Genomic DNA, 461,373 nt, shown 5'->3' with positions numbered 1-461,373 from the left:
CACTGTCGAACCTGGACGCCGCCCTGCGCGTGCGCATGCGCTACGAGTTCGCCAAGCTGCACGAAGACCTCAAGACCACGATGATCTACGTGACCCACGACCAGGTGGAGGCCATGACGCTGGCTGATCGCATCGTCGTGCTGAGCGCCGGCAAGATCGAGCAGGTGGGTTCGCCGCTGGAGCTGTACGAGCATCCGCGCAACCTCTTCGTGGCCGGCTTCATCGGCAGCCCGAAGATGAACTTCATCGAGGGCGAGCTGGTCGCCATCGAGGCGGGTCATGTCGACGTGAGGCTGAATGGCGGCAACGTCGTGCTGCGTGCCAAGGTGGACGGCAGCGCCGCCAACCTGGGCGACAAGGTGACGCTGGGCGTGCGACCGGAGCACATCCGCCAGGGCGCTCAGAACAGTGAGGGCAATCTGCTGCACAGCACCGTGGCCTTCGTCGAGTCGCTGGGCGGCATCACCTTCGCCTACTGCCCCTACCCCGGCCTGGAAGAGCCGCTGACCTGCCAGTTCGAAGGCCGCAACGGCTGCGACCGCCTGCGCAGCGGCCAGGAACTGGACCTGCACCTGCCGGCTGAGGCGCTGTATGTGTTCGACGCCAACGGCCTGGCGCTGCGCCGGCTCGCTGCGCCGGAGTTGCAGGCATGAAGTGGTTGGCACTGGTGGTTGCGCTGGTGGCCGCACCGGCGCTGGCCGAGACGCCCAGGCTCCTCGTCTGGATCAACGGCGACAAGGCCTACAACGGTCTTCAGAAGGTGGGCGACGCCTTCGAGAAGGTCTCGGGCGTCAAGGTCGTCGTCGAGCACCCGGTCGACCCGACCGACAAGTTCCAGCAGGCCGCCGGCGCCGGCAAGGGCCCGGACATCTTCTGCTGGCCGCATGACCGCATCGGCGAGTGGGCCAAGGCCGGGCTGCTGACGCCGCTGCGGCCGTCGGCCAAGCTGAAAGCCGAGTCCGAGGAAACGGCCTGGCAAGCACTCAGTTATCGGGGCCGAATCTGGGGCTATCCGATCGCCATCGAGACGACGGGCCTCATCTACAACAAGGCGCTGGTGAAGACCCCGCCGCAGACCTGGGACGAGGTCATGGCGCTGGACAAGCAGCTCCAGGCTCAAGGCAAGCACGCCATCCTCTGGCACTACACGAAGAGCTTCTTCACCTGGCCGATGCTGGCGGGTGCCGGCGGCGTCATCTTCGGCCGTGACGCGCTTGGCGACTTCGACGCCAGCAAGGTGGATGTCAACAACGCCGGCGCTCTGCGCGCCGCGCAGACGCTGGACAGCCTCATCCGCAACGGCCACATGCCCAAGGGCGCCAACTACGCCGAGATGGAATCGGCCTTTGCGCGCGGTGACGTGGCCATGATGATCTCCGGCCCTTGGGCCTGGGACAACGCCAGGCGCGCCAAGATCGACATCGGCGTGGCACCCATCCCGGCCGTCGTCGCCGGCAAGCCGAGCCAGAGCTTCGTCGGCGTGCTCGGCTGCATGATTTCGGCGCCGAGCAAGAACAAGGACATCGCCAAGGAGTTCATCGAGAACCACCTGATGCGGCCCGAGGCGCTGAAGGTGCTGGATGCCGACGTGCCCATCGGCGTGCCGGCCAACAAGGCCTTCTACGCCGAGCTGTCGGTCAACCCGCTGATCAGCGCGAGCATGACCAACGCCCGCAACGGCGCGCCCATTCCCAACATCCCCGAGGTCGGCCGCTTCTGGACCGCGATGGACGCAGCGCTGGAAGCCATCACCAACGGACTGCAATCACCGAAGGACGCGCTCGACGGCGCGGCCGCACGGATGCTGTTGAACAAATGAACGCCTTGTCTTCCTCCCTGGGCCAGGGCGCCTATTCGACGCTGCCACCCACGCTGACCGAGAAGTTGTCGAAATGGCTGCACTGGCCGCTGGCCGTGGCGGCGATGGTCGCGGCGCTCTATTTCGTCTTCGTCGTCTACACGACCGGCCAGGCCGCCTGGGCAGTGGGCCTGCTGGTGCTGTTCACGGCCGGCTTCTACGTCTACCTGACCAGCAGCGGCTTTGCCTGGCGCTACCTCTTCCCCGGCATTGCCGGCATGCTGGTGTTCATCGCCTTCCCGCTGGTCTACACGGCGCAGATCGGCTTCACCAACTACTCCAGCACCCACCTGCTCAACGAGGGCCGCGTGCGCGAGTACCTGCTGGAGCAGCATGACGCGGTGGAAGATCAGGTGCTGGCCTACAGCCTGCACGCAAGCGGCGCCGAATATCGGCTCGTCCTGAGTGCTGACGGTGAGACCGCACCGCGCTGGGTGTCCCCACCACTGGCGTTGCGCGCCGGCAAGCCGCTGCGCGTAGAGCTGAACGCCGCGGAAGCCGCCTCTGCGCCGGCTTCGCCCGCCCTGCCCCTGCCTGAGCTGATCAAGCACCGCGAGGCACTGGCCGCCCTCGTGCTCGTGCAGCCCGACAAGACGGAACTGCACTACCTCGGCCTGCGCGAGTTCGGCCCCGTCAAGCCGCAGTGGACCGCCAATGCCGACGACAGCCTGACCCGCAACGCCGACGGCGCCGTCTTCACGGCCAACCGCGAGACGGGGTTCTTCCAGTCGGCCAGCGGCGAAGTCCTGCAACCCGGCTTCAAGGCCTTCATCGGCGTGGGCAACTACACCCGCATGCTGTTCGACGCCGAGTTCCGCGGCCCCTTCCTGTCCATCTTTTCGTGGACGGTCGTGTTCTCGGCGGTGACCGTCATCTTCGCCACGGCCATCGGCATGCTGTTCGCCGTGATGCTGAACTGGGAGGGCATGAAGTACCGCACGACGTACCGCACGCTGCTCTTCCTGCCGTATGCGGTGCCGGGCTTCATCTCCATCCTCGTCTTCAAGGGCCTGTTCAACCAGAACTTCGGCGAGATCAACGCCATCCTGAACGCGCTGTTCGGCGTCAAGCCGGCCTGGTTTGCGGACCCGCTGCTGGCCAAGACCATGCTCGTCATCGTCAACGTCTGGCTGGGCTACCCCTACGTGATGATCCTGTGCTCAGGCCTGCTGAAGTCCATCCCGGCCGACCTCTACGAAGCCTCGGCCCTGGGCGGTGCCAGCCCCGCCACCAACTTCTTCAGGATCACCGCGCCGCTCATCATCAAGCCGCTGGCGCCGCTGCTGGTGAGCGCCTTCGCGTTCAACTTCAACAACTTCGTGCTGATCGCGCTGCTGACCGACGGCCGGCCGGACTTCCTGTCCACCAAGCTGCCGGCGGGCCAGACCGACATCCTCGTCAGCTACACCTACCGCATCGCGTTCAAGGACTCGGGCTCGGACTTCGGGCTGGCGGCGGCGATCTCGACGTTGATCTTCTTCCTGGTGGCGGCGTTGTCGCTGATCAATCTGCGGTTGTCGGCGAGGGCGCAGCGATGAGTTCGATGGATTGGCAAGCACGGCAAGCGAGGAACTACGTTGCTACGGCCAGTGGCCTTCGCGCTCGCCAGGCACAAGCAGTCCACTGGACTCCTTGTGTCCGGGCTTGCTCCCCCGTCCGCTGCGCGACCTCCTCCTTTACCTCCGTTCCTCGCTCGCCGCACTCGCCAATCGACACCGGCTGTTTTCATCGAACAAAACAGCCGGTGCCGGATCAGGCCGGGTGGGCGGGCTGCGCAGGTAAAGGAATGAATTTGCCGCCCGTTCAGGGACGGCAAAGAAGGGACACGGAGCAGACCGCCCACCCGGTCTGATCCATCCCACAAACATCCAGGAGCTCAAAAACAAATGGCCATCGTCCTCGGCAAACAAGCCCGCTGGCGCACCTTCGCCGCTCACGCGGTGATGTGGGTCTTCATCGCCATCACCCTGTTCCCACTGCTGGCCGTCGTGTCCATCTCGCTGCGCCCCGGCAACTTCGCCACTGGCAGCCTGATCCCGACCGAGATCAGCCTGGAGCACTGGCAGCTGGCGCTCGGCATTCCCTACCAGGCGGCCGACGGCAGCCTGGTACAGCCGCCCTTCCCCGTGCTCACCTGGCTGTGGAACTCCATCAAGATCGCCACCGCCTCGGCCTTCCTCATCGTCGCCATTTCCACCAGCGCGGCCTACGCCTTCGCGCGCATGAAGTTCCGCTTCGACCGGCCCGTGCTCAACGGCATGCTGCTGTTGCAGATGTTCCCACCGGTACTGGCGCTGGTGGCGATCTTTGCCATCTTCGAGACCATCGGCAACTACGTGCCGGCGCTGGGCGTCGAGACGCATGCCGGCTTGGTGCTCGCCTACCTCGGCGGCATCGCCACGCATGTGTGGACGATCAAGGGCTACTTCGAGACCATCCCCGTCGAGATCGAGGAGAACGCCAAGGTCGACGGCGCCACGCACTGGCAGGCCTTTTCGCGCGTGCTGCTGCCCATGGCCATTCCCATCCTGATGGTGGTGTTCGTGCTGGCCTTCATCGGCACGATCATCGAGTACCCGGTCGCCTCCATCCTGCTGCGTGAGGAAGGCAACCTCACGCTTGCGGTGGGCTCCAAGTACTTCCTTCATGACCAGCGCTTCCTGTGGGGCGACTTCGCGGCAGCGGCCGTGCTGTCGGGCTTGCCGATCACGCTGGTCTTCCTGCTCGCGCAGCGCTGGATCGTCTCTGGCCTCACCGCTGGCGGCGTCAAGGGCTAATCAAATGTTGAAGACCATCGCGCTGTGCACAGCGCTGTTTTCGTTCGTCCCCGGAACGCAAGCGGCCTGCACCAAGCCGCCGCTCGGCGACGCCACCCTCTACCTTCGCGGCGGCATCAACAACTGGGCGGCGCAGGACGAGCAGGCCTTCGAGTACCGCTGCGATGCCTACTACCTGAACCTCAGCGCCAAGGGCACGCAGGAGTTCAAGCTCGCCGATGAGGACTGGACGGCCAGCCTGACCATTGGCGGCGACGCCAAGGGCCAGCCTGCCCGGGGTGGCCCCGGCAACATCAAGCGCGACTTCAGCGGCGAGCACACGCTGCGCCTGAGCTTCGCCGCCGACGGTGCGCCGCGCCTGGATGTCGGCCCCAGGACCTTCAAGCCGACGCCGCCGGAGCCCATCACCGACAAGGCCGCGCTCACGACCCGCTTCGACTCCCGCAACGCCGGGTCCAAGGCACCTTTCGGCGCCCAGCCGGCCGGCAGCGAAATCCGTTTCAACATCGGCAACGACGTGCCCGGCCTGAAGCGCGCCACCCTCGTCATCGAGCGCCGTCAGATGACAGGCAACCAGGAGCAGTTGGCCTACGAACCCGTGGCTCGCATCGCCATGACGCCGCATGCCCGCGGACTGGGCGCGGGCTTCTCGGCCAGCCACCGCTTCGACGCGACCGGCATCTACGGCTACTGGTTCGAGATCGAGACGGCACAGGGCAAGTACGCGCTTCAGAACAACAAGAACACGATCTATTGGACTCGCGAGAAGGGCTCCATGGGCCCGGCCTCGGTGGAGCGCCTGCCCGCCAACCTGAACCGCATTCGCCGCTACCGCCAGACCGTTTACGCGCCTGACTTCAAGGTGCCGGACTGGGCTCGGGACATCGTCTACTACTACGTCTTCCCCGAGCGCTTCCGCAACGGCGACAAGACCAACGACCCGCGCCCCGGCGGCGGCCGGCCGCAGGACCGCTACCAGGACCGCGACGTCGAGCGTCACGCCACCTGGAACGAGAAGCCCTTCAAGCCAGGCACCGGCGACAGATCCGACAAGCTGTTCAACAACGACTTCTTCGGCGGTGACCTCGCCGGCATCATCGAGAAGCTCGACTACATCAAGAGCCTGGGCGCCAACGCCCTCTACCTGACACCGGTGTTCCGCGCGCCCAGCAACCACAAGTACGACGCGGCCGACTACAAGCAGATCGACCCGGCCTTCGGCACGAATGAAGACTTCGTACGCCTCTGCGCCGAGGCGGCCAAGCGTGGCATCCGCGTCATCCCCGACACCTCGCTGAACCACGTCGGCAGCGACTCGCCCTACTTCAACCGCTTCAACAACTTCCCCAAGGGCGGCGCTTTCGACGGCGGCAAGATCAACCCCGCCTCGCCCTATGCGAGCTGGTTCAAGTTCAAGCCCGAAGAGAACGACCCGGACAAGCAGTTCCAGGGCTGGGTGGGTGTGAAGGACCTGCCGGAGCTGAACAAGGACGATCCTTCATGGCGCGCCTATGCCTACCGCGACAAGGACTCGGTGACGAACTACTGGCTGGACCGCGGCGCGGCCGGCTGGCGCATGGACGTGGCGCCCTGGGTGCCCGACGACTTCTGGCGCGAATGGCGCCAGGCGGTGAAGGCCAAAAAGCCCGACGCGCTGACCGTGGCCGAGACGTGGTTCGATGCGAGCAAGTACCTGCTGGGGGACATGTTCGACTCGACGATGAACTACATCTTCCGCAACGCCGTGCTGGACTACGCCGCCGGCAAGCCTGCGAGAGAGACCTATGCCAACCTGGAACTGCTGCGCGAGGCCTACCCGCAGCAGGCGCTGTATGCGCTGATGAACCTGCTCTCCACGCATGACCAGGCCCGCGCGCTGCACCACTTCGGCTATCAGGATGACGGCAATGCCGCCGCCCTGAAGCTCGCCAAGCAGCGCCTGCGCCTGGCCGTGTTCTTCCAAATGACCTACCCCGGCTCGCCGACGATCTACTACGGCGACGAAGTGGGCCTGGGCGGTGGCGACGACCCCTTCAACCGCGCGCCCTACCCCTGGGCCGACGAAGGCGGCCAGCCCGACGAGGCGCTGCTGGCCGATTTCAAGCGGCTCACCCAACTGCGCCACGACCTGCCCGTGCTGCGCCATGGCTCTTTGAGCGCGCCACTGTTCGTCGATGACCATGTCGTCGTGCTGGCTCGCGAGGACGGCAAGGCCTGGGCCCTCACCGCCACGAACAACAGCACCGAGGCCATGACGGTCAGCGTCGTCGTGCCGATGGAAGCCGGCACGCTGCGCGATGCGCTCGGCGGCACTGAGGTCACCGTGAAGAACCATCGCGTCCAGCTGACCGTACCGCCGCTGTTCGGCCGCGTCCTCGTCAATCAATGATCCTGAACAACCTCGGCCACACCGGCCTCAAGGTGTCCGCGCTGGGCTTCGGCGCGATGCACATCAATGACGAGCGCACGAGCGAAGCGGAGGCCGGCGCCCTGCTCAACCATGTGCTCGATGAAGGCATCTCCCTCATCGACACCGCACGAGGCTACGGCCTCAGCGAGGCCCGCATCGGCCGCCACATCGCCCACCGCCGCGCGGAATTCGTGCTGTCTACCAAGGTCGGCTACGGCGTCGAGGGCGTGCCAGACTGGACCTATGACTGCATCGTCGCCGGCGTGGAGCGCGCACTCAGGCTGATGAAGACGGACTGGCTGGACATCGTCCACCTGCACTCCTGTCCGCTGCCTGTCCTTGAGCAGGGCGACGTCATCCGCGCGCTGGCCGACTGCCGCGAGCAAGGCAAGCTGCGCGTGCCGGCCTACTCGGGCGACAACGCCGAGATTGACTTCGCCATTGCCAGCGGCGCCTTCGGCAGCGTGCAGACCTCCATCAGCGTCTGCGACCAAGCCCACCTCGCGCAGCGCGCCGCGCTGGCCGACCACGCGGGCATCGGCGTCATCGCCAAGCGCCCGCTGGCGGGGGCCATCTGGCGCCATGCCGAGCGGCCCGGCGACTTTGCAGAAGGCCAGTACTGGGACCGCTTCCAGGCGATGGATCTGCCGACGCAGGAAGACTGGGCCGACATCGCCCTGCGCTTCGCCGCCTTCCACACCGGCGCCGCCAGCGCCATCGTCGGCACGGCGAAGCCAGCCAACCTGCGCCGCAACCTCGATGCGATCACACGCGGCCCGCTCCCGCCCAGCCTGGTCCGCACGCTGCGGGACGCCTTTGCTCCCCACAGCAACGAATGGCCGGGCCTGATCTGACGCTGCGCGCCCCGCGAAAGCAAGCCGGCAAGGCGCGCTGCCAGCAGCCCTGACCGAAGCCCTCGGGATTGCAGTTGCCCCGAGCGCCTGCCGTCCGGCTGAAGCATGATGTCGGCCCATGCCGTCGCCCACGCCCCTGCGCCGCCGCTCGCTGCTCGCTCTGCCGATCCTGCTCGCTGGCCAGCCGCTGCACGCACGATCAGCCGGAGCCGTGCGCCTGCCGCGCCACGTCAGCATGCCCGACCCGCAGCTGCTCTATGTGCGCCGCCTCGTCGAGCTGGCGTTGAGCCGCGCCGGCAGCAAGCTGGAGGTGCGCACCGTCGACCTCGACATGGCTCAGGGCCGCACCCTCATCGAACTGGCCGCCGGCCGCAGCCCCATCGATCTGATGTGGACCATGACCGACCGCTCGCGCGAGTCATCTGGCTTGCTGCCGGTGCGCATTCCCATCGACCGCGGCCTGCTCGGCTGGCGGCTGCTGCTGGTGCGCCGCAGCGAGCTGGCGCAATGGGCGCAGGTGCGCAGCCTCAAGGCCCTGGGCGAGCGCCTGGCTGGCCAGGGGCATGACTGGCCCGATACCACCATCCTCCGAGCCAACGGCCTCCAGGTCGGCACCAGCAGCGTCTACGAGTCCCTGTTCCGCATGCTGGCCGCTGGCCGCATTGACTACTTCCCGCGCTCCATCCTGGAGATCGACGCCGAGCTGGCCGGCGGCCGCTACCCTGAACTGGCCATCGCGCCAGACCTGATGCTGCACTACCCGGCGGCGGGCTATCTCTTCGTGAGCCCGAGCCGGCCGGAACTGGCCGCCGAACTGAAGGTGGGGCTGGAGGCGGCGGTGGCTGACGGCAGCTTCCAACGCTTGCATCGCGAACAGTACGGCGCCGTGATCAAGGCTCACCCGGTCTCGGCCGGGCGCGTGCTGAAGCTGAGCAACCCGCTGCTGCCTGCCGAGACGCCCACATGGCGCCGCGAGCTTTGGCTGCGGCCGGGCGAGGCAGCCTAGTCAACCCATGCGCATCACCCGCTCCGCCTCTTCCAGCCTTGCATCCTCGATCTCGCGCAGCACGCTGGACAGGTCCACTTCGCCCGGCTTGCGCTCGTAGCGGCCGGTCAGCGGCATGCCGGGGGCCAGTTGGCCGGCGGCGTAGATCGCCCAGATCTCGGGGCCGTACTGCGTGGCCAGCAGGCCCGGGGCGTACTGGCCGAAGAAGTTGCGCAGGTTGTTGACGTCGCGGATGAGCATGCGCGGCGCGTGGTTGTTGCCGGCAGCATCCACGGCCTGGGGCAGGTCGATGATGACCGGCCCGTCGGCGGCCAGCAGCACGTTGAACTCCGACAGGTCGCCGTGGATGACGCCCGCGCAGAGCATGCGCACCACCTCGTCGATCAGCGTGGCATGGTGCCGGCGCGCATCGGCCTCGCTGAAGCTCAGGTCGTTCAGGCGCGGCGCCGCGTCGCCGTGTTCGTCGGCCACCAGTTCCATCAGCAGCACGCCGTCGTGGAAATTGCCCGGCTGGGGCACACGCACGCCGGCCGCAGCCAGGCGGTACAGGGCATCGACCTCGGCGCTCTGCCAGGCGGCCTCCTGCTGCTGGCGGCCGTAGGTGGTGCGCTTGGCCATCGCGCGCCCCTGGCGGCTGTTGCGCACCTTGCGGTTCTCGGTGTAGTCCACCGCCTGGCGGAAGCCCCGCTTGTTGGCCTCCTTGTAGACCTTGGCCGCACAGGTGTCGTCGCCGCAGCGCACCACGTAGACGTCGGCTTCCTTGCCGCTCTTCAGCTGCCGCACGACGCTGTCGATCAGCCCTTCTTCAATCAATGCCTGCAGGCGCGGGGGTGCTTTCATGGCCCCATTGTCGACGGCCTCAGGCGCGGAGCAGCCGGGCGGACAGCGGCGGCAAGCCGCTCGGACCTCCGACAAGGCGCTGGTCATGGCGATAGTCCTCGTTGGCCTCCACCCGCCAGTCGCGCTTGAAATGGCTGGCCAAGGCCCGGGCGATCGCGTCGAAGCGCCAGGCCTCCTCGGCGTTGCTGTCCAGGTGGTGCACGCCGGGCAGCGGGCGTTCGATGAGGCCAAGCAGCGCCGCCGCCGTGTCCGTCATGAAGGAGCAGGCCGGCGTCCAGGCGCTGCTCGCCTTCACGCGACCATCGCGCTGCGCCCACTCGTCCAGCGTCAGCAGCATGTTGTTGCCGGGTCGGCTCTCGTCGATCTGCCAGCCGATGCGGGCGATGACGGGCCGGGAGTTGGCCAGCAGCACGGCGTCCTCGCATTCGGCCTTGTAGCGGCCGTAGTCGTTGCTGGAATTGCGCGCGTCGGCCACGTCGTGCGGGCCGTCGGGTACCGGGTCGAACACCATGACCGTGCTCGTGAACAGGAAGTTCGGGCAGCGCGACGCCAGCCAGCCGGCGAAGCGCGCCGAGCTCATGCCGAGGTGGGCGATGGCGTCCACCGATTGCGCCGAGAGCCAGGCGGCCGACAAGGCTTCGTTCTCGATGTCCACCGCCTTGCGGTCCCAGCCGATGACTTCGTGCCCGGCCGCACGCGCGGCCTCGGCCAGACGGGGCGCCAGCGTGCCGTTCAGGCCGGTGATGAGGATCTTCATGACAGCGTCCAGCCCCAGGGCTTGAGCGTGTGGCCCTGCCAGGCCTGCTCGGTCTTCGACAGATTGACAGCGACACGAACGATGTCGCTGCCCAGCTTGCGCTCGAAGGCAACCACATCGCCTTGCGAGGCCAGCAGCGTCACGGGCGCGCCGTACTGCCCAGCCGCCAGCGCCGGATGCTTGTGCTTCAGTGCGATGAGCTGCTGGTAGAAGCCGGTCAGCTCATAGCTCTTCCACGCGATAGGGTCCTTCTCGAAGAACTCCAGCTTCTTGGTCAGCCGCGACTCCTGGCCGTTGTAGATCAGCGGCATGCCGGGCAGCGTGAAGCTCAGCACGGCCAGCGCCTGGTAGGCGTCGCCATACAGATCGGCGTCCGTGCCGTGCCAGGAGTTGAAGTCGTGGTTGCTGGTGAAGCGCATGCGGTAGGCATGGGCCGGGTAACCGGCCGGCTGCTTCGCCAACCAGGCCTTGAGCAAGGGCGCACCCGCCTCGCCCTTGCCGATCTTCTTGAACACCTGGTCGGCCAGATCCCAGGAGTAGGTCATGTCGAAGGCGCCACTGGTGTGCAGATCCACGGCGTCGGACTCGGCCAGCATGAACATGGGCTTGAGCGCGTCCAGTTCCTTGCGGGTGCGCACCCAGAAATCGGTCGGCACCAGACTGGCCACGTCACATCGGAAGCCGTCGAGGTCGACCTCGCGCACCCAGAACTTCATCGCCTCGACCATCGCATCGCGCAGGCCTGGGCTCTTGTAGTTGAGCGCGATGACATCGTCCCAGTGCTCCTCGCCGGGCTGGCCTTCGTTGAAGGTGACGGGGTAGACCTCGCCCTTGGCGTTGAGCTTGAACCAGTCCTTGTGCGCCGTGGCCCAGACATGGTCCCAGGCGGTGTGGTTGGCCACCCAGTCGAGGATGACCTTCAAGCCGAGCTTGTGCGCTGCGGCGACAAAAGCCTTGGCATCGGCCAGCGTGCCGAACTCGGGGTTCACGGCCGTGTAGTCGCTGATGGAGTAATAGCTGCCCAGCGTGCCCTTGCGGTTGAGTTTGCCGATGGGTTGCACGGGCATCAGCCAGAGGATGTCGACACCCAGTGCCTTGAGGCGCGGCAGGTCGGCCTGCACGGCCTGGAAGGTGCCGGCCTGCGAGTACTGGCGTACGTTGACCTGGTAGATGACGGCCTGGCGGGTCCAGGCCAGGTGGGGCATGTCGAGGGGAGCACTAATGGCGGGCAAGGCGAGGGAAGAAGCGGCAGTCAGCATCGTGCGGCGGGTGGGCATGGGAGTCCTCATCGGGGCGCCGCGCAATGGCGGGCGATGTAGTCAGCGTGGTCGGGCATCAGCGCCACGCTGCCCTGCACCGCGCGGTGCACGGCCTCCAGGTAGGCGCGCACGCGGTCGTCGGGCTGCAGCGCGGCGAAGGGGTGGAAGCCGTCGGGCAGCAGGTTCTGCCCGGCCATGACCTGCAGCCAGGCGGCCTCGGCGAAGAGCTCGCTGTTGAAGCGGGTCACGCGGCCGTGGGCCTTGTAGAGATCGATCTTCTGCCGCAGCGACTCAGGCACGGCCATGTGGGCGCAGTCGCGCCAGAAGGTGGAGTCGTCGCGCTGGTTGACGTGGTAATGCAGCACGATGAAGTCGCGGATGCGCTCCCAGTGGAAGCGGCTCTGCGCATTGAACTCGTCCACGTCGGCCGCGCTGAAACCGCGGTCGGGAAAGAAGTCGATCAGCAACTGAATGGTCTGCTGCACGAGGTGGATGCTGGTGGACTCCAGCGGTTCCAAAAAGCCGCCCGCCAGGCCGATGGCGACGACGTTGCGGTGCCAGGCCTTGCGGCGCATGCCGGCCCTGAAGCGCAGCGGGCGCGGGTCGGACAGCGGCTTGCCGTCGAGGTTGGCCAGCAGCGTGGCGGCGGCATCGTCGTCGCTGACATGAGCACTGCTGTAGACGTGGCCATTGCCGGTGCGGTGCTGCAGCGGGATGCGCCATTGCCAGCCGGCGCGGTGGGCGGTGGCGCGGGTGTAGGGCGTCAGCGGCGCCACCGATTCACAGGGCACGGCCAGCGCGCGGTCGCAGGGCAGCCAGTGGCTCCAATCATCGAAGCCGGTCTTCAGCGTCTCCTCGATGAGCAGCGCGCGAAAGCCTGAGCAGTCGATGAACAACTCGCCTTCGATGCGCTCGCCGCTCTGCAGCACGACGGCGCTGACATCGCCCGACTCGCCACGCGTCGCATGCGTGATGCGCCCCTCGGTCCGCTGCACACCGCGCGCCTCGGCAAGCTTGCGCAGGTAGCGCGCGTAGCGGCCGGCGTCGAAGTGGTAGGCGTAGGCAACGTCGGCCAGCGGCGAATTGGCCGGCTCGGGCCGCGCCGGCATGAAGCGGTTGGCGCGCGCTGCGACCTGGTTGATGGCGTAGTCGCCCAGCGGCCGTGCGCGGCCGGCCAGACGCATGCGATGCCAATACTGCTCGAAGCCGACGGTCCACAAGTCCTGCCCGATGCGGCCGAAGCCGTGCATATAGCGGTCGCCCACGCGGCCCCAGTTGACGAACTCGATGGCCAGCTTGAACGTGCCGCCCGTCTCGCGCAGGAACTCGTTTTCGTCGATGCCGACGATGCGGTTGAAGCGCTGAATCAGCGGGATGGTGGCCTCGCCCACACCGACGGTGCCGATCTCGTCGGACTCCACCAGGCGGATGCGGTAGCGGTCGCCCACCACCGCTGCCAGGCCCAGCGCCGTCATCCAGCCCGCGGTGCCGCCGCCGACGATGACGATGTCGCGGATCAGCGCGCCCTGCATGCTCACATGCGCCTGGCCGCGCAGTGCTCGGCGATGTAGGCCGCGTGGTCGGGCATGACCTCCACGCACTTGGCGATGACCTGCCGCACGCCTTCCAGATAGTCGTGCGTGTCCTGCTCGCCTTGCAGGTCGGCCAGCGGGTGGTAGCGCTGCGGCGTCAGGTTCTGGCCCTCCATGACCTGGATCCAGCCGACCTCGGCAAACAGCTCGTTGTCACGCCGCACGACACGGCCGTGGCTGCGGTAGAGGTCCAGCTTTTCCTGCAACGAGTCCGGCACCGACATATGAGCGCAGTCCTGCCAGAAGGCTGAGTCGTCGCGCTGGTTCAGGTGGTAATGCAGGATGACGAAGTCGCGGATGCGCTCGTAGTGGAAGCGGCTGTGGCGGTTGAACTCGGCAATGTCGTTGGCGCTGAAGCCGCGGTCCGGGAAGAAGTCGATCAGCTGCTGGATGGCCGTCTGGATCAGGTGGATGGACGTGGACTCCAGCGGCTCCAGGAAGCCGCTGGACAGACCGATGGCGACGACGTTCTCCTTCCAGGCCAGCTTGCGCATGCCGGTCTGGAAGCGGATGGGGCGCGGGTCAGCCAGCGGCTTGCCGTCCAGGTTGGCCAACAGCGTGGCGGCGGCCTCGTCGTCGCTGATGTGCGCACTGCTGTAGACATGGCCGTTGCCGATGCGGTGCTGCAGCGGGATGCGCCATTGCCAGCCGGCACGGTGGGCCGTGGAGCGGGTGTAGGGCGTCAGCGGCGAGACCGACTCGCAAGGCACGGCCATCGCGCGGTCGCAGGGCAGCCAGTGCGTCCAGTCCTCGAAGCCGGTCTGCAATGTCTGCTCGATCAGCAGGGCGCGAAAGCCCGAGCAGTCGATGAACAGGTCGCCCGCGATGCGCTCGCCGCTTTCCAGCACGACGGCGTCCACATGCCCGGCGTTTTTCTCAGGATTAGCGCCCTCGCCTCGCCGCGTGGCGTGGGTGATCTTGCCCTCGATGCGCAGCACGCCGCGTTGCTCGCTCAACTTGCGCAGGTAGCGCGCGTAGAGGCTGGCGTCGAAGTGATAGGCGTAGGCAATCTCGCCCAGCGGCGAGTTGCCGAGGTCGGTGCGCGGCGGCATGAACTTGTTGGCCAACGCCGCCATGCGCGAGATGCTGTACTGCTCCAGCGGCTGCGCGCGACCCAGCTTGCGCATGCGGTGCCAGTACTGCTCGAACTGCACGGTCCACAGGTCCTGTCCCAGCCGGCCGAAGCCGTGCATGTAGCGGTCACCCAGCTTGCCCCAGTTCACGAACTCGATGCCCAGCTTGAAGCTGCCGTGGGTCTCGCGCACGAACTCGTTCTCGTCGATGCCGACGACACGGTTGAAGCGCTGGATCATCGGGATGGTCGCCTCGCCCACGCCGACCGTGCCGATTTCGTCGGACTCGACGACCAGGATGCGGTAGCGGCCGCGCAGCACGGTGGACAGTGCGGCGGCGGCCATCCAGCCGGCGGTGCCGCCGCCGACGATGACGATGTCCTGGATCAAGGGAGTGTTCATGGATGTCTTGTGACTGCGGTCTGGCGCCGGCAGGGGAAGAAGCCGTTCAATGTGAGGCGCCCGGTGGTGGCATCGTCGCCGAGAAGATCGGGCCGGTCGATGGCCGCCGAGTGGTAGCCCCCGCCGTCGTAGATGACCATGCGGTTCCACGCCGCGGGCACGGTTGCCACGCAGTCGAAGTAGGCCGAATCTTCAGCCTGATAGCCCGGCGCGATGCCATGCCTGGCGGAGAAGTCTGCGGGCGGCAGCGCCTGGGCGTCGCGGAAAAGCACGGCCAGCTCCTGCGCCGGCCGTCGGGGCACGAAGAAGTTCGTGCCGCCCAACTCCGGGTTGCGGAACAGATAGAGCACAGAGGCGGCGAACATCGCTTCCGGCTCGTTCTCGTCGATGCGGTCGCGATGGCACAACCACTGCAACGGCTGCAATTGCTGAACGGGCGTGCTGGTCAACGCCAGCCGCACATAGGCAGCCTGGCAGCGCCTCAGCGCAAGCGGCCCGCGCGCGTGTTGCCAGAACAGGTCGCGCAGGCGCGTGTCGAACTCGTCCGGCAGACCCATCACCAGGCCCGGATAGAGGTTGCCCTCGGGCGCCTCGAAGCGGTGGACGGCCGCCCACTGCACGACCGCTTCGGGCTGCAGCAGCACGTCATCCAGCACAACGACGCGCAGCCCCTCTGCCGGCTCCAGCACCTGTACGCGCGGCTGCGGGTTGAACAATCGGTTCATGACGAAATTCGACCCCCAGGTGCAGAAAGCCCCTGCCGGATCGCTCCGGCAAGGGCTGTCACGCTAGCACCTGATCGCCGGATCAGAACTTGTAGTTCACACCCATCAGGTAGGTCTTGCCGTACTTGGTGTACTGCTTGGTCTGCGTGATGTCGTTGTTGTAGTACTCGACGTAGGGCTCATTGCTCAGGTTGTTGACCTGGAACAGCAGCGACAGACCCTTGGCCGCGCCGCTCTGGAACTCGTAGCCCAGCTGCAGGTCGGTGACCTTTTCCTTCTTGACGTACTCGAAGGCACGGTCAGCGCCGAAGCCCGTCACCTCGCCGACAAAGCCGTCACGGATGCGCGTGCTGATGCGTGCCGAGAAGCCGGCCTTCTCGTAGTAGGCGGTCAGGTTATAGGTGTTGGGCGACAGGCCGGGCAGAGGACGGCTGTCATCAGGGCCGAAGGGCGAGATCTTGCTTGCCACGTAGGCATAGCTCAGCTGAAGGCCAAAGCCGTCGAGGACGTTGCTCACCATTTGCAGCGGCAGCGACACGGCCAGCTCGGCACCGGACAGTGAGCCACCCGTGCCGTTGGCCTGGGTCTCGAACAGGCCGTTCGGGGAGGTCGGCGTGATGGTGCCGGTCGCGGTCGGGTTGCCGAAGCGCTCAACGAAATTGATGTTGATCTTCTGCTTGTAGATATAGGTCTTCAGCTCCTTGTAATAGGCCGCGACCGACACATAGCCCTTGTTGCCGAAGTAGAACTCGTAGGACAGGTCGACCGCATCCGCCTTCCACGGCTTGAGCGCCGGGTTGCCGCCATCACCCTTCCATTCGCCGAGCGCACCCTGATCATTGACCTTGGTGATGTCAACGCTGTAGGTATTGGTTGACCGCATGTCATCCATGCGCGGGCGGGTGATCTGGCGCGCCAGAGCAAAACGCAGGTTCTGGTTGCTGGCGACCTGCCAGGTCAGGTTCAGGCTGGGCAGCCAGTCCGTGTACTTGGTGCCGTAGGTGGTCGGGCTGGTGGTGGCGCCCTGGATGTTGAAGGCGTTGGACTTCTGGTCCGCATGAACCGCCTGCACCCCCAGGTTGCCGCGCAGTGGCATGCCCAGCAGTTCGGAGTCGATGTCGGCCCGGGCGAAGAGGGTCGTGATGTCTTCCTTGACCGTCCAGTCCTTGTTGATGATGTCCTTGTTGCCCAGGTTGGCACGCAGGTTGTAGAACTGCGCTGCGGCGGCGCGGGCGTCATAGGAAATGAAATTGCCCAGACCGGCGTAGGCCATGCTGTTCGGGTCCGACAGCAGATTGGCCGGAATGGTGGTCGGCGAGGTCTTGATGTCCATGAACCACTCGGGCACGTCGCGCGACTTCTGGCGCTGCGTGAAGTTCAGGCCGCCCTCGACGCCACTGAAAAACGCGAAGTCATGGCTGTACTTGGCGCTGACGCGCGCAGACTTGATCTCGTCCGTCACCTCGGGCTTCTTCAGATAGCCCGCCTGGCCCCAGCCACCGGCATCCACCAGCTTGATCAGCGCCGGATCGGCGTAATTGAGGCCAGCCGTGATGCTCGGCAGACCGCCGCCCACCGGCAGCACGACCTTGAAGGTGTCGGTCGCCCCCGAGCCACCAGGGCCCGTGCCGGCGTACATCTCCATGATGGATTCGTTGCGCTTGGCCTTGGACCAGCTCAGGTCGCCCACCAGCGTGAGCGCCGGGCTCAGCACCAGCTTGCTGTTCCAGCCGACGGCATCGATGGTGTCCTTGCGGTCGTTGACGTCATGGCGGAGCACGGGCTTGACGCCAACGTAGTCGCCCTTGGTCAGCACGCCGCCGGTGATGGTGTTGCCGTTGGTGACGCCACCTTCGACGACCGGGTTGTTCAGCCCCTGCGCACCCCAGGCCAAGCCAGCCTCGAAGCCGCGCTGCAGCGCGTTGCGCTCATAGGTCGAGTGGTAGACGTCGACGAGGGTCTCGAAGTCCTTGGACGGCTTCCACTGCAGCACGCCCATCAGGCCATTGCGCTTCTGCGAGGCCGACTCGTTGCGCAGCTGCACGCCGCCCGGCACGCGCACGTCCACGTAGTTGGTGCCGCCGAACGTGCCGGTGAAGTTGGGGTAGCCCCAATTACGGAAGTAGTTGTTCTGGTTGGGCGAATCGAGGCGCGCATAGCCCAGCGCGATGCCGACGGTGCGGTCGGCGAACTGATCGATGTAGGAGAAGCTGAAGCGGCTGCCCTTGTCGCTCGCTGCACCCGGGTTCAGGCGGCCCAGCGAGTTCTTTTCGCCGCGCAGGTTCACGGCCATCGTGCGGCCGGAGAAGTTCAACGGGCGCACGGTCTGCAGGTCGATGGTGCCCGACAAGCCCTGGCCGACGAGGGCGCCGTCCGGGGTCTTGTAGATGGTCACGCCGCTGAGCAGCTCGGAGGGGTACTGGTCGAACTCGGCGGAGCGGTTGTCGCCGGTGCTGACCTGCTCGCGGCCGTTCAGCAGCGTGGTGGCGAACTGGCCAGCGAGACCGCGGATCTGCACTTCCTGGGCGCGGCCGTTGACGCGCTGCGCGGTCAGGCCCGGCAGGCGGGCGATCGACTCGGCGATGGACGAGTCGGGCAGCTTGCCGATGTCTTCGGCCGAGATCGCCTCGACGATGGAGTCACTGTTGCGCTTGACCGAGATGGCGGCCTCAATGCCCTTGCGGATGCCGGTGACGGTCACCGTTTCCAGTTGCTGGGGCGAAGCAGCTTCCTGCGCCGTTGCGCCGGCGGCGGCGATCAGCAGCGCGCAGCCGATGGCCACCGGGCTGATGCGGAAGGACACGGCGGCAACCGAACCGTGCTTGTTTTTGCTCTGGGTCATGAATGTCTCCTCTGGATCATTGGAAAGCGGCTTGGCCCGCAGCGCGCCCGGGCGGTGGCGCACGACTTTTGGGCGAGAACCCTACGTCTCGGCCTGGTTTGTATCAAAACTAGATTTTTAACCGCACCTGCGTAAACCCTAGACGTTGCGAAGAAACGACCTGGTTTCTACGCAATACCACGGGTTAACCAGCATGGAATCACCGAATCGACATCAGACCGACTCCATATAAACCCACAGAAGCCGCTTCTTTGTAGCGCAACTACACGCTGATGTGTCGATGACCAACAACCCGAAAAGAGGCATCACCGCCCGGTTTTGCACCAGGCAGGCAGGGCTGCGCCGCCAGCGCAATGCAGCGCCAGCGGTCAGGCCCAATGAAGAGAGGTCGCCGAGCCGGGCTGCGGCGTGACGGCGGTGAAAGAGGATTGGCAGCCGGCGAGCGAAGCCCGCCGCGCCGCGCGTCAGGCGTCGGCCTGCTCGAGCGCCAGCGAGGCGCCGGAGAGGGCGGCCAGCGTGTCGGTGATGAGGGCGGTGGGGATGCCGTCGACGAAGGTGTGTAGGCGCCCCTTGGCCTCGAAGCGGGCGCGGAACTGCGACTTGAAGAAATAGTCGCCCAGGCGCGGCACGATGCCGCCGCCGATGAACACCCCGCCGCGCGAACCCAGGGTTAGCGCCACGTTGCCGGCAAAGCTGCCCAGCAGGCCGCAGAACAGCTCGAGCGTGCGTGCGCAGGCAGGAGATTCACCCGACAGGCCGCGGGCCACGATCTGGTCGGCCGGCAGCGCGGTGACGTCCTCGCCCTCCCCCAGGGCTGCGGCTACCGAGCGGCACAGCACCGGCAGGCCGATGCCCGACAGGAAACGCTCGGCCGACACATGCGGGAATTCGCGGCGGGCTGCGGCGAGCACCGCGCTTTCGAAATCGTCACCGGGCGCCAGCGTCGCATGGCCACCCTCCCCCGGCAGCGTCAGCCACAGGCCCGGCGCACGGATGACGCCACCCACGCCCAGGCCCGTGCCCGGGCCGATGACGGCCAGCACGGTGCCCACGGGCACATCGCCGGTGGCGGCGGGGGCCTCGCCCCAGGCGCGCAACTGATGCGGCCGCAGCCGCGGCAGCGACAGCGCCTGCGCCTCGAAGTCGTTCAGGCACAGGAAGGTCTTCAGGCCCAGTTCAGCCTGGGTGCCCGAGCGGGAGAAGTCCCAGGCGCCGTTGGTCAGCGCGATGCGGTCGCTCTGCACCGGCGTTGCCAGCGCAAAAGCGGCGCTTTGCGGGCGAGCCGAGCCGGGCGCCTGCCCATCGAGGTAGGCGCGCACGGCCGCCGCTGGGCCGGCGTGGGCCGCCACAGGCAGCACGCGGACGTCCTCCACAGTGGCGCCGGGGCCGGCCACCGTGCCAAAGCGGGCATTGGTGCCGCCGACGTCGGCGACCAACCAGGGGTACGGGGCGCTCATGGGCGCACTCCGACGGTCATAGCGAGGAAATTCAGGTTCACGGGGAAGGCTTTGGCAGACACGGGGCTGGAGGGTGCAATTTCGGCGCGGCGGACGGTAGCAAAACTACATCAATTTCACAATACAAGTTCACCCGGGAGGGGACCCTGATGAGTCAGAAACGCTTTCACCATTGCCCATCCCGGCCTTCTCCGCGGGGAAACTCAGCACGACTGAAGCTGTAGTGAAGCTACAGCAAAGGTGCTGCCAAGAGCGTTTGCCGGCCTGCTGAATAATCCGCCGGTTTCCCCTCCCCGGCCCGACCGCACCCATGCCCCGTTTCGACAGCCCACGCCTGCTTGCCGATATTGGCGGCACCTATGCCCGTTTCGCGCTGGAAACCGGCCCTGGCGAGTTCACGCAGGTCGCCTCGCTGCGCTGCGCCGACCACGCCGATTTCCATGCCGCCGTGCGCGCCTACCTGGCAGGCCTGAAATGGCAGGACGGCGCCTCGCAGCTGATTGCGCACGCCGCCATCGCCATCGCCAACCCGGTCGAGGGCGATCGGGTGCGCATGACGAACTACCACTGGCAGTTCTCCATCGAGGAGATGCGCCAGCGCCTGGGGCTGGACACCCTCGTTGTCGTCAACGACTTCACCGCGCTGGCCATGGCTCTGCCCCGGCTGGCGGAGGTGGACGTGCACCAGGTCGGCGGCGGCCAGGCGCGGCGGCCCAGCGTCATCGGCCTGCTGGGCGCGGGCACGGGCCTTGGCGTGTCGGGGTTGATCCCGGCCGGTGAAGGCTGGATCGCGCTGGGGACCGAGGGCGGCCACGTCAACTTCGGCCCGCGCGACGAGCGTGAGATGGACATCCTCAAGTTCGCCTGGAAGAGCCTGAACCAGGACCACGTCTCCTACGAGCGCTTGATCTCCGGCCCCGGCCTGGAGCTGATCTACCGCGCGCTGGCCGACCGCCATGGCGCCGCCGTCGAGCCGCTGCTGGCCCCGGCCATCACGCAGCGCGCGCTGGAGGACGGCGATGCGCTGTGCCTGGAGACGCTGGAAGTCTTCTGCGGCCTGCTCGGCACCTGCGCCGCCAACCTGGCCGTGACGCTGGGCTCGCTGGGCGGCATCTACATCGGCGGCGGCATCGTGCCGCGCCTGGGTGAGTATTTCGACCGCAGCCCGTTCCGCGAACGCTTCGAGGACAAGGGGCGCTTTCGCGACTACGTGTCGGCCATCCCGACCTTCGTCATCACCGCCGAGCACGCCACCTTCAAGGGCGCCTCGGCCATTCTTGAAAACCAGCTGCGCAACCTGCAGGCCTCGCCCGGCTCGGCCATCCTGGGCCAGATCCGCCGGGCGCGCAGCGAGCTGTCGCCCGCCGAGCTGCGCGTGGCCGACCTGGTGCTGGCGCAGCCGCGCTCGGTGCTGAACGACCCCATTGCCGAGATCGCCCGCGCCGCCGGCGTCAGCCAGCCTACCGTCATCCGCTTCTGCCGCTCGCTGGGCTGCGAGGGCCTGTCGGACTTCAAACTGCGGCTGGCCTCCGGGCTGACGGGCACGGTGCCGGTCACGCACACACAGGTCAACACCAACGACTCCATGCTGGAGCTGGGCGCCAAGGTGTTGGGCAACACGGCCAGCGCCATCCTCCAGGTGCGCAGCCACCTCAACCGCGACACCATCGACCGCGCCACCGAGATGCTGCTGGCGGCCCACCGCATCGAGTTCTTCGCGCTGGGCCACTACGGCGTTGTGGCGCAGGACGCGCAGTTCAAGTTCCTGCGCTTCGGCATGCCCTGTGGCGCCTACACCGACCCGCGCCTGCAACTGCTAGCGGCCGACGTGCTGCGCGAGGGCGACGTGGCCGTCGTCATCAGCAGCGGTGGCCGCCTGCCGGAGCTGCTGGCCGTCGTCGAGAAGGCGCAGGAGCGCGGCGCCAAGGTGGTGGCCATCACGGCCAGCCAGAGCCCGCTGGCCAAGAAGGCCGACGTGACGCTGATCGTCGACCACATCGAGGACATCGCCACCCACCTGCCGATGGTGAGCCGCATCCTGCACCTGCTGGTCATCGACATCCTGGCAGTGGGCGTGGCCATGCGCCGCAACCCGGACAGCATCGCGGCGTTGTCAGGCGGCGAGGACGACGTCGCGGCCAAGCCCGCGCGCAGCACCGCACCGGGCATCAGCACGGCTTCGCCGCTGTCGCGGCTGACGTCGCACAGCCGCTGAACCGACGGTGGGCAAGCCCTGACCCCCGCGTGACTTTCGCCTTGCGCGCATCCGCGCACGACGATGCGCCGTCGCCCGGCCTGCCGCCGCACGACTGATACGCTAGCTCCCCATGCCGGGGCACAGACCCCGAGTCATTTGGGAGGGACATTGAAAGCATTCCTGAAACGCTGGCGCCTGCGCCTGATCGTCATTGCAGTGATCGCGGCTGGCATCGCCTGGTGGGCCACACGCAAGCCGCCGCCACCACCACCGCCGCCCACCGGCGTCGTCGCGCTCGCGGACATCACACAGGCCGTGCAGGCGGCTGGCGTGCTGCAGGCCAAGACCAAGGTCGACGTGGGCGCCCAGGTCAGCGGGCAGATTCAGACGCTGCACGTGCAGCTCGGCCAGCAGGTGAAGAAGGGCGAACTGCTCGTCAGCCTGGACCCGGAACTGGCACGCAGCGACGTCGCCCAGGCCGAGGCCGCGCTGGCCCAGGCGCGCGCGCAGCTGGACAGCAGCAAGGTTGACGCCGAGGCGTCGCGCCGCGAGGTCGCGCGCCAGCGCCGGCTGCTGAGCGGCCAGGCCACTGCGGCCATCGAGGCGGAGCGGGCCGAGACCGACCTTGCCAAGATCGAGGCCGCGCTGCGCGGCCAGGCCGCCACGGTCGCGCGCTTCGAGGCCGACCTCGACAACCGCAAGCTGCGCCAGTCCTATACCCGCATCACGGCGCCGATGGACGGCACGGTGGTCAATCTGCCAGTGCAGGCCGGCCAGACCGTCATCGCCATCCAGGTCACGCCGGTCATGCTGACGCTGGCCGACCTGGACACCATCACCGTGCGCGCCAAGGTGCCCGAGGCCGACATCCAGTCCATCAGGATCGGCCAGACGGCGCGCTTCTCGACGCTGTCCGGCGAGGGCAAGCGCTACGAGGGCAAGCTGCGCGTCATCCAGCCCGTGCCGGAGCGCGCCGGCAACGCGGTGTTCTACAACGTGCTGTTCGACGTGGACAACCGAGACCGCGCGCTGTTCAGCGACATGACGGTGCAGGTGGACATCGAGACGGGCTCGGTCACGCAGGTGCCCGCAATGCCCATCGTGGCTTTGGGCGAGCGCGGCAAGGATGGGCGCTTCACGGTGCAGGTGCTGGATGCGGCGAACAAGCAGGTGCCGAGGCAGGTGAAGGTCGGATTGCAGGATGGCGCTCGGGTTCAGGTGCTGGACGGCGTGAAGGCCGGCGAGAAGGTGCTGCTGGCGCCGCCGAGTGCGGCGGACTCCGCGGCTTCTGCGGCGAGCAACTGATGGGTAGCCTTGATCGTGGCTGCGGCTTGATGCCAAGGCCCAGCCGGGATTTCGTCCCGGCAGCCGACTCACTTTTTGCGCCGCCAAAAAGTAAGCAAAAAGCTCTCCCCTGCGAAACCGGCCCTGCGGGCTGCCCTGCGATGCTCGAAGCCCAGGGCTCGCGCAGAACTCACTTCGCTACGCTCCGTTCAGACAACCGCGCGAAGTCAGTTGTCGAAGCGCGCTTCGCGCGCGCCCTGGGCTTCTGCGCTTCTCGGCGGTTTAGAAGGGGAGGCCCCGAACAGCCAACAGCCGCAACAGCCAACAGCCAAGCCCGAACGCCGGCCGGTGGATGTATTTCTCTTACCCCCTTTAGCCCCGCCGAGCAGCGGAAGGACTTGAAGCCGCGCGCGAAGCGCGCTACGTCAACTGACTTCGCGCAGTTGTTTGAGCAGAGCGTAGCGGCGCGAGTTCTGCGCGAGGCTTCAAGGCGTGAGCAGCGCAGGGAACCCGAAGCGCAGCGTAGGGCGGGGCGGTCGGGGGGAGCTCTTTGGTTACTTTCTGGCGGTCCAGAAAGTGACTCGCCCGCCGGGGCGAAATCCCGGCTGGGCCTCACCCTTAACGCCAAAGCAACGGAGGCTTCCCAATGCCTCTGATCGAACTCAACAACGTCGCCCGCCACTACCAACTCGGCGAAATCGACGTCCCCGCCCTCGACGGCGTGAGCCTCGCCATCGAGGCTGGCGAGTTCGTCGCCATCATGGGCCAGTCGGGCTCCGGCAAGAGCACGCTGATGAACGTGCTCGGCTGCCTGGACAACCCCACCAGCGGCCGCTTCCTCATCGGCGGCACCGACGCCGGCACGCTCGGTCCCGACGAGCTGGCCGCGCTGCGCCGCGAGCGCTTCGGCTTCATCTTCCAGCGCTACCACCTCCTGCCCCACCTGGACGCCCGCGCCAACGCCGCGCTGCCGGCCGTCTACGCCGGCGTGGGCCTCAACGCCCGCGGCGAACGCGCCCGCGCGCTGCTGGAACGCCTGGGCCTGGGCGACCGCCTGCACCACCGCCCTAACGAGTTGTCCGGTGGCCAGCAGCAACGCGTGTCCATCGCGCGGGCGCTGATGAACGGCGGCCAGATCATCCTGGCCGACGAGCCCACCGGCGCACTGGACTCCAACTCCGGCGCGGAAATGTTGCGGCTGCTGAAGGAGCTCAACGAGCGCGGCCATACCATCATCCTGGTCACGCACGATGCTGCCGTGGCTGCGCATGCGCGCCGCGTCATCGAGCTGAAGGACGGCAAGGTCGTGGCCGACAACGGCACGCCCGCGGGCCATGTGCCGCCCGCCGAGCTGCCCAGCGACGCTCCGCCGGTGAAGCAGAGCGCCTGGCCGGGCCGCTGGCTCGTGCAATGGCGCGAGGCCGTCGCCACGGCGCTGCTGGCGCTGAAGAGCAACCGGCTGCGCACGGCGCTGTCCATGCTGGGCATCAGCATCGGCATCGCCTCGGTGGTCAGCATCGTTGCGTTGACGACGGCGGCTCGCGACTCCATCGAGAGCAACGTCGCCAGCATGATGTCCGGCCGCATCCCCGTCTGGGCCGGCAATCCCTCGTTGCCGCCCGGTGTGCAGGCCAAGCCGTTCCGGCCCAACGAGATCGATTCGCTGCGCGCACTGGACGGCGTGCGCGGCATCACGCTGAACCGGCAGATGCAGCTGACGGCCCACCACCGCTCGCGCGACGCGACCATGCAGGCCGTGGCCGCCGACGCCAATACGCTGAAAGGCCGCAAGCTCAAGCTCGTGCAGGGACGCTACTTCGGCGCCATGGATTTCGAGGCCCACAGCCAGGTGCTGGTGCTGGACGAGAAGGCGCGCGACGCGCTGTTCAAGAAAGGCGAGTCGCCGATTGGCCAGGTGGTGCTGCTGCAACTGGGCGGCGGCCCGCCTGTGAATCAGTGGGTGCCGCCCTCGGCCGCGCTGCCCTTCACCGTCATCGGCGTCGCCGCGGCCGACGGTGGCGCGATCAGCTTCAGTGGCGGGATGAGCCAGCTTTACCTGCCCAACACCACGTTCGGGCGCAAGCTGGAATCACGCGCCGAAGTGTGGAGCTTCGACGTGCAGCTGGACACCAGCGTCCCGCCGCAACAGGTGCGCGAACACGTCATCCACCGCCTGAAGGCCCTGCACGGCCGCGAGGACTTCAGCAGCTTCAACGCTGAAGAAGAGTTCCGCAAGTTCCAGAGCATCACCAGTGCGATGGCTGCCGTGTTTGCTGGCGTGGGCGCCATCTCTTTGCTGGTGGGCGGCGTGGGCGTGATGAACATCATGCTGGTGTCGGTGTCCGAGCGCACCCGCGAGATCGGCATCCGCATGGCGGTCGGCGCGCGCCAGGGCGACGTGAGGCTGCAGTTCCTCATCGAAGCCGTCGTGCTGTGCTGCCTCGGTGGCCTGGTGGGCGTGGGCTTGAGCTGGTTGGCCGCGCAGGGGCTGAACGCCGTGCAGAAGCAGGTCGTGGTGGTCGTCAGCTGGGCAGCGCTCGGCGTGGCCTTTGCGGTGTCCAGCCTGGTGGGCCTGATCTTCGGCACGCTGCCCGCGCGGCGCGCTGCGGCGCTGAGCCCTGTTGATGCGCTGGCTCGGGAATGAAGAACATGAAAACAAGACTGACCTCGATGGCCCTGGCCGCCGCCATGCTGCTGGCCGGCTGCGCCCACGGCCCCGTGGACAAGGCGCCGGAAGTGGCCCTGCCCACCGCCTGGAGCCAGGCCGGCGGCGACACCACACCCGACTGGGCCGGCCTGCTGGACCCCACACTGGCCGCACTGCAGGCCCGCGCGCTGGACGCCAACCGCGACATCGCACTGGCCGCCCAGCGCTGGAAGCGCGCGCAATTGCTGGCCGACCAGAGTGCGCTTCGCTGGACGCCGAGCGCCGGCCTGTCCACCAGCGCCAGCCGGCCGCTCGAAACCAACACCACGACACGCAACGTCGATGTCGGCGGCGTGACCATTCCGGTCACCTCCTCCACCGGCGTGAGCCGCAGCTACGGCGCCAACCTCGGCGTGGGCTACGAGCTGGACCTGTGGGACCGCCTGGCGCAGACGCAGGCCGCCCAGCGCGCCAACGCCGAGGCCACGCGCACCGACATCGCCGCGGCGCGCCTGCTCATCCGCAGTCAGGTGGCCGAGGCCTACTGGACGCTGGCCTCGCTGCGCGCCCGTCAGCCGCTGGCCGACACCCAGCTCGCGATCACCCGCGAGACGCTGGAGCTGACGCGTGCCCGCGTCCGCGAAGGCAAGCTGCTGCCCATCGAGCTCGACAAGATCGCCGCCACCGTGCAGGCCGCCGAGAACCGCCTGGCCGACCTGGCCGCCGACACGCTGCTGCAACGCCAGCGCCTGGCCCTCCTGCTGGACGAACCCTTGCCCGGCCCGTCGCCGGACGCGGCCCTGCCCGCCAGCGAGCCGCCGCAATGGCGCCTGGCTGAACCCGCCGACGTGCTGGCCCGCCGCCCCGATGTGCAGAGCGCCCGTCTGGGTGTGGACGCTGCATTGGCACGGCTGCGCGCCAGCGAGGCTGAGCGTTACCCGCGCCTGAGCTTCTCCGGCAACATCGGCACGGGCGGCTCGCATGCCAGCGACTGGCTGTCTCAGCCCCTGGCCTCGCTGGGCGCCAACCTCGTCGTGCCGATGATCGACTGGAAGCGCCTGGCGCTGTCGCGCGACGGCGCCCGCACCGAACTCGACACCGCCGCGCTGACGCTGCGTGACACGCTCTACAAGGCGTTGGCCGACATCGAAACCCAGCGCATCGAGGCTGAGCGCCTGGCCCAGCAGCTCACCGCCAACAACGGCCGGTTGCGCGAGGCCGTCGAGAACGAGCGCCTGGCCACACTGCGCTACGAAGCCGGCGCCATTGCCCGTGCCGACTGGCTGCAGGCCAGAAGCGCCCGCCTTGACGCCGAGCAGAACCGCATCCAGCTGCGCGCCCAGCAGTGGGTGCGGCAGGCGGCGTTGTTCAAGGCGCTGGGCGGCGCGTGAACAGCCGCCGCTGCTTGGTTTAGGCTGACGGCATGCACCTGAACTTCGACCCGCGCCGCCGTGCGCTGCTGGCTGCGCTTGCGGGCGCCGCCAGCACGCCCTCCGTCGCTGCCGCGCCCTCGCCGCCCGTCCACGGCTTCAAGATCGTGCGCAGCTATCCGCACGACCGCGATGCCTTCACGCAAGGCCTGTTCTTCCACGACGGTTTCCTGTTCGAAGGCACCGGCCTGCGCGGGCGCTCCAGCATCCGCAAAGTGGAGATCGAGACCGGCCGCGTCGTGCAGGCCGTGGAGCTGCCGCCGGACGTGTTCGGCGAAGGCATCACGCAGTGGGGCGATCGCATCATCGGCATCACCTGGCAAGAGGGCACGGCCTTCGTGCTGGACCTGAAGACCTTCAAGCTCTGGCGCAAGTTCACTTACCCCGGCGAGGGGTGGGGCATCACGCAAAACGGCAAGGAGCTGGTCATGAGCGACGGCACGGCGGAGTTGCGCTTCCTGGACCCGCTCAGCTTCAAGGAACTGCGCCGCGTGCGCGTCACGGCCGGCGGGCGGCCGGTGGACCAGCTCAACGAGCTGGAATGGGTGAACGGCCAGGTGTTCGCCAACATCTGGCAGACCGACCGCATCGCCCGCATCGACCCCGCGACCGGCCATGTCGTGGGCTGGATCGACCTCACCGGCCTGCTGCCCTCGAACCAGCGCAGCGGCAACGACGACGTGCTCAACGGCATTGCGTATGACGCGACGAAGAAGCGCCTGTTCGTCACGGGCAAGCTCTGGCCCCGGTTGTTCGAGATCCAGCTGACTTCGCCGCGCTGATCAGTCAAGCGCCATCCAAGCGCTTCAGCGGCAGACCTCGGAGCCCTGGTCGAACACGATCTCCCAGCCGCCCGCGGGCTTGCGACGCCACACGGACTGGAAGCGCGCGATTACCTTGCCGTCGGGGCTGCTGACCGGGCCGCTGCTTTGCGCCAGGTCGCCGCTCGGCAGCACGAGGACGAGATCGGGCACCCAGGAGAACGGCGGCGTCGGGCCGTCGAAGAACTTCGTCCAGCCGGCGATCACCGCGTCGGGGCCATGCTGCGGTGTCTTGCCGTTCAGCCAGATCGTGTCGGGCGCCAGGAAGCGGCGGAAGGCCGCCAGATCGCGGTCGGCCATCGTCTTGGCGAAGGCCGTTTCGGTGGCCGTGACCTCGGCCACACGCTTGGCGATCTCGGCGGCGCTGGGCCAGGCCTGGGCGCTGGCCGTGCCGGCTGCGGCGGGCAGCGAGGCGGCGGCCAGCAGGGCGTTGCGGCGAGTGGTCATGGCGCTCTCCTGGGTTGGGAGCCGGAGCATGCCTCGCAGCGCTCCGCATGACTCAAGTCATTCGCCGGAGGGCCGGTCCTCGTCGTGCTGCTCTGCGCCGGGTACGGGCCGCAGCCAGGGCTCGCGGCGCTTGACCCACAGCTCGTAGCTCGGCACCAGCGGCGTGGGTGCCTGCGACAGGATGCCGAGTTTGATCTCAGCCTCGCGCTCGTCGACCGTGAACAGCCTCGACCCGCAGCCCGAGCAGAAGCGCCGTCGCTGGAACTCCGCCGTCTCACCCGTGAACTCGAACTGCGACCTCGGCCAGATGCCGTAGAAGGTGAAGGCCGAGCCGCTTTCCTTGCGGCAGTCCATGCAATGGCAGATGCCGACGCGAAGCGGCTCGCCGCGGACCGAGAGTTGCACCTTGCCGCAAAGGCAATGTCCCGAGAGCACCGTCATGGCTGTCTCCTGTGCTGATTGCTGGGGACCTAGAAAGCTGCGATGCCGGTGATCGCCCGCCCGAGGATCAGCGCATGGATGTCGTGCGTGCCCTCATACGTGTTCACCACCTCGAGGTTGACGAGGTGTCGCGCGATGCCGAACTCGTCGGAGATGCCGTTGCCGCCGAGCATGTCGCGCGCCATCCGGGCGATGTCCAGGCTCTTGCCGCAGCTGTTGCGCTTCATGATGGACGTGATCTCCACGGCCGCCGTGCCCTCGTCCTTCATGCGGCCCAGGCGCAGGCAACCTTGCAGGCCCAGCGTGATCTCGGTCTGCATGTCGGCCAGCTTCTTCTGCACCAGCTGGTTGGCCGCCAGCGGCTTGCCGAACTGCTTGCGGTCCATCGTGTATTGGCGTGCCGTGTGCCAGCAGTCCTCGGCGGCGCCGAGCGCCCCCCAGGCAATGCCGTAGCGCGCGCTGTTCAGGCAGGTGAACGGACCCTTGAGGCCGCGCACATCGGGGAAGGCGTTCTCCTCGGGGCAGAACACGGCGTCCATGACGATCTCGCCGGTAATGGACGCGCGCAGGCCTACCTTGCCGTGGATGGCCGGGGCGCTCAGGCCCTTGGCGCCCTTGTCCAGCACGAAGCCGCGGATCTGCCCGCCGTCGTCCTTGGCCCACACCACGAACACGTCGGCGATCGGGCTGTTGGTGATCCACATCTTGCTGCCGGTCAGCTCGTAGCCACCGTCCACCTTGCGGGCGCGCGTGACCATGGAGCTGGGGTCGGAGCCGTGGTTGGGCTCGGTCAGGCCGAAGCAGCCGATCCACTCGCCGCTGGCCAGCTTGGGCAGGTACTTGCGCTTCGTCGCCTCGTTGCCGAACTCGTTGATCGGCACCATCACCAGCGACGACTGCACGCTCATCATCGAGCGGTAGCCCGAATCCACGCGCTCCACCTCGCGGGCGATCAGGCCGTAGCAGACGTAGTTCAGGCCGGCGCCGCCGTACTCGCTCGGGATGGTCGGGCCCAGCAGGCCCAGCTCGCCCATCTCGCGGAAGATGCCGGCGTCGGTCTTCTCGTGGCGGAAGGCCTCCAGCACGCGGGGCTTGAGCCGCTCCTGGCAATAGGCGGCGGCCGCGTCGCGCACCATGCGCTCGTCGTCGGTGAGCTGCTCGTTCAGCAGCAGCGGGTCGTCCCAGTGAAAGCTTGCCTTGTGGGCCATGGCGGTCTCCTCTTAATCGGTGGCGGGCTCGGCGGTGGGCCGGGCGCAGATGGCGCCCAGTATTCCTCCGCTACCCGATTCGTGTCCAATTCAAGAAACGACTCCGACCATTCGTCATGCCTATCGACGCCACGCGCACGCTGGAGTTCCGCCACCTGCGCTATTTCCTTGCGCTGGCAGAGGAACTGCACTTCGGCCGCGCCGCCCAGCGCCTGGCCATCTCGCAGCCGCCGTTGTCCGTCGCCATCCAGCAACTGGAGGCCAGCGTCGGCGCCCGCCTCTTTGACCGCGACAGCAAGGGCGTGCGCCTCACGCCGGCCGGTGTCGCCTTCCGCGCCAGCGCGCAAGGCCTTCTCGACCGCGCCGAGGACGCCTGTGCGCTGGCCCGCGAGGTGCAGGCCGGGGAGGTGGGGCGGCTGCGGCTGGGCTTTGTCGGCTCGACGCTGTTCAACGGGCTGTCGGCGTGGTTGCAGGCCTTCCAGGCCAGCCACCCCAGGGTCGAGGTCGTCGTGGTGGAGCTGAACTCGCAGGACCAGATCGACGCGCTGCTCGGCGAGGAGCTGGACCTGGGCCTCGTCCACACCGACCGCCTGCCGCCGGCGCTGGCCTCACAGCCGCTCTACAGCGAACCGTTTCTCGCCTGCCTGCCGGCGGGCCACGCGCTGGCAGCGGCGCAAGAAATCCCGCTCGCGGCCTTGAGCGACCAGCCCTTCATCCTCTTCTCCCGCAAGGGCTCGCCGGACTACCACGCCCGCATCGTCGAGATCTGCCGCGAGCACGGCTTCTACCCACGCCTGCAACACGAGGGCCGGCACTGGCTGTCGGTTGTATCGCTGGTGGCTCAGGGCCTCGGCGTGAGCATCGTGCCGGCGGCGTTCCAGCGCGCAGGAATCCAGGGAGCAGTGTTCAGGCCGCTGGCGGAGGCAGTTGAGGGGTCGGCGGTGTTTGCGGCGTGGCGCAAGGACGCGCCGCTGGTTTTGCGCGAGCGCTTCCTGGCTCAGCGCCCTGAACTCTCGTCGGCCGCCTTGGCCATCAGCAGTGCATCCACCGCCGCGTAGTCCACCGGCTTGACGAGGTGGTGGTCGAAGCCTGCCTCGGCCGAACGGCGCCGGTCCTCGGCCTGGCCCCAGCCACTGGTGGCGATCATGAGCACGCCCTGCCCCCACGGCGTCTCGCGCACCTTGCGGCAGACCTCGTGGCCACTCAGGCCGGGCATGGCGATGTCCAGCAGCATCGCCTGCGGCTGGAAGGCCTGCGCCATCTCCAGCGCCTCCGTGCCGTTCGCGGCGGTGCGCACGTCGTTGCCGCCCAGCGAGAGCAGCAGCGAGAGGCTCTCGGCCGCGTCTGCGTTGTCGTCGGCCACCAGCACACGCAGGCCCGCGGGCGCAAAGCCTGCCGACGCCTTCTCAGCGGCAGCCGGCGCCACCAGCTCACGTCCTGCCAACGGCAGCCGCACGATGAACTCGCTGCCCTGGCCCACGCCAGCGCTGTACGCCTCCACGCTGCCGCCGTGCCGCTCCACCAACTGGCGTACCAGGGTCAGGCCAATGCCCAGGCCGCCGCCCACCTGCGCGTGTGAGCGCTGCACCTGCGTGAACATGTCGAACACGCGGTCGAGCATCTCCGGTGCGATGCCGATGCCGTCGTCGCGCACCGACAGCACCGCCTGCGCGGCCTCGCAGCGCAGGCTCACCTCCACGCTGCCGCCGTGCGGCGTGAACTTGGAGGCGTTGCTGATCAGGTTGGACAGCACCTGGATCAGGCGCGTCTCGTCGGCGTCGACGATGCAGTCCTGCTCGGGCAGACGCGCCAGCAGCCGGTGGCCGGCCTGCTCCACGCCCGGCTGGCTCGTCGCCACGGCCTGGCGCACGACACCGATCAGCGACAGCGGCTCGCGCTTCAGCTCGACGAGGCCGCGCGTCAGTCGCGAGAGGTCCATCAGGTCGTCGATGAGCCGCACCATCTGCACCAGTTGGCGCTCCATGATGTCGCGGCTCGAATCAAGAATGCGTGGATCGTGCGGGACCCGGCGCTGCAGCGTCAGCGCATTGCCGATGGCGGCCAGCGGGTTGCGCAGCTCGTGCGCCAGCGTCGCCAGGAACTCGTCCTTGGCGCTGTTGGACTCCGCCAGCTCCTGCGACAGCTCGCGGTATCTGGCTTCGTTGGCGCGAAGCGCGGCGTCGGTCACCTCGCGGTCCGTCACATCGGCACCCTCGACGAAGATGCCGGTCACCGTGCCGTCCTTGCCCTTGATCGGCTGGTAGACAAAGTCCACGAAGCGCTCGGCAGCGGCCTCGCCCGGGCGGCTCTGCGACATGAACCTGGCGCCGGTGGCGATGTAGGCCTCGCCGGTCGCATAGACGCGGTCCAGCAGCGCCCCGAACCCCTGCTCCACGGCGTCAGGCATGGCCTCGGCCAGCGTCTTGCCGACCACCTCGCGGCCCACCAGCTTGAGATAGCTGGGGTTGGCGATCTCGAAGCGGTGGCTCGGGCCGCTGAGCAGTGTCATGAACGTCGGCGCCTGCTCGAAGAGCTGCCCCAACTGGTCGCGCTCCGCCGCCATGCGCTGGTTGGCCAGCACCTGCTCGGTCGTCTCGGTGCACACCACCAGCACGCCGCCGATGCCGTTCGGGCTGTGCTCGTCGTCGATGGGGCTGTAGCTGTAGGTCCAGTACACATCCTCGTGCCGCCCGTGGCGAGTGATCGGCACCAGGTGGTTCACGTTCCAGGTCGCGCCCCGGCCCTCGCGCACCTGCTCGATCTGTGGGCCGATGATGGGCCAGATCTCCTCCCACACCTCACGCGCGGGCCGCCCCAGCGAGCCGGGGTGGCGCTCCGGGCCAATGCATTCGCGGTAGGCGTCGTTGTACAGGCAGGCGCCCTCGGCGCCCCACCAGATGTACATCGGGTGGCCGGTGTTCAGGATGAGCCGCACCATCGCGCGCAGCGGCTGCGGCCAGGTCTGCGGCGCACCGAGGGACGAAGTGGACCAGTCATGGGCGCGCATCAGGGCGCCCATCTCGCCGCCACCGGAGAGGAAGGCGAGTGCGGCCGGGTTGGCGGGCGCTGTCGCGCTGTGGGTCGAGGAGGCTTCCATCTTCCTGCTGGGGATCGGCGTGGGCCGATTGTCAGGGATGCCTATTCGAGCGCCTCGAGTTACCAGCTCTACATAGCCTCTAGGGCTGTAGCACTCATTGCGTCTCCGGGCTGCACCTCGTGCAGGACGCCCTGAAGCTCCCTAAGATGAACCCGTCGAAGTCGCCTCGGGCGGCAACACAAAACCAAGTTCGAAAAATTTCCAGGGAGGCTGCAGTGTCATCAAAAGTTCTGTTCCTACATCTGAGCGATATCCATATCAGAACCGCTAAGGATCCGATTCTTGTTAGGGGCCCTCAGATTGCTGCAACTACATTTGCGAAGTTGCCTGAAATTGAGTCGTTGATTATTGTTATTTCCGGCGATATAGCATGGAGCGGCCAACGAGATCAGTATGAATTGGCAAAGACCCTCCTAAAAGATCTTCAAAAATGCATTCACGCAGAATCCCCCAATCTATCTATTCACACGTTCGTGTGCCCTGGAAATCACGATTGCGACTTTGACAAGAATAGCGACACGCGCGATGCAGTGCTAGCAAAAATACGAACTCAAGCTGAAACCCCGAGTGAATCTCTTGTAGCCACAGCAACAAGCGTTCAACACGACTTTTTCAAGTTCCGAAATGAAAGCTGCGGCAATCCCTGGGCAATTGACACACCATTGACGTGGCAGACATCAATACAAGTAGGCGGAGTGGATATTGGCATCCGCTGTCTAAATGTTGCGTGGATGTCTGAGATTAAAGAAAAGCAAGGCGCACTCAGTTTTCCCTCCTCTGCAATTGTGCCGTTCAAGTTCGACAAGGAGAAAGGGCTGGCAGTTTCAATTCTTCATCATCCCTTCAATTGGTTTAGTCAGTCGTCATATCGCACTTTTCAAGCAACGGCGCGTCGAGAGAGTCATCTTATTTTCACCGGGCACGAGCATTTCCCCAACGCAGGAGAGATTTCCGATCTTCAAAGTTCGCCTAGTGTATTTGTAGAGGGGGGCGTGCTATACGAAGCCGGTTCAAATGAGTCAAGCTTCAATATGGTGCTTGTGGACCTCAGAACCGAACAGTACTTGACGGAAATCTACAACTGGAACGGAGTCAGGTACCTTGCCGATGTAGATGGTGATGAAATTGGGTCGCTGCGCACACTGCCCTCGAAAGGCAGTTCCGCATACAGACTCAACGATGATTTCAGCGCTTCGCTAATTGATCCTGGCGCAAATTTCAGTCACAGCGCGAAGAAGAACCTGACCATTGAAGATATTTTCGTCTGGCCTGAATTGCGCGACTTAAATGATACCTCGCTCATAAAGAAGCAGATTAGTGGATCGCATTTGCTGGATCTTGCAAACCTTAACGGAGGAGTAATAGTCAAGGGAGATGAGAAAGCTGGCAAAAGCACACTGCTGCGCCGCTATTTTTCTTCTTATTTTGACCGCGGATATCTCCCAATTTACTTTAGAGCAAACTGGTTCACCAAGGCGCATCAAACCGATCACGGACGCGCACTAAAGTACGCACTGGATCGGCAGTATATCCACAAGCAGCACCAAGATTGGCAACAGGAGTCCCGCAGCAAGAAGGTTCTTTTTCTTGATGATATTGACTCCAGTAACCTATCTCCCGAGGCTTTATCAGACTGTATTGATGGGCTGTCGAAGTTCTTCGCGGGCGTGGTAGTAACAGCAACAGACGCGGCTTCCGCGCTTGACCTATTCTCAATTGATCGAGTTGATGCATTGCGAGGATATTCGCAATACGAAATCAGAGAATTTGGGCACAAAAAAAGATTTGAACTCGTCTGCAAATGGGCTGAGATCGGTGACGCTCACGATGAATCCACATCCAAATGGATGGAGACCATTGATAAGTGGGAAAAGGATCTTACCCAAGCCATCGGTCGGCAGTTTGTTCCAGCAGCACCAATTTTCTTGCTGACCCTGTTGCAAAGTATTGAATCAGGACGGACAGCAGACCTGCAGAATAGCGCTTTCGGGCACTACTACCAATTCCTTATAACGTCAGCTCTACAACAAATTGGAATTGAACGCGAGCAGTGGGGCGAGTTAATAAATTACTGCTCAAATCTTGCCTGGTTTGCCAGCACAAAGAGTCAGCGCACGTTTACAGATAGTGAACTTAAGCAGTTCAACGACTACTACAGCAGAGAATTCACCCCTGTGGATTGGGAACGAAGACTAAGGGACCTTACTGCGGCGGGAGTGCTTGCCCGAGCTGATGCCGACATTGACTTCAAATATCCCTACCTATACTATTTCTTTCTCGGACAATACTTTGCCGACCGTGTTCACGAGAAGGAAATTCAAGATCATCTCGTCGGCCTTTGTGATGACCTTCATTTGCGCGACAACGCCAATATTTTACTATTCACCAGCCACCATACGCGTAGCCCCGTGATATACGAGGGTATTGGACAAGCCCTGGATAGATGTTTCAGTGACAGTGCCCCGTTTGATTTTGATCGAGATACTGCGTTATTAAATAAGCTTGTGGATTCGGCGCCCCGCCTTATCTACACCGAAGAAAATACTAGAGTTAGCCGTGCTCGGGCGCGTGAAACAGAAGATCTACAAGACAACATGATCGGCGCTCCGGACGAGGGAGCTGAGGTGGTAGCTGCGATATCTCGATTGTTCCGAGGAATGGAAATTCTTGGGCAGTTCTTAAAAAACCACTATGGCACGACGAAAAATGCAATCAAGGATGAACTTATAAATAAGCTATTCCAGAGTGCTCTTCGAGGGTTGTTTGGGGCGACAGAGATTATCGTAAACGACTCAGAGATGCTCGCAGACCAGGTGGAGCAATTCCTCAAGAAAAGAAATCCTGGAAAATCCTCTGATGAGGTAAAGAAGGTTGCCAGGAGATTTGTCTTTGACCTTGTTGGGCTAATAACATTCGGATTCGTTCAAAAAACCGCAACATCTGTGGGGTCGCCCTACCTCCGAGAAAACCTTACGAAGGTTGTGGAAAGCAAGGGGGGATTGGGCTATTCACTAATTGAAATGGGGTACCAGTTAGATCTGCCGAACGGAATTCCTTTTGCAAAGCTGAAAATCCTCAACAAATCAATTGAGGGCAATGTCTTTGCACAGTCACTACTGTGCTCAATGGCTCTGAGGCATTTGCATATGTTTAAGGTTCCATATAAGGATAAGCAACGACTATGCGAGGAATTGAACATTACCCTGAATAAACAGCTTGCTCTTCAGCGCGATCAGAAGAGTTAGAGCCTGCGCGCCGTCAGTGGACCCGGCAGCAGCCGGCCCCCCGTCCACACCGGCACGGTGGCCGCCAGCGTCAAGGAAGCGACGCAGGGCGCCAAGCTACTTCGACTTCGTCAACGCCGGTGGCGGCGTCAACGGCCAGAAGCTCACGCCGTGTCCCTGGACGACAAGTTCGACGCCAAGCTGGCCGTGACCAATGCCAAAGCGCTGATCGCCCTCTTCTGAACCGCGGCACGGCGCTGACATAGGCCGTCAATGCCGCTGCTGACTGAGCACAAAATCCCGCCTGCGCGATGCGCTGCATGGGCCGCTTCGACGTGGGATACAGCGCCAAGGACCACAGCGGCCTGGACTATGTGGACCTGGCCATCATTGACCAGTCGGGCAAGTTCCGGCGCTGAGGCGCCCTCGCGTCCGGGGCGGCGGCGCGGATTGACAGGGAGTTGGAATTAACCGACACCATGACCGTCCAGGCAAAGCTAAGGTGCCGCCGCCATGAGCAGTTCCAACGCTTCATCCCCCGCCCCACCCCGCCTCTGGGACATCTCCCCCACCGTCGCCCCTGACGCGCCCATCTTCCCGGGCGACGAGCCCTACAGCCTGCGCTGGACGGCGCAGCTGTCGCCCGACTGCCCCGTCAACCTGAGCGCCATCACGATGTCGCCCCACGTCGGCGCGCATGCCGACGCGCCGCTGCATTACGCCAATGACGCACCGGCGATTGCCGACGTGCCGCTGGACACCTATCTGGGCCGCTGCCGCGTCATCCACGCCATCGGCGCGGCGCCGCTGATCACGGTCGAGCATCTTCAGCATGCCGAACAAGACCTGCCGCCGCGCGTGCTGGTGCGCTGCTGCAAGCGGGCCGACACGGTGTGGAACCCCGCCTTCACGGCCTATGCGCCCGAGGCCATCGAGTGGCTGGCCGCGCGCGGTGTGCGGCTGGTTGGCATCGACACGCCCAGCGTGGACCCGGCCGACTCCAAGGCGCTGAGCAGCCATCAGCAACTGCGCCGCCTGGACCTGCGCGTGCTGGAAAACCTCGTCCTCGACGACGTGCCCGAAGGCGACTACGAACTGATCGCCCTGCCACTCAAACTACAAGGCGCCTGTGCCTCCCCGGTGCGCGCCGTTCTCAGAGAGCTGCCCCAATGAACCTCGACGATGCCAAGCGGCTAGACGCCGCGGATCCGCTGCGCTCCCTGCGCGACCTGTTCACGCTGCCCGACGGCATCACCTACCTCGACGGCAATTCCCTCGGCGCCCTGCCCCGCGCCACGCCCGAACGCATCAGTCGTGCGGTGGAACAGGAGTGGGGCCAAGGGCTGATCAAGAGCTGGAACACGGCCGGCTGGATCGACCTGCCGCGCCGCCTGGGCGACCGGCTGGCGCCTTGGTTGGGCGCGCGCCCCGGCGAGGTGCTGGTGGCGGACTCGACCTCGGTCAACCTCTACAAGGTGCTGCACGCCGCGCTGCAGCTGCAGCAAGGCCAGCGCCGCGTCATCGTCAGCGAGCGCAGCAACTTTCCGACCGACAACTACATCGCCCAGAGCGTGGCCCGCGCGCACGGCGGCGAATTGGTCCTGGCCGAGTCGCCGGAGGACATTCCGCCCCTTCTGGATGAACGCTGCGCCGTGCTGATGCTCACGCATGTGAACTACCGCAGCGGCCGCATGCACGACATGGGCCTGCTGACGCGCTGGGCCCACCAGGCCGGCGCTCTGTCCGTATGGGACCTGGCGCACAGCGCCGGCATCGTGCCCATCGACCTGCTGGGCAGCGCGGCGGACTTCGCCATCGGCTGCGGCTACAAATACCTGAACGGCGGCCCCGGCGCACCGGCCTTCGTGTGGATGCACCCGCGCCACGAAGGCCAGGTCTGGCAGCCGCTGACGGGCTGGCTCGGCCATGCCAACCCCTTCGACTTCGACAGCGAATACCAGCCTGCGCCGGGCATCCAGCAATACCAGTGCGGCACGCCAGCCGTGCTCTCCATGACCGGGCTGGACACGGCGCTGGACGTCTACGACGCCGCGGCAAAGGTGGGCGGCATGAAGGCGCTGCGCAACAAGTCCCTGGCGCTGACCGAGGCCTTCATCGGCGGCGTGGAGCAGCGCGTGCCGGGCGCCGTCATCGCCACGCCGCGCGAGGCCGCGCTGCGGGGCTCGCAGGTGTCGTTCTCGCTGCCGCAGGACGTGGACGGCTACGCCGTCATGCAGGCGCTGATCCACCACGGCGTCATCGGCGACTTCCGCACCGGTGACCCGGAGTTGCTGCGCTTCGGCTTCGCGCCGCTGTACAACGGCTTTGCCGACGTGGCGCGAGGCGTGGAGGTGCTGGGTGACATCCTGGACAAGCGCAGCTGGGACGCGCCCGAGTTCACCAGCCGCAGCAAGGTAACGTGACCGTGTCGACCACCGAACACCACGGCGCCCAGCTCGACTTTTCGAAGGAGATGAGCTACGGCGACTACCTGCAGCTCGACGCCATCCTCAGCGCCCAGAAGCCGCTCTCGCCCGACCACAACGAGATGCTCTTCATCGTGCAGCATCAGACATCCGAGCTGTGGATGAAGCTGATGCTGCACGAGCTGCACGCGGCCATAGCCAACGTGGCGGCCGACCGCCTGCCCGAGGCCTTCAAGATGCTGGCGCGGGTGTCGCGCATCATGGAGCAGCTCGTTCACGCCTGGGACGTGCTCGCGACGATGACGCCGCCCGAGTACAGCGCCGTGCGGCCCTACCTGGCCAAGAGCAGCGGCTTCCAGAGCGCGCAATACCGGCGCATCGAGTTCCTCCTCGGCAACAAGAACGCGGCCATGCTCAAGCCCCATGAGCACCGCCCCGACCTGCTGGCCCAGGTGCAGGAAGCCTACGCAGCCCCGTCGCTCTACGACGAGGTGCTGAAGCTGATGGCGCGACGCGGCATCGCCGTGCCGGCCTCGCACACGCAGCGCGACTGGACCCAGCCCTACGCGGCCGACGACGGCGTGAAGGACGCCTGGCTGGTGGTCTACCGCGCGCCCAAGGACCACTGGGACCTCTACCAGATGGGCGAGGAGCTGGTCGATCTGGAGGACGCCTTCCGCCTCTGGCGCTTCCGCCACGTCACCACCGTGGAGCGCGTCATCGGCTTCAAACGGGGCACCGGCGGCACGGGCGGCGTGAGCTATCTGCGCAAGATGCTGGACGTGGTGCTGTTCCCGGAGCTGTGGGCGCTGAGGACGGAGCTCTAGAGCGCCCAAACCTAAAATCCCTTCACCGCTTCCTAAAAGGTCCGACACCCATGGACACCCGCACCTCCGAAACCCGCCTGCGCATCGAGCGCCTGCGTGACGCCCTGATCGCCCACGACGTTCACGCCGTGCTCGTGCCGAGCAGCGACCCGCATCTCTCCGAGTACCTGCCTGGCCGCTGGCAGGGCCGCGAGTGGCTGTCGGGCTTCACCGGCTCCATGGGCAGCCTTGTGGTCACGCGTGACCGCGCCGCGCTGTTCGCCGACAGCCGCTACTGGGACCAGGCGGAGGCGCAGCTGGCCGGCAGCGGTATCGAGCTGCAGAAGACGACCTCGGGCGCGTCCACGCAATACATCGACTGGATCGCCCAGGACCTGCAAACCGGCCAGGTGTTGGCCGTGGACGGCCAGGTGCTGGGCCTGGCGCTGGCCAATGCGCTGCGCGCCGGGCTGGGCCGCAAGGGCATCACGCTGCGCACCGACACCGACCTGCTGAGCCAAGCCTGGGACGACCGCCCCACTCTGCCGCTGGAGCCCGTCTACGAACACCTGCCGCCGCAAGCCACCGTCAGCCGCGCCGACAAGCTGGCGCGCGTGCGCGCGGCGATGGCGAGCGTGAGCGCCACGCACCATCTGGTGTCCACCGTTGACGACGTGGCCTGGCTGCTCAACCTGCGCGGCAGCGACGTGGAGTGCAACCCCGTCTTCATCGCCCATCTGCTGCTGGACACGAGCGGTGGCCGCCTCTTCATCGGCAGTGGCAAGGTGCCCGCCGACGTGGCCGCGCGATTGAGCGCCGATGGCATCCAGCTCGCCGCCTACGACCAGGCCGCAGCCGCACTCGCCGCGTTGCCGGCCGACGCGACGCTGCTGATCGACCCACGCCGCGTGACGCTGGGCCTGCGCGAAGCCGTTGGGACTTCTGTGAAGGTCGTCGAACAGATCAACCCCAGCACGGTGCTGAAGAGCCGCAAGACGCCGGCCGAGGCGGTGTTCATCCGCGAGGCCATGGCCGAGGACGGCGCAGCGATGTGCGAGTTCTATGCGGAATTCGAGGCCTCGCTGGCCCGCGGCGAGCGCTGGAGCGAGCTGGACGTGGACACGCGCCTCTCCGCCCAGCGCAGGAAGCGCAAGGGCTTCGTGGGCCTGAGCTTCTCGACGATCGCCGGCTGGATGGCCAACGGCGCCCAGCCCCACTACCACGCCACACCCGAGTCCTTCGCGCAGATAGCCGGCAACGGCCTGCTGCTGATCGACTCCGGCGGCCAGTACCTGGGCGGCACGACGGACATCACGCGCGTCTGGCCCATCGGCACCGTCAACGCGGCGCAGAAGCGCGACTACACGCTGGTGCTCAAGGGCACGCTGGCGTTGTCGCGCACCCGCTTCCCGCGCGGCACGCTGAGCCCCATGCTGGACGCCATCGCCCGCGCCCCGCTGTGGGAGCACGGCCTGGACTACGGCCACGGCACGGGCCACGGCGTGGGCTACTTCATGAACGTGCACGAAGGCCCGCAGAGCATCAGCAAGGCCATCCCCGAGCCGACCATGGCCATGGAGCCCGGCATGATCACCTCCATCGAACCGGGCCTTTACCGGCCGGGGCTGTGGGGCGTGCGCATCGAGAACCTGGTGATGAACGTTGCCGTCGACACGCCGGAGAACAACGCCTTCGGCGAGATGCTGGAGTTCGAGACGCTGACGCTGTGCCCGATCGACACGCGCTGCATCGACAAGTCGCTGCTGCGTGCTGACGAGATCGCCTGGCTGAACGGCTACCACGCCACCGTGCGCAAGCGCCTGCAGCCGCTGGTGAGCGGGCCGGCGCTGGCCTGGCTGCTGGAACGCACCGAGCCGCTGGCCGCATGAAGACGCTGGCCGCACTGCTGCTGATCTTGGCCAGTGCGGCGAGTGCCCAGACGCGCTATGAAGGCCTGTGCGATGCCTCGGCCGCCGTTGCGCTGGATGAGCATCACTTCGTCGTGGCGGACGACGAGCACAACAAGCTCAGCGTCTACCAGCGCGGCCAGGCCAAGCGGGTCGGCCAGATCGACTTGAAGTTCCTGAACGCCGACAAGGAGTCCGACCTCGAGGGCGCGGCCCAGGTCGGCAAGCGCATCTACTGGATCGCCTCGCACGCGCGCAACAGCGCCGGCGAGCCGCGCCCGGACCGGCAGCGCTTCTTTGCGACGGAGATTGCCGGCACGACGGTCGAGCCCGTCGGCAAGCCCTACACCGCGCTGCTGGCCGACCTGCTCGCCACGCCATCTTTGGCGCCGCTCAAGCTCGCCGAAGCCGCCGGGCGCGCCGCCGAGGCCGATGGCGGCCTCAACATCGAGGGCCTGGCCGCCGCAGCGGACGGGAGCCTGCTGATCGGCCTGCGCAACCCCATCCCGCAAGGCAAGGCCATCGTCGTGCCGCTGCTGAACCCGGCCGAGCTGATCGACGGCAAGGGCCCCGCGCGTTTCGGCGCAGCCATCCGGCTTGACCTGGGCGGGCGCGGCGTGCGTTCCATCGAGCGCGTTGGCATTGCCTATCTGATCGCCGCCGGCCCGCCGGCCGACACGGGCACGTTTGCCGTCTACCGCTGGAGCGGCAAGGCGGCCGACGCGCCCACGCCCGTCAAGCTGGACCTGGGCACGCTGCGCCCCGAGGCGCTGCTCGCGTGGCCGGACGGCCAAGTCATGCTGCTCAGCGACGACGGCGGCGTGATGGTCGGCAAGAAAGCCTGCAAGGACGCGGCCAAGGGCAAGCGCTCCTTCCGGGCGCTGGACATCAGGCCTTAGCCACGACCGGATAGCGCCACACCAGCGCCGCACTTGCCAGCAACTGCACCAACACGCCGCAGAACAGCGGCACGGCGCTGCCCTCGCCACCCAGGAAAGGCGCAACCAGCTGCGTGCCCAGCGCACCGGCCGCCAGCAGCGCCAGCACCAGCAGCGCCGTGGCTCGGCCCATCTGCGCGGGCGGCACAGCCAGCGCGTCGACGAAGGTGGCCGGCCCACGGATGGCCAGCGAGCCGCAGAAGCACATCCAGTAAGCCACCACCGCCGCATACGGCAGCTGGCCCAGCGCCGCGCCGCCCAAGGCCAGCGCGCAGGCCAGCACCTGCACCGTGCTGCCCAGGCGAACCACTCTTGCATGACCCAGCCTCTTGGCAAGCCGGCCAGACTGCGACGCACCCAGCATGAAACTGCCCACGCCCAGCACCTGCAGCAGCGCGAACGCCGACGTGCCCAGGCCCAGCTTGTGCTGCAGCAGCTGGGGTGCGCTGGACAGGAAGGTCAGCAGAGCGCCGATGCACAGCGCATGCGACAGCGCCAGCCGCAGGTAGTTGCGGTTGCGCAGGATGGCCGCATAGCCCGCGTCATGCGCCAGGTTGAGCCCGGGCAGCTGGCGCGGCGCGATCTTGACCACCCAGGGCAGCACCAGCAACGACAGCGCGGCCAGTACCCAGAACGTGCCGCGCCAGTCCGTGACCGTGAGCAGCAACGCGCCGAGCACGGGGCCGGCGGCCGGCACGATGGCCTCGACCATGGAGATGGCGGCAATGCCGCGCACCACGTCCGCATCGCCGAGGGTGGCGCGCACGACGGTGGGGGCCACGACGGTGGCCGCTGCCGCCGCCACGCCTTGCAGCAGGCGCATCAGCAGCAGCGTCTCGATGTTGGGCGCCAGCGCACAGCCAAGACTGGTGAGCGCCAGCAGCCCCAGGCCCCACTCCATGCAGCGGCGCGGGCCCAGGCGATTCAGCAGCTCACCCCACAGCAGCTGCGCGCCGGCCAGGCCGGCGAGGTAAACGGCCACGGTCGCCTGGGCCAGCGAGATGCTGATGCCCATGCCGGTCTGCAGCGCCGGCACGGCGGGCAAATAAAGGTCCATCGCGGCCATGCTGACGCCGGTGACGAAGGCCAGCGGCAGGATGGTGCGTATGGACGCGGAAGCTGAGACGGAAGACGAATGCACGGACGACAACCCTTTTCACAAAGGGCGCCCTGGTTCTGTCGTCTCTGCCGAGCGTGGCGGAGGCCCTCATCAGGCTCTCCGTCGCAGCACCCCCCGGCAGGACGGCATCGCGGAACCGGATGTCCGTCGCGACGCGAGGCGGATTCTAGAAGCCTGTCAGAGTGCGGTCTTGAGCGCGGCGTCCGCCGCGGCAAAGCTGGTGGCCAGCTGCGCCTGAACGCTCGCCAGTTCGGCAGCCGGCCTGCCCTGGGCCTGCAGCGACCGCAGCAGGCCGCGCAGCGCCCAGCCGCTGGTGGGGCGCTCGGCCAGGTCGGCGCGAAAGCTCTGCTCGGCCTGCGCCCAGCGCGCGGCCTTGAGCTGCATGTCGCCCAGCGCCAGCCGCGACCCGGCGGCCAGCATTGGCGGCTCGGCACGGTCTACCAGCTTGCCGGCTTCCAGGCCTTGGGCCTGCAGCTGCAGTGCCGCCTCCACGCGCCCTTCGGCGATTGCGATCTCGGCACCGAGCCGGGCCTTGGCGACCTGGGCCATGGCGCGCGCCGACTTGCCCATGTCGCCGCTGCCGGGGCGGGCGCCGATGAGCTTGTCCGCCGCCGCTGACAGCAGCGCCAGCGCCTGCTGCGCCTCGGCCAGGCGGCCGGTGCGCACCCAGGCCACGCCGCGCGCCTGCTGGCCCAACACGGTCGCCACGCCGCGGTCGCCGGTGGGCAGGGGCTCGGCCAGCACGGCGCTCCAGAGTTCCAGACGCATCAGCGTCAGCACCGGGCGGCTGCGGATGTACTCGCCGAACTCGCTGTTGGCGTTGGCGGCGCGCTGGGCATTGCTGCGTGCGGTGGCGAGCGCCACATCGCCACGGCCCTGCATGAGCGCCGCAAACCACAGATAGGCGCCGTTGTGGCCGCGCCAGTCCCTGCCCTTGGAGAAGCCCTGGCGGGCCAGCTCAGCCTCGCGGGCATCGTCCAGCGCCAATGCGCGTTCGTTGACCGCAGCGGCATCGGCATAACGCCCCAACAAACCGAAGGTGTGCGAGGGCATGTGCACCAGGTGCGGTGACTGCGGCGCCAGGCTGCCCAGCCGCTCCGCCGCCCCGACCGCACGGCCGGCCTGCGTGGGCGTGTCGACCGAATGGATCAGGTAGTGGTTCACGCCGGTGTGCTGCGGGTGCCGATCCGCAGCCGCTTCAAGCCGCGTGGCCAGAGCGCCGATGCGGCCATTGGCCACGCCGGTGTCGTCGTTCCACCAGTCGCCACGCGTGGCGACCATCTCGGCCTCGGCGTACAGGGACAGCAGGTCGGGGTCGTCCGGCGTTCCGTCGGCAAGCGCGTGCAGGCGGTCGGCGTAGGCCACGTCCAGCGGGTCGGCCCGCTTGGCGCCGCCCTTCTGGCCGCAGACCGGCGCTGTCAGCACAGCCACTTCTGCACGCTGGCTCGCGTGTGCGTAGCGCAAGGCCATCGCGTCGATCAGCTCACGCTCACGCGGGTCGGCGTTGGCGCGCAGACGCACGGCCAGGTCGACATAGCGCTTGGCTTCGGTCAGGTCGCCCCGGTCCGGCGAGTTGATGATGGGGCCGAGCTGCCAGGCCACGCCCCAGGCGCAGAGCGCGCAGTCCGGGTCGGCGGCCAGCGCGGCCTTGAAGCTGCGCACGGCCTCGTTCTCGTTGAAGGCATAGGCCTGCGCCATGCCCTGCGCGAACAGGCGGCGAGCGTCGTCGGAACGGGTGGTCGGCGCTAGGGCGACGGTGCCATAACCGTCCAGTCGAGGAGCACGGGCGCTGCGGTCCACCTGCAGGGGCAGCCCAGAGCAGGACGCAAGCGCGCACAGCAGGATGACGCTGAGTCGCCAGGACGGGTGACGCAGGCGGCCGGGAGAGGACTGAAGCATGGCGAGCTCCGCGAGAAAGAAGAACCTCAGAGGAAGCGCACCTTGCAGCGCACGCCGGCCGGGATGTCGCCGTTGGGGTTGGGCAGTTCCAGCCGCACGCCGAAGCTGCCGCTGGCCGAATCCATCACACGGTCGACGACCTTGATCTGCGCCTGCCAGCTGCCCTTGAGCGGCGACTCGGGCGTGATCTCCGCGCTGCGGCCGGCCTTGATCTGACCCAGCACCGACACCGGCAGCACGACCTCGACGCGCAGCGGGTTCGTCTGCGCCATCTTGAGGATGGGCCGCGAGCCCTCGCCGGTGAAGGCCAGCTCGCCGGGGTTCTGCAGGCGTTCGGTGACGATGCCGCTGAAGGGCGCGCGCAGCGAGCGCTGCTTGACGACCGCGTTAAGCCGCTGCGCCTCGATGCCGGCCAGGCGGCGGTTGTCCACGGCCAGGGCCAGCTCTGCCTCGGCGACGCGCAGCTCGGCCTGCGCTTCGTCGCGATCCTGGGCGGTGATGAAGTGCTGCTCGCGCAAGTCCTCGCGGCGGCGGAACTTCTCGCGGGCGTAATCGGCGCGGGCCCGGGCGACGCGCAGCTCTGATTCGGAGTCGGCCCGCTGCTGGGCGCCGGCCAGCGCCTCGCGCTCGACGCTGCCGTCCAGCAGCACCAGCGTGTCACCCGCCTTCACCTGACTGCCGCGCTCGACCAGGATCTTGTCGATGAGGGCGTTGGTCGGGCTGCGGATCTCGATGCGCTGGTTGGGTTCGATGAGGCAGTCATGGCCTGCCGGTGCAGCCGGCGCGAGCTTGGAGGGCTGGGCCAGCACGGCGGCCGGCAGCAGGAGCAACAACGAGGCGATTCTCATATCTGGTTTCCGGCAAATCCAAGCAGGTTGTCGAGCTGGCGGTCGGCCTTGAGCGTGCGGCGGCGCATCGCCGCGTGCAGCCGCCCGGCGTGGCCTTGCGCGGCGCGGCGCAGCAGCTCCAGCGCCCAGCGCGGCAACTCGTCGCGGCCGTCGAACACGCGGCCCAGCAGGGCTTGCAGTGTCGGGGCATGCGCAGTGAATATCTCGTCGTCCAGCGCGACGATGGCCAGCGCCACACCGGGGTCGCCCTGGCGCGCGCCGCGGCCGACCAGCTGCCGGTCGATGCGGGCGGAGTCGTGGAACTCGGTGAGCAGCACGGCCAGGCCGCCCCGGCTCTTCACGGCGTCGTCGAGATGGATGTCGGTGCCGCGCCCGGCCATGTTGGTGGCCACCGTCACGGCACCGGGCTCCCCGGCCGTGGAGACGATGTCGGCCTCCTCTTTGTCCTGTCGTGCATTCAGCACGCGGTGGACCTGGCGGGGGCCGAGTTCCTCGGACAGAGCGACCGAGGCGCGCACCGAGCGCGTGCCGACGAGCACGGGCCGACCGGCGCCGAGTTCGTTCGCGACCGCCTCATGCACCGCCGTCCACTTGGCCGCCTGCGTGCGCAGCAGGCGCGGTGGCAGCGTGACGCGCTGGTCGGGCCTGTGCGTGGGCAGGCGCACGACGTCCAGCCGGTAGACCTGGTTCAGCTCCGGCGCAACCTCGGCGGCCGTGCCGGTCATGCCGGCCAGGCGCAGGTAGCGGCAGAAGAAGCGCTGGAAGGTGATGCGCGCCAGCGTGCGCGCCGGCTCCGTCAGCTCCAGCCCTTCCTTGGCTTCCATCATCTGGTGCAGGCCGCCCTCCCAGCTGCGGCCTTCGAGCACGCGGCCGGTGTACTCGTCGACGATCTGCACGGTGCCGTTGATGACGACGTAATGCTGGTCGCGGTGGAAGAGATGGAGCGCCCGCAGCGCCTGGCCGACGAGGTGCTCTCGGCCCCGTGCCACGCCCCAGATGCCGCCCAGGCCTTCCGTAGCCTCGCGCACGGCGGGCAGGCCGGCGGCCTCGAAGTGCAGGCTGTGGCGGGCGGCGTCGATGCCGAAGTGCTCGCCGAGCTTGAGAGTTGCCGCGATCTTCAGCGCCTGCTGGTAGTCGGTCGCGTCAGGCGGCTTGCCCTGCTTCTCGGACAGGATCAGTGGCGTGCGGGCCTCGTCGATGAGGATGGAGTCGGCCTCGTCGACGATGGCGAAGTGCAGGCCGCGCAGCAGCAGTGGCTGCGGTAGCTGACCGTGCAACAGGCGAGCCTGCATCTGCGCCGGGCTGACGCGGCCACCGGCGGCCACGCGGTCGCGCAGGTAGTCGAAGACGAGACTTTGGTTGGTGCAGTAGGTGATGGGCCGCTGGTAGGCGATGCGCTTGGCCTCGTGCTCCAGCGTGGCCCAGACGACGCCGGCCGTCATGCCGAAGAAGTTGAACAACGGCTGCATCAGCTCGCAGTCGCGGCGGGCGAGGTAGTCGTTGACCGTGACGACGTGGGTGGGCAGGCCGGCGGCACCGGCGATGGCTGCGGCCAGTCCTGCCGTGAGCGTCTTTCCTTCGCCGGTCTGCATCTCGGCCAGGCGGCCTTCGAGGAGGACGGCGGCGCCCATGAGTTGGGTGTCGAAGGGGCGTTTGTTCAGCGCTCGGCGCGCGCCTTCGCGGACGAGGGCCATGACTTCGGCGAGGCCTGACGCTTTGCCGGCCTGGACGGCTGACGGAGCCGCCGCGAAGAGACGTCTGCGGAGCTCTTGGTCGGTTTGGTTCTGGATCCCGGCTTCAAGGTCTGCTGCCGCCTTGGCCATGGCGCGCAGCGTCGGGACGGCGGGGACGAGGTGGCGCTTGAGGCGCCAGATGACGCTGCGGGCAAGGCGATCATGGACGGGTTCGTCGATGTCGCGGCGCTCGGGGAAGATGCCGTGGGCGAGGGATTCGCCGATGTCGAGAGGAAGCGTGGCGGCGGTCATGGGCGCCGCCTTTGGAAGTCAGTGAGACACGCCTCGGTACTCCTGTGCCTTGCCGAATGTGGTGCCGGGTGCCGCGCCCGGCGGCGCGGTAACTTTCTTCTGCGGGGCCAGAAGAAAGTCACCAAAGAAGAGGCACTGAACCGCACACCATCGCGACGCGGCCAAGAGCGGCGCGCGAAAACAACCAGCAGCGATGACGCCCACACGCGACCCGCTGCGCTCTCGCTGCTGTCCTTTTGACGACCGTCACTCATCGCACCACCTGCCCGCGTAACGCGCGGCTGCACGCCGGGCTCACCAGAAATGCGAAGAGCGTCGCTCGGGCGACGCGATCCAGGCGCAGCATCGCTCTGGCGTCGCCCCAGCGACGCGGCATTCAAGGTATTCCCTGGTGAGTTCGGCGTGCAGCCGACGTTAAGCGGGCTGAAGCGGGCGCCATGGCGCTCGTCATAAGGACAGCAGCGAGAGCGCAGCGGTTCGCGTGTACCCACAACGACACCGGCTGTTTTGGCGCGCCGCAATTGGCGTCGCCGCGATGGTGTGCGGTTCAGGGCCTCTTCTTTGGTGACTTTCTTCTGGCCCCGCAGAAGAAAGTTACCGCGCCGCCGGGCGCGGCACCCGGCACCACATTCGGCAAAGCGCAGGAGTACCGAGGCGTGTCTCGTTCTTCTCATAGCTGAAAGTGCGACAAGAACAACCGCCGCAGCCCATCCCAAACCCTCGCCGCCACCGGCTCCGACTCATGCTCCAGCCTCACCAAGACACGAGCCCCGATCTGCCGATACGGCATGTCCTGCCCCAGCTGCAGCTCATGCTCGAACAGCGTCTGCAAGGCCTGCAACCCTTTTGGATCATGCGGGTCCAGAGGAATGTCGCCGCCCGCTGCCGTCCCCAACGCCGGGCTCGGCAAGTCCCGCGCCGCCGCCGGCACGCTACGTCTCAACACCGCCTCATAGCTCTGCCCCGGCTGCTGCGGCACCCGCACCTCGAAGCCCCTCACCGCCGCGCTCTGCCACTGCGGCAGCACCAGGCGCACGCGCGCCGGGCCGGCCGTGTCGACATGGCCCAGCACCTCGCCACGCTTGAAGAAGCGTCCGGCCAGGTCGTCCGGCCGGGTCAGCAGCAGCACGCCGGCCACTTCCGAGCGCACGACGAGCTTGGCGGCTTCATCCTCCAGCACGGCGAGCGCTGCCTGTTCGCGCTTGACCTCCTCGGCGAGCAGCGCCGCCCGCGCGGGCGCCATGCCGATGATGCCGAAGGCGGCGTCGTGCCGCGCCTGCGCCAGCTCCAGCCGGCCGCGCTGCTCGCCGATGCGGGCGTCCAGCATCGGGTCGACGAGTTCGGCCACGGGCTGACCTTCCAGCACCACCGTGCCCGGCCGCAACAGCAGCTTGGAGAAGAAGCCGCCGCCGCGCGCGCGCAGCACCGCGTTGTCGCTGGGCCAGACCACACCCGTGGCGACCGAGTGATGCGGCATCGGCACGACGAAGAGCAGCAGCACGATGGCCGCGCCCGTGGCCCACAACACACGGCGCACGCGGCCCGACTGCGGCTCCAGTGCGGGGTCGCCGGCCAGCCGCTTCAAGCCCCGAGCCCACGGCAGGATGACACTGGCGAACAGGCCCCAGGCGGCGATCAGCACGCCGATGAAGAAGTAGCGGCTCGCGATGAAGATCGCGATGCTGAACATGACGAAGAGTCGGTAAGCCAGCGCCAGCGGCGCGTAGACGAGGAACCAGCGGCGCTCGCCGGGCGTGCTCGGCGGCGGCTCGGCCTGGTGCTGGCCGAAGAGGTGATAGCGCAGCAGCCAGCCCCAGTAGTCGGTGGAGCGCTGGCCGAGGTTGGGGCTCTCGATGGCGTCCGCGAAGATGTAGTAGCCGTCGTAGCGCAGCAGCGGATTGGCGTTGAACATCAACGTCGTCATGCTCGCCAGCACGATGACGTTGAAGGCCAGCGAGCGCGCAAAACCGGGCTCCAGCGCCAGCCACAGGAAGAAGGCGATGGCCGCGATGAACAGCTCGGTCAGCATGCCCGCCGCGCCCACCAGCATGCGTGGCCAGCGGCTCTCAAAGGCGCTGGAGCTGCTGGCGTCCACATAGGGCACCGGGAAGAACACGAGGAGCATGACGCCCATCTCATGCACCTCGCCGCCAAACCGCTTGGCGGCCAGGCCGTGGCCGATCTCGTGCGCGGCCTTCAGCAGCGGGAAGAGGATCGCCAGCAGCACCAGGTTGTCGACCGCCAGCAGGCGCTCGTTGATGTTGCCGGTCAGCTCGCGCCAGTGGCTGGGCGCCAGCAGCAGCGCCGGCAGCACGACGGCCAGCCACAACGCGACGCCCACCCAGCCCTTGAGCGGGCCAGCCTTGGCGATGACGCGGCCGAGCCAGGCGTCCGGGTCCACCAGCGGGAAGCGCAGCGACACCGGGTTGGCGAAGCGCTGCATCAGCTTGCTGCGGCGCTGCTTGCCGCCGCGCTCGAAGAGTTCGGCCACGTCGGGCGTCACGTCGCACTGGATCAAGTCGGCCGCGTAGAGCTGGCCGAACAGCTGCACCAGCTCGTCCTGGCTGGGCGTGTGCTCGTCCATCGCGGCCGAGAGCCGCTCCCACACCTGCTGCAAGGAGCGCTCGCCGTCCAGCAGGCCGATGACTCGGTAGCTGCTGGGATTGAAGCGGTGGTATTTGCCGGAGACGCGGTCCTCGACGACGTACCAGATCTCCCCACGGTAGACGTGGCGGTGGATGCGCACATGGCCGCGCAGCCGCGGCTTGAGCGTCGCGACGCGGTACCAGTTGGCGGAGAAGAGCGCGTCGCCTAACGGACGATCCGGGCTCTTGTCTGGCGTCACGGCGTCCATTGCCACAGCGCCAGCTTGACCCAGTCGGTGAAGCGGTGCGTCCACACCCACAACAGGCTGCGCTCGCCGACGACGACCTTGGCCACACCTTCCATGTTGGGCTTGAGCTTGACGCCCTCCTGGCCCACCAGCTCGGCTTCGGCACGGAAGTAGTTGCGGCCTTCCTCGACGACCGACACCGGCGTGACCGACTTCAGCTTGAAATGCCAGCGCTGGCCCGGCGCGCCGGTCAGCACCAACTCGCCGCCCTGCCCTGGCTCAACGCGGGCGATGTCGCGCTCGTCGATCTTCAGCATGACGCGCCAGCTCGCCAGCGGCGCCAGCTCGAACAGCGTCTTGCCCATCTCAAGCGGCGCGCCCAACTGCTGAGACAGGTCGCCCTTGACGACGATGGCGTCGAACGGCGCCGCGAGCTCGACGCGGGCGAGCTTGGACAGCGTCAGGTCCAGCTGCGCGCGCGCCTGGTTGGCCTGGGCAGCCGACAGGCGCTGGTTGACCCGGTCGGACTGCGCCATCGCCTCGCGCTCCTTGCGCTGGGCCATCTCGAGCTCGGTCTCCCAGCGCACCTTCTCGAGCTGCAGCTCGCGGTCGTCCATGCGCGCGAGCACCTGGCCGGCTTTCACGGTGTCGCCAGCGCGGGCCGGGGCATCCCGCAGGAAGCCGTCAAAGGGCACGACGGCCGAGCGCTGCACCGAGCCCTCGACGATGGCCGGCGAGGACACGCGGTGGTCTACCGGCACGACAGCCGCGATCAGCAGCAGCAGGGCCAGCACGCCCGCGCCGAGCTTGAGCCCGGGATGGGACGCATCGGTCAGCCGCGCGGCGGTGTGGCGCAGGCTGCGGCGGGTGTGGTGGGCCAGGCTTTCGTCGCGCGCATGCTTGTGTTCCAGCACGGGTGCCAGCACGCCGGCCAGCAGCGCCATGCCCTTGAGCTCGGCCGGCTGGAAGACGGTGTTGCGCTCAAAGAGCAGCACGGCGAAGGGCGGCGCGGCGCCGATGGCCAACGGCTGGGAAGCAAGCGCCAGGCTGCCGGAGTCGGTTGCGTAGCGCGAATGGGCCATGCGCAAGGCGCGGGCGTCGGAGGCTTCGTCCTCGGGCCAGACGACGGCGCTACGCTGGTCGAAGGCCTCGGTCATGGCCGCCCGGGCCAGGGCCGTCAGGTTGGCGCGCTCGTCGAACCAGGCGGAGTGCGACACGGCGGCCGTCTTCAGCTTGGGGCCGTCGGCCAGCGCCAGCTGCACCTGATGGCAACCGAAGCGTGCGGCCAGCTTGTTGACGAGGGTGAGGCCGGCCTGGCGAAAGTCGGGCTCGGCCAGGGCCGCAAGCGAGACCTCGAACAGGAAGGCCGATTCATCGAGCCGCTGGCGGGCCTGACCCAATTCGCGCTGCGCGAACAGGTCGGCCATCCAGCCGGCGCCCCAGTGCGTGAGACGAGCCGCGAGCCGCGCCGCCTCGGGGCTGGGGTCCAGCAACTCCAGCACGACAGCGCCATGCAGCGCGTTGCCGGCGGCCAGCGGGTAGGCCAGCTGCACCGGGTGGCCGGCGTGCTGGCGACGCACGCCCTGGCGGGTACCCAGGCACTCGCGGGCGATGTCGGCAAGGCGTTGCAGCTCGGTGCCCTCGGGCCAGGCGGCGGCGGGCACATAGGCGCCGCCGGCGTCCTGCAGCAGAAGCAGGCCCACCTGCACGTCGGGCACCAGGCTGCACAGCACTGCCAGCCAGGCGCGGCACAGGGCCTCGGCAGAGCTGGCCTCGGCGAGAGACGCCCAGGCCGCATCGGTGCCGAGGGCGGAATTGGAAGCGGGGAGATCGTGGCGGGCGTTCATGGACGATCAGCCGACGAGCGGCGCGGTAACCGACTCGCCCGGTTGGGACGCGCCGCCTCGGCCAGGCTCAACGGGCGCGGCGGCGAGCCACGCTGCCAACAACACCCAGGCCGGCGAGCAGCAAGGCCAGCGATGCGGGTTCCGGCACGGCGGAGACGTTGACCATCCCGCTGCCGGTGATGCCGATGGGCGTGTCGCCGTTGACGTCGCTCAGGTCGAAGGTGTAGTTCACCGTATGGCTGCCGGCACCAAGCAACTGGAACGACATGCCGACGGTGTAGTTGCCGGCGGGCAACGTCATCGACTGCACCAGGATGGCGGAGGCCCCGAATTGGCCAGCCGCCGCGTTGTAGGTGATCTCGGAGAGCGGCGCGGGCTCAAACAGCGCGGCGAATGTGGGCCAAGACATGCCCAGCGCCGTGGACGCCGACGGGTTCAGCGCCAGGCCTGCGCTGGGCCAGTCGATGGTCAGCGTCAGCGCCGACAGGTCAAAGGCGGTGGGCACGCTGAAGGTCAGGCTTAGCACGGCGTTGCCGCCCAGCGTGCCGCCAACGGACGGCGCATTGATCACCTCGGCGCGGGCCGGCAGTGAAAACGCAAGGGCGGCGGCCGCTGCAAGCGCGGCAAGGCGAAAAGCTGTCATGTTGTTCTCCTGAAATGCATTCATTTAAATCGTGACTTTCCAGTCATTGGGCACGGTCTGGCTCTTTCCCGCAACCCAGTCATTCACCCAGACGCTGCTGGGCAGGGGGGCCTTCAAGCCGAAGTCGAGGGCGCCGCTCAACTTCACCACCGGCGCTGGCGCCGCAATAGCCGCCGAAGGCGCTGACGATGCAGCTTTGTCCTGCGACGCGCTACCCACAGTCGCGGGGTTCGTCACCGATGTCGGCGACACCAGCGACAGTGCCGACGCGACCTGGGCCTGCGGAGCCTGCTGGCTCAGGCGCAATGCGAGCAACGCATCGGCGGCGTTGAGCCGGCCGTCGCGGTTGAGGTCGACCAGCAGCACCGGATCGATCAGCGGTTGGGCGGCAAAGCCGGTGTCCGTCCTCGCCGCGACCGCCTGGATCAACCCGACGTCCTCGCGCTCCACGCGGCCGTTACCGCTGGCGTCGCCAAGCACTGCCACAACCTGAACGCCGAGGTCACTGCGGGCTGCGGCACCGTCGACGATCGCATCGAGCAGGCGCAGCAGGCGGCTGCTGCCAGCCGCCGCGCCTGCAGGCACGCTGGTGCTCAGATCCACGAGGACGCGCAGCGCTGCGTCCGGCAGCGCACTGCCCAGCGTCAATTGCACACCAAGGCGACCGGCGACGCTGGTGTCGACGTTCATGACACTGCCGGCCGGCGCCGTGGCGGCGAGGTTGACGGCGTCGATGTGCAGCGTGGTGGGGTCGTAGGCCAGCTGGAAGTAGACGTTGCGCGCGCCGGCTGCCTCGCGCACCTGGAGACTCAGCGTTTGGCCGGCCGACCCGGCAGGCGCGACCAGGTTGCCGACGCTGACGACCGGCGCGCTGCTGGCACCGACCATGAAGCTGGCGACGAGGTCGTCACCGGCCGTGCCGTCGGCATTGCCATCCAGTTGCTGGCCGCCCGCCAGCGCCGTGAAGCCGGCTGCGCCGGACTTCAGTGTCAGGCTGTAGCCGCCGGTCGGCAGCAAGCCGCTGCTGGCGACGAAGCGCAGGCCCTGACCGTCGGCATCGAAGAAGACACTGCCGGCGATGCGACCCGTACTGCCATTGACAGGGCCATTCAGCCAGAGATCCTGCCCGCCGGTGCCCGTGCCGTAGGCCTGGATCAGCGTGGCGTTGATGGCACGGTCGAAGCGCAGGCTGAAGCCGTCCGCTTCGGGCGTGACGCGCGTCACCACAGGTCCCACCGGAACCGCGACGGCTGCCGGGATGGCCGGCACGGACAGGCCCTTGCTGGCATTCAGCACGAGCAGTGCGTCAGCCGCGTTGACCTTGCCGTCACGGTTCACGTCGGAGATGCGCGTCGGGTCGATCAGCGTGTAGGCCGAGAACCCGGTGTTGGTCCGTGCCGCCACGGTCTGGATGAGACCGACGTCGGCGGTCGTCAATGTGCGGCTGCCATCCGCGTCGCCCAGGTTGGCGACGACGTGCAAGCCGTCATCGCTGCGCAGCGTGCCTGCGTTGCCGCTGACGTTGGAGAGGCGCAGCACCTCGGCCGCGCCGTAGCCGGCGGACAAAGGCACGGTGGCCTGCACGAGCACCAGGTTGCGCAGCGCCGCGTCAGAGACCGCACTGCCCAGCGTGACCTGCACGCGCAGCAGGCCTGGCTGCACGAGGCTGCTGGTGATGCTGCTGCCCGCAGGCAGGCCGCTGGCGAGCGTGGCGCCGGTGACCTTGAGCAGGGCCGGGTCGAAGTTGAGGTCGAAGCCCAGCGTCTGGAAGCCGGCACCGCGCTCCAGGCTGACGGCGAAGGCGCCGAGCGCCGGGTCGTAGCTGGCCGCCTGGCCCGGGCCGCGAGCGAACTCCTGCACCGCCAGCACGGCGGCGCTGGAGGCGGCAACCGTGAAGCTGCGGGTGTAGGCGTCGCCGGCAGTGCCGTCGCCGTTGCCGTCCAGGCGCAGGCCGCCCAGGCTGATGAAGCCGTTGGCACCCGCGTTCAGCGACAGCTGGTAGCTGCCGGCTTCGAGCAGGCCGCCGGTCTTGACGAAGCTGAGGCCAAGGCCATCGGCGTCGAAGACGATGCTGCCCGCCACACGGCCTTGCACGCCGCCGGTCGGGCCGGTGACGTCGACGTCGGGCACGAGGCTGCCCGCGCCGTAGAGCTGGATGAGGCTGGCGTCGACCGCTGCATCAAAGCGCAGGCGGAAGCCCGTGTCGGTGGCCTGGAAGCTGGTGACATGCAGCGTCGGCAGGCTCGGCAAGGCGGGCAGGATCTGCAGGTTCACGCGCGCCGCCGACGTGCCGCCGTGGCCGTCGCCGACGGTGTAGCCGAAGCTCGTGGCGCCGGTGAAACCCGCTGCCGGCGTGAAGCGAACGACATTGCCCACGATGGCGGCCGTACCTTGCAGGCCACTGCTGTCGAGACCGATCAAGCTCAGCACATCGCCGTCGGTGTCGCCGTCGTTGGCCAGCAGGCTGGCCAGCGGAATGTCCAGCGTCTGGCCGGTGACAACGGTGAAGCTGTCGTTCGCGGCCGTTGGTGCGGCATTCGTGACGGCGATGTGCACCGTCGCGGTGGCGGTGGCGCCGTTGCTGTCGGTCGTCGTGTAGCTGAACTGCGTGTCGCCGACGAAGCCCGCTGTCGGCGTGAATGTGAGCTGGCCGTTGGCGGCGATGCTGGCGCTGCCTTGCAGGCCGGTCGTATCGATGCCGGTGACCCTGAGAGCGTCACCGTCTGCGTCGGTGTCGTTGCCCAGCACGCCCGGCACGGCGATGACCAGCGGCTGTCCGGCGTGCACGGTGTAGGTGTCGTCGGCAGCCGTGGGCGCGGCATTGGTGACGGCGATGCGCACCGTCGCGGTGGCGGTAGCGCCGTTGCTGTCGGTCGTCGTGTAGCTGAACTGCGTGTCGCCCACAAAGCCCGCTGTCGGCGTGAACGTCAGCTGGCCGTTGGCGGCGATGCTGGCGCTGCCTTGCAGGCCGGTCGTATCGATGCCGGTGACCGTGAGAGCGTCTCCGTCTGCGTCGGTGTCGTTGCCCAGCACGCCCGGCATGGCGATGACCAGCGGCTGTCCGGCGTGCACGGTGTAGCTGTCGTCGGCTGCCGTGGGCGCGGCATTCGTGACGGCGATGCGGACGATGGCGGTTGCCGTCGCACCGTGGCCGTCGGAGATGGTGTACGCGAACTGCGTGTTGCCGGCGAAGCCTGCGGTGGGCGTGAAGACGAGGCGGCCGCCAGCGTCGATGCTGGCTGTGCCGTTCAGGCCGGTGGTGTCGATTGCAGTGACGCTGATCGCGTCGCCGTCGGCGTCGCTGTCATTGGCCAGCACGCCCGGCACGTCGATGACGAGGGTCTCGCCGGCGTGGACGGTGAAGCTGTCGTCCTGGGCGATGAGGGCGGCGTTCGTCACGTTGATGCGGACGACCGCCGTGGAGGTCGCGCCGTTGGCGTCGGTGACGGTGTAGCCGAACTGCGTCGTGCCGACGAAGCTCGCGGTGGGCGTGAAGACCAGGCGCCCAGCGGCGTCGATGCTGGCCGTGCCGTTCAGGCCGGTCGTGTCGATGGCTGTGACGCTGATCGCATCGCCGTCGGCGTCGCTGTCGTTGACGAGCACGCCCGGCACGTCGATGACGAGTTGCTGGCCCGCATGGACGGCGTAGCTGTCGTCCTGCGCCGTCGGGGCGGCATTGGTGACATTGATGCGCACGATCGCCGTGGAAGCGGCTCCGTTGGCATCGGTGACCGTGTAGCCGAACTGCGTGTTGCCGACAAAGCCGGCGGTGGGTGTGAAGACCAGCTGGCCGTTGGCGGCTATGGTGGCCGTGCCTTGCAGGCCGGTGGTATCGATGGCGCTGACGGCGAGCGCGTCGCTGTCGGTGTCGCCGTCGTTGGCCAGCACGCCAGGTGCGTTGATGGTCAGCACCTGGCCGGCGTGGACCGTGTAGCTGTCGTCCGCTGCCACCGGGGCGGCGTTGGTGACGGCGATGCGCACCACACCGGCGGACGTGGCGCCGTTGCTGTCGCGCAGCGTGTAGCCGAACTGCGTGTTGCCGACGAAGCCGACCGTCGGCGTGAAGACCAGCTTGCCGTTCGCATCGACCACCGCCGTGCCTTGCAGGCCGGTCGTGTCGATGGCGCTGACGGTCAGCGCGTCGCTGTCGACGTCGCTGTCGTTGGCCAGCACGCCCGGTGTGTTGATGGTCAGCACCTCGCCGGCGTGCACGCTGTAGCTGTCCTCAGCGGCCACAGGGGCCGTGTTGGTGACGGCGATGCGCACGACGCCGGTGGACGTGCCGCCCTTGCCGTCGCTGAGCGTGTAGCCGAACTGCGTGTTGCCGACGAAGCCGGCATTCGGCGTGAAGACCATGCGGCCGTTGGCGTCGACGGTGGCAGTGCCTTGCAGGCCGGTCGTGTTGATGGCGCTGACGGTGAGTGCATCGCCGTCGGCATCGCTGTCGTTGGCGAGCACGCCCGGGGCGTTGATGGTCAGCACCTGGCCGGCGTGGACGCTGTAGCTGTCGTCGGTCGCCGCAGGCGCCTGGTTGAAGTTGGTGATGCTGACGGCGACCGGCGTGGCGGCGTAGCTGCCGTCCTCGTCGGTGGCCGTGGCCGTGATCTGCGCGCTGCCAGCTGCGGTGAAGACGTGTGTCGCGCTGGTTGCAGTGCCGGCCACGGTGGTGTTGACGGTGCCGTCACCCCAGTTGATGACCCATTGGCTGATCGTGTCGGCGCCGGGATCGGTGGCCAAGAGATTCAGCGTGTAGGTCTGGCCGGTGCCGATGGTGCTCGGGCCGGTGACCGTCAGCGTCGGGGCGACGTTGCCGACATCGACCGCGAAGCTGGTCGTGCCCAGTCCGCCTGCGCCGTCGTTGGCCTGCACGGTGAAGTTATAGGTGGCGTTGCCGTCGGTGGCCGTCCAGCTGATGAGGCCGGATGTGGCGTTGATGGTGGCGCCGGCCGGGGCGCTGGTGAGCGACCAGGTGAAGGGGCCCGGACCGTCGACGTCCGTGGCCGTGGCGGTGACGCTGAGGGCCTGGCCTTCGTTGAGCGTCTGCTTCGCAATCGTCGCGACCACCGGCTTGTCGTTGACCGGGTTGACGACGAGGTTGATCGTCGCCGTGCCGGTCTTGCCGCCCGCGTCGGTGACGCGGAAGACGAAGCTGTCGATGCCGCTGTACTCGGCGTCGGGCGTGAAGGTGACGGCGCCGGTGCTGGCGTTGATGCTGCCCAGCGTGCCGTGGGCCGGGCCGCTGACCAGGCTGTAGGTCAGCGCGCTGCCTTCGGGGTCGGTGCCGGCCAGCGTGATGACCTTGGCCACGTCCTCGTCGACCTGCACGGTCTGGCCGGCGGCGACCGGCGGGTCGTTGAACTCCATGTGGAGCGCCAGCGTGCGGGGCGTGTGGGCGCCGTCCTCGTCGGTGGGCGTGACGCTGACGGTGTAGTTGCCGTCCACGTTCGCGTAGGTGTGGCTCAGGCTGCCCGGGTTGCCGGCGACGGTCTGCGTGTTGCCGTCGCCCCAGTCGACGAGGAGCGACGTGATGGTGTCGGTGCCAGGGTCGGTGACCGTGTAGGTGAAGGTGTAGGCCTGACCGGCGACGCCATTGCCGCCGTTGGGGGCCGTGAAGTTGAGCGTCGGGTCGACGTCCTTGACGAGGATCTTGAAGGCCAGGTCGGCGCTGCGGCTGGGCGTGCCGCCATCCGTGACGCGCACGAGGATGTCGACATCGCCGGGACCGTCGGCCGGCGTCCAGCTGAACAGGCCGGTGGTGGCGTTCAGCGTGGCGCCCGCAGGGCCGCTGAGCAGGGCCCAGGTCTTGCCCGGGCCGTCGGGGTCGGTGGCGGTGAGCTGGACCTGGATCTGGCTGCCTTCGTTGACTTGCGGGTCGGCCACGGGGGCGATGACCGGCGCGTCGTTGACGTTGACGACGTTGAGCGTGAAGGTGGCCGTGGCCGAGGTGGCCGCGTTGCCGAGCGTGCCGTCCGGATCACCACGGTCCTTGGCGCGCCAGGTGAAGCTGTCGGCGCCGATGTAGCCGGCGGTGGGCGTGTAGACCCAGGCGCCGCCAGCACCTTGCGTCAGCGTGCCGTGGGTCGGGGCAGTGACAAGCTCGAACGTCAGGTTGGCGCGCGCGGTCTCGTTGTCCGTCGCGGCGAGCAGCAGGTTCAGGCTGCCGTTCTCGTTGACCGTGCCCGACTGGGCCTGCACCACCGGGGCGGTGTTGGTGGGCGCGACGTTGAGCGTGATGGTGGCGGACGAGACGCCGGTCTTGCCGTCGTCGACCTTGAAGACGAAGCTGTCCGGGCCGTTGTAGTTGGCGTCGGGCGTGTAGGTCAGCTTGTGAGTGACCGGGTCGATGGCCGAAAGCGTGCCGTGCTGCACGTCGGTCGGGATCGAGTAGGTCAGCGCGTCACCGTCGGAGTCCGTCGCGGCCAGCGTGATCTCGATGCTGCCGTTCTCCGCCACGCTGATGCTGGCGGCCGCCGCGACCGGCGCGTGGTTGGTGCTGCGGTCGATGGTGAAGGTGCGGATGTAGTCGCCACCCGGCGTGCCGTTGGCGTCGCCGTCCAGCGGGTTGCCGGCGGTGTCGAAGATGGCCTTGGTGCCGGACAGCATCAGGCGGTACTTGCCTTCGGCCAGCACGCCGCCGAAGTTCAGCGTCAGGCTGGTCTCTGGGAAGGAATAGAACGGCGTCAGCTTGACGATGACGTCGTCACCGGTGTCGAACTGGCCATCAGCGCCAGCGCGGCGCAGCTCGTAGTTGGCGGGGCTGCGTGCGGAGACGCCGTTGAGCGCCTCGTTGAAGTCGATCTGCACGGCCGAGAAGGCCAGCGCCGTCGTGCCGCCGTTGGCCGGCAGTTGCGAGATGCTCGCGACCTGCGGGCCGGTGGTGTCGCCCGACGCGCCCTGGAACTCGTACGCGCCGATGTCGTGATAGACGAGGCCGGGCGTGGGTGTCCACAGCAGCGAGCTGGCGCTGGCGAGGTTGGCCTGGCCGTCGTAGCTAGCCAGCACATAGGCCGTGCCGTTGCCGGCCGACATGCCGATGGTGGGCGTCAGGCCGGTGTTGCCGGCGCCGTAGTCGAAGCGCACCTTGCCGTCGGCGAACAGCGTCAGCGCGGCATTGACGTCGGTGGCCGTGCCTTGCAGCTTGGCGGCCCAGCGGATGGTGATGCTGTTGGCCGTCTGGGTGACGAAGATGTCTTTGCCCGCGGGGCCGGTGTCAAGGTCGTCCCACAGCGCGGCGATGCGGACATTGCGCAGCAGCACGTCGGTGGAGTTGGCGTTGCCGTAGTAGTAGGTCGAGTCGCTGCCGGTGTCGAACGAGACGTAGCCGTTCGTGTTGACCCACATCTTGGTGTAGGTCTTGCCATAGAAGTTGAAGTTGAAGCCGAGCGCCTGCTCGAACGAGCCATCGCTGGTGCGGAAGTTCTTGGCCGTGCCGGTGGCCGTGAACAGCGCGCCGGCGTCGGTCGGCACGAACAGGTCCCAGCCCGTACCCTTGTTGGTCACGTCGGGGTCGTTGCGGCGGTCGCGGCCTTCGATGTCCTTGGCCGGCGCCAGGTAGGCGTTGCCGGCGTCGATGGCGGCGGAGAAGGCATCCAGTTCGAAGTTGTCGTCAAAGCCGTTGCCGGTGGAGACGCCCTGCTCGCCGAGGATGTTGTCAGCGCCGTCGATGTCCAGGAACAGCGGGTTGCCGGTCTGCGAGTTGGCGTCCTTGCCAGAGGCGGTCTGCCACGCAGCAAGCGTGGCTTGCGTCGCGCCGTTCCAGAGGCCGACATAGGCGTTGGCCGCCGGGCCGCGGTAGAGCAGGTTGTAGTTGCTCTGGAAGCCGACCTGGCTGTTGGCGTCTACGGCGATGCCGTAGCCGGCGTCCACGCGCAGGATGTTGTTGACCAGCAGCACGTTGGCGGCGCTGCCGGTCAGGCGGATGCCCTCGCCCACCGTCTGCAGGATGGTGTTGTTGTAGAGGCCGTCACCCGATTCGATGGTGTGGCCGCCCTGCACGCGCACGCCCTGGTTGGTGTTGGCGTAGATGACGTTGTTGACGATGCGGCTGTAGCCCGTGTCGATGATGCCGACCGAGTTGCTGTAGATGCGGTTGCCTTCCACCAGGCCGTCGTAGATCTGGATGCCGGTGGTGTTGGCGTAGATGGCATTGCCGCGAATGGTGACGTTGGACTGGCTGCCGTCGATGCCGAAGCCGTTGTGGTGCACCAGGTTGCCTTCGATCAGCAGGCCCGTGCCATAAGTGAACTGGATGCCCTGGTTGGCCTGGTTGTAGACCTCGTTGCCGCGGAAGACGTTGTTCGTCCCGCTCCAGTTGTAGAGGCCGTAGCCGCTGTTGTCGTGGACCCGGTTGCCCTGTGCGATGTTGCCGGTGCCGTTGGAGAAATACAGGCCGTTCGCGTTGTTGCGGATGTCGTTGTTCTCGGCGCGATTGCCCGTCGTGTTCTCGAAATACAGGCCCTGGCTGGCGTTGTTGCGGACGACGTTGTCGGTGAACAGGTTGTTGTCGTTGCTGCCGCCCACCCAGACGCCGTCGGCCGTGGCGCTGTTGATGTCATTGGCGCGCAGGGTGTTGCCGTCGCTGTCGGCACTGGTGTTGAACACGACGCCGTAGGCGGCGCCGGTGATGTTGAGGTGGTCGACGGTGACGTTGTCGGCGCCGGAGAACTCCAGCGTGTAGGCGCCGGTGTTGGTATTGCCGCGGCTGATGGTGGCTGTGTGGCCCACGCCGGTCGGGCCGCTGACCGTCACGCCGGAATCGCTTTGCTCGAACGGCACGTTGGTGTAGACGCGGTAGGTGCCGCTGTCCACGTGCACCACGTCACCCGGATTCAGGTCATAGGCCCGCAGCAGCGCCGCGAGGCTGGCCATCGGGCGAGAGGCATCCTTGCCGCTGTTGAGGTTGTTGCCGACGGCGGTGCTGCTCTCGTCGCCGACGAGACTGCCGTCGTTGACGAAGAACTCGGTGCCGCCGTTGGCGATCAGGAAGGGCTCGTCGGAGCGGTCCTGGGCCGCAACGCTGCCGTCGCCATGGCGCAGCACGGCGCGGATCAGGGCGGTGTTGCCGTCGGTCGTCTGGTCGGGCGTCCAGCTGTAGTGGCCGTTGCCGAAGCGGTCCATGGACAGGCCCGTGGCCAGGGTCTGCCAGCTGGTGCCGCTGTCGAGGCTGGTCTGCAGGTCGACCGTGGCTTCCAGGTCAGCCGCCGGCACGACGCGCAGGATCTCGATGCCGTTGATGAGCGCGCCGCTGGCCTTGGTGATGAGGTCGAGGTCGATGCCGTTGCCACCACTGGCCACGACGTTGAACTCGCGCACCACGGCCTTGAAGTTTGCGCCCGCTGTGGCGCGGATGTCGAAGTTGCTCTGCACGGTGTTGCCGTTGAGCTTGATGTCGAACACCCGTGTGCCGGGCTGGGCGTAGAGGTAGGTCTCGGCGAAGTGCAGGCGCACGACGTACTGCCCGTCGTCGACCGGCAGCTCGTAGCTCAGGCCCTGACCGACAGTGCCGTTGGCGTACATCGCCGTCTGGTAGACGCTTGCGGGTGCCGGGTTGGTGGCGCCGCTGAGGTCCACTGGGTCGGTGAAGCTGGTGTAGCTGTAGCCCTGCGTCTGGTAGCTGTTGCGCAGCCAGTAGCCGAGCGTGCCGTCACCCACCGGGCCGGCGTTGCCGGCGTTGATGAGCAGGGCCGGCTCGGTGCGGTTGATGCCGGCGGTGTGCCAGCTGACGTCGACGGCCGTGCCGACTTCGAGCTTGGCGTAGCCGTTCGGCCCGGTGACCTGGATCAGCGGCACCGGGCTCTGCGTCGCGTTGACCGTGTTGCCGTAAGCACCCATGTCGATGCGGGCGCCGTTGTCGACCGGCTCGTTGACGTAGGCGAAGCTCGGGTCGCCGGCGTCAATGCCGGCCGAGCCCGTGGCCAGGCGGAAGTCGTCGTCGCGGCCGGTATCACCCTGCACACGCTGCACCCGGATGGCATCGGCCGTGAACTTGCCGTAAGCGCCGGCGTCGCTGACGCGCACGGTCAGCGTGTTGCCCGTGATGACGACCGTGTTGATCTCGCGCCACTTGGCGCCGTCGGCCGTGAAGTCGTTGGGCAGCGTGTTCTGGCCGGTGCGCTGGTAGCTGATCTGCCTGTCCGGGTCGACCAGGCCGTCGTAGATCTCGTAAGGCGTGTTGCTGGCGTAGCCGCTGGTGACGGCCCACGTCGCGGCGATCTGGTAGGTGCCGGGCGTGAGGTCGGTGAAGGTGTAGGTGGCGTAGTTGCTGCCGGTGCCGTAGAAGTTGCCGCCGGCCTCGCGGCGGTCGTTGCCGTAGCCTGGGGTGCCAGTGGTGACCGTCGTGAAGCTGCCGCTGAAGCTGACGCCGATGTCGCCGTCGTCCAGGATGATGGCGCTGCCGACGTCCGCCTTGGACCAGCCGTAGACGTTGTCCGCGCCGTTCACGTCGCGGAACTGCACCGGTGCGACCTGGCTGTGCGTGTCGTTGCCGGTCTCGAAGCGCCAGGTCAGCAGGTTGCTGAAGTCGACGCCTTCCCAGTTCATGCCGAGGAAGTCGGTGGCGCTGGCACCGCTGAACAGGTTGTAGTCGCTGGTGAAGCCGCGCTCGGCGCTGGCCGGCACGAAGATGGCCGTCGCGTCGGTGGTCAGGTCGAAGATGTTGTTGCGCAGCGTGACGTTGGTGGCGTTGGCCTCGACGTCGATGGCGCGGCCGCCGCTCTGGCGGATGGTGTTGTTGTAGAAGCCGTTCTGGTCGTTGCCGCTGCGGCCGCCGGAGATGCGCGCGGCCGTGACGTTGACCCAGAAGACGTTGTTGCGGATCAGGTCCGAGCCGGTGTCGCGCAGGCCCGTGGTGTTGCCATAGATCCGGTTGTCCCAGATCGTGCTGCTGGACATCTCGATGCCCATCGTGTTGGCGTACACGTGGTTGCCGACGACCTCCGAGCTGCTGCCGGCAATGCCGGTGGTGTTCTGGCGCAGCACGTTGTTCTCGGCGCGCACGCTGGTCAGGGACAGGCCGGTGCTGGCACTCCAGACCTCGTTGCCAAGCACCAGGCCTTCGTAGGCGACCGCAATCCCGGTGCTGACGTCGTGCACGCGGTTGTTGCTGATCAACGGCGCGTCGTTGGCCTCGTCGCCTGCCGACCAGGTGTAGATGCCGGTCGACTGGTTGTAGACCTCGTTGCCGGTGATGATGGTGCGGGTCGACTGCTGCGCCTGGATGCCGGTGCTGCCGCTGTCGTGCACGGTGTTGCCGGTGACGAGGGCATCGTCGACATTGGCGCCGACGTAGATGCCGCCACTGGTGTTGCCGGTGACTTCCAGGTTCTTCAGCGTGACGCGGTGCGAGCCGCTGTTGTCGCCAAGGACGACGCCCCACTGGCCGCCGCTGAGCTTGAGGTTCTCCAGCGTGACGTCTGTCGCGCCGGCGATGTTGATCGGGTACTGGCCGCCGTTGGTGTTGCCGCGATTCAGCTCGGTCACGGCATGCAGCGCGCCGACGATGCGCACGCCGGAGTCCTTGGCCGCCAGCGTGAAGTTGGTGATGAGGTTGTAACGGCCGCTGTCGACGAAGACGGTGTCGCCCGGGCCCACGTCGTAGGCGCGCAGGAGCGCCGACAGGCTGGCCATCGGGTGGGCCGCGTCCTTGCCGCTGTTGGCGTTGTCGCCGACGGCGGTCGTGTACTCGTCGTTGGCGGTGGTGCCGTCGTTGACGTAATAGACCTTGCCGCCGTTGGCGATCAGGAAGGGCTCGTCGGAGGTGTCGGTCGCGGCCGTCGTGCCGTCGCCATGGACGGCGATGGCGCGGATGAGGGCCGTGTTGCCGGCGGTGGCGAAGTCGGGGGTCCAGGTCGTGCGGCCGTTGCCGAACCGGTCCATGGACAGGCCGTTGGCGATGGTCGTCCACGACAGGCCGTTGTCCAGGCTGACCTGGAGGTTGACCTTGGCCGCGGCATCGCCAGCGGGTACGACACGCTGGACCTCGATGCCGTTGATCAGCGCGCCGCTGGCCTTGGTGATGAGGTCAAGGTCGATGCCATTGCCGCCGCTGGCGGTGACGGTGAACTCGCGCACCACGGCCTTGAAGTTCGCACCCGCCGTGGCGCGGATGTCGAAGTTGCTCTGCACGGTGTTGCCGTTGAGCTTGATGTCGAACACGCGCGTGCCGGGCTGGGCGTAGAGGTAGGTCTCGGCAAAGTGCAGGCGCACGACGTACTGCCCGTCGTCGACCGGAAGTTCGTAGCTCAGGCCCTGGCCAACGGTGCCGTTGGCGTACATCGCGCTCTGGTAGACGCTGGCGGGTGCGGGGTTGGTGGCGCCGCTGAGGTCCACGGCTTCGGTGAAGCTGGTGTAGCTGTAGTACTGCGTCTGGTAGGCGTTGCGCTGCCAGTTGCCAAGTTCGCCGCCGGCAATCGAGCCGGCATTGCCGGTGTTGATGGCCAGCACGGGTTCGGTCGGCAGCAGGCCGGCCGTGTGCCAGTCGATGGTGACGGGCGTGCCGACGGTCAGCTTGGCATAGCCGGTGGGGCCGGTGACCTGGATCAGCGGTGCCGGGCTCTGCGTGGCGCCGAGGGTGTTGCCATAGGCGCCCTGGTCGATGCGGGCGCCGTTGTTCAGCGGCTCGACGCTGTAGGGCGAGGTCGGGTCGCCGCCGTCGACACCGGCGGAGCCGGCGACAAGGTGGAAGTTGTCGTCGGCGCCATGGTCGCCGCCGATGCGCTGCAGGCGGATGGCGTCGGCCACGATCTTGCCGTAGGCGCCGGCGTCGCTGACGCGCACGGTGAGGGTGTCGCCGGTGATGACGACCGTCGCCAGGTCGCGCCAGCTGGCGCCGTCGGCGGTGTAGTCGAGCGGCAGGTTGTATTGCGGCGTGCGCATGGTGCGCACGAGGTTGCCCGCCGTGGCAGCACCGTCGTAGAAGTTGTAGAGCGTGTTGCTGGCGTTGCTGGCGGTGCTGCTCCAGGTGCCACCGATGACGTAGGTGCCCGCCTGCAGGCCGGTGAAGGTGTAGGTTGCGGTGTTGCTGCCGGTGCCGTACTGGTTGCCGTTGGCCTCGCGGCGGTCGCCGCCATAGCCGGGGGTGCTGGTCGTGACGGTCGTCCAGGTGCCCGCAAAGCTGACGCCGGCGTCGCCGTCGTCCAGCACGATGGCCGAGCCGATGGCCGAGCCGTCCCAGCCGAAGCGGTTGTCGGCACCGTTGGCGTCGACGTAGTTCGGTGCGGCGATGCGGCTGTGCACGTCGTAGCCGGTCTCGTAGACCCAGTCCGGGCGGCTCGCGAAGTCGCGGCCTTCCCAGCGCGTCAGCACCGTGCCCGCCTGCTGGGCGAACAGGTTGTAGTCGCTGTGGAAGCCGTTCTGGCTGTTCGGGCTGACCGAGATGCCGGTCGCACCGCTGCGCAGGTCGAGGATGTTGTTGACGATGCGGGCGTTGGTGGCGTTCTCGGCCAGCACCGCCGTGCCGCCGGTCTGCACGATGGTGTTGTTGACGATGCCGTTCAGCTCGTTGCCGCTGTGGCTGCTGGTGATGCGAACGCCGGTCGTGTTGTCCCAGATCAGGTTGTTGGTCAGCAGCATGTTGCTGCTGACATTGACACCCAGCGTGTTGTCGTAGATGCGGTTGCCGCTGGCGGTCAGGCTGTTGACGCTGAGGCCGGTGGTGTTGGCGTACAGCGTGTTGTTGGTGACCGAGACGCTGCCAGCTTCGATGCCGGTGGTGCTGCCCCAGACGGTGTTGCCGCTGACGTCGTAGTTGCTGTTCGCGCCGATGCCGGTGCTGGCCGCCCAGACGGTGTTGTTTCGCACCCAGCCGTCGTAGGACTGCGAGATGCCGGTGCTGACGTCGTGCACCAGGTTGTTGATGACGTTGGGGCCGTCATTGGCCTCGTCGCCGGACGAATACGTGTAGATGCCGGTGGACTGGTTGTAGACCTCGTTGCCGCTGATGAGCAGGCGGGTCGACTGCTGGCCCTGGATGCCGGTGCTGCTGGCGTTGTCGTGGACGATGTTGTTGAGGACCTTGCCATCGTCGATGTTGATGCCGACGTAGACGCCGCCAGAACTGTTGCCGCTGACATCGCTGTTGCTGAGCGTGAAGCGGTGCGCGTTCGTGTTGTCGTTCGCGACGAAGCCCCACTGGCCGCCGGTCAGCGTGACGCGGTCTAGCGTCACGTCGGTCGCACCGGTACCGAGCAGGAAGGCGTACTGGCCGCTGTTGGTGTTGCCGCGGTTCAGCACGCTCGCATGGCCGACCGCGCCGCGGATGACGACGCCGCTGTCCTGCGCGTCGACGAGCAGATTGGTGGAAAGGTTGTAGACGCCGGTGTCGATGAGGATCAGGTCGCCCGGCTTGAAGTCGTAGGCGTTCAGCAGCGCCTGCAGCGAGGCCTTGGGCTTGGACGCACTGCGGCCATCGTTTGCATCGTTGCCAATCGCCGTCGTGTACTCGTCGCCCGTGGTGGTGCCGTCGTTGACGTAGAAGACGCTGACCGTGGAGGCGAGGTTGAAGGTGGCGTCCGACTGGTCCTTGACCGCCGGCTGGCTGGCGGAGCTGACACGCAGCACGTAGTCGCCGCCCGGGAACTGGCCGGCGCCCGGCGTCCAGTCGTAGACGCCGTCATTGGCCTCGTTGGCGGCCACGGACAGCCAGCTGCTGCCGCCGTCACGGCTGATGTCGAGGTTGACGTTGCCGCTGAAGCCGTCGGAGCGCCAGCGCACGGTAAAGGTCTCGCTCTCGGCCACGGTTTCGCCGCCATTGGGCGTCATCACGCGGACGTAGACGGCCGGGCTCAGCGAGGCGTATTTGGTGTTGCCGTCCGAGCCGATGTTGACGTAGCCGCCGCGCGGTGCGGGTTCCTGGTCGAAGGGCTGGCTCACGGCGCCGCGGTCGATGCCGGGGCTGTCCTGCGCGTCGACGGTCAGCGTGCCGGTCAGCAGCACCGGCAGGCCGCCAGCGCCAAGCACCGGCGCCAGCGAGGCGCCGTGGAAGCTGCCCTGCGTGCTGCGCAGGTGGAAGTCGTCGTCGCGGCCGTCGCTGGCCGCGCTGGCGTAGCCGAGGTTGCCGTCCGCGCCGTCGATGTCGACGAACAGCGGGTCGGTGGCCTGGCCGTCCAGGTCCTGGAAGTTGGCCTGGCGCCAGTTGGTCAGCGACGTGCGCTGCGTGCCCTGCCAGATGCCGACGGCGCCCTGGAAGATGTTGAAGTTGGACGTGAAGCCGATCTGCGAGTTCGCGTCGATGTTCAGCGCCACGCCACCCGTGCCTGCCCACAGGATGTTGTCGATGACCTGCGCATTGCTGGCCGAGCCATAGAGCTGGATGGCGTCGCCGGTGGTCTGGTAGACGGTGTTGCCAATGAACTGCGGCGCGCTGCCCTGCAGCTGCACGCCCGTCGCCGTGTTGGCATAGACGAGGTTGCTGCGCAGCACGCTGTTGCCCTGGCTGTAGACGCCGATGCGGTTGCTGTAGACGGTGTTGCCAGTGGCCGTGGCGGTGCTGAGCCACAAGCCGACACCGTAGCTGCCGGCCGTGCCCGGGTCGTTGTTGTAGATGCGGTTGTCGGCCACCAGGCCGCTGTACATGTACAGGCCGTTGGAGTTGCCGTAGACGACGTTCTGGCGGGCCTCGCCGCCGCTCATGCCGATGCCGTAATTGCCGTTGCCGGCATTGCCGCTGGCCACGTTGCCCCACACCAGCACATTGCCGTTGAAGATGGCGCCGCCGTTGCCGTTGTTCAGGAAGCGGTTGCCCAGGCCCGAGCCCAGCGCACCGCCCACCAGCGCCTGGCCTGCGCTGTTCATGTTGTGCTGCAGGCCGGTGTTGCTGTTGCCCTGGAACAGGTTGCCCTGTACGCGCGTCGCGCCGGGGTAATACAGATAGGCACCGTAGCCGGTGTTGTTGGTCAGCTGCGAATTGGTCAGGAAGCCCAGATTGCCCTCGGCGTACAGGCCGCCGTTGGCGCGGTTGCGCGTGCTGACGAGCTGGTCGATGCCGCCCAGCGTGCCGGACACAAAAATGCCGGTCTGCGCGTTGTCATGCACGTTGAGGCCGGTCCAGGTCGCCAGCGGTGCATTGACCTGCGCCGCATAGATGCCTTCGTTGACATGACCGAACGACTCGATGTTGTCGACATCGATGGCATCGGCGCCGCCGGTGATCAGCAGGCCACGGTTGGCGTCGCGCAGCTGCAGGTTGCTGATGGTGACGAAGTCGGTGTCGGACAGGTCCAGCAGCGCCCAGGTGCGCTCGTTGGGCACGATGGGGAAGATGGACGCGAGATGGCCGGCCAGCGTCGGGCCGGTCATGGTGAAGCCCTCGTCGATGCCGAAGCCGCGCGTGGCCGTGCCGGACAGCGTCAGCGATTCCAGCAAGGCGTAGTTGCCCGTGTCGACGTAGAGGGTGGCGCCGGCCTGAAGGTCGTAGGCACGGAAGAGGTTGGTGACGTTGGGCTTGGGCGCGCCGGCCGACTTGCCGGTGTTGCGGTTGTCGCCGGTGGCGGTGGCGTACTCGTCACCCGCCGTGCCGCCGTCGTTGACCCAGTAGGTCAGCCCGTCCTCGGGCACGGTGAAGGGCTCCTGGCTGCGGTCCAGCACGGCCGGGTTGGTCACCAGGCTGACCTGGATGCGCAGGCCGTGCGTGTTGTAGTCGAGTCCGCTGTTGCCCGGGATCCAGGTGAACTGGCCGGAGTCCGGCGTGGCCGACACGACATTGGCGATCCACTTCGGGCCGTCCGCCGTGTCCTGGTAGACGTCGATGCGCACCGGGGAGTCGTCGGCGTTGCCGAAGGTTTCCCAGGTGATGTTGAGGGGCTTGAACTTTTCCCAGTCGAGGTAGAGGTCAGGGCCGCGCAGATTGATGCGCGGCGCGCTGCCGGCCGCGATGGGCAGGTCGGTGGCCGCGTGTCCGTAGGCGCCGATGTCGCTGGCCTGGTTCTCGCTGACCTTGTAGAGGAAGGCCTGGTCGAAATAGCCGTCGGCATTGCCGCCGGTGATGCGGTTGGTCTTGTAGACAAACTCGACCGAGCGGGTGCCGAAGGGCACGTCGGCGCGCTGACCGACGAGTTCCCAGCGGTTGGTGGTGCCGCTGGCCTTGGCGACGGCTGTGGCGAGCACGTCGCCACCGGCGTTGCGGAAGATCAGCTGCACCTCGCCGCTGTCCACGGGCGCTTCCACGCCCATGCGGATGCGGCCGCCGAACAGCAGCTCGAAGTCCTGGCCGTCGGCCTGGGCGGCGGTGAGGCCGAGCTGGGCCAGCGTGAAGGTCTGGCGCGCGAAGCCGCCCGCCACACCACCGGCGAAGAAGTAGTTGTTGCCCTCGTAGGCCTTGGGCGCGGCGCCGGTGGGCGTGTAGGAGGACGAGCCGGCATTGGTTTCCCAGCCCGCCAGCGAGCCTTCGAAGCCGGGGTTGGCGATGAGGTTCTGGTCGGCCGGGTTGCGGCCGTTGTCCATCAGCACGGTGCCCATGTCGATGCCGGGCGAGCTGAAGCGCTGGCCCGCCACGGGGTCACGCAGGCGGAAGTCGTCGCCGAGGATGCTGACGAACTCGGGCCGCGCCCAGGTCGGGTTGACGACCGTGGCGCCAATGGAGTGCAGGTCGAACTTCGCGATGTCGGCTTGCCAGTCGAGGATGTCGCTGAAGTCCTTGGTCCAGAAGCCGACCTTGCCGGTGCCAGACGTGAACAGGTTGTTGTAGTCGGAATTGAAACCGTAGCGGCTGTCGTTGGCCACGTAGAGGTCGTAGCCCGCCATCGCCCACATCAGGTTGTTCTGCACCTCGACTTCGGTGCTGCCGCCTTCGCTGCGCAGGTTGTCGCCGGTGACGGCGTAGAAGGTGTTGTTGAACACCCGCACATCGTTCTTGCCGTTGATCTCGACGCCGACCAGCGTGTTGCGATAGAACAGGTTGTGCAGGATGCGCTGCTCGCTGCTGGCGTTGATCGCCGTCTGGTTGCCCGAGAAGCGGTTGAACTGGATGGTGCCCGTGAAGGCATTGACGCCGGTGACATTGGCCTCGATGAGGTTGGCGTGGGCCAGCGTCTCGCCGCCGAGCTGACCGGTGCCCTTGACGCCGACGGTGTTGCCACGCACGACCTGGCCCTGCATCTGCGCGCCGGCCAGCAGCTGCACACCGGTGGCGTTGCCCTCGAAGGTGTTCGGGCGGTCGACGGACGCACCCACCCAGCCGATCGCACCCGCACCGACGACGTAACTTTGCAGGCCCAGGGTCGCGCCGCTGACCGTGTTGCCAGCGAGCTGGTTGGCCGCCACATAGTTGATGCCCAGCGCACCGCCCTGGATGCGGTTGTTCTCGATGAGGCCGTTGAACGTGGCTTGCAGGTCCAGACCCGTGCCGTTGCTGGTGGCGATCAAGGTGTTGCCGGCGATGCGGCCGCTGGCATTGGAGCCGCCGACGATCTGCATCGCGGCGGGGAAGCCGGTGATGGTGTTGTCGCGGATCTGCACGCCGGTGGCGCTGTCCAGCAGCAGGCCGATGACGCCCGAGATGGTGTTGAAGCGCAGGCTGGCGTTCTGCACGCCGGCGGAAATGCTGACGCCGCCGGTGAAGGTGTTGCCGAAGAGCTTGGCGCCCTGCCCTGCGGTGAGGCTGACCGCGCCGGTCGCGCTGGAGTCGCTGACCCCCACGCCGTTGCCCGCGATGGTCAGCGTGGCTTGCATCTTCAGGTTCTGCAACGTCACGTTGGCGCCGTTGACCGTCACCGCGCCGGTGATGCTGCTGCCCGCCGCGCCCCAGATCGTCACGCCGGCATCGCCGGCCGAGACCGTGAAGCCGCCCTGGCTGCCGTTGACGACGATGACGTCGCCCGCGGCCAGGGTCTGGCTGTCGAGGATGTCCTGCACCGAGTTGCCGGCGCTCGTGTTGAACACGCGGCCTACTGGAGCTGCGTCGGCGCGGACGAGGATTTCAGGCGAACCCGCTGACCCGCCGATATTGGCGTCCTGCCAGGCCAGCACGGCCCGGCCACTCGAATCCACGGCGAGCGCAAGCTGCTGGGGCTCGCCGCCGGTCTGGCTGATGCCGCTGCCGGCACCGATGCCGCTGGCCAGGCCGGGCAGCACTTCCTCGAAGTGCAGCGTCGTCGCATTCCACTGGCGCTCGTAGAGGCTGCTGGATGCGTCCAGCAGGGGCGTGTTGACCCACACCAGGCGCAGCGAGCTGCCGCCGGCCGCCAGCTGCGGCAGACCCGGGCGGCTCTGGTCCTTGATGACGTCGCGCACAGTGACGCCGCCCGCGCTCAACTGCGCGGTGACGACGGTGGCGCCCTGGTCGGCCCAGGCCTGCCAGGCAACGAAGAGGGTGTTGCCGAAGTAGGCGACGCTGGGTTGGGCATGCCAGGTCGAGTCGAGGCCCAGGGCCGTCTTGACCGCTGCGCCACCGCTGACTCCGGTGCCCGCGTTGGAGCCTGCAAGGCCAGCCCAGGTGCCCGTGCTGGGCGTTCCGCCAGGCGTGAACTCGGTGACGTAGACCTGGCGCAGCGAGCTGCCCGGCTGCACGGCCGAGTAGCCGATGGCCACCTTGTTGCCGCTGACCGCGACGCTGAAGTCGCGCAGTTCGGTACCTACGGCGAGGCCAATGCCGGTGGAGGCGGCTTGCGCGCCCAGGGCGACCCAGCTGCCGCCGGTGTAGATCTTGGCGTAGACGCGCAGGTTGCCAGCGGAGTCATCGGTGTAGACGACGACCGGGCCATTGGTCGTGTTGACCAGCTTGGCCTGCACCGCATTGCCGTTGTTGGTGGCGTTGCCCAGGCTGACCCAGGCCGAGCCGTCCCAGCGCTTGACGACGATGTCGCGGCTGCCGTCGGCCAACGTCTCGGTCCAGGCCACGACGGGCGCACCTGTGCCATCGACGGTCAACGTCGGTTTCGCGGAGGCAGCCGCCGTGCTGGCGGACACGCCGCCCTGCGACGCGCTCGTGCCCAACGTGACCCACTGCGTGCCGTCATGCTTGGCGACGTAGATCTCGAGGTTGCCGTTGCGGCTGTCGCTCCAGGCGACATAGCGCTCGCCGCTCGGGCCGACCGCCACTGCCGGCTCTTGCGACAGGCCGAGGTCACCCGCGAGACCGCGCAGTACGGCGGAATCCGCCGAGCTGCCGTTCAGGTCGGCCCAGCGGCCGCTGCCAACAACGCCGTCGGGCAGCGTGCCGGCCGCGCGCGGGCTGGTGTCGTCCACCGGCACGACGGCCGGTGCCGGCGTGGCGGGGAAGTTGCTGAAGAAGCCGGCGTCGTCGCCGCCACCACCGAAGTCGATGAGGTTGGTCGTGCCGCCGCCGGCCTCGGCCACAGCCATGCCGCCCACGCCCTGGATGAGGTCGTCGCCGCCTTCACCGTAGAGCAGATCGTTGCCGCCCTGGCCGTAGAGCTTGTCGGCGCCCGAGCCGGGCTCGTTGCCGTTGCTGCCGAAATCACCATACAGGTAGTCGGCCGCCTTGTCGTCGCCCGCGCCACTGACCGAATGTCCGTACAGCGTGTCGTTGCCGGCACCGCCGACCATCAGGTCGACGCCAGCGCCGCCTTCGAGCACGTCGTCACCCGCGCCGCCTTCCAGCGTGTCGGCACCGGTGCCGCCGTCCAGGCTGTCGTTGCCGGCCAGGCCTTGCAGGCGGTCTTCGCCGTCGCCACCGTAGAGGGCGTCTTCGCCGTCGGCAGAGCCCACCAGCAGGTCGTCGCCGTCGCCGCCCTGGATCACGCCGCCCTGGCCGTAACCCTGGTTCAGCTCGTCGTTGCCGTCGTTGCCCTGGATGTTGTCGGCGCCGAAGCCGCCGTCGATGAAGTCATCGCCGCCGTTGCCGTAGAGCTGGTCGTCGCCCTGCTCGCCGAAGATGCGGTCGGTCGCGTCGTCGTCGGCCGGCTGGCTGGCCTGCTCGACCGGTGCATGGCCATAAATCGTGTCGTCACCACGGCCGCCATACAGCGTGTCCTTGCCGCTGCCGCCGGTGATGTCGTCGTGCCCGGAGCCGCCGTCGACGAAGTCGTCGCCCGCGCCCGCGTCGATGTTGTCGGAGCCGCCAAGCGCCCAGATCTGGTCGTTGCCGTCGCCACCCGAGATGGCATCGCCCACGGCGCCATCGCCGCCGTCGTCGCTGCCGAAGATGCGGTCGGCCCCTGCACCACCGCTCAGCGTGCCGCCGGCACCCGCGCCCCCGATAAGCAGGTCGTCGCCGTCATTGCCGGTGATCGTGTCGACGCCGTCGCCGCCGTAGAGGTCGTCGGCGCCTGAGCCGCCGACAAGGCCGTCGTCGCCGCCGCGGCCGTAGATCGTCCAGCCTTGCGACTGGGCTGAGACGTTCAGCACGTCGGCCTGGTCGTCGCCTACCAGTTCGGGGCGGTCGCCCGTGACCGTGCCGCCGATAGCGGCCGTGGCGCCTTCGGCATCCGCGCTTTGATGGTCGACGCCAAAGAAGAGGCGGTCACCGGCCGAGACCGTGCCGGTGACGATCAGGCTGTCGCCCGCGTTGAGCGTGACACTCTTGCCGGCGGCGACGCTGCGGCCCTCGCCGACGACGATGTTTTCACCGCTGGCCTGGCTGTCGCGCGACGTGAGCCGCACATGGCCGGCGCTGCTGACGATGGCACCCACATACAGGGCTTGCACGACTTCGGTCAGTTGCACGCCGCTGTTGCCGGTGGCGTTGACGAAACCGCCCGCCGCGCTGAAGCGGCTGTCGATCTCGACGTCGTTGTAGTAGCTGCCGATGCTGCCGCTGACGGTCAAGGTCAGTGTGTTGCCGTCGATGTCGGAGAGCAGGTCGGACAGGTCGTCCACCAGGTCGCCGCCCAGCACCGTCAGCTCGACGTCGGCGCTGCTGGAGCGCACGCGGTCGAGGTTGAGATCGCCCGCGACCTCGGTCATGTAGATGGAACCCGCAGCCAGCGCCCACACATTGCCGTGGCTGGGGCGCGAAGAATCGATCTCCAGCGAGTTGGCATTGGTGCCTATGCCGGCGCCGCCGGCGGTCAGGCGCAGCTTGATGCCCAGCACGTCGGCGTCAGCATCGCTGCCGATCTCCTGGATGCCGCCATTGACCGCAGAAACCGTGACGTTGTTGTTGGCCGCCTCGACGCGCTCCAGCAGCACGCTGCCGCCGGTGGAGGTGATGCTGATCGCACCCGCCTGCGCGAGCACCAGGCGCGGCAGCGTGATGTTGCCGCCGGCCAGCATGGTGATGCTGTCGCCTGCGGTGACGAGGTTGTTCGGGTAGAGGTTGAGCCGGTTGCCCGTCTGGCCACCGGTGACGTTGGAGATCGTGCCTTGCGTGGCCGTGATGGACACGTCGCTGCCGGCGACGACATGGTCGACCTGCACCGAGCCGTCGAGGCTGGTGATGGCCACGTCGGCGTTCTGCGACCAGATGGACGCTGGGGCCAGAACCTGGTTGACCGCCAGCAGCCCGACGTTGCCGCCGGCTTGCACGATGCGGGGCAGCGTGAGGTCCCGGCTGGCCTGCATCAGCGCCGTGCCGCCCGCGGTCAGCAGGTTGTCGGTGTACAGGGCCACCCAGGTGTGGGCGTAGCTGGCCAGCACGTTGCTGATGTCCAGCGATGCGCTGACCGTGGCGTTGCCACCGGCGATCAGGTGGTCGGCCTGGACGGACCTGTCCTGGCTCATCACGTCGAGGTTGCCCGTACCGGCCTGCACCGTGCTCGGCAGCGTCAGGTTGCCGCTGGCGCGCACTGTGGCATTGCCACCGGCCAACCAGGTGTTGCGCTGGAACACGTCCATGAGCTCGCCCGGCCCGTCCGTGTAGATGGACAGATCGGTGCCCGCATCGAGCTTGCCGAGAGAGGTCGTCGAAGTGATGGCTTCGTTGCCCGTACCGAAGAAGCCGACGGGGAAGTCGACGATGGCACCGCCCGCCTGATCGGGTCTGAAGTGGCGGATCCAGTTCGTCGTGCCGAGGTCGATGCCGCGGCTGGCGTAGTCGATGTTGACCGCCACCTGGTAGGTGGGCGGTGTGCCGACCACCGTGACCTGGCGCTTGGCTTCCTGAAGCAGCAGGTTGAGGCTGCCGCCGGCCGAGAGGTTGCCAAGGCTGAGGGTGAAATTGGTGACGGCCGGGTCGCGCAGCAGACCGCGGACGCGCAGGTAGGTGCTGGCGCCGGAGGTGCTCGTCAGCGCGGCCGGACGGCCCTCGCTTTGCACGAGTTCGAGGTTGAGGTCCAGGCCGCTGCCGCGGCCGATCGTGCCGCCGGCGCTGAGGGTGGCCGTGTTGGTGCGCACGATGGGCGTACCGCTGACGTTGACGATGCTGCCGCCGACGGCGGCCATCAGCGTCGAGCCCAGCGGGTTGTCGATGACGCCGTTGAGTTCGATGTCGGAGAAGCTGTTGGTGCTGGTGTTGCGGATCAGCAACTCGGTCGCGCCGTAGCTGTGGCGGATGTTGAACTCGAACGGCGTCGTGTCGCTGCTCGGCCCCGTCACGTTGTCCACGTCGATGTGCACCGTGGGCACCGCCGTCGTGTTGACCGGGGCGATGTTGTTGAGGCGCAGGTCCTTCGTCGACTGGTTGGTCAGCGTGATCCGGTTGTAGGTGTGGACGAAGGTAAAGGTCGACTGCGTGCCGGCGATGGTGCCGGCCTGGATGTCTTCGCCAGGCTTGTAGACGCCATTGGCGCGGAAGTTGGCCGTGCCGATGTCGTCGTTGGTGATGTCGTTGACGATGACGATGCCGGCCAGGTTGCTGACCGTCACGTTCTGCGCCGTGACGACATTGCCGGCCGCGTCGATCAGCAGCACCGGGTTGGGGCCGGACGACAGGCGCGCGTCGGCGTTGAAGTCGATGTGCTGGTTGTAGGTGTGCGGCGTGCCGAGGTCGATGCTGCCGATGTCGCCCCAGGCGGGGTCCTGCACCAGGCGGTAGCCGGTGGAGTAGCCCTTCAGCTCGGAGCGCACGTCCAGTGCATGGGTCTCGAAGGTGGCGCCTGCCTCGGCGTTGACCAGCGTGTTCAGGCGCTGCTCGATGATCAGGTCGACATCGGTGTCGCCAGCGGCCGCATCGGCCTCGCCCTTGGAGTTGGCATAGGCGTCCAGGCCGCCGTGCGAGGCCAGCACATTGATGTTTTCCAGCGAGCTGACGAGCGCACCACTGCGCACGTTGACGACGGCATCCGAGAACATGCGCAGGTAGGCATGCGAGTCCGGGTTGGCGCCGGCTGCGGCCGAGTAGGCGTTGGCTGCGACGCGGCTCTTCGCGTGCGTCATCGCCGCGTCGAGCGTGATGTCATCGCCGGCCTTGACGACCGCGCTGTTGCCGACGTTGACCGTCGTCTGCTGGTTGGCGCCGCTGCCGCCCACGCGCCAGTACATGTCGGCATCGGAGCCGGCACCGAAGCCGCCGCTGGAGGCGCGGCCATTGACGTCGCCGTCGAACTGCGATTCGGCCTTGATGTTGACGTTGTGCGCGGCCGTGATGCTGCCGTTGTTGCCGATGCCGGACTGGGTGTCGTGGTTGAGCTGCACGCCGCCCGTCACGTCGGACGAGTTGATGAAGCCGCCGCCCTTGGAGTTGGCGTCGATGGTGCCGTTCTGCGTGCTCTTGGACAGCAGGCTGACCGAGCCGCCGGACGTCAGCTGCGCGCCGCTGCCGGCCGTGGCCTGCACCGTCTGCGTCGCATTGACATAGGCCTCGGAATAGCCCACGGCGATGAAGGCGCCACCGCTGGAGCCCGCCGTGCCGGCGCCGTTCGCGGCCGAGAAGGCGTTGAGCAGGATGTCGCCACCGGCCTGCACGACGGCGTTGTCGCCGACCGTCGCACGCACGTTGGTCACCACGTCGACGCGCGATTCCGAACCCTTCTCGCCAAAGATCAGCGCACCCGCCGCGCCCGACGTCTTGCCGCTGGACACGCCGTTGTCGACGACGCTGTTCACGAGTTGCAGCGCACCGCCAGCGCCCAGGAGCTGATGGCCGTTGCCGCTGCCGGTGCTGGTGATGTCGACCTCCAGCTGATGCATGCCGGTGGTGCTGGCGCCCGAAAGCTCGATGCCCTCGACGCCGATGGTGTGCTTGCCGCCGCCCGCGCCGAGGTTGATGGCCGCCCCACCCGCCGTCGCGGCGAGCTGGAAGGTGTTGGCGTCGATGAGCTTGACGTAGTAGGTGTTGCCAGCGCTCAGGCCCGACAGAGGTGCCGCGCCGACGCGTGTCAGCACATGGCCGCTGGCGGCGGACTCCGCCGTGTTGGCGATGTCGATGGCGGTGCCGTTGCTGGCATTCGCTGCCGTCGTGGCCAGCTTGATGTGGTTGTCATCGATGCGGATGACGTAGTAAGTCCCGTCGCCCGCCAGGTTGGTGATGGCGGCAGCCGGCTTGTTGGGGCTCTCGATGACGATGTCACGCAGGCTGTACTTGACCTGGTCGCCGGTGTTGAAGCCATGGGCGGCGACGGTGATCTGGTCTGCGCCGGCCGACTCTACGGCCGAGCCCTCGAACTGCTCGGCGCCCGCCGTGCGGTAGGTGACCGCCTGGCCTTCGGCAAAGCCGTGGCCGTTGACCGTGATCTGTTCGGTCGTCGCGTTGACGGCGCCGCTGAGGAAGGTCTTGGGCGCCACCGTGGCAGCGGCCGCAGTGGTCGCGAGCTTGATGGTCTGCGCGTCGATGACGCGCACGAAATACGCCTGGCCGTCGTTCAGGCCGCTGATGCCGGGGTTGCCGGCCGCGCGGTAGATGACGCGCTGGCCGTCGACGAAGCCGTGCTCGACGTCGAACTTGATCTCGTCCTTGGCCGCATCGACGGTGGTCGACTTGAACACCGAGCCGAGCTTGACGGCGGCGGCCGACTGCACGATGACCTGGTAGTTGCGCCCGTCCCCCAGGCCGCCGACGGCACCGTTGCCGCTCAGGCCGATGCTGTAGGTGACCGTGTCGCCGGTCGCCAGGCCATGATCGCCGTTCAGCGTGATGACGTTCGCGCCGGTGTTGACGCCGCCGGCGCCGAAGCTGGTGTCGGCGGTGTTGACGGTCTGGCCCTGGTCGGCCTTGAGCTCGACGCTTCCGCCGGCCTTCACGCGCGCGCCGGCCCCAATGTCGGCGCGCACGCTCGGGTTGATGTTGATGTCGGCCTTGGAGATGCTGGCCGTGCCCAGGCCGGCGAAGGAGCTGCCGTCGGCAACGCCGTCGCCCTCGGCATTGCCGTGGGCGCGGATGGCCACGTTGCCGCCGACGTCGACATTGGCACCACCGAAGAGTTCGGCGGCGATGGTCGGGTTGACGTTGACCACCGGTGCCGCGCCGTTGCCGGAGACCAGCAGGCCGCCCGTCGTGGCCACCGCCGTGGCCGCGCCGCGGCCGCCGCCGGAGGCGTCGATGGTCAGGCTTGCGCCGGTGATCTGGGCGTTGCCCACCGTCGCGCGGCTGCTGGAGTTGGCATCGGCGCGGGCATCGGTGGTGCCGATGGCAACGCCGAAGGAATAGGCCTCACCGTCCGAGCGCGCGCTGGCCTTGTCGGACACGGCAGACAGCACTTCGGTGCCGCCGTCGGCGTTCACCGAAGAACCGTTGCGGATTTCGGCGCTGACGGCCGCCGCAGTAGAGGCGAACGTGTCGGCGCCGTTGATGCTGGCAAAGCCGCTGCCACCGCCCGCCTCGCCCCTGGCTGAGGCGCCCTCGGAGCCGTCGTGCGCGGCGCGGATGGTGATGCGGCCGCCAGCGTCGAGAACGCCGCCCACCGTCGTCGCGACCGTCGGCGTCACCTGGGCATTGGCCTGCGCCTTGCCCACGGACACCAGCAGGCCGTAGGCATCGGCCTCCGACGTGGCGCGCGCGCCGCCGCTGGTAGCGCTGCCGAGCAGGATGTTGCCGCCGGCCGTGATGCCGCTGCCGAGCATGGACGTGCTCAGGTTGCGGGCGACGATGGCGTTGGAGTCGTTGGAGGCCGCGCCGATCAGGCCGCCGCCCGGTGCCGTGGTGTCGGTGGCCGCGCCCTGGTCGCTGATGTTGTCGATGGCGACATTGCCGCCGGCCGCGATGCCCGTGCCCGCGGCGATGGTCGTCGCCTGGTTGTCGTTGCTGTAGCTGTTGTTCTGGGCGTTCGTCAGCGTGCCGCCGGCAATGCTGTCCGCCCGCACATTGCCCTTGCCCATGATGAGGCCAAAGGCCAGGCCGTAGCCCTCTGCATTGGCGACGTTGCCGGAGCGGGTGGTGACGGTGAAGTTGCCGGTGCCGGCGGCGAGGTCGCTGCCCGAACCGCCGAGCGTCGTCGTCATGTCGGCCGAGGACTGGGCCAGGCTGTTGGCGCCGATGCCGGTGAAACCGGCGGAGCCGCCCGACGTGTTGGCGTAGGCGTGCGCGTCCTGCCCGCTGGCGCCTGCGCCGGTGTGGTTGTGGCTGGCCAGCACGGTGAAATTGCGCCCCGCGCTGACGTCGGCGGCGCCGACCGTCGTGTCCATGTCGGGGCGAACGCGTGCCGTCGCGTCGGAGCCGCCGAAGGAGCCCAGTGTCGACACCGCGAGGCCATCGGCACGCGCATCGGCATCGCCGGTGGAGACGTTGCTGATGATGACGTCGCGGCCGGCGCTGATGTTGCCGCCCGCGCCGATGCCGACATTGATCGTCGGCGTGATGACCGCGTTGGCCGTGTTCGAGCCGCCCGCGCCGAGCAGGCCGACGCTGGCTGCGTCGCTGTCGGAAAGCGCGACGTAGTTGCTGGCCGTGTTGATGACGAGGTCGCCGCCGATGGTGCCGGAGATGGCGCCGGTCACCGCGTTGGTCGTGCCGCCCATGGTGGCGCTGGACTTGGCGACGCCGCCCGCGAGGAGCAGGGCGCCGTTGAGGCTGTCGCCCTTGGCGTCGGCCGTCAGGCCAGACAGCGTGTCGAAGCGGACATTGCCCGAGGTGTTGAAAACGACGCCCGAGCCGGTGTTGTTGGTCAGGTTGGCCACGGTCGACGCCGTCGAGTTGCTGCCGGACACCGAGATCGACGCACCCGCGCTGGCACTGGAGCGCGCGAGCGCCTTGCCGGCGCCGGCATCGCCGTTGTTCAGGCGCACGGCCATCTGCACGTTGCCGTTGCCGCCGTGCGTGGTGACCTTGGCGTTGTTGCCGATGTTGGCCGTCATCGTCGGGTTGATGTCGACGTCGGCGACCGAGCCGCCGGCACCGACGCCGCCGGCGAACTGCACGCCATCGGCAATACCGGTGGCCTGGGTCGACGCATTGGCGCCAACGTTCACGGCACCGTTCACGTCGATGACCGCGCCGGCACCGATGCCGGCCGTGACGGTGGGCGTCACGGCGCTGGTGGACTTGGCACCCGAACTGGCCACGACCAGGCCGCCGGTGGCGGCGGAGCTGTTGGCGGTGGATGTCTGATTGGCGGTTGCGTCGATGACGAGGCCGCCGCCGTTGACCTTGGCCGCGCTGGTGGCGGCCGTGGTGCCGGTGGAGGTGGCCGTGGCCGTCATCGCGCCGCGCGCGCCGAGGCCAAGGCCGACGGCGCTGGCGGTGCCGTCGGCCGACACGTTGTTGTTGGCCAGGGCCTGCACGGTGACGACGCCGCCGTTGCCGTTCAGCGTGGCGTTGACCTGGGCGTTGACGTTGAGGTTGGCGCCGGACTTGGCCGTCGCGTTCGCACCGGAGCCGCTGATGCCGGCGCTGAAACCTGCGGTGTCCGCCTTGGCGCGCGCGTTCTGGCCGCCCTGGTTGTGCTGCGCCAGGATGTTGACGCCCTGCCCGCTCAGCGTCGTCGTGCCCTGCACGAGATTGGTCACCGTGGGCGTCACCTCGGCATTGGCCGACATGATGCCGATCGCGCCCACCAAGCCGACCGACAGGCCGCGAGACTGCGCGTTGGCATCGGCCTGAGACAAGGCCAGGATGTTGATCAGCCCGGCGCTGGTCACCGTGCTGGCCGAGCTGGCGTTGCCCGCACCGGCCGTCACGTTGCCGTTGGCCTTGGCCGTGGCGTCGCCGCTGTTGACGCCCACGCCCAGGCCGCCGCCCGACGCGTTGGCGTGCGCGTCGGCATAGTTGTGGCCGAGCGCGCGTACGTCGACGCCGGTGCTGCCGCCCGAGCCACCGGCTATTTCGGCCGTCGTCGCGCCATTGGCGTTGGACAGGGCCACCGAGCGGCCCAGCGCGACCACCAGGCCGATGCTGGCGCCCGAGGTCTCGGTGTGGCCGATGTTGGCCGCGTCGGCATGGATGCTCAGCGAGCCGCCCGCCGTCAGCACGCTGCCGGCACCGCTGCGCGCGGTCGTCGCCGCATTGGCATTGGCCGTGGCCGAAGCACCAGCGCCGCTGACCAGCCCCGCACCCGAGGAACTGCGCGCCAGCGCCACGGTGTCCTGGCCGTTGCCGGCTGCGCCGTCGTGGTTGTGGCTGGCGCGGATGCTGATGTTGCGGCCCACGTTGGCCGTCTCGTTGCCGGTCAGCGCGTTGATATTGGGGCTCATCGTCGCGGAGGCGAGTGAGCTGCCGAAACCAATGCCGGCGCTGACCGCCCGGCCCTGGGCCGTGGCCGTCGTGTCGGCCGAGGACAACGCGGTGACGATGAGGTCGCGGCCGACGCCGATGCTGCCGCCACCGCCGAGGTTGGCCGTGATGGTCGGGCTGAAGTTGGCCGTCGCCGAGTTGATCTGGCCGGCGGCCAGCAGGCCGAGGCTGGACGCCTGCGAGATGGCGTTGACGAGGTGGTTGGCGTAAGTCTCGACCTTGAAGTCGATGCCCTGGTTGCCGCTGACGGCACCGAGCGCCTGGCTCACCGTGCCGGTGACGGTCGCGCTGGACAGCGCGCCGCCCATGCCGCCGACGAGGCCGAAGCCGCGGGCGTCGCCGTTGGCGTCCACATGCGCACCGGCCTGCGTCGCGAAGGACACGCCGCGCGCCGCGTTCAGCGTGACGCCGCTGCCGGTCGTCGCGTTGATGTTGTAGTTGACGGCCGCCGTCGCATCGGCGCCGCCGCCGGCCGCGATGCCGCCACCGGCCGCGAAGGCCGTGGACGTGGCGCCGCCGGTCTCGTTGCTGCCGCCGTTGTGGCTCAGCGAGAAAATGATGTCGCCGGTGTTGGCGGACTGCGTCGTCGCGTTGACGCCGCTGCCGACGCGCAGCGTCATCGTCGGTGCCAGCGTCACGTCGGACCTGGACAGGCCGAGCGAAGGCCCGAAGGACACGGCCACGCCGGTGGCGGTGCCATCGGCATCGGTGTTGGCCGTGCCGGAGACGTTAATGCCGCCGACGACGTTGATAACCGCGCCGTCGCCCAGGCCCGCGCGCACGTCGGGGTTGACGGTCGTCGTCGCCCCCGCACCCGTGCCGGCGGCAAGCAGGCCGCCGGCCGTGCCTTCCGCAGTCGCCAGCCCGGTCTGCGTGGCGGTGGACTGCACGGTCAGCGAGCCGCCCTGCACGTCGGCGCCGCTGGTGGCCTCGGTGATGCCACCGGAGCGCGCCGTGGCGGACACGACACCCGCCGATATGCCAAGCGCGCCGCTGAAAGCATCGCCCGTGCCGGTGACCGTGTTGACGGCATTGGCCTGCACCAGCACGCTGCCACTGCCGGCGTTGAAACTGGTCGCGTTGCCCGTCAGCGCCTTGGTGTCGGCGGCGGCCGTGGCATCGGCGTCTGCGCCGCTGATGGAGATGCCGCCAGCCAAGCCGGCGGCGTCGGCCGTTGCCGTGCTGTCTTCACCGGCCTGGTTGTGGCGGGCGCGCACCGTGATGCCATTGCCGCTGACGGCGGTGGTGCCGCGCACCTCGGCCGTGACCGCAGGCGAGACCTGGCTGGTCGCGCTCATGAAGCCCGCCGCGCCGGCCAAGCCGAAGGAGAAGGCCTTGGCCTTGGCGTCGGCATCGGCGCTGGAGATGGCGTCGACGAGAACGGCGCCGGTAGTCGTCGTGCTGCTGGCGACGCCAGCATCGCCCAGGCCGGCGGACACACCGCTGTTGGAGCGCGCGGTCGCGCTGCCACCGCTGGCACCGGCCAGGCCGGCTGCGCCGGTCGCATTGGCGCCGGCCACGGCCGTGTTCTTGCCCTGCGCAATGACGTTGACGGACGTGGCTCCGCCGACACCGCCGCGCAGGTCGGCCGTGGTGCCACCGCCGACAACCGCCGAGCTGGTGGACTTGCCGATGCCGATGAGGCCGCCGGCCCCGAGGCCGGCCGTTTCGCCGCTGGCCAGGTTGGCCGCATCGGCCAGCACCTTGACCGTGCTGCTCGATGTGAGCTTGCTGCCCGCGCCGACGGTCGCATCAACATTGGCCGAAGCGGTGGCGGAGGCGGATGCACCCGTGCCGCTGACCAGCGCGCTGCCGGCCGAGGCCAGCGCCGTGGCGACGGTGTTAAGGCCGGTGGGCACAGCGCCGTCGTGGTTGTGGCGGGCCTCGACGAGGATGGCGCCGCCGGCTGTCAGCTGCTGGTTGCCGGTGCGCGCGAACACGGTCGGGCTCATCGTCGCCGTGGCGCTGGACGCACCGATGCTCGCAGCGACGCTGAGCGCCCTGCCAACGGCGCTGGCCGTCGTGTCGGTGCTGGACAGCATCTGCACCGTGGCACTGCCGGCCACGTTGGTCGTGCCGCTCCCGAGGTCGATGCCCATCACGGGCGTGAAGCTGGCCGTGGCGCTGTTGATCTGGCCGCTGACCAGGCCGCCGCCCGAGGCGCGCGCGGTGCTGGTGACGGGTTGGCTCGACACCCCGAGCGCGTTCAGGTTGCGCCCGACCGTGCCGCTGGCGCTGCTGAAGTTGCTTTGCGCACTGCCGTCGACGGTGGCGCTGGAAACCGCACCGCCGATGGCCGCGACCAGGCCGATGGTGTCGCTGTTGGCGGTGGACTCGACGTGGTTGCCGAGCTTCAGCTCCACGTTCAGGTCGCGGCCGGCGTTCAGCGTGACGCCGGTGCCGGAGCTTTGCAGGATGTTGTAGGTCGTCTGCGCCGAGGCGCCGGTGCCGCTGAGCCCCGCCGCCAGGCCCCCGGACGGCGCCGTGGCGGTGGCCGTGGCGCCGCCGGCACCGCTGCTGCCGTTGTTGACGCGCGTGGCAATCGTCAGGTCCGAGCCCACGCCGTTGGCACTCAGGCTGGCGCCGGTGCCGATGCGGTTGGTCATCGTCGGGTTCAGCGTCGCGTCGGCGATGGAGATGCCCATGGACACGCCGCCCGACAAGGCGACACCGCTGGCGATGCCGTCGGAGTCCGCGTTCGTTTCGGCCACGACGGAGATGGCGCCGCCGACGCTGACCTGCGCACCGTCGCCGATGCCGGCGTTGACGGTGGGCGTGACGCTGCTGGTGCCGCCGGCACCGGAGGCGCCCGCCAGCACGCCGCCCGCTGCGGCCTTGCCGGTGCCGTCGGCGTTCTGGTCGGCATGAGCCAGCACGGAATAGCTCGCGCCGGTCACGTCGGCGCCGCTGACGGCGCCCGTCGTGCCGCCGGTGCTGGCGTTGGCCACGACCGCGCCGGCACCAATGCCCGCCGCAACCGACAGCGCGTCGCCGGTGGCGATGGCGACGTTGGACGACAGGCCTTCGACGACCACGGCACCGCTGCCGCCGGCGATGGACGTGTTGTTGCCCACCAGCGCCTGGGCGCCGGCCAGGCTCCTGGCGTTGACGATGGCGCCCGACGCCGCCAGGCCCAGGCTGCCGCCGGCCGCGTCGGCCGTGGCGCGCACGTCCTCGCCGGCCTGGTTGTGATAAGCCCCCACGCGCACGCCGGCGCCCGACACGAGGCCGGTGTTGCCGGTGACGGTGGAGCGCACGTCGGGCGACGCCTCGGCGCTGGCGGCCATGATGCCGACCGCGCCGGCCACGCCGAGCGACAGGCCGAAGGTGTTGGCCGTGGCGTCGTTGCTGGAGCGGGCCTCGATGACGATGGCACCGCTGGCGTTGATGGTCGCGTCCTGCGCCGCGACGCCGACCGTCGTCTGCACATTGCCGTTGGCGCGCGCGGTGCTGCTGGCGCCGTTGGTGCCGACGATGCCGCCGCCGGAGGCGTCGGAGTCGGAGTTGGCAAGATTGCGCGCTTGCGAGCGCACCGTCAGGTCGGTGGACGAGCCGACGCCGCCGAGCAACTCGGCCGTCGTGCCGCCGTTGGCCCGCGCATTGCCGACGCTGACGCCGACCGTGCCGCCGCCGATGGAAAGGGCCAGCGCCTCGGCCTGGGCCTCGTTGTTGTTGTAGGCCAGCACGTCGACGCGGCCGCCCGCGCTGACGAGCGAGCCGGAGCCGATGCTGGCCTTGACGGCACCATTGGCCTCGGCCGTGGGCACCGCGCCGTTGCCGGTGAAGCCGCCGAAGCCGGGCGCGGTGGATTGCGCCCAGGCGCCCTTGTTGGCCAGCGCAGCCGTGCCGTTGTGGTTGTTGCGCGCCTGCACGCGGATCAGGCCGCCCGCGTTCAGCACCGAGGTGGCGCCGAACAGCGCCTGCACGACGGGCGAGAACGTGGCCGAGGACAGGCTGACGCCGGTCGCGCCGGCGCCGGCGGTGACGGTCAGCACATCGGCGTCGGCGCGGCCGGTGGTGATGGCGTCGACGGTCGCTTCGCCGGTCGTCTTGATCAGCGAGGCGTCGCCCACGGACGCGCGCACCAGGGGTGTCACGTCGACGATGGCGAAGTTGGCGCTGATGGCGACCGCGCCGACCGAGAAGGCCAGCGTGTGCGCGTAGGTGTCGAAATCGGCGGTGGCGCTGACGTGCAGCGCGCCGACGTTCAGGCCGGCCTCCTGGCCGATGCGGGCGCCGGCGCCGACGTCGGCACTGACCTGGCCGTCGCTGCTCAGGCGTGTGAAGGAGGCACCCGCTGCGACCGCACCGGCGGCGCCCTGGGCGGTGTCGAGATGGATGGTGCGGTTGGAGACAGCCGTCACGTCGACGCTGGCTGCGGCGCGCACGCGGGCGCTGTCGGCCAACGCGCTTTGCACATAGCTGCTGTCGCTGAGCACGGACACGGCCGCACCCAGGCCGACGAAACCGGCGCCGCCCGCGAAGGCGATGGCATCGACCGTGCTGTCCAGCCGCGAGCTGACCTTGAACTGGCCGCCAGCCGTGTAGCTGCCGCCGGCGTTGGCGTTGGTGTTGAAGGCAGTCGAGAAGACGCCGATGCCGGCGCCGATGCCGCCCGCGCCGGCACCGATGGCACCGACGAGGAAGTCCACATCCGCCCATTGGCGGGCGTTGACGGTGATCGCGTTGCCCGCCGTGATGCTGGTGCCGCCGGCCACGGTAGCTTCGGTGCCCTGCGCCGGGTTGGTTGCGTTGATGGCTGCCAGCCATTCGGCCTGGCTGGGGCCGGAGCCGTTGACGAAAGTGCCGGCTGCGCCAGCGCGTTGATTCACGCGCTGCTGGCCGCTGCCGGCCGAGCCGTTTTGGAAGCCGCCCAGCACGCTGCCAACCTGGCCCTTGGCCAACGTCGCCTGGCGGGCCGCGTCGCTGTCGCCGGAGTCATTGCTGTGGTCGCCCTCGGTGCCCTTGGCCTTGGTCAGGCTGTCGGCCGACGTGCCCTGGTCGTTTTGATAGCTGCGCTCCAGCGGCGTGCCGACGGACCAGACCGTCACCGCACCCGCCGCGCCGACGAAGCCGCCGGCGCCGGAGATGGTCAGCGAGTCGAGATCGATCTGCGACAGGCCGTTGATGGCCACGTCGCCCGCCGCCGCGACATCGGCATTGCCGAGGATGCGTGCCGCCGTGTCGTTGCGCAGGCTGCCTACCTGCACCGCGCCGCCGACGCCGACGAAGCCGCCCGCGACTGCGCCGGTGAAGTGCGTGCCGCCAGCCACGTTCGCCGCCGTGACGTAGACGCCCTGGTCACTGTCTGCGCCGGCGTTGCCGCCGTTGCGGTTGATCTTGGTGTTGGCGCCGATGATGGCCGTCGTATCGCTGTCCAGCAGCGTCACGCCGACGCCGCCGCCCACGCCGACGTAGCCAAAGCCGGCCGCGACGTCGAGGTGGAAGAAGTCTTCGCTGCTGTTGGCCTGCACAACGACGCCATGGCGCTCAGTGGTGCCGACACCGCCCGCGCCGACGCTGCCGTCCAGCATGCCGAGCAGGCCGGTGCCGGCGCCCTTGGCATCGACGGACGCGCCCGTCAGCACGCCGGCGTCAGTGTGCTTGGTGATGCTCATGACGCCGACGGACGCACCGACGCCGACCGTGCCCGCGCCGAGAGCACCGGCGATCATGGTCACGTCGGTGGTGTCGCTCGCCAGCACGCCGACGTCGCCGCCCGCTTGCACCGAGGCTGCGGCGCCGATGGACGCCGCCGTGTGGTTGTCCACCACGAGCACGTTGACCGCGCCGCCCACGCCGACCGTGCCGGCGGCGATGCCGGCGGAAATCAGCACCAGATGGTCTTCGTTGTGCGCCTGGACGACGATGTCGTCCTTGGCTTTGACGCTGGCGTTGCCGTTGATGCTGGCCGTGGTGTCGTGCGTCAGCACGGTCACGTCCACGCCCGGGGCGACGCCGACGGTGCCGAAGCCAAGCGCGCCAGCCAGCGCCACATGCGAGAAGTCGTCGCCCGCGCCGACCAGGACGCTCTGGCCCGCGCCGGCCGTGCTGGTGTCGGCGTTGACGTTGGCGCTGGCGCCGACGGTGGCCGTCGTCGTCGTGTTGACGACGTTGGTGGCCGAGCCGACGCCGATGCCGGCCGTGCCGGCGCCGAGTGCCACGGCGAAGGTCTCGATGTCGTCGCGGTTGGTGGCCGTCACGGCCACGCCGGTGAAGCCGCTGCGCGTGTTGGGCGTGGCGACGCGGTTCTTCGTGAAGCTCAGGTCGTCACTCTTCTTGCCGTCGCCGGACTCTGCCTTGAAGGTCGGCGTGCCGACCTCAAACGCAGCGGCGCTGCCCTTCTGGCCGGCGGCTGCGTTCGGCAGGCCGGTCGTGCTCTGCGGTGTGGATGCGCCATAGCCGACGCCGATGCCGCCGTCCTGCACGACAAGGCCGGCGCGCAGACCATCGGCCGTGATCCTGGCGCCCTCGCCCACCAGGCCGACGGTGTTCTTGTTGGCCGTGACGACGCCGACCGCCGCGCCCACGCCGGCCGAGCCGGAGGCGCCGACCGAGCCGGTGATGAGGTCGATCTCCGAGTTTTCGTCCGCCGCGACGACGATGCTGCCCTGGGCATGCACGTCGCCCGCGCCGGCGCTGGCCTTGGCGTCCGTCGGGTCGTCGCCGAGGATGGCGCGGGTCGTGATGTTGAGCACCTGCACGTTCGCATCGGCCGCGACGCCGACGCTGGAGCTGGCCGCCACGCCGGCCGCGACGGTGGAAATGTCCTCGTCGGAGTGAGACGTGACCAGCAGGTCGCCGTCCACCGTGCCGGTGGCGCCCGAGCCCAGGCGGGCTTCGGTCGTCTTGTTGACCGTGTTGACGACGACGCCCAGGCCGACGCCGACGCTGCTGGAGGCGGCGATGGAGCCGGCTACCGAGACGATGTCGGTCTCGTCGCTGGCGCGCACCTTCATGGCGGCCTGCGTCGCGCCCGAAGCGGTGCCGACGGTGAAGGTGGCGCTGTCGTCGATGCGCGCCCGGGTCGTCTCGTTCAGCACGTTGACGACGACCGAGCCGGCCACGGCCGCGCTGCTGGACGCACCACCGCCCACGGCGATGGTGACGAGGTTCTCGTACGACGTGGCGGCCACGTCCACACCCCCGGTCGTGCCGGCCGTGATGGCTGTGCTCGGGCCGACGAGGGCCTGCACGGTGTCGTTGTGGACCAGCACCGTACTGGAGAGGCCGACGCCGGCCGAGTTGCCGTAGGCCAGCGCCCCGGCGATCTGCGTCATGTCGAACGGCGCATCGGCCACCACGGCCAGCGCACCACCGGCTTGCAGCGCCGAGCCCGCACCGCCGGCCGTCGTGGCCTCGGTCGTGTTGCTGATGATGTAGACGGACACGCTGCCACCCACGCCGGTGCCATCGGTGGCTACGCCTGCGGTCGCGGCGACGCTGGTGATGTCCTGGTCCGAGTTGGCGCGCACCGTGATGTCGCGGCCCGCCTTGACCGCCACGCCCGTGCCGAGCGTGGCCTTGGTGTTCTCGACCAGCACGGTCACGTCCAGGCCGATGCCGACGCCGGCATTGCCGATGGAAATGCCACCCGCGCCCGCGCCGCCTTCGATGTTCGTCTTGCTCCTGGCGCCGACGATGACGTCCTGAGCCGCGCCGGCCGCGACGCCCATGGCGGCGTCATTGACCTTGGCGCCGTTGTCCAGACGCGCAATCGTGTCCAGCGTGTAGATGTTGACTGCCGCCGAGCCTGCGCCCGCCGCGCCGTCGGTGGAGATGCCGCCGGAGATGGCGAGGTTGCTGACCGTCAGGCCGCCCAGCGGATCAGGCAGGTCCAGCGTGGCCGGGATGACCTGGCCGTTGGCGGTGATGGTGGTCGCGTCGCGCGCGGCCAGCGAGGCACCCGCGCCGACGGTCGCGTTGGTGTGCTCGACGACGATGTTCAGCCCGACGGACGCACCGACGCCCGTGCCGCCCGTGCTCAGCGCGGCCGCGCCGGCGATGGCCTGGATGGCGGTGCTCTGGTCGGCAACGACATCGAGCTTGCCAGCGCTGGCGCGCACCTGTGCACCGGCGCCGACCGTGGCGGCCGTGTCCAGCGTGACGATGTTGATGGCGGCGCTGCCGGCCACCGAGGTGTCCTTGCCGCCTGCGGCGGCGACGCCGAGGCTGCGGAATTCATGGTCGCCGCTGTCGCCCGGGCGGTCGGCGCGGATCAGCACCGAGGCGCCGCGCAGGTCGGCATTCGCGCCGACGCTCGCTGTGTTGCTCGCGTCCACGACGCCCAGCGCCACGGCGGCGCCGACGTTGGTCTTCTTGCTCAAGTCGATGGCATCGCCGGTCGCCAGGTTGATGGCGTTGTAGTCGGCGGTCGCATCAACCGTCATGGCGCCGCCGGCCGTGAGCTTGACGCCGTCAGCCACGCTGGCCGTGTTGTCGGTGACGAGCACCTGCACGACGACGGCTGCGGCCACGCCGGTGCCGGACGAACCACTGCCGCCGGTCTCGCTGCTGGTCTGGGAGTTGGCGGAGCTGGTCTGGTCGTTGCTCTTGGGCAGCGTGCGGTCGCCGCCGTTGTTAGGGTTGTTGTTGACCTGGTTGTCGGCTTCCTTGTCGGAGCTGCGGCCGCCCGAGTCGTTGCCCGACGCGCTGGCCTTGGCGGTGCCGGTGGCCAACACCGTGGCGCCAGACGACACGTCGGCAGCGCCGCCGGCCGTGACGTTGCGGGCCAGCCGCGCGCTGACGTCACCATCGACAACGGTGACGACGACGGACGCGCCAACGGCCGTGTCCTTGCCGGCCGCTTCGGCCTTGGCGCTGCCGCTGACCTGGTCGAGGCGGAAGGCGCGGACGGCGGCGTCGCCGGCGACCGTCAGCGTGCCGGCGCCCGTGCCGACATAGGCATTCGTGTCGTTCGTGGCTATCGTGACGGCCGCCGCCACGCCGACGCCGGTGTCGCCCTTGGCGCCGTTCTCGGTTTCGGTGGTGATCGTGTCCTGCGCGGTCGACGCGACCGTCATGGCGGACACATTGCCGGCGATCTGCGCGCCGTCGGAAATCGTGGCGTCGAGGTTGCGGTCGACAACGTTGACGGCAACGGACGCACCGACGCCCACGTCGCTGCCGCCGGCCTGGGCGCCCTCGTTCTCGGGGATGGCCTTGGCCGTGTCGCTGGCCGTGGACTGCGTGATGGCCTGGAGCGAGCCGCCGGAATCGGCACCCGACAACGTGGCGCCGCCGTTGAACTGGGCGCGCGTGTCCTCGTTGACGACGTTGATCGCGACCGAGCCGGCCACGCCGATGTCGCCACCGCCCGCGCCGCTCTTGGCGCTGGCCAGCGTCGTGTGCGTCGTGTCGCCGCCGACGTTCGTCATCGTCGCGCCGAGTTGCAGGCCGTCGGCGGTGATGACGACGCCGGTATTCACCAGCGCTTCATTGGTCGTCGCCGCGTAGTTCACCGCGACCGCGGCACCCACCGCGGTGCCGCCATCGCCGGTCGTGGCGCTGCCGTCGGCAATCGCCTGCACGTCGGTGTTGGCAGAGGACTGCACCGAGACGTTCTTCGTCGGCGTCGTGATCGTGCCGGCGCTGATGCGGGCGCGGCTGGTGGCATCAGTGACGTTGACGCCCACGGCGGCCGCGACGCTGACGGTCTCGCTGCTGCCGCTGTCGCCGCTGGTGGAATCGGTGCTGGCGACGCCGGCCGAAGGCGTGGCGGCGCTGCTGCTGGAATCGCGCGCGCCGCCGTCACCGGCTGCGGAGTTGCCGAGGCCACGGCCAGCGGCGGTCTTCTGATTGACGCCGTCGTTGTCGGCGTTGCTGCTGCTGTCGTCCTGTTCGCCGCCGACCGCGCTGGCCTCGGCCTTGCCTGTCGTGCTGACCTGGCTGGTGCCGGCGACGCTGACGGCGCCGGTGCTGGTGACCGAGCGGGCCAGTTCGGCAGTCGAGTGGTCGAGCTCGACGTTGACGGCAACCGCGGCGCCGATGGCCGCGTCTTCCTTGCCCTCGGCCTTGCCCTTGGCCGTCGTGTTGTTCGTCGAGCGGAGGTCGGCCGTGACGGTCAGGTCGCCCGTGGAAGTCAGCAGGCCGCCCGTGCCCAGGCGCGCGATGGCGTCCTGGTTGGCCACCGTGACGGCGACGACGGGTGCTACGGCCGTGCCACCCTTGGCGCCGCCCTCGGCCTGCGTCGTGATCGTGTTCTGCAACGCGGCCGAGATCGTCAGTGCGCCGGCGGTGGCCAGGCCCGCGCCGTTGAGCACCTCGGCCCGCACGATGTGGTCGGGCACGTTGACGGCGACGGACGCACCGACGCCGGTGTTCTGCGCGTCGACCTGCACGCCCGAGTCCATCGGCGTGGCCTTGGCCGTGTCTGCATGCGTGCTCTTGGCCGTGACGCTGCTGGCGCCCGCGCCGGCCTGCGCGTTGCCGGCCAGTTCGGCCGTCGTGCGGTCCACCGCCACATTGACGGCCAGCGCGCCGGCCACGCCGGTCTTGGCGCCGCCGGCGCCGCTCTTGGCTTCGGCCGACGTCGTGTGCGTCGCGCCTTCACCCGACGCACCCGCCATGCCGGCTGTGATGTTCAGGCCCTGGCTGTTGATGCTGCTGCCGGCCAACACGCGTGCATCGTTCGTGCTGTGGCCGACGTTGATGGCAACGGCCACGCCGACGCCGGTGTCGTTGGCGTTGTTCTCGTCCTTGGCGCGCGTGCTGCCGTCGGCAATGGCTTTGGCGTCGCTGTCGGCCGTGGTGGCGACCGTGACGGTGCCACTGGAGTTGATGTTCGCACCCGAAACCGTCGCGGTCGCCGTCGCGTCGGCGATGTTGACGGCTACAGCCGCGGCTACGCTGACCGTGCCGCCGCCCGAGCCTTCGGCCGATGGCGTGGAGGTGGAGGACGCCGAGTTGCGTGCGCCGCCGCTGCTGGCGGCCGAGTCGCCCAGGCCGCGCGCGGCGGTGTTCTGGTCGTCGACGGCCTTGTCGTCGCTGGCGGAATTGCTGTCGTCTTCCTTGCCGCCCACCGCGCTGGCCTTGGCCTGAGCGGTGACGTCGGTGTCGCTGGCGGCGGTGATGCCGACGCTGGTCGTGCCCGTCAGGTTGCGGTTGACGCTGGCGCGGCTCTCGTCGTTCTCGACGTTGATGGCAATGGCGGCACCAACTGCGGCGTCCTTGCTGCCTTCGGCCTTGCCCTCCGCCTTGGTCGTGTTGGTGGACTTGAGGCTGCTGGCGACGCTGACGGCACCGGTCGCGTTGATCGCGCTCGGGCTGGTGCCGATGCGGGCGATGGCGTCCTGGTTGGCCACCGTGACGGCCACGACGGGCGCGACGGCGGTTTCGCCCTTGGCACCGCCTTCGGCCGTCGTCGTGATGGCGTTCTCAAGCGAGCCGCTGACGGTCAGCGCACCGCTGCTGGAGACGGTGGCGCCATCGGCGATTTCGCCACGGGCGATGACGTCGGGCACGTTGACGGCGACGGACGCACCGACGCCGGTGTTCTTGGCATCGGCCTGCACGCCGGAGTCGGTCGGCGTGGCGCTGGCCGAGTCGGCATGCTTGGTGGCGGCGCTGATGGTGCTGGCACCGGCGCCCGCATTGACGTTGGCGCCGGTGAGGACCTCGGCCGTCGTCCGGTCGACAGCCACGTTGACGGCCAGCGCGCCGGCGATGCCGGTCTTGGCGCCGCCCGCGCCGCTCTTGGCTTCGGCCGCGTTGGTGTGCGTGCCACCGGCCGCCATGCCGGCACGCACGTTGACGCCCTGGCTGGCGACGACCGCGTCGCCCAGCACGCGCGCCTCGTTGATGTTGGTGACCGAGTTGATGGCCACGCCGACGCCCACGCCGGTGTCGTTCGGGTTGGCTGCGTCCTTGGCACGCGTGCTGCCATCGGCCATGGCTTTGGTGTCGGTGTCGGCCTTGCTGTCGAGGCTGACCGCGCCGCCCGCCGTCAGCGTGCCGCCGCCCGCCGTCGCGCGGCTCGTCGCTGAGCCGACGTTGACCGCGACGGCCGCCGCCACGCTGACCGTGCCGCCGCCAGTGCCCTGGGCGGACGGCGTCGACGACGAGGAGGACGAGTTGCGTGCGCCGGCTGAGTTCGCGGCCGTGTTGCCGCTGTTGCGGGCGGCGGTGTTCTGGTCGTCGACGGCCTTGTCGTCGCTCGCCGAATTGCTGTCTTCCTTGCCGCCGACGGCGCTGGCCTTGGCTGCTGCCGTGCTGGCGGCGCCGCTGGTGGCCGAGATGCCGATGGCGCCCGTGCTCTTCAGGCTGCGCGCGGTGCTAGCGAGGCTCTTGTCGTTTTCGACATTGACGGCCACGGCCGCGCCGATGGCGGCGTCCTTCGCGCCTTCCGCCTTGCCTTCGGCTTTCGTCGTGTTGGCGCTGACCAGCGTCGCATTGACGCCAATCGCGCCGCTCGCGTCGATCAGGTCGCCGGTGCCGATTCGGGCGACTGCGTCCTGGTTGGCGACCGTCACAGCCACGACCGGTGCGACCGCCGTGCCGCCCTTGGCGCCGCCCTCGGCGGTCGTGGCGATGGCCGAGTCGGTCTTGGCGTTCAGCGTGACCGAGCCGGCTGGCGTCAGCTTGGCGCCGTTCTCGATCTCGGCGCGGCTCAGGTGGTCGGCCACGTTGATGGCGACGGACGCACCAACGCCGGTGTTCTCGGCCACGGCGCCGCCGCCGTCTGGCAAGGCCTTGACGGTGTCGCCGGTGGTCGAATCGGCGTCGAGCGTGACGGCGCCGCTGTGGGCGTTGACCTTGGCCGCAGGCGAGAGCGTCGCCTCGAACTTGCTGATGCCCACGCCGATGGCCAGCGAGCCGGCCACGCCGGTGTTGCCGGTGGCCGCACCCGAAGTGGCCGTTGTCGTCGCCTCGCTGCGCTGGCCGGACACGGTCGTCGCGCCCAGGGCGAGACCCTGGCTGCTGACGCTGCCCGTGGCGCTGCCGCCCACGCGGGCGCTGCTGCTGACCTCGGCCACGTTGATCGCCACCGCCGCGCCGACGTTGGTGCTGCCCTTGCTGGCGATGCCGCTGGCGTCGGACTGGGCGTCGAGGTCGGTCTCGTTCTTCAGCGACAGCAAGCCGCTGGTGGTGATCTGTGCGGCATCGCCCACTCGCGCCGTGCTCTGGCCGCCGAGGTGGTGGATGGCGATGGCGGCAGCCACCGTGACCGGGCCTTCGCCGCTGCTGGCCTGCGGCGCTGCGCCCGAAGCGCCGCGTGCGCCGTTGTTGCCGGCTGCCGTGTTGCCGGCGCCCTGGGCGGCGGTGCCCTGCTGGCTGGCGTTGTTGCCGTTGTCTGTTGCACCGCGGGCGGCGGCTTTGGCCTCGCTGCGTGTGAGGCCGGTATTGCGGCCGGTCAGCAGCACGGCGGCGCCGGCTTGCAACTTGCCGTCCAGCGCCAGCTCGACGACGGGCGCCACATGCGTGACGACGACGGAGGCGCCGACGGCGGCGCTGTCGCTGCCCACCGCGTCGCCGTGGCCCTTGGCCAGCACGTTGAGCGCGCTCTTGGCGTCGCTGGTCAGGCCTCCGCTCAGCGTGATGTCGCTCCCGCCCAGCGCGCCGACCTTGGCGTCGCTGTTGACCACGGTGATGGCTACGACAGGCGCAATCGCCGTTCCGCCGCTGGCACCGCCCTTGGCCTCGGTGTCGACGTCGCCGGTGGCATTGGCGTTTTGCGCCAGGCTGGTGCCGGTGAAGATGGCGCCGGTGTTGGCCTGGGCCCGCGTCGTCTCATCGACCACATTGATGGCGACGGACGCACCGATGCCGGTGCTCTTGCCGGTCGCGCCATCCACCTTGGGCAGCGCGCGCGCCTGGTGGTGGGTGTTGCTGGTGGCGTTGAAGGTCACGCCGCCGGTCGACGAGGCCGCGCTGCCGACCTCCTGGACGGCCTCGGTCGCCAGTACACCGACGTGCAGGGCCAGGGAGCCAGCCACGGCGACGCCGCTGGTGCTGCCCGCACCGGACGTGGCAATGGCGCCAAAGTTGGCGTCGGTCGTCGTGCTGGCGGTGAACGTGGCGCTGGGCGCGGTGATGGCGGCGCCGTCGCCAAGTGAGGCGCGCGTCGTGCCGTCGATGAAACTCAAGGCGGCGGCCACACCGACGCCGGGACTGCCGGTCGCGGCGCTGCCGTCAGCCTCGGTCGTCGCGGCGGCGCCGGCGACGGTGGCCGTCGACGACATGGCCGACACGGTGACGGCGCTGGCGCTGGTCACATTGCCGCCGGCCAGGCGGGCGGTGGTGTCGCCGCCGACATGCGTCACGGCCACGGCGGCGCCGAAGTTCAGTGCACCGTCGCCCGTCTGGGCGTTGTTGTTGGCGAGCTGCTGCTGGCCCTGCGTGGGCGTGCCGGCGCCCGGCTGCGTCGCGCCGCCGGCCGTGGCCTTGGCGGACGTGTGCACGGTGCGCGCAGCAGTCGATACGGCCGTGACGCTGCTGCCGGCCAGGGCCGCCGTGTCGGTCACGTTGACGGACGTGTTGCCACCGAGCTGCGTGACGGCGACCGTGCCGCCCTTGGCGCCGTTGGCATTTGCACCGGCCGTGCCGTCGGCGATGGTGTCGACGCTGACCGTGTTGGTCGCGGTCAGGATCACCGCGCCGGTGGCCGTCAGCGACGAGCTGCCGCCGACCGTCACGCCAGCAGAACTGCTGACGATGGACGACGCGACGGAGGCGTCCTTGTCCGCCGCGGTGCTGTTCGCGTCCGGCTGGGTCGTTGCTTTGGCCGTGACGGTGGAGTTGGACGCCAGCGTGATCTTGCCTGCGGTGGCGTTCAGGTTGGTGGCGCCGGACAGCGTGATCTGCGCGTCGGAGCTGGTCTGCACGAACGCGACCTTGATCAGGTTGCTCGCGTAGCTGGAGTCCGTCGTGCTGACGCTGACGCTGGTGTTGACGATGAGGCCGATGTCGCTCGCGGTCAGCGTCGCGCCGATCAGGTTGATGGCGCCGCTGGCATTGCCGAGCAGGTTGAAGCCGTCCAGCAGCGTCACGCCGTCCGTCACGGCCTTGGTGACGCCCAAATACATGTCGCTGGCTTGAAGCGTCACGCCGCTGGCGGTGATGGCCTCCTGCGAGTCGACGTTGAGCTTGCCTGTCGTCGTGAAGCTGCTGGCGAAGACGATGTCGTCCGTGCTCTTCAGAAACAGCGTCGCCGGGTTGTAGAAGTCCGGGCCGCTGCTGTTGAAGGTCAGCGTGTCGTCGCTGATCAGCGGAATGTCGGTACCGCCGTCCAGTTCCACCATGACGGCGAAGGGCGAGGTGGCCGTCGTACCGGCGGCGCCGTCGTCATAGCCGAGATCGACCTGCACCTTGTCGCTGATGCCGGGCAGGCCACTGATGCTGATCTTGACGTTCTGGTTCAGCGCCACCTGGCCGAGCGAGGTGCCCAGCGTGTTGTCCCAGACGCGGATCTGCGGCCCACCGCCGCTGTAGACCGTCTCGACCTTGAGGTCGCCGGAGTGGACGTTGATCGTCAGCGTGCCGGCGGGTGCGAAGGCAGCCAGCGGGATGGGGGTGTCCGACAGCAGCAGGCGCGGCTCGAGGTGCTCGAAGACGAGTTTTTCGCGAGCCAGCGCGGCTTCGGCTTTGGGAGCGGTCGACGGCTTGGCGGCCTTGTCTGCGTCGGGACGCAGGGTGTGCTGAAGCTTCTGCCAGAAATTCTTGCGCTTGGCCATGTGCCGTCTCCACTGACGTTGGACACCCACCGGGCCGGAGCGCGCATGCATGCGCGCTCACGCCGCAACCGGGCGGGTGCCAAGCGAGCGATCTTCCGCTGGGCGTGACAAATGCACGCCCCCAACCGTCACCGTTAGGGGCGACAGTCGCCCCCCTCAGCTGGGGGGCGCGCTGCATTCAGGCGCAGGGCGCGCCATCCCAACGACGGGTAAACCCTTGACGCAAGCGTTCAAAGCCACCGCCTTGCGACGTCGAATGGCCTAGGCTGGCGCCCCATGGATCAAGTGGACGTCGTTGTCATTGGTGCGGGCGTCGTGGGCCTTGCGGTTGCTCGCGAGCTGGCGCAACGCGGGCGCGAGGTGGTCATCGTCGAAGCCGCTGCCGCCATAGGCACGGGCATTTCTTCGCGCAACAGCGAAGTCATCCACGCCGGTCTCTATTACCCGGTCGGCAGTTTGAAGGCGCGGCTGTGCGCGCGTGGCAAGGCGCTGCTCTATGACTACTGCGCTGCACGCGGCATCGCGCACCGGCGCTGCGGCAAATTGGTCGTCGCCACCCGGGCCGCGGACCTGCCCCGCCTGGAACAGCTGGCGGCAAATGGCGCTGCCAATGGCGTCGACGAACTGCGCCTGCTGAGCCAGGGCGAAATGCAAGCGCTGGAGCCAGCGCTCCAGGCCGCCGGCGCACTGCTGTCGCCGTCCAGCGGCATCGTCGACAGCCATGGCCTGATGACGGCGCTGCTGGGCGACGCCGAAGCAGCCGGCGCGATGCTCGCGCTGGCCAGCGCGGTGACGGGCGGCGCGCGTGATGGCGACGGCTGGCGGCTGCGCGTCGGCGCTGATTTCGAGATCGGCGCTCGCTGCATCGTCAACGCAGCCGGCCTGTTCGCAGCACACGTCGCCGAAGCGCTTGGCACGCCGGCGCCCCAGATGCGCTTTGCACGGGGCCACTACTTCTCGCTGTCTGGCCGGGCACCGTTCTCAAGGCTGATCTACCCGCTGCCTTCGGATGGCGGCCTGGGTGTGCACCTGACGCTGGACCTGGGCGGCCAGGCGCGCTTCGGGCCGGATGTGCAGTGGCTGGCCGACACCGACCCCGCTGCGCTGGACTACACCGTCGACCCAGCCCTGGCGCCGGCCTTCGAGGCCGAGGTGCGTGGGTACTGGCCCGCCCTTCCGCCCGGTGCCCTGCAGCCGGCCTACAGCGGCGTGCGGCCCAAGCTGAGCGGGCCGGGCGAGGCGGCGGCGGACTTCCGCATCGACACGTTGCCCGGCCTCGTCAACCTGTTCGGCATCGAGTCTCCCGGACTGACCGCGTCGCTCGCGCTGGCCGAGCAGGTCGCCGATCTGCTTTGAGCGCCATCGAGCACCTGTGCAAAAGGAAAAAGGGCGCTGCATCGGCAGCGCCCTCCCTCGGCGGGGAAGGGATTCAGGCCTTGATGTCCAGCAGTGCGCCGGTGGTGTTGAGCTGCGTCTGCAGCACCTTCATGTTGGCGACGAAGGCATAGGCGGCGGACTGCTGCTCGACGACCTCGTTGGCCGGGTTGATCTCGCGCTGAGGCACCTTGTCGACATTCGTCGGCTCGACGCTGGGGCGGGCCTGGTTGCTGGCCGCGAGGTTGGCGATGTTGGACGCCGACGCGCGCAGGCGCTCGTTCGCGGACGAGATGCCAGACAGGGCGGTGGACAGGGCGACGTTCATCGGGGACTCAGTTCTCAAGCGCTATGGCCGCTACATCGGCCACGCTGAAGTGAACTTTAGAACAATCGGCGAAAAACCCCGCATTTCAGGGGATCGCCACGCCGCCAAGCGTGAAATCAGCCCGCAAGTTCTTCATATCCGCCGGCGGATACGAAGACGCGGACGCTGTCGCCACCCGCCGCCTTCGCCTCGGTGCAGGCCAGCGCACCGGCGCCCAGCACGGCGTCCACCGTCGCCAGCGTCGCGTGGATCTGCACGACGCCGAGCGATGCCTTCACGCGGGTGCGGTGCATGCCCCAGCGCAGCCGGTAGGCGGCCACGGCGGAGCGGATCTTCTCGGCAATGATCTGGGCGTAGTGGTGGTCGCAATCGGGCAGCAGGATGGCGAAATGATCTTCCTCCAGCCGTGCGACCAGGTCAGAGGCGCGCACCTTGCCGATCAGCATCTGGCCCAGGCCGTACAGGAAATGGTCGCCGACCTCGGCACCCATGTCCTTGATGACCTCGCCGAAACGGTCGACATCGAGCCACAGCACCGACACCGGCTCGTTGCGGCGGCTGCCGACGTGCTCGCCCAGACGGCGTTCGAACTCGCGGCGGTTGGCCAACTCGGTGACGGCATCGTGCTTGGCCGTCCAGGTGGGCTGCAGGCGCTGGGCGCGTGCGGTCGTCACGTCCTCGAGGATCCAGAGCGCCTCGCCGGCCGGCGCGTCCCATTGCAGCGGCGTGGCCTGCAGGCGACCCCAGAAGCGGTGGCCGTCGCGCTTCACGTATTCGATCTCTTCGTCCAGCGGCCGGCCGGCGGCAAAGGCCGCGGCGGCGCGCTCGTGCAGGGCGGTGTGGGCGAGGTCGGTGGTGTGGACGGAGCGCGTGCCCTGGCCCGCCAGATCACTGTCGTCGCCGAAGCCGAACAGGTGGTTGAACTCATCGCTGACGACCTCGAAACGCTGGCCGGCAACGAAGGCGACGGCGGTGGGTGCCTTCACCAGCAAGGCGCGCAGTCGGGCGGTGGTGGGATCGTCGGCAGGGGCCGGTGCAACGCTGCTCATGGGAGTCTCCGAATCGGTCTTCTAGGCCCGACTATCGCAGGACTGCCGGCTTTCGGCCATGACGCAGATCACGCCGTTAGAGTCCGTGCGATGCGCTTGCCCACGGTCGCCCTGCTCGCCCTGCTCACCGGCCTCACACAGGCTCAGCAGCTCAGTGAAATCCCTCAGGGCCTGCGCGAGACCACGCCACGTTGGCATGCCGTCACGGGCGCCCGCCTGGTGCTGGCGCCGGGCCAGGTCGTCGAGAACGGCACGCTGGTCATGAAGGACGGCGTCATCGTCGCCGCCGGTGCCCAAGCAAAACCGCCGGCGGGCGCGCGGGTCTGGCATCTGCCGGGGCGCACGGTCTATGCCGGCTTCATCGACGCGGCCAGCAACCTGGGCCAGGGGCGCATCGACGTCTCAAAGGCCAAGGGGCTGACGCCCGGTCAGCGCTGGGTGCGCGCCGACTTCCACCAGGCTGCGGCGCTGGACATCAAGCCGGACGAGCTGCGTGCCCAACGTGAACTTGGCTTTACGACGGCGCTGTCGCTGCCACCGACGGGCGCCGTCTTTCGCGGCCAGAGCGCGCTGATCAGCCTGCGCGAGGGCGGCGACGCGCGCAGCCTCGTGCTGGCGGCCGATGTGGCCCAGCACGTGGCGCACGAGTACCTGCCAGTCGATTTCAACAGCGGCGGCCGCGTCGGTGTCGTCAGCTATCCGACGTCGCTGATGGGCAGCGTCGCGCTGCTGCGCCAGACCTGGTTGAACGCGCGCTGGGCCGCCGGCCCGCAGCCGTCGGGCGAGCGGCGCGAGTTCAACGCCGGGCTGGCCGCGCTGGCGCCGGCAGCAGGCGGCAAGCAGCCCGTCGTGCACGAGGCGCTGGACGAGCAAGACCTGGCCCGCATCGGCAAGCTGCGCGACGAGTTCGGCTTGCAGGTGATCGCACAGGGCACGGGCCACGAGTACCGCCGGGCGTTGCAGTTGAAGGCGCTGGGCCTGCCCGTCATCCTGCCGCTGGCCTACCCGGCCGCACCGGAGGTCGAGCAGCCGGAGAGCGCGCTCGACGTGCCACTGGACGCGTTGCAGCACTGGGCCGCCGCGCCGGGCAATGCGGCGGCGTTGCAGGCCGCGGGCGTCGAGTTCGCGATCTCCACGCAGGGGCTGAAGGACCTGCGCAAGGACTTCTGGCCGCGGCTGCGCCAGGCCGTGCAGCGCGGGCTGAAGCCCGAGGCGGCGCTGGCCGCGTTGACGACCACGCCGGCGCGGCTGCTCGGTCAAGCTCGCCTGGGCCGGCTCGCCCCAGGGCAGCTGGCGCATGTGGTGGTGGCAAGCGGCGACCTCTTCACCAGTGATCAGGCCGAGGTCGAGATCGCCTTTGTCGACGGCCAGCCGCTGACGACCGAGGCCTGGGAGCGCTTCGACGCGCGCGGCCACTGGACCGTGAAGCCGGCCGGCGGGCCCGTGCAGACCTGGCAGATCGCCGGCACCCGTGCCAGGCCCACGCTGCTGGCGGATGGCCGCGGCTGCGAGCTGCAACAGCACGGCCGCGAGCTGCTGCTGCGCTGGCCCTGTGACGGCGGCACGAGCTTGCGTCTGGAGGGTCGCGGCGACGCGCTGACCGGCACGTTGACGCTGGCCGACGTCCGCACCCAGGCGTGGACGGCGGTGCGTACATCAGCCTTCGAGCCGCCACCAGCCAGCCCACCGATGGCTTGGGCGCCCTCGCCCGCCACCTTCCCTGCCGGCGTGTTCGGCCGCGTGGCGCCACCCGAAAAGCCGGCCGCCGTATTGGTGCGCAATGCGACGGTCTGGACCAGCGCTGCCGCCGGCACGCTGGAAGCCACAGACCTGCTCGTGCGCGAGGGCCGCATCGCCGCCATCGGCAAGGGGCTGGCCGCGCCGGCGGGCGCCGTCGTCATCGACGCGGCGGGCAAGCACCTGACGCCCGGCCTCATCGACGCCCATTCGCACACCGCGATCCAGCGCGGCATCAACGAGCGCGCCCACTCGGTCGCGGCGGAAGTGCGCGTGGCCGACGTGCTCGACCCGACCGACATCAGCCTCTACCGCCAGCTCGCTGGCGGCGTGACGACTGCCAACCTGCTGCACGGCTCGGCCAATGCCATCGGTGGGCAGAACCAGGTCATCAAGCTGCGCTGGGGGCTGGACGGCGAGGCGCTGAAGTTCGCAGGCGCCAGGCCGGGCATCAAGTTCGCGCTGGGCGAGAACGTCAAGCGCGCCAACTTCCCCGCAACGGACAGCGACCCGCGCTACCCGACCACGCGCATGGGCGTCGAGCAGCTCATGCGCGACGCCTTGCTGGCGGCGCAGCGCTACCGCGAGCAACGCAAGGCCGACCCGCGCACGCGCCGTGACCTGCAGCTGGACACGCTCGTCGAGCTCCTGGAGAAGAAGCGCGTCATCCACATCCACAGCTACCGCGCCGACGAGATCCTGATGTTCATTGCGCTGGCCAGGGAGTTCGGCCTGGAGGTGGCGACCTTTCAGCATGTGCTGGAGGCCTACAAGGTCGCGCCCGAGATCGCCGCCCTGGGCGCGGGCGCCTCGGGCTTTGCCGACTGGTGGGGCTACAAGCTGGAGGCGCAGGACGCCATTCCCTACAACGGCGCGATGACGCAGAAGGCTGGCGTGCTGACCAGCTTCAACTCCGACAGCGACGAGCTGGCCCGCCACCTGAACACCGAGGCCGCCAAGGCCTTGCGTTATGGCGGCAAGGCCTGGGGCATGACGGAAGCCGAGGCGCTCCGGTTTGTGACGATCAACCCGGCCAGGCAGCTGGGCATCGCCGGCCGCGTGGGCTCGCTGGAGGTGGGCAAGGACGCCGACTTCGTCCTCTGGAGCGGGCATCCGCTGTCCGGCGCCGCGAAGGTCGAGCAGACCTGGATCGACGGCAGTCGCTACTTCGACCGGGGCGAGGATGCACAGCTGCGCGAGCGCGACAGCGCCGAGCGCGCCCGTCTGGTGGCGCTGGCCCTGCCCGAGCGCGCCAAGGCCAAGGCGCCGCCGGAGGGGCGGCCGGCCACCCCGCTGGCGGCTGCGCTGGACCAGCTGCAGCTGCAACGCTGGCTGCACGAGATGAACCGCGACCGCCACAGCTATTTCGGCGGCGATGCCTGGCATGAATGCACTCTGGACGGGTTCTGAAATGAAGCACGCCCTCATCACCGCGCTACTGGCTGCGGCAATCACCGCCCACGCCTCGCCCAACACGCCGCCCCCGCCGCAGCGCGAGCCGCTGCTGCTGCGCAACGCGACGCTGCACCCGGTCAGCGGCCCCGTCATCGCCAACGGCAATCTGCTGATCGAGGACGGCAGGATCCGCGCGATCGCTGGCGCCGATCTGGCCGCGCCGGCCGGCGCCAGGACGGTGGACCTGGGTGGGCGCCATGTCTACCCCGGCATGGTGGCGGCCGACACCAGCCTGGGCCTGGCCGAAATTCGGTCGGTCAGCGCCACCTACGACACCAGCGAGGCGGGCGCCATCAACCCCAACGCCCGTGCGCTGGTGGCCTTCAATGCCGACAGCGAGCTGCTCCCCGTCACCCGCGGCGGTGGTGTGCTGGCCGCCTTGAGCGTGCCCGAGGCGGGCCGCACAGGGCTGATCGCTGGCACGTCCGCGCTGCTGCAGCTTGAGGGCTGGAACTGGCAGGACATGGCCCTGGTGCCCGAGGTCGGCCTGCACGTGGTCGTGCCGCGGCTGCGACTGAACGGCGCCCTCTTCCCGACCCAGCCCGAGGCGCGGCTGGCCGAGATCCGGCGTTCTACCGAGGCCAGGCTCAAGCTGCTCGACGATGCCTTCGACAGTGCCCGCGCCTACGCGCTGGCGAGAGCCGCCGACCCGGCCACGCCTGTCGACACGCGCTGGGAGGCGATGCGCGCCGTGCTGCCCGCCACACCCGGTGCGCCGCCGGCGCGGCCCGTGTTCATGCATGCCGACGACCTGGCGCAGATCCGCTTCTCGCTGGACTTCGCGGCCCGGCATGGGCTGAAGCTCATCCTCGTCGGCGGCGCCGATGCCTGGCGCGTGGCCGACACGCTGCGCGAGCGCGACGTGGCCGTCGTCATCGGCGGCCTGCTGCGCCTGCCCCTGCGGCGCGACGACCCGCCGGACGCCCTCTTCACGCTGCCCGCCAAGTTGGCCGCAGCCGGCGTGCGCTTCTGCATCGCCGACGTCGGCCGCGACTCGACGAATGCGCGCAACCTGCCCTTTGAGGCCGCGCATGCCCGCGCCTTCGGCTTGAGCGACGACGACGCGCTGAAGGCCGTGACGCTCTACCCGGCGCAGATCCTCGGCGTGGCCGACCGGCTGGGCTCGCTGGAGGTGGGCAAGCTGGCCAACCTGTTCGTGGCGGATGGCGACCCGCTGGAGTCGAGCACCCGCATCGAGCGGGTGTTCATGCAGGGGCGTGAGGTGGAGCTGAGTGACCGGCAGACGGCGCTGCGGGACAAATACCTGCAGCGTCGGTAACTACGGCGCGATCTGCTCGGCGTAGTCGTACAGCGCCGACAGGATCTCTTCGCCTCGCTCGTCGGCGTTCTCGCCAAGCTGATCGATCCGCTCCATGAACGCTGCCAGCGTCTGCGCACCGCCCTCGCCCTGGTGCAGCCGCGCCGCCAGATGACGCTGCCAGCGCTCGGCCTCTTCCATCGACAGCGTCGCCGGGAAGTTGCGCGCGCGCCAGCGGAACACCAGCTCGTCCAGCCGCCCGTCCTGAAACGCCAGCTTGCCCTGCGCCGCGCGTTCGGCCAGTTGCCCGGGCGTCGTCGCGCGCACGCGGTTCAGCGCGCGGCGGTCCTCGTTGCCGATGAAGCCGCCGTAGAGGTCTTCATCCACATCCGCCGCCTCGAAGGGCTCGCGCTGGAAGACGTCGCCCCACAGGCCGTCCAACAGCCGGCCCTTATCGGCCAGCAGCCTGACGTTGGCGAGCTGCGCCTCGATGTCATGCCCCCAGCGCTCGGCCATGGCGGGACTCAGCGTCTTCAGGTTGCTGATGACGATGGGTGACTTGTTGACGTGAATGGTCTTGATGGGCAGGCGGGTGACGCCTTCCGGCAGCGCGTCCTGCTTGGTGAACATGCGCGCGCGGATGGCCTCGGCGTTCAGCGTCAGCAGCTCTTCTGGCGAGACCGAGCAGTCCCAGACGATGAGTTCGTTCTTGTTCGTCGGGTGCGGCGCCAGTGGCCAGACGACGGCGATACAGCCGCGCTCGGGGCCATACATGCCGGAGATGTGCAGGAAAGGCTTGCCGATGCCGATCTCGTCCCACACGGCCTGCTTGCTGCGCAGCTTGACGCAGAAGTCCCACAGCTTGGGCTGGGCCTGGCGCAGCTTGCGGGCCAGGGCGACGGTCGCGCGCACGTCGGACAGCGCATCGTGCGCCGCCTCGTGGGCCACGCCGTTGGCAATGGTCAGGTGCTCGAGCTTGAAGCTGGGGCGGCCATCCTCGTGCTTCGGCCACTCGAAGCCCTCGGGCCGCAGGGCGTAGGCGCAGCGCACCACGTCCAGCAGGTCCCAGCGGCCGCAGCCGTTCTGCCACTCGCGGGCATAGGGGTCGATGAGGTTGCGCCAGAACAGGTGGCGGGTGACTTCATCGTCGAAGCGGATGCTGTTGTAGCCCACGCCCACGGTGCCGGGCAGGGCCAGCACGGTCTCGATGCTGGCGGCGAACTCATGCTCGGGCACGCCGCGCTGCAGGCAGTGCTGGGGCAGGATGCCCGTCAGCAGGCAGGACTCGGGGTCGGGCAGATAGTCCGGCGCCGGCTGGCAATACAGCATCAGCGGCTCGCCGATCTCGTTGAGTTCGGCGTCGGTGCGCAGGCCCGCAAACTGGGCGGGCCTGTCCCGGCGCGGCACGCGGCCGAAGGTCTCGTAGTCGTGCCAGAAGAAGGTCAGATCGCTCATGGGGCGGGACGATAGCCGATGCCCTGCGGGAGTCAGAGAAAGGCCCGCAGCCGTTCAGACGCCGCCGAACTCTATGCGCAGCACGTATTGCATGGTGCACGGCTTGCCGTCGCAGACGGCGGGCTTGAACGGCGTGCGCGCCAGCACGCTGGCTGCGAAGCGGGCGAAGTCGGCGTCCACCTTGCCGAAGGTCTGCGCGTGCTGCACCTTGCCGCTGCTGTCCACATCGACCACGATCGCCAGCCGACCCAAGGGGAAGCCTCGTTCCGCACCGATGTGCAGCGTCGTCATGACGGGCAGCAGGCCGTTCGCCGGGAAGGGCGGCTCGTCGGCCTCGGGCATGCCCTCGTAGTTCGCACGCACGAGTGCCTTCTCCTTGGCGTCCAGCTCGGCGTAGCGCCGGTTGAGCGGCAAGCCCTGGCTTGTCATCGCCGCGCGACCGAAGCGGGTACCCGTCTCCTCGACCCGGAGCTCGAACTGCTTTCGCGGCAGGTCCGCTGCGGCAGCGACTTGAACGCAGGCCGTGAGCAGGCAGACGGCCATCACTCGACCAAGATGGAAAGACATGGACACCCTCCCCGGGTTTGATCTGTTCAACGGCCGGCACGATAGCGCAGGCCTGTCGCCAAGCGGAAGAGGCTCCGCTAGAGTGGGCCGCTAGCTGAACCGAACGAGGGAGTCCGCCGTGAAGACCCGTGCCGCGCTGCTGCAAGGATTGTTGGCCATCTCCCTCACCGCCCCCGCCTGGGCCGAGGACGAGCCCATCGCCACCGACCGTCCGGACTTCGTCGAGTCCAGCGACGTGGTCGGCAAGGGCCGATGGCAGATCGAGACGAGCCTGGCCTCGGAACGCGACCGCATGGGCAGCGTGAAGACGCGGCTGACCAGCACGCCCACGCTGTTGCGCATCGGCCTTGGCGAAACCTGGGAGCTGCGCTTCGAGACGGACGGCCGGCTGCGGCTGCGCTCCGAGGAGGCCGGCGTCACGGCGCGCGAGCGCGGCTGGTCTGACTTGTCGGTGGGCGTCAAGTGGCACCAGCGCGATGGTGATGAGGAAGCCGGCATGCCGGGGATGGGTTGGCTGCTGCACGTGGACATGGATAGCGGCTCGGGCGCCTTCCGCGGCCAGGGCCTGCGGCCGTCGCTGCGCTTTGTGGCCGAGTGGGAGTTCGCCGGTGGCTGGTCGGCCGGGTTGATGCCCGGCCTTTACAGGGACCGCGACGACGACGGCCGGCATTTCGTCGGCGCCATCCTGGCCGGCGTCGTCGGCAAGTCCCTGACGGAACAACTGCGCGGCTTCGTCGAGCTGTCCGGCCAGCAGCTGGCATCACGGCGCCACGGCGGCAGCGTCGTCACGCTGGACGCGGGCCTGGCCTATCTGCTGGAGCGCAACCTGCAGGTGGACGTGGCGGTGTCTCGCGGCATCAACAAGAACGCGCCGGACCTGGGCTTAACGGTGGGCCTGTCGGCCCGCTTCTGACGAGGAGCGACGATGAATCTCAACATCCGCCAGCGCCTGCTGGCGCTCAGCCTGATGGGCCTGTCGTTCGTGCTGTTGGTCGGCCTGGTGGGCTACCTGGCGCTGGGCACGCTGTCGAGCACGGCCGAGGCGGTGGCGAGAACCAACGCGGCGCTGCGCTCGCAACTGGAGGCGGACATGATGCATGACGCCCTGCGCGGAGACGTGCTGCGTGCGGTGCTGGGCGGGCTCAAGGGCCAGGCATCCGAGTTGACCGACGTGCAAAAGGACATCGCCGAGCACACCAAGGAGTTCCGCGAGCACATGGAGGCGTTGAGCTCCCTGTCCCTCAGCCCGGCCATCTCCGACACCATCGCCAAGACGCAGACGCGGCTCAACGCCTACATCACCAGCGCCAACGAGGTGGTCAAGCTCGCCGGCAGCGACCTGCCCGCGGCCGAGGCGCGGTTGCCAGCCTTTGGCGAGGCCTTCAAGGCGCTGGAGACGGACATGGAGCGCTTGAGCGACCTGATCCAGGCTTTTGCCAAGGAGACCGACGCGACCGGTGCGGCCTCGGCTGCGCGGGCGAAGCTGCTGTTGATTGCGGCGGCCGTCGCAGGTGCGGCGCTGCTGCTGGGCTTCAATCTCGTGGCGGCGCGCAGCATCACCCAGCCGCTGGAGCGCGCCGTCAGCCACACGCAGACGGTGGCGGGCGGCGACCTCAGCCATCACATCGAGGGCCATACACGGGACGAGACCGGTCACCTGCTGTTGGCCTTGCAGCAGATGGGCAGCAACCTCGCCAACATCGTCGGCCAGGTCCGCTCCAGCGCCGACTCCATCGCCACCGGCTCGGCGGAGATTGCCACCGGCAGCGCCAACCTCAGCCAGCGCACCGAGGAGCAGGCCAGCAGCCTGGAGCAGACCGCCTCGGCCATGGAGGAACTGACGGCGACCGTGAAGAACAACGCCGCGACGGCCCAGCGCGCCACCGAACTGGCGCGATCTGCAGCAAGCGTTGCCGAGCGCGGCGGCGCCGCAGTGGACGAGGTCATCCACACGATGGGCGACATCTCGGCCAGTTCCAAGCGCATCGCCGACATCATTGGCGTCATCGACGGCATTGCCTTCCAGACCAACATCCTGGCGCTGAACGCCGCCGTCGAGGCCGCGCGGGCCGGCGAGCAGGGGCGCGGCTTTGCGGTCGTCGCGTCGGAAGTGCGCTCGCTTGCCGGCCGCTCAGCAGACGCAGCCAAGGAGATCAAGAGCCTCATCGGCAGCAACGTCGAGCGGGTCGAGGCGGGTTCGGTGCAGGTGGGCCGCGCCGGCGAGACGGTGCGCAGCATCGTCGTGGAGGTCGGCAAGGTCAGCGACCTGATCGCCGAGATCAGCACGGCCAGCAGCGAGCAGAGCCAGGGCATAGGCCAGGTGGGCTCCGCGGTCACCATCCTGGACCACATGACACAGCAGAACGCTGCGCTGGTGGAGGAAAGCGCGGCGGCGGCAGAAAGCCTGAAGGACCAGGCTGCGCGGCTGGCTGACCTGGTGGCGCAGTTCAGGCTGCCGCGTTGACTGTCAGCGTTTCTTGACGACGACGCTGCCGATCGAATAGCCGGCGCCGAAGGAACAGATGACGCCGGCATCGCCCGGCTTCAGGTCCGCACGGTGATGGTGGAAGGCAATGATGGACCCGGCAGATGCCGTGTTGGCGTACTCGTCCAGGATCAGCGGCGCTACTTCGCTGCCGGCATCGGCGCCGACAAGCTTCTTGATGACGAGCTGGTTCATGCCCTGGTTGGCCTGGTGCAGCCAGTAGCGGCGCACCTGCGTCGGCTCCAGCCCCAACTTGCCCAGATGCGCCTCGATGTGGGCGGCTGCCATGGGCACCACTTCCTTGAACACCTTGCGACCCTCCTGATAGAAGGTCAGGTCGCGGTCGCTCGGGTCGCGGTCCTCGGCACGGTTCATGAAGCCGAAGTTGTTGCGGATGTTGCTGCTGAACTGCGTGGCGAGCTGGGTGCCGAGGATCTCCCACTGGTCGGCGCCGGTCGCCGTTTCAGCACGCTCGACGATGAGGGCTGTGCAGACGTCGCCAAAGATGAAGTGGCAGTCGCGGTCGCGCCATTCCAGGTGGGCGGAGGTGATCTCGGGGTTCACCACCAGCACGCACTTGCTCGCGCCCGAGCGCACGGCGTTGAAGGCCTGCTCCAGCGCAAAGGTGGCCGACGAACAGGCGACATTCATGTCGAAGCCGTAGCCGCCGGCGCCAAGTGCCTGTTGGATCTCGACAGCCATGGCCGGGTAGGCGCGCTGCATGTTGGCGCTCGAGCAAAGCACGGCGTCCACGTCTGCGCCGGTCTTGCCCGCCTGCTGCAAAGCCTGGCGGGCCGCGTCGGCGGCGATCTCGGCCATCAGCGAGATTTCGTTGTCGCCGCGCGGCGTGAAGCGCGGGTACATGCGCGTCGGGTCCAGCACGCCGGCCTTCTCGACGACGTAGCGCTGCTTGATGCCCGACGCTTTTTCGATGAACTCGACGCTCGAGTGCGTCAGCGCCGCCCGCTCGCCGGCAGCGATCGCCTCGGCGTGCTCGGCATTCTGCAGGTCGGCATAGGCGTTGAAGGCCTCGACGAGTTCCGCATTGGTGATGACATGGGGTGGGCGGTACAGGCCGGTGCCGCTGATGACGACGGGCGGGAATGAAGCTTGCATATTGATGACGGAAGCCGCCGCCTGTTGAAGTACGAAGCCTCAAATTTTATAGAGCCAGGTTGGTGCCCTCACTACGCACTAGCCTGGGGACCATGAACGAAGACAGCCTGCTACCGCCCGACGACGCCCTGCGCCTGACGTTGCACAACGAGGTGCACGCCCGCCCGCCGGCGCGCATCCGCCTGCCGGCCGTCATCGTCCACATCGCCGTGCTGAACGACGGCATCAGCCGCGCCGACGAGCATGCTCACCTGAAGCGCCTTCCCGGCCAGCACGAACTGGCCGAGGACGCGCTGCACGCCAACTTCCTGCGCCTGCGCTGCGGCGAGTTTTCGATGAAGTGGGAGCGCCATGCCGAGTTCACGCGCTACTCGGTCGTGCAGCCGCTGCCGGCGGATGCCGAGGCCAGCGCGCAGACGCTGGACGCGCTGGCGCTGCGCGTGCCGGGCGACTGGCTGAGCCGCATCCCGGGGCGAACGTTCGCCGCGATCAAGCTGGTCATGATCGAGCGGCCACTGACCTTCACGCCCAGCGCGCTGGCCGAGGCGCAGGCCTGGTTCGGCGCACACGCCGTCGTCGCGTCGACCATGGGCGGGCATTCGCTGGTGGTGACCGACTTCTGCCTGCGCGCCAGCGGCTTCGAGCACATCGTCGTCATGGCCGAGCCGGGCACGCCCGAGACGCGCGCCGGCCGCATCTGCCAGCGGCTGCTGGAGCTGGAAACCTACCGCCTGATGGCCTTGCGCGGCCTGCCTGCGGCCAAGGCGCTCAGCGCCACGCTCGCCGAGGTGGAGGCGACGCTGGCGGCCATCACGGCGCGGCTGGAGCAACGCGGGGCATCGGAGGCGGAGCTGCTGGACGACCTCATCTCGACGGCCGCGCGCATCGAGCACGCAACGGCGGAGCACCAGTACCGCTTCGGCGCGACGCAGGCCTATCACGCCATCGTCCAGACGCGCCTGGGCGAGCTGCACGAGGGCAAGGTGGCCGGCACACAGACGCTGGGCGAGTTCATGCAGCGGCGGCTGTCGCCGGCCATCGCGACCGTGAGTGCGACGGCGCAGCGGCTGAGCAGCCTGTCCCAGCGCATCTCTCGCGCCAGCGCGCTGCTTCGCACGCGGGTGGATATCGCCACCGAGGCGCAAAACCAGCAATTACTGGCCCAGCTGGGCGACGGTCAGCGCACCCAGCTGCGCATGCAGGCGACGGTGGAGGGCCTGTCGCTGGCCGCCATCACCTATTACGTCGTCAGCCTGCTGCTCTACTTCTTCAAGGCACTGAAGGCTGAGGGCTGGTTGCCGTTCAGCCCGGAACTGGCGGCCGGCGTGGCCATTCCGGTCGTGCTGCTGACCGTCTGGCAGATGACGCGTCGCATCCACCGCAAGTTCTTCAGTCACCCCTGAGGGCGAGCAGGCATCATTGATTGCCAAACCTGGAAGCCCATGCCCACATCGCCCGAATCCCGCATCGTCAATCTCCCGCTTTCCGACCGCGTCCGCGTGCAGCACGTGAACCTGCTGTCAGACAACTGGTACACGCTGAAGACCACCCGCTTCGACTTCCTGCGCAGCGATGGCCAATGGCAGACCCAGGACCGCGAAACCTACGACCGCGGCAATGGCGCCTGCATCCTGCTCTATCAACGGGCGCGCCGCCGGGTGCTGCTGACGCGGCAGTTCCGCTACCCGGTGTTCGTGAACGGCTGGCAGCAGTTGATGACCGAAGCCGTGGCCGGGCTGCTGGACGAAGCCGACCCGGTCAGTTGCATCCGCGCCGAGGCTGAGCAGGAGGCGGGCGTGCAGGTGCGCGAACCGCAGGCGCTCTTTGAGGCCTATATGAGCCCGGGCTCGGTGACCGAGAAGCTGCACTTCTTCGCCGCCGAGTACGAGGATGCCGATCTCGTGAGCGAAGGTGGCGGGCTGCTCGACGAAGGCGAGGACATCGCCCGCTTCGAGCTGGGCTTTGACGAGGCCATGCGCCAAGTCGAGGCCGGGGAGATCGTCGATGCCAAGACGATCATGCTGCTGCGGTGGGCCGAGCGGCATGTGTTCGGCCCGCCGGTGCGGCAAGGGCCGCTGCTGGTCTTCATCGCGGGCCCCTACCGCAGCGGCACGGGCGACCGCGAAGATGCCATCGCCGCCAACGTCAAGGCCATGCAGGACGCCGCCGTGCAGGTCGCCGAACTGGGCCATGTGCCCCTGCTGGGCGAGTGGGTCACGCTGCCGTTGATCGAGGCCGCCGGTGGCCAGCGTGGCGATGCCGTCTGGGACCGCTTCTTCCACCCGCACGCGCAAGCCGTGCTGGAACGCTGCGACGTGCTGCTGCGCATCGGTCGCGAATCGGCCGGCGCGGACATGATGGTCAAGGCCGGATTGGCGCGCGGCCTGGCCGTCCACTACGGACTTGAAAGCCTGCAGTCCCTGACTGCCACTGCAGTTGCGTAGAATCAATCACCGGGCCCAAATTTTGGCGTCCGGTTTTTTTGCCCGCTCGAAAAGCGGACGAAAAACAGCCGGCAGAGCCAAGTCAAGCGCTCGCAGCCCAGGCGCGCACTGCAATAACGCGCGCCGTAACTTGCGAACTTGAACCATGGAAATCTTCGACTACGACAACATCCTGCTGCTGCCGCGCAAATGCCGCGTGGAGAGCCGCTCGGACTGCGACACCTCGGTGCAATTCGGCCCGCACCGCTTCCGCCTGCCGGTGGTGCCCGCCAACATGAAGACCGTGGTGGACGAGCCCATCACCGAGCTGCTGGCCCGCGAGGGCTACTTCTATGTGATGCACCGCTTCGACCTGGACAGCCTGGCCTACGCCAAGGCGATGCGTGACAAGGGGCTGCTCGTGTCCCTGAGCGTGGGGGTGAAGGGTGCTGACTTCGAACTCGTCGACCGCCTGGCGGCCGAGGGCGTGGGCGCGGACTACCTGACCATCGACATCGCCCACGGCCATGCCGAAAGCGTGCAGCGCATGATTGCCCACATCAAGCAGAAGCTGCCCGAGGCCTTCGTTATCGCCGGCAACGTCGGCACGCCCGAAGGCGTCATCGACCTGGAGAACTGGGGCGCGGACGCGACCAAGGTCGGCGTCGGCCCGGGCAAGGTCTGCATCACGCGGCTCAAGACCGGCTTCGGCACCGGCGGCTGGCAGCTGTCCGCGTTGAAATGGTGCGCCCGCGTGGCCACCAAACCCATCGTGGCCGACGGCGGCATCCGCCACCACGGCGACATCGCCAAGAGCGTGCGCTTCGGCGCGTCCATGGTCATGATCGGCTCGCTGTTCGCCGGCCACGAGGAATCCCCCGGCACGACGGTCGAGGTCGATGGCAAGCGCTTCAAGGAGTACTACGGCTCGGCCTCGGACTTCAACAAGGGCGAGTACCGGCACGTGGAAGGCAAGCGCATCCTGGAGCCGGTCAAGGGCCGGTTGGTGGACACGCTGCGCGAAATGGAAGAGGACCTGCAGAGTTCCATTTCCTACTCAGGCGGTACGCAGCTGGCTGACCTGAAAAAAGTGAACTACGTGGTGCTGGGGGGTGAGAACGCGGGTGAACATTTGTTCATGTGACCCGAAGGGGCACCGAGCGCGAAGCGCGATGCCCGCGTTCCGGCGAGCCCGTAGGGCGCAGCCAGAACGCGGGCAACTCAGCGCAACGTCACGGCCGCCTCAAAACCCGGCTCGGCGTTGCGCAGCTCCAGCCGGCCGCCGTGGGCCTCGGCCACCAGCCGGCACAGGCAAAGCCCCAGGCCGACGCCGCCACCATGGCGCGTGCGGGCCTCGTCGGGCCGATAGAAAGGCTGGCCCAGTTGCGGCAGCGCATCCGGCGGCACGCCGGGACCGAAGTCGCGCACGCTCAGGCGCACGCCGTTGCCCTGTCGTGCCAGCGTGACTTGCACCGCACCACGCGCTGCATCGTTGTGGCGCAGCGCGTTCTGCACGAGGTTGCGCAGGCACAGTTGCGCGCGCAGCCGGTCCAGCTTCAGCATGGGCAGGTCCGGCGCTATGTGCAGTTCAACGCCCGGCTGCGCCTGCTCTCGCGCCAGCTCGGCGACATCGCAGTCTGACAGTTGCAATGCTTGATGCCCGCTGCCCAGCCGCTCGCTCTCCAGCAGCGCACTGATGAGGTCACGCATCTGCGCCAGTTCGTCCAGCAGCGCGTCACGCGACTCACCCTCGCCCACCATCTCGGCGTGCAGGCGAGCGCGCGTCAACGGGCTGCGCAGCTCGTGGCTGATGGCCAGCAGCAGCGCACGCTTGCCGTCCAGCATGGCCTGGATGTCGGCGGCCATCTGGTTGAAACGCAACGCGAGGTCGCCGATCTCGTCGCGGTGGATGACCGGTACGCGGTGCGAGAACTGCCCGCGCCCAAAGGCCTCGGCGCCGATGGCGAGCGCGTGCAAGGGCCACACCATGTGGCGGATCATGCCGAAGGCCAGGCCCGTGACGATGAGCAGCGCCGGCACGGCCCACAGCAGGCCATAGGCGCTGCCCTCTGAGCCCCAGAGGATGGCGCTGCTGGCCAGAGCCAGCAGAAAGAAGACGGCGATCAGTCGGGCTCCGAGCGAGTGGTTGAACTGACGGTGATGCCGGTGCCAGCGCTGGTGCCAGCGATGCCGCGCCCGCCAGCGCCACTCGCGGTCGCGGCTGAAGCGCTGGGCGCGCTTCTTCTGCTGACGCTCGCAGCGCTCCCGCCATTGGTGGTCGTAGGGGTGGTGCCTCATGATTTCCCTGGCAAGGCAAAGCAGTAGCCGGCGTTGCGAAGCGTCTTCAGCGCCGCCAGTGGCTCCAGCTTGCGACGCAGGCGGCTCACCAGGATGTCGACGGCGCGTGTGAACAGCTCGGCCTCCTGGCCACGCAGCCGGTTCAGGATGTCGTCGCGCGAGAACACGCGGCCGGGTTCACGGGCCAACAGCAACAGCAGTTCGTACTCCGTGCCGGTCAGCTCGACGAAGCCGTTCGCGCATTTAACTTCGCGGCGGGCGGTGTCTATCTCCAGTCCCTCGAAGCAGAGCTTGTTCGCAGCTTGCGCAACGGCGGTCACCGCCGGCGCCAATCGCGTGCGGCGCAGGATGGTCTGCAGCCGGGCGGCCAGCTCGCGCGGCTCGAAGGGCTTGGGCAGGTAGTCGTCGGCGCCCAGCTCCAGGCCGACGACGCGGTCGGTCAGGTCCCCACGCGCGGTCAGCATCAGCACGGGGATATCGCACCAGGGTTCGCTCCCGGCACGCAGCCGCTTGCAGAACTCGAAGCCGTCCATCTCCGGCAGCATGCCATCGAGGATGAGCGCATCGAAGCGCTCGGCGGCGAGCCGCGCCACGGCGGCACTGGGCCGAGTGACGGCTTCGAGCTTGAAGTCGAAGCGGGCCAGGTATTGCGTCAGCGGGCCGGCCAGCGCTTCGTCGTCGTCAATCAGCAGCAGTCGGTGCATCGCAAAAGATTGTGCCCGGGCACGCGCATCAGGCCTGATACGGGTCGCGACTGAAGCGCCGCATCATGAAGCGCAGCACCTGGCGTTGCTCGGCGTCCAGCGAGTCGAAGAAGTCAGCGAAGGCGGTAACGAGGCCCGGGCCGGCGGCGCGCAGCGTGTCGAGTTTGGCGTCGAACAACTGCTGGGCCGGGCTGCGGGCGAACTGCTCTTCAGCGAAGAGGCTGGCCAGCTCCGGCCCGTCGACAAGACTCTTCAGCGCGTCGCGCTGCTGCTGGAGTTGGTCGAGCCAGGCGGCGAAGCGGCGCTGCTGGCCGTCGTCCAGCTCCAGCTTGGCACCGACTCGGGCCAGGAGGAGATGGGCAAAGCCATCAGCATGATGGCCGAGATGATGGCCATGATGGCCGTGGCCAAAGTGATGGCGAAATTCGTGGTGCGCGTGCCAGCGGCGAAAAAAGTTCATGGCGTGCTCCGGGGCTCGTCGAGCCTTCGTTGGGATGGCACTGATGATTCCGGGCTGCCCTGCGCAGAGCATCTCGACGCGGTATCGCCAGGTTTCGTTTTGTATCGACCGGCAGGGGCGCCCCGTAAAATCGTCGGCCCAGCCCACAGCCCGCCCAGCCGAGACAGCCCGTGACCGAACTCGCCAAGTCCTTCGAACCCGCCGCCCTGGAAGCCCACTGGGGTCCGAAGTGGGAGGCCGCCGGCCTGTACGAGCCGACGCTGGACCCGGCCAAGCCGTCCTTCAGCATCCAGCTGCCGCCGCCCAATGTGACGGGCACGCTGCACATGGGCCACGCCTTCAACCAGACGGTGATGGACTCACTGACGCGCTACCACCGCATGAAGGGCGACAACACGCTGTGGGTGCCCGGCACGGACCACGCCGGCATCGCCACGCAGATCGTCGTCGAGCGCCAGCTGCAGGCCGCGGGCCAGAACCGCCACGACCTGGGGCGCAAGAACTTCGTCGCTCGCGTGTGGGACTGGAAGCAGGAATCCGGCAACACCATCACCAGCCAGATGCGCCGGCTGGGCGACTCGGTGAGCTGGGGTCATGAGTACTTCACGATGGACGAGAAGCTCTCGACCGTCGTCGTCGAGACCTTTGTTCGGCTGTTCGAGGAAGGCCTGATCTACCGCGGCAAACGCCTGGTGAGCTGGGACCCGGTCCTGCAGTCCGCCGTCTCGGACCTGGAGGTGTCGTCCGAAGAGGAAGACGGCTCGCTGTGGCACATCCGCTATCCGCTCGCTGATGGCAGCGGCTCGGTCGTCGTGGCCACCACGCGGCCCGAGACCATGCTGGGCGACGTGGCGGTCATGGTCCACCCCGAGGACGAGCGCTACGCGGCGCTGATCGGCAAGCTCGTCAAGCTGCCGCTGACCGACCGCGAGATCCCGGTGATTGCCGACGACTACGTGGACCGCGAGTTCGGCACCGGCGTCGTCAAGGTCACGCCCGCGCACGACACCAACGACTACGCCGTCGGCCAGCGCCACGGCCTGCCCATGATTGCGGTGCTGGATCTGCAGGCCCGCATCAACGACAACGCCCCCGAGACCTACCGCGGCCTGGACCGCTTCGTCGCCCGCAAGCGCGTCGTCGCCGACCTGGAGGCGCAAGGCCTGCTCGTCGAGGTCAAGAAGCACAAGCTGCAGGTGCCGCGCTGCGAGCGCACCGGCCAGGTCATCGAGCCGATGCTGACGGACCAGTGGTTTGTCGCCACCACCAAGCCCGGCGCGGACGGCAAGAGCATCGCCACCAAGGCCATCGAGGCCGTAGAAACGGGGGCAGTCAAGTTCCATCCCGAGCAGTGGGTCAACACCTACAACCACTGGATGGGCAACCTGCAGGACTGGTGCATCTCGCGCCAGCTGTGGTGGGGCCACCAGATCCCGGCCTGGTACGGCACGGGCGGCGAGCTGTTCGTCGCGCGCAGCGAGGACGAAGCGCAAGCCCGCGCCAAGGCCGCCGGCTACCTGGGCGAGTTGACCCGCGACCCGGACGTGCTGGACACCTGGTACTCGTCGGCGCTGGTGCCCTTCTCGACGCTGGGCTGGCCCGAGAAGACGCTGGAGCAGGAGCTGTTCCTGCCGTCATCCGTGCTCGTGACCGGCTACGACATCATCTTCTTCTGGGTCGCCCGGATGATCATGATGACGACCCACTTCACCGGCCAGGTGCCGTTCAAGGACGTCTACATCCACGGCCTGGTGCGCGACTCGCAGGGCCAGAAGATGAGCAAGAGCGAGGGCAATGTGCTGGACCCGGTGGACCTGATCCAGGGCGTCGACCTCGACACGCTGATCCAGAAATCCACGCAGGGCCTGCGCAAGCCCGAGACGGCGCCGAAGGTCGCCGCCCGCGTGAAGAAGGAGTTCCCCGAAGGCATGCCGGCCTACGGCGCGGACGCACTGCGCTTCACGATGGCCAGCTACGCGAGCCTCGGCCGCAACATCAACTTCGACACCAAGCGCTGCGAGGGCTACCGCAACTTCTGCAACAAGCTCTGGAACGCGACGCGCTTCGTGCTGATGAACACCGAAGGCCAGGACTGCGGCCTGGCGCACGAGCAAGGCGCCTGCCCGCCGGGCTACATGAAGTTCAGCCCCGCCGACCGCTGGATCAGCAGCGAGCTGCAGCGCGTGGAGGCTGCCGTCGCCGAAGGCTTTGCCGAGTACCGCCTCGACAACGTGGCCAACGCCGTCTACAGCTTCGTCTGGGACGAGTACTGCGACTGGTACCTGGAAATCGCCAAGGTGCAGATCCAGACCGGCGACGAGAGCCAGCAGCGCGCCACCCGCCGCACGCTGATCCGTGTGCTTGAGACCACGCTGCGCCTGCTGCACCCGGTGGCACCTTTCATCACCGAGGAGCTGTGGCAGACCGTCGCGCCGGTGGCCGGCCGCAAGACGACCGACTTCATCGGCCAAGCCGGTTATCCCATCGCCCAGCCCGAGCGCATCGACGCCAACGCCGATGCGTGGATGGCCCAACTCAAGGAAGTCGTCAGCGTCACGCGCAGCCTGCGCAGCGAGATGAACCTCAGCCCGAGCGACCGCGTGCCGCTGCTGGTGGGCGGCGATCTTTCCTTCCTGTCCCAGGCGGCCGCCGTGCTCAAGGTGCTGGCCAAGCTCAGCGCCGTCGAGCTGATCGCCGACGAGGCGGAGTTCGCCCGGCAGAGCGCCACATCGCCGGTGCTGGTGCACGGCGCCGCCAAGCTGGCACTGAAGGTCGAGATCGACGTCGAGGCGGAACGCGCCCGGCTGACGAAGGAAGCCACGCGCCTGGAGGGCGAGGTCGTCAAGGCCGAGGCCAAACTGGGCAACGAGAGCTTCGTCGCTCGCGCGCCGGCTGCCGTCGTCGAGCAGGAGCGCGCCCGCGTGGCGGGCTTCAAGGAGACGGTGGCGCGGCTGCGCGAGCAGTTGGCTCGGCTGCCCGCTCAGTAATAGATGTCCGCCTTGGCGGGTGGCTTGGCGCCACCTGCCGGCGGGCTCAGCAGCACGTCGATGCCGCGCGCCACGGCCCAGGCCGCGCGCACGCGGGACTCGCGCGTCGTGCCGGCCAGCCTCGGCGTGACCTGAAGGTTGGCCATGCCATGCAAGGGTCGGCCGGACTCCAGCCAACCCGGCTCCAGGCTGTCGAACCACGCCGCCCGCAGCCGGCCACCGCGCAGCGCCTGCGCCAGCGCCGCCTCGTGCACCAGGCCCGACTGGCTCAGGCCGACGATGACCTGGCCCGGCCGCGCGACCTCCAGCTGACGCTCGCCGACGATGCCGCGGTAACGGTCGTAGTAGGGCAGCAGCAGCGCGAGGCCGTCGCTCTGCTCCATCAGCAGGCTCAGGCTCATCGCCTCGATGCCCCAGCGCGTCCAGGTCGCGTCGCTCGGGTGCACGGCGGGGTCGTAGCCGACGACGCGCGTGCCAAAGGCATGCAGCAGCTGGGTCAGCACCTGGGCGGCGGGCGTCAGGCCCAGCACGCCGATGGTCGAGCAGCCCAGCTCGCGGCCGACCTTGAGGCCGTCGCTGCCCTCCACAGGCACGCGCCGGAGCAGGCTCAGCAGCGCGCCGACGGCGAACTCGGCCTCTGCGCTGGCAGTCGACGCCTGCGAACGCACGACCTCAACTCCAGCCTTGCGGCAGGCCTCGACGTCAATGTTCTCCATGCCGCCGCTAGCCCGGCCGATGGCACGCAGCACAGGTGCGCTGCGCAACAGTTGGGCATCGATGCGCACCTCGGGCGGTGCGACCAGCGCGCGGGCGTCCTGCAAGGCCTCGACCAGGCCCTCGAAATCGCCGACGAGCTCAGGCGCGAAACGGGCATCGTGCCGCTCGCCAAGCCATTGCACGACATCGGCTTCCAACGGTTCCAATATCAGGACGGACATGCGCTCTTTGTGGCCAACTCAAGGGTCAAAACCGTCACACCCCGCGTGACACAATCGTTTTGCTCTTGTCCAAACCAGTGTACCCATGGCCTCTTCGTCCAAATCGCCGATCACCAAAGCCATCTTCCCGGTCGCAGGTCTGGGCACGCGTTTCCTGCCGGCCACCAAGGCTCAGCCCAAGGAAATGCTGCCTGTCGTCGACAAGCCGCTGATCCAGTACGCGGTCGAGGAAGCCTATGAGGCCGGCGTGCGCGAAATGATCTTCGTGACCGGCCGCCACAAGCGCCCCATCGAAGACCATTTCGACATGACCTTCGAGCTGGAAGTCGCGCTGGAGAACTCCGGCAAGCAGGACCTGCTGGACGTGGTGCGCAGCGTCAAGCCCGACGACATGCAGTGCATCTACGTGCGCCAGGCCCAGGCCCTGGGCCTCGGTCACGCTGTGCTGTGCGGACAGCGACTGGTGGGCAACGAGGCCTTTGCCGTGCTGCTGGCGGACGATCTGATGGTCGGCCCCACGCCGGGCCGCGGCATCCTGAAGCAGATGGTGGAGCAGTTCGCCGACTGGCGCGCTTCCATCCTGGCCGTGCAGGAAGTGCCGGCCGAACACACGCGCCGTTACGGCATCGTCGCCGGCACGCAGGTCAACGACAACCTCGTCGACATCACCCGCATCGTCGAGAAGCCCGCCCCCGAGGACGCGCCGTCACGCCTCGGCGTGGCCGGCCGCTACATCCTGACGCCAGGTGTCTTCCACGAGATCGCCAACCAGTCGCGCGGCGTGGGCGGCGAGATCCAGCTCACCGACGGGATCGCCGGCCTGTTGCGCCGCGAGAAGGTGTTTGCCTACCGCTACGAAGGCAAGCGCTACGACTGCGGCAGCAAGGAAGGTTTCCTGCAGGCCAACGTCGAGCTGGCCCTGAGCCACCCGCAACTCGGCCCGGGCTTCAAGGAATTCCTGCAGGGCTTGAATCTATAAAGCTTTGCGGGACAGACCGATCGAGCGTAGCGAGTAGCTCTGTCCTCAACTGATCAAAAAGCTTTGCGGAACAGACCGATCGAGCGCAGCGAGTAGCTCTGTCCCCAACTGATCAGGCTTGATCAGCGCCGGCGCAAGACATGGATGAACTCGGCGCCAGCAGTCTCCTGCTGGACGAGTTCATTGCCCGTCTGACGCGCAAAGGCCTGGAAATCGCGCATTGAACTGGGGTCGGTCGCGACAACGCGCAGCAGGTCGCCGCTGAGCATCTCGGCCAGGGCCTTCTTGGCCTTGAGGATGGGCAGGGGGCAGTTCAGGCCCCGGGTGTCGATCTCGCGTTGGACGTCCATCGAATCATTCTCGCTTCAGGTCGAGCCATTTGGGCTCAATGCCCTTGGACCGCAGCCACGTTGCGAGGGCTTGGCCCGTGCCCTGTGGCCAGCATTGCACCTTCTCGGGTGCGATGAGCTTGTATTCGATCAGCTCGGGCGACAGCTTGATCTCGCCGCTCGCCGCTGCGTGATACGCAATGATGATCTGGTTCATGCGCTGGAAGTCCCAGACGCCGAGCAGGCTCAGGGACTGAACCTCCAATGATGTCTCCTCAGCAATCTCGCGCCGTATGCCGTCCTCGGGCGACTCGCCGGCCTCCAGGAAACCGGTGATCAGCCCGAAGAATCGCCCCGGCCAGGCGGCGTTGCGGGCCAGCAGCACCTGGCCTTCGCGGTCCGTGCATTCGATGACCGCCGCCAGCACCGGCGTCGGGTTGTTCCAGTGTGTAAAGCCGCAAGCAGCGCAGCGCAGGCGCTCCTTGTCGCCGCCGTCCTCGGCTTGCGTGATCAGCGCCAGTTCGCCGGCACAGTCCGGGCAGAAGCGGTAAGGCTTCATGCAGGAAACACGCCGGTCGACAGATAGCGGTCGCCGCGGTCGCAGACGATGAAGGCGATGGTCGCGTTCTCCACCTGTCGCGCGATCTGCAGTGCCACCCAGCAGGCGCCTGCCGCCGAAATGCCGGCAAACAAGCCCTCCTCAGCCGCCAGCCGCCGCGCCATGTCTTCGGCATCGCTTTGGCTCACCAGCACCAGTTCATCAACGCCGGTCGGGTCGTAGATCTTGGGCAGATAGGCCTCGGGCCATTTGCGGATACCGGGGATGCGCGAACCCTCGGCCGGCTGGGCGCCGACGATGCGCACGGCCGGGTTCTTCTCCTTCAGGAAGCGCGACACGCCGGTGATGGTGCCGGTGGTGCCCATGGCGCTGACGAAGTGGGTGATGCGCCCACCGGTGTCCTTCCACAGCTCGGGGCCGGTGGTCTCGTAATGGGCGCGCGGGTTGTCGGCGTTGGCGAACTGGTCCAGCACCCGGCCCCTGCCTTCCCCGGCCATCTGTTCGGCCAGGTCACGCGCGTATTCCATGCCGCCGGTCTTGGGCGTCAGCACAAGTTCGGCACCAAATGCCTTCATCGTCTGCGCACGTTCGATGGACAGGTCCTCCGGCATGATCAGCACCATGCGGTAGCCGCGGATGGCCGCGGCCATGGCCAGCGCAATGCCGGTGTTGCCCGAGGTCGCCTCGATCAGCGTGTCGCCGGGCTTGATTTCGCCGCGCTCCTCGGCGCGCTTGATCATGCTGATGGCGGGGCGGTCCTTCACCGAGCCGGCCGGGTTGTTGCCTTCGAGCTTGGCCAGGATCACGTTGCCGCGCGCGTCGGCACCCAGCAAGCGTTGCAGGCGCACAAGCGGCGTCGCGCCAATGACGTCTTCGAGGGTCGGATAGTTCATGGCGAGCGATTGTGGCAGCGGGAGCGAAACCTCTGCCTTGTCGAGTGCATAATCCGCCCCTCGCTGCAACGGCGAGAAGTGTCCGATGGCCCGGGTGGCGAAATCGGTAGACGCAGGGGACTCAAAATCCCCCGCCGCAAGGTGTGCCGGTTCGAGTCCGGCCCCGGGCACCAAAGGACACGCAGCCCCTGGCATACTTAAAACGGTAAGCACCGGCCTCTCCGGTGCAGGCGCCCTCTGCGGGCGCACAGCTGCGATTCATGCCGCCTCTGCCTACGGTCACCAAAGCCTTCCTGCTGGCTTGTGTTGGCTTCTTCTGCTTCTTCGAGCTCTTCCCTCGCCTGGCGCTCTGGTTCGAGCTGTGGCCGCTGGCCTCCGGCCTGTTCATGCCGTGGCAGTTGTTGACCTACGCCTTCCTGCACGGCGATTTCACGCACCTGCTGTTCAACATGCTGGGCCTGTGGATGTTCGGCGGGGAACTGGAGCGCGTCTGGGGCCCGAAGCGCTACACGCAGATCCTGGTGGCCAGCACGCTCACTGCGGCCGTCGTGCAGTTGCTGTTCACATGGGCCATCGGCGCCAATTCACCAACGGTCGGTGCCTCGGGCGCAATCTTCGGGCTGCTGCTGTCGTTCGGGATGTTGTTCCCCAACCGCATCATCGTGCCGCTGATCCCACCCATCCCGATGAAAGCGAAATACTTCGTCGCGATCTTCGGTGGGCTGGAGCTGATCCTCGGCTTCAGCCGCTCCAGCGGTGTTGCCCATTTCGCTCACCTGGGCGGCATGCTGGGCGCGTGGCTGCTGATCCGCCACTGGCGCTCGTCCAGGCGCCGCTGAAACGGAGTTAAAGGCCCTCGCGAGGCGTGGGGTAGCGCAGAGCCAGCCGCAGCTCGCGCTTGAGCCGCGCGTTGCTCAGGCGGCGTGACTCGCTCCAGAAGCTCAGCTGCATCGCGCCCATGCGCTCGGCGGCCTGCTCGCGCGTGATGCGCTCGGGCCGCGACAAACCGCTGAGTTCGGCGGCCAGATCGAAGTAGTCGCCCATCATCAGCTGGCTGTCATCGCAAACGTTCACCGCCCGCTGCGGCAGACCGCGCAGCAGCGCCAGCACGCAGGCGCGGGCCAGGTCGTCGGCGTGGATGTGGTTGGTGAAGACATCGTCCTCGCGCCTGAGCACCGGCGTGCCACGCGCCAGGCGTTCTCGCGGATGGCCGCCTTCGCGGTCGCGGGCGTAGATGCCGGGAATGCGCAGCAGGCTCACCCGCGTGCCATGGCGGCGACCGAAGGCGCGCAGCTGCGCCTCGGCGTCGACCCGGCGGCGTGCGCGATCGGTGGCTGGGTTCAGCGCGCGGGTCTCGTCGATGAAGGCGCCGCCGCAGTCGCCGTAGACGCCGGTCGTGCTGCCGTAGACCAGGGCCTGCGGCGGCTTGAGCGCGAGTGCGGCCAGCAGATTGCGCGTGCGTTCGTCGATGCTGCCATCGCGCGCCGGCGGAGCCAGATGCAGCACCAGGTCGGCCAAGCCAGCCAGCCGCCTCAGCGTCCCGGGCTCGTCCAGGTTGCCCAGCAGCGGCACTGCACCAGCCGCTCGCAGCGCAGCGGCACGCGCCGGGCTGGACGTCAGCGCGAACACGCGCCAGCGGCCCGCCAGCGCCTTCAGCACACGCAGGCCGACATCTCCACAGCCGATGATCAAAAGTCGCTGTCTCATGCCTCGGGCAAAATGCGGCGCAGTCTACGGCCCCGGACTCCTCAGCGGGGCCGCTTGCTTTTCAGAGCCCATGTCCCACCAGATCACCATCCAGCCCGCCGGCCGCGTCTATCACACCGAGGGCGATGACACCCTGCTTGCGGCGGCCATCCGCAACGGCGTGGGCCTGCCCTATGGCTGCAAGGACGGCGCCTGCGGCTCCTGCAAGAGCAAGCTGCTCGAGGGCGCGGTCATACACGGCAACCACCAGCCCAAAGCCCTGTCGGCCGAGGAAGAAGCCGCGGGCTTCGTGCTGACCTGCTGCGCGCGGCCGCAGACCGACTGCACCGTCGAAGCTCGCACTGTGCCCGGCGCCGGCGAATTCCCGGTGCTGAAGCTGCCCACGCGCGTGGCCGCCATGCTCAAGCCGGCGCCCGACGTGGCCGTGCTGACGATGCAACTGGCCGCCAACCAGAACTTCCAGTTCCGCGCCGGCCAGTACGTCGAGTTCATCCTGCGCGACGGCTCGCGCCGCAGCTACTCGATGGCCAACGCGCCGCACACCCTGCCCGGTCAGATCGAGCTGCACATCCGCCACATGCCCGGCGGCAAGTTCACCGACCACGTCTTCGGCGCGCTCAAGGAGAAGGACATTCTGCGCATGGAAGGCCCCTTCGGCAGCTTCTTCCTGCGCGAGGACAGCGACAAACCCATCGTGCTGCTGGCCAGCGGCACCGGCTTCGCGCCGATCAAGGCCATCGTCGAGCGGGCGCGGCACATCGGCTCGCAACGGCCGATGGTGCTGTACTGGGGCGCGCGCAAGCAGGCCGATCTCTACCTGAACGACTGGATCACGCAGATCGCTTCGGAATGGCCGCAGCTGACGTATGTGCCGGTGCTGTCCGAACCCGATGAGGCCTGGACCGGGCGTACCGGCTTCGTCCATCGCGCCGTCATGCAGGACCTGCCTGACATGAGCGGCCATCAGGTCTACGCCTGCGGCGCGCCCATCGTCGTCGACTCGGCGCACAAGGACTTCGTCGCGCAGTGCCAGTTGCCGGAGGGCGAGTTCTACGCCGATGCGTTCACGTCCGAAGCGGACAAGCACTGAGATGTTCGAGCCGCCGTGGACTGATCCGAGCGACCTCGTCGGTTCGCTGCAACGTGATGGCGAGGCCGTCATCGCGCCGCATGCGCTCGGCGCGCTCGGGGTGTCGGCGACTGATCTCGACACCCTGAAGCCCTGCTGGGACGATCTGCCGCCCGATGGTTATCTCAAGGATGGTGGCCGCTATCGCTTCCGCCGCCATGGCTGCTTCGTTGCCGACGGCGGCGCGCTGACGCTGACACCGCACCGCGCCCACTGGCAGCCGCTGGACTACAACGCGCTGCACGGCGGCATCCAGCGCTGGTATGTGCCGCTGGCCCAGGAGATGGCCACATCGCCGGCCTGGGCCGCGTTGCTGCTGGGCCTGGCCCGGGCCGCATCGGCGCTGAAGGGGGAGCAGCCCTGGTTCATCGAGGCCCACCCGTTTCGCATCGACACCAGCGACGGCATCGGCCGGCCGACGCCGGAAGGCGCGCACCGCGACGGCGTCGACCTGGTGGCCGTGCTGCTGGTGTCCCGCCATTCGATCAAGGGCGGCGAGTCGCGCGTGTTCCAGGCCACCGGCCCGGCCGGCCAGCGCTTCACGATGACCGAGCCCTGGACGCTGCTGCTGCTGGACGACGCCCGCGTCATCCACGAGACAACGCCCATCCAGCCGCTGGTTGCAGGCGAGCGCGGCTGGCGCGATACCTTGGTCATCACCTTGCGAAGCGGCGGTTTCCAGGGTCCCTGACACGTCGCCGCCTACACTGGCAACGGCCGCGCCAAAAGCGTGGCCGTTCTTCTTTCACTGCCGCGCCAAAAGCGCCGAACGTCATGAACCCGACCTCTCTTTTCGGCCTGCCCGAGCAGACCGCGCATGAACGCGTGCTGCTCGCCACCGACCCGGCCACCGGCCTCAAGGCCATCCTCGCCGTGCACAGCACCGCGCGCGGCCCGGCCTTCGGCGGCTGCCGCCTCTGGCACTACGACTCCGACGCCGCCGCGCTGAACGATGCACTGCGCCTGTCCCAGGGCATGAGCCTGAAGAACGCGCTGGCCGACCTGCCCTTCGGCGGTGGCAAGGCGGTCATCCTCAAGCCACCCGGCGCCTTCGACCGCTCTGCCCTGTTCGCTGCCTTCGGCCGCGCCGTGCAATCGCTGGGCGGCGCCTACATCACTGCCGAGGACGTCGGCACGACGACCGCCGACATGCGCGGCCTGCAGGCCGTGACGCCCTATGTGAGCGGCATCCCGCGCGATGGCGCCTTTGGTGGCGATCCCAGCCCCAAGACAGCCTGGGGCGTGTTCGTGTCCATCCAGGCCGGCGCCCGCCTTGTGCTGGGCCGCTCCTCGCTTGAGGGCGTGCGCGTCGCGCTGCAGGGCCTGGGCGCGGTGGGCTGGCATCTGGCGGAGTTCCTTCACGCGGCCGGCGCGAAGCTCGTGGTGGCCGACGTCGACGCGGCCAAGGTCGAGCGCGCGGTGGCGAAGTTCGGCGCGGTCGCCGTCAGCGTCGCCGACATCCTGGCAGCCGACGTCGACGTGCTGGCGCCCTGCGCCCTGGGCGCGTCGCTGAACGAGCACACCGTGCCCGCCGTCCGCGCCCTCCTCGTCGCCGGGGCCGCCAACAACCAGCTCGCCACGCCCGCCGACGGCGACGCCCTGCACAGGCGCGGCATCTGCTACCTGCCCGACTACCTGGTCAATGCCGGAGGCATCATCAGCGTGGCCCGGGAGTACCGCGGCGAAGGCGAGGAAGCGGCCGTGATGGCCGAGGTCAGCCGCATTGCCGAGCGCGTCGAAGAATTGCTGCAGCGCGTGCAAACGGCTGACTCGACGCCGGCACGTGTCGCAGACGACTGGGCGCGCAGCAAGCTGGTGCGGCCCACCTGAGCATCAAATAAAACGCCTGGCGATGCCAGGCGTTTTTCCATCCAGCAGCCGCCGTGGAACTGGCTTTGCCAGGCCACTGTCGGCGCCCCTTGAGGGGGAAGCGCTTGAGCGCCTCGGGGGTGGGCGATCTACTCGCCGAGGTAGGCGGCGCGAACCTTGGGGTCGTTCAGCAGCGCGCTGCCCTCGCCCTCCATCGTGACCTCGCCCGACTCCATCACATAGCCGCGATTGGCCAGCTGCAGCGCACGGCTGGCGTTCTGCTCGACGAGCAACACCGTCACGCCCTGCTGGTGGATGTCGTTCACGACCTCGAAGATTTTGTCCACCATGATGGGCGACAGGCCCATGGACGGTTCGTCCAGCAGCAGCACCTTGGGCTTGGCCATCAGCGCGCGGCCCATGGCCAGCATCTGCTGCTCGCCACCGGACATGGTGCCGGCCAGCTGCCTGGCGCGTTCCTTCAGGCGCGGGAACAGCACGAAGACCTTGTCGATGTCGGCGTCGATCTCGGCGTCGCGGCGGTTGTAGGCGCCCATCTGCAGGTTCTCGACGATGGTCATGCGCGTGAACGTGCCACGGCCTTCCGGCACCATGACCAGGCCTTGCTTGGCCAGGTCCCAGGCGCCCTGGCCCTTGATGGCCTTGCCGAGGTATTCCACGCTGCCGGCGGCAATCGGCTGCAGGCCCGTGATGGCCTTCATCGTTGTCGTCTTGCCGGCACCGTTGGCGCCGATAAGGCTGACGAGTTCGCCCTCGCGCACTTCGAAGCTGACGCCCTTGACGGCCTGGATGCCGCCGTAGGCGACCTTGAGGCCGGAAACCTTGAGCAGAGTTGCTGCCATACCTATCACTCCAAATCGTGCATTGACCAGGCGGCGCCCGTGGAACTGGCTTTGCCAGGCCACTGGGTGCGCCCCCTTGAGCGGGAGCGCGAAGCGCTACGTGGGTGGGTCATCCGTCAATGGTTCTTGTGGCCAGCGCCGAGGTAGGCCTCGATCACCTTCTCGTTGCGCTGCACGTCGTAGGGCGTGCCTTCGGCGATCTGCTTGCCGTAGTCCAGCACCGTGACGCGGTCGCACAGGCCCATGACCAGCTTCACGTCGTGCTCGATGAGCAGGATGGTGCGGCCGTCCTTGCGGATGCGGTCGATGAGCTCGCGCAGCACGACCTTTTCTGTCGCGTTCATGCCGGCGGCGGGTTCATCCAGCGCGATGAGTTGCGGGTCGGTGGCCAGGGCGCGTGCGATCTCCAGGCGGCGCTGGTCGCCGTAGCTCAGCGTGCGCGCCTTGAACTCCGCATACTCGCCGATGCCGACGTAATCCAGCAGCTCCTGGGCCCGCGCCTTGATGGCGGCCTCCTCGGCCTTGAAGCCCGGCGTGCGGAAGATGGCGCCGACGAGGCCGGACTTGGTGCGGATGTGGCGGCCGACCATGACGTTCTCCAGCGCCGTCATGTCGGCGAAGAGGCGGATGTTCTGGAAGGTGCGCGCAATGCCGGCCTTGGCGACCTGATGCACGGCCTGCGGCTTGTAGGGCGTGCCGCCGAGCGTGAAGCTGCCGCCGTCCGGCACATAGAGGCCGGTGATGACGTTGAAGAAAGTCGTCTTGCCGGCGCCATTCGGGCCGATCAGGCCATAGACCTGCCCGCGCTGGATCTGGATGCCGACGTCGGACAGGGCCTGCACGCCGCCGAAGCGCTTGGACGCGCCGCTGACGTTGAGAACGATGTTGTCGTGTGTGGTCATGTTGTCGTCCTGCTCATTTCACGGCGGGCGTTGCCACCTTGCCGTGCTCGGGCGCGGGCCACAGCCCACGCGGGCGAACCAGCATGATGATGATCATGGCCGAGGCCACCAGCAACTGACGCAGGATGGAGGCGTCGATGCGGCCATCGGTCATGCTCTGGATGTCACCTGCCACGTAGCGCAGCACCTCGGGAAGAGCCGACAGCATCAGCGCGCCGAGGATGACGCCAGGGATGTGGCCGATGCCGCCCAGCACCACCATCGCGACGATCATGATCGACTCCTGCAGGCTGAAGGACTCGGGCGACACGAAGCCCTGGAAGCTCGCGAACATCGTGCCGGCCACGCCGCCAAAGGTGGCACCCATGCCGAAGGCCAGCAGCTTGAGGTTGCGGGTGTTGATGCCCATGGCCTTGGCGGCGATCTCGTCCTCGCGGATGGCCATCCAGGCGCGGCCGATGCGCGAGTTCTCGAGCCGGTAGCAGATCACCACGCTGGCCACGACGAGGGAGAGGAAGAGGTAGTAGTACAGCGTCACCGACGGCAGCGTGAAGCCGAACACCTCCCACGACTTGCCAAGGTCGACGCCGAAGAAGTGGAAGGAGTCGATCTGGCCGATGCCGCGCGGGCCGTTGGTCAGGTTGACCGGGTCCTCCAGGTTGTTCAGGAAGACGCGGATGATTTCACCGAAGCCGAGCGTGACGATGGCCAGGTAGTCACCGCGCAGCTTCAGCGTGGGCGCACCGAGCACGACGCCGAACAGCGCCGCGATGCCGGCCCCCACCGGGATGACCAGCCAGATCGGCGAGTGCAGCCCCTCGGGGAAGGCCGCCATGATGGCCTCGAAGTTCTGACTCAGGTGCGGGCTGGCCATCAGCGCGAACACATAGGAGCCGACGGCGTAGAAGGCGACGTAGCCGAGGTCCAGCAGGCCAGCGTAGCCGACGACGATGTTCAGGCCCAGGGCCAGCAGGACGTAGAGCAGGGCCAGGTCGATGATGCGCACCGGGCCGTTGCCGAGTTGCTGCGCAAACAGCGGCACGAGCAGCAGCCCCACGGCGGCGGCGAGGAAGGTGAAGAGCTTCTTGGATTGCATGGTGTTGCTCCGTCAGGCGCGGTCTGCGACACGTTCGCCGAGCAGGCCCGAGGGCCGCAGCGTCAGCACGAGGATGAGGGCCACGAAGGCAAAGATGTCGGCGTAGTGGCTGCCCAGCACGCCGCCCGTCAGCTCGCCCAGGTAGCCGGCGCCGATGGACTCGATGAGCCCGAGCAGCACGCCCCCCAGCACTGCGCCGGCCAGGTTGCCGATACCACCCAGCACCGCCGCCGTGAAGGCCTTCAGCCCGGGCATGAAGCCCATGGTGTGCTGCACGGTGCCGAAGTTGGCGGCCCACATGATGCCGGCCACGGCAGCCAGTGCAGCGCCGATGACGAAGGTGGTGGAGATGATGAAGTCGGGCTTCACACCCATCAGGCCGGCCACCCGCGGGTTCTCGGCGGTGGCGCGCATCGCGCGGCCCAGGCGGGTGAAGTTGACCAAGTACATCAGGCCCGACAGGATGACCACCGTGAGGCCCAGGATCAGGCACTGCGTGACCGTGATGACCGGGCCGCCCAGGTCGAAGGGCGTGGTGGGGAGCAGCAGCGGGAAGGGCTTGGGATTCGGCTTCCAGATGATCATGGCCAGCACCTGCAGCAGCAGCGACACGCCCATGGCGGTGATCAGCGGCGCCAGTCGAGGCGCATTGCGCAGCGGCCGGTAGGCGATCTTCTCGACCGCATAGTTCAGCGTCGCGCAGATGACGATGGCCGCGGACAGCCCGACCAGCATCAGCAGCCAGCCGGGCATGCCCGTGTCGGCCAGAAGCGTGACCAGCGTCCAGCTGACCATGGCCCCCACCATCAGGATCTCGCCGTGCGCGAAATTGATGAGGTTGATGATGCCGTAGACCATCGTGTAGCCCAGTGCGACGAGGGCGTACATGGCCCCCAGCACCAGGCCGTTGATGATCTGTTGAATGAGAGTCTCCATGGAGGGCCCCTGCTATTTGGTTGGGCGCAGCATGCGCCAAGCGACATGGACAAACCGCAACCCTCGTGCCAAAACGCGGTGGCAGCGGCCGTTCAAGGGTATTCACCGACGGTCTGAAACGTCCCGCCGTTTGATCCGTCCCACGGCTGCGGTCAAGGTCTGATTTCACGAGTGTCGGTCCTCGTTTCGTGGGCGGAAATCCGCACAAACCGCACGCGCCGCAGGCGGTTCTCCGCCAGACCCGAAAAAACCGCCGCGGGCGTCGCAACGGCCGCCCTGGCGTGGGCAAACTAGCGCCCGTGTCCGACGCCCTTCGCCCGCGCGCGCTGCGCCTCATCCGGCTGCTGAGCCGGCCGGGCTTCCACCTCTTCCTGACCGGTGCGCTGATCGTGCTCGGTTTCGTGCTCGCGCACCGCTTCAGTGAACGCAGCGGGCGCGAGGCGCTGTCGGCGCTTAGCACCGAGCGGCTGGAGCTCTACGCCTCCAACCTCGCCGCCGAGCTGGCGCGGCACGCTTCCCTGCCCAGCCTGCTCGCCATCGCGCCCACCCTGCAGGCGCTGATGCAGGCGCCGGATGACGCGCGAGCCCGCAGCGCCGCGAACCAGATGCTGGCCCGCGTCAACGTGCGCGCCGGCACGCACCAGATCTTCGTCGCCACCCCGCAGGGCCAGGTCTTGTCAGCGAGTGAGCCGTTGACGCCGCCCGCCCGCCTGGGCGAGGCGCTCGCCCAGGGCCGCACGCACTTCTTTGCCGCCGACGCCAACACCGGCAGCACCGACTTCTACCTGCTGCACACGCTGCGCCAGGCCAGCCGCCCGGCGGGCGTCATCGTCGTGCGCTTCAACCTGGCGCCGCTGGAGGCCACCTGGGTGGACCTGGGGCTGCGCTCGCAGGGCGAACGCATCCTCGTCGCGGACGACCAGGACGTGGTCATCATGAGTTCGGTCCAGGCCTGGAAATACACCGTGCTGGGCCATGCCGACCCCTCGCGCCGCCAGGCTCTGCAGGCCAGTGCGCGCTACCCGCAGGTCATCGGCCCGGACCTGGAGCTGCCGGCCTCGCTGGAGGTGCACCAGGGCCAGCAGGTTCGGCTCCCCCTGCCGGGCAGCCACGCCATGCTGGCCCAGCAGCGCCAGATCGTGCCGCTGGGCCTGCGCCTGGTCGCGCTGTCGGACCTGAGCGAGGTGCGCCAGCGCGCCCAGCTGGCGGCCTGGGGCGGCGCGGCCTTTGGCGCCAGCATCGGCCTGCTCGTGCTCTACCTGTCTTCACGCCGGCGTGCGCTGCGCCAGCTCACGCAAGCCCAGACCGACCTGCGCCTTGCCCACGCCCAGCTGGAGCAGTTGGTGGACAGCCGCACCGCCGAACTGCGCCAGACCAACGAGGCGCTGAAGACCCAGATCGCCCAGCGTCTGCAGACCGAAGGCGAGCTGTTGCAGGCCAGCAAGCTCGCCGTGCTGGGGCAGATGTCGGCCGGGTTGTCTCACGAGGTCAACCAGCCGCTGACAGCGCTGCGTGCGCTGGCGCGGAACTCCATGCGACTGCTGGAAGGCGGCCGACAGGATGCGGTGGCCACCAATCTGCAGCTCATCGACGACATGGTCGAACGCATGAGCCAGATCACGCGCCAGCTGAAGAGCTTTGCGCGCAAGGCCGATGAGCAGGTCGCGGGCAGCACGCCTCTGCTGGCTTGCGTGCGCAATGCCCTGCTGCTGCTGGAGCACCGCACCCGCACGCTCGACGTGCAGGCCCAGATCGACCTGCCCGCCGGCCTGCGCGTGCGGGCCGAGGCGAACCGGCTGGAGCAGGTGCTGGTCAACCTGTTCGGCAACGCCATTGACGCGATGCAGGGCGAGAACCATCGCCTGCTGCGCGTGCAGGCCCAGTCGCTGGACGCTGGGCGGCGCGTGCTGGTCCAGGTACAGGACAGCGGCGCGGGGGTCAGCGACGAGCAGATGCAGCACCTCTTCGAGCCCTTCTTCACGACCAAGCCGGCGGGCGAAGGCCTTGGCCTGGGCCTGGTCATTTCGGCCAAGATCGTCAATGAATTCGGCGGCCGGCTGCGTGCCGAGCGGCTGGCGCACGGCATGAGTTTCGAGTTCGACCTCGGCGCTGAATCATGGGAGTCTGAAGATGTTTGAAGGCTACAAGGTCGTGTTCGTCGAGGACGACATGCCCGTGCGCGTCAGCCTCACGCAGACGCTGGAGCTGGAAGGCTTCGCCGTCCTGCCCTGCCGCAGCGCCGAGGAAGCCCTGCCCCACCTGCAGCCCGGTGCACCCGTCATCCTCATCACCGACGTGCGTCTGCCCGGCATGGACGGCCGCGCGTTGCTGGCCCATGTGCAGGCCACGGATGCCGGCATCCCGACCATCCTCATCACCGCACACGGCGACGTGGCGATGGCGGTGCAGTCCATGCGCGCGGGGGCTTACGACTTCATCGAGAAGCCCTTTGCGCCCGAGCGCCTGCTGGACGTGGCCCGCCGCGCGCTGGACCTGCGCACGCTGCGCCACTCGGCCAACGAGCTGCGCGCCCAGCTTCAACGCGCGAGTGGCATCGAGGCCGCGCTGCTGGGGCAGTCGCCCGGCATGCAGCAGTTGCGCCGCCAGGTGCTCAACCTCGCCGGCACGTCGGCCGACGTCCTCATCGTTGGCGAGACCGGCACCGGCAAGGAACTGGTGGCGCGTTGCCTGCACGACCAGAGCGCGCGGCGCGACCGTCACTTCGTCGCCATCAACTGCGGAGGCCTGCCCGAGGCCCTGTTCGAGAGCGAGCTGTTCGGCCACGAGGCAGGTTCGTTCACCAGCGCGGCCAAGCGGCGCATCGGCAAGATCGAACACGCCAACGGCGGCACGCTGCTGCTGGACGAGATCGAGACCATGCCCATCGCGCTGCAGATCAAACTGCTGCGCGTGCTGCAGGAGCGACGCATCGAACGGCTGGGCTCCAACGAGGAGCTGCCGATCAATGTGCGCTTCATCGCGGCCAGCAAGTCGGACCTGCGCGAGCAGGCCCAGCGCAACGAGTTCCGCAACGACCTCTACTACCGCCTCAACATCGCCACGCTCAAGCTGCCACCGCTGCGCGAGCGGCGCGAGGACATCCCGCTGTTGTTCGAGCATTTCGTGGTGCTGGCCTGCGCCCGCTACGAACGCGCGGCGCCGGAGCTGACGCCCGATAAGCTGCGCGAGCTGATGGCCCATGACTGGCCGGGCAATGTGCGCGAGATCCGCAACGCCGCCGACCGCTTCGTGCTGGCGCTGGACGATCTGGACCCGCAGGCCGCGCTGCAGGCCGTGCCGGCACTGAACCTGGCGCGGCAGATGGACCTGGTGGAGAAGACGCTGATCGAGCAGGCCCTGCGCCGCACCCAGGGCAAGGTGCCCGCCGCGATGGAGCTGCTGGGCACGCCGAGGAAGACGCTCTACGACAAGCTGAACCGGCACGGCATCGTGCTGGATGACTTTCGCTAGCGATATTTGTCCGGGTTGGGCGAATCGGTCGGCTGCGCGATGACGCGGCGGAAAGCCGCACTCATCGGCAGCTTGAGGTTCAGCCCCTGTGACGGCAGCGGCGACTCGAACCAGCGGCGGTAGATCGCGTGGATCTCGCCGCTGCGGTAGAGGCTCTGCAGCACCTCGTCGACCAGCGCCTTGAACTGCGGGTCGTTCTTGCGCAGGCCGATGGCGTAGGGCTCGACGGTCAGCGCCTGATCGGACAGCCGAAAGTCGTCCGCGCCCGGGCCTTGTTGGGCCAGCAGCGCGCGCAGCAGCACGTCGTCCATCAGGAAGGCCGAGGCGCGGCCGCTGCGCAGCATCTGGAAGCCCTCGGGGTCGTCCAGGCCGCCGAGGATGCGGATGCCCAGGGACTGCTGCTCGTTGACCCTGGCCAGGTGCTGGATGCTGGTCGTGCCGATGGTGGAAGCGACGGTCTGGCCGCGCATGTCGGCCAGACCCTGCACACGCTCGGCGGCCCGCGTCATCAGTCGCGTCTCGGCCACGAAGATGGTCAGCGAGAAGGCCTGGTTGCGCGCCCGCTCGGCCGTGTGCGTCGTGATGCCGCATTCCAGGTCCAGCGTGCCGTTGATGACCAGCGGCATGCGCGTGGCTGAGGCCACCTCGACGCGGCGCACTTCCAGGTCGGGCAGCTGCAGCTTGCTGCGCACGGCGGCAACGATGCGCTCGCACAGCTCGACCGTGTAGCCGGTGGGACGCAGTTGCGCGTCGAGATAGGAAAACGGCAGCGAGGCCGGCCGGTAGCCGATGACGATGACGCCGGTGTCGCGCACGCGGGCCAGCGTCGGGCCGTCGGCCGCGTGGACGAGGCCTGCGCAAAGCGCGGCTAGCGCCACGCTAACCCTGAGCAGCCGCTTCATCGTCCAGGCGGCGCAGCTCGGCGAGCTTGTCGGCGATGCGCGTCTCGAGGCCGCGCGGCACCGGCTCGTACCAGCGCTGGTCCTCCAGCCCGTCGGGCAGGTATTGCTCGCCGGCTGCGTAGCCGCCGGGCTCGTCGTGCGCGTAGCGGTAGGCCTTGCCATAGCCCAGCTCCTTCATGAGCTTGGTTGGCGCATTGCGCAGGTGGACGGGCACGGGGCGGGATTGGTCCTGCTTGATGAAGGCCTTCACCGCATTGAACGCTTTGTAGACCGCGTTGGACTTGGGCGCGATGGCCAAGTAGACGACGGCCTCGGCAAGCGCCAGCTCCCCCTCCGGCGAACCCAGCCGCTCATAGGTTTCCGCTGCGTCCAGCGTGATGCGCAGCGCGCGCGGGTCGGCCAGGCCGATGTCCTCGCTGGCCATGCGGATCAGGCGGCGCGAGATGTAGCGGGCGTCCACACCGCCGTCCAGCATGCGCACGAGCCAGTAGAGAGCGCCGTCCGGGTGGCTGCCGCGCACGGACTTGTGCAGCGCTGAGATGACGTCGTAGAACTGGTCGCCACCCTTGTCATAACGGCGCAACTGCTCGCCCAGCGTGCGCTCAAGCAGTGCCTCATCGATGAGCTGGCCGTTGGCGAGAGACGCTGCCGATTCAAGCGCATTGAGCAGGCGGCGAGCGTCGCCGTCGGCATAACCGATGAGGCGGTCCGCCGCAGGTTGGGTCGGCGGCGCGATGCTCAGCTCGGCCGACCCGCGCTCGATGAGTTGCTGCAACTCCTCCGCGTCCAGGCTCTTGAGCACCTGAACCTGCGCGCGCGACAAGAGCGCCGAGTTGACCTCGAAGCTCGGGTTCTCCGTCGTTGCACCAATGAAGGTGAACAGGCCCGACTCGACATGCGGCAGGAAGGCGTCCTGCTGGGCCTTGTTGAAACGGTGCACCTCGTCGACGAACAGCACCGTGCGCCGGCCCTGCTGCGCGGCGATCTGCGCGCGGTCGACAGCTTCGCGTATGTCCTTCACGCCGCCGAGCACGGCCGAAATGGCGATGAACTGCGCGTCAAAGGCGCCGGCCACCAGGCGCGCCAGCGTCGTCTTGCCGACGCCCGGCGGTCCCCACAAGATCATGCTTTGCAGCCGACCGGCCTCGAACGACGCGCGCAGCGGCATGCCCGGGCCCAGCAGATGGCGCTGACCGATGACTTCGTCGAGCGTCTTGGGCCGCAGCCGTTCGGCCAGCGGCTGGGCGGGCGGCTCGGCGTCGAACAAACCCGTCATTGCTCGATGAGATCGGCCCCGGCCGGCAGCTTGAACTGGAAGCGATCAGCGGCGACCGGCACATTCGCCTGCACGACGCTGAAGTCCAGCCGCGAGCACTGGCCGAAGCCGTCGACGATCTCCATCGCCGCCAGTTCCTTGGCCTTGAAGCCCAGCTTGAGCGACTGGATCGTCGATTCGGCCTGCTTCGGGGTCGCCTGCACCCAGTCGATGCCGCCGTCACTGGGCAGCGCCTTCAGCGTGAAATCGCGTTCGAGGTTGGTGCCAGCCAGGATCGCCGCCGGCGTCGCACCCAGCGCATCGGCCAGCTTTCGAGAGCTGGCCTGGTTGAGATCGGCGTCGTAGATCCAGACCTTCTGTCCATCAGCCACGATGGTCTGCTCAAAAGGCTTGGCGTAGACGAAGCGGAACTGGTTGGGCCGCTGGAACTCGAAGCTGCCGGAGGACACCTTCTTGCGCTTGCCGTCGGGCGACGTAACAGTCTGCGTGAAGTTCGCCTTGCCGCTCTTCACGTCGCGGCCGAAGTCGCGCAGCGCGTCGACGGCGTCGGCATGGGCGACGCTCGCAATCAGCAGCGTCAGACTCAAGAGGATGCGTTTCATTCGTCTCGTTTCGGGATGATCAATTCACGGCTGCCGTTGGACGCCAGCGCGCCGACAAGCCCCGAGTTCTCCATCTGCTCCAGCAGCCGCGCGGCGCGGTTGTAGCCTATGCGCAGATGGCGCTGCACGAGTGAGATCGACGCCTTGCGATGCTGTAGGACGATGGCCACTGCCTGGTCGTACATCGGGTCGGCCTCGCCGGCGGCCTCACCCGGCGCAGGCGCTTCGCCGTCGATGCCGTCAAGCACGCCGCCTTCGAGAATGCCTTCGATGTAATTCGGTTCACCCTGGGACTTGATGTACGTCACAACGCGGTGGACCTCCTCGTCGCTGACAAAGGCGCCGTGCACGCGGATAGGCAGGCCCGTGCCCGACGGCATGTAGAGCATGTCACCCATGCCCAGCAGCGCCTCGGCGCCCATCTGGTCGAGGATGGTGCGGCTGTCGATCTTGGAGCTGACCTGGAAGGACAGCCGCGTCGGGATGTTGGCCTTGATGAGGCCGGTGATGACGTCCACCGACGGCCGCTGCGTGGCCAGGATGAGGTGGATGCCGGCCGCGCGCGCCTTCTGCGCCAGGCGGGCGATCAGCTCCTCGATCTTCTTGCCGACGACCATCATCAGGTCGGCCAGCTCGTCGATGACGACGACGATGAAGGGCAGGCGCTCCAGCGGCTCGGGCTCGTCGTTGTTCAAAGCGAACGGGTTGGGGATGCTGATGCCGTTGGCCTTGGCTTCGTCGATCTTCTTGTTGTAGCCGGCCAGGTTGCGCACGCCCATCTTGGACATGAGCTTGTAGCGCCGCTCCATCTCGCCGACACACCAGTTCAGCGCGTTGCTGGCCTGCTTCATGTCGGTGACGACGGGCGCCAGCAGGTGCGGAATGCCTTCGTAGACGCTCATCTCCAGCATCTTCGGGTCGATGAGGATGAGCCGCACGTCGCGGGCCTCGGCCTTGTAGAGCAGGCTGAGGATCATCGCGTTGATGCCGACCGACTTGCCCGAGCCGGTCGTGCCGGCGACGAGGCAGTGAGGCATCTTGGCCAGGTCCGCCACGATGGGCAGGCCGACGATGTCCTTGCCCAGGCCCATGGTCAGCTGCGATGCGGCGTCAGCGTAGATCTGCGAACCGAGGATCTCGGACAGGCGGATGGTCTGCCGGCGCGCGTTGGGCAGCTCCAGCGCCATGTAGTTCTTGCCCGGGATGGTCTCGACGACGCGGATGGACACGAGGCTCAGCGAACGCGCCAGGTCCTTGGCGAGACCGACGATCTGGGAACCCTTGACGCCGGTGGCCGGCTCGATCTCGTAGCGCGTGATGACCGGGCCCGGCGACGCCGCGACGACATGCACTTCGACGCCGAAGTCGCGCAGCTTCTTCTCGATGAGGCGGCTGGTCATCTCCAGCGACTCGGGCGTGACCGTCTCCTGCCGGCCGGGCGCGGCGTCCAGCAGGTCGACCTGCGGCAGCTTGGCGTCGCCGGCGTCGACGAACAGCGTCTGCTGGCGCTCCTTGGCCACACGGGTGGACTGCGGCAATTCGACGACGGGCGCCTCGATGACCAGCGGCGCGTGGTCCGCCTCGACCTGTCGCTCGATCTGGCGCTCGACCTCAACCTCCTGTTCGCGCGCCTTCACCGCCTGCTCGCCGAACTTCTGGTCGGCCTTGATCTCGCGCTTTTCCAGGTACTGCTCGCGGAACTGCTCGATGCGCTCGCCGATGCGCTCGGCGAGGTGCCCCCAGGAGAAGCGGAACGCCCAGGACAAGCCGGTGAGCAGCAGCACGATCCACACGACACCGGATCCGGCAAAGCCGAGGCCCTTCATGCCCAATGGGCCGAGCGTGTAGCCGAAGAGGCCGCCTGCGTGGCCAGGCAAGCGCGGTTCGACGGCATAGAGGCGGCTCCATTCCAGCGCGCAGCTAGCGCCGATCAGCAGCAGCACGCCGATCCAGCAGCGCAAGCGCCGGCTCCAGCGCACCGGCTGCGGCGCGTCATGCCGCAGCAACCCGGCCAGGCCGCGCAGCCAAGCTCGCGCGGCCAGCAACGGCAGCCACCAGGCAGAGAAGCCGAACAGGAAGAGCAGGCCGTCCGACACCCAGGCGCCGAGTGAGCCGACGCGGTTGCCGACCAGATCGCGCTGCCCGCTGGTGCTGAAGGCCGCGTCGCGCACGTCATGCGTGCCGAGCGCCAACACAAGCAGGGCGAGCAGCAGGGCCGTCAACGCCAGCCAAAGCGGCGTGCGCAGCAGCCGCGACGCGGCCGACGGCGGCGCGGCGGCGGGCTTGGGCGCCTGACGGCGGGTGGGTTTGGCTGGGCTGACGGGTTCGCTGGCGGCGCTGGATTCGTCCTGACCGCCCAGCAGGGAACCAAGGGGAAAACTCATCCCCGCATTGTCGCCGTCAATCGTGGGTCAGCCGTTCCTTGATGACCACCGAACCGTTCTCAAGCGTTTCGATGACACCGCGCTCCTCCAGGTCCTTCATGACCCGGCTGACCATCTCGCGCGATGCGCCGACGACCTTGGCCATGTCCTGGCGCGAGACCTTGCCTCGGATCAGCTTGATGCCCTTTTCGTCCTCGGACATGTCAAGCAGCGTGCGCGCGACGCGGCCGTAGACGTCGAGCAGCGCGAGCGACTCGATCTGGCGGTCGGCGTTGCGCAGCCGCGCCACCAGGCCGCGCAGGATGCCGTAGGACAGGCTGCTGCTCTCAGGCAGGCAGCGCGCGAACTCCAGCCGGCCGAGTACCAGCATGTCGGTCTGCACCTCGGCACGCACGGTGGCCGAGTGCGGCTCGTTGTCGATGAGGCTCATCTCTCCGACGTAGTCGCCCGACTGCAGCACCGCCAGGATGACCTCGCGGCCCCGGTGGTCGGCCGTCAGCACGCGGGCACGGCCGTTCAGAAGGATGAACAGCGCGTTGGACTTGGTGCCCTGTTCGACGATCAGCTCGCCCCGCTTGAAGCGGCGTTTGACGACGCTGTCGGCAATGGACTGGGCCTGGTCCGTGGTCAACATCGAGAACAACGGAACTCGCCGGATCAGGTCCAGATTGGAAATCATCGCCATATGCAGTCTCCAGGTTTGGGGCCCCAGGCCGGCGGCCAGAAAGACGCCTGCCTAAAATGGCGTGCATTGTGCACACGCGGCACGGTTCGCCGCTTCGGGTTAGGCCGGGGTGATACCCCTAAAACGCCCTTGCGAGTTCCCTCGCCGCCCTCACCTTCCCTGACATGACCGCCAACATCCAACATCACGGCCTGCTCATCCTCGGTTCGGGCCCCGCCGGCTACACCGCAGCCATCTACGCAGCACGCGCTAATCTCAAGCCTACGCTGATTACCGGCATGGCCCAAGGGGGTCAACTCATGACCACGACGGAGGTGGACAACTGGCCGGCCGACGTGATGGGCGTGCAGGGCCCCGAGCTGATGCAGCGCTTCCAGGAACACGCCGAGCGCTTCAACACGCAGATCGTCTTCGATCACATCAACAAGGTCGACTTCTCCAAGCGCCCCTTCACGCTCTTCGGCGACAGCGGCACCTATACCTGCGACGCGCTGATCATTGCTACTGGCGCGTCGGCAAAGTACTTGGGCTTGGAGTCGGAGGCTTCCTTCATGGGCCGCGGCGTCAGCGCCTGCGCGACCTGTGACGGCTTCTTCTATCGCGAGCGCGAAGTCTGCGTCGTCGGCGGCGGCAACACGGCCGTCGAGGAGGCGCTGTATCTCTCCAACATCGCCAGCACCGTGCACCTGATCCACCGCCGCGACAAGTTCCGCGCCGAGCCGATCCTGGTCGACAAGCTGATGGAGAAGGCGGCCGCCGGCAAGATCGTGCTGCACCTCTTCCAGCAGCTCGACGAAGTGTTGGGCGACGCCTCCGGTGTGAACGGCGTGCGCACGCAGAACGTCAAGGACGGCAGCAAGGCCGATATCCCCGTGCACGGCTGCTTCATCGCCATCGGCCACCAGCCCAACACCGAGATCTTCCAGGGCCAGTTGGAAATGAAGGACGGCTACATCGTCACCAAGAGCGGCCTGAACGGCTTCGCGACGATGACCAGCGTGCCCGGCGTCTTTGCTGCCGGAGACGTGCAGGACCACATCTATCGCCAAGCCATCACCAGCGCTGGCACCGGCTGCATGGCGGCGCTGGATGCCCAGCGTTTCCTCGACCAGGAGAACGGTTGAAGCTCATACCGGGCAAGGCCCTTACGGCTTCCCGGGTTTACCGCTATACTCGTCGGCTTGCCTGCCGGATAGACCGCGCTTGGCCTTTGAATGAACGCTCAGGGGCCAGGTTTAGCAGGCATTTGCGGTCAATGGGTTGCTGGTGGGGTTTCTCGCCACAACTGGTGTACGTCGTCAAACTGGAGAAGCGTCATGGCACGCGTCTGTCAAGTCACGGGCAAGAAGCCCATGGTCGGGAACAATGTTTCCCACGCCAACAACAAAACCAAGCGTCGGTTCCTGCCGAACCTGCAATACCGCCGGTTCTTCGTCGAATCGGAAAACCGCTGGATCCGCCTGCGCATCACCAACGCCGCTCTGCGTTTGATCGACAAGGTCGGTATCGACCAGGTCGTGGCCGACCTGCGGGCCAAGGGCGCGCTGTAAAGCGCACCGTTCACTGACCTACTGAAAGAACACGACCATGGCATCCAAAGGCGGCCGCGAGAAGATCAAGCTGGAGTCCACTGCGGGCACCGGCCACTTCTACACAACGAACAAGAACAAGAAGACCACGCCCCAAAAGCTGGAATTCATGAAGTTCGATCCCAAGGTGCGCAAGCACGTCCTGTACAAGGAAATCAAGCTGAAGTGATGACGGCGGCGCAAGCCGCTCAATCACTCGCTAAAAAAACCCGCCAAGCGGCAACGCTGGCGGGTTTTGTCCTTTTTGGGAGCCGCGTCAGAGCGGCGCCACGGCAGCCGCCGACGTACGGAACTCGGTCTGGAACCAGCGGTCGATCATCCGCTTCTCATAGCGCAGCGTATCGCTGTTGAAGTAGCTGCTGAAGCCGTCTTGGTAGTTCATGTCGCGCAGGACCGCCTTGCCCTGCTGAACGACCTTGCCGCCTTCCAGCACTTCATAGTTCAACGAAATGGTAGGCAGCGTCACCGTCCGCATGACGCGAATCCAGTTGCCGCTGCGGCCAAAGGGCTCGACGTGGCCGGCCAGGTCCACGTCCGTCACCGTGAGGCGGACGTCGCGTCCGGGCAGGTACTTCTGCGCCTGCGTGACGAAATGCGCCTCAATGTCCTTGAGGACCTCGGCCTGCTGAAAACCGTTGTTGTCCTTGATATCGATAAAAGTCTCGGGCTTGACGAAATTCACCTGTACATCCGCCTGCGCGGCGGTGGTGAGGGCAACAAGGCCGAGGGCGATCCAGCGATGGTTCATGGCAACCTCCTAAGTCAAAGACTGCATCCCGCAAGTCTAGGCCAGGCAAAGAAAAAGGGCGCCACCAGGGGCGCCCTTTACACCGGCGAAACGACCCTCAGGCGTGGGCGGCGCGCAGACGCATCGAAAAGGCCTGCAACTCGGCAATACCGCTTTCCTCGGCACGGCGGCACCAGGCCTGCAGGTCGGCAACCAGTTGCTCGACCGACACATTCGTGCGGGTCCACATCTGACGCAGTTCCTCGCGCATGGTCACGAGCTTGTCGATGACCGGGCTGGCGGCGCGCACATGGGCCAGGTCGCCATGGATGTCGGCCGGAATGCGATCTTCATCGCGATGCAACCAGCGCTGGGCGAGCTTGAACTGAGTGAGACGTTCGCTCTGGTGGCCACCTTCGGCCTTGACCCTGGCGAGTTCGGCAGCGCAGGCCGCCTTCAGGCTGCGCGCGTAGCTGGCCATGACTTCATAGCGATTGGCGATCAGCGCCTCGAGCGTGCGCGCGTCGGCGGCCGGCTTCATTTCGCCCAGGCTCAGCTTGGGAGTCGTCTTGCGGACCTTGGCCCAGCCGATCATCTCCATCGCGCGGATATAGCCCCAGCCGATGTCGAATTCGTACTTCTTGACCGAGAACTTGGCCGACGTCGGGTAGGTGTGGTGGTTGTTGTGCAGCTCTTCGCCACCGATTAGGATGCCCCAGGGCACCACATTGGTCGACGCATCGGGCGCTTCGAAGTTGCGATAGCCCCAGTAGTGGCCGATGCCGTTGATGACGCCGGTCGCCCAGACGGGGATCCAGGCCATCTGGATGGCCCAGACCGTTGCACCGATGGCGCCAAACGCCAGCAGGTTCAGGATCAGCATCAGCGCCACACCCTGCCAGGAGAAGCGGGTGTACAGGTTGCGCTCGATCCAATCGTCCGGCGTGCCCGTGCCGTACTTGCGCATGGTCTCCATGTTCCGCGATTCGGCGCGGTAGAGCTCGACGCCGGTCAGCAGCAGGGCCTTGAGGCCGCGGGTCTGCGGGCTGTGCGGGTCTTCCTCGGTTTCGCACTTGGCGTGATGCTTGCGGTGGATGGCGACGAATTCCTTGGTCACCATGCCCGTGGTCAGCCACAGCCAGAAACGGAAGAAGTGCGAGGGAATCGGACCGAGCTCCAGCGCGCGGTGGGATTGCGCGCGATGCAGGAAGATCGTCACTGAAAGGATCGTGAAGTGCGTCACAACCAGCGTGAAGACCAGCACCTGCCAACCGCTGGCGCCGAGCAAGCCATCGCTCAGCCAATTCACCAGCATGTTCAGAATTTCGTTCATTCGTCCGAGACCTCACCCGTGAAGGGCATGCAAAGGAAAGTCAATTGTAGGGGAGCGCCCCCAAAAACAGGGGGTTGGAGGCACCGCATTCAAGCGTAGACGTGCGTTGCGACGCAGTCTTTGACGCCGATCAATCCGCCCGCTCCCACGCGACGGCGAAAAACCCGTCGGTCGAGTGGCGGTGGGGCCACAAGCGGAGTGCGCCGTTTTCCACAAGTTCGCCCGCGCGGTCGACCTGCGACTTGGCAAGCGCCTCGTCAGCCGCTAGCGGCCTGAAACCCGGATGGGCGGCCGAAAACTCCGCCGCGATGACCTCGTTTTCGTCGTCCAGCAGGCTGCAGGTCGCGTAGACCAGCCGACCGCCCGGCTTCACCAGCCGCGCGGCGCTGGCCAAGATGGCGCGTTGCTTGTCCTGCAACTCGGCCACTGCCTTGGGGGACTGGCGCCACTTCAGGTCGGGGTTGCGGCGCAGCGTGCCCAGGCCCGAGCAAGGAGCGTCCACCAGCACGCGGTCGATCTTGCCGGCCAGGCGCTTGATGCGGTCGTCGCGCTCATGGGCAATCTGGGCGGGGTAGACGTTGGACAGGCCGCTGCGCGCCAGCCGCGGCTTCATCGCGGTAAGCCGGTGGCCTGAGGTGTCGAAGGCATAAAGACGGCCTGTGTTGCGCATGGCCGCGCCCAGCGCCAGCGTCTTGCCGCCGGCGCCGGCGCAGAAGTCCACCACCATCTCGCCGCGCTTGGGCGCCAGCAGCAGAGCCAGCAACTGGCTGCCTTCGTCCTGAACCTCGACACCGCCGCCAGTGAACAGCTCCAGCTTGTGCAGCGCCGGCTTGCCGTCGATGCGCAGGCCGAGCGGCGAATACGGCGTCGGCACGGCGTCGATGCCGGCGGCCTTGAACTGGGCTTGAGCCTCCTCTCGCTTGAGCTTCAGCGCGTTGACGCGCAGGTCCAGCGGCGCCGCCTCGTTCAGCGCGGTGGCGAGCTTCCAGAACTCGTCATCACCCAGCCGCGCCAGCAAAGGCTCCGCCAGCCACTCCGGCATGTTGTGGCGCATCTTGGATGCAAGGCTCATCGGGTCGATGGCCTGAACCTGGTCCAGCCAATGCTGCTCCTGTGGGCTGAGAGCCCCGCGCAGGAAGGCGGCATTGCCGCGCCAAGCCAGCATGGCCAGGCGGCGGTGCATGGAGCCGCTGCCGCTCTGAGCGAGGTTCTGGAACTTGATGCGCTCGCGCAGCAGCGCGTAGACGGTCTCGGCAAGGACGGCGCGCTCGCGCTGGCCGAGGTTCTTGTGTTGGCGGAAGAAGGCGGAGACGGTGGAGTCGGCCGGGAATTCGAGCTGGTTCACGACGGCGATCAGCTCGGCGCTCAGCTCCAGGAGGGCATTAGGATGCATCGCCCCATTATCCCAAGCCGCATCGCCTGCCCTGAATGAATCTCTGGACCCAGTTGCGCCTGCGCCCCCGGCTGCTGCTGGCCATCTTCGCCGGCAGCGCGCTCGCTGCGATCTGGCCGGGTCAGTTGCCGATGACGACGCGGCTGCTGCTGGGCTGGGACTTCACGCTCTGGATCTACCTGCCGCTGGTGCTGTGGATGATGCTGGGCCGGGCCGGCGCGGTGAATGTGCAGCAGCGCGCCAAGGGGCTGGTGGAAGGCTTGCCCGTGATGTTGCTGCTGGCTGTCAGTGGCGCGCTGGCCAGCTTCGCCGCCATTGCGCTGGAGCTGGGCTCAGCAAAAGGCAGCCACACGGCCGATGGCTTGACGCTCACGTTCGCCATCGCCACGGTCTGCAGCTCCTGGCTGCTGCTGCCGGTGGAGTTCGGCATCGCCTACGCGAGCCTGTATCACGGCGGTGGCAAGGCCGCGCACGGGCTGGAATTTCCTGGCGACGACGGGCCGCCGGACTATGGCGACTTCCTCTACTTCTCGATCACCGTGGCAGCCACGTCGCAGACCTCGGACGTCAGCGTCAGCTCGCGGGCCATGCGCCGCCTGGTGTTGGCCCAGGGGCTGCTGTCCTTCATCTTCAATACCGTCGTACTGGCCTTGACGGTCAACATCCTCGCCGGCCTGATCAGTTGACGAAGAGCTGCTGCGCGGCGCCGTCGCGGTGGGCGACCCGCTCGCCATCCCACACCAGCGCATCCTCAACGAACCAGCGCACCGATTGCGGATAGATGCGGTGCTCGGCCGTCAGCACGCGGGCGGACAGCGCCTTGGCGTCGTCTCCCGGCAGCACGGGCACGGCGGCCTGTACGACGATAGCGCCGTGGTCCAGCTCGGCGGTAACGAAGTGCACCGTCACGCCAGCGATCTTGCAGCCCATCTCGATGGCCCGCTCATGCGTGTGCAGGCCCGTGAAGGCGGGCAGCAGCGACGGGTGGATGTTGAGCATGCGGCGCGCGTACCGGGCCGTGAAGCCGGGCGTCAGGATGCGCATGAAGCCCGCCAGCACGACGAGGTCGGGCGAGAAACCGTCGATGACGCGAGCCAGTTCGGCGTCGAATTCCTCGCGACTGGCATAGGCCTTGTGGTCGACCACGGCGGTGGCTATGCCGTGCGCGGCAGCGAAGGTCAGCCCGCCTGCGTCGGGCCGGTTGCTGATGACGGCGGCCACCTCGGCCGGCCATCCCTCGGCCGCGCAGGCCTTGACGATGGCCTCCATGTTGGAGCCCCGCCCCGAAATCAGAATCACCAGTCTCTTCATCGCCGGGCCGCCCCAAGATGAAGAACGCCCCCTCGGGGGGCAGTGGCCACACGAAGTGTGGGCGCGTGGGGGTCATGTTCCATGGGCCCGCAGTGTAAGGACCCCACCCCTGTCATTCGGCAGGGCACCGGCCTTGAACGACAATCCGCGCCCCATGACGACACCCGTCCTTTCCCGACAGCGCGTTCTGTCGGGCATGCGCCCAACAGGCGCACTCCACCTCGGCCACTACCACGGCGCCCTCAAGAACTGGGTGGGGCTGCAGGACAGCCACGACTGCTTCTTCTTCGTCGCCGACTGGCATGCGTTGACGACGCAGCGCCCCAGCGGCGAGACGTTGGCGCGCAATGCCTACGAGATGGTCACCGACTGGCTGGCCGCCGGCGTCGACCCCGAGCGCTGCACGCTGTTCCTGCAAAGCCGAATGCCGGAGCACGCCGAGCTGTTCACGCTGCTGGCCATGTGCACGCCGTCGAGCTGGCTGGCGCGCATGCCGAGCTACAAGGATCAGGTGGCCGCCGACCCCGAACTGGCCACCTACGGCTTCCTCGGCTACCCGCTGCTGCAGGCGGCCGACATCCTGCTCTACAAGCCGGCCGGCGTTCCGGTGGGCGAGGACCAGGCGGCCCACGTCGAGGTGACCCGCGAGGTCGCGCGGCGCTTCAACCGCCTTTATCAACCCGTGTTCGTCGAACCGCAAGCCCTGCTGACCGAGACCGCCCGCGTGCCCGGGCTGGACGGCCAGAAGATGAGCAAGAGCCTCGACAACGCCATCGCCATGCGCGACGCGCCCGAGGTCACCGCCGCCAAGGTCCGCACCATGCCCACCGACCCGCGGCGCGTGCGCCGCACCGACCCCGGAGACCCGGCGCGCTGCCCCGTGTGGCCGCTGCACCAGATCTACACCGACGAAGCCGCGCGCGCGGCCTGCGACACCGGCTGCCGCACGGCCAGCATCGGCTGCCTGGACTGCAAGCAGCCACTGATCGAAGCCATCCAGCGCGAGCAGGCGCCCTGGCGCGACCGTGCTGCGGCGCTGGACCCACAGCAGCTGCAATGGACGCTGGAGGTCGGCACCGAACGCGCCCGCGCAGTGGCGCGCAAGACGCTGCGCGAGGTGCGCGGGGCGATGGGGCTGGTGATTTGAGTTCCACGATTCATGTGACGGATCTCGAAGCAGCCATCAACTGGTGGCGCGAGCGTTCGCCGTCGCCAGACGGCATCAGCGCGGCACCCGAGGTACGTGCGCTGGCCACCGCCTACGCACTGCTCGCCTGGAACCGCGCCACCGAGCTGGACGTCGCCTCGCTGAGCGACAAGGCGCTGGATGCTTGGCTCGCCTGGTACACGACGACCCCGGACTCGCCCTGCATCGCCATCTGTTCCACCGCCCAGGGCGACCCCATCTGCAAGGGCTGCGGCCGCACCTTTGACGAAGTGCAGCACTGGCCCGGGCTGGACCCGTTCGAGAAGCGCATCGTCTGGCATCGCATCGTTCAGGAAGGGACGGCCTGGCGTTTCAACCGCTACGCGGAACGGGTCACGCGATGACCCGAATCAGATTCGTCGACAGCGTCCGCCGCCTCGTCCCGCTGGCCTGGCCCGTCCTCGTCGGCCAGATCGCCGTGATGATGTTCAGCACCATCGACACGCTGATGATGGGCCGCGTCGGCCCGGCGGACCTGGCCGCGCTGGCGGTCGGCTCGGCCGCCTACGTGACCATCTTCGTCGGCCTGATGGGCGTCGTGCTGGCCGTCGGCCCCATCGCCGGCCGCCAGTTCGGCGCCGATGATCTGCCCGGCGCGGGCCAGACCTTCGTGCAGGCGCAGTGGTTGGCGGTGCTGCTGTGCGTGCCGGGCTGCCTGGCGCTGTGGTTCCCCGATCCCTTCATCTGGCTGGCCCAGCTGGATGCGACGCAGGCCGCCAAGGTGCAGGCCTACACCCGCCCCGAGGCCTTCGCACTGCCCGCCGCCCTGCTCTTCACAGCCTTCCGCGGCTTCTCGACCTCGGTCAGCCGGCCCAAGGCCGTCATGGCCATGCAGCTGACCGGCCTGGCGGCCAAGGTGCCTTTGAATGCGGTGCTCGTGTTCGGCTGGGGGCCCATTCCTGCGATGGGGGTGGCCGGCTGCGGCTGGGCCACGGCCATCGCCATGACGGCGCAGGCTCTGGTGGCGCTGTGGCTGCTGCGGCGAGACGCCTTCTACCTGCCCTTCCGCGTGCCCCATCTGTGGCAGACGCGGCCCGACTGGCGGCAACTGGCGGGCTTGGTGCGCCTGGGCCTGCCGATGGGCGGCTCCATCCTCGTCGAGGTGACGGGCTTCACCTTCATGGCGTTTTTCATCGCACGCCTGGGCGCGACGCCGGTGGCCGGCCATCAGATCGCGGTCAACCTGGTGGCCATGATGTTCATGATCGCGCTCGCCCTGGCCATGGCGGCGCTCACGCTGGTGGCTCAGCACCTGGGCGCCGGTCAGAAGCGCGAGGCGCGCATCGTCGGTCGACATGCCATGGTGCTCGGGGCTCTCGTGGCGGCCACCGTGGGCGCTGTCGTGGCGTTGGCGCGGGAGCCCATCGTGGCGCTGTACACGTCCAACCCCGACGCCGCCGCGGCGGCACTGCCGCTGCTGGTGTGGGTGTGGTTCTTCCACCTCGGCGACGCATTGCAGACGGTGGCGGCCCACGTGCTGCGCGCCTATCAGGTGGCAACGCTGCCGATGATCATCTACGTCATCGCGCTGTGGGGCCTGGGTATCGGCGGCGGCTACTTCCTTGCCTTCGGCACCAACGGCAACGGCGCGGTGGGTTTCTGGCAGGCAGCAACTGGCGGCCTGCTCGCGGCAGCGCTGCTGCTCAGCCTGCTGCTGAAGCGCGTGTTCGACGCGAACCGCTAGCTCTGGGGCGTGGCGGCAGGCAGGAAGATGACGAAACGGCTGCCGCCGCCATCGCGCGCCAGGCAGCGCACGCTGCCACCGTGGCGCTCCGCAATCTGCTTGACCAGGCTCAGCCCCAGGCCCACGCCGCCCGCCATCTCGGCGTGGCCGGGCAGGCGGTAGAAGGGCTCGAAGATGCGCTCGCGCAGCTCGGCTGGCACGCCAGGGCCGCGGTCGGCGACGGCGAGCTCATAGCCGCCGGCGACCGGGCGCAGCGACAGCTCCACCTCAGGCCCCCCGTAGCGGCGGGCGTTGTCGAGCAGGTTGCGCAAGGCGCGGCGCAGCAGGCGCTCCTGGCCGTCGACGCGGGCGGTGTCGGTCTCGGGCTCGAAGGCCGCCTCGGCTCGCGCGGCTTCCTCGGCGCCCAGGGCCAGCAGCTCCACCACATGGGTTTCGCCGACGGCACTGCCCGCTTCCAGGCGGCTGGCCAGCAGCACCTCCTCGACGAGGGCATCCAGCTCCGCGATGTTGACGTCGATCTCGCGCGCCAGGCGCTCGCGCTGGGGCGGCGCGGCGTCGTCCAGCATGGCGAAGGCCATCTTCAGCCGCGCCAGGGGTGAGCGCAGCTCGTGGCTGGCGTTGGCCAGCAGGGTCTGGTGGGAGCGCAGCAGCGTCTCGATGCGCTCCGCCGCCTGGTTGAAGCTGGTGGCCAGCGCGGCCACCTCGTCACGACCGCTGTCGTCGACGCGATGGGCCAGCTGACCGGAACCAAACTGCTCCACGCCGCGCTTGAGTGCCTCCAACCGGCGCGTCAGGCGGCGCACGACCGGATAGGCCCCCACTGCCACGCCGACGAAGAGCAGCAGCAGCACGACGGCCAGCGTCGACACGGCCGGCGCGCCGGGCGACACCGGGCGGTGCAGCCAGGGGCTGGTCCAGGGGCCTTCGTCCACACGCTGCGGGCGGACGCCCTGGCCAGAGCCGCCCGGCGCCGAGGCAGCGGGGCCGCCACCCTGGAAATTCGGAGGGCGCACGCTGCGCACCATCTCCAGGCTGCGGCCATCGCCCAGGTTGGCGCTGACGATGATGGCGCCGGGATCGTCGGCGCGGCGCTGGTACATCTGCGTCGTGCCAATGCGCTTGCCATTGGCATCCTCCAGCGCGAGCGGCATGCGCAGGCGCAGGCCCCAGTCGGCGAAGGCAGCAGCCTGGGCCTCGCGCGGCGCATCGGCCGGAGGCAGCGCAAGCTTGAGCAGCCCGGCCATCGCATTCAGCCGCTCACCCGCCGCCAGCTCGACGTTGCCGCGCTCCTGCTCGATGTGGCGCTGGAACAGCCAGGCCGAGCCGAAGGCAAACGCCAGCAGCAGCGCCACCAGCGTCAGGTATATGCGAACGTAAAGCGACTTCAAGCTGGGAACTTCACGCGTTGTCCGCGTCGGCGTCCTGCTTGCGGGCGAAGACATAGCCGGCTCCGCGAACCGTCAGCACGCGGCGCGGGTTCTTGGCATCGTCCTCGATGACCGCCCGGATGCGCGAAATGTGCACGTCGATGGAGCGGTCGAACGCCTCGAGCGGATGGCCCTTGAGCGCGTCCATGATCTGGTCTCGGCTCAGCACGCGGCCGGGGCTCTGCGCCAGCACGACGAGCAGGTCGAACTGGTGGCTGGTCAGGTCGCAGATCTTGCCGTCCAGGCGCGCCACGCGGGCAGCCAGGTCGATCTCCAGTCGGCCGAAGCGCAGCACCTCGTCGCCATCGAGCTTGGGCTCCAGCCGGCGCAGCAGCGCCTTGATGCGGGCCTGCAGCTCGCGCGGCTCGAAGGGTTTGGCGAGGTAGTCGTCCGCACCCAGCTCGAGGCCGAGGATGCGGTCCATGGGTTCGCCGCGGGCCGACAGCATGAGCACCGGCTGGTGGCGCCAGCGCGCATCGCCACGCAGCCAGCGGCAGAAGTCGAGGCCGTCGCCATCGGGCAGCATCAGGTCCAGCACCAGCAGCTCGTAGCGGCCGTGCGCCAGCGCATCACGCGCCTGCGCCAGGCTGCCGGCCGTGCTGACTTCAAAGCCGGCAGCGCGGAGGTAGTCACCCACCATGCCGGTCAGGCGGGTGTCGTCGTCGATCAACAGCAGTCGGGCACTCATCGGCGGGGCTGGCGAGGTAAACGGGGGCCGGCGCGTTTCGGCGCCGGTGGGTCGGGGCTCAAGCATCGCAGAACTCCTCGCTGTGGGGCAATCAGCCAGCGCGGCGATGCGCGGCTGCCCGGGCCTGGCGCTTCTTCATGACCTCGGCGATCTTGGCGCGCTGCTCGGGCGACAGCACGCGGGCGGCGTCGATGCTGGCCTGGCTGAGGCGCTTGGAGGCGGCCTCATGCTGGGCACTCATCTGGGCACGCGTGGCCTCGATGGCGGCAGCGTCGATGTTGGTCGCGGTGTAGAGCGTGGCCATCTGCTGATGCAGCTTCTTGCCCGCTTCGCGCTGGCCGGACAGGTCCTGGCGCGCGGCCTTGAAGATGGCTTCGATCTGGCTGCGCTGCGCGTCCGTCGCATTGACGACGTCCAGCATGTGCTCGATGTGGCCGCCGAACAGGCCGCCGGGCGCCATCATGGCTGGGCCACCGCGGTGGTGCCCGCCATGACCCGCCGCTTCGGCATGGGCAGCAACACCACCAATGGCCAGCGCCGCAGCCACCGTGGCAACGCGAAACAGGTTCTGGATCTGGAAGGTCTTCATCACGGGTCTCCTGGAAGGAAGAGGGAGTGACGTGATCTTCTGAGCAGCCTGTGTGGGATCTTTGGGGGTGGGGTAAAGAACTGTGTCGCGTTGTCGTCGCCAGGCTTACGGATGAAGCCACCCGTAAGCCTCGCGACAGCGCCGCTCACTTGATCGGCTTGAAACGCATGCGCTTCGGACGCGCGCCTTCCTCGCCCAGGCGCTTCTTCTTGTCGGCTTCGTACTCATGGAAGTTGCCGTCGTAGAAGAACCACTGCGAATTGCCTTCGCAGGCGAGGATGTGCGTGCAGATGCGGTCCAGGAACCAGCGGTCATGGCTGATGACCATGGCCGAGCCGGCGAACTCCAGCAGCGCTTCTTCCAGCGCGCGCAGCGTTTCCACGTCCAGGTCGTTGGACGGCTCGTCCAGCATCAGCACGTTGCCGCCCTGGGCCAGCGTCTTGGCCAGGTGCAGGCGGCCGCGCTCACCGCCGGACAGCGCGCCGACGAGCTTCTGCTGGTCGTTGCCCTTGAAGTTGAAGCGGCCGAGATAGGCGCGGCTGGGCATGATGAACTTGCCGACGATGATGTTGTCCAGGCCGCCGGAGACGTCCTGCCACACGGTCTTGTCGGCCTCCATGCTCTCGCGGCTCTGGTCGACGAAAGCCATCTTGGCCGTCTTGCCGATTTTGACCGTGCCGCTGTCCGGCTGCTCCACGCCCTGCAGCATGCGGAACAGCGTCGACTTGCCGGCGCCGTTGGGGCCGATGATGCCGACGATGGCGCCGGCCGGCACCTTGAACGACAGGTTGTCGATCAAAACGCGATCGCCGAAGCTCTTGCTGACGTTCTCGAACTCGATAACTTCATTGCCCAGACGCTCGGCCACGGGGATGAAGATTTCGTTGGTCTCGTTGCGCTTCTGGTAGTCGACGTCTGAGAGTTCCTCGAAGCGGGCCAGACGCGCCTTGCTCTTCGCCTGTCGACCCTTGGCGTTCGAGCGCACCCACTTCAGCTCCTCCTTCATCGCCTTGGCGCGGGCGTCTTCGCTCTTCTGCTCGCCTTCCAGGCGCTTCTCCTTCTGGTCCAGCCAGTCGGAGTAATTGCCCTTCCAGGGGATGCCGTGGCCACGGTCCAGTTCAAGAATCCATTCGGCCGCGTTGTCCAGGAAGTAGCGATCGTGGGTAATGGCCACGACGGTGCCGGGGAAGCGTTGCAGGAACTGCTCCAGCCACTCGACGGATTCGGCGTCCAAGTGGTTGGTGGGCTCGTCGAGCAGCAGCATGTCGGGCTTGCTGAGCAGCAGGCGGCACAGCGCCACACGACGCTTTTCGCCGCCGGACAGCACGCCGATCACGGCGTCCCACGGCGGCAGGTTAAGCGCATCGGCAGCCATTTCCAGCTGCAGGTCGGTGTTCTCGGAGCCGGCAGCGGCAATGATGGATTCGAGCTCGCCCTGCTCCGCGGCCAGCGCGTCGAAGTCGGCGTCTTCTTCGGCGTAGGCGGCATAGACCTCGTCCAGGCGCTTCTTGGCCGCCAGCACGCCGCCGATGCCCTCTTCCACCGCCTCACGCACGGTCTGGTCAGGGTTCAGGCGCGGCTCCTGCTCCAGGTAGCCGATCTTGATGCCCGGCATCGGCGTGGCTTCGCCTTCGTACTCCTTGTCGACGCCCGCCATGATCTTCAGGATGGTCGACTTGCCCGAGCCGTTCACGCCCAGCACGCCGATCTTGGCGCCGGGGAAGAAGCTCAGCGAGATGTCCTTGAGGATGTGGCGCTTGGGGGGAACCGTCTTGTTGACACGGTTCATCGAAAAAACGTACTGGGCCATGGCTGCGATGCTGAGGTGATGCGCGGCGGGCTGCCGCGAAAGGCGCGATTGTCGCCGCAGCGCGCATCGACCCGTGCGGATTGCACATTCCGCCTGCCGAGTCCCCGCGCTCGCGGGATGAGCTGCCAGCCGCGGATCAACACAATGCAAGGCATGAAAACCCTTGCCATCCTCAGTGCCGCCCTGCTCGCCACCGCTGCCCAGGCGCAGACCGTGTTCAGCGACAGCTTCGAAGCCAATGTGCTCAACCTGAACACGGTGCCCACCGGCTGGACCGTCACCAACGCCGGGACGGTCGACGTCATCGGCGCCGGTCTGTACGGCGAGCTGTGCGCCGGCAGCGGCACCTGCATTGACCTGGACGGCAGCACCGGCCTGTCCGGCGTGCTCAGCCGCAGCGTCACGCTGACGGCCGGCACGACCTACACGCTGAGCTTCGACCTCGCCGGCAACCGCCGCAGCGCGGGCACCGAGACCGGCACTGTCAGCTTCGGCACCGCCAGCCTGAACTACAGCCTGGCCGACAGCAGCGGCGCTGCCCCCTACCAGCACCTGTCACTCGCCTTCACGCCTGGCGTGACCACCTCGTACACGCTGAGCTTCGCCAACTTCGGCGGCGACAACCAGGGCGCCATCCTGGACAACGTCACGTTGACGGCCGCCGTGCCCGAGCCGGCCAGCGCAGCGCTGATGCTGCTGGGCCCGGGCGGCGTCATGCTGCTCAAGCGCAAGCGCGACTGACCAAGGGCGGCGAACCGGCCGCCTGCACCCCTAGACTGGCCACCCGTCGTATCGATGAGGTGGCCATGTCGTTTCTGCGCTCCGTCTGTCTGATCCTGACCTTGCTGGGCGCGCTGCCGGCAACCGCCCAGACCCTGCGCTGGTCCAGCCAGGGCGACATGCAGACCACTGATCCGCATTCGCAGAACGAGGTCATGACCAACAGCCTGAACAACCAGGTCTACGAGGGTCTGACCCGGCGCATGAAGGACATGAGCATGGCGCCGGCGCTGGCGACCGAGTGGACCCAGGTCACGCCGCTGATCTGGCGGTTCAAGCTGCGCCCCGGAGTCAAATTCCATGACGGCACGCCCTTCACGGCCGAGGACGTCGTGTTCTCCATGCAGCGCCTGCGCGACGACAACGCGCCGCAGCGCGTCTACGCCAACGCGGTCGGGATACCGAAGGCCCTGGACCCGCTGACCGTCGTCTTCACCCTCGACAAGCCCAACCCCATCGTCCCCGAGCTGCTGGGCAACCTCTTCATCATGAGCCGGCGCTGGTGCGAGGAGCACCGCGTCACTCGGCCGCTGAACTTCAAACAGCAGGAGGAGTCCCATGCCAGCCAGAACGCCAATGGCACCGGCCCCTTCATCCTGGTCAGCCGCCAATCGGGCGTGAAGACGGTCTTCAAGCGCAATCCCAACTGGTGGAACAGGTTCGAGGGCAACCTGCAGGAGTTCGTGTACATGCCGATCTCCAACGACGCGACGCGCACGGCGGCCCTCATCTCGGGCGAAATCGACTTCGTGCTCGACCCCGCGCCGCGCGACGTGGCCCGGCTGCGCACCATGCCCAACCTGAAGGTGCTGGACGGCGCCGAGAACCGCATCGTCTACATCGGCATGGACCAGACGCGCGACAAGCTGCTCTACGGCCAAGCGCCGGGCGACAAGAACCCACTGAAGGACCTGCGCGTGCGCAAGGCCCTGTATCACGCCATCGACATCGAGGCGATCAAGACCAAGCTGATGTCGGGCTATGCCCTGCCCACCGGAGGCCTGACCTCCTCGCCGCGGGGCGCCTACAGCGATGCGAAGCTGGAAACCCGCCTGCCCTATGACGCAGCCCAGGCCAGGAAGCTGCTCGCCGATGCCGGTTACGCCGACGGCTTCGACATCACGATGGACTGCCCCAACAACCGCTACGTCAACGACGAGCGCATCTGCATCGCGCTGGCCAGCATGTGGGCGCAGGTCAAGGTCCGCGTGAAGGTCAACGCGATGCCGCGCACGATGTTCTTCCCCAAGGTCGAGAAGTTCGACACCAGCCTCTTCCTGGCCGGCTGGGGCGGTGGCTCAACCGACGCCGACGTCATGCTGACACCCGTGCTGCGCAACCGCGGCGAACACGGTGTGGGCGTGGCCAACTACGGCGGCATCGTCAACAACGAGGGCGACGCGCTGGCGGCCGCCTCCACCATCGAGCCCGACGCCAAGAAGCGTGAGGCCCTCGTCAAGGGCGCTCTGCAGGCCTACCGTGACCAGGTCAACATCATCCCGCTGCACCGCCAGGTCATCCCCTGGGCCATGAAACGCAACATCAGCATCCCGCATTCGCCCAACAACTGGGCAAGCATGGACTGGGTCACGGTCGGCAAGTAGCGCGGCCCGTTAGAATGCCGGCCATCCGCCGCGCTTCTCAGTCTTGCGCGGCGTTCTCTTTTCAGCCCCTGCACGCTGCCCGCCCTGCCCGAAGACTGGCGTCGCTCCCCGCGACGCGGCAGGCGATGCGACCAGGCGTGCTCACTCCCCTACCGAATGAGTTTCGATTCCCTCGGCCTGGCAGCGCCGCTGCTCAAGGCCATTGCTGACGCTGGCTACACCACCCCCACGCCCATCCAGGCCCAGGCCATTCCCGCCGTCTTGAACGGTGGCGACCTGCTGGCCGGCGCCCAGACCGGCACCGGCAAGACCGCCGGCTTCACGCTGCCGCTGCTGCACCGCCTGTCCACCGGCGAGAAGCTGCTCAACAAGCGCGGCAAGATCGCCATCCGCGCCCTCGTGCTGACGCCCACCCGCGAGCTGGCCGCCCAGGTCGAGGAAAGCGTGCAGACCTACGGCAAGTACCTGCCGCTCAAGAGCATGGTCATGTTCGGCGGCGTCGGCATGCAGCCGCAGATCAACAAGCTGCGCGACGGCGTCGACATCCTCGTCGCCACGCCCGGCCGCCTGCTCGACCACGCGCAGCAAGGCACGCTGGACCTGTCGCAGGTGCAGATCCTCGTGCTCGACGAAGCCGACCGCATGCTCGACATGGGCTTCGTGCACGACATCAAGAAGGTGCTGGCCCTGCTGCCGGCCAAGAAGCAGTCGCTGCTGTTCAGCGCGACCTTCAGCGACGAGATCAAGAACCTCGCCGACCGCCTGCTCAACGCCCCGGCGCTGATCGAGGTGGCCCGCCGCAACCAGACCGCCGAGGCCATCGAGCAGAAGGTGCACCCGGTTGGCCGCGAGCGCAAGAAGGAGCTGCTGGTTCACCTGATCAAGGGCGGCAAGGACGGCGCGCCCTGGCAGCAGGTGCTGATCTTCACGCGCATGAAGCACGGCGCCAACCGCCTGACCGACTACCTGAACGACCAGGGCATCAGCGCCATGGCCATTCACGGCAACAAGAGCCAGGGTGCGCGCACCAAGGCGCTGGCCGACTTCAAGACCGGCGACCTGACCTGCCTCGTGGCGACGGACATCGCCGCCCGCGGCATCGACATCGACCAGCTGCCGCACGTCGTCAACTTCGAGCTGCCCAACGTGGCCGAAGACTACGTGCACCGCATCGGCCGCACCGGCCGCGCCGGCGCCACGGGCGAGGCGGTCAGCCTGGTCTGTGTCGACGAGAACGGCTTCTTGAAGGAAATCGAGCGCCTCATCAAGCGCGAGATCCCGCGCGAAATCGTGCCCGGCTTCGCGCCTGATCCGAACGAGCGTGCCGAGCCGATCGTGCTGGGCCGCACCGTGCTGAACCCGAACGGCAGCCGGGGCCGCAACCCCAACCCGCCGGCCGGTGCCAATGGCCGTGGTGGCCGTGGCGGCGGTGGTGGTGGTGGCCGAGGTGGCGACAGCCGTGGCGGTTCGCGCGACGGTGGCCGTGACAACCACGGCCGCTCCGGCGGCGGCAAGCCCGCCGGCCACACCGGCGTGGGCGGCGCCAAGACGGCCGCGAAGCCGCACGCCGAGCACGCACCTCGCGCAGCCGGTGCCCAGCCTGCACGCGGCAACGGCGGTGGCGCCCCGCGCCACACCAACGGCCCGCGCCTGACGCAGCCCAAGCGCTGATCACCAGCGCATTGCCAAGCGGCCCGCCCTGTGCGGGCCGTTTTTATTGGCTGATCTAATCCCGCGCCATGGCCCGCTCCCCGCTCGACAACTCGCTCAAGTTCGACCTGCCCGATGGCACGGTCGTCACCGCCCAGGAGATGCTGCGCAAGATCCAGGAGGCCAAGGCCGCCGAGCGCGCCCAGCAACTCGCCGCGCCCGGCGCCCTGCCCGAGAGCGACCTGCAGACGCTGCTCGACGCCCTGCTGCTGCTGGGCGGCACCGCCAGCATCAATGCCGTCATGCAGTGGCTGTCGCTGACCGGCCGCGAGCGCGCCAATGGTGAGACCTTCGACCACTACGCCACCCGCGACGGCCTGCAGGCCCTCGTCTTGCAAGGCCGCGCCGAGGGGCTGACGGGCAAGGGCACGCGCGCCTCGCTGGTCGATCACGTCGAGCGCCTGCAGACCCTGCTGGCCGCCCCCGGCGCTGCACGCTACTGGCGTCAGCGCCTGTGGTTGCTGGGCTCGGGCCGGGGCGACTGGGAGGACCCCATCGCCTGGGTCAACTTCCGCAACGCCGAGGACATGCGCACGGTGCTGCGGTTGATGATCTTCTCGGGCATGCCGGCCGCCGAGTTCCGCGAGGTGCTTGCCACCCGCCTGCCCGAGCTGAGCCCTCCGATGCTGGCAGTGCAGGCGCTGATCGACCCCTGGTGCCCCAGGCTGCTGGGCCAGATCGACGCCGATCTGCGCGACGGTCTGCTGGGCCAGTTGCTGGACATCCTGCCCGCAGGCCATCCCATTCGCGCCGAAGTGCGCGCCGGGCTGCAGGCCGCCACCCAGCCCCTCAGCATTCCCATGCGCGCGCGACTGGCCGAGGCCGACATGCTGGCGCTGCAACTGGACCGTGCCGAGCAGCATCTGCACGGCCTCGCCGGCCCCGGCGTCACGCTGCTGGCTGCCACGCGCGCCCTGGTGGCCGGCCGCTGGGCCGAGGCGAGCGCGACCTTCGAGGCCGCCATCAAGGCCATCCACACCGCCAGCCGCAGCCGCCGCAACGCGCTGTCGCTCGACACCGCACGCCTGTACCTGCTCAGCCTGCTGGCTCAGGACGACCCCAAGGCCTGGGCGCAGGCGCGCAAATACGCGATTGCGGAATCTGGCAGCCGCAGCCCGACTGCCTACGAGGCCTGGGGCCTGTGGGCCCACGGCATCGGCGTCAAGCTGGGCGAGGACAGCTTTCTCGAAGCCGCCTTTCATCCCCGCGCACCGGGCGATGCCGCGCTGCCGGACCGCCTGCTGCTTGCTGCCTGGCTGGGCAAGCCCGCACCGGCATGGACGCCCCAGCTCGCGCAAGACCTGCTCGCCAACCTCGGCCCGGACGAAGCCCTGCTGGCCGACTATCTGAGCGCAGCCCTCCAGCGCCTCGAACTGGGCGGCAAGGGGCCACAGAGCGTCGCCAACTTCCTTGGTCAACCGCGCCAGGCCTGGCAGGACGCGCTCGCGGCCATCGCTGCCCTCAGCGACGACGGCAAGGCCGCCGGTACCGCGACCAAGCCGGAGCTGGCCTGGCAGCTCAGCCTGGACGCCGCCGGGCGCGTCCACACGCTGGAGCCACTTGAGATGAGCACCAGCGCGCGCGGCGTCACCAAGTTCAAGGCCGTGACGCTGGCCAAACTCAAGAAACAGGGCGCCCAACGCAGCCGCGACAACCTGGTGCTGCGTCACATCGAGCGCGATGCCTGGGCCGGCGTGCACGACCTGCGCCTGGACGTGAGCCAGGCCATGGTCGCGCTGATCGGCCACCCGCACCTGATGTTTGCCGATGCGCCGGGCCAGTGGGTGGAGCTCGCAGAGGGCCTGCCCGAGCTGGAGATCCGGCGGGTCGGCGCCGACGCCGCTGCCGCCTTCGAGTTCCACTTGCACCCGCCGCTGACCACCGCCGACCCTGCGCACGCCGGCATGCTCTACGGGGCCCAGGCCGAGGCGGAGCGGGAGCGCCGCAACACCCAGCGCGTGCTGCGCGAGGGCCCGACGCGCGCCCGTCTCATCCGCATCACGCCCACGCAGCGCCGCGTGGCCGAGCTGGTCGCCCAGGGCTGGACCGTGCCGGCCGCCGCCACGCAGGAGCTGGCCGGAGCGCTGCAGGTGCTGACCGGCCACTTCCAGTTGCACAGCGATGCCGAGGCCGGCGAGCGTGTGTCGGGCGACAGCCGCCTGCGCGCCCGCCTCACGCCCCAGGGCGACGACCTGAGCCTGCTGCTGGTGGCCCAGCCCTTCGGCGATTTCGGCCCCGTCGTCACGCCGGGCGCGGGCCGGACGCGGCTGATGTGCCTGCACGAGGGCGTGAGCCTGACGACCGAGCGAGACCTGGCCGTGGAGGCGCAGCACCGCGCCGACGTCATCGACGCCCTGCCCTTTCTCGACCCCGAGCAGCCGCCCGACCAGCCCTGGCTGCTGGCCGATGCCGAGGAGGCGCTGGCGGCCGTCGAGCGCCTGCCCGGGCTGGAGGCAATAGCCGCGCTGGACTGGCCGAAGGGCAAGCCGGTGCGCGTGAAGCCGCTCGAGAGCGCGGCCGTGCAGATCGAGGTCAGCAGCGGTCGCGACTGGCTGGGCCTGACCGGCGAGGTCCAGGTGGACGAAGGCCGCGTGCTGGGCCTGCAGGAGCTGCTGGCGCTGAGCCGGTCCAGCAAGAGCCGCTTCGTGCGCCTGGCCGAGGGCCATTACCTGGCGCTGTCCGAGCAGTTGCGCCAGCAGCTGCGCGACCTGGACGCGCTGGCCCAGACCAGGAAGGGCGAGCTGCAAGTTCCGAAGGCCGGTGCCGCCTGGCTGGAGCAAGGCCTGGCCGGCACCCGGCTCAGCGGCGACAAGCCCTGGCGCGAGCGCCTGGCCCAGCTTGCGGCCGCCGCCGCGCTGCAACCCCAGCTGCCGCGCGCGCTGCGCGCCGAGTTGCGGGGTTATCAGATGGAAGGCTTCGCCTGGATGAGCCGGCTAGCCGCCGCAGGCTTCGGCGCCTGCCTGGCCGACGACATGGGCCTGGGCAAGACCGTGCAGACGCTGGCCCTGCTGATCGAACGCTGCGCCGCCGGGCCGGCGCTGGTGCTGGCCCCCACCTCGGTCTGCGGCAACTGGCTGAGCGAGTGCCAGGCCTTCGCGCCCGGCCTGACTGCAAAGCTCTACGCCGAGACAGGCGACCGCGACGCCCTGCTCGCGCAAGCCGGGCCGGGCGATGTCATCGTCGCCAGCTATGCGCTGGCGCAGATCGACGCCGAACGCTTTGCCGCGCGGCGCTGGGCCACGCTGGTGCTGGACGAAGCCCAGGCGCTGAAGAACGCCGCCACCAAGCGGGCCAAGTCGGTGGCCGAGTTCGATGCCGACTTCCGGCTCGCGCTGTCGGGCACGCCGGTCGAGAACCGGCTGGCGGACCTGTGGTCGGTCATGAACCTCATCAACCCCGGCCTGCTGGGTACGCCGCAGCAGTTCAACGAGCGCTTTGCCGGCCCCATCGAGCGCCAGCAGGACGCCGCCGTGCGCGCCCGGCTGCGCCGCCTGGTGGCGCCCTTTTTGTTGCGCCGGACCAAGACCCAGGTGCTGCAAGACCTGCCCCCACGCACCGAGATCGTCCACCGCGTGGAGCCCAGCGAGCAGGAGCGCCACTTCCTCGAAGCCCTGCGCCGCGATGCCCGCGAGGCGGTGTCCAAGGCGGCCGCTGCCGGTGCCGGTGCGCCCATGCAGGTGTTGGCCGAGCTGATGCGCCTGCGCCGCGCCGCCTGCGACCCCCGCCTCGTGTCGCCCGAGCTGGGCCTGATCGGCAGCAAGATGGCCGAGTTCGAGCGCATCGTGCGCGAGCTGGTGGACGGCGGCCACAAGGCGCTGGTCTTCAGCCAGTTCACCGACTACCTGGACCTGCTCGGCGAGCGACTCACGCAGATGGCCGTGCCCCACCAGCGCCTGGACGGCAGCACGCCGCAGGCCGAGCGCACCAGGCGCGTGGCCGCCTTCCAACGCGGCGAGGGCGAGGTCTTCCTCATCAGCCTGAAGGCCGGCGGGTTCGGTTTGAACCTGACAATGGCCGACTACGTGCTCATCGTCGACCCCTGGTGGAATCCCGCCGCCGAAGACCAGGCCAGCGGCCGCGCCCACCGCATGGGCCAGCAGCGGCCGGTGACGGTCTACAGGCTGGTGATGGCCGGCTCGGTGGAGGAGCGCATCATCGAACTGCACCGCAGCAAGCGCGGCCTGGCTGAGGGGATGCTGGAAGGCCACGAGCAGGCCAGCCCGCTGGACGCGCAGGCGCTGGCCGCCTTGCTGGAGGATTGACGCGTTGAACCAGCCGCCTCGACTCGTGGCGCCCGAGCCCGACGCACGGCGAGTGGCGCTGCTCGACTGGGCGGAAACTCATGACCTCGGCGCGCTGTGGTCTGCCGACGACGCGCGCTGGGCCACGCAGCAGGCGCGCGCCGAGGGCGCGGCGGACTTCCGGCTGGCACGGGCGCGCCACGCGGCCCAGCGCCTGGGCGAGCGCGATGACCGGCTGACCCAACTGCTGGCAAGGCGCCTGTGGTCGGGCAGCTGGGCAGTGGCGGCCGGGGTGGCGGGCCTGGCGCTGGGCCTGGGCATGGACCGGCTCGGCGGCCAGCAGCTGAACCTGCTGGCGCTGCCGCTGTGGGGCGTGCTGGCGGTGCAGTTGCTGGCGTACGGCTTGTTGTCCGTGCTGGCTTTCAGGCGGCCCTACGCACCGGCCAAGGACGGCCTGATCCTGCGCCTGTGGCAGCGGCTCCTGACGCCGGGCGCCCGAGGTCGCGCCAGCCAGGCGCTGGCGCACTGGTGGCGGCTCAGCCTGCCGCTGCAGGCGGCGCGCTGCGCGCTGCTTTGGCACCTCGCCCTGCTCGGACTGAACCTGGGGCTGATCGCCGGCCTCTACCTGCGCGCCCTCGGGCTCGAGATCCTGATCGGCTGGGAAAGCACCTACCTCGACGCGGCCCAGGTGCAGCGCCTCGCCAAAGTGGTGCTCGCGCCCGCAACCTGGCTCACGGGTCTCGCCGTGCCGGACGTCGCCCCGCTGCGCCACGGCGCGCTGCACGGGCCGCAGGCGCTGGCGGCGGACTGGCTGCACCTGCTGGCGGCGACGGTGGCGCTGGTGGCCCTGCCCCGGTTGCTGCTGGTGCTGCACGCGGCCCAGCGCGGCTGGCGGCTGGCGCGCGCCCTGCCCTTGAACGTGGCCAGCGGGCCCGCCGACCTGCGTCTGCGGGTGATCGACCCGCAGCGCCGCCTGGCCGGCAGCCTGCTGGGCGAGGCCGGCGAACGGCTGAGCAGCCCGGAGGGCGACCGCCTGCTGGTGACACTGGCCGACACCGGACCCGAAGGTCTGCCCGCCACCTGGGGCAGCCGCGCACTGGCGCTGCTGAGTGCCGCCCCGGTTGCGGCGCCGGCGTTCGACCTGTCCATCCTGGCCGACAGCCTGCCCGCCGCATCGCCGGGCTGGCAGGCGCAGCGGCGCCAGTTGCGCGCGCTCGGCATGCTGTGGCCGACCGCCCTGCAGCCGGCCTGGCAGCGCCTGCTCGCAGCCTGGGAGGCGCCAATGCTGGCGCGCGAGGGCCAGGCGCAGCAGCTCATGGCCCTGGCCCTGGCCAACCTGTGCCTGCAGCCGCTGCACCTGCCGGCCGGCGCCGATCCGCGGGCGCAGCTGCGCAAGGCGGTGGAGCAGCAATTGCAGTTGCTGGCGGACAAGCTGCGCGAGCTTTACGGCCAGGATGCAGCGACCGTTGCGGTGCCCTCCGCAGCAGAGCACTGGCCGCACCAGGTTCTGCGCCCGAGGCCTGTCGCGCGCAATTCGGTGTTGGGCGGTGTCGCAGGCGGTGCCGCCACCGGCCTGGCTGCGGATGTCGCCGCCGGCGGCCTGACGCTGGGCGCCGGGGCGCTGATCGGCGCCGTCGTCGGTGGGGTGGCCGGCAGCGGGCTGACGGACTGGTTGAACCGACGCCAGGGCCGACGCACAGCCACGTTGCAGATAGAGCTGGCAGAGGCTGCGCCGCTGCTGATCGGCGAGGTGCTGAACATTTGGCTGACTTTGATCGGTCTGAGGCTGCCAGCCGCGAAGGTCCAGGACGTGCTCGCCGCGCTGGCTTGGAACCATGCCTTTCAGGGCAATCCGCCGCAGGTGCAGTCGCAACTCGGCCGACTGCTTGCGCAAGCCTGCGACACACTTTTGAGAGACGCCGATGCCGCACACGGATGACCTGACCTGGCTGGCTGGCGCGAGTGGCCTGGTGGGCCGCGCGCTGCTGACCGAACTGGCGGGCCGCCCCTTGCTGGCCCTGCTGCGCCGGCCGGTGCCCGGCCTGGCTTCGGGGCCGCGCCTGCACACCGCCCCGGTGGACTACACGCAACCCGCATCGTTCGCCGCGCTGCCGGCACCTCGCCAACTGTTCATCGCTCTGGGCACGACGATGGCCCAGGCCGGATCACGCGTGGCGTTTCGTGCGGCGGACTTCGACGCCGTGCTGGCCGTGGCCCGCGCCGCACGAGAGGCTGGCGCCGCGCACTGCGGCTTCGTTTCGGCACTGGGAGCGAGCGCGCAATCCAAGGTTTTCTACAACCAGGTCAAGGGTGAGGCCGAGGACGCACTGATCGGGCTGGGCTTCGAGCGCCTCGTCATCGCCCGGCCCTCGCTGCTGGACGGCGAACGCGAGCAGTTGAACCAACCCCACCGTACCGCGGAGGCCTGGACGCTGAAGCTGGTGCGCCCGCTGGCCGGCTTGATCCCGGCCACCTGGCGACCGATCTCGCCACAGCGCATCGCGCGGGCGATGCGCCTCGTGCTCGATGCGCCCGGCCCTGCGGTGCGCGTCATCGAATCCGGCGAGATGCAGCGCCTGGGCGCATGAGCGCAGCGCCGGGCCGCCCCAAGCAAGCTCGCTCCCGCTCGGCGGGACAGCGCGTAGCGCGAAGGTTGCACAAGTGAAGTCGCCTGCTGTCACGCCCGCCGAGGTCGACGCCTCCGACCCCGAGGCGCTGGCACAGGCCCGCCATGTCTTCGTCGCCGGCAACGGGCTGCCCGGCCGCTGGCAGGGCCGCGAGCGCTTCGTCGTGCTGGAGACGGGCTTCGGTCTGGGCCACAACTTCCTCGCCACCTGGGACGCCTGGCGGCAAGACCCGGCACGCTGCGAGCGGCTGGTGTTCGTCAGCGTGGAGAAGCACCCGCTGACGCGCGACGATCTGGCTGTCGTCCACGCCGGCAGCGAACTGCCCGAACTGGCCGCCGAACTCGTCGAGCGCTGGCCGCCGCTGACGGCCGGGCTGCACACGCTGAGCTTCGAGGGCGGCCGCGTCGAGCTGCTGCTCGGCCTGGGCGACGCCCGCGAGCTGCTGCGCGAACTGGTGCTGGACGCCGACGCCCTCTACCTGGACGGCTTTGCGCCGCAAGGCAACCCGGAGCTGTGGGACGAATGGCTGCTGAAGAGCCTGTCCCGGAACTCGGTGCCCGGCACGACGGCCGCGACCACGAGCATCTCGCGGCCCATGCGCCGGGCGCTGGCCGCGCAGGGCTTCGAGGTGGCGCCGGCGCCCGGTTTTGACAGCAAGCCGGAGATGACCGTCGCCCGCTTTGCGCCGCGCCACACACCGCAGCGGCCGGTCGGGCGCGAGGCGGTGGCGCCGGGGGCAAGGCACGCCATCATCCTCGGCGCTGGCCTCGCAGGTGCGGCCTGCGCGCTGGCGCTCTCAAGGGCCGGCGTGGCCTGCACCGTCGTCGACGCCCTGCCCGGCCCGGCGCAGGCCAGCTCGGGCAACCCGGCCGGCCTCTTCCACGGCACGCTCAACCCGGACGACGGCCCGCACGCGCGCTTCAACCGCGCGGCAGCGTTGGGGACGCAAAGCCTGCTGGCCGAACTGGGCCTGCCGCACAGCCAGGGCCTGCTGAGGCTGGAGACGCGGCTGGCGCTGGCGCAGATGCAGGGCGCGCCGGGCTATGTGCAGGCTCTGTCGATCGAAGAGGCTTCGGCGCGGGCCGGCACGCCTCTCGGCCATCCGGCTTGGTTCTACCCCGGTGGCGGTGCGCTGGACCCGGCCGCCTACACGCGGGCGATGCTGGCGGCGAGCGGTGCCGAACTGCGGCTGAACACGCCCGTCGCCACGCTGTTCGAGATGGCCGTCGGCTGGCAGTTGCTGGATGCCCGCGGCCAGCTCATTGCCCAGGCACCCCTCGTCGTACTGGCCGGCGGCCATGCCCAGTTGCCGCTGCTTGGCGAGCTCGCCGACGACCTCGTCGTGCAACGCGGCCAGCTCACCCACCTGGCCGAAGCGCCCTGGCAGCCCGGCCTGCCCGTGGCCGGCGACGGCTATGCGATTGCCGATGGCCACGGCGGTGCGTGGTGCGGCGCGACGGCGCAGGACGGTGACCTCGACCCCGCGCTGCGCGAGGCCGACCAGGCCGAAAACCTCGCACGCTACGCCCGCCTTGCCGGTCTGAGCGAGGCGCCACTGGCGCCGCTCGCCGGCCGCGTCGCCTGGCGCCTGGTTGCCGCAGACCGCCTGCCCCTCATCGGCGCCCTGGCCGCACCGGGCCCGCTGGCCGCCCAGCTGCGCCTGCTGCCGCGCCGGCCGGGCCTGCTCGTCTGCACCGCCTTAGGCTCGCGCGGCATCACGTGGGCGGCGCTGGCCGGGCGCCTGGTGGCGGCGCTGGCGCTGGGCTCACCACGGCCGCTGGAGGCCGAACTGCTGGATGCCGTCGACCCGCTGCGCTTCCCGTTGCGGCGTCAGCGCCGGCCTGGGCGCTGAGCCAGGGGTTCGGGCAACTATTGCCGCTTTGCCCGCTTCATCGCGCTTCCGCCACAACAGGCACGGGCGCACACTGCGCCGTGTTGCCGGGCCTGCCCGGCTTTCCCAATATTGATGGAGACGACGGCATGTTCGGTTCAGGCAGCGGTTCGCAACGGCTCAAGGTGTCGCTGGGCGTTGTGCTCGGCGTGGTGACCGTGGGGGTTGGCGTGGCGCTCTCCGGTCTTGGCGACAACGCGGGCTCGGCCAAGACCTGGCTCATCGCCAGCCTTGTCATCACCTGGCTGGTCAGCCTGTTCGCGTTGCTGACGACCGGCAGCGGCAAGGGCTCCAGCCTGCATGCCGCCACCGAGGCCGCCGAGGCGCTGGCCCGTTTCGACCTGACCCACCCCATCCCCTCTGGCGGCTCCGACGAAGTCGGCCGCCTGTTGACGGCGCTGGACGGCACGCAGCGTTCACTGCAAAAGCTCATCGGCGAAGTGCGCGGCGCGGCCGACAGCATCGGCACGGCCAGCGCCGAGATCGCCACCGGCAACCTGGACCTGAGCCAGCGCACCGAGCAGACCGCCAGCAACCTGCAGAACACCGCCTCGTCGATGGCCGAGCTGACCGGCACGGTCAAGCAGACCGCCGATGCCGCGATGACCGCCAACCAGCTTGCCAGCTCGGCCGCTGCGGTGGCCCAGCGCGGTGGCGACGCCGTATCCCAGGTCGTCGCGACCATGGACCAGATCAGCCACAGCTCGCGCAAGATCAACGAGATCATCGGCACCATCGACGGCATCGCCTTCCAGACCAACATCCTGGCGCTGAACGCGGCCGTTGAAGCGGCCCGCGCGGGTGAGCAAGGCCGCGGCTTCGCTGTCGTGGCCGGCGAGGTGCGGCTGCTGGCTCAGCGCAGCGCCGAGGCTGCCAAGGAGATCAAGAGCCTCATCAGCGCCAGCGTCGAGCGCGTCGACTCCGGCACCCAGCAGGTGCAGGCCGCCGGTGCCACGATGACCGAGATTGTCGCCAGCGTGCAGCGCGTGACCGACATCATTGGCGAGATCAGCGCTGCCGCCCGCGAGCAGAGCGAAGGCATCGGCGTCGTCAACGGCTCGGTCGTCCAGCTCGACCAGATGACGCAGCAGAACGCCGCGCTCGTTGAAGAATCCGCCGCCGCCGCCGAGAGCCTGCGCGAACAGTCCACCCGCATGGCCGAGGTCATCAGCGTGTTCAAGCTGAGCAACGCCGGCCAGCGTTCGACCGCGCCGGCCAGGTCGCCCGCGCACAAGCCGCTGGCCGCCAAGCCCAGCAACTTTTCCAAGCCTGTCGGCAGCGCCTCCAGCGGTTCCAGCGCCGCGAAACCGGCTGCCAAAGCCACCCCTCGCCCGGTCGCCAAGGCGCCGGCGCCTTCCGCACCCGCCCCGGCGCCCCGCGCCGCACCAGCGGCCGCACCGGCTGCGGATGGCGATTGGGAAACGTTCTAAGCCGGCCGCGCCGGTTCAGTCTTCAGCAGGGGCGCCAGTTGGCGCCCCTTTTGCTTTGTAGCTCGCCTTGCGGCCGCGCGCGGGGTACCAGACCTCGCGCTCCACCCAGTGCCGCAGCCGGCCAGCATCGTCATTGCGCTGTTCGCCCAGCCAGGCCAGCGCAGCGTCGTCCAGCAGGTAGATGCCATCGGGCAGCTCGCGCATGCCCTGCGGCCAGCGCAAGCGCAGCCGGGATGCCGGAACGCGCGTGCCGAGCGCGGTGGCCAGGTCATCCAACGCCAGCCAGCGCCGGGCCTCGAGTTCGTCATCGACGACACGGATGCGGTGGCCCTTGAACTGGTAGAAGTGGCCTTCCACGGGCCGAAAGGCCAGGCCTCGCGCGGCGCGCCAGACCGTCGCAAAGAAGGCCATCTGGTCGCCCGCCATGACGTGCGCCCAAAGCATGAGGCTGACCAGCAGGCCCACCCAGCCGGTTGCCCACCACCCGAAACCGCTCACGGCCGAGCAGACGGCCACGCGCAACAGCAGCGCCCGCCACCAGTGATGGCGTTCGTGCGAAGCCGCGTCGAAATCGAGCGGCTTGCGCGGCATTCGGCGCTTGTTCAGAACGTCAGCGTCTGCACGCCGTCCACGCCCCCCAGCAGGCAGACCTGGGCCTTGTGGCGCGCGAACACGCCGACCGTGACGACGCCGGGCCACTGGCTGACCTCGGCCTCGAAGGCCAGCGGGTCGGTGATGGCAAGGCCCGTGACGTCGAGGATGTGGCAGCCGTTGTCGGTGACGACGCCGGCCCGCAGCTTGGCGTCGCCACCCAGCTTGGCGAAGCGCCGCGCCAGCTGCGCGGCGGCCATGGGGATGACTTCGACCGGCAGCGGGAACCTGCCCAGCGTGGGCACAAGCTTGGAGGCGTCGGCGATGCAGACGAATTTCTCGGCCAGGTCGGCAACGATCTTTTCTCGTGTCAGCGCGGCACCGCCACCCTTGACCATGAAGCCCTTGCCATCGATCTCGTCTGCACCGTCGATGTAAACGGCGAGGCCGCTCACCTCGGCGGCGTCGAGCACCTTGAAACCGTGCCTTTGCAGACGCAGCGTCGAGCGCTCGGAGCTGGACACCGTGCCGGCGACGGCGAGCCCGCTGGCGGCGAGCGCATCGATGAAGCAGTCCACCGTGGAGCCGGTGCCGACGCCGAGGATCTCACCCGGCGTGACATAGGCCAGCGCTGCGCGGCCGACGAGTTGTTTGAGCTGGTCTTGGTTCATGGCCGCGATTTTGCCGGGACAGGTGGCACCGCCACCCATCCCGTCAACGGCTACTTGATGACGGCGCTCTTCGTCGCCGAATCGGCCGCCACCTGGCGCTGGGCGTCCCAGGCCGTGAAGCGGTACTCGACGACGTCGCCGCGCTGAAGCCCGCCGGCCGTGTAGCGGCTGGTTGTGCCGTCCTGGCGCATGCGCACGGTGCGGGCGTCACCGCCGTTGACCGTGTAGTGCACATCCACCCAGCCCGATGCCGTGGCGCTGAAGTCCAGCGTGCCGGCGCCGCTCTGCGCCGCATCACCGCTGGCCGTCGCTGGTGCGGCCACCTTGGCGAGCGCCACCTGCTGCACGCCAGCCGTGCCCGAGTCCCAGATGATGTCGTCAAAGGCGATCTGGAACTGCTGCCCGGGCAAGGCACCGTCGACGCTGAAGAACTGGAACAGGTCCAGCATGGACTGCAGCGCGACCAGCGGCCCAGCGATCTCGGCGACGGGAATCGTGGCCGTGCCCCATTCGCCGTTGCGCACCAGGCCATAGGCCGTGGTGTTGGCCGGGAAGGTGACGGAGCTCTGGTTGGTGTAGGTGTCGTAGATGCCGATCTTGAAGGCGACGTTGGCGGGCGCCTTGATCTTCAGCTTGATGTGGCCGTTGCGGAAGCCGCTCATGTCGTGCACCTGGCGCGACTGGATGCTGCCGCCGAACCACTGACCCGGTGCGAAGTACTTGAACGCCATCACGCCCGAGCCCTCGAAGGGCGGCAGGTCGCCACCGGTCATGGAGCCCTGGTTCCAGACGTAGATGTCCGACGACACCCCCGGCACCTGCTTGTTGTTGACCGGCGTGTTGTCGGTGAAGACACCGAACTTGCCGACCTCCGGCGTGATGCCGATGCCGAGTTTCACCTCGCCCTTGCCGTCCAGCTCGTAGACGCGCACATAGTCGACATAGGCCGTGCCAGGCAGCGGCGCGGTGACCTGCGCCGGCGTGGCGGCGGGCGTGAAGTTGCCGCCGACAGCCAGGTTCAGCAGCAGGTAGAAAGGCTCCTGCAGCGCTGGCGAGCCCACCGTGGAAATGGGCGCCTTGTACATGTCCAGCTCGCGGCCGTTGTCGACGAGCGTGAAACGGATCTGCGTGTCGGTCCAGTACAGGCGGTAGGTGACGAAGCGGTTGGCCAGCGAGCGCGTCGGCGTGACCCAATTCTTGGTCTGCCACGCGGTGGAAGCGGCGCAGCTCTCGTTGCCGGGCACGCAGGCGGCGTCCGCGAAGGTGATGACGTTGGCGCCGACGAACTGCTCCGGCGAGACCGCCGGCATCCCGGCGGGTTGGCGGCCCCCCTGCTCCATGATGTCGATCTCGCCCTTGCGCGGCCAGGCCTGCGGGCTGGTGCCCAGCATCCATGCGGCCGGCCACAGGCCCACGCCGACCTTGGGGCTGGCCATGCGCACCTCGACCATGCCGTACTTGACCTGCACCTTGCCGGAGGTGTCGAGCTTGCCGGAGGTGAACTGGTTGCTGCCGATGACCTCGCGTTTGGCGGTGATGGCCAGCGCGCGCGTGCCGGGCTCGAAGGGCACGTTGGTGATGCTGAGGTTGTTGGGGCTGTAGTACTGCAGCTCCTGGTTGCCGTAGCCGCACAGGCCGATCTGGCAGCCGTTGCCGGTGGTGGCGGTCCAGAGGGTGGTGTCCAGGCTGGCGCCGTTGAACTCCTCCGACCAGAGCAGCTTGCCGATGACGGGGCTGGTGACGCTGGCGGACGCGGCGGCGCTGATGGCCACCAGCGTTGCTCCCGCGAGCGCGCGAACGATGTGTTGACGGTTCATGGCGTTCATCCTTGCTGGCGGTTGTTGGACTTGCGGCGGGCCACGGCGGCCAGCAGCAGGCCGCCGGCGAACATCAGTCCGTAGGTGGACGGCTCCGGCACGGCGCTGACGGTGATGCGAACGGCGGGCGCGCCGGTGAAGCCGGTGTTGACGGCTTGCCAGGCGCCTGACGACGAGTAGGCCCAGGCGGCGCTGGGCGTGTCTGTGCCGCTCTGCCATTGGCCGGCGAAGTCGCCGTCGGCCTTCGTGAGCAGCCAGTAGCTGCCGGCTGCGAGTGTCCAGTTGGTGGGCGTGAGCGGCGTGTTGGCCCAAGGGTCGGTGAGGTGGGCGCTGTAGAGCCAGCTCGCGCCGGTGGGCACGCTGCCGCTGCGGGCCAGGATTCCGACGGTGATGCCGCCCACGCCGTCGATCGACGTGAGGATGGACTGGATGGTGGTAGCGCTGGCGATGTCGAACGCGACCGCCAGGTCCTGATTCGGGCCGAGCAGGGAGGCCCATCCGGCCACGTCATCGCCGGGGCCATAGGTATCGATAACGACGGTGCCGGCCGCGCTGGCATGGGCGGCGAGGCCGCACAGCAGCAGCGCGGCGGCGGTCTTGGAAAGCATGTGGATCTTCATGGGAGGTCTCGGTTGGGTCTCAGGCGCGACGACGGCGGGCGATGGCGGCGACGACGCCGAGGCCGGCGATCAGCAGCGCGTAGGTCTCGGGTTCCGGCACGGCGGCAACGGTCAGCGAGAACTGAAGGTCGTCGATCAGGATGGCGCTGGGCCGGTTGTCCAGCAGCGGGCCGAGGGCGGTGCCGATCTCGATGAAGAGCGCCGTCGTGCCGAGCGGAATGGCGGCGGCCTGGAAGCTGATCAGCGTCCAGCTGCTGGTGTTGATCTGCTGCTGGAAGTTGCCCTGCACGGCGTTCGAGATGATGCCGTTGGCGCCCATGTAGCGCACCGTGGCGAAGGCGTTGCCCTCGGTGCTGGCATCGCCCTTGGCCCAGAAGCTGAGCATCGGCGTGTCGCCCACATTGGCAGCGCCCAGCATGGGCAGATTGCCGTGGCCGACCGAGTCCTGCAGCGCGATGGAGGCGTCGAAGGGCTTGGAGCTCAGCAGCAGCGCGAAGCTGCCGGAATGGGCGTCGCTGGACAGCGTCGCGGGGCTGGCGGTCGCGGCCGTCAGCCAGCCGGCGGCAACCGAGCCGGGACCACCCGGGGTCTCGAAACCGCCGTTGGCAAAGCCGTTGACCGTGGCTGCGCCGGCGGCACCGGCCAGCAGGAACGCGGCTGCCGCCGCAGTTGTCTTCAAATTCAGCATGTCGTCTCCTTGGTTTTGGGTACGGGTTCATCCCGTGCGAGGCGACGACGTACTGCTGTCATCGCCGAAAGTGAAAGCGCTTTCTGAAAGCGCTTTCAGCAAACGGCGCGACATTAGGTGGCTTGCAGAAGGCTGTCAATGTGGGCGTGCCCTGCCCCTAGGGGAAACAGGGGGCCGGCACTCAGGGGCCGGATGGACGTTGCGTTGGATCGAAAGGGCACGGCGCGGCCCCTCACGGCCAACAGGCCCTGCGGGCCGGGCTTGGCGCGCCGAAGTCGCTAGGCCATAAGCGCGGCGAGGACGGCGCCGCGACTCATGGTCATGGCCGGGCCTTCACCGCATCCGCACCTTGACCGGGGCACCAGCCGCAGGCGTGAACACTGCCTGCTCGAAGCGCGGCGGGCCGAAGTTGCCAACGGCGTTGTTCGAGAAGCCGTAAGGCTCGGACGGGATGCCGATGGGGTTGGTGTCCATCCGGCCGTTGCCATCGGCATCGTGATGCAGGCTGATCGCCACGGGGCCGCTCGGCAGATCCGTCAACACGACCGTCAGCTTGCCGTTGACCGCCGCAGCGACGGCGAACGACCGGCCGATCAGCGGCTTGTTCAGCCATTGGACGGACTCGGTGAACACACCGACTCTGAGCACGGAGCCGGCAGCCGCGTTGGCTTGCAGACCCTCGACATCAAGGGTGATGTCGGCCGCGTGGCTGCTCGGTGGCAGCAAGGCGACAAGGGCGGACGCAGCGGCAGCAGCCAGTGTTTTCTTCATCATGGTCTCCAGGTTCAGCAGTGGCAATGGCTGAATTCTGGAAACCACCCCGCCCCGGCGCGAGCACGATGCGACGACTGAGCGCCAGGCGGCGCGAGCGGTGCGCCGGCGGCGCCAACCTCTCTTCAGCCGCGACGCTTGCGAACGGCGGCAGCCAGGTCGCGCAGCAGGGGCTCGGTCTGCGCCCAGCCCAGGCAGGCATCCGTGATGGACACGCCGGGCTTGAGGTCGGCCTTGGTCTGGCCCTCGGCCAGGTCTTGCCGGCCGGGTTGCAGATGGCTCTCGATCATGACGCCGGTGATCCGTGCATCGCCGCCGGCAATCTGCCCGGCCACGTCCTGGCCCACGTCGATCTGACGCTCGTACTTCTTGCTGGAATTGGCATGCGAGAAGTCGACCATGACCTGCTCGCGCAGGCCAGAGCTCTTGAGCGCGTCGCAGGCGGCGTTGACCGAAGGTGCGTCGTAGTTGGGCGCCTTGCCGCCACGAAGGATGACGTGGCAGTCCTCGTTGCCGCGCGTCTCGAAGATGGCGGCCGTGCCCATCTTGGTCATGCCCATGAAGGCATGCGGGGAGCTGGCGGCCAGCACGGCGTCGCTGGCGACCTTGATGCCGCCGTCCGTGCCGTTCTTGAAGCCGACCGGGCAACTCAGGCCCGACGCCAGCTGGCGGTGGCTCTGGCTCTCGGTCGTGCGCGCGCCGATGGCGCCCCAGGCGATCAGGTCGGAGATGTACTGCGGCGACAGCAGGTCCAGGAACTCGGTGCCCGCCGGCAGGCCCAGGCCGTTGACGTCCAGCAGCAGCTGGCGCGCCAGGCGCAGACCCTCGTTCATGTGGAAGCTGCCGTCCAGGCGGGGGTCGTTGATGTAGCCCTTCCAGCCCACCGTCGTGCGCGGCTTCTCGAAGTAGACGCGCATGACGACCAGCAGGTCGCGGCTCAACTCTTCACGCGCGGCCTTGAGCAGGTGGGCGTACTCCATCGCCTGGCCGTGGTCGTGGATGGAGCAGGGGCCGACGATGACGAGCAGGCGGTCGTCGCGGCCGTGCAGCACGTCGCTGATCTCCTGGCGTGCCTTCTCGACCAGCTCGAGCGTCGCGTCGGGGATGGGCAGCTCTTCCAGCAGCAGCGCCGGGCTGATCAGCGCACGCACGGCGCCGATGCGGGTGTCGTCGGTGCGCGTCGTGTCGCGCGTTTCGTCGCGGGAGCCGGCTTCGCGGTCGTGCTGGGGGTCGTCGAGGGGTTTCATGTGCGGGCTCCGGCTGAGCCCGACATTTTGCCGGCTCTGCCGCGCCGTCTGTTCACCGCTTGCCAGCTGCCACACACACCGACAGTGCAGACAGCGCAAAACCGGCCATGGCGAGCGGCTCCAGGTGCTCTCCCAACAGCACGAAGCCCATCAGCGCCGACACGCCTGGAATCAGGAAGAATAGCCGTGCCACCTGTCCCGCCTGACCGCGTCGGATCATGATGAACATCAGGCTGAAGGCGCCGATGGAATTGACCAGGCCCAGCCACAGCCAGGAGCTGATCAGATCAGGCGTCCAGTCGATGGCGAAACCTTCCATCGGCCCGGCGAAGGCCGCCACGGCGAGCGCCGACACGGCCATCTGGATACCGGCGCCGCTGCGCAGGTCCATGTGGGCGCAGAACCGCTTCTGGTAGAGCGTGCCAGCCACCAGGCCGAGCAATCCCAGGCCGGCAATGGCGTAGCTTGTCCAGGCGCCGCCCAGCGGCTTGTCGGCGATGACCAGCGCGACACCGGCCAGGCCACCCAGCAGGCCCAGCATCTGCCGGCCATTCAACTGCTCGGCCAGCCACAGGTGAGCACCCAGCGCCGTCGCCAACGGCATCAGGCCGATCAGCAGTCCGGCGACGCCAGCGCTCAGGCCGGCGCGCAGCGCGAAGTAGATGCAGGAGAAATGCAGCACCTGCATCAGCAGGCCGACGACGGCGAGATGCGCCCAGCCACGAACGCGCTGCGGCCAGGGCGCGCCGGTGGCGGCGGCGACGGTCAGCAGCACGACGGCCGCCAGGCCAAAGCGCAGCGTCAGCAACGTCAGCGGCCCGGTGTGCGGCAAGGCCAGCTTGCCGGCCACGTAGCCGCTGCTCCACAACAGGATGAACAGCAGCGGCAGGCTGGACGCCGCCACGGCGGACAGCAGTTGGTCGAATCGGCTGGGCCGGTACGACCGGGCCATGCAGGGCGACAAGGTGGTGGACATGGCGGCTCCTTGGAGGACAGGCCTCGACTCTAGAAACCAAACATCCAAGACACAATCACGCACAAAGTAGATTCAGAGTTTCCAAACGGAGCACAGTTCTCATGGGCCGCCTTGAAGACCTGCAAGCCTTTGCCCGCGTCGTCGACGCGCGCAGCTTCTCCGGCGCCGCGCGGCTGCTTGGCACGACGAAGTCCGCCGTCAGCAAGCAGGTCGTTCGGCTCGAAGACCAGCTCGGCACCCGGCTGCTGCACCGCACGACACGCAGCGTCAGCCCCACGGCCGAGGGTCGCAGCGTTTACGACCGTGCGCTGCGCCTGCTGGACGAGGCGCAGGCGCTGGAGACCGAACTCGCCGGCCGCCGTGATGAGCCGCGCGGCGTGCTGCGGCTGTCGGTGTCCACCGCCTTCGGCAACCTGCAGTTCACCGCGCTGATGGCGGAGTTCTGCGCCCGCCATCCGCAGATCGATGTCGTGCTCGGGCTGAACGACCGCTACGTCGACCTGGCCGAGGAAGGCTTCGACGTCGTGTTGAGGCTGACGCACAAGCCGTCCGAAGGGCTGGTGGCGCGGCGGCTGGCGGCCATCCGCTTCGTGCTGTGCGCCGCGCCCGCCTACCTCGCCGCCCACGGCGAACCGCAAACCGTGGCCGACATCGCCGGCCATCGCTGCCTGCGCTTCGGCTATCTGCAGTCGCCCGACCGCTGGCGCTTCCGGCATGCCGACCACGGCGAGACTGAGGTCGAGACACGCGGCGCGCTTCGTTTCGAGAGCGGTTTGACGGCCAACAGCAGCGAGTCCCTGCGCGTCGCCGCCCTGGCCGGCATGGGTCTGGCCGTGCTGCCCACCTACGCCATCGGTGCCGACTTGCGCGACGGGCGGTTGCAGGCCGTACTGCCCGGCTGGCAGCCCATCGGCGGCCTGGCCGATGCCGACACGCTTTACGCCGTCTATCTGCCCAGCCGCCACCCGGCACCCAAGGTGCGCGCGTTGATCGACTTCATGCTGCAGAAGATGGGCGACGTGCCACCTTGGGAGCGCAGCGACAGCGTCGGCTGAGAGAATTGCCGGCTATGCCGCTGATCCCCTACGCCCTCACCCGCCCCTTCCTGTTCGGCCTGGACGCCGAGCACGCCCACGAGCTGACGCTGAGCAGCATCGCCAGGCTGCAGAACACGCCCGCGCAACTGTTGTGGTGCGGTGAACGCATCAGCGACCCGGTGACCATCGCCGGCCTTCGCTTCCCGAATCGCATCGGCCTGGCCGCCGGGCTGGACAAGAACGGCCGCTGCATCGACGGCCTGGGTGCCATGGGCTTCGGCTTCATCGAGGTGGGCACGGTCACGCCCAAGGGCCAGCCCGGCAACGACAAGCCGCGCATGTTCCGCCTGCCCGAGGCCAATGCGCTCGTCAACCGCCTGGGCTTCAACAACGAAGGCCTCGCCAGCTTCATCGCCAACGTGCAGCGGGCCCACAGCTTCCGCAAGGCTGGCGGCATCCTGGGCCTGAACATTGGCAAGAACGCCGCCACGCCCATTGAGAACGCGGCCGACGACTACCTGCTCGGCCTGGAAGGGGTGTTCCCACACGCCGACTACATCACCGTCAACATCTCCAGCCCCAACACCAAGAATCTGCGCGCGCTGCAAAGCGACGAGGCGCTGGACGCGCTGCTGTCACGACTGCAGGAACGCAAGCTGCAGCTGCAAAGCCAGACCGGCCGCAAGGTGCCGATGTTCGTCAAGATCGCGCCTGATCTGGAGGAGGCGCAGGTCGCCGTCATCGCCCAGACGCTGAAGGCCAACGACATCGACGGCGTCGTCGCGACCAACACGACCATTGCCCGCGACAAGGTGCAAGGCCTGCAGCACGCCAACGAGATGGGCGGCCTGTCCGGCGCGCCGGTCTTCGAGGCCAGCAACCGCGTCATTCGCCTGCTACGCTCCACCTTGCCAGCGGGCTACCCCATCATCGGCGTGGGCGGCGTGCTGAGCGGTGCCGACGCACGCGCCAAGATCGAAGCGGGCGCCGATCTTGTGCAGGTCTACACCGGCCTCATCTACAAGGGCCCGGCTCTCGTCAGCGACTGCGCCAGAGCCCTCGCCAAACGCTGAAACACCATGCGCTTCGCCGTCCTCGCCCTCTGTACCGCACTGCTCGCCGGTTGTGCAACGGCACCTGCCCTGCTGCCAGGCACGAGCCGCAGCGAGGATGTCATCGCCGCCTACGGCCAACCCAGGCGCATCTGGCCCGAGGCCGACGGTGGCCGCACGTTGGAATACTCAAGCCAGCCCATGGGCCGGCATTGCTACATGGTGCGCCTGGCGGCCGATGGCCGGCTGGTGAGCATCGAAGACGGCCTCTCGGCCGCCAACCGCACCCGCATCGAGCCCGGCATGACGCCGGAGCAGGTCAGCCGCATGCTGGGTGCCGAGCGCAGCCGGGTTTTCTTCCCGCTCAGCGGCGAAGACGTCTGGGACTGGACCGTCGAGCCGGACCAGATCGGCAGCTATGGCCTGCGCTTCAACGTCCATTTCAAGGACGGCCGGGTGCTGCGCACCACGCAAAGCATGGTGTTTCCCAGCCGGTTTCCGGGCATGGAAGACTGAGCCGAAAAAACGCCCCGGCGCTTTTGGCGCCGGGGCGAGTCGGAGACACTGGTTGGCGGAATCGCGAGATCCCGCAGATCCTGTTGAGGATCAGTCGTTGCGACGACGACGCGAAGCGACGAAGCCGACGATGCCCAGGCCAGCGGCCAGCATCGCGTACGTTTCGGGTTCCGGCACTGCCGCAACCGTGGAGGTCAGCGAGTAGGAGCCGGACATGCCCGTGCCGGAAACGCCGTAGAAATAGCTGCCGGCGGCCAGGGTCCACGAGTCGGAGCCGCTAAATTGCACACCGCCCACGCCCCAGCTGTCCAGCGGAGTCATGTCAGCCTTGTACAGGCTCACTGCGCCGAGGATGTTGCTAGAGGCAAAAGTTGCCTGCACGTTGGACAGCGTGCTCAGCGTGAATGCATAGGTTTCGAAAAACGGAGCGACAACTGCGGTCTCAGCGGCAAGCTCGAACGCATCATGTGCGCCACCGAATGTGTCGACGACGGTCACAGCTTGGGCGCCGGTGGCGCTCAGTGCGGCGATAGCGGCGGAAACCGCGAGGGACTTGAATTTCATATAAGAACTCCTTGGACCAACAAAAAGATGGGCGACGGAGTAATTGTGCACTGCAGCGAAAGTTTTAAAAGCGCTCCCCGTCCCAAGTGCTAGGGGGCACCCCCCTGAATGGGTAGGCAGGTTTGTAAATGGTGGTAACCCTCGGAAGATTTGCACCGAACTGACAAGGGTTTAACCATACCGGTGCAGCTGAGCCCAACTTCGGGGTCAGGTTCACGCAACACTCAGTCTAAGAACCTTCTGAAGACCTTCTACTGGTTTCCCCCTGCGGGCGCGCTTTCCGGCGTGAGCGCCCAGCGATTGGTTCTTCAGCGTTTCCTCGCGGGGTTTGCCACCTCGACCACTGCCTTCAACGCGCAACTGTTGGGTGAAGCAGGCCAGCGACACGACGCTGTCCTTGGGCTCCAGATCCATCAGCGTCAGACCCTTGCCGCCCTTGGGCTGCTGCTTGAGCTCGTCGAGCGGGAAAGTCAGCAACCGGCCTGCGGCGCTTAGCACGCCGAGTTGCAGGGCGACGGCATCGCTCGGCACGACGGCCAGCAGCGGTGATTCACCTTCGTCCAGTGCCAGGAAGGTCTTGCCGGCCTTCTGGCGGCCGACGAGATCGCCGAGCTGGGCGATCAGGCCGTAACCGGTCGAGCCGGCCATGACCAAGCGCTGGGTCGACGCACCGGCGATGTAGTGGGCGATCTGTGTGCCGCTTTCCAGTTCGATCAGCGTTGTGATCGGCTGACCGTCGCCACGGCCGCCCGGCAGCGCGAAGACCGGCACGGAGTAGACCCGGCCGTTGCTGCCCACGACGATGAGCGGATCGACGCTGCGACAGCGGAAATGACCCCAGAGCGCGTCGCCGGCCTTGAAGGTCTGCGCGGCGACGTCGATCTCGTGCCCCTTCAGTGCCCTCACCCAGCCCTTCTGGCTGACGACGACGGTGACGGGCTCATCGACGACCTTGACCTCGGCGGTGACGCGCTTCTCGGCCTGGATCAGCGTGCGCCGGTCGTCGCCGTATTGCTTGGCATCGGCCTCAATCTCCTTGATGACGGTGCGCCGCAGCGCCGAGGCCGAACCGAGGATGTCCTCCAGCTTCGCGCGTTCGTCGCGCAGCTTGGACAACTCCTGCTCGATCTTGATCGCCTCCAGCCGCGCCAACTGGCGCAGGCGGATCTCGAGGATGTCTTCGGCTTGGCGGTCGCTGAGCTTGAAATGGGCGATTAGCGCAGGCTTAGGCTCATCCGACTCGCGGATGATGCGGATGACCTCGTCGATGTTCAGCAGCACGAGCTGCCGGCCTTCGAGCACATGGATGCGGTCGTTGACGTGGGCCAGGCGATGCTCGGTGCGGCGGCGCACAGTCGCCTGGCGGAAGCCCACCCACTCGACCAGCATCTCGCGCAGGCTCTTCTGCGTCGGTCGGCCGTCGGCTCCGATCATCGTCATGTTGACGGGTGCGCTGCTTTCCAGGCTGGTGTGAGCCAGCAGCGTGTTGATCAGGTCCTGCTGCTCGACGGTGCGGCTCTTCGGCTCGAAGACGATGCGCACGGCCGCATCCTTGCTGGACTCGTCGCGGACGCCGTCCAACACTGCCAGAAGGCCTGCCTTGAGCTGCAACTGTTCGGCGGAGAGCGTCTTCTTGCCTGCCTTGACCTTGGGGTTGGACAGTTCCTCGATCTCTTCCAGTACCTTTTGCGCGCTGGTGCCGTGCGGCAGTTCGGTGACGACGAGCTGCCACTGGCCGCGGGCCAGATCCTCGATCTTCCAGCGGGCACGCACCTTGAGACTGCCGCGGCCCGAGAGGTAGGCGGCACGGATTTCCTCCGGCGCGCTGATCAGCTGACCACCGCCAGGGAAATCCGGGCCGGGGACCAGGTCGAAGAGCGCGTCATCAGAGAGCTTGTCGTCCCTCAGCAGCGCAACGGCCGCAGCCGCGATTTCGCGCAGGTTGTGGCTGGGGATCTCGGTCGCCAGGCCCACGGCGATGCCACTCGCGCCGTTCAGCAGCACGAAGGGCAGGCGCGCCGGCAGCTCGACCGGTTCCTGCGTCGTGCCGTCGTAATTGGGACGGAAGTCCACCGTGCCCTCGTCGATCTCGTCCATCACCAGGCGGGCAATGGGAGCGAGGCGCGCTTCCGTGTAGCGCATCGCCGCAGCGCCGTCGCCGTCGCGGCTGCCGAAGTTGCCGTGGCCGTCGATCAACGGGTAGCGCAGCGAGAAGTCCTGCGCCATGCGCACCAGCGCGTCGTAGACCGACTGGTCGCCGTGCGGATGGAAGTTGCCGAGCACATCGCCGACGACCTTGGCGCCCTTGACAGGCTTGGCGCCGGAGTTGCCGCTCCAGCCCAGCCCGAGGCGATGCATCGCGTAGAGGATGCGGCGTTGCACCGGCTTCTGGCCGTCGGAATAGGACGGCAGCGCGCGGCCCTTGACGACGCTGAGGGCGTATTCGAGATAGGCCTGCTGGGCGTAGGCGGCCAACGTCAGCGCGTTGCTGTCGTCGCCAGGGGAGCCGCCGCCGTCGGTGGGGCCGGAAAAGTCGATGGTGGTCTGGGAACTCATGGGTGCAGGGTCAGGCGCTGCGCGCGGGCCGGTTGGCTCTGCTGCAGCAAGGCCCAGTACAGCTCGAGGACGAGATGCACATGGGCCTGGGTTTCGTCAATGTCGGGCACGCGGTTGCCGGCGCGGCGCACGGCGCCCTCGCCGGCATTCCAGGCTGCCAGGGCCGTGTCGATGGAGCGGAAGCGGCGTATCAGGTCGGCCAGCATGCGTGCGCCGGTGTGGATGTTGATGCGCGGTTCGATCAGCCGCGCAGCGTCGGCTGGCGTGGCGTAGCGGCTGGCCGTCTCCGGGGTGATCTGCATCAGCCCCAGCGCGCCGCGTGGCGAGACGGCACCGCGTTGGTAGCCGGACTCGACGGCGATGATGGCCTTCAGCAGCTCGGCGTCCACGCCGTGCTTCTCGGCCGCCTCACGCACCCAGGGCTGCACGGCCTTGACCTCCGGGGCGATGTCCAGCCAGTTCAGCAGGGCCAGGCCGGCGTCCGTCTTGCCGGGCACGCGCCGCATGCCGACGCTCCCCAGAACGGCCTTGTAGCGAGCGTCCAGTTGGCGGGGCGCAAAGTGGGCCATGCCGGCGGCGTCGACAAACCCCCACAGCTCGGCCCGCGCGGGCAGCGCGAACGCCAGCAGCAGGAGCGGCAGCCACAGCTTCATGCGGTCTCCAGGCCCAGCGCGACGCGCGCCTGGTATTCGCGCTCCAGCAGCGACATGACGATCAGGGAGTCGTAGCCATCTGCACCGTCGGTGGTCACTCGAACGCTCTCGCGAAGCCGCCCTTCCTCGATAAAGCCTTCGCTGCGATACAGCTCGAAAGCCCTCGTGTTCAGCGCCTTCACGTCCAGCCAGAAGCGGTGCGCCTTCAACTGGTTGAAGGCCATGACTTTGAGCTGCCGCACAGCCGCCCGGCCCAGGCCCCGGCCCTTGGCTTGCAGCACGAGCCGCTTCAACTCGACGGAGTTGTTGGGGTTGCGACAGCCCTGCAGGATGACGAAGCCGATGCGTTCCAGCGCGTCGCCCTCTTCCAGAATGAAATGGCGGGAGTCCGGAAAGCGGATGGCGCCTTCGTGCTGCGGCCGTTCCCAGGGCGTGATAAAAGGCAGGTTGGCCCCGTCGCGCTCGACCGAGACGACCCAGTCGAGGTCGGACAGCATGGTGGGGCGCAGGCGCACGACCTCAGCCATGATCAACAGCCACAGCCTGGGCTTGCACCGGTGGGACCTTGGTGGGTTTGAACCTCAAACTGGGCCGCTCAACGAAATGCCACGACAACGCAGCAAGCGCGACGGTCGATATCCCCGACAGAATCAGCACCAACACCAGAGGCTCACCCCGTGACAGGCCCCACTGGCTCAGCAACTGCTGGACAGGCCACGCGTAGATGTAGATACCGTAGGAATAGTCCAGGCCCTTGATATCCCGGAATATCACAGGCGCCCGCATCGCAAAAGCAATGGCCGCATAGGGGATGCCGACCCAAAGCGCCAGTTTCTGCACTGCATCCGACGGGACATAGCTCGCAAGCAAAAGCACCGCCACGCCGATCCAGAGACGCATCGGCAGCGAATGGCGCGCAAAAAATAGCCCCGCACCGACGAAGAAATAGACACCGAGGTCAAGAAAATCCTTCGTCTGGAAGTTGTATCCAAAGCGCCAAGGCTCCAGCCGCCACAACACCGGCACCCCTCCATCAAACGCGTGGCGCCCTTGCATGTGCAGCCACATGAATCCATAAGCGAAACCCACGACCAGCAGCCCCGTCGCCCATACCAACAGGCGCTTCGGGAGATGCCAGAGCGCCATGCCAACTGCGGCGAGGATGAAGTACATCGTCACCTCGTAGCGAAGCGTCCAGAGCGAACCGTTAGCGGCGCCCGCCTGTGGATTGCTTTCAAATAAGCCTGGTAGTCCGCCCGGAGTGGTTTGCAGGGAAATCGTTCCTGCCAGATAGCGCCATGGCCCGTCGTGTGCCAAATACGGCGCCCATCCCCATTCCGTGCCTGTGGGTCCAATGACGAAAGTCACGAAAAGCGAGGCCACGATCAGGCCGGGGAAAATCCTCAACGCCCGCCTCTGCAGGTAGCGGCCAAGATGGGGATCGTTGACCCAGCTCTGCATGACCAGATAGCCACTGACGGCAAAAAACACTTTGACGGCCGTGCCCCCCAAATACTGGCCATTCAGCACCTTGGGCTCGGGCAAGCCATAGAGCGCAAACGCATGGCTCAGCAGCACGGCCGATGCCGCAACAACCCGCAGGAAGTCAAAGGCGTTGCGTGGCGCAGCGTGGCTCATCAAACGTCAATCTCTACCGAATCGCCATGCAGTTCCATCAGCTCACGACGCGATGCCGCTTCGCCCTTGCCCATCAGCTTGTTGAAAGATTCCACCGTGGCTGCAAAGTCGAGCAGACCGTATTCCACGCGCGACAGGCGGCGCGTGTCCGGGTTCAGCGTCGTGTCCCACAACTGCTCGGCATTCATCTCGCCCAGGCCCTTGAAGCGGCTGATGCTCCACGAGCCTTCGCGCGCGCCTTCCTTGCGCAGCTTGTCCAGCGTCGCGGTCAGCTCGCCGTCGTCCAGCGCATAGAGCTTGGCAGCGGGCTTCTTGCCACGCGCCGGGGCGTCCACGCGGTACAGCGGCGGGCGGGCGACGAAGACGTGGCCGGTCTCGACCAGCTTGGGGAAATGGCGGAAGAACAGCGTCAGCAGCAGCACCTGGATGTGCGAGCCGTCCACGTCGGCGTCTGACAGGATGCAGACTTTGCCGTAGCGCAGGCCGGTCAGGTCCGGCGTGTCGTTGGGCCCGTGCGGGTCCACGCCCAGCGCCACCGAGATGTCGTGGATCTCGTTGTTCTTGAACAGCAGGTCGCGCTCGACCTCCCAGGAGTTCAGCACCTTGCCCCGCAGCGGCAGGATGGCCTGCGTCTCCTTGTCGCGACCCATCTTGGCACTGCCGCCGGCGGAGTCGCCCTCGACGAGGAAGACCTCGTTGTGCAGCAGGTCGCGGCTTTCGCAATCGGTCAGCTTGCCGGGGAGCACGGCCACGCCTGAGCCCTTGCGCTTCTCTACCTTCTGGCTGGCGCGTTGCCGGGTCTGGGCCTGCTTGATGACCAGCTCGGCCAGCTTCTTGCCGTGGTCCACATGGTGGTTCAGCCACAACTCGAAGGCCGGCTTCACATAGGCCGTCACCAGCCGCAGCGCGTCGCGCGAGTTCAGGCGCTCCTTGGTCTGGCCCTGGAACTGCGGGTCCAGCACCTTGGCACTCAGCACGAAGCTGGCGCGCGAGAACACGTCATCGGGCATGAGCTTGACGCCCTTGGGCAGCAGCGAGTGCATCTCGATGAAGCCTTTGACGGCGCCGAACAGGCCGTCCTTCAGGCCCGACTCATGCGTGCCGCCGGCCACCGTCGGGATCAGATTCACGTAGCTTTCGCGCAGCGGCGAGCCGTCTTCCGTGAAGGCCACGCACCAGGCGGCGCCCTCGCCTTCGGCGAAGTTCTCGCTCTCGCCCGCGGTGGCAAAGCCCTCGCCCTCGAACAGCGGAATCAGCGGGTCGCTGTGCAGCGCCTGGGCCAGGTAGTCGCGCAGGCCGGCCTTGTAGAGCCAGGTTGTGGTCTCGCCGGTCTTCTCGACCTTCAGCGTCACCGTCACACCGGGCATCAACACGGCTTTCGAGCGCAGCAGGTGCACCAGCTCATGCTTGGGCAGCTCGGCACTCTCGAAATACTTGGCCTCGGGCCAGACGCGCACGGTCGTGCCCTGCTTGCGGTCGCCACTGGCGGCGGGCCGCGAGACGACCTGCTGCACCACGTCGCCATGCTCGAAGGCAATCCCGGCCACCTGCTTGTCGCGCCACACGGCCACTTCCAGCCGCTTCGCCAGCGCATTCGTCACCGATACGCCGACGCCGTGCAGGCCGCCGGAGAAGCTGTAGGCGCCGCCCGAGCCCTTGTCGAACTTGCCGCCGGCATGCAGCCGCGTGAAGACGATTTCCACGACGGGCACGCCTTCCTCCGGGTGCAGGCCGAAGGGAATGCCGCGGCCGTCATCGGCCACCGAAACGGAGCCATCTGCGTGCTGCGTCACGTCGATGCGCTTGCCGAAACCGCCCAGCGCCTCGTCCGCGGCGTTGTCGATGACTTCCTGGATGCAGTGGAGCGGGTTCTCGGTCCGGGTGTACATGCCGGGCCGCTGTTTGACGGGCTCCAGGCCCTTCAGAACGCGGATGGAGGCTTCGCCATATTCGGCGGGATTGGCGGCAGGTTTGGCGGCGGGAGAGGAAGACGGACGGCTCGACATAGGGGCGCGATTCTAAGAAGTAGGATTCGCGGCCCTCGAAGACCGAGTTCTACCGCTTGAGATTCCTGATCGCCTGCTTGGCGCTGACCTGTAGTTTTTCACAGGCCCAGACGCCCCCGCCTCAGCAACAGCCCTACCAGGCCAGCGCCCCGCTGTCCTGGGAGTTGAAGAACGCCCGCTGGTTCGACGGCCGGGCGATCCAGCGCGGCAACCTCTACGTCGAGAACGGCGTCTTTGTCGCGAAGAAGCCGCCCAAGGTGAACCGCAAGATGGACATGCGTGGCCAGGTGCTCATCAACCCGCTGGCCGAGGCGCACAACCACAACCTGCAGACCGCCTGGGGCTGGGGCAAGTTCGCTGACCAGTACATCGACGAAGGCGTGTTCTACGCCGCCATGCTGTGCGGCGACCCGGTCAGCGTGGCCGACGTCACGCCGCTGACTGCCTCGCCCGCCGCACCGGACGTCAGCTTCGTCACCGCCTGCATCACGTCCAGCGACGGCTATCCGCTGGCCGCAGTGCTGCCCGAGCTCACCGCCGAGGCCGCTGCAGCGCAGCAGCAGATCGCGCTGGTCGACAGCCCCGAGCAAGCTGCGCGGCAATGGCCGGCCATCAAGGCCCGTGGCGGTACGTGGCTGCGCATCGTGCTGGCCCACAGCGAGCGGCCGGAGCTGCGGCGGCAGGCCGAGCATTTCGGCCGCCTGGGCCTCAGCCCGGAGACCGCCAGCGCGCTCACCCGCCTGGCCCATGCCGATGGTCGCCGCGTGGTCGCCCACGTCGAGACGGCGGCCGACTTCGACGCCGCGCTGGCCGCCGGTGTCGACGTGATCGCCCACCTGCCCGGCTACGCCAACACGCTGGATGCACCACCCGAGCGCTTCGCCATCACCGCAGCCGCAGCCGCCCAGGCCGGCCGCCAGCGCACCGCCGTCATCACGACGACGGCCGCCACCGCCCTCTTCAAGCTGGACGGCGCCCCGCTGGCTGCGCTGCGCGAGGTGCAGCGCGCCAACCTGGCCCGGCTGCAGGCGGCGGGCGTGCAACTGCTCGTCGGCTCCGACGTTTTCATCGGCACGGCCCGCGCCGAGTTGCACGCACTGGACGAACTCGGCGTCGACCGCATCACGCTGCTGCGCCTGGCCACCATCGAGACCCCGCGCGCCCTCTTCCCTGGTCGCAAGCTCGGCTGCTTCGAGCCCGGCTGCGAAGCCAGCTTTCTGGTGCTGGGCGGCGACCCAATTGCCGACCTGGCACAGATCGACATGCCGATGCTGCGCGTCAAGCAGGGCCGACTGCTGACCCGCCTGGCCGACGTCGCAGCATCCAGCTCGCAAGCCAGCGCCTCGACGGCAGATCCGCCGAAAAAGGCGACCGCGAAGAAGAAGGGCGGCAAAGCCAAGGCCAAAGCGCCATCCAAAGCGCAAAGCAAGACGGCCAGCAAGGCCAAGCGGCGCTGATTACAGTCAGCGGATGAACACTGCCCGCTCCGCCGCTCCCGGCCTGTCCGTCCAGCAGGTGCTGCTCTGCGGCGCACTCATCGTGACACTGTCGATGGGCATACGCCACGGCTTCGGCTTCTGGCTGCAGCCCATCATCACGGAGCGGGGCTGGACGCGCGAGACCTTCTCCTTCGCCCTGGCCATCCAGAACCTCGCCTGGGGCATCGCCGGGCCGATTGCCGGCATGCTGGCCGATCGCTTCGGCGCCTGGAGGGTGTTGATCGGCGGCGGCCTGGCTTACGCCCTGGGCCTGGTGCTGATGGCCGTCACCAGCCACCCCGTGACCTTCACGCTCGGCGCCGGCGTGCTGATCGGTATCGCGCAGTCCGGCTCGACCTACGCGGTGATCTACGGCGTGCTGGGCCGCACCGTGTCGCCCGAAAAGCGCTCATGGGCTTTCGGCGTCGCGGCAGCGGCGGGCTCCTTCGGCCAGTTCGTCATGATTCCCATCGAGACCTGGCTCATCAGCCACGTCGGCTGGCAGGGTGCGCTGTATCTCCTGGCCGGCGCTGCGCTGCTGATCGTGCCGCTGGCGCTCGGCGTGCGCGAGCGCAGCGTGGCGGCATTCAGTGGCGCCCATCAGAGCATCGGCCAGGCCTTGCGCGAGGCCTTCGGCTACCGCAGCTTCCAGTTGCTGATGCTGGGCTACTTCGTCTGCGGCTTCCAGGTCGTCTTCATCGGCGTGCACCTGCCGAGCTATCTGAAGGACAACGGCCTTGGCATCGATGTGTCCACCGGCGCGCTGATGCTGATCGGTCTGTTCAACATCTTCGGCACCTATGCCGCCGGCATGCTGGGCCAGCGCTTTCCCAAGCGTCATCTGCTGTCGGCCATCTACGGCCTGCGTGCCGTGGCCATAGGCATCTTCATCGCCGTGCCGCTGACGCCCATCAGCGTCTACGTCTTCGCGGCGGTCATCGGCTTCCTGTGGCTGTCCACCGTGCCACCCACCAACGCCGTCGTCGCGCAGATCTTCGGCGCCCAGCACCTGTCCATGCTGGGCGGCTTCGTCTTCCTGAGCCACCAGGTGGGCAGCTTCCTGGGCGTCTGGCTGGGCGGCAAGCTCTACGACGCGACCGGCAGCTACGACGTCGTCTGGTGGCTGTCCATCGCGTTGGGCGTCATGGCCATGCTGGCCAACCTGCCGGTTCGCGAGACGGCGATCCTGCGGCCCCAGCCAGCATGAAGCCACGCCGCTGGATCTGGCCCACACTGGCCGTCGCCGTGCTTGCAGCCACCGTGGCGGCCTACCGCCACCCGGCGGTCATGATCCAGCTCGGCGAGCAGATCTGGTCCTGCTTCGGATGAATCCATCCGGGTGGCTGCAGCGCTTTGCACCTGCCCAGCCCGGCACGGCGCTTGACGTGGCCTGCGGCTCCGGCCGCAACTTGCGCTGGCTGGCGCTTGCCGGCTGGCAGGTCACCGGCGTGGACCGCGACAAGGCCGCAACGGCGCCTCTGCAAAGCCTCGCAAGGATCGTGCATGCCGACATCGAGAACGGCCCCTGGCCCTTGCCGCAGCAACAGTTCGATCTGGTTGTCGTCTGCAACTACCTCTGGCGCCCGCTCTTTGACGACATCCGCGCCGCCGTCAAGCCAGGCGGCTGGCTGATCTGGGAAACCTTTGCCGATGGCCAGCAAACCATCGGCCGGCCGGCGCGGCCTGATTTCCTGTTGCAGCGGGGTGAACTGCTGCGTGTCTGCGAAAGCTGGCACGTCGTGGCTTACGAAGATCTGTTCGAAGACGGGGTCAACCCGCGCTTCGTCCAGCGCGTTGCGGCCATCCGGCCTCCACCGGCGGCCTAAAATCGCCGGATTCCTCAAGACATTCCCACCATGAAGCCCATCCTCGGCAGCATCGTCGCCCTCGTCACGCCCATGAACGAAGACGGCAGCATCGACTACCCCGGCCTGCGCCGCCTGATCGACTGGCATGTCGAGGAAGGCACGGCCTGCATCGGTGTCGTCGGCACCACCGGCGAGTCGCCCACCGTCAGCATGGCGGAGAACCGCGAAATCATCCGCGTCGCAGTCGAACATGCGAAAGGCCGCGTCCCCGTGCTGGCCGGCACCGGTGCCAATTCGACCGCCGAGGCCATCGAGCTGAGCCGCTACGCCAAGGAAGTCGGCGCGGACTGCACGCTCTCCGTCGTGCCCTACTACAACAAGCCCTCTCAGGAGGGCATCTACCAGCACTTCAAGGCGATCGCCGAGGCCGTGGACATCCCCATGATGCTCTACAACGTGCCCGGCCGTACCGTCGCCGATCTGCTGCCCGAGACGACGCTGCGCTGCGCCACGCTGCCTGGCGTCTTCGGCATCAAGGAGGCCACCGGCAACATCGAGCGGGCCGCCTTCCTCATCAAGCACGCGCCGGAAGGCTTCCACATCTACTCCGGCGACGACGGCACGGCGATCGCGCTGATGCTGCTCGGCGGCCACGGCAACGTCAGCGTGACGGCCAACGTTGCGCCGCGCCAGATGGCCGAGCTGTGCCGCCTGGCGCTGGAAGGCAATGCTGTCGAGGCCCGCAAGGTCCACCTCAAGCTGCTCGGCCTGCACAAGCAGCTGTTCTGCGAACCCAGCCCCGGCCCGGCCAAGTGGGCCCTGTCGCGCCTGGGCCGCTGCGGCGCCGCATTGCGCCTGCCGATCACACCGCTGACGACGGCCGGCCAGACCGCTGTCGGCCAGGCGATGGTCGAAGCCGGATTGCTCTGAGTCCTCTGGTCTAATGCGCCGCTGCCCCTAGCTGGGCGACCTGTTCCCTCGGAGATTTCCAGCGTGACGTCCCTTTCCCCGATTCGCTCGCATCGCCAGTCGGCGACCCGCCTGGCCTGCACGGCCTTTGTCCTGTCCCTCGCTGGCTGCGGCACCCTCGACGGCATGTTCTCGTCCGACAAGGTCGACTACAAGACCCAGTCGCGCCAAACGGCAGGCCTGGATGTCCCGCCCGACCTGACCCAGCTCGCCAAGGACAACCGCGCCCAGGTGCAAGGCGGCTCCATCACTGCCTCGGCGCTGTCCGCCACCCGGCCTGCCGCCTCCCCGACCTCGACGATGGCCGCCAACAGCGTCGCGCCAAACTCGGCCGGCGACATCCGGCTGGAGCGCAGCGGCACCGAACGCTGGCTGCATACCTCGTTGACGCCGGAGCAGATCTGGCCCCAGCTGCGCACCTTCTGGCAGGACCGTGGCCTCTCGCTCACCAAGGAGCAGCCCGAAGTCGGCATCATGGAGACGAACTGGGCCGAGAACCGCGCCAAGCTGCCTCAGGATTTCATCCGCTCGGCCATCGGCAAGGTCTTCGACGGCCTGTACTCGACCGGCGAGCGCGACATGTATCGCACCCGCATCGAGCGCGGTGCCAACGGTACCGACATCTTCATCAGCCACCGCGGCATGCAGGAGGTCTACACGACCTCGGCGCGTGACTCCACGGCCTGGCAGCCGCGCCCGAGCGACCCGTCGCTGGAAGCCGAAATGCTGTCGCGCCTGATGCTCAAGCTTGGCGGCCAGGAAACCGCGGCCAAGGCCATCGTTGCCGACGCTCCGGCACCCACGGCCAAGCCCTCGCCGCTGGCCACGGGCGGCGAAGGCCCGCGCACCCGCCGTCCGCTGTCTGAAGTGCCGGACAGCCTGGCCATCAACGACGGTTTCGACCGCGCCTGGCGCCGTGTCGGCCTGTCGCTGGATCGCCATGGCTTCACCATCGAAGACCGCGACCGCGCCGCCGGCCTGTTCTACCTTCGCTATGCCGACCCTGAGAAGGCCGGCCAGGAAGAACCCAACTTCTTCCAGCGTCTGTTCGGCGCCAAGGGCTCCACGCCGACGCGCTACCGCGTGTCCGTCAAGGCCGAGGGCGAGAAGAGCACCGTGCGCGTCCTCGACGACCGCGGTCAGCCGATCACCGACGACAACGCCAAGCGCATCCTTGGCCTGCTGATGGACGACCTGAAATAGGGTCTCGCAGCGGCGAGGGGCTGCCGCCATGCGTTTTCGCAACCTGGGCAGTGGCAGCGGTGGCAATTCGACGCTCGTCGAAGCCAGCCAGGGCATCACGACCACCCGCGTCCTCATCGACGCGGGCTTCAGCGAACGCGAGCTGACACGGCGCCTCGCGTTGGCCGGCTGCACGGCGGCCGACATCGATGCCATCTTCATCACGCACGAGCATGGCGACCACGTCGGCCGCTCGGTCTCGTTCGCGCGCCGTCATCGCATCCCGTTGATCACGAGCCGTGGCACCTGGCGTGCCATCGGCTGCGACGATTTCGAGGCCAGCCTGCTGTGCCTGGCACGAAGTGGCGAGGCCATCGCCCTGGGCGACCTGGAGTTGCAGCCCTTCGCAGTGCCGCACGATGCCCGCGAGCCGCTGCAGCTTGTCCTGAGTGACGGCGCCGTGCGGCTTGGCATCGTCACCGACCTGGGCAGCGCGCCAGCGGCCGTGGCTCAGGCACTGCGTGGCTGCCACGCCCTGCTGCTGGAATGCAACCATGACGAGGCCATGCTGAGGTCAGGGCCCTACCCGCCGTCATTGCAGCGGCGCATCCTGGGCACGCACGGCCATCTTTCAAACGAAGCGGCAGCGGATCTGCTGTCGCGCTGTCGGCATGCAGGCCTCGGCGCCGTTGTAGCAGCGCACTTGAGCGAGAAGAACAACTCGCCGGCCCTGGCCCGAGGGGCGTTGGCAGCGATATTGAACTGCGCCACAGACGATATTCGTGTCGCCGACCCGGCCATTGGCTTCGAATGGCTGGCCGTCACCTGAAGGCTGGCCGCAGCGCAAAGTTTTGTATCTCAAGCTGCCGAAGCTGAATCAGCTTCGTCGTCGAGCTGAAAAAGAAAAAAGCCGCCGCTGCTTGCGCAGCGCGGCTTTTTCCATGGGGACGAAGCGATTACTTCGAAGCGGCGGACGCAGCGGCGTCGGCAACAGAGGAAGCAGCGTCGGCAACAGCGCTGGCAGCAGCGGAAGCAGCTTCCGGAGCCGGAGCGACCACGACCGGGGGCGTTTCAACCTTGGGTTCTTCCTTCTTGCTGCAAGCAGTCAGAGCAACAGCAGCCAGCAGGGAAGCCAACAGGATCGACTTGTTCATTACTTGTCCTCAAACGTTTAAACGACGGTGCACACCATAATTTTGGGGTCGTGCCCCAGCGTTTGAATGCTGATTGCAGACCCCGACAGAAAAGACGCGGAAAACCTCGAGCGCTTCCCTCGCCTAGCCAGCGATTATAGGGGTTTGGTAGTCACAAATACTCATAGTCCCAAAGTCGTGGGAGCGAATGAGTCGCCAGAGCGTTGCGCGATGGCATCAAACCATTCCAGACCACTGAGTCGCTCGGCGAAATCACGACTCAGTTCACCGCGCCAGAGGCGGCGGTCGAAGAGGCGCAGGCTCAAGGGACCGTCGGCGCCGATGGCCAGAAACAGGCTCTCCGGCGCGGCGCCCAGCTTCAGCTCCGGCTCGACGGCGCGCGCAGTCACACAGTGCGAGTAATCCCGCCGCCAACGCACGAAGCGCGGATGGCGGCGCACCACATCGTCGTACTGCAGCGCCAGCAGATGTAGCTGACGACCGTGCCCGGCCCAGGCGGTCAGCGCAGCAAGAGCGCTAGCGTCGGACAGTGGCCAGTCGACAAAGCTGGCATCCCAGGCATGCATTTCGCGGCAGTCCTGCTCTGCTGCCCAGGCGAGCGTCTCGACGAGCAGACGCTGGAAGTCGACCCGGCCTTCAAACTTTTGTGCGTTCATGGCGTTTACGCGTTGTGTGGCTGCACCCAGCCGTCCTCGGTCCACTGATCAAGCAGTTCGCGCGCCTCGGGAGACAGCCTCGCGACTTCGGCCGCCGTCAACAGGCGGCAGTCGGCCAGCCGGCGCATCAGCGCAGCGTCGCGGCCCCCAGCGCGAAAGCTCTCGCCGTTCAGGAACACATGCGCCGTGTCGTAGAGCATGCGGCTGCGGCGGTCGAGCGCTGCGCCCTGCCCCACCGGCAACGGCTCTCCAGGCTCGAACCAGACTTGGGCTTTGGGTTCGGTCAGCGCCTCACCGAGGGCGCGCTCCAGTGCTTGCGGGCGCTGCACGGCAGCCTCGACGGCACGACGTGCGAAGTCCAGCAGTGCTGGCGGCACGCGGCCCGGTTCGGTCGATGCCTCCTGGCGTGGATCGGCATAGAGCTTGCCCGCCACATCAACCTCGTCAAACAGACGCGGCAGCAATTCGGCCGCCAGTGCGTCCGCCGTCGAGGCGCGGAAACCGACAGAGCCCGTCACGCACCCTCCGCCGACGGCGACGCCGTCGTGCGCCCAGCCCGGCGGCAGGTAGAGCATGTCTCCCGGCTCCAGCACGAACTCTTCCTCGGGCTTGAAGTTGGCGATGATCTTCAAAGGCACATCGTCGCGCAGCACCGCGTCGCGCTGGGCACCGATGCGCCAGTGCCGCTTGCCGGCAAGCTGGATCAGGAAGACGTCATAGGAATCGAAATGCGGGCCGACGCCGCCACCGTCGCTGGCGACAGACAGCATCAGGTCGTCAACCCGCGCATCGGGCACGAACCGGAACTGGTCGAGCAGCGCGCGCGCTTCGTCGAGGTGCTGGTCCAGCCCCTGGACCAGCAGTGTCCAGCCAGACTTGCTCATGGCTGGAAGGCGGGCGATGGGGCCCTGCTTGAGCTTCCATTCCCCGTCGAAAGCCGTGACGAGCCGCGATTCGACGCCGTCGCTGGCCGCCAGCGTGGCCAGGTCTTTCAATGAAGCGGGCGGCGTGGCATTGGCGAAGGCCTGGCGCACGAGCAGCGGTTTCTTCTGCCAGTGCTTGCGCATGAACTGCGCCGGGCTCATGCCGGCCAGCAGGGGGGTGGGGAGGTCTATCTGCATGGAGTCATTGTGCCGAGAGCCGCGTGCGAAAATCTCGCCCATGCAAGTGACCCGCCCCTGTGTCGTCTCCCTGCGTTGGAGACTTGAAGATGCCCAGGGCCAGCTCATCGGCGAGCTGGCCGAACCGATGGAGTTCCTGCACGGCGGGGACGACCTCTTCGCCAAGGTGGAGGAAGCGCTGGAAGGCCAGGAGGTCGGCTTCGAGACCGCTCTTGCGCTGCAGCCCGAGGAGGCCTTTGGCGACTACGACTCCGCCCTGGTCTGCTTCGAGGCGCGCAGCCTGTTCCCCGATGGCGTCGAACCGGGCCTGCAGATCGAGGGCCTGCCCGAAGGCGCCGCCACCGAAGGGATGCCGGCGGACGTGGTCTACACGGTCACCGAGGTCTACCCCCAGCACGTGGTGCTGGACGGCAACCACCCGCTGGCGGGCATAGGCCTGCGCATGCATGTGACGCTGCTGGATGTGCGCGCTGCGACGGAAGCGGAGGTCGAGGCTGGCTCCGTCGGTGAGCCCATCTTCATGGTGCAGACCGGCGCGCCGCCGGACGCGCCGATTCACTGAGCATGAGGCGCCTGACGGCGCCTTTTGGGACTGTTGAATGAGTTCCTGCGATGCAGCGGGACCTGGTTTGGGATGGGCTGCAAGGCGCAAACCGCAGCCATAGCTTTGCTATGGCGAGGATTTGCAACGCCGCAGACCGCCCAAAGCAGGGATGCGCTGCGCGCGAGGGACTCGTTCAGCGGTCGCTTACGCCTTGCCGGTGGAGCCGAAACCACCAGCACCACGCTCGGACGCATCAAAGCTGTCCACGCGACGGAACTGCGCCTGCACGACCGGCACGATGACGAGCTGGGCGATGCGCTCGAAGGGCTGGACGGTGAACTCGGTCTGGCCGCGGTTCCAGCAGCTGACCATCAGCTGGCCCTGGTAGTCGCTGTCGATCAGGCCGACGAGGTTGCCCAGCACGATGCCGTGTTTGTGGCCGAGGCCCGAGCGCGGCAGGATGATGGCCGCCAAGCCGGGGTCAGCGATGTGGATGGCAAGACCTGTCGGGATCAGCGTCGTCTGACCTGGGGCCAGCGTGATGGCTTCGCTCAGGCAGGCGCGCAGGTCGAGGCCGGCGCTGCCGGGCGTGGCGTAGGCGGGGATCCGCTCGGCCATGCGGGCGTCGAGCACTTGCAGGTCAATGGGAGTCATCAGAGTCGCTTGGAGAGTTCGGCAATCAGCTCGCGGGCGAGGCTGAGCTTGTCTGCACGGGGCAGTTCACGCTGGCCCTGCTCGTCGATGAGCAGCAGCGCGTTGTCGTCACGGCCAAAGGTGGCCGGGCCGAGGTTGGCGACGATCAGCGGAATGCCCTTGCGGCGGCGTTTGGCGTCGGCGTGCTCGGCGAGCTTCTCGCTCTCGGCCGCAAAGCCGACGCAGTAGGGCGGCTGGGGCAGCCGGGCGACGGCGGCGAGGATGTCGGCGTTCTCCGTCATCGCAATCGTTGGCGCCGTGGCGCCGCCTTCGGCCTTCTTCAGCTTGTGTTCGTGCGTCTGCGCAGGGCGCCAGTCGGCGACGGCGGCCGTGGCGATGAAGGCGTGTTGATGCGAGGCCAACGGCAGCACCGCGTCGAACATCTGCTGTGCGCTCTGCACGTCGATGCGCTGCACGCCGCGCGGCGTGGGCAGGTGGACGGGGCCGGCGATCAGCGTCACTTCGGCACCGGCCTCGGCAGCGGCGCGGGCGATGGCGAAACCCATCTTGCCGCTGCTGTGGTTGGTGATGCCGCGCACCGGGTCGACGGGCTCGAAGGTCGGGCCGGCGGTGATGAGCAGCTTCCTGCCGCGCAAGGTCTTGGGCGCGAGGAAGGCCTCCACGTCATCGAAGATCTCCCGTGGCTCCAACATGCGGCCGTCGCCGATCTCGCCGCAGGCCTGGTCGCCATTGGCAGGGCCGACGACGGTGGCGCCGTCAGCGGCGATCTGCGTGACGTTGCGCTGCGTGGCCGGGTGGGCCCACATCTCGCGGTTCATGGCTGGCACGACGAGCAGCGGGCACTCGTGGATGCGCCGGGCCAGCGCGGTCAGGCTGACGAGGTCGTCCGCTCTGCCCTGCGCCAAGGCCGCGATGGCATCGGCGCTGGCGGGCGCCACCAGCATCACATTGGCCTCGCGGCTGAGGTTGATGTGGGCCATGTTGTTGTCGGGCCGCGCGTCCCACTGATCGGTGAAGACGGGCCGGTTGGACAGGGCCTGCATCGTCACCGGCGTGATGAACTGCTGGGCGCCCTCGGTCATCATGACCTGCACGGTCGCGCCGCCCTTCACGAACAGGCGCGTCAGCTCGGCGATCTTGTAGCCGGCGATGCCGCCGGTCATGGCGAGGAGGATGTGTTTGCCGTGCAAGGGACTTGTCATCAACGCTTCCTGAACACCAGATCCCAGACGCCGTGGCCCAGCTTCAGCCCACGGGCTTCGAACTTGGTCAGAGGTCGGTAGGCGGGCTTGTCAGCGTAACCGTTCGCGGTGTTGTGCAGCGCCGGCTCGGCCGACAGCACCTCGAGCATCTGCTCCGCGTAGGGCTGCCAGTCGGTGGCCAGGTGCAGGTAGCCGCCGGGCTTGATGTGGCGCACCAGGTTGGCCACGAACGGCGCCTGGATCAGGCGACGCTTGTTGTGGCGCGTCTTGTGCCAAGGGTCGGGAAAGAAGATGTGCACGCCATCGAGTGCCGCTTCGCCGACCATGTCACGCAGCACTTCGACGGCGTCGTGCTGGACGATGCGGATATTGCCCAGCTCGCGTTCGCCGATCAGCTTGAGCAGTGCGCCGACGCCGGGCTGGTGCACTTCACAGCCGATGAAATCATGGTCCGGCAGCGTGGCAGCGATGTCGGCGGTGGCGGCACCCATGCCGAAGCCGATCTCCAGCACCAGCGGTGCGCTGCGGCCGAAGGTCGCGGCCGTGTCGAGCCGCTCGACCTTGTAGGGCAGCACGAACCTGGGGCCCAGCTCGGTCAACGCCTTGATCTGGCCCGTGCCCATACGGCCAGGCCGGGTCACGAAGCTCTTGATGGCGCGGCGTGGCGGCTGCTGCGGATCTTGCGTCTCGTCGGTCATCAGCCCACCTCGGCCATGACCATCGGCGTGGCAACCACATCGGTATCGCCGAGCGTGCAGGCGGCGAGGTAGGACGCAATGGCGCGGTCGGCGGCGGCGTCATCGGCCGCATGGATCAATGCCAGCGGCTCGCCGGCGGCGACGCGGGTGCCGATCGGGCGGACCTCGGAGAAGCCGACGCGCATGTCGATCGCGTCACCGGCCTTGCGGCGGCCGCCGCCCAGCTCGACGATGGCCACGCCAAGGTCTCGGGTCGACATGGTGGTGACGACACCGGCGCGCGGCGCAGCCACGGGCTTCACGACGGGCGCAGCCGTCAGGTAGGCCGACGGGCGTTCCATCAGATCGGCCGGGCCGCCGAGGGCGACGACCATCTTCGCGAACTTTTCGGCGGCGGCGCCCGAGTCGAGCGCGTGCTGCAACTTCACGCGGGCGGCGGCGGTGTCGGCCGCGAGATTGCCCAGCACCAGCATCTCGGCGCACAGCGCCAGCGTCACCTCGTGCAGGCGCGGCTCGCGGGCTTCGCCGGTCAGGTAGCGGATCGTTTCGATCACTTCCAGCGAGTTGCCGACGTCGCTGCCCAGGATCTGGTTCATGTCGGTGATCAGCGCGCGCGTCCTCAGGCCTGCGCCGCCAGCGACGGCGACGATGCTCTCGGCCAGTTCGCGCGCGAATTCGGGCGTCGAGGCAAAGGCACCATTGCCGCACTTGATGTCCATCGCCAGGCCTTCCAGGCCGGCGGCGAGCTTCTTGGACAGAATGCTGGCGGTGATCAGCGGCACGCTCTCCACCGTGGCCGTCACGTCGCGCGTCGCGTAGAAGCGCTTGTCGGCGGGGGCCAGGTCGGCCGTCTGGCCAATGATGGCGCAGCCCAGCGAGCGCACGATCTGGTCGAACTTCGCCGGGTCGGGCGTGGTCGTGTAGCCTGGGATGGCTTCCAGCTTGTCCACCGTACCGCCCGTGTGGCCAAGGCCCCGGCCGGCGATCATCGGCACATAGCCACCACAGGCGGCGACCATGGGTGCCAGCATCAGGCTGACCTTGTCGCCCACGCCGCCGCTGCTGTGCTTGTCGAGCACCGGGCCGGGCATGTCGGGCCAGCGCATGACGCGGCCGGAGTTCATCATGGCGCGCGTCAGCAGCACGGCTTCGTCGCGGCCCATGCCGCGCAGGAAGACGGCCATGCCGAGGGCGGCGACCTGGCCTTCGCTCCAGGAGTTGTATGTCAGGCCGTCGACGAAGTTCTGGATCTGCGCTTCATTGAGCGAGTGGCCGTCGCGCTTGGCGCGGATGATTTCTTGGGCAAGCATGTGTCAATAGGCTGCGGTGACGGCGACAGAGTCGGAGCCCGCAAGGACAGCTTCGATGTCGGTGAGCAAGCCGCTGGCGCCGAAGCGCAGGCGTTGCGGGTTCAGCGCGTCGGGGCCGAGCGCGGCTTCCGTCTGGGCAATGAAACCGGCGGCGTCGGCCACCGAGCGCACGCCGCCCGAGGCCTTGAAGCCGGCAGCGGACAGGCCACTGGCCTTGATCTCTTTCAGCATCACGGCGGCGGCGGCGGCAGTGGCGCCGGTCTTGGTCTTGCCTGTGCTGGTCTTGACGAAATCGGCACCCGCCGCGAGAGCCAGCCGCGTGGCCTGGGCGATGCGGTCGATGCTGCCGAGTTCGCCGGATTCGATGATGACCTTCAGCGTCAGTGGCCGGCTGGCGAAGCGGACTTCGGACAGGAACTCCGCGACCTCCGTGGCCTGATCGGCCAGCAGCGTGCGGTAGGGCAGCACGACGTCGACCTCGTCGCCACCGGCAAGCGCGATCTCGGCGACGTCGGCCAGCGCGCGTTGCACGTCAAGCGCCCCATCGGGAAAGTTGGCGACGGCGGCAACCTTGATCGACGAAGGCAGCGCAGCGCGCGCCTGGGCGACGAAGCGCGGCCAGACACAGACGGCGGCGACATCGCCGTGCGCCGTGCGGGCGCGGCGGCACAGCGCGTCGATGTCGGCAGCCGTGTCGGCGTCGTTGAGGCTGGTCAGGTCCAAGCAGGCCAGCGCGGTACGGGCCGCTGACTTCAGGTCGGTGGTCATGGCGTCAGGTCCGCAAAGCTGGCGATCAGCGCCGCCAGGAAGGCGGACGCGCGCTCGCCCGACAGCTGCGCCTGCTTCAGGGTCAGGTCATGCGTCAGCGCTTCGGCGGACAGGCCGGCGGCCATGTTGGTCATCAGCGCGATGCCCAACACGCGCAGGCCGGCGTGGCGGGCCAGGATGGTCTCGGGCACCGTGCTCATGCCGACGGCGTCGGCGCCCCACGCGGCAAACATGCGGATCTCGGCGGGCGTCTCGAACTGCGGGCCCAGCGCCCAGCAGTAGGTGCCCTCGCCCAGCATCAGGTTCTCGCGCTTGGCCAGCGCCAACGCGTGTTTGCGCAGTTCCGGGTCGTAGGCCGCGCTCATGTCGACGAAACGATGGCTGCCTTGCTCGCCGACGAGCGGGCTGCGCTGAGGCGCATTGATGTGGTCGGCGATCAGCATCAGGCTGCCGGGCTGCATGTGGGCGCGCAGCGAGCCGGAGGCGTTGGTCTGCAGGAGAACCCGCACGCCCCAGCGCTTCAGCGTGCGCAGTGCGCCGGCCATGCCGGTGCAGTCCCCGGTCTCATAGGTATGCGCGCGGCCACGCAGGAAGATGACGCGCTGTGCGCCGATAGTGCCGACGACGATCTCGTTGACATGGCCCTCCACCTTGGGCTGCGGGAAGGCCGGCAGTGCGGTGTAGGGCAGGCTCTTCGCGTCCTGCACATGGCTGACCGCACCGGCCCAGCCGGAACCGAGCACGACAGCGACTGCGGGAGCGTCACCGAACAGGGATTGCAGCTTCTCGACGCTCACGGTGATCGCGAGGTCGAGGGTCTTGTTGTCGATCATGGGGAACCTCAGATATTTAGATGGCTGGGTCCGAAGCTGTGGGGGAGCAGTTCGGCCAGGGTCCAGCGTTGGCGGATGCCGCCAGGATCGCCGGCAATGATGACAAGTTCTTCCGGCACGGAGAACTCGCGGAGCTTCTGACGGCAGCCACCGCAGGGCGTGATGATGTCCGGCCCGGGGCCGGTCACGAGGACGGCCACGGCGCGCTTGCCGCCGGCCATCAGCATGGCCGTCAGTGCCGACGGTTCGGCGCACCAGCCTTGCGGATAGGACGCGTTCTCTATGTTGGCGCCAAGATGAAAGCGGCCCTGCTCGTCGAGGACGGCGGCGCCGACCTTGTACTTTGAGTAAGGCGAATGCGAGAACTCGCGGGCGCGCAGGGATTCGGCGAGCAGGCGGTCGAGCAGGTCTTGGGAGAGTTCCATCAGCGTTCCTTCACGTAGGGTCGGCCGAGGGCCTTGGGGGCGATGGCAGAACCAATGAAGCCAGCGAGCAGCACGACCGTCAAGATATACGGCAATGCCTGGATCAGCTGCACGGGTACTTCGCCGATGCCTGGCAATTGCACGCCCTGCATGCGAATGGCCATCGCGTCCAGGAAGCCGAACAGCAGGCAGGCACCCAGCGTCGGCAGCGGCTTCCACTTGCCGAAGATCATTGCGGCCAGCGCGATGAAGCCACGGCCGGCGGTCATGTTCGGTGAGAAGGACGCGTTCTGCGCCAGCGTCAGATAGGCCCCTGCCAGGCCACAGAGCACGCCGTTCATCAGCAGCGCCTGGTAGCGCAGACCCTGCACGGACATGCCGGCGGCTTCCACCATCGCCGGGTTCTCGCCAACGGCGCGCAGGCGCAGGCCCGGGCGGGTGCGCTCCAGGAAGAACCACACCGCCGCGACCGTCAGGAAGGCGACGTAGACCAGCGCGTTGTGGCTCAGCAGGCCGTGGCCGATGACGGAGGCGAACCAGTTGCCCGGCTGTGGTTCGGCAAAGCCCTTGGCGAGGGCCGTCAGGCGCACGTCGGGGTCGATGGGCGGGGTCTGGCCACCCTGCTGGAACCAGGCGATGCCGAGCACGACGGTGAGGCCGGCGGCGATCATGTTCAGCGCGACGCCGGACACGACCTGGTCGCCGCGATTCGTCACGCAGGCAAAGCCGTGCAGCAACGACGCGGCGCAGCCGACGGCGATTGCGGCCAGCAGGCCGTAGCCGGTGGAGTGCGTGACCGAGGCGGCCGCAGCCGCCGCAAAGGCGGCGAACAGCATCTTGCCTTCCAGGCCGAGGTCAATGACGCCGGCGCGCTCGGACAGCACACCCGCCATCGCGCACAGCAGCAGCGGCGCGCTGACGCGCAGCGTGGAGGCCAGCACCGAGGCGATCAGGACTTCATCCATCAGCGGCCTCCCTTCACAGCAGCGTAGACGCGAGCAAACAGCGGCGCGCTGACCGTGGCCATCGCGCCGGAGAACAGCACGATCAGGCCCTGCGCGGTGACCACCATCTCGCGGCTGAATCCTTGCAGCTCGAAGCTGACCTCGACGCCGCCCTGATACAGCACGCCGAACAGCAGCGACGCCAGCACGATGCCGACCGGGTGGTTGCGGCCCATCAGCGACACGGCGATGCCGGTGAAGCCGGCGCCGGCGACGAAGTCCAGCGTGAGCTTGCCCTGCACGCCGGAGATCTCGTTGATGCCGACCATGCCGGCCAGCCCGCCGGAGATGGCCATGGCCAGCAGCACCTGGGCGCGCGGGCGGATGCCGGCGTAGTGGGCCGCGCGCGGCGCGCTGCCGACGGCGCGGACCGCGTAGCCGGCGGCACTCTTCCACAGGAACCAGCCGACGAAGACACAGGCGACCAGCGCGATGACGAGGCTGAGATTGAGCGGCGACGAGGGCAGCTCGACGCCAACGGCAGCCGCGATCTGATGCAGCGCCGGCATGCGGGCGCTCTCGGCGAACTCGGCAGACTCGACCGCCATGCTGCCGGCCGGGCGCAGCCAGTTGACCAGCAGATAACCGTTCAAACCAGCGGCGAGGAAATTGAACATGATCGTCGTGATGACGATGTGGCTGCCACGCCAGGCCTGCAGATAGGCTGGCAGTGCCGCCCACAGCATGCCGAAGGCGGCGGCGGCGATCACCAGCAGCGGCAGCATGACGACGGCCGGCAGCTTGGCGCCGAGCCACAGCGCGACCAGCGCCACGCCCACGCCGCCCAGCGTCGCCTGGCCTTCGCCACCAATGTTGAACAGGCCGGCGTGGATGGCCACGGCGACGGCGAGGCCCGTGAAGATGAACGTGGTCGCGTAGTACAGCGAATAGCCCAGGCCACGCACGCTGCCCAGGGCGCCGTTCAGCAGCACGGTCAGCGCCTGCCAGGGGCTGTGGCCGATGACCATGACGACGAGGCCGGCGACGACCAGCGCGATGGCCAGGTTCCACAGCGGCAGCAAGCCGATGTCGATCCAGCGAGGGAGGGTCAAAGGCTGACTCATGCGGCCGCTCGTTCTTCTTGTGCAGCCATCAACAGGCCGAGACGACGCTCATCACACTCGTCGATGGCCAACTCTCCGGTGATGCGGCCCGCGTTCATGACGACGACGCGGTCCGCCAGCGCCAGGATCTCGTCCAGTTCGCTGCTGACCAGCAGCACCGCGCAGCCGGCGTCGCGCAGCGCGCGCAACTGGCCGTGGATGAATTCGATGGCGCCGATGTCAACGCCGCGCGTCGGCTGGCCCACCAGCAGCACAGTCGGCTGCTCGCCGATCTCGCGGGCAAGGATGAGCTTCTGCTGGTTGCCGCCGGAGAACTTGCTGGAGCCCAGGTGCTCGTCGCGCGGGCGCACGTCGAAGCGTTCCTGCATCTGCTTCGTCGCGTCACGCATCGCGGCGTGATTCATGGAGGCGCCCTTGCGGTACTTGGGCAGGCCTTGGTAGCCCAGCACGGCGGATTCCCAGGCCGGGAAGCTCATGACCAGGCCGACCGCATGCCGGTCCTCCGGCACATGGGCCAGCCGCAATGGGCGGGCCTGTGCCGTGTCCAGCCAGGTGCCCGGCGTGAACGACGCGCCGCCCAACTCCAGCCGGCCGCCCTCGGGCGCGCGCAGGCCGGACAAGACCTCCAGCAGCTCGCTCTGGCCGTTGCCCGACACGCCGGCCACGCCGACGATCTCGCCGGCCTTCAGCGTCAGGCTCACATCCTTCAGGGCCGGCACGCCATTGGCATGCCTCAGGCTCAGGCCGGTCGCTTGCAGGCGCACTTCGCCCGCGTGGACCTCCATGCCGTCAGGTCGGCCCAGCTTGACCTTGCGGCCGACCATGGACTCGGCCAGCGCCTCTTCGCTCCACTCGGCGATAGGCCGCGTCTCGACGACCTGGCCGGCCCGCATGACCGTCACGGCGCTGCACAGGCTCATGACCTCGCGCAGCTTGTGCGTGATGAGGATCAACGTCGTGCCACGCTCCTTCAGGCGGCGCAGCGTGACGAAGAGCTGGTCCGTCTCCTGCGGCGTCAGCACGGCCGTCGGCTCGTCCAGGATCAGGATCTTGGCGCCGCGGTACAGCGCCTTCAGGATCTCCAGCCGCTGCAACTCACCCACGGGCAGGTCGGCGACGACGGCGTCGAGCTTCACATGCAGACCGGTTTCCTGCATCAGCGCGAGCAGCTTGGCGCGCACCTTGGCCTTGGAAGGCGCGAGGAAAAAACCGCCTTCCGCGCCGAGCATGATGTTCTCCAGGCAGGTCAGCGTCTCCACCAGCATGAAGTGCTGGTGGACCATGCCGATGCCCAGCTGGATCGCCTGCTGCGAGTTGGCGATGTGAACCTGCTGGCCGTTGACCTCGATCATTCCCGCATCAGCGTGGTAGTAGCCGTACAGGATGGCCATCAACGTGCTCTTGCCGGCGCCGTTCTCGCCGACGAGGCCATGCACGCTACCCGCAGCGATGTCGAACGACACCTCGCGGTTGGCCTGCACGGCGCCGAAGCGCTTGGAGATGCCCTGAAGGCGGACGGCGGGCGTCATGGCGACGCTCAGTACTTACAAGCGTTGTCCGCCATGTAATCAGCGACCTTGATCTTGCCGCTGATGATGTCGGCCTTGACCGCGTCGACCTTGGCCTTCAGCGCCGGGTTCAGCAGCTTGGCGTTGTTCTCGTCGGCCGCGTAATCCACGCCGCCTTCCTTCAGGCCCAGCACGCTCACGCCAGGCTTCCAGGCCTTCAGCACGTTGTAGACGGCCACGTCCACGCGCTTGACCATGGAGGTCAGCATGGTGCCGGGCTGGATGTGGTTCTGGTTGCTGTCCACGCCGATGGCCAGCTTGCCGGCGTCCTTGGCCGCCTGGTAGACGCCCACGCCGGTGCCGCCGGCCGCGGCGAAGACGACGTCCGAGCCCTTGGCAAACTGGCTCTTGGCCAGCTCACCGCCACGGGTCGGGTCGTTCCATGCCGTGGAGGTGGTGCCCGTCATGTTGGAGAACACCTCGATCTTGGGCGAAGTGGCCTTGGCGCCCTGCTCGTAGCCGCACTGGAACTTGCGGATCAGCGGAATGTCCATGCCGCCGACGAAACCGACCTTGCCGGTCTTGCTGACCAGCGCGGCCATGGCGCCAACGACATAGCTGCCCTCATGCTCCTTGAACAGCAGGGACTGCACATTGGGCAGGTCGACCTTGGCGTCGATGATGGCGAACTGGGTCTTGGGGAATTCCTTGGCCACCTGCTGCAAAGCCGACGCCTGGGCGAAGCCGATGCTGATGATGGGGCTGGCGCCCTTCTCGGCCATGCGGCGGATGGCCTGCACGCGCTGGGTGTCGTTGCTGATCTCGAACTCGAGATAGGTCTTGCCGCTCTCCTTCTTCCACTGCTCGGCGCCTTGGTAGCCGGCCTGGTTGAAGGATTTGTCGAACTTGCCGCCCATGTCGAAGATCACCGCAGGCTGCTGGGCCGCCTGGGCGGTACCGCAGGCAAGCATCAGGGCCAGGGAAAGACGAGGCAGCGCGAAGTTCATGGGATGGCTTGAGTCTTGGCGAAAGGGGCGCATTGTAGAAAACATCCCCAAAGTTTTACTGACCTGAAAAATACGGATTCACCCTGCCCTGCGGTGACGCAACCTGCGGTGCGCGGCCCGGGCGTGGGGGAGCCAGCCCAGTGTCGCCCAACGGCGCCACATCAACAGGCCTCGAATCCACTCGTCCGCTGCATAAGCAATCCACACGCCAACCAGGCCCCAGCCCAGGTGCACGCCGAGAAACCAGCTGCCGCCGGCCAGCACGATGGCCATGGAGGCCGAGCCGGCGATGACCGGGTAGCGGGCGTCGCCCGTGGCCCGCAGCGCGTTGATGACGACCATGTTGAAGACGCGCCCCGGCTCCACCAGCACCGTCCACCACAGCAGCGTGCAGCCCAGCTCGATGATGGCCGGGTCGGACGTGAACTGCCGCAGCAGCCACGGCCCGGCCAGCGCAAAACTGGTGGAGACGACCAGGGCGACCACCAGGCCCAGCCCCAGCGACTTGCGCACCAGCTTGTGCGCCGCATGCAATTGGCCGGCGCCGATCATGTGACCCACGAGGATCTCCACCGCAAAGGCGACGGCCAGGCCGAACATGAGGATCACGTGCAGGAACTGCATCGTGTAGGCGTGCGTGGCCAGCGCCAGCGCACCAAGTTGGGCCACAGCAGCCAGGCTGGTCATGAAGGCCAGGCGCCAGGAGATGTTCTCGGCCGCACCCGGGATGCCGATGTGCAGCACCGTGGCCAGCGGCGCGCGCTCCAGCCGCCACCAGTCCGGCGCGCGCAGCCGCAGGTTGAGCCGGCTGCGCCACAGCACGATGTGCAGGGCCAGGCCCGTGCCCCGGCCGCAAAAGCAGGCCAGCGCGAAGCCGACCAGGCCCAGGTGCGGCATGGCCAGCAAGGCGACGATCAGCGTGACGAGCTGGATGACGATCACCACCGCCAGCGCCTCGCGGCTGCGCAGGTGGGCGCGCATGACACTGGACATCGTCGAGTTGAGCGCGTCGATCAGCAGCGCCGGGGCCAGGGCTTGCAGCAGCGTGCTGGCCAGCGGTGCCACCTCGGGCGGCGCGTTGACCAACCCCATTAAGGGCCCTGCGGCCAACAGCGCCACGATGGCGCCGCCCACGCCCAGCCAGACGCTCGCGCCGAGGGAGGCTCGGGCGACGGCGTCGGCTTGGTCGCGCCGGCCGGCGCCCAGCGCCTGGGTCACGGCCACGCTGACACCGGCGCCGACGACGCGGAAGAGCACGAAGAGGGCCGCGAACACCTGATTGGCCAGGCCGAAGGCGGCGCCGCTGTTGTCCGACAGCCGGGCCGCCAGCGCGGTGCCGATGATGCCGATGCCGATGCCGAGAAGCAGTTCCAGCAGCAGCGGCCAGGTGAGCGGAAAGAGGCGCGGGCGAGCGGAGGAGGCGGTCAAAACCAAGGCCTCTCGACGGAATTCACATAAGTCACGGCAAGCTCGCCAAAATGGACCGAAATCGTATAGGAGTAACCATGCCGAAACACGCAGCCCATGCGTTTGCCCAGACCCGGGTCCCGTTCAAGATCGCGTCAGCCAAGCCCGGCCAGCTCTTCTCCCTGCCCGAGCTGGCCAAGACCTTCCCCAACGTGCTGCGCATGCCCATCTCCATGCGCATCGTGCTGGAAAGCGTGCTGCGCAACTGCGACGGCAAGAAGGTGACGGCCGAGCATGTGGAGCAGCTCGCCAGCTGGAAGCCGGTTGCGGCACGCGTGGATGAGATCCCCTTCGTCGTCGCCCGCGTGGTGCTGCAGGACTTCACCGGCGTGCCGCTGCTAGCCGACCTGGCCGCGATGCGCAACGTGGCGGCCGCGATGGGCAAGAACCCGAAGGCCATCGAGCCGCTGGTGCCGGTGGACCTGGTGGTGGACCACAGCGTCATGATCGACCACTACGGCACGAAGAAGTCGCTGGACCTGAACATGAAGCTGGAGTTCGAGCGCAACCGCGAGCGCTACGAATTCATGAAGTGGGGCATGCAGGCCTTCGACACCTTCGGCGTGGTGCCACCGGGCTTCGGCATCGTCCACCAGGTGAACCTGGAATACCTGGCGCGCGGCGTGCACAAGAACAAGGACGGCATCTTCTATCCCGACTCGCTTGTGGGCACCGACAGCCACACCACCATGATCAACGGCATCGGCGTCGTCGGCTGGGGCGTGGGTGGCATCGAGGCCGAGGCCGGCATGCTGGGCCAGCCGGTCTACATGCTGACGCCCGACGTCGTCGGCTTCGAGCTGACCGGCGAGTTGCGCGAGGGCGTCACGGCGACCGACCTCGTGCTGACCGTCACCGAGATCCTGCGCAAGCACAAGGTCGTCGGCAAGTTCGTCGAATTCTTTGGCGAAGGCACGGCCAGCCTCGCCCTGCCCGACCGCGCGACGATTGCGAACATGGCGCCCGAGTACGGCGCGACCATGGGTTTCTTTCCGGTCGACGAGAAGACCGTCGCCTACTTCAAGGGCACGGGCCGCAGCAAGGCCGAGATTGACGCCTTCGAGGGCTACTGGCGGGCGCAGCAGATGTTCGGCGTGCCCAAGGCCGGCGACATCGACTACACCTCGGTCGTCTCGCTGGACCTCGGCACCGTCGTGCCCAGCCTGGCCGGCCCGAAGCGCCCGCAGGACCGCATCGCCATCAACGACCTGTCGGCCCGATTCGGCGAGCTGTTCAGCAAGCCGATTGCCGAGAACGGCTTCAACCAGCCGGCTGAGAAGCTGGACCGGCCCTACGTGACCGACTCAGGCCTCCCGGTCAAGAACGGCGACGTGCTGATCGCAGCCATCACCTCCTGCACCAACACCAGCAACCCCGGCGTGTTGCTGGCCGCCGGCCTGCTGGCCAAGAAGGCGGTCGAGGCAGGGCTCACAGTCTCGCCCCACATCAAGACCTCGCTGGCGCCCGGCTCGCGCATCGTCACCGAGTACCTGACCAAGGCCGGCCTGCTGCCCTATCTGGAGAAGCTGGGTTTCAACGTCGCCGCCTACGGCTGCACGACCTGCATCGGCAACGCCGGCGACCTGACGCCTGAGCTGAACCGCCTCATCCAGGACAACGACCTCGTCTGCGCGGCCGTGCTGTCAGGCAACCGCAACTTCGAGGCGCGCATTCACCCCAACCTGAAGGCCAACTTCCTGGCCAGCCCGCCACTGGTGGTGGCCTACGCCATTGCCGGCAACGTCACGCGCGACCTGATGACGCAGCCGGTCGGCTTCGGCAAAAAAGGCCAGCCGGTCTACCTGGGCGACATCTGGCCCAGCAGCGACGAAATCTATGCGCTGATGAAGTTCGCGATGGACGCCGACGCCTTCAAGGCCAACTACGACAAGGTGGCCAAGGAGCCCGGCAAGCTCTGGAAGGCCATCAAGGGCACCCAGGGCCAGGTCTACGATTGGCCCAAGAGCACCTACATCGCCCAGCCACCCTTCTTCCAGGGCTTCACGATGGAGCCGAAGCAGCTGGTGTCGGGCGTGAAGGGCGCGAAGGTCATGGCACTGTTCGGCGACTCGATCACCACCGACCACATCAGCCCGGCCGGCTCCTTCAAGGAGACGACGCCGGCCGGCCAGTTCCTCATCGCCAACGGCGTTCACAAGGCCGACTTCAACTCATACGGCGCACGCCGAGGCAACCACGACGTGATGATGCGCGGCACGTTTGCCAACGTGCGCGTGAAGAACCTGATGCTGCCCGCCGGCGCCGACGGCTCGCGCCCCGAAGGCGGCTACACGCTGAAGGACGGCGAGCAGACGACCATCTACGACGCCGCAATGGCCTACATCGCCGAGGGCACGCCAACCGTCATCTTCGCGGGCGAGGAGTACGGCACCGGGTCAAGTCGCGACTGGGCCGCCAAGGGCACGCAGCTGCTCGGCATCAAGGCCGTCATCGCCAGGAGCTTCGAGCGCATCCACCGCAGCAACCTCATCGGCATGGGCGTGCTGCCGCTGCAGTTCAAGACCGGCTCCAGTTGGGAGAACCTGGGCCTGACAGGGGCGGAAACCATCGACATCACGCTGGCCGATGAAATCAAGCCGCAGGACGATGCGGTGATGACCATCACCCGCGCGGATGGCACCCAGGTGGCCGTGAAGCTGACGCTGCGCATCGACACGGCCATCGAGGTGGACTACTACTTCCATGGCGGCATCCTGCCGTTCGTGTTGAGACAGCTTCTCGCCGCTGAGCCGTCGGTCTCTGTCGGCCCAGGCCCACAAGCTCGACGGGCCGCCGGCTGACAGACGCACGAGGCGCAGGCAACTAGGGTCTCGGCATGCCCGCCAAACAGCTGTTGCGATGACCTTGAATGAATTTCTGAACCGTGCCGCGGCCTCGATGCCCGATGTGGACTGGACCGACGTGCTGCCCGCCGTGCTGGCGGGCGCCCTCACCGTCGTCGCCATCAAGTTCGGGCTGCAGATCGTCGTCAGGCGCCTGAGGGCCTTGTCCACTCACACCGATACCGCGTTGGACGATGGCCTCGTCAGCGTGCTGGAGCGCACGAACCCGGCGTTGATCTGGCTCGTCGGCCTGCTCGTGGGGCTGACCGTGCTGCCGCTGGACGACCGCTGGCATGCGCGTGTGTCGCAACTGTGGTTCGCCGTGGTCGCGCTGCAGATCGGCCTTTGGTGCCAGCAGGCGCTGTCGCAGGTGCTGGTCACGCATCAGCAGAGGCATGGCGGCGGGGGCGCGCTGTCGGCCTCGGCCACGCTGCTGAGCTGGGGCCTGCGTGGCACGCTGTGGGTCATCGTGCTGCTGGCCGTGCTGTCCAACATGGGCGTCAACATCACCGCCTTCGTCGCCAGCCTCGGCATCGGCGGCATTGCGTTGGCGCTGGCGGTGCAGAACATCCTGGGCGACCTGTTCGCGTCGCTCGCCATCGCGGTGGACAAGCCCTTCGAGGTGGGGGACGCCATCTCGGTGGGCGACGTCAACGGCACCGTCGAACGTGTCGGACTCAAGACGACACGCATCCGCAGCCTGGGCGGCGAGCAGATCGTCATGTCCAACGCCGAACTGCTCAAGCGCACCGTGGCGAATTTCAAGCGGCAGGAGACCCGCCGGGTCGCGTTCACATTCGGCGTCACCTACGACACCACGGCCGAACAGGTGGCCGCGGTGCCGCCGATGATCAAGGCCATCATCGAGGCCGACTCACAGCTCCAGTTCGGCAGGGCCCACTTCAAGGCCTTCGGCGAACGCTCGCTGGATTTCGAAGTGGTCTACCTCGTCAAGGACCCGAGCTACGACCTCTACATGGACCGCCAGCAGTCGCTGAACCTGGCGCTGATGCAGGGCCTGCAGCAACGCGGCATCCGCTTCGCCTTCCCCGTCCAGACGGTCAACCTGGTCGACGGGCGCCAGCAGCAAGTCGCAGGTGGCACGCCGCCGAACGCGCCCGAGCGGGCCGCCAACCGCCGCGGTCCGGACCCGGTGACGGCGGCGGGCTGACGATGGCCATAGCGGCGGTGGACGTGCCATGGGCGCAGGGCCTGCTGCTCGGCGCTGCCGTGTCGTCCCGTGCTGTGCCCGGCACCGCCGGGCTTTGACTGGCGTTCGCAGCGCTTCGTTGCCTGGTCGGGCCTGCGCGGCGGCGTGCCCATCGTGCTGGCCGCCTACCCGGTCCTGGCGGGCATCCCCGGCGCGTGGCGACTGTTCGACGTCGCTTTCCTGGTGGTGCTGCTGTCGCTGCTGATCCAGGGGCCGACGCTGGCGCCGCTGGCTCGCTGTTGAAGCTCAATCAAACACCGGGATCAGATGCGGGCGGCCGGCCACCAGCGTGACGACGCGGCGTGGCAGGCAGAGCAACGGCGTGGTACCGCTGCGCAGGGCGCGGGCCACGGCAGTGCGGGCGGCGGCGAGCAGTGCGGCCAGGCTGGGCCGTTCACCCCGGCATTGCGAGCGCGGAATGACGAGGGCGAGATCGATGCTGCTGGGGCCGCTGGCATCGGCAGCCTCGACTTCGAGGCGGGCATTGACGACGACGGTGGACGGCGTGCTCAGACGCAGATCAAGATCGGCGTCGACGGTGTCATCGGAGGCCAGCGGCAGTTCTTGCAGTGGCAGCACAAAGAGGGATGGGTTTTTGGACATGGCAGGCCATGATGCAGAACGCATGTGACAGCCACCATCGGGCGCGCTGCCACGACTGCGTAGGACGACGCCGTAGATGCAGGGGAAGCGTCGGCGTCAGTGTGCGGGCGCGTGGCGCACGGTCGGGGCAGCGAACAGGCGACCGATGAGGGTGCGGGCAAAGAAATAGTCGTTGCGCAGCTTGTCGCCCAAGGCGTCCAGGCCAACGCGGCCCTGAGGGTCGCAGGGGATGTCGAGGCCGGCCTCGCCGACCGTAAGCGGTTCGAAGTGCAGCAGATGCGTGGCCTGAGCGGCATCAACGCCGTTCGATTGAGTCGGTATCGAGAACATCGCGGCCTCCAGTGAGAGTGACGACAGCATGGAAGTCACTCTGCGCCTGCGCGGTCAGGCCGGGTGTAAGCCTGCGGGGCGCGGCGAAGGTGTAACGCGGCCCGTGCCTTTGTAGGACAGGCCCTATGCCTGAACCGGCACGCTGATGTCGAACCAGAAGCGGCTGCCCTCGCCGAAGCGGCTCTCCAGCTGGATCTCCCCACCCATCATGCGCACCAGCTGGCGGCTGATGGCCAGGCCCAGGCCCGTGCCACCCACGCGCTGCTCGGCATTGCCGGCCTGCTCGAACGGCTCGAAGAGACGCTCGCTCTGGTCCTCGGCAATGCCCACGCCGGTGTCCTCGACCTCGAAACGCAGCATGGCGTGGCCCGGCAGCGTCTCCATGGACGGCAGCGTCAGCGCGCGCAGCGTGACGCCGCCGACGTGGGTGAACTTCACCGCATTGCCCAGCAAGTTGAGCAGGATCTGGCTCAGCCGCTTGTCGTCGGCCAGCACGACGGCCGGCAAGGCCGGGTCGAGGTGCAGGTCCAGGGAGATCTGCTTGTCGACGGCCATCACGCGGACGATGTCGGCCACCGCATGCATGCGCGTGGCCAGCTCCACCGGCCCGATGCGCAGCTCGGCCTTGCCGGCTTCGATGCGGGACAGGTCCAGGATGTCGACGATCAGCGTCAGCAGGTGCTGGCCGCTGCTGTGGATGATGTCCAGGCCGTTGCGCTGCTTGGGCGTGAGGCCGGCATCCATCTTCAGGATCTGCGCATAACCCATGACGGCGTTCAGCGGCGTGCGCAGCTCGTGGCTCATGCGCGCCAGGAACTGGCTCTTGGCACCGTTGGCCACCTCGGCGCGCTCCTTCGCGTCGCTGAGCTCCAGCGTGCGCGCGCGCACCAGTTCCTCGAGATGGTCGCGGTGGGCGCCCAGCTCGGTTTCGCGCTCCTGCAGCGCGTCGATCATGCGGTTGAAGGTGTGGGCCATGGCCGCGATGTCGCGCGGGCCGCCGGCCGGCGCACGCGCGTCGTTGTCGCCGCCCTCGACCTTCTCCATCGCGTCAGACAGCGCCGCCAGCGGCCGCGTCAGGCGCAGCGCCAGGTAGCGCATGGCGAACAGGAAGAGCGCCGCGAACAGCAGGGCCACGCCGAAGTTGGCGATGAAGAGCGAGGTCTGGGTTCGGTGCAGCGTCGCCTTGCTCTGGATGATGCGCACATGGCCCAGCAACTGGGCCGGGCGCAGCGTGACGTCGAAGGGCGAAGGCTCGGGGCGCGTCCAGACCGGCGCAGCAAAGGCCCAGCTGTCCTCGGTCTCCTCGTCCAGCCAGGGCTCGCTGGCAGCACGCGCCGGGGGCGTGACCGCCGGCTGGCCGTCGCGCCCGGACCCGAGCGCCAGCAGCAGCCGCCCACTGGTGTCGCGGATCTCGATGCCGGTGACATCAGGGAAGCTCAGCGACGCGCGCACCGCCTCCTCGGCGTTGTCGGCTGCCGCATAGATCAGCGCCAGCGAGCTGTTGGAGGCCAACGTGCCCGCCACGCGCCCGCCCTGCTCCAGCAGCATGGCGCGCACCTGGCGGCCGCCCTGCCAGGCGTTGACGGCCGCCATCAGCAGGGCCAGGCTCAGCCCGCCCAGCGCAACGGCCATGCTCAGGTGGCGGCGGAAGGAGGTCTCGCGCAGCCAGCGCACATAGACACGCAGCAGCCACGGCCGCGGCAACGGCCCGGGCGGAGGCAGCGCTTCACCCGGCAGGATGCTGACCGGCGATTGGCTGTCGATGGGCTGTGTCATCTCAGTTGGAGGGGTAGACCAGGTCGAAACTCGACTGCACTGCAGCCGCGTCGATACCCAGATGAGCCGCGGTGCGGATGTTGATGGCGGCCAGGGCCTGGCGCAACGGCATCACCCCGGCCACGGCAGCCTTGGGCGCTGCGGCCAGGCGTTGGGCCGACGTGGCCAGCGAGCGGCCAAGCTCGCGGTTGTCGGGGTAGAGCGAGAACAGCGCGCCGCGCTTGACATGGGCGACATGGCTGGAGAACACGGCGATGTTGCGATTCCAGCCCTCCCTGAGCACCAGCGATAGCACGGCGTTGTCGTCCACGGTGGTCGGGTCCTGAGGCAGCCAGAGCGCGTCACGCGCGGGGTCGGCGGCGGCGAGCAGCTGGGTGTAGGCGCGCAGGGCCCCGGCCTGGTCGGCGGCCTCCTGGGCCAGCAGCTCCAGCCCTTCGGCGCGCGCCGCCTCGCGCGCCAGCCTGACGAGCCAGGCGTTCAGGCGCGGGTCGTACACCAGATGCACGCGCCGCGCGCCGGGCCGCAGCCGCTTCAGGCGGGCGAGCATCAAGGCCGGGTCGGGCGCCAGCGTGTGCACGGGAAAGTTGCGCGCCTCGGCCTCCTGCACCGACACGACGCAACCCACCAGCACCGCCATCTCCCCCGCCATCGCGCTGGCGATGCGCATGCCGCCACGGCCGAGGCCGATGAGCACCTGCAGGTCGCGCTTGCGGATGTCATCCGCCACCTGGGCCGGATTGGCGTTGCTCGCCATGGCAAAGCTGGCGACCGAGCCGCCGAGCTTGTCCTCGATGCCGTCCAGGATGCTGGCGAAGACCTGGCGGAAAGGCTCACCCAGTTCCGGGTAGACCACGGCGAGCGAGCGCCCCAACTCCGCCGCAGCAGCACCGCCTCCGGCCAGCGCCATGGCACCGCCCAGGGCCTGTCGCAACAAGGCGCGGCGCGTGGCTCGGGTGGGGCAGCGAGGCTCGGTCAAGTGGATGTTGCTGCGTGAAGGTCCAGGAAGGGCTGTGACGTGTGGGCGGCATTATGCAAAGGCGCAGGGCTGCGGCCGACGGCATCGGCCTGCGCATGAGCGCCCCCGTGACCGACCGGCAATCTGTGCGCGGCGCATTATGCGGACGGGACCGGGTGATTACGGGCAGCGCCTGCTCGCCTTAGATGGCGGCAGCCCACCTTCGAGCACCGGCCGGCGCATCGCACGCGCGCGTGCAGAGTTCACGAATCGCGCCACCCTGCCCGCCCGCGGCCTCACTCGGGCGGCCGGTTGGCGACAGCACAATACGCGCCCACCACCATCCACCTCGGAGAAGCTGGCAATGCGACCTTTCTTTGGCCAGGTGTTCCTCAGCGGCGTCTGCCTCACGGTGGGGTCGTCGCTCGCGTTCGCGCAGGCACCGAGCGAAGAAGAAGAGCTGGCCCAGGTCTACGGCGACAAGACGACCGTCAGCATTGCCACGGGCGCCGCCCAATCGCTGCGCCGCGCGCCCGCGGTGGCCACGGTCATCACGGCGCAGGACATCGCGCTGATGGGCGCGACGGACATCGACCAGGTCCTGGCCACCGTGCCCGGCATCCACGTGGGCCGCAACAACCAGGGCTACAACCCGCTGTATATCGTGCGCGGCATCTACAGCGAGTTCAATGCGCAGACGCTGGTGCTCTACAACGGCGTGCCGATGACGACGATGTTCATCGGCAACCGCGGCACGCTCTGGTCGGGCCTGCCGGTGGCCAACATCGCGCGCATCGAGGTCATCCGCGGCCCGGGCTCGGCGTTGTATGGCGCCGACGCCTATGCCGGCGTCATCAACATCGTCACCAAAGGCCCGGCAGACACGCCGGGCGTTGAGCTGGGCGCGCGTGCCGGCTCGTTCGGCAGCCGCAACGGCTGGGTCCAGTACGGCGGCGAAGTGGGCCCGTTGGCGGTGGCCGCCTACCTCTACGCCGGCCATACCGACGGCTTCAAGGAAACCGTGCAGGCCGATGCCCAAAGCGGCCTGGACGCATTGTTCGGCACCAAGGCCAGCCTGGCCCCGGGGCCGGTGAACACGGGCTATGACGCGGTGGACGCTCACGTCGAGGGCAACTACGGCAAGTTGCGCCTGCGCGCCGGCTACATGCTCCGCGACAACATCGGCACCGGCGCCGGCGCCGGCGGCGCGCTGGACCCGATCGGCCAGGGGCGCAACCAGCGCTGGAACGCCAGCGCGTCCCTGTCCGAGCTGGAGCTGGCGCCGCAGCTGCTGCTGAACCTCTCGGCCAGCTATTTCCAGTTCATCAACCAGTTCCCGCAGCCGCTGCAGGTCTTCCCGCCCGGGGCCTTCGGCGGCAGCTTCCCGCAGGGCATGTTCGGCGCGCCGAACACCTGGGAGCGGCAGACGCGCGTGGCCGCCGTGCTGGGCTACACCGGCTGGGCCGGCCACCAGCTGCGCCTGGGCGTGGGCCATGACGACCTGGACATGTACCGCAGCCAGGAGTTCAAGAACTTCACCATCATCGACTCCGGCCCGGCCAAGGGAGTCCCTGTGCCGTTGCCGGGCGGGCAGCTGGTCGAGTTCCCGGTCGACAAGTCCTTCGTCGCGCCGCAGCGCCGCCGCGTGAGCTATGCCTATGTGCAGGACGAATGGAGCGTGGCACCCGACTGGACGCTCACCGCCGGCATCAGGCGCGACAACTACAGCGACTTCGGCGCCACCACCAACCCACGCCTGGCGCTGGTGTGGGATGCCAGCCTGGACCTGACGGCCAAGCTGCTGATCGGCCGCGCCTTCCGGGCGCCGTCGTTCTCTGAGGAATACAGCATCAACAACCCGGTCATCCGCGGCAACCCGCTGCTCAAGCCGGAGCGCATCAGCACGGCGGAGGCCTCTTTCAGCTGGCAGCTGAGCGCGGCGGTGCAGCTGCAGGCGAGTGCCTTCCGCTACACGATGACCGACATCATCCGCGCGGCCAGCATCGGCGGCGGCACGAGCGAATACACCAACCTGGGCACGCAACGCGGCCATGGCTTCGAGCTGGAACTGGTGGCCGACGTGGCACGCAACCTGCGCCTGGCCGGCCACTACGCCTCCCAGCGCGCGGTCGACGAAAGCACCGGCCGCGACGCGGGCTATGCGCCGCACCAGATGGCCTTCGTGCGTGCCGACTGGCACTTCGACAGGGGCTGGGCGCTGAGCGGCCAGGTCAAGCGCGTGGCCGGCCGCATGCGCGCGGCGGGCGATGACCGCCCCGCCGTGCCCGACTACACCAGCGCCGACCTCACGCTGCGCACCTCATCGCGCCAGTCCGGCTGGGACCTGGCCGTGTCGGTGCGCAACCTGTTCAACGCCGATGTGCGCGAACCGAGCCTGGCGAGCACCGGCATTCCCTACGACCTGCCGATGGCCGGCCGTGGGGTGGACGTGCAGTTGCTCTATCGCTTCTAGGGCCAGCTTCGAGAAGCGGGGCCTTCGTAGGTCACGTTGTCGCAGGCCAGCGGCAGCAGCGTGCCGGCCGGCTGCTCGCTCGCCTCGATGTAGCAGGGCTGCATGCCGGCCAGGAAGGCCGGGAAGGTGAACTGGTAGTGCTGGCGCGGCGTGAAGCCCATGTCCGCCGTCAGCGCGGCGGCCAGCGCGGCGTAGTTCATGCGCAGCCGCCAGCGCCCCTGCTGCAGATGCTTCTCGACGGTCAGCGCAGCCTGCAGATGCTCGCCATCGGCCAGCCCCTGCTGCTCGATCACGCGCAGCATCGGCGCGATGCGTTCGTCGCCCGCCGCGATGGGCCGGCCATAGCCGGCAATGGCGCGGTGGCGCTTCAGCTCCTCGCGCACGCAGGCATCCACGCCCTCGCCGGCAGCCAGCGCCTGCCGGGCCCGCTGGATGAAGCTGGCGGCGCGGATGTCGATGCCGCGGCCATAGATCTCGGCCTCGGACGCGGCCAGCGCCGCAGAAACGGCCAGCGTGCCCGAGCTGCGCGCGCTGCCGGCCAGGGCGGCGACACGGTTGTTCCAGATGCGTGCGTCCGGGTAGCTGGTGAAGACCCAGATGGCGTGCAGCACCTTGATCTGCGCGGGCGTGTAGCGCTGGCCGGTGATGCCGAAGGCGTACAGCGCCAGCCAGTCCATGTCGCCCAGATCGGCATGCAGGTCATGGCCGCGGAACACGGCGCGCTGGCCGACGAAGGCGCCGCCCATGCGGGTGCGCAGCCGGCCGGCATGGTGTTCAAGTGGCGATGTCATGCCGTTGTTCATGCCGCCACCTTCAACGGGTCGTCCTGCAGGTCCAGCGCAAAGAAGGGGAAGTCCTTGTAGCTGCCGGCGCGCTGCTCCAGCGCATGGGCGGCCGCTCCGGGCAGTCGGAGCAGCAGGTGCAGCATCTCGCCTTGCTCAGGGGTGAAGCCCAGGTCGCCCAGGGCGGCCGCCGCAACGCCCGACATCGCCAGCGGCAAGCCCACCGCCGCCTCGATCTCGGGGCGGTGCGCAGCCAGCCAGCGCAGGCGCGGGCCGCCGGCCATGTCGGCCAGCCGCAGCAAGGCATCACAGACGATGCCGGGGGTAACCACGCCATTGGGCTCGAAGCCCGGCGGGTGATCGGCCTCGGGCCAGATGGGCGAGGTGGGAGCGGCTGCGGCAAGCCAGCCAGCGGCCCACAGCGCGACGCTCTCCGGCGCCGCGCGGCTGTCCCAGATCGTCATGGCTGCGGCCACTTCCTGTGCGCCACCATGGCGCCCGGCGCCCACGGCCAGCGCGGCCATCAAGGCGGCTGCTGCAGGCGAGCGGCCCAGCCCCGAGCACATCGCCGCATGCACGGCAGCGTCGCGCGGCCCGGCATTGGCCAGGGCCACGGCAAGCGCCTCCAGCAGGCAGGCCTGCGCTTCGGTCGGCGCTTCCTCGCGGAACAACAGCCACAGCATGTCGACCCAGCGGGCGCGGCCCAGCATGTCGCCATAAACGTCGTAGCCACGGCAATGCGCCGAGCGCGTGGCAAAGCGGTCGGCGGGTTCCGCCTCTTCGCGCCAGATGCTCGTGCGAACCTGATCGGTCATGGCCTGGCTCACATCAACTGGCTGAAGCCGCCGTCCACCACCAGCTCGGTGCCGACGACATAGGACGAGGCCGGCGAGGCGAGGTAGAGCACCGCGTTGGCGACCTCTTCGGCGGTGCCGAAGCGCTGCGCCGGCGAGCGCTGCGTGAGGTCGGCGCGCGCGGCGTCCACCGCCTCGCGGGGCACGCCGTCCCAACGGCCGAAGCCCGGTGTATCGATGGGGCCGGGGCTGACGGCATTGACGCGGATGCCGCGCCCAGCCAGTTCCAGGCTTGCCGTGCGCACCAGCGAACGCGCCGCTGCCTTGCAGGCCGCGTAGGCCGAGAAACCCGGCGCGCCGACCTGGTTGGCGATGGAGGTCGTCACGACGATGGACGCGCCCGGGCGCAGCAGCGGCAGCGCGCGCTGGATGGCGAAAAACACGCCCTTGAAGGCGACGTTGTTCATCGCGTCGAACTGGTCTTCGGTCATCAGCTCGATGGGCATGGGCGAGCCGCCGGTGGCGTTCAGCACCAGCGCGTCGAGGTGGCCGAACCTGGCCTTCACCTGCGCCATCAGGCGGTCGATGTCGGCCAGGTTGCCGGCGTCGCTGCGCTCGGCCAGCAGGTCGTGGCCGAGACTGTCGCGCGCGGCCGCCAGCGTCGCTTCGTCGCGGCCGGTGATCATCACGCTGGCGCCCTGCGCCATGAAGAGCCTGGCCGTGGCCAGGCCGATGCCGCTGTTGCCACCGGTGATCAGGGCCGTTTTGCCCGCAAGCGTTCTCGTGTCGGTCATTGCGCTCATTTCGCAGTCCCCAGGGTTTTCATTCGAAGGTTCATCGGCGGCACTTCCTCGCCGTCGATGCGGATGTCCAGCAGCGTCGGCCCACGGCGCGACAGCAGCGCGTTGAAGTCGAGCGCGTCAAGGTCTGCCGGCGAGCGGACCACATGGCCCGGGATGCCCATGGCTGCGGCCATCATGGCGAAGTCGACCTTGGGCAGCTCGAAGCCGATGGGCTCCGCGCCCGCCAGGCGCTGGCCATGTTTGACCATGCCGAGTGCGCCGTCGTTCAGCACGACGTAGAGCACCGGCAGGCCGAGCTCGGCCGCCACCGTGATCTCCTGGCCGTTCATCAGGTAGCTGCCGTCGCCCGTCAGGCAGACGACCGGGCAGCGGCGGTTGGCCATGGCAATGCCGACGGCCGAGCCGATGGCCCAGCCCATGGGTGCGAAGTCCATGGTCACGCGCAGCCAGCTGGACGGGCGCGTGCGCCTCTCCTGGCCGGCCGGCAGAAAGGGCCCGCCCGGCAGGCGGCCGCTGCGCTGGTCATGCGGCGCGAGGTAGTGCACGGCCCAGGCGGCGCTGTTGCCCGCGTCGGCGACGAAGCGCGTCTGCGGCGGGCAGCGCTCGGAGAGCGTGGCCAGCAGGCGCTGCGGCTTGACCGGCGCGCTGTCGCTGTGGATGGCCTGGGGGCTGTCCACCATGGCCTCATAGGCCTGGCGCGCCATCTGCGGGTGCACGAAGGGCAGCAGCTGGCCGTCCTGCCCGCTGCTCGATGGGGCCAGCAGCGCAATCAACTGCTCGCACACCGACTTGATATGGCCGCGCACATGCAGTCGCGCCATCGGTGAGCGCATCAGGTTCTCGTCGCTGTCGTCCACATGGACGAGGCGGCTGTTCAGCAGCGAGGTGGACCAGCCACCGCTGTTGAACTCGCCGAAGCCCGTGCCCAGCGCGATGACGAGATCGGGCTCACTGGACAACAGCTCCGCCGCGCTGGCGTGGCCGCCGAAGCCGAACACGCCGCGAAAACGCGGGTGGCGCGGGTTGATGAAGCCCTTGCCGTCCGGCGTGGAAATGAAATGACCATCGGTACGCTGCACGAGCTGCATCAGCTCGTTGCCGGCCTCGCCGCAGCCGTCGCCGATCAGCCAGACCGGTGCGCGGGCCGAGAACAGCAGGCGGGCCAGCTGGCGCACGGCGGGCAGGTCCACCAGGGCCGGCGCGCGGCGCAGCAGGCCGGCAAAGTCGGGTGTCTCCAGGTCGTCGGGCAGCGGCTGCCGAAGGATGTCCACCGGGATGGACAGGTGGCTCGGGCCGCTCGGCGCGCGCTGGGCGTGCATCAGCGCGTTGAACAGCTTGATGGGCAGCTGCTCGGCATGCGAGACAAGCGAGTTGTAGCGAGTGCAGGGGCGGAACATCGCCATCGTGTTGATGCCCGTGCAGCTGGATTCCTGCAACGCGCCCTTGCCGAAGTTCTTGATCGGCGGCTGGCCGGTGATGACCAGCATGGGCACGTTGTTGTCATAAGCGCAGGCCACGCCGGTGATCAGGTTGGTGGCGCCCGGCCCCGAGGTGGCGATGCACACGCCGATCCTGCCGGTCTCGCGGGCATAGCCGTCGGCCATGTAGGCCGCACCCTGCTCGTTGCGGGCCACCACGGCCTGCGGGCCGCCACGCCGGCCGCTGCGTGCCAGCGCGTTGTAAAGCGGCTCGATGGCGCCGCCCGGCACGCCGAAGACGTACTCCACGCCGATGGCTTCCAGCGCCTCGACCAGCAGGTCGGCGGCATCACGGGCGGCGGGTTCGCGCGCCGGGTCGGGCGCTTCGGAATAGAAAGGGGCGAGAGCAGTGTTTGATTCCACGGGGCAGCAGTCGGCAGGCGGTAGGCGAAGGACACCGCGACGGCTGCGGCACAGCTGCTTTGGGGCAGCTGGCACCGGCGTGTCCGCACGACATCAGGAACTGAAAAAGTCCACCGAAATGGACCCTTGAAACGACCAATGGACACGAGCTTCCATTGGCCTCGCTCCCCCTGTGTGCGCTGTGGGTCTGAGGCGACGCTGAAAAGGTCCTCGCGATGCAGCGCACCCTGGTCTGGGACGGACTGCAAGGCGCAAACCGCAGCCATAGCTTGGCTATGGCGAGGATTTGCAACGCTGCAGGCCGCCCAAAGCAGGGATGCGCTGCGCGCGAGGGACTTGTTCAGCGTTGCCTTGGGCCCCGCGTCATCTCTAGCCTGCGCATGAAGCCGTTAGCACCGCGCAGTGAACGCAACTGTATCGAGGTGAAACTTACCCACATCCCCGCGAATGCGGGAAAACGAGAGGCAGCTTTGGACAGTTCGTGAACTACTGCGCAGGTCGCGGGGGTCAGGGCTTGCCGCGCGCGCCTGTGAGCTGCGCCACCGCCGCCAGCGTCGTCTGCGCGGCGTTGAGGCCGAGCAGGAAGTCCTTGTCCGAGTAGGTCGAGTACAGGTCGGTGGGCTGGTGCCAATGCGGGTTCCAGCCGGCGCCGATCTGCATGCCGCGCTCGTTCTCGCGCAGCGAGACGGCCGGCACCAGGTCCATGAAGGGCGTGGAGTCGGTGTTGGTCATGCGGTTGCCCACAGCGGCCGGGTAGTCCGTCGCGTACTTCTCGTTGGCGGCGCGCAGGGCCCAGGCCAGCTTGGCGGCGCCCTCGGCCTGCCTGGCGTTGACCTGGAACTCGATGTTCACGTCGGCCTCGGCGCGCTGCTCCTTGGGTGCCATGTAGACCGGCTGGCCGCGCGAGTCGAGCACCGGCTTGCCGGCGGCGTCCAGCTTCGGGATCGGCATGCCGTGGTCGAACAGCATCATGTCGTGCTGGATCATGCCCAGCCACTTGGGCTCGGGGTAAAGCCCCGACCCCTTGGGCGACTCGACGCCCTGCAAGTCCTTGCGCTGGGCCACATAGGCATAGGCGCCGTTCAGGCCGGTCTCCTCGTTGTTCCAGAGGATGAAGCGGATGGACCGCTCCGTCGTCACGCCCGGTGCGTTGAACACGCGCGCCAGCTCCATCACCAGCGCCGTGCCCGAGCCGTCGTCGTTGGCCGCTTCGCCAAAGCCGATGCCGTCCATGTGGGCGGAGACGATGTACATCTCGTCGGGCTTGCTCGTGCCCACCTTCGTGCAATAGACGCTTTCGCGCGGCGACGTGCCCAGCGGCGTCGGCTCGGTGTTCAGCGCGCGCAGCTTCTCGTCGGGCTGGGCCATGGGGTCGGTGTTCACGCCGGTGGCCGCGCGCTTGCCGAAAAGCGTGCCGCCGCCTTGAGCAGCAGGTCCGCCGGCCCGCACCGGTTGCAACTGCACCGGCCCGCGCTTGACCGGCTCGGTGAAGTCATAGCGCAGCCGCTCGGTGTTCGTGCAGCCATAGCTCTTCAGCTGCGCCTCGATCCAGTCCAGCGCCGCCCGGTTGCGCGCCGTGCCCTGCCGGCGGTCGCCGAACTGGGTCAGGCCCTTGATGGTGGCCTTGTACTTGTTCAGCTCAAGCTGGTTGACGAGCGGGGCGACAGGGTCGGCCGCATCGACGGGTGCCAGCTGGGCAAAGGCGGTCAGGCTGGCGGCAGCCAGTGCGGCGGCGACGAAAGCGTTCTTGGAAGCCATGGTGGGATGCTTGAAGTCGGGTGCCATGCATCCTAGTCAACGGCGTGGATCTGAGAGCGTCGCCGACAGCAGCAGAGCCGGCTCGTCGCGGTCATCCGGGTCGGTCACCAGCAGCAGTTGCAGTCCGCCGTTCTCCACGGTCACCGCGACGCCCTCGGCCTTGCAGCGCAAGGACAGTGGCCACACGTCAAGCAAGCGCCCGTCTGCGGCCACGACGCCGACGGCCGACCCACGGCATGGGCCGTCCAGGTAGTTGTCATCGGTCGCCTCAGCCGCCGCGCAGAACACCCAGCCACCATCGGGCAGCGCCGCGCCATCGGTGAAGCAAAGCGGCACGCCGTCGATGTTGCCCAGTTCGTACTGGTTGCCTGACAGCGGCTCGGGCGCCTGCGCCGCGCCATCCAGCCAGGTCTGGATCGCCAGCCAGTCGTAGCTGATCAGCGCGTTGACCGGGCTGGCCTGGTTGCCCCTCTGCAGCATGCAGAAGCGGCCGGCAGCGACGAAGGCACCCTCGATGTTCAGCTGCTCGTGCCGGGCATGCAGCGGCGCGTACAAGGGCGAAAGGTCAACCTCGCGCACACCCTCGATCTCACCTGCCTTGTTGAAAGCCAGCAGCGCCGCGCGCTGGCGCTGCGGCCGCGACCCCGAACCCAAGGCCAGCAGCGCACCTTGCGGGCAGCCCGGCCAGGGCGGCAGGTGGGCCAGCGCCTCCAAGTCAGGCTTGGCGGCCTTGCGGGCCTTCGGCTTGTCGGGCAGTTCGCCGTGGAAGAGGCGATGCAGCCGGCTAGGCCGGTCACCCGACAAGTCAATCACGGCCAGCGTGTGCTCGTCATCGGCAACGACAAACAGCCGCTGCCCGACCTGAACCAAGCCGCTGGCGGCGCTGAGGTGGCTCAGAGCGGATTCGTCTGCCTCGACGGAGAGGGTTCGGACGACTTGGACTTCCAGCATGGCAAAGCTCCTGGCAAACGCGCGAGCGATGCTAGCTGTGCGGGGCGCCGCGCTGACGCGGGGACGCCAGGGCATTTGCAAAGACTGCAAGGCAGCGGTTGCCGTCATCGGCCATCAGCCGCCGAGTTCACCCAGTTGGCATGAAGCAGTCCAGCCCGACCGATCCGCGCGACAGCGGGAGTCCTACCTCATCGTGCTACTCACGTCTTTGTCCTGTGATCTGCGCCAGCTAAGGCTTCCTTCTTCGAAGCCATAGCCGTTCCATCAGCGGCTTGACGCTGGTGCCGTGCAAGAGGATTGACAAGGCGACAGCGACCAACGTGAGCTGGACGATGTCGCGCGCTTGAGACGCGGGCAAGCCATGCTGGATCGCGAAGACAAGGTAGTAGAGCGATCCGATTCCCCGCACACCGAACCAACTGGCAATACCGCGGATACGCATTGGAGTAGATGACCCGGCCAGTCCGATCATCGTGCCAAGCGGCCGGGCGACAACGAAAAGGAACAGCGCGAGGCCGATGGTGCGCCAGTTCAAAGCCGAGACGGTCAGCATGCTTCCGAGCAAAAGCACCAACAAAAGTTCGGAAAGCCGCTCTAGGTGCTCTTTGAAGATCAAGGCTTCTGCGCTCACGGTCGCAGGCGGCGGTGCGTCCGGCGGCGGCTCAACGGGCTTTTCCACGTCGGCGTTGAGCTGCTCGGCTGGCACGCCGGCCGATCGGGCTAGCCTGAGCTCCTGCTGTCGCAGCGCCACCGCCGCCGCAAACACGGCAAGGAAACCCCACGTGTGCGCCAGCAGGCTGGTGCCGTAGACCACCGCGATCAGGCCGAGGCCGACAAGGTCGTCAAGCACTTCATGCCCCCTGCCTGCCTTGCGGAAGCGCCAGACCTGCCGGGCAGTGATCCACCCCAGGGTCACACCAATGGCGATTGCACCGCTGGTAGCCCACACGACGTCGACCATCGCCCACTGCCAAAGCGAACTTTCAAAGGCGTCGACGCCTAGCAGGCCCAAGCCGAGCAGCACAAAGGGGAAGGCGGCTCCATCGTTGAGGCCAGCTTCGCAGGTCAACGTGAACCGAAGGGCATCGTTGTCACCGGCGTGCCGCGACTGCACATCGGTCGCAAGCACCGGGTCAGTAGGCGCCAGGATGGCGCCGATCAGGATCGCAGCGCCCAGTGCCATCCCAAGTACCAGATGCGCAAAGGCAGCGACGAGGCCAACGGTGATCGCCATTGAAACCCACGCCAAACGCACGGGTGGTTGCCAACGCTCCCACGTCACTGGCACCGGCATCTTGACCCCTGCAGAGAATAGGGACACAAGAACCGCGATTTCGGTCAGCACCTCCAGCAAGGGTGCCTCCGCGATGGGGTCGAACCTGAACCACCCAAGCACGCTCGGGCCGATGACCAGCCCAACACACAGGTAGAGAATCGCTGGCGTCACAGGCAAGCGTTTCAGGACGGTACTCGTGATACCCCGAGTCAACATCAATGCGCCGACCAAGAGGAACCAGAGTGCGTTGCTCACGTCAACATCCTTTGATCCGCACATCAGCGGCGGTTAGCAGCGCTTCGAGAAACGCAGCGTGTGGGGCTGAGCTGCCCCGACCGAAGAACAAAAGGCAAGTCATTTCAGTGGCTTCCGTGCCGCCCGGAGCGGCTATCCGATGCGGCTCTTGCCGTTGTAGACGGGTCCAGCCTACCCCGGCGGCAGCAAGCCGACAGTAAGACGGCAACTGGATCGGTGGCTTGTGCGGGCATGTCCCCAGTCTGCAGCCGGCCTTGCGGCTAAGCGAACCTCTCTGAGTGCTTCGCCTGGCCGGCCTCGAGCGGCCTCGAGCGACCCCAACCAACCTGAAGCGGACTTGCCGGGCTAGCGGCAACGGTCGCACAGCGCCGAACGCCCCCATCAGTCGCGTCAGCGGCGCCAAGGCACGCATCCGCGCGAGGGGCCATGTCGGCGCTCGCTCCATTCCTCAGGCCAAACCGGCCTTCTCAAGCCCGAACATCTTGTCCAGTGAGCCCGGCACATTGCGGAAGGCCACGTTCATGCGGTTCCAGCCGTTGATGGCGGCGACGCGCCAGGTCAGCTCGGACAGCTCCTCGTCGGGGAAATGCTCGCGAACCTCGGCATAGGCGGCGTCGGAAACGCCTTCGGGCGGGATGCGCGTCAGCAGTTCCGTCCAGGCCAGCGCGGCGCGTTCCTTGGGCGTGAACAGTGGCGACTCGCGCCAGATGGCCACATGGTGCAGGCGCAGTTCGCGTTCGCCGTGGAGCTTGGCCTGCTTGATGTGCATGTCCAGGCAGAAGGCGCAGCCGTTGAGCTGCGAGGCGCGGATGTCCACCAGCAGGGCCAGGCCCTTGTCCATGCGGAAGGCCATGCCGAAGTCCATGTACTTCTTGGACAAGTCGGCGGACTGGCGGAAGTAGTCGAGGCGGGGTTGATGCGTGCTCATGATGGCGTCCTTGAGGTGTCGGGCCGGCGGATTCGCTAGCCTCAGGAGAAAGACGGATCAGCCGGGATGCTTGTGACACGCGCTGCGATGGCGGCCAGCTTCTCGGGATTGCGCTGGATGTAAACCGCGCCGACCTGACCGTCCGCCTGGGCCGGTGCCAGCGCAATGGTCTGCACCAGGCGGCCGCCAGCGGCGGTGTCGATGACGAGCAGCCCCGGCAGGCCGTTGACCAGCGCCGGCACCATGTGCCAGGCGCGGCTGCTGGGCATCTGCGCAAAGCCGATGAAGATGCGCGCGATCTCGGCGCCACCGTGCAGCGGGCGCGGCACGGCGGCCACCTTGCCACCGCCGTCGGCCATCATCACGGCGTCCTCGGCGAGCAGCTGTGCCAGCGCCGACACGTCCTGGCTGCGCACGGCCTTCATGAAGGCGGCCACCAGGCGCTCGCCCTCTTCCCTGGCGACCTCACGCCGCGCGTAGTCGGCCTTGACGTTCTTGCGCGCACGGCTGACGAGCTGGCGGCAGGCGGCCTCGCTGCGGTCCAGGTGGCTGGCGATCTCGTCGTAGTCGAGGTCGAACACGTCATGCAGCAGGAAGGCGGCGCGCTCCAGCGGCGACAGGCGCTCCAGCGCCAGCATGAAGGCGATGGACACGTCCTGCGCGAACTCGGCCTGCTTCTCCGGGGCGGGCGCCCAGCCGAAAAGGGCTTCGTCCTCCAGCATGGGCTCGGGCAGCCACACGCCCACGTACTGCTCGCGCTGACGGGCGGCGGAGCGCAGCTTGTCCAGGCAGAGGTTGGTCACCAGTCGCGACAGGAAGGCGCCAGCGTGGACGATGGTCGCTTCATCCACCTCGGCCCAGCGCAGCCAGGCCTCCTGCACGATGTCCTCGGCCTCGGCACGCGAGCCGAGCATGCGGTAGGCCAGCGCACGCAGGCGGCGAGCGTGGTCGCGGTCGTAGCGCAACGCGCGGGCGGTGGGGGAGTCGGTCATGGCTGTGTGATGAGTCTCGTCTCCATTGGACGAAACAGCCGCCGCGTTTGTGACACGGCTAGCATCCGGCTATGGACAAGCCCAAGCACGACTACCTCGTCATTTCGCGCGGCCAGTGGGACGAGCGGGCCAGCCTCGACGACGTCCAGCGTGCCATCGACCAGTTCTATGTCTGGTACGAAAGCCACCTCGCCAGCGGGCGCATGAAGCCCGGCAGCCGCTTGACGCCAGAGGGCAAGCTCATCACCCACGGCGTGGTGACCGACGGCCCCTACGCCGAAACCAAGGAGCTGGTGGGCGGGTATTGGTTCATCGTCGCGGCCAGCCTGGACGAAGCCGCCGAACTGGCCTTGCAGAACCCCTGCCTGGCCTTTGGCCTGATGCTGGAGCTGCGTCCGCTCGAGCCCGAGCGTGCGAAGGCCGTGGACATCACCAACGAGACGCCACCAGCGTGGCGGCAAGGCTGAGGCCGCAGCCGCGTCAGGGACAGCGCAGGAAGGCGCCTTCGACCCGGCACGCGCCACGCGGCCCGACGAGGTTGGGGCCGACGCGGGTCAGCGTCGAGCCGTCGCTGGCCGTGCAGGTGGCGCCATTGCAGTGCGTCACGGTCGCGGGCGCCTCCCAGCGCAACAGCGGTTCCGAACCCAGCGGCTTGGCGGGCGCGCGAACCTGGGGTACGACCGGCGCCTGACGGGGGAGCGACGGCGCAGCCCAGGTGCGCTGCGACGGCGGCGGCGACGTGGTGAGACCACCCAGGCAGGCGTCGGCCACGCGCTTGCGCAGCGGCTGCAGGCGAGCAGCCACGGCGTCCCTGCGCTGCACGTCCGGCTGGGAGATGGGCGACTCGGTCGCCCTGGCCGCCGCGAGGGCGTCCTCTGCATCTTCCAGTGCCTTCAGCGCCGTGTTGCAGGCCGGCGACTTCGGCAACTCGTCGGCCTGGGCCACGCCGCCGAGCAGCGCAGCAATCAGGATGATGGCAAATGGCGCATTCATGATGAACAAAGCTTGCGCCATGCAACCGACAGCAGCTGTAGGCGAAGACCCTGCCCTCACGTCCGACGCGACAGCCTCACCAGCGTCACCCAGCCGACGATTCCTGCCGCCGCAAACCCGGCCACGCTACCGGGCTGTGCGGCGCCGCTGAGGCCCAGCATGTCCAGCGCCGCGACGCCGGTGTCCTGCAGGTTCAGATAGAGCCCGAACAGGAACAAGGCCAGGAAGGTGCGCGAGCCGTGGGTCAGCCGGCCCAGCAGCGCTGCCGCCGCGCCCAGGCACAGCAGGCCGGCGACGCAGGCCGCCGCACGCAACGGCGCGTTGCCAGCCCAGCGCAACAGCGCCGGTGCGCTCAACGCCAGCCCCAGGCCCAGCGCTGCCAGCAGCTGGCGCCAGCCGCGCTCCTGCGCGCCGCCGGGCACGGCGCTGGCCAGCGCCAACGTGCCGCTTTGCAGGTCGCGCGAACTCACGTCGGCCACCGCCATGCCCCACGCGGCGAGGGTCACGGCCAGCAGCGGCATCAGCGCAGGCGCGGGCACGAAGGCGGACGCCACCGCGCAGCCCAGCATCACCAGCGCCAGCAGCGGCTGGCTGAGCAGCACCAGGCTCACGTCGGCCAGCCAGCGGCCCGGCATGCCGGGCAGGCGCGCCGCAACGCGCATCAGCAGCCCCAGCATGCGGCTGAAGGGGCGCATCACCGGCTGCAACAGCCACAGCAGCGCCCCCACCAGTTGCCAGCGGCCGGACGGGTTGCGCGCCTTCACACGGTCGGGCGCATAGCGGTGGAAGGCCAACACCGCCGGCACCAGTGGCAGCAGCGCCAGCATCATGGAGCCCAGGCGCAGCGCCACCAGCTCGCGGCTCCACAGGCCCTCGGGCATGTGCAGCACGGGCAGCGTCGCGTCGAACGGCCCGCCGCCGACCTGCACGCTGGTCACGTCGAGCAGTCGGCTCAGGCTCACCAGCAGCGGCGACACGCCGTTGATGTCGAACACCTGCCAGCCGCTCAGCTGGATGGCGCCGTTGCCCAGCGAGGCCGGGATGAAGGCGAACTGCACCATCCACAAGACCCAGTACAGCGCATCGCCGCGCTTGCCCATCAACGGCGCCCAGGCGTCGGCCAGCACGGCGAGGCTGGCACACAGCATCAGCCCCGGCGCCAGGCCGAGGACCAGCATCTGCAAGTAGGGCAGCGGCCGCAGCGGCCCCTCGCCGCGCACCAGCTGCAGCACCCAGACCGTCAGCATCACCACCGTGCCCAGCGAGAACAGAAAGCCGAACGCGCCCAGCCAGCGCACGCCCATCAATTGCGCGTTGGTCACCGGCGTGGCGGCCAGCACTTGCGCGGTGCCGCAGCGCAGGTCCTCCTGGCTGCGACCGCGCGCCAGGTAGAAGCCTGCCAGGCCGAACAGCAGCGAGGCGATCAGCGTGGTGGCGAAGGCCAGCGCCTGGCTCTCGTAGGCAAAGCGCTGCTTGTGCGTGACCATCATGGCCGCGCCGGTCTTCGGGTCCAGCACCATCAACCAGCTCACGGCCACCACGACCAGCAGGATGACCAGCGTGCTGACACGGCGGCTGCGCAGCCGCCATTCGTTGACCACCAGGGCCTTGCATAACGCGGCGTTCATGCGGCCACCCGCGCATCGGCATAGCGCTGCGCCATCAAGGCTTCTTCCAGGCTGGCATTCACCAGCTCAGCCCCCGCGCAAGGCCGCGACGCATGGGCCATGCGCACCTGCACGCGCCCGCCCTGCGGCTGGGCCTGCAGCACCTGCACCTGGTCGCGCAGTGCCTCGTAGGCGGCGGGCGCCAGCAAGGCCGTCCAGACCTTGCCCGCCGCACGCGCCAGCACCGCGTCGGGCGTCTCGAAGGCCACCAGCCGGCCCTGGCGCAGGATGGCCAGGTGGCCGGCCATGTTCTCCACGTCCGAGACGATGTGCGTTGACACGATCACCAGGCGCTGGCGCCCCAGGTCGCCCAGCAGGTGGCGAAAGCGCAGGCGCTCCTCCGGGTCCAGGCCGGCGGTGGGTTCGTCGACGATGAGCACGTCGGGGTCGTTCAGCAGCGCCTGCGCAATGCCCAGGCGCTGGCGCATGCCGCCCGAGAAGCCGGCGGCCGGCCGGTGGGCCTGCTCGTGCAAATTCACCAGCTCCAGCAGGTGCTGCAGGCGTTTTGGGTCGCGCACGCCCTTCAACGCGGCAAAGTATTGAAGGAACTCCAGCGCAGTGAGATGCGGGTAGACGCCAAAGTCCTGTGGCAGATAGCCCAGGCGCTGGCGCATCAGCTCAGGTCTCGCGACGATGTCCTTGCCGTCCAGCAGGATGCGGCCGCTGCTGGGCTTGGTGAGCGTCGCGAGCACCTGCATCAGCGTGCTCTTGCCGGCGCCGTTGTGGCCGATGAGGCCCACGACACCGGGCTTGAGGTCGAGCGAAACGCCGTCCACGGCGGTGAGTTTTCCGAAGGTCTTGACGACGTTGTCCATCTGCAGCATGGCCGCCTCCTGTATGCGAATGCACGCAGGTTAGACAGGCGTTGCAGCGCCGCAAACGCGCTTCCGACAGGCCGTCGTGGGCGAGGCCTGGGCGGTTGAAAGCGCGGCTTACTCCGTCACGCCGAACAGTGGGCCCAGCTCATGCCAGCGGTCGTTGCGGCCCAGCGTTGGCGAGTAGAGGCTGGACACGGCGCCGTCAAGATAGAGCGCATCCTGGCAATGCAGCTCATCGCGGAAGAAGCTGGCGAACTCGTGGAAGCTGACAGGCCGCTCGCTGATGACAAAGACCGCCTGCCCGCCCACAGCGCAGACGCCGTTGCGGATGTAGCGCGATGCCGACGACGCACGGAATGCCGGGTGGATCTGGCCGTTCTTCAGCAGCAGCGGTCCGGACTGCGTGGCGTAGCGCACGCCGTCGTGCGAGGCCGCGTAGTCCACCGCATCGACGACGCGCGGGCCTGACGCATCGATAAGAAACACGCCATTGGGCTTGAGAAAGAAGTTGCCCTTGCCGTCGTCCAGGTTCAGCGGCGCCACCTCGCGCCCGTCGATGACGAGCAGGCCGACCGGCCCGCCATCCGCGTGGTACATGCCGGCGTTCATGCCGAAGGTGAGCGTCTTGCGCTGGGTCTTCAGCCAGCCCGCAAGCCGGTCCAGGCGGCGCAGCGGCTGGCCCTTGTCGTCTTTCCAGAAGAGGCGCAGCTTGTCGGCGTCCACGCGCACGACGGTGAAGAGATCGTTGCCCTCGGCCTGCGCGGCGAAGCTGGCGAACATCAGCGCCAGCACACCCAGCAGGCGCTTCATCGCCGCTGACCCCGCAGCGGCTGGAGCAGCCCGCGAAGATCGTTGTGATCCATCTCGTACATCAGCGCCAGCAGCCGCCCGATCTCGCCCTTGGGGAAGCCCTCGCGGGCGAACCAACCCAGGTAGTTGCCCGGCAGGTCGGCGATGAGCGTGCCCTGATGCTTGCCGAAGGGCATCTCGGTGGTGACCAGTTTGAGCAGGTCTTCCGGGTTCATCACGCCAGTGTGCCAGCTAGCGCCTTCGACGCGCGCTCGGTTGAACGGGACGAATCCAGCCCCTTCAAACCCTCAACCGATACCCGACACCCGCCTCCGTCACCAGCCACTGTGGCCGGTTCGGGTCGGCCTCGATCTTCTTGCGCAGATTGGCCATGTGTACGCGCACGTAGTGCACGTCCTCGGCATGGCCCGGGCCCCAGACGGCCTTGAGCAGGTGCTGGTGGGTCAGCACGCGGCCGGGCTGGGTGGCCAGTTCCTGCAGCAAGCGGTATTCGATGGGGGTGAGGTGCAGTTCCTCACCGCCTCTCGTGACGATGCGCAGCGCGCGGTCCACGGCGATGGGCCCGAAGCGCAGCACGGGGTCGGCATCCTGGCCGGCACCGTGCCTGCGCAGCTGCACGCGCACGCGGGCCAGCAGTTCGGCGACGCCGAAGGGCTTGACGAGGTAGTCGTCGGCGCCGGCGTCCAGGGCCTGCACCTTGCGGGCCTCACCCTCGCGGGCCGACAGCACGAGGACGGGCGCCTGCGACCAGCCGCGGAACTCGCGGATGAAGTCCAGCCCGTCGCCGTCCGGCAGGCCCAGGTCCAGCACCACCAGTTCGGGCCGGCGCGTGGCGGCGTCGATGAGGCCGCGCTCCAGCGTTGCCGCCTCGTAGACCTCCAGGCCCTCGCTCTCCAGCGCCATGCGCACGAAGCGGCGGATCTCCGGCTCGTCCTCGATCATCAACACGCGTGCGGCGCTCACTCCGGTTTCTCCTTCGGCGGCTGGCGGAGCGGGAGTTCCACTCGAACACAGGCGCCGCCCGTCGAACCATTGTGGGCACTGATGCGCCCGCCATGCGCCTCGACGATGGCCTTGGCAATCGCCAGGCCCAGGCCGACACCGGGCGTGGCGCTCTCGCGGTCGCCGCGCTCGAACTTGTCGAAGAGCTGCGTCTCGCGGCCGGCCGGGAAGCCGGGGCCCGTGTCGCTCACATCGATCTCGACCTGGCGCCCCGCCGTGCGCGCCGCGATACGGATGGCGCCCGCCGAATACTTGGTGGCGTTCTCCAGCAGGTTGACGAGCACGCGCTCGATGAGCACGGCGTCCAGCTGAACCAGCGGCAACTCGGCGGGCAGGTCCACCACCACGTCCCGGCCGGCCAGCGCCTCGTCCAGGTTCGCCAGCGCGCTGCCAACGACTTCCTGCAGCGGCAGCCACTGACGGTTCAACCGCACGGTGCCGGACTGCAGCCGCGCCATGTCGAGCAGGTTGCCCACCAGCGCGCTCATGCGCAGCGCGGAACGGCGCATCGCGTCGGCCACGTCGGTCTGTGGGGGTTTCAACGGCGTCAGCTTGAGCGCATCGGCCAGGCCTACCAGCGCGGCCAGCGGTGTGCGCAGATCGTGCGAGATGGCCGTCAACAGCGAGTTGCGCAGGCGCTCGCTCTCGATCTGCAGCGTGCTCTGCTGCGCCACCTCGATGTAGTGGATGCGCTCCAGCGAGATGGCCAGCAGCGCCGCGCAGGTGTCCAGCAGCTCGCGCTGCTCGGGCGACCAGCGCCGCTCCTGCCCTTGCACGGCCAGCACGCCACGCAGCCGCATCGGCGCGGTCAACGGCAGCATCAGGCAGGCGCTGGCGGGCAAGGTGTCGGTACCCTGCCCGGCCGCCTGGCCGTGGTCGAAAGCCCATTGGGCGACGCCGAGGTCGGGCTGGGCGGTCGCCCCGGGCAAGACGGCCAGCACCTCGCGGCCCGGCGTGGCACCGAGCGCCGGCGCGAGCACGGCAGACGCGGCGCCGAACTCGGCGCGCAGGAAGCGCGTGGCGATCTCGGCGACCTGCTCCGGCACCAGCGCCGCACCGAGGTCGCGAGACATCGCGTAAAGGCCGCGCACGCGCCGCTCGCGCTCCTGCGCAGCCCTCGCCTGCGCCTGCAGGCCGGCCGCGAGCTGACCGATGACCAGGCCCACCAGCAGCAGCACGGCAAAGGTGACGAGGTATTGCGCGTCGCCCACCGCGAACGACCAGCGCGGTTCGACGAAGGCGAAGTCGAAGGCCGCCACGCCCAGCAGCGCCGCGACCGCGGCCGGCGCGCGGCCAAAGCGAAGCGCCACGCCGACGACATTGAGCAGGTAGAGCATGGCGATGTTGGTGGGCGCCATGAAGGCCAGCAGCAGCTGGGCGATGGCGGTCGTCAACGCGATGCCGGCGAGTGCGGCCAAATAGCCGCGCCATGCGACGCCACTGCGCGGCGCCGGCTGCGGCCGCTCGCGCGCGCCGGTGGGCAGCGCCACCTGCAACACATCCATCTCGTCGGCCAGCCGGCTCAGCGCCTCGGCCAGCGACGGCCGGCCGGGCCAGCGCCAGCGCCAGGCCTGCTCGCGCCGGCCGACGACGAGGCGGGCCAGGTTGTGCTCACGCGCATAGCCCACCAGCGCTGCCGCGACCTCGGGCGCCGACAGCTCGGCCGTGCGCGCCCCCAGCGACTGCGCCAGCTCCAGCGTGCGCTGCACGCGCTGGCGGGCCGCGTCGCTCAAGGCCCGCGCCGTCTGCACATGCACGGCATGCCAGTCAAGCCCGAGCTGCTGCGCCAGCCGCGCGGCGCTGCGCACGACCTTGTCGCAGGCCGCGCCGGGGCCAACGCAGGCGAGCAGGGACTCGCGGTTGGGCCACACCGTGCCCGCGCCGTGGTCGCGCCGCCAGGCCTGCATCTGCTCGTCCACGCGGTCGGCGGTGCGGCGCAGTGCCAGCTCGCGCAGCGCCAGCAGGTTGCCCTTGCGGAAGAAGTTCTTCGCCGCGCGCTCGGCCTGGGCCGGCAGATAGACCTTGCCCTCCTTCAGCCGCTGCAGCAGTTCGTCGGGCGGCAGGTCCACCACGACGACCTCGTCGGCCGCGTCGAAGACCTTGTCGGGCAGCGTCTCCCAGACGCGGATGCCGGTGATGCCGCCGACGACGTCGTTCAGGCTCTCAAGATGCTGCACGTTGAGCGTCGTCCAGACCTCCACGCCGGCCTCGCACAGCTCCTGGGCATCCTGCCAGCGCTTTGAATGTCGGGAGCCAGGGGCGTTGCTGTGGGCCAGCTCATCCAGCAACAGCACGCCACCAGGCTCGGCCGCGCCCCAGCTCAGCGCGGCATCAAGGTCGAACTCGCGCAGCGTCTGCCCCTTGTGCGCGATCTCGCGCAGCGCCATGCGGGGCATGTCGCGGGCGATTGCGTCGGTGTCCACGCGGCCATGCGTCTCGACGACGCCGATGCGCACCGCCCGGCCCTGCTTCTGCGCGTCATGGGCCGCGGCAAGCATCGAAAACGTCTTGCCCACGCCGGCGTTGGCGCCGAAGAAGATCTTCAGCCGCCCGCGCCCTGCGGCGGCCTCGTCGCGCTGGACCCTGGCGAGCAGCGCGTCGGGGTCGGGGCGCTCGTCATGCATCGGAGCTCACAACCAGCCGAGGCGCTTGAAGCGCCAGTACAGCGCGCCGCTGACGAGAGCGATCGTGCCGAGCGCCATCGGGTAGCCGAAGGCCCATTTCAGCTCGGGCATCTTCTCGAAGTTCATGCCCCAGATGCCCGCCAGCGCGGTAGACGCGGCAAAGATGGCGGCCCAGGCGGCCAGGCGCTTGGTGACGAGGGATTCGTCCACCGTGACCAGCGTGAGGTTGACCTGCGTGGCCGCAATGATGGTTTCCCGCGCGGCGTCGATGCTGGCCTGAATGCGCACGAGGTGGTCGTACACGTCGCGGAAATAGTCCTGCAGCGCCGTGCACACCATGGGCACGCGGCCGCCGTGCAGCTTGGACGTCACCTCCAGCAGCGGCGTGACGGCATGGCGCAGCGTGGCCAGGCGCTGCTTCTGGGCGAACAGGCGCTGAACGACCGCCTGGCGGTCCTGGCGGGGCTGGAACATGGTGGCCTCAAGCTGTTCCAGCTCGGCCTCGACACTGTCGATGAGTGGGAAGTAACGGTCGACGACGGCGTCCATCAGTGCGTAGAAGACGAAGCCGGGGCCCTGGCGCAGCAGGTGCGGCTCGCGCTCTGCCCGCCCGCGCACGCCGAGGAAGCCCTGCTGGCTGTTGTGCCGCACCGAAACGACGAAGCGCGGCCCGACGAAGACATGCACCTCGCCGACCTCCAGCCCGTCGGGTCCGGCTTCGAGCAGGTGCATGGCGGCGAACAGCATGTCGCCGTACTCCTCCACCTTGGGTCGCTGGTGGCCCTTGCGGGCATCCTCCACCGCAAGCGGCGGCAGGTTCAGCTCCCGCTGAAGCAACGTCAGCTCGTCGTCGCTCGGGTCGCGCAGCGCAATCCAGACAAAGCCCGCCCGCGCAGCCAGTGCGTCGGAAATGCCCTCCAGCCCCGGCTCCGCAACGATGCGGCCATCCTCGTAAACGGCACTGTTGATCAGCATGTCGCTCCGCTCCGTGTCATCTTCTGGTCATCGTCGCATGCGCCAGCGCGAGGTTGAGGTCGAGGACATTGACGCGTGGCTCGCCGAGAAAGCCGAGTCGGCGCGTCTCGGTGTGCTCGTCCACCAGCCCCCTCACCATTGCCACCGGCAGGCTCCGCACATGGGCGACGCGAACGACCTGGTAGTCCGCTGCGGCGCGGCTGATGTGCGGGTCCAGGCCGCTGGCCGACGCCGTGACGAGGTCGACCGGCACCGGCGCCAAGTTGCCGGGGTCGGCGGCACGCAAGGCCTCGATGCGCATCTTGACCGCAGCGACCAGGGCCGGCGCCGTGGGCGCGAGGTTGGAGCCGCCGGAATTGGCCGCGTTGTAGGGCGCGGGCGCGGTGGCCGACGGGCGGCTCCAGAAGTTGCCGGGGTCGCTGAAGGCCTGGCCGATCAGCTCGGAGCCCACGGGCCTGCCGTTGGCCCCGACCAGGCTGCCGTTGGCCGCATGCGGGAACAGCGCCTGCGCGATGCCCGTGACGGCCAGCGGGTAGGCCAGGCCGGTGATGACGCTGAGCAGCAGGAAGAGGGTCAGCGCGGGGCGGAGTTGGGTGTTCATGCGAAGAAGCCGGAGATGAGGAGGTCGATAGCCTTGATGCCGATGAAGGGCGCGATGACGCCGCCCAGGCCGTAAACGAGCAGGTTGCGGCGCAGGAGTGCTGCGGCGCCGATGGCGCGGTAGGCCACGCCCTTGAGCGCCAGCGGGATCAGCACGACGATGATCAGCGCGTTGAAGATGACGGCGCTGAGAATGGCCGAGTCGGGGCTGGCCAGGTGCATGACATTGAGCGCAGCCAGCTGCGGATAGGTCGACACGAAGGCCGCCGGTAGCACGGCGAAATACTTGGCCAGGTCGTTGGCGATGCTGAAAGTCGTCAGCGACCCGCGCGTCATCAGCATCTGCTTGCCCGTCTCGACAATCTCGATGAGCTTGGTCGGGTTGCTGTCGAGGTCGACCATGTTCCCGGCCTCCTTCGCCGCCTGGGTGCCGGTGTTCATCGCCACGGCCACGTCGGCCTGCGCGAGGGCAGGCGCATCGTTGGTGCCGTCGCCGGTCATGGCCACCAGCCGGCCTTGCGACTGGTGCTCTCGGATCAATGCCAGCTTGGCCTCGGGCGTCGCTTCGGCGAGGAAGTCGTCCACGCCTGCTTCGGCGGCAATCGCGGCCGCCGTCAGCCGGTTGTCGCCGGTGACCATGACGGTCTTGATGCCCATGCGGCGCAGCTGAGTGAAACGTTCCTTGATGCCGGGCTTGACGATGTCCTTCAACTCGACGACGCCGAGGATCTGCACGCCGTCGGCGACGACCAGCGGCGTGCTGCCACGACGCGCGGCCTCGTCCACGCTGGCCTGCACATGGGCGGGCCAGCGGCCACCCAGCGCCTCGACGTGGGCACGCACCGCACTGCCGGCGCCCTTGCGGATCAGGCGCGCGCCCAGGTCCACGCCGCTCATGCGCATCTGCGCCGTGAAGGGCACAAACTCGCCGCGCTCGCTCACCGCAGCCGCACCGAATTTGCGGTCGGCCAGCGCGACGATGCTGCGGCCTTCGGGCGTCTCGTCGGCCAGCGAGGCGAGCCGTGCCGCATTGGCCAGCTGCGCCTCGCTCACGCCGTCCAGCGGCCAGAAGGCGTCGGCCTGGCGGTTGCCCAGCGTGATGGTGCCTGTCTTGTCCAGCAGCAGCACATCCACGTCGCCCGCAGCCTCCACCGCGCGGCCCGAGGTGGCGATGACATTGGCCTGCAGCATGCGGCTCATGCCCGCCACGCCGACGGCCGACAGCAGGCCCGCGATGGTGGTCGGGATCAGGCAGACCAGCAGCGCGACCAGCACCACCAGGCTGACAGGCTCGCCCGAGCCGGCCGCCGCGACGCTGAACTGCGAGAACGGCAGCAGCGTGGCGCAGACGCCCAGGAACACCAGCGTCAACGCCACCAGCAGGATGGTCAGCGCGACCTCGTTGGGCGTCTTCTTGCGCTTGGCGTTCTCGACCATGGCGATCATGCGGTCGACAAAGGTCTCGCCCGGGTTGACGGCCACGCGGGCCACGACCCAGTCGGACAGCACGCGCGTGCCGCCGGTCAGCGCCGAAAAGTCGCCGCCGCTCTCGCGGATGACGGGGGCGGACTCGCCGGTGATCGCGCTCTCGTCGACCGAAGCAACGCCGTCGACCACTTCGGCATCCGCCGGCACGATGTCGCCTGCCACGATCAGCACGACTTCGCCCTTGCGCAACGTGCCGGCCTCGCGCGGATGCCATTTCACGGCCTCACGGGCGACACCGGACTTCCAGCCCTCGGCGACCTTGGCCCACGTCTCCTTCTTCAAGCCGCGCAACGACGCGGCTTGCGCCTTGCTGCGGCCCTCGGCCAGCGCCTCGGCGAAGTTGGCGAACAGCACGGTGAACCACAGCCACGTGGTCACGGCCACGACGAAGCTGTTCGGCTGGGCGACCGACAACGCCGTCGTCAGCAGGCTGCCCAGGTAGACGACAAACATCACCGGGTTGCGCAACTGCGTGCGCGGGTCCAGCTTGCGGAACGACTCGCTCAAGGCCCGCCGGCCCAGCTTGGTGTCCAGGAGGGAAGAGCCAGCGCGGCTCATGACTTGCTCCAGAGGATGAGGTGCTCAACCACAGGGCCGAGGGCCAAGGCGGGCACGTAGTTCAGAAGACCGACGAGCAGCACCACGCCGATCAGCAAGGCGACGAACAACGGGCCGTGGGTTGGCAGCGTGCCCTCCCCGGCGGCCAGGCGCTTCTTGGCCGCGAATGAGCCGGCCATCGCCAGCACCGGCACGATGACGCCAAAGCGGCCGATCCACATCACGACGCCCAGCAGCAGGTTGTAGAAGGGCGTGTTGGCCGACAGGCCAGCGAAGGCGCTGCCGTTGTTGTTGCCGGCCGAGGACAGCGCATACAGCACCTCGCTGAAGCCATGCGCGCCTGGCGCCGCGATGCCGGCCTTGCCGGGCTCGGCGACGACGGCGATGGCCGTGCCGACGAGCACCGCCAGCGGTGTCAGCAGGATGGCCAGAGAGACCATCTTCATCTCGTGCGCCGCGATCTTCTTGCCGAGGTATTCGGGCGTGCGGCCGATCATCAGGCCGGCCACGAACACGGCCAGGATGGCGAACACCAGCATGCCGTACAGGCCTGCGCCGACGCCGCCGAAGACGACCTCGCCGAGCTGCATCATCACCATCGGCACCGCGCCGCCGAGCGGCGTGAAGCTGTCGTGCATCGCGTTCACCGCGCCGCAACTGGCGGCGGTGGTGATGACGGCGAACAGCGACGAGGCGTTGATGCCGAAGCGCACCTCCTTGCCTTCCATGTTGCCGCCGGCCTGCGTGGCGCTGGCCAGTGCATCCACGCCGAGCGGCCTGAGCAGCGGGTTGCCGGCCTGCTCGGCGGGTATCGCGATGACGACAGCGACGATGAACATCGCCGTCATGGCGCCCAGCACCGCCCAGCCCTGGCGCATGTCGCCCACCTGCCGGCCCATGACGAAGCACAGCGCCGCCGGGATCAGGAAGATGGCCAGCATCTGCAACGCGTTGGTCACGGCGCTCGGGTTCTCAAACGGATGCGCCGAGTTGGCGTTGAAGAAGCCACCGCCGTTGGTGCCCAGCATCTTGATGGCCAGCTGGGACGCCACCGGGCCGAGGGAGAGCGTCTGGGACGCGCCTTCGAGCGTCGTGACCGGCTGGTTGGCCGCCAGCGTCTGCACGACACCCATGCTGGCCATCGCCAGGGCAAACACGAAGGACAGCGGCAGCAGCACCCACAGCGTGGCGCGCGTCAGGTCGGCCCAGATGTTGCCGACCGTGGCGGCGCTGTGACGCGACAGGCCGCGCAGCAAGGCCATCACCACCGCGATGCCGGTGGCGGCGGACAGGAAGTTCTGCACCGTCAGCGCGAGCATCTGCGTCAAGTGGCTCATCGTCGTCTCGCCGCCATAGCCCTGCCAGTTGGTGTTGGTGACGAAGCTGATGGCGGTGTTGAAGGCCGAGTCGGGCGACACGGCGACCAGGCCTTGCGGGTTGAGCGGCAGCACGTGCTGGAAGCGCTGCAAGGCATACACGGCCGCGAAGCCCAACGCGTTGAACATCAGCAGGCCCAGCGCATAGCGCAGCCAGCCCTGCTCGCCGTCGGGGTTGACGCCGGAGACCTTCAGCAGGCCGCGTTCGACACGGCGCAGCCAGCCGACCTGACCCTCCATCGCCGCGTGAATCCAGTGCGCCAGCGGCCAAGCCAGCACGAGCAGCACCGCCAGGAAGGCGATCAATTGGCCCCATGCGGAAGCGCTCATGACAAGTCCTCCGGGAACAGCAAGGCCCAGAAGAGATAGCCGATCAGCGCGACGACGAAGACAGCCGCAGTGAGTTCAAAGCCACTCATGGCTTCGCCCCTCCCAGCTTGTCGCAGCCCCAGGCCGCGAGCCCGGTCAACAGCGCGAGTGCCGCGCCCAGACCCAGAAAAATGATGTCCATGACACCTCCATAGCAATGGAAGCGATTCTGGAAATCAGCGCCTCAAAGCCTCAACAAGATCGAGCTGGGGCGCATCAAGAACGCATCAAGATTTGGGCAAGGCCAGTTGGGTCAGCTCGATGCCGCGCTCCCGCGCAATGGCTTCCAGCACCGGCAGCAGCGGCCCGAGCTTCTCGTCCAGCGCGTCGCGCACCGTGTCGACGACGACCTGCGTGCTGCGGTCGATCTCGATGTGGATGGCGTCGCCGACGATCTTGTCGCCGAAAGTCGTCATGCGCAGCGTCTCGGGGATGAGCCAGACCTCGAACCAACCCGAGCCGTCGCGCTCGCGCTGCGCTTCGGCCACGGTCAGGCTGCAGCCGTTGACCCCGATATAGCCCTTGGCGAAGACGTAGCGCATCCACGGCGCCGGCACGGCGAAGCGGATGACGTGGTTGTTGTCGGGGCGGCGGATCTCGGCGATGCGGGCCGACACGTCGACATGACCGGACAGCGGATGGCCACCGATCTCGGCGCCGTCTTTTGCCGCACGCTCGACGTTCAGGCCCGAACCCACCTTCAGCCCGCCCAGCGTCGTCAGGCTCATCGTCTGGCCCATCACGTCGAACAGCACCACGTCGGGTGATGGCCGCTCGGTGACGGTCAGGCAGACACCGTCGCAGGACACGCTCGCACCAATGGCCAGTTCCTCGTCGAAGCCAGCCGGCAGCTTCAGCGCCAGCGTGTGCAGCCCTGCGCGGGCGTCGATCGATTCGACTCGGGCGACGCCCTGGACGATGCCTGTGAACATGATGAAAAAAGGCCCCGAAGGGCCATTTGGAAGGTGAGCGGCCAGCTTACCAGTTGGCCTCGCGGTCGGGCGTCGCGCCAATCTTGTGGATGGACAGGTCGGCGCCCTCGAACTCCTGCTCGGCATCCAGCCGCAGGCCGACGAAGCGCTTGATCAACCCGTAGACGACGAAGCCTCCTGCCAGCGCCCAGGCCACGCCGGCCAGCGTGCCGATCAGCTGCGCGCCGAAGGACACGCCACCGATGCCGCCCAGCGCCTTCTGCCCGAAGACGCCGCAGGCAATGCCGCCCCAGGCGCCGCACAGGCCGTGCAGGGGCCACACGCCCAGCACGTCGTCGATCTTCCAGCGGTTCTGCGTCAGGGTGAAGAACTTGACGAACACCCAGCCGGCGATGACGCCGGTCACCAGCGCGCCCAGCGGGTGCATGACGTCCGACCCTGCGCAGACGGCCACCAGGCCGGCCAGCGGCCCGTTGTAGGCAAAACCCGGGTCGTTGCGGCCCAGCAGTGCGGCTGCCACCGTGCCGCCGGCCATGGCCATCAGCGAGTTGACGGCGACGAGGCCGGACAGCTTGTCCAGCGTCTGCGCGCTCATCACGTTGAAGCCAAACCAGCCCACCGTCAGCACCCAGGCCCCCAGGGCGAGAAAGGGAATGCTGGACGGCGGATGCGCGCTCATCGCGCCGTCCTTGCGGTAGCGGTTCAGGCGCGGGCCGAGCAGCAGCACGGCGGCCAGGCCGATCCAGCCGCCCACGGCGTGGACGACGACGCTGCCGGCGAAGTCATGGAACTCGGCGCCGGTGGTCGCCTTCAACCAGGCCTGGACGCCCAGGCCCTGGTTCCAGGCCAGTCCTTCAAAGACGGGGTACACCAGTCCGACGATGAGCGACGTCGCGAACAGCTGCGGGCCGAAGCGCGCGCGCTCGGCGATGCCGCCTGACACGATGGCCGGGATGGCCGCCGCGAAGGTCAGCAGGAAGAAAAACTTGACCAGCTCGTAGCCGTTCTTCTGCGCCAGCTGCTCGGCGCCGATGAAGAAGTGCGTGCCGTAGGCGACCAGATAGCCGACGAGGAAATAAGCCAGCGTGGACACGGCAAAGTCCACCAGGATCTTGACCAGGGCATTGACCTGGTTCTTCTTGCGCACGGTGCCCAGTTCCAGGAAGGCAAAGCCCGCATGCATGGCCAGCACCATGATGGCGCCCAACAAAATGAAGAGCGCATCCGCGCCCTGCTTGATCGAAGTCTCCAACGCCGTCTCCGTGTGCCGGCTCCAGACCTGGGCGACACGCACCAAGCCGAACCGGATCGCACCGAAACAGCAAATTCAATGCCCGGTTTTAATGCATCAGCATCGCCACGCCTGGCACCAAAACCAATCCATACGGCTTATCTTGGTGCGTTCAACGCACCCTCTTCGAACGAATGTGCACCGAATCCGAGCGTCAGGTGGCCGTCGGCCCAGCGCACCACGGGGCGCTTGATGACGCTGGGTTCGGCCAGCATCAGCGCGGTGGCCGAGGCGTCGTCGACGACACCGGCCTTGGTCGCGTCATCCAGCTTGCGCCAGGTCGTGCCGGCGCGGTTGATGAGCTTGTCGCGCCCGAAAGCCGCCAGCCAGGCCGGCAGCAGCTCGGCCGGCACGCCCTGCTTCTTGAAGTCATGGAAGGCGACTTCCAGGGCCCGTTCGGCCAGCCAGGCCCGGGCCTTCTTGACGGTGTCGCAGTTGGGGATGCCATAGACGGTGATCATGGGCGGCATGTTAAGTTGTCGCTCATGATCGACTGGCTCGACGAAGCGTCCCTGGCCTTCCCGCCCAGCGCCAAGGCGCTTGGCCCCGATACCGACGCGCCGGGCCTGCTGGCCGCCGGCGGCACGCTGACCGCCAAACGCCTGGAAGCGGCCTACCGGCGCGGCATCTTCCCCTGGTACGGCCCCGGCCAGCCGCCGCTGTGGTGGGCGCCCGACCCGCGCATGGTCTTGCAGACGGCCAACTTTAGGCTGTCGCGCTCGCTGCGCAAGACGGTGCAGCACTTTGCCGCGACGCCCGGCTGTGAGATCCGCATCGACCACGACCGCGCTGCGGTGCTGCACGCCTGCGCCAGCACGCCGCGCGAAGGCCAGAACGGCACCTGGATCGTGCCCGAGCTGCAGGCCGCCTATCTGGCGTGGCCGGCCATGCACAGCGTCGAGACCTGGATGGACGGCGAACTGGTGGGCGGGCTCTACGGCGTCAACCTCGGCCGCATGTTCTACGGCGAGTCGATGTTCATGCGCCGCACGGACGCCTCGAAGATCGCCCTGTGCGCGCTGATCTGCCTGTGCCGGGAGTTCGCCATCCCCTGGATCGACTGCCAGCAGAACACCGGGCATCTGGCCTCGCTTGGCGCTGCCGACGTGCCGCGAAGCGTGTTCGAAGCCCATCTCGCCACCCATGTCGGTGAAGCCGCCCCAGGGTCGTGGACCTATCATCCGGCCTACTGGCAAAGGCTACTTAAGCCCGGAAACGGCGGTTGACCGCTTGCCATTCGCTTGAACCTCCGATGAGTGCAGAGACCTGGACCCACGAGCAACGCCGGCCTGCCGGCGACAGCGCTACACGCCCGCTCATGCCGCCCTCGACCACGCTGGCGGCGTTGCAAATGCTCGCGATAGTCCCAGCTATCGCTGTGCTTTGCGCCTTGCCCGCGCGGCCGCTGTCGGCCTGCTCGGGCGCGTCCAACCGCCGCTTCCGGGCTCCCACGTGACTCACCCCAAAGAACTGCCGCTCGCGCAGATCCAGTTCTATGCCACGGCCGCCTACCCGTGCAGCTACGTGGCCGGCCGCCAGGCGCGCTCGCAGGTCGCCACGCCCAGCCACCTGATCCACGCCGACGCCTACTCCAACCTCGTCGCCGCCGGCTTTCGCCGCAGCGGGCTGTTCACCTACCGCCCCTATTGCGACCAGTGCCGCGCCTGCATCGCGCTACGCGTGCCGGTGAACAGTTTCCAGCCCAGCCGCAGCCAGAAACGGGCCTTCAAGGCTCACCGCCACCTCCAGGCCAAGGTCATGCGCCTGGGCTATTCGCCCGAGCACTACGCCCTCTACCTGCGCTACCAGGCCGGCAGGCACTCGGGCGGCGGCATGGACCACGACAGCGTCGACCAGTACACGCAGTTCCTGCTGCAGTCGCGCATCAACTCCCGCCTCGTCGAGTTCCGCGAACCGGTGCCCGACGGCCAATCCGGTCCCGGGCCGCTGCGCATGGTGTCCATCCTGGACATCCTCAGCGACGGCCTGTCGGCGGTCTACACCTTCTACGACCCGGACATCGAAGGCAGCTTCGGCACCTACGGCGTGCTGTGGCAGATCCAGCAGGCCAGGGAGCTCAACCTGAGCCATCTCTATCTGGGCTACTGGATAGAGGAGAGCCCGAAGATGGCCTACAAGGCCACGTTCAGGCCGCACCAAATCCTGCGCAACGGCGAGTGGGAAGACGCCGTCGATAGCGAGGCTTAGACCAGCACCTCGACGCAGGCCGGATGGCCCAGAAAGCCCTCGGGGCTGGCGCTGCGGCCATAGGCGCCACTCTGGTAGACGACCGCCAGGTCGCCGATCTCGCCGCGGGCCATGTCCATGCGGTCGGCCAGCAGGTCCAGCGGCGTGCACAGCGGGCCGACGACGCTGGCCGGCTCGGTCGCCGCGTCGTTGCGGCCTTGAGGCTCGACGGAGGCCGGGTAGTTCTTGCGCAGCACCTGGCCGAAGTTGCCGGACGCCGACAGGTGGTGATGCAAGCCGCCGTCCGCCACCAGGAAGACCTGGCCGCGCGACACCTTGCGGTCGACGATGCGGCTGACGTAGACGCCGGCCTCGCCGACGAAATAACGGCCCAGCTCGATGACCAGCTTGGCCTGCGGCAGGTCGGCCCGCGCGCGCTGCTGCAAGCCGGCGAGGTTGTCGGAGATGGACGAGAGATCCAGGCGCGACTCGCCCGGAAAGTAGGGGATGCCGAAGCCGCCGCCCAGGTTCAGGAATTTGACTGGCGACGGCGCCGCCTCGGCCAGGCGCAGGGCCAGTTCGTAGCTCTTGAGCTGCGCCTCGCAGATCGCCTCGGCCTTCAGGTTCTGCGAGCCGGCAAACAGATGGAAGCCTTCGAAAGCGATGCCGTCGCCGCTCAGCCGACCGACCTCGGCCAGCACCTCGGGCAGCGCCTCGGCGTCGATGCCGAACTGCTTGGGGCCGCCGCTCATGCGCATGCCGGAGCCCTTGAGCTCGAAGTCCGGGTTGACGCGCAAAGCGACCCGGGCCGGCAAGCCCAGGCGCTGCGAGGCACGCGCCAGCGGCGCCAGTTCGCGCGCCGACTCGACGTTGACGAGCACGCCGGCCGCCACCGCCTGGCCCAGTTCGATGTCGCGCTTGCCGGGGCCGGCAAAGCTGATCTCGTGCGGGTCGGCACCGCAGTTCAACGCCACCTGCAACTCGCCGGCCGAGGCCACGTCGATGCCGTCCACCAGCCCGGCCATCAGCCCGACGAGCGCCGGCATCGGGTTGGCCTTCATCGCGTAATGCAGTTCGATGCCCTTGGGCAGCGCCGCACGCAGCTCCGCAACCCGCGCCTTCAGCAGCCCGCGGTCATAGGCATAGAACGGCGTCTGACCGACGCGCTCCGCCAGCACGGACAGGCGTTGACCGCCGATCAGCAGCTCGCCGTTCGCGTCGCGGGGAAATAGCACGGGCGCGTGTTCGAGGGCACGCTTCGGAGTCGGAGAGTCGGTCATGTGGGTTGGCGTTCGACCCAGTCGGTCGACAGGGTCTTGCGGTCTATCTTGCCGTTGGGGTTGCGCGGCAGCGGACCGGTGCGGGCGTCCACACCGTGCGGAACCATATAGGCCGGCATGCGCGCCTTGCAGGCAGCGGTCAGCGCAGCCAGGTCCAGCTCGGCAGCCCCTTCGGGCGGCGTGGCGATCACCTGGATGGCCTGGCCCAGGGTGTCGTGATGGACGCCAAAGGCCACGCATTCGCCCACCAGGCCGGTGGCGTACAGGACTTCCTCCACCTCGGTCGGGCTGACCCGGTAGCCCGAGGTCTTCATCATCTCGTCGCGGCGGCCGACGAAGTAGAGGAAGCCTTCGGCGTCGCGCTTGACGGTGTCGCCCGAGAACACGGCGAACTCGGGCAGCTGCAGGCCGCCCTCGCGCCCACCGACACCGACCGGCAGCGGTTTGTAGCGCTCCGCCGTCTTCTCGGCGTCGTTCCAGTAGCCCAGGCCGACGAGGGCGCCGCGATGCACCAGCTCGCCCGGCTCATCCGGCGCGCATTCGCTGCCGTCCTCGCGCAGCACGAGGATCTCGGCGTTCGGGATGGCTTTGCCGATGGAGTCTGGCCGGCGGTCGACTTCCTCGGGCGGCAGGTAGGTCGAGCGGAAAGCCTCGGTCAGGCCGTACATCAGGAAGGGCTTGGCCGACGGCGCCTTGGCACGCAGCAGGTCCAGCGTCGCGCGCGGCATGCGCCCGCCGGTGTTGGCGAAGTAACGCAGGTTGGCATCGATGGCGGACGGCCATTCAAGCTGGGTCAGCTGGATGTAGAGCGGCGGCACGGCCGTCAGGCCCGTGACCTTCTCGCGCTCCATGGCCTTGAGTACATCCTTGGGCAGCAGGTAGTTCAGCAGCACGACGCGCGCACCGCTGTGGAAGGCCGTCGTGAGCTGGCTGAAACCGGCGTCGAAGGACAGCGGCAGCGCGGCCAGCAGCGTGTCGCTGGCGCGGTTGTCCAGGTAGCTCGCCACGCTCTTGCCACCCGCCACCATGTTGCGGTGGGACAGCACGACGCCCTTGGGCCGGCCGGTGGAGCCCGACGTGTAGAGAATGGCCGTCATGTCGGTGTCGATGACGCGGTGGCCGGCACGCGTCGGCGTGGCCAGCAGTTCGAGCCAGTCATGCACGGGCACCGGCGCGTCGCCCGTCCCCCGCGTCAGCACGATGTGCCGCAGCGACGGGCATTGGGTCAGCACGTCGCCCAGTTGGCTGAGGCGCTCGGGCGATGTGACCAGCACCCGCACGTCACAGTCGCGAACGATGAAGCCGACCTGCTCGGGCTTGAGCAGCGGGTTCAGCGGCACGAACACGCCGCCCGCGGCCGGTGCGCCGAAGCTGGCGACGACGGTCTCGAAGCGCTTCTCCAGATAGATCGCAACCCGCTCGCCGCGCGCCAGGCCCAGGGCCATCAGGCCGCTGGCGAAGGCGGTCACGGCCGCGTCCAGCATGCCGTAGCTCAAGGTCACGCCGCCGTAGGTCAGCGCCGGGGCCTCGGGCGTGCGCTCGGCGGCAACGGCCACCAACTCGTTCAACAACGTGGATTCGGGCATGGACACGGGTCGGGTGAGAGTGAGCAGGCTTCTTGTGCGTTGGTTCATGCCGTGGGGCTGGACGCGACCGACAACCCCTGGCGCATCAACGGTTCACGCGCAAGAAGCCGTTAAAAAAGTATCTCACGCGACCCCGGGGCCAAGGGGTCGCCTCCCCGGAGCCAAGGGGGCGCCCGGCTAAACTGCGCGGCTGAATTTTTGGACGCCCCCGAATGGATAAAGAACAGGTGCTCGGCCATGTGCTGAGGCTTCTCGACGATGTGCTGAGCCTGAGCGGCCGCGCCCAGACCTTCACCCGCGACACCGCCCTGCTCGGCGCCCTGCCCGAGCTGGACTCGATGGCCGTCGTCAGCCTCATCACCGGGCTGGAGGAACAGCTCGGCCTGGTCGTCGACGATGACGACATCGACGGCGACACCTTTGCCACCGTGGGCTCGCTGGCGGACTTCGTCGCCGCCCGCCTCGGTTGATCCCTCATCCCGACGTCTTCTTCCTGCCCGCCCGCGGTGGCGAGCAGCGGCTGTGCCTGTTCCACGCACCGGTTGGCACGCCGCGCAGCAAGCTGCTCTATGTGCACCCGTTCGCGGAAGAGATGAACAAGTCGCGCCGCATGGCCGCCCTGGCCTGCCGCGCGCTGGCGGGGGCCGGCCACGCCGTGCTGCAGATCGACCTGCGCGGATGCGGTGATTCATCGGCAGACTTTGGCGACGCGAGCTGGGCCGACTGGCAGGCCGACGTGCGCCTGGGCCTTGGCTGGCTGGACGCCCGGGCGCCCGACGCGCCACTGTGGCTCTGGAGCCTGCGCGCCGGCGCCCTGCTGGCCACAGCGGACTGGGGCCGGCCGGTCAACCACCTCTTCTGGCAGCCGATGACCAGCGGCAAGCTGGCGCTGCAGCAGTTCCTGCGCCTGAAGCTGGCCGCCGAGATGGCCAGCGGCGCCAGCAAGGGCCTGATGGAACAGATGAAGACCGAACTGGCCGCCGGCCGGTCGGTCGAGATCGCCGGCTACCGGCTGGGTTCGACGCTCGCCCTCGGCCTGGAAGCCGCCAAGCTCATGCCAACGGGCGTGCCGGGCCGCGTCGAATGGCTGGAAGTCAGCAGCCGCGAGGACGCCACGCTGACGCCCGTCAGCGAGCAGGCCATCAAGACCTGGCAGGACGCCGGCTGGACCGTACGCTCGCAGATCGTCCAAGGCCCTGCTTTCTGGGCCACGGCCGAGATCGAACTCGCGCCGGCACTGATCGCCCGCACCCTGGAGGTGCTGTCGTGAAGGAATCGGTACTCAGCTTCGCCTGTGAGGGCGAGCCGCTGGTCGGCATCCTGGCCGAACCGTCCGAAGGAACGCCCGCAGAGGTCGGCGTGCTCATCATCGTCGGCGGCCCGCAGTACCGCGCCGGCAGCCACCGGCAGTTCACGTTGCTGGCCCGCCACCTGGCCAGCAACGGATTCGCGGCACTGCGTTTCGACTACCGCAGCATGGGCGACAGCGGCGGCGACGTGCGCGACTTTTTGGGCGTCGATGCCGACATCGCCGCCGCCATCACCGCCCTGCTGGCCGCCCGCCCGACGCTCAGGCGCGTCGCGCTCTGGGGCCTGTGCGACGCCGCCTCGGCCGCCCTGCTCTACCTCGACTCGACCCGCGACCCGCGCGTCGCCGGTGTCGCCCTGCTGAACCCCTGGGTGCGCTCGGCCGCCAGCCTGGCGCAGACACATGTGAAGCACTATTACTGGCGGCGCGTGCGCCAGGGCGAGTTCTGGCGCAAGCTGCTCGGCGGCGGTGTGGGGCTGAGGGCGCTGCGCACTTTGACCCGCAATCTGCGTCTGGCACGCGGGGCTGGCAAGGCAAGCGACACGCGCAACTTTCAGGACCGTATGGCTGCCGGCCTGCGCGACGCCAAGGCACCGGCGCTGCTGGTCCTTAGCGGCGATGACTACACTGCCAAGGAGTTCCTCGGCCATTGCGCCACCGCTCAAGCCTGGGCCGGGCTGCTGGACGAACGGCGGCTGAAGCGGGTGGACCTTGCGGCTGCAGACCACACCTTCTCCGACCTCACCCAGGCCGCTCGCGTCGAGGCCGAGACGCACAATTGGCTGGCCACGCTATAAGAACCTTCGCACGCGCTATGTCGAATTCACGTCGCCTGCCGTTATTTGCACTTTGCCTGTGCCTGACAGCCGTTTTCAGTGCCGCCCGGGCAGATTCGGTCGACGCCGAGTCCGGCTGCGGCGACCTCGCCAACCCGGTCTATGGCCCGTTCGACTACCGGAGAGCGAACAAGCAGCAGCGCGATCTGGTCGAGAACGCCCACTTCACGCGCGGTGTCGAGACCCTGACCCGGACGAAGACGGGCACCTTTGGTTGGGACATCGGCTACACCTTGCGCGCCTTCCCCAACCACCACCGGGCCCTGCTGACGATGCAGCGCCTGGTGGCAAGCCAGAAGCGCAACCCATCCCAGGACGCGGTGTACACCATCGAGTGCTACTACGAGCGCGCGCTGCGCTTCCGGCCCGATGATCATGTGGTGCGACTGCTGTACGCCAACTTCCTGATCGAAGGCGGGAAGAGCGATGACGCCACCAAGCAGCTTGACTATGTGAGCCAGGCAGCAGCGGACAGCCCCTTCACCCAGTTCAACGTCGGCATGCTGTACTTCGACATGAAGAACTACGACCGGGCACTGGAGCAGGCCCACAAGGCGGCGGCGCTGGGCTTTCCTCGGCCTGATCTGCGCGACCGCCTGAGCAAGATCGGCCGCTGGGCCGAGCCGCCTTCAGAACCAGCTCCCGCTGCCTCAGCCGCTGCAGCCGCTTCGGCGCCCTGACCCGCGCTCAAGCGCCGGACAGTCGCCTGCTCAGCGCCTTGGCGGCGGCTGGCCACAGGCTCACGACCCAGGGGCGCCGGCGCAGCACTTCGACATAGTTGGACAACGCCACGGCCGGATCGCCCAGCACGAGGTGGGCGTACCCGTATTGGATGATGAGATGGTCCAGGTGGCGGCGCATGACGCCCGCGTCGAGCGCATCGCCACCGAGCGGGTCGGTCAGGCCCCAGCGGCCCAGCGCCTGCTCGATGACCACACGCTCGTCGTTCACCGGTCGCGCCTTGCGCGAAACCGAACCCTGCACGACACGGTAGTAGGCGCCGATGCAGTCCAGCTTGTCGACCTTGGCCAGACGCGAGGCGCGCAGCCAGTAGTCGTAGTCATCCCCGTTGTAGAGGTTGATGTCGAAGTCGCCCAGGGAGCGAACCAGGCTGGCCCGCATCATCACGGTGGTCGTCAGCAGATGGCATTCCAGCAGCAGCCGCGTGTACATCCAGCCCGACCGGTCGGCCACCACGCCCACGCCTGGGCGTGGCACCGGCGAAACCTCGGGGATGCGAAAGACGCCGTCGGCATCCGCCGGCCACACATGCCAGCGGGTGAAGACCGTGCCGACGTCGGGGTGGGCGCGCAGATGCGCGATCTGGGCGCCGAGCTTGCCGGGCAGCCAGATGTCATCAGCGTCCAGGAAGGCCACGAACTCTCCGCGCACCGCAGCCAGCCCCGCATTGCGCGCCTTGGGCGGGCCGGCGTTGGCTTGGTCAATGACGCGGATGCGATCACCGTAGCCGCGCAGCACGTCGAGGGTGTTGTCCTTGGAGCCGTCGTTGACGACGACGATCTCGACCTCCGGATAGTCCTGGGCCAGCACGCTGTCGATGGCCTCGGCGACGTAGGCCGCCGCGTTGTAGGCCGGGATGATGACCGAGGCAAGTCCCGGGACGGGCTCCGGGCGGGCCGAGGTCAAGCCTTGGCCTCCTCGGCGCTGGCGGAGAGCTTCTTGTCGAAATACTCGATGGTGCGGCGCAGACCTTCGTCGAGCTGGGTGCTAGGCGCCCATCCGCCGAGCTTGGCGTGCGCCAGCGTCAGGTCGGGCTGGCGCTGCATCGGGTCGTCACTGGGGAGGGGGCGGTACACGATCTGGGATGCCGAGCCGACCAGCGCGATGACCTTCTGGGCCAGTTGGAGCATCGTGAACTCGCCGGGGTTGCCGATGTTGACCGGGCCGGTGAAGTCGTCGCCCGTGTTCATCAGCCGGATCATGGCTTCGATCAGGTCGTCCACGTAGCAGAAGGAACGGGTCTGCGAGCCGTCCCCGTAGATCGTGATGTCCTGGCCCTTGAGGGCCTGCACGATGAAGTTGGACACGACGCGGCCGTCGTTCGGGTGCATGCGCGGGCCGTAGGTGTTGAAGATGCGCGCCACCTTGATGCGCAGCTGGTGCTGGCGGTGGTAGTCGAAAAACAGGGTTTCGGCGCAACGCTTGCCTTCGTCATAGCAGGAGCGGATGCCGATGGGGTTGACGTGGCCCCAGTAGTCTTCGGTCTGCGGATGGATCTTGGGGTCGCCATAGACCTCGCTGGTCGACGACTGCAGGATCTTGGCCTTCACGCGCTTGGCCAGGCCAAGCATGTTGATGGCGCCATGCACGCTGGTCTTGGTGGTCTGGACGGGGTCAAACTGGTAGTGCACCGGCGAGGCGGGGCAGGCCAGGTTGTAGATCTCGTCCACCTCGACGTAGAGCGGGAAGGTCACGTCGTGACGCATCAGCTCGAAGTGCGGATTCGGCAGCAGATGGGCGATGTTGGCCTTTGCGCCGGTGAAGTAGTTGTCCACGCACAGCACGTCGTGGCCCTGGCCCAGCAGCCGCTCGCACAGATGCGAGCCGAGAAAGCCGGCGCCTCCGGTAACCAGGATGCGCTTGCTCAAGCCAGTTGTCTTCATCTTGTGTCCTGTGTTTGGGCGGCCCGCTCGACGGTGTCGAAACAGGGCGCAGAAAGGTGGCGGATTCTAGTGCCCGCCCAGGGCGGCGCAGGCTGGCACAGGTGAGGCTGAGGCTACACTGCGCGCCGCCCGAGACACCCCCGTTTCGGGGTCGACAGCGGTGTTCACCCAGCGATATCGAGGATTGCGATTGAAGGTCGGATTGGTTGCGCGCTGCCTGAACACCCCGCACATCCGCGGCATGGGCCGCTACGTCTATGAACTGCTCGGCCAGTCGCGTGATGAAGCCGATCTGAGCTGGGTGCTGTTCGGCCAGGATGCCCGCCATCCGCTGACCCACCCGCCCCACCCGAGGCTGAAGGTGGACCTGTTCGAACAGCGCGGCGACCGCCTGCATCTGTGGGAGCAGTGGGGCCTGCCGCGCCGCGCCCGCGCCGAGGGCGTGGACGTGCTGCACTGCACCGAAGGTTCCATGACGTGGTGGCAACCGCTGCCCACTGTCATCACGCTGCACGATACGCTGATGTGGGAGGAATACCCGCCCGACGCGGTGTCGCGCTTCTACTGGGAGCGGCTGATGCCCGCGGCGCTGGCCAAGGCAGCCGCCGTGATCACGATCAGCGACTGCTCGCGCGACGACATCCTGGCCCGCTGGCCCGATCTGGCACCCAAGCTCACGGTCATCCCGCATGGCATAGACCCGGCCTATTTCAGTGCCGGGACCGCGCCGCTGCCGGCCGTGATGCAGACCGGCCTGGGCGGTTCGCCCTATGCGGTCTACCTCGGTGGGCCGCTGGCACGCAAGCGCTTCGGCTGGGCGCTCGAAGTGCTTGCGGCGCAGTCCGACCCAGGCCTCAAGCTCGTGGCCTGCGGCTTTGGCAGCAAGGGCGCCGAGCAGGCGGCCGCCGCCGTGCCGGCGGCGCTGAAGGATCGCGTGCTGTTCGCGCCATTCCTTTCTGACGCCGAATTGCTGGCGCTGTACAAGGGCGCCCGAGCCGTGCTCTACCCGACGCTTTACGAGGGTTTCGGCTTTCCCGCCGTTGAAGCGCAGGCGGCCGGCGTGCCGGTCATCTTCAGCCCGTTGGGCAGCCTGAAGGAACTGATCGGACCGCTGTCTACCGTGGTGCCTGCCGATGACCTGGCCGCCTGGGTGGCGGCACTGGAAGCCGCCGTCGAACTGCCCGAACACGCCCGCGCCGAGCTGGCACAGAAGGCGCGACGCTGGGCCGAGCGCTTTCAGTGGCGCGAGAGCTACGCCAGGCATGCGGAGGTGTACCGGCGCCTGATCGGGCGGCGCAAATGACTGACCCGCTGGATTGGCAGCTCGACAAGCTGGCACCGGATCAAGGGCTGGGCATGCACCGGGCCTCGTGGGATCGCCTCAATCAGCAGTTGATGAGTCGGCATGTGATGCTGGACAGCGACTTCATCGACTCGCTGCTGCGCTGTTTCGGACCAGGGGGCGTCTGGCTTGCCACGGCCCTTCGCGACGGCAAGCCGGTGGCCATGCTGCTGATTCGCCAGCACGCGCCGGGGCTGGGCGTCTGGGCGAGTTTCCTTCCGGCCCAGGCTCAGATCGGCCCCAGCCTCGTTTCGCCCGGCGTGAGCCTGCGCGGCCTGTTGGCCGTCTTACCCGGCTATGCGGGTGAGCTGGATATGCTCTGCAACGATCCTCGCTTCGGTGATCTGCGCAACCTGGGCGGACTGCCGCTGCAGAGCCTGCCGCATGCGCTGACGATGAGCGTCAGCCTGCATGGCAGCTTTGATGACTACTGGGCCCAGCGACCGCGCAAGCTGATCCAGAACATGCGCCGCTATCTGCGGCGCCTGCAGGCCGAACCCGGGGGGACCCAACTCAGGGTCATTTCGGCTCCCGAGGACGTTGGCGATGCAGTCGTCCGCTACGCAGCCCTCGAGAGCAGTGGCTGGAAGGGCCGTGAGGGCACGGCCGTGGGCAGCGACAACGTTCAAGGTCGCTTCTACGACGAGGTGATGCAGGCGTTTGCCGTGCGCGGCGAGGCCCTGGTCTATGAACTGTGGCTGGGCGAAGACCTGCTTGCCTCGCGCATGCTCCTGCTGCGCGACGGCATGGTGGTCATGCTGAAGACCTCCTTCCACGAGGCGTTTGAGCGTTTCGCACCGGGGCGCATCCTGCTGCTGCGTGTGCTGGAAGATCTTTTCGCGCGCACGCCGGGCGGCGTCGTCGAGTTCTACACCAATGCCGAGTCAGACCTGCTGGCCTGGTCGACCTCACAGCGCTGGATCAACCATGTCAGCGTCTACCGGCATGCCGGGCTGCGGACGCTGTTCGGGCTGTTGCGTCAAAGCAATCGCGGCTGGCCACATCGCCGCAGGCGCCGCCGGATGGACGCGGCCACCATGGCCCAGCGCAGCGGCGCCACGGTCGACACCCTCAGCCATCCGGCCGAACTACCCGATGACGCACTGGCGCTGATGCAGGAGCGCGAGCGGGACTACGTCGAGTTCGGCGCCGACTGGTTCAAGCTGCTGGTGGACGCGGTGTTCAAGGACACCCCGACGGTGCGCATCTATGTGTTGCGTCGGCAAGGCCAGGTGCTTGCCGTGCTACCCACGGTCACGCAGAACGGCTCGAATGGCCGCGAAGTGGCGGCTCTCGCCAACTACTACACGACGCTCTACTCACCCGTGCTTGCGGCCGGGTTGGCGGCCGAGGACCTGCTGCCTCTGACGCTGGCGCTGCGAGCGGCCAACCGGGGCATACCGACCTATCGCTTCGCGCCGCTTGACCCGGCTTCGAACGAGTTCGCGCTGCTGCGCGACGCACTGCGCCTGGCCGGTCTGCGACCCCATGCCTACTTCGCCTTTGGCAACTGGTACCTCCAGGCCGAAGGCGACTGGCAGCAATATCTGAAGCAGCGTAGCGGGCAGTTGCGCAGCACGATCAAGCGCATGACCAAGCGCTTGGCGGCCGAATCCGGGCGGCTGGAGATCATTTCCGACCCGGTCGACGCGGAGCGGGGCATCGCCGCCTACGAGGCCGTCTATGGCGCCAGTTGGAAAGTGCCTGAGCCCTTCGCGGAATTCATTCCCGGGCTGGTCCGTTTGTGCGCGCAGCGGGGCTGGCTGCGCCTGGGCGTGGCCTGGATCGGCGACCAGCCCATCGCTGCCCAGCTGTGGATCGTCCATGGTCGACGCGCTCACATCTACAAGGTCGCCTATGACGAGGCCTTCAAGGCCATCGCACCCGGCACGCTGGTGACGGCCTTGCTGCTGGAGCACGTGCTGGACCGGGACGGCGTGTCCGAAGTCGACTACCTGATCGGCGACGACGCCTACAAGAAAACCTGGATGAGCCACCGTCGCGAGCGCTTCGGCCTGGTCGCCTACGACCCGCTCACGCTGCGCGGCCTGCTGGGCCTGGCGCGCCAGGCGGTCGGTGAGGCCTGGCGTTCACTGCGCAGCCGCAGAACGCCTGTCGACAACGCGACGCCGGCTTCGCACAGCACCCCGGCGGCCGCTGACAATGCCGCCGCCTGACCCCGACATCCCCGCCACCATGCACGCCAACGCCCAGCCGCCCGACACTCCCTTCGCCTCAGGCTCGCCCCGCTTCACGGTGCCAGCCACCGACGGGCTCGCCGGCTGGCAGCAGGCGTATGCCGTCCACGGCCCGGCTTGCGCGGCCACGGTTGGCGGCGAGTTTGCAGTGGCGCTGGCCCTGCCCGGCGGCGGCAGCTACCTCGCCGTGGACCGCTTCGCGGTGCACAGCCTGTGCTACGCGGTGCGCGACGGGCAATTGCACTTTGCCACGCGCGCCGACGCGCTGGCCCGCCAGTTGGGGCAAACGGAGATCGACCCGCAGGCTGTCTTCGACTACCTCTTCCACCACTGCATCCCGTCGCCGCGCACCATCTACGCCGGCATCCGGCGCCTGCCGCCAGCCCATTACGCGCTGTTCGAGAACGGCCAGTTGACGGTCGCGCCCTACTGGACCGCCCGATTCGACGAGCAGCCCAGCCCCCGCTTCGAGCAGCTGCGCGACGAGTTCCGCGAGATCCTCCGCACGGCAGTGCGTGAGCGCCTGACGGGCGACGGCAAGACCGCCTGCTTCCTGAGCGGCGGCACCGACAGCTCGACAGTCGCCGGCCTGCTGCGCGAAGCCACCGGCCAGGCGCCGGCAAGCTATTCCATTGGCTTCGATTCCGAGGGCTATGACGAGATGGAGTACGCCCGCATCGCCGCCAAGGCCTTCGGCGCGGACCATCACGAGTATTACGTGACGCCGGCCGACCTGGTCGCCGCCATCCCCAGCGTCGCGGCCCACTACGACCAGCCCTTCGGCAACTCCTCGGCCGTGCCCGCCTTCTATTGCGCGCGCAAGGCGCATGACGACGGCTACACGCGCATCCTCGCCGGCGACGGCGGCGACGAGCTCTTCGGCGGCAACACGCGCTACGCCAAGGAGCGCGTCTTCCACGTCTACAGCCAGATCCCGTCGCCGTTGCGCACCGGCGTGCTGAACCCGCTGTTTGCCAACCCCGTCACTGGACGCATCCCGCTGCTGAAGAAGGGCACCAGCTACATCAAGCAGGCGCGCGTGCCCATGCCGGACCGCATGCAGAGCTACAACCTGCTCGATCGGCTCGGCATGGCCGACGTGCTGACGCCGGCCTTCCTCGCAGCCGTGGACACCGGCGCCCCGCGTGGACACCAGCGCGCCACCTGGGACAGCGGCCCGCACGACGCCAGCCTCGTCAACCAGATGCTGGCCTTCGACTGGCGCTACACGCTCGCCGAGAACGACCTGCCGAAGGTGGTGGGCACGACGGGCCTCGCCGGTATCGACGTGGGCTTCCCGCTGCTGGACACGCGGCTGCTGGACTTCTCGATGCGGCTGCCCACCAGCTACAAGCTCAAGGGCCTGAAGCTGCGCTGGTTCTTCAAGGAGGCGCTGCGGGGCTTCCTGCCGGACGAGATCCTGACCAAGAAGAAGCACGGCTTCGGCCTGCCCTTCGGGCCCTGGGCCGTGAAGGACGCGGCGCTGAACGCGTTGGCAGCAGAGTCGCTGCGCGGCATCGCGGCACGGGGCATCGTGCGCGCCGAGTTCGTCGAGAGCCTGCTGACCCAGCGCCTCAGGGAGCACGCCGGCTACTACGGCGAGATGGTCTGGATCCTGATGATGCTGGAGCAGTGGCTGCGCCGGCATGCGCCGGACTGGCGTCTCTGACGCCTGTCTGGCCAGCCGCCCCTCAGCTGGCCGGAGCTTTCGCAGGCATGCAGACCTGTGCATCGGCGGGCTGAACGACCGCGCCGGGCGCTGCGCCGCGCGGGCGCCACAGGCACAGCGTGATGGGCCTGGCGGTCTTGCCGCCAAACGCCGCCGAGCGCGACAAGCGAATGACCGCAGCGACTTCATGTGACGACCCGCCCAGCTTGGCAACCAGCGCCGGCTCCCAACCGGCAATCGTGCGCGGCCCGTCAGGCGAGCTGAAGATCCACGCCGACCGCAAGGCATCCGCCGCCAGCAGGCCCACCAGCCGCTCGGCCCAGCGCGGGCTGTCCGGATAGCCACCCACCAGCCAGGGCAATCCCAGCGGCCGTGCGCCCACCGCCAGCACGCGACCCGGGCCGTCGCCGGTGAAGTCGAGCAGCGCGTCGCCGGCGGCCAGGCCGGCCTGCTTCGCTGATGTCTGCAGGGCTACCAGGTCGGCATGCGTGACTGGGTCGACCAGCACTTCGCCGACGGGCGTCTGCACCGGCTGCGTCTGCGCCAGCAGGGAATCAGCCAGCCGGTAGGTGCCCTTCACGTCGATGACCGCATGAAGCTGGAACCACAGCGGCGTCAGGCAAAGACAGGCCAGGCCCAGGCCGACCGCAGGTCGGGGCAACAGGCCCGCTCGGCCGAGTCCGTCCAGTCGCGCCACCAGGGCCAGCACGACGAAAACGCCGGCGGCCTGGCTGTGCCAGAGCACCGAATTGCTGGTCCCGAAGGAAAACGCAAAGGGCTGCAGGAACAGCAGCATCCAGAGCGGCAGCTCGCGACGGATCTGGGGCGTCAACGCCACGCGGCCGGAAGAGAACCATTCGACCAACCCCAGGGCGAGGGCAGCGACCAGCGCCCAGGGCCACCAGCGGTAGGACAGCTCGGCATGACCCCACACGAATACAAGGCCCAGCAAGGCCGACACGACGACGTAGGGCAGCCATGCCGGCTTGCCGCGCTGGCTCGCGCGGCGCACACACCAGGTCCACGCCGCCAGGCCGATGGCGGCAACAGGCGCCCACGGGGCCAGGCGCTGAATGTCCCAGCGGAAGTCATTGAACATCCCGCCGAGCTTGCCGCCGTTGTCATAGGAAAAGAGGCTGACGCCGGCCTGCAGTGCCGCCATCCAGCCCGGATTCAGCCCGGTCATGATCGCCACCTGCAGACCCAGGCCGAGCACTGCCGCCAACACCCGCCCGCCGAGGCCGCGCAGCGTCCAGTCGCGGTTCACCCACAGGAGGTAGGCCACATGGATGAGCACGAGCACAACGCCGGTGCTGGCCTTGCAGAACCCGCACGCGCCGATGGCAAAACCGTAGCCGAACGCACACGCGAGAGCCGTTCGCAGGTGCGGCGCCGTCAAGCTGCGCATCAGCAGCACCGTGGACAGCATGGCGGCACACAGGCTGATCAGGTTGTACGAAGGCGCGCGCAACGTGGTGAACACGCCGAAGTAGTACATGCCGCCCACGGCACCGAGCAGCGCATAGACACCCGCCGGCAGGCCGCCGGCCGCCGGCTCCCGGCCCCAGAACTGGCGCCGCATTTCCAGCCCCAGCAAGGCGCCCACGCCCAGCAGAGGCAGCAGGGACAGCAGGCGCATCGCCACCAGGTTCTGGCCGAGCCAGCGCGTCGGTGCCTCCAGAAAGGCGCCGAAGAGCGTGAAGGTCGCGCTGAACTCGCGCCAGTGCAGCGCATTCAACACGTAGAAGGCTTCGTCGGTGTATTCGAAGCCGCGCCCGCTCATGGCGCCGTAGATCAGCAATTGCGTCGCCAGCAGCGCCGCCGCCGGCCAGGCCCAGGCGCCCAGCGTCGAACGATTGGAATTCATCACCCTCCCCCTGTGTCACGCCGTTCAGGTGCACGCTGGCCGCCGAAGACGAAGAAGCGCTGCAGCAGGAAGCCTGCTGCGACGTTGAACGGCAGGGCCAGGGCTCCGGCGGTGAAGGGCTCGAAGCCCCAGCGCACGAACACCCAGATCACACCGACATTGAACAGATAGACCAGCACCCAACTCGCGACGAAGCGGCCGAAGAGGGAGTTCTGGGCGTTCTTGAACACGAACCGGCCCTGGGTCTTGAAGCTCAGACAGATACCGGCGATCAACGAGATCAGGCTGGCTACCGGATAGCTGCAGCCCAGCGCGAGGGCCAAGGCATAGACGGCGTAGGAGAAGCCAGTGTTGGCAACGCCGACGACGACATAGCGCACGAAGGCATGCCGCCACATGGACTGGAGGAAGGCAGGCTGGGCCATCAAAGCACGAAGCGGTACACCAACGCCCGCAACCAGGTGTTGAGCCGCGCCCGCGCCGTGCCCCAGAAGACGTCGAGGCCGGTCAAGCCCAGGGCCGGCTGGGCGGCGTGCTTCCTGACGAAGCCCGCGTAGTCCAGGTGCTGGCGCCGCCCGATGGCGACGCTCCAGGATCCCGCACCGATGCGGAAGGCCGAGGTGATGCTGCCGGTGTCGTAGGCGTCGCCATGGCAGAGCGCGCGGAACCAGAAGTCGAGGTCGACCAGATAGGGGTAGGTCGCGTCATAGCTGCCCAGCGCGCGGGCCAGTTCCAGGCGCATGAGGCCATTGCCCGGCTCGCCCAGCAGGTTGCCGCCGGAGCGCACGCAGCGTCGCGCTGCCTCGGATGCCGGCACGCGCCGGGCCACGCTGCCGTAGCGCCTCACCATCAATGTGCTGCCGTCTGGCCGAACGATGCGGCGCGCGCCGAACACCATGGCGATGCTCTGCGCGGTGTCCGCCTCCAGCGCAGCCACCTGGGCGCGCAGCGAGCCGGGCTCCAGCAGGTCGTCATGCGGCAGCAGCTTGTAGTAGGTCCCACGGGCCAGCTCCAGGCAGCGATTCCAGTTGCCCTGCGGGCCGAGGTTCACGGGGTTGCGCAGGTAGTGGACCCGCAGGTCAGCGCAGGCCGCGACGACCGCGGCTGTGTCGTCTGGCGATTGGTCGTCCACCACCCAGACCTCGATGGCCGAGTAATCCTGGGACAACACCGACGCCAGCGTCGCCGCCAGCGTGCCCGCGCCCTTGTAGGTCGGAATGCAGATGGAGACCAGCGGCTCGGCTGGCGGGATCGCGGACGTGGCGTTCATGAGGGCTGCGGCTGGTGGCGGAACGCGGCGGTGCGTTCCGCTTCGAGAACCTGATGGATGCCGATGTGCAGGCTGCGGCAGTTCAGATGCGGCTGCCCGGCAGGCTCGTCGGAGCGAAAACGGATGCAGCGCAAGTACAGCGGCGACAGACTGTTGACCGACGTGACGAGGCGGACCGGCCGACGCGACACGCGGCGGAACACGCCCACCAGTTGAGCGATGCTGGTGGCCTGCTCGGCAGCAATGATTTTGACCACAACGTCCCCCGGGCGGCCGTGCAGGTCGCGCAGGGCCGCCAGCGTGCGCTCGGCGGCATCGTCCGCAAAGATGTAGTCGCGGATCGTGTCGAGCGGCACGTAGATGTGCACCACCTCGTTGGCCACGATGCGGCGCGCCATCTGGCTGATCAACCCCTGAGCCTTGTCACGCGACTGGCCGACGCCGTAAAGCGTGGAGTAGCGCGCGATAAGGACCGACCAGCCGGGCCGGCCCTGGATGGCGGCTCGGAACCGCTCCTCCTGCTGGAGCTTGTGCGACGCATAGGTTGTGCCCGGTGCGACCTCACTGGCTTCGCTGATGCATTCGGCTCGCGACTGGCCGTAAACGGCGCCGGCGGAACTGGCCAGTACCAGACAGCCAGGCATCCCCTGCAAGACCGGCTCAGCCCGCAGCCGCGCCAGCAGCAGATCGAGAGCCTGCGATTCAATGGTGAGATGAGCCGCATCACTGGACATCGAGCCCACGCCCGCCGCCCAGACCAGCAGCCAGCGCTGGGCCTTTTCAGCCTCGTGCACGAAGCCCGCGACTTCGCGGTCCAGCTGGGCGGCGAGCACATCGTTGTGGCCCCAGGCCAGGCGCTCCTCGACGCGATGCAGGGCCGCGCCGCTGTGCCCGAGTGCCCGCACCAGGGCACTGCCGAGCAGCCCCCCGGCGCCGATCACCCAGGCCGCCTCGCGCATCACTCGGGGCGAGGCCGCGTCGGCTTGCTACTGACCACGTAGAGCGGTCGGCCCATCGCGATGCCCATCGTGACGGCCAGGTACTCGGCAATCACGCCCAGGGCCATCAGCATCGTGCCGCTGAAGAACGACACGACGATGACGAGCGACGCCCAGCCCTGGACCTGGATGTCACCCATCAGCTTGCTGATGACCACCCACAGCGTCAGCGCCAACGCCGCCAGCACCGACAGGCCACCGGCCATCGTGATGAGCCGCAACGGCCGGGTGCCGCTGGTCAGCACCAGTGCCCAGAAATGGGCCAGCAGCTTCCACGCCGAATAGCCCGACGGCCGGTCGGCCTCCGCGCGCACATGCACCGGGCAATGGCCGACGCGGCCGGTCATCCAGGACAGGCCGACGTCCAGGTACACGCCATAGCCGCAATAGGCCGCCAGCGAGCGGCCAACCTCGCCGTCGATCAGGCGAAAGCTGTTGAAACGCCCCATGGCCGCATTGCCCAGCAGGCGTGTGCTGATGGCCTTCGCAGTCCGGCTCATCAGATTGCGAAGCGTGCCGTGGGGCGGCGGATTCGTCGGCTGGGCGTAGACCAGTTGGAGGCGGCCGGCGAGGGCCATGTCCAGCATGCGTGGCAGGTCGGCAGGATTCTGCTGACCGTCCTCGTCCAGCGTCGCGATCCAGTCACCGACGGCACCGGCGATGCCCGCCAGCGTCGCCGCGTGCTGGCCGAAATTGCGCGACAGCCAGACGGGGCGCACCTCCGGATGCTCGCGGGTGAGGGCTTCGATGGCCAGGTCGGAGCGGTCAGGCCCGCAGTCGTGCACCAGCAGGATCTCGCAGATCCGGAAAGCGACCCCCGTGGGCGTGCGGCCGATCTGCGTCAGCGGCAGCAGCTCACCGATCAGCGTCGGCAGGCTGTCCGCACCGCGATAGACCGGGATCACCACCGAGACGCGCAAGGCGTCCGGCACCGCAACCGGTTCACTCATACACAAGCTCCCATTTCATCGAATCAGCCTCCCCGGCATCATGACCCAGCATTGTCACGGCGCCTCAGGCGCCCCCCGGTGAGCCGAACGAATGCGGGGTCCGCCGCCATCGGATGCCGACAGACCACCAGGGCCAGCAACCAGCTGAGCATGCAGCACAGGATGGCCAGACCGAACAGCCAGCCCGAGACCGGCTGCGCGCGTCCCAGGCCACCCGCGACGGCAATCGCCAACGGCAGCAGCAGGGAGAGCACGGCCACACCAAGGCTGCGCGCGAGCCAGTCGCGCAGCAGCGCCCAGTCGCTGGGCAACAGCTTCTGCTTGACCCAATACAGCAGCGGCAATTGCGCCGCCGTGGCCAGCGCCAGCGCCACGGCGCAGGCCAGCGGGTCCCGCCACAAGAAGGCCGCCAGCACCACCAGCGCTGCCCGCGCGGGCTGGAACACCAGCTCGGCGCGAGCCACAAGGTCCAGACGTCCCATCGCAATGACCAGATTGCCGATCAGGCTGCCCAGCGCCGCCAGTGCACCGGCCAGGCAGAACACCGGCACCATGGGCGCGGCCGCGTCCCACTGCGGCCCGAACAGCAGGCGCAGGGTCTCGAGCGAGAACAGCGCCACGAAGCCGTAGAAGGGCCAGGCCACGACGGTCACGTGCGTGACGCTGATGGCGTACAGCGGCTCCATCGCCTGCTTCTCGCGCATGGCCTTGGCGTAGGCGGGATAGGCCACGTTGCGCACCGCAGCCATCAGGTCGCGATGGAACAGGTTCATCAGGCCCTGGGCGCGGCTCAGCATCGCCACCGGCGTGAAGCCCATCAGCTTGCCCACGGCCAGGTCGTTGATGTCCATGGACACCGACGTGACGATGCCCATGGCCGAACTCTGGGCGCCGAAGCGGAACAGCAGCCGCCAATGGGACAGCGACGGCAACAGCAGCCGGCGCTCGCCCTGGGCCACCCAGGCCGCCAGCCCCGTCACGGCGCTGACTGTCACCGTGCCGATCGCCAATCCGAGCGGCCCCCAGCCCAACCAGGACAGGCCCACGCTGACGACCGCGCCCACCGCCGTGGCCAGCATATTGACCACCGCCAGTTGCTTGAAGGCCATGCGCCGGCGCAGCAGTGCCAGTGACACGGTCGAGAACGGCAGCAGCAGGAAGTTCAGCGAGCAGATCCAAAGCAGCTCGCGCATGCGCGACTCACCGTAGAACTCGGCGATCCAGGGCGCCAGCAGCAACACACCGCCGCCCAGGGTCAGCCCCAGCGCCAGCGTGACGCCCAAGGCCGTGCGGATGCGGGCGTCGTCGAGTTCGGGCTCCTGGATCAGGTAGCTGGCGACGCCGAAGTCGCGCAGGACCTGCGCGATGCTCATGACCGCCAGGCTCACCGAATACACGCCGATCTCGGCCGGCGTGAGCAGGCGGGCAATCATCAGATTGCTGGCCAGCCCGAGGGCAATGAGGGCGTAGCGCTCGGCGAAGGAGAACAGCAGCGCGCCACGCACGCTGGTGCTCATTTCGCCGCTCCGGAACGATGCCCCTGGACGGCGGCGTCCAGCAAGCCAGCCAGACGCCGGCTGGTGGCCTCGCGCGTGTACTGGGCCAGCCTGTCGTGCCGAATGGGCGGGAACAGTGACGCGTCCAGGCCTGTCGAGCCCGCGTCCAGACAGCGCGCCAGCAGATCTGCCAGCGATGCCACATCGCCGGGGTCGAGGCGATGGCCACCACCGACCTCGTTGGAGAGCCTTGCGGTCTCGCTGTCGGCCCAGGCCGACGCCAGGATGGGCCGCCCGCTACCCAGGTATTCGAAATGCTTGCCTGCCAGGGCCGCCCTGCCCTGGTAGCCCTCGGGCAGCGGCAGGTACAGCACATCGGCCCGGGACATCAAGGACACGGCCTGCTGATGGGGCACCGGCCCGTGCTCCTCGACCCAGGGCTCGACGCCGAACTCGCGCGCGGCGCCCTTGGCAAAACCGGCCGCATCGATGCGCAGCCTGTGCAGGCCGGGGTGGCCCACGTCGCGCAGCCTGGCTATGGCGCTATAGAGGTCTTGCAGGCCATAGCCCGGGCGCCAGACGCCCGTGTAGGCGACGCGCAAGAAACCGTCGTCGATGCGCGGCGCCAGACCGGTGAAATCGCCGGGCTCGAAACCGTTGGGGATGACGTGCAGGTCGTCGCGGCCAAGCTGCTGACCAATCGTTCGGGCGAAGGTCTGGGTCGTGGTGATCAGGCTCGCCGCACCACGCGTCACCGCCAGCTGCAGCGCCGGATTGCGGGCGCGCTGTTCGGCCGTGATCTGCTCCCAGGCGTGGTCGCCACCTGGAATCCAGCAGTCCCGATAGTCCAGCAGATAGGGCACGCCGGTCCGTTCGGCCACAGCCTGTGCGGCCAGGAAACCCGACCACGGCCAGCCGCTGGCGTAGACCGCGTCGAATCCCTGTGAACGGTGCAAGGCCAGCGCGCGCTCGACCACCGGGGCCACCCAGCCGGCGACTTCGTCCGGCACCGTGGCCCGCTGTTGCAAGCGCCAGGCCAGGCCCTCGGCCACGCGGCGGCGCCAGCGCACGGGCAGCCACTGCGCAGCGGCGGCGGCGCGGCGGTGGCTCAGCAGGGGCAGGCGATCAACCTGAGTGCCCGGCCTGATTTCCGCCAGCAGCGCAGCATCGGCAGCCACATCCGGCTCGCCCGCAAGAACGAGGGGTTGCCAGCCAGATTCCGGCAGGCGGTTCGCGAACGACAGGCTGCGTCGCGTGCCCGAATTGACGATGGGCGGAAACAGGTAGGCGAGGAACAGGACCCGGCGCATCACGAGGCGAGATTGCGGGCCAGGCGCAGGCCAAAACTCATGCGGTTGCGGTCCCAGGGCGTGAAGCGCTTGACCTGGAAGGGATCGTCGCCCCGCCGGGACGCGCCCCACTGCGTGGACACGGCGCCGTCGAAACCCAGTTCGCGGACGATGCCGGGATGCACGGCGGGCAGGTAGTCGGTGCCCGGCTTGCCGTTGGGATAGGCGAACAGGCCGACGCGCTCATCAAGCAGGGTCTGCAGGGCGTTGCGGCTGCGCTCGATCTCGTCGGCCGCTGCCTGCGTGGACAGCGTGGCCAGGATCGGATGGCTGACCGTGTGGGCGCCGATCTGCATGCCCGCTGCCCGCAGCGCTCGCACCTGGGCGCTGCTCATCATCAGGTCGCCGGGCGCCACCACTTCGGCACGCGCCGCGATGGCGTCGACGCAGGCCACGCGCGGCTCAGGCGGCAGGTATTTGACGCGCTCGATGAGCTTGCCCAGCGCGGCCCGGCGCCCCGCCGTGTCGCCCAGCACGTGCTGGCCGAGGTCTTCGCCGCGCCCGTCCACCAGGCCGCGAAGGTCCAGCGTCGTCTGCTGGCTCAGGCGCACGGCCTCGATCAGCGTGTCGTTCCACATGCGGCCGCCGTCCAGGAAACCGGTGGCGACGAAGAAGCTGCATGGCAGCCCATGCTTTTGCAGCAGTGGCAGCGCCACGTCATGGTTGTCGGCATAGCCATCGTCGAAGCTCAGCGCCGCCGCGCGGGGGGGCAGCCGGCCCTCGTGCATTTGCTGGATGGCCTTGTCCAGCGGCAGCACGTTGAACCAGGCCTTGACCCAGCCCAGCAGTTCATCGAAGCGGGCGGCGTCGACCTCGTCGGGGAAGAGCGGGTCGGGCTCACGCAGCACGCGGTGGAAGATCAGCACGGTCAGGCGCGCGCGCGCGCCGGCCGGGGACAGCAGGCTGAAGAAGGGTTTCATGGCAGAGGGACGGGCTTCTTCTTGGCGAAGCGCTTCTTCAGATAGTCGGGCCAATAGATGACGGGCTCTTCCTTCTCGGTCAGCCATTGCTTGCGGTCCAGCCAGCGCTTGCCCATGACGGCCAGGATCATGAGGTTGTAGGGCAGGTCCCAGTAGCTGAGGCTGAGGAAGGCCCCGCCGACGGCATAGCCAGCCAGGCTCACCTGCAGCATGCCGCCCAGATCGGACAGCCACTGCGTCTGCGGTTGCGCGCGGCCCTTCTGGCGCAGGTGCCCGGCCGTGAACCAGCACATGGTGAACAGCGTCAGGAACAGGATGAGTCCCAGGAAGCCCTGCTCGCCGAGCACCATGAAGTAGATGCTGTGGGCGGCATGCGGGTCATTGGGGTCGGGCGCGTAGACCGCGAAGATGGTGCCGGTCCAGATGTAGAAGCCGCCGCCGAAGAAGTTGGACTTGGCCAGGTTCCAGGCCATCCACCAGGCGTTGATGCGGCCCAGTGCCGAGGTGTCCTGCTCGTAGCTCTTGATGGTGTTCATGCGCTCCCACCATTCGGCAGGCATCACCGACAGCAGTGCAGCGCCGACGACCAGCATGACGATGGCGCCACCCAACTTGTTCTTGCCACGCCACCACAGCACCAAAGCCATCGCCGCGATGGCCAGCAAGGCGCCACGCGAATGGCTGCCCAGCGCCGACATGGCCATCAGCACCATGCAGACCATCATCGTGGTCTTGGCCCACTTGGCCTGCATCTGCAGCTGCAGGAAGCGCATCAGCGGGATGACGATGACGACCGCCAGTGCGATCTCGTTGTTGCCTTCGATGTAGGTGTTCTCCGGCCCCCAGACCTTGTAGCTGCCGCCTGTCAACACGGTGAACGCGCCACCCTTGACCCCGAAGAAGCCGATGGAGATGACCAGCACCCACACCAGCAGCATCGCGTGGCGCTTGGTGTGCAGCAGAACGAGAGCGACGAGGATCATCAGGTCGATCTTCATGACCCGCTTCCAGAGCTCGAACGAGTCGTCGAAGAGCATGGAGAACGGCAAGGTCATGCACATCCACACCATGAAAAGCATCAGCGTGATGTTCTCGCGGTTCGTCGAGTAGTCGCGACGGTCCTTGGTGATGAACAGGCCGAGCAAGGTCGCGCCGCCGATCGCTGCGGCGAAGGGCATGGTGCGAAGGTTCCAGGTCAGCTGGTGCGGGTTCATGATGCTGAGCCAGGTCCAGCACAGGATGCCTATCCACGGCCGCTTGAAGGACTGCAGGAAGCACCAGCCGATGACGATCAGCAGAGCGAGGTCACGCATGGCGGCCGGCCTCCCGGATGGCGCTGAACAGGCCCAGCTGGCCATCCGTCGTCGCCTGCCAGCTGAAACCTTCGGCGTAGCGGCGCGTGGCGGCACGGTCGACATCGGCGGCCAGCAAGGCCTCGATGCCGGCCGCAAAGCCGGCGCCCGTACGCTCGTCCACCAGCCGCCCCGCCTCGGGCGCGGCAACGACTTCGGGCGTGCCCCAGATGTCCGTCGCGACGACGGGCGTGCCGCAGGCCATGGACTCCAGCAGCACATTGGCCCAGCCTTCACGGCTGGAGCACAGCAGCAGCACGTCGGCGGCGCTGTACCACTTCAGCAGTTCGGTGTTGGGCAGGGAACCGGTCAGGCGCACCTTGTCGGCCACACCCAGGCGGGCGGACAGCGCCGTCAGCGCCGCCCTCTCCTCGCCTTCACCGATGACGACCAGACGGGCGCCGGGCCGCTTCTTGGCAAGCTCGGCCAGCGCCTCGATGGCGACGTGATGTCCCTTGCGCTCGATCAGATGGCCCACCGACAGCAGCAAAGGGTCGCCAGCCACGCCGAGTTCGGCGCGCATGGCGGCTTGCGGCAGCGGGTGGAAGCGCTCCAGGTCCACGCCGTTGCGCAGCGTGTGCAGCCTGGCCGGGTCGTGGCCCCAGCCGCGCAGCACATCCATTAGCGCGGCACAGACGCCGATGGAGCCGGCGGCGCGTCGGGCGGCCCACTCGATCATGCGTCTGGGCAGGGTGTGCTGCGGGATCAGGTTGAGGTCGGTGCCACGCGCGGTGATGGTCAGCGGCTTGTTGAACCACTTGGCCAGCAGCGCCGCGGCAACGCCATCGGGGTAGTAGTAGTGGGCGTCGATGAGGTCGAAATCGAAGCCTTCGTCGATGAGCTGCTGCACGGCCGCGCGGGCACCCAGAGCGAGAGTCAGCGGCGCCGAGGTCATGCCGATCTTGGGCAACAGCAGATAACGCGGGTGCTGCACGTCGATGCCATTGCGCTGCTCTCGTGCCGGCGTCGCGGCAAACTTGGCGTAGTCGCCCCAGCGCGGGTTGCTCGACGGAAACCAGGGCACGGGCGCGATGACGCGGGATTCGACATGGCCGCTCTTCAGCAACTCGCGCAGCCGCGTTTCGACAAAGATGCCATGGGTCGGGCGGACGCTGCTCGGGAACAGCGTCGAGAAGGTCAGGACGCGCAGTGCACTCATCGCGCCGCCTTCACCGCTTCGATCAGGATGCGGCCGAACACGTCGGCCGCCACGCGGTGGCCGAAGCGGTCTTCCACCAGTTCACGCGCGGCACGCGACAGCTTCAGGCGCAGCGCGCCATCGGCGATGAGTCTGAGCGTCGCGTCGGCGAGCGCCTCGGCGCCGTCGGCGCGCAGAAAATGCGTGCCGTGGTCCACGTCCAGGCCTTCGATGCCGATGGTGGTCGACACGACCGGCAGGCCCATGGCCATGGCCTCGAAGGCCTTGATGCGCGTGCCACCGCCAACGCGCAGCGGGATGACGAAGGCCTGGGCGTCGCGTGCATGGTCGCGCACGTCATCGACGAAACCGGTGAAGGTGACGCCCGGCAGGTCGCGCTGGGTCAGCGACACCGGCGGGTTCTTGCCGACGACGCGCAACTGGGCGTTGGGCTGCTTGGCGCGCACCCGCGGCCAGACCTCGTCGATGTAGAAGCGGATGCCGTCGACATTGGCCTCCCAGTCCATGGAGCCGGTGAAGACGACCGTAGGGCTGCCGTCGGCGGGCGCCTGCCAGGAGAAGAAGTCGAGGTCGACGCCGGTGGGGATGGCGCGCGCGGTGGTCAGGCCATCTGCGGCAAACTTCTTCGCGTCGCGCTCGGACACGGCGACGACGCGCGTGAAGCGGGCCAGCGCCTCGCGCTCGAAGCGGCGCATCTTGGCCGCCTGCGAGGCCCACAGCCAGCGCAGCGGTGCGCTCGCGGCGGTCTTGGCGTGACGCTCGAAGATCTCGGCCTCGACGTTGTGCGTGAAGCAGACCGTTGCGCCTTGCAGGTTCGCGGGCCGTAGCACGGCAGCATGAACGAAGTCGAAGACGACGACGTCGAAGCGCTCGTCGGCCAGCAGCTTCTCGACCGCCTCGACGGCGGCCGGCGTGCGGTCGGCCGCCACGTTGATCGGCAACGCCGACAGCAGGTCGGGCGCTCGCTGCCAGCGCGGGCGCGGCGCGCTCGGCGCCCAGCCGGCGAAGCGATCGCATTGGCGGTCCAGTTCACCCTGCCATTCGCGCCGCTGCTCGCCCGTGGCCGGGGACAGCAGCGTGATGTCGAACTGGCCGCTCTCCTTCAGGCCCCGCAGGATGTTGCCCGTGCGGATCTTGCCCCCCGCATCGGCCGGGAACAGGAAGACGGGCGAGATGAACGCGACCTTGAGGGGCGCGCGCTGGGCCGCTCCCGAGCCGCCCGCGCCCCCTCGGGGGGCAGCCTGGCGCGCAGCGTCAGGCGTGGGGGCCGAGTTCATCACCAGCAAATGCCCTCGTACTGCGCAAAACCGGCGTCACGAAGGTCGGCATAACCATTCAAGTCCACGACACGCGCGCCCTTGGCCAACGCGATGATGCGCTGGCGCGTTTCGGCGTCCGCGTGGCCGACGACGACGATCTCCGCGCGCGCCAAGGCGGCATCGGGCGTCTCATGCAGCAGCTTGTCGAGGTGGGGAATCTCGCGGTCGATGTATTCCTTGTTCTTGCCGAGCAGGCGGGCAATCTTGACGAACTTGTCGTAGATGGCGAGCTCGAATCCCTTGCCGAGCAGCTTCTCGGCCAGCACGACCAGCGGAGAGTCGCGCAGGTCGTCGGTACCCGGCTTGAAGGCCAGGCCGAACAGCGCCACCGGCTTGCGGCCGGCGGCGGCGATCAGTTCGTAGGCGCGGCCGATGTGGGCGTCATTGCTGTCCAGCAGCGCGCCCAGCACGGGAATGTCGACGCCGCGCTCGCGAGCGATGGTCAGGAAGCCTTTGACCTCCTTGGGCAGGCAGGAGCCGCCGAAGGCGAAGCCGGGGCGCAGATAGGCCTTGGAGATGTTGAGCTGGGTGTCGCGGCAGAACAGTTCCAGCACGTCGCGCGAGTCCAGGCCCGTTTCCTTCAGCACCGCGCCAGCCTCGTTGGCAAAGACGATCTTCAGTGCATGGAAGACATTGCAGAGGTATTTGACCGACTCGGCCACACCCACGTCGGCGGCGACAAAGTTGCCGGGCACGCCGGCGTATAGGCGCTTCATGACCTCGACACCGGCCTCGTCCAGGCTGCCGACGATGGTCTGCGGCGGGCTGTGGAAGTCCGACACCGATGAGCCCTCGCGCAGAAACTCGGGATTGAAGACCAGCGACAGCCGATCGCCGATCTTGCGGCCGGCGGCCTTTTCCAGCAGCGGCGCGATGCGCTCGCGCGTGGTGCCGGGCGCCACGGTGCTGCGGATGACCAGCGTGTGCTGGCCGTCCTTCCTGGCGATCTCGGCGCCGATCTGAGCAACCACCGCATCCAGCGCGGTCAGATCGGGCATGTAGTTAGGGAGCGAAGGCGTGGCGACCGAGATCAGCGAGATCTCCGTGCCGGCCACGGCGGCGGCGACGTCGCGCGTCGCGGTCAGCTTGCCGGCCTTGACGGCCGCGCCGATCAACTCCTCGATGCCTTCTTCCACAACGGGCGACTGGCCCGACGCGATCAGCTCGACCTTGAGCGGGTTGATGTCCACGCCAATGACTTCATGGCCAAGTTCGGGCAGGCAGGCGCATGACACCGCGCCGACGTAGCCGAGACCGAAAACCGAAACCTTCATTGCTTATCCCTTGTGATTCTGAAGCTATGGGCGGACCTGGCGCGTTCGAGCAGACCGCTGCGGCGCTGCCAATCAAGGCGCAAAGCACAGCCGTAGTTCAGGCTACGGCGAGCATTTGCAACGCAGAGTGGCGGCGTTGCGGCGGGATGAGCGAGCGTGCGGGGTTCGTTCATAGCTTCTCTAGGCTGCGGCCCGGGCGGGCGCGGCGGCGGTACCCAGGCCTGCGTTGCGCAGGAAGGCGTCGAACATCAGCAGCACCCACAGCGGCTGGGCATGGTCCATCACGCCGCGCTCATGCTGGTCCAGAAGGCGGGCAATGGTGTTGGGGTTGAACCAGCCGGTCTGGGCCAGCGCGCCCTGCTGCAGCGCCTGGCGCGTCTGCTCGCGCAGCGGCCCGCGCAGCCAGCGCGCCAGCGGCACGGCAAAGCCCATCTTGGGTCGGTAGAGCACATCGTTCGGCAGCATGGGTTCCAGCGCCTTCTTGAAGATGTACTTGCCCTCCTGCCCGCGCAGCTTCAGGTCGGAGGGCAACGTCGCCACCCATTCGACGAGTTGGTGGTCCATCAGCGGCTCGCGCACTTCCAGGCTGTGGGCCATGCTGGCGCGGTCGACCTTGGTGTTGATGTCGCCGGGCAGGTAGGTGTGGATGTCCAGGTACTGGATCAGCGCGAGCGGGTCGTCGGTGCCGGCGCGCTGGGCGTGGTGATGGAAGACCTCGCTGGCATGCCAGCCCTGCAGCTCGCGCTTGAAGCTGTCGCTGAACAGTTCGTTGCGCATCGGGTCGCGCACCAGGCCCATGGTGTTGAAGTAAGCGTCGACCGAGTTGCGGGCGATGGCCTGGAAGGTGGTCTTGGCGCGGAAGACGCGCGGCGCCCAGTCGGCCTTGGGATAGAGCTTGGCCAGCGGGCCGAACACACCCTTGCGCAGCGCCAGCGGGAAGGCGCTGCGCATGCGCTCTTCCATCATGTGCATCTTGTAGCGGCGGTAGCCACCCAGGCTCTCGTCACCACCGTCGCCGCTCAGCGCCACGGTCACGTGCTTGCGGGCCAGTTCGCAGACGCGGTAGGTTGGGATGGCCGACGAGTCCGCGTAGGGCTCGTCGTAGAGGTGGGCCAGCAGGTCGACGAGGCCGAAGTCGTCGCTGTTGACGACCTCGACGCGGTGGTTGGTGCGGTAGCGGTCCGCCACCTGCTGCGCGAACGCGGTCTCGTTGAATTTGGGGTCGTCGAAGCCGATGGAGCAGGTGTTGACCGGCTGGTCGTCCAGCCCGGCCATGGCCGCGACGACGGCGCTGGAATCGACACCGCCCGACAGGAAGGCGCCCAGCGGCACCTCGGCCTTCATGCGCAGCTTGACCGACTCGGAAAGGCGCCGGCGCAGTTCCTCGGCGGCTTCTTCCTCGCCGATCTTGGCGTCGAGCGTGAACTTGACGTCCCAATAGCGCTGCGGCGTGCCCAGCGCCTGGCCGCGCTTGACGAGCAGGCGGTGGCCGGGGGCGAGCTTCTGGGCGTGGCGGTAGATGGTCCAGGGGTCGGGCACATAGCCCAGCGCGAAATAAGCCTCGACGGCCCGCGGATCGATCTCCTGGCGCAGGCCGCCGTGGGCCATCAGGCTCTTCAGCTCGGAGCCGAACAACAGCCAGCCGTCCTCCGTCAGCGCGTAGTGCAGCGGCTTCACGCCCAGGCGGTCGCGGGCCATGAACAGGCAGTCGCGCTTGCGGTCGTGGATCATGAAGGCGAACATGCCGCGCAGGTGATGCACACAGTCCTCGCCCCAGTGCTCCCAGGCGCGCACGATGGCTTCGGAATCGCTCTTGGTGCGGAACACATAGCCGTGGCCGCGCAGCTCGTCCATCAGCTCCAGGTAGTTGTAGACCTCGCCGTTGAAGACCAGGGCCACCGACTTGTCGTCATTGAAGATGGGCTGCTGGCCGGTCGCGATGTCGATGACCGACAGGCGCCGATGGCCGAAGCCGACGCCGGGCTCGATGTGCAGGTCGCCTTCATCCGGGCCGCGGTGGTGCTGGGACTCGTTCATCCGGTGCAGGCGCGCGCGCTCCGGCAGACGCTGGCCGCGGGTGTCGAACAATCCGGTGATGCCGCACATGGGTTGGGACCTGGTTCAGCCAATCGAGTGGAAATGCCGCGCCGTGTCAGCGCGGGTAAAGGCGGATTCTTACCGAGCTTGGCGACGGCGCCCGGCTGACGCGCCTCCGCGCGTGATCTCGCGCACGTCTATCCCCCTGTCCGGGGGAGGTGACCGGCATAAAGCCGGGCGTAAGCGTCGACCATGCCGTCCAGGCTGAACTCGGCCCGCGCCCGCGCCAGCGAGGCCTCGGCCAGCCGTTCGCGCAGGGCGGGCTCGCAGACGAGGCGAGCCAGCGCAGCCCCAAGCGCTGCGCTGTCCTGGGCCGGCGTGAGCAGGCCATTGACGCCCTCCTCCACCAGCTCAGGGTTGCCGCCGACGTCCGTCGCCACCGGCGCGCAGCCGCAGGCCATGGCCTCGAGCAGCGTGTTGCTGATGCCCTCCGCTTGCGAGGGCAGCGCGAAGACGTCGAACTGCGGCAGCAACTCGGCCACGTCGCTGCGGTCCCCGGGGAGCCAGGCCTGCTCAAGCGCGCTGGCTGCGGCCAGGCGCTCACGCGCCGCTTCCAGCAACGGGCCACCGCCCAGCATGACGAGGCGCAGCCGCGGCCAGTCGACAGGACAGAGTTCACGCAGCCGCAGGAACGCCTCGACGAGGTTGAGCGGGTCTTTCACCGCCTGCATGCGGCCGACGGCGCCGATGACGAGATGCTCGCCACGGCGATAAGGCCAGGTCTGCGGCACCGTTGTGTCCGGCGCGAAACGCTGGGTGTCCACGCCGTTGCAGATGCGCTGCACGCGCGACTGCGCAAAGCCCACCGGGCCGGTCAGATAAGTCTCGATGGCCTTGGACAGCGCAACGAAGCGGTGCGTGCCCGCGCCGTAGACACGGCGGAGGCGCTGGTTGCTGCGGCTGACGCCGCCGAGGTCGTTGGTATCCCAGCCATGCTCGCTGTGCACGCGCAGCGGCACGGCGGCCGCCCAGGCGGGCCACTGGAACTCCATCGCGCCGAGGTTGCGGGTGTGCAAGACGGCCGGGCGCAGTTCCCGCAGCAGGCGGTAGACGCGCGGATACAGCCACAAGCCCTGCCCCGGCGGCTTGTTCAAGGCGATGAATTGCGTGCCCGGTGCCTGCACCCGCTCCTTGAACGCGGTGATCTCGGTCACCGCCACCACTGCGTGCCGGAAGGCGGGCAGGTGGTTGATGAGGTTGACGACGCCGTTCTCCAGCCCGCCGGTGTCGAAGCGGTGCAGCAGGTGGACGACCAGCGGCCGCGCGTCGCTGCTCACGAGATCAGAGACGCCAGAGGCGGAAGCCCGCGTCGACAAGCGCCTTGGCATCGAAGGCCGCCTTCACGTCGATGAAGGCGCCGCCCTTGACGAGCTTTTTGCCGATATCGGCGGCGCTGAGCTCGGCGTACTCGCGGTGCGACACGGCGGCCACGATGGCATCCGCCTGCGGCAGGTCGTCAAAAGGCATCAGGCGCACGCCGTACTCGTGCATGGCCTCATCGGCCTCGGCCTGGGCGTCGGTCACGAAGATCTCGACGCCGTAGGTCTTCAGCTCGTTGATGATGTCGATGACCTTGGAGTTGCGCAGGTCGCCGCAGTTCTCCTTGAAGGTCAGGCCGAGTACGTTGATGCGCGCGCCCTTGACCGGGCTGCCGCTGGCGATCATCTGCTTGATGGTCTGCTCAGCAATGAACTTGCCCATGCCGTCGTTGATGCGGCGACCCGCCAGGATGACCTGCGGGTGATAGCCGAGCATGTCGGCCTTGTGGGTCAGGTAGTAGGGGTCGACGCCGATGCAGTGGCCGCCGACCAGGCCCGGCTTGAACTTCAGGAAGTTCCACTTCGTGCCGGCGGCTTCGAGCACCTCGGAGGTGTCGATGCCGAGCTTGTCGAAGATGATGGACAGCTCGTTCATCAGCGCGATGTTGAGGTCGCGCTGGGTGTTCTCGATGACCTTGGCGGCCTCCGCGGCCTTGATGCTGGAGGCGCGGTGCACGCCCGGCTCGACGATCATTTCGTAGACCTGGGCGACCTTGGCGAGCGTCTCGGGGGTGTCGCCGGAAACGATCTTCAGGATCTTGGTGAGCGTGTGTTCCTTGTCGCCCGGGTTGATGCGCTCGGGGCTGTAGCCGACGAAGAAATCTTGCTTCCACTTCAGGCCCGACTCACGCTCCAGCACGGGGATGCAGACCTCCTCGGTCGCACCCGGATAGACGGTGCTCTCGTAGACGACGATGGCGCCCTGCTTCATGTTGCGGCCGACGCTGATGGAGGAGCCGATCAGCGGGCGGAAGTCGGGGATGTGGGCCTCGTCGACCGGCGTGGGCACAGCGACGATGATGACGTCGGCCTCGGCCAGCAGCGCCGGGTCATCGGTGTAGACGGCATATTTGGCAGCCTGCACTTCCTCGTCCGTCAGCTCCCGGCTCGGATCGGTGCCGCGCTGGCAGGCCTCGACCTTGTTCTTGGCGATGTCAAAGCCGATGGTGCGGACTTGCTTGCCGAACTCCACCACCAGGGGCAGGCCCACGTAACCGAGGCCGATGACTGCGAGCGTGTTCATGGATAGGTTCTCGTTGCTGTGGTTTTCTTGAGGGCGCGTGATTGTCACTGCTTGCGTCCGGCGTCACGGTCGCGGACAGCGCGCAAAGCGGTGTCCAGCGTGGACCAGTTCCGGCTCAGGAACGCCTTCAGCTGTGCGTCGTCCGCCTGGGCCTTGTCGACGTAGACCAGCACGACGGCCGCATCGTCGCCCCGCCCCAGCAGGTTCAGCCCGGCTCCGTAGAGCTTGGCCTGCCAATCGCTGATGAAAGGCCGCCCGTTGATCCAGTAGATCTGCCAGACGCGCAGCCGCGGCGCCTCTTCGCCGCCGCCGAGGCTCAGAGCCCGGCCACGCAGGTCGGCGGTGCGCCAGGGCAGCGCGCCGGCCGGGGTGTGTAGCTGGATCTGGCCGAACGCCGTCGGCGACCAAGCCTTGTCGGTCTCTTCGTCGACGAGCTGGTTGATAGAGGTGACGAGCTGGCTGCCATAGCGCTGGGCACGGTAGTAGCCGACGTAGACGCCGATCGCTGGGCCGCCAGCCTCGGGCTTGTAGCGGCCATGCAGCACAGCCGCAGGGTTCTCGAAGTGCGGTCGCCAGCTGGCCATAGGTTCGTCCTGCCACGTCCAACCCGGTAGCACCGGCGCCGTCAGTTGCGGCTCGCCGTGGGCGCCTGAATGCTGGGCCTGGGAGCGCAGCAGCATTGGCACGACCAGCACCAGCGTGGTGACGAGCAGCGCGCCTGACCAGCGCATGGTCGACGCGCTCTGCTGCGACACGCCGCCGGGTGCCGCTTCGAGTTCTGCGTCGGGCTCGGACCAGCGTGCACCGATCATGAACATGGCCAGCATGATGATGCCGAAGAAGACCCAGCCGTAGATGATGTGGTCCACCCCGACCGCGAGCGTGTTGCCTGACAGATGGCCCAGCATGACGATCATGTAGGCCCGCAGCCAATTGGCTATCAGCGGCGTGATGATCGCGACGCCAACGAAGGCCCATCGCTTGCGATAGGAGCGGTAGTTCAGATACGCGAACAGCGTGCCGACCATGAGCGATGCCATCAGGTAGCGGATGCCGCTGCAGGCCTGCACGACCGACCAGGAACCCGTCGGGATGATGAACTGCGTGCCCTCACGGAACACCGGGATACCGGTGGCACGCAGCGCGACGACAGTGAAGTCCGCCGTGCGGTCGATCAGCCACGGCGTCATGAAGTCGCCAAACGGCACCGCGAAGAACAGGAAGCCGAGCGGGAAGGCAATGCGGCGTGCGACTTCGGTGCCCAGCAAGGCCGGCACCAGGAGGACAAACATGCCCACCAGCGCGAACTGCGTTGCCGAATTGGCCGCCGCCAGGTCGCCCAGCAGCCACAGCAGCCCCAGCAGCGGCATCAGCCACAGCCAGCGCAGCGCGGGGCGCGGCGCCACGACCGCGAGGTCGGCCCGCAGCCGCCAGACCAGCCAGGCCGAGATGGGCGGCACCACCCAGGCATGGGCGAAGGTCTCCGAGCGGTTCCAGATGACCACCATGGCCGCGCCGGTGTCGTAGTACAGCGCAGCGAGCAGCGCCCAGGCCAGGGCCAGGCCGAGCAGCGGCAACCGCCAGGGCGGGGGCAGGTTCAGCATGCCGTCTCCAGATGATGATCAAGGGCGCTCAGGTGAGCATCCCAGCTGTACGCGCCGACAACAAACTCGCGCGCGCTGCGGCCGGCAGCGTCGGCCGCAGCGCGGTCTGCCAGCAGTGCACCGAGGCGCGCCTGATAGGCCGCAACGTCATCGGCAGGCTGCAGACCGGGCTGGGCATCGGGCGTGATGGCGCGCACGCAGCTGCCCGCGGCGACGACCGGCCGGGCCATGGCCATGGCTTCCAGTACCTTGTTCTGGATGCCGCGCGCCAGCCGCAGCGGCGCGACGACGGCGGCCGCGTGTTGCAGATAGGGCCGCACATCCGGCACCGTGCCGGTCACGTTGACAGCCTCGCCCGCCAGCGCGAGCACGGCCGGCGATGGACTGCGGCCGACGATGTGGAAACGCAGCGCCGGAAAGCGCTTGCGCAGCGCCGGCAGCATGTCGGCCACGAACCAGGCCACCGCATCCACATTGGGCCAGTAGTCCATCGCGCCGGTGAAGACCAGCGGCAGTTCGCCGGCCGCGAACGGGCTGCCGCGGGCCGGGTCGGGCACGAAGAATTCGGCGTCCACACCGTTGCCCAGGGCGGCGAGATTGAAGGCAGGGCCGGGGCTGAGTTCGCGGAACAGCGCCACCTCGTTCTCTGTCACGAAGAAGCTGCACTGCGCCTCTCGCGCGACGCGCTGCTCGAAGCTCAGCAGCTTGTTGAACTCGCGCCGGTACAGCCACGACATGGGCCAGGCATGCTCGGGCGCGTAGTCGCGCCATTTCGCCGAGTCCACGTCGACGAAATCCACCAGCGTCTTCACGTTCTGCAGGCCGCCCGTGTACTGCGCCATCACGCCGCTGAAGACAACGACGGCATCGAAGCCGACCCGCGCGGCCGTCTCGTTCACCCAGGACTGGAGGCCGGTATCGCGGTAGTAGGGCAGGCTCAGCGCCTCGCCGCTCAGCAGGCCGCGCAGGCTCAGCAGCTTGGCGGTGCGCGGGTTCAGGCGGGCTGCGTGCAGGCTGGTGCAGAGCTCGCGCACACGCGGCAGGTGCTGTTCGTCGTCTGGGTCGTCGACGAAGGTACCCAGATGAACCTCGTGCCGCGCCGCCAGATGCCTGAGCAGGTGGTAGGAGCGCACCTTGTCGCCCTTGTTGGGCGGGTAAGGCAGGCGATGGACGAGGTAGAGGATCTTCAACTGACCCGCCTCAGCCGAGGTTCTTGACGATGAAAGGCCCAAGCCAGTTCGCAACGCCGATGGGCAGCTTGCGCCAGGCCTTGATCATCAGCTGGTACTTCGGGTTGTTCGGGTTGTTCTGGGGAATCGCGTCGCGCTTGAAGAGACGGTATTCGTAGCTCAGCGGCTGCGGCTCGAAGCCCCAGTTCTTCTTGAAGGCATAGGGGCCGGTGCCCTGCTTGCTGCGACCGTAGTCGAAGACCTTGAGGCCGCGCGCGCAAGCACGGCGCATCAGCTCCCAATACTTGAAATCGTTCGCGGCGAGGTCGCGGGCCGCCTCGTCGTCGCCGGCGTAATAGGGCAGCACCTCATCGCGGAAGTAGAAGCTCAGCACGGTGGACAGTGGCTTGCCGTCGGAGGCCGTGACGGTCAGCACCTCGGTGTCCGCGCCGAATTCATCCAGCAACGCCTGGAAGTACTTCTTCGGCATGGCCGGCGTACCGTGGCGGTGCACGTTGTCGGCGTAGAGGTCGAAGAAGCGGTCGACGTTGGCGTCGATGTCGGCCTTCAACTCGTTCTTGATGCCCTTGCGCACCATGGCCCGCTGTTTGCGCGGGATGGCCAGCATGTTGGCTTCTTCGTCCGCCAGGATCTCCTTGCGGAAGGTGACGTAGAGGTCTTGCCGCGGCCAGTCGGCGTGGCGGGTGGGGCCGAGGTTGCGGTATTCGAGGTGTTCGGCGCCCTGCCCCCTGGCGATCTTCTCGGCCTCGGCTTCAAGGGCGGTCGCCGCCTCGTCGTTCAGCGCAGCGACACCACCATAGACGGCGAACGGCAGGCTGGCGACCGAGTGGCCGAAAAGACGGCTCTTGACCTCGGCCAGCGGCAGCACGCCCTCGATGACGCCATCACGCTCGGCGTAGAGGAAGAAGCCCTTGTGGCCGAAGCATCGCTCGATGACGCGCAGCCAGCCGCTGCGGTGGAAGAACGTGGCTTGGGGATGGGCGAGAACAAAGGCATCCCAGCGCGCGGACAAGGCTTGGTCTTGCGCGGCCAGCCGCGCAATGCGGAGAGATGAACTCATTCAGGCGGGGCTCAGCGAGGGCGCCGCAGCGCGCGGGCTGGCCTGACGGCCGAGAAAGATCTCGTCCATCCGGCCCCAGCGGAAGTCTTCCAGCAGGCGCGCGATGCGGCCGTGAGTGCGCGGGATGTTGACGTAGTGACGGAAGCGCGTCTTGGCGTCGATGCCGGCCACGCGGGGTTGTTCCGGGTCGATCTCCCACGGGTGGAAGTAGAAGACCGCCGGCTCGCCGTCTACCTCGTTGACGCGGCGGATCATCCAGCGCGACAGCGCATAAGGCAGCAGCCGAAAGTAGCCACCGCCGCTGCTGGGCAGGTTGCGCGAGCCGAGGCGCAGCGTCGTCACCGGGACTTCCAGCAGGCCCTCACGCACCGGGTAGGCGAAGCGCGGCGAGTCGGGCATGCCGTAGTGATCGTGGGCGATGGGATAGACGCTGCTGGAGTACCGGTAGCCGGCGTCCCGCAGCACGTCGAAGGCCCAGAGGTTGCCCTTGCCGATGGAGAAGCTCGGCGCGCGGTAACCCACGACGGGCACGCCGCCGAGGTCTTCCAGCAGCTTCTTGGCGCTGGCAACGTCTTCCTGAAAGGCGGTTGGACTGAGGTCACTGGCGCGCTCGTGGCCATAGCCATGGCTGGCCAGTTCGTGGCCACCGGCAACGATTGATTTGACGAGCTGCGGGTAGCGCTCGGCGATCCAGCCCAGCGTGAAGAAGGTGGCCCTGACCTGCTTGTCGGCCAGCAGCGCCAGGATGCTGTCGATGTTGCGCTCGACGCGGCATTCCAGGCCGTTCCAGTCTTCCCGACGGATGTAAGGCGCAAAAGCAGAGACCTGGAAGTAGTCCTCCACGTCGATGCTCATGGCATTGCGCAGGGCGGGGGTCTTGGTGGGCATCAGCATGGCAATCTCACTCGATTCAATGCTGCTTGACGGCGTCGACCAGCTTCTGCAGCAGGGCCAGCGTCTGCAGGTTGATGCGCTCCAGACGCATCATGCTGCGCTCCAGCCGCTGCAGGCGGTCGGTATGGTGGTCGGCATTGAGCGCGGCGATCTCGGAGGACAGGCCATTGACGTCGGCCGCGCTCAACTTCAGGCGCGAGATGTCCAGTGAGCCAGGCGCACTGTCCAGCGCAGCGGGCCGGCTGTCCGACAGCCTTGCGGGCGTGCTGTCCAGCGGGCTGACGTCGCTGTTGCGCGGGATCTCGCTCTCCTCGGCGATGTCCTTGAGCACGTCCTTCACGTCAGCCAGTGTCAGGTGGCTGCGGCCCTGCATGAAGCCCAGCAGCAGCAGGCGGTCGCAGAGCCGATTGATGCGGCGCGGGATGCCATTGCTGGCCTTGTGGATGGCCGGAAAAGCCTCGTGATCGAAGGTCGGCTTGCCGGTCGAGCCCGCGCACTTCAGGCGGTGCTCCATGTAGCGCTGGGTCTCGTCCTCGTCCAGCGGGCCGATGTGGCAGGTGGCGGCGACGCGCTGGCGGAACTGCTCCATCTCGGGCTTCTGCAGGATGCTGCGGAACTCGGGCTGGCCGACCAGGAAGGTCTGCAGCAGCGACTGGTTGGCGAACTGGAAGTTGGACAGCATCCGCAGTTCCTCCACCGCGCGAGCGGTCAGGTTCTGCGCTTCGTCGACGATGAGCAGACAGCGCTTGCCCTGGGTGACCTGATTGACGAAGAAAGCCTCCAACGTCATCAGCAGTTCGGACTTGGGTGCGTCCTTGACGCGCACACCAAAGGCCGCGCCGACCATGCGCAACGTGTCCTCGGCATCGAGCTGGGTCGTCACGACATTGCCGATGACGACATTGCTGCGGTTGAGGCTGTCCAGCAGGCCACGCAGCAGCGTCGTCTTGCCGGCGCCGATCTCGCCGGTGATGACGATGAAACCATCGTTGCGCAGCACGCCGTAGTCCAGGTACGCCTTGGCACGGCGATGCTGTTTGCTGCCGAAGTAGAAGTTCGGATCCGGGCTGAGCTGGAACGGCTTGCTGCTCAGGCCGTAGAAGGCTTCGTACATGTCAGTGGAACCAGGAGCGTTTCATGTCAGAACTGTTGGGTCAGGCTGGCGTAGACCGCATTCTCGGTGTACGACGTGACACCTTCGAAGCGGCTGCGGCGCGCACCGAGTTGTGCGCTCAACCTCGAGCCCAGACGTGCATTCCAGTTGGCAAACAGGCTGCTCAGATGCGTCGATTGGCTGGCCGCGTCTCCCTGCGTCTCCTGACGTGATATGACCAGGGAAAGGCCCGAAGACGGCGTCAGCTGGTAGCTGGCGGACAGCGAAAAGGAGCGCTGCTCGACTTGGGAACTACTGGCGAGGTCGCCCTGGTTCTGGTTGTCGCCCAGGCGGCTGGAGACCGAGCGCAGGAGCTGCGCCGAAAGGCTGCTGCGCAGGCCTTGAAGCGTCACGCCCAACTGCTGGCTGCGCAACCGGCTGGGGCCGGTCGACAGGAAACCACCGGCCAATATGGCGTCGGGCGACAGGCCTTGCGACTGCAGATAGGCCCGCACGAGGACGTCGCGCTTGACCCGGTCTGGCTCCTGCAACTCGAACAACAGGAAGAACAGGTCGTAGTTGCTACGCACTCCACCCGCCGCGCCGGTGTTGCCAAGCACCGTGTTCTGCGTATCGGAGTAGCGCCAGACCGAGCGGGCCATGCGGTGCTCGAAGGACAGCGCGTGGCTGTCGCCGTAGGCATGGTGCTGCCAGTCGGCCATGATGCGTGTCCGCATCGTCGGCGTCCATTCCGCCGTGGCACCGCTGGTCGCACCGTTGCTCGCACTGTTGCCGAGATAGTTCGAGCGCTCCCTGCCGGCACTCACCGTGAAGACCCAATCAGGATCGGGCCGATAGTTCAGGCCGGCCCGCAAAGAGCTGTAGCGGTTGGCCGGCGCCGAAACAGATTTGATCTGCTGGGTGCTGGCTTGCAACCACCAGCCCAGCAGACCGGCGTTCGCCTGATTGATGCGCAGCGAACCACCGCTGCCGCGACTGTCACCCAGGCTGCTGCCGCGCACATCGGTTCGCGTGAAGTCGCCACGCAGATCGTAGGTCGCCAGCCCTCCCACCATGCCGCGCAGCGAGGGCGCGATGGACAGCATCGCGGTCTCGTGCTGGTTGACATTGGCAAGGCTGGATATCGAGCCCTGCGGACCGGCGGTGGGCGTGCTTTGCAGGCCAAACGCGGAAGCGCTTTGCTGACCGATGCTGGCTCGCATGTCGACGAACAAGCTTCGCTCGATCAGTTCGGCCTGTGCGTTGGCCGTCAGCGCGTTTTGCACCTGCGATGCCTGAGCGGACTTGAAATACGCGATGCCGTTCAGCGAATAGTCCAGACTGCCCCGCAGTCGGCCACTATTGCTGGAGATGGTCACGCCGGGCGACACCATCGTGATCAGCGCCGCATCCTTGTTCTGATCATCCAGCGACAGATTGTCAGTCCAGGTCTGCATCACGCTCAGGCGCGACACCACGGCCAGCCCGCCGCCAGTTGCACGTCCTCCGTCCTGCTGGGCCTGTGCGAGCGCCGCCAAGGCGGCGAGTGCAAATGCGAGGTAGCGGGGCTCAGCTCTGCGCCGAGTCATTGCTGCCATATCCGTAGCCGTAGCCGTATCCGTAGCCGTATCCGTAGCCATAGCCATAACCGCCGGCAGCGTTGGGGCTGGCCTGGTTGAGCAGCATCATCTTCACCGGGCAGTTCTCGATGGCGGCCAGGGCCTGCTGCACCGCGCTCTGCGGTGTCTTCTCAGCATGGACCACGATGATGATCTGACCCATGTGCGACGCGAGTACGCGCGATTCGGTCGTCAACAACAGCGGTGGCGAGTCGAAGATGATGATCCGGTCCGGATACCGCTTGGCCATGTTGTCCAGCATGTGGCTCATCGCATCGCTGGCCAGCAGTTCGGTCGCGCGCGCATGGGGCGTACCGCTCGGCAGGATGGTCAGCTTCTCGACGTTGGTGCGCAGCAGCACCTCGGACATGTCGACCCGCTCCTCCAGCACGTCCAGGAGGCCCGGGCCCTGCGGCAGGCCAAGCATGCGCAGCACCGAGGGGCGTGCCACGTCGGCGTCAACCAGCATGACGGTGTTGTCCAGCTCTGCGGCGATGCTAAGCGCCAAATTGATCGACGTGAAGCTCTTGCCCTCTCCTGCGAGCGCACTGGTCACCATCAGCAGATTGGCATGGTTGATCGTCGCCGCGCCCTTGCCCATGGCGTTCTTGATCAGCGGCCGCTTGATGACGCGGTATTGGTCGCCGGTCTGCGAGCGCGGTGTATGCGGCATCAGGAAGCCCTGGGCCGCGAGCGCCACCACATCGAGTTCAACGCGCTTGGACGAGGGGTGATGTCCCTCGTCAACCACCGAAATACCGACCGGCGGTGATGAGAGTTGCGCCTCGGTTGTTGCAACAGCAGCGGGTGCCGCGACCGCCGAGGGCGGCGGTGCAGCGGGCGTGGCCTGCTCATCTCCAGGTAGCACGACGCCGGCCTGTCGCAATTGCTCTAGCCGCTGGGCGGCCTGTTCGATCAAGCTCGTCATGTCAAACCACCTGCCGACTCAATTGCACGGCCAAGACCGTCAAGGCAACGGCAAACATCACCAGCAGCCCCCCTGCCCCTGCGGAGAAGCGGATCAGATCGACGCGCAGACGCGCACGGTCGGCATCGGGAACAAGCCGGGTCACGACGCCCAGGATGGGCAACTCGACGCGGGCACGCAAATCATTGGCGTCATGGAAGACCGGGCGCAACTGGCTGGCCGCAAAGGTTGTGAACACGCCGACACCCAGCGCCGCTGCCATCGCGCCGGCCAGCAATAGCAGGCGATTCGGTGCGACCGGCTTTGGATTGGCACGCGGAGGGTCGATCACGCGGAAGTCCGCCACGCCAGAGGCCACGTCCAACTCGCCTGAGATCGAGGCCTGTTCGCGCCGTTGCACGAGGTCTTCGTAGTTCTTCTTGTGGATCGCGTAGTCGCGATTCAATTGCGCCTGCTCAGCCTCGATCTGCGGCGCGGTTTTCAATGCCGCCAGGGCGTTGGCATAACGGCTGGAGTATTCATCCACCCGGGCGCGAAGCGACGCCACCTGCACTTCGGTCGTCGCAACGATACGCACCAACTCCTGAGAGGCCGGACTGCCCGTGCTCTGCGCCGCCGCCACCGTCGGCACGTTCATGGCGGCCTTGCGCAACTCGGCGATTTCACGCTTGCGCTGCTCCTCGAGATCCTTGATGAGCTTGCGTGTCGAGATGATGTCGGGATGCTGATCGGTAAAACGCTGCAGAAGGCTGTCGAGGTTTCGGCGGTATTCGGCTAGGCGGGCGTCCAGTTCAGGTGTGCTGACGTTGGCGTTGGCCTCCTGCATCAGGCTCTGGGCCGTTGTCTGTGCACCGCCGCGCGTCTTCTCGGCTTCCAACTGTGCCTTGGCCGCGTCGCGCGCATTGATGGCTTCGCGATACTCCAGCCGGGCCCGCTCGAGCTGAGCACCAACCTCGGAGATGTGGCCGGCCGAGTCCTTGCCCTCGCCTGCCAAGGAGATGTTCTTCAGCCGGAATTCCTTGAGCCGAGTTTCGGCCTCTTCGAGCTTGGCCTCGTAGTTCTTGATCTGCTCATTGATGAAGGTCGTTGCCGTAGATGTGTCCTTGCGGGTCGCGCCCAGACTCGACTCCACGAAGATTGAGACCAATGACTGCACCACGCGCTTGGCCGTCTCCGGATCGCTGTCGCGATAACCCAGGATGTAAAGGTTGTCGCGGCCGCTGCTCTGGATGGACAGGCTGGTGGTCACCGTTTCGATCGTGGCTTCCTGTTGAGCCTTGGACTGACTCTTGAGGTCCAAGTCAGCCATGCGCACCAGCTTCTCCACGTTGGGACGACTGATCAGCGTCCGACTCAGCATGGACACCTGCTGATCAACATTGGGTTGCACCGCCAAGCCCGCCATCAAAGGCTTCAAAATGGACTGCGTGTCCACATAGATGCGCGCGCTCGCCTCATAACGGTCCGGCAGCACGAATACCACCACGGCACCCACCACGCCGGCCACCCAGGCCACGACGAGCCCGACCCAGCGGTATTTCCACATGCGCCGGACGATGACCAGCAGCTGAGCAATCAGCAATTCCATCGAAACAGTCTCGGTTATTGCTTTAGCGACGACAGGCGAACTCGACGCTCACGCGTCACGCGCGATTCAGAAAAGGCTCTGGGGAATGATGAGGATATCGCCAGGCCGCATCTCGACGTTGGCAGACACGTCCCCGCGCTTGATCAAATCCTTCAAGCGGACCGAATACTGCTTGTTGCCCTCCGCGGTGCGCAAAATGGTGGCGCTGTTGCCTGCGGCGAAATCCGTCAGGCCGCCCACGGCAATCATCACGTCAAGCAAACTCATCTTCTGCTTGAACGGCAAGAACTGAGGCCTCGCGGCCTCTCCGACGACGCGAATCTGCTCGCTGTAAGGGCCAACGAAGCTTGTGACGATGACGGTCACGACCGGATCACGCACGTATTTGCTGAGCTGCTTTTCCACATCGCGCGCGACTTGCACCGATGTTTTGCCCTGAACAAGGATTTCATCAACCAAAGGCGCGGCGATCTTGCCGTCGGGCCGCACAGGCACAGCCATCGACAGCTCGGGATTGCGCCAGACCTGGATGCTGAGGTTGTCGCCCGCGCCGATGATGTAGCTGTAGTCCTCCGAGGCAGCCGAAACCGGCGCCGGTGGATGCGTAGTACCGAAGCTTGAGCAGCCGCTCATCAAGCCAAGCACCGCCATCTGCAACAAGGCAGCCAGCCAGAACTGCCCGACTGCCGCCACTCCCGCTGCGCGGGTGCTGCGCGGCGACAAGGTTCGCGAAGGTGACCAGTTATTCAAGGCAGCGCCTCCCATGTAAGTTGCCGAAATCATCGCCGCAAAATGCTTTAGCCCAACGCGGCGCGGCAGGAAAAATAAACGTTTGATGATGCCATATGCCGCACCCTGCCCAAACTACTCGCTCGAGGGGGCGCCCCGATCGTCGCGCGCGTGATCTACGACGCACACCCGATGCCAACGTCGGGCAGTCGATCAGCGAGTCCGGCAACGCTCGGAGCAGGCGGGTAGAGTCCGGGCTACCATGCAACGATATGCAAGGGCTAGACGATGAATGAGCCGAAGAGCACAAGAGACTTGGCCAGCGCCTTCCAGAACTACTTCACTATCGCGCCCGCACTGACTGTCGAGGAGCGCGAGTTGGTCTACCGCATTAGACATGACGTCTATTGTCGTGACCTTGGCTGGGAGCCGGTACGCCCAGACGGGCTTGAGACTGATGCCGCCGACTCGCACTCTGTCCATTGCCTGCTCAGGCAGCAGGGTACCAACGAGCCGGTGGGATGCACGCGCCTCATCCTTGCCAAAGGAAGGGAGGCGCTTCCCTTTGAAGAGAGCTGCATCGATGCAATAAACCGCGAACTTGTCGATCCCCGAGCCATGCCCCGGGGCGAGATAGGCGAAGTTTCCCGGCTTGCGGTAGTCGGCGCATTTCGGCAACGCAGGGGCGAACAGAACGTTGCCATGACGTCCATCTCAGACACCAATTTTGCCGTCGACCAACCCATGCCCCGCTTTCCGTTCATCCCGGTGAGCCTCTATCTTGCTGCGGCAGCCGTGGCGCGAAGGTTGGGAGTTGAGCATGTGTTTGTCCTGACCGAGCCGCGACTTGCGAGCCATTTCGAGCGCATCGGCTTCGACATACGGTGCGTCGGCAGCTCGATCGACCATCGCGGCACGCGCGTCCCATCGCTGCTGAGCTCAAGCAAGGTGGTGGAAAACCTCAGACCAATGATCAGGCCGCTTTATGACGTCGTTCAGGAGTCCGTTGAAAGGGCGTTCAACCGACACCCAGAAACCGTGGAAGCGCTGATATCGAACGGCTGGCGAACGGCCGATTGAAACCAACAGGCCCGCCGCAGCATTGCGCCAGAACGGTCAGCGGCGGGCACCGTGGCCCTTGAGCACCGGCCGGATCAGCAGAAGCAGAAGTTGCTGAAGCGGGTTGGCGTTGCCAAAGGGCCGCCAAGTAAAGCGCAACTTTTGGCGATAGCCATCGAATTGCATAGCCCAAGGGGCCGCCCGGATCTGCCCGCGCTGGAGCAAAACCTTCAAGACCGAGGTGCCCATGACGCCAGCACACAGGTCGCACGACATCATCGTCGAGGGCCCACGGCGTTCAGCAAAGTTAACCGCAGCGGGCTCTGCTAGATAGCCCGTCTGCAGCATGGCAGGCGACAAGCCGGCAATGAACCTCGCATACTGCTCCTGCTCGCTGCGACCTTCGATACGAAAATAGTCTTCAAAGCTCATTCCGCCAGGCCGGAAATAGAGCAAAGAAACACCCATGCCCAGGGGCGCAGCAGTCAGTGCCGGAATTCCCCGCTCATGACAAGCCTTGAACAGCATCCGCCGAGCTTCGATGGCGAAGAAGTCGATGCCGTCGACATAGAGGTCAACCCCTTCAAGGAAGGCATCTAGGTTGTCGGCGGTGACGCCCTGGCCAAAACTGTGAACCTGCGCCTCGGGGTTGATGTCCCTGGCCATGTCCGACAGAACGTCTGCTTTGGGGCGCCCAAGTGTCGACATGAACGCGCCGACCTGCCGGTTGAAGTTGTGAACCTCGAAGTCGTCAAAATCGGCGATGTTGAAGTTAGCGATACCCAACCGGGTGAGTGTCAGCAGGTGCGCACCACCCACCCCCCCCAGGCCTGCGATGGCCACCCGTGACTGCCGCAGCCGCTCCTGCTCGGCGTCGGTGACCCAGCCGATGTTCCGGGAGAACGCGCGGCCATAGTCAAAGGAGTTGTGGTTGGCCATGAATGACACCTTGGGTGAAGCGCTCATAGAAAGGGCAGAAAGTTTAGCCCCGGCGGCCAACGTCCCACCCGGGAGCCTTTGCCTTCGCCAATGAAAAAAGGCCCCGAAACCGGGGCCTTTCTTGAAGCGCTGAACCGCTGGGCGGTATCAGTTCTTGCGGCGACGCAGCGAAGCGCCAACGCCGAGCAGTGCAACACCGACCAGGGCCAGGCTGGCCGGCTCAGGCAAACGGCTGGCCGTCGTCTCGAAGGTAGCATCGCCACCGACCGGGCTTTCAGCATTGCTTTGCGACGACAGGTTGCCGCGAACAGTCATCGACGGGCCCAGGTTCCAACCAGCAAAACCTTGAGCAGTGATCGTGGCCTTGGCGCTAAAAGCACCCAACCCCAGCGAAGACGGGTTCAGCGTGAAGTCGCTGAGCACCTTAGGACCAGTGGCGCCCCAGCTATCACCGTTCGCAGCAACCAAGTCGAGAACGAGGCGAGCATCGCCGTCCAAGCCGGTGTTGAAGTTCGCCAGCGTGAAGTCAGGCGTCGTATCTTCGAAGAAGACCGCAACGGAATTGGCGGTCAACGCCAGAGAAGACGCAAAACCGCGAACGGCGAGCCAGGCACCCAGGCCTTCATCGGTTGCGCCAAACTTGTAACGCGCGCAACCGCCCGGCAGAGTGGCACCCAGGCCGCAATCTTCGACATCACGATCCACAACAGAAGTGATCTTGATCGCGGAGAACACAGTCAACTCGTTGACCGAATTCACCGGTGTGTTGCTGGTCGGGTAAGAGGTGATCTTCACGCTGGTCAGCAGCACATCGCCGACTGTAAGCGAGCCGCTGCCATCCTTGTCTGCCAGGAACTCGATGAAATCGTCCGAGAACTGGTTAGCGCCAAGCACGAAGGCGTTGGTCACTGAAGGCAGTGCGGATGCGCTGCCCACCAGGCCGAAAGCGAGCGCGGCGGCGGAAGCGATGCGCTTGATATTGAAAGTCATGCCGATTCTCCTTAGGGTCAATATTGAAACCGCTCTTGGGATCGAGTTCCTTGCTTTTGCCAGGGCCCGCCATCCAGCGACGCTTCTTATTAGCAGGCTCCGTGCCAGGCAGTCAATTTCCATTTAAATCAACCACTTACGTACATCTATCGCTCAGCCGCCGACCACACTGTAAAGAACGTCGACACCCCTCAACGCTCGATGAAATGCGCCAGTTCGGGGCGGCTCGTGCGCGCGGAGGGCAGCGCAGCGCGGCCCAGGCGGAAAACGATGACGGGGCGGGAGGTCGGAAGCAGCTTCTGCCAACCCTGCCGGAGGTCCCGCCCGAGCGCCTCGGCGCCATGCCCGCCATAGGCGGCGAGGCGGGAAAGCACGGCGGACGCAGCCAGTGGCTGGAGGCTCAGCCCCAAGGCTGATGCGCGAAGCCACAGCCGCTGAAATGCACGGCCGCCCTCCAACGCAGCGGTGTCATCGTCCGTGGCCTCAGCCGTGATCAGCCCCAGCGCCGGGGCTTGCCAGGCAGGCAACCAACCTGCGCGGATGCCGAGCATCTGGTGGGCGCCGATCAACTTCAGAGCACGCATCAGCGGCCAGCGGCGCAAGGCCTGAAACATCGGGCGCGCGGGGAGCTCGACTTCCAGCGTCGCAGGCGGCAGGCGCTCCTGGGTGGTGTCACGCCATCCCGCCTCGAAGGCGACCGCGTCGAACAATTCGGCGTGTAGGTACTCCTGCGCGAACCGTTGCACCTCGGCGCGCCGGATCAGGGCCAATGCGGACCGGCGGGCGGCGCCCTGCAGCCACACGACGCGGCAGCGACCTTGCACCTCCGCGGCTTCGCTCATGGCCGACTGCTCGGCGACGGTCAGGGCCGGCCCTTTGTACATGCGCCGGTTTGTATGGCGGCGGCCCAGCTGTCCGGCCAGATCGTCCGGTGCGCCAACATGAGGCTGCCAGATGACGCGCGCCAAGGTGGTGGCGTCGCCGCCTTCTGGAAACCACTGTGGCGCTAGACCAAGGCCAGCCTCGCCGGCCCGGAGCCGCATGTTCTCGACAACGGCCGCGAGGCCCATCAATGAGAGGAAGCGGCGATGGGGGGCGCGCTGGTCGAAGAAGCCGTCGACGCTGACCAGATCCACACCACCGTCGAAACGCCGGAAGCGGAAGCGGTGCTGGTTGTCTGCGGAAGGCGCCACGAGTCCGGCGGACAGGATGGATTCGATGATGGTTCGATCGAAAGACATGCGCATTCCTCAGCCGTGGGACCCCGTCACTCGACTTGTCTCAAGGCCAGCTGCACCTGATCTTGCGCGGGGTACTTGTCTCCGAGCGCCGCTAGCGCCTGGAGTTCCTTGCGGGCCGCCGGCTTGTTGCCAGTCTTGATCAGGTACTGGGCCAGCCGGAACCTGTAGATGGGCATGTCCGTCGCGTTGTCCGTCGCGCGCCGCTGCAGCTCGACAGCCTTGTCCAGCTGACCGGCGCCGGCGTGGATTTCCGCCAGCGTGTCCATGAAGGCGGACTGCTTCGGATCCATTGCGAGCGCGCGCTCGGCCAGTTCGCGCGCTCCGGGCTTGCCGAGCTTCATGGATAGCCAGGCCAGGTTGTTCAAGATGGCCGGATTGCCGGGCCTGAGCTCGTTGACCTGCTCGAACCGCCGCACCGCTTCGTTGAGGCGGCCCCGGGCGAGCGCGTCGTCAGCCACGGCCTTCATGAACTCGGCGTCGTTGACATGCTGCTTGATCCAGCGGTCGGTAAGAACGTCCGCCGCGGCGTTCTGCTTGCTGGCAATCAGCGCCTGCCGCAGCTTCACCGCCAGCTCCGTGGTGGACTTGCGGTCCAGCGCGAGACGGTAGGCCTGCGCCGCCTCTGCCATGCGCTGGCTGCCGGCTTCCGCGTCCCCTTCGAGCAGATAGCCGAGCGCATTCGCCGGGCGCAGCCGCTGCATACTGCGGGCCAACTGCTTCGCGTCCTGGAAGTTTTTCTCGGCGAGGTATAGCCTGCCCAGGGTCAGCTGCGCAGGCAGAAAGTCCGCACGGAGGTCGAGCGCCCGCTTCAAGCTGGCCACAGCTTCAGCAGCCTGACCCTGCCGGAGGTACACCTCGCCGAGTCGATAGTGCGCCTGCGGCGACTCCGGCTGCAACGCAGCCAGCTTGCCAAAGGTGGCGATCGCCTGCTTGAACTCCTTGTTGCTTGCCTGCAGCATGCCCCACTGCTCCAGCAGCACCGGGCTCTCCGGAATGGCACGGGCCGCATCGGCGGCAGCGGCCAGCGCGCCGGCCGGGTCCTTGTTCTCGTTCAGCGCGTTCACGAGCGCCAGGCGCGGATTTATTTCGTCAGGCGCGGTCTTGATGACCTGACGCAGCGACGCAATGGTCTCCGGCAGCTTGGCGCCGCCCTGGATGCGCAGCCCGATCAATGCCATCGCGACCTGCACATTGCCCGGCTCCAGCTGCTGCAGCCGCTCCATGCGCGCAATAGCGCGCGGCACCTGCTTGTCCTGGACATCCAGCGCGCTCAAGCTGGCGGCGGCGGGGAAATACGACGGCGAGAGCTTCAGCGCCGCCTCGAACGCCTGGCGTGCCGCCTCACGCTGGCCGCGCGCGAGCTCGGCGGTGCCGCGCAGGCTGTAGGTGCTGAGTGTCGGCGGAGTCTTCTTCTCCAGGGCGTCGAGCGCGCGCAGTGCCTGTGCGTACTCGCGCCGGCGCATCTGCGCGGTGATCAGGATCATGTCGGCCACGGTGCCCGCATCGGCTTCCGAGATGCGGCGCAGTTCGCCCAGGCCGCGCTCGATCATGCCGCCTTCGACCTGACTCACCGCCAGGGCGGCGCGGGCCCTGATGTCCGACGGGTCCAGCTTGGCCGCGCGGCTGAACGCGTCCTCGGCACGCTTCATGTCCCCCTGGTCCAGGTAGGCCTGGCCCAGCAGCATCAGGGCGCGGCTGTCGGCGTCGGCCGACCGGGTCAGCGGCTGCAAGGTCGAGATGGCTTTCGGCGCGTCGCCCGCCTGCAGGTGGGCCTGTGCCAGCAGCAGGCGCACGCCGTTGTCGCTGAGCATCGCCAGCGACTGGCCCAGGTGCTTTTGCGCCTGCAGCAGCGCGCCGGACCGCAGCGCGACGGCGCCGGCCAAGTGCAGGTAGGCCGGGTGGTAAGGCGCCAGCTTCAGCATGGCCTGCACCTGCTCGTTGGCCGCCTTGAGGTCACCGCGCTCCAGTGCGATCAGGCCACCGCAGAATCGCGTCTGCGCCACGTTGGGCAGCGCTTTCTGCATGGCGGTGAACTGCTTGTCGGCCTCGTCCAGCCGCTTGCCGGACAGATGGATGGCGATCAGCCCTGAATGCGCGCCGACCGACTTTGCGTCGAGCGCCAACGCCTTTGCGTAGGCCGCCTCCGCCGCCTTGGCGTTGTCCATGCCATAGAACAGCAGGTCACCCTTGATGGCCCAGGTCTTGGCACTGTCGGGATTGTCGGCGAGCAGCGCCTCCACCTGCCGCAACGCTTCAGCGCGGTCCCCGTCGCCCGAGGTCATGCCGATCTTCAATGTGCGGGCGCGCTCATTCTTGGCATCGGCCAGCAGCGCCTGCTGGATGAAGGTCCTCGCGGCGTCGCGCCGGCCGAGTCCAATATTCGCTTCGGCAAGCGCCGCTAGCACCTGGGCCTGCGCAGCGGGCTGACCCAGCTTCACATCGGCAAACTCGGTGGTGACCTTTTCATAGGCGCCCTGCCCCACCAGAGCCGCCGCCATCTGCGGCATCACCTCGTCTGCCGGGTGACCGAGCTCGCGAGCCTTTCCGAGTTCGATGGCGGCACCGCGGAAGTCACCGGCCGCCATCAGCGCCTTGCCGAGGAGGAAACGCGCTTCGGTCAGATTGGGGTTCTGCTGCAGGGCGTTCTTGAATTCGATCATGGCGCCCCGCCCATCTCCACGGGACAGCCGTTCCTTGCCAGACGCGAGCAGCTTGACGGCGTCGGGACCGAAGCATCCGGCCAGAGCGAGCAATGCGATCAAACTCGAAGCGAAGATCTTTTTAGTAGCTTTCATGTGCTCCACAGCGATCCATCAGTTTCATTAACCGCAACAGATTAATGATGTCGTAAAAGAAGCGGCGGCTAACTCGCAACGGTTTCAGCCGGAGAAAATAGGTTGTCGTCAAACTGCGTCAACCGCGCTTGCCGCCAAAAGAACATCGTGCTGGCTTCAAGACGCCATCTCAATTAAGAATCCGCCGACGATGGCTTGGACAGGTCTTCGAACCTCTTGCCAACGTTGTCGCCGCTGCTTGAAGATCGATGCAGCCACAATTACCTCTGAGCGCGCTGATCGTATCAACGAAAACATGCTCACCAGCGCACACGACACACCGGTCCGGAGGTCCGTCGAGTGGCCCGCTTGCCTCAATTCGCCGCCTTCGCGGACTCAATCAGCGATCCCAGCAGCGAAGCTGGAATGGCATAGCTGATGCCGGAAGGCTGACTCAGCGCGGACTCCCTGCCCGCCTTGGTCAGCACCATGTTGATGACGCCGACGACCTCGCCCGTTTCCTGGTCCAGCACCGGCCCCCCGCTGTTGCCTGGATAAGCCGTCGCGTCAAGCTGAAGGATGTCGAAACTGCCAGCGCGTAACTGGCGCAGCGCACGCGGGTCCAGGCTGCGGGCGTTGGCTGCGGGCAGTGAGATTGGCGTGATCGCCGAAATGATGCCGCGATGGCTGACCGTGGAGAAGCCGAGGGCGCCGCCGATGGGAAAGCCCATGAGCAGAACGGTCATTCCTTCGCGGGTCATTGACGGATCAGCGATGCGCAGTGCCCGGATGGGGGTGCCTTCAAAGCCCAACGCCACGAGGTCGTGGGCACGATCAAGCGCCGAAATGCGGGCTAGTCGCAGCTCCCATTCACCGTTGGGCGCACGCACCTGGATGGCGATGCGGCGCTCCGCCTCTGTCACCTCCGGTGACGGCAGCACATGCGCGTTGGTGATGACAAGGCTGCCGTCCGCAGCGGCGAAGCCGGTGCCACGGAAGCCGAAGCGCGGGCTGTCCGTCGGCGAATAGGTGCCGACGAGCACGACGGAGGGCTTGCTCCGCTCGATCAACGCCGGCAGGTCCGCAGCGGGCGCCCAAAGCGGCACGAGGCCGAGCCAGCAGAGCAGGTTGCGGCGCCTCATTGCAGGAGGTCGCGCGACGTGAAGCCGCCCTCAAGCGCCTGGACACAACGGCGCCAGGTGTCGTCCGGCTCGCTGACTCGAAAGCCGTAGAAGCGACTCCCGTCGGACTGCTTGGAACGCACCACGCAAACCTCGCTGCGCGACCAGTCCTGACGGCCAAGCTGGACGCGGGCCACACCGCGCATATTGAGCGGCAGTTCGAGCTTGGACTCCGCCTGAAAGCCCGACTGCGAGACCTCGACCACGTTGAAAACGAACAAGCGCTCGACACCGTCGATCTCGAGCTTCAGCTCGGCCGGCGCACGCAATGAATAGCGCTGGTGGCGACGCAGCGGATGCCCGACAGACACCTCGTCGCTGACGATGGGCAGCACGCGCGCATATTCCGGGGTGTTGTAGATGGCCCCGAGCAGTGCCTTGCGGCGGCTGTCAAGGTTTTGGAAAACCTGAGTGCGCCGATTGAAGAAATGGTCGAGCAGATCGGGCGTCATGACCGGATCGTTGGTCGTGAAATACCGGCGCTGCGGCATTTTGATGTGCGGCAGCTTGAGCTCGAAGAAATAGCGATACAGATCCTTGCGCGGCGGCCGGTCGCGATAGCCACGCCTGAATATGGCGGGCGCAGCCTGCAGATCCAGCGCTGCGCCGACGGCGGGAGCGCCATTCACAAAGTCAAACTCGGTCACGGGCGCCTCGCGCAGGCGATCGAAAAAGAGCAGCGCCTCGTAGAGGTCGAGCTGGTCCGGATGGACGGCAATGACCAGATGGCGGACGTCGAACATCTCGACGCAGTACTCCCGCATGAACTTCATCAGCGGGAACAGGATTGTCCCGCCGCTCTTGCGGAAGTCCGGGTGCACGGCCAGCCCCGAGATTTCGGCGATCTGGCCATCCGCCTTGCGGACTTGTTCCAGGTCGAAGATGCTTTGCAAGGGGAAGCCGAAGACGCCCTCGCGAATCATCGAAATGGTCCCGACAACCCTGCCCTCCCACTTGGCGCAGAGCGTCGTCGTCGTCGGCAGCGCGTGATAGATCGTGACCCGCATGCCCGACGGATCGGCCTTCATGAAGCCGCTGCCCACATAGGCGTCGTGCAGGAGGCTGAAGCAATCCTCCAGTTCCTGCTGGGTTTCGGCCACCTTGAGCTCGAGGCGTGGGTCGGGATCAGGGTCGCAATCCACCAAGGCCCGATGCATCGCAAAGCGGGCCCGCACGGGCAGGCGGGCAAACATATGCCGCATCACCTGGTGGAACCATCGCTTTGCGGGAGAGCGTCGAGTCGTGCTCATGGCGGGCTCCTCGTCGGCCTATTGAATGATCGAGCTGATGGGCGTCAGTTTGACGCCATACCCTGCCGTGCACGCCAGCACTTTGCCCTCATCGTCTTCACCTGATCTGCAACCGGTTCATCAGGTCGTAGAGCGTCGGGCGGCTGACGCCGAGCCGTTCGGCCGCCTTGACGATATTGCCATCGGTGCGCGCGAGTGCGGTGATGACGGCCTGACGCTCCGCGTTCTCGCGCACGGCGCGCAGGTCCAGATCGCTGTCGTCGCTGGCGGCCGAGGGCGCAGCGCGCAAGCCCAGGTCAGCCGCAGCGATACGATCTTCATCCGCCATGATGACGGCGCGCTTCAGTATGTTCTGCAGTTCGCGCACATTGCCCGGCCAGCGATGTGTTTCGAGGGCGCGTACGGCATCGTCGGACAGCGTCGGCACGGGGCGCCGCATGTCGGTGGCAAAGCGTCGCGCGAAGGCGTGCGACAGCAGCACCGGGTCGCCCACACGGTCGCGCAGCGGCGGAATTTCCACAACGATCTCGGCGAGCCGGTAGTAGAGATCTTCACGGAACCGGCCGTCGGTGATGCGCGCCTTGAGATCCTGGTGGGTCGCGCCAACGACGCGCACGTCGATAGGAATCTCCTGGCGGCCGCCGACGCGCTCGATGACCCGCTCCTGCAAGAAGCGGAGCAGCTTGGCCTGCAGCGGCATCGGCAGATCCCCGATCTCGTCGAGCATCAACGTGCCGCCGTTGGCCGTCTCGATCTTGCCGAGCGTCGATTTGTTGGCGCCGGTGAAGGCGCCCTTCTCGTAACCGAAGAGCTCGCTCTCCAGCAGCGTCTCGGGGATGGCCGCGCAGTTGATGGCGACGAAGCGACCCTTGCGCTTGGAGGCATCGTGCAGGCCCTGGGCCAGCACTTCCTTGCCAGTGCCACTCTCGCCCAGCAGCAGCACGGTCGCGTCGCTGGGTGCCACCTTCTCGATCATGCGGCAGACGCGCTGCATGCCGGGGTCGCGGGTGATGAGACCGGAAAAAACATCGCTGCTCTGCTGTGTCTGCAGGCGGCGGTTCTCCTGCTGCAGTTCGTAGAGACGGTAGGCACGCTCGACGGTGAGACTCAGCACGTCCGGGTCGACAGGCTTGGCCAGAAAGTCATAGGCGCCCATGCGGATGGCGCGAAGCGCGTTGCCCTGGTCGTTCTGGCCGGTCAGCACGATCACCTTAACGCCGGGGTCAAGCTCCAGCAGTTTCTCCAGGCACTTGAAACCCTCGGAGACGGAGTCGCGGTCCGGCGGCAGGCCGAGATCCATGGTCACAACAGCCGGGCTGTGGCGGCGAAACTGAAGCACGGCACTGGCGACGTCATCAGCGGTGACGGACTCAAAGCGGTCCAGCGACCATTTGAGCTGCTTTTGCAGGGCCAGATCGTCCTCGACGATCAACAGCGGTGCATGGCGGGGCGTGTTCATCGCGCGTCCACGGCAGTCAGCGGCGCGTCGGTCTGGGCGTGAAACAAGGGCAGCAGCAGCGTCACGGTGGTGCCACGGTTCAATTCACTCTGCACGCTGATCTTGCCTCCCAGTTCCTGCACGTATTGATAGCTCTCGTGAGCACCGATGCCCATGCCGCTGGCTTTGGTGGTCTGGAAAGGCTTGAAAAGGCGATTCTGAATGAAATCCTCGCTCATGCCGCAACCAGTGTCGGTAACACGAACCCGGGCCTGACTGCCCTCGGCGTCCAGCGTCAAGCGAACCCGGCCGCCCGGCGGGGTCGCATCGAAAGCGTTCTGCACAACGTGGCCGACCACGCGCTCGACGCGCTCGGCATGCCCACGGGTGTTGACACCCGGCTGCAGCTCCAGTTCGAGCGCTCTGCCCTTGCTCGCGGCCGCCGCTGCCAGGCGCCTGGCGATCTGCTCCAGGTCGACGCCGCTCGTCACGCCGTGCGGCTTGTCGCCCTGGCGCAGCTGCAGCATCAGCTGGCGCATCTTCTCAAGTGAGTTCTCGACCGTGTCCAGCATGTCCTGCTGGAACTCGGGGTTATCGCGCAGGCGCTTGGCGTTTTTCATCATCAGCGAGAGCTGGGTGACGATGTTCTTCAGGTCGTGCACGACAAAGGCCGACATGCGGTTGAAGGCGTCGAACTTGCGCGCCTCAAGCAGCGCCTCCGTGGCCTGGGCCTGGGCCAGATAACCGGATGCCTGGCTGGCGGCGGTGCGCAGCAGGTCACGCACCTCCCAGTTCAACTCCACTACGACGCGCGGTTTGCCGAGCACCGCGAACCCGATCAAGGCCTCGCGCACGAGCAACGGCACAACTAACCAGCAGCGCGGTTCGTCCACAAGCCAGGCGGGCAGTTCCAGACCCGGGTAGGCATCGCGCCGTGCGCGCCATTCATCCACGTCGATGATCCACGCGCGCTCTTGCCAGAACGTCGCCAGCGAAGCCTCGCGCGCCTCGCTGCCCGGCTGGGTGGGCAGGTTCCAGCGGGCCGCCTGCACGAACTCGGCGTCCGCCAATCGCTGCATCCACAGCATGCCGCTGGGGCTTTCCACCAGGTTGCAAAGGGCACGCACTGCGGTCTCTGCTGTGTGCTCTGGCTCGACGCTGCTGGCCAGCAGCCGCGTGAAGCGCAGCCATTCCTCGCGGTAGTCGTAGCGGTAGCTGAAGAAATTCTTGCTGATGTAGACGCGCAGCCGGGCCCTCACCGAGCCCGACGCAACGACCAGGGCCAGGGCGATCAGCGCCACAAAAACCAGCGCCACCGATAGCGCCCTGCCCCACTGCCCACCGGTGTAGCGCACGTAATAACCGACGCCGGCAACGATCAGAAGATAGGCGCCCACGAGCAGCAGGGCCGCCGAATGGAAGACCGCCGCACGCGACACATGGAGTTTGCCCAGCCAGCGACCCTGTCGGCGCGATGCCACGTAGAGCAAGGGCACGGCGGCTGCATGCACGAGGGAACGCACGCTGACTGCATCGCCATCGAAGCGCTGGAACAGCGCGGCCTGCGAACCGATAAAGAGGTCGAAGATGAAGATGCCGCCCAGGCCAAGACAGAAGGGCTTGGCATTCCAGCGCGCGTCTGCGGCTGCGTTGCGCAGCATCTGCTCGACAAGCACCAACCCCAGCACCGCCATGCCCAGCGCCCCGAAGGCCTGGGGCCGCGCCAAGGCTTCGGCCGGCAGTCGGTCGGCAGCGAGGATCAAGGCCATCTGCGCCAGCACCGCCAGCGTGACCACCGGTCGCACCCAGGCCAGCCCGCCACCGCGCCGCGCCGGCGGCAGCAGCATCAGCAGGAAGGCAAACCAGAGGCCGAAACGGAGGAGATCAAGACCTGGCACAACCCAGGCGGGAAAGCGGTCGGACCAATGCCGTAGCTCATTCGCCAATGCGACACCGGCCCAAGCAGAACTCGTCGCCAAAGCCGCAAGAAACACGACCGCCAAGGCCGTCACAGGCAAGCTGCCGCGCAGCAGGCGGTGTGCGAAGTAGAGCGCAAACAGGCCATAGCCCGTGCAGCAGATCAGGTCTCCGAGACTGCCAAGGGATGCGATAGGCAAGAGTGCCTCAAACAGGGAGCCTGAGGCGGAGTCAAGTTCGGCGCGGGGCATGGCGGATTCAAGCATGCGCTGCGGACAGCCGGCGTCGGCTCCTACGCCGAGGCCGGCAGCGCGCGCTCAGCGAGCGCCCTTGCCGGTCAGCACGACGGCCACCGTCTCGAGCATGATCAGCAGATCAAGGAAGAGCGAGTGGTTCTTGACGTAGTAGAGGTCGTACTGCAGCTTCTCGACCGAGTCTTCGATCGTCGAGCCATATTCATAGCGCACCTGAGCCCAGCCGGTCACGCCTGGCTTCACGCTGTGGCGCACGGCGTAGTAAGGGATCTTGCTCACCAGTTCATCGACGAAGAACTGGCGCTCCGGGCGCGGCCCCACCATGCTCATCTCGCCCCAGAGCACGTTGAAGAGCTGAGGCAACTCATCGATGCGCACCTTGCGGATGAACCGGCCGACCCGGGTGACGCGGTCGTCGTTTTTGGTCGCCCAGCGCGGCTTGCCATCCTTCTCGGCATCGGTGCGCATGCTGCGGAACTTGATGACCTTGACCGGCACGCCGTTCAGGCCGACACGCTCCTGGCGATACAGCACCGGGCCGCGCGATTCCAGGCGGATGGCAAGCGCCGTGGCCAGCATCAGCGGCCAGGAGACCGCCAGGATGAGAGTGGCGAAGATCACGTCGCAGACACGCTTGATCCCGGCCCGCAACATGCCCTGGCTGAAGCCATCACCGAACACCAGCCAACCGGCATTGACATGCTTGATGTTGATCTGGGCCAGCGTCTTCTCGAAGTGGGTGGCGATATCGACGACACGCACGCCGGACAATTTGCAGTCCAGCAACTGGCGAAGTGGCATGCTGCCACCGCGGCGCTCGCTCAAGGCCACGACGATCTCGTCAACGTTGTGCCGCAGCGCCGCCTCGGTGAGGTTGGCGCCGTCGTTGACGATTTCGGCGGAGGGCACCTCGTGCTGTTCTTCGTTCGGCCCGGCGTAATAGCCGACGATCTGGGCATGCGGGTCCGAGGCACGCAAGGTGTTGCCGACGGTGCGTGCGGCCGGGCCCGTGCCAAAGATCAGGATGCGACTGCGCAAACGGGCCTGTGTGCCTGAATGGGCCGCATAGACGCGGTGCACCATGACGGCCGCGACGGCCGCCATCGCCACCAGGGTCAACAGGTCACGATGGCTTGTGTCGGAAGGCACCAAGCTGAAGATGGCATAGGCCAAGGGCAGGCCGAACAGCAGGCCGAACAGCGCCCGTGCGCACGATTCGGTCACTGAGCGGTTGTGAACGTGCTGATAAAAGCCCGTCGCCGAGTTGATGACGAACATGCAGCCGGCCAGAGACAGGCCATGGGAGGCCGCAAATGGCAGCACGGTCTGGGCTGCCTCACCCTGGCTCAGCACCACTGCGATGACGGCGAAAACGATCAGCCCGAGATCGAAAAAGACCTGGAGCAAGGTCTGCTTATGCAGGTAATGGTTGAATATTCGAATCATTTTTGTACCCGATCACTTCCGCTGGGCGCTTCCCGCATTTGCCATCTGATCAACGAAACTCAGAATTCACATCCGATATTCATTCATCCCGGCGCGGTGGCCGCCAGAACGTTGCTCGCCTGCCGTCTCGGAGACCGCTGGACGACCACTGCAAGTTCCGGGATTGACGCCGCAACGCGCACAGTCCACCCACCCTCGATCGCGCCGGCATCATGCCTCCGGCCCATGGGCTTGAAAGCCCCCCGTTTGGAGGGTACTTGCCCCTTGAATCCGTCTCGTCAGGCAACCGCACGCCAAGTCGCAGCAAAGGTCTTTTTCACGTCGGCGGCAGTAGACCCGAATGCCGGCGACAGCACCATGACAGCGCTCCAGCAACGCCCGGCAAAGCGTGCGAAACGCACAGGCGAACATTTGAAATTCGACAAAACAGGTTTTTCAAAGTGCGATGCCGCCGGCATGCGGTCGTCAGCCACTATCGTGAATATCGCACGGCAATATTCCGGCGCCGACCGCCACGACCTATCCGTTCAGCTGTCGCCCGGCGCATTCATTAGCCGTCAAGCTCTCGGCGGAGTTTCAAACCAGGCACCATAAAGGTAAAGAACCCGCCACAGGCGGGTTCTTCATCAGGAAACGCTCACCGGCGAAGGTGGGCGCCTGTGTGGAGGATCAGCGCACCACGGCGATCTGCTCGCGGTTGCCGCCCTTGTAGGTGTACAGCGTCAAGGAGCCGTTCTTGATGTCACCCTTCGCATCAAAAGCGATCGTGCCGGTCACACCCTTGTAGCCGCTCGTCTTGGCCAGCTCGGGCAGGTACTTGGCCGGTTCAGCGGACTTGGCGCGCACCATCGCGTCGACCAACACGTTGACCGCGTCGTAGACGTAAGGCGCGTAGATCTGGACGTCAATGTTGTACTTGGCCTTGAACTTGGCGCGGAAGTCGTCCATCGACTTCTTCGCTTCGCCTTCAACACCGCCAGCCTCGGCGCAGACGACCTGGCCGTCGGCCATGGTGCTGGCCGACAGCTTGGGCAGCTCGCCGGTGCAGATGCCGTCACCGCCCATGAACTTGGCCTCGATGCCAAGCTGCTTCATCTGGCGCAGCATCGGGCCCGCCACCGCGTCCATGCCGCCGAAGAACACAACGTCCGGCTTCTTGGCCTTGAGGGTGGTCAGGATGGTCGTGAAGTCGACGGCCTTGTCGGTCGTGAATTCGTGGCCTACGACGGTTGCGCCCTTGCTCTTGGCGCCCTTTTCGAACTCCTTGGCCACACCCTGGCCGTAGGCCGTGCGGTCGTCGATCACCGCGACCTTCTTGGCCTTCAGAGTGGTGGCGGCATAACGGCCCAGAGTGCCGCCGAGCTGACCGTCATTGGCCACCACGCGGAAGGTGGTCTTCAGGCCACGGCTGGTGAATTCCACCGCCGTCGCGGAAGGGCTGATTTGCGGAATGCCGGCATCGCTGTAGATCTTGGACGCGGGAATGGACGTGCCAGAGTTCAGGTGACCCACCACGCCGTTGACCTTGGAGTCCACCAGCTTGGACGCCGCTGCCGTGCCTTGCTTGGGGTCGGCCGCATCGTCTTCAGCCAGCAGCTCGAACTTGGCCTTCTTGCCGCCGATCATGACGCCCTTGGCGTTTAGCTCCTCAATGGCCAGGCGCGCGCCCAGTTCGTTGTCCTTGCCCAGGTGGGCGATGGCGCCGCTGGTCGGGCCCACGTGGCCGATCTTCACGATCAGGTCCTGGGACATCGCAGCACTGCTGAGCAGCGCAGCCACGGCACCCACCACCACATTTACTTTGACTTGCATGGATCAACTCCGGTTTGGAAGAGAAAGAGAGAAAGAGACTCGCAACAACTGTTGAGTTTTCAACGAAATGAACATATCCCAAATCCAAACGGTGCTCATTCGGGAAAGCGTTTACCCGCAGCAATCAGCCTGCCGCTGAAAAGTGTTCCAACGCGGCGCCCGCCTGCTGATAGGCACGGTAACGCACCCGCCCTGACTGAACGCTCGAGGGCTCGCAGCCGATGACCTCCAGCACACGCTCGAATGCAAAGGCATCGCTCGGCAAATCCTCGGCGAGGTTCAGCAGCAGCCCACGATGCGGCAAAGCCGCCGCGTCGTCGACAAGAAGCACCTCGCCGGGCGCCGTGGGTGTCGCGCCGTCCCAACACCGATGTGGAATGAACTCGGCTGCGTCGAAGCTCCACAGCAATTCGTCCAACCTCCGGGCGAGCGCCGGCGGCACCCGCACGCCCACCGGCTTGCCAGAGGTCACGGCGCGGCGCACCAGCCGACAGGCGAAATGAAGCGGGTCGGCCGCGTTGCTGTAGAAGCTGACCTGCTGGGCCACGGCCACTACTTGGCCTGGCTCAGCACGAAATGGGTCAGCAGGCCGACGGGCCGGCCGGTCGAACCCTTGGCTGCGCCGCCCTTCCAGGCGGTACCGGCGATGTCGAGGTGGCCCCAGCGGTATTTGCCGGCGAAGCGCTGCAAGAACTTGGCCGCCGTGATGGAACCGCCCGCGCGGCCGGCGATATTGGCCACGTCGGCGAAGTTGCTCTTCAGGCCTTCGGCGTAGTCATCGTCCAGGGGCATGCGCCAGCAGGGGTCGAGCGCTGCGTCGCCGGCGGCGGTCAGCGAAGCGGCGAGCGCGTCGTCACTGGCGTACATGCCGCTGCGCACATCCCCCAGCGCAATGACGCAGGCGCCGGTCAGCGTGGCCACGTCGACCACGACGGCGGGTTTGAAGCGCTCGGCGTAGGTCAGCGCATCGCACAGGATGAGGCGGCCTTCGGCGTCGGTGTTGAGGATCTCGATGGTCTGGCCGGACATTGACGTGACGACGTCCCCCGGCTTGACCGCGCGGCCGCTGGGCATGTTCTCGCAAGCCGCAACGATCATGACCAGATTGAGTCTGGGCTTGAGTTCGGCCACCGCGCGCAGCGTGCCGATGACGCTGGCGGCGCCACCCATGTCGAACTTCATTTCATCCATCTCGGCACCGGGCTTCAGCGAGATACCGCCGGTGTCGAAGGTGATGCCTTTGCCGACCAGCATGACCGGCGCCACCGTCTTGGCCGCGCCTTCGTAGCGGGCGACGATGAAGCGCAGCGGCTCGTCCGAGCCCTGGGCCACGGACAGGAAGCTGCCCATGCCGAGCTTCTCGACAGCTTTTCGGTCCAGCACGTCGACCTTGAGACCATGCGTCTTGCCGAGGGCCTGCACGACTTCACCAAGATAGGTCGGCGTCGCGTAGTTGGCCGGGCGGTTGGCGCACTCACGCGCGAGTTCGATGCCGGCGGCAATGGCCTCGCCGCGCACCAGCCCCGTCTTCGTGGCTTTCTGCCCGGCCTTGCCGACAAGCAGGACCAGCTTGGCAAGCTTGGGCGCTGCGGCCGCGCTCGGCTTGGTGTGGCGGTAGACGTAGACGGCGTCGGTACCGGCGATTGCGGCCTGCTCGGCCAGCGACTCGGCAAGGTCGGCGTCGAAGCCGGCAAACGCGACAGCCGCACTGGCCGCACCGCGCGACTTGATCTGGGCCAGGCCCGCCGCCAACGCGGCCCGAGCGGCGGCCAGCGTCGTCTTGCCGCTGGCGGCGAGCACGAGGCGGGGCGCCTTGATGCCCTCGGCATGCGTCAGCGTGACCGCCTGGCCGCCTTTCAGCGCGAAGTCACCGAGCTTGATCGCAGCCTGCGCATGTTTGGCGACGGCAGCATCCAGACCTTGAGGCAGCGAGTCGCCGCCAAGCACCACGATGAGAGCGTCAGCACCCGCGGTAGCGAGGGCATCCAGCTCAGTGGTTTGAACCTTGAAGTCCATAATGACCAGAAGTAGAAAGAAGTGCGTTTGATGTTATTCGATTCATCCACGCGGTCAGAGTTGGCGAAGAGCTTCGGGGTCACGCTGGTGGTCATCCTGACGATCATGCTCACATCCACACTGATCCGCACGCTGGGCCAGGCTGCAGGCGGCAATGTGGCGCCGCAAGACGTCGTGCTGCTGATGGGTTACGCCACCATCAGCCACCTGGCGACCATGCTCATCCTGTCGCTGTTCATCGCCGTCGTCATCACGCTGGGGCGCCTCTATCGCGAGTCGGAGATGACGATCTGGTTTGCCAGCGGCATCCCGTTGTCGCGCTTCGTGCGGCCGGTGCTGCGCATGGCCTGGCCGATCCTGCTGGCCGTCATCGTGCTGGAGCTGGTTGTCTGGCCCTGGGGCAACCAGAACAGTGCCGAGCTGCGCGACCGCTACCAGAAGCGCAGCGACCTGTCGCGCGTGGCGCCCGGGCAATTCCAGAGCTCACGCGACGGCAGCCGCGTCTTCTTCATCGAGCGCGACGGCGATGACGCTGCGACCGGGCGCAATGTCTTCATCCTCGCCAACCAGCATGAGCGCGAATCGGTCACCACGGCATCGCGCGGCCGGCTCGACATGGAGGGCGACGACCGCTTCCTGGTGCTCGACCATGGCCAGCGCAACGAGACCCAACTCAAGACAGGCGAGAAAAGCCTGGCCCGGTTTGAGCAGTACAAGGTGCTCACCGACACGCAGGTGCTGGCCAACGCCAGCCAGTTGCCACCCAAGGCGATGGCGACGCTGGACCTGCTGCGCCTGCCGACGCCCAAGAACCAGGGTGAACTTGCCTGGCGGCTCGGCATGATCCTCGGCGGCATCAACATGGCGCTGCTGGGCGTCGGCCTGTCGGCGTCCAACCCGCGCCGCGCCAGCAACTGGAACCTGCTGTTCGCGCTGCTGGCTTTCGTCGTCTACTTCAATCTCATCAACCTGTCGCAGTCCTGGGTCGGCAACGGCCGTACTTCGCTGCCACGGGCGCTGATCGGCGTGCATGGCAGCGCGCTCTTCCTGGCGCTGGCCGTCATCTGGGTGCGGGACAACGGCAACCGCTTCTGCCTGCGTCGCCGCACGAAGGAGGCTGCGACATGAGGACCGTCCGCAGCCTGCTCTACAAGGACATCGTCGGTTCGGTCGTCATGGTCGCGCTGGCCTTTTTGTCGCTGTTCTTCTTCATCGACTTTGTCGACGAAGTGGATCGCATGTCCCGCATCGGCGCCGGCAGCGCGCAGGCGGCGTTGCTGGCGGCGATGGAGCTGCCCGGGCATTTCTACGAACTGTTTCCCATCGCCGTGCTGATCGGCGCCATCGTCGCGCTGGCCCGCATGGCGCAGAGCAGCGAATTCACCATCCTGCGCACCGGTGGCCTGGGGCCTGCGCGGGCGTTGAGCCTGCTGGCCGGCCTGGCGGCGGTGTTCGCGGTCCTGACCTTCGTCGTCGGCGACTACGTGGCGCCGCAGGTCGAGCGCCAGAGCGATGAGATGCGCGCCCGCTTCAACCGCAGTGCCACGGCGCCCAAGCGCGGCGCCTGGCTGAAGGACCATCGCACCGTCGACGGTCAGGAGCGCAGCTACTCGGTCCAGGTCGGCCGGGTAGCCGGCGGCGGTGAATTGGAGGAAGTGCGCATCTTCGAGTTCGACCATGAAGGCCGACTGATGTCGCGCACCGAGGCCGGCAAGGCCGACGTAGACGGCCAGGGACTTTGGCACCTGCAGGCCGTCAAGCGCACGATCTGGAACCCGGGGGCGCCGACCGCCAGCGGCTCTGTCGGCGAGGTGGTCGTCAGCGAACAGCAGCTGGACAAGCTCGATTGGCAAAGCTCGCTGCATGCCGGCGTCATCGCCGCAGCGGTGCTGCCGGCCATGTCGATGTCGACGCTCGAGCTCTACCGCTACACGGCCCATCTGTCGGCGCAGGAGCAGTCGGCACAAGCCCACAACATCCAGTTCTGGCGCAAGGCCTTCTATCCCTTCGCCTGCTTCGTCATGGTGGCGCTGGCCCTGCCCTTCGCCTACCTGCACGGCCGCTCGGGTGGCATCAGCATCAAGGTCTTCGGCGGCATCATGCTGGGTATCAGCTTCGTGCTCCTGAACAACGTGGCGGGCCACCTCGGCATGTTGAAGAACTGGACGCCATGGGCGGTTGCGGCCACGCCGAGCCTGTTCTATCTCGGTCTGTCGATGGCGGCGTTCACGTGGCTGGTGAGGTATCGATGAAAGAAGGTCTGCTGCTGTTCGCTCATGGCGCCCGCGATCCCGCCTGGGCGCGGCCCTTTGAGATCGTCACGGAAAGGCTGCGCGCCGCGCGGCCCGGCGCGCCACTCGCGATGGCGTATCTCGAGTTCATGTCTCCCGACATGGGCGAAGCCGCCGCACAGCTCGCGGCCGCCGGCTGTACGCGCGTGCATGTGATGCCCCTTTTCCTGGGCACCGGCGGCCATGTGCGCCGCGATGTGCCGCTGCTGCTGGACCGCCTGCGCGAGCAACACGGCAACGCCATCGATTGGCAGCTGCATGCGCCGCTCGGCGAGCAGGAGGCCGTTCTCGACGCCATCAGCCAGGCCTGCCTGAGCGTCCTCGACTAAGCGTCCTCGAATGAATCTCCACCAATTCCGCTTCGTCCAGGAAGCCGCCCGCCGCAACCTCAACCTGACCGAAACCGCCAAGGCGCTGTTCACGTCGCAGCCCGGCGTGTCCAAGGCCATCCTGGAGCTGGAAGAGGAGCTCGGCGTCGACATCTTCTCGCGCCACGGCAAGCGGCTGCGCCGCATCACCGAGCCGGGTCAGCAGGTGCTCGCGTGCATCGAGATCATCATGCGCGAGGTGGCCAACCTGAAGCGCATCGGCGAAGAGTATTCGCGCCAAGACAGCGGCACCTTCTCCATCGCCACGACCCACACCCAGGCCCGTTACGTGCTGCCCGCGCCGGTGGCCCAGTTGCGCAAGAACCTGCCGCAGCTGCGCATCAGCCTGCACCAGGGCAGCCCCGATCAGGTCGCCCGCATGCTCATCGACGAGACGGCCGACCTCGGCCTGGCGACTGAGTCGCTGGCACAGTACCCCGAGCTCGTCACCCTGCCCTGCTACGAATGGCAGCATGTGATGGTGGTGCCGCGCGACCACCCGCTAGCCACGGTCGAGCGCGTCAGCCTCGATCAGCTGGCCGCGGAGCCGCTGGTGTCCTACCACCCCAGCTTCACGGGCCGCACCCGCGTCGACAAAGCCTTCGCCGCGCGTCATCTGACCCCCAATGTTGTGCTTGAAGCCATCGATTCCGACGTCATCAAGACCTATGTGCGCCTCGGCATGGGCGTGGGCATCGTGGCCGAAATGGCCATGCGCGAGGAGCCGGCGAACAGCGATCTCGTGGCGCGGCCCCTGGGTGCGCTGCTGGGCAGCAACGTCACGCGCATCGCCTTCAAGCGCGGCGCCTACCTGCGCAACTACGTGTACAGCTTTTCGGAACTGCTGTCCGAGCGACTGAACCGCAAGCTCATCGAGCGGGCCATGACCGGCGAGTCCGACGACTTCGAGCTCTAAGGGCTACTGGCCGTCGAACTTGGAGTCCAGCGGCAGCATCAGGTCGACGTCGTCGCTGCGCAGCCCGGCTTCGAAGAGATCTCGCGCCACGCCGTAGAGCATCAGCAGGTCGCGGTACGCCGGCAGCTCGAAGTGCGGCGTGCCGGGACCGGAGCCGCGCGAGAGCAGTTCCTGCAGCATCTGCATCGCCGCGCCCGGGTCGGCCCATACCACCTGCAGATGGGCGATGACGCTCGGGCTGGCGTCCAGGCTTCGGCCGCGCGACAGGCTTTGCGACCACTGCGGCGCCTGCGCGCGAAAGCGCTGCTCGAACTGCTTGACCAGCTCCGCGAACACTTCGGGCTCGCTGCGATGCTGGCAGATCTCCATCAGCAGCAGATAGGCCATGGCGCCACTGTTGCCGCGTGACAGCCGACCAGCGAGCAAGTCGGCCGCAGCCTCGTGCTGGCCCAGCAGCTGCAGGAAGTCGACCTGCTGCTGCAGGTCCAGCAGTTCGTCGGCAACGGTCAGTTCGTTGGGGGCCGGCGGCGCTGTCTCAGCGGCGTGCACGGGCATGGGCTGCGTCGCCTGCATGGACATCGGCAGCGCGGCGGCTGCGGCGGGTGCAGCCGGCGCGAAAGGAGCGATGGGCGCGGGTGGCCAGGGCATGGGCCGAGGCTGCGGCCGCGTGGCCTGGTGCTGACCCTCGTCCGGCAACGGCGCGGCATTGCCAAACACGGCCGGGGCAATGCCTGGCGATGGCGGCGGTGGTGGTGGCATGCGGATGGGCTCCGCAGCGCCCTCGGCGGCGTGCATGGCGCGCCAGTAGGCCAGCTCGCGGCGGGCACGCTCGTCGCGCCAGCGGCTGAAGTAGAAAGCCGCCGCGCCGGCCAGCAGGCTCAGGCCCAAGGTCAGCGCCCAGGTCATGGGGTCGCGATAGGGTGAAGGCCGCGTCGCTGGCAAAGCTGCGGGCATGGGCGCCGATGCAAATGCTTCGGGAGGCGGTGCCGAGGCCGCCGAGGCGGTGGTCAAGGCAGCCGCCGACGCCGCAGCGGCCTCGGCCTGCAAACGGGACTCCAACTCGGCGCGCAACTGGGCCACGGTCTGCTCAAGCTGGGTGATCTGGGCTTCGAGCTCGGGCGTCATGTCCGCCTCGGGCGCGTTCCTTGCGGCCGGGCGCTGCGGCGCCTGACTGACGAGGACCTCGGGCCGCTCCAGCACCAGCCGCGGGCCGCTTGCCTTGGGTTTGGGCCGGGGGCGTGATCGGGCCGCAGGTGCAGGCGCGACAGTCGCCTCGGCGACGACGCGCGGTGCCGGTTCCGCAGCCGGTGGTGCTGCCGGAACAGGTGCAGGTGCAGGTGCAGGCGCCGGAGCAGGCACGGCCGCCGCACTCGCGGGCGGGTCGATGAACGCGTTGAACTCGCGCGTCAGGCGCAGTGGGCAACCCAGCGCCAGCGTGATGCGCAAGGCCGGCTCGTCGAAGCGCACCAGGCTCTGCAGGCGGATACGCAGTTGCCCAGGCTCTCCTTCGACGCGCATCTGCAACAGGCCGGCCGGTACACGCGCATCGCCGGCCGAGACCTCGGCACGCACGCAGTTGTCTGGCAGCTGCTCGCCGTCGGCCAGGCTCAGCGGGAAGCTGGCATCCAGCGGCTTGCCAAGGGCGGAATGGACTTGGGGCCGGCCCAGACCCATGGCCTCGACGCCCTGGGGCATCAGTCCGAGCAACGGGCCGAGCATCAGTGCCAAGGCGGGGGTGATGGCACCCAGCAACGTCGGGCGCACGGCCGGAATGGGCATTGACTGCGGGCGGCTACAAGCGGTTGAACGAGGGTGTGGAGACAGCGCGGTTCACTCTAGCATGGGGCCACAATGTCGCCAGCCATGAACGCACTCAGTCTCACCCCCACCGAACGCCAGCAGATCGACCAGGGCGTCTGGTTCTCAAGGTTGTCCGAGGCCTTGCGCAACGACATCCTGCAACGCGCCTTCGTGCGCCGCCTACCCGACGAGACCATGCTTTCGCACCGCGGTGAACCGGCCGAGGAATGGTCAGCCGTCGCCAAAGGGGCCGTGCGCGTCAGCTCGGTATCGCTGGCCGGCAAGCAGATCTCGCTGACCTATGTCGAGCCCGGCACCTGGTTCGGCGACATCGCCCTGTTCGACGGCCTGCCCCGCACGCACGATGCCTATGCCCACGGCGAGACGACCTTGTTGTGCGTGCGCAAGGCCGACTTCCGCGCGCTGTTGCAGACCCACTCCGAGCTCTACGACGCGCTGCTGCGCCTGAACTGCCGGCGCCTGCGCCTGATGTTCGACATGATCGAAGACCTCAACACCCGCCCGCTGGCCGCGCGCCTGGCCAAGCAGGTGCTGCTGCTGGCGCGCTCCTACGGCGTGCAGGAGGGCGAAGAAATCCGCATCGGCCTGCAGCTCGCGCAGGAAGACCTGGCGCAACTGCTCGGCGCGTCACGCCAGCGCGTCAACCAGGAGCTCAAGGCCTTCGAGCGCGAGGGTGCCGTGCGCGTGGAGCCCACGCGTCTGGTCGTGCTCAACCGCGACAAGTTGCTGGCTGCGGCGTCGCGCTGAAGACACGCGGGCCGGCGGCCTGCTCGCAGAATGGAAAGTTCACGTCCCGCAGAACGACCTCCATGGAAGCATTCACCGGCACACGCCCCCTCGCCCAGGCCCTGGACAGCGCCGCGCTCCAGGCCTGGCTGGACGCCCATGTCGGCGGCTTCGCGGGGCCGCTGACCATCGAACAGTTCAAGGGCGGGCAGTCCAATCCGACCTATCTGCTGACGACGCCTGGCGCGCAGTACGTGATGCGCAGCAAGCCGGCGCCGGTGGCCAAGTTGCTGCCTTCGGCTCACGCGATCGAGCGCGAGTTCCAGGTCATGGGCGCCCTGGCCGGCACCGATGTGCCTGTGCCGGCAATGCTGGCCCTGTGCGAGGACGAGTCCGTCATCGGCCGCGCCTTCTATGTCATGGAGTTCATGCCCGGCCGCGTGCTGTGGGACCAGAGCCTGCCCGGCATGAGCCAGGCCGAGCGCGCCGCCCATTACGACGAAATGAACCGCGTCATTGCGGCCCTGCACCAGGTCGACTTCAAAGCGCGCGGCCTGACCGGCTACGGCAAGCCGGGCAACTATTTCGAGCGGCAGATCGGCCGCTGGAGCAAGCAATACCTGGCCTCGGTCACCGAGCCCAACGCGGCAATGGACGCGCTGCTGGCCTGGCTGCCGGCGCACATCCCCGCGTCGGCTCGTGACGAGAACGAGGTCGGCATCGTCCACGGTGACTACCGCATGGACAACGTCGTCTTCCACCCCAGCGAGCCGCGCGTCATCGCCGTGCTGGATTGGGAGCTGTCGACGCTGGGCCACCCGCTCGCGGACTTCAGCTACCACTGCATGAGCTGGCACATCCAGACCTCGGGCGCGGCCCGCGGCCTGGGCGGCAAGGACCTGGTGGCCTTGGGCATACCGCGCGAGCGCGCCTATGTACAGCGCTACTGCGAACGCACGGGCCGTGCAGACGTCGAGGCGGTCATGGCCGACTGGAACTTCTACATGGCCTACAACCTGTTCCGCATCGCGGCCATCGTGCAGGGCATCGCCAAGCGCGTGGTGGACGGCACGGCGTCCAGCGAGCAGGCTCGGGAGACGGCCAAGGGCGTCAGGCCGCTGTCGGAGCTGGCCTGGAGCTTCGCGCAGAAGGCTTAGACGTTGCCCGGCCGCGTGGTCGGGGTCCAGGCGATGGACGTCGTCGTGGGCCAGGCGCCGGTATCGGCCAGGCGGGCATTCACGCGCAAGGCCTCACGCGCTGCGCATTCGAGCAACCGCACCAGCGCCTGCACGCGGGCCAGGTCGGGCTCGGCCATCTCGGTGCGCAGGTAGATGTTGCCGCGCATGCACATCAGCACGAAGGGGTGGCCTTCGGGCAGCAGGTCCTGGCTGGCCTGGGCGAGGGCCTCGCTGAGCTCACCGTCGATCCAGGCGCCGGTCAGCTCCTTGGTCACGCCGACGACACCGTAGCGCTGGCGCACGATCTGCGACGCGGCGTTGTTGAACTTCGGGAACATCACGAGCCAGCGCATCTCCTCGGGCGTGTCGGTGTCGACGCGGGTCTTGAGCGTGTCGGTGTAGGCCTCGAAGACGGCGCGCTCCAGGTTTTCCATCAGCGCGCGGCACAGCACCATGGTCTGCAGGTCGGGGTGCAGGCCCATCTCGCAGCGCATGCGCAGTTCGGTGCCAGGCAGATAGCTGCGCTGGGAGACGCCCCACTCCACCCGCATCGGCCCCGGCATGGCCTTGGGCTGCTCGATGAGAAAGCCGGAGCCGTCGCGGCTCTGCGCGAAGCTGGCGCCACGCGCCTCGGCCCAATCCTGGACCGGACGCCAGCGTGCCGCGTTGGCGCGGGTCACCAGCCAGTGCTTGACTTGCTTTACCACCATGAGTCGTGAGAAGTCTGAGAATGGGGCTGCTGGCTAGGGACCGCCTAGAGCGCACCGGATGGAGGCGACGAATGATTGAAGTCTACTCATGGCCCACGCCCAACGGGCACAAGGTGCACATCATGCTGGAGGAGTGCGGCCTTGCGTACCGGGTCCATCCCGTGGACATCGGCGCCGGCGAGCAGTTCGCGCCGGCCTTCCTCGCCCTCAGCCCCAACAACAAGATCCCCGCCATCACCGACCCCGACGGCCCGGGCGGCCAACCGATCTCGCTGTTCGAGAGCGGCGCCATCCTGCTCTATCTCGCCGGCAAGACCGGCCGGCTGCTGCCCGCCGACGTGGCGGCGAAATACGAGGTGCTGCAGTGGCTGATGTTCCAGATGGGCGGCGTGGGACCCATGCTCGGCCAGGCGCATCACTTCCGCATCTACGCGCCCGAGAAGCTGCCCTATGCCATCGACCGCTACACCAACGAGGCCAAGCGCCTCTACGGCGTCATCAACAAGCGGCTGGCGCACACAACCTACGTGGGTGGTGCGGAGTACAGCATTGCCGACATCGCCGTCTTCCCCTGGCTGCGTTCGTGGAAGAACCAGGGTGTCGAGATGAGCGACTACCCGCACCTCAAGGGCTGGTTCGACGAGATCGCCAAGCGGCCGGCCGTTCAGCGCGGCGTGGAAGTGCTCGCGGCGGCGCGCAGGCCGTTGACGGACGACAAGGCGCGCGAGGCGCTGTTTGGTGCCCGGCAAGTCAGGCAGCATTGAGCTGGGCTACCTGACTCGTGTTTCGCTGAAACCACCATCCAGCGCCATCTTCACGGGCGCACGCCAGGCGCTTGCGTCGTCAGGCCTGCAGAGCGGCGCGACAGATGGACCTCCAGCGCCAGCAAGTCGGCGCTGTCCCATTCCCAGACCCTGGCCCGCACGCCGCTCAGGCAGCCTCGCAGGCGGCGCTGCAGGCTGCCAAGCGACTGCCACTCCAGGCGGTAGACGGGGTAGTCGTCGACATGGCCTTGCGGGATGAGACTGCCGCCCAGACGCTGGCCGGCGCGCTCGTCGTGGCATTGGGCGCAGGAAAGGTTGAGCGCGCCGATGCGAGTGGTGTAGAGGCGCTGGCCCTGGGTTGCGGCCTTGTCGAGCTCGGGGCCGTGCGGCGGTTGCAAAGGCAGGCCGCGCGACTGCCGAGCAACCAGGGCCGACAGCGCCAGCAAGGGCTCGGCCTCGGGCGCCCAGGCGGGCAGTTGCTGGTGGCGCACGCGGCAACGTTGGATGCGGCCGGGCAGATCGACGAGACCGGCATCGAAGGCGGGGTAGCGGGTCGCAGCGCCGCGCAGCTTCTCGGGCTCGCCATGGCAACTGGCGCAAGACCTGGCGCCTGCCGCCCACTGCTCCCGACCGAAGGCCAGCGCGAGCTGGGCGGGGTGCTGGGCATCGTCAGCCTGCAGCGTGCGCAGGGCCGGGCTCATGGTGTCGCGGCCGGAGCGGCGCTCGTCCGCATGGGCGAACAGCGTGACGGCGAGCAGCAGCCAGGCGGTTCTCATGCGACGGTCAGCGGGCGGGTTTCGCGGTGCTCGAAACCGTTGTCGCCACGCCAGCTGAAGCTCAACTCACCGGACTTGTTTGCGCGCAGCCAGAAGGCGAGATAAGGGTTGGCCGAGATGGCCGCAAACAGGTCAGCCACGAAAACGAGTTCACCATCCAGCCGGCACTCGAAGCGGCGCACGAGGTTGCGCGGCAGGCGGGCGCCTTCGTCGCTGCTGCGGTAGCCGGTCTCCATTGCATGAGCGACGGTGACGCGCACTTCAAAAGCCTCGCCGGGCTTGACGGCGGCAGGCAGCGTGATGACGGCTCGGGTCGCCATACCTAGGGCTCCACGCAGGCGGCCAGCGTGACGATGAGGTCCACGCCTGCCTGCCAGCAGCGCCCGTCGGCCGCCTTGGCGACGGCAACGATGCGCTGGCTGCGCGCCAGGCGCATGCGGGTACTGAACCCCGGCCTCGCAATTGCCGTACCAAAGGTGACGTGCACGACCTCAGGCTCGGGGTTGAGCTGCGTGAACAGGGCCAGACCCGCAACCGGCTCGCTGGCCGCAACGCGCACCGGCACCGCGTTCCCGTTCTCCACCAGCTCGGCGATCTCGATCTTCAGCGCGCCAACGTCCGGCTCGCGGCCGGCCCAGGCGACGATGGCGGCGCGCATGGCCTCGTCACTTGCCTGCGCCTCAGGAAGCAACGCCAACGCAGACGCGCCGATGAAGAACTCGCGCCGCTTCATTTCGCGAGCGTACCGAGGTAGGCCACGATGTCGTCGAGCTGCGCCTCGGTCAGCGCGGCCTTGCCTTGCCATGCCGGCGCCACGTCGCGCAGACCCTCGGTGGAACGGAAAGGCGGCATGACGGTGGCCGGGTTGAAGCGGCGCATGTCGGCAATGCGGTCGCGCAGGCCCTTGGCGTCCAGGCGCGCCGCCACCGCATCCAGCGGCGGCGCGAGATTGCCGTGGTTGGCATCGCCGGCAGCGGTCAGCGAATGGCAGAGCAGGCACAGGCTCTGCGTTCGGTCGGCCAACAGGGCGCGGCCGCGTTCGACGTCGCCGGCATGCGCGCTGGCCATCAGGGTGAGGGCCAGCAGCGCACGCATCAGGCCAGACTGTGTTTGCTCAGCGGCAGGTCGCGCACGCGCTTGCCCGTCGCCGCAAAGATGGCGTTCAGCACGGCCGGCGCCGCGACGGCAATCGTCGGCTCGCCGACACCACCCCAGAAGCCGCCCGAGGGCATGCAGATCGTCTCGACGGCAGGCATGTGCTCTATCTTCATCACCGGGTAGGTGTTGAAATTCTGCTGTTCGACGCGGCCGTCCTTGATCGTGATCTCGCCGAACAGCGCCGCCGACAGGCCGTAGACAAAGCTGCCCTCCACCTGGGCCGCAATCTGCTGCGGGTTGACGGCGTGGCCGGGGTCGGTGGCGGCGACGATGCGGTGGATCTTGAGCTCGCCCTTCTTGTTGACCGACACCTCCGCGCAGGCCGCCACATAGCTGCCGAATCCCATGATCTGCGCGAGGCCAAGCGCCCTGCCCTTGGCGCGCGGCTTGCCCCAGCCCGCCTTCGCGGCGACCGCGTTCAGCACGGCCAGATGCTTGGGTGAGCCGGCCAGCAGTTCGCGACGCAGCTCCAGCGGGTCACGCTTGGCGGCATGGGCCACTTCGTCGACGAAGCATTCCAGGTAGACGGCATTCTGGTTCAGGTTCACGCCGCGCCAGAAGCCCGGCGGCACGGTCGGATTGCGCATCGCGTGGTCGATGAGCAGATGGGGCACGGCATAGCCCAGCGCGCCTTCCGCGCCGCCGGCGTTCAGGCCCTGGAACACGGCCGGGTCCTTCCCGTCGCGGATGTTCTGCGGAAAGATGCCCGCGACGATGCTCTGGCCCGAAATGCGCATGTGCAACGCCGTCAGCTTGCCCGCCGCATCCAGCCCCGCCGTCAGCTTGCACTGCGTGACCGGGTGATAGCGGCCGTGCGTCATGTCTTCCTCGCGGCTCCAGATCAGCTTGACCGGCGTGCCGGGCAGCTCCTTGGCGATGGCCACGGCCTGACGCACCCAGTCGTGCACGGCACCGCGCCGGCCGAAGCCGCCGCCCAGATGCAGCTTGTAGACCTCGCAGGCCGAAGGCGGCAGACCGGAGGACTCGGCGGCAGCGGCCAGCGCGGCCTCGCCGTTCTGCGTCGGCGTCCAGACCTCGCAGCGTTCGGGCGTCCACTTTGCAGTGGCGTTCATCACCTCCATCGTCGCGTGGTTCTGGTGCGGGTAGCTGTAGACGGCCTCGACCTTGCGCGCTGCGGCGGCCAGTGCGGCCTTGGCATCGCCCTGGCTGCTGCCCACGGCGGCGGTGTCGGCGTCCAGCCCGGCTTTCAGCGTGGCGGCCGTATCGGCGCTGTTCTGCGTCACGTTGGCGCCCTCGTCCCAGACGATGGGCAGCGCATCCAGCGCGGTCTTGGCGCGCCACCAGGTGTCGGCCACCACGGCCACGGCCGAGTCGCCCACCTTGACGACCTTCTTCACGCCCTGCCGCTTCTCGATCTCGCTCGCGTCAAAGCTCTTGAGCTTGCCGCCAAAGACCGGGCAGTCCTTGATGGCCGCGTTCAGCATGCCGGGCAGCTGCAGGTCCATGCCGTAGACAAGGGAGCCGTCGAGCTTGGGTCGGGTGTCCAACCGCTTCATCGGCCGGCCGGCCAGCGTCCAGTCCTTGGCCGGCTTGAGCTGGATGTCGGCGGGCGCCGCGAGCTTGGCGGCCTCGGCGGCGAGCGAGCCGTAGCTCAGCTTCTTGCCTGCGTGCAGCACCCAGCCAGACGCGGTCGTGCACTCGACGACGGAGACGCTCCACTGGTTGGCCGCCGCCTGGATCAGCAGCGCCCGCGCCAGCGCGCCGCCCTTGCGCACGTACTCATGCGACTCGCGCACACCGCGGCTGCCGCCCGTGCTCATGCTGCCCCAGGCACGGTTGCGCGCGAGGTTCTGGCCGGGCGTGGGGTACTCGGTCTTCACCTTGGCCCAGTCGCACCCCAGCTCCTCGGCCACCAGCTGAGCCAGGCCGGTCAGCGTGCCCTGCCCCATCTCCGAGCGGGCGATGCGGATGACCGTGGTCTCGTCCGGCAGGATCTGCACCCAGGCATTCAGCTCGGGCGTGGCGGCGCCGTCGGATGTGGAAGATTGGGCAAGACCTGGCACATGGAAGGCCACCATCAGCCCGCCTGCAGTGGCAGTCGTCGTGCTCAGGAAGTCGCGTCGATTCAGAACGGCGCTCATGCCTGCCCTCCTTCGATGACGATCGGAATCTGCTTGCGCTGCACCTGGCCGGCCGCAAGGTGAATGGCGGCACGCACGCGGTTGTAGGTGCCGCAGCGGCAGATGTTGGTCATGGCCGCATCAATGTCGGCATCCGTCGGCTTGGGCTTGGCCTTCAGCAGCGCGGCGGCAGCCATCAGCATGCCGCTCTGGCAGAAGCCGCACTGCGGCACGTCAAGCGCGTCCCAGGCCTTCTGCAACGGGTGCGAGGCGTTGGTCGCCAGTCCCTCGATGGTGGTGATCTTCTGCTTGGCCGTCAGGGCCGAGGCCGGCATCACACAGCTGCGCACCGGTGCGCCGTCGATATGGACGGTACAGGCGCCGCACTGGGCCACACCGCAGCCATATTTGGTGCCGGTGAGTCCGAGCTGCTCCCGTAGCACCCAGAGCAGCGGCGTGTCGGCCTCCGCCTCGAACTGCATCTGCTTGCCGTTGACTGTCAACTCCGCCATGCCTGCTCCCGATACGCCACGGTGGCGCGGCCGGCAGACTAGCAGGGTCGACGCCGCTCTGTCACGCCGTCAGTCATCGGCCGAGCGCAGCGCTCGCCCGCAACCCACCTCGTTCGGAAAAAAGAAACCCCGGCCCATCGGGCCGGGGTTGAAACCGTCTTCCGCTGTCACGGTAGACGCCTGCTCAGGGAGGAACAGCAGGGGGCCGAAGCCCAGGGGCAATGTAGCCGGGCACGCAGCCCGCAGTTTGTAGGACGACAGGCCGACGTGCTGGCTGCCCGGCTGATGGGAGTGCAACGCCGTCACGCGATGCAGCGTGGTGCGCAGTTGCAGCAGCGAAGCGGAATCGAGCGCGGCGAGCTGGGTTTGCATGTCGGCGGGAGCAGCAGGCAAAAAGAACCCCGGCGCGGAGGCCGGGGGCAATGCCCGCGCATGCTGGCGGCGGGCGCCTGCCCAGGGAGGGATAAGGCAGGCAACGTCAGCCTAAGCGCCTGCCAACGGCCGCTTTGTAGGACAACGCCTCGTCGCCACGCTGCACGCGGCGACTGGCCCGTGAGAAATCGCATGTACCTTGTCCATGCGGTGTATCGGTCTGTGAGATGACCGGAATCGCGGCTCTTGCGTCCCTAGACTGCGACCGCTCGGCGCGTTGGGCGCCAAGGATGCAGTGAATGGTCCCTACCCTTTTTGAAGCAAGCCGCAGTCCGGTGCGAAACAACTTTTCCACCGCCCCTTTGGCGATGGACAGCGGTTTCGGCGCGCTCGACGGTGACGCCCTCGACCTCGTCGAGCGCCGCTACGGCGACCGCGGCCTGGCCGTGAATCGTGAGCGCTACAGCAGCCGCTGCCAGGATGGCGACGTTGTCTGCACGGCACGCGAGGGCGACAGCATCGTCGGCACGCTGTCCGTGCGCTTTGACGGCGCCGGCGGGCTGCATGCCGACCTGCTGTTCGGCGCCGAGCTGGACGAGTGGCGTGCCGCCGGCGTCCGGCTCTGCGAATTCGGCGGTCTGGCCACCGACAAGCATTCCCGCGACCCCAGGAGCGTGCTGGCCCACATCTTCCACATGGGCTATCTGCACGCCCACCGCCGCGCAGGCTGTGATCGCCTCGTCATCGAAGTCAACCCGCGGCACATCGGCTTCTACCGTCGCTGTCTGGGCCTGGTGCCCTGCACGGCGGCCCGCCACAACCCGCGCGTCAATGCGCCGGCCGTGCTGATGAGCATCGCCTTCGCCGATGTGCGCGAGCAGATCTCGCTCTGGGGCGGCCACCCCGACTCGGTGGCTTCGGCGCGCAGCCTCTATCCGCTGTTCTGGGACGAGGCCACCGAAGCCACGATGCTGGCCCGGCTGCCGTAGTCATCTCGCCAGCTCGCGCGCCTCGCTGAAGTGCGCCGGAGATGGCCCGACCGACAGGAATCGAACCTGTAACCGCCCGCTTAGAAGGCGGGTGCTCTATCCGGTTGAGCTACGGTCGGCGGGTGCGGATTAGATCAGCACATTGATGATGGCGTTGCCGATGCCCATCAGCGCGGCACCGGAGATGAGGCCGGCGCAGATCGGCTCCATGCCTTCCACCCAGATGCGGTGGCCGTTGGTGCCGACGGCCTTCTTGTGCTTGCGGGCCATGATGAAAAAGACGAGCGCGCCGATGAACATGGCGAGCACGGACTCCGGTGGCAGCACGACGCCGAGGCCGGTGGCGACGGCCGAGATCGGGAAGCGACCCTTGGTCTTGATGCGCGCAATCTCCATCGCGACGGCCGCAACGGCGGCAAAGGCCATCGAGATCAGCGCCGACGTCGGCAGGCCCTTCAGACCCTTGGCGATGATGTCAGCCACGCCCTTCCACTGCAGGGCCGCCGGCATCGCGAACTGGTCGGACACCAGCGTGGCGACGCTGCGCACGCCGTTCGCATCAGGCGTCAGGAAGAGCAGGAAGAACAGCGGCACGCAGAACAGCACACCGGCCAGGTTGCCGATGACATGGCCGATGGCCTGATGGCGCGGCTTGCCGCCGAGCATGTAGCCCGGCTTGATATCGGAGAGCAGGTTGGCCGCGTTGGACGCGATCTCGCTCGTCATGCCGGCCGGCAGCAGGTTGGAACCGGGGTTGCTGCGGTCGATGGCACCCATCGTGAACTGCGTGATCTTGGACAGCGAGCCCGTCGGCGTCCAAGAGGTCAACGCCATCGAGTTGGTGCAGATGATGGTCAGCACGAAGATCAGCGGCAGCGACACCAGTGCCAGCCAGAACGGCACGCCGAAGAAGACGTGGGTGACATAGCTGCCCAGCACGCTGAACACCGGCACACCGATGTAGCTGATCCACAGCGGCACCTCGATGTCCTTGAGCAGGTCGTTGCCTTCGCCCGCGGCCGCTGGGGCCTTGCGCTTGAAGGCGCTCTTGAAGATCTCGGGCTTGGCCAGCAGGCCCACCAACGCGCCGACGACCATCATCGTCACGCCCCACCACAGCGACCATTGGTTGACGATCTCGGCACGGTTCAGCGGAATCAACACGCCGTTGGCGCCGATGCGCGGTGCGATGTCGCCAGCCTGAATCATCAGCGGCGCCAGCACGACGAAGTTGATGAAGGCGCCGAGGAAGCAGCTCGTCGCCACGGCGATGCCCATCAGGCCGCCCACGCCCAGCATGGCCGCATCCAGCGTCAGGCGCAGGCCGAGCTGGCGGATGTCGGTGCCCATGATCGTGGGGATCAACGCGGTCGTCTTCCCGGCCCAGGCGTAGTAGTACTGGTCCAGGCGTTCATGCAGATACCAGGGCTCCTTCATGCCGGCCCACTTGTCCAGCATCAGGATCTTGAACTGCACCAGTTTCATCCAGCCGTCGCTGACGATGGCCTGGTAGAGCGCGGTGAAGCCACCCACGACGCCGAGCAGCTTGGCCTTGAAGACACCCTCGTCGCCGGCGCCGTGATAGAGCGAGTCCAGCACCACGCCGCAGGCACGGCCTTCCGGGAAGGGGGCCTGGTCTTCATTGATGAAGCGGCGCTTCAATGGGAAGGCCAGCAGCACGCCGATCAGCGCGACGACGAAGATCCAGATCATCAGCTGCCACCAGGCCGGGATGACGCCGGTGACCAGCATGTAGGCCGCCAGGCTGGAGAACAGCGGCGTGATGACGTAGCCGGCCGCCGTCGCGATGGACTGCGTGCAGTTGTTTTCGAGGATGGTGTAGTCCTGCGCAAAGCCGCTGGCATGCAGCGCGCGGAACAGCGCAAAGGCAAGGATCACCGAGGTCAGGCCCACGCCGATCGCGATGCCCGTCTTGGCGCCGATGTACAGGCCCGTGGCCGACAGGATGCCGCCGAGCAGGAAGCCGGTGAAGCCGGAGCGCAGCGTCAGCTGGGCCATGTCGCCGCGGAAGATGTTCTTGAACCACCATTCGTCCTTTTGGGCGCGTGTCCAGGTGGCGATCTGCTCGTCGGTCAGGTGTTGGAGTGCCATGGGTCTCTCGGGCGCGGCTTGTGGCCATGCCAGGGTTGCATCGAAGTGCTGAGGATTGTCCCGGCCGACCGCTCGGTCGGACTTTGGGGGATGCCCTCGGGTGGACGCCCCAGATGCGGGGCCTCAAAAAAGAAAACCCGCCGAGGCGGAGCCAAGGCGGGTTGTCAAAAAGGTTTGGTCGGGGCGGCGGGATTCGAACTCGCGACCCTCTGCTCCCAAAGCAGATGCGCTACCAGGCTGCGCTACGCCCCGATCAAGCCGATCATTCTAGCCCACAGGAATGAAGCGGCCGGTGCCGCTGATCAAAGCAGCCCGAACGGGCTCGCCGGGCTGCAGATTCTGGATGGCCGAGACGTAGCTTTGCATCTGCTCGATGTAGCCAGGCTCGCGCTCTGGCGTGGCGCCGAGCTTGTAGTCCAGCACCCACCAGCAGCCGTCGTCCATTTGCACGAGGCGGTCGATGCGGCGGTCTTCACCGGCGGCGTTGATGGCGACCTCGTTGCCGGCCCAGCGCAGCCGCGCGGGGTCGAAGAACGGCCGGCAGTCGGGGCTTTGCAGGATGGCGTCCGCCGCGGCGGCCAGGCGCTGGCGAGCGGGCGCATCGAGCGCAAACGCCTGCCCCGACGCAGCCACCAGCACGGCCAGTGGCTGGGTCTGCCCGGCGGCGCTGGCCCACTCCAGCACGCGGTGCAGAGCCTCGCCGAGATTGGCCTGGGTGGCGTCGTCGGCAGCACCGTCCCTGGCCGGCACAGGCGGTGCAGTCCAGACTGGCAGCGGCAGATGCGCCGGCAGCGGCAACGCCAGCGGCGTCTCTTCGCCCCGCTCTCCCAGCTGGAGCGGCCGGCCCAGCGGAGACAGGCGCGACCACCAGCTCGCCTCACTCGCGCCGCGCCGTGGCGGCGTGCGGCTGACGATCAGCCGGCGCCGTGCGCGCGTCATCGCCACGTAGAGCGCGTTCAACTCCTCGCGCTCGCGCAGCGCCTTTTCGTCGGCAACCAGCTCGGCCAAGGCGGGTGGCGGGCGGCGCTCCGAGACGAGGAAGGCCAGCCGTGCCGGTGCGGGCGCGTCGACCGGCCAGTCGCAGGCCAGCGACAGCGTCTCGGCGCGCGGCGGTGCAGCGTCGGCGTCCAGCAGGATGACCACCTCGGCCTCCAGGCCCTTGGCGCCGTGCACGGTCAGGAGTTGCACCGCGTCGTCGGCCGGCGCGGGCGCGAGCTTGGGGGACCGCGCCTTCAGCGCGCGGACGAAGCCGTACAGCTCAGCAAACCGCCCGCCATCCAGCTCCAGCGCGGCCTGCAGCAGCGCGTTGACGGTACGCAGCCTGTTTGCCGCCTCGGACGGCGGCGCGGCAGCGAGCAGGCGTGGCAGCAAGTCGCCCTCGCTGACGATGCGGTCCAGCAGTTCGTGCGGCGTGCAGCGCGACGCGGCCGTGCGCCAGGCCAGCAACAGGCTGCGGGCTCGGGCGAGTGCTGGGCTGGGGTCAGCCAGATCCGCCAAGGCGTCCCACCAATTGCGCCGTTCGCGACGCGCGGTGCCCAGCCACGAAGCCGTGCCTGCGGCGTCGGCCAGCTGCAGCAGGTCCGCCTCGTCGACCCCGAACAGCGGGCTGCGCAGCGCCCTTGCCAGCGACAGCGCATGGCCGGGCGAGGCCAGCGCGTCCAGCAACGCGATGAGGTCTTGTGCGTCGGGCAGGTCGGCCAGCCGGTTGTCCTCGGGCGCGACATGCGGGATGCCGGCGGCGAGCAGCGCCTCGGCCATCTGGCGCAGCGGTGCTCGCTTGCGGGCCAGCACGAAGAGGTCGCGCGGCCGCAGGCCTTCGTCCAGCAGCGCACGAATGGCGCGGGCGACGCGCTCGCACTCCGGCGCGCGACGGGCAATTTCAGCCTCGACGCGCGGCTCGGTCAGGCTGGGGCGCCAGCGGTCGGGGTCGCCCTCTGCCGCAGCGTCAGGCGCCAGCGCACCGTCCAGCGTGAACAGGCCCGCCGCCTCGTCAGCACCCTGCTCCGTCGTGTGCGGTCTGAAGCCTGGCATCTGCCCCGCGAAGGCGGCGTTGACGGCGGCCAGCACCTCCGGCGCGTTGCGGCGCGTATGGTCGCAGGCCAGCGTCACGCCGGCCAGGCCGTCGCGCACGAACTCGCCAGCTGCGGCAAAGACACGCGGCTCCGCTCGACGGAAGCGGTAGATGCTCTGCTTGGGGTCGCCGACGATGAAGACGGAAATCTGCCCGCCGCCCGCGCCGGCATAGGCACCCAGCCACCCGTGCAGCGCCTGCCACTGCAGCGGGCTGGTGTCCTGGAACTCGTCGATGAGCAGGTGGCGCACGCGCGCATCCAGCTTCTGCTGCACCCAGCCGGCCAGTTCGGGTTTGGACAGCAGCGCCAGCGCGCCGCGCTCCAGGTCATTCATGTCGACCAGGCCGCGCTCGCGCTTGAGCGACTCGAACTCTTCGACCAGCACTTCCGACAGCTGGGCCATGCGGGCGTGCTCGATGGACGCCTCGTGCTGGGCGATGGCGGCAGCGATGGCCTCCAACGCGGCACAGGCATCCAGTTGCGCAGGCGAGTCGCCCAGGCCCTTCTTGGCCGTGCCGGTCTTCGTGAACAGCGCGGACCACAGCGCCGGGAAGGCGGCTTCGTCGGCCAGCGCCAGCGCCTGTTCGAGGCCGGTCGCCGCATCGCGGGCCTTGACGCCCTTGGCGCAGCCCAGTTGCACGGCAAGCGCCGCCAGGCTCGGCCGCCACGATGCCAGCTCAGCCAGCGGCGCCGCCACGTCGGGCAAGCTGCCCGCCAGGACGCCAGCGCGCACGGCCAGGCGCAGCTCGACACGCTTGCTGAACGCGGCGAGCAGCCACTCGCGCAGGTTGTGCCGACCGCGCGTTTCGGTCAGCGCCTGGAAGGCAGCGACCAGCCCGGCGTCCGCCAGCACGCGGGCATGGAAGCGCCGCCATAGCGCCGGCATCAGCTCGGCTTCGTCCTCGATGAGCTGGAGCTCGGCGGACAGGCCTTCGGCCTGCAGCACTGCCAGAGGCGCGGCGCGCAGCAGCTGCGAGAACCAGCCGTGGAAGGTGCGGATCTCCACCGCTCGGCCGCCACGCAACAACTCGTCCTGCAAGGTAGCCAGGCGTGGTGCCGCGGCGCAGGCCTCGGCCCCGCTCATGCCGCGGGCGACGAGTTCATCCACGCGCCGCTGCTCGCTGGCGCCGGCGAACTCGGCCAGCCACTCCAGCAGCCGCTCGCGCATCTCGCCAGCCGCCTTGCGCGTGAAGGTGATGGCGACGATCTCCTGCGGCTGCGCGCCCGCCAGCAGCGCCCGCAGGATGCGCGACACCAGCATCCAGGTCTTGCCCGCACCGGCGCAGGCCTCGACGACGGCGCTGCGTGCAGGGTCGCAGGCAAAGGCATAGAAGCGCTCGCGCGGGATCAGGGCCCCGTCCGCGTAGTAGGCGTAGCTCATGCGGCGCTCCAGTCATCGCGTCGGCACAGGCCACGCGCTTCGCAGTGCTCGCAGGCGCTGCCCTCGCCGAGCGCCACCAGCGGCTCGCCCGCCAGCATCAGCAGCAGGTCGGATTGCAGGCCCTCGCGCAGCACCTCCGCCGTGGCGGCCACGTCGGGGTGATCCACGGTGACCACGCCGCCCGGGTCGTCCAGCGCCAGATAGGCCGCTGCCAGATCGGGCGCCGCGTCCATCAGCAGCGCGTACACGGCCATCTGCGTGTCCTCGAAGGGCTCGGCCACCTTGCTCTTCAGGCTGGCGACGCTGCCGGTTTTGTAGTCCAGCAGCACGCGCTGACCCTCGGCCGTGGTGTCGATGCGGTCGATGCGGCCACGCAGCACCAGTTCCGCCAGAGCGCCGTTGAAGGGCGTGCATTGGCGCTCCAGTTCACCGTCGGCAAAGGTCAGGCCGTTGAGTTCGGCACCGGCCAGCCACTGCACGTAGCGCGGCAGCAGGCGCTCGAAGCTGGCATGCCAGGGCAGGAAGTCGGCCTCGTCCAACCCAAGGCTTTCGGCCTCGGCGGCGGCACGCAACTGGGTCGTCACGTCGCCCGGCTGGCGCTCGGTGTGGAAGCGGTGCAGCACCGCATGCAGCCAGGTGCCGTAGTCGCGCTTCTCGACCTCGGCTTCCAGTTCGTCGGCCTCGTTCAGGCCGAGCAGATGGCGGCTGAAGAACTGGTACGGGCAGCGACGCAGCGACTCGACGGCACTGGCGCTCAACGCGGCCGGCAGCAGCGACGCGGCGACGCTGGCGCGCACGACCGGCTGCGGCACGATGGCCTGCGGCTGGCGCTCGTCCACCCACGGCAGCAGTGGCGACTCACGGCCGGCGCGGCGGGCTGCAGCGGCGAGGCGCTCGATGAGCGGGCTGGGCGGCAGCGGCTCGGCACCGGCGCGCGTGCAGCGCAGCAGCGTCAGAACGGGCGCCCTCACCGCCTGCGCAAAGGCCTGCGCCTCGGCCTCGCGCTGCTGGGCTTGCGTGGGCAGGCCCAAAGCGGCGGCGTCCACATCGCTCAGCAGGCTGAGGGACTGGCCGCCGCGGCCCAGCGTGTCGGCATCGGCGCCGGGCAGCACCAACGCGCCGAACGGCCGCAGCATGGCTCGCACCAGCGGCGTGATGACCACCGGGGCATGGCCGGGGTCGCTCGGTGCGAACTGGCCAGCTTCGAGCACGTCGCCCACCCACGCCAGGAAACCCGCGCCATCCAGCCGCGCGTCGCTCAGCACCGCCTCGTGCGCGCTGCCTGGCCAGGGGTTGCGCGACAGCCACAGCGCGTTCAACACGCCCTCGCTGCCTTCCAGCCCTGCCAGCGGCTCGGGGCCCAGCGCCCGCTTCAGCTCGAACAGCCACTGCACGAGCGGCCGCCGCCCGCTGCTGGTCAGCGGTGCGAGCGCTTGGCGGCGTGACCGCCACAGCGCCTGCGCAGGCAGCTTGTCCATCGCATCCAGGGACTCGGCGCGGCGGATGCGGCGGCGCCGGCACAAGGCTTCGAGCGCGTCCAGTGCTGCGGACGGTTCGGTGCTGAGCTTGAGCCAAGCCAGCCAGTCATCCACCGCGCCGCCGCCCAGCGCCGCGCGCAGCAGCGCCATCAGCGTGGAGGCGGCCGGCGTGGTCGCCAGCGTCCAGCCGGTCTCGTCGTGCAACGGCACGCCCTGGCGACCCAGCAGCGCGCGCACGCGCCGCACGACGACACGGTCCTGCGCGATCAGCGCGACCGGCGCGCGGCCAGCGGCCAGGTGCTGCAGCACGGCGACGGCGCTGGCCTGCGCCAGGGTCTCGAAGTCGGCGCATAAAGCCTCTTCCACGCGGGCGGGCGGCTCGGAGAGGGCGTCCAGGTCGACGTCGGCGTTGAGCAGCAGGGTCGGCACGTCGCCTCGCGCCAGCAATGCCCGGGCCAGCGGGTCGGGGCCGCCGGCCTGAAGCGCAATCCAGGCGCTGGGACGGTGGCGGAACAGCGCGTCCGTGGCCGGCGCGCGGTCGTCGGCGGCTGCCCACTCCAGCGCCACCCAGGTCAGCGCGCGCTCGGTCCCGCCGATGGGGTCTTCGCCGAGATGGCGGCGGGCGGCGTCGAACCAGGCAGCCCGGTCGACGGGGTCGCGCTGGCCGGCGGCGCGAGCGAAGGCGTGCGCCGTCTCGACGAGCCGCGCCAGCGCCAGCCGGTAGGCGCGCGGGTCCTCGCGCTTGAGCGTCTGGGCCCAGGTCTGCTGAGCCAGGAGCGTGTCGGCCGCCAGCGCGTCCACCGGCGCGTCACCGCTGATCTGCTGGGGCGCAGCCAACGGCGTCGGGCCGAGGGCCGAGGCCAGGCTGCGCGTCGTCGCCAGCACCGGCAGCCAGCCGCCCCGGGCGAGAAACGCACGGCGCGCAGGTGCCAGTTGCTGGGCGAACGGCAGCAGCAGCACGGCGTCACGCAGCGGCGCGGCCTGGTCGGCCAGCCAGTCGGCGCTGACGGCCGCCACGCGGCGCCAGAAACCGTCGATGTCTTCCCCAGGCGCCAGGCCCAGATTCGTGACTTGCAAAGAGCCCTCCCGCCCTGACGTGCACCACTGTTTCGGTCACCCCTGTGACCGTCCGGGCAAAAGTGGCTATGTCACAATCATTTTTGCCTATTCGGACGGCGCAACGCGGCGCCCGTCAACCCTTTGAGGCCAAGGAACCCTCCCATGAGCAGCGATTTGATCAAGCATGTTTCCGACGCGTCCTTCGACGCCGACGTCATCCAGTCCGGCAAGCCGGTGCTGGTGGACTACTGGGCCGAGTGGTGCGGCCCCTGCAAGATGATCGCGCCCATCCTGGACGAGGTCGCCACCGGCTACGGTGACAAGCTGCAGGTCGCCAAGATGAACGTCGACGAGAACCGCGAGGTGCCCGCCAAGTTCGGCATCCGCGGCATCCCGACGCTGATGCTCTTCAAGGACGGCCAGCTCGCCGCCACCAAGGTCGGCGCCCTCTCCAAGGCCCAGTTGACCGCCTTCCTCGACGCGAACCTATAATCGCGTCCAACTGCTGCAGTGTTGCCGGCGCTCTCCGCGCGGCCACTGCAGCAGCCAAAGCCAACACGCCCCGGGTTCCAAGGAATCCAGCCAGCGTGGACTCGGCTCCCCCTCCCTCCACTGTTTAGTTGTCGAATCGCGTCGCTCGTCGTTTGAGCGATAGACATTCGGTCCTGTTCCGGGGCGGCCGTGGAATCGTCGTTGCGCCTGGGCTGGCGCTGCGATCCCTGACGGGTACTCACCCATGCATCTTTCCGAACTCAAAGCGCTCCACGTTTCCGCCCTCATCCAGATGGGCGAGGAGCTGGAGATCGACAACGTCACGCGCCTGCGCAAGCAGGAGCTGATGTTCGCCATCATGAAGAAGCGCGCCAAGGGTGGCGAGCAGGTCTTCGGCGATGGCGTGCTCGAAGTGCTGCCCGACGGCTTCGGCTTCCTGCGCTCGATCGAGGCCAGCTTCATGGCGTCGACCGACGACATCTACCTGAGCCCGAGCCAGATCCGCCGCTTCAACCTGCACACCGGTGACCTGGTGGAAGGCGAAGTGCGCGTCCCCAAGGACGGCGAACGCTACTTCGCGCTGGTCAAGGTGGACCGCGTCAACAACCAGACGCCGGAGGAGAGCAAGAACAAGATCATGTTCGAGAACCTGACGCCCTTGTTCCCCAAGGAGCAGTTCAGGCTTGAGCGTGAAGCCTACAAGGGCGAAGAGAACATCACCGGCCGCATCATCGATCTGGTGGCGCCCATCGGCAAAGGCCAGCGCGCGCTGATCGTCGCCCAGCCCAAGACGGGCAAGACCGAGATCATGAAGAGCATCGCGCATGCTCTGGTCGCCAACGCGCCGGACTGCCACCTCATCGTGCTGCTCGTCGACGAGCGCCCGGAAGAAGTGACCGAGATGATCCGCACCGTGCGTGGCGAGGTCATCAGCTCCACGTTTGACGAGCCCGCCGCTCGTCATGTGCAGGTGGCCGAGATGGTCATCGAGCGCGCCAAGCGCCTGGTGGAGCTGAAGAAGGATGTGATCATCCTGCTGGACTCGATCACCCGCCTGGCCCGCGCCTACAACAACGTGCTGCCGTCGTCGGGCAAGGTCATGTCCGGCGGCCTGGACTCGAACGCGCTGCAGCGCCCCAAGCGCTTCTTCGGCGCCGCGCGCAACATCGAGGAAGGCGGCTCGCTGACCATCATCGGCACCGCGCTGGTCGACACCGGCTCGCTGATGGACCAGGTGATCTACGAGGAATTCAAGGGTACCGGCAACTGCGAAATCCACCTGGATCGGCGCATGGCCGAGAAGCGCGTCTACCCGTCCATCCTGATCAACAAGTCGAGCACGCGCCGTGAAGAGCTGCTGCTCAAGCCCGAGATCCTGCAAAAGAGCTGGATCCTGCGCAAGCTGCTCTACAACATGGACGAGGTCGAGGCGATGGAGTTCATCCTCGAGAAGATGAAGGCATCGAAGAACAACCTGGACTTCTTCGACATGATGCGGCGCGGCGGGTAACTTCAGCCCGAAACTAGCCAAACCGCAGGGAAGCTCGCTACAATCGCGGGTTTTCCGCCCCAGACAACCCGGTAAGTGCGTCGCCCAGCGGCCTTGATAGGCATTTAGGCTTTGCGGCGTGGCTCCCGACCAGACCCAAGAGGTTCCCATGAAAGACGGCATCCACCCCAACTACCGCGACGTCGCGTTCATCGACCAGTCCAATGGTTTCCAGTTTGTGACGCGCTCCACCGTGCAGTCCAAGGAATCCATTGAGATCGACGGCAAGAAGATGCCGCTGGTGAAGCTGGAAACCACCAGCGAGTCGCACCCCTTCTACACGGGCACGCAAAAGAGCATCGACAACCTCGGCGGTCGCGTCGAGAAGTTCCGCAACAAGTTTGCCCACCTCAAGAAGTAAATTGGTTTGTGGCGGCTTGGCCGCTCCAACGTCAAAGGGCAGCTTCGCTGCCCTTTTGCTTTTCTTGGGGCCACTTTCATGCGTGACGGCCGTTTGACGGCATCATGCCGGCCGGTTTCATCGAACTCTCGCGCGTGAATCTCCCCACCCCCGCCATCGTCGCCGAGCGCGGCGTCGAGCGCCTGCCGCGCCTCACCCTGCTGCTGTTGTGCGCGGCCTATCTGCTGCCCGGCATCTTCGGCCGCGCGCCCTGGCGCAATGCCGACCTGACGGCGTTCGGCTTCATGGCCAGCATCGCCGAGGGGAAGGCGCCCTGGTGGCAGCCGGCGATTGCCGGTATTCCGGCGGAGGGCGGCCCCCTGCCCTATTGGCTGGGCGCGCTGGCCATCAAGGCCCTGCCCTTCCTGAGCGCACCCGTCGCCGCGCGGCTGCCCTATGCGCTGATGCTGGCGGGCGTGCTGGTGGCGGTCTGGTACGCCTGCTTCCATCTGGCGCGTACCGAGGCCGCCCAGCCGGTCGCCTTCGCCTTTGGTGGCGAAGCGCAGGCCGTGGACTACGCCCGCGCACTGGCCGACGGCGCCTTGCTGGCGCTGATGGCGTCGCTGGGCCTGCTGCAGCTCGGCCATGAGACCTCGCCCGAGCTGGTGCAGTTGCTGGCCGTGTCGGTCTATCTTTACGGCCTTGCCGCCGCGCCTTTCCGCCGCTGGGCTTCGCGCCTGGCGGTGCTGCTGGCGCTGCCCGTGCTCGCGGCCAGCGATGCACCGGCGGTGGCCTGCGCGCTGGGTGTGCTGGGGGTGCTGCTCAACCACCGCTCCAGCTACGACGAGGCCAAGGCCCAGCGCGTCTGGCTGCTGGGTGCCTTGACCTTGACGGTCCTGGCCGCCTGGATCTTCGACGGCTGGGCCTGGCGGACGCGTTCGAGCCTGGACGTGGCCTCGCTGCTGAGCCTGCTGGCCTGGTTCTGCTGGCCCGCCGGGCCGCTGGCGCTGTGGACGCTGTGGCGCTGGCGCCGCCACGGCCTGCGCCGCCACATCACGGTGCCGGCCAGCGCGCTGCTGGTGCCGCTGGCGGCCTGCGTGGCGATGGACGGCTCGGAGCGTGCGCTGCTGCTGGCCCTGCCCTCGCTGGCCATCCTGGCGGCCTTCGCGCTACCGACACTGAGTCGCGGTTTCTCGGCCGCGGTGGATTGGTTCTCCGTGTTCTTCTTCAGCGCGGCCGCACTGTTCTTCTGGCTCTACTACCTGTCCATGCAGACCGGCTGGCCGCCGCGGCCGCTGGCCAACCTCCAGCGCCTGGCCGAGGGCTTCGAGCCGAGCTTCAGCCTGCTGGCCCTGGTGTTTGCGCTGGCCGCGACGGCGGCCTGGCTGGCCCTGGTGCGCTGGCGTACCGCACGGCACCGCCATGCGCTGTGGAAGAGCCTGGCACTGCCGGCCGGCGGCGTCGCCCTCGGTTGGCTGCTCGTCACCAGCCTGCTGCTGCCGCCGCTGGATTACGCGCGCAGCCTGGCACCGCTGGTCGGGCGGCTCAAGGCGCGCATGCCCGAGCAGGTGTCCTGCCTGGCCGCCTCAGGCCAGAGCCTGGCGACGCTGGCCGCGTTGGAATGGCACGGCGGCTGGCGGGTCGAGGGCCGGGGTTCGCTGGCCGCCACATCGTGCAGCTACGCCGTCATCGGCGCCGGCCAGCCCACGCCCAAAGGCTGGCAGGTCATCGCGCAGGTGAGGCGCCCTACGGATCGCAGCGGCAGCGCGAGCCTCGTCCTGTTGAAGCGTCAATGATCTGAGAGAGCGGCGGCATTGAACGCCGCTTCATCGCCCAGCGCCGAGTCGGTCGCCTGGCGCACCCGTGCCGCCGGAAAGACCAGACGGAAGCGCGAGCCCTTGCCGACCTCGCTCTGCACCATCAGCTCGCCGCCATGGCGCTGCATGACGTGCTTGACGATGGACAGGCCGAGGCCCGTGCCGCCGGTCTCGCGCGAGCGACTGCCGTCGACGCGGTAGAAGCGCTCGGTCAACCGCGGGATGTGCTCGCGCGCAATGCCCAGGCCGGTGTCGTTGACGGCCAGTTCGCCATTGCCGCCATCCAGCAGGCGCCAGGTCACCTCGATCTCGCCGCCATCGGGCGTGTAGCGCACGGCGTTGGTGACGAGGTTGGCCACGCCGCTGAGCAGTTCGCTCTCGATGCCGGCCAGCTCGAAGCCGGTGGTCGGTCTGAGATTGAGCTTGTGCCGGCCGGCCGACAGCACTTCAGCATCGGCGGCGATGCGCAGCAACAGTCCATCCAGACTGACCCAGCGGTCCGACCCCGGACGCGGGCTGCCTTCCAGCTGGGCCAGCGTCAGCAGGTCGGCCACGAGGGTCTGCATGCGCTGGGTCTGCTGGTTCATCAGCACGAGGACGCGTTCGCGCTCCACGGTCGTCAGCGGCAGCGAATGCATGGTCTCGATGAAGCCGGACAACACGGTCAGCGGCGTGCGGATCTCGTGCGAGACGTTGGCGACGAAGTCGCGCCGCATGCCTTCGGCGCGCACGCGCTCGGTGATGTCCAGCGACAGCACGAGGCGCATGCCTTCACCGTACTCACGCACGACGATGGACAGCGTGCCTGGGCCGCGGCTGTTGCCCAGCACCAGCGGCTCGGCAAAGTTGCCGGCTTGCAAATAGGCGACGAAGGCGGGCGCGCGCACGAGGTTGGTGATGCGCTGGCGCAGGTCGCGGTGCGGGTCGAGCGCGAAGTGGTCGGCCGCGACGCGGTTGCACCAGACGATCTGCTCCTGCGGGTCCAGCATCAGCACGCCATTGGGCGAGGCCTCGATGGCCGACAGGAACTGCTCCAGTTCCAGCTCGCGTCTGGCGACGGTGCGGTCGCGGTCGCGCACGGCCCGCTCGATGCGGTAGCCGACCTCGCCCCACAGGCCGGTGTCACGGGGCGCGTTCTGGAACTGATTGCCGCGCAGCCAACTCAGCAGGCGATGGCCGCGCACCGCATCGACGAGAAGCATCAGCACGACGCCGCTGACGACGCCGACGCCCAGCCCAAGTCCTTCGAGGCCCGTGACCTTGCGGGCCACCACGCCCACGACAAACCCAAGCAGCGCGGCCACCAGGGCCATCAGCAAACGAGGCAGCAACCAGCTCATGCAGCGCGGAAGAAACTCATGCCGAGAGCGCGCTGCTCTGCTGGGTCAGCCGGTAGCCGGCACCGCGGACGGTCTCGATCATGCGGGCGCACTGCACGCGATCCAGCGCCTCGCGCAGGCGCTTGACGTGGACGTCGATGGTGCGCTCCTCGATGAAGACATGGTCGCCCCAGACACGGTCCAGCAACTGCGAGCGGCTGTGCACGCGCTCGGGGTGGGTCATCAAGAAGTGCAGCAGGCGGAACTCGGTGGGACCGAGCTTGATCTCGTTGCCTTCGCGGCTGACCCGGTGCGTGCCCGGGTCCAGCAGCAGCGGGCCGACCTCGACCGCGCTGTCCAGCGCCTCGGGCGCCTTGCGCCGCAGCACCGCACGGATGCGGGCGAGCAGCTCGTTGGTCGAGAAGGGCTTGGTGATGTAGTCGTCGGCGCCCGCATCGAGGCCGGCGATCTTGTCGCCCTCGTCGGCGCGCGCCGTCAGCATGATGATGGGCAGCTCCTTCGTGCGCGCGGCGCCACGCCATTGGCGGGCGAGTGCGACGCCGCTCTGGCCGGGCAGCATCCAGTCCAGCACGACGAGGTCGGGCAACACACGGTCCACCTCGTACTGGGCCGAGGTCGCGCTGGCGGCCAGCGTCACCTCGAAACCCGCGTGGCGCAGGTTGATCGAGATCAGTTCGGCGATGGCCGATTCGTCTTCGACGACAAGGATGCGGCTCATGATCAACGCACCATCGTTTCGACGGCCTCGGGCGTGTTGTGACGCACGTCCTGGCCCTTGACCACGTAGATGACGACTTCGGCCAGGTTCTTGGCGTGGTCGCCCACGCGCTCGATGGCCTTCGCCACGAAAACGAGGTCGATGGACGAGGAGATGGTGCGCGGGTCTTCCATCATGTAGGTGATGAGCTTGCGCAGCAGGCCGTCGAACTCCTTGTCGATCTCGTCGTCATGCTTGAGCACGTCCAGCGCGCGCTCCACGTCCAGGCGGGCGAAGGCGTCGAGCGACTTGCGCAGCTGGGTGGTGGCCAGTTCGGCCTCGAAGCTCAAGTCAGACATCGGCAGGCGCATGCGGCTCGACACCCCGCTGGCCACGAGGCGCTGCACGGTGCGGGCAATGCGCGCGGCCTCGTCGCCGACGCGCTCGAGGTTGGCAATGCTCTTGCTGATGGCGATCAGCAGGCGCAGATCGCGGGCGGTGGGCTGGCGGCGCGCGATGATGGTCGACAGATCGCGGTCGATCTCGATTTCCATCGTGTTGACGCGGCCTTCCTTGGCCAGCACTTCATCGGCCGATGCGGCGCTGAAGTCGACCAACGCCTGCACGGCCTGGGCCACCTGGGCTTCCACAAGGCCGCCCATTTCGAGCACGCGGGTCGAGATGCCGCTGAGTTCGGCATCGAATTGGGTGGAGAGATGCTTGTCGACCATTCTTTGCTCCTGGATCAGCCGAAGCGGCCGGTGATGTAGTCCTCGGTGTCCTTGCGCTTGGGCTTCATGAAGAGCTCAGCGGTCGGTCCGAATTCGATGAGGTCGCCCAAGTACATGTAGGCCGTGTAGTCCGAGCAACGCGCGGCCTGCTGCATGTTGTGGGTCACGATGGCCACGGTGTAGTCGGCCTTCAGCTCGTGGATGAGTTCCTCGATCTTGCCGGTGGAGATCGGGTCCAGCGCCGAGCAGGGTTCGTCGAGCAACAGCACCTCGGGCTTGATGGCGATGCCGCGTGCGATGCACAGGCGCTGCTGCTGGCCACCGGAGAGGCCGGAGCCGCTCTGGTTGAGCTTGTCCTTCACCTCGCCCCAGAGGGCTGCCTTCTTCAGCGCCCACTCCACGCGCTCGTCCATCTCCACGCGCGGCAGCGTCTCGAACAGCTTCACGCCAAAAGCGATGTTGTCGTAGATGGACATCGGGAAAGGCGTGGGCTTCTGGAAGACCATGCCAATCTTGGCGCGGATCAGCGAGACGTCGTCCTTGCTGGCCAGGATGTCCTCACCGTCGAGCAGGATCTGGCCTTCGGCGCGCTGCTCTGGGTAGAGCTCGAACATGCGGTTCAGCGTACGCAGAAGCGTGCTCTTGCCGCAGCCCGACGGGCCGATGAAGGCGGTGACCTTGTTCTCGGGAATGTCGAGGTTGATGTTCTTCAGCGCGTGGAAGCCGCCGTAGTAGAAGTTCAGGTTGCGCACCGTCAGCTTGGCGCGCTCGCCCACGGGCGTTTCAATCTTGGCGTCCATGGTGATTCCTTAGTGTTTGTTCTTGAAGAGCACGCGAGCCAGGATGTTCAGCAGCAGCACGCCCACGGTGATCAGGAAGACGCCGGCCCAGGCCAGCTTCTGCCAGTTCTCGTAGGGGCTCATCGCGAACTTGAAGATGGTGACCGGGAGGCTGGCCATCGGTGCGCTGATGTCGCTGGTCCAGAACTGGTTGGACAGGGCCGTGAACAGCAGCGGCGCCGTCTCGCCGGACACACGAGCCAGGGCCAGCAGGATGCCGGTAAGCACGCCGGCGCGGGCCGCCTTCAGCGTGATGGTCATGATGACCTTCCACTTCGGCGTGCCCAGGGCATAGGCCGCCTCGCGAAGCGCGTTGGGCACCAGGCTCAGCATGTTTTCCGTCGTGCGGATGACGACGGGGATGACGAGCAGCGCGAGGGCCAGCGCACCGGCCATGCCCGAGAAGCTCTTCAGCTTGGCCACGACCATCGCATAGACGAACAAGCCAATGACGATGGACGGTGCGGACAGCAGGATGTCGTTGATGAAGCGCACCGCACTGCCCAGCCAGGTCTTCTGGCCGTACTCGGCCAGATAGACGCCGGCCAGGATGCCGACCGGCGTGCCGATCAGCGTGGCCAGGCCCACCATGACAAAGCTGCCGAAGATGGCATTGGCCAGGCCACCGCCCTCGCCTTGCGGTGGCGGCGTCATCTCGGTGAGGGTGGACCAGGTCAGGCCGCCGATGCCGAGATAGATGGTTTCGAAAAGGATCCAGACCAGCCAGAACACGCCGAAGCCCATGGCTCCGAGCGACAGCGCCAGCGCGATGGCGTTTGTCCGCTTGCGCTTCTTGTGCACCGCGAGGCGGCGGGCGTCGAGGGTTGAGCTCATGAGCGGGTTCCTTCATTCTTCTTCAGGCGCATCAACAGCAGCTTGGAGATGGTCAGCACGACAAAGGTGATGAGGAAGAGGACGAGGCCGAGGTACATCAGCGAGGCCTGGTGCAGCCCCTCGCCGGCTTCGGCGAATTCGTTGGCCAGCGTGGACGTGATGCTGTTGGCCGCCTCAAAGACGGACAACGAGTTCAGCTGGTTCATGTTGCCGATGACGAAGGTGACGGCCATCGTCTCGCCGAGCGCGCGGCCCAGTCCCAGCATGATGCCGCCGACGACGCCGGTCTTGGTGTACGGCAGCACGACGCGGGAGACGACCTCCCAGGTCGTGGCGCCCAGGCCGTAGGCGCTTTCCTTCAGCATCGGCGGCGTGACCTCGAAGACATCACGCATCACCGAGGCGATGAATGGAATGATCATGATCGCCAGAATGATGCCGGCCGACAGGATGCCAATGCCCACGGGCGGGCCGGTGAACAGCGAGCCGATGAAAGGCACGCCGGTGAACACGGCTTGCAGCGGCGCCTGAACGTAGGTGGCCAGGATGGGGCCGAACACCAGCAGGCCCCACATGCCGTAGACGATGGACGGCACGGCAGCCAGCAGTTCGATGGCGACGCCGAGCGGGCGCTTCAGCCAGTTGGGCGACAGCTCGGTCAGGAAGATGGCGATGCCGAAGCTGACCGGTACGGCGATGGCCAGCGCGATGAAGGAGCTGGCCAGCGTGCCATAGATCATCACCAGGCCGCCGAACTTCTCCTGCACCGGGTCCCATTCCGCACTGGTCAGGAAACCGAGGCCGAAGGCCTTCAGGGCTGGCGTGGCGCCGATGATGAGCGAGCCAATGATGCCGACCATCAACAGCAGCGTCAGCCACGCAGCGCCCTGAGACAGGGCAGCAAACAGTGTGTCCGCCCAGGGAGCGACGCGTCGCCGCTGGGGTGGTGGGCTCATCGGTGAGATCTGCGAGCGAGGTTCGCGGCTATCAGTGCCTGCGTTGTCGGCTGGAAGGATGGCTGCCAAGGAACCTCCGGAAGTCTGGTGACGGGAATGGGCGCTTTCGACAAGGCAAAGCCCGGCAGGTGCCGGGCCGCCGTCAGCGCCGATGGATCACTTGAAAGCAACGGCCTTGCCGGCGGTGTCCTTGATCTGGTCGGTCCACTGCTTGCGCACCAGGTCCTTCACGCTCGCGGGCAGCGGCACGTAATCGAGGTCGTCGGCCATCTTGTCGCCGTTGCCATAGGCCCAGTCGAAGAACTTCAGTGCGGCGCTGGCTTGCGCGGCCTTGTCCTGCGACTTGAACATCAGGATGTAGGTCGGGTTGGTCAGCGGCCAGGCAGTCTTGCCGGGCTGCTCGGTCGTGATCTGATAGAAGGTCTTGTTCCAGTCGGCACCGGCCGCGGCGGCCTTGAAGGCGTCGTCGCTCGGGCTGACCCACTGGCCGTCCTTGTTCTTCAGCTGCACGTAGGTCATCTTGTTCTGCTTCACATAGGCGTACTCGACGTAGCCGATGGAGTTGGGCAGGCGCTGCACGAAGGCGGCGACGCCCTCGTTGCCCTTGCCGGCCGTGCCCGCCAGCCACTTGACCGTCGTGCCTTCGCCCACCTTGGTCTTCCAGTCTTCGCTGACCTTGGACAGGTAGTTGGTGAAGATGAAGGTCGTGCCCGAACCGTCGGCGCGGGCCACCGGGGCGATGACGGCGTCGGGCAGCGGCAGGCCGGCGTTCAGCGCGGTGATGGCCGCGTCATTCCACTTCGTGATCTTGCCAAGGTAGATGTCGGCCAGCACGGCGCCGGTCAGCTTGATCTGGCCCGGGGCGATGCCCTTGATGTTGACGACCGGCACGACGCCGCCGATGACCATCGGGAACTGCACAAGCCCGTCCTTCGCCAGCTCTTCGTCCTTCAGCGGCATGTCGGACGCACCGAAGTCCACCGTCTTTGCCTTGATCTGGCGGATGCCGGCGCCGGAGCCGACCGACTGGTAGTTGATGCGCACGCCGGTCGCCTTGTTGTAGGCATCGGCCCACTTGGCGTAGATGGGTGCCGGGAAGGTCGCACCAGCACCGGTGACGTCCTGGGCAAGCGCCACCTGGGCGCCGAACAGGCCCGCCAAAGTGGAAATGAGCGCGAGCGACTTGCTGACCTGGACAGACTTCATCTGAGACACCTTCCGCGAAGCGGTTTTGACGATGTTCGCCATCCTAGGGATCGAATGTGACCATTCAATGACCGTGGCTCATCCATCCGGCGATTGGAGCGCGTCGGCGCTGCCGTGTGAAGCTGTCGCAGCAGACTTTATGACAGTGTCATTCGGCCTTCATGCGAACGTCATATTGGACTTCTAGAGTGCCGATCAGCGCGTTCTTACAACTACGGGAGCCCCGAATGATCCGTCGCTCAACCTTGATTGCAATTGCCGCAGCCAGCCTGCTCGCCGCCTGCGCCACCACGCCCGCCCCTGCTCCGCTGGCCGACACGCTGGCCCGCGCGCCGCAGCTCAGCACCTTCAACCGCCTTGCCGCCCAAGCCGGCTTGACGGAAGAACTGCGCGGCGCCGGCCCGATCACCGTCTTCGCGCCCAGCGACGAAGCCTTCAAGGCCGTGCCGGCCAAGACGATGGAAGCGCTAGCGGCCGATCCGGCCCAGCTCAAGGCCGTGCTGGGCTATCACGTGATTGACGGCCGCATGGCTGCGGCCGACGTCAGGAACGGCGGCGCCAAGTCGCGCCAGGGTGCCAATCTGGCCCTGGCCAAGGCCGGCAGCTTCATCACCGTAGACGACGCGGTCGTGCAGCAGGCGGACATCGTTGCGACCAATGGCGTGGCCCATGTCGTTGACCGGGTGTTGATGCCACCAAAGAAGTAAGTCTCCCGCCATCGAACGAAAGGCCGCTCGAGAGCGGCCTTCCTTTTGGCAGCGCCGGCAGCTCAGAGCGAGACGGCGTCCACCAGCCGCTGGGCGCAGCGCTGCGCCATGCCGGCGTCCGATGCTTCCACCATGATGCGCAAAAGCGGCTCGGTGCCCGAGGCGCGGATCAGGATGCGACCCTTGTTGCCCAGTTCGGCTGTCACTGCGGCCTGCTCGTCGGCAAGGCGCGTGCTGCTCTTCCAATCCTGGCCGGGTTGCAGACGAATATTGAGCAGCACCTGCGGGAACAGGTCGACGCCCTGCAACTGCTCTGCCAGGCTGCGCCCGCTGCGGCAGACCGACTGCAATACCAGCAGCGCGCTGACGATGCCGTCGCCGGTGGTGTGCTTGTCCAGCGCCAGCAGATGGCCCGAGCCTTCGCCGCCGAGTTCCCAGCCACGCGCTGCCAGTTCTTCCAGCACATAGCGGTCTCCGACCTTGGCACGCACGAACTCGACATCGCGCGCGCGCAGCGCCAGCTCGACGGCCATGTTCGTCATCAGCGTGCCAACCGCGCCGGGCACGCGCTGGCCCTGGCCGAGGCGGTCCAACACCATCGCGTAGAGAAGCTCGTCGCCGTTGTAGAGGCGGCCATTGCCGTCCACCAATTGCAACCGATCGGCATCGCCATCCAGCGCGATGCCGTAATGGGCTCCATGCGCCTTGACGGCCTCGACCAGCGCGCCGGGCGACGTCGCGCCAAAGCCGGCATTGATGTTGAAGCCATCGGGCTTGCAGCCGATGGAGATGACTTCGGCGCCCAGCTCATGGAAGACGTCGGGTGCCACGTGATAGGCCGCGCCGTTGGCGGCATCCACGACGATCTTCAGGCCCTTGAGCGTCAGGTCGGAACCGAAGCTGTTCTTGCAGAACTCGATGTAGCGGCCGCGCGCGTCTTCCAGCCGCTTGGCTTTGCCAAGGCTGGCGGAGTCGACCCACTGGGGTTCTTCGTCCAGCGCAGCTTCGACGGCGAGCTCCCAGGCATCGGGCAGCTTCTCGCCTTTGGCCGAGAAGAACTTGATGCCGTTGTCCTGGAAGGCGTTGTGCGAGGCGCTGATCACGACGCCCAGATCCAGGCGCAGCGCACGGGTCAGGTAGGCGACGCCGGGCGTTGGCAGCGGGCCGGTCAGCAGCACGTTGACACCGGCCGACGCGAAGCCGGCCTCCAGAGCCGACTCGATCATGTAGCCGGAGATGCGCGTGTCCTTGCCGATCAGCACGGTCGGGCGGTTGCCGCCCTTGCGCAGCACGCGTCCCACGGCATGGCCCAGGCGCAGCATGAAGTCCGGCGTGATCGGCGACTGCCCGACGGTGCCTCGAATGCCGTCGGTTCCAAAATACTTGCGGCTCATCGAGCGCTTCCTTCTTATTCGGAGGCCGGCATTGTCGCCGCATCGACTGCGGCCCAGATCTTGAGCGCGTCCACCGTCGCGGCGACATCGTGCACGCGAACCACGTTGGCGCCGGCGCTGACGGCCCGCAGTGCGGCGGCGAGGCTGGCGGGCAGGCGCTGGTCAACGGCCCGGCCGGTGATGTCGCCCAAGGTGCGTTTGCGTGACCACCCCACCAACAGCGGGTAGCCCAGCTCCGTCAGGCGACGCTGGCCCGCCAGCAGCTGGAGGTTGTGCTCGGCCGTCTTCGCGAACCCATAGCCCGGGTCCAGCACGACGCAGCTGGCAGGTATGTCAGAACCCCGCGCTGCCTCGGCACGCCGAGCCAGGAAAGTGCCAACCTCGGCAACAACGTCGCCATACACGGCCAGTTCCATCATCGACGCCGGCTGGCCGCGCATGTGCATCAGGCAGACGCCCGCGCCGCTACCGGCCACAGCTGCAAGCGCACCGGGCAGTTGCAAGGCCTGCACGTCGTTGACGATGTCCACGCCTGCATCCAGCGCACGGCGCATGACCTCGGGCTTGAAGGTGTCGACAGAAACCGGCACGCCGAGCGTCACGGCCGCAGCCAAGACATCGGCGATGCGAGCCCATTCGCTGTCGACGTCGACCCCAGGCGCACCGGGCCGCGTCGACTCGCCGCCGATGTCGAGGATGTCCGCGCCTTCAGCCACCAGGCGCTCGCAATGAGCGATGGCCGCGAGGCTGTCGTCATGCCGGCCGCCGTCCGAGAAGGAGTCGGGCGTCACGTTGACGATGCCCATCACCTTCGGACGGCTCAGGTCGAGGCGGAAACGACGGGTCTGCCAGTACATGGATCTCTTCGGCAATGAAAAAGGGCCCGGTGGAAACCGGGCCCGTCGTGTCGATGGGATTCAGGCCGCAGCCGGTGCGCCATCCGTGCTGACCGGCGGCGTGCCGCCACCCGTTGGTCCACTGCTGGGCGTCGGCGTGCCGCCCGGTTCACGCGGCGGGCGCCCAGCCATGATGTCCAGGATCTGGTCGCGGTCGATGGTTTCCCACTTCATCAGCGCGGCGGTCATCGCCTCGACCTTGTCGCGCTGGTCTTCCAGGATCTTCTGGGCCACGGCGTACTGCTGGTCGAGGATGCGGCGGATTTCGCCGTCGACCTTCTGCTGCGTGTTCTCGCTGATATTGGCCGTCTTCGTCATGCTGCGGCCGAGGAAGACTTCGCCCTCGTTCTCGGCATAGACCATCGGGCCCAGCACCTCGCTCATGCCGTAGCGCGTGACCATGTCGCGTGCCATGCGGGTGGCGCGCTCATAGTCGTTGGAGGCGCCGGTGGAGATGTCGTGGACGAACAGGTCCTCGGCGATACGGCCACCGAACATGATGCTGATGCTGTTGAGCATCTGCTTGAAGTACAGGCTGTGCTGGTCACGCTCGGGCAGCTGCCAGGTCACGCCCAGCGCGCGGCCGCGCGGCATGATGGTGACCTTGTGGACCGGGTCGGTGTTGGGCAGCATCTCGGCGACGACGGCGTGGCCGGACTCGTGATACGCCGTGGCGCGCTTCTCGTCCTCGGACATGACCATGCTCTTGCGCTCGGGGCCCATGTAGAGCTTGTCCTTGGCGCGCTCGAAGTCGATCATCTCCACGAGACGGCCGTTGCGGCGCGCGGCGAACAGCGCCGCCTCGTTGACCAGGTTGGCCAGGTCTGCACCGCTCATGCCGGGCGTGCCACGGGCGAGGATGGAGGCGTTCACGTCCTGGCCGATGGGCACCTTGCGCATGTGCACGTTCAGGATTTGCTCGCGGCCACGGATGTCCGGCAGCGTCACGTAAACCTGGCGGTCGAAACGACCGGGGCGCAGCAGGGCCGGGTCGAGGATGTCGGGGCGGTTGGTGGCCGCAATGACGATGACGCCGAGATTGGTCTCGAAGCCGTCCATCTCGACCAGCATCTGGTTCAGCGTCTGCTCGCGTTCGTCGTTGCCACCGCCCAGGCCGGCACCACGATGGCGGCCGACAGCGTCGATTTCGTCGATGAAGATGATGCAGGGTGCGCTCTTCTTTGCCTGCTCGAACATGTCGCGCACACGGGCCGCGCCGACACCGACGAACATCTCGACGAAGTCGGAGCCAGAGATCGTGAAGAAAGGGACCTTGGCCTCGCCGGCGATGGATTTGGCCAGCAGCGTCTTGCCGGTGCCGGGAGGGCCGACCAGCAGCACGCCGCGCGGGATGCGACCGCCGAGCTTCTGGAATTTCTGCGGGTCCTTCAGGAAGTCGACAAGCTCCTTCACCTCTTCCTTGGCCTCGTCGCAACCGGCGACATCGGCGAAGGTGACGGTGTTGCTGGCCTCATCCAGCATGCGGGCCTTGGATTTGCCGAAGCTGAAAGCCCCGCCCTTGCCGCCGCCCTGCATCTGGCGCATGAAGTAGACCCAGACGCCGATCAACAGCAGCATCGGCGCCCAGTTGATCAGCATGCTGAGCAGGAAGCTTTGCTCTTCACGCGGCTTGATGTCGAACTTGACGCCGTTGTTGCGCAGGTCACCCACCAGGCCTCGGTCCTGGTAGGTCGCCAAGGTGCGGATCTTGTTGCCCTCGGTGTCCTCGGCAAAGATGTCGCCGGTCGGGCCATCAGGCAGCGTTGCGGATTTGATGCGCCGCGCCTGAACGAGATCGAGAAACTCGGTATACGTTACCTGCTTGCCCGGCGCCGTCGCACCGCCGAACTGCTTCACCACCGTGAACAGCACCAATGCGATCACGATCCAGACGGCGAACTTCGAAAACCACTGATTGTTCACTGCGACTCCTTGGCCTTTCCTGGCCCTGATACCTGCGCTCTTCGCGCCAGGTGCCAGGACAGTGGGGACGATTTTAAGCGACGCAAGGGGTAAGAGCCCTTGCCATCACGTTGCTTAACGAGGTTTCAAACCGATACCGACGAGAAAGTTCTCGGACGATCGAATACGCGAAGCCTTTGGCTTCACCGCCTTGACGGTCTTGAAGCGAGCACGGAACAGCGCCACCAGCTCGTTGTAACCGCTGCCATGGAAGACCTTCGCCACCAATGCACCCTCCGGTTTGAGATGCTGGCCGGCAAAGTCAACCGCCAGCTCGACGAGCCCGGAGATGCGGGCGCCATCGGTGGATGCTATGCCGGACATATTGGGCGCCATGTCGGACACCACGACGTCGATCTGCCGCCCGCCCAATGCCGCTTCGAGCTGGGCGTAGATGGCCGCATCCTCGAAATCACCCTGAATGAACTGCACGCCCTCGATGGGCTCGAACTCCAGCAGGTCCAGCGCAATGATGGTGCCGTTCAGCTGCCCCACTGCCGCCCCGCCCCGCCCCGCTTCCGTGGGCGCGAAACGGCGGCGCAGGTACTGGCTCCAGGCGCCGGGAGTCGCGCCCAGATCGACGACGACTTGCCCCGGTCGAATCAGCTTCAGCTCCTCGTCGATCTCCTTGAGCTTGTAGGCCGCACGCGAGCGGTAGCCGTCCTTCTGCGCTTGTTGCACATAAGGGTCTGACACATGGTTATTGAGCCACGCCTTGTTGAGCTTCTTGCTTTTTGTCTGAGTTTTCATGCCTACGGGATAATACGAGGATGCCTCAAATCTCTTTGACCCCTGCCCAGCGCAAGGACAAGCGCTCCGATGCCCACCATCTCGACCCGGTCGTGATGATCGGCGGCGATGGCCTCACTCCCGCCGTCGTCAAGGAAGTCGACCTGGCATTGAAGTCGCACGGCCTGATCAAGGTGCGGGTGCTGGGTGACGACCGCACGGCCCGCGAGGCGATGTTCACCCAGCTCTGCGACGAGCTGAGCGCGGCACCCATCCAGCACATCGGCAAGCTGCTGGTGCTGTGGCGGCCGATTCCGGAGAAGGTGGCCGCAGACCGCACCGACGCCAAGCCGGGGCCGCGCGTCGTCAAGATCGTCAAGTTCTCCAAAAGCGGCAACGGTCGGCCCACGGTCACCAAGCTCAAGGTGCTGGGCAACCAGCGCGTCGCCCAGGGCGGCGAGCTCAAGCGCGCCAAGCGGCGCATGACCAGCGTCAAGAAGAACGTGGCGGACTGAGTCTCCACGCGAGGGCCAACACGGCCAGGCCCTTGACTGCGAAGAAGGCCAGCGAGGCGCCATGCAGCGCCGCGAAGGACGCAACGCCCGTGCCGGCACGGGCGTCCGCCATCAAGGGCTGTAACCCGTAGAAGCCGGCGATCGTGCAGAACAGCGCGACGGCGGGCAGCAGCAAAGCGGCCGAGAAGACGTTGCTGGTCACACCCGCCTCGGCCGCGTCGCGCGCGGTGCGGCGCTCCAGCAGCAGCAGGATCAACGCCACGGCCAGGCTCGCCTTCGCCTCAAAGGAAAACAGCCGCCCGACGAACAGCCCGGCATTGGCTCGATCCAAAACGGCAAAAGCGCTCGGCGCCGCCGCGAAGGCCACACACAGCAAAAAGCCGCCCCAGAGGGCGGCCAGCAGCGTTTGCAGCCGAACGAACATCAGACGTAGCGTACTTCGACGATCTCGTAGCGCTTGATGCCACCGGGGGCCTGCACTTCGGCGACGTCACCGGCTTCCTTGCCGATCAGCGCGCGAGCAATGGGCGAGCCGATGGAGATGCGGCCCTGCTTGATGTCAGCTTCGTCATCGCCAGTGATCTGGTAGGTCACTTCGGTGCCGCTGGCCTCTTCTTCGAGGTCGACGGTCGCACCGAAGACCACGCGGCCGCCAGCATCCAGCGTCGACGGATCGATGATCTGCGCCGCTGCCAGCTTGCCTTCGATCTCGAGGATGCGGCCTTCGATGAAGCCTTGTCTGTCCTTGGCAGCTTCGTACTCCGCGTTCTCGCTCAGGTCGCCCTGGGCGCGTGCTTCGGAGATCGCCTGAACGACGGCGTGACGCTCGACGGTCTTGAGTCGGTGCAGTTCGGCCTTGAGCGCCTCGGCGCCGCGCTTGGTCAGGGGAATGGTCGTCATGTCAAAACTCAGTGGCAGAAAGAGTTCCGCCGCTGCGGCCCGGTTAGGCTGCGGCGGCGGAATCGATGCGCTGTAGTTTAAATCAGCTCTGCGTGCAGTTCCTGCAGGGATTGCACGGTCAATCCGTCACGGTGTTTCATGCCCTCGACCGCCGCCTCACAACCTGCCATCGTCGTGTAGTAGGTGACGCGGCTGGCCAGCGCGGCCTGGCGGATGTAGCGGCTGTCGGCAATCGCGGTGCGGGTCTCGTCCACGGTTGTAAAAACGAGCTGGATGTCGCCACCCTTGAGCGCGTCGACGATGTGCGGGCGGCCGTCCTTGATCTTGTTGATCAGCTTGACCGGCACACCGGCCTCGGTGATGGCCGCCGCCGTGCCGCGGGTGGCAACGACGGTGAAGCCCAATGCATGCAGCTCCTTGGCCACGGCAATGGCGCGGGCCTTGTCGCTGTTCTTCACGGTGATCAGCACATTGCCCTGGCGCGGCAGTCGCGAGCCGGCACCGATCTGGCTCTTCAGCATCGCTTCGCCGAAGGTCTTGGCGGAGCCCATGACCTCGCCCGTCGAACGCATCTCGGGGCTGAGGATGGGGTCCACGCCCGGGAACTTGTTGAACGGGAAGACGGCTTCCTTGACGCTGAAGTAAGGCGGGATGACCTCGGCCGGCACGCGGCCCTTGCGGTCGCGCTGGTCCACCAGCTTCTGGCCGGCCATGCAGCGCGCGGCGATCTTGGCGAGCTGCTGTCCGGTGGCCTTGGACACATAGGGGACGGTGCGCGAGGCGCGCGGGTTCACTTCCAGCACGTAGACCGTGCAGGCGGCAAGGCCCGCGGTCACGTCGCCCTGGATGGCGAACTGCACGTTCATCAGGCCGATGACCTTCAGCGCCTTGGCCATCGCGGCCGTCTGGCGGCGCAGCTCGTCCTGCAAGTCGGCCGCCAGCGTATACGGCGGCAGCGAGCAGGCCGAGTCGCCGCTGTGGATGCCGGCCGCCTCGATGTGCTCCATGATGCCGCCGATCATGACGTCGCCCGTGGAGTCGGCGATGCAGTCGACGTCCACCTCGACGGCGTCTTCCAGGAAGCGATCCAGCAGCACCGGCGACTTCTCGGACACGCGGACGGCTTCGCGCATATAGCGCTCCAGGTCCTTGTCCCCGTGCACGATCTCCATCGCGCGGCCGCCCAGCACATAGCTCGGGCGCACGACCAGCGGGTAGCCGATTTCGTTGGCCAACGCCACGGCTTGATCCTCATTGCGCGCGGTGCGGTTGGGCGGCTGGCGCAGGCCTAGCTCGTGCAGCAGCTTCTGGAAGCGCTCGCGGTCCTCGGCGATGTCGATGGAATCGGGCGTCGTGCCGATGATGGGCACGCCGCAACGTTCCAGGTCCAGCGCCAGCTTCAACGGCGTCTGACCGCCGTACTGCACGATGACGCCGACCGGCTTTTCCTTGTCGACGATCTCGAGCACATCTTCCAGCGTGACCGATTCGAAATAGAGGCGGTCCGAGGTGTCGTAGTCGGTCGACACGGTCTCGGGATTGCAGTTGACCATGATGGTCTCGTAGCCGTCTTCGCGCATCGCGAGCGCGGCGTGCACGCAGCAGTAGTCGAACTCGATGCCCTGGCCGATGCGGTTGGGGCCACCGCCGAGCACCATGATCTTCTTCCTGTCCGTCGGGTTGGCTTCGCACTCGGCGTCGGCTCCCTCGTAGGTCGAGTACATGTAGGCCGTCTGCGTGGCGAACTCGGCCGCGCAGGTGTCCACGCGCTTGTAGACCGGGCGCACATTCAGCGCGTGGCGGCGCTCGCGCACGGCATGCTGATGCGTACCCAGCAGCTTGGCCAGGCGCTTGTCCGAGAAGCCCTTGCTCTTCAGCAGGCGCAGCTCAGCCTCGCTGATGGACTCGATGGCGCGGCCCTTCAGCTCGCCTTCGATCTGCACCAGTTGCTCGATCTGCGCGAGGAACCACGGATCGACCGCAGTCTCTTCGTAGATCTCGTCCAGCGTCATGCCGATGCGGAAGGCGTCGGCCAGATAGAGGATGCGCTCGGGGCCGGCTTCGCCGATTTCCTGCACGATGTCTTCGCGGTCGGTCGAGCGCTCGGTCAGACCGTCGATGCCCGTCTCCAGGCCACGCAGCGCCTTCTGGAACGACTCCTGGAAGGTGCGGCCCATCGCCATCACTTCGCCGACCGACTTCATCTGCGTCGTCAGGCGCGAGTCGGCCATCGGGAACTTCTCGAAGGCGAAGCGCGGGATCTTGGTGACGACGTAGTCGATGCTGGGCTCGAACGACGCGGGCGTGATGCCACCGGTGATGTCGTTCTTCAACTCGTCCAACGTGTAGCCCACGGCCAGCTTGGCGGCGATCTTGGCGATGGGGAAGCCCGTTGCCTTCGATGCCAAAGCGGACGAACGCGACACGCGCGGGTTCATCTCGATGACGACCATGCGGCCGTCCTTGGGGTTGATCGAGAACTGCACGTTGGAGCCGCCGGTGTCCACGCCGATCTCGCGCAGGATGGCGATGCTGGCATTGCGCAGCAGCTGGTATTCCTTGTCCGACAGCGTCTGGCTCGGCGCCACGGTGATGGAGTCACCGGTGTGGATGCCCATCGGGTCCAGGTTCTCGATGGAGCAGACGATGATGCAGTTGTCCGCCTTGTCGCGAACCACTTCCATCTCGTACTCCTTCCAGCCGATCAGGCTCTCCTCGATGAGCAGCTCGTTGGTCGGCGACAGGTCCAGGCCGCGCTTGCAGATGGTCTCGAACTCTTCCGGGTTGTAGGCGATGCCGCCGCCCGAGCCGCCGAGCGTGAAGCTGGGGCGGATGACCATCGGGAAACCGGCGCCGCCGATCTCGGCGTGGATGCGCTTCTGCACACCCCATGCCTCTTCCAGCGAATGCGCGATCCCCGACCGTGCCGAGCCCAGGCCGATCTTGGTCATGGCGTCCTTGAACTTGAGGCGGTCCTCGGCCTTCTCGATGGCGTGCTCGTTGGCGCCGATCATCTCGACGTTGTACTTGGCCAGCACGCCGTGCTTGTGCAGGTCCAGCGCGCAGTTCAGCGCGGTCTGGCCGCCCATGGTCGGCAGCACCGCATCAGGGCGCTCCTTGGCGATGATCTTCTCGACCACCTGCCAGGTGATGGGCTCGATGTAGGTGACGTCCGCCGTGTCCGGGTCCGTCATGATGGTCGCCGGGTTGCTGTTGACCAGGACGACCTTGTAGCCCTCCTCGCGCAGCGCCTTGCAGGCCTGGGCGCCCGAGTAATCGAACTCGCAGGCCTGGCCAATGATGATCGGGCCCGCGCCGATGATGAGGATGGTTTTTAGGTCTGTACGTTTCGGCATGGCGGTCTGCGGTTCTGCTTAAAGGGTGGCGGTCGCGAGCTTGGCCCCGAACCCAACGAATAGGACTCCGACGCCCGCATTCGCGGCGCCGGAGAGACGACGCCGCGCACGGAAGGCCGCCGCAAGGCGGGCGCCGGCAAAGATCAGCGTCGAGAGATAGAGGAAGCTCAACACCTGGATGATGGAACCCAGGATCAAAAAGGTCAGCGCCGGGTGCGGGTAGGCCGGGTCGACGAACTGGATGAAGAAGGACAGCAGGAAGGCGATGGCCTTGGGGTTCAGCAGGCTGACGACCAGGGCCTTTCTGAACGGCTGGCTCGCATCGACGACGCGCGGCGCCTCGTCGGCCTTGGCCTCACCCCGCCAGGTGCTGACCGCGCCGCGCAGCAACTGGATGCCGATCCAGCCCAGATAGACCGCGCCGACCATCTTCACCACGAAGAAGATCTGCGGGCTCGCCATCAGCAGCGACGCGCCGCCTGCGGCAGCCGCCGTCATCAGCAGCGTGTCACCGACGAAAACGCCACAGGCCGCGACGTAGCCGGCGCGCACGCCGCGCTGCGCCGCGACGGACAGCACATACAACGAGTTAGGCCCGGGCAGCAGGATGATGAAGATCGCTGCTGCCAGGTAGGTGCCGAGGTCGGTGATGCCGAACATGTCAGTTATCCATTCCAGGGTATTCCGGGCCGAGCGCTGGGCCGCTCCCGAGCCGGCCCGCTTGGCGATGTGCTCGCGGCTCAACGCCGTGGACATCGCCGTCCCCGCGGGGGACCGGCCAAGGTACGCCTTGGACGAGGGGCTTCATCTCAGGCCTTGTTCATCAACGACACGAAGTGATCGAACAGATAGGCGATGTCGTGCGGGCCGGGGCTGGCTTCCGGGTGGCCCTGGAAGCTGAAGGCCGGCTTGTCGGTGCGGGCGATGCCTTGCAGCGTGCCGTCGAACAGGCTGACGTGCGTGGCGCGCAGGTTGGCCGGCAGCGTGTCGGGGTCGACCGCGAAGCCGTGGTTCTGGCTGGTGATGCCGACGCGGCCGCTGTCCAGGTCCTTCACCGGATGATTGGCACCGTGGTGGCCGAACTTCATCTTGAAGGTCTTGGCACCAGAGGCCAGCGCCAGGATCTGGTGGCCCAGGCAGATGCCGAAGACCGGGATGCCGGACTCGATCAGCTGCGCGGTGGCCTTGATCGCGTAGTCGCAAGGCTCCGGGTCGCCGGGGCCGTTCGACAGGAAGACGCCGTCGGGTTCCAGGTCGAACACGGCGCTTGCGGGCGTCTGTGCGGGCACGACGGTGACCTTGCAGCCGCGTTCGGCCAGCATGCGCAGGATGTTGAGCTTGACGCCGTAGTCATAGGCGACGACGTGGAACTTGGGCGCCGTCTGCGTGCCGTAGCCGCTGCCGAGCTTCCACTCGGTTTGCGTCCAGACTTCGCTTTCGGTGCGGCTGACGACCTTGGCGAGATCGAGGCCCGCCATCGACGGCGCAGCTTTGGCCTGGGCCACGGCTTCTTCGATGTCCGCCTCCATCAAGGCCTGGCCAGCGGGCAGCGCAAGGATGCAGCCATTCTGTGCGCCCTTGCTGCGCAGAACGCGCGTCAGCCGGCGCGTGTCCAGGCCGGCGATGGCCACCGTGCCCTGCTCGCGCAGATAGGCGTCGAGCGTCTTGCCGGCGCGGAAGTTGGACGCACGGATCGGCAGGTCCTTGATGACGAGGCCGGCGGCGAAGACCTTGGCCGCTTCGACGTCTTCATCGGCAACGCCGTAGCTGCCGATGTGCGGATACGTCAGCGTGACGATCTGCTTGCAGTAGCTCGGGTCGGTCAGGATTTCCTGGTAGCCCGACATCGCGGTGTTGAACACGACTTCGCCGACCGTCTGACCGGTCGCGCCGATGGACTGGCCTCGGAACACCGTCCCATCCGCCAGAGCCAGAATTGCTTGAGGGGGATGGAGCAGGTCGGTCAGCACAAAGGGTCTCCGCAAGTGGGTCGCGTGCCCAGCAGCAACCCGTTTGAGGACGGGTCAACTTGTAGAAACCGCAGAGGTTTGGCGCCGGGCAGCGATGGGTTCAGGTAAACCCATCGAGTATAGCCGCCCCGGGTTAGTACGGAGGCTTCGTGACCGCTTGGCAGCGGCTTCGTGACGCCTCAAACTGCCGCATCAGAGTGCCGCAATACCCGCCTTGGCGATCTCCGCGTCTTCGCTGGACTTGACGCCACTGACGCCGACTGCGCCGACCACCTGCCCGTCGACGAGGATGGGCACGCCCCCCTCCAGCGTGCCGGCAAGGCCGGGCGCACTGAGGAACGACATGCGGCCGCCGTTGATCATGTCTTCGTAGACCTTGGACTCACGCCGGCCGAGCGCGGACGTGTGGGCTTTCGCGGGAGCGATCTGGGCCGAAATCGGCGCCGCGCCATCCAGGCGCTGCAACCACAGCAAGTGGCCGCCAGCGTCAACGATGGCGATGGAGACGGCCCAGCCCTTCTCGAGGGCATGAGCTTCGGCGGCAGCGGCCATCCGTTTGACGTCTGAGAATTCGAGTTGAGATTGCTGTTTCATCGTCTTGCTTTCCAAGGGACAGCCCCCAATGTAGCTGCGTGGCCCCGACCTAGAATCGGTGCGGTTTCCATTCGTTCCTCGGAGCATCTTCATGAACAACAGCCTGCAAAACGAATACGGCTATACTGGCACCGGTCTGGCTGCCGACCGTCAGCGCGTACTGCGCAACACCTACTGGCTGCTGGCCCTGTCCCTGGTGCCTACGGTCCTGGGCGCCTGGATCGGCGTCGCGACCGGCGTGCTCCAGGCGATGGGCCCCGGCATGAGCATGGTGGTCTTCTTCGTTGGCGCCTTCGGCCTGATGTTCCTGGTCGAGAAGACCAAGGACAGCGCGGCCGGCGTCGCCTCGCTGCTGGCCTTCACCTTTTTCATGGGGCTGATGCTGTCGCGCCTGGTTGGCCATGTGCTGGGCTACAAGAACGGCACGTCGCTCGTCATGACGGCCTTCGGCGGCACGGCGGCCATCTTCTTCACGATGGCCACGCTGGCCACCGTCATCAAGCGTGACCTGTCGTCCATGGGCAAGTTCCTGACCGTCGGCGCCGTCGTGTTGCTGGTCGCCTGCATCGCCAACTTCTTCCTTCAGTCGTCGGCACTGATGCTGACGATTCTGGTGCTGATGCTCGGCGTGTTCTCGGCCTTCATGCTGTACGACATCAAGCGCGTCATCGACGGCGGCGAGACCAACTACATCAGCGCGACGATGGCCATCTACCTGGATATCTACAACGTGTTCCAGAGCCTGTTGTCGCTGCTGGGCATCTTCGGCGGCGACCGCGACTGAGCGCTCTCCAGCCCAATGAAAAAGGCGGCCTCGGCCGCCTTTTTCATTGGTGAACCCGAGGACTACGGCGCCGGCTTGTAGTTCTTCAGCACATAAGGCGCGCTGAGCACGACGGGCTGGCCGATCTGACCCAGTTGCAGCGCCAGGTTGACCGTGCCGCCTGCAAAGCTCTCGGCCGCCACGCCGCCGATGGCCACAGCCTCCAGCTTGCTTGTCAAGTTGACAGAGCCCGAGATCACGGCCGTGTAGGGCGGCGCGCCGAGCTGCAGCAGCATCGGCACGACAGCCTGAGCCTTGGGGTCCTCGGTGTCCAGCCGCGCCCAGGCGATGACCTGAAGCTTGTCGCCCTTGGCGATGCTGCCCTGCAGCGGCGCCACCGCGCCGATATCCCAGACATTGGGCTTGGCGGATAGCAGCGCCACGCGCAGGCAGACCTTGCCGGTCGCCGCGCAGGGCACCTGCTGGCTGGACTGTCCGTCACCGTAGACGGACCAGGTGGTGACACGCGGCGTGTTGATCAGGTAATCCAGCGCCGGGTCGGTCGTGCGAGAGGCAGTTGCAGCAGGCGCAGCCGTTGCCTTCTCGGGCACCAGGGCACCGTGGATGGGCTTGACCCAGCCATCGGTCTTCATGTCCCAGAGGACGAAGTCAGAGTCGAACTGCCAGTAGGACCAGGCAAAGCCGCGCGCCTCGGCAGCACGGGCAACGGCGCTCGTCCAGGCCACGCGCTGCGCCATGCCGGCGCTTTCCAGCGCGCCAAACTCGCCCAGCAGGATGGGCCGCTTTTGCTTGTCCGCCCATACCTTGACCCGATCCAGGTCATTCTTCAGCTTCTCCTGGTCGGCCGCCGTGCCCCAAGTCACCCCGGACAGCTTCTGAAACTGCGGCGTCCACGACGCACCCTGGTGGGTGAACTCCATCGGCGTGTAGTAGTGGAAGGTGACGATGAGCCGCCGGTCGGCATCGGGCAGCCGCAGGCTGTCGAGTTGATCCAGCGAGTTCCATGACTTGGGACCGATGATGACGCGCCGCTTGGGGTTGGTCTCACGGATGATGGCCAGGTTCTCGGCCAGCATGTCGTTCCACACCGCATCGGCTGCCCCGTTGGGCTCGTTCAGGATCTCGAAGACCACCGCGTCGGACGCGCCCTGATAGCGGGCCGCAACCTGGCGCCAGAAGGCCTGCAGGCGCACGCGGCAGGACGGCAGGTCCGCTTCCTTGGCGCACTCGTTGAAGTTGTGCTCGTCAAGGATGACCTGCAGGCCCGCCTTCAAGCCGGCGTCGACCAGCACGTCCAATGTCTTGAACCACTGCGCCGACAGGCGGTTTTCCGCGTCCATGTGGGCGAAGGCCTGCAGGTTGAAACGCACATGGTCGAAGCCACCGTCACGGATGGCCTGCATATGACGTGGCTGGAACCGTGCCTTGGCCGGATCCGTCCAGACCGCGTCATAGCCGACGATGTTGACGCCGCGCTTGAGCCCCCCCAGCGCAGCCGCGCTGTCTCCCTGGATTTGAGACTGTGCCAAGCCGGACAGGCCCAGCGCCAGCGAGGCAAGACTCATCAGTCGAGCAACTTTGAAACGATTGAACATGGCTTGCCTGTCTCCGCGTCGATGGATTTATAGATAAACAAAACTAAACAGCGATGTTTATCTATTTTGTCCACTGCGCCGGATTCGGCACCCCGGACTTACGCGGAGACGGCAGCAGGCCGCTTGGTCAGCGCTCAAAGACAGCGATGGACTCGACGTGGGCCGTGTGCGGGAACATGTTCACCGCACTTGCCGCCGTACAGCGGTACCCAGCCACATTGACGAACAGGCCCGCGTCACGCGCCAACGTCGCTGGGTTGCAGCTGACGTAAACGATGCGCTTCGGCGGCGCCCAGCCCGGCGCCAGCGACGGGTCGAGCGCGATGTCCGCCACCGCCTTCGCGAGCGCGAAGGCGCCCTCGCGCGGCGGGTCGATGAGCCAGCGGTCAGCCGTGCCGTCCAGCGCCAGCAGTTCGGGCGTCATCTCGAACAGGTTGCGCGCGACAAAGCGGGTCTTGTGCGCCAGGCCGTTGGCCGCAGCGTTCTCGCGCGAGCGCTGCACGAGCGTCTCGCTGCCCTCGATGCCCAGCACCTCACGCGCCTTTGTCGCCAACGGCAGCGTGAAGTTGCCCAGGCCACAGAACCAGTCGATGACGCGGTCGCTGGGCTCGACCGCCAGCAAGCGCAGCGCGCGGCCGACCAGGGTCGCGTTGATGTGCGGGTTGACCTGGGTGAAATCGGTCGGCTTGAACGGCATCGTCACGCCGAACTCGGGCAGGCTGTAGGCCAGTTGCGGGCCGCCTTCGTCGAGCAGCTTGACCGTGTCCGGGCCCTTGGCCTGCAGCCACCACTGCACGCCGTGCTTCGCAGCGAACTCACGCAGCAGCGCGACGTCGCCGTCGGGCAGCGGGTTCAGGTGGCGCAGCACGAGCGCGATGACCTCGTCGCCCATCGCCAGCTCGATCTGCGGCAGGCGGTCGCGTTCGGCCATGCCGGCGATCAGCTCGCGCAGCGGCATCAGCAGGTCGCTGACGACCTTGGGCACGACCTTGCAGACCTGCATGTCGGCCACGTAGCGGCTCTTGCGCTCGTGGAAACCGATCAGCACCGTGCCCTTCTTTTGCACATAGCGCACCGAGAAGCGCGCGCGGTAGCGGTAGCCCCAGGTCGGGCCCTCGATGGGCCGCAGCAGCACCTCGGCCTTGACCTTGCCGAGATGCCAGAGCTGGTCTTCGACGACGCGTTGCTTGACCGCCACCTGGGCGCCCGCATGAAGATGCTGCATCTTGCAGCCGCCGCAGGCGCCCGCATGCAGGCCGAAATGCGGGCAGCCCGGCGTCACGCGCAGCGGGCTTTCCTTCTTCATCTCGGTGAGCTGGCCCTGCTCCCAGTTGTTCTTGCGGCGTGAGATCTGCGCCTTCACGATCTCGCCCGGCAAGGCGCCGTCAATGAAGACCACCTTGCCCTCGGCGTTGTGCGCCACGCCTTGTGCTTCAAGTTCGATGCTTTCGACCTTGAGCCATTCCGTCGTCTGATTCATGGGGCCGGATTATCCCGGCTGACCGCAAGGGCCCTAGAAGATCGAGTCCCGATCCACGCCGTGACGCATCATGTTGCGCTTCAACTTGGCCAGCGCTTCGATCTGGATCTGGCGGATGCGCTCGCGCGTCAGCTTCAGGCGGATGGCCAGCACGTCCAGCGTCTCGGGCTCGCGGTCCGACAGGCCGTAGCGCCCCGCAAGCACCTCGCGCTCGCGGTCATTCAGGCTGGCGAGGCCGTGCTGCAACAGCAGCTCCACCTCGTGCGACAGGCGCAGGCCCATGGGGTCGATGGCCTGGTCGTCGGCGACGAGGTCGAGCATGGACTCGCCGCCCTCGCCATTGCGGTCCACGGGCGAGTCCAGCGAACTCGGCAGTTCGGCGTAGGCCAGCAGCTCCGCCACTTCGTCCACCGGCCGGCCCAGCGCCTGAGCAATGTCATCGGCGCGCACGCGACCCTCAGAGCCATTGGCGCTTTGCAGTGCCTCCAACGCGCGGCGCGCCTTCAGCACCTGGTTGAGTTCACGCACGATGTGTACCGGCAGCCGCACGAGGCGGGCCTGGTGCATCAGCGCGCGCTCGATGCTCTGGCGAATCCACCAGCTCGAATAGGTCGAAAAGCGAAAGCCCCGCTCCGGCTCGAACTTGCCGATGGCATGCATCAGACCCAGGTTGCCTTCCTCGATGAGGTCGCTCATCGGCAGGCCACGGCCAAGATAGTTCTTGGCGATGCTGACGACCAGGCGCAGGTTGTGCTCGATCATGGCCTGGCGGGCATCGAAGTCCCCCGCGCGGGCGGCCACGGCCGTGTCGAACTCCTGCTGCGGCGTCAGCAGCGGCGTGCGGCGGATATCGCGGAGATAGGCCTGCAGCGCATTGCCCACCTCCACTTCATGGCCGTTGCCAGTGCCATTGCTGCGCAACGCCTGAATGTCTTCGTCGGGCGCATCGGCGGCGGGCTCGCCATCGACATCGGTAATGGCACCACCGTTCATGGCCAGCATGACACCGGGCTCGTGGGCCGCGCCGGAATTGCCGTTGGGCTTGGGCACAGCGTGTTTCATGGCGAGGTCGCTGGCCCGATGTGCTTGATCGCTAACCGGCTGACTCAGCGCGCCGGCAACAGCTTGGAAGGGTCGACAGGCTTGCCCAGTTTCCGCACTTCGAAGTGCAGCTTGACGGTGTCGCTCTCGGTGGAACCCATTTCGGCAATCCTCTGGCCCTTGCGTACGACTTGGTCCTGCTCGACGAGCATTGCCCGGTTGTGGGCATACGCGGTCAGGTAGGTGTTGTTGTGCTTGATGATGACCAAGTTGCCGTAGCCGCGCAAGCCCGAACCTGCGTAAACGACGCGACCATCTGCGACGGCCAGCACCGGGTCACCCGGCTTGCCTGCAAAGTCCAGGCCCTTGTTGCGCTGATCGTCAAAACCCGCGCTGACGGGCAGCGACACCGGCCAGGCCCAGGCCAGGTTGTCGTCGTCGGAGCCGGTAGCTTCCTTTGGCGGCTCCTTGGCTGCCGTGACAACAGGCGCCGATGCAGCGCTTGCCGAAGCGCCTGGCGGCTTGGCATCCAACGGCCGGGTCTCGACCTTGGCGGCGCTCGCGATGGGCTTGGCCGTCACGGTCGCCGGGTCGACACCCGGCGGCACGACCCGCAGCACCTGGCCGACCTCGATGCGGTTGGGGTTCTCCAGGCTGTTCCACTTGGCCACGTCGCGCCAGCTCTGGCCGTTGTCCAGCGCGATGCGGATCAGCGCATCGCCCGGCTTGACGGTGTAGTAGCCCGGCTTGCCGGCATTCTCGGCGCCAGGCAGTGGCTTGACTTCGGGCACAACGGGGGCTGACGCAGCGGGCGCGGGCGCGGACGCGGGCGCCGCAGGTTTGGGCGCCGCGGGGTTGCGGTCCTCCACTGGCGCCTGGTTCAGCGAAATGCTGCTGCAGGCACTGAGCAGCAGCGAGGTGGCGACGAGGGCAAGGAGGTGGCGCAGGCGTGAGGGCATCGTGTAGCTATGGCTTGGGGGCCGCCCGGATTGTGTGGCGCGGTACGCCAGCGGCCCCGTCAGACGACTCCAGATTTTAGGGGGACGAAGAGCACGGCCTCGTGCTCGCTGCGCAGCCAGCGGCTGACGCCACCTTCGACGACATGGTCCAGCACCACCAGCACCTGACCGCGACCGCGGGCCCCCGTGGGCGCAACAAGCCGTCCACCCGGCGCCAGTTGCCCGGTCCAGGCAGCCGGAATGTCCTCGCCGCCGGCGGCCGCGATGATGCTGTCGAACGGCCCGCTGGCCGAATGGCCGATGCGGCCGTCGCCCCAGATGAGGCGCGGCGACTTGGGCAGCACGACGCGCTCCAGGTTCAGCCTGGCCTTGTCGTGCAGGGCCTGCAGCCGCTCGATGGACGTGACCTGACGCGCCAGCATGGCGATGACGGCGGCCTGGTAGCCGCAGCCCGTGCCGATCTCCAGCACGCGGCCCAGCGAGCCGCGCTGCCGGGCACTTGCGCCCGACATCAGTAGGCCGAGCATGTGCGCCACGACCGAGGGCTTGGAGATGGTCTGGCCATGGCCGATGGGCAGGGCCGTGTCTTCATAGGCCTGGGCGGCCAGCGCGCTGTCGACGAATTCGTGGCGCGGTACCGCTGCCATGGCGGCCAGCACCTGCTCGTCGAAACGCCCTTCGGCGCGCAGCCGGCCCACCATGCGCTGGCGCACGGCGCCGCTGTCCAGCCCGGTGCCCGTAGTTTTGCCGTTTGGCCCCGCCAGGCGGGCCGCGTCACGCGTGGCCTGGTGCAGATGGCGCTGCGGCATCAGCAGCTCGCGCTGGGGCGCAGCAGCCGACTTCAGGCTAGCGGGGAAGCGCTTGGGCGTGGTCATCAATCAGAGTCCCAGGCGCTGCGCCCAGGTACCCAGGGACGAATGCTCGGTCAGGTCGACCTGCAACGGCGTGATCGACACGGCGCCGTTGGACGTGGCGTGGAAATCGGTGCCCTCGCCCGCTTCGCGCGCATCACCCGCCGGGCCGATCCAGTAGATCGTTTCGCCCCGCGGATTGATCTGCTCGATGATGCTTTCGCTTGAGTGACGGCGGCCCAGTCGCGTGATGCGGCGTGGCACCGTGTCGGCGTCGGGGCGGTTGGGGATGTTGACGTTCAGCAGGAAGGGCTGGCCGAGCCCGCCGGCGATGACCTGCTCGACGAGGCTGCGCGCCAGCCGAGCAGCGGCTTCCAGCTCGACCCAACCCTTCTCGGCTTGCGAGAACGCGATGGACGGGATGCCGAACAGATAGCCTTCCGTGGCCGCCGCGACCGTGCCGGAGTAAAGCGTGTCGTCGCCCATGTTGGCGCCATTGTTGATGCCCGACAACACCAGGTCGGGCCGGTAGCCCAGCAGGCCGCTCAGCGCCAGGTGCACGCCGTCCGACGGTGTGCCGCTGACGTAGCGGAAGCCGTTGGCGGCGCGGTAGACGTTCAGCGGGCGGTTCAGCGTCAGCGAGTTGGACGTGCCGCTCGCGTTCTGCTCGGGGGCGATGACCTCGATCTCGCCCAGGCCCTCACAAGCTTTGACCAGGGCCGCAAGGCCGGGAGCGAGGTAACCGTCGTCGTTGGAAATCAGGATGCGCATGGCGGCCAATTGTAGGGAGAGCGTCACCTGCGAGACCGGGTGTAACCCAGTGGATTCCTATCATGATCCATTCAATTCAAGAGGAGACGACGATGAAGGCATGGGTCTGTGAGAACCCGGTGGGCGTCGAGGCGCTGCGGTTTCAGGAACTGCCCCCGCCGGCGCTTGGCCCGGGCCAGATCCGTGTGCAGGTCAAGGCCGCCAGCCTGAACTTTCCTGACCTGCTCATCGTGCAGAACAAGTACCAGATGAAGCCACCCTTGCCTTTCGTGCCCGGCACCGAGTTCTCGGGCATCGTCAGCGAAGTGGGCGAAGGCGCAACAAGCTTCGCGGTGGGCCAGCGCGTCGCGGCTTTCGGTGGGCTGGGCGGATTCGCGACCGAAGTCTGCATCCCGGCCATGCTGGCCATGCCCCTGCCGGACGCCTTCAGCTTCGAGGACGCCGCCGCCTTCATCTGCACCTATGCCACCAGCCACCACGCGCTGATGGACCGCGGCGCGCTGCAGGCAGGCGAGACGGTGCTCATCCTTGGTGCGGCCGGCGGTGTTGGCACGGCGGCCATCCAGATCGCCAAGGCGGCCGGCGCGCGTGTCATCGCCGCAGCCGGCAGCGACGCCAAGTGCGAGGCCTGCAAAGCCCTTGGTGCCGACGCGACGATCAACTACACGACGCAGAACCTGCGTGACGAGTTGAAGGCGCTGACCGAAGGCAAGGGCCCGAACGTCATCTACGACCCGGTTGGTGGCGACCTGGCCGAGGCGGCCTTCCGCTCCATCGCCTGGCGTGGCCGCTACCTCGTCATCGGCTTTGCGCAGGGCGCCATTCCGGCGCTGCCGCTGAACCTCATGCTGCTCAAGGGCGCGTCTGTCGTGGGCGTTTTCTGGGGCGAATTTGCCAAGCGAGAGCCGGGCCGCAACGCCAGGATGCTGGGAGAACTCGCCGGCTGGTATGCCGCCGGCAAGATCAAGCCCGTGCTGGACCGCGTGCTGCCGCTGGAGCAACTGCCCGCCGCCTTCGCGCGCATGGCCGCTCGCGAGGTCGTGGGCAAGTTGGTTCTTACCAATGCATGAAGCCTGAAACGGGGGCTTGCCCCCCGCAGTCTCGTCCCGTTACCGCAGAGGCGGTGCGCTACATTCGTCGGTCGATTCGACAGCCACCGTGCCTCTCCCGCCATGACCGTCAAAGTCCTCATCATCGAAGACAACCCCGTCGCCCGCAGCTTCCTGTGCCGCGTGGTGCGCGAGAGCTTCAGCGATGCGATGGAGATCACCGAGGTCGGGGATCTCGAGAACGCGCGCCGCCAGGTTGCCAAGCTCACCAGCAGCGCGCCGGACAGTGGCTTCAAGCTCATCCTCGTCGACCTCGAACTGCCCGACGGCAACGGCATGGAGTTTCTGACCGAACTCACCGGCTCCCCATCGCTGAAGATCGTCACGACGCTCTACTCCGACGACGACCACCTCTTCCCAGCCCTGCAATGCGGCGCCGACGGCTATCTGCTGAAGGAAGACAGATTTGAAGTGCTGGTGGAAGAGCTGCAACGCATCGTGCGCGGCCAGCCGCCGCTGTCGCCGGCCATCGCGCGCCGCCTGCTGTCGCACTTCCGCCCGTCGACCTCCGGCGACAGCGGCACCATGCCGCTGAACTCGGGCTTCGGCTCGCTGTCGTCCTCGCATGCGCCCTTCAGCAACAGCCGCAACGTGGCACTCGATCCGCCGCCCGAGTGGGAACGCCTGACACCCCGCGAGAGCGAAGTGCTGACCTACCTGAGCAAGGGCTTCACGATCAAGGAGATCGCGAACCTGATGGGCATCAAGTGGTTCACGGTCAACGACCACATCAAGAGCATCTACAAAAAGCTCAACGTCTCCAGCCGCGCCGAAGCGGCGGTACTGGCGTCAAAGCAGGGCCTGGTCTAGCCAGCGCTGCATGAACCGATTCAAGGCCTCGGCAAGTCCGGGGCCTTGTTGTTTGGCGGCTTCGCGCAGGGTTTGCGGCGGTATGCCGGCGGCGGCGAGTTCATCACCGTGGCCGATCAGCCATTGTTCGATGCGCGTCGGGTCGACCTCGGGATGGAACTGCAAGGCCAGCGCCCGCTCATGCGGCGCGAACGCCTGATGCGCGCAGGCTGGTGTGGCCGCCAGAGGGGGCAGGCCCGCCGGCAGCGCGAACTGGTCGCCATGCCAGTGCAGCACGGGTTGGCTGCCCAGTTCGGCAAGCGCGGTGCCCTGCCCCGCCTCGCTCAACGTGAGCGGTGCAAAGCCGATTTCTTTGAGGCTCATGGGCCGCACGGCGGCGCCCAGTGCACGGGCCATCAGCTGCGCGCCCAGACAAATGCCCAGCAGCGGCCGGCCCGAGTCCAGCCTGCGCTGCACCAGCGCGACCTCGTCGGCGAGCCAGGGGTAGTTGGCATCGTCCTCGACACTGATTGGCCCACCCAGGGCGACGAGCAGGTCGACCGAGGCCAGATCGACGGCCGCGAAGTCGTCGACACCGGCGTCGTGATAGCGGACCTGGAAACCGCGCTCGCGCAGCAGCGGTGCCATGAGGCCCAGGTCTTCAAAGGCGAGGTGGCGCAGCGCGAGCACGGTCTTCATGGGCGACATCATCGCTACGCCACCTCGTCGATCAAGCCGCCGAACGCAGCCTCACACCGGGGAAGTCCACCGGCACGGCGAACGCGACATTGACGTAGTTGGTGAACAGGTTCAATGCGACATGGGCCAGGATCTCGACGATCTGACCGTCGTTGAAGCCGGCCGTGCGCAGGGCCGCGACATCGGCCTCGCCGACCTGTCCACGCTGCTCGACGAGCTTGAGCGCAAAGCGCAGGGCGGCGGCCGTCGCAGGGTCCGTCGACTCGCCGGCCTGGGCGGCGGTCATCTCAGCGGAAGAGGCACCCGCTTTGCGGCCCAGCGCCGTGTGGGCCGCAAGGCAGTACTCGCAGCCATTGCGGTCGCCCACGGCGACGGCGATCTGCTCGCCCAACCGGGCCGGGATGACGCCGCCGCCCAGCGCGCCGAAGAAGCCCCACATGGCCTGCAGCGCGGCCGGCGAGTTGGCGACGGCGCGGAACATGTTGGGCGTGGCACCGAAGGCGCCGTGCACGGCGTCCAGCAGCGGGCGGCTGGCGGCGGGGGTGTCGGTGGCGGAAACGAGAGGAACGCGGGAGGTCATGGGGAAGCCCTTGGGTGGCAGTGGAGGAAGGACTCCACTGTCGCGGCATATCAGGGACGATAGGTATCATTCCGTCCACCACTTCAACCTATCCATCCCGTGACCGACGCGCCGCCGCTGGATCGCCTCAGCCCGCTGTTCGAGCGCTTTCGCGTGCGCGCCAGCCTCTTCCACACCGGGCCTCTGTGTGGCCTGACGCATTTCGACGCCCAACCTGGCCGCGGCTTCCTGCATGTCATGCGCCATGGTGAGATGGAGGTGAGGCACGCTGCGGCGACCGGCCTCGTCGAGCGTCTGTGGGTGCGCGAGCCCAGCCTCGTCTTCTACCCACGGCCGCTCGCGCATGACTTCCACAACGCGCCGGCCGAGGGCTCGGACTTCGTCTGTGCAACGCTGGATTTCGAGCCTGGCCACCCGCTCGTCCAGGCGCTGCCGCCACTGATCGTGCTGCCGCTGCAGAGTTTGGGCGGCATCGCCGCTACGCTGACGCTGCTGTTCGGCGAATCCGAACGCGTGCGCTGCGGCCAGCGGCTGCTGGCGGACAGGCTTTTCGAAGTGCTGCTGCTGCAACTGCTGCGCTGGATGCTGGATCAGCGCGACGCTGCGCTACCGCTGGGTTTGCTGCGCGGCCTGGCAGACCCGCGACTGGCCCGCACGCTGACGGCCTTGCATGCGCGCCCGGGGGACGCATGGCCGCTGGCGGCGATGGCGCAAGAAGCCGGCATGTCGCGCAGCCGCTTTGCCGAGGCTTTCCGCGGCGCCATCGGCCAGACGCCCGCCGACTATCTGGCCGACTGGCGCGTGGCCATCGCCCGCAGTGAACTGCGCGCCGGCAAGCCACTGAAGGTGCTGGCCACCGAACTGGGCTATGCGAATGCGTCGGCGCTGAGTCGGCTGTTCGCGCAGAAGCACGCGGGGCTGTCGCCGCGCGCCTGGCTGAATCAGCCCAGTTAAAGTGCCGGCCATGCGTCGCCCCGGCCGCTTCCTCATCCTGTGCCTGCTGCTCGCGCTGCTGCCCCTGCGCAGCCTGCTCGCGGCCGGCCAGTTGAGTTGCGAACCGCCGCCGGTGACGCAGGAGCAGCATGCCGGCCACGAGCATCACGTCGACCAGGGTGAGCCGCACGACCATGCCGCCAAACCGTGCAAGCTCTGCGCGCCCTGCTGCTTGGCTGCGGCGCCGCCGCCGGTGCTGGCGCTGAGTGCGGCCACGATGGCGCCTGCCGAGCGCGCGGCTGTAGCGCCCGCCAAGGCCTGGGCCAGCGTGGTGCCGCCGCTGCCCGACCCGCCTCCCCGGGCCTGAGCCTCTCTCCTCGCTGCCCCGTCGTTCGATAGAGCGGCGGGTTTTCGCCCTGCCCCGAGAGGCTTGTTGTATGCCCCATGTCCCCTTCAATGCGGCACTGCCGCTGTTGCTCGCGCTGACCCTCGCCGGTTGCGCGACCGTCGACCCCGGCGCCCCGCTGGCCGACGTCAACCGGCTGACCGAGCCGCACACCCGCCAACCATTGGCTGACCAACCCCTGCTGCCCGAGACCGTCGCCGCCGGCCTCCGCGAGCCGCTGTCCGCCGACGCCGCCGTGCACTTCGCGTTGCAGAACAACCGCGCACTACAGGCCCGGCTTGCCCGCCTGGGCGTGACGGCCGCCGAGGTGGCCGAGGCCGGACGCCTGCCCAACCCGGGCTTCCGTTTCAGCCGCCTCACGCGCGGCAGCGAAGTGGAGCTGGAGCGCGGCTGGCATGTCGACCTCGCCCGGCTGCTGACGCTGCCCCTTGTGCGCGCCGCCGAGCAGCGCCGCCTGCAGGCCGCACAGCAGCAGGCGGCCGGCGACGTGCTGACCCTTGCCGCCGACACACGCCGCGCCTGGGTACGCGCCGTGTCGACCGAGGAGACGCTGCGCTATCGCCAGCAGGTCATGGAAGCGGCCGAGGCCGGCGCCGAGCTGGCCAGGCGCATGCAGGCGGCCGGCAACTTCAATGCGCTGGCTCGGGCACGCGAACAGGGCTTCGAGGCCGAAGCACGGCTGTCGCTCGGGCGGGCCGAACAGCAGCGCCTTGTTGCTCGCGAACGCCTCATGCGCCTGCTCGGCCTGGAGGACGGCACCCCGCTGCACCTGCCCGAGCGCCTGCCTGAAGTGCCGACTGCCCCGCGCGAGCCGGGCGACCTCGAAGCGCTGGCATTGTCACAACGCCTGGACGTGCAGGCCGCCCGCCTGACGCTGGAGCAGGCCGCCCGCCAGACCGACCTGGCACGCACGACGCGCTTCGTCTCCATGCTGGAACTCGGCGCGGTGCGCAACTCCTCCAACGAGGCGCCGACGCAGCGCGGCTGGGAGGTGGCGCTGGAGCTGCCGCTGTTCGGCCCAGGCCCGCTGCCCCGCGCCGAAGCGCTGGCCCGCCAGGCCGCGCACGAGGCGGCCGACACGGCCATCCGTGCGCGCTCCGAGGTGCGCGAGGCTCACGGCCTCTACCGCAGCGCCTTCGACATCGCCCGTCTGCACCGCGACGAGCTGATGCCGCTGGCCAAGCGCATCGCCGACGAGCAGCTGCTGCGCTACAACGGCATGCTGATCGGCGTTTTCGAAATGCTGGCCGACGCGCGCGCGCAGATCGCCGCCGTCAGCGCCGCGCAGGAGGCACTGCGCGACTTCTGGCTCGCGCAGGCTGACCTGGACCAGGCTCTCGTCGGCCCCGTCACGCTCTCCCCGCCCCAGGCCGCTGCCGCCTCGCCCACCGCAGCCGCCCACTGAATCCCGAGGACCGACCATGTTCAACCGACGCTCCCTGCTCGCGGGTTCGACCCTCGCAACGCTCGCCACCGTCTCCAAGGCCGCGATGGCCGCCCTGCCCGAGCCCGTCATCCAGACTTCGCCCGACACGCAGGCCCCGCTCCTGCCGCCCACCGGCCGACCCTACAACCCCGTCGTGACGCTGAACGGCTGGACGGCGCCCTGGCGCATGAACGCGGGCGTCAAGGAGTTCCACCTCGTTGCCGAACCCGTCGTGCGCGAGATGGCGCCTGGCTTCACGGCACGCCTGTGGGGCTACAACGGCCAGAGCCCCGGGCCGACCATCGAGGTCGTCGAAGGCGATCGCGTGCGCATCTACGTCACCAACCGCCTGCCCGAGGCCACCAGCATGCACTGGCACGGCCAGCGCCTGCCCAACGGCATGGACGGCGTGACCGGCCTGACGCAGCCGCCCATCCCGCCGGGCAAGACGTGGGTCTACGAGTTCGTCGCCCGCCGCCCCGGCACCTTCATGTACCACCCGCACGCCGACGAGATGGTGCAGATGGCCATGGGCATGATGGGCCTGTGGATCACGCATCCCAAGGCCCGGCATCCGCACATCGCCGACGTGGACCGCGACTACGCCTTCCTGCTCAACGCCTACGACATCGAACCCGGCAGCGCCGTGCCCAAGGTCATGACGATGCTGGACTTCAACCTTTGGAGCTGGAACAGCCGCGTCTTCCCCGGCATCGCGCCGCTCGTCGCGCGCCAGGGCGACCGTGTGCGCATCCGCATCGGCAACCTGACAATGACCAACCATCCGATCCACATTCACGGCCACGAGTTCGAGGTCACCGGCACCGACGGCGGCCCGGTGCCCAGGACCGCACGCTGGCCCGAGGTGACGACCGACATCGCCGTGGGCCAGATGCGCCAGATCGAGTTCATCGCCGACGAAGAAGGCGACTGGGCCTTCCACTGCCACAAGGCCCACCACACGATGAACGCGATGGGCCACGATGTGCCGACCATGCTGGGCGTGGATGTCAGCGACCTGGAGGGCAAGATCCGCAAGCTCGTGCCCGGCTACATGGCCATGGGCCAGAACGGCATGCACGAGATGACGGAGATGAGCATGCCGTTGCCCGAGAACACCGCGCCGATGATGGCCGGCGAAGGGCCGTTCGGCCCGGTGGCGATGGGCGGCATGTTCAGCATGCTGAAGGTGAGGCGCGGACTGAAGCACGGGGATTACAGCGACCCGGGTTGGTTCGTGCACCCGGCCGGCACAGTGGCGCGCGAGGTGGGCGATGCGCCGCCGGCGCCGGTAGCACCGGGGTCGCCACCCGCCAAGGCCGACGTGCAGGTCCGCAAGCCGCACGGCCATCACGGCCACTGACGGACGAACAAAGAAAAAGCCCGCCGGGGTTGCCGGCGGGCTTGGTCTTGGAGGAGAGGGGGTCATCCGGAATCGAACTGCAGAGAACTCCAAGCGTCACCAACTGACGGATAGGTCATAGGAGAGCGGCAGAAAAGCGTCACCACCGACCACCAAGCAAACTCACCCAAGCGCACCTATGATGATGGGCAGGATGATGGGTAGATTGGAGACGCAATGCCCAAACGCGTAAAAGAGCTGTCCGCCCTCGAAGTTGGGCGTCTGAAAGTCGACGGCATGCACCTCGTCGGCGGTATCCCTGGCCTGTACTTGCAGGTTACCGGCCCTGCCCGGTCCTGGATCTTGCGTATGACAGTCGGAGCCAAAAGGCGCGACATGGGCTTAGGCAGCTTTCCTGCCGTAACCCTTGCTGCAGCCCGCGAGAAGGCCCGGGAAGCTCGCGAGCAGGTCGCTGGAGGGGTAGACCCCATCAGGGCACGGCTGGAAGCCCAGAGCCAGCTGAGGGCAAAGCAGGTCACAGCGGTGACATTCGCAGGGGCCGCGCGGTCCTTCCTTGATGCGAAGTCAGACGAGTGGAAGAGCGCCAAACACCGCCAACAGTGGGAAAACAGCTTGGAGAACTACGCCATGCCGGTGATTGGGCAGATGCTGGTCGCCGATGTAAAGCAAGAGCATGTTCTCGCCATACTGGAACCGATCTGGAAGACCAAGACAGAGACCGCGTCGCGGGTCAGGGGCCGGCTTGAGCAGGTGCTCGACTGGGCTACCGTTCGCGGTCTGCGTGCCGGAGAGAACCCCGCCCAGTGGCGAGGTCGCCTTGACCACCTTTTGGCGAAGCCGTCCAAGATTGCCAAGGTAGAGCACTTTGCGGCCCTCGAATGCGATCAGATGCACGCCTTCATGATCGATCTACGCGGCCGCCACGGCAACGGCGCTCGCGCCCTGGAACTGTTGGTGTTGACGGCGGTGCGGTCGGGCGAGGTGCGGGGGGCGAAGTGGTCAGAAATCGACTTGGACGCGGCGCAGTGGGTGATACCGGCGGAGCGCATGAAGGCGAAAGTTGAGCACCGGGTACCGCTTTCGAAATCCGCGCTAGCGCTACTGAGGCAGCAACCGCGCGAGGAAGAAAGCGACCTCGTATTCCCAGGAACTCAGGGCAAGCCGCTCAGCGATATGACCCTGACCAACATCATGCGGCGCATGAGCTTGGACGCCGTACCACACGGCTTTAGATCGACCTTCCGCGACTGGGTTAGCGAGCGCACCAGCTTCCCGTCTGACGTAGCCGAAATGGCTTTGGCTCACACCATCGCAAACAAGACCGAAGCCGCGTACCGGCGTGGTGACCTGTTCGCAAAGCGCGCGCAGATGATGCAAGCATGGGCGGACTTTTGCGAGCGAAACCCTGAGGAAATCGCACAGGTGCTTCGTTTTAACGGGGCCGCCGCATGACGAGACGGCGAGCGCCCAATGCCCTTCTGCCGGCCCTTCAGGGGAACCTAAGCCAATACGAAATCGACCATGCACGCGCTGTTGTGGCTGCAAATCTCGCCAAGCAGCCAGATGCCGCGATTCGATCCGAGCTTCAACAGTTGGTCGCGCATCCAGGTGGCAACAGACAGGGTTTGATCGACCTCGCCAACTTGGTCAGGCAATCTGAAGCGCTCAACCCAGCCGGCAAAACCAAGCTCGGCAAAGCTGAGCGTGAGCGGGCGCTGTTGGCACATCCGATGGCCGGCGAGCTTCTTGTGTTCATGGTCGAGTCGCTATGCCGTCTGTCCTCATCCTGCGGCGATCCTCCCAACACGACAGCGGGCCTGACAGCCGCCGAACTTGGTCGCGAACTCGCAAGCGCCTTCAAAGCGAGCGGAAGGCCCGGAGGACGGCTGGTTCAGGAGAGGGAGAAACGACAACTGCAGCGCTGCTTTTGCGACTCGTTCCTGAGGCACATCGGCGGGCCAGTGATCGGAAAATCCTGTTCACCTAGAGCGTTTGAACGTGCGCGGAAAGCCGCGCTGAACGACGTATACGAGCAGCGCAACGGCCAGTCTGCCCCAGCGGGTACGGCGCACCACGGTGACGTGATCGCCAAGCTAGGTGCGGCATATCAGGTGCTGATCGAGGACTACCGGCCGCAGAGTTAACTTCGCGCCCGAGTTCAGCGAAGCGTTCCGTCAGAGCATCCGTTTGTGTTCAACAAACCTCAGACGGCAACATATGACCCCTGAAGCAGATTCCATACTGAGACGCCGTCACCTGCGTGGAGAGACCGGCCTTAGCCTGACCACGGTTGACCGCCTCAGGCTACGTGGCGAATTCCCGCCGCCCATCAGGCTGTCTGCTCACGCCATCGGCTGGCGTCGCTCTGCCGTGATGGCATGGCTTGCCAGCCGCGAACAGCTCCCAAGCTAGGCACCTACAACTCTGCCCCACGGGCCAGTTTCATTCCCAGATCGAACTACCGCGCGGATGCGCGTAAGGGCGGAGCCTTGCCCCGCTCAACATCAGCCAAGGAACTTTCTATGCACGCTCACCAACTGAATCGCGATGACTTCGCTGCCGTCATGCTCGAAGCGACCATTCTGCACACACACACCGGCGCTGGCGGCCACAAGACACACACCGCGACCTATCGCAGCCGCGATGTCTTCATGGTCCCGCACGCCGTCGATTCCGGCGGCACCGTGATTGAAAAGGTCCAGCTCGGGGAGGTCGGCGCGCACGAGATGACGCTAGACGCGCTCAAGCATGGACTCATCGACCCGCCGGAAGCAAAGCCGGGCAAGGTCCACCGTGCAACTCAAAATCTGAGGTATGTCGATCCGTCGACCTTCACCCAACAGGACTTGAATCTCTTCAACCGCTTGCACATCGTGGAGGCAGACACTTGGGCGGAAGAACTGATGCGCACGCGGATTCTTCAGACTGAGCAGCCCGCCGGGCACAGCATCGTTCACTTCGGCATTCGTGACGATGGCGAGTTGATAGTCTTGGTGCAGGCAGATGACCTGTTCCTGGTTCTCTTGCCCAACGCAGCGGCATGAAGGAACTCCGCCCAATCGAAGTCGTCAACCCGGTCCAAAGCCTTCGGGACTGGCGGGGCCAGATGACGCCGGCTCGGCGGGCTGAATCGGAAGCGGCGCAAGCCGCTTTTTCTTTGCTTAGCGTCGCCCGCTTGCGGGAGGTGAATGACCGCCTGATCTGGCAACCGCTCCCGCCCAATTTTCCCGAGACCATCGTCCAGCTGTGGCTGACGAATCAAGAGCTGACCCGGCGGGGTGTCGGGCCGCGCTGGCGCAATCTGCCGACCTACGTCGCGCCGGAAGCCGCACCCACCGTCCCCGACTTCGTCTTGCCGCCCAACTCTCCCAGGCCGATCAGCCACGCCTGCAGGAAACGTGCACTGCTACGCTGGATCGATCTGGACTGGCTGTCCAAGACGCTGGGCGCAACGCACGTCCCAGAGCGCGCGCACTGGCGCGACATCTTCCGCTGGGGCCTGGACGAGCGGACCGCCGAGAAGATCGCCAACTCGTCGCTGAAACCCTCGCACATCTCTGCGGGCCTGGACATCCCCGCGCCGCATTGCTACTCCCTCACTGGGCTGCTTACCCAGGACAGTGCGAAGCGCATCCGGACGATCCGCGAGAAGCGCGTTGCGAAGGCCCGCAGTGCCTTTGCGGACCGGCGCGGGCTGGGGGATGCCCTCTTGGCCGAGCGCTTGGCGTGGGTAGAGGCCATTGAGTTGGCCGAGGGCAGCCCCACCGAGTCCGCCCTCATCCATGGCTGGATGACGGGCGACCCGGTCACCAAGCAGTCGGCCGCCGAAAAGCGCAATAAGTTCGCTCAGCAACTCGGTTTTCAGACCGCTACGTGGCGCCCAAAGTGAGCGATTTCGGTCCTAGGAGCGACACCCCTCCCCACCCTCCGGGTGGGGTGTAGCTTCTCAATCGCTCATAGGCCGCAAACACCGATGAACACTGAGCGAAGTCGATTCGGCCTACCTGACGCCCCCTACCTGACGTGCGTAGCTGACAACCGTCAGGTACCTCAGCGTCCCGAGACCACCTGACCCGGGTCAGGTAAGTCAGCTCTGCAGACAAATCCCAAAGAGCGCATACGGATTGGTATGGGTAGGCCAAGCGTTAGCAGACCATCATTCGCTAAACGCGCCAACCGCCGGCCTGAACAAGCCGAATCTCCTACCCATACAACCCAGGGTGAAGGGCAAGGGCGATGACCATGAGCTTGCGAGGCAATGCCTAACCCTGTCACCCTTAGAAAAATCACTCAAATGCTTAAGGGCATCGTTTTGTAGTGGGCGCCCACGAATGCCGGTGCTTATAGATGGAACCCCGAAGAACCACCCTATAAGATTCACTCTCTTAAACCGTACGCGGACACCGTAGCGATAGTGCAATCTCCCAAAGAAATCTAAGCTCTTACAGACCCTGGTCAATCATCCTCGTTTAGTGGCACTTCTTTGCGCCGCATTTCATAGACCATCCTGATCCAGATATTCAATATTCTTACGCGCCACGGGATGATAAAACCGGTACCAAAAGAGTTCTTTTCGTCTTCAACCCACTGGTCGAAACTCTCAAACGAGGTGATCATAGAGAGGCTCGGCAAAGCTGGGTCATTCCAGACCAAGCGCTCACACCTTGTCCATTCATCCTGTGGATTAACAGCGAGATGACTTCCTCGCTGGCTAGTGCGAGACATATGCGCGAACGCTCCCCGTGATGAACAGAAGGCGTCTAGATCGTTCAGCCAAGTGTTGTCGATGATCGCCGGATCGAGTCCCAACGGAATGGCCATTGCTGCAATATGCTTATCCCTGACACCGTTATTTCCATTCAGCGTTCTTACGCTATTCGCATACGCCTCTCCGAACCGCGTAGAAAGCCGTCTTGGCGTCTTATTCTTGCTTGCGTTAAGTGTCGAGCCGCCCTTCATAGAACCTATGTCACCGAAGGCAAGCAGTGCCATCGAAGTGCGACTAAATTTTCCTGATGCAGCGGCAGCCAGTGCAATTCCCGCGAGATCCCGAAGAGCTTCCTCGACGTAATACTCTAATTCAGCATGCGCCAAGGTCACGAACGCACGCGCCATCTCTTGATGCTCGAAACTTGGCACTGCCGCGTTCAAGGCGCCGTCGAGATAGATCCGCTTAAGCTCGCGCACCGAGTCATCAAGCGCGACGAAATGTCCGCTAGGCATCTATGGCATTCGCGGCATCTGCACCGGCGCCTTAATCGTTTCCTCCAAGAGGCGCTGAAATCTCGTATACCTAGCCCTGATGGCGGCTATTGACTTGGTCGTGCCAGACACAGCGGCGCCGAATTCAGTATCGACGACCGAAAGTGTGATGAACGCATTCCGAAAATTCAACCTCCCCTCTTCGACAGCCTTTCTTACCTCCGGATCAAAGGCCGCAGCAATTTGAACATCGAGCACCGCGCGGTTTACTGGCGTTTCGAATCCATCCACATCGAAACGACGGCCCACTTCGCGAGGACCCTCAAACACCCGAATTAAAAATGCAAGGGCATCTTCTATCTTCTCTGCCAGCGCCTCAACGCCTTTTTTCTCGCGCTCCCATGACGCATTGAAATACTTTTGAGTTTCATCCAAGAACGGCTTCAAATTCCCGTTATACCCGGGCAGCCTAGTCGAAAATGCAATTAGGCGAAGCAACAGATCAACATCGCGCATGCGAAAATCTGGCCCTGTCAAACCGAGAATCTGCTGTAGTCCGCTACTGCTACCAGACCACTCCGCCAAAAATTCGGTGAATTTTCCAGGCTTCATGGCCTGCCGCAATTCCTGCGGAGACAAGCGCGCACTGCCTGTATTCAATCTAATGAAAACTTCGTAAAGGTAATCATCATCAGGCCAATTTCTTAGCAATGCGCTGCGGATCGTGTGATTGTCGAATTGCGTGCGCAACTGACCCAGCCCGGGGGAAGTGAGCATGTCCTTATAGGTTTTGCCGTTCAACTCCGGGATCACCTTAAGTCCGGAGAGTTTCAAAGGCGTAGACCTGGCGGATTCCTCCCAAAGTCGGTGATCTGCAGCGAACTCACCCGCAAACTGCGCGAGAGTCAAAAGTCTTTGCTTGCCGTCCAAGACAATATACGTTCCGCGCTGTTCTTTGCGCTCCGCCAATACAATTTGAGGAATAGGAAGCTGAAGCGCCACTGACTCAATGAAGCGCGCCTTCGCCCGCAAACTCCAGGCGTCTCGCCGCTGAAAGTTGGGGGATAGGTCTATGTTGCCTTGCTCAATCTGCTGCAGCAGAGTCCGCACAGTCCAGTCCGTTCCATAGAGAACGGCGTCGCGAAATCGGTCAGGACTAGGAGCAACGTCCAAGTCATCCTCTTGGTCGTCTGCAAAGTTCACTAACGCATCGTCGTCGTGCACTGGTTCCATGTCGTTCGCCCTATGGTGGCGACGCATCATAGGGTCGGCAACAACGTGTCTGTCAGCCACTTCCGGCGCTAAACGCCGGCGCCCGCAGGTCTAGCGACTCCCAGGCGTGTCGTGTACGGCACACCACTCAAGCGCATCGCGCGATGATGGGCAGGATGATGGGTAGAACGGAAAAACGGGCCGCTAGGGCCCGTTTCTACGTACTTCTTGGAGGAGAGGGGGGGATTCGAACCCCCGAGACGTTACCGTCCGCCTGATTTCGAGTCAGGTACATTCAACCACTCTGCCACCTCTCCGAATCTGGTGCGAGCTGAGCCTAGCATTATAGCCAGGCTTTTTCGGCTCAACCGCGCAGCGTGTCGACGCCGCCCAGATAGGGCCGCAGCGTTTCTGGCACCGTGATGCTGCCGTCCGCGTTCTGGTAGTTCTCAAGAATCGCCACCAGCGTGCGGCCGACGGCCAGCCCCGAGCCGTTGAGCGTGTGCACGAACTCGTTCTTGCCCTGCGCGTTCTTGAAGCGCGCCTGCATGCGGCGGGCCTGGAAGGCGCCCATGTTCGAGCAGGAGCTGATCTCGCGGAAGGTGTTCTGCCCCGGCAGCCACACCTCCAGGTCATAGGTCTTGGTCGAGCCGAAGCCCATGTCGCCACTGCACAGCAGCACGGTGCGGTAAGGCAGGCCGAGCTTCTGAAGAACGGCCTCGGCGTGGCCGGTCATCTCTTCCAGCGCGGCCATGCTGTTGTCGGGATGCTCGATGCGCACCATCTCGACCTTGTCAAACTGATGCTGGCGGATCAGGCCGCGCGTGTCGCGTCCGGCGGAGCCGGCTTCCGAGCGGAAGCAGGGGCTGTGCGCCGTCAGCTTGACGGGCAGATCCTCGGGCTTCAGCACACTCTCGCGCACGGTGTTGGTCAGCGAGATTTCCGAGGTGGAGATCAGGTACTGCTCGACCTGCTCCTCGTCGCCGCCACGGAGCACCCAGAACATGTCTTCCTTGAACTTGGGCAGCTGGCCGGTGCCCTCAAGAATCTCGCGGTTGACGATGTAGGGCGTGTAGCACTCGGTGTAGCCATGCTCCGTCGTCTGAACGTCGAGCATGAACTGCGCGAGGGCGCGGTGAAGGCGGGCAGCGGGGCCTTTCAGGAAGGCGAAGCGCGAGCCCGAGAGGCGTGCGCCCATCTCGAAGTCCAGCCCCAGCGGGGCGCCGAGGTCGACGTGGTCCTTCACGTCGAAGTCGAAAGCGCGCGGGCTGCCCCAGCGGCGCACTTCCACGTTGCCGTGCTCGTCCGCACCTACCGGCACGCTCGCGTCGGGCAGGTTGGGCACGCCCATCAGCATCTGGTTCAGCTCGACCTGGATGGTGTCCAGGCGCTCGGCGCCGGCCTTCAGCTCATCGGCAATGCCGCCGACCTCGGCCATCAGCGCCGAGGCGTCTTCGCCCTTGCCCTTGGCCATGCCGATCTGCTTGGACAGCGCGTTGCGACGCGCTTGCAGTTCCTCGGTGCGCGTCTGCACCGAACGGCGCTCGCCTTCAAGCGCCTTGAAGCGCTCCACGTCGAGGAAGGGTTGCGGGGTCTTGCGCGCATTCAGGCGCTCGATGACGGCGTCGAGGTCCTTGCGCAGCTGGGTGATGTCGAGCATGGATGTCTTTCAGAAACTGGATACGAAAGCGGCGCCGAAGTCAGGCGCCGCCGGAAACTGGAAGCACCGGCGTCAGGATCGCGAGGAACTCACCTCGGCCATGGACTTGTCGCCCAGACCCATCGGCAGCGGGAAGCGCACATGCTCTTCCACGCCGGGCAGGCTGCGCACGGTGGTGGCACCCAGGGCGCGCAGGCGGTCGATGACGGCCTGCACCAGCACGTCGGGCGCCGACGCACCTGCCGTCAGGCCCACGCGGGCACGGCCGTCCAGCCACTCGGCCTTCAGGTCCTCGGCTGCATCGACCATGTAGCCGGGCGTGCCCAGCCGCTCGGCCAGTTCACGCAGGCGGTTGCTGTTGGAACTGGTGGGGCTGCCGACGACGATGACGACGTCGACCTGCGGCGCCAGCACCTTGACGGCATCCTGGCGGTTCTGCGTGGCGTAGCAGATGTCCTGCTTCTTGGGCTCACGCACCTGCGGGAAGACACGCTTCACCTCGGCCAGGATGGCGGCGGCGTCATCCACGCTCAGCGTCGTCTGCGTGACAACGGCGAGCTTGCTCTGGTCCTTGACCTTCACGCCAGCCACGTCCTCGACGTCTTCGACCAGGAAGATGCCCTCGGACAGCTGGCCCATCGTGCCCTCGACCTCGGGGTGGCCCTTGTGGCCGATCATGATGAATTCGTAGCCTTCGCGGTGCAGCTTGGCCACCTCGACGTGGACCTTGGTGACCAGCGGGCAGGTCGCGTCGAAGACGTTGAAGCCGCGCACGGCGGCCTCGCGGCGCACCTCCTGGCTGACGCCATGAGCGCTGAACACCAGCGTGGCGCCGGGTGGCACCTCGGCCAGGTCCTCGATAAAGATGGCGCCACGCGACTTCAGGTCGTTGACGACGTAGGTGTTGTGGACGATCTCGTGGCGCACGTAGATCGGCGAGCCAAACTTGACGAGGGCGCGCTCGACGATCTCGATGGCCCGGTCCACACCGGCGCAAAAGCCACGCGGCTCGGCCAGCAGGACTTCTTGCGGATGCACGACAGCATTCATCACAGCACCCCGATCACTTGGACTTCGAAACTGACCGGCTGGCCGGCGAGCGGATGGTTGAAGTCGAACAGCAGCGCTTCGTCGCCCAACTCGCGCACGACGCCGGCATAGCCGCCCTGCCCGTCCGGGCCGGGGAACTGCACGACGTCGCCGACGTTGTAGACCTCGTCCGGGTCACCCAGCTGGCGCAGCAAGGTGAGCTTCACGCGTTGCAGCATCTCCGGGTTGCGCTCGCCGAAAGCTTCGCCGGGCGCCAGCGTGAAGCGCTCGTGAGCGCCTTCGGGCAGGCCGATGAGGCGCGCCTCGATGGCGGGCGACAGCTGGCCGGCACCGATCGACAGCGTGGCAGGCTTGTCGTCGAAGGTGTTGACAATGTCGGCGCCGTCCGGGCCCGAGAGCCGGTAATGCAGCGTGAGGAAGGAGCCGGCCTGGATGGGGTTCATTCGAGAGAGGTAGGGAAGCGCTTGGCTAGACTGCCGATTTTATGCCGCTGACCCACCTGCCCCCCGATGCCCGCCCGCGCGAGAAGCTGCTCGCCCGCGGTCCGCAGGCATTGGCGGACGCGGAGCTGTTGGCGCTGCTGCTGCGCACCGGCATCCAGGGCACCAGCGTGCTGCAGCTCGCGCAGCAGATGCTGGACCGCTTTGGCGGCTGGGCCGGGCTGCTCGCGACCAGCGTGCAGGACCTCGGCACAGTCAAGGGCCTCGGGCCGGCCAAGCGCGCGGAGATCGCCGCCGTGCTGGAGATTGCGCGGCGCTCGCTGAACCAGCGGCTGGTCGAGAAGCCGGCGATGAATGATGTGGATACGGTCAAGACCTATCTGCGCTTGCGGCTCGGCGGGCTGGGACAGGAGGTGTTTGCGGTGCTCTTCCTTGACGCTCAGCTGAAGCTGATCGCGATGGAGACGCTGTTCCACGGCTCGCTGAGCCACACGACGGTGCACCCCAGGGAAGTCGTCAAGCGCGCGCTGGCGCTGGGCGCAGGCGCGGCCATCCTGGCGCACAACCATCCCAGCGGCGTGGCCGAGCCGTCGCGTGCCGACGAACTGCTGACCCGGCACCTCAGCCAGGCACTGGCGCTGGTGGACGTGCGCGTGGTCGACCATTTCATCGTCGGCGCGGGCGAGGTCGTCTCCTTCGCCGAGCGAGGTCTGCTGTGAGCAAATTGGTACGCAGCTTCGCCGACCTCAAGCCGCTGGCGCGCGAGTTGGCCATCGCGCGGCTCGCGGCCGAGCAGGAGCGCGAGCGGCTGGCGGCAGCGCTGCGGCTGGCCGATCAGGAGCGTCGCGTTTTCGAGCTGACCGTCGGCCCGATCACGCCGCTGCGCCACGTCGAGCGGGTGCTGCACGACCTCGAGCCCCCGCCTCCTGAGCCGCGCCAGCGCGAGGCCGACGAGCGGGCCGTGCTGCTGCAGGCGCTGTCGGACGACATCGACGTCGACACGCTGCTGGACACCGACGAGAGCCTGAGCTTCCGCCGCGAGGGCATCTCCGTTGAGGTGGTGCGCAAGCTCCGCCGTGGCCACTGGGCCTTGCAGGGCCAGCTCGACCTGCACGGCCTGCGCCGTGAAGGCGCCCGGGAGGCGCTGAGCCAGTTCATCCACGAGAGCAACCGGCGCGGCCTGCGCTGCGTGCGCGTGGTGCATGGCAAGGGCCACGGCTCGCCCGGCCGCGAGCCCGTGCTCAAGGGCCGCGTGCGCCGCTGGCTGGTGCAGAAGAACGAGGTGCTGGCCTTCGTGCAGGCGCGCGGCAGCGACGGCGGTGCCGGCGCCCTCATCGTGTTGTTGGCCGGGACGGCCTGACACACCGCTGACGTGAACTGATGCCGCGCTGTCGCGTCGCGCGGCAGACACGCGATGGGATGGAAGGGCTGGCGCCATTGACCGGCCACGTTAGGCCGGAGTAGCCTGGGTTCCAAGCCGCCGCAAGCGCGGCCCTGGTTTCCCAACCGCAGCAGAGGAGAGCCCATGAACCTGTCCCACGCCTATTCCGACCGTGCGCCGCAACCCAAAAGCTACCTGGGCGTCAGCCTGGTCGTCGCCATTCATGTGGCGGCGATCTACGCATTCAGTGCCGGGCTGATCCACCCGCCAACTGAGCGAAAGGAAGCCATCCATCTGCTGCCGCCCATCGACGAAAAGCGGCTGGAACCCGAACGCCCCAAGGAGCCCACGCTCAAGGCGGACAAGCCCAGCACCATCCAGGTTCCGATTCCCGACGTACCGACCATCCCCTGGCAGGAAGCCCCGGTTATCAAGGGTGAGCCGCTGGACAAGGGGCAGCCGCCGCTCATCACCGGTGGCAGCACGGGTGGCACGGGCGGCACCGCCATCTCGACGCAGCCGCCGGCCGAAACGCTCGTGCGCACCGCCGGCGCCGTCTGCTCCGTCATGCCCAAGCCCGAGCTGCCCGCCCTCAACTGGAGTGGGGAAGCCGTGCTGCAGGTGATGGCGACGGTGCGCGGCGGCCGCGTCGTCGGCAGCGATTTCCGCGTCGCGCAAGGCGCGCTGGACAGCAAGACCCGGCGCTCGCTGCAGCGCTCGGTGGAATCAGCGCTGTCCGGCTATCAATGCCAGGGCGACGCGGTGTTCCAGCAGGACTTCGCCTTCCGCCTCGATTAAACGTTGCGCATCCAGTCGGCCGTTCCTGAGAAGGACTCGGCCAGCCGGGCCTGCAGGGCCGGGTCCACCCCGGTCTCCTGCATGGCCTGGCCCATGCAGGCCAGCCACTCGTCCCGCTCGGCGATGCCGATGCGAAACGGCATGTGCCGCGCCTTCAGACGCGGGTGGCCAAAGCGGCTGATGTAGTGGTCGGGCCCGCCCAGCCAGCCACACAGAAACCAGAACAGCTTGTCGCGCGCCGACGCCAGCGTGTCGCCATGCGCCGCGCGCAGTCGCGCGTAAGCTGGCTCCAGCTCCATCAAATCGTAGAAGCGGTCGACGAGTTCGCGAACGCGCGCCTCGCCGCCCATCCACTCGAAGGCGGTGGTGGGAGTTTCAGCCAAGGAGCTTGGAGGCAAGTGCCTTGATGGCTTGCGCAGCGTCGCAGCCGGGGTAGTGCTCGAGCATCAACTGGCGCTTCAGCACCGCCTGGCGCACGGCCTGGTCGGACCTGACTTCACCGAAGAGTTCAAGCCGGAAGGTCTGGCCCGGGGTCGGCCCGACGAAGCGATGAAGCACCTGCTGCAACTGGCCGCAGATCAACTTGCCCTCACCCACACGGTTGGCCTGGTTGACGACCAGGCCCACATGGCGGCGGTCCTGCTGGGTGGCCAGCACCTTGATGGTGGCGTAGGCGTCGGTCAGCGACGTGGGTTCGGGTGTGGCGACGACGAGCACGTCGGTGGCCAGCGAAATCGCGAAAAGCACGACGTCGGAGATGCCGGCACCGGTGTCCAGCAGCACCCAGTCAAAGCGCGGTTTGACGAGGTCGATGATGTGCAGCAGCTTGTCGCGCACCTCGGGCGTCAGGCGCGAGTACTCGACCATGCCGGAGCCGGCCAGCAGCACCGAGAAGCCGCCGGGTGCGGGCAGGATGGCCTGCTCCAACGTGGCCTTCTCGGTGAAGACATCGTGCAGCGTCAGCTTGGGGTGCAGGTTCAGCACCACGTCGAGGTTGGCGAGGCCGAGGTCGGCGTCCAGCACCAGCACCTTCTCGCCGCGCGCGGCCAGCGCCGCTGCGAGGTTGGCGGTGATGAAGGTCTTGCCCACGCCGCCCTTGCCGCTGGTGACGGCAAGCGTGCGTGCGCCGGATCGCGTCGGACGCGGAGCAGCAGGATCAATGGTTGAGGTCATATGAAAACCTTCGTGCTTCGCACTGCGGTGCGAGCCCCTTCGGGCGGCCGTGCAGGTCTCATGGCAGGTCCTGTTGCGTGTCGAGGTTCAGGGAGGCGAACAACATGCCCTTTTCTTCGGCGCTGACCAGGGAATCGATCTGGGGTTCAAGACAGGCGCGGTTGCGGCCTTCGGCCTTGGCGCGGTAAAGCTGGCGGTCGGCCCGCTCCGTCCACAGCAGCGGCGACGAACGCACCCACTGCGGGGCAAACGCGCCGCCCAGGCTGACGGTGACGTTGAGCATCTGGCCGGGTGCGACTTCGATGCCGAGTTCGGAGACGCGCTCGCGCACGCGCTCGGCGACGGCCAGGCCCACATGCGTGGCGCAGTTAGGCAGGATGATGGCGAACTCTTCGCCGCCCACGCGGGCGACGAGATCCATCGGCCTGACGGTCTGTTCGACGGCGCGGGCGACGGCGCGAATGACCTGATCACCCGCGCCATGGCCGTGGGTGTCGTTGACGGCCTTGAAGTGGTCGATGTCGAGCATCAGCAGCAGGGCAGCTTCGCCCGCACGCGCCACGCGGTCGACCTCTCGGGCCAGGGCCATCTCGAAGCTGCGGCGGTTGACGAGGCCGGTCAGCGCATCCCTGCTGGAGAGGTCGCAGAGCGCGTCCAGCACAGCCTGCAGCCAGCCCGCACTCAGCGGCGCTTCGTCCGGAAGCAATGCCCCGGCCTGCCGCAGCAGTTGCAGGGCTTGGTCCAGATCGAGCGCCTGGGCGTCGATCAAAGTGGGAGCGGGGAGGCGGTGTTCCAAAGGCTGGCGGTGTAGCGAGCGGATGGGGGATTGTGGTTTCGGGTCAGTCTAGCAGCGGCATCCCCTGGGCCAGGTCGTGAAACAGGCACGTTCCTGGGACCTGTTTGCACTATGCTGGGTCGAGACAGGCCCGTACAAACAGGCCTGCAATGCAGAATCGGCACGCCAACGCCAGTCCTGCTGCGAGCACCAACAAATCTGATCCTCGAGACATGCCCGCACCCGACCTCGCCCCCGGCAACGACTCTCCTGATCATGAGTTCAGCTTCAGCAAGGCCGACTTTGACCGGGTACGAGAGCTGATCTACAAGCATGCCGGCATCAGCCTGCATGAGGGCAAGCATGCGATGGTCTACAGCCGGCTGTCGCGGCGGCTGCGCGAGACGGGACACAAAAGCTTCGGCAGCTATCTGCAATGGCTCGAGGCCTCCACGGGCCCATCCGGTGCCGCCGAGTGGCAGGAGTTCGTCAACTGCCTGACGACCAACCTGACCTCGTTCTTCCGTGAGGAGCATCACTTCCACGCGCTGAAGGATGACCTCAAGCCCTACGTCGGCAAGCAGGTTCGCATCTGGTGCTGCGCGGCGTCCACCGGCGAGGAGCCCTACTCCATCCTGATGACCTGCAGCGAGGCGCTTGGCGCCGGCGCATCGGTGCAACTGGTGTCCAGCGACATCGACACCAATGTGCTGGCCGCTGCCAAGCGTGGTGTCTACAACGCCGACTCGCGCGGCCTGGATGCGAACCGGCTGAAGACCTATTTCATGCGCGGCACTGGGGCCAACTCCGGCAAGATCCGCATCAAGCCCGAACTGCAGCGCTGGGTGGAGTTCCGCTCGCTGAACCTGATGGATACGCAGTGGCAGCTGGGTGACCCCTTTCACATGGTGTTCTGCCGCAACGTGATGATTTATTTCGACGCACCCACGCAGCGCAAGGTGCTGGAGCGCATTCATCGTGTGATGCGCCCGGGCGGCCTGCTTTTCGTGGGCCACTCGGAGAACTTCACCGAAGCGCGCGACCTGTTCAAGCTGCGGGGCAAAACCATCTACGAACGGGTCTGATCATGAGCACGCCTCTCGCTTCAGCACCCACCATCGGCCTCGGCAACCCGGTCGCGGTGGCAAAGGTCAACCAGCTCAAGGCCCAGCCGCGCAAGCAGGGCGAGGCCTCGTTCTTCTTTTACGACGCCCACTTCAAGAACGCAGCCGTCAAGATCCTGCCGGGCGAGTATTTCGTTGACAACGAGGACCTGCTCGTCATGACGACGCTGGGCTCCTGCATCGCCGCCTGCCTGTGGGACCGCGTGGCCAGGGTCGGCGGCATGAACCACTTCATGCTGCCCGAGGGCAATGGCGACTCCGGCCGCTACGGATCCTTCGCGATGGAACTGCTGATCAACGAGATGATGAAGCGCGGCGCCAGCAAGTCGCGCATGGAAGCCAAGATCTTCGGTGGCGGCGCCGTCATTTCGGGCATGAGCACGCTCAACGTCGGCGAGCGCAACACCAACTTCGTCATCGACTTCCTGAAGCTGGAACGCATTCCCATCGTGTCAAAAGACGTGATGGACGTGTACCCGCGCAAGGTCTGCTTCCTGCCTGCGAGCGGCAAGGCCATGGTCAAGCGCCTGGCAGCCACCAACACCGATGCCCTCGTCCAGCAGGACAGGGCCGCCATCCAGAAGGTGCAGCCCGTCGCCAGCAGCGGCGGCTCCATCGATTTGTTCTGAGGAGGCCGACGATGGCCAAGACCAAGGTCGTGGTGGTGGACGATTCGGCGCTGGTGCGCTCCATCCTGACCGAAATCATCAATCGCCAGCCCGACATGGAATGCATAGGCGCGGCGGCAGACCCGCTGCTGGCGCGCGAGATGATCCGCACCCTCAACCCGGACGTCATCACGCTGGACGTCGAGATGCCGCGCATGGACGGGCTGGATTTCCTGTCGCGCCTGATGCGGCTGCGGCCCATGCCCGTCGTCATGGTGTCCACGCTGACCGAGCGCGGCGCCGAGGTGACGCTGAAGGCGCTGGAACTGGGCGCGGTGGACTTCGTCGCCAAGCCCAAGATCGGCGTGGCCGACGGCATCAAGCTGCTGGCCCAGGACATCACCGACAAGATCCGCATCGCCGCCAAGGCCTACATCCGCCGGGCCCCGCCGCCGCCAGTGGCCGGCGCCCCGGCAGCCGCGCCGGTCAAGGCCGTCACCATGGCCAGCCTCGGCCGCGCCTCGACCGAGAAGCTCATCTTCATCGGCGCCTCCACCGGTGGCACAGAGGCGACCAAGGATGTGCTCGTGAACCTGCCGGCCGACAGCCCGGCAGTCGTCATCACCCAGCACATGCCCCCCGGCTTCACGCGCAGTTACGCAGCGCGGCTGGACGGCCTGTGCAAGATCCGCGTGAAGGAAGCGCAGGATGGCGAGCGCATCCTCCCCGGCCACGGCTACATCGCGCCCGGCGGCATGCACCTGACCGTTGAGCGCAGCGGCGCCAACTACATCGCCCGCGTGCAGGACGGCGAGCCCATCAACCGCCACAAACCGTCGGTCGAGGCGCTGTTCCTGTCGGCCGCCAAGGTCGTGGGCCCGAACGCCATCGGCATCATGCTGACCGGCATGGGGGCCGACGGCGCCAAGGCGATGAAGGTCATGAAGGACGCCGGCTCGTACAACTACTGCCAGGACGAAGCGAGCTGCGTCGTCTTTGGCATGCCGCGCGAAGCCATCGCGGCCGGCGCGGCCGACGAGGTGCTGCCGCTGAACCAGATCGCCACGAAAGTGCTGGAACGGCTGCGTGCGACGTCGGGCATCTCGCTCAATCGGGTCTGACGCTCAGCGCTGAGCCAGCCTCTGCTGAGCGCTGTTGCGTTCCGGCTGCGGCACAGGCTTGAAGCCGTCAAGCTGCTTGGCCGTCGCCAAGGGCACGTAGAGCGCCGGCTTCGGCGGCCCGGCCTTGGCGACCACGACGACGCGATACGAACGGTCGGCACGGGCTTCCTTCAGGTCGGCGTTCGAGTCGGTCAATGCCGGCGAGGCCGTTGCCACCAACACGAGGGCGGCGGCCAATGAGGACAAAGTGATCCAGCGGTACAGCGAGTTCATGGTGGCTCCTTGTTGTTCTGGTTATCCTAAGAAGCCAAGGAGCGCATTCAAAGCGCTCGTTTCTGCACTGATTGGTTGATCTGGCTTACCAATGGCATCGCTTGACCGTTTTCCTCTCCACTACCTCGCCGCCTTTCGCGCCGCCGCCCAGACGGAAAACCTGCGGGCAGCGGCAGAGACCCTGCACCTCACCCACAGCGCCGTCAGCCAGCAGATCCGCGGCCTTGAGACGCAGCTGGGCTTCGAGCTGTTCACCCGCCAGGGCCGGCGCCTGACGCTCAACCCGGCCGGGCAGGCGCTGCAGCGCGCCGTGATCAAGCTGTTCGCGGAACTGCAGGCCGGCTTGCTGGCCGCCGCCCAGGCGCACGGCAGCGCGGCGCAGACCTTGCGCGTGACCGCCCTGCCTTCGTTCGCCCAACGCTGGCTGCTGCCCAGGCTACCGAACTGGCAGGCCCTTCAGCCCTGCATCACTTTGGACCTGCATGCCTCTCAGCAGGTGGTGGACCTGGAACGCGAGGGCTTCCACATCGGCCTGCGCGTCGGCCGCGGCCCGTGGCCGGGCCTCGTCAGCGAGCCGCTTTTCCACTCGCCTCACATCGTTGTCGCTGCCCCTGTGCTGGGGCAGCGGCTGGTGGGCGTACCGCCCGAGGTGCTGGCCCTGCAGCCGCTGCTGGGCGACACGGACCTGTGGCGGCAATGGTTCACCGAGGCCGGCCACAGCGGCACCTTGGCGGCGCCCGTTGCGACCTTCAACGACGCCGCGCTGCTGATCCAGGCGGCGGAGCAGGGCATGGGCGTGGCGTTGACGCGCGAGCTCTTCGCGGCCGACGCGCTGCTGGACGGGCGCCTGGTGCGCGTGTCCGGCCGGGCCACCGACGAAGACACCACGCGCGACTACCAGGTCGTCTACCCCGAGGCGCTGCGCGAAGACCCCGCGGTGCGCACCTTCTGCGACTGGCTGCATGCCGAAGTGACGGCCGTGCAGCAACGGCTCAAAGAAACAGCTGCTGCAGATCGCTGAGAAAGTCGAAGCCGTGCTCGGTGGGCTGGATGCGCGCCGGGTCGGCCGTCAGCAGCCCGCGGCCACGTGCCGTCGCCAGGGCGCTCGCGATGCTCGACGGCGGCAGGCCGGTGCGTTCCAGAAACTGCGTCAGCGTGACGCCTTCCTTCAGCCGCAGCGCGTTCAGCATGAACTCGAAAGGCAGCTCCTTGCGCGCCACCTCGTTCTCATTGCTGACCTTGTTGGCCTGCGACATGAAGGCCGCCGGCTCGCGCCAGCGCACCTGGCGCAGCACGCGATGCGGGAAGCTCAACTTGCTGTGCGCCCCGGCGCCAATGCCGAGGTAGTCGCCGAACTGCCAGTAGTTGAGGTTGTGCGCACAGCGATGGCCTTCGCGCGCAAAGGCCGAGACCTCATAACGCGCCAGGCCTGCGGCACCGGTCTTCTCGGTGATGAGGTCCAGCATGTCGCTGGCCAGGTCGGCGTCGGGCAAGTGCTGGGGCGTGCGCGTCGCGAACACCGTGTTGGGCTCGATGGTCAGGTGGTAGATGGACAGGTGCGGCGGCTTGAAGCTCAGCGCCGTGTCGATCTCGCGGGCCAGATCGTCCAGCGTCTGGCCGGGCAGCGCGTACATCAGGTCGAGGTTGAAGGTCTCGAAGGCGCCCGCCGCCTCGGCCAGGGCCTCGCGCGCCTGGCCTGCGCTGTGCACGCGGCCGAGCGCCTTGAGCTGCGCATCGTCAAAGCTCTGCACGCCGATCGACAGGCGTGTGACGCCGGCTTGGCGAAAGCCTGCGAAGCGCTCGCGCTCAAAGGTGCCGGGGTTGGCCTCCAGCGTGATCTCGCAACCCGCGTCCAGCGGCAGCCGGGCGCGGATGTCAGAGATGAGCTGGGCAATCTGCTCGGGGTTGAACAGGCTGGGCGTACCGCCGCCGATGAAGATGCTGACGACTGGCCGGCCCCAGATCAGCGGCAGCGCGGCTTCGAGATCGGCACGCAGCGCGGCGAGGTAGGCCTCGGCCGTGTCTGTGGCCAGCGCGCCGTCCTTGACCTCATGCGAGTTGAAGTCGCAGTAGGGGCATTTGCGCAGGCACCAGGGCAGGTGAACGTAGAGCGCGAGCGGGGGCAGCGCGGGCAGTTGCAGCGTGCCCGGGCGCATCAGGTGGATGACGTCAGCCATCAGAAGCTGTGGACGGGTCCGGCGCGCCCGAGCGGGGCGTCCAGGGTGCGCCAATCCAGGCGCAAAGCACAGCCATAGCTCAGGCTATGGCGAGCATTTGCAACGCCGAGTGGCGAAGCCTGGGCGGCACGAGCGGGTGTGCAGGATTCGTTCACAGCTTCTTCTAGCCGAGGCGCCAAACCTCGCGGAACTGCTGGATCAGCTGTGCGGCGGCCAATGCGCGATGGCTGTGCTGGTTCTTGAGCTCGGCACCGAGGCTCGCGACTGTCCGGCCCAGGGCGGGAATGTGCATCAGCGGGTCATAACCGAAGCCGCCCTCGCCGCTCGGTGCGGCGAGGATCTCGCCGGCCCAACGGCCCATCGCGATCAGCGGCTCGGGGTCGTCAGCGCTGCGCACGGCCACCAGCGCGCAGACGAAACGGGCGCGACGGTCTTCAATCGCGGCCATCTCTCGCAGCAGGTGCTCGTTGTTCGCGGCGTCGCTTTTCTCGCCGCCGGCATCCATCGCATAGCGCGCCGACCGAACGCCGGGCGCGCCATGGAGCGCGTCCACGCTCAGGCCCGAGTCATCGGCCAGCGCCGGCAGGCCGCTCAACTTCGCCGCATGGCGGGCCTTGGTGAGCGCGTTCTCGGCAAAGGTGTCGAAGGGCTCCTCAGCCTCTGGAATGCCCAGGCTGCCCTGGTTCACCAGTTCGATGCCGAGCGGCGCGAACAGGGCCTGCAGCTCGACGAGCTTCTTGGCGTTGTTGGAGGCGAGGACGAGTTTCATGCAGCCTTCTGCAGCACGATCAGTTCGCGGATGCCCTTGTCAGCAAGGTCCAGCAGCGCGTTCATTTCATCGCGCGTGAACACGACGCCTTCGGCCGTGCCCTGAAGTTCCACGAAGCCGCCGCTGCCGGTCATGACGACATTCATGTCGGTGTCGCAGGCCGAGTCCTCCGTGTATTCGAGGTCGAGCAGCGGCACGCCGTCGACGATGCCGACGGAAATGGCGGCTACCGAATCCTTGATGGGCGAGCGCGACAGCTTGCTGCTGGCAAGCAGTGTGTTGACGGCGTCCTGCGCCGCGATGAAGGCGCCGGTGATGGCTGCGGTGCGCGTGCCGCCGTCGGCCTGCAGCACGTCGCAGTCCAGCGTGATGGTGCGCTCGCCCAGCGCCGCCAGGTCGAACACCGCGCGCAGCGAGCGGCCGATGAGGCGCTGGATCTCCTGCGTGCGGCCGCTCTGCTTGCCCTTGGCGGCCTCGCGATCGCTGCGGGTGTGGGTGGCGCGCGGCAGCATGCCGTACTCGGCCGTCACCCAGCCCTCGCCCGAGCCGCGCTTGTGCGGCGGCACACGTTCTTCGACCGAGGCCGTGCAGAGCACACGAGTGGCGCCGAACTCGATGAGCACCGAACCCTCGGCATGCACCGTGAAACTGCGGGTGATGCGCACCGGGCGCAACTCATTGGCAGCGCGGCCTGCGCTGCGCGTGAAAGTCTTGGTCATGGGGAGTGGAGAGTTAGCGGCGGTTCAAGCCGCGGCCGGATTGGCGAATGACTTCATTGATCTCGCGCACCGAGCGTTCGATTTCCTCGTCGTCCATGCCGGCGACCAGATCGGCATCGAGCGCGCCCTGGATGGTGGAGGCGAAGCCGGAATTGCCGAGGTTCTGGGTCGTGTCGCCGGCCGGGTCGCCCTCGCCTTCCCATTCGACAGCCAGCACGGTGACGTTGTCGCTGCGGGCGCCGCCCACACGCAACGCCTGCTCGACGAGGTCGGGCACAGCCTCTGAGATGGCCTGGTCGGCGACGCGCTGGACGATGTCGTGGTCTTCGACGCTGCCCCACAGGCCGTCGGAGCACAGCAGAAAGCGGTCCGACGGCTCCATGATCAGGGGGCCCTGGCAGTCCACCATGGGTTTGCCGGGGCTGCCCAGGCAGGTGAAGAGCACGTTGCGATTGAAGGGCTCGGCGCCGCGGGCGACACGGCCAAGTGCCTCCTGCAGCTCGGAATAGGAGTGGTCGCGCGTACGGGCGATAAGCTTGCTGCCGCGCACGAGGTACAGGCGCGAGTCGCCGCAATGCGCCCACCAGGCCTGGTTGCCCTGGATGATGCAGGCGACGAGGGTGGTGCGCGGTGTGTCGGACAGGCCCTTGCTCTGCGCGTAGCGCAGCAGCTGGTGGTGAGCGATGACGATGGTTTCTTGCAGGAAGCGCTGCGGGTCGTCGAGCACCGGCCGGGCGTCCTGCTGGAACAGCGCGGCCAGCGTCTGCAGGGCGATCTGCGCCGCGACCTCGCCCTCCGGATGACCACCCATGCCGTCGGCCAGCGCAAACAGGCCGGCCTCCCGCGTGAAGCAATAGCCCATGCGGTCTTCATTGGTCTCGCGGCCGCCACGGCGGCTGACTTGGAAGACGCTGAATCTCACGCCTTGGCCCCAGACTTCAAGTTCTCAAGTTGCAGTTTCAGCCGTTCGCTGAAGGACAGCTTGGTGTAGCGTCTTTCCGTCTCGCGGGCGAGTTCTTTCTGCAGCGCGAACACGCTTTGCGGACGCGACAGCGGGTCCAGCGCCATGCACCACTCGGTCACTTCGAGCAGGTTGTCGGAGTAGACATTGCGCAGCCGCGACAGGCTCAGGTTCAGGCGGTCCTTCTCCAGGCGCTGCGGCGCGTCGTTGGGCGGGTAGCCCTGCATGCAGGCGTAGATGCAGGCGCCGATCGCGTAGATGTCGGTCCAGGGGCCCAGCGAGCCATCGCGGCGGTACATCTCGGGCGCCGCAAAGCCGGGCGTGTACATCGGCCGGATGAAGTTGCCTTCCTTGCTCAGCACTTCGCGCGCGGCGCCGAAGTCCAGCAGCACGGCCTTGTTGTCATTCGTGATGAAGATGTTGGCCGGCTTGATGTCCAGGTGCAGCATCTTGTGCTGATGGACGATGCGCAGGCCGCGCAGGATCTCGTCGAAGAGGCTGCGGATGGTGGACTCGCGGAAGACCTTGTCGCGCTTCATGTCGCGCGCGGTGACGATGAAATCCTGCAGCGTGTCGCCCTGCAGGTAGTTCATGACCATGTAGACGGTCTCGTTCTCGCGCAGGAAGTTCAGCACCGAGACGACGCTCGGGTGCGAGATCTGCGCCAGCGAGCGGCCTTCCTCGAAGAAACTCTTCAGGCCCAGCCGGTACAGCGGCTGTTTCTCGGGTTTGACGCGCGGCGTCAGCTCACCCGGAGAACGCTCGGCCAGCGACGAGGGCAGATATTCCTTCAGCGCAACGAGGTGGTGGTCCGGGTCTTCGGCGAGATAAACCACCCCGAAACCGCCCGCCGCCAGTCGCTTGATGATCTGGTAGCCCCCAACCACCGTGCCCGCTGGCAATGGCGCCGGCTTCGGCTTGGACATAATCGCGCTTGATCTCTTGTTAACTGTCTGTTCTTACGAGTGCGAAATGCCAGTCTACAGCATGACCGGGTATGCCAATTCCCTGGCGCAACCCCCTAAAGCCGAGGACGGCAGCAGCTCCACGCAAGCCTCCGTCAGCGTCGAATTGCGGTCGGTCAACGGCCGGTTTCTTGACCTTTCCATGCGCATGCCCGAAGAGCTGCGCGGCCTTGAGCCACAGTTGCGCGAGCTGGTCAGCGCCCGCTTCAAGCGCGGCAAGATCGAGCTGCGAATCAACACACAGCGCGAGGCCGACGGCGCCTGGCCGCAACCCCAGCCCGAGCAGCTCAACCGCCTGGCCAGCCTGGAGGCCAAGGTGCGCACCTGGCTGCCGCAGGCAGGGCCGCTCTCAGTCCAGGAAGCGCTGAACCTGTGCAAGAGTGGTGGTGCCGCGCCGGTGCAGCTTGACGGTGCCACGCTGGAGGCTGCCAAGGCCTGCGTCGAGGGCCTGGCCGAATCGCGCGAGCGCGAGGGCGAGAAGCTGGTGGCCATCCTCAGCGAGCGCATCAAGCGGCTGGGCGAGTTGGCCAGCGAGGCGGAACCGCTCCTGCCCGCCGTCGTCGCCCGCCAGCAGCAGCGCTTTCTGGAACGCTGGCAGGAGGCGCTGACCGCCACGGGCGCGGCAGGCACCGTGCCCAAGGAAGCGCTGCAGGAGCGTGCGCTGAACGAGGCGGCAGCCTTTGCCATCCGCATCGATGTGGCGGAGGAACTGGCGCGGCTGCGTGCGCACCTTGAAGAACTGAGCCGGCTGCTGAAGAAAGGCGGCGAGCTCGGCAAGCGACTCGACTTTCTGATCCAGGAACTGCACCGGGAGGCCAATACGCTGGGTTCCAAGTCTGCGGCCCTGGAATTGACGAATATCTCCGTCGAAATGAAGGTCGCCATCGAGCAGATGCGCGAGCAGGTTCAGAACATTGAGTAGGTTTTCTGGGCGCCTTGGACGCCTAGAAAAACCCGGTGACTGACTGAGCGGTAAGGGTTTCTTGGCCCAGTCCGTCCCGGGGGTCGCAGAAGGTTCTTCAGGCTGCAGCGTTTTTTGGCGCTTTCAGGCGCGAAGACATCCTTTAATTAGGGCTTGGCTTTAAGAAAGCCGTTCACGTCCAGCCAGTGGTGGAACACCGGGAACCAGCCGTTGGCGGTGTTGCCCGGGTAGCCCAGGCCGAAACCGTGGCCGCCGTTCTGGTAGAGGTGGAACTCGACCGGCTTGCCGGCATCGAACCAGGATTTCACGACGCCGAACTGGCCCTTGAACAGGAAGTCGTCGGCCGCGATGACGTTGAACATCGGCGGCGCATCCTTGGGCACGTCGACCGGGCCCATGCCGCCGTAGATCGGGGCGATGAAGGCGAGCTTCATGGTCTTGGAGTTCAGCGTGCTGTGCATCGTCAGGCCCGCGCCGGCCGAGAAACCCATCATGCCCAGGCGCTTGGTATCGACGCCCCACTCCTTGGCACGCGAGTGGATCAGCGCGTAGGCGGCTTCCGCGTCGGCGAGCTGGTTGTCGAGGCTGGGCATGGCCGGTCGGGGAGCGCCTGGGGCGTCGTTCAACGAGGAAAACATGCGGTCCATGGACTGCTTGAATGCGTCCACCGAATCCGGCGTCGGGTGCAACCGGTACTTGAGCACGAAGGCGGCGATGCCCTTGTCGGCCAGGGCCTGGGCGACCTTCCAGCCCTCGTTGTTGATGGACAGCCAGCGGAAGCCGCCGCCCGGCGCGACCAGCACCGCCGTGCCGTTGCCCTTGCCCGGTGCGGGCAGATAGGGCGTCAGCGTGGCTGTGGTGACGTTGCGCACCATCGGCTCGCCCCACTGCTTGAACCAGCTCTCGGAAGCCGGCTGGTTGTTGACGCCGCCGGTGCCCAGCTTGATGGCATTCGGCTCGGCAATAGCGGCGAGCGGGTAGATGGTGCCGTCCTGGGCGAAGGCGCCGGCTGTGGTGGCGAGCAGGACGGCAAACAGGGAAGCACGCAGTGATTTCATGGTCATGAACGATTCGGTTTGAAAGAGGTGATCAGCGCGGCAGGGTCAGCGGCCGGGCGAGTGAGAAAGTGGCGCTTTCAGCCGGCGCGCCGGTGTCGGGTTGGCCCCCGCCGACGCTGATGCGGTAGCTGCCGGGCATGACTTGGCGCACGCCGTCGCGGTCGACGAAGCTGAGGTCTCGGGCGTCGAGGCGCCAGCTCAACTCGCGCCGCTCGCCGGCCTTCAAGTGCAGACGCTGGAAGCCGCGCAGCGCCAGCTTCGGGGCGCCCTCGAAGCGCGGCGGGGTGAGGTAGAGCTGCGCCACTTCGTCACCATCGCGTGCGCTGGTGTTGGTGATGGCGGTGCGCACGACGAGGCTCGGAGCTGCCTTGCCGTCATCCAGCACCTCCGCCTTCACCGGTTCGTAGCGAAAGGTCGAGTAGCTCAGGCCGTGGCCGAAGGGGTAGACCACCGGCTTGTCGAAGAAGCGGTAGGTGCGGCCCGCCATGCGGTAGTCGTCGAAGGGCGGCAGGTCGCTCGCGCTCTTGTAGAACGTGACCGGCAGGCGCCCGGCCGGGTTGGCCGCGCCGGCCAGGACCTGTGCAATCGCCTGGCCACCGCCCTCCCCTGGGTACCACGCCTGCATGACGGCCGCCGCGTTGGCGTGCGCCCACGACAGGTCGATGGCGCTGCCGCTCAGGTTCACCACCACCACCGGCTTGCCGAGCTTGGCCACTTCCAGCAGGTAGGCGCGCTGGTCGGCCGGCAGGTCGAGCTTGGTGCGGTCGCCACCGCTGAAGCCGTCGATCTTGACGGGCATCTCCTCACCTTCGAGGTCAGAGGTCAGGCCGAGGACGGCGACCAGCACATCGGCATTCGCTGCGGCGGCGCGCAGGTCCGGCACCGGCTGGCGCGACACACGCTTCCAGATCATGCCGGGCGGGGCGCTGACGCCGGACTCCGTCTCGAATTGCAGCGGATAGCGCTCGCCCTTCTTCAGGTCCACCTGCGTCAGCGCGACAGGCTCGGCCCAGCGCGTGGGCTTCCTGGCCAGCACGACGTCGCGGCCGGCGATGCGCACGTGGCCCTTGATGCCCGCCAACCCAAGCCGGTAGCTGCCCGTCTCGGGCGCGACCAAGGCGCCCGTCCAGACGGTTCGAACCGTCGTGCCGACCTCGGTGAACTCCTGCGGGCGCGATTCGATCTGCGCGACGGCATGACTTCCCACGGGCTGGGCCTCGAAGCGGCGCTTGCCCATGTCGTTCGGCGAGCCGGCCTGAAGCTTGAAATAGCTGGCCTTCAAGCCGGCGCTGCCGTCAGGCCCGACGAAAACCTCGCGCGGCACCGGGTCGCCGTCGGTGATGGACGGGCTGAAGGGCACGAGTTGCACCTGCGCCGGCGTGAACTGCTGGCGCAGGCCCTCGTAGACAGTCAGCGTGGGCCCGGTGTTGCCCGACGAATAGTTGCCTCGCATCACACGTCGTGCGTCCGCCAGCGGGCCCACGACCGCGATGCGCGCCGAGGCCTTCAGCGGCAAGGCGCCGTCGTTCTTCAGCAGCACCAGGCTTTCGACGGCCGAGCGCAACGCGAGCGCGCGGTGGTCTGGCGAATTGATGGCGCTCCCGGCGGGGAACTGGCGCTCGGCCAGCCCAGGCAGGTCGCCAGCGCGGATGCGGGCCGAGAACAGGCGCACGAGGGCCGTGTCGATGTCGGCCTGGCGGATGTAGCCACGCTTCAGCGCTTCCTTGTAGGGCTCTCCGAGACCGGGCTTGTGCGCCAGCGTCGCGCCGTTGCACTCGTTGTCCACGCCGGCCTTGAGCGCCGCGGCGGCGCCGGCTGCGGCATCGACTGCGTACTTGTGGTTGACGCTGATGTCGACCACTGCATCGCAGTCCGACACCACATAGCCTTTGAACTTCCAGTCCTCGCGCAGCGTCTTCACCAGCAGCGTGTTGCTGGCGCAGGCGGGCTCGCCGTTGACGCGGTTGTAGGCGCACATGATGGAGCCGGCCTGGGCATCGACCATGGCCGCGCGGAAGGCGGGGAGGTAGGTGTCTTCCAGGTCTTGCGCGGACACCCACACGTCCACCGAATGCCGCGTGGACTCCGGCCCGCTGTGCACGGCGAAGTGCTTAGGCGCGGCGGTGACCAGGGGCCGCGCGGAGTCGGGCCCCTGCATGCCGCGCACGTAGGCCTTGCCGAGCTCGGCGGTGAGGAACGGGTCCTCGCCGTAGGTCTCCTGGCCGCGACCCCAGCGAGGGTCGCGGAAGATGTTGATGTTGGGCGACCAGGTGTTCAGCGCACCGCCGATGCGGTTCGGGTTGGGCTTGTGGCGGCCCAGCGCGTAGACAGCCTGCACCTCGGTGCTGATGCTGGCGGCCACGTCCTGCATCAGCTTGTCGTTGAAGCTTGCGGCCAGGCCGACGGGTTGCGGGAAGTTGGTGGTGGCGCCCGGGCCGAAGGCGCCGTGCAGCGACTCGGTCCACCAGTTGTATGCGGGGATGTTCAGGCGCGGGATGGCCGGTGCGCCGTTGAGCAGTTGCTCGACCTTCTCGTCGAGCGTGAGCTTTGAAACGAGCTGGCGGGCCTGGGTATCAGCATCGGTGGCATCGGCGGCATGCACCATGCCGCTGAACGCCATGGCGAGCGCGAGGCAGGCGGTGGGGAGGGACTTCAAAAATGTCTCCGGAAATGTCGTTCGCAGATGGAGGTGTCTGCCGGCCCCCGAAGCCCTTCGGGCGGGAGCCGGCAGACAAGGGTTCAAGGCAACGCTGAACAAGTCCCTCGGGACTTATTCAACGTCGCCCTGACGCTCAGAAGCGATAGCGAGCACCGATCAGGTAACGGCGGCCCGTTTGAATGGCGGAGATGTGCTGGGTCTTGGTACGGCCGTAGTTGCGGATGTAGCCGTCGTTCAAGTTCAGCAAGTCGGCCTGCAGGGTGAGGTTCTTGCCAATCTTGTAGCCAATGGAGGCGTCTACCTGACCATAGGCATCCGTGTACCGCGGGTTGTTGCCGTTGTCGTTGGTCGCCGCAAGGAACGCATCGCGCCAGTTGTAGGCAGCGCGAATCGACCACACATCGTTCTCGAAGAAACCCACGAGGTTGGCGGAATCGCTGACACCCTCCAGCGGGGCCTGCTGATCGGTGGTCGCGGCGCCGTTGATGTACTTCAGGCCACTCCTGACGAAGGTGTAGTTGCCTGAGACGCCAAAGCCACTGCTGCCGAACATGTGCTGGAAGTTGAACTCCAGACCCTTGATCGTGTCACCGCCGGCATTGGACGGGGTCGTGATGTTGAACACCAGCGGCTGGGCGCCGGGGACGGTGCCCAGGATGTCGCCCTTCAGGAAAGTCGGGTCGCTCGCGTCGGTGACCGTGACACCTGGCTGGCCGTTGTAGTTCTGGAAGATGTAGTTACGCAGCAGCTTGGGACTGTCGGCGGGTATGCCGGCGGCGCGCGCGGCGTTGAAATACGTGCCGCTGGCGGGCTGGTTCAGGCCCGCGAACGTCTGTTGAACCGTCTTCTTGGTGAAGAAGTCGGTCACCTTCTTGTAGAAGGCGCCCGCTGCCACATACGACGACTTGGCGTAGTAGTACTCGGCAGACAGGTCGAGGTTCTTGGACTTCAGCGGCTTCAGGGCCGGGTCGCCCGTCGAACCGGCACCGTTGATGTTGTAGCGACCCGAGTTCGGGTTCAAGGCGATGCCGCCCAGCATGTCGCCGAAGTTCGGGCGACCGATGTTGACACCGTAGCTGGCACGCACCTTGATGTCGGATGTCAGGTCAGCATCCCAGTCAATGCTTGGCAGCCAATAGCTGTACTTGCCCGTCTTGGTACCAAAGGTGCTCGTGGGGCCCGTCAGAGAGACTTCGTTCTCCGCATACCAGGATGAGCCGGTGTAGGAAGTGACCTGCGAAGACGACGTGATCTTGGTTTGCTCGTAGCGCAGACCCACCGACACGTTCATCGGGATCGATGTGTCGAACGAATGGTCCCACTGACCATAGGCCGCGGTGGACTTTTCGGTGGTGCGCCAATCGTTGCCGTTGGTGAAGTCCTTGTAAGGCGAGAAGTAGGCTTCGGCCTCGGCCGCGCTCAGCGGAGCACCGGCCCCGAGGGACGTCGGGCGATACACCTGCGCGTTCTTGATGGCCTGCGTACGCAGCTCCTCGAAGCTGGGCACAAAGAACGTCTGGAACTGGCGCGGGTCGCCGCTGCCCGGGATCCGGTTGAAGAAACTCGGCAGGCTGTACTGCCCCACGGTCATGTTCTTGAACGTGCCTTGAGGACCGATGCCGCCCCAGTCGCCGTGGAAGTTGTTGGCGCCGGCCGAACGGTTCTTCAGCTTGGTGAAGCCCAGGCCCAAGAGCAGCTTGTCGTCCGCGCTCAGCCGGTAGGTGCCGCTCAACTGTGCCTGGTCGACATCCTGGTCGGAAATGTTGTTCTCGAACTGGGAACCGGTGACGGTCGTCTTGTTCGAGTCGTACGCCAGTCCCTTCGACTCCATGACCGGGAACTTCTGGTCGTAGTACATCGTCGTGTTGCCCTGGTTGAACAGCGCCAGGTCAATGACGTTGCCGGAGCCGTAGGGGCTGTCCGGGCGCGTGCGGGACTTCGACGAGTGGGCGTCGAGGTCAATGCTCAACTGTTCGCTGAGCTTCCAGGCCGCGTTGAACCCGGTGGAGTTCAGCTTGGTTTTGTTGGCAAACAGGGCCGCATACATCGCGAAGTCGTGCGTGCCGTCCCAGGTGGCCGTCTGGATGACCGGATCGGAGACGTCACCCGCCCTGACAAACGTCGTGGGGGGGCTGCCGTTCAAGTTGCCAGAGAACGACGGGCCGAACCAGGAGGAGTTCTCGATGGCTCGGTTCTTGGTGGCGTTGATGGCCAGCGTGTGATCCAGCGTGAACTTCAGATCCTTCGACGGGGCGAACTGCAGGACCGCCTGGCCGTTGATGCGTTCCCGCTCCAGGCCGCTCGTGCGGTAACGCACGTCATTGGTGTGGGAGATAAAGCCGCTGGTGGGGAAGTTGACCAGGTTGGAGGCTGGGGCACCCGAATACGCAGTTCCGGTGGTACCCGTGGTGATGCGCCGGGTTTCCCAGCCGTTGCCGGTGAACGCGTTGTTGGAGCCCGAGCTGCGCTTGGAGTAGCTGCCGCTGATGGCGATGCCGATCGTGCGGTTGCCGAAGCTGTCGCTGTAGAGACCGGAGATTTCAGGCGTGACCTTGTCGCCCGCGATTTCATCCGGCAGGCGGGAGACTGATTGGTCGTAGTTGGCCTTGACGCCGATGCTGGCGATGCGCTCTCGCACATCCAGCGGGCGGGCTGTCTTGACGTTGATGGTGGCGCCGATGCCGCCCGTTGGCGACGAGGCGCGGGCGGTCTTGTAAACCTCGAGTGCGGAGATCGCGTCGGACGACAGGTTGGCGAAGTCGAAGGCGCGCCCGGCGCCGTCGGAGGTCGGCATTTGCCGGCCGTTCAGCAGCACCATGTTGAAGCCGGGGCCGACGCCGCGAACGGTGATCCGCGAGCCTTCGCCGCTCATGTTGCGGTCGATGGACACGCCAGCGATACGCTGCATCGACTCGGCGAGGTTGGTGTCGGGGAACTTGCCGATGTCTTCGGCCACGATGCCGTCGACGAGGCCGGTGGCCTGGCGCTTCAGGTTTCTCGACGATTCAAGGGAACTGCGAATACCCGTCACGACCACGGTGTCCAGCGTCTGCGTTGTGTCCTGCGCGCGCGCTGCCGTTGTGGCGAACAGCGCTGCGGTCAGGTGGCAGGCAATGGCGATCGGCGTAGGGCGGCGTCCGTTCTTGCTTGATCCTCGGTATTTGTCAGCGTGCATTTTTGTCTCCTGGCTAACTGCGGGTTTGGCGGCCTTTTGATAGTTGCGATGCTTTTGGTCATCACGGCCATCAAAAATGATTGCGCTCTCTTTTTGTTGCAGCGTGCAACCATCGAGGCGAATCTAACGGACGCCTGCCAGCACGATCATGGGGAAAGCCCGTGAACTCCCCCAATTGTTGGTACCGCTACCTTAGTAAATACCCTGCCGCTTTTGCGCGCTGAAACATTAGCATTTCTATGTTTATCAGCACCGTTATCGCTATCACGTTGGTAGCGCAATCATGCGTATCAATGATTGATCGACCTCGGTGCTAGGCGGCTTGTGGGCCAGGGTTTCGGAGCGCTCCTCAATGCGAACGCGCGTTCAAAAGATTTGCGGGCCCCGACAGACAAATGCTGCCGGCCTCGGCTTGCAGCCAGCCGCCCGACCAAAAGCGCCGAATCAAACCGCGTTCGCCAAACAAGCCCAAGCAGGCAGCGCCATTCGGCCCGCACCCCCTCACGCCGGGGGAGATAGGTGTTTGTACTGGTATTACCACTCTACGAATTTATAGAAACTGGTAATACCAACCGGCACCGCACCGAGGTGTGCAAGCCCGCGCCGTCATCGCTGTCCCATAAAACGGAGCACCCATGCTCAATCGATACAAGACCTTCCTCGCCGCTGCACTGATCGCTGCGTCCCAACTCGCTGCGGCCGACGTCGCAGAAGTGAAGATTTCGAATCTGACGTTCTCAGCGTCGGGTGGTGATTGGTGGGCCGTATTGCCAGGGCTGGATCCGAAGGGCGAATGGCCGACTTGGGTGTCGCCGGCTTCCGCTGCAATGACCGGCCTCGAGGCGCCCACGGTCAACGACGCCATGCTGGGCTGGCAGGGTCAAACGCTGAGTTCGCTCGTTACGAACGGGCTGTCTCAGGCCCAAGCATCGGTGGTGGGCCAGACCGTTGACAACCTCAACGGCGTGACCGCTTCGGCCAAGGTGGACGTGACCAGCGGACAGGCCGGCTGGGCCTTCGCAAAGGTTTTCGACGGCCAGATCTTGGCCGGCAAGGGCACGACGGTCACAGTCAGCTTCACGCTCGACAACCTGCAGGCAAGCGGCAGCCAAGCACAGGCCAACGCTTATATCGAACTCTGCGGCACGGACTTCACCACGGACACCTGTGAGCCTGCAGGCTACGCCGAGGCTTTTGTGGACGCCACTTTGCCCGGCTACACCGGTCCGTCCGTCCTGACAGCGAGTTGGACCAACCTTTCCGCCACCGACGCCATGTGGGCAAAGATGCGCATCGGTCTGACCGCCTCTGCAAACTCCGTGTCTGCCGTCCCGGAACCGGCCACCATGGCTCTCTGGCTGCTCGGGCTGGCCGGCGTGGGCATCGCCGCACAGCGTCGCCACCGCAACGATTAACGGGCTCGTCTCTGGGTCTGCCAGGCGCACCTTGCCCTGGTTTAGTCGCGCGGTCTTCAAAAGGGGTCGCGCGACCTATTTTTTCCTCGATTGAGCCCCGCTCGGACAGCCCAGCCGGGGCTCTGCCGCTTGAGCCCCTGATCCAAAGAGAGCCGTGTCATGTCCCGCGCGCCCCGCATCCCGTATTGGCTGATCGCCACACTCCTCGCCCTGCTCGCACTCTCGACCGGCCCTGCAAAGGCCGCTGGCCGCGAGCGCCTCTCACTTGACAGCGGGTGGCTCTTCCATCGCGGTGACGTGCCGATGCCCGTGGTGAAGGGCCACGGCATGAGTTATCACAACGGCAAGGCCAACGGCGCCTGGGGTGCGGCCGCCGCCGATTTCGACGATTCCAGCTGGCGGCGCATAGACCTGCCGCATGACTGGGCGGTCGAGAACCCGTTCGACCGCAACGAGAACGCGTCGCAGGGCTACCGCCAGCGCGGCTTCGGCTGGTACCGGCGCTATCTGCCGCTGTCCGAAGCGGACCGCGGCCGACACATCGAGCTGCAGTTCGACGCCATCGCCACGCACAGCACGGTCTGGGTGAACGGCATCGTCGTCGACCGCAACTGGTCGGGCTACAACGGCCGCAGCATCGACATCACGCCCTATGTCCGCTACGGTCCTGACGCCAACACCATCGCCGTGCGCGTGGATGCCCAGGCGCAGGAAGGCTGGTGGTACGAGGGCGCCGGCATCTACCGCCACACCTGGCTGGTCAAGCGCGACGCGCTGCACATCGCCACCGACGGCGTCCATGCCAACCCGGTCAAGCAAAACGGTCGCTGGACCATTCCCGTCGAAGTGACGCTGCAGAGCAGCGCCAAGTCCGAGCGAAGCGGGGTCGTCGATGTGGTCGTCATCGATCCGTCCGGCCGCGAAGTTGCCAAGGGTAGCGCCCGCACGCGCGTCGCCGGGCATGAGTCGGCCGTCGCCCGCATGAAGCTCGATGTGCGGGAGCCCAGACTGTGGTCGCTGGCGCAGCCGCACCTCTACCGCGTGCGTGCGACGCTGCGCGACGGCGCGAAGGAACTCGACCGCACCGAGGTGCAGACGGGCTTTCGCACCATCCGCTTCGATGCCGATCGCGGCTTCTTCCTGAACGAGCAGTCCGTCAAGCTGCAGGGCGTCTGCGTCCACCAGGACCATGCCGGCGTCGGCGTCGCCGTGCCGGAGGCGATCTGGGAATTCCGCCTGCGCCGCTTGAAGGAGATGGGCACCAACGCCATCCGCTTCTCGCACAACGCGCCCGCAGCCGAGGTACTGGACATCGCCGACCGGCTCGGCCTGCTCGTCATGGACGAGAACCGCAACTTCAACCCCTCGCCCGACTACCTGAAGCAGCTGACCTGGATGGTGAAGCGCGACCGCAATCACCCGAGCGTGATCCTGTGGTCCATCTTCAACGAGGAGCCGCTGCAGAGCACCGAGCCGGGGTACGAGATGGCGACCCGCATGGTCGCCGAGATCAGGAAACTCGACCCGACGCGGCCCGTCACCGGCGCCATGCACGGCGGCCTGTTCACCGACCTGAACGCCGCGGATGCGCTCGACGTGGTCGGGGTGAACTACCAGATCGGCGCCTACGACTCGTATCACAAGAAGCACCCCAAGCGGCCGATGACGAGCACCGAGGACACCGCCGCCTACATGACCCGCGGCGAGTTCACGAGCGACCGCGTCGGCCAGGTGTTCGGCAGCTTCGACGACGAACCCTCCTCCTGGGGCAACACGCACCGCCAGGCCTGGCGCGCCATCGGCGAGCGGCCCTTCATCGCCGGCAGCTTCATCTGGACCGGCATCGACTACCGCGGCGAACCCACGCCCTACGAGTGGCCCAGCGTCGGCTCCTTCTTCGGCGCGATGGACCTGGCCGGTTTCGCCAAGACGGCGTTCTGGATCCACCAGGCGCAGTGGGTGAAGGACCGCGCGGTCGTCAAGCTGGTGCCGCACTGGAACTGGGCCGGCCGTGAAGGCCAGGCCGTGCGCGTGATGGTGGCCAGCAACGCGCCGCGCGTGCGGCTGCTGCTGAACGGCGCCGTCGTCGGCGAGCAGGACGTCGACCCGTATGAAATGGCGCACTTCAACGTCGCCTATGCACCGGGCCGCCTCGAGGCCGTGGCGCTCAACGACGGCAAGGAGATCGCGCGCGACGTGGTCGAGACCAGCGGCGCGCCTGCTCGTCTCGTGCTGACACCGGACCGCCCTGCTCTGGCCGGTGACGGGCTGGACGCGGTGCCCGTGACGGTCAGCGCCGTCGACGCCCAGGGCCGCCCGGTGCCGACGGCGAACACGCGTGTGCGTTTCGAGCTCGATGGCCAGGCCAACCTCATCGGCGTCGGCAACGGCGACCCGAACTCGCATGAGCCCGACAAGGCCAGCGAGCGCAGCCTGTTCAACGGCCTGGCCCAGCTCATCGTGCAGGGCCGGCGCGACGGCCGCGGCGAGTTGAAGCTGCGCGCCTTGGCGGAGGGCCTGCAACCTGCGGAAGTCGTGTTGCAACTGCAACCCGCCGCCGCACTGCCGGGCGTGCCGACGGCCGAGCCGACGACGCCGCTGCTGAGCTGGCGCGTCTCGCCGGCCTATGCCACCCGACCCGATGCCAACGTCGTGCTGGCCGAGACCGACATGAATTCCTGGGGCTGGGACGAGCCGCCCATCCGCCGCGGCGCGGAGGCGCAGGCCTTCCGCCTGTACCGCAGCAGTGTGCCGGTGCGTGCCGACCGCAACGACGGCCGTGCGCAGCTTGTCTTCGGCAGCATCGCCGGCAAGGCCGAGGTGTGGGTGGATGGCGTGAAGATCGGCGACAAGGCCGGTGCTGAGCCGGCGGCCTTTGCCGTCACGCTGCCGCAGGGCGGGCCGCGTCGCCAGGTGACCGTGCTGGTGGAAGCCACGGCCGGCCAGCCCTCCGGCCTGTGGGGCCGCGTCGTCCTCGAGCCCGGTGCTCGCTGATGCCGCGCGATGGGCCAGCACACGGTTGAGCGCCATTGAGACGTCCCGGGCGAACTCCTCGGCGCACGTCGTCCGGCTTTGGCGTTTGCTGTGGCCGGCTCAGCTCTTCAACGGCGAGATGCCCTCGCGTCGCGCCTGACGGGGGCGCAGCAAGCCAGCGCTGCTGGGTTGGCGACCAGGCGCGGGCTCAGCAATTACGGAGCCGGCGACAAACCCACTTCGATGCGGCGACCCGTGGCGTTGATCGCGCGGCGAATCAAGCCAAGCTCTGCCGCGTGGCCGGGCTGCGAGGCCATGCAGTCAACCGTGACAGCATCGACGCCACATGCGGCCAGTTGGGCGAACCAGGCACGGTACCAATCGAAGGCGCCCGGGTGGTCAACGTCGACATCGCACATGTCGCTGGTCCAGGCAGAGGCCGGGGCTGGCTTGGCCACCTCGTCGCAACGCCATTGGCTGCCGGCGATAGGCAGACCCCGTGCGACCGCTTCGCGGGGAATGCCGCATGTCAGTTGCACACCAAAACGCAAGCCGAGGCGGTGAACCTGGGCGGCGAGCGGAGCAAAGCCGCATCCCTCCATCGCACTGGGGAACCGGTCCGCCGCGGGCTGCGGCCGGCCGTGGGCATCCAGTTGCACCGAGGCAAACGGCTGGTATGCAGACGCCGTCGCATCCGCCGCATACCACCGGGGCCCGACCATGGCGATGTCGTAGCCAGACGGCATGAGGCGCTCGGCCAGGATGCTCGCATTCCCCAGGTAACCGGCCTCGGTCATCGGGGCGCCGAGGCCGTCCCGGCTGCTCCAGCCCATGGGCGGCGTGAGCCCGCATGCGTCGTCGACGTCGCCGTTCCTGGCTGTAAATCCATTGCTCGCGACGGTCAGGACCGCATCGCGACGATGGTGAGCGTCTCCCAGGTAAGGCCTGTGGGCGATCACAGGCAATGGGTCAGCCGGCGCAAAGATGGTGTTCGACCTGGATGGGCACATGGGCGATCTGCAGTCTCAAGCGAGCGATTCGCCGGCGAATCTCAAAAATGATTCGGCGCCGAATCAGGCAGTAAAAATAATTGCGGTTGGACCGCGCAGCCATCGTAATTCGACGAGAAATCGAACGGCCTAGGGAAAAAACCTAGCCGTTCCCCGCGTGTCAGGGGATGGTGAGCGGCGCGCTTCGAGGCCCCGGCAAGGTCCGCCGGTGAACGAGTTCGACGGGCATGACGATGTCGCGAGGGCCTTGGTAGACCTCCCCGCGGCGCTGTGCCTCGATCAATTGCATCAGGACCTCAACCGCGCGGCGACCCATTTCGAGCAGCGGCTGGCGCACCGTCGTCATGCGCAAGGTGCGGGCCATCAGCGTGTTGTCGAAGCCGGCAATCGAGATGTCCTGCGGAACGCTCAACCCGCAGTCCTGCAGCGCATCGATGCAGCCGAAGGCGATGTCGTCGCTGCCGCAGCAGACGGCCTCGGGCAACGGCTGACCGCGGTGGCGCTGTAGCCATTCCTGCATGGTCCGCCTGCCGCCTTCGGCAGTGAACCAGGTGCGGACCACATGGTCGGAAGCGACTTCCACCCCGGCTTCGGCATGGGCGCGCATGAAGCCGTCGACCCGGCGGTCCGCTCCCTTGACGTTCACCGGTCCGCCCACGCAAAGGATCCGGCGATATCCAAGCTCGAGCATGTGGCGCGCGATGGCATAGCCGCCTGCTTCGTCATCCGCCTCGACGTTCACCTCGGCCCGCAACAGCCTGCCGGCGTGGATCGTGACCATGGGCGTGTGCGGCGGTATCCAGGTGGTGGTGTCGTCCTCCAGATAAGGCGCCAGCACGACGAGCCCATCGACGCGGCCGTCACACAAGGCGGGGATGCGCTTGGGCGCCTCTTCCCAGCCGCCGAGCGGAAATATGGATGTCGTCTGGTGAGCCTCCGTCGCCCCCCGCACGACGCCGTTGAACACCTCCAGGAAGTAGAGGTTGGGCTCCTCGTTGGCGATGTTGGCGACGAAGCCGATGGCGTTGGTTCGCTGATACGTCAACGCACGCGCGGTCGCGTTAGGCCGGTAGCGCAGGCGCTCCGCCGCCGCGAGGACACGCTCCCGTGTCTCGGCCGACACCCGCGTCGAACCCTTGGCACCGTTGAGGGCACAGGACGCCGCCACGTCAGAAACCCCCGCTTCTCGCGCAACATCGGCGAGCGTGGGCAGTTTGTGACGACGGCTCGTCTGCGGCTTGGAAGGTTTGGGGATTGAAGCGGACACAGTCCGGCGGCGCGAGGGGGCGGGGCGCCGCACTCTAGCACCGCAGGCAGAGGGCTTTGTCCGGCAGGGACGCCGTGGGTAGGTGTTTACACTGGTTAGACCAATCGTTCAAAGTTGCGAAGCTGGTTATACCAATTATTGACGGGTAGTGGGATTCCGTGGCCGGCTGAGTCCTTCTTGATGGCACGACGAGCCAATGCGTGAGTTGGCCGAGCAGCGAGACAAGCGCAAACCCGCGAGACAACAAATGAAAGTTCACACCTGACCATGCGCCTTCGCAGCATCCTGCCCCGCATCGCCCTCGGCTGCGCCGCCCTCGCCTGCGGGACTGCGCCGGCCGCCGAACCGGCGCCCGGCGCCAACCCCGTGCTGCGCGACCGCTTCACCGCGGACCCCGCCCCGCTGGTCGTCGGCGACACGGTCTACCTCTACGTCGGCCGTGATGAGGCCAAGGGCAACGACTTCTTCCTGATGAAGGAGTGGCTGGCTTATTCGTCCAAGGACCTGCGCCACTGGACGGCCCACGGCGCCTTCATGAAACCCACCGATTTCAAATGGGCCACGGGCGACGCCTGGGCCGCGCAGGTCGTGCAGCGCAACGGCCGCTTCTACTTCTACGCGACGGTGCAGCACAACGACACCCACCCCGGCAAGGCCATCGGCGTGGCGGTGGCGGATAACCCGCTGGGCCCGTTCAAGGATGCCCGCGGCTCGGCGCTGATCACCGATGCCACGACGCCGGCCCCCTACGGCTGGAACGACATCGATCCCACCGTCTTCATCGACGACGACGGCACCGCCTGGCTGGCCTGGGGCAACCCAGTGCTCTACCTGGCCAAGCTCAAAGCCAACATGACCGAACTGGATGGCCCCATCGAGAAGATCGCCCTGCCCAACTACACCGAGGGGCCGTGGCTGTCCAAGCGCAAGGGGCTGTACTACATGACCTACGCCTCCATGGCGCACCAGAATGTCTGGGAGCACCTGTCCTATGCCACTGCGCCCAGCCCGCGCGGGCCTTGGACCTACCAGGGCGTGCTGACCGGTCCGACGAAGAACAGCTTCACCATCCACGCCGGCATCGTTGACGACTTCAAGGGCCAGTCCTACCTGGTCTATCACAACGGCGCGCTGACGCTGCCGGACGGGGAGACCGGTGCCGGCGCCCGGCGCTCCGTCACGATGGAATACCTCTACTACGACGCTGATGGCCGCATGTGGCCCGTGGCGCAGACGGACGCCGGCATCAGCGCGCCGGCCCGGCCACCCGCCGGCAAGGTGCCCGCGCTGCCGGACCCGGGCCGCTCCGACTCGCGCGTGGCCGTCCAGCAGTTCGCCCAGGGCTATCCCGAAGCCTGGCCGGGCAGCCCGGCGCTGGCCTCGGTCACGCGGCCTTTCGAGCAGGCGCCCGAGCCCGTGGGCTTCCACCGCGACGGCGACGGCGGCGGCGCCAGCCGGCTGGTGCAAACCTTCGTGCCACGCGCCGACATCCCGCTGGGCCGGCTCAGCCTGTACGCCGGCGACGGCCACGGCACGGACGCCACGCACACCTTGAGGCTGTCGCTGCGTGACGTCGAGGCCGGCACCGAACTGCTCGGCGCCGGCGAGGGCCTGGTCATCGCCTACCGGCCGCAAGGGGCCGGGCTGCTGAGCTTCGACTTCTGCGCCCATCCGCCGGTTGTGCTGAAGTCCGGTCGCCGCTATGCGCTGGCGTTGCAGGGCAAGAAGGACGCGCTGACGATCAATCTGCGCGCCAGTCGCAGCGACGTTTATGCCGACGGCGAAGCAACCCTCGACGACCGGCCGCTGAAGGACCGGGAGAGCGGCCGCCCGGCGGACTTCGCGTTCGCGCTGTACGCGCGATAGAAACGCTCACCCGTCCCTGACGCGGGCTCGTGCGGTGCCCCTTGACTGCATCACCGACTCGTCGTGATGCCCCCTCCCCCCGCAAGACGCCAATGAAATCAAACGCTGACCGCCGAGCCAAATGATGAGCCGCCCAACCTCTTCCCTTGTGATGGTCCTCGCCATGGCCCTGGGCTGCGCCGCGTCCGAGCCCCTCCAGGCGGCAGGGGTCGCAGCACCGGCGGACCACGCCCACAACCCCCTGATCTGGGCCGACGTCCCCGACATCGCCGTCATCCGGGTCGGCAAGACCTACTACATGAGCAGCACGACGATGCACATGAGCCCGGGCCTGCCGATCATGAAGTCGACCGACCTGGTGAACTGGCGCATGGCCTCCTACGCCTATGAAACCCTTGCCGACAACGACGCCTTGCGCCTCGACAACGGCAAGAACGCCTACGGTGCCGGCTCCTGGGCCAGCAGCCTGCGTTACCACGGCGGCGTGTTCTATGCGTCCACGTTTTCTGCCACCAGCGGGCGCACACACATCTACACCACGCGCGATCCCGAGCGCGGTCCTTGGAAGGAGACCAGTTTCGAGCCTGTGCTGCATGACCACAGCCTGTTCTTCGATGACGACGGCCGCGTCTACATGGTGTCGGGTGGCGGTCGTATCACGCTCACCGAGCTGAAGTCCGATCTGTCCGGCGTCAAGCCGGGCGGGGTGAACAAGGTCCTCATCGAGAACGTCAACACCGTCTTCGGCACCGACCTGGGCGGGCTCAATGGCGAGGGTTCGCAGCTTCTCAAGGTCAACGGCCGCTACTACCTCTTCAACATCGCCTCGCCGGGCAGTCGCTGGGCGCGCACGGTCATCGTCAGCCGCGCCGACAGCATCGCCGGCCCCCATGAGAGTCGGATCGCTCTCGATGACCGTGGCATTGCCCAGGGCGGGCTCATCGACACGCCCGAAGGCAAGTGGTACGCCTATCTCTTCAAGGACAACGGCGCCGTCGGCCGCATTCCCTATCTCGTGCCCGTGACCTGGAAAGACGGCTGGCCCGTGCTCGGCGAGAACGGCAAGGTGGCGATGGCGCTGGACATTCCCGCCGGCGCGCAGGGCGTCTCGGGCGTCTCGGGGGTTATCGCTTCCGACGAATTCGACCGCCGGCCAGGCGACCCCGCACTGCCGCTGGCCTGGCAGTGGAATCACAACCCCGAGCCTCGTGACTGGTCGCTCACCAAGCGGCCGGGCTACCTGAGCCTCAACACCAGCCGGGTCGTGCCCACGCTGCTCGAGGCCCGGAACATGCTCACCCAGCGCACCTTCGGCCCCAGCAGCTCAGCCACAACCCGCATCGACGTGAGCGGCATGAAGGACGGTGACTGGGCCGGCCTCAGCGCCTTCCAGAAGCACTACGGGTTTGTCGGGGTCAGGATGACCGACGGCGCCAAGTCCCTCGTCATGGTGAGCGCCGACGGCGACCGTCCTGAGGAGATCGCCTCCTTGCCACTCACTGGCAACGCCGTTCACCTCAAGGTCGACTGCGAGTTCGAGTCTGCGCCTGAAGTCGCCCGCTTCTCCTACAGCCTGGACGGCAAGACCTGGACCCCCATCGGTCGCGCCTCGCGCATGGCCTACACCCTCCCGCACTTCATGGGCTACCGCTACGGCCTCTTCTATTACTCGACCAAGACTGCCGGCGGCCGTGTGGACTTCGACTACTACCGGATCGAGCCTGGCGGCGGCTCGCGCTGAGCTTCGCCCGCTTTGGCCTCGAGAACGGGCACCGTTCTCCAATTGACGTTTCATATCCAGCCATGCGCCTTTTCAGACTCCTGGGCCTCGCCGCCTTTTACTCGACCGCGCTCATCGGCGCATCCGCGCTCGCCACAGAATCACCGCCCGGCGCCAGCGCTCTTGCGCACAACCCCGTCATCTGGGCCGACGTCCCCGACATCGCCATCATCCGTGTCGGCAGGACCTACTACATGAGCAGCACGACGATGCACATGAGCCCAGGCCTGCCGATCATGAAGTCGACGGACCTCGTGAACTGGCGCATGGCCTCGTACGCCTATGAAACCCTGGCCGACAACGACGCCCTCCGCCTCGACAACGGCAAGCACGCCTACGGTGAAGGCTCCTGGGCGAGCAGCCTGCGCCATCACAACGGCGTGTTCCACGCCTCGACGTTCTCGGCCAACACGGGCCGCACCCACGTCTACACCACGCGTGATCCGGAGCGCGGTCCGTGGAAAGAGACCAGCTTTGAGCCCTCGCTCGGTGACCACAGCTTGTTCTTCGATGACGACGGTCGCGTCTACATGGTTTTCGGGGGCGGTCGCATCACGCTCATCGAGATGAAGTCCGATCTCTCCGGCATCAAGCCGGGCGGCGTGAACAAGGTCATCGTCGACAACGTCAACGGCCTCTTCGGCACCGACCAGGGCGGGCTGAAGGGCGAGGGCTCGCAGCTTTTCAAGGCCAACGGTCGCTACTACCTCTTCAACATCGCCTCGCCCGGCAGCCGTTGGGCGCGCACCGTCACCATCCACCGCGCCGACGCCATCGACGGGCCCTACGAGGGTCGCATCGCCCTTGATGACCGCGGCATTGCCCAGGGCGGCCTCATCGACACGCCCGAGGGCAAGTGGTACGCGTATCTGTTCAAGGACAACGACGCCGTCGGCCGCATCCCCTACCTCGTGCCGGTGACCTGGACGGACGGCTGGCCCGTGCTCGGTGAAGGCGGCAAGGCGCCCATGACGCTGGACATCCCCGCTGGCGCGCAGGGCGCTTCCGGTGCAGCAGGCATCGTCGCCTCCGACGAGTTCGACCGCCGGCCCGGCGACGCCGCCCTGCCACTGGCATGGCAATGGAATCACAACCCCGAGCCTCGCGACTGGTCGCTCACCAAGCGCCCGGGCCACCTGAGCCTCACCACCAGCCGGGTCGTTCCCACGCTGCTCGAAGCGCGCAACACGCTCACCCAGCGCACCTTTGGCCCGAGCAGTTCAGCCACCACCCGCATCGACGTGAGCGGCATGAAGGACGGCGACTGGGCCGGCCTGTCCGCCTTCCAGCGGCAGTACGGTTTCGTGGGCGTCAGGATGACCAACGGCGTCCGTTCTCTGGTCATGGTGAGCGCCGAAACGGACAAGCCCGAAGAGCTCGCCTCCATTCCCCTCACCGGCAAGACCGTTCACCTCAAGGTCGACTGCGAGTTCGATCCAGCGCCCGAGCTCGCCCGCTTTTCCTACAGCCTGGACGGCAAGACCTGGACCCCCATCGGTCGCCCGTCTCGCCTGAAGTACACCTTCCCCCACTTCATGGGGTATCGCTTCGGCCTTTTCTATTACTCGACCAAGACGGCCGGCGGCCGCGTCGACTTTGACTACTACCGGGTCGGGCATGGCACGCAAGACCGTCGCTGACAAGGCGCGACCGCATTCCGCCTTCCTCCACTCGCGCGCCACTTGAATAGACAACCCCTGTGAACACCATCAAACACGGCCTCGCCGTACTCGGCTTGATCGCGGCCCCGGCCTTTGCGGCCAATCAGGTCGGCATCAACATCGACGCCGGCAAGCCCGGCCCGGTCATCAGCAGATACGTCTACGGCCAGTTCGCCGAACACCTCGGCACCGGCGTCTACGAAGGCATGTGGGTCGGCAGCAAGTCGAGCATTCCCAACACCCGGGGCTGGCGCAATGACGTCGTCGGCGCGCTCAAGGCCTTGCATGTGCCGCTGGTGCGCTGGCCGGGCGGCTGCTTCGCCGACACCTACCACTGGCGCGACGGCATCGGCCCGCAGGACAAGCGCCCGAGCAACGTCCATGGCAGCCATGTTGAAGAGATCAACGCCGTCGGCACGCACGAATTCTTCGACCTCATCGACATGATCGGCGCCGACGCCTATGTCAATGGCAACGTCGGGTCGGGCAGCGTGCAGGAGATGGCCGAATGGGTCCAGTACATGACGGCGGAAGGCGGCTCGCCGCTGGCGAGGCTGCGCGCCCAGAACGGGCGCGAGAAGCCGTTCAAGGTCGCGTTCTTCGGTATCGGCAATGAGCTGTGGGGCTGCGGCGGCAACATGAAGCCCGAGCACTACGCGAACCTGTACAGCAACTACGAGCACTTCCTGTGGGCACCCGAAAAGTCGCGGCCGAAGATGATCGCCAGCGGCGGCAGTGGCTTCGACACCGCCTGGACCCAGGTGCTGAGCAAGGAGCTGAAGGGCCGCACGAGCGGCATCACTGTCCACCAGTACACCGTCCCGACCGGCAAATGGGAGGTCAAAGGCAAGGACCTGGGATTCAAGGAAGACGAGTGGATCTCGACCCTGGCCAACACCATGAAGATGGACCAGCTGATCAAGGATCACGCGGCCGTGCTGGACAAGCACGACCCCGAGAAGAAGATCGGCTTGATGATCGACGAGTGGGGCACCTGGTATGACGAAGCGGGCGCCCGAAGCGCGCTGTTCCAGCAGAACTCGCTGCGCGACGCGCTGGTGGCGGCGCTCAACTTCCACATCTTCCATGAGCACGCGGAGCGGGTCCCCATGACGACCATCGCCCAGATGGTCAACGTCCTGCAGGCAATGATCCTGACGGACAAGGAAAAGATGGTGTTGACCCCGACCTACTACGCCTTCCAGATGTATGTGCCGTTCCAGGATGCCAAGACGCTGCCGCTGACGATCAATGGCAACACGAGCTACACGCTCGGGGCAACGAGCATTCCGGGCGTGAGCGCTTCGGCGGCACGTGCCAAGGACGGCAAGGTCTATCTGTCGCTGGTCAACACCGATCCGAGCAAGGCGGTCGATGTCGCCGTCAGCGTCGCGGGCACGAAGGTCATCGGTGCGGCCGGCAAGGTGCTGACCTCGGCCGCAATGGACGCGCACAACACCTTCCAGAATCCTCAGGTCGTCAGGCCCACTGCGTTCAGCGCGCGTGCCGCGGGCGGCAAGCTGGCGATCAAGGTGCCCGCCAAGGCGGTGCTGGTGGTCGCGTTGGAGGAATGAAAGCTGGCGCGCAAGCGCCGCGACGCGCCGGCTTGCCAGACCGTCGGTGCAGACGGCCTCAGGAAGCCGGCAATGCGCCGATCTGCTGCATCAGTCCGAGCAGGTCCGGTTGGCCTACTTCAGAGACGATCTTGCCGGTCGAGAGCCGATAGATGTTCAGCGCCTGCACGGCAATCGTCTTGCCGGTGGGAGGCACGCCGAAGAAGTCTCCGCGGTGCGTTCCGCGCATCGTGAATCGTGCCGCGATGACATCACCTTCGATGACGGTTTCCTCAAGCGTCCACTGAACGTCGGGGAATCCGCCGCGCATCATCCCGATGATCTCCAGGTAGCCTTGCGGACCGTGCACGGGCTCGGCGCGCCCCGGAACATGAAACACCGCGGCTGGAGAAACCAGCTCTGAGGCGAGCTGCGGGTCCGCCGTGTTGATGAACGTCACGAAGCGAGCCATGAACTGTCGGTTTGTTTTTTGCATCGGATCACCTTTCACTGTCTCTCACTCAGGGGCAACACCCACTCGATGCCAATGCGGCGCGTAGCCGTTCCGTCGCGCAGCTGCGCCGGCTCTGGCGCAGCGGTGGGGGTGGCGGCGGCACGCGCCAGACTCACGGCGTCGAGCTCTTGCTCCAGGGCCAGGGCCGGCACACCGCGCACGCCGGCCGCCGTGATCTCGCGGCGCTGCACGAAGCTGCGCACGATCCTGCCAGCGGCATCGATGTCCTGCTCCACGACGACCGTGCCCGCAAGCTCGGCGCGGCGCGCGAACAGCGGAAAGCCGTTCGCATCAGTTGCGCCCGGCCCGCTGCGTGGCACATCGGGCAGCAGATAGGCCTGTGATCGCACGACCAGCGCGCTGCGCCACGCCTGCATCGCACCCAGCGCCGTCATGCGTCGGCTGCGCACCTGTTCCTGGCTCCACCAGCGCAGCAACTCGCAGCGTGAAGCAGGCGCCTGCCCGGCATAGGTCCAGCCCGCCGCCTGCAGTGCGTTTCGCACCTCGGGGGCGATGCCCGCCGCGTTGCCCTGCAGTTTGGGCAGCGTGACGGCCAGCTCGTCTTCGAGCGCACGGTCCGGCGAGGGCGGCACCTGCCGCGGCAGCTGACCCCATCGCGCCAGGCGCGCCGCCTCGCCCTGCCAGGCGGCGTCGCGCTGCTCTGCCGGCAGCGCTTCGATCAGCAGCGCCACCTGGGCCGCAGGCGGTGACTGGTTCAGCCCCTTGCAAATGCCGGGCGTCTTGAGCGCTTCGGCCCAGATCGTGTCGCTCGGATGAGGCGTTATGTCGGCCTGCCAGAGCGCCACTTCGTTCAGCACGCGATTGCTCAATCGCTGGGCGGCCACCTCGGCGCGCAGCTCACCCTTGCCCTGTGCGGTTTCCTCGTTGAGCCATGCCGCCCAGCCGGCCTGGGCGCGTTCACGTTGTTGGCGCAGCACCGACTCGGCGACGCTGCGGTGCTCCGGCGAAAGCTTCAGGTCGGCGGGCAGCTGGAACATGCTCGCCAGCAGGTCCAGCGGCTGGCGCAACAGTCCCGCATCGCGCTCAAGGCGCTCACGCAGCCTGGCCCGCTGTTCGACCATCTGCCGCCGAGCAGCTTCATCACGCTGCTGGTCGATCAGCTCCTGCGCCATCTGCTTGTTCCTGGCCGCCGCAGCCGCCTTGTCCGGGTTCTGTCCCTCGGCCGTCACGCCACCGACGCGACCAGGCTCCATGCCGGGAAATGTGCCGACCTGAGCCAGCACCGCCGCCGGTGCATGCAGGAGTGCCGCCAGCGCCAGCAGGTTCAGAGAGACCCGCGGGCCGGAACCCGTTCCGACTTGTCCACAACGACGAACGCGCAATGCTTTCATGAACGCTCCCAGTTCAAGGTTTCGCCTTCGGCCTGCACCGGGCTGCGCCGGCCGCCCACATCCAGCGCCCAGTCGCGCAGTGCGCCCTCTGTCACCTGGGCGGTGTACTGCCCACCGCCGCGGCTGACCGTGCCGCGTGCCGCGACGTTGCCGTTCAGGCCCACGACCGTGAAGGCCGCGCTCTTGCCGTCGGCCAGCTCGAACACGCGCAGCACGGTGCCGCTGGCGTAGTCGTAGTCCGGCTTCTCGGTCTCGGCGCCCCAGGGGATGACGCTGTTCGGCGCGGCGTACAGCGGCATGCTGAGGAAGTCGTGCGTCTCCTTGTGCCAGCGACCACCCTGCTTCTTCTCGCCGCTGAGCAGGTGGGTCCACGTCCCTTCGGGAAGATAGAAGTCCACCTCGCCGCTCTCCGTGAACACGGGCGCCACGAGCAGGCTCTCGCCGAGCTGGTACTGCCGGTCCAGCGGCGCGCAGGCCGGGTCGCTCGGATGCTCCAGCAGCATCGCGCGCATCAGCGGCACGCCGGTCTCGGTCGCCTCGTGAGCCTTGGCGTAGAGATAAGGCATGAGCTGATGCTTGAGCCGCGTGAAGGCGCGCAGCACGTCGCAGCTCTCTTCGTCCACGAGCCAGGGCACGCGGTAGAAGCTGCTGCCGTGCAGGCGGCTGTGCGAGGACATCAGGCCGAACTGGATCCAGCGCTTGTAGACGGCGGGCGGCGGGTTGCCCTCGAAGCCGCCGATGTCGTGGCTCCAGAAGGCGAAGCCGCAACTCGTCAGCGACAGGCCGCCCCGGAGGCTCTCGGCCATCGATTCGAAGGTGCTCCAGCAGTCGCCGCCCCAGTGCACGGGGAAGCGCTGGCCGCTGGCATACGTCGAGCGCGCGAAGACGATGGCGTCCTTGCCCTGCACTTCTTCCAGCAGCTCGAAGACGGCCTGGTTGTAGTGCAGCGCGTAGAGGTTGTGCATCTCGACGGGGTCGGAGCCGTCGAAGTAGGTGACACCCTCGCTCGGGATGCGCTCGCCGAAGTCGGTCTTGAAGCAGTCCGCACCTTGCGCCAGCAGGCGACGCAGGTGGCTCTGGTACCAGGTCTTGGCGGCGGGGTTCGTGAAGTCGACGATGGCCATGCCGGGTTGCCACTGGTCGGTCTGGAACGTCGTGCCGTTGGTGCGCTTGATGAAGTAGCCGTTCTTGGCGCCTTCAGCGAACAGCGGCGACTTCTGCGCGACGTACGGGTTGATCCACAAGCTGATCTTCAGGCCCTTGTCGTGCAGCCGCTTGAGCATGGCCTCGGGCTCGGGGAAGCCGCGCGGGTCCCAGGCAAAGTCGCACCACTGGAACTCGCGCATCCAGAAGCAGTCGAAGTGGAAGACGGCCAGCGGCAGGTCGCGGCGCTTCATCTCGTCGATGAAGTGGGTGGCGGTGGCCTCGTCGTATTGCGTGGTGAACGAGGTCGTCAGCCACAGGCCGAAGCTCCAGGCCGGCGGCAGCGGGGCGCGGCCTGTCAGCGCTGTCAGCCGGGTCAGGACAGCCTTGGGGTCGGGGCCGGCGATGACGCAGTAGTCCAGACTCTCGCCTTCGCGGCTGAACTGCACGCGGGCGACCTTCTCGGAGCCGACTTCGAAGGACACCGGGCCGGCCTCGTTGACGAGCACGCCGTAGCCGCGGTTGGTCAGGTAGAAGGGGACGCTCTTGTAGACCTGCTCGCAGGCGGTGCCGCCGTCCTTGTTGGTGTTCTCGACGATCTGGCCGTTCTTGACCCAAGGCGTGAAGCGCTCGCCCAGGCCGTAGACGTTCTCGCCGACGGCCAGGTTGAGTTGGTCGTGGACGAAATTGCCCTTGCCTGCGTACTGGATGTAGCCGAGGCCTCGCCAGTCGCTCTTGGTCAGGATGCGCTCGCCTTCGCGGAAGGTGAGGCTCCAGCCGTCGCCCTTCTTGACGTCGACCGAGATGGGGCCGGAGGTGAGCGTGGCCTTGGTTTCGCCGTCGACGATCTGCACGGGGCATTTGCCGGCGCCGACCATCGGGATGTGCAGGCGCGGCGCGCTGGACGCGGTGTAGTGCTCCACGCTGACGCGGATCACGCCGGGCAGCGGTGAGCTGAGTGTCACGGTGAGCGTGGGGCCTTGCAGCGTGTCGCCACGGTGCTTGATGGGGCGCGTCGTGGCGAGCACGACGAGGCGGTCTTCGTGGACTTCTATCGCGTAGGCCTCGGCCGCGTAGTGCGCGGCGACGCCCGGCTGAAGCATCCACTGTCCGTCAGTGAACTTCATGAGTGAGGGTTCCTTGGCTGCTGCTTGGCGACGGAACTCAGCGGCAGGAACAGCCATGCCTGCCGGGAGCCCATCGCACGTGACCGATGTTTTTCTTTACTTCGACCGTCGATCAAATTAACATTGGTAAGACCAGATTTAATCACAACAACGGCTGGTCCGACCGGATGACAACACAGAACAAGTCCTCGCGAACCGAGCCGATTGGCAGCCAGCAGTTGATGAAGACCGTCAACCGCATGGCGTTGGTGCGACAGATCTGTGCCACCCCGGGAATATCGCGAGCGGACCTGGCCGACGCCGTCGGCGTCACACGATCCACGGTCAGCTTGCTGGTTCGCGAACTGATTGCCGAAGGTTGGCTGGTGGAGCGGGACGTCGTCGCGACGGGTGACATGGGCCGCCGCCCAACGCCCTTGTTTGTCGATGACACACGCCTGCTCCTGGTTGGCGCCGAGGTCGGCATCGATTCGCTGCGAGTCGTCGTGACATCGCTGACGGGAGAGGTGCAGGGCTGCGTCATCGCCGCCCATGAGGGAGACCGCTCGGTCAACGCATGCGTCGCCAGCCTGGCCAAGGCCTTGGGAGATCTGCAGGCGCGGTTCGGCATCAATCAGACCGTGCTCGGCGTCGGCGTCGGCCTGCCCGGTGGCGTCAACGAATCGCGCGGGGTCGTCCTTTTCGCGCCCAACCTGGGCTGGCGCGACGTGTCCTTCGCCAAGCTCTTGAGCGACGCACTGCAATCCACATGGCTTGCCGACGTCCCCCTGTTCGTGCAGAACGAGGCCGATACCGCCGCACTGGGCGAACTGGAGTTCAACGCCACACCCGGCTCAGATCCGCTGATCTACGTCTCCATCAACCACGGGCTGGGTGCTGGCGTCATCGTCGGCGAGCGGCTGCTCACCGGAAGCCGGGGCTACGCAGGCGAAGTGGGTCACATGGTCCTGCAGCTCGACGGGCCGCGCTGTTCCTGCGGCCGGCGCGGCTGTGCTGAGGCGCTGATTGCAACGCGGGCCATCCAACGCGGCATCGCCAATACGGCCGTTCCACGGACGATTCCTGTAGTGCGCGAGCACCTGGCCGTCAAGGACGCCCAGACGCTGAGAGCGGTGACCTCCGCCGGACACCATCTGGGGATGCTGCTCCTGAACCTGTCGACGGCCTATGACCCGGGCTGCATCGTTCTTGGCGGCGCGGTCGTTGAACTGGGCGATCCGTTTCTTCAGCCAGCCATGGCGGCACTGGAGGCGCACATCGCCACGGGCGTCTCATCCAGACCGTCGATCCGGACCTCCCGATTCGGCGCGAATGCGGTCGCCATTGGCGCGGCTGCAATGGTTCGCTACCGCCTGACACGCCCCGCCCTGCCATCGACCACTGGCGGCAGGGCCGCCGCGAACGTCCGGGCGATTTGAATCTCTATCGCCGCCTGCGTGGCATCCAACTCTTTTACAGACCTCGCACATGACCCGCTATTTCAACGACATCGCCCCGATCCGCTTCGAGGGTGCCGACAGCCCCAACGACCTGGCCTTCAAGCACTACGACAGGGACCGCGTCGTCCTGGGCAAGCGCATGGAAGACCACCTGCGCTTCGCCGTCTGCTACTGGCACAACTTCGTCTGGACCGGCATGGACCCGTTCGGCGGCGCCACCTTCGAGCGCCCCTGGTTCCAGGGCGGCTCACCGATGGAACTGGCGAAACTGAAGGCCGATGCCGCCTTCGAGTTCTTTGCCAAGCTGGGCGCGCCCTACTACTGCTTCCATGACCGCGACGTCGCCCCCGAAGGCGCCACGCCGCGTGAGAGCCAGGAGAACTTCAAGCGCATGGTCGAGGTGCTCGGCGAAAAGCAGCAGGCCACCGGGCTGAAGCTGCTGTGGGGCACGGCCAACCTGTTCAGCCACCGCCGCTTCATGTCGGGCGCGGCCAGCAACCCGGACCCCGCCTTGTTCGCCATGGCGGCGTTGCAGGTGCGCGATGCACTGGATGCCACGCTGGAACTCGGTGGCGAAAACTACGTGCTGTGGGGCGGCCGCGAAGGCTACGAGACGCTGCTGAACACGCGCCTGGGCCAGGAGCTGGATCAACTCGGCCGCTTCCTGAACATGGTCGTCGAGCACAAGCACAAGATCGGCTTCAAGGGCGCCATCCTCATCGAGCCCAAGCCGCGCGAGCCGTCCAAGCACCAGTACGACTTCGACACCGCCACCGTCTACGGCTTCCTCGTGCGCTACGGCCTGGAGAAGGAAGTGAAGGTCAACATCGAGGCCAACCACGCCACGCTGTCGGGCCACAGCTTCGAGCATGAGATCGCCACGGCCGGTGCACTCGGCATCCTGGGCAGCCTGGACATGAACCGCGGCGACCCGCAGCTGGGCTGGGACACCGACCAGTTCCCCAACAACGTGCCCGAGACGGCGCTGGCGCTGTACCACGTGCTGCAGGCCGGCGGCCTGGGTTCGGGCGGCCTGAACTTCGATTCAAAAGTCCGCCGCCAGTCCATCGACGCCGAAGACCTCTTCCACGGCCACATCGGCGGCATGGACGTCTGCGCGCAGGCCCTGCTGATCGCAGAAAAGATGATCGTCGACGGCCGACTCAAAAGCGCCGTCGACAGCCGCTATGCGGGCTGGGACGCGCCCGCCGGCCAGGCCATCCTCAACGGTCGCCGCACCCTCGACCAGCTGGCCGACGAGGTGCTGGCCACAAACACCGACGTCGCTCCTGTCTCTGGCCGACAGGAAGTCCTGGAGAACCTCGTCAACCGCTTCTGCGCTTGATCCCACCTCCCCTGGCCGGCGCACTGACGGCGCCGGCCACCGAACACAGGACTGCCATGACTGACTCAAGCACTGGCCTGGCCGACTTCATCAGAGGCATCGCCGCCACCAGCGAACACGACAGTGGCGATCGCTTCAGCGAAACCGACACCTTGACCTACTCCAGCCCCTTCCCCGCCGACTTCATCTTCGGCGTTGCCGCCGCCGCGCCGCAGATCGAGGGCGCCGCCTTCACCGACGGCAAGGGCGAATCCATCTGGGACCGCTTCTGCCGCACGCCGGGCAAGGTGCATGACGACGACACCCTCGACGTCGCCTGCGACCACTACAACCGCTTCGACGACGACTTCGCGCTGATGGCCTCGCTCGGCCTGAAGTACTACCGCCTGTCGCTCGCCTGGCCGCGCATCTACCCCAACGGCGACGGCGAACCCAACCAGGCCGGGCTGGACTTCTATCACCGCCTGTTTGCCAGCATGAAGAAGCACGGCATCGAGCCCTGGGTGACGATGTTCCATTGGGATCTGCCGCAGGCGCTGGAGGACCGCGGTGGCTGGACCTCGCGCGTGACCGTCGATGCCTTCGCGACCTACGCCGACACCATCGTCAAGGCCTTCGGCGGCGAGGTGAAGCACTGGATCACGATGAACGAGATCCGCTGCTTCACGGAGCTGGCCTACGGCTGGGGCACCAAGGCGCCGGGCCGCAAGGAGAGTGCTGCGGTCGTCAACCAGACATTTCACCATGCGCTGCTCTGCCACGGCCATGGCGTTCGCGCGGTGCGCGAGTTCGGCGGCGCGGGCGCCGTCGTGGGCCTGACCGACAACCTCGATGTCTGCATCCCCGTCACCGAGACCCCGGCCGACATCGCCGCCGCCAAGGCCTGGTTCCTGGAGAAGAACGCCCATGTGCTGGGTGCCATGCATGCCGGCCGCTATCCCGCCGATTACCTCGAACGCGTCGGCCCGGATGCGCCCGATGTGCGGGCCGGTGACTTCGACCTCATCAGCCTGCCAACCGACCACCTCGGCCTGAACATCTACACCGGCACGTATGTGCGCGCCGGCCGGAACGGTGCTGCGTTCGAGGCCCTGGCCCACCCCGTGAACTACCCGCGCGCCGACAGCCCCTGGCTGCGCCTGGTGCCGCAATCCATCTACTGGGCCACGCGCCTTGCCGCCGAGTGCTACGGCCACGAAGCGCTCTACATCACCGAGAACGGCTGTGGCTACAACGATGAGCCGGTGGTGAACGGCGAGGTGCTGGACCTGCACCGCCGCGACTTCCTGCGCAACCATCTGCGCGAAGCCCACCGCGCCATCGGCGACGGCGTGCCGCTCAAGGGCTACTTCCTGTGGAGCTTCATCGACAACTACGAATGGGAAGACGGCTACCAGCGCCGCTTCGGCATCGTGCATTGCGACTTCAAGACGCAGGTGCGCACGCCCAAGTTGTCGGCCCGCTATTACTCAGACGTCATCAAGACACGCAGGATCCTGTGAACGCAAGCACTCTTCACCTCGACCGCGTCGTGCCGCCCGCGGCCGACCGCCTGCCGATGCGCCAGAAGGTCGGCTTCGGCCTGGGCGCCTTTCTCGACATGTGGGGCCACTGGCTCTACCCGTCGCTGGCCTTCCAGGTCTTCAACATCTTCCTGGGCGTCGCACCCGGCCTGATCTCCACGGTGCAGATGGTGAAGATCTTCATCGACGCCGGCTCGGATGCGGTGTTCGGCTGGATCTCGGACAACACGCGCACCCGCTTCGGGCGGCGCCGGCCGTTCATCCTGGTGGGCGGCGTGCTGGCCGGCATCGGCCTGCCGCTGATGTTTGCCGTAGGTCGTGACTGGACGCAGACGCAGTACTTCATCTTCATGCTGGTGAGCATGGTGATTTACGTGCCGATCATGAGCTGCTTCAACATGCCCTGGGTCAGCCTGGGCTCGGAGATGACGCCGGACTATCACGAGCGCACCACCGTGATGGCCATCCGCAACGCGATCCAGAAGCTGCCGGAGCTGGCGATGTTCTTCGCCGCGCAGTTCACGACGCTGGCGATCTTCAACGATGCGAGCGGCAAGCCGGACATCCTGCGCGGCGCGCAGACCTATTGCGCCATCCTGGGCGCCATCATGGTGGCGGTGTCGATTGCCATCTTCCTGCTGGTGCGCGAGCGCTATTACGAGAAGCTGGTGTCGCGTACGCAGACGCACATTCCGTTTGCCGACACGCTGTGGCGCACGCTGCGCTGCAAGCCTTTCCGCCATGTGCTGTTGATGGCGCTGGCCTACGGCATCGGCACGGCGATGGTGGGCGCGCTGGGCTATTACGCGACGATCTACTACGTCTGCCAGGGCGATGTCGTGCAGGGGGCGAAGTGGAACACCGCCATGGGTCTGGCCGGCATGGCCTTCGGCTTTGCGGGCATTCCGTTCTTCACGTGGATTGCGCGCAGCTGGGGCAAGCGGGCGGGCCTGGCCGCCGTGCTGGTGCTGGCGATCTGCGCCTTCATCGGCGACTGGTGGCTGTACGACCCGGCGCGGCCGTATCTGCAACTGTTCGCCTGCGGCTTCGTGGCCTTCACCGGCGCGGGCTTCTGGACGCTGTACGGCGCCACCATCGGCGACGTGGTGGACTACGACGAGTCCCAGACCGGCCAGCGCCGCGAGGGTTCGTTCTCGGCGTGCCAGTCGTGGATCACCAAGGTCGGCATAGCCCTCGGAGTGGGCGCGTCGGGGTGGATCCTGCAATTCACCGGCTTCGACGCCAAGCAGGCCATCCAGACGCCGGAGGCCATCTTCTGGATCCGCATCCTGCTGTCGGGCATCCCGGTCATCGGCCTGGTGCTGGCGCTGATCGCCATCCTGCGCTTCCCGCTGACCGAGGCACGGATGCTGGCGATCCGTGGGCAGCTTGAATCGACGCGGGGGACGGTATGACGATGGCACACGCGATCCCCTTCCATCACGTCGCCCGGCGCCCCTTTCGCTGAGCGGTCCGCGCCCCCCAACACAACACGGAGACATCATGCGCCGCATCACCTTTCTCGCACTGGGCGTCCTGCTGACGCTCGCACCCTGCGCGCCGTCGCTGGCTCAGGGCAAGGGCACCATCGGCATTGCAATGCCGACCAAGAGTTCCCAGCGCTGGATCGCCGACGGCGACAACATGGTCAAGAGCTTCAAGGCGCTGGGCTACCAGGTCGACCTGCAGTACGCCGATGACGAGATCCCCAACCAGCTCGCCCAGCTTGAGAACATGGTCACCAAGGGCGCCAAGGCGCTGGTGATCGCGTCCATCGACGGCACCACGCTGTCCGGCGTGTTGCGAAAGGCCGCCGAGAAGGGCATCAAGGTCGTCGCCTACGACCGGCTCATCCGCGGCTCGAAGAACGTCGACTACTACGCCACCTTCGACAACTTCCAGGTCGGCGTGCTGCAGGCCGAGTCCATCGTCAACCGGCTCGGCCTGAAGCAAGGCAAGGGGCCCTTCAACCTGGAAGTGTTCGCCGGCTCGCCCGACGACAACAACGCGGCCTTCTTCTACGACGGCGCGATGAGCGTGCTCAAGCCCTATCTGGACAGCGGCAAGCTCGTCGTGCGCAGCAAGCAGCTGGGCGCCATGAAGGTAGGCATCCTGCGCTGGGACAGCGCCACCGCGCAGTCGCGCATGGACAACCTGATGTCGGCCTACTACGGCAAGGAGAAGCTGCATGCCGTGCTGTCGCCGGCGGACATGCTCTCCATCGGCATCATCTCGTCGCTGAAGGGCGTGGGCTACGGCAGCGCCAGCCAGCCGATGCCCGTCATCACGGGTCAGGACGCCGACCTGCCGTCGGTCAAGGCCATCCTGCGCGGCGACCAGGCCTCCACCGTCTTCAAGGACACCCGCCAGTTGGCCAAGGTCACGGCCGACCTCGTCGACGCCGTGCTCAGCGGCCGCACGCCGCAGGTGAACGACACCAAGACCTACAACAACGGCGTCAAGGTGGTGCCGTCCTATCTGCTCAAGCCCGTGGCGGTCGACGCGACGAACTGGAAGCCGGTGCTCGTCGACAGCGGCTACTACAAGGAAGGGCAGCTCCGCTGAGACGTGATGAGCGAGATGCAAGCCCCCGGCCCTGCCCCGCTGCTGGAGATGCGCGGCATCGGCAAGAAGTTCCATGGCGTGGTGGCCCTGCGCCACGTCGACCTCGTCGTCCAGCCTGGGGAGATCCACGCGGTCGTGGGCGAGAACGGCGCCGGCAAGTCCACGTTGATGAAGATCCTCTCGGGGGTCTATCCGCACCCCGAGTACGAAGGCGAGATCCGGTTCGCCGGCGAGCCTCAGCGCTTCTCGGGCATACGGCAGAGCGAGGCGCTCGGCATCGTCATCATTCACCAGGAGCTGGCGCTGATTCCGCAGCTGTCCATCGCCGAGAACCTCTTCCTCGGGCACGAGCGAGCCCGGCGAGGCGTGATCGACTGGGCGCGCACGCACGAGCAGGCCGTCGAGCTGCTGCGCCAGGTGGGGCTTCAGGAGTCGCCGAACACGCTGGTGAAGGACATCGGCGTCGGCAAGCAGCAGCTCGTGGAGATCGCCAAGGCGCTCGCCAAGGACGTGAAGCTGCTGATCCTCGACGAGCCCACGGCCAGCCTCAACGAGGACGACAGCGCCGCCCTGCTCGAGCTGCTGAAGCGGCTGCGTGGCAGCGGGGTGAGTTGCGTGCTGATCTCGCACAAGCTCAACGAGATTGCCGAAGTGGCCGACGCCGTCACGGTGCTGCGCGATGGCTCGACCACCGCCACCATGGACTGCCGGGAGGCACCGCCGGCCGAGGCCGCCATCGTCCGCGCCATGGTCGGGCGGGACATGGAGGACCGCTATCCCAGGCGGCAGCCCCATCCCGGTGACGTGCTGTTCGAGTTGCGCGACTGGTGGGTCGAGCATCCGCTTCACGTCGGCCGCGAGGCCATCAAGGGCATCAACCTGAACGTGCGTCGTGGCGAGATCGTCGGCATCGCCGGCCTGATGGGCGCCGGGCGGACCGAGCTGGCAATGAGCGTGTTCGGTCGCTCCTGGGGGCGGCGCATCCGCGGCTCCGCCTGGATGGGCGGTCAGCAGGTCGATGTCTCCACCGTCCGCCGGGCCATCAAGGCCGGCCTGGCCTATGTCACCGAGGACCGCAAGTCCCTGGGGCTGGTGCTGCAGGAGAGCATCGCCCGCAACACCAGCCTGTGCCGGCTCGAGGGCGTCTCGCGCTTCGGCGTCATCGACGAAGCGCAGGAGGACGCCGTGGCGAATGATTTCCGGCAACGTCTCGCGACCCGCTGCGCCGGCGTCCAGCAGCCCGTTGGCGACCTGTCGGGCGGCAACCAGCAGAAGGTCGTGCTGGCCAAGTGGCTGTTCACCGACCCGCAGCTGCTGATCCTGGACGAGCCGACCCGCGGCATCGATGTCGGCGCCAAGTTCGAGATCTACAGCCTGATCGCCAGCCTGGCTGCCCAGGGCCGCGCCATCCTGATGATTTCCTCCGAGCTGCCCGAGTTGCTGGGCCTGTGCGACCGCCTCTACCTGATGAACGAGGGCGCCCTTGTGGCTGAGATGCCGGCCGCCGGCGCCACCCAGGAAACCGTCATGCACGCCCTGCTGGGCACCCACTGAACCCCATCGCCATGCCCTCCTCTTCCCTGCGCAATTTCCTGGCATCACATCTGCGCGACTACGGCATGCTGCTGTCGCTGGTCTGCATCATGGGGTTCTTCCAGGTGCTCACCGACGGCACGCTGCTGCAGCCGCTGAACCTGACCAACCTGTTCCTGCAGAACAGCTACATCGTCGTCATGGCGCTGGGCATGCTGCTGGTCATCGTCGCGGGCCATATCGACCTGTCGGTGGGTTCCATCTGCGGCTTCATCGGCGCGCTGGCGGCCATCCTGATGGTGGAGATGGGCTGGCCGGTGTTGCCCTCCGTCGCCGTCTGCCTGGTCGCCGGCGCCCTCATCGGCGGCCTGCAGGGCTGGTTCGTCGCCTACCTCAAGATCCCGTCGTTCATCGTCACGCTGGCCGGCATGCTGGTGTTCAAGGGCCTTGCGCTGGCACTGCTCGGCGGCCAGTCTGTCGGGCCCTTCCCGGACACCTTTCAGCTTCTCAGCAGCGGCTTCCTGCCCGACTGGCCGGCAGGCGAGGAACGCCACCTCAGCTCGCTCGTCATCGGCTTCGGTCTGGTGGCCTGGCTGGGCTGGCGAGAGCTGGCCGCGCGCGGCCGTTCTGCGGCGCTGGGCCTGACGGTCGAGCCGGCGGCGCTCTTCGGCCTGCGGCTGCTGGCCCAGTCGGGCGCCCTGGCCGCGCTGGTGTGGCTGCTGGCCTCCTACAAGGGCCTGCCCAATGTGCTGCTGCTGATGGGCCTGCTGATCGGCGCCTATGTCTTCCTGACCCAGCGCACGACGCTCGGCCGGCGTGTCTACGCGCTGGGCGGCAACGAACGCGCCGCGCGGCTGTCCGGTGTGCCGACGGAGAAGCTGACGCTGCTGTGCTTCGCCAACATGGGCGTCATGGCGGCACTCGCCGGCCTGGTCTTCGCAGCCCGCCTGAACACCGCCACGCCCAAGGCCGGCCTGGGCTTCGAGCTGGACGTCATTGCCGCCTGCTTCATCGGCGGCGCCTCGGCGTCGGGCGGTGTCGGCAAGGTGATCGGTGCGGTGATTGGCGCCTTCATCATGGGCGTGATGAACAACGGCATGTCCATCCTCGGCGTGGGCATCGAATGGCAGCAGGTCATCAAGGGCGTGGTGCTGCTGGCCGCCGTGGTCTTCGACGTCTACAACCGCCGCAAGGGCGGCTGACAAACAGCCAGTCCGGTGATGGCATGAAGCAGCAAGCCGCTTTCACCATCAAACCGCCGAACTGGCATTGGCACCGGTGGCTGCTGGCGCTGGCCTTGCTCGCCGGCCAGCAAGGCGCAGGTGCCGCCGAGCCGCAGCCGCTGCTGATCGTGGCACCGACCAGCCAATCCATGCCCATGCTGAGGATGGCGAAGGACAAGCCCGTTGACGGCGTGCTCAAGGAACTCGGTGAGCTGCTGGCTCAGCGCCTGGGCCTGAGGCCCGTGTTCGTGGCGCTGCCCAGCAAGCGAGCCGGCCCGGCCGTGGCGTCGGGAGCGGCCGACCTGCTCTGCTACGTCAAGCCCGAATGGCTGGAGGGCACGATGCTCTGGACCCGCCTTTTCCTGTCAGGCACGGGCGTCATCGCGGGGGCTTCGAATACCCCTGAAGTGGCTCAGCTTCAGGCACTGGCCGACGAGCCGCTGGGCACGGTGCTGGGCTATCACTATCCCGCCCTCGAGTCGGCTTTCAGGCAGCAGGTGCGGCGGGCAGACGTTCCCGATGCCGAGACCAATCTGCGCCGGCTCACCTACGGCCGCGTGCGCTATGCGGTCACCGACCGCGCTGCGCTGGCCTACTACCTCAAGGCCAACCCCGACGCCGGGCTGCGCGAGATCCTTGAAGTCGAACGCTACCAACTTGGATGCGCGCTGACACCTGGCAAGCGGGAACTGTTGCAGCCGCTGAACAAGGCGATCGAGCGGATGGTGGCGGATGGCTCGCTGGAAGCGCTGCTGAAGCGATACCGCTGAGCGCGATCAACTCGGCCTGAAACGCAATTTCGGTAAGACCAATGACCACAAGAGGCGGACGTGAGCCAGGCTAACGGCCGCCCCGGGTAAGCACCGGTCTGACCAATGAGCGATTGTGGCAAAGTGGCATGACCGCGACCTTTGCTTTTCAAACCTCAGACCAGATGTCCGCCACCTCGGTCCCCCGACCCACCTTGTTGAGCATGCAGGGTGTCTGCAAGCGCTTTGACAACGTCACCGCGCTGGCGGGCGTTGCGCTGGACGTGCGGCGCGGCGAGGTCCATGCGATCTGTGGCGAGAACGGTGCCGGGAAATCCACGCTGATGAAGATTCTCAGCGGCGTCTACACACCCGACGAAGGTGAAATCCGCATCGATGGCGAGCCGGTGCGCATCCAGGGCCTGCAACAGGCTCAGGCTCTTGGCATCGTCATGATTCACCAGGAGCTCAACCTGGTGCCGCATCTGACGGTGGCCGAGAACATCTGGCTCGGCCGCGAGCCGCGGCGCGGCTGGTTCGTCGATCAGGCCAGGCAGCGCGAAGCCGCTCGTGCCTGCCTGCAGCGCCTGGGGGTGGCCATCGACCCGGACGCCGAGGTTTCGAGCTTGTCGATCGCCCAGCAGCAGATGGTCGAGATCGCCAAGGCCCTGTCGATGCAGGCGCGCCTGCTCATCATGGACGAGCCCACCTCCTCGCTCGGCGAGGCCGACGCCACGCGGCTGCTCAACGTGGTGAAGGACCTCAAGCGCGAAGGCGTGGGCATCGTCTACATCTCGCACCGGCTCGACGAGTTGGATGCCATCGTCGACCGCGTCACCGTGCTGCGCGACGGCCACTACATCACGACTCGCCTGTGGGCCGAAACCTCCATCGACGAGATCGTCAGCCTGATGGTGGGCCGCGAGTTGAACCAGCAGTTCCCGCCGGCGACGCGGCAGCCTTCCTCTGAGGTGCTGCTGCGCGTGCGCGGCCTGCGGCGCGAAGGCGTCTTCGGGCCGCTGGACTTCGAACTGCGGCGTGGCGAGATTCTGGGCTTCGCCGGCCTGGTGGGCGCCGGCCGCACCGAGGTCGCACGCGCGCTGTTCGGCGCCGATGCGGTCGACGGTGGCGAGATCGAACTGGCCGGCGAGCGGCTGAGCATCCGCTCACCGCGCGACGCCATCGCCGCCGGCATTGCCTATGTTTCGGAAGACCGCAAGGCCCATGGGCTGGCGGTGAAGATGAGCGTGGCCCACAACATCACTCTGGCCAACCTCGGCGCGCTGGCCAGCGCCCTGGGCTTCATCGACGCGGCCGGTGAACGCAGCACTGCGGAACGCTTCATCGCCGAGTTGGGCATCCGCACGCCCTCGCCCGACCAGATCGCCCGGCTGCTGTCCGGCGGCAACCAGCAGAAGGTGGTCATCGCCAAATGGCTGTTCCGCCAGGCCCGCGTCATCCTGTTCGACGAACCGACGCGCGGCATCGACGTGGGCGCCAAGTACGCCATCTATGCACTGATGGACCGCCTTGCGGCCCAGGGCGTCGGCGTCGTGCTGATCAGCTCCGAGCTGCCCGAAGTCCTGGGCATGAGCGACCGCGTCGCCGTGTTCCGCCAGGGCCAGCTCGCCCGCATGCTGGAGACCCGCCACTGCAGCCAGCACGACGTCATTCACCATGCCTCGGTCGGCTCTTCCGAACCGTCCAAGCGCAGCGCAGCCCTGCTTGAACCCACGACATGAACGACCGCCAGAAAGACCTGATCCAGAAATTCGCTGCGCTGGCGGGCCTGCTCATCCTGATGCTCGTGTTCTCGTTGACGAGTGACGCTTTCTTCTCGGTCGGCAATGCGATGACGGTGTCACTGCAGGTGACGACCATCGTCTACCTGGGCATCGGCGCCACCTTGGTCATCCTGACCGGCGGCATCGACCTGTCGGTGGGCTCGGTGCTGGCCCTGTCGGGCGTGGTGGCGGGCATGCTGGTCAAGAGCGGCATGCCGGTCGCGCCGGCCATGGTCATCGGCATCGTCGTCGGCGCACTGTGCGGTGCCATCAACGGCCTGTGCGTCACCAGGCTGCGGCTGCCGCCCTTCATCGCCACGCTGGGCATGATGCTGGTGGCGCGCGGCGTCGCGCTGCAGCTCACCGACGCACGCGCCATCTCGGGCCTGGGCGAGGCCTTCGGCGCTCTGGGCAACGGCGCGCTCTGGCGCATCGAGAAGCTCGACGAACAGGGATTCCCCGACGTCGTCTTTCCCGGCATCCCATATCCGGTGCTGCTGATGATCGTGCTGGCCATCGCCGCGGGCATCCTGCTGCGGCGCACGACGCTCGGCCGGCATCTGCACGCGGTGGGCTCCAACGGCGAGGCGGCGCGGCTGTCGGGCGTCAACGTTGCAGGCGTCACGATGTTTGCCTACGTCGCCTCCGGCGCGCTGGCGGGCCTGTGCGGCTGCGTGCTGATGTCGCGCCTGGTGACCGCCCAGCCAAACGAGGGCGTCATGTACGAGCTCGACGCCATCGCCGCGGCCGTCATCGGCGGCACGTCGCTGCTGGGTGGCGTGGGGACCATCTCCGGCACGCTGATCGGCGCCTTCGTCATCGGCATCCTGCGCAACGGGCTGAACATGAACGGCGTCTCGTCCTTCACGCAGCAAATCATCATCGGCCTGGTCATCCTCGTCACCGTCTGGATCGACCAACTCCGCAACCGGCGCTGAAGACCGGCCTCACCCATCAAGAGACATCCCATGCCCAATTCTTTGATCCGCGCGCTCCTGAGCGCCTGCCTCGCATTGGTCGGCGTCGCCGCGCAGGCCGGCGAGATCGCCGTCATCGTCAAGACCACCAACTCGACCTACTGGCAGAACGTCAACAAGGGCGCCGAGGCCGCCATCAAGGACGCCACCAGCCACACGCTGACCTTCTCCGGCCCCGCGAGCGAATCAGCCATCGCCGACCAGGTCAACCTCGTGGAGAACGCCATCAACCGCCGGGTCGCCGGCATCGTGCTGGCGCCGTCGGACCCCGACGCCCTCGTGCCGGCGATTAAGAAGGCCTGGCAGGCGCGCATCCCTGTCGTGCTGATCGACTCTCACGTGTCCGAGGCCGGCAAGGCTTATTACCAGTCCTTCCTGACGACGGACAACCGAGCGGCCGGCGAACTCTGCGCGAAGCAGTTGATCGACAGGATCGGCACCACCGGCAAGGTCGCCGTCATGTCCTTCGTGGCCGGGGCGGGCTCCGAGGTCGGCCGCGTCGGCGCCTTCACGAGCTACCTGAAGGCCAACTCCAAGCTCGAGATCGTCGGGCCGTTCTATTCGCAGTCGCAGATGGCCACGGCGATGAACCAGACCACTGACGTGCTGGCCGCCCATCGCGACCTGAAGGCCATCTTTGGCGCCAACGAGCCCACCGCCGTCGGCATGGGTCGCGCACTCGTGCAAAGCGGCCGTGCGGGCCAGGTGGTCGCCATCGGCTTCGACGGCAACCAGGACCTGCAGAAGTTCGTCCAGGACGGCACGCTCACCGGCATCGCCGTGCAGAGCTCGTTCCAGATGGGGCAGCTGGGCGTCAAGACCGTGGTGGACGTGCTGCAGAAGAAGCCCGTGGCCAAGTTCCGCGACACCGGCGTCGTCTGGGTCAACAAGGCCAACCTGCAGTCGCCCGAGGCCAAGGCAGTCCTGTACTGACGTGAGCCTGCCCGCAACCTCCCTTCAGCGAATGCCAGTCCTGCCAAGTCGCCCTCTCACCGGTGCCGGGCCGCAGCTGACCACGCTGGGCCTGGGCGCCTCTGCCCTGGCCGGCCTGTACGAGGCTGTTGCCGACGACGCGGCGACCGCCACCTTGCAGGCCGCTTGGCGCGCCGGCATCCGCTATTTCGACACCGCGCCCTTCTACGGCTACACGCGCAGCGAACGCCGCCTCGGCCAGTTCCTGTCGGGCAGGCCACGGGACAGCTTCGTGCTGTCCACCAAGGTGGGGCGGCTCATGCACGCCGACCCGGCGGTGAAGCCCGGCAGCGACGGCTGGGCCGACCCCCTGCCCTACCGGCCCGTGTACGACTACAGCTACGGCGGCGTGCTGCGCTCTTTTGAAGACAGCCTGCAGCGCCTGGGGCTGGCGCGTATCGACATGCTGCTGGTTCACGACATCGGGCGCCTGACACACGGCGACCGGCATGCCGAGCACTGGCAGGCACTGACTGCGGGCGGCGGCTTTCGCGCGCTGGAGGAACTGCGCAGCCAGGGCGTCGTGAGGGCCGTCGGCCTGGGCGTGAATGAATGGGAAGTGGCTGAGGACGCTGTCGCCGCCGCGCCGCTGGACTGCGTGCTGCTGGCCGGCCGCTACACCTTGCTGGAGCAGGGCGCCCTGGCCTTCCTGAACCATTGCGCGGCGACTGGCGTGAGCGTCGTCATCGGTGGCCCGTTCAACTCGGGGCTGCTGGCCGGCCAGGCCAAGTACGACTACGGCAATGTGCCACCGAACGTGATGCGCCGGGCCAACGCGCTGGACGCCACCTGCGCCGAGTTCGGCGTGCCGCTACAGGCGGCAGCGCTGCAGTTTCCGCTCGCGCATCCGGCCGTCACCAGCGTGCTCGCAGGCATGCGCTCGCCCGCGCAGGTCGCGGCCAACACGGCCTGGCTCGACTGCCCGATTCCACGCGAGTTCTGGCACCGCCTGCGCGGCCGCGGCCTGATCGCCAGTGACGCGCCCTTACCGGACGACCAGGAGGACTGATGAAGATCGACGCGCACCAGCACTTCTGGCGCCTGGCTGACCGAGAAGGCCAGTGGCCCCCTGCGTCGCTGCAGGCCATCCACCGCGACTTCGGGCCCGATGACCTCGCGCCCGACCTGCAGGCCGCCGGCATCGACGCCACCGTCCTTGTGCAGTCGTTGCCAACCGCCGCCGACACCCACTGGATGCTGGCGCTGGCCGAGCGCACGCCGTGGGTGCGCGGTGTGGTCGGCTGGGTCGACTTCAAGGCCGCAGACGCCGCCGGGCAGATCGACGCCCTGGCCCGCCACCCGCTGCTCAAGGGCCTGCGCCCCATGCTCCAGGATCTGCCGGACGACGACTGGATAGACGACCCGGCCTGCATCCCGGCCGCCGAGGCCATGCAGCGCCATGGCCTGGTGTTCGACGCGCTGGTGCTGCCTCGCCATCTGCCCGCCCTGGCCCGCTTTGCCACACGCCACCCGGCCTTGCCCATCGTCATCGACCATGCTGCCAAGCCTCTCATCGCCCGTGGCGAGACACAGCCCTGGCAAGGCCACATGGCCGCGCTGGCCGCCCTGCCCCAGGTCCACTGCAAGCTCTCGGGCCTGCTGACCGAAGCCGGCGAGCGGCGCGACGCAGCAGCGTTGCACCCCTACACACAGGCGCTCTGGGCGCTGTTCGGCCCGCGCCGCCTGCTGTGGGGCAGCGACTGGCCCGTGCTGCGCCTGGCCGCTGACTACGCCGACTGGTGGCAGCTCGCCCACCAACTGGCCCACCAGTTTCAACCCATTCCCCAGCCTGACGACCTACGTGCGCTGTTCGGGGGCAATGCCGCTCGCATCTACCGCCTTGCTTTGACTGACTAGCCCCATGCTGACCGTTTCCTGCGAATCCCCCGGCATCCTCGTCGCCCACGAACGGCCGCGCCCGGAGCGCGGCCCCGGCGAAGTGTTGCTGCGCGTCAAGCGCGTCGGCGTGTGCGGTACCGACCTGCACATCTTCACCGGCCACCAGCCCTATCTGAACTACCCGCGCGTCATGGGGCATGAGCTGTCGGGCGTCGTCGAAGAAGCCGAGGCCGAGAGCGGCCTGTCCGCCGGCGACCCGGTCTACGTCATGCCCTATCTGTCCTGCGGCCACTGCATCGCCTGCCGCCAGGGCAAGACCAACTGCTGTGTGCGCATCCAGGTGCTCGGCGTGCACCGCGACGGCGCCTTTGCCGAGTACGTCAGCGTGCCGCAGCGCTTCGTCGGCAAGGCCGTTGACATCACGCTGGACCAGGCCGCCATGCTGGAATTCCTCGCCATCGGCGCGCATGCGGTGCGCCGCGGCGACGTCGCTGCCGGCCAGCGCGTGCTCGTGGTGGGTGCCGGCCCGATCGGCATTGGCGCCATGATCTTTGCCAAGCTGCGCGGTGCGGTTGTCACGGCCCTCGATGGCCGCCAGGACCGGCTCGATTTCGCGCTGAAGCATGTCGGCGTGGCCGCGGCCGTGCCGCTCGGCGAGGGCGACGAGGCGCAGCTGTCGGCGCTTACCGATGGCGAGTTCTACGACGCCGTGTTCGATGCCACCGGCAACCCCGGCGCGATGGAACGCGGCTTTCGCTTCATCGCCCACGGCGGCCGCTACGTGCTGGTGTCCATCGTGCAGGGCGACATCCGCTTCTCCGACCCGGAGTTCCACAAGCGCGAGGCCACGTTGCTAAGCAGCCGCAACGCGACGACGGAAGACTTCGAGACCGTCATGCGGGCGATCCGCCAGGGCCAGGTGCCCGACGCCGCGCTGGCCACGCACCGGCTCACGCTCGCCGAAGTGCCGACATCCTTTGCGCGGCTGCTGGACCCGGCCGAGGGCGTCATCAAGGCCATCGTCGAGTGCTGACCTCGGCGATGAACTCGGGCCATCCCATCCTCCAATTCGGCACCAGCCGCTTCCTGCAGGCCCATGTCGATCTCTTCGTCTCGGAAGCTGCCGAGCGCGGCGAAGCCCTCGGCGGCATCACGGTGGTGCAGAGCACCCACAGCCCGGCCAGCACGATCCGCACGCAGGCCCTGGCTCGCGCCGAAGGCTTCGATGTCGTCGTGCGTGGGCTGTTGGCCGAGCAGCCCGTTGATGTGCGCAAGACCTGCAGGTCAGTGCGTGAGGCCTTCCAGGCCGCAGACGACTGGGCCGCCGTGCGGGCGCGCGTGCGCGGGCCGGTGCAGGTGATCGTCTCCAACACCGGGGACAGCGGCTGGGCGCTGGCGCCGCACGACAGCGCCGCGCTGCTGGCCGAGGAAGCGCCAGCGCCCGCGTCCTTTCCCGCCAAACTGCTCGTGCTGCTGCACGACCGCTGGCGCGCGCAACCGCTCGCCGAGTTGACGCTGCTGCCCTGTGAGCTGGTCTCCCGCAACGGCGACACGCTGCGCGACCTCGTCGTGGCCCTCGCCCGCGAGTGGCAATGCGCGCCGGCCTTCGTCGACTGGCTGCTGACACAGCCGGTCTGGGCCAATTCGCTGGTGGACCGCATCGTGTCCGAAGCCCTCGACCCGGTCGGTGCCGTGGCCGAGCCCTACGCGCTGTGGGCCATCGAGGCGCAGACCCGTCTGCAGCTGCCTTGCCGCCATGCCGACATCGTCGTCACCAATGACCTCGCCGGCTACGAGCGGCTGAAGCTCTTCCTGCTCAACCTCGGGCACACGCTGCTGGCCGAGCAGTGGCTGTCGGGCCGGCACGCCAGCGACATGACCGTGCTGCAAGCCATGCAGGAGCCGGTCCTCAGAGAGCCGCTCGAGCAGGCCTGGCAGCAGGAGGTGCTGCCGGTGTTCGACGCCCTCGGCCAGGGCGATGAGGCGCATGACTACCTGGTCAGCCTGCGCCCCCGGCTGCTCAACCCCTTCCTCGCCCACCGCCTGGCCGACATTGCCCAGAACCACGCGCTCAAGAAAGCGCGCCGCCTGCAGCCGGTGGTCGACCTCGCGCTGGCGCGTCTGCCCGCTCTGCCGCAACCACGCCTGCGCGCCGCGCTCGCCAACCCGTGAACAAGGAGCAAGCAATGCAACGCATGGGCATGGTCATCGGCATCGAGCCGGACCACATCGCCGAATACAAGCGCCTGCACGCCGCCGTCTGGCCGGCGGTGCTGGCTCGCCTGGCGCTGTCCAACATCCGCAACTACAGCATCTTCCTGCGCGAGCCGGAGAACCTGCTGTTCGGCTGCTGGGAGTACCACGGCAGCGACTACGACGCCGACATGGCGGCCATCGCCGCCGACGCCGAGACCCGCCACTGGTGGAGCTTCTGCGGCCCCTGCCAACGCCCTCTGGACAGCCGCGCCCCCGGCGAGCATTGGGCTTCAATGGAGTGCGTTTTCCATGTCGACTGAAAGCCCGGCGCCTCAGGCATTGATCCGGCTGCACGCCAATGACAACGTGGCGGTAGCCCGCCTGGCGCTGGCCCGCGACACCGTGGTTCCTCAGCCGGACGGCAGCTCGCTGCACGTCAGCACCCCCGTGGCTGCGGGTCACAAGGTCGCGCTGCGAGCGATTGCGCGCGGAGAGGTGGTGCTGAAGTACGGCCAGCCCATCGGCGTGGCCAGCACCGCCATCGCGGCCGGCGAGCACGTCCATGGGCACAACCTCGAGATGGACCATGCCCTGCCGCCCCAATCGACGGGCGGTCCATCGGCGGTGCAGCTCGCGCCCGGCGAACCGGCCCGCTTCGAAGGCTATGTGCGCGCCGATGGCCGCGTCGGCACGCGCAACTACATCGGTGTCGTGTCGACGGTGAACTGCTCGGCCAGCGTTTGCAAGGGCATCGCCCGCGCCTTCGAAGGCCCTGCGGCGCTGCCCGGCATTGACGGCGTCGTTGCCATCACGCACGGCAGCGGCTGCGGCATGAGCGACGGCGAAGGCCTGGCGCTGCTCAGACGCACGCTGCGCGGCTATGCCAGCCATCCGAACTTCGCCGCAGTCCTCGTCGTGGGCCTGGGCTGCGAGGTCAACCAGGTAGGTGCCCTGCTCGACGGCATGCCGGCCGCCGCCCGCGTGCGCAGCCTGACCATCCAGCAGGAGGGCGGCACGCGCGAGGCCATCGCGAGCGGCCAGGCTGTCGTGAGAGAGCTCGCCGCCGAGGCCGCGCTGGCCCGGCGCAGCCTCGTGCCGGCGTCGCACCTCGTGGTTGGCCTGCAATGCGGCGGCTCGGACGGGTACTCCGGCATCAGCGCCAACCCGGCGCTGGGGGCGGCGGTCGACCTGCTCGTGCGCCACGGCGGCACGGCCATCCTGTCGGAAACCCCGGAGATCTATGGCGCCGAGCATCTGCTCACCGCACGCGCCGCGCGGCCCGAGGTGGCCGAGCACCTGCTGGCCCGGCTGCAGTGGTGGGAAGGCTATGCCAGCCGCAACGGCGCCGAGCTGGACAACAACCCCTCGCCCGGCAACAAGGCCGGCGGTATCACGACCATCCTCGAGAAGTCGCTCGGCGCCGTTGCCAAGGGCGGCAGCAGCCCGCTGAAGGACGTGCTCGACTATGCGCAGCCGGTGCGCGCCCACGGCCTCGTGTTCATGGACACGCCGGGCTACGACCCCGTGTCTGCGACCGGCCAGGTCGCCGGCGGCGCCACGCTCATCTGCTTCACGACCGGCCGCGGCTCCACCTACGGCTGCAAGCCCACGCCCTCGCTGAAGCTGGCGACGAACACGCCGCTGTTCGAACGCATGCGCATGGACATGGACTTCAACGCGGGCGGCATCGTCGATGGCACGCAGAGCGTTGCCGAGGCCGGTGCGGCGCTATTTCAGCTGATGCTGGAGACGGCGTCGGGCCGGTCGACGCTGAGCGAAACGCATGACCTGGGCGACAACGAGTTCGTGCCGTGGCAGCTCGGCGCCGTCATGTGAATCAACTCGCCGCAGCGCGGCGGCTGTCGGCGATCAGCCCTTGACCGCAGCGGCGGCTGGTTCACCCACCCAGCGTCCATGCGATGCCAGCAGGTGGCTGCACATCGCAGCGGAAGCGGCCTGCGGATTGCGGGCCTCCAGCGCCCGGTAGATCGCCTCGTGTTCGGCCATGGCGGCCTGCCAGGTCTGTGTCGACTCGACCTGCCCGCTCATGCGCGTTGCGATGGGGCTGTGCCGTCCGTCGAAAAGCGTGCCGACGATGCCGACCAGGACGGAGTTGCCCGCCATCTCCGCAATGCTCAGATGAAAGCGCCGGTCCGACTCCACCGGTTTGCGGCCGTTGGCGTGGTCTTCGCGCATCGCCTCCAAGGCATCGCCAACCCGCTGCAGCGCCGCCTTGTTCACTCGCGCAGCAGCCAACGTGATGATTGAACTTTCGAGCACGACACGCGCCTGCATCAGCTCCGCCGGGCTTTCACCGAGCGACGACGTGGCGGGGTCGCTTCCGATCGGGGCGGCACAGACATAGACGCCGGACCCGCCGCGAATTTCCACGCGGCCATCGATTTCCAGCGCGATCAGAGCCTCCCGCAGGGACGGACGCGAAACACCGAGCTTCAGCGCCAGTTCCCGCTCAGCCGGCAGCCGTGAGCCCACAGCGATCCGCTCATCGTCGATGAGCGCACGAACGCGGTCAGCCACCAGCTGATATTGCCGGCGCGAATCCCCTGCGCGGTTGTTGGCCATTGAATGTTTGCTCCCAAATTGGACAGACCAAATGTTATCGCAATCAATCGCTTGCGGAGGTTGGCTACCGAGGTCCAACCCCACAAACGATATTCGGGAATACACCGGTAAGACCAATATCAGTCACTGTGGCAAAGTGGCATGACCAAATCGGTTTGACCAATCAATGACCGACAGCCGACGTCAAACGACAGCGCTGCCAAAGCGTCGAGCGCCCTCGAGCGCAAGGAGACAAAAGATGAAAGAGCCCCCCAACGCCGCCGTTTCGATGGCACCAGCGCACGCCGCACGGCCGCCTCGTCCAGCGGTCGGCGCTTGTTCGCGCTGATCAGCAGCAACTCCTGATCTCGCGCTGCGAGATCGGCACATCGTCGTCGTGGCGGACGGATGGCACCGCAGTGACGCGGATCGTGCCGACCGCCGCGCCCGGCCTCTCCCCGCACAACCGACTCATGCGCTCAAACGTTCTCCTCGGACCCCTTCTTCGGCCGGTGCTGACGGCCCTGTGCCTGCTTGCAAGCGCGGCCACGCTGGCTGCCGAGCCGCCCCGCCTCGTGGAGCGCAATGGCCGCCATGCCCTCTTCGTCGATGGCGCGCCGTTCACCATCCTGGGCGCCCAGGTCCACAACTCCAGCAACTACCGCGAGGCGCTGAAGAAGGTCTGGCCCGCCGTGGCCGACATCCATGCCAACACCGTCGAGGTGCCCGTGGCCTGGGAGCAGGTCGAGCCGGTGGAAGGCCGCTTCGACTTCTCCTTCGTCGACACACTGCTCAAGCAGGCGCGCGAGCACAAGGTGCGCGTCGTGCTGCTGTGGTTCGGCACGTGGAAGAACACGAGCCCGCAGTACACGCCCGCCTGGGTCAAGTTTGACAACCGGCGCTTCCCTCGCATGGTCGATCAGGACGGCAAGAGCAGCTATTGCCTGTCGCCCCTTGGCGAGGAGACGCTCAAGGCGGACCGGAAGGCCTTCACGGCGCTGATGGCCCACCTGAAGAAGATCGACGAGAAGGACCGCACCGTGCTGATGGTGCAGGTGGAAAACGAGGTCGGCACCTTCGGCCTGGTGCGGGACTTCGGCAAGGCGGCGCAGGCCGCCTTCGAGGCCGACGTGCCACCGGCCGTGCTCGCGCGCAAGAAGGCGCCGGTGCCGGGTGCGGCCAGCGGGTCCTGGCGTGCCGTGTATGGCGACTACGCCGACGAGTACTTCCACGCCTGGGCCAAGGCCCGCTATATCGGCGAGATCGCCAAGGCCGGCCGCGCCGTCTACGACCTGCCGATGTACGTCAACAACGCGCTGCGCGACCCGTTGGAGCAGCCGCCCAAGCCCTGGAACAAGAATTTCGCCAGTGGCGGCCCGACCTACGACGTCATCGACATCTACAAGGCCGCCGCGCCGCACATCGACGTCATCGGGCCCGACATCTACAACGCGGAGTCGGCCAAGCTCAACGCCAATCTGGACAAGTTCCAGCGCCCCGACAACGCGCTCTTCGTGCCCGAGATCGGCAATGCCGAGCTCTATGCGCGCTACCTCTATCAGGTGCTCGGCCGCGGCGCCATCGGCGTCTCGCCCTTCGGCATCGACTACTTCGACTACGCCAACTACCCCCTCGGCGCCAAGACCAATGACACGGCGACGCTGGAGCCCTTCGCGAAGATCTTTGCCGCCTTCCGCCCCATGCAGCGGCAATGGGCGCAATGGGCCTTCGAGGGCCGCACATACGGCGTGTCGGAGCCCGACGACCATGCCGACCAGCATGTGGCGATGAAGGGCTGGAAGGCCCACGTCACCTTCGGCCAATGGCAGTTCGGCGAACGCGAATGGCCGGGCAACCAGAAGGAGTCGCCGGCCCACGCCGCCAAGCTCGTCGGCGGCGTGTCCATCGCGCAGATCGGCGACGACGAGTTCCTGCTGGTGGGCCAGCAGGCACGCGTGCGCATCGACGACGCCGACGGCAGCGGGCGCGCGCTGATCGACTATGCCGAGGAAGGCCGCTTCGATGCCAACGGCAAATGGGTCATGGAGCGCCGCTGGAACGGCGATCAGGTCGACTGGGGCCTCAACTTCGTCGCCAACCCACGCGTCGTCAAGGTCAAGATGGGGCGCTACCAATGAGCGGCGATCGCAACGCCATCCGGGACGCGACGCTGGCAACGCGCGATGGCACCGCCCTGAATGCCATGGACATCAGGCCGACCTCCCGCCGCAGCTTCGTTGCCGCCTCCACCCTGGCGCCCGCCCTCACCTCTCTCCTGGCAGCCTTGCCGCAGTGGGTGCAGGCTGGCGCCGCCGGCCTGGGCGCCGATGCACTGAGCCTGTGGTACGACCAGCCCGCCGGCCCATGGATAGAGGCGCTGCCCATCGGCAACGGCCGCGTCGGCACGATGGTGTTCGGCCGCCCCGCGCAGGAGCGGCTGCAGTTCAACATCGACACGCTGTACGGCGGCGGCCCCTACGTTCCGGACAACCCGAAATTCCGCGAGGCCTTGCCGCAGGTGCGCAGCCTCATCGAGCAGGAGCGCTGGAAGGAGGCCAACGACCTCGTCTCCGAGGCGCTGATGGGCAAGCCGATCAAGCAGATGCCCTTCAGCGGCGCTGGCGACCTGCTGCTCGACTTTCCCGGCGTGAAGGCCGCGGCGCGCTATCGGCGCAGCCTGGACCTCGACGGCGCCATCGCAGTCACCACCTTCATCGACGGCGGCGGCCGCCATCGGCGCGAGACCTTCTGCAGCGTGCCCGACCAGGTGACGGTGATCCGGCTGGAAATCGAAGGCGACGGCAAGATCGATCTCGACCTCGGCTACCGCCATGCCGACTACCAGCCCTATGGCGGCTTTGGCGACACCAAGTACGACAACGACGGCGTCGTCTTCGTCGGCGCCCCCTGGGACCACCGTGAATCGCTCTTTGCCGAGAAGCGACCGGGGTCGCTGGCGGTCCGCGCCGACGGCAGCGACGCGTTGCTGGTCGAGGGCCGCAATGCCGGGGCTTTCGGCATTCCGGGCCAGCTGCGCTTTGCACTGCGCGTGCAGGCCGTGAGCGACGGCCGCATCGAGGCCGTTGGCGACCGGCTGCGCGTGCGCGGCGCGCGCCAGCTGACGCTGCTCGTCTCCGGCGAGACCAGCTATGTGAACTGGCAGGACACCAGCGGCGACCCGGTCGCCGCCGTTCGCCAGCGCACCACAGCTGCCGCGCGCAAGCCTTTCACCAGGTTGCGCGACGACCATCTCAAGGCCCACCGCGCGCTGTTCCGCCGGCTGCACATCGACCTCGGCGGCCACGAGGCGGATGCCCGTTCCACCGACGCCCGCATCAAGGGCGTGCCCCGGCAGCCCGACGCCGCGCTCGCCGCGATGTATGTGCAGTACGCGCGCTACCTGCTGCTGTCGTCGTCGCGGCCGGGCAGCCAGCCGGCCAATCTGCAAGGGGTGTGGAACGAGGTGCTGCACCCGCCGTGGGAAGGCAAGTACACGATCAACATCAACACGGAGATGAACTACTGGCCCGCCGGGCCGGCCAACCTGAACGAGTGTGTCGAGCCGCTGTTGAAGATGGTGGAGGACCTCGCCGTCACCGGCGCCCGCACCGCCCGCAACAGCTACGGCGCGCGCGGCTGGGTCGCGCACCACAACACCGATCTCTGGCGCGCCACAGCGCCCATCGATGGCCCGCTGTGGGGCATGTGGCCCACCGGCGGCGCCTGGCTGTGCACGACGCTGTGGCAGCACTACCAGTACCAGCCGAGCCCGGCCCTGCTGCGCCGGCTGCTGCCGCTGTTCAAGGGCGCTGCGCTGTTCTTCGTCGACACCCTGGTTGAAGACCCCAAGGGGCGCGGCCTCGTCACGTCGCCGTCGTCGTCACCGGAGAACAACCACCATGCCGACATCTCGCTGTGCGCCGGGCCGGCCATGGACCGCCAGATCCTGCGCGACCTTTTCGACGCGGCCCTTGCGGCACAGGCCGGGCTTGGCGAGAACGACCCGGCGTTCACCGCTGCCGTCCGCAAGGCGCGAGACCGCCTGCCGGCCGATCGCATCGGTACGCAGGGCCAGCTGCAGGAGTGGCTGGAGGACTGGGACGCGTCGGCCACCGACCAGCAGCACCGCCACGTCTCGCACCTGTACGCCGTCTACCCGAGCGGGCAGATCAACGTGCGCGACACGCCCGCGCTGGCCCAGGCCGCACGCGTGACGCTGAACGCCCGCGGCGACGAGAGCACGGGCTGGGCCACCGCCTGGCGGCTGGCGCTGTGGACCCGCCTGGGCGACGGCGAGCGGGCCTACAAGGTGTTGCAGGGGCTGTTGGGGCCGGCGCGCACCTATCCCAACATGTTCGACGCCCACCCGCCGTTCCAGATCGACGGCAACTTCGGCGGCGCCGCGGCCATCCTGGAAATGATCGTGCAGTCCTGGGGTGGCGAGGTGCACCTGCTGGCCGCCCTGCCCAAGGCCTGGCCCGATGGCCGCCTGCACGGCGTGCGCGCGCATGGCGGGCTGGAGGTGGATGTCGACTGGAAGACCGGTCGACTGACGCGGGTGCGCCTGCGTGGGCCCGCCAAGGCGAGCGTCGCGCTGCGCTACCTCGGCCAGCGCATCACGGTGAAGCTGGATGGCCGCGGCCATGCCCGCCTGGACGCCACCGACCTCACGCGGCGTGCATGACCATGCTGGACTTCGTCACTCCTTCGGTCGCGCTGCACGGTGGCACCGCCCCTGCGCAGCGCCGGCCCGATTTGGGTGACGGAACCTTCCTCAATCCCATCCTGCCCGGCGACCACCCCGACCTCTGCATCCTGAAGGACGGCGCCGACTATTACCTGGCCTGTTCATCGTTGCAGTTCACGCCTGGCCCGGTGATCTGGCATTCGCGGGACCTGGTGAACTGGTCGCCGATAGGCCCGGCGCTGACCCGCCCCATCGGCATGGTGGGCGCCGTGGACCTGGTCAGGCACCAGGGGCGCTACTTCCTTTACCTGGCCGTGTTGCGGGTCGGTCGTCCGGCCATCTGCGTCGTGCAGGCCGATCACATTGCCGGCCCCTGGAGCGACCCGGTCGATCTCGGGCTGGCAGACTGCTTCGGCGCCGGCCACGTCGTCGCCGAGGACGGCAGCCGCCACCTGTTCGTGAATGGCGTGCGCCGCATCCAGCTGACCGACGACGGCCTCGCGACGGTGGGCGCGCCTGTCCACGTTCACACATCACCGCACAGCGCGCATGACAGCGAGCCGTCGGCATTCACGGCGCCCAGCCCGCGGCTGATCCAGCGCGACGGCCACTTCTATCTGCTGCGTGCCTCGGCCGGCGCGAGCGCACAGGCAGGTGAGCATGTCCTCATGGTGGCCCGGTCGCCGTCCCTCTTTGGGCCCTGGGAGAACTGCCCCTTCAACCCGCTCGCCGGTCGCGACGCCACCTGGTCCACCGGCGGCAACGCCAGTCTGGTGGAAGGACTCAACGGCGACTGGTGGCTGGCCTGCCACGGCCACGAGCAAGGGCACCGCATCCTTGGCCGGCAACCCCTGCTGCAGCCCATCGAGTGGGGCCGCGACGGTTGGTTCCGCACCAGCGGTGGCGCTCTCGGCCGGCCCCAGCGCAAGCCCCGCTGGGGCCAGCCCTGCCCCGGCGTGCCGGCGTTGTCGGACGACTTCAGCAGCCAGCGCATCGGCCGCCAATGGAGCTTCTTCGACGCCGGCCCCGGCGAGTTGCGGCGCGCGCGCCATGGCGACCGAGGCCTCGTGCTCTCCGGCAAGGGCAGCAGCCTGGCCGACTGCTCGCCGCTGACCTGCGTGGTGGGCGACCACGCCTACGAGGCCGAACTCGAGTTCGAGATCGGCGGCGACGCGCAGGGCGGCCTGGCCCTCTTCCATGACGTGCGCGGCTTCGTCGGCATCGGCATCGACCGCCACTGCATGCACACCTACAGCTACGGCCAGGCGCATCGATGGATGCAACAGCCGGTGCAGGGCCGGCATCACCGGCTGAGGCTCACGCATCGCCGCCACCTGGTCAGCTTCCATCACGCCAGCAGCGACGGCTGCTGGATGCCCAACCCCTGGCTGCAGCAGGTCTCGGTCATGCACCAGAACACCTTCGACAGCCCGCACAGCCTGCGGCTGGCCTTGTTTGCCGCCGGTGCCGGTGATGTGCGCATGAAACGCTTCACCTACCGCAGCCTGGATGCCTGAGCCACGGAATCCATGGCTGTCGCCCAAAACATCGTCGTTGTCGGGATGTAGGCCCTTTTGCATTGAGCCACGTCCTTCCATAACGCTCGTATCCGGTGGAGACAACCCGGCCGAGCACCTTCACTGAAAGGTAGAACATGAGAACCTTGATACCCGCACTGCTGCTCGGCTTTGGCGCGAGCGCAGGCACCCTCGCGCAGGCGCAAAGCTGCGGCAGCGGTGGCGGCGCCACGGTCTGCCTCACAGCCACCGGCACGGCCAGCAACGTGCAGCTGGGCTGGACGGTCAGCGGTACGGTCACGTCGCTGGAGATCTACCGCGACACCGACGCCGACCCCGTGGGCCGCACCCGCATCGCCGTTCCGGGCGCCAGCGCCAGGAGCTACAACGACGCCTCGGGCAGCACCGGCACCCGCTACTGGTACTGGGTCAAGTTCACGACCAATGCCGGCGGCTACAACTCCGGCTCGGCCAACGCCACGCTCGGCACCGCCTGCACGCCGACCGCCATCACGCCCTACGTCAACGCCAACGGCGCGTGGACGCAGACGTCATCGGCCACCATCAAGACCGGCGCCTCGGCCATCCTCGGCCCGCAGCCGACATCCGGCGGCATGTGGAGCTGGAGCGGCTGCGGCACCGCGGGCGCAGCGCGCGAGCAAACCATCCAGCCACCTGCGGCCTGCACGGCCACGGCCACCTACACCAACAGCTGTGGCGCCAAGACCCAGCAGACCTTCTCCATCAAGGTCGGCACCTGGACGAGCACGAAGTTCGGCGGCGGCGGCTACGTCAGCGGCCTGGTCTTCCACCCGACCACCCCCAACCTGCTGTACGCCCGCACCGACATCGGCGGCGCCTACCGCTGGAACCAGCCCACGTCGTCCTGGCTGCCCATCACCGACGGCCTGGGCTTCGGTGCGGCCGAGGCCCGCTTCCACGGCGTGGAGAGCATGGCCGTCGACCCGACCAACGACCAGCGCGTCTACATGGGCGCCGGCATGTACACGACCGAAGGCAACGGCCGCCTGTACATCAGCAACAACCGCGGTGACCAGTGGACCTATGTCGCCCTGCCCTTCCCGCTGGGCGGCAACAACCCCGGCCGGGCCATCGGCGAGCGCCTGATGGTGGACCCCAACAAGCCGTCGACGCTGTTCTACGCCACGCGGACTGCCGGCCTGTGGAAGAGCGCCGACTCCGGCCTCACCTGGGCCCAGGTGACGTCGCTGTCGAGCGCCAAGCTGACGCAGGATCAGGTCAATGCCTTGGGCATCGGCAGCGCGATGGGCGTCGAGACGGTCGTCTACGACACCGGCACCAAGGGCAGCGGCACGGCCACGCAGACGATCTACGTGCCCATCGCGCCGGACTATGTCCAGACCGCGGGCCTGACCTCGAACCTGTACAAGTCCAGCAATGGCGGCGCCTCGTGGACCCCGGTCACGGTACCGATCTCCGGCTATCACATCCCGCACATGGTCCGTGCCGCCGACGGCATGTTCTATGTCGTCTTCACCAAGGAGACCGGTCCGGGCGCCGGCGGTCCCGCCCGCCTCTACAAGTTCGACGGCAGCAACTGGACCTTGCTCAACAGCAATGACTCGGCCGGCTACGGTGGCTTGTCGGTCTCCGGCACGGGTGCTGCCACGCGCATTGCGCTGGGTGTGACCAACACCTGGGGCGATTTCAGCGGCCAGCAGATCATCCGGCTGTCCGACGACGCCGGTCGCAACTGGCGCGAGATCGCAGCCACCATGCCGCACACACCGGCCGATGGCGGTTTCTGGGGCTGGCCCGACGATGTCGAGATCGATCCGCTCAACCGGGAGCGCGTGCTCCACGTCACTGGCGGCGGGGTCTGGGAAACCCGCAACGCGTCCTCGGCCACGCCGAGCTGGAACGAGTTGGTTGACGGCATCGAGGAGACGGCCGTCCTGGGCCTGGCCACGCCGCCGGCCGGCGCCACGTACACGGTGATCAACAGCATGGGCGACGTCGGCGCCTGGGTGCACACCAACCTCGCGACCAAGCCGACCCTGACGCCGGCCACCAGCTGGAGCAACAGCTTCGCCGCCGACATGGCGTGGTCGGACCCGCAGTACATGGCCACCATCGGCGTCGTCCTGGGCAACAGCACCGCCTACGGCATGTGGTCCGGCGACGGCGGCAAGACCTGGGCGAAATTTGCCAGCTACCCGACGGGCGCCGCGCAGAACACGGGCGGTGAAGCGAGCATCGCCATCACCGCGCGCAACCGGGCGGTCTGGGCGCCTGGCAACTCGGTGCCGTCGTACACCGCCGACAACGGCGCCACCTGGACGTCGACCAATCTGCCGGCGATCAACAGCATCTTCCCCCGCGCCTATCACCTGGTTGCGGATCGCAAGAACCCGAACAAGGTCTATGCCTACGACTCCGGTGGCCACTGGTGGGGCACGCCGGGCAAGGTCTACACGTCGACGGACGGCGGCCGCACGTTCACGCTGAGCCAGGGCTCGGTGAACGCGGGGCTGGCGCCGAATTACTTCGGCAACACCTCGCTGGCAGTCAACCCCAATGTCGAAGGCGACCTCTGGCTGGCCGACGGCAACGCCGTCTACCGCTCGACCGATTCGGGTGCGACCTGGACCAAGCTCAGCCAGTTCGCGTCGATCTTCACCGGCAACCCCTGGCCCCAGGTGCAGGGCGCCAGCGTTCTCGCGCTGGGCAAGGCGAAGGCCGGCGCGCCGTACTCAGCGGCGGTCTACGTGGTGGGCGTGATCAACGGCGTGTGGGGCGTGCATCGCTCCGACGACGCCGGCGCCACCTGGACGCGCTTCAACGACGACGCGAACCAGTTCGGCGGCATCGGTGTCATTGCGGCCGACCAAGGCATCTACGGACGGATCTACATCAGTGGCACCGGCCGGGGAATGCTGTACAGCAATTGAACCGGGGGCTTGGCAGGCTGGCGTGCAGATCCTGGCGCCGGGCCTGCCGGCCCATAACGCTCGTGACCGGCGGAGACAACCGGCCGAGCACCTTCACTGAAAGGTAGACCATGAGAACCTTGCTAACCGCCCTGCTGCTCGCCTTCGGCGCGAGCGCGGCCCCGCTGGCGCAGGCGCAAAGCTGCGGCAGCGGCGGCGGCGCCACCGTGTGCCTCACGGCCAACGGCTCCGCCAACAACAACCAGCTCAACTGGACCGTCAGCGGCAACGTGTCGCGCCTGGAGGTCTACCGCGACACCGACGCCGACCCCGCCGGCCGCAGCCGCATCGCCGTGCCGGGCAGCAGTGCCAGGAGCTACGCCGACGCCTCGGCCAACACCGGCACGCCCTACTGGTACTGGGTGAAGTTCACGACCAGCGCCGGCAGCTACAACTCCGGTTCGGCCAGCGCCACGCGCGGCACTGCCTGCGCGCCGACGGCCATCACGCCCTACATCAGCGCCAACGGCTCCTGGACGCAGACCTTATCGGCCACGGTCACCGCGGGCAACTCCGCCATCCTCGGCCCGCAGCCGGTGACCGGCGGCTCGTGGGGCTGGAGCGGCTGCGGCACGTCGGGCTCGGCACGCGAGCAGACCATCACGCCCGCCGCCAGCTGCACCGCCACCGCCACCTACACCAACAGCTGCGGCGCCAAGACCAGTCTGGCCTTTGCGATCACCGTGCCCGGCTCGATGCGCGAGCTGACGAGCGTGCAGCTGTCGCAGCTGATGTCGCCCGCCTGGAACGTGGGCAACTCGCTGGACGCCTCGCCCAACGAGACGAACTGGGGCAACCCGCTGATCAACCAGCAACTGCTCAACGCGGTGAAGGCGGCCGGCTTCAAGACCATCCGCCTGCCCGTCAGCTGGAACCAGTACGCCGACGCCAACGGCAACATCAGCCCGACCTTCATGGCCCGCGTCACCGAGGTGGTCGGCTACGCCCGCAACGCCGGCCTGTACGTCGTGCTGAACACGCACCATGAAGGCAACTGGCTGATCCCGACCTATGCCTACCAGGCGAGTGCCAACGCGCGCCTGGCCAAGCTGTGGACGCAGATCGCCAACAACTTCAGGACCTACGACGACTACCTGCTGTTCGCCGGCACCAACGAGGTGATGGTGTCTGGCGACTACGGCCCGCCCACGGCCGAGTACCAGGCAGTCCAGAACGGGTTCAACCAGGTCTTCGTCGACACGGTGCGGGCCACGGGCGGCAACAACGCCAAGCGCCATCTCGTGGTGCAGGGATTCAACACCAACATCGACTCAACCTTGAACGGCTTCATCAAGCCATCGGACTCGGCGACCAACCGGATGTTCCTGGAAGTGCACTTCTACGACCCGTACCACTTCGCCCTCGACGGCGGCAGCAACATCTGGCAATGGGGCGCGATCGCGACCAACCCGGCCGTGACGGAGACCTGGGCCAACGAGGCCTACGTCGACTCGCAGTTCCAGAAGTTGAAGACCCGCTTCGTCGATGCCGGCATGCCGGTGCTGCTGGGTGAATACGGCGCCATCCTGAAGTCGGAGTACGACCCGGCCGGCACCTACCGCACCTACTGGACCAAGCACGTGACCAAGTCGGCCTTCCAGCACGGCATCGTGCCGGTCTGGTGGGACAACGGCTACGACGCCAACCATCAGTTCGGCCTGTTCAACCGCTCGACGGGCGCGCAGTACTTCCCGGACCTGATCAAGGCCATCGTCGACAACGCGAAGTGATGTGACGACCTGGACCGGGTCGTGAACTCATGACCCGGTCTTTTCCTGCCTCAAGTGCTCGCGCGTGATCGCGTCGACCGAGATGACATTGATACGAACCATGACCTTCTGGCGTCCGCTGTTGGCGATTGCGCTGGCCGCTCTGGCCTCGCTGAGCCAGGCCGAGGCCTACCGCTGGGACAGCCTGGCCATCGGCGGCGGTGGCTACGTGGCGGCCATCGTGCCGAGCAAGACCGAACGCGGCTTGATCTACGCCCGCACCGACGTCGGCGGCGCCTACCGCTGGGACGCCGCGCAGGCGCGCTGGACCTCGCTGCTCGACGGCGTGTCCGAGGCCGACGTCGGCCTGCTGAGCGTGGATGCCCTGGCACTCGATCCCAAGGACAGCGCCGTCGTCTACCTGCTGGCCGGCGTGCCCTATTTCAGCGGCGGCAAGACCGCAGTGCTGCGCTCCAGCGACCGCGGCGCCACCTTCAGCCGCGTCACCGACGTGAGCCACCTCTTCCGCGCCAACGGCAACGGCCTGGGCCGCAGCAACGGCGAGAAGCTGCAGGTCGACCCCGGCGACAGCAACATCCTCTACGTCGGCTCGCGCACAAACGGCCTGTTCAAGAGTCTGGACGCCGGCGCCAGCTTCAATCGCGTGGACGCCTTGCCGGTGACCACCACGCCCAACGAGACCGGCATCAGCTTCGTGCTGGCCGACACGACCAGCGTGGCGAACGGCGTGGCGCAGCGCATCTTCGTGGGCGTGTCGCGCTTCGGCTCGGTCGGCCCCAACCTCTACCGCAGCGACGACGCCGGCGCCAGCTTCAAGCCGGTGGCCGGTGCGCCGTCGGCCTACATCCCGCAGCGCGCGGCGCTCGCCGCTGACGGCCATCTCTACATCACCTATGGCGACGGCTCCGGCCCGCATGGCGACTGGAAGAAGCTCGACCCGCCCGAGCCGCTGACGGCCGGCCAGGTCTGGAAGTACCAAGTTGCCAGCGGCGGCTGGGCCAACGTCACGCCCAAAGGCATCAACCGCGCGTTCTCGGGCGTGTCGATCGACCCGCGGGACGCGAAGCGCCTGGTCATCTCCACCCTCAACACCTGGATGCCGCAGGGCGGCAAGAACGCCGGCGACCGCTTCTACGTGACCAACGACGGCGGGCGCAGCTGGACCGACGTGGTGGAGCGCGGCTTCGCCATGGACACCAGCGGCGTCAGCTGGATCTCGGCCTATGCCATCCACTGGACGGGCTCTATCGAGTTCGATCCCTTCGACACCCGCGCCGTCTGGGTCACGTCCGGCAATGGCGTGTTCCGCACCGCCGACATCGACGCGACGCCGGCCACCTGGACCTTCACCGTCAAGGGGCTGGAGGAGACCGTGCCCAATGTGGCCGTCAGCGTGCCCGGCGGCCCGCTGCTGTCGGTAATCGCCGACTACGACGGCTTCCGCCACAGCAAGCTCGACGCCTTCGCGCCCATCCACGAACCGCGCCTGGGCTCGACCACGGGCCTGGCAGTCGCGGGCAGCAACACGGCGGTCGTCGTGCGCGTGGGCGGCAAGAAGATGTACCGCTCCGCCGACACCGGCGTCACGTGGACCGAGGTGGCGGGCATGCAGGGCGAGTACGGCACGCTGGCACTGTCGGCCGACGGCGCCGCGCTGCTGCACAGCTTCCGCCAGGCGGACGGCAGCAACCGCACTGTCCGCGCCGTCAACTTCACCGACGCCAAGCCCCAATGGACCGCCGTGCGCGGCCTGGAGGGCGCGCCGATGCGGCCGGTGGGCGACCCGGTGAACCCGGCCAGGTTCTACGCCTACGACCGCGGCACCGTGCGCGTCAGCACCGATGGCGGCGCCAGCTTCGCCACCACCGCCACGCTCGCGTCCAAAGGCTCGTCGCTGGTGCGCGTGGCGCCTGGGCGCGAGGGCGATGTGTGGATCGCGCTGAGGGACGGCGGCCTGGCCCGCTCGATAGACTCCGGCCGCACGTTCACCACCTTCACCAACCTCGCCTATTGCGGCGCCGTCGGCTTCGGCAAGGCCATGGGCAACGCGCCCTACCCCACCGTCTTCATCTGGGGTTCGCCGCAAGGCAAGCCGCCGGGCGTGTACCGCTCCACCGACGCAGGCGCCAACTGGCAGCGCATCAACGACGACGCGCACCAGTTCGGCGGCCCGGGCAACGGCGAGTTCGTCATGGGCGACATGAATGTCGAAGGCCTCGTCTACATGAGCACGGTCGGCCGCGGCATCGTCTATGGCATGCCGGCCGACGCTCCTCATTCAGTCAAACCGTGAGCCGCATGAATCAGCAACTTTCGCGCCGCGCACTGCTGCAGTCCTCCGCCGCCGTCATGGGGGCCGCCGGTCTGCCCGCCCAAGCCGCGCCCGCTCCCTTCAAGCCGACCTGGGATTCCCTCGTCGGCGACTACCGCGCCCCCGACTGGTTCCGCGATGCCAAGTTCGGCATCTGGGCGCACTGGAGCGCGCAATGCGTGCCGGAGATGGGCGACTGGTATGGCCGCAACATGTACCTGCAGGGCCACTCGCAGTACGACCACCACGTCAAGACCTACGGCCATCCGACCCAGGTCGGCTTCATGGAGATGCAGAACCGCTGGAAGGCCGAGGCCTGGGAACCCGAAGCGCTGATGGACCTGTACGCCAAGGCCGACGCGAAGTACTTCGTCTCGCTTGCCAACCACCACGACAACTTCGACGCCTACGACTCGAAGTACCACGCGTGGAATTCGGTGCGCGTCGGCCCCAAGAAGGACATCGTCGGCACCTGGGCCAGGATCGCCCGCGCAAAGGGGCTGCGTTTCGGCGTCAGCAACCATTCCTCGCATGCCTGGCACTGGTTGCAGACGGCCTATGGCTACGACCCTGAAGGCCCGCTGGCCGGCAAGCGCTACGACGCCTTCAACCTGACCAAGGCCGACGGCAAGGGCAAATGGTGGGAAGGCCTGGATCCGCAGGACCTCTACACCGGCCGCAACATGCCGATGCCCGACGGCATCGGCACCGTGGCCGCCGCCAACGAATGGCATGAGCGAAACGACCGCGTCTGGAACGAGAACCCACCCGCGCAAAACCCGGCGTTCACGCGCCAATGGTTCCTGCGCTGCCGCGACCTGATCGACAGCTACCGGCCCGATCTCGTCTACTTCGACAACTTCGGCCTGCCGCTCGGCCAAGCCGGCCTGGACATCGCGGCGCACTTCTACAACGCCAGCATGGCCTGGCACGGTGGCAAGCTCGAGGCCGTCCTGAACGCCAAGGAGATCCAGGCGGAACGGCGCGCGGGCCTCGTTGAGGACGTCGAGCGCGGGCAGCGCGCCGGCATCGAGCCGCTGCCCTGGCAGACCGACACCTGCATCGGCGACTGGCACTACAACCGCGGCGTCTTCGAAGGCCATCACTACAAGTCGGCGGCCAGCGTCATCCATCGCCTGGTGGACATCGTCTCCAAGAACGGCAACCTGCTGCTGTCCATCCCGCTGCGCGGCGACGGCACCATCGACGCCGACGAGCGCAAGGTGCTGGACGGGCTTGGCGAATGGATGGGCCGCAACGGCGAAGCCATCCATGGCACACGCCCGTGGCGCAACTTCGGCGAGGGGCCGACGCAGATCGGTGGCGGCATGTTCAGCGAGAACCAGGTCAAGGGCTTCACCGACCAGGACATCCGCTTCACCACCAAGGCCGGCGCCCTTTACGCCATCGGGCTGGCCTGGCCGAAGAGCGGCGTCATGCGCATCGCCGCGCTGGCGCAGGACTCGGCGCTGGCGCCCGGCGTGATCGAACGCGTCGAAGCCGTGGGGTCGACCGACAGCCTGCCCTTCAAGCGAACGCCACAGGGGCTGGAGGTGCGGCTGCCCGAAGGCCTGGCCGGCACGCCCGCGATTGCGCTGAAGGTCCGCGGCCCCGGCCTCGCATGAGCGGCCGATCCTTTCACTGAAAGCACGTCATGACACAGACCTTCTCACGCCGCTCGCTGCTCCAGGCCACCGCCGCCACGATGGGCACCGCCGCCCTGCCCGCCGCTCAGGCCGCGCCCGCGACCTTCAAGCCGAACTGGGATTCCCTCGTCGACGGTTACCAGACGCCCGACTGGTTCCGCGACGCCAAGTTCGGCATCTGGGCGCACTGGAGCGCGCAGTGCGTGCCCGAGATGGGCGACTGGTATGCGCGGCGCATGTACATCCAGGGCAACTGGCAGTACGACCACCACATCAAGACCTACGGCCACCCGACGACCTCCGGCTTCATGGAGATCCAGAACCGCTGGAAGGCCGAGAACTGGGAACCGGACGCGCTGATGGACCTGTACGTGAAGGCCGGCGCCAAGTACTTCGTCGCCCTCGCCAACCACCACGACAACCAGGACACGTTCAACTCCAAGTACCACGGCTGGAACACGATGCGCGTGGGCCCGAGGAAGGACATTGTCGGCACCTGGGAGAAGGCCGCACGCGCACGCGGCCTGCGCTTCGGCGTCAGCAACCACGGCGCTCATGCCTGGCACTGGTACCAGTCGGCCTATGGCTATGACGCCGAAGGCCCCCACGCCGGCCAGCGCTACGACGCTTTCACCCTCACCAAGGCCGACGGCAAGGGCAAGTGGTGGGAAGGCCTGGACCCGCAGGACCTCTACACCGGCCGCAACATCGTCATGCCCGACGGTTTCAAGACCATCCGCAGCGTCGAAGCCTGGCATGACCAGAACACCTACTACTGGGACGAGAAGCCGCCGCTTCAGAACCCCGCGTTCACGCGGTCGTGGCTGCTGCGCTGCCGCGACCTGATCGACAGCTACAAGCCCGACCTCATCTACATGGACAACCACGGCCTGCCGCTCGGCCAGGCGGGGCTGGACATCGCCGCCCACTACTACAACGCCAGCATGGCCTGGAACAGCGGCAAGCTGGAGGCGGTGCTCAACGCCAAGGTGATGCCCGCCGAGTGGCGCGCCGGCCTTGTCGAAGACGTGGAGCGCGGCTTTCGCGACGGCATCGAGCCCCTGCCCTGGCAGACCGATACCTGCCTGGGCGACTGGCACTACGCCCGCTCCCTCTTCGACAACCACCAGTACAAGCCGGCCAGCACGGTCATCCACCGGCTGGTGGACATCGTCTCCAAGAACGGCAACCTGCTGCTGTCGGTGCCGATGCGCGGCGACGGCACCATCGATGCCGACGAGCGCAAGATCCTGGAAGACATCGCCGCCTGGATGGCACGCAACGGCGAGGCCATCTACGGCACGCGCCCCTGGCGCACCTTCGGCGAAGGCCCGACGAAGGTGGGCACGGGCCAGTTCAGCGAAGGCAGTTCCAAGCCGCTGACGGCCGAAGACATCCGCTTCACGACCAAGGGTGGCGTCCTCTACGCCTTCGCGCTGGGCTGGCCCAAGGACGGCGTCATGCGCATCCAGACGCTGGCGCAGGACTCGAACGTCGCACCAGGCGCCATCGACCGCATCGAGGCGTTGGGCTCCGGCGACAGCCTGCCCTTCAAGCGCACGCGCAAGGGGCTGGAGGTGAAGCTGCCCGAAGGCCTGGCCGGCGCCATCGCCGTGGTGCTGAAGATCCGCGGGAATGGGCTGACCGGATGAAACACGGCAAATCCACCCTCTCCCGGCGCGAGGCCTTGCAGGCCGCCCTCGCCGCAGCCGCTACCCCACTGGGCGCTGCGGCAGCAACGGCCGCGATGGCGTCCTCATCCAGCGTGGCGAATGCCGCTGCCAGCGCCGCGGCCGGCCGTTCGCAGCCGTCGGTCACACAGGAATGGGTGCTGACGACGCCCCAGGGCACGCTGCGGATCAGCGCGCTCTGCGACCGGGCGCTGCGTGTGCGCTTCCTTGCGCCTCAGACCACGATGCAGGCGCCGCCGCCGAGCCTCACGCTGCTGCCCGGCCACGCCAAGCCCCTGATGAAGCAGACGCCGCGCGCGGACGCGACCCGCCTGGAACTGCCGGCCATCCGCTGCGAGGTGGACAACGGCACCGGGGCGCTGCGCTTCTTCGACCGCAACGGCGCCTTGCTGCTCGCTGAAGCGCCCGGCACCCGGCGGCTGACGCCGTCGCACCTCGGCGACGAGCCCGTGTTCATCGCCGAGCAGGCCTTCGAGTCACCCGCCGACGAGCGGCTCTACGGCACCGGCTGTTTTCAGGACGGCGCCATGGACCTGCGCGGCCACCCGCGCCGCCTGACGCAGGTGAACACGCAGATCAGCCTGCCCTTCATGCTGTCCAGCCGCGGCTACGGCCTGCTCTGGCACAACAACGGCATGGCCGAGCTGAACACGCCCGAACAGCGGGTGGCGCTGAGTCGTGCCAAGGCCGAGAGCAACGCAGAGAGCAAGACCGAAGTCGTGGATGTGACGACGACCACCGGCAACGCGCAGGTGGTGCGAAACCTGACGCGCTTCGAGGGCACGTTCAAGACGGGAACGGCCGGCCGTTTCGCCTTCCTCCTCGACGTCGGCCGCGCGATGGGTTCGCGCCACTCGGTAGAGATCGACGGCAAGTCTTGCGTCGAGATCGCGAACCATTGGCTGCCGCCAACGGTCGGCTTTGTCGTCGAGCTGCCGGCAGGCGAACACCAGGTGCGCGTCAACGCCGACAAGGATGACTATCCCTCCCTGCGCTTCGGCGCCGTGCGTGCCAGCACGACCTGGCGCTCACCGGTCGCCGATGCCATCGACTACGTCGTCATCGCCGGCCCCAGCGCGGACGAGGTGTTCGAGGGCTACCGCGAGATCTCCGGCGCCACGCCGATGATGCCGCGCTGGGCCTATGGCTACATCCACTGCCGCGAGCGCTTCCATTCGTCGGCGGAGATCGTCGACACGCTGCGGGAATTCCGCCGCCGCAAGCTGCCCGTCGACGTGATGGTGCAGGACTGGCAGTACTGGGGCCGCCACGGCTGGAACGCGATGCGCTTCGACGAGGCCCACTACCCCGACCCCGCCGCGCTGGTGCGCGAGGTGCACGGCCTGAACGGGCGGCTCATGCTGTCGGTGTGGGCCAAGATCGCGCGCGACACCGAGCTCGGCCGCGCCACCGCAGCCGCCGGTCACTACATCGACCCGACCGACTGGGTCGACTTCTTCGACCCCAAGGCCGCGGCCTTCTACTGGAACCACCAGCGCGAACGCCTGCTCAAGCTCGGCATCGACGCCTGGTGGCAGGACGCGACGGAGCCCGAGAACGACGACCTGGTCGGCCGGAAAACAGCGGCCGGCCGCGGTGAGCACGTGCGCCTGGCCTACCCGTGGCACGTGACGCGCACCGTCTACGAAGGCCAGCGCCAGGCGGCGCCCGACAAGCGCGTGATGGTCCTCACGCGCTCGGCCTTCCCCGGCCAGCAACGCCACGCGGCGGCCACCTGGTCCGGCGACATCGGCAACGACTGGGACACGCTGAAGCGGCAGATCCCCGCGGGCCTGAACATGGCCGCGGCGGGCTATGCCTACTGGACGGTGGACGCGGGTGGCTTCTTCCGCCCGGGCGACGGCCAGTACACCGACAAGGCCTACCACGAGCGCCTGATCCGCTGGTTCCAGTACGCGACCTTCCTGCCGTTGCAGCGCGTACATGGCTACATGACCAACACCGAGTTCTGGCGCTATGGCGACACGGTGGAGACGGTCGCGCGCCAGTATCTGGAGCTGCGCTACCAGCTGCTGCCCTACCTCTACAGCCTGGCCCACGAGGTGCACGCGAAGGGCGCACCGATCATGCGGCCGCTGGTGTTCGATTTCCCGCAGGACGAGCAGGCCCTGGACCAGGGGCACAGCTTTATGTTCGGCCGCGCCCTGCATGTGGCGCCGGTCCTGGCGCCCGAGGTGGCCAGCTGGCCGGTGTACCTGCCGCAAACCGCGGGCGGCTGGGTCGATTTCTGGACAGGAGAACGGCGCGCCGGCGGTCGCACGCATGACGTGGCGTCGCCGCTGGAGCGCATGCCTTTGCATCTGCGCGCCGGCAGCATCCTGCCGCTCGGGCCGGTGCTGCAGTCCACCGCCGAGGCCACCGGGGAGGTGCTCGACCTCTACGTCGTGCCCGGTGCCGACGGTGCCTTCGAACTCTACGAGGACGGCGGCCTGGACTATGCCTACGAGAAGGGCAGATTCAGCGTGATCCGCATGACCTGGGACGACCGCCGCGGCGTGCTGCGGCTGGCGGCGCGCAGCGGGCGCTTCACGGGCATGCGCACGACGAAGCGCTTGCGCATCCACCGCATCGGCGCCGGCGTGCCGACGCAGCAATCGACACCGCTGCGCGAGCTGGTCTACACCGGCCGCGCCATGGACATACGCCTGGGATGAACGCTCTCCAACACCCACACAGCCCACACATCCCCGTGAAGACCACCACCATCCACCTCGCCATCGCCGCACTCGCCTTGGCCGCATCCGGCGCCCACGCAGCCGACGCCGTCATCACCTCGCCCGACGGCCGCGTCACGCTGCGCATCGCCGACGACGGCAGCCGGTTCAGCGTCAACCGCCATGGCGAGGCCGTCATCGCCCCCTCGCCCCTCGGGCTGGAGCTGGACGGCCAAGCCCTCGGCACGTTGACGTTGGAATCACGCCAGGACGTTGCCGAAGACCGCGTCATTCCCCTCGTCGCCACGAAGGCCGCCTCCGCGCGCGACCACTACCGCGGCGCGACCCTGACCTTCCGCGAGGCCGGCGCCGGCCGCCGCCTCTTCATCGATGCACGCGCCTACGACGACGGCGTCGCCTTCCGCTACCGCCTCGAAGGCAACGGTCCGGTCAGGCTGCGCGGCGAACGCACGGCCTTCGTGCCGGCGGGCGACCCGACCTGCCTGGTCACGCCTGCCGACGGATCACACGAACAGGCGTTCGAGCGCCTGCGCATCTCGCAGCTGAAGCCGGACGCCGCCTACGACGTGCCGGTGGTCTGCGCCACACCGTCGGGCCGCACCCACTACGCCATCACGCAGGCCAACCTGAAGGGCTACACCGGCGCCTCGCTGCGGCGCGAGGGCGGGGCCTTGCGTCTGCATCTGTCGGGCGTGCCTGGGCGGCCGGGCCCGGCCTTCGTCTCGCCCGGCGGGCTGACCACCGCCTGGCGCGCCGTCATGCTCGCCGACCAGGCCGGCAAGCTGATCGAGTCTCACCTCGTCGGCAACCTCAACCCGCCTCCCGAAGGGGACTTCAGCTGGGTCAAGCCCGGCAAGGCGGCATGGGACTGGTGGTCCGGCCCGCTGGTCGGCATGAAGCCCGACATGGCGGCCTACAAGCGCTTCATCGACTTTGCGGCCGAGTCCGGCTTTCCCTACTACCTGATCGACGCGAACTGGGCCTCGGGCCCGAGCGGTTGCTGCGACGCCCACCCCGAGACCGACATCACCCGCGCGGCGAAGGGCATCGACATGGCCGAACTCGCCCGCTACGCCGAGGCCAAGGGCGTGGGCCTGCTGCTGTGGGCCCACTGGGTGCATGTGGACGCGCGCATGGACGAGGTGCTGGACACCTACGCACGCTGGGGCATCAAGGGCGTCAAGGTCGACTTCATGAACCGTGACGACCAACAGGTGGTGGACTTCTACGAGCGGATCGCCGCGGCCACCGCCAAGCGCAAGCTGCTGCTCGACCTGCACGGCGCCTACGTGCCCGCCGGCCTGCAACGCACCTATCCCAACTACATCACGCAGGAGGGCGTGCTGGGCGCGGAGTGGAGCAAGATGAGCACGCGGGTCACGCCCAGCCACAACGTGACGCTGCCCTATACGCGCATGCTGGTCGGGCCGATGGACTACACGCCGGGCGGCTTCCGCAACGCGACAGCGGCCAGCTTCGAGGTGCGCGCCGAGATGCCGCTGGTGCACAACACGCGCGGCCAGGCGCTGGCGATGTACGTCGTCTACGACAGCCCGCTGCAGATGGTGTCAGACGACCCCACCAACTACCGCGGCGAGCCGGGTTTCGACTTCATCAAGCGCGTGCCGACCGCCTGGGACGAGACCCGCTTCATCTCCGGCGAGCCTGGCCGCGACATCGTGCTGGCGCGCCGCCAGAGCAAGACCTGGTACGTCGGCGCGATGACCGGCGACGAGGCCCGCACGCAGAAGGTGTCGCTCGGCTTCCTGCCGCCCGGCAACTGGCGCGCCACGATCTGGCAGGACGGCGAGGTCGTGCGCGAGGTGCGCCGCACCGAACGCAAGGTGACCCGCAAGGACGTGCTGAACCTGTCGCTGGCCGCAGCGGGTGGCGCCGCCGTGGTGCTGGAGCCAGCGCCGTGAGCAGCGCCCACATGCCCGCCATGCCATCCATCAACCAGAACCCGTCTTCCCTCATGAACAAGTGCAGTCAACGACTTCTCTTCTCTTCGATGCTCGCGACCAGCCTCCTGGCCGGCTGCGGTGGCAGCAGCGCAGCTGCCGACGCGAAGCCCGCCGCCAGCAGCGGGGCCGGTGCCCAGGCCATCGGCTTTGAATGGAAATCCAGCGAGGCGCTGATCAGGCCGCCGGCCGACCGGGCAGACATCTTTGGCGTCAAGGACCCGACCATCGTCCACCACGACGGCCGCTATCACGTCTTCATGACCACGGCCGGGAAGAACGGCTGGGGCATGGCCTACACGAGCTTCGCGAACTGGGATGAGGCCCCGAAAGCCCCACAGTTCATGCTCGACAAATCCCCCATCGGGCCCGGCTATCGCGCGGCACCCCAGGTCTTCTACTTTGCGCCGCAGAAGCTCTGGTACCTGATCTTCCAGGGCGGCGACCCGCTGTACTCGACCACCCCCAACATCGCCGACCCGAGTTCATGGACGGCGCCCAAGCCCTTCTATTCAGGCATCCCGGCCAGCGTCAGGAACGCTGAGGGCCATGCGGTCTGGCTGGACTTCTGGAACATCTGCGACGACAGGAAGTGCCACCTCTTCTTCACCGGCGACAACGGCAGCTTCTACCGTGGCGAGACGACCATCGAGCGCTTCCCTCAGGGCTTCTCCGAGCCCGTCGTCGTCATGGCGGAGAAGCGCGATGACATGTTCGAGGCGAGCAACACCTACAAGATCACCGGCACCAACCAGTACCTGACGCTGATCGAGGCGATGGGCCCGAGGGGCAGGTATTTCCGCGCCTGGACGGCGGACCGCCTGGATGGCACCTGGCAACCCGTTCCCGGCGCGCCGATGAACCTGTTCGCCGGCACGGACAACGTCAAGTTCGACGGCCGGGTCTGGTCCGAAGGCGTGTCCCACGGTGAGCTGATCCGGGACGGCATCGACCAGACGCTGAGCATCGACCCCTGCCAGCCGCTGAAGTTCCTATACCAGGGCCTCGATATGGAAAAGAACAAGAAATACGACTACATCGAGCTGCCATATCGGCTGGGCGTCATCAGCGCCACTGGCGCCAACGCCATCAGCGCGCTCTGCAAGAAATGAAGCCTGCCCTGACGCAGCAGTTCGATCCTGGATACGGCGCGCTCTGAGCTGCGTCCTGCCAAAACGCTCGAGTCCGGAGGAGACAACCGGCCGAGCACTTTCAAACTTGAACGTTGGACCATGAGAACCTTGATACCCGCAATGCTGCTCGCCCTCGGGGCGAGCGCGGCACCACTGGCGCTGGCGCAGAACTGCGGCAGCGGCGGCGGCGCCACCGTCTGCCTCACGGCGGGAGGCACGGCCAGCAACGTCCAGCTGAGCTGGACCGTCAGCGGCACGGTCAGGTCGCTGGAGATCTACCGCGACACCGATGCCAACCCGGTCGGCCGCAGCCGCATCGCCATCCCGGCGGCCAGCGCGACCAGCTTCACCGATGCCACGGCCGCCAACGGCACGCCGTATTGGTACTGGGTCAAGTTCACGACCAACGCCGGCAGCTACAACTCCGGCGCGGCCACCGCCACGCGTGGCACCACCTGCACCCCGACGGCCATCACGCCGTACATCAGCGCCAATGGCACGTGGACGCAGAGTTCATCGGCCACGCTCACCGCAGGCAACTCGGCCATCCTCGGCCCGCAGCCGATCGTCGGTGGCTCCTGGGGCTGGAGCGGCTGCGGCACGTCAGGCTCGGCCCGCGAGCAGTTGATCACGCCCGCCGCCAGCTGCACGGCCACCGCCACCTACACGAACAGCTGCGGCGCCAAGACGACCCAGGCGTTCGCGATCACCGTGCCCGGTGCCACCCAACCCTTCCAATGGAAATCGAGCGAGCCGCTGATCAAGCCACCGGTCGACCGGGCGGACATCTTCGGCGTCAAGGACCCGAGCATCGTCTTCCACGAGGGCCGTTATCACGTCTTCATGACGACCGCCGGGAGGAACGGCTGGGGCCTGGCCTACACGAGCTTCGCCAACTGGGCGGACGCCCCCAACGCGCCCCAGTTCATGCTCGACAAGTCGCCCATGGGGCCGGGCTATCGCGCGGCACCCCAGGTCTTCTACTTCGCGCCGCACAAGCTCTGGTACCTGATCTACCAGGGCGGTGACCCGCTGTACTCCACGAGCCCCAACATCGCCGACCCGCTGTCGTGGACGGCGCCCAAGCCCTTCTACGCAACGGTGCCGGCGAGCGTCAAGAACGCCGAGGGCAATGCGACGTGGCTGGACTTCTGGAACATCTGCGACGACAGGAAGTGCCACCTCTTCTTCACCGGCGACAACGGCAGCTTCTACCGTGGCGAGACGACCATCGAACGTTTCCCCCAGGGCTTCGCAGAGCCGGTCGTCGTCATGAAGGAGAAGCTCGAGGACCTGTTCGAGGCGAGCAACACCTACAAGATCACCGGCACCAACCAGTACCTGACGCTGATCGAGGCGATGGGCCCCAAAGGCCGGTATTTCCGCGCCTGGACCGCCGACCGTCTGGATGGCACATGGGTACCGGTTCCCGGCGCGCCGATGAACCTGTTCGCCGGCACGGACAACGTCACGTACGACGGCAGGGTCTGGTCTGAGGGCGTGTCGCATGGCGAGCTGATCCGCGACGGCATCGACCAGACGCTGAGCATCGACCCCTGCCGGCCGCTGAGGTTCCTCTTCCAGGGGCTGGATCTGGAACCGGGCAAGCAGTACCCATACATCGAGCTGCCGTATCGGCTGGGCTTGATCACCGCCACCGCCCCCAACGCCATCAGCGCGTTGTGCAAGAAGTGAATGCCCGTCCGGCCCCATGAGCAATTGCAGTAAACGATCCTTCGTCCTGTCCATCCTGGCCGCGAGCATCACCGCGGGCTGCGGCGGCGGTGGCAGCACCGGCGGCGACACGCCGCCCCCTCCGCCACCGTCTGGCGGCACAGCGCCGCCGCCGCCACCGCCACCGCCACCGCC

At 67.5% G+C, this 461,373-nt stretch carries 353 protein-coding genes, 4 tRNA genes and 1 pseudogene (1 of these 358 only partly in view); 148 read left to right on the top strand and 210 right to left on the bottom strand.

From position 1 onward, the window contains the following. From AC0IZJ_RS01790 to AC0IZJ_RS01760, 7 genes are all read left to right on the top strand, one after another. Window positions 1–653 carry the 3' portion of an ABC transporter ATP-binding protein gene (locus AC0IZJ_RS01790; RefSeq protein WP_471846036.1) on the top strand. 478 nt of this gene lie to the left of the window's left edge, so 653 of the gene's 1,131 nt are visible here — the last part of the coding sequence; its start codon lies off the left edge, out of view; its stop codon occupies window positions 651–653. Further along, window positions 650–1,819: a maltose/maltodextrin ABC transporter substrate-binding protein MalE gene (gene malE / locus AC0IZJ_RS01785; protein WP_471846034.1), complete on the top strand. Its 1,170-nt coding sequence runs from the start codon at window positions 650–652 to the stop codon at window positions 1,817–1,819. Before AC0IZJ_RS01790 ends, malE begins: the two co-directional genes overlap by 4 nt. Window positions 1,820–1,824: 5 nt before the next feature. Then, window positions 1,825–3,396, top strand: a complete 1,572-nt coding sequence (gene malF / locus AC0IZJ_RS01780) for a maltose ABC transporter permease MalF (protein WP_471846032.1) — start codon at window positions 1,825–1,827, stop codon at window positions 3,394–3,396. A 348-nt stretch (window positions 3,397–3,744) separates the two neighbouring features. Continuing rightward, on the top strand, window positions 3,745–4,635 hold the full coding sequence (gene malG, locus AC0IZJ_RS01775; protein WP_471846030.1) for a maltose ABC transporter permease MalG: 891 nt from the start codon (window positions 3,745–3,747) through the stop codon (window positions 4,633–4,635). A gap of 4 nt (window positions 4,636–4,639) precedes the next feature. Beyond that, window positions 4,640–7,024 (top strand): glycoside hydrolase family 13 protein, encoded by a 2,385-nt coding sequence (locus tag AC0IZJ_RS01770; protein ID WP_471846028.1) that lies wholly within the window; start codon window positions 4,640–4,642, stop codon window positions 7,022–7,024. Next, window positions 7,021–7,899, top strand: a complete 879-nt coding sequence (locus tag AC0IZJ_RS01765) for an aldo/keto reductase (RefSeq protein ID WP_471846026.1) — start codon at window positions 7,021–7,023, stop codon at window positions 7,897–7,899. Before AC0IZJ_RS01770 ends, AC0IZJ_RS01765 begins: the two co-directional genes overlap by 4 nt. A 118-nt stretch (window positions 7,900–8,017) precedes the next feature. After that, the gene (locus AC0IZJ_RS01760; protein ID WP_471846024.1) at window positions 8,018–8,905 is read left to right on the top strand and encodes a hypothetical protein; all 888 of its coding nucleotides are present in this window, start codon (window positions 8,018–8,020) and stop codon (window positions 8,903–8,905) included. Here the strand turns inward: AC0IZJ_RS01760 and AC0IZJ_RS01755 are convergent, their stop codons facing one another. From AC0IZJ_RS01755 to glk, 8 genes are all read right to left on the bottom strand, one after another. Next, the gene (locus tag AC0IZJ_RS01755) at window positions 8,906–9,745 is read right to left on the bottom strand and encodes a PA4780 family RIO1-like protein kinase (protein ID WP_471846022.1); all 840 of its coding nucleotides are present in this window, start codon (window positions 9,743–9,745) and stop codon (window positions 8,906–8,908) included. It lies immediately after the preceding gene. 19 nt (window positions 9,746–9,764) lie between these two features. Continuing rightward, window positions 9,765–10,502, bottom strand: coding sequence for a sugar nucleotide-binding protein (locus AC0IZJ_RS01750; protein ID WP_471846020.1), 738 nt, complete (start codon window positions 10,500–10,502; stop codon window positions 9,765–9,767). Then, the gene (locus AC0IZJ_RS01745; RefSeq protein ID WP_471846018.1) at window positions 10,499–11,779 is read right to left on the bottom strand and encodes an alpha-amylase family glycosyl hydrolase; all 1,281 of its coding nucleotides are present in this window, start codon (window positions 11,777–11,779) and stop codon (window positions 10,499–10,501) included. Before AC0IZJ_RS01745 ends, AC0IZJ_RS01750 begins: the two co-directional genes overlap by 4 nt. Window positions 11,780–11,787: 8 nt before the next feature. Then, the gene (locus AC0IZJ_RS01740; RefSeq protein WP_471846016.1) at window positions 11,788–13,293 is read right to left on the bottom strand and encodes a tryptophan halogenase family protein; all 1,506 of its coding nucleotides are present in this window, start codon (window positions 13,291–13,293) and stop codon (window positions 11,788–11,790) included. Between the two features lie 2 nt (window positions 13,294–13,295). Then, window positions 13,296–14,828, bottom strand: coding sequence for a tryptophan halogenase family protein (locus AC0IZJ_RS01735; protein ID WP_471846014.1), 1,533 nt, complete (start codon window positions 14,826–14,828; stop codon window positions 13,296–13,298). Continuing rightward, complete coding sequence (locus tag AC0IZJ_RS01730) at window positions 14,825–15,553, bottom strand: DUF6445 family protein (protein WP_471846012.1); 729 nt, start codon at window positions 15,551–15,553, stop codon at window positions 14,825–14,827. Before AC0IZJ_RS01730 ends, AC0IZJ_RS01735 begins: the two co-directional genes overlap by 4 nt. 82 nt (window positions 15,554–15,635) lie before the next feature. After that, the gene (locus AC0IZJ_RS01725; RefSeq protein WP_471846010.1) at window positions 15,636–18,395 is read right to left on the bottom strand and encodes a TonB-dependent receptor; all 2,760 of its coding nucleotides are present in this window, start codon (window positions 18,393–18,395) and stop codon (window positions 15,636–15,638) included. A 464-nt stretch (window positions 18,396–18,859) separates the two neighbouring features. Beyond that, window positions 18,860–19,852, bottom strand: coding sequence for a glucokinase (gene glk / locus AC0IZJ_RS01720; RefSeq protein WP_471846008.1), 993 nt, complete (start codon window positions 19,850–19,852; stop codon window positions 18,860–18,862). A 310-nt stretch (window positions 19,853–20,162) separates the two neighbouring features. Here glk and AC0IZJ_RS01715 point away from each other — a divergent pair, with 310 nt between their 5' ends. The 5 genes from AC0IZJ_RS01715 to AC0IZJ_RS01695 all read left to right on the top strand — a co-directional run bounded on the left by AC0IZJ_RS01715 (window position 20,163) and on the right by AC0IZJ_RS01695 (window position 28,192). Then, on the top strand, window positions 20,163–22,067 hold the full coding sequence (locus AC0IZJ_RS01715) for a glucokinase (protein WP_471846006.1): 1,905 nt from the start codon (window positions 20,163–20,165) through the stop codon (window positions 22,065–22,067). 150 nt (window positions 22,068–22,217) lie between these two features. Then, window positions 22,218–23,354: an efflux RND transporter periplasmic adaptor subunit gene (locus AC0IZJ_RS01710; RefSeq protein ID WP_471846004.1), complete on the top strand. Its 1,137-nt coding sequence runs from the start codon at window positions 22,218–22,220 to the stop codon at window positions 23,352–23,354. 625 nt (window positions 23,355–23,979) lie between these two features. Further along, complete coding sequence (locus tag AC0IZJ_RS01705) at window positions 23,980–25,977, top strand: ATP-binding cassette domain-containing protein (protein WP_471846002.1); 1,998 nt, start codon at window positions 23,980–23,982, stop codon at window positions 25,975–25,977. A 5-nt stretch (window positions 25,978–25,982) separates the two neighbouring features. Then, a complete protein-coding gene (locus AC0IZJ_RS01700; protein WP_471846000.1) occupies window positions 25,983–27,371 on the top strand; it encodes a TolC family protein in 1,389 nt (462 codons plus the stop codon). A 32-nt stretch (window positions 27,372–27,403) separates the two neighbouring features. Continuing rightward, window positions 27,404–28,192 carry a glutaminyl-peptide cyclotransferase gene (locus tag AC0IZJ_RS01695; RefSeq protein ID WP_471845998.1) on the top strand — a complete coding sequence of 263 codons (789 nt, stop codon included), beginning with the start codon at window positions 27,404–27,406 and terminating at the stop codon, window positions 28,190–28,192. Between the two features lie 24 nt (window positions 28,193–28,216). Here AC0IZJ_RS01695 and AC0IZJ_RS01690 read toward each other — a convergent pair whose 3' ends face one another. The 3 genes from AC0IZJ_RS01690 to AC0IZJ_RS01680 are packed head-to-tail and all read right to left on the bottom strand — an operon-like array spanning window position 28,217 to window position 30,327. Then, complete coding sequence (locus tag AC0IZJ_RS01690) at window positions 28,217–28,678, bottom strand: YybH family protein (protein ID WP_471845996.1); 462 nt, start codon at window positions 28,676–28,678, stop codon at window positions 28,217–28,219. Between the two features lie 57 nt (window positions 28,679–28,735). Beyond that, on the bottom strand, window positions 28,736–29,119 hold the full coding sequence (locus AC0IZJ_RS01685) for a GFA family protein (RefSeq protein WP_471845994.1): 384 nt from the start codon (window positions 29,117–29,119) through the stop codon (window positions 28,736–28,738). A gap of 29 nt (window positions 29,120–29,148) precedes the next feature. Next, complete coding sequence (locus tag AC0IZJ_RS01680; protein ID WP_471845992.1) at window positions 29,149–30,327, bottom strand: acyl-CoA dehydrogenase; 1,179 nt, start codon at window positions 30,325–30,327, stop codon at window positions 29,149–29,151. Between the two features lie 140 nt (window positions 30,328–30,467). On the opposite strand from AC0IZJ_RS01680, the gene AC0IZJ_RS01675 reads away from it, so the two are divergent. Next, window positions 30,468–31,385, top strand: a complete 918-nt coding sequence (locus AC0IZJ_RS01675; RefSeq protein ID WP_471847123.1) for a LysR family transcriptional regulator — start codon at window positions 30,468–30,470, stop codon at window positions 31,383–31,385. On the opposite strand, the gene AC0IZJ_RS01670 is transcribed toward AC0IZJ_RS01675, so the two are convergent. Then, window positions 31,325–33,424 carry a hybrid sensor histidine kinase/response regulator gene (locus AC0IZJ_RS01670; RefSeq protein WP_471845990.1) on the bottom strand — a complete coding sequence of 700 codons (2,100 nt, stop codon included), beginning with the start codon at window positions 33,422–33,424 and terminating at the stop codon, window positions 31,325–31,327. The genes AC0IZJ_RS01675 and AC0IZJ_RS01670 overlap by 61 nt on opposite strands. Before the next feature lie 146 nt (window positions 33,425–33,570). Between AC0IZJ_RS01670 and AC0IZJ_RS01665 the strand changes: the two genes are divergently transcribed. The 7 genes from AC0IZJ_RS01665 (at window position 33,571) to AC0IZJ_RS01635 (ending at window position 42,686) form a co-directional block, all read left to right on the top strand. After that, window positions 33,571–36,669, top strand: a complete 3,099-nt coding sequence (locus tag AC0IZJ_RS01665) for an STAND family AAA ATPase (RefSeq protein ID WP_471845988.1) — start codon at window positions 33,571–33,573, stop codon at window positions 36,667–36,669. A gap of 57 nt (window positions 36,670–36,726) precedes the next feature. After that, window positions 36,727–36,891: a hypothetical protein gene (locus AC0IZJ_RS01660; protein ID WP_471845986.1), complete on the top strand. Its 165-nt coding sequence runs from the start codon at window positions 36,727–36,729 to the stop codon at window positions 36,889–36,891. Window positions 36,892–37,161: 270 nt separating this feature from the next. Next, window positions 37,162–37,821: an arylformamidase gene (gene kynB / locus AC0IZJ_RS01655; protein ID WP_471845984.1), complete on the top strand. Its 660-nt coding sequence runs from the start codon at window positions 37,162–37,164 to the stop codon at window positions 37,819–37,821. Next, window positions 37,818–39,071 (top strand): kynureninase, encoded by a 1,254-nt coding sequence (kynU, locus tag AC0IZJ_RS01650; RefSeq protein WP_471845982.1) that lies wholly within the window; start codon window positions 37,818–37,820, stop codon window positions 39,069–39,071. Before kynB ends, kynU begins: the two co-directional genes overlap by 4 nt. A gap of 2 nt (window positions 39,072–39,073) precedes the next feature. Continuing rightward, window positions 39,074–39,901 (top strand): tryptophan 2,3-dioxygenase, encoded by an 828-nt coding sequence (gene kynA, locus AC0IZJ_RS01645; RefSeq protein WP_471845980.1) that lies wholly within the window; start codon window positions 39,074–39,076, stop codon window positions 39,899–39,901. Window positions 39,902–39,951: 50 nt separating this feature from the next. Continuing rightward, on the top strand, window positions 39,952–41,769 hold the full coding sequence (locus AC0IZJ_RS01640) for an aminopeptidase P family protein (protein ID WP_471845978.1): 1,818 nt from the start codon (window positions 39,952–39,954) through the stop codon (window positions 41,767–41,769). Next, on the top strand, window positions 41,766–42,686 hold the full coding sequence (locus AC0IZJ_RS01635; protein ID WP_471845976.1) for a DUF3616 domain-containing protein: 921 nt from the start codon (window positions 41,766–41,768) through the stop codon (window positions 42,684–42,686). The genes AC0IZJ_RS01640 and AC0IZJ_RS01635 overlap by 4 nt, the downstream gene beginning before the upstream one ends. On the opposite strand, the gene AC0IZJ_RS01630 is transcribed toward AC0IZJ_RS01635, so the two are convergent. The 8 genes from AC0IZJ_RS01630 to AC0IZJ_RS01595 all read right to left on the bottom strand — a co-directional run bounded on the left by AC0IZJ_RS01630 (window position 42,676) and on the right by AC0IZJ_RS01595 (window position 99,005). Further along, on the bottom strand, window positions 42,676–43,866 hold the full coding sequence (locus tag AC0IZJ_RS01630; protein WP_471845974.1) for an MFS transporter: 1,191 nt from the start codon (window positions 43,864–43,866) through the stop codon (window positions 42,676–42,678). The genes AC0IZJ_RS01635 and AC0IZJ_RS01630 overlap by 11 nt on opposite strands. A gap of 156 nt (window positions 43,867–44,022) precedes the next feature. After that, a complete protein-coding gene (locus AC0IZJ_RS01625) occupies window positions 44,023–45,744 on the bottom strand; it encodes a hypothetical protein (protein WP_471845972.1) in 1,722 nt (573 codons plus the stop codon). A gap of 26 nt (window positions 45,745–45,770) precedes the next feature. After that, window positions 45,771–46,577, bottom strand: a complete 807-nt coding sequence (locus AC0IZJ_RS01620) for an efflux RND transporter periplasmic adaptor subunit (protein ID WP_471845970.1) — start codon at window positions 46,575–46,577, stop codon at window positions 45,771–45,773. A gap of 11 nt (window positions 46,578–46,588) precedes the next feature. Beyond that, window positions 46,589–48,577, bottom strand: coding sequence for a preprotein translocase subunit SecA (locus AC0IZJ_RS01615; RefSeq protein WP_471845968.1), 1,989 nt, complete (start codon window positions 48,575–48,577; stop codon window positions 46,589–46,591). Window positions 48,578–49,247: 670 nt separating this feature from the next. Next, on the bottom strand, window positions 49,248–51,431 hold the full coding sequence (locus tag AC0IZJ_RS01610) for a PqqD family peptide modification chaperone (protein WP_471845966.1): 2,184 nt from the start codon (window positions 51,429–51,431) through the stop codon (window positions 49,248–49,250). Next, window positions 51,419–53,257, bottom strand: coding sequence for a hypothetical protein (locus AC0IZJ_RS01605; RefSeq protein ID WP_471845964.1), 1,839 nt, complete (start codon window positions 53,255–53,257; stop codon window positions 51,419–51,421). The genes AC0IZJ_RS01610 and AC0IZJ_RS01605 overlap by 13 nt, the downstream gene beginning before the upstream one ends. 67 nt (window positions 53,258–53,324) lie before the next feature. Next, a complete protein-coding gene (locus tag AC0IZJ_RS01600) occupies window positions 53,325–53,900 on the bottom strand; it encodes a PEP-CTERM sorting domain-containing protein (protein WP_471845962.1) in 576 nt (191 codons plus the stop codon). A gap of 24 nt (window positions 53,901–53,924) precedes the next feature. Then, on the bottom strand, window positions 53,925–99,005 hold the full coding sequence (locus AC0IZJ_RS01595) for an Ig-like domain-containing protein (protein WP_471845960.1): 45,081 nt from the start codon (window positions 99,003–99,005) through the stop codon (window positions 53,925–53,927). 276 nt (window positions 99,006–99,281) lie between these two features. On the opposite strand from AC0IZJ_RS01595, the gene AC0IZJ_RS01590 reads away from it, so the two are divergent. After that, the gene (locus tag AC0IZJ_RS01590) at window positions 99,282–100,361 is read left to right on the top strand and encodes an NAD(P)/FAD-dependent oxidoreductase (protein ID WP_471845958.1); all 1,080 of its coding nucleotides are present in this window, start codon (window positions 99,282–99,284) and stop codon (window positions 100,359–100,361) included. A 73-nt stretch (window positions 100,362–100,434) separates the two neighbouring features. Here AC0IZJ_RS01590 and AC0IZJ_RS01585 read toward each other — a convergent pair whose 3' ends face one another. Together AC0IZJ_RS01585 and AC0IZJ_RS01580 are read right to left on the bottom strand one after the other, a co-directional pair. Then, a complete protein-coding gene (locus tag AC0IZJ_RS01585; protein WP_471845956.1) occupies window positions 100,435–100,707 on the bottom strand; it encodes a hypothetical protein in 273 nt (90 codons plus the stop codon). A gap of 116 nt (window positions 100,708–100,823) precedes the next feature. Next, window positions 100,824–101,756 carry a GGDEF domain-containing protein gene (locus tag AC0IZJ_RS01580; protein ID WP_471845954.1) on the bottom strand — a complete coding sequence of 311 codons (933 nt, stop codon included), beginning with the start codon at window positions 101,754–101,756 and terminating at the stop codon, window positions 100,824–100,826. A 90-nt stretch (window positions 101,757–101,846) separates the two neighbouring features. Here AC0IZJ_RS01580 and AC0IZJ_RS01575 point away from each other — a divergent pair, with 90 nt between their 5' ends. Next, on the top strand, window positions 101,847–104,903 hold the full coding sequence (locus tag AC0IZJ_RS01575) for an amidohydrolase family protein (protein ID WP_471845952.1): 3,057 nt from the start codon (window positions 101,847–101,849) through the stop codon (window positions 104,901–104,903). Window position 104,904: 1 nt separating this feature from the next. Beyond that, window positions 104,905–106,227 (top strand): amidohydrolase family protein, encoded by a 1,323-nt coding sequence (locus tag AC0IZJ_RS01570; RefSeq protein ID WP_471845950.1) that lies wholly within the window; start codon window positions 104,905–104,907, stop codon window positions 106,225–106,227. On the opposite strand, the gene sbcB is transcribed toward AC0IZJ_RS01570, so the two are convergent. Together sbcB and AC0IZJ_RS01560 are read right to left on the bottom strand one after the other, a co-directional pair. Beyond that, a complete protein-coding gene (gene sbcB / locus AC0IZJ_RS01565) occupies window positions 106,228–107,661 on the bottom strand; it encodes an exodeoxyribonuclease I (protein WP_471845948.1) in 1,434 nt (477 codons plus the stop codon). Window positions 107,662–107,715: 54 nt separating this feature from the next. Beyond that, window positions 107,716–108,228, bottom strand: a complete 513-nt coding sequence (locus AC0IZJ_RS01560; RefSeq protein ID WP_471845946.1) for a hypothetical protein — start codon at window positions 108,226–108,228, stop codon at window positions 107,716–107,718. Window positions 108,229–108,346: 118 nt separating this feature from the next. On the opposite strand from AC0IZJ_RS01560, the gene AC0IZJ_RS01555 reads away from it, so the two are divergent. Then, window positions 108,347–109,141: a transporter gene (locus tag AC0IZJ_RS01555; protein WP_471845944.1), complete on the top strand. Its 795-nt coding sequence runs from the start codon at window positions 108,347–108,349 to the stop codon at window positions 109,139–109,141. 12 nt (window positions 109,142–109,153) lie between these two features. Continuing rightward, on the top strand, window positions 109,154–110,692 hold the full coding sequence (locus AC0IZJ_RS01550; protein WP_471845942.1) for a methyl-accepting chemotaxis protein: 1,539 nt from the start codon (window positions 109,154–109,156) through the stop codon (window positions 110,690–110,692). Between the two features lie 3 nt (window positions 110,693–110,695). Here AC0IZJ_RS01550 and AC0IZJ_RS01545 read toward each other — a convergent pair whose 3' ends face one another. Next, entirely contained in the window at window positions 110,696–111,829 is a 1,134-nt protein-coding gene (locus AC0IZJ_RS01545; RefSeq protein ID WP_471845940.1) for a beta-ketoacyl-ACP synthase III, read from the bottom strand. A gap of 92 nt (window positions 111,830–111,921) precedes the next feature. Here AC0IZJ_RS01545 and AC0IZJ_RS01540 point away from each other — a divergent pair, with 92 nt between their 5' ends. The 3 genes and pseudogenes from AC0IZJ_RS01540 to AC0IZJ_RS01530 all read left to right on the top strand — a co-directional run bounded on the left by AC0IZJ_RS01540 (window position 111,922) and on the right by AC0IZJ_RS01530 (window position 115,396). After that, a complete protein-coding gene (locus AC0IZJ_RS01540; RefSeq protein WP_471845938.1) occupies window positions 111,922–113,232 on the top strand; it encodes a DUF3422 family protein in 1,311 nt (436 codons plus the stop codon). A gap of 39 nt (window positions 113,233–113,271) precedes the next feature. Next, window positions 113,272–113,874 (top strand): annotated as a pseudogene (locus tag AC0IZJ_RS01535) (GDP-mannose pyrophosphatase); the annotation flags it as partial. Between the two features lie 544 nt (window positions 113,875–114,418). After that, window positions 114,419–115,396 carry a GMP reductase gene (locus tag AC0IZJ_RS01530; protein ID WP_471845936.1) on the top strand — a complete coding sequence of 326 codons (978 nt, stop codon included), beginning with the start codon at window positions 114,419–114,421 and terminating at the stop codon, window positions 115,394–115,396. Window positions 115,397–115,473: 77 nt separating this feature from the next. On the opposite strand, the gene AC0IZJ_RS01525 is transcribed toward AC0IZJ_RS01530, so the two are convergent. From AC0IZJ_RS01525 to AC0IZJ_RS01515, 3 genes are read right to left on the bottom strand one after another with little or no spacing between them, the layout of a single operon-like run. After that, window positions 115,474–116,550 (bottom strand): ATP-binding protein, encoded by a 1,077-nt coding sequence (locus tag AC0IZJ_RS01525; RefSeq protein WP_471845934.1) that lies wholly within the window; start codon window positions 116,548–116,550, stop codon window positions 115,474–115,476. Next, window positions 116,547–117,254, bottom strand: a complete 708-nt coding sequence (locus AC0IZJ_RS01520) for a response regulator transcription factor (RefSeq protein ID WP_471845932.1) — start codon at window positions 117,252–117,254, stop codon at window positions 116,547–116,549. Before AC0IZJ_RS01520 ends, AC0IZJ_RS01525 begins: the two co-directional genes overlap by 4 nt. A 28-nt stretch (window positions 117,255–117,282) precedes the next feature. After that, window positions 117,283–117,714 (bottom strand): hypothetical protein, encoded by a 432-nt coding sequence (locus AC0IZJ_RS01515; RefSeq protein ID WP_471845930.1) that lies wholly within the window; start codon window positions 117,712–117,714, stop codon window positions 117,283–117,285. Between the two features lie 170 nt (window positions 117,715–117,884). Between AC0IZJ_RS01515 and AC0IZJ_RS01510 the strand changes: the two genes are divergently transcribed. Further along, window positions 117,885–120,701, top strand: coding sequence for a valine--tRNA ligase (locus AC0IZJ_RS01510; RefSeq protein ID WP_471845928.1), 2,817 nt, complete (start codon window positions 117,885–117,887; stop codon window positions 120,699–120,701). Here the strand turns inward: AC0IZJ_RS01510 and AC0IZJ_RS01505 are convergent. Beyond that, complete coding sequence (locus AC0IZJ_RS01505) at window positions 120,695–121,639, bottom strand: NAD(P)-dependent oxidoreductase (protein ID WP_471845926.1); 945 nt, start codon at window positions 121,637–121,639, stop codon at window positions 120,695–120,697. The genes AC0IZJ_RS01510 and AC0IZJ_RS01505 overlap by 7 nt on opposite strands. Window positions 121,640–121,724: 85 nt before the next feature. Between AC0IZJ_RS01505 and galU the strand changes: the two genes are divergently transcribed. Then, window positions 121,725–122,618: a UTP--glucose-1-phosphate uridylyltransferase GalU gene (galU, locus tag AC0IZJ_RS01500; protein WP_471845924.1), complete on the top strand. Its 894-nt coding sequence runs from the start codon at window positions 121,725–121,727 to the stop codon at window positions 122,616–122,618. Between the two features lie 122 nt (window positions 122,619–122,740). Here galU and AC0IZJ_RS01495 read toward each other — a convergent pair whose 3' ends face one another. The 3 genes from AC0IZJ_RS01495 to cysM are packed head-to-tail and all read right to left on the bottom strand — an operon-like array spanning window position 122,741 to window position 124,399. Next, the gene (locus AC0IZJ_RS01495) at window positions 122,741–122,968 is read right to left on the bottom strand and encodes a sulfurtransferase TusA family protein (protein WP_471845922.1); all 228 of its coding nucleotides are present in this window, start codon (window positions 122,966–122,968) and stop codon (window positions 122,741–122,743) included. Window positions 122,969–122,972: 4 nt separating this feature from the next. Then, complete coding sequence (locus tag AC0IZJ_RS01490) at window positions 122,973–123,506, bottom strand: NUDIX domain-containing protein (RefSeq protein ID WP_471845920.1); 534 nt, start codon at window positions 123,504–123,506, stop codon at window positions 122,973–122,975. Beyond that, window positions 123,503–124,399, bottom strand: a complete 897-nt coding sequence (cysM, locus tag AC0IZJ_RS01485; RefSeq protein WP_471845918.1) for a cysteine synthase CysM — start codon at window positions 124,397–124,399, stop codon at window positions 123,503–123,505. Before cysM ends, AC0IZJ_RS01490 begins: the two co-directional genes overlap by 4 nt. Before the next feature lie 88 nt (window positions 124,400–124,487). Here cysM and AC0IZJ_RS01480 point away from each other — a divergent pair. Both AC0IZJ_RS01480 and AC0IZJ_RS01475 read left to right on the top strand, forming a co-directional pair. Next, window positions 124,488–124,572, top strand: a tRNA-Leu gene (locus AC0IZJ_RS01480). Between the two features lie 87 nt (window positions 124,573–124,659). Further along, on the top strand, window positions 124,660–125,238 hold the full coding sequence (locus AC0IZJ_RS01475) for a rhomboid family intramembrane serine protease (RefSeq protein ID WP_471845916.1): 579 nt from the start codon (window positions 124,660–124,662) through the stop codon (window positions 125,236–125,238). A 7-nt stretch (window positions 125,239–125,245) separates the two neighbouring features. Here the strand turns inward: AC0IZJ_RS01475 and AC0IZJ_RS01470 are convergent, their stop codons facing one another. Further along, window positions 125,246–126,106, bottom strand: a complete 861-nt coding sequence (locus tag AC0IZJ_RS01470) for an SDR family oxidoreductase (protein ID WP_471845914.1) — start codon at window positions 126,104–126,106, stop codon at window positions 125,246–125,248. A 70-nt stretch (window positions 126,107–126,176) separates the two neighbouring features. On the opposite strand from AC0IZJ_RS01470, the gene AC0IZJ_RS01465 reads away from it, so the two are divergent. From AC0IZJ_RS01465 to AC0IZJ_RS01455, 3 genes are all read left to right on the top strand, one after another. Then, the gene (locus AC0IZJ_RS01465; protein ID WP_471845912.1) at window positions 126,177–127,196 is read left to right on the top strand and encodes a CDP-6-deoxy-delta-3,4-glucoseen reductase; all 1,020 of its coding nucleotides are present in this window, start codon (window positions 126,177–126,179) and stop codon (window positions 127,194–127,196) included. A 1-nt stretch (window position 127,197) separates the two neighbouring features. After that, complete coding sequence (locus AC0IZJ_RS01460; RefSeq protein ID WP_471845910.1) at window positions 127,198–127,926, top strand: 2OG-Fe dioxygenase family protein; 729 nt, start codon at window positions 127,198–127,200, stop codon at window positions 127,924–127,926. Between the two features lie 83 nt (window positions 127,927–128,009). Beyond that, window positions 128,010–129,065: a Leu/Phe/Val dehydrogenase gene (locus tag AC0IZJ_RS01455; protein WP_471845908.1), complete on the top strand. Its 1,056-nt coding sequence runs from the start codon at window positions 128,010–128,012 to the stop codon at window positions 129,063–129,065. Window positions 129,066–129,193: 128 nt separating this feature from the next. On the opposite strand, the gene AC0IZJ_RS01450 is transcribed toward AC0IZJ_RS01455, so the two are convergent. The 4 genes from AC0IZJ_RS01450 to AC0IZJ_RS01435 all read right to left on the bottom strand — a co-directional run bounded on the left by AC0IZJ_RS01450 (window position 129,194) and on the right by AC0IZJ_RS01435 (window position 132,841). Then, complete coding sequence (locus tag AC0IZJ_RS01450) at window positions 129,194–129,907, bottom strand: ABC transporter ATP-binding protein (RefSeq protein WP_471845906.1); 714 nt, start codon at window positions 129,905–129,907, stop codon at window positions 129,194–129,196. A 116-nt stretch (window positions 129,908–130,023) separates the two neighbouring features. Further along, window positions 130,024–130,809 (bottom strand): ABC transporter ATP-binding protein, encoded by a 786-nt coding sequence (locus AC0IZJ_RS01445; protein WP_471845904.1) that lies wholly within the window; start codon window positions 130,807–130,809, stop codon window positions 130,024–130,026. 13 nt (window positions 130,810–130,822) lie between these two features. After that, window positions 130,823–131,905 (bottom strand): branched-chain amino acid ABC transporter permease, encoded by a 1,083-nt coding sequence (locus AC0IZJ_RS01440; protein ID WP_471845902.1) that lies wholly within the window; start codon window positions 131,903–131,905, stop codon window positions 130,823–130,825. A 12-nt stretch (window positions 131,906–131,917) separates the two neighbouring features. Continuing rightward, the gene (locus tag AC0IZJ_RS01435; RefSeq protein WP_471845900.1) at window positions 131,918–132,841 is read right to left on the bottom strand and encodes a branched-chain amino acid ABC transporter permease; all 924 of its coding nucleotides are present in this window, start codon (window positions 132,839–132,841) and stop codon (window positions 131,918–131,920) included. Between the two features lie 299 nt (window positions 132,842–133,140). Between AC0IZJ_RS01435 and AC0IZJ_RS01430 the strand changes: the two genes are divergently transcribed. Next, on the top strand, window positions 133,141–134,979 hold the full coding sequence (locus tag AC0IZJ_RS01430) for a sensor histidine kinase (protein ID WP_471845898.1): 1,839 nt from the start codon (window positions 133,141–133,143) through the stop codon (window positions 134,977–134,979). Continuing rightward, the gene (locus AC0IZJ_RS01425) at window positions 134,972–136,312 is read left to right on the top strand and encodes a sigma-54-dependent transcriptional regulator (protein WP_471845896.1); all 1,341 of its coding nucleotides are present in this window, start codon (window positions 134,972–134,974) and stop codon (window positions 136,310–136,312) included. Before AC0IZJ_RS01430 ends, AC0IZJ_RS01425 begins: the two co-directional genes overlap by 8 nt. Here AC0IZJ_RS01425 and AC0IZJ_RS01420 read toward each other — a convergent pair. From AC0IZJ_RS01420 to AC0IZJ_RS01400, 5 genes are read right to left on the bottom strand one after another with little or no spacing between them, the layout of a single operon-like run. Further along, window positions 136,309–137,214 (bottom strand): amino acid ABC transporter substrate-binding protein, encoded by a 906-nt coding sequence (locus tag AC0IZJ_RS01420; RefSeq protein ID WP_471845894.1) that lies wholly within the window; start codon window positions 137,212–137,214, stop codon window positions 136,309–136,311. The genes AC0IZJ_RS01425 and AC0IZJ_RS01420 overlap by 4 nt on opposite strands. Then, complete coding sequence (locus tag AC0IZJ_RS01415) at window positions 137,192–138,490, bottom strand: replication-associated recombination protein A (RefSeq protein ID WP_471845892.1); 1,299 nt, start codon at window positions 138,488–138,490, stop codon at window positions 137,192–137,194. The genes AC0IZJ_RS01420 and AC0IZJ_RS01415 overlap by 23 nt, the downstream gene beginning before the upstream one ends. Beyond that, a complete protein-coding gene (gene lolA / locus AC0IZJ_RS01410; protein ID WP_471845890.1) occupies window positions 138,487–139,092 on the bottom strand; it encodes an outer membrane lipoprotein periplasmic chaperone LolA in 606 nt (201 codons plus the stop codon). Before lolA ends, AC0IZJ_RS01415 begins: the two co-directional genes overlap by 4 nt. Further along, on the bottom strand, window positions 139,089–141,476 hold the full coding sequence (locus tag AC0IZJ_RS01405) for a DNA translocase FtsK (protein ID WP_471845888.1): 2,388 nt from the start codon (window positions 141,474–141,476) through the stop codon (window positions 139,089–139,091). Before AC0IZJ_RS01405 ends, lolA begins: the two co-directional genes overlap by 4 nt. A 16-nt stretch (window positions 141,477–141,492) precedes the next feature. Further along, on the bottom strand, window positions 141,493–142,161 hold the full coding sequence (locus tag AC0IZJ_RS01400; protein WP_056196243.1) for a Crp/Fnr family transcriptional regulator: 669 nt from the start codon (window positions 142,159–142,161) through the stop codon (window positions 141,493–141,495). Between the two features lie 164 nt (window positions 142,162–142,325). Here AC0IZJ_RS01400 and trxB point away from each other — a divergent pair, with 164 nt between their 5' ends. From trxB to rpmG, 3 genes are all read left to right on the top strand, one after another. Next, window positions 142,326–143,285, top strand: a complete 960-nt coding sequence (gene trxB, locus AC0IZJ_RS01395) for a thioredoxin-disulfide reductase (protein WP_471845886.1) — start codon at window positions 142,326–142,328, stop codon at window positions 143,283–143,285. A gap of 192 nt (window positions 143,286–143,477) precedes the next feature. Then, on the top strand, window positions 143,478–143,711 hold the full coding sequence (gene rpmB, locus AC0IZJ_RS01390) for a 50S ribosomal protein L28 (protein ID WP_457421085.1): 234 nt from the start codon (window positions 143,478–143,480) through the stop codon (window positions 143,709–143,711). 37 nt (window positions 143,712–143,748) lie between these two features. Beyond that, window positions 143,749–143,919, top strand: coding sequence for a 50S ribosomal protein L33 (rpmG, locus tag AC0IZJ_RS01385; RefSeq protein WP_348010927.1), 171 nt, complete (start codon window positions 143,749–143,751; stop codon window positions 143,917–143,919). An 87-nt stretch (window positions 143,920–144,006) separates the two neighbouring features. Here the strand turns inward: rpmG and AC0IZJ_RS01380 are convergent, their stop codons facing one another. The 3 genes from AC0IZJ_RS01380 to AC0IZJ_RS01370 form a co-directional block, all read right to left on the bottom strand. Further along, window positions 144,007–144,498 carry a DUF3016 domain-containing protein gene (locus AC0IZJ_RS01380; protein ID WP_471845883.1) on the bottom strand — a complete coding sequence of 164 codons (492 nt, stop codon included), beginning with the start codon at window positions 144,496–144,498 and terminating at the stop codon, window positions 144,007–144,009. Between the two features lie 97 nt (window positions 144,499–144,595). Next, window positions 144,596–145,810: a DesA family fatty acid desaturase gene (locus AC0IZJ_RS01375; protein ID WP_471845881.1), complete on the bottom strand. Its 1,215-nt coding sequence runs from the start codon at window positions 145,808–145,810 to the stop codon at window positions 144,596–144,598. 130 nt (window positions 145,811–145,940) lie between these two features. Further along, on the bottom strand, window positions 145,941–147,203 hold the full coding sequence (locus AC0IZJ_RS01370) for an RsmB/NOP family class I SAM-dependent RNA methyltransferase (protein WP_471845879.1): 1,263 nt from the start codon (window positions 147,201–147,203) through the stop codon (window positions 145,941–145,943). A 35-nt stretch (window positions 147,204–147,238) separates the two neighbouring features. On the opposite strand from AC0IZJ_RS01370, the gene AC0IZJ_RS01365 reads away from it, so the two are divergent. Continuing rightward, the gene (locus AC0IZJ_RS01365; RefSeq protein ID WP_471845877.1) at window positions 147,239–147,889 is read left to right on the top strand and encodes a DUF1345 domain-containing protein; all 651 of its coding nucleotides are present in this window, start codon (window positions 147,239–147,241) and stop codon (window positions 147,887–147,889) included. Here AC0IZJ_RS01365 and purN read toward each other — a convergent pair. Then, complete coding sequence (gene purN, locus AC0IZJ_RS01360) at window positions 147,882–148,514, bottom strand: phosphoribosylglycinamide formyltransferase (protein WP_471845875.1); 633 nt, start codon at window positions 148,512–148,514, stop codon at window positions 147,882–147,884. The two genes, AC0IZJ_RS01365 and purN, sit on opposite strands and share 8 nt — an antisense overlap. Window positions 148,515–148,668: 154 nt before the next feature. On the opposite strand from purN, the gene trpS reads away from it, so the two are divergent. The 3 genes from trpS to AC0IZJ_RS01345 are packed head-to-tail and all read left to right on the top strand — an operon-like array spanning window position 148,669 to window position 151,405. Beyond that, the gene (gene trpS, locus AC0IZJ_RS01355) at window positions 148,669–149,661 is read left to right on the top strand and encodes a tryptophan--tRNA ligase (protein WP_471845873.1); all 993 of its coding nucleotides are present in this window, start codon (window positions 148,669–148,671) and stop codon (window positions 149,659–149,661) included. Then, window positions 149,658–150,065: a DUF3717 domain-containing protein gene (locus tag AC0IZJ_RS01350; RefSeq protein WP_471845871.1), complete on the top strand. Its 408-nt coding sequence runs from the start codon at window positions 149,658–149,660 to the stop codon at window positions 150,063–150,065. The genes trpS and AC0IZJ_RS01350 overlap by 4 nt, the downstream gene beginning before the upstream one ends. Then, the gene (locus AC0IZJ_RS01345) at window positions 150,062–151,405 is read left to right on the top strand and encodes an MATE family efflux transporter (protein WP_471845869.1); all 1,344 of its coding nucleotides are present in this window, start codon (window positions 150,062–150,064) and stop codon (window positions 151,403–151,405) included. The genes AC0IZJ_RS01350 and AC0IZJ_RS01345 overlap by 4 nt, the downstream gene beginning before the upstream one ends. Here the strand turns inward: AC0IZJ_RS01345 and AC0IZJ_RS01340 are convergent. The 4 genes from AC0IZJ_RS01340 to ettA all read right to left on the bottom strand — a co-directional run bounded on the left by AC0IZJ_RS01340 (window position 151,402) and on the right by ettA (window position 155,919). Then, window positions 151,402–152,793 carry a sensor histidine kinase gene (locus tag AC0IZJ_RS01340; protein WP_471845867.1) on the bottom strand — a complete coding sequence of 464 codons (1,392 nt, stop codon included), beginning with the start codon at window positions 152,791–152,793 and terminating at the stop codon, window positions 151,402–151,404. The two genes, AC0IZJ_RS01345 and AC0IZJ_RS01340, sit on opposite strands and share 4 nt — an antisense overlap. A 10-nt stretch (window positions 152,794–152,803) precedes the next feature. After that, window positions 152,804–153,520 (bottom strand): response regulator, encoded by a 717-nt coding sequence (locus AC0IZJ_RS01335; protein ID WP_471845865.1) that lies wholly within the window; start codon window positions 153,518–153,520, stop codon window positions 152,804–152,806. Between the two features lie 91 nt (window positions 153,521–153,611). Then, window positions 153,612–154,109: a Spy/CpxP family protein refolding chaperone gene (locus tag AC0IZJ_RS01330; RefSeq protein WP_471845863.1), complete on the bottom strand. Its 498-nt coding sequence runs from the start codon at window positions 154,107–154,109 to the stop codon at window positions 153,612–153,614. Between the two features lie 145 nt (window positions 154,110–154,254). Then, window positions 154,255–155,919 carry an energy-dependent translational throttle protein EttA gene (gene ettA, locus AC0IZJ_RS01325; RefSeq protein ID WP_471845861.1) on the bottom strand — a complete coding sequence of 555 codons (1,665 nt, stop codon included), beginning with the start codon at window positions 155,917–155,919 and terminating at the stop codon, window positions 154,255–154,257. 153 nt (window positions 155,920–156,072) lie between these two features. Between ettA and AC0IZJ_RS01320 the strand changes: the two genes are divergently transcribed. From AC0IZJ_RS01320 to AC0IZJ_RS01285, 8 genes are all read left to right on the top strand, one after another. Next, the gene (locus AC0IZJ_RS01320) at window positions 156,073–156,660 is read left to right on the top strand and encodes a DUF642 domain-containing protein (RefSeq protein ID WP_471845859.1); all 588 of its coding nucleotides are present in this window, start codon (window positions 156,073–156,075) and stop codon (window positions 156,658–156,660) included. Window positions 156,661–156,725: 65 nt separating this feature from the next. Next, window positions 156,726–158,303, top strand: coding sequence for an ABC transporter substrate-binding protein (locus AC0IZJ_RS01315; protein WP_471845857.1), 1,578 nt, complete (start codon window positions 156,726–156,728; stop codon window positions 158,301–158,303). Between the two features lie 156 nt (window positions 158,304–158,459). Continuing rightward, window positions 158,460–159,974, top strand: coding sequence for a DEAD/DEAH box helicase (locus AC0IZJ_RS01310; protein WP_471845855.1), 1,515 nt, complete (start codon window positions 158,460–158,462; stop codon window positions 159,972–159,974). 68 nt (window positions 159,975–160,042) lie between these two features. Further along, window positions 160,043–164,275: an SNF2-related protein gene (locus AC0IZJ_RS01305; protein WP_471845853.1), complete on the top strand. Its 4,233-nt coding sequence runs from the start codon at window positions 160,043–160,045 to the stop codon at window positions 164,273–164,275. Window positions 164,276–164,279: 4 nt separating this feature from the next. Next, on the top strand, window positions 164,280–166,193 hold the full coding sequence (locus tag AC0IZJ_RS01300) for a DUF3482 domain-containing protein (protein WP_471845851.1): 1,914 nt from the start codon (window positions 164,280–164,282) through the stop codon (window positions 166,191–166,193). Beyond that, a complete protein-coding gene (locus tag AC0IZJ_RS01295; protein ID WP_471845849.1) occupies window positions 166,177–166,842 on the top strand; it encodes a Rossmann-fold NAD(P)-binding domain-containing protein in 666 nt (221 codons plus the stop codon). Before AC0IZJ_RS01300 ends, AC0IZJ_RS01295 begins: the two co-directional genes overlap by 17 nt. A 73-nt stretch (window positions 166,843–166,915) precedes the next feature. Then, window positions 166,916–168,733: a bifunctional tRNA (5-methylaminomethyl-2-thiouridine)(34)-methyltransferase MnmC2/FAD-dependent 5-carboxymethylaminomethyl-2-thiouridine(34) oxidoreductase MnmC1 gene (mnmC, locus tag AC0IZJ_RS01290; RefSeq protein ID WP_471845847.1), complete on the top strand. Its 1,818-nt coding sequence runs from the start codon at window positions 166,916–166,918 to the stop codon at window positions 168,731–168,733. 128 nt (window positions 168,734–168,861) lie between these two features. After that, the gene (locus AC0IZJ_RS01285) at window positions 168,862–170,202 is read left to right on the top strand and encodes a methyl-accepting chemotaxis protein (RefSeq protein ID WP_471845845.1); all 1,341 of its coding nucleotides are present in this window, start codon (window positions 168,862–168,864) and stop codon (window positions 170,200–170,202) included. A gap of 15 nt (window positions 170,203–170,217) precedes the next feature. On the opposite strand, the gene AC0IZJ_RS01280 is transcribed toward AC0IZJ_RS01285, so the two are convergent. The 8 genes from AC0IZJ_RS01280 to AC0IZJ_RS01245 form a co-directional block, all read right to left on the bottom strand. Then, window positions 170,218–170,793, bottom strand: coding sequence for a hypothetical protein (locus tag AC0IZJ_RS01280; RefSeq protein WP_471845843.1), 576 nt, complete (start codon window positions 170,791–170,793; stop codon window positions 170,218–170,220). A gap of 11 nt (window positions 170,794–170,804) precedes the next feature. Continuing rightward, window positions 170,805–171,464, bottom strand: a complete 660-nt coding sequence (gene rpiA / locus AC0IZJ_RS01275) for a ribose-5-phosphate isomerase RpiA (protein WP_471845841.1) — start codon at window positions 171,462–171,464, stop codon at window positions 170,805–170,807. Window positions 171,465–171,514: 50 nt separating this feature from the next. After that, window positions 171,515–173,281, bottom strand: coding sequence for a glycoside hydrolase family 16 protein (locus AC0IZJ_RS01270; protein ID WP_471845839.1), 1,767 nt, complete (start codon window positions 173,279–173,281; stop codon window positions 171,515–171,517). Between the two features lie 5 nt (window positions 173,282–173,286). Beyond that, complete coding sequence (locus AC0IZJ_RS01265; RefSeq protein WP_471845837.1) at window positions 173,287–173,901, bottom strand: PEP-CTERM sorting domain-containing protein; 615 nt, start codon at window positions 173,899–173,901, stop codon at window positions 173,287–173,289. 19 nt (window positions 173,902–173,920) lie between these two features. Then, window positions 173,921–174,589, bottom strand: a complete 669-nt coding sequence (locus AC0IZJ_RS01260) for a PEP-CTERM sorting domain-containing protein (protein ID WP_471845835.1) — start codon at window positions 174,587–174,589, stop codon at window positions 173,921–173,923. A gap of 333 nt (window positions 174,590–174,922) precedes the next feature. Continuing rightward, a complete protein-coding gene (locus AC0IZJ_RS01255) occupies window positions 174,923–175,360 on the bottom strand; it encodes a DUF2141 domain-containing protein (protein ID WP_471845833.1) in 438 nt (145 codons plus the stop codon). Window positions 175,361–175,485: 125 nt separating this feature from the next. Beyond that, window positions 175,486–176,607 carry a 3-deoxy-7-phosphoheptulonate synthase gene (locus AC0IZJ_RS01250; protein WP_471845831.1) on the bottom strand — a complete coding sequence of 374 codons (1,122 nt, stop codon included), beginning with the start codon at window positions 176,605–176,607 and terminating at the stop codon, window positions 175,486–175,488. 52 nt (window positions 176,608–176,659) lie between these two features. After that, a complete protein-coding gene (locus AC0IZJ_RS01245) occupies window positions 176,660–177,583 on the bottom strand; it encodes a DMT family transporter (protein ID WP_471845829.1) in 924 nt (307 codons plus the stop codon). Window positions 177,584–177,684: 101 nt separating this feature from the next. Here AC0IZJ_RS01245 and AC0IZJ_RS01240 point away from each other — a divergent pair, with 101 nt between their 5' ends. Genes AC0IZJ_RS01240 through AC0IZJ_RS01230 form a run of 3 tightly spaced genes read left to right on the top strand, consistent with a single transcriptional unit; the run spans window position 177,685 to window position 180,188 of the window. Continuing rightward, window positions 177,685–178,638 carry a LysR family transcriptional regulator gene (locus AC0IZJ_RS01240; RefSeq protein WP_471845827.1) on the top strand — a complete coding sequence of 318 codons (954 nt, stop codon included), beginning with the start codon at window positions 177,685–177,687 and terminating at the stop codon, window positions 178,636–178,638. A gap of 14 nt (window positions 178,639–178,652) precedes the next feature. Then, complete coding sequence (locus tag AC0IZJ_RS01235; protein ID WP_471845824.1) at window positions 178,653–179,693, top strand: quinone-dependent dihydroorotate dehydrogenase; 1,041 nt, start codon at window positions 178,653–178,655, stop codon at window positions 179,691–179,693. A 6-nt stretch (window positions 179,694–179,699) separates the two neighbouring features. Continuing rightward, complete coding sequence (locus tag AC0IZJ_RS01230) at window positions 179,700–180,188, top strand: outer membrane protein assembly factor BamE (protein WP_471845822.1); 489 nt, start codon at window positions 179,700–179,702, stop codon at window positions 180,186–180,188. Window positions 180,189–180,278: 90 nt separating this feature from the next. On the opposite strand, the gene AC0IZJ_RS01225 is transcribed toward AC0IZJ_RS01230, so the two are convergent. The 6 genes from AC0IZJ_RS01225 to AC0IZJ_RS01200 form a co-directional block, all read right to left on the bottom strand. Next, on the bottom strand, window positions 180,279–180,752 hold the full coding sequence (locus AC0IZJ_RS01225; RefSeq protein WP_471845820.1) for an FxDxF family PEP-CTERM protein: 474 nt from the start codon (window positions 180,750–180,752) through the stop codon (window positions 180,279–180,281). Between the two features lie 213 nt (window positions 180,753–180,965). Next, window positions 180,966–183,308 (bottom strand): DNA topoisomerase IV subunit A, encoded by a 2,343-nt coding sequence (gene parC / locus AC0IZJ_RS01220; protein WP_471845818.1) that lies wholly within the window; start codon window positions 183,306–183,308, stop codon window positions 180,966–180,968. Next, window positions 183,305–183,961 (bottom strand): lytic transglycosylase domain-containing protein, encoded by a 657-nt coding sequence (locus tag AC0IZJ_RS01215; protein ID WP_471845816.1) that lies wholly within the window; start codon window positions 183,959–183,961, stop codon window positions 183,305–183,307. Before AC0IZJ_RS01215 ends, parC begins: the two co-directional genes overlap by 4 nt. Further along, entirely contained in the window at window positions 183,958–184,488 is a 531-nt protein-coding gene (locus AC0IZJ_RS01210; protein WP_471845814.1) for a GNAT family N-acetyltransferase, read from the bottom strand. The genes AC0IZJ_RS01215 and AC0IZJ_RS01210 overlap by 4 nt, the downstream gene beginning before the upstream one ends. Beyond that, the gene (locus AC0IZJ_RS01205; RefSeq protein ID WP_471845812.1) at window positions 184,481–185,599 is read right to left on the bottom strand and encodes an acyltransferase family protein; all 1,119 of its coding nucleotides are present in this window, start codon (window positions 185,597–185,599) and stop codon (window positions 184,481–184,483) included. Before AC0IZJ_RS01205 ends, AC0IZJ_RS01210 begins: the two co-directional genes overlap by 8 nt. Continuing rightward, window positions 185,599–187,605 carry a DNA topoisomerase IV subunit B gene (locus tag AC0IZJ_RS01200; RefSeq protein WP_471845810.1) on the bottom strand — a complete coding sequence of 669 codons (2,007 nt, stop codon included), beginning with the start codon at window positions 187,603–187,605 and terminating at the stop codon, window positions 185,599–185,601. Before AC0IZJ_RS01200 ends, AC0IZJ_RS01205 begins: the two co-directional genes overlap by 1 nt. A gap of 56 nt (window positions 187,606–187,661) precedes the next feature. Between AC0IZJ_RS01200 and AC0IZJ_RS01195 the strand changes: the two genes are divergently transcribed. From AC0IZJ_RS01195 to AC0IZJ_RS01165, 7 genes are all read left to right on the top strand, one after another. Then, window positions 187,662–189,062 (top strand): amidohydrolase family protein, encoded by a 1,401-nt coding sequence (locus tag AC0IZJ_RS01195; RefSeq protein WP_471845808.1) that lies wholly within the window; start codon window positions 187,662–187,664, stop codon window positions 189,060–189,062. Between the two features lie 13 nt (window positions 189,063–189,075). Then, window positions 189,076–190,290: an MFS transporter gene (locus AC0IZJ_RS01190; protein WP_471845806.1), complete on the top strand. Its 1,215-nt coding sequence runs from the start codon at window positions 189,076–189,078 to the stop codon at window positions 190,288–190,290. Beyond that, window positions 190,287–190,412, top strand: coding sequence for a hypothetical protein (locus AC0IZJ_RS01185; protein ID WP_471845804.1), 126 nt, complete (start codon window positions 190,287–190,289; stop codon window positions 190,410–190,412). Before AC0IZJ_RS01190 ends, AC0IZJ_RS01185 begins: the two co-directional genes overlap by 4 nt. Next, window positions 190,409–190,909, top strand: coding sequence for a class I SAM-dependent methyltransferase (locus AC0IZJ_RS01180; RefSeq protein ID WP_471845802.1), 501 nt, complete (start codon window positions 190,409–190,411; stop codon window positions 190,907–190,909). The genes AC0IZJ_RS01185 and AC0IZJ_RS01180 overlap by 4 nt, the downstream gene beginning before the upstream one ends. A 30-nt stretch (window positions 190,910–190,939) precedes the next feature. Then, on the top strand, window positions 190,940–191,821 hold the full coding sequence (dapA, locus tag AC0IZJ_RS01175; protein ID WP_471845800.1) for a 4-hydroxy-tetrahydrodipicolinate synthase: 882 nt from the start codon (window positions 190,940–190,942) through the stop codon (window positions 191,819–191,821). Between the two features lie 63 nt (window positions 191,822–191,884). Beyond that, window positions 191,885–193,063, top strand: a complete 1,179-nt coding sequence (bamC, locus tag AC0IZJ_RS01170; RefSeq protein WP_471845798.1) for an outer membrane protein assembly factor BamC — start codon at window positions 191,885–191,887, stop codon at window positions 193,061–193,063. 28 nt (window positions 193,064–193,091) lie between these two features. Continuing rightward, a complete protein-coding gene (locus AC0IZJ_RS01165) occupies window positions 193,092–193,871 on the top strand; it encodes an MBL fold metallo-hydrolase (RefSeq protein ID WP_471845796.1) in 780 nt (259 codons plus the stop codon). 127 nt (window positions 193,872–193,998) lie between these two features. Here AC0IZJ_RS01165 and AC0IZJ_RS01160 read toward each other — a convergent pair whose 3' ends face one another. The 3 genes from AC0IZJ_RS01160 to AC0IZJ_RS01150 form a co-directional block, all read right to left on the bottom strand. Continuing rightward, on the bottom strand, window positions 193,999–194,196 hold the full coding sequence (locus AC0IZJ_RS01160) for a hypothetical protein (protein ID WP_471845794.1): 198 nt from the start codon (window positions 194,194–194,196) through the stop codon (window positions 193,999–194,001). Between the two features lie 161 nt (window positions 194,197–194,357). After that, complete coding sequence (locus AC0IZJ_RS01155; RefSeq protein WP_471845792.1) at window positions 194,358–194,852, bottom strand: hypothetical protein; 495 nt, start codon at window positions 194,850–194,852, stop codon at window positions 194,358–194,360. Window positions 194,853–194,857: 5 nt separating this feature from the next. After that, entirely contained in the window at window positions 194,858–195,973 is a 1,116-nt protein-coding gene (locus AC0IZJ_RS01150) for a JmjC domain-containing protein (RefSeq protein WP_471845790.1), read from the bottom strand. Window positions 195,974–196,013: 40 nt separating this feature from the next. On the opposite strand from AC0IZJ_RS01150, the gene AC0IZJ_RS01145 reads away from it, so the two are divergent. Then, window positions 196,014–196,535: an FKBP-type peptidyl-prolyl cis-trans isomerase gene (locus AC0IZJ_RS01145; RefSeq protein WP_471845788.1), complete on the top strand. Its 522-nt coding sequence runs from the start codon at window positions 196,014–196,016 to the stop codon at window positions 196,533–196,535. Between the two features lie 186 nt (window positions 196,536–196,721). Here AC0IZJ_RS01145 and dut read toward each other — a convergent pair whose 3' ends face one another. The 12 genes from dut to AC0IZJ_RS01085 all read right to left on the bottom strand — a co-directional run bounded on the left by dut (window position 196,722) and on the right by AC0IZJ_RS01085 (window position 208,418). Next, window positions 196,722–197,171 carry a dUTP diphosphatase gene (gene dut / locus AC0IZJ_RS01140; RefSeq protein WP_471845786.1) on the bottom strand — a complete coding sequence of 150 codons (450 nt, stop codon included), beginning with the start codon at window positions 197,169–197,171 and terminating at the stop codon, window positions 196,722–196,724. Continuing rightward, window positions 197,171–198,373, bottom strand: a complete 1,203-nt coding sequence (gene coaBC, locus AC0IZJ_RS01135) for a bifunctional phosphopantothenoylcysteine decarboxylase/phosphopantothenate--cysteine ligase CoaBC (RefSeq protein WP_471845784.1) — start codon at window positions 198,371–198,373, stop codon at window positions 197,171–197,173. The genes dut and coaBC overlap by 1 nt, the downstream gene beginning before the upstream one ends. Then, complete coding sequence (trmB, locus tag AC0IZJ_RS01130; RefSeq protein ID WP_471845782.1) at window positions 198,373–199,071, bottom strand: tRNA (guanosine(46)-N7)-methyltransferase TrmB; 699 nt, start codon at window positions 199,069–199,071, stop codon at window positions 198,373–198,375. Before trmB ends, coaBC begins: the two co-directional genes overlap by 1 nt. Continuing rightward, window positions 199,071–200,381 carry a thymidine phosphorylase gene (gene deoA / locus AC0IZJ_RS01125; protein ID WP_471845780.1) on the bottom strand — a complete coding sequence of 437 codons (1,311 nt, stop codon included), beginning with the start codon at window positions 200,379–200,381 and terminating at the stop codon, window positions 199,071–199,073. Before deoA ends, trmB begins: the two co-directional genes overlap by 1 nt. Window positions 200,382–200,384: 3 nt before the next feature. Next, a complete protein-coding gene (deoC, locus tag AC0IZJ_RS01120) occupies window positions 200,385–201,149 on the bottom strand; it encodes a deoxyribose-phosphate aldolase (protein ID WP_471845778.1) in 765 nt (254 codons plus the stop codon). Further along, on the bottom strand, window positions 201,146–201,982 hold the full coding sequence (locus AC0IZJ_RS01115) for a purine-nucleoside phosphorylase (RefSeq protein WP_471845776.1): 837 nt from the start codon (window positions 201,980–201,982) through the stop codon (window positions 201,146–201,148). The genes deoC and AC0IZJ_RS01115 overlap by 4 nt, the downstream gene beginning before the upstream one ends. Before the next feature lie 8 nt (window positions 201,983–201,990). Continuing rightward, window positions 201,991–202,407, bottom strand: a complete 417-nt coding sequence (cdd, locus tag AC0IZJ_RS01110; RefSeq protein WP_471845774.1) for a cytidine deaminase — start codon at window positions 202,405–202,407, stop codon at window positions 201,991–201,993. Beyond that, window positions 202,407–203,372, bottom strand: coding sequence for an ABC transporter permease (locus tag AC0IZJ_RS01105; protein WP_471845773.1), 966 nt, complete (start codon window positions 203,370–203,372; stop codon window positions 202,407–202,409). The genes cdd and AC0IZJ_RS01105 overlap by 1 nt, the downstream gene beginning before the upstream one ends. Further along, complete coding sequence (locus AC0IZJ_RS01100; protein ID WP_471845771.1) at window positions 203,372–204,475, bottom strand: ABC transporter permease; 1,104 nt, start codon at window positions 204,473–204,475, stop codon at window positions 203,372–203,374. Before AC0IZJ_RS01100 ends, AC0IZJ_RS01105 begins: the two co-directional genes overlap by 1 nt. After that, a complete protein-coding gene (locus AC0IZJ_RS01095; protein WP_471845769.1) occupies window positions 204,472–206,004 on the bottom strand; it encodes an ABC transporter ATP-binding protein in 1,533 nt (510 codons plus the stop codon). Before AC0IZJ_RS01095 ends, AC0IZJ_RS01100 begins: the two co-directional genes overlap by 4 nt. Window positions 206,005–206,012: 8 nt before the next feature. Further along, entirely contained in the window at window positions 206,013–206,990 is a 978-nt protein-coding gene (locus AC0IZJ_RS01090; RefSeq protein ID WP_471845767.1) for a BMP family lipoprotein, read from the bottom strand. A 78-nt stretch (window positions 206,991–207,068) separates the two neighbouring features. Further along, window positions 207,069–208,418: an MATE family efflux transporter gene (locus AC0IZJ_RS01085; RefSeq protein ID WP_471845765.1), complete on the bottom strand. Its 1,350-nt coding sequence runs from the start codon at window positions 208,416–208,418 to the stop codon at window positions 207,069–207,071. Between the two features lie 77 nt (window positions 208,419–208,495). On the opposite strand from AC0IZJ_RS01085, the gene acnA reads away from it, so the two are divergent. The 3 genes from acnA to AC0IZJ_RS01070 all read left to right on the top strand — a co-directional run bounded on the left by acnA (window position 208,496) and on the right by AC0IZJ_RS01070 (window position 212,753). Then, window positions 208,496–211,258, top strand: a complete 2,763-nt coding sequence (gene acnA / locus AC0IZJ_RS01080) for an aconitate hydratase AcnA (protein ID WP_471845763.1) — start codon at window positions 208,496–208,498, stop codon at window positions 211,256–211,258. 58 nt (window positions 211,259–211,316) lie between these two features. Beyond that, on the top strand, window positions 211,317–212,471 hold the full coding sequence (locus AC0IZJ_RS01075) for a mechanosensitive ion channel family protein (RefSeq protein WP_471845761.1): 1,155 nt from the start codon (window positions 211,317–211,319) through the stop codon (window positions 212,469–212,471). A 69-nt stretch (window positions 212,472–212,540) separates the two neighbouring features. Continuing rightward, on the top strand, window positions 212,541–212,753 hold the full coding sequence (locus AC0IZJ_RS01070; RefSeq protein WP_471845759.1) for a cation:proton antiporter domain-containing protein: 213 nt from the start codon (window positions 212,541–212,543) through the stop codon (window positions 212,751–212,753). 3 nt (window positions 212,754–212,756) lie between these two features. Here the strand turns inward: AC0IZJ_RS01070 and AC0IZJ_RS01065 are convergent, their stop codons facing one another. From AC0IZJ_RS01065 to AC0IZJ_RS01050, 4 genes are all read right to left on the bottom strand, one after another. Beyond that, on the bottom strand, window positions 212,757–213,113 hold the full coding sequence (locus AC0IZJ_RS01065) for a hypothetical protein (RefSeq protein ID WP_471845757.1): 357 nt from the start codon (window positions 213,111–213,113) through the stop codon (window positions 212,757–212,759). Between the two features lie 96 nt (window positions 213,114–213,209). Beyond that, the gene (locus AC0IZJ_RS01060) at window positions 213,210–213,473 is read right to left on the bottom strand and encodes a hypothetical protein (RefSeq protein ID WP_471845755.1); all 264 of its coding nucleotides are present in this window, start codon (window positions 213,471–213,473) and stop codon (window positions 213,210–213,212) included. Window positions 213,474–213,566: 93 nt separating this feature from the next. Continuing rightward, window positions 213,567–215,219 (bottom strand): ATP-binding protein, encoded by a 1,653-nt coding sequence (locus AC0IZJ_RS01055; RefSeq protein WP_471845753.1) that lies wholly within the window; start codon window positions 215,217–215,219, stop codon window positions 213,567–213,569. Window position 215,220: 1 nt separating this feature from the next. Continuing rightward, window positions 215,221–216,153 carry a hypothetical protein gene (locus AC0IZJ_RS01050; RefSeq protein ID WP_471845751.1) on the bottom strand — a complete coding sequence of 311 codons (933 nt, stop codon included), beginning with the start codon at window positions 216,151–216,153 and terminating at the stop codon, window positions 215,221–215,223. 385 nt (window positions 216,154–216,538) lie between these two features. On the opposite strand from AC0IZJ_RS01050, the gene AC0IZJ_RS01045 reads away from it, so the two are divergent. Next, entirely contained in the window at window positions 216,539–218,647 is a 2,109-nt protein-coding gene (locus AC0IZJ_RS01045; protein WP_471845749.1) for a TonB-dependent receptor plug domain-containing protein, read from the top strand. On the opposite strand, the gene AC0IZJ_RS01040 is transcribed toward AC0IZJ_RS01045, so the two are convergent. The 9 genes from AC0IZJ_RS01040 to sigJ all read right to left on the bottom strand — a co-directional run bounded on the left by AC0IZJ_RS01040 (window position 218,644) and on the right by sigJ (window position 229,027). Further along, window positions 218,644–219,438: a citrate/2-methylcitrate synthase gene (locus AC0IZJ_RS01040; protein WP_471845747.1), complete on the bottom strand. Its 795-nt coding sequence runs from the start codon at window positions 219,436–219,438 to the stop codon at window positions 218,644–218,646. The two genes, AC0IZJ_RS01045 and AC0IZJ_RS01040, sit on opposite strands and share 4 nt — an antisense overlap. 8 nt (window positions 219,439–219,446) lie before the next feature. Beyond that, the gene (locus AC0IZJ_RS01035) at window positions 219,447–220,244 is read right to left on the bottom strand and encodes a citrate synthase family protein (protein WP_471845745.1); all 798 of its coding nucleotides are present in this window, start codon (window positions 220,242–220,244) and stop codon (window positions 219,447–219,449) included. Between the two features lie 8 nt (window positions 220,245–220,252). Beyond that, window positions 220,253–221,017, bottom strand: coding sequence for an SDR family oxidoreductase (locus AC0IZJ_RS01030; protein ID WP_471845743.1), 765 nt, complete (start codon window positions 221,015–221,017; stop codon window positions 220,253–220,255). 5 nt (window positions 221,018–221,022) lie between these two features. Beyond that, complete coding sequence (locus tag AC0IZJ_RS01025; protein ID WP_471845740.1) at window positions 221,023–222,867, bottom strand: thiamine pyrophosphate-binding protein; 1,845 nt, start codon at window positions 222,865–222,867, stop codon at window positions 221,023–221,025. A 507-nt stretch (window positions 222,868–223,374) separates the two neighbouring features. Continuing rightward, the gene (locus AC0IZJ_RS01020; RefSeq protein WP_471845737.1) at window positions 223,375–224,625 is read right to left on the bottom strand and encodes a M28 family peptidase; all 1,251 of its coding nucleotides are present in this window, start codon (window positions 224,623–224,625) and stop codon (window positions 223,375–223,377) included. Window positions 224,626–224,661: 36 nt separating this feature from the next. Continuing rightward, window positions 224,662–225,576, bottom strand: coding sequence for a DUF6929 family protein (locus AC0IZJ_RS01015; RefSeq protein ID WP_471845735.1), 915 nt, complete (start codon window positions 225,574–225,576; stop codon window positions 224,662–224,664). 229 nt (window positions 225,577–225,805) lie between these two features. Further along, window positions 225,806–227,107: a cation:proton antiporter gene (locus AC0IZJ_RS01010; protein ID WP_471845733.1), complete on the bottom strand. Its 1,302-nt coding sequence runs from the start codon at window positions 227,105–227,107 to the stop codon at window positions 225,806–225,808. A 448-nt stretch (window positions 227,108–227,555) separates the two neighbouring features. Next, complete coding sequence (locus tag AC0IZJ_RS01005; protein WP_471845731.1) at window positions 227,556–228,035, bottom strand: carboxymuconolactone decarboxylase family protein; 480 nt, start codon at window positions 228,033–228,035, stop codon at window positions 227,556–227,558. A gap of 41 nt (window positions 228,036–228,076) precedes the next feature. Then, window positions 228,077–229,027 (bottom strand): RNA polymerase sigma factor SigJ, encoded by a 951-nt coding sequence (sigJ, locus tag AC0IZJ_RS01000; protein WP_471845729.1) that lies wholly within the window; start codon window positions 229,025–229,027, stop codon window positions 228,077–228,079. A 71-nt stretch (window positions 229,028–229,098) separates the two neighbouring features. On the opposite strand from sigJ, the gene AC0IZJ_RS00995 reads away from it, so the two are divergent. Continuing rightward, on the top strand, window positions 229,099–229,494 hold the full coding sequence (locus AC0IZJ_RS00995; protein ID WP_471845727.1) for a YciI family protein: 396 nt from the start codon (window positions 229,099–229,101) through the stop codon (window positions 229,492–229,494). A 13-nt stretch (window positions 229,495–229,507) separates the two neighbouring features. Here the strand turns inward: AC0IZJ_RS00995 and AC0IZJ_RS00990 are convergent, their stop codons facing one another. The 15 genes from AC0IZJ_RS00990 to AC0IZJ_RS00920 form a co-directional block, all read right to left on the bottom strand. Further along, window positions 229,508–230,020: a hypothetical protein gene (locus AC0IZJ_RS00990; protein WP_471845725.1), complete on the bottom strand. Its 513-nt coding sequence runs from the start codon at window positions 230,018–230,020 to the stop codon at window positions 229,508–229,510. A gap of 56 nt (window positions 230,021–230,076) precedes the next feature. Beyond that, a complete protein-coding gene (locus AC0IZJ_RS00985; protein WP_471845723.1) occupies window positions 230,077–231,648 on the bottom strand; it encodes a hypothetical protein in 1,572 nt (523 codons plus the stop codon). After that, window positions 231,645–232,511 (bottom strand): ABC transporter ATP-binding protein, encoded by an 867-nt coding sequence (locus tag AC0IZJ_RS00980; protein ID WP_471845721.1) that lies wholly within the window; start codon window positions 232,509–232,511, stop codon window positions 231,645–231,647. The genes AC0IZJ_RS00985 and AC0IZJ_RS00980 overlap by 4 nt, the downstream gene beginning before the upstream one ends. 108 nt (window positions 232,512–232,619) lie before the next feature. Continuing rightward, window positions 232,620–233,315: a phosphodiester glycosidase family protein gene (locus tag AC0IZJ_RS00975; RefSeq protein WP_471845719.1), complete on the bottom strand. Its 696-nt coding sequence runs from the start codon at window positions 233,313–233,315 to the stop codon at window positions 232,620–232,622. Then, complete coding sequence (locus AC0IZJ_RS00970) at window positions 233,312–233,530, bottom strand: DUF3820 family protein (protein ID WP_471845717.1); 219 nt, start codon at window positions 233,528–233,530, stop codon at window positions 233,312–233,314. The genes AC0IZJ_RS00975 and AC0IZJ_RS00970 overlap by 4 nt, the downstream gene beginning before the upstream one ends. Before the next feature lie 64 nt (window positions 233,531–233,594). Beyond that, window positions 233,595–234,257, bottom strand: a complete 663-nt coding sequence (locus tag AC0IZJ_RS00965) for a response regulator (protein ID WP_471847121.1) — start codon at window positions 234,255–234,257, stop codon at window positions 233,595–233,597. Window positions 234,258–234,274: 17 nt separating this feature from the next. After that, a complete protein-coding gene (locus AC0IZJ_RS00960) occupies window positions 234,275–236,941 on the bottom strand; it encodes a DUF4118 domain-containing protein (protein WP_471845715.1) in 2,667 nt (888 codons plus the stop codon). A gap of 6 nt (window positions 236,942–236,947) precedes the next feature. Beyond that, entirely contained in the window at window positions 236,948–237,916 is a 969-nt protein-coding gene (locus AC0IZJ_RS00955) for a magnesium and cobalt transport protein CorA (RefSeq protein WP_471845713.1), read from the bottom strand. A 16-nt stretch (window positions 237,917–237,932) separates the two neighbouring features. Then, window positions 237,933–238,517, bottom strand: a complete 585-nt coding sequence (kdpC, locus tag AC0IZJ_RS00950; RefSeq protein WP_471845711.1) for a potassium-transporting ATPase subunit KdpC — start codon at window positions 238,515–238,517, stop codon at window positions 237,933–237,935. Beyond that, window positions 238,514–240,562 (bottom strand): potassium-transporting ATPase subunit KdpB, encoded by a 2,049-nt coding sequence (gene kdpB, locus AC0IZJ_RS00945; protein WP_471845709.1) that lies wholly within the window; start codon window positions 240,560–240,562, stop codon window positions 238,514–238,516. The genes kdpC and kdpB overlap by 4 nt, the downstream gene beginning before the upstream one ends. Beyond that, the gene (kdpA, locus tag AC0IZJ_RS00940; protein ID WP_471845707.1) at window positions 240,559–242,268 is read right to left on the bottom strand and encodes a potassium-transporting ATPase subunit KdpA; all 1,710 of its coding nucleotides are present in this window, start codon (window positions 242,266–242,268) and stop codon (window positions 240,559–240,561) included. The genes kdpB and kdpA overlap by 4 nt, the downstream gene beginning before the upstream one ends. After that, on the bottom strand, window positions 242,265–242,357 hold the full coding sequence (locus AC0IZJ_RS00935; protein ID WP_471845705.1) for a potassium-transporting ATPase subunit F: 93 nt from the start codon (window positions 242,355–242,357) through the stop codon (window positions 242,265–242,267). Before AC0IZJ_RS00935 ends, kdpA begins: the two co-directional genes overlap by 4 nt. Window positions 242,358–242,534: 177 nt before the next feature. Next, on the bottom strand, window positions 242,535–243,239 hold the full coding sequence (locus AC0IZJ_RS00930) for a riboflavin synthase subunit alpha (RefSeq protein ID WP_471845703.1): 705 nt from the start codon (window positions 243,237–243,239) through the stop codon (window positions 242,535–242,537). A gap of 46 nt (window positions 243,240–243,285) precedes the next feature. Further along, window positions 243,286–244,491 carry an ammonium transporter gene (locus AC0IZJ_RS00925; RefSeq protein WP_471845701.1) on the bottom strand — a complete coding sequence of 402 codons (1,206 nt, stop codon included), beginning with the start codon at window positions 244,489–244,491 and terminating at the stop codon, window positions 243,286–243,288. 137 nt (window positions 244,492–244,628) lie between these two features. Beyond that, window positions 244,629–245,000 carry an ArsC family reductase gene (locus tag AC0IZJ_RS00920; RefSeq protein ID WP_471845699.1) on the bottom strand — a complete coding sequence of 124 codons (372 nt, stop codon included), beginning with the start codon at window positions 244,998–245,000 and terminating at the stop codon, window positions 244,629–244,631. A gap of 15 nt (window positions 245,001–245,015) precedes the next feature. On the opposite strand from AC0IZJ_RS00920, the gene AC0IZJ_RS00915 reads away from it, so the two are divergent. After that, window positions 245,016–245,756, top strand: a complete 741-nt coding sequence (locus AC0IZJ_RS00915) for a leucyl/phenylalanyl-tRNA--protein transferase (protein WP_471845697.1) — start codon at window positions 245,016–245,018, stop codon at window positions 245,754–245,756. 226 nt (window positions 245,757–245,982) lie between these two features. Then, complete coding sequence (locus AC0IZJ_RS00910) at window positions 245,983–246,738, top strand: arginyltransferase (protein WP_471845695.1); 756 nt, start codon at window positions 245,983–245,985, stop codon at window positions 246,736–246,738. On the opposite strand, the gene AC0IZJ_RS00905 is transcribed toward AC0IZJ_RS00910, so the two are convergent. Together AC0IZJ_RS00905 and AC0IZJ_RS00900 are read right to left on the bottom strand one after the other, a co-directional pair. Then, on the bottom strand, window positions 246,735–247,997 hold the full coding sequence (locus AC0IZJ_RS00905) for a pyridoxal-dependent decarboxylase, exosortase A system-associated (protein WP_471845693.1): 1,263 nt from the start codon (window positions 247,995–247,997) through the stop codon (window positions 246,735–246,737). The two genes, AC0IZJ_RS00910 and AC0IZJ_RS00905, sit on opposite strands and share 4 nt — an antisense overlap. Continuing rightward, window positions 247,994–249,631 carry an acyl-CoA ligase (AMP-forming), exosortase A system-associated gene (locus AC0IZJ_RS00900; RefSeq protein ID WP_471845691.1) on the bottom strand — a complete coding sequence of 546 codons (1,638 nt, stop codon included), beginning with the start codon at window positions 249,629–249,631 and terminating at the stop codon, window positions 247,994–247,996. Before AC0IZJ_RS00900 ends, AC0IZJ_RS00905 begins: the two co-directional genes overlap by 4 nt. A gap of 164 nt (window positions 249,632–249,795) precedes the next feature. On the opposite strand from AC0IZJ_RS00900, the gene AC0IZJ_RS00895 reads away from it, so the two are divergent. From AC0IZJ_RS00895 to AC0IZJ_RS00880, 4 genes are read left to right on the top strand one after another with little or no spacing between them, the layout of a single operon-like run. Continuing rightward, a complete protein-coding gene (locus AC0IZJ_RS00895) occupies window positions 249,796–250,053 on the top strand; it encodes an acyl carrier protein (RefSeq protein WP_471845689.1) in 258 nt (85 codons plus the stop codon). Continuing rightward, window positions 250,050–250,853 (top strand): hydrolase 2, exosortase A system-associated, encoded by an 804-nt coding sequence (locus AC0IZJ_RS00890; RefSeq protein WP_471845687.1) that lies wholly within the window; start codon window positions 250,050–250,052, stop codon window positions 250,851–250,853. The genes AC0IZJ_RS00895 and AC0IZJ_RS00890 overlap by 4 nt, the downstream gene beginning before the upstream one ends. Beyond that, on the top strand, window positions 250,850–251,689 hold the full coding sequence (locus AC0IZJ_RS00885) for a hydrolase 1, exosortase A system-associated (RefSeq protein ID WP_471845685.1): 840 nt from the start codon (window positions 250,850–250,852) through the stop codon (window positions 251,687–251,689). Before AC0IZJ_RS00890 ends, AC0IZJ_RS00885 begins: the two co-directional genes overlap by 4 nt. Window positions 251,690–251,706: 17 nt before the next feature. After that, complete coding sequence (locus tag AC0IZJ_RS00880; RefSeq protein ID WP_471845683.1) at window positions 251,707–252,408, top strand: ABC transporter permease; 702 nt, start codon at window positions 251,707–251,709, stop codon at window positions 252,406–252,408. Window positions 252,409–252,415: 7 nt separating this feature from the next. Here AC0IZJ_RS00880 and AC0IZJ_RS00875 read toward each other — a convergent pair whose 3' ends face one another. Next, on the bottom strand, window positions 252,416–253,375 hold the full coding sequence (locus AC0IZJ_RS00875; RefSeq protein WP_471845681.1) for a glycosyltransferase: 960 nt from the start codon (window positions 253,373–253,375) through the stop codon (window positions 252,416–252,418). Then, window positions 253,372–254,352 (bottom strand): UDP-glucuronic acid decarboxylase family protein, encoded by a 981-nt coding sequence (locus AC0IZJ_RS00870; RefSeq protein ID WP_471845679.1) that lies wholly within the window; start codon window positions 254,350–254,352, stop codon window positions 253,372–253,374. Before AC0IZJ_RS00870 ends, AC0IZJ_RS00875 begins: the two co-directional genes overlap by 4 nt. A 190-nt stretch (window positions 254,353–254,542) precedes the next feature. Between AC0IZJ_RS00870 and AC0IZJ_RS00865 the strand changes: the two genes are divergently transcribed. From AC0IZJ_RS00865 to AC0IZJ_RS00855, 3 genes are read left to right on the top strand one after another with little or no spacing between them, the layout of a single operon-like run. Next, window positions 254,543–255,655, top strand: coding sequence for a glycosyltransferase family 4 protein (locus AC0IZJ_RS00865; RefSeq protein ID WP_471845677.1), 1,113 nt, complete (start codon window positions 254,543–254,545; stop codon window positions 255,653–255,655). Then, window positions 255,652–257,871, top strand: coding sequence for a GNAT family N-acetyltransferase (locus AC0IZJ_RS00860; RefSeq protein WP_471845675.1), 2,220 nt, complete (start codon window positions 255,652–255,654; stop codon window positions 257,869–257,871). The genes AC0IZJ_RS00865 and AC0IZJ_RS00860 overlap by 4 nt, the downstream gene beginning before the upstream one ends. Window positions 257,872–257,890: 19 nt before the next feature. After that, window positions 257,891–259,561, top strand: coding sequence for an asparagine synthetase B family protein (locus AC0IZJ_RS00855; RefSeq protein WP_471845673.1), 1,671 nt, complete (start codon window positions 257,891–257,893; stop codon window positions 259,559–259,561). A 22-nt stretch (window positions 259,562–259,583) separates the two neighbouring features. Here AC0IZJ_RS00855 and AC0IZJ_RS00850 read toward each other — a convergent pair whose 3' ends face one another. The 24 genes from AC0IZJ_RS00850 to AC0IZJ_RS00735 all read right to left on the bottom strand — a co-directional run bounded on the left by AC0IZJ_RS00850 (window position 259,584) and on the right by AC0IZJ_RS00735 (window position 288,801). After that, the gene (locus AC0IZJ_RS00850; RefSeq protein WP_471845671.1) at window positions 259,584–261,428 is read right to left on the bottom strand and encodes a hypothetical protein; all 1,845 of its coding nucleotides are present in this window, start codon (window positions 261,426–261,428) and stop codon (window positions 259,584–259,586) included. Beyond that, window positions 261,428–261,853 carry a GtrA family protein gene (locus tag AC0IZJ_RS00845; RefSeq protein WP_471845669.1) on the bottom strand — a complete coding sequence of 142 codons (426 nt, stop codon included), beginning with the start codon at window positions 261,851–261,853 and terminating at the stop codon, window positions 261,428–261,430. The genes AC0IZJ_RS00850 and AC0IZJ_RS00845 overlap by 1 nt, the downstream gene beginning before the upstream one ends. Beyond that, window positions 261,853–262,698, bottom strand: a complete 846-nt coding sequence (locus AC0IZJ_RS00840) for a glycosyltransferase family 2 protein (RefSeq protein ID WP_471845667.1) — start codon at window positions 262,696–262,698, stop codon at window positions 261,853–261,855. The genes AC0IZJ_RS00845 and AC0IZJ_RS00840 overlap by 1 nt, the downstream gene beginning before the upstream one ends. Next, window positions 262,695–263,657 carry an NAD-dependent epimerase/dehydratase family protein gene (locus tag AC0IZJ_RS00835; protein ID WP_471845665.1) on the bottom strand — a complete coding sequence of 321 codons (963 nt, stop codon included), beginning with the start codon at window positions 263,655–263,657 and terminating at the stop codon, window positions 262,695–262,697. Before AC0IZJ_RS00835 ends, AC0IZJ_RS00840 begins: the two co-directional genes overlap by 4 nt. Then, the gene (locus AC0IZJ_RS00830; RefSeq protein ID WP_471845663.1) at window positions 263,657–264,646 is read right to left on the bottom strand and encodes a glycosyltransferase; all 990 of its coding nucleotides are present in this window, start codon (window positions 264,644–264,646) and stop codon (window positions 263,657–263,659) included. The genes AC0IZJ_RS00835 and AC0IZJ_RS00830 overlap by 1 nt, the downstream gene beginning before the upstream one ends. A 38-nt stretch (window positions 264,647–264,684) precedes the next feature. Beyond that, window positions 264,685–266,163 carry an oligosaccharide flippase family protein gene (locus AC0IZJ_RS00825; RefSeq protein WP_471845661.1) on the bottom strand — a complete coding sequence of 493 codons (1,479 nt, stop codon included), beginning with the start codon at window positions 266,161–266,163 and terminating at the stop codon, window positions 264,685–264,687. Then, on the bottom strand, window positions 266,160–267,452 hold the full coding sequence (locus AC0IZJ_RS00820) for a glycosyltransferase family protein (protein ID WP_471845659.1): 1,293 nt from the start codon (window positions 267,450–267,452) through the stop codon (window positions 266,160–266,162). The genes AC0IZJ_RS00825 and AC0IZJ_RS00820 overlap by 4 nt, the downstream gene beginning before the upstream one ends. Further along, window positions 267,452–268,411 carry a polysaccharide deacetylase family protein gene (locus tag AC0IZJ_RS00815; RefSeq protein ID WP_471845657.1) on the bottom strand — a complete coding sequence of 320 codons (960 nt, stop codon included), beginning with the start codon at window positions 268,409–268,411 and terminating at the stop codon, window positions 267,452–267,454. The genes AC0IZJ_RS00820 and AC0IZJ_RS00815 overlap by 1 nt, the downstream gene beginning before the upstream one ends. Then, the gene (locus AC0IZJ_RS00810) at window positions 268,408–269,724 is read right to left on the bottom strand and encodes a putative O-glycosylation ligase, exosortase A system-associated (RefSeq protein WP_471845655.1); all 1,317 of its coding nucleotides are present in this window, start codon (window positions 269,722–269,724) and stop codon (window positions 268,408–268,410) included. The genes AC0IZJ_RS00815 and AC0IZJ_RS00810 overlap by 4 nt, the downstream gene beginning before the upstream one ends. Beyond that, window positions 269,717–270,922, bottom strand: coding sequence for a glycosyltransferase family 4 protein (locus AC0IZJ_RS00805; RefSeq protein WP_471845653.1), 1,206 nt, complete (start codon window positions 270,920–270,922; stop codon window positions 269,717–269,719). The genes AC0IZJ_RS00810 and AC0IZJ_RS00805 overlap by 8 nt, the downstream gene beginning before the upstream one ends. Beyond that, window positions 270,919–272,199 carry a glycosyltransferase family 4 protein gene (locus tag AC0IZJ_RS00800; protein WP_471845651.1) on the bottom strand — a complete coding sequence of 427 codons (1,281 nt, stop codon included), beginning with the start codon at window positions 272,197–272,199 and terminating at the stop codon, window positions 270,919–270,921. The genes AC0IZJ_RS00805 and AC0IZJ_RS00800 overlap by 4 nt, the downstream gene beginning before the upstream one ends. Next, complete coding sequence (locus AC0IZJ_RS00795; RefSeq protein ID WP_471845649.1) at window positions 272,199–273,515, bottom strand: nucleotide sugar dehydrogenase; 1,317 nt, start codon at window positions 273,513–273,515, stop codon at window positions 272,199–272,201. The genes AC0IZJ_RS00800 and AC0IZJ_RS00795 overlap by 1 nt, the downstream gene beginning before the upstream one ends. Before the next feature lie 180 nt (window positions 273,516–273,695). Beyond that, on the bottom strand, window positions 273,696–275,621 hold the full coding sequence (locus AC0IZJ_RS00790) for an XrtA/PEP-CTERM system amidotransferase (RefSeq protein ID WP_471845647.1): 1,926 nt from the start codon (window positions 275,619–275,621) through the stop codon (window positions 273,696–273,698). A 128-nt stretch (window positions 275,622–275,749) separates the two neighbouring features. Further along, a complete protein-coding gene (locus tag AC0IZJ_RS00785; protein WP_471845645.1) occupies window positions 275,750–276,889 on the bottom strand; it encodes a TIGR03088 family PEP-CTERM/XrtA system glycosyltransferase in 1,140 nt (379 codons plus the stop codon). Window positions 276,890–276,893: 4 nt separating this feature from the next. Next, window positions 276,894–278,174 (bottom strand): nucleotide sugar dehydrogenase, encoded by a 1,281-nt coding sequence (locus tag AC0IZJ_RS00780; RefSeq protein ID WP_471845643.1) that lies wholly within the window; start codon window positions 278,172–278,174, stop codon window positions 276,894–276,896. A gap of 44 nt (window positions 278,175–278,218) precedes the next feature. After that, window positions 278,219–279,778: an exosortase A gene (xrtA, locus tag AC0IZJ_RS00775; RefSeq protein WP_471845641.1), complete on the bottom strand. Its 1,560-nt coding sequence runs from the start codon at window positions 279,776–279,778 to the stop codon at window positions 278,219–278,221. Further along, window positions 279,772–280,968, bottom strand: a complete 1,197-nt coding sequence (locus AC0IZJ_RS00770) for a TIGR03087 family PEP-CTERM/XrtA system glycosyltransferase (protein WP_471845639.1) — start codon at window positions 280,966–280,968, stop codon at window positions 279,772–279,774. Before AC0IZJ_RS00770 ends, xrtA begins: the two co-directional genes overlap by 7 nt. Before the next feature lie 10 nt (window positions 280,969–280,978). Further along, window positions 280,979–282,028, bottom strand: a complete 1,050-nt coding sequence (locus AC0IZJ_RS00765) for a FemAB family XrtA/PEP-CTERM system-associated protein (protein WP_471845637.1) — start codon at window positions 282,026–282,028, stop codon at window positions 280,979–280,981. Continuing rightward, a complete protein-coding gene (locus tag AC0IZJ_RS00760; protein ID WP_471845635.1) occupies window positions 282,029–282,922 on the bottom strand; it encodes an XrtA system polysaccharide deacetylase in 894 nt (297 codons plus the stop codon). A 16-nt stretch (window positions 282,923–282,938) separates the two neighbouring features. Further along, entirely contained in the window at window positions 282,939–284,036 is a 1,098-nt protein-coding gene (locus AC0IZJ_RS00755; RefSeq protein ID WP_471845633.1) for an XrtA/PEP-CTERM system-associated ATPase, read from the bottom strand. Between the two features lie 26 nt (window positions 284,037–284,062). Continuing rightward, window positions 284,063–285,655: a TIGR03016 family PEP-CTERM system-associated outer membrane protein gene (locus AC0IZJ_RS00750; RefSeq protein ID WP_471845631.1), complete on the bottom strand. Its 1,593-nt coding sequence runs from the start codon at window positions 285,653–285,655 to the stop codon at window positions 284,063–284,065. Further along, window positions 285,585–286,562, bottom strand: coding sequence for an XrtA-associated tyrosine autokinase (locus AC0IZJ_RS00745; RefSeq protein WP_471845629.1), 978 nt, complete (start codon window positions 286,560–286,562; stop codon window positions 285,585–285,587). The genes AC0IZJ_RS00750 and AC0IZJ_RS00745 overlap by 71 nt, the downstream gene beginning before the upstream one ends. Before the next feature lies 1 nt (window position 286,563). Then, complete coding sequence (locus AC0IZJ_RS00740) at window positions 286,564–288,150, bottom strand: XrtA system polysaccharide chain length determinant (RefSeq protein WP_471845627.1); 1,587 nt, start codon at window positions 288,148–288,150, stop codon at window positions 286,564–286,566. A gap of 66 nt (window positions 288,151–288,216) precedes the next feature. Then, the gene (locus AC0IZJ_RS00735; RefSeq protein WP_471847119.1) at window positions 288,217–288,801 is read right to left on the bottom strand and encodes an XrtA/PEP-CTERM system exopolysaccharide export protein; all 585 of its coding nucleotides are present in this window, start codon (window positions 288,799–288,801) and stop codon (window positions 288,217–288,219) included. Between the two features lie 366 nt (window positions 288,802–289,167). Here AC0IZJ_RS00735 and AC0IZJ_RS00730 point away from each other — a divergent pair, with 366 nt between their 5' ends. Then, the gene (locus AC0IZJ_RS00730) at window positions 289,168–289,959 is read left to right on the top strand and encodes a PEP-CTERM/exosortase system-associated acyltransferase (RefSeq protein ID WP_471845625.1); all 792 of its coding nucleotides are present in this window, start codon (window positions 289,168–289,170) and stop codon (window positions 289,957–289,959) included. 36 nt (window positions 289,960–289,995) lie between these two features. Here AC0IZJ_RS00730 and AC0IZJ_RS00725 read toward each other — a convergent pair whose 3' ends face one another. From AC0IZJ_RS00725 to AC0IZJ_RS00685, 9 genes are all read right to left on the bottom strand, one after another. After that, the gene (locus tag AC0IZJ_RS00725) at window positions 289,996–290,904 is read right to left on the bottom strand and encodes a ThiF family adenylyltransferase (protein ID WP_471845623.1); all 909 of its coding nucleotides are present in this window, start codon (window positions 290,902–290,904) and stop codon (window positions 289,996–289,998) included. A 120-nt stretch (window positions 290,905–291,024) separates the two neighbouring features. Continuing rightward, complete coding sequence (locus AC0IZJ_RS00720) at window positions 291,025–291,867, bottom strand: PEP-CTERM sorting domain-containing protein (RefSeq protein WP_471845621.1); 843 nt, start codon at window positions 291,865–291,867, stop codon at window positions 291,025–291,027. A 191-nt stretch (window positions 291,868–292,058) separates the two neighbouring features. Then, window positions 292,059–293,108 (bottom strand): hypothetical protein, encoded by a 1,050-nt coding sequence (locus tag AC0IZJ_RS00715; protein ID WP_471845619.1) that lies wholly within the window; start codon window positions 293,106–293,108, stop codon window positions 292,059–292,061. 26 nt (window positions 293,109–293,134) lie between these two features. Beyond that, window positions 293,135–295,903, bottom strand: coding sequence for an XrtA/PEP-CTERM system TPR-repeat protein PrsT (gene prsT / locus AC0IZJ_RS00710; RefSeq protein ID WP_471845617.1), 2,769 nt, complete (start codon window positions 295,901–295,903; stop codon window positions 293,135–293,137). Window positions 295,904–296,256: 353 nt separating this feature from the next. Next, window positions 296,257–297,024: a S1C family serine protease gene (locus tag AC0IZJ_RS00705; protein ID WP_471845615.1), complete on the bottom strand. Its 768-nt coding sequence runs from the start codon at window positions 297,022–297,024 to the stop codon at window positions 296,257–296,259. Next, entirely contained in the window at window positions 297,021–298,313 is a 1,293-nt protein-coding gene (locus AC0IZJ_RS00700; RefSeq protein ID WP_471845613.1) for a GNAT family N-acetyltransferase, read from the bottom strand. Before AC0IZJ_RS00700 ends, AC0IZJ_RS00705 begins: the two co-directional genes overlap by 4 nt. Window positions 298,314–298,410: 97 nt before the next feature. Next, a complete protein-coding gene (gene prsR, locus AC0IZJ_RS00695; protein WP_471845611.1) occupies window positions 298,411–299,772 on the bottom strand; it encodes a PEP-CTERM-box response regulator transcription factor in 1,362 nt (453 codons plus the stop codon). Then, on the bottom strand, window positions 299,769–301,868 hold the full coding sequence (gene prsK / locus AC0IZJ_RS00690; protein ID WP_471845609.1) for an XrtA/PEP-CTERM system histidine kinase PrsK: 2,100 nt from the start codon (window positions 301,866–301,868) through the stop codon (window positions 299,769–299,771). Before prsK ends, prsR begins: the two co-directional genes overlap by 4 nt. A 117-nt stretch (window positions 301,869–301,985) precedes the next feature. Further along, a complete protein-coding gene (locus tag AC0IZJ_RS00685; RefSeq protein ID WP_471845607.1) occupies window positions 301,986–303,368 on the bottom strand; it encodes a TIGR03013 family XrtA/PEP-CTERM system glycosyltransferase in 1,383 nt (460 codons plus the stop codon). 264 nt (window positions 303,369–303,632) lie between these two features. Here AC0IZJ_RS00685 and AC0IZJ_RS00680 point away from each other — a divergent pair, with 264 nt between their 5' ends. Then, complete coding sequence (locus AC0IZJ_RS00680; protein WP_471845605.1) at window positions 303,633–303,962, top strand: hypothetical protein; 330 nt, start codon at window positions 303,633–303,635, stop codon at window positions 303,960–303,962. A 75-nt stretch (window positions 303,963–304,037) separates the two neighbouring features. Here the strand turns inward: AC0IZJ_RS00680 and AC0IZJ_RS00675 are convergent, their stop codons facing one another. From AC0IZJ_RS00675 to AC0IZJ_RS00665, 3 genes are all read right to left on the bottom strand, one after another. After that, window positions 304,038–305,180 (bottom strand): branched-chain amino acid ABC transporter substrate-binding protein, encoded by a 1,143-nt coding sequence (locus tag AC0IZJ_RS00675; RefSeq protein WP_471845603.1) that lies wholly within the window; start codon window positions 305,178–305,180, stop codon window positions 304,038–304,040. A 124-nt stretch (window positions 305,181–305,304) separates the two neighbouring features. Continuing rightward, window positions 305,305–305,727, bottom strand: a complete 423-nt coding sequence (locus AC0IZJ_RS00670) for a DNA polymerase III subunit chi (protein ID WP_471845601.1) — start codon at window positions 305,725–305,727, stop codon at window positions 305,305–305,307. 5 nt (window positions 305,728–305,732) lie between these two features. Continuing rightward, window positions 305,733–307,196: a leucyl aminopeptidase gene (locus tag AC0IZJ_RS00665; protein WP_471845599.1), complete on the bottom strand. Its 1,464-nt coding sequence runs from the start codon at window positions 307,194–307,196 to the stop codon at window positions 305,733–305,735. A 30-nt stretch (window positions 307,197–307,226) separates the two neighbouring features. On the opposite strand from AC0IZJ_RS00665, the gene lptF reads away from it, so the two are divergent. Genes lptF through AC0IZJ_RS00645 form a run of 4 tightly spaced genes read left to right on the top strand, consistent with a single transcriptional unit; the run spans window position 307,227 to window position 310,771 of the window. Continuing rightward, window positions 307,227–308,324, top strand: a complete 1,098-nt coding sequence (gene lptF / locus AC0IZJ_RS00660; protein ID WP_471845597.1) for an LPS export ABC transporter permease LptF — start codon at window positions 307,227–307,229, stop codon at window positions 308,322–308,324. Next, on the top strand, window positions 308,321–309,448 hold the full coding sequence (gene lptG / locus AC0IZJ_RS00655; RefSeq protein WP_471845595.1) for an LPS export ABC transporter permease LptG: 1,128 nt from the start codon (window positions 308,321–308,323) through the stop codon (window positions 309,446–309,448). The genes lptF and lptG overlap by 4 nt, the downstream gene beginning before the upstream one ends. Continuing rightward, entirely contained in the window at window positions 309,445–309,816 is a 372-nt protein-coding gene (locus tag AC0IZJ_RS00650) for a sirohydrochlorin chelatase (RefSeq protein ID WP_471845593.1), read from the top strand. Before lptG ends, AC0IZJ_RS00650 begins: the two co-directional genes overlap by 4 nt. Before the next feature lie 10 nt (window positions 309,817–309,826). Further along, window positions 309,827–310,771: a CysB family HTH-type transcriptional regulator gene (locus AC0IZJ_RS00645; RefSeq protein ID WP_471845591.1), complete on the top strand. Its 945-nt coding sequence runs from the start codon at window positions 309,827–309,829 to the stop codon at window positions 310,769–310,771. A gap of 3 nt (window positions 310,772–310,774) precedes the next feature. Here AC0IZJ_RS00645 and AC0IZJ_RS00640 read toward each other — a convergent pair whose 3' ends face one another. Further along, window positions 310,775–312,535 carry a type IV pilus assembly protein FimV gene (locus AC0IZJ_RS00640; protein ID WP_471845589.1) on the bottom strand — a complete coding sequence of 587 codons (1,761 nt, stop codon included), beginning with the start codon at window positions 312,533–312,535 and terminating at the stop codon, window positions 310,775–310,777. A 99-nt stretch (window positions 312,536–312,634) separates the two neighbouring features. Here AC0IZJ_RS00640 and AC0IZJ_RS00635 point away from each other — a divergent pair, with 99 nt between their 5' ends. Together AC0IZJ_RS00635 and AC0IZJ_RS00630 are read left to right on the top strand one after the other, a co-directional pair. Then, the gene (locus AC0IZJ_RS00635) at window positions 312,635–313,339 is read left to right on the top strand and encodes a Crp/Fnr family transcriptional regulator (protein WP_471845587.1); all 705 of its coding nucleotides are present in this window, start codon (window positions 312,635–312,637) and stop codon (window positions 313,337–313,339) included. A 62-nt stretch (window positions 313,340–313,401) separates the two neighbouring features. Then, entirely contained in the window at window positions 313,402–314,475 is a 1,074-nt protein-coding gene (locus tag AC0IZJ_RS00630) for a phosphotransferase (RefSeq protein ID WP_471845585.1), read from the top strand. Here the strand turns inward: AC0IZJ_RS00630 and AC0IZJ_RS00625 are convergent. Further along, entirely contained in the window at window positions 314,472–315,206 is a 735-nt protein-coding gene (locus AC0IZJ_RS00625; RefSeq protein ID WP_471845583.1) for a hypothetical protein, read from the bottom strand. The two genes, AC0IZJ_RS00630 and AC0IZJ_RS00625, sit on opposite strands and share 4 nt — an antisense overlap. A gap of 71 nt (window positions 315,207–315,277) precedes the next feature. On the opposite strand from AC0IZJ_RS00625, the gene AC0IZJ_RS00620 reads away from it, so the two are divergent. Further along, complete coding sequence (locus tag AC0IZJ_RS00620; protein ID WP_471845581.1) at window positions 315,278–315,970, top strand: glutathione S-transferase C-terminal domain-containing protein; 693 nt, start codon at window positions 315,278–315,280, stop codon at window positions 315,968–315,970. Between the two features lie 50 nt (window positions 315,971–316,020). Here the strand turns inward: AC0IZJ_RS00620 and soxA are convergent, their stop codons facing one another. From soxA to AC0IZJ_RS00585, 7 genes are all read right to left on the bottom strand, one after another. Next, window positions 316,021–316,746 carry a sulfur oxidation c-type cytochrome SoxA gene (gene soxA, locus AC0IZJ_RS00615; RefSeq protein WP_471845579.1) on the bottom strand — a complete coding sequence of 242 codons (726 nt, stop codon included), beginning with the start codon at window positions 316,744–316,746 and terminating at the stop codon, window positions 316,021–316,023. Next, entirely contained in the window at window positions 316,743–317,066 is a 324-nt protein-coding gene (locus AC0IZJ_RS00610) for a thiosulfate oxidation carrier complex protein SoxZ (RefSeq protein WP_471845577.1), read from the bottom strand. The genes soxA and AC0IZJ_RS00610 overlap by 4 nt, the downstream gene beginning before the upstream one ends. Window positions 317,067–317,068: 2 nt before the next feature. After that, window positions 317,069–317,479, bottom strand: a complete 411-nt coding sequence (locus tag AC0IZJ_RS00605; protein ID WP_471845574.1) for a thiosulfate oxidation carrier protein SoxY — start codon at window positions 317,477–317,479, stop codon at window positions 317,069–317,071. Continuing rightward, entirely contained in the window at window positions 317,476–317,841 is a 366-nt protein-coding gene (gene soxX, locus AC0IZJ_RS00600; RefSeq protein WP_471845572.1) for a sulfur oxidation c-type cytochrome SoxX, read from the bottom strand. Before soxX ends, AC0IZJ_RS00605 begins: the two co-directional genes overlap by 4 nt. Further along, window positions 317,841–320,006: a xanthine dehydrogenase family protein molybdopterin-binding subunit gene (locus AC0IZJ_RS00595; protein ID WP_471845570.1), complete on the bottom strand. Its 2,166-nt coding sequence runs from the start codon at window positions 320,004–320,006 to the stop codon at window positions 317,841–317,843. Before AC0IZJ_RS00595 ends, soxX begins: the two co-directional genes overlap by 1 nt. Further along, the gene (locus tag AC0IZJ_RS00590) at window positions 320,003–320,497 is read right to left on the bottom strand and encodes a (2Fe-2S)-binding protein (protein ID WP_471845568.1); all 495 of its coding nucleotides are present in this window, start codon (window positions 320,495–320,497) and stop codon (window positions 320,003–320,005) included. The genes AC0IZJ_RS00595 and AC0IZJ_RS00590 overlap by 4 nt, the downstream gene beginning before the upstream one ends. 69 nt (window positions 320,498–320,566) lie before the next feature. Beyond that, window positions 320,567–320,869: a hypothetical protein gene (locus tag AC0IZJ_RS00585; RefSeq protein ID WP_471845566.1), complete on the bottom strand. Its 303-nt coding sequence runs from the start codon at window positions 320,867–320,869 to the stop codon at window positions 320,567–320,569. Between the two features lie 368 nt (window positions 320,870–321,237). Between AC0IZJ_RS00585 and AC0IZJ_RS00580 the strand changes: the two genes are divergently transcribed. Beyond that, complete coding sequence (locus AC0IZJ_RS00580; protein ID WP_471845564.1) at window positions 321,238–321,858, top strand: N-acyl amino acid synthase FeeM domain-containing protein; 621 nt, start codon at window positions 321,238–321,240, stop codon at window positions 321,856–321,858. 42 nt (window positions 321,859–321,900) lie between these two features. Here AC0IZJ_RS00580 and AC0IZJ_RS00575 read toward each other — a convergent pair. From AC0IZJ_RS00575 to AC0IZJ_RS00555, 5 genes are all read right to left on the bottom strand, one after another. After that, a tRNA-Arg gene (locus AC0IZJ_RS00575) sits at window positions 321,901–321,977 on the bottom strand. A gap of 10 nt (window positions 321,978–321,987) precedes the next feature. After that, window positions 321,988–323,970: an OPT family oligopeptide transporter gene (locus tag AC0IZJ_RS00570; protein WP_471845562.1), complete on the bottom strand. Its 1,983-nt coding sequence runs from the start codon at window positions 323,968–323,970 to the stop codon at window positions 321,988–321,990. Window positions 323,971–324,145: 175 nt separating this feature from the next. After that, window positions 324,146–324,222: transfer RNA gene (locus AC0IZJ_RS00565), tRNA-Pro, on the bottom strand. Between the two features lie 15 nt (window positions 324,223–324,237). Continuing rightward, window positions 324,238–327,423, bottom strand: a complete 3,186-nt coding sequence (locus tag AC0IZJ_RS00560) for a UvrD-helicase domain-containing protein (RefSeq protein ID WP_471845560.1) — start codon at window positions 327,421–327,423, stop codon at window positions 324,238–324,240. Continuing rightward, the gene (locus tag AC0IZJ_RS00555) at window positions 327,420–329,978 is read right to left on the bottom strand and encodes a PD-(D/E)XK nuclease family protein (protein WP_471845558.1); all 2,559 of its coding nucleotides are present in this window, start codon (window positions 329,976–329,978) and stop codon (window positions 327,420–327,422) included. The genes AC0IZJ_RS00560 and AC0IZJ_RS00555 overlap by 4 nt, the downstream gene beginning before the upstream one ends. Window positions 329,979–330,122: 144 nt before the next feature. Here AC0IZJ_RS00555 and trxA point away from each other — a divergent pair, with 144 nt between their 5' ends. From trxA to AC0IZJ_RS00535, 4 genes are all read left to right on the top strand, one after another. After that, complete coding sequence (trxA, locus tag AC0IZJ_RS00550; RefSeq protein WP_394475508.1) at window positions 330,123–330,452, top strand: thioredoxin TrxA; 330 nt, start codon at window positions 330,123–330,125, stop codon at window positions 330,450–330,452. A gap of 244 nt (window positions 330,453–330,696) precedes the next feature. Next, on the top strand, window positions 330,697–331,962 hold the full coding sequence (rho, locus tag AC0IZJ_RS00545) for a transcription termination factor Rho (protein WP_471845556.1): 1,266 nt from the start codon (window positions 330,697–330,699) through the stop codon (window positions 331,960–331,962). A gap of 148 nt (window positions 331,963–332,110) precedes the next feature. Continuing rightward, the gene (locus AC0IZJ_RS00540; protein ID WP_457426114.1) at window positions 332,111–332,362 is read left to right on the top strand and encodes a type B 50S ribosomal protein L31; all 252 of its coding nucleotides are present in this window, start codon (window positions 332,111–332,113) and stop codon (window positions 332,360–332,362) included. 134 nt (window positions 332,363–332,496) lie between these two features. Continuing rightward, window positions 332,497–334,137 (top strand): hypothetical protein, encoded by a 1,641-nt coding sequence (locus AC0IZJ_RS00535; protein ID WP_471845554.1) that lies wholly within the window; start codon window positions 332,497–332,499, stop codon window positions 334,135–334,137. On the opposite strand, the gene phoR is transcribed toward AC0IZJ_RS00535, so the two are convergent. From phoR to pstS, 7 genes are all read right to left on the bottom strand, one after another. Next, a complete protein-coding gene (gene phoR / locus AC0IZJ_RS00530) occupies window positions 334,131–335,498 on the bottom strand; it encodes a phosphate regulon sensor histidine kinase PhoR (RefSeq protein WP_471845552.1) in 1,368 nt (455 codons plus the stop codon). The two genes, AC0IZJ_RS00535 and phoR, sit on opposite strands and share 7 nt — an antisense overlap. Window positions 335,499–335,514: 16 nt before the next feature. Continuing rightward, the gene (gene phoB / locus AC0IZJ_RS00525; protein WP_471845550.1) at window positions 335,515–336,216 is read right to left on the bottom strand and encodes a phosphate regulon transcriptional regulator PhoB; all 702 of its coding nucleotides are present in this window, start codon (window positions 336,214–336,216) and stop codon (window positions 335,515–335,517) included. Between the two features lie 2 nt (window positions 336,217–336,218). Beyond that, window positions 336,219–336,926, bottom strand: a complete 708-nt coding sequence (gene phoU / locus AC0IZJ_RS00520; protein ID WP_471845548.1) for a phosphate signaling complex protein PhoU — start codon at window positions 336,924–336,926, stop codon at window positions 336,219–336,221. A gap of 14 nt (window positions 336,927–336,940) precedes the next feature. Beyond that, on the bottom strand, window positions 336,941–337,726 hold the full coding sequence (pstB, locus tag AC0IZJ_RS00515) for a phosphate ABC transporter ATP-binding protein PstB (protein ID WP_471845546.1): 786 nt from the start codon (window positions 337,724–337,726) through the stop codon (window positions 336,941–336,943). Window positions 337,727–337,735: 9 nt separating this feature from the next. Next, window positions 337,736–338,599, bottom strand: coding sequence for a phosphate ABC transporter permease PstA (pstA, locus tag AC0IZJ_RS00510; protein ID WP_471845544.1), 864 nt, complete (start codon window positions 338,597–338,599; stop codon window positions 337,736–337,738). Further along, window positions 338,596–339,555: a phosphate ABC transporter permease subunit PstC gene (gene pstC, locus AC0IZJ_RS00505; RefSeq protein ID WP_471845542.1), complete on the bottom strand. Its 960-nt coding sequence runs from the start codon at window positions 339,553–339,555 to the stop codon at window positions 338,596–338,598. Before pstC ends, pstA begins: the two co-directional genes overlap by 4 nt. A 156-nt stretch (window positions 339,556–339,711) precedes the next feature. Further along, window positions 339,712–340,761: a phosphate ABC transporter substrate-binding protein PstS gene (gene pstS / locus AC0IZJ_RS00500; RefSeq protein ID WP_471845540.1), complete on the bottom strand. Its 1,050-nt coding sequence runs from the start codon at window positions 340,759–340,761 to the stop codon at window positions 339,712–339,714. Between the two features lie 227 nt (window positions 340,762–340,988). On the opposite strand from pstS, the gene AC0IZJ_RS00495 reads away from it, so the two are divergent. Continuing rightward, window positions 340,989–341,468, top strand: coding sequence for a fasciclin domain-containing protein (locus tag AC0IZJ_RS00495; protein ID WP_471845538.1), 480 nt, complete (start codon window positions 340,989–340,991; stop codon window positions 341,466–341,468). A 62-nt stretch (window positions 341,469–341,530) separates the two neighbouring features. Here the strand turns inward: AC0IZJ_RS00495 and glmM are convergent, their stop codons facing one another. From glmM to AC0IZJ_RS00475, 4 genes are all read right to left on the bottom strand, one after another. Then, the gene (gene glmM / locus AC0IZJ_RS00490) at window positions 341,531–342,862 is read right to left on the bottom strand and encodes a phosphoglucosamine mutase (RefSeq protein ID WP_471845536.1); all 1,332 of its coding nucleotides are present in this window, start codon (window positions 342,860–342,862) and stop codon (window positions 341,531–341,533) included. A 14-nt stretch (window positions 342,863–342,876) separates the two neighbouring features. Then, a complete protein-coding gene (folP, locus tag AC0IZJ_RS00485; RefSeq protein WP_471845534.1) occupies window positions 342,877–343,719 on the bottom strand; it encodes a dihydropteroate synthase in 843 nt (280 codons plus the stop codon). 60 nt (window positions 343,720–343,779) lie between these two features. Further along, window positions 343,780–345,681 carry an ATP-dependent zinc metalloprotease FtsH gene (gene ftsH, locus AC0IZJ_RS00480; protein WP_471845532.1) on the bottom strand — a complete coding sequence of 634 codons (1,902 nt, stop codon included), beginning with the start codon at window positions 345,679–345,681 and terminating at the stop codon, window positions 343,780–343,782. 114 nt (window positions 345,682–345,795) lie between these two features. Next, window positions 345,796–346,470: an RlmE family RNA methyltransferase gene (locus tag AC0IZJ_RS00475; protein WP_471845530.1), complete on the bottom strand. Its 675-nt coding sequence runs from the start codon at window positions 346,468–346,470 to the stop codon at window positions 345,796–345,798. Window positions 346,471–346,490: 20 nt separating this feature from the next. Between AC0IZJ_RS00475 and AC0IZJ_RS00470 the strand changes: the two genes are divergently transcribed. Further along, window positions 346,491–346,964 carry a YhbY family RNA-binding protein gene (locus tag AC0IZJ_RS00470; protein WP_471845528.1) on the top strand — a complete coding sequence of 158 codons (474 nt, stop codon included), beginning with the start codon at window positions 346,491–346,493 and terminating at the stop codon, window positions 346,962–346,964. Here the strand turns inward: AC0IZJ_RS00470 and AC0IZJ_RS00465 are convergent. The 6 genes from AC0IZJ_RS00465 to AC0IZJ_RS00440 form a co-directional block, all read right to left on the bottom strand. After that, window positions 346,942–347,388, bottom strand: coding sequence for a DUF4149 domain-containing protein (locus AC0IZJ_RS00465; protein WP_471845526.1), 447 nt, complete (start codon window positions 347,386–347,388; stop codon window positions 346,942–346,944). The two genes, AC0IZJ_RS00470 and AC0IZJ_RS00465, sit on opposite strands and share 23 nt — an antisense overlap. Beyond that, a complete protein-coding gene (gene greA / locus AC0IZJ_RS00460) occupies window positions 347,388–347,864 on the bottom strand; it encodes a transcription elongation factor GreA (RefSeq protein WP_471845524.1) in 477 nt (158 codons plus the stop codon). The genes AC0IZJ_RS00465 and greA overlap by 1 nt, the downstream gene beginning before the upstream one ends. Before the next feature lie 77 nt (window positions 347,865–347,941). Further along, a complete protein-coding gene (gene carB / locus AC0IZJ_RS00455) occupies window positions 347,942–351,220 on the bottom strand; it encodes a carbamoyl-phosphate synthase large subunit (RefSeq protein WP_471845522.1) in 3,279 nt (1,092 codons plus the stop codon). An 18-nt stretch (window positions 351,221–351,238) separates the two neighbouring features. Continuing rightward, window positions 351,239–351,880 (bottom strand): leucine efflux protein LeuE, encoded by a 642-nt coding sequence (gene leuE, locus AC0IZJ_RS00450; RefSeq protein ID WP_471847117.1) that lies wholly within the window; start codon window positions 351,878–351,880, stop codon window positions 351,239–351,241. A 149-nt stretch (window positions 351,881–352,029) separates the two neighbouring features. Next, complete coding sequence (carA, locus tag AC0IZJ_RS00445; RefSeq protein ID WP_471845520.1) at window positions 352,030–353,190, bottom strand: glutamine-hydrolyzing carbamoyl-phosphate synthase small subunit; 1,161 nt, start codon at window positions 353,188–353,190, stop codon at window positions 352,030–352,032. A gap of 192 nt (window positions 353,191–353,382) precedes the next feature. Continuing rightward, the gene (locus AC0IZJ_RS00440; protein WP_471847115.1) at window positions 353,383–353,784 is read right to left on the bottom strand and encodes a GlcG/HbpS family heme-binding protein; all 402 of its coding nucleotides are present in this window, start codon (window positions 353,782–353,784) and stop codon (window positions 353,383–353,385) included. A 91-nt stretch (window positions 353,785–353,875) separates the two neighbouring features. On the opposite strand from AC0IZJ_RS00440, the gene AC0IZJ_RS00435 reads away from it, so the two are divergent. After that, window positions 353,876–354,568 carry a Bax inhibitor-1/YccA family protein gene (locus AC0IZJ_RS00435; protein ID WP_471845518.1) on the top strand — a complete coding sequence of 231 codons (693 nt, stop codon included), beginning with the start codon at window positions 353,876–353,878 and terminating at the stop codon, window positions 354,566–354,568. 62 nt (window positions 354,569–354,630) lie between these two features. Here AC0IZJ_RS00435 and AC0IZJ_RS00430 read toward each other — a convergent pair whose 3' ends face one another. The 6 genes from AC0IZJ_RS00430 to surE all read right to left on the bottom strand — a co-directional run bounded on the left by AC0IZJ_RS00430 (window position 354,631) and on the right by surE (window position 361,265). After that, window positions 354,631–356,133 (bottom strand): glycoside hydrolase family 5 protein, encoded by a 1,503-nt coding sequence (locus AC0IZJ_RS00430; protein ID WP_471845517.1) that lies wholly within the window; start codon window positions 356,131–356,133, stop codon window positions 354,631–354,633. A gap of 157 nt (window positions 356,134–356,290) precedes the next feature. Beyond that, window positions 356,291–357,643, bottom strand: coding sequence for a 23S rRNA (uracil(1939)-C(5))-methyltransferase RlmD (rlmD, locus tag AC0IZJ_RS00425; RefSeq protein ID WP_471845515.1), 1,353 nt, complete (start codon window positions 357,641–357,643; stop codon window positions 356,291–356,293). Window positions 357,644–357,676: 33 nt separating this feature from the next. Then, the gene (rpoS, locus tag AC0IZJ_RS00420; protein ID WP_471845513.1) at window positions 357,677–358,705 is read right to left on the bottom strand and encodes an RNA polymerase sigma factor RpoS; all 1,029 of its coding nucleotides are present in this window, start codon (window positions 358,703–358,705) and stop codon (window positions 357,677–357,679) included. Between the two features lie 44 nt (window positions 358,706–358,749). Beyond that, window positions 358,750–359,643: a peptidoglycan DD-metalloendopeptidase family protein gene (locus AC0IZJ_RS00415; protein ID WP_471845512.1), complete on the bottom strand. Its 894-nt coding sequence runs from the start codon at window positions 359,641–359,643 to the stop codon at window positions 358,750–358,752. 59 nt (window positions 359,644–359,702) lie between these two features. Next, a complete protein-coding gene (locus tag AC0IZJ_RS00410) occupies window positions 359,703–360,518 on the bottom strand; it encodes a protein-L-isoaspartate(D-aspartate) O-methyltransferase (RefSeq protein ID WP_471845510.1) in 816 nt (271 codons plus the stop codon). Window positions 360,519–360,521: 3 nt separating this feature from the next. After that, window positions 360,522–361,265 (bottom strand): 5'/3'-nucleotidase SurE, encoded by a 744-nt coding sequence (gene surE / locus AC0IZJ_RS00405; RefSeq protein WP_471845508.1) that lies wholly within the window; start codon window positions 361,263–361,265, stop codon window positions 360,522–360,524. A gap of 92 nt (window positions 361,266–361,357) precedes the next feature. Here surE and AC0IZJ_RS00400 point away from each other — a divergent pair, with 92 nt between their 5' ends. Beyond that, window positions 361,358–362,335 (top strand): NADPH:quinone oxidoreductase family protein, encoded by a 978-nt coding sequence (locus tag AC0IZJ_RS00400; protein WP_471847113.1) that lies wholly within the window; start codon window positions 361,358–361,360, stop codon window positions 362,333–362,335. A gap of 102 nt (window positions 362,336–362,437) precedes the next feature. Then, window positions 362,438–363,184: a LuxR C-terminal-related transcriptional regulator gene (locus AC0IZJ_RS00395; RefSeq protein ID WP_457426171.1), complete on the top strand. Its 747-nt coding sequence runs from the start codon at window positions 362,438–362,440 to the stop codon at window positions 363,182–363,184. Here AC0IZJ_RS00395 and AC0IZJ_RS00390 read toward each other — a convergent pair. Beyond that, window positions 363,164–363,862: a glutamine amidotransferase gene (locus tag AC0IZJ_RS00390; protein ID WP_471845506.1), complete on the bottom strand. Its 699-nt coding sequence runs from the start codon at window positions 363,860–363,862 to the stop codon at window positions 363,164–363,166. The genes AC0IZJ_RS00395 and AC0IZJ_RS00390 overlap by 21 nt on opposite strands. Window positions 363,863–363,893: 31 nt before the next feature. Continuing rightward, window positions 363,894–364,442, bottom strand: coding sequence for a carboxymuconolactone decarboxylase family protein (locus tag AC0IZJ_RS00385; protein WP_471845504.1), 549 nt, complete (start codon window positions 364,440–364,442; stop codon window positions 363,894–363,896). Between the two features lie 99 nt (window positions 364,443–364,541). Here AC0IZJ_RS00385 and AC0IZJ_RS00380 point away from each other — a divergent pair, with 99 nt between their 5' ends. From AC0IZJ_RS00380 to AC0IZJ_RS00340, 9 genes are all read left to right on the top strand, one after another. Continuing rightward, window positions 364,542–365,396, top strand: a complete 855-nt coding sequence (locus tag AC0IZJ_RS00380; protein ID WP_471845502.1) for a cupin domain-containing protein — start codon at window positions 364,542–364,544, stop codon at window positions 365,394–365,396. Between the two features lie 10 nt (window positions 365,397–365,406). Continuing rightward, entirely contained in the window at window positions 365,407–365,742 is a 336-nt protein-coding gene (locus tag AC0IZJ_RS00375) for a hypothetical protein (RefSeq protein ID WP_471845500.1), read from the top strand. A 70-nt stretch (window positions 365,743–365,812) separates the two neighbouring features. After that, window positions 365,813–367,186, top strand: coding sequence for a TolC family protein (locus AC0IZJ_RS00370; protein WP_471845498.1), 1,374 nt, complete (start codon window positions 365,813–365,815; stop codon window positions 367,184–367,186). Between the two features lie 16 nt (window positions 367,187–367,202). Beyond that, on the top strand, window positions 367,203–368,570 hold the full coding sequence (locus tag AC0IZJ_RS00365) for a multicopper oxidase family protein (RefSeq protein ID WP_471845496.1): 1,368 nt from the start codon (window positions 367,203–367,205) through the stop codon (window positions 368,568–368,570). Window positions 368,571–368,786: 216 nt separating this feature from the next. After that, window positions 368,787–370,022: a tyrosine-type recombinase/integrase gene (locus AC0IZJ_RS00360; protein ID WP_471845494.1), complete on the top strand. Its 1,236-nt coding sequence runs from the start codon at window positions 368,787–368,789 to the stop codon at window positions 370,020–370,022. 173 nt (window positions 370,023–370,195) lie between these two features. Then, the gene (locus AC0IZJ_RS00355) at window positions 370,196–370,714 is read left to right on the top strand and encodes a hypothetical protein (RefSeq protein ID WP_471845492.1); all 519 of its coding nucleotides are present in this window, start codon (window positions 370,196–370,198) and stop codon (window positions 370,712–370,714) included. Between the two features lie 73 nt (window positions 370,715–370,787). Then, window positions 370,788–370,982 (top strand): helix-turn-helix transcriptional regulator, encoded by a 195-nt coding sequence (locus AC0IZJ_RS00350; RefSeq protein ID WP_471845490.1) that lies wholly within the window; start codon window positions 370,788–370,790, stop codon window positions 370,980–370,982. Between the two features lie 110 nt (window positions 370,983–371,092). Next, window positions 371,093–371,614: a hypothetical protein gene (locus AC0IZJ_RS00345; protein WP_471845488.1), complete on the top strand. Its 522-nt coding sequence runs from the start codon at window positions 371,093–371,095 to the stop codon at window positions 371,612–371,614. Then, window positions 371,611–372,459: a hypothetical protein gene (locus tag AC0IZJ_RS00340; protein ID WP_471845486.1), complete on the top strand. Its 849-nt coding sequence runs from the start codon at window positions 371,611–371,613 to the stop codon at window positions 372,457–372,459. Before AC0IZJ_RS00345 ends, AC0IZJ_RS00340 begins: the two co-directional genes overlap by 4 nt. A 566-nt stretch (window positions 372,460–373,025) precedes the next feature. Here the strand turns inward: AC0IZJ_RS00340 and AC0IZJ_RS00335 are convergent. The 6 genes from AC0IZJ_RS00335 to AC0IZJ_RS00310 all read right to left on the bottom strand — a co-directional run bounded on the left by AC0IZJ_RS00335 (window position 373,026) and on the right by AC0IZJ_RS00310 (window position 378,137). Further along, the gene (locus tag AC0IZJ_RS00335; protein WP_471845484.1) at window positions 373,026–373,793 is read right to left on the bottom strand and encodes a HEPN domain-containing protein; all 768 of its coding nucleotides are present in this window, start codon (window positions 373,791–373,793) and stop codon (window positions 373,026–373,028) included. Further along, on the bottom strand, window positions 373,794–375,005 hold the full coding sequence (locus AC0IZJ_RS00330; RefSeq protein ID WP_471845482.1) for a GmrSD restriction endonuclease domain-containing protein: 1,212 nt from the start codon (window positions 375,003–375,005) through the stop codon (window positions 373,794–373,796). 208 nt (window positions 375,006–375,213) lie between these two features. Continuing rightward, window positions 375,214–375,301: transfer RNA gene (locus AC0IZJ_RS00325), tRNA-Ser, on the bottom strand. 47 nt (window positions 375,302–375,348) lie between these two features. Next, window positions 375,349–376,644 carry a serine--tRNA ligase gene (serS, locus tag AC0IZJ_RS00320; RefSeq protein WP_471845480.1) on the bottom strand — a complete coding sequence of 432 codons (1,296 nt, stop codon included), beginning with the start codon at window positions 376,642–376,644 and terminating at the stop codon, window positions 375,349–375,351. Window positions 376,645–376,716: 72 nt separating this feature from the next. Next, window positions 376,717–377,694, bottom strand: coding sequence for a 4-hydroxy-3-methylbut-2-enyl diphosphate reductase (gene ispH, locus AC0IZJ_RS00315; protein ID WP_471845478.1), 978 nt, complete (start codon window positions 377,692–377,694; stop codon window positions 376,717–376,719). Continuing rightward, on the bottom strand, window positions 377,694–378,137 hold the full coding sequence (locus AC0IZJ_RS00310) for an FKBP-type peptidyl-prolyl cis-trans isomerase (protein ID WP_471845476.1): 444 nt from the start codon (window positions 378,135–378,137) through the stop codon (window positions 377,694–377,696). The genes ispH and AC0IZJ_RS00310 overlap by 1 nt, the downstream gene beginning before the upstream one ends. Before the next feature lie 41 nt (window positions 378,138–378,178). Between AC0IZJ_RS00310 and radC the strand changes: the two genes are divergently transcribed. From radC to AC0IZJ_RS00295, 3 genes are all read left to right on the top strand, one after another. Further along, window positions 378,179–378,853 carry a RadC family protein gene (gene radC, locus AC0IZJ_RS00305; protein WP_471845474.1) on the top strand — a complete coding sequence of 225 codons (675 nt, stop codon included), beginning with the start codon at window positions 378,179–378,181 and terminating at the stop codon, window positions 378,851–378,853. Further along, on the top strand, window positions 378,850–379,494 hold the full coding sequence (locus tag AC0IZJ_RS00300) for a Smr/MutS family protein (RefSeq protein ID WP_471845473.1): 645 nt from the start codon (window positions 378,850–378,852) through the stop codon (window positions 379,492–379,494). Before radC ends, AC0IZJ_RS00300 begins: the two co-directional genes overlap by 4 nt. 165 nt (window positions 379,495–379,659) lie before the next feature. After that, entirely contained in the window at window positions 379,660–380,313 is a 654-nt protein-coding gene (locus tag AC0IZJ_RS00295) for a hypothetical protein (RefSeq protein ID WP_471845471.1), read from the top strand. Here the strand turns inward: AC0IZJ_RS00295 and AC0IZJ_RS00290 are convergent. From AC0IZJ_RS00290 to AC0IZJ_RS00280, 3 genes are read right to left on the bottom strand one after another with little or no spacing between them, the layout of a single operon-like run. Next, window positions 380,310–380,696, bottom strand: a complete 387-nt coding sequence (locus tag AC0IZJ_RS00290; protein ID WP_471845469.1) for a group II truncated hemoglobin — start codon at window positions 380,694–380,696, stop codon at window positions 380,310–380,312. The genes AC0IZJ_RS00295 and AC0IZJ_RS00290 overlap by 4 nt on opposite strands. Further along, window positions 380,689–381,486 carry a MinD/ParA family protein gene (locus AC0IZJ_RS00285; RefSeq protein WP_471845467.1) on the bottom strand — a complete coding sequence of 266 codons (798 nt, stop codon included), beginning with the start codon at window positions 381,484–381,486 and terminating at the stop codon, window positions 380,689–380,691. Before AC0IZJ_RS00285 ends, AC0IZJ_RS00290 begins: the two co-directional genes overlap by 8 nt. 58 nt (window positions 381,487–381,544) lie before the next feature. Next, the gene (locus AC0IZJ_RS00280; protein ID WP_471845465.1) at window positions 381,545–382,255 is read right to left on the bottom strand and encodes a GGDEF domain-containing protein; all 711 of its coding nucleotides are present in this window, start codon (window positions 382,253–382,255) and stop codon (window positions 381,545–381,547) included. A gap of 239 nt (window positions 382,256–382,494) precedes the next feature. Between AC0IZJ_RS00280 and AC0IZJ_RS00275 the strand changes: the two genes are divergently transcribed. The 3 genes from AC0IZJ_RS00275 to AC0IZJ_RS00265 are packed head-to-tail and all read left to right on the top strand — an operon-like array spanning window position 382,495 to window position 385,114. Next, the gene (locus AC0IZJ_RS00275) at window positions 382,495–383,346 is read left to right on the top strand and encodes a CheR family methyltransferase (RefSeq protein WP_471845463.1); all 852 of its coding nucleotides are present in this window, start codon (window positions 382,495–382,497) and stop codon (window positions 383,344–383,346) included. 2 nt (window positions 383,347–383,348) lie between these two features. After that, entirely contained in the window at window positions 383,349–384,014 is a 666-nt protein-coding gene (gene cheD, locus AC0IZJ_RS00270; protein ID WP_471845461.1) for a chemoreceptor glutamine deamidase CheD, read from the top strand. An 11-nt stretch (window positions 384,015–384,025) separates the two neighbouring features. After that, a complete protein-coding gene (locus tag AC0IZJ_RS00265; protein WP_471845459.1) occupies window positions 384,026–385,114 on the top strand; it encodes a protein-glutamate methylesterase/protein-glutamine glutaminase in 1,089 nt (362 codons plus the stop codon). Between the two features lie 3 nt (window positions 385,115–385,117). On the opposite strand, the gene AC0IZJ_RS00260 is transcribed toward AC0IZJ_RS00265, so the two are convergent. Continuing rightward, a complete protein-coding gene (locus AC0IZJ_RS00260) occupies window positions 385,118–385,387 on the bottom strand; it encodes a hypothetical protein (RefSeq protein ID WP_471845457.1) in 270 nt (89 codons plus the stop codon). A 91-nt stretch (window positions 385,388–385,478) separates the two neighbouring features. Between AC0IZJ_RS00260 and AC0IZJ_RS00255 the strand changes: the two genes are divergently transcribed. Continuing rightward, complete coding sequence (locus tag AC0IZJ_RS00255; RefSeq protein ID WP_471845455.1) at window positions 385,479–386,408, top strand: LysR substrate-binding domain-containing protein; 930 nt, start codon at window positions 385,479–385,481, stop codon at window positions 386,406–386,408. On the opposite strand, the gene hemW is transcribed toward AC0IZJ_RS00255, so the two are convergent. From hemW to AC0IZJ_RS00230, 5 genes are all read right to left on the bottom strand, one after another. After that, window positions 386,380–387,564 carry a radical SAM family heme chaperone HemW gene (gene hemW / locus AC0IZJ_RS00250; protein ID WP_471845453.1) on the bottom strand — a complete coding sequence of 395 codons (1,185 nt, stop codon included), beginning with the start codon at window positions 387,562–387,564 and terminating at the stop codon, window positions 386,380–386,382. The genes AC0IZJ_RS00255 and hemW overlap by 29 nt on opposite strands. Before the next feature lie 163 nt (window positions 387,565–387,727). Continuing rightward, the gene (gene rdgB / locus AC0IZJ_RS00245; RefSeq protein WP_471845451.1) at window positions 387,728–388,333 is read right to left on the bottom strand and encodes an RdgB/HAM1 family non-canonical purine NTP pyrophosphatase; all 606 of its coding nucleotides are present in this window, start codon (window positions 388,331–388,333) and stop codon (window positions 387,728–387,730) included. Continuing rightward, entirely contained in the window at window positions 388,330–389,052 is a 723-nt protein-coding gene (rph, locus tag AC0IZJ_RS00240; protein WP_471845449.1) for a ribonuclease PH, read from the bottom strand. The genes rdgB and rph overlap by 4 nt, the downstream gene beginning before the upstream one ends. A 13-nt stretch (window positions 389,053–389,065) precedes the next feature. Beyond that, on the bottom strand, window positions 389,066–389,974 hold the full coding sequence (locus AC0IZJ_RS00235; protein WP_471845447.1) for a PP2C family protein-serine/threonine phosphatase: 909 nt from the start codon (window positions 389,972–389,974) through the stop codon (window positions 389,066–389,068). Beyond that, the gene (locus tag AC0IZJ_RS00230) at window positions 389,971–390,939 is read right to left on the bottom strand and encodes a serine/threonine protein kinase (RefSeq protein ID WP_348012661.1); all 969 of its coding nucleotides are present in this window, start codon (window positions 390,937–390,939) and stop codon (window positions 389,971–389,973) included. The genes AC0IZJ_RS00235 and AC0IZJ_RS00230 overlap by 4 nt, the downstream gene beginning before the upstream one ends. A 46-nt stretch (window positions 390,940–390,985) precedes the next feature. Between AC0IZJ_RS00230 and AC0IZJ_RS00225 the strand changes: the two genes are divergently transcribed. Then, window positions 390,986–391,900 (top strand): YicC/YloC family endoribonuclease, encoded by a 915-nt coding sequence (locus tag AC0IZJ_RS00225; protein ID WP_471845445.1) that lies wholly within the window; start codon window positions 390,986–390,988, stop codon window positions 391,898–391,900. 146 nt (window positions 391,901–392,046) lie between these two features. Here AC0IZJ_RS00225 and AC0IZJ_RS00220 read toward each other — a convergent pair whose 3' ends face one another. The 3 genes from AC0IZJ_RS00220 to AC0IZJ_RS00210 all read right to left on the bottom strand — a co-directional run bounded on the left by AC0IZJ_RS00220 (window position 392,047) and on the right by AC0IZJ_RS00210 (window position 398,792). Then, complete coding sequence (locus tag AC0IZJ_RS00220) at window positions 392,047–392,964, bottom strand: alpha/beta hydrolase (RefSeq protein ID WP_471845443.1); 918 nt, start codon at window positions 392,962–392,964, stop codon at window positions 392,047–392,049. A 25-nt stretch (window positions 392,965–392,989) separates the two neighbouring features. Further along, entirely contained in the window at window positions 392,990–395,614 is a 2,625-nt protein-coding gene (locus AC0IZJ_RS00215; protein ID WP_471845441.1) for a glycoside hydrolase family 3 C-terminal domain-containing protein, read from the bottom strand. A 136-nt stretch (window positions 395,615–395,750) separates the two neighbouring features. After that, on the bottom strand, window positions 395,751–398,792 hold the full coding sequence (locus tag AC0IZJ_RS00210) for a TonB-dependent receptor (RefSeq protein ID WP_471845439.1): 3,042 nt from the start codon (window positions 398,790–398,792) through the stop codon (window positions 395,751–395,753). A 635-nt stretch (window positions 398,793–399,427) separates the two neighbouring features. Between AC0IZJ_RS00210 and AC0IZJ_RS00205 the strand changes: the two genes are divergently transcribed. Together AC0IZJ_RS00205 and galA are read left to right on the top strand one after the other, a co-directional pair. Then, complete coding sequence (locus AC0IZJ_RS00205; protein WP_471845437.1) at window positions 399,428–400,207, top strand: PEP-CTERM sorting domain-containing protein; 780 nt, start codon at window positions 399,428–399,430, stop codon at window positions 400,205–400,207. A gap of 159 nt (window positions 400,208–400,366) precedes the next feature. Next, entirely contained in the window at window positions 400,367–403,201 is a 2,835-nt protein-coding gene (gene galA, locus AC0IZJ_RS00200; protein WP_471845435.1) for a beta-galactosidase GalA, read from the top strand. Between the two features lie 194 nt (window positions 403,202–403,395). Here the strand turns inward: galA and AC0IZJ_RS00195 are convergent, their stop codons facing one another. Further along, window positions 403,396–404,145: a hypothetical protein gene (locus AC0IZJ_RS00195; protein WP_471845433.1), complete on the bottom strand. Its 750-nt coding sequence runs from the start codon at window positions 404,143–404,145 to the stop codon at window positions 403,396–403,398. A 205-nt stretch (window positions 404,146–404,350) separates the two neighbouring features. Continuing rightward, entirely contained in the window at window positions 404,351–405,457 is a 1,107-nt protein-coding gene (locus AC0IZJ_RS00190; protein ID WP_471845431.1) for a LacI family DNA-binding transcriptional regulator, read from the bottom strand. A 267-nt stretch (window positions 405,458–405,724) separates the two neighbouring features. On the opposite strand from AC0IZJ_RS00190, the gene AC0IZJ_RS00185 reads away from it, so the two are divergent. The 4 genes from AC0IZJ_RS00185 (at window position 405,725) to AC0IZJ_RS00170 (ending at window position 412,338) form a co-directional block, all read left to right on the top strand. After that, window positions 405,725–407,323, top strand: coding sequence for a glycoside hydrolase family 43 protein (locus AC0IZJ_RS00185; protein ID WP_471845429.1), 1,599 nt, complete (start codon window positions 405,725–405,727; stop codon window positions 407,321–407,323). Window positions 407,324–407,447: 124 nt separating this feature from the next. Continuing rightward, a complete protein-coding gene (locus AC0IZJ_RS00180; protein WP_471845427.1) occupies window positions 407,448–409,064 on the top strand; it encodes a glycoside hydrolase family 43 protein in 1,617 nt (538 codons plus the stop codon). A gap of 62 nt (window positions 409,065–409,126) precedes the next feature. After that, window positions 409,127–410,743: a glycoside hydrolase family 43 protein gene (locus tag AC0IZJ_RS00175; protein WP_471845425.1), complete on the top strand. Its 1,617-nt coding sequence runs from the start codon at window positions 409,127–409,129 to the stop codon at window positions 410,741–410,743. Between the two features lie 59 nt (window positions 410,744–410,802). Then, window positions 410,803–412,338: an alpha-N-arabinofuranosidase gene (locus tag AC0IZJ_RS00170; RefSeq protein WP_471845423.1), complete on the top strand. Its 1,536-nt coding sequence runs from the start codon at window positions 410,803–410,805 to the stop codon at window positions 412,336–412,338. Window positions 412,339–412,396: 58 nt separating this feature from the next. Here AC0IZJ_RS00170 and AC0IZJ_RS00165 read toward each other — a convergent pair whose 3' ends face one another. From AC0IZJ_RS00165 to yicI, 3 genes are read right to left on the bottom strand one after another with little or no spacing between them, the layout of a single operon-like run. Continuing rightward, a complete protein-coding gene (locus tag AC0IZJ_RS00165) occupies window positions 412,397–412,813 on the bottom strand; it encodes an ester cyclase (RefSeq protein ID WP_471845421.1) in 417 nt (138 codons plus the stop codon). Window positions 412,814–412,824: 11 nt separating this feature from the next. Further along, window positions 412,825–414,183: a hypothetical protein gene (locus AC0IZJ_RS00160; protein WP_471845419.1), complete on the bottom strand. Its 1,359-nt coding sequence runs from the start codon at window positions 414,181–414,183 to the stop codon at window positions 412,825–412,827. Then, window positions 414,180–416,453 carry an alpha-xylosidase gene (gene yicI, locus AC0IZJ_RS00155; RefSeq protein WP_471845417.1) on the bottom strand — a complete coding sequence of 758 codons (2,274 nt, stop codon included), beginning with the start codon at window positions 416,451–416,453 and terminating at the stop codon, window positions 414,180–414,182. The genes AC0IZJ_RS00160 and yicI overlap by 4 nt, the downstream gene beginning before the upstream one ends. A gap of 86 nt (window positions 416,454–416,539) precedes the next feature. On the opposite strand from yicI, the gene AC0IZJ_RS00150 reads away from it, so the two are divergent. The 17 genes from AC0IZJ_RS00150 (at window position 416,540) to AC0IZJ_RS00070 (ending at window position 436,434) form a co-directional block, all read left to right on the top strand. Next, on the top strand, window positions 416,540–417,871 hold the full coding sequence (locus tag AC0IZJ_RS00150) for an ROK family protein (RefSeq protein WP_471845415.1): 1,332 nt from the start codon (window positions 416,540–416,542) through the stop codon (window positions 417,869–417,871). Window positions 417,872–417,920: 49 nt separating this feature from the next. After that, a complete protein-coding gene (xylA, locus tag AC0IZJ_RS00145; RefSeq protein WP_471845413.1) occupies window positions 417,921–419,237 on the top strand; it encodes a xylose isomerase in 1,317 nt (438 codons plus the stop codon). Window positions 419,238–419,293: 56 nt separating this feature from the next. Next, window positions 419,294–420,739, top strand: a complete 1,446-nt coding sequence (locus tag AC0IZJ_RS00140; protein WP_471845411.1) for a GH1 family beta-glucosidase — start codon at window positions 419,294–419,296, stop codon at window positions 420,737–420,739. Then, window positions 420,736–422,175, top strand: coding sequence for an MFS transporter (locus AC0IZJ_RS00135; protein ID WP_471845409.1), 1,440 nt, complete (start codon window positions 420,736–420,738; stop codon window positions 422,173–422,175). The genes AC0IZJ_RS00140 and AC0IZJ_RS00135 overlap by 4 nt, the downstream gene beginning before the upstream one ends. A gap of 88 nt (window positions 422,176–422,263) precedes the next feature. After that, window positions 422,264–423,325 carry a multiple monosaccharide ABC transporter substrate-binding protein gene (gene chvE, locus AC0IZJ_RS00130; RefSeq protein WP_471845407.1) on the top strand — a complete coding sequence of 354 codons (1,062 nt, stop codon included), beginning with the start codon at window positions 422,264–422,266 and terminating at the stop codon, window positions 423,323–423,325. A 6-nt stretch (window positions 423,326–423,331) separates the two neighbouring features. Further along, on the top strand, window positions 423,332–424,879 hold the full coding sequence (gene mmsA, locus AC0IZJ_RS00125) for a multiple monosaccharide ABC transporter ATP-binding protein (protein ID WP_471845405.1): 1,548 nt from the start codon (window positions 423,332–423,334) through the stop codon (window positions 424,877–424,879). 11 nt (window positions 424,880–424,890) lie between these two features. Further along, a complete protein-coding gene (gene mmsB, locus AC0IZJ_RS00120; protein WP_471845403.1) occupies window positions 424,891–426,060 on the top strand; it encodes a multiple monosaccharide ABC transporter permease in 1,170 nt (389 codons plus the stop codon). A gap of 23 nt (window positions 426,061–426,083) precedes the next feature. Next, window positions 426,084–426,851: a substrate-binding periplasmic protein gene (locus tag AC0IZJ_RS00115; protein ID WP_471845401.1), complete on the top strand. Its 768-nt coding sequence runs from the start codon at window positions 426,084–426,086 to the stop codon at window positions 426,849–426,851. A 164-nt stretch (window positions 426,852–427,015) separates the two neighbouring features. Beyond that, window positions 427,016–428,572, top strand: a complete 1,557-nt coding sequence (locus AC0IZJ_RS00110) for a sugar ABC transporter ATP-binding protein (RefSeq protein ID WP_471845399.1) — start codon at window positions 427,016–427,018, stop codon at window positions 428,570–428,572. Beyond that, complete coding sequence (locus AC0IZJ_RS00105) at window positions 428,569–429,552, top strand: ABC transporter permease (RefSeq protein WP_471845397.1); 984 nt, start codon at window positions 428,569–428,571, stop codon at window positions 429,550–429,552. Before AC0IZJ_RS00110 ends, AC0IZJ_RS00105 begins: the two co-directional genes overlap by 4 nt. Before the next feature lie 30 nt (window positions 429,553–429,582). Further along, window positions 429,583–430,524: a substrate-binding domain-containing protein gene (locus AC0IZJ_RS00100; protein ID WP_471845395.1), complete on the top strand. Its 942-nt coding sequence runs from the start codon at window positions 429,583–429,585 to the stop codon at window positions 430,522–430,524. 31 nt (window positions 430,525–430,555) lie between these two features. Beyond that, window positions 430,556–431,572, top strand: coding sequence for an aldo/keto reductase (locus tag AC0IZJ_RS00095; protein WP_471845393.1), 1,017 nt, complete (start codon window positions 430,556–430,558; stop codon window positions 431,570–431,572). Continuing rightward, a complete protein-coding gene (locus AC0IZJ_RS00090; protein WP_471845391.1) occupies window positions 431,572–432,420 on the top strand; it encodes an amidohydrolase family protein in 849 nt (282 codons plus the stop codon). The genes AC0IZJ_RS00095 and AC0IZJ_RS00090 overlap by 1 nt, the downstream gene beginning before the upstream one ends. Before the next feature lie 4 nt (window positions 432,421–432,424). Continuing rightward, window positions 432,425–433,435, top strand: coding sequence for a zinc-binding alcohol dehydrogenase family protein (locus tag AC0IZJ_RS00085; RefSeq protein WP_471845389.1), 1,011 nt, complete (start codon window positions 432,425–432,427; stop codon window positions 433,433–433,435). Window positions 433,436–433,443: 8 nt separating this feature from the next. Next, complete coding sequence (locus tag AC0IZJ_RS00080) at window positions 433,444–434,574, top strand: mannitol dehydrogenase family protein (protein WP_471847111.1); 1,131 nt, start codon at window positions 433,444–433,446, stop codon at window positions 434,572–434,574. A 14-nt stretch (window positions 434,575–434,588) separates the two neighbouring features. Next, window positions 434,589–434,918, top strand: a complete 330-nt coding sequence (locus AC0IZJ_RS00075; protein ID WP_471845387.1) for an L-rhamnose mutarotase — start codon at window positions 434,589–434,591, stop codon at window positions 434,916–434,918. Then, window positions 434,908–436,434, top strand: coding sequence for a UxaA family hydrolase (locus tag AC0IZJ_RS00070; RefSeq protein ID WP_471845385.1), 1,527 nt, complete (start codon window positions 434,908–434,910; stop codon window positions 436,432–436,434). The genes AC0IZJ_RS00075 and AC0IZJ_RS00070 overlap by 11 nt, the downstream gene beginning before the upstream one ends. Window positions 436,435–436,467: 33 nt before the next feature. On the opposite strand, the gene AC0IZJ_RS00065 is transcribed toward AC0IZJ_RS00070, so the two are convergent. Beyond that, on the bottom strand, window positions 436,468–437,181 hold the full coding sequence (locus AC0IZJ_RS00065; RefSeq protein WP_471845383.1) for a FadR/GntR family transcriptional regulator: 714 nt from the start codon (window positions 437,179–437,181) through the stop codon (window positions 436,468–436,470). 452 nt (window positions 437,182–437,633) lie between these two features. Between AC0IZJ_RS00065 and AC0IZJ_RS00060 the strand changes: the two genes are divergently transcribed. The 12 genes from AC0IZJ_RS00060 to AC0IZJ_RS00005 all read left to right on the top strand — a co-directional run bounded on the left by AC0IZJ_RS00060 (window position 437,634) and on the right by AC0IZJ_RS00005 (window position 461,199). Next, window positions 437,634–439,298: a GH35 family beta-galactosidase gene (locus AC0IZJ_RS00060; protein ID WP_471845381.1), complete on the top strand. Its 1,665-nt coding sequence runs from the start codon at window positions 437,634–437,636 to the stop codon at window positions 439,296–439,298. Next, a complete protein-coding gene (locus AC0IZJ_RS00055; RefSeq protein WP_471845379.1) occupies window positions 439,295–441,844 on the top strand; it encodes a glycoside hydrolase family 95 protein in 2,550 nt (849 codons plus the stop codon). Before AC0IZJ_RS00060 ends, AC0IZJ_RS00055 begins: the two co-directional genes overlap by 4 nt. Beyond that, complete coding sequence (locus AC0IZJ_RS00050) at window positions 441,841–443,364, top strand: family 43 glycosylhydrolase (protein ID WP_471845377.1); 1,524 nt, start codon at window positions 441,841–441,843, stop codon at window positions 443,362–443,364. Before AC0IZJ_RS00055 ends, AC0IZJ_RS00050 begins: the two co-directional genes overlap by 4 nt. 137 nt (window positions 443,365–443,501) lie before the next feature. Beyond that, on the top strand, window positions 443,502–446,297 hold the full coding sequence (locus AC0IZJ_RS00045) for a dockerin (protein WP_471845375.1): 2,796 nt from the start codon (window positions 443,502–443,504) through the stop codon (window positions 446,295–446,297). 110 nt (window positions 446,298–446,407) lie between these two features. Continuing rightward, a complete protein-coding gene (locus AC0IZJ_RS00040) occupies window positions 446,408–448,066 on the top strand; it encodes a glycoside hydrolase family 5 protein (RefSeq protein ID WP_471845373.1) in 1,659 nt (552 codons plus the stop codon). 100 nt (window positions 448,067–448,166) lie between these two features. After that, entirely contained in the window at window positions 448,167–450,359 is a 2,193-nt protein-coding gene (locus AC0IZJ_RS00035; protein WP_471845371.1) for a WD40/YVTN/BNR-like repeat-containing protein, read from the top strand. Window positions 450,360–450,364: 5 nt separating this feature from the next. After that, window positions 450,365–452,002, top strand: coding sequence for an alpha-L-fucosidase (locus tag AC0IZJ_RS00030; protein ID WP_471845369.1), 1,638 nt, complete (start codon window positions 450,365–450,367; stop codon window positions 452,000–452,002). Between the two features lie 29 nt (window positions 452,003–452,031). Then, window positions 452,032–453,675 carry an alpha-L-fucosidase gene (locus AC0IZJ_RS00025; RefSeq protein ID WP_471845367.1) on the top strand — a complete coding sequence of 548 codons (1,644 nt, stop codon included), beginning with the start codon at window positions 452,032–452,034 and terminating at the stop codon, window positions 453,673–453,675. Further along, entirely contained in the window at window positions 453,672–456,389 is a 2,718-nt protein-coding gene (locus AC0IZJ_RS00020) for a glycoside hydrolase family 31 protein (protein WP_471845365.1), read from the top strand. The genes AC0IZJ_RS00025 and AC0IZJ_RS00020 overlap by 4 nt, the downstream gene beginning before the upstream one ends. A gap of 35 nt (window positions 456,390–456,424) precedes the next feature. Continuing rightward, window positions 456,425–458,332, top strand: coding sequence for a glycoside hydrolase family 97 protein (locus AC0IZJ_RS00015; protein ID WP_471845363.1), 1,908 nt, complete (start codon window positions 456,425–456,427; stop codon window positions 458,330–458,332). Then, window positions 458,329–459,483 carry a glycoside hydrolase family 62 protein gene (locus tag AC0IZJ_RS00010; RefSeq protein ID WP_471845361.1) on the top strand — a complete coding sequence of 385 codons (1,155 nt, stop codon included), beginning with the start codon at window positions 458,329–458,331 and terminating at the stop codon, window positions 459,481–459,483. Before AC0IZJ_RS00015 ends, AC0IZJ_RS00010 begins: the two co-directional genes overlap by 4 nt. 120 nt (window positions 459,484–459,603) lie before the next feature. Next, the gene (locus AC0IZJ_RS00005) at window positions 459,604–461,199 is read left to right on the top strand and encodes a glycoside hydrolase family 62 protein (RefSeq protein WP_471845358.1); all 1,596 of its coding nucleotides are present in this window, start codon (window positions 459,604–459,606) and stop codon (window positions 461,197–461,199) included. The last annotated feature ends 174 nt before the right edge of the window (window positions 461,200–461,373 follow it).

It is taken from the genome of Roseateles sp. AC306 (genome assembly GCF_979253795.1).
The sequence above is the reverse complement of the archived record's forward strand: the minus strand, read 5'-3'. Positions and strand labels throughout refer to the sequence as shown.

Excerpts from the sequence above, each read along its gene's own strand:
- malE (WP_471846034.1), top strand. The coding sequence starts at position 650 with ATGAAGTGGTTGGCACTGGTGGTTGCGCTGGTGGCCGCACCGGCGCTG.
- malG (WP_471846030.1), top strand. The coding sequence starts at position 3,745 with ATGGCCATCGTCCTCGGCAAACAAGCCCGCTGGCGCACCTTCGCCGCT.
- AC0IZJ_RS01770 (WP_471846028.1), top strand. The coding sequence starts at position 4,640 with ATGTTGAAGACCATCGCGCTGTGCACAGCGCTGTTTTCGTTCGTCCCC.
- AC0IZJ_RS01765 (WP_471846026.1), top strand. The coding sequence starts at position 7,021 with ATGATCCTGAACAACCTCGGCCACACCGGCCTCAAGGTGTCCGCGCTG.
- AC0IZJ_RS01760 (WP_471846024.1), top strand. The coding sequence starts at position 8,018 with ATGCCGTCGCCCACGCCCCTGCGCCGCCGCTCGCTGCTCGCTCTGCCG.
- AC0IZJ_RS01755 (WP_471846022.1), bottom strand. The coding sequence starts at position 9,745 with ATGAAAGCACCCCCGCGCCTGCAGGCATTGATTGAAGAAGGGCTGATC.
- AC0IZJ_RS01750 (WP_471846020.1), bottom strand. The coding sequence starts at position 10,502 with ATGAAGATCCTCATCACCGGCCTGAACGGCACGCTGGCGCCCCGTCTG.
- AC0IZJ_RS01745 (WP_471846018.1), bottom strand. The coding sequence starts at position 11,779 with ATGCCCACCCGCCGCACGATGCTGACTGCCGCTTCTTCCCTCGCCTTG.
- AC0IZJ_RS01740 (WP_471846016.1), bottom strand. The coding sequence starts at position 13,293 with ATGCAGGGCGCGCTGATCCGCGACATCGTCATCGTCGGCGGCGGCACC.
- AC0IZJ_RS01735 (WP_471846014.1), bottom strand. The coding sequence starts at position 14,828 with ATGAACACTCCCTTGATCCAGGACATCGTCATCGTCGGCGGCGGCACC.
- AC0IZJ_RS01730 (WP_471846012.1), bottom strand. The coding sequence starts at position 15,553 with ATGAACCGATTGTTCAACCCGCAGCCGCGCGTACAGGTGCTGGAGCCG.
- AC0IZJ_RS01725 (WP_471846010.1), bottom strand. The coding sequence starts at position 18,395 with ATGACCCAGAGCAAAAACAAGCACGGTTCGGTTGCCGCCGTGTCCTTC.
- glk (WP_471846008.1), bottom strand. The coding sequence starts at position 19,852 with ATGAGCGCCCCGTACCCCTGGTTGGTCGCCGACGTCGGCGGCACCAAT.
- AC0IZJ_RS01715 (WP_471846006.1), top strand. The coding sequence starts at position 20,163 with ATGCCCCGTTTCGACAGCCCACGCCTGCTTGCCGATATTGGCGGCACC.
- AC0IZJ_RS01705 (WP_471846002.1), top strand. The coding sequence starts at position 23,980 with ATGCCTCTGATCGAACTCAACAACGTCGCCCGCCACTACCAACTCGGC.
- AC0IZJ_RS01700 (WP_471846000.1), top strand. The coding sequence starts at position 25,983 with ATGAAAACAAGACTGACCTCGATGGCCCTGGCCGCCGCCATGCTGCTG.
- AC0IZJ_RS01695 (WP_471845998.1), top strand. The coding sequence starts at position 27,404 with ATGCACCTGAACTTCGACCCGCGCCGCCGTGCGCTGCTGGCTGCGCTT.
- AC0IZJ_RS01690 (WP_471845996.1), bottom strand. The coding sequence starts at position 28,678 with ATGACCACTCGCCGCAACGCCCTGCTGGCCGCCGCCTCGCTGCCCGCC.
- AC0IZJ_RS01685 (WP_471845994.1), bottom strand. The coding sequence starts at position 29,119 with ATGACGGTGCTCTCGGGACATTGCCTTTGCGGCAAGGTGCAACTCTCG.
- AC0IZJ_RS01680 (WP_471845992.1), bottom strand. The coding sequence starts at position 30,327 with ATGGCCCACAAGGCAAGCTTTCACTGGGACGACCCGCTGCTGCTGAAC.
- AC0IZJ_RS01670 (WP_471845990.1), bottom strand. The coding sequence starts at position 33,424 with ATGGAAGCCTCCTCGACCCACAGCGCGACAGCGCCCGCCAACCCGGCC.
- AC0IZJ_RS01665 (WP_471845988.1), top strand. The coding sequence starts at position 33,571 with ATGAACCCGTCGAAGTCGCCTCGGGCGGCAACACAAAACCAAGTTCGA.
- kynB (WP_471845984.1), top strand. The coding sequence starts at position 37,162 with ATGAGCAGTTCCAACGCTTCATCCCCCGCCCCACCCCGCCTCTGGGAC.
- kynU (WP_471845982.1), top strand. The coding sequence starts at position 37,818 with ATGAACCTCGACGATGCCAAGCGGCTAGACGCCGCGGATCCGCTGCGC.
- AC0IZJ_RS01640 (WP_471845978.1), top strand. The coding sequence starts at position 39,952 with ATGGACACCCGCACCTCCGAAACCCGCCTGCGCATCGAGCGCCTGCGT.
- AC0IZJ_RS01635 (WP_471845976.1), top strand. The coding sequence starts at position 41,766 with ATGAAGACGCTGGCCGCACTGCTGCTGATCTTGGCCAGTGCGGCGAGT.
- AC0IZJ_RS01625 (WP_471845972.1), bottom strand. The coding sequence starts at position 45,744 with ATGCTTCAGTCCTCTCCCGGCCGCCTGCGTCACCCGTCCTGGCGACTC.
- AC0IZJ_RS01615 (WP_471845968.1), bottom strand. The coding sequence starts at position 48,577 with ATGACCGCCGCCACGCTTCCTCTCGACATCGGCGAATCCCTCGCCCAC.
- AC0IZJ_RS01610 (WP_471845966.1), bottom strand. The coding sequence starts at position 51,431 with ATGGACGCCGTGACGCCAGACAAGAGCCCGGATCGTCCGTTAGGCGAC.
- AC0IZJ_RS01605 (WP_471845964.1), bottom strand. The coding sequence starts at position 53,257 with ATGAACGCCCGCCACGATCTCCCCGCTTCCAATTCCGCCCTCGGCACC.
- AC0IZJ_RS01600 (WP_471845962.1), bottom strand. The coding sequence starts at position 53,900 with ATGACAGCTTTTCGCCTTGCCGCGCTTGCAGCGGCCGCCGCCCTTGCG.
- AC0IZJ_RS01595 (WP_471845960.1), bottom strand. The coding sequence starts at position 99,005 with ATGGCCAAGCGCAAGAATTTCTGGCAGAAGCTTCAGCACACCCTGCGT.
- AC0IZJ_RS01590 (WP_471845958.1), top strand. The coding sequence starts at position 99,282 with ATGGATCAAGTGGACGTCGTTGTCATTGGTGCGGGCGTCGTGGGCCTT.
- AC0IZJ_RS01585 (WP_471845956.1), bottom strand. The coding sequence starts at position 100,707 with ATGAACGTCGCCCTGTCCACCGCCCTGTCTGGCATCTCGTCCGCGAAC.
- AC0IZJ_RS01580 (WP_471845954.1), bottom strand. The coding sequence starts at position 101,756 with ATGAGCAGCGTTGCACCGGCCCCTGCCGACGATCCCACCACCGCCCGA.
- AC0IZJ_RS01575 (WP_471845952.1), top strand. The coding sequence starts at position 101,847 with ATGCGCTTGCCCACGGTCGCCCTGCTCGCCCTGCTCACCGGCCTCACA.
- AC0IZJ_RS01570 (WP_471845950.1), top strand. The coding sequence starts at position 104,905 with ATGAAGCACGCCCTCATCACCGCGCTACTGGCTGCGGCAATCACCGCC.
- sbcB (WP_471845948.1), bottom strand. The coding sequence starts at position 107,661 with ATGAGCGATCTGACCTTCTTCTGGCACGACTACGAGACCTTCGGCCGC.
- AC0IZJ_RS01560 (WP_471845946.1), bottom strand. The coding sequence starts at position 108,228 with ATGTCTTTCCATCTTGGTCGAGTGATGGCCGTCTGCCTGCTCACGGCC.
- AC0IZJ_RS01550 (WP_471845942.1), top strand. The coding sequence starts at position 109,154 with ATGAATCTCAACATCCGCCAGCGCCTGCTGGCGCTCAGCCTGATGGGC.
- AC0IZJ_RS01545 (WP_471845940.1), bottom strand. The coding sequence starts at position 111,829 with ATGCAAGCTTCATTCCCGCCCGTCGTCATCAGCGGCACCGGCCTGTAC.
- AC0IZJ_RS01540 (WP_471845938.1), top strand. The coding sequence starts at position 111,922 with ATGAACGAAGACAGCCTGCTACCGCCCGACGACGCCCTGCGCCTGACG.
- AC0IZJ_RS01530 (WP_471845936.1), top strand. The coding sequence starts at position 114,419 with ATGGAAATCTTCGACTACGACAACATCCTGCTGCTGCCGCGCAAATGC.
- AC0IZJ_RS01525 (WP_471845934.1), bottom strand. The coding sequence starts at position 116,550 with ATGAGGCACCACCCCTACGACCACCAATGGCGGGAGCGCTGCGAGCGT.
- AC0IZJ_RS01520 (WP_471845932.1), bottom strand. The coding sequence starts at position 117,254 with ATGCACCGACTGCTGCTGATTGACGACGACGAAGCGCTGGCCGGCCCG.
- AC0IZJ_RS01515 (WP_471845930.1), bottom strand. The coding sequence starts at position 117,714 with ATGAACTTTTTTCGCCGCTGGCACGCGCACCACGAATTTCGCCATCAC.
- AC0IZJ_RS01505 (WP_471845926.1), bottom strand. The coding sequence starts at position 121,639 with ATGTCCGTCCTGATATTGGAACCGTTGGAAGCCGATGTCGTGCAATGG.
- galU (WP_471845924.1), top strand. The coding sequence starts at position 121,725 with ATGGCCTCTTCGTCCAAATCGCCGATCACCAAAGCCATCTTCCCGGTC.
- AC0IZJ_RS01495 (WP_471845922.1), bottom strand. The coding sequence starts at position 122,968 with ATGGACGTCCAACGCGAGATCGACACCCGGGGCCTGAACTGCCCCCTG.
- AC0IZJ_RS01490 (WP_471845920.1), bottom strand. The coding sequence starts at position 123,506 with ATGAAGCCTTACCGCTTCTGCCCGGACTGTGCCGGCGAACTGGCGCTG.
- cysM (WP_471845918.1), bottom strand. The coding sequence starts at position 124,399 with ATGAACTATCCGACCCTCGAAGACGTCATTGGCGCGACGCCGCTTGTG.
- AC0IZJ_RS01475 (WP_471845916.1), top strand. The coding sequence starts at position 124,660 with ATGCCGCCTCTGCCTACGGTCACCAAAGCCTTCCTGCTGGCTTGTGTT.
- AC0IZJ_RS01470 (WP_471845914.1), bottom strand. The coding sequence starts at position 126,106 with ATGAGACAGCGACTTTTGATCATCGGCTGTGGAGATGTCGGCCTGCGT.
- AC0IZJ_RS01465 (WP_471845912.1), top strand. The coding sequence starts at position 126,177 with ATGTCCCACCAGATCACCATCCAGCCCGCCGGCCGCGTCTATCACACC.
- AC0IZJ_RS01460 (WP_471845910.1), top strand. The coding sequence starts at position 127,198 with ATGTTCGAGCCGCCGTGGACTGATCCGAGCGACCTCGTCGGTTCGCTG.
- AC0IZJ_RS01455 (WP_471845908.1), top strand. The coding sequence starts at position 128,010 with ATGAACCCGACCTCTCTTTTCGGCCTGCCCGAGCAGACCGCGCATGAA.
- AC0IZJ_RS01450 (WP_471845906.1), bottom strand. The coding sequence starts at position 129,907 with ATGGCAGCAACTCTGCTCAAGGTTTCCGGCCTCAAGGTCGCCTACGGC.
- AC0IZJ_RS01445 (WP_471845904.1), bottom strand. The coding sequence starts at position 130,809 with ATGACCACACACGACAACATCGTTCTCAACGTCAGCGGCGCGTCCAAG.
- AC0IZJ_RS01440 (WP_471845902.1), bottom strand. The coding sequence starts at position 131,905 with ATGCAATCCAAGAAGCTCTTCACCTTCCTCGCCGCCGCCGTGGGGCTG.
- AC0IZJ_RS01435 (WP_471845900.1), bottom strand. The coding sequence starts at position 132,841 with ATGGAGACTCTCATTCAACAGATCATCAACGGCCTGGTGCTGGGGGCC.
- AC0IZJ_RS01425 (WP_471845896.1), top strand. The coding sequence starts at position 134,972 with ATGTTTGAAGGCTACAAGGTCGTGTTCGTCGAGGACGACATGCCCGTG.
- AC0IZJ_RS01420 (WP_471845894.1), bottom strand. The coding sequence starts at position 137,214 with ATGAAGCGGCTGCTCAGGGTTAGCGTGGCGCTAGCCGCGCTTTGCGCA.
- AC0IZJ_RS01415 (WP_471845892.1), bottom strand. The coding sequence starts at position 138,490 with ATGACGGGTTTGTTCGACGCCGAGCCGCCCGCCCAGCCGCTGGCCGAA.
- lolA (WP_471845890.1), bottom strand. The coding sequence starts at position 139,092 with ATGAAACGCATCCTCTTGAGTCTGACGCTGCTGATTGCGAGCGTCGCC.
- AC0IZJ_RS01405 (WP_471845888.1), bottom strand. The coding sequence starts at position 141,476 with ATGAGTTTTCCCCTTGGTTCCCTGCTGGGCGGTCAGGACGAATCCAGC.
- AC0IZJ_RS01400 (WP_056196243.1), bottom strand. The coding sequence starts at position 142,161 with ATGGCGATGATTTCCAATCTGGACCTGATCCGGCGAGTTCCGTTGTTC.
- trxB (WP_471845886.1), top strand. The coding sequence starts at position 142,326 with ATGACCGCCAACATCCAACATCACGGCCTGCTCATCCTCGGTTCGGGC.
- rpmB (WP_457421085.1), top strand. The coding sequence starts at position 143,478 with ATGGCACGCGTCTGTCAAGTCACGGGCAAGAAGCCCATGGTCGGGAAC.
- rpmG (WP_348010927.1), top strand. The coding sequence starts at position 143,749 with ATGGCATCCAAAGGCGGCCGCGAGAAGATCAAGCTGGAGTCCACTGCG.
- AC0IZJ_RS01380 (WP_471845883.1), bottom strand. The coding sequence starts at position 144,498 with ATGAACCATCGCTGGATCGCCCTCGGCCTTGTTGCCCTCACCACCGCC.
- AC0IZJ_RS01375 (WP_471845881.1), bottom strand. The coding sequence starts at position 145,810 with ATGAACGAAATTCTGAACATGCTGGTGAATTGGCTGAGCGATGGCTTG.
- AC0IZJ_RS01370 (WP_471845879.1), bottom strand. The coding sequence starts at position 147,203 with ATGCATCCTAATGCCCTCCTGGAGCTGAGCGCCGAGCTGATCGCCGTC.
- AC0IZJ_RS01365 (WP_471845877.1), top strand. The coding sequence starts at position 147,239 with ATGAATCTCTGGACCCAGTTGCGCCTGCGCCCCCGGCTGCTGCTGGCC.
- purN (WP_471845875.1), bottom strand. The coding sequence starts at position 148,514 with ATGAAGAGACTGGTGATTCTGATTTCGGGGCGGGGCTCCAACATGGAG.
- trpS (WP_471845873.1), top strand. The coding sequence starts at position 148,669 with ATGACGACACCCGTCCTTTCCCGACAGCGCGTTCTGTCGGGCATGCGC.
- AC0IZJ_RS01345 (WP_471845869.1), top strand. The coding sequence starts at position 150,062 with ATGACCCGAATCAGATTCGTCGACAGCGTCCGCCGCCTCGTCCCGCTG.
- AC0IZJ_RS01335 (WP_471845865.1), bottom strand. The coding sequence starts at position 153,520 with ATGAGTGCCCGACTGCTGTTGATCGACGACGACACCCGCCTGACCGGC.
- AC0IZJ_RS01330 (WP_471845863.1), bottom strand. The coding sequence starts at position 154,109 with ATGAAGACCTTCCAGATCCAGAACCTGTTTCGCGTTGCCACGGTGGCT.
- ettA (WP_471845861.1), bottom strand. The coding sequence starts at position 155,919 with ATGGCCCAGTACGTTTTTTCGATGAACCGTGTCAACAAGACGGTTCCC.
- AC0IZJ_RS01320 (WP_471845859.1), top strand. The coding sequence starts at position 156,073 with ATGAAAACCCTTGCCATCCTCAGTGCCGCCCTGCTCGCCACCGCTGCC.
- AC0IZJ_RS01315 (WP_471845857.1), top strand. The coding sequence starts at position 156,726 with ATGTCGTTTCTGCGCTCCGTCTGTCTGATCCTGACCTTGCTGGGCGCG.
- AC0IZJ_RS01310 (WP_471845855.1), top strand. The coding sequence starts at position 158,460 with ATGAGTTTCGATTCCCTCGGCCTGGCAGCGCCGCTGCTCAAGGCCATT.
- AC0IZJ_RS01305 (WP_471845853.1), top strand. The coding sequence starts at position 160,043 with ATGGCCCGCTCCCCGCTCGACAACTCGCTCAAGTTCGACCTGCCCGAT.
- AC0IZJ_RS01295 (WP_471845849.1), top strand. The coding sequence starts at position 166,177 with ATGCCGCACACGGATGACCTGACCTGGCTGGCTGGCGCGAGTGGCCTG.
- AC0IZJ_RS01285 (WP_471845845.1), top strand. The coding sequence starts at position 168,862 with ATGTTCGGTTCAGGCAGCGGTTCGCAACGGCTCAAGGTGTCGCTGGGC.
- AC0IZJ_RS01280 (WP_471845843.1), bottom strand. The coding sequence starts at position 170,793 with ATGCCGCGCAAGCCGCTCGATTTCGACGCGGCTTCGCACGAACGCCAT.
- rpiA (WP_471845841.1), bottom strand. The coding sequence starts at position 171,464 with ATGAACCAAGACCAGCTCAAACAACTCGTCGGCCGCGCAGCGCTGGCC.
- AC0IZJ_RS01270 (WP_471845839.1), bottom strand. The coding sequence starts at position 173,281 with ATGAACCGTCAACACATCGTTCGCGCGCTCGCGGGAGCAACGCTGGTG.
- AC0IZJ_RS01265 (WP_471845837.1), bottom strand. The coding sequence starts at position 173,901 with ATGAAGATCCACATGCTTTCCAAGACCGCCGCCGCGCTGCTGCTGTGC.
- AC0IZJ_RS01260 (WP_471845835.1), bottom strand. The coding sequence starts at position 174,589 with ATGCTGAATTTGAAGACAACTGCGGCGGCAGCCGCGTTCCTGCTGGCC.
- AC0IZJ_RS01255 (WP_471845833.1), bottom strand. The coding sequence starts at position 175,360 with ATGAAGAAAACACTGGCTGCTGCCGCTGCGTCCGCCCTTGTCGCCTTG.
- AC0IZJ_RS01250 (WP_471845831.1), bottom strand. The coding sequence starts at position 176,607 with ATGAAACCCCTCGACGACCCCCAGCACGACCGCGAAGCCGGCTCCCGC.
- AC0IZJ_RS01245 (WP_471845829.1), bottom strand. The coding sequence starts at position 177,583 with ATGTCCACCACCTTGTCGCCCTGCATGGCCCGGTCGTACCGGCCCAGC.
- AC0IZJ_RS01240 (WP_471845827.1), top strand. The coding sequence starts at position 177,685 with ATGGGCCGCCTTGAAGACCTGCAAGCCTTTGCCCGCGTCGTCGACGCG.
- AC0IZJ_RS01235 (WP_471845824.1), top strand. The coding sequence starts at position 178,653 with ATGCCGCTGATCCCCTACGCCCTCACCCGCCCCTTCCTGTTCGGCCTG.
- AC0IZJ_RS01230 (WP_471845822.1), top strand. The coding sequence starts at position 179,700 with ATGCGCTTCGCCGTCCTCGCCCTCTGTACCGCACTGCTCGCCGGTTGT.
- AC0IZJ_RS01225 (WP_471845820.1), bottom strand. The coding sequence starts at position 180,752 with ATGAAATTCAAGTCCCTCGCGGTTTCCGCCGCTATCGCCGCACTGAGC.
- parC (WP_471845818.1), bottom strand. The coding sequence starts at position 183,308 with ATGAGTTCCCAGACCACCATCGACTTTTCCGGCCCCACCGACGGCGGC.
- AC0IZJ_RS01215 (WP_471845816.1), bottom strand. The coding sequence starts at position 183,961 with ATGAAGCTGTGGCTGCCGCTCCTGCTGCTGGCGTTCGCGCTGCCCGCG.
- AC0IZJ_RS01210 (WP_471845814.1), bottom strand. The coding sequence starts at position 184,488 with ATGGCTGAGGTCGTGCGCCTGCGCCCCACCATGCTGTCCGACCTCGAC.
- AC0IZJ_RS01205 (WP_471845812.1), bottom strand. The coding sequence starts at position 185,599 with ATGAGCCACGCTGCGCCACGCAACGCCTTTGACTTCCTGCGGGTTGTT.
- AC0IZJ_RS01200 (WP_471845810.1), bottom strand. The coding sequence starts at position 187,605 with ATGTCGAGCCGTCCGTCTTCCTCTCCCGCCGCCAAACCTGCCGCCAAT.
- AC0IZJ_RS01190 (WP_471845806.1), top strand. The coding sequence starts at position 189,076 with ATGAACACTGCCCGCTCCGCCGCTCCCGGCCTGTCCGTCCAGCAGGTG.
- AC0IZJ_RS01185 (WP_471845804.1), top strand. The coding sequence starts at position 190,287 with ATGAAGCCACGCCGCTGGATCTGGCCCACACTGGCCGTCGCCGTGCTT.
- AC0IZJ_RS01180 (WP_471845802.1), top strand. The coding sequence starts at position 190,409 with ATGAATCCATCCGGGTGGCTGCAGCGCTTTGCACCTGCCCAGCCCGGC.
- dapA (WP_471845800.1), top strand. The coding sequence starts at position 190,940 with ATGAAGCCCATCCTCGGCAGCATCGTCGCCCTCGTCACGCCCATGAAC.
- AC0IZJ_RS01165 (WP_471845796.1), top strand. The coding sequence starts at position 193,092 with ATGCGTTTTCGCAACCTGGGCAGTGGCAGCGGTGGCAATTCGACGCTC.
- AC0IZJ_RS01160 (WP_471845794.1), bottom strand. The coding sequence starts at position 194,196 with ATGAACAAGTCGATCCTGTTGGCTTCCCTGCTGGCTGCTGTTGCTCTG.
- AC0IZJ_RS01155 (WP_471845792.1), bottom strand. The coding sequence starts at position 194,852 with ATGAACGCACAAAAGTTTGAAGGCCGGGTCGACTTCCAGCGTCTGCTC.
- AC0IZJ_RS01150 (WP_471845790.1), bottom strand. The coding sequence starts at position 195,973 with ATGCAGATAGACCTCCCCACCCCCCTGCTGGCCGGCATGAGCCCGGCG.
- AC0IZJ_RS01145 (WP_471845788.1), top strand. The coding sequence starts at position 196,014 with ATGCAAGTGACCCGCCCCTGTGTCGTCTCCCTGCGTTGGAGACTTGAA.
- dut (WP_471845786.1), bottom strand. The coding sequence starts at position 197,171 with ATGACTCCCATTGACCTGCAAGTGCTCGACGCCCGCATGGCCGAGCGG.
- coaBC (WP_471845784.1), bottom strand. The coding sequence starts at position 198,373 with ATGACAAGTCCCTTGCACGGCAAACACATCCTCCTCGCCATGACCGGC.
- trmB (WP_471845782.1), bottom strand. The coding sequence starts at position 199,071 with ATGACCGACGAGACGCAAGATCCGCAGCAGCCGCCACGCCGCGCCATC.
- deoA (WP_471845780.1), bottom strand. The coding sequence starts at position 200,381 with ATGCTTGCCCAAGAAATCATCCGCGCCAAGCGCGACGGCCACTCGCTC.
- deoC (WP_471845778.1), bottom strand. The coding sequence starts at position 201,149 with ATGACCACCGACCTGAAGTCAGCGGCCCGTACCGCGCTGGCCTGCTTG.
- AC0IZJ_RS01115 (WP_471845776.1), bottom strand. The coding sequence starts at position 201,982 with ATGATCGACAACAAGACCCTCGACCTCGCGATCACCGTGAGCGTCGAG.
- cdd (WP_471845774.1), bottom strand. The coding sequence starts at position 202,407 with ATGGAACTCTCCCAAGACCTGCTCGACCGCCTGCTCGCCGAATCCCTG.
- AC0IZJ_RS01105 (WP_471845773.1), bottom strand. The coding sequence starts at position 203,372 with ATGGATGAAGTCCTGATCGCCTCGGTGCTGGCCTCCACGCTGCGCGTC.
- AC0IZJ_RS01100 (WP_471845771.1), bottom strand. The coding sequence starts at position 204,475 with ATGAGTCAGCCTTTGACCCTCCCTCGCTGGATCGACATCGGCTTGCTG.
- AC0IZJ_RS01095 (WP_471845769.1), bottom strand. The coding sequence starts at position 206,004 with ATGACGCCCGCCGTCCGCCTTCAGGGCATCTCCAAGCGCTTCGGCGCC.
- AC0IZJ_RS01090 (WP_471845767.1), bottom strand. The coding sequence starts at position 206,990 with ATGAACTTCGCGCTGCCTCGTCTTTCCCTGGCCCTGATGCTTGCCTGC.
- acnA (WP_471845763.1), top strand. The coding sequence starts at position 208,496 with ATGCCGAAACACGCAGCCCATGCGTTTGCCCAGACCCGGGTCCCGTTC.
- AC0IZJ_RS01075 (WP_471845761.1), top strand. The coding sequence starts at position 211,317 with ATGACCTTGAATGAATTTCTGAACCGTGCCGCGGCCTCGATGCCCGAT.
- AC0IZJ_RS01065 (WP_471845757.1), bottom strand. The coding sequence starts at position 213,113 with ATGTCCAAAAACCCATCCCTCTTTGTGCTGCCACTGCAAGAACTGCCG.
- AC0IZJ_RS01060 (WP_471845755.1), bottom strand. The coding sequence starts at position 213,473 with ATGCTGTCGTCACTCTCACTGGAGGCCGCGATGTTCTCGATACCGACT.
- AC0IZJ_RS01055 (WP_471845753.1), bottom strand. The coding sequence starts at position 215,219 with ATGACACAGCCCATCGACAGCCAATCGCCGGTCAGCATCCTGCCGGGT.
- AC0IZJ_RS01045 (WP_471845749.1), top strand. The coding sequence starts at position 216,539 with ATGCGACCTTTCTTTGGCCAGGTGTTCCTCAGCGGCGTCTGCCTCACG.
- AC0IZJ_RS01040 (WP_471845747.1), bottom strand. The coding sequence starts at position 219,438 with ATGACATCGCCACTTGAACACCATGCCGGCCGGCTGCGCACCCGCATG.
- AC0IZJ_RS01035 (WP_471845745.1), bottom strand. The coding sequence starts at position 220,244 with ATGACCGATCAGGTTCGCACGAGCATCTGGCGCGAAGAGGCGGAACCC.
- AC0IZJ_RS01030 (WP_471845743.1), bottom strand. The coding sequence starts at position 221,017 with ATGACCGACACGAGAACGCTTGCGGGCAAAACGGCCCTGATCACCGGT.
- AC0IZJ_RS01020 (WP_471845737.1), bottom strand. The coding sequence starts at position 224,625 with ATGGCTTCCAAGAACGCTTTCGTCGCCGCCGCACTGGCTGCCGCCAGC.
- AC0IZJ_RS01015 (WP_471845735.1), bottom strand. The coding sequence starts at position 225,576 with ATGCTGGAAGTCCAAGTCGTCCGAACCCTCTCCGTCGAGGCAGACGAA.
- AC0IZJ_RS01005 (WP_471845731.1), bottom strand. The coding sequence starts at position 228,035 with ATGAGCACGCATCAACCCCGCCTCGACTACTTCCGCCAGTCCGCCGAC.
- sigJ (WP_471845729.1), bottom strand. The coding sequence starts at position 229,027 with ATGACCGACTCCCCCACCGCCCGCGCGTTGCGCTACGACCGCGACCAC.
- AC0IZJ_RS00995 (WP_471845727.1), top strand. The coding sequence starts at position 229,099 with ATGGACAAGCCCAAGCACGACTACCTCGTCATTTCGCGCGGCCAGTGG.
- AC0IZJ_RS00990 (WP_471845725.1), bottom strand. The coding sequence starts at position 230,020 with ATGAATGCGCCATTTGCCATCATCCTGATTGCTGCGCTGCTCGGCGGC.
- AC0IZJ_RS00985 (WP_471845723.1), bottom strand. The coding sequence starts at position 231,648 with ATGAACGCCGCGTTATGCAAGGCCCTGGTGGTCAACGAATGGCGGCTG.
- AC0IZJ_RS00980 (WP_471845721.1), bottom strand. The coding sequence starts at position 232,511 with ATGCTGCAGATGGACAACGTCGTCAAGACCTTCGGAAAACTCACCGCC.
- AC0IZJ_RS00975 (WP_471845719.1), bottom strand. The coding sequence starts at position 233,315 with ATGAAGCGCCTGCTGGGTGTGCTGGCGCTGATGTTCGCCAGCTTCGCC.
- AC0IZJ_RS00970 (WP_471845717.1), bottom strand. The coding sequence starts at position 233,530 with ATGAACCCGGAAGACCTGCTCAAACTGGTCACCACCGAGATGCCCTTC.
- AC0IZJ_RS00965 (WP_471847121.1), bottom strand. The coding sequence starts at position 234,257 with ATGATCGAGGACGAGCCGGAGATCCGCCGCTTCGTGCGCATGGCGCTG.
- AC0IZJ_RS00960 (WP_471845715.1), bottom strand. The coding sequence starts at position 236,941 with ATGCATGACGAGCGCCCCGACCCCGACGCGCTGCTCGCCAGGGTCCAG.
- AC0IZJ_RS00955 (WP_471845713.1), bottom strand. The coding sequence starts at position 237,916 with ATGCTGATCAACAGTGCCGTTTACGAGGATGGCCGCATCGTTGCGGAG.
- kdpC (WP_471845711.1), bottom strand. The coding sequence starts at position 238,517 with ATGAACACCCAACTCCGCCCCGCGCTGACCCTCTTCCTGCTGCTCAGC.
- kdpB (WP_471845709.1), bottom strand. The coding sequence starts at position 240,562 with ATGAGCCGCGCTGGCTCTTCCCTCCTGGACACCAAGCTGGGCCGGCGG.
- kdpA (WP_471845707.1), bottom strand. The coding sequence starts at position 242,268 with ATGAGCGCTTCCGCATGGGGCCAATTGATCGCCTTCCTGGCGGTGCTG.
- AC0IZJ_RS00935 (WP_471845705.1), bottom strand. The coding sequence starts at position 242,357 with ATGAGTGGCTTTGAACTCACTGCGGCTGTCTTCGTCGTCGCGCTGATC.
- AC0IZJ_RS00930 (WP_471845703.1), bottom strand. The coding sequence starts at position 243,239 with ATGTTCACAGGCATCGTCCAGGGCGTCGCCCGAGTCGAATCGATCGAC.
- AC0IZJ_RS00920 (WP_471845699.1), bottom strand. The coding sequence starts at position 245,000 with ATGCCGCCCATGATCACCGTCTATGGCATCCCCAACTGCGACACCGTC.
- AC0IZJ_RS00915 (WP_471845697.1), top strand. The coding sequence starts at position 245,016 with ATGATCGACTGGCTCGACGAAGCGTCCCTGGCCTTCCCGCCCAGCGCC.
- AC0IZJ_RS00905 (WP_471845693.1), bottom strand. The coding sequence starts at position 247,997 with ATGACCGACTCTCCGACTCCGAAGCGTGCCCTCGAACACGCGCCCGTG.
- AC0IZJ_RS00900 (WP_471845691.1), bottom strand. The coding sequence starts at position 249,631 with ATGAACCAACGCACAAGAAGCCTGCTCACTCTCACCCGACCCGTGTCC.
- AC0IZJ_RS00895 (WP_471845689.1), top strand. The coding sequence starts at position 249,796 with ATGGATAAAGAACAGGTGCTCGGCCATGTGCTGAGGCTTCTCGACGAT.
- AC0IZJ_RS00880 (WP_471845683.1), top strand. The coding sequence starts at position 251,707 with ATGTCGAATTCACGTCGCCTGCCGTTATTTGCACTTTGCCTGTGCCTG.
- AC0IZJ_RS00870 (WP_471845679.1), bottom strand. The coding sequence starts at position 254,352 with ATGAAGACAACTGGCTTGAGCAAGCGCATCCTGGTTACCGGAGGCGCC.
- AC0IZJ_RS00860 (WP_471845675.1), top strand. The coding sequence starts at position 255,652 with ATGACTGACCCGCTGGATTGGCAGCTCGACAAGCTGGCACCGGATCAA.
- AC0IZJ_RS00855 (WP_471845673.1), top strand. The coding sequence starts at position 257,891 with ATGCACGCCAACGCCCAGCCGCCCGACACTCCCTTCGCCTCAGGCTCG.
- AC0IZJ_RS00850 (WP_471845671.1), bottom strand. The coding sequence starts at position 261,428 with ATGAATTCCAATCGTTCGACGCTGGGCGCCTGGGCCTGGCCGGCGGCG.
- AC0IZJ_RS00845 (WP_471845669.1), bottom strand. The coding sequence starts at position 261,853 with ATGGCCCAGCCTGCCTTCCTCCAGTCCATGTGGCGGCATGCCTTCGTG.
- AC0IZJ_RS00840 (WP_471845667.1), bottom strand. The coding sequence starts at position 262,698 with ATGAACGCCACGTCCGCGATCCCGCCAGCCGAGCCGCTGGTCTCCATC.
- AC0IZJ_RS00835 (WP_471845665.1), bottom strand. The coding sequence starts at position 263,657 with ATGCGCGAGGCGGCCTGGGTGATCGGCGCCGGGGGGCTGCTCGGCAGT.
- AC0IZJ_RS00830 (WP_471845663.1), bottom strand. The coding sequence starts at position 264,646 with ATGAGTGAACCGGTTGCGGTGCCGGACGCCTTGCGCGTCTCGGTGGTG.
- AC0IZJ_RS00825 (WP_471845661.1), bottom strand. The coding sequence starts at position 266,163 with ATGAGCACCAGCGTGCGTGGCGCGCTGCTGTTCTCCTTCGCCGAGCGC.
- AC0IZJ_RS00820 (WP_471845659.1), bottom strand. The coding sequence starts at position 267,452 with ATGCGCCGGGTCCTGTTCCTCGCCTACCTGTTTCCGCCCATCGTCAAT.
- AC0IZJ_RS00815 (WP_471845657.1), bottom strand. The coding sequence starts at position 268,411 with ATGAAACCCTTCTTCAGCCTGCTGTCCCCGGCCGGCGCGCGCGCGCGC.
- AC0IZJ_RS00810 (WP_471845655.1), bottom strand. The coding sequence starts at position 269,724 with ATGCGTGACCTCGCTCTGCTGATCGTCATCGGCTGGTGCTTCCTGCAG.
- AC0IZJ_RS00805 (WP_471845653.1), bottom strand. The coding sequence starts at position 270,922 with ATGAGTGCACTGCGCGTCCTGACCTTCTCGACGCTGTTCCCGAGCAGC.
- AC0IZJ_RS00800 (WP_471845651.1), bottom strand. The coding sequence starts at position 272,199 with ATGAACTCGGCCCCCACGCCTGACGCTGCGCGCCAGGCTGCCCCCCGA.
- AC0IZJ_RS00795 (WP_471845649.1), bottom strand. The coding sequence starts at position 273,515 with ATGAAGGTTTCGGTTTTCGGTCTCGGCTACGTCGGCGCGGTGTCATGC.
- AC0IZJ_RS00790 (WP_471845647.1), bottom strand. The coding sequence starts at position 275,621 with ATGTGCGGCATCACCGGATTGTTCGACACCCGCGGCCAGCGTCTGCCG.
- AC0IZJ_RS00780 (WP_471845643.1), bottom strand. The coding sequence starts at position 278,174 with ATGAACACGCTCGCAGTCATCGGCCTCGGTTACGTGGGCCTGCCCCTG.
- xrtA (WP_471845641.1), bottom strand. The coding sequence starts at position 279,778 with ATGCTGAACCTGCCCCCGCCCTGGCGGTTGCCGCTGCTCGGCCTGGCC.
- AC0IZJ_RS00765 (WP_471845637.1), bottom strand. The coding sequence starts at position 282,028 with ATGAGTTCATCTCTCCGCATTGCGCGGCTGGCCGCGCAAGACCAAGCC.
- AC0IZJ_RS00760 (WP_471845635.1), bottom strand. The coding sequence starts at position 282,922 with ATGCTGATGCCCACCAAGACCCCCGCCCTGCGCAATGCCATGAGCATC.
- AC0IZJ_RS00755 (WP_471845633.1), bottom strand. The coding sequence starts at position 284,036 with ATGTACGAAGCCTTCTACGGCCTGAGCAGCAAGCCGTTCCAGCTCAGC.
- AC0IZJ_RS00750 (WP_471845631.1), bottom strand. The coding sequence starts at position 285,655 with ATGGCTACGGATACGGCTACGGATACGGCTACGGCTACGGATATGGCA.
- AC0IZJ_RS00745 (WP_471845629.1), bottom strand. The coding sequence starts at position 286,562 with ATGACGAGCTTGATCGAACAGGCCGCCCAGCGGCTAGAGCAATTGCGA.
- AC0IZJ_RS00740 (WP_471845627.1), bottom strand. The coding sequence starts at position 288,150 with ATGGAATTGCTGATTGCTCAGCTGCTGGTCATCGTCCGGCGCATGTGG.
- AC0IZJ_RS00735 (WP_471847119.1), bottom strand. The coding sequence starts at position 288,801 with ATGGCGGTGCTTGGCTTGATGAGCGGCTGCTCAAGCTTCGGTACTACG.
- AC0IZJ_RS00730 (WP_471845625.1), top strand. The coding sequence starts at position 289,168 with ATGAATGAGCCGAAGAGCACAAGAGACTTGGCCAGCGCCTTCCAGAAC.
- AC0IZJ_RS00725 (WP_471845623.1), bottom strand. The coding sequence starts at position 290,904 with ATGAGCGCTTCACCCAAGGTGTCATTCATGGCCAACCACAACTCCTTT.
- AC0IZJ_RS00720 (WP_471845621.1), bottom strand. The coding sequence starts at position 291,867 with ATGACTTTCAATATCAAGCGCATCGCTTCCGCCGCCGCGCTCGCTTTC.
- AC0IZJ_RS00715 (WP_471845619.1), bottom strand. The coding sequence starts at position 293,108 with ATGTCTTTCGATCGAACCATCATCGAATCCATCCTGTCCGCCGGACTC.
- prsT (WP_471845617.1), bottom strand. The coding sequence starts at position 295,903 with ATGAAAGCTACTAAAAAGATCTTCGCTTCGAGTTTGATCGCATTGCTC.
- AC0IZJ_RS00705 (WP_471845615.1), bottom strand. The coding sequence starts at position 297,024 with ATGAGGCGCCGCAACCTGCTCTGCTGGCTCGGCCTCGTGCCGCTTTGG.
- AC0IZJ_RS00700 (WP_471845613.1), bottom strand. The coding sequence starts at position 298,313 with ATGAGCACGACTCGACGCTCTCCCGCAAAGCGATGGTTCCACCAGGTG.
- prsR (WP_471845611.1), bottom strand. The coding sequence starts at position 299,772 with ATGAACACGCCCCGCCATGCACCGCTGTTGATCGTCGAGGACGATCTG.
- AC0IZJ_RS00685 (WP_471845607.1), bottom strand. The coding sequence starts at position 303,368 with ATGATTCGAATATTCAACCATTACCTGCATAAGCAGACCTTGCTCCAG.
- AC0IZJ_RS00675 (WP_471845603.1), bottom strand. The coding sequence starts at position 305,180 with ATGCAAGTCAAAGTAAATGTGGTGGTGGGTGCCGTGGCTGCGCTGCTC.
- AC0IZJ_RS00665 (WP_471845599.1), bottom strand. The coding sequence starts at position 307,196 with ATGGACTTCAAGGTTCAAACCACTGAGCTGGATGCCCTCGCTACCGCG.
- lptF (WP_471845597.1), top strand. The coding sequence starts at position 307,227 with ATGTTATTCGATTCATCCACGCGGTCAGAGTTGGCGAAGAGCTTCGGG.
- lptG (WP_471845595.1), top strand. The coding sequence starts at position 308,321 with ATGAGGACCGTCCGCAGCCTGCTCTACAAGGACATCGTCGGTTCGGTC.
- AC0IZJ_RS00650 (WP_471845593.1), top strand. The coding sequence starts at position 309,445 with ATGAAAGAAGGTCTGCTGCTGTTCGCTCATGGCGCCCGCGATCCCGCC.
- AC0IZJ_RS00645 (WP_471845591.1), top strand. The coding sequence starts at position 309,827 with ATGAATCTCCACCAATTCCGCTTCGTCCAGGAAGCCGCCCGCCGCAAC.
- AC0IZJ_RS00635 (WP_471845587.1), top strand. The coding sequence starts at position 312,635 with ATGAACGCACTCAGTCTCACCCCCACCGAACGCCAGCAGATCGACCAG.
- AC0IZJ_RS00630 (WP_471845585.1), top strand. The coding sequence starts at position 313,402 with ATGGAAGCATTCACCGGCACACGCCCCCTCGCCCAGGCCCTGGACAGC.
- AC0IZJ_RS00625 (WP_471845583.1), bottom strand. The coding sequence starts at position 315,206 with ATGGTGGTAAAGCAAGTCAAGCACTGGCTGGTGACCCGCGCCAACGCG.
- AC0IZJ_RS00620 (WP_471845581.1), top strand. The coding sequence starts at position 315,278 with ATGATTGAAGTCTACTCATGGCCCACGCCCAACGGGCACAAGGTGCAC.
- soxA (WP_471845579.1), bottom strand. The coding sequence starts at position 316,746 with ATGAGAACCGCCTGGCTGCTGCTCGCCGTCACGCTGTTCGCCCATGCG.
- AC0IZJ_RS00610 (WP_471845577.1), bottom strand. The coding sequence starts at position 317,066 with ATGGCGACCCGAGCCGTCATCACGCTGCCTGCCGCCGTCAAGCCCGGC.
- AC0IZJ_RS00605 (WP_471845574.1), bottom strand. The coding sequence starts at position 317,479 with ATGAAGCGGCGCGAGTTCTTCATCGGCGCGTCTGCGTTGGCGTTGCTT.
- soxX (WP_471845572.1), bottom strand. The coding sequence starts at position 317,841 with ATGCGTGCGCTGCTGGCCCTCACCCTGATGGCCAGCGCGCATGCCGGC.
- AC0IZJ_RS00595 (WP_471845570.1), bottom strand. The coding sequence starts at position 320,006 with ATGAGCGCCGTTCTGAATCGACGCGACTTCCTGAGCACGACGACTGCC.
- AC0IZJ_RS00590 (WP_471845568.1), bottom strand. The coding sequence starts at position 320,497 with ATGGCGGAGTTGACAGTCAACGGCAAGCAGATGCAGTTCGAGGCGGAG.
- AC0IZJ_RS00585 (WP_471845566.1), bottom strand. The coding sequence starts at position 320,869 with ATGCAAACCCAGCTCGCCGCGCTCGATTCCGCTTCGCTGCTGCAACTG.
- AC0IZJ_RS00580 (WP_471845564.1), top strand. The coding sequence starts at position 321,238 with ATGGACAGCGGTTTCGGCGCGCTCGACGGTGACGCCCTCGACCTCGTC.
- AC0IZJ_RS00570 (WP_471845562.1), bottom strand. The coding sequence starts at position 323,970 with ATGGCACTCCAACACCTGACCGACGAGCAGATCGCCACCTGGACACGC.
- AC0IZJ_RS00560 (WP_471845560.1), bottom strand. The coding sequence starts at position 327,423 with ATGAGCTACGCCTACTACGCGGACGGGGCCCTGATCCCGCGCGAGCGC.
- trxA (WP_394475508.1), top strand. The coding sequence starts at position 330,123 with ATGAGCAGCGATTTGATCAAGCATGTTTCCGACGCGTCCTTCGACGCC.
- rho (WP_471845556.1), top strand. The coding sequence starts at position 330,697 with ATGCATCTTTCCGAACTCAAAGCGCTCCACGTTTCCGCCCTCATCCAG.
- AC0IZJ_RS00540 (WP_457426114.1), top strand. The coding sequence starts at position 332,111 with ATGAAAGACGGCATCCACCCCAACTACCGCGACGTCGCGTTCATCGAC.
- phoR (WP_471845552.1), bottom strand. The coding sequence starts at position 335,498 with ATGAGCTGGTTGCTGCCTCGTTTGCTGATGGCCCTGGTGGCCGCGCTG.
- phoB (WP_471845550.1), bottom strand. The coding sequence starts at position 336,216 with ATGAGCCGCATCCTTGTCGTCGAAGACGAATCGGCCATCGCCGAACTG.
- phoU (WP_471845548.1), bottom strand. The coding sequence starts at position 336,926 with ATGGTCGACAAGCATCTCTCCACCCAATTCGATGCCGAACTCAGCGGC.
- pstB (WP_471845546.1), bottom strand. The coding sequence starts at position 337,726 with ATGGACGCCAAGATTGAAACGCCCGTGGGCGAGCGCGCCAAGCTGACG.
- pstA (WP_471845544.1), bottom strand. The coding sequence starts at position 338,599 with ATGAGCTCAACCCTCGACGCCCGCCGCCTCGCGGTGCACAAGAAGCGC.
- pstC (WP_471845542.1), bottom strand. The coding sequence starts at position 339,555 with ATGAGCCCACCACCCCAGCGGCGACGCGTCGCTCCCTGGGCGGACACA.
- pstS (WP_471845540.1), bottom strand. The coding sequence starts at position 340,761 with ATGAAGTCTGTCCAGGTCAGCAAGTCGCTCGCGCTCATTTCCACTTTG.
- AC0IZJ_RS00495 (WP_471845538.1), top strand. The coding sequence starts at position 340,989 with ATGATCCGTCGCTCAACCTTGATTGCAATTGCCGCAGCCAGCCTGCTC.
- glmM (WP_471845536.1), bottom strand. The coding sequence starts at position 342,862 with ATGAGCCGCAAGTATTTTGGAACCGACGGCATTCGAGGCACCGTCGGG.
- folP (WP_471845534.1), bottom strand. The coding sequence starts at position 343,719 with ATGTACTGGCAGACCCGTCGTTTCCGCCTCGACCTGAGCCGTCCGAAG.
- AC0IZJ_RS00475 (WP_471845530.1), bottom strand. The coding sequence starts at position 346,470 with ATGAAAACTCAGACAAAAAGCAAGAAGCTCAACAAGGCGTGGCTCAAT.
- AC0IZJ_RS00470 (WP_471845528.1), top strand. The coding sequence starts at position 346,491 with ATGCCTCAAATCTCTTTGACCCCTGCCCAGCGCAAGGACAAGCGCTCC.
- AC0IZJ_RS00465 (WP_471845526.1), bottom strand. The coding sequence starts at position 347,388 with ATGTTCGTTCGGCTGCAAACGCTGCTGGCCGCCCTCTGGGGCGGCTTT.
- greA (WP_471845524.1), bottom strand. The coding sequence starts at position 347,864 with ATGACGACCATTCCCCTGACCAAGCGCGGCGCCGAGGCGCTCAAGGCC.
- carB (WP_471845522.1), bottom strand. The coding sequence starts at position 351,220 with ATGCCGAAACGTACAGACCTAAAAACCATCCTCATCATCGGCGCGGGC.
- leuE (WP_471847117.1), bottom strand. The coding sequence starts at position 351,880 with ATGTTCGGCATCACCGACCTCGGCACCTACCTGGCAGCAGCGATCTTC.
- AC0IZJ_RS00440 (WP_471847115.1), bottom strand. The coding sequence starts at position 353,784 with ATGAAACAGCAATCTCAACTCGAATTCTCAGACGTCAAACGGATGGCC.
- AC0IZJ_RS00435 (WP_471845518.1), top strand. The coding sequence starts at position 353,876 with ATGAACAACAGCCTGCAAAACGAATACGGCTATACTGGCACCGGTCTG.
- AC0IZJ_RS00430 (WP_471845517.1), bottom strand. The coding sequence starts at position 356,133 with ATGAGTCTTGCCTCGCTGGCGCTGGGCCTGTCCGGCTTGGCACAGTCT.
- rlmD (WP_471845515.1), bottom strand. The coding sequence starts at position 357,643 with ATGAATCAGACGACGGAATGGCTCAAGGTCGAAAGCATCGAACTTGAA.
- rpoS (WP_471845513.1), bottom strand. The coding sequence starts at position 358,705 with ATGAAACACGCTGTGCCCAAGCCCAACGGCAATTCCGGCGCGGCCCAC.
- AC0IZJ_RS00415 (WP_471845512.1), bottom strand. The coding sequence starts at position 359,643 with ATGCCCTCACGCCTGCGCCACCTCCTTGCCCTCGTCGCCACCTCGCTG.
- AC0IZJ_RS00410 (WP_471845510.1), bottom strand. The coding sequence starts at position 360,518 with ATGACCACGCCCAAGCGCTTCCCCGCTAGCCTGAAGTCGGCTGCTGCG.
- surE (WP_471845508.1), bottom strand. The coding sequence starts at position 361,265 with ATGCGCATCCTGATTTCCAACGACGACGGTTACCTCGCTCCCGGCCTT.
- AC0IZJ_RS00400 (WP_471847113.1), top strand. The coding sequence starts at position 361,358 with ATGAAGGCATGGGTCTGTGAGAACCCGGTGGGCGTCGAGGCGCTGCGG.
- AC0IZJ_RS00395 (WP_457426171.1), top strand. The coding sequence starts at position 362,438 with ATGACCGTCAAAGTCCTCATCATCGAAGACAACCCCGTCGCCCGCAGC.
- AC0IZJ_RS00390 (WP_471845506.1), bottom strand. The coding sequence starts at position 363,862 with ATGAAGACCGTGCTCGCGCTGCGCCACCTCGCCTTTGAAGACCTGGGC.
- AC0IZJ_RS00385 (WP_471845504.1), bottom strand. The coding sequence starts at position 364,442 with ATGACCTCCCGCGTTCCTCTCGTTTCCGCCACCGACACCCCCGCCGCC.
- AC0IZJ_RS00375 (WP_471845500.1), top strand. The coding sequence starts at position 365,407 with ATGCGTCGCCCCGGCCGCTTCCTCATCCTGTGCCTGCTGCTCGCGCTG.
- AC0IZJ_RS00370 (WP_471845498.1), top strand. The coding sequence starts at position 365,813 with ATGCCCCATGTCCCCTTCAATGCGGCACTGCCGCTGTTGCTCGCGCTG.
- AC0IZJ_RS00365 (WP_471845496.1), top strand. The coding sequence starts at position 367,203 with ATGTTCAACCGACGCTCCCTGCTCGCGGGTTCGACCCTCGCAACGCTC.
- AC0IZJ_RS00360 (WP_471845494.1), top strand. The coding sequence starts at position 368,787 with ATGCCCAAACGCGTAAAAGAGCTGTCCGCCCTCGAAGTTGGGCGTCTG.
- AC0IZJ_RS00350 (WP_471845490.1), top strand. The coding sequence starts at position 370,788 with ATGACCCCTGAAGCAGATTCCATACTGAGACGCCGTCACCTGCGTGGA.
- AC0IZJ_RS00345 (WP_471845488.1), top strand. The coding sequence starts at position 371,093 with ATGCACGCTCACCAACTGAATCGCGATGACTTCGCTGCCGTCATGCTC.
- AC0IZJ_RS00340 (WP_471845486.1), top strand. The coding sequence starts at position 371,611 with ATGAAGGAACTCCGCCCAATCGAAGTCGTCAACCCGGTCCAAAGCCTT.
- AC0IZJ_RS00335 (WP_471845484.1), bottom strand. The coding sequence starts at position 373,793 with ATGCCTAGCGGACATTTCGTCGCGCTTGATGACTCGGTGCGCGAGCTT.
- AC0IZJ_RS00330 (WP_471845482.1), bottom strand. The coding sequence starts at position 375,005 with ATGGAACCAGTGCACGACGACGATGCGTTAGTGAACTTTGCAGACGAC.
- serS (WP_471845480.1), bottom strand. The coding sequence starts at position 376,644 with ATGCTCGACATCACCCAGCTGCGCAAGGACCTCGACGCCGTCATCGAG.
- ispH (WP_471845478.1), bottom strand. The coding sequence starts at position 377,694 with ATGAATGCTGTCGTGCATCCGCAAGAAGTCCTGCTGGCCGAGCCGCGT.
- AC0IZJ_RS00310 (WP_471845476.1), bottom strand. The coding sequence starts at position 378,137 with ATGAACCCCATCCAGGCCGGCTCCTTCCTCACGCTGCATTACCGGCTC.
- radC (WP_471845474.1), top strand. The coding sequence starts at position 378,179 with ATGCCGCTGACCCACCTGCCCCCCGATGCCCGCCCGCGCGAGAAGCTG.
- AC0IZJ_RS00295 (WP_471845471.1), top strand. The coding sequence starts at position 379,660 with ATGAACCTGTCCCACGCCTATTCCGACCGTGCGCCGCAACCCAAAAGC.
- AC0IZJ_RS00285 (WP_471845467.1), bottom strand. The coding sequence starts at position 381,486 with ATGACCTCAACCATTGATCCTGCTGCTCCGCGTCCGACGCGATCCGGC.
- AC0IZJ_RS00275 (WP_471845463.1), top strand. The coding sequence starts at position 382,495 with ATGCCCGCACCCGACCTCGCCCCCGGCAACGACTCTCCTGATCATGAG.
- cheD (WP_471845461.1), top strand. The coding sequence starts at position 383,349 with ATGAGCACGCCTCTCGCTTCAGCACCCACCATCGGCCTCGGCAACCCG.
- AC0IZJ_RS00265 (WP_471845459.1), top strand. The coding sequence starts at position 384,026 with ATGGCCAAGACCAAGGTCGTGGTGGTGGACGATTCGGCGCTGGTGCGC.
- AC0IZJ_RS00260 (WP_471845457.1), bottom strand. The coding sequence starts at position 385,387 with ATGAACTCGCTGTACCGCTGGATCACTTTGTCCTCATTGGCCGCCGCC.
- AC0IZJ_RS00255 (WP_471845455.1), top strand. The coding sequence starts at position 385,479 with ATGGCATCGCTTGACCGTTTTCCTCTCCACTACCTCGCCGCCTTTCGC.
- hemW (WP_471845453.1), bottom strand. The coding sequence starts at position 387,564 with ATGGCTGACGTCATCCACCTGATGCGCCCGGGCACGCTGCAACTGCCC.
- rdgB (WP_471845451.1), bottom strand. The coding sequence starts at position 388,333 with ATGAAACTCGTCCTCGCCTCCAACAACGCCAAGAAGCTCGTCGAGCTG.
- rph (WP_471845449.1), bottom strand. The coding sequence starts at position 389,052 with ATGACCAAGACTTTCACGCGCAGCGCAGGCCGCGCTGCCAATGAGTTG.
- AC0IZJ_RS00230 (WP_348012661.1), bottom strand. The coding sequence starts at position 390,939 with ATGTCCAAGCCGAAGCCGGCGCCATTGCCAGCGGGCACGGTGGTTGGG.
- AC0IZJ_RS00225 (WP_471845445.1), top strand. The coding sequence starts at position 390,986 with ATGCCAGTCTACAGCATGACCGGGTATGCCAATTCCCTGGCGCAACCC.
- AC0IZJ_RS00220 (WP_471845443.1), bottom strand. The coding sequence starts at position 392,964 with ATGACCATGAAATCACTGCGTGCTTCCCTGTTTGCCGTCCTGCTCGCC.
- AC0IZJ_RS00210 (WP_471845439.1), bottom strand. The coding sequence starts at position 398,792 with ATGCACGCTGACAAATACCGAGGATCAAGCAAGAACGGACGCCGCCCT.
- AC0IZJ_RS00205 (WP_471845437.1), top strand. The coding sequence starts at position 399,428 with ATGCTCAATCGATACAAGACCTTCCTCGCCGCTGCACTGATCGCTGCG.
- galA (WP_471845435.1), top strand. The coding sequence starts at position 400,367 with ATGTCCCGCGCGCCCCGCATCCCGTATTGGCTGATCGCCACACTCCTC.
- AC0IZJ_RS00185 (WP_471845429.1), top strand. The coding sequence starts at position 405,725 with ATGCGCCTTCGCAGCATCCTGCCCCGCATCGCCCTCGGCTGCGCCGCC.
- AC0IZJ_RS00180 (WP_471845427.1), top strand. The coding sequence starts at position 407,448 with ATGAGCCGCCCAACCTCTTCCCTTGTGATGGTCCTCGCCATGGCCCTG.
- AC0IZJ_RS00175 (WP_471845425.1), top strand. The coding sequence starts at position 409,127 with ATGCGCCTTTTCAGACTCCTGGGCCTCGCCGCCTTTTACTCGACCGCG.
- AC0IZJ_RS00165 (WP_471845421.1), bottom strand. The coding sequence starts at position 412,813 with ATGCAAAAAACAAACCGACAGTTCATGGCTCGCTTCGTGACGTTCATC.
- AC0IZJ_RS00160 (WP_471845419.1), bottom strand. The coding sequence starts at position 414,183 with ATGAAAGCATTGCGCGTTCGTCGTTGTGGACAAGTCGGAACGGGTTCC.
- yicI (WP_471845417.1), bottom strand. The coding sequence starts at position 416,453 with ATGAAGTTCACTGACGGACAGTGGATGCTTCAGCCGGGCGTCGCCGCG.
- AC0IZJ_RS00150 (WP_471845415.1), top strand. The coding sequence starts at position 416,540 with ATGTTTTTCTTTACTTCGACCGTCGATCAAATTAACATTGGTAAGACC.
- xylA (WP_471845413.1), top strand. The coding sequence starts at position 417,921 with ATGACCCGCTATTTCAACGACATCGCCCCGATCCGCTTCGAGGGTGCC.
- AC0IZJ_RS00140 (WP_471845411.1), top strand. The coding sequence starts at position 419,294 with ATGACTGACTCAAGCACTGGCCTGGCCGACTTCATCAGAGGCATCGCC.
- chvE (WP_471845407.1), top strand. The coding sequence starts at position 422,264 with ATGCGCCGCATCACCTTTCTCGCACTGGGCGTCCTGCTGACGCTCGCA.
- mmsA (WP_471845405.1), top strand. The coding sequence starts at position 423,332 with ATGAGCGAGATGCAAGCCCCCGGCCCTGCCCCGCTGCTGGAGATGCGC.
- mmsB (WP_471845403.1), top strand. The coding sequence starts at position 424,891 with ATGCCCTCCTCTTCCCTGCGCAATTTCCTGGCATCACATCTGCGCGAC.
- AC0IZJ_RS00115 (WP_471845401.1), top strand. The coding sequence starts at position 426,084 with ATGAAGCAGCAAGCCGCTTTCACCATCAAACCGCCGAACTGGCATTGG.
- AC0IZJ_RS00110 (WP_471845399.1), top strand. The coding sequence starts at position 427,016 with ATGTCCGCCACCTCGGTCCCCCGACCCACCTTGTTGAGCATGCAGGGT.
- AC0IZJ_RS00105 (WP_471845397.1), top strand. The coding sequence starts at position 428,569 with ATGAACGACCGCCAGAAAGACCTGATCCAGAAATTCGCTGCGCTGGCG.
- AC0IZJ_RS00100 (WP_471845395.1), top strand. The coding sequence starts at position 429,583 with ATGCCCAATTCTTTGATCCGCGCGCTCCTGAGCGCCTGCCTCGCATTG.
- AC0IZJ_RS00095 (WP_471845393.1), top strand. The coding sequence starts at position 430,556 with ATGCCAGTCCTGCCAAGTCGCCCTCTCACCGGTGCCGGGCCGCAGCTG.
- AC0IZJ_RS00090 (WP_471845391.1), top strand. The coding sequence starts at position 431,572 with ATGAAGATCGACGCGCACCAGCACTTCTGGCGCCTGGCTGACCGAGAA.
- AC0IZJ_RS00085 (WP_471845389.1), top strand. The coding sequence starts at position 432,425 with ATGCTGACCGTTTCCTGCGAATCCCCCGGCATCCTCGTCGCCCACGAA.
- AC0IZJ_RS00080 (WP_471847111.1), top strand. The coding sequence starts at position 433,444 with ATGAACTCGGGCCATCCCATCCTCCAATTCGGCACCAGCCGCTTCCTG.
- AC0IZJ_RS00075 (WP_471845387.1), top strand. The coding sequence starts at position 434,589 with ATGCAACGCATGGGCATGGTCATCGGCATCGAGCCGGACCACATCGCC.
- AC0IZJ_RS00070 (WP_471845385.1), top strand. The coding sequence starts at position 434,908 with ATGTCGACTGAAAGCCCGGCGCCTCAGGCATTGATCCGGCTGCACGCC.
- AC0IZJ_RS00065 (WP_471845383.1), bottom strand. The coding sequence starts at position 437,181 with ATGGCCAACAACCGCGCAGGGGATTCGCGCCGGCAATATCAGCTGGTG.
- AC0IZJ_RS00060 (WP_471845381.1), top strand. The coding sequence starts at position 437,634 with ATGCGCTCAAACGTTCTCCTCGGACCCCTTCTTCGGCCGGTGCTGACG.
- AC0IZJ_RS00055 (WP_471845379.1), top strand. The coding sequence starts at position 439,295 with ATGAGCGGCGATCGCAACGCCATCCGGGACGCGACGCTGGCAACGCGC.
- AC0IZJ_RS00050 (WP_471845377.1), top strand. The coding sequence starts at position 441,841 with ATGACCATGCTGGACTTCGTCACTCCTTCGGTCGCGCTGCACGGTGGC.
- AC0IZJ_RS00045 (WP_471845375.1), top strand. The coding sequence starts at position 443,502 with ATGAGAACCTTGATACCCGCACTGCTGCTCGGCTTTGGCGCGAGCGCA.
- AC0IZJ_RS00040 (WP_471845373.1), top strand. The coding sequence starts at position 446,408 with ATGAGAACCTTGCTAACCGCCCTGCTGCTCGCCTTCGGCGCGAGCGCG.
- AC0IZJ_RS00035 (WP_471845371.1), top strand. The coding sequence starts at position 448,167 with ATGACCTTCTGGCGTCCGCTGTTGGCGATTGCGCTGGCCGCTCTGGCC.
- AC0IZJ_RS00030 (WP_471845369.1), top strand. The coding sequence starts at position 450,365 with ATGAATCAGCAACTTTCGCGCCGCGCACTGCTGCAGTCCTCCGCCGCC.
- AC0IZJ_RS00025 (WP_471845367.1), top strand. The coding sequence starts at position 452,032 with ATGACACAGACCTTCTCACGCCGCTCGCTGCTCCAGGCCACCGCCGCC.
- AC0IZJ_RS00020 (WP_471845365.1), top strand. The coding sequence starts at position 453,672 with ATGAAACACGGCAAATCCACCCTCTCCCGGCGCGAGGCCTTGCAGGCC.
- AC0IZJ_RS00005 (WP_471845358.1), top strand. The coding sequence starts at position 459,604 with ATGAGAACCTTGATACCCGCAATGCTGCTCGCCCTCGGGGCGAGCGCG.